This window comes from Reyranella sp., assembly GCF_965249915.1.
Lineage (GTDB): Bacteria > Pseudomonadota > Alphaproteobacteria > Reyranellales > Reyranellaceae > Reyranella.
This window is the reverse complement of the sequence record NZ_OZ252257.1, coordinates 722,501-1,164,830: the sequence shown is the minus strand read 5'-3', so window position 1 is coordinate 1,164,830 and position 442,330 is coordinate 722,501. Positions and strand designations below refer to the sequence as shown.

General features: G+C 66.2%; 455 protein-coding genes, 6 tRNA genes, 2 rRNA genes, 1 other RNA gene and 1 pseudogene (2 of these 465 cut by a window edge). 168 read left to right on the top strand and 297 right to left on the bottom strand.

The features are described 5' to 3' along the window. Positions 1-463, top strand: partial view of an NAD-dependent epimerase/dehydratase family protein gene (locus ACP15H_RS05805; RefSeq protein WP_425065259.1) — the 3' portion only. It extends 575 nt beyond the left edge of the window; only the last 463 of its 1,038 coding nucleotides appear in the window; the start codon falls outside the window, past its left edge; the stop codon is at positions 461-463. Positions 464-578: 115 nt separating this feature from the next. On the opposite strand, the gene ACP15H_RS05800 is transcribed toward ACP15H_RS05805, so the two are convergent. Continuing rightward, positions 579-1,538 carry a hypothetical protein gene (locus ACP15H_RS05800; RefSeq protein WP_425065258.1) on the bottom strand — a complete coding sequence of 320 codons (960 nt, stop codon included), beginning with the start codon at positions 1,536-1,538 and terminating at the stop codon, positions 579-581. 18 nt (positions 1,539-1,556) lie between these two features. After that, complete coding sequence (locus ACP15H_RS05795) at positions 1,557-5,444, bottom strand: glycosyltransferase (RefSeq protein ID WP_425065257.1); 3,888 nt, start codon at positions 5,442-5,444, stop codon at positions 1,557-1,559. Between ACP15H_RS05795 and ACP15H_RS05790 the strand changes: the two genes are divergently transcribed. Then, positions 5,424-6,533 (top strand): hypothetical protein, encoded by a 1,110-nt coding sequence (locus ACP15H_RS05790; RefSeq protein ID WP_425065256.1) that lies wholly within the window; start codon positions 5,424-5,426, stop codon positions 6,531-6,533. The genes ACP15H_RS05795 and ACP15H_RS05790 overlap by 21 nt on opposite strands. 85 nt (positions 6,534-6,618) lie before the next feature. Here the strand turns inward: ACP15H_RS05790 and rfbA are convergent, their stop codons facing one another. The 6 genes and pseudogenes from rfbA to ACP15H_RS05760 all read right to left on the bottom strand — a co-directional run bounded on the left by rfbA (position 6,619) and on the right by ACP15H_RS05760 (position 13,050). Beyond that, on the bottom strand, positions 6,619-7,518 hold the full coding sequence (rfbA, locus tag ACP15H_RS05785) for a glucose-1-phosphate thymidylyltransferase RfbA (RefSeq protein WP_425065255.1): 900 nt from the start codon (positions 7,516-7,518) through the stop codon (positions 6,619-6,621). Positions 7,519-7,686: 168 nt separating this feature from the next. Continuing rightward, complete coding sequence (locus tag ACP15H_RS05780; RefSeq protein WP_425065254.1) at positions 7,687-8,556, bottom strand: fumarylacetoacetate hydrolase family protein; 870 nt, start codon at positions 8,554-8,556, stop codon at positions 7,687-7,689. 15 nt (positions 8,557-8,571) lie between these two features. Next, positions 8,572-8,973 (bottom strand): hypothetical protein, encoded by a 402-nt coding sequence (locus ACP15H_RS05775; RefSeq protein ID WP_425069863.1) that lies wholly within the window; start codon positions 8,971-8,973, stop codon positions 8,572-8,574. A 91-nt stretch (positions 8,974-9,064) separates the two neighbouring features. Next, a pseudogene (locus ACP15H_RS05770) lies at positions 9,065-9,427 on the bottom strand (hypothetical protein); the annotation flags it as partial. Between the two features lie 4 nt (positions 9,428-9,431). Continuing rightward, positions 9,432-11,768, bottom strand: a complete 2,337-nt coding sequence (locus tag ACP15H_RS05765) for a xanthine dehydrogenase family protein molybdopterin-binding subunit (RefSeq protein WP_425065253.1) — start codon at positions 11,766-11,768, stop codon at positions 9,432-9,434. A gap of 52 nt (positions 11,769-11,820) precedes the next feature. Continuing rightward, the gene (locus tag ACP15H_RS05760; protein WP_425065252.1) at positions 11,821-13,050 is read right to left on the bottom strand and encodes a VOC family protein; all 1,230 of its coding nucleotides are present in this window, start codon (positions 13,048-13,050) and stop codon (positions 11,821-11,823) included. Between the two features lie 420 nt (positions 13,051-13,470). On the opposite strand from ACP15H_RS05760, the gene ACP15H_RS05755 reads away from it, so the two are divergent. Next, positions 13,471-14,523, top strand: coding sequence for an alcohol dehydrogenase (locus ACP15H_RS05755; RefSeq protein ID WP_425065251.1), 1,053 nt, complete (start codon positions 13,471-13,473; stop codon positions 14,521-14,523). Beyond that, positions 14,520-15,482: a methyltransferase gene (locus ACP15H_RS05750; RefSeq protein ID WP_425065250.1), complete on the top strand. Its 963-nt coding sequence runs from the start codon at positions 14,520-14,522 to the stop codon at positions 15,480-15,482. Before ACP15H_RS05755 ends, ACP15H_RS05750 begins: the two co-directional genes overlap by 4 nt. Here ACP15H_RS05750 and ACP15H_RS05745 read toward each other — a convergent pair. Further along, the gene (locus ACP15H_RS05745) at positions 15,457-16,212 is read right to left on the bottom strand and encodes a TlyA family RNA methyltransferase (RefSeq protein WP_425065249.1); all 756 of its coding nucleotides are present in this window, start codon (positions 16,210-16,212) and stop codon (positions 15,457-15,459) included. The genes ACP15H_RS05750 and ACP15H_RS05745 overlap by 26 nt on opposite strands. A gap of 38 nt (positions 16,213-16,250) precedes the next feature. On the opposite strand from ACP15H_RS05745, the gene ACP15H_RS05740 reads away from it, so the two are divergent. The 3 genes from ACP15H_RS05740 to ACP15H_RS05730 all read left to right on the top strand — a co-directional run bounded on the left by ACP15H_RS05740 (position 16,251) and on the right by ACP15H_RS05730 (position 19,250). Further along, positions 16,251-16,994 (top strand): SDR family NAD(P)-dependent oxidoreductase, encoded by a 744-nt coding sequence (locus ACP15H_RS05740; protein WP_425065248.1) that lies wholly within the window; start codon positions 16,251-16,253, stop codon positions 16,992-16,994. A 53-nt stretch (positions 16,995-17,047) separates the two neighbouring features. Next, a complete protein-coding gene (locus ACP15H_RS05735) occupies positions 17,048-17,710 on the top strand; it encodes a peroxiredoxin (RefSeq protein WP_425065247.1) in 663 nt (220 codons plus the stop codon). A gap of 133 nt (positions 17,711-17,843) precedes the next feature. Next, positions 17,844-19,250, top strand: coding sequence for an amidase family protein (locus tag ACP15H_RS05730; RefSeq protein ID WP_425065246.1), 1,407 nt, complete (start codon positions 17,844-17,846; stop codon positions 19,248-19,250). On the opposite strand, the gene dxs is transcribed toward ACP15H_RS05730, so the two are convergent. From dxs to ACP15H_RS05715, 3 genes are read right to left on the bottom strand one after another with little or no spacing between them, the layout of a single operon-like run. Then, a complete protein-coding gene (dxs, locus tag ACP15H_RS05725) occupies positions 19,247-21,163 on the bottom strand; it encodes a 1-deoxy-D-xylulose-5-phosphate synthase (RefSeq protein WP_425065245.1) in 1,917 nt (638 codons plus the stop codon). The genes ACP15H_RS05730 and dxs overlap by 4 nt on opposite strands. A 40-nt stretch (positions 21,164-21,203) precedes the next feature. Further along, positions 21,204-22,112: a polyprenyl synthetase family protein gene (locus ACP15H_RS05720; RefSeq protein ID WP_425065244.1), complete on the bottom strand. Its 909-nt coding sequence runs from the start codon at positions 22,110-22,112 to the stop codon at positions 21,204-21,206. Between the two features lie 9 nt (positions 22,113-22,121). Beyond that, complete coding sequence (locus ACP15H_RS05715; protein ID WP_425069862.1) at positions 22,122-22,376, bottom strand: exodeoxyribonuclease VII small subunit; 255 nt, start codon at positions 22,374-22,376, stop codon at positions 22,122-22,124. 276 nt (positions 22,377-22,652) lie between these two features. Between ACP15H_RS05715 and ACP15H_RS05710 the strand changes: the two genes are divergently transcribed. After that, positions 22,653-23,585 (top strand): IclR family transcriptional regulator, encoded by a 933-nt coding sequence (locus ACP15H_RS05710; protein WP_425065243.1) that lies wholly within the window; start codon positions 22,653-22,655, stop codon positions 23,583-23,585. A 31-nt stretch (positions 23,586-23,616) separates the two neighbouring features. Further along, complete coding sequence (locus ACP15H_RS05705; RefSeq protein ID WP_425065242.1) at positions 23,617-24,093, top strand: PaaI family thioesterase; 477 nt, start codon at positions 23,617-23,619, stop codon at positions 24,091-24,093. Between the two features lie 97 nt (positions 24,094-24,190). Here the strand turns inward: ACP15H_RS05705 and ACP15H_RS05700 are convergent, their stop codons facing one another. The 5 genes from ACP15H_RS05700 to ACP15H_RS05680 all read right to left on the bottom strand — a co-directional run bounded on the left by ACP15H_RS05700 (position 24,191) and on the right by ACP15H_RS05680 (position 28,916). Further along, a complete protein-coding gene (locus ACP15H_RS05700; RefSeq protein ID WP_425065241.1) occupies positions 24,191-25,606 on the bottom strand; it encodes a UdgX family uracil-DNA binding protein in 1,416 nt (471 codons plus the stop codon). Then, the gene (locus ACP15H_RS05695; protein ID WP_425065240.1) at positions 25,603-26,811 is read right to left on the bottom strand and encodes a putative DNA modification/repair radical SAM protein; all 1,209 of its coding nucleotides are present in this window, start codon (positions 26,809-26,811) and stop codon (positions 25,603-25,605) included. Before ACP15H_RS05695 ends, ACP15H_RS05700 begins: the two co-directional genes overlap by 4 nt. A gap of 100 nt (positions 26,812-26,911) precedes the next feature. Then, positions 26,912-27,628, bottom strand: a complete 717-nt coding sequence (locus ACP15H_RS05690; protein WP_425065239.1) for a dihydrofolate reductase family protein — start codon at positions 27,626-27,628, stop codon at positions 26,912-26,914. Positions 27,629-27,655: 27 nt separating this feature from the next. After that, a complete protein-coding gene (locus ACP15H_RS05685; protein ID WP_425065238.1) occupies positions 27,656-28,225 on the bottom strand; it encodes a 2'-5' RNA ligase family protein in 570 nt (189 codons plus the stop codon). Positions 28,226-28,256: 31 nt separating this feature from the next. Then, positions 28,257-28,916, bottom strand: a complete 660-nt coding sequence (locus ACP15H_RS05680) for a 2'-5' RNA ligase family protein (RefSeq protein WP_425065237.1) — start codon at positions 28,914-28,916, stop codon at positions 28,257-28,259. A gap of 94 nt (positions 28,917-29,010) precedes the next feature. On the opposite strand from ACP15H_RS05680, the gene ACP15H_RS05675 reads away from it, so the two are divergent. Beyond that, positions 29,011-29,382: a hypothetical protein gene (locus tag ACP15H_RS05675; RefSeq protein ID WP_425065236.1), complete on the top strand. Its 372-nt coding sequence runs from the start codon at positions 29,011-29,013 to the stop codon at positions 29,380-29,382. An 11-nt stretch (positions 29,383-29,393) separates the two neighbouring features. Here ACP15H_RS05675 and ACP15H_RS05670 read toward each other — a convergent pair whose 3' ends face one another. The 7 genes from ACP15H_RS05670 to ACP15H_RS05640 all read right to left on the bottom strand — a co-directional run bounded on the left by ACP15H_RS05670 (position 29,394) and on the right by ACP15H_RS05640 (position 37,131). Continuing rightward, a complete protein-coding gene (locus tag ACP15H_RS05670; RefSeq protein WP_425065235.1) occupies positions 29,394-29,813 on the bottom strand; it encodes a hypothetical protein in 420 nt (139 codons plus the stop codon). A 9-nt stretch (positions 29,814-29,822) separates the two neighbouring features. After that, positions 29,823-30,611, bottom strand: a complete 789-nt coding sequence (locus ACP15H_RS05665) for a 2-keto-4-pentenoate hydratase (protein WP_425065234.1) — start codon at positions 30,609-30,611, stop codon at positions 29,823-29,825. 95 nt (positions 30,612-30,706) lie between these two features. Continuing rightward, positions 30,707-31,192 (bottom strand): cupin domain-containing protein, encoded by a 486-nt coding sequence (locus ACP15H_RS05660; RefSeq protein WP_425065233.1) that lies wholly within the window; start codon positions 31,190-31,192, stop codon positions 30,707-30,709. A gap of 26 nt (positions 31,193-31,218) precedes the next feature. After that, a complete protein-coding gene (locus ACP15H_RS05655; protein WP_425065232.1) occupies positions 31,219-32,007 on the bottom strand; it encodes a 2-keto-4-pentenoate hydratase in 789 nt (262 codons plus the stop codon). Between the two features lie 242 nt (positions 32,008-32,249). Further along, complete coding sequence (locus tag ACP15H_RS05650; protein ID WP_425065231.1) at positions 32,250-34,499, bottom strand: 3-hydroxyacyl-CoA dehydrogenase NAD-binding domain-containing protein; 2,250 nt, start codon at positions 34,497-34,499, stop codon at positions 32,250-32,252. Positions 34,500-34,602: 103 nt separating this feature from the next. Then, entirely contained in the window at positions 34,603-35,814 is a 1,212-nt protein-coding gene (locus ACP15H_RS05645) for an acetyl-CoA C-acetyltransferase (RefSeq protein ID WP_425065230.1), read from the bottom strand. A 177-nt stretch (positions 35,815-35,991) separates the two neighbouring features. Then, entirely contained in the window at positions 35,992-37,131 is a 1,140-nt protein-coding gene (locus tag ACP15H_RS05640; protein ID WP_425065229.1) for an acyl-CoA dehydrogenase family protein, read from the bottom strand. Positions 37,132-37,262: 131 nt separating this feature from the next. Here ACP15H_RS05640 and map point away from each other — a divergent pair, with 131 nt between their 5' ends. Then, positions 37,263-38,009 (top strand): type I methionyl aminopeptidase, encoded by a 747-nt coding sequence (gene map / locus ACP15H_RS05635; protein ID WP_425065228.1) that lies wholly within the window; start codon positions 37,263-37,265, stop codon positions 38,007-38,009. Positions 38,010-38,222: 213 nt separating this feature from the next. On the opposite strand, the gene ACP15H_RS05630 is transcribed toward map, so the two are convergent. The 4 genes from ACP15H_RS05630 to ACP15H_RS05615 form a co-directional block, all read right to left on the bottom strand. Beyond that, the gene (locus tag ACP15H_RS05630) at positions 38,223-38,759 is read right to left on the bottom strand and encodes a hypothetical protein (protein WP_425065227.1); all 537 of its coding nucleotides are present in this window, start codon (positions 38,757-38,759) and stop codon (positions 38,223-38,225) included. A gap of 99 nt (positions 38,760-38,858) precedes the next feature. Then, positions 38,859-40,373: a 3-hydroxyacyl-CoA dehydrogenase gene (locus ACP15H_RS05625; protein ID WP_425065226.1), complete on the bottom strand. Its 1,515-nt coding sequence runs from the start codon at positions 40,371-40,373 to the stop codon at positions 38,859-38,861. A 100-nt stretch (positions 40,374-40,473) separates the two neighbouring features. Then, positions 40,474-42,381: a propionyl-CoA synthetase gene (locus ACP15H_RS05620; RefSeq protein ID WP_425065225.1), complete on the bottom strand. Its 1,908-nt coding sequence runs from the start codon at positions 42,379-42,381 to the stop codon at positions 40,474-40,476. 87 nt (positions 42,382-42,468) lie between these two features. Further along, the gene (locus tag ACP15H_RS05615; RefSeq protein WP_425065224.1) at positions 42,469-45,645 is read right to left on the bottom strand and encodes a bifunctional cytochrome P450/NADPH--P450 reductase; all 3,177 of its coding nucleotides are present in this window, start codon (positions 45,643-45,645) and stop codon (positions 42,469-42,471) included. Between the two features lie 133 nt (positions 45,646-45,778). Between ACP15H_RS05615 and ACP15H_RS05610 the strand changes: the two genes are divergently transcribed. The 5 genes from ACP15H_RS05610 (at position 45,779) to ACP15H_RS05590 (ending at position 51,789) form a co-directional block, all read left to right on the top strand. After that, positions 45,779-46,300: a hypothetical protein gene (locus tag ACP15H_RS05610; protein WP_425065223.1), complete on the top strand. Its 522-nt coding sequence runs from the start codon at positions 45,779-45,781 to the stop codon at positions 46,298-46,300. Positions 46,301-46,378: 78 nt separating this feature from the next. Beyond that, positions 46,379-47,347, top strand: coding sequence for a Bug family tripartite tricarboxylate transporter substrate binding protein (locus ACP15H_RS05605; protein WP_425065222.1), 969 nt, complete (start codon positions 46,379-46,381; stop codon positions 47,345-47,347). 369 nt (positions 47,348-47,716) lie between these two features. Continuing rightward, positions 47,717-49,345 carry an acyl-CoA synthetase gene (locus ACP15H_RS05600; RefSeq protein WP_425069861.1) on the top strand — a complete coding sequence of 543 codons (1,629 nt, stop codon included), beginning with the start codon at positions 47,717-47,719 and terminating at the stop codon, positions 49,343-49,345. A gap of 89 nt (positions 49,346-49,434) precedes the next feature. Next, positions 49,435-50,820, top strand: a complete 1,386-nt coding sequence (locus ACP15H_RS05595; RefSeq protein ID WP_425065221.1) for an SrfA family protein — start codon at positions 49,435-49,437, stop codon at positions 50,818-50,820. Between the two features lie 111 nt (positions 50,821-50,931). Next, the gene (locus ACP15H_RS05590) at positions 50,932-51,789 is read left to right on the top strand and encodes an AzlC family ABC transporter permease (RefSeq protein ID WP_425065220.1); all 858 of its coding nucleotides are present in this window, start codon (positions 50,932-50,934) and stop codon (positions 51,787-51,789) included. A 4-nt stretch (positions 51,790-51,793) separates the two neighbouring features. Here the strand turns inward: ACP15H_RS05590 and ACP15H_RS05585 are convergent, their stop codons facing one another. Then, positions 51,794-51,970: a YdcH family protein gene (locus ACP15H_RS05585; protein ID WP_425065219.1), complete on the bottom strand. Its 177-nt coding sequence runs from the start codon at positions 51,968-51,970 to the stop codon at positions 51,794-51,796. A 139-nt stretch (positions 51,971-52,109) separates the two neighbouring features. Continuing rightward, positions 52,110-52,673 carry a TIGR02444 family protein gene (locus ACP15H_RS05580; protein ID WP_425065218.1) on the bottom strand — a complete coding sequence of 188 codons (564 nt, stop codon included), beginning with the start codon at positions 52,671-52,673 and terminating at the stop codon, positions 52,110-52,112. Between the two features lie 94 nt (positions 52,674-52,767). Here ACP15H_RS05580 and ACP15H_RS05575 point away from each other — a divergent pair, with 94 nt between their 5' ends. The 3 genes from ACP15H_RS05575 to ACP15H_RS05565 are packed head-to-tail and all read left to right on the top strand — an operon-like array spanning position 52,768 to position 54,633. Further along, positions 52,768-52,992 (top strand): YdcH family protein, encoded by a 225-nt coding sequence (locus ACP15H_RS05575; RefSeq protein WP_425065217.1) that lies wholly within the window; start codon positions 52,768-52,770, stop codon positions 52,990-52,992. A 7-nt stretch (positions 52,993-52,999) separates the two neighbouring features. Beyond that, positions 53,000-53,530, top strand: coding sequence for a 5-(carboxyamino)imidazole ribonucleotide mutase (gene purE / locus ACP15H_RS05570; RefSeq protein ID WP_425065216.1), 531 nt, complete (start codon positions 53,000-53,002; stop codon positions 53,528-53,530). Further along, positions 53,530-54,633 carry a 5-(carboxyamino)imidazole ribonucleotide synthase gene (locus ACP15H_RS05565; protein WP_425065215.1) on the top strand — a complete coding sequence of 368 codons (1,104 nt, stop codon included), beginning with the start codon at positions 53,530-53,532 and terminating at the stop codon, positions 54,631-54,633. The genes purE and ACP15H_RS05565 overlap by 1 nt, the downstream gene beginning before the upstream one ends. Here ACP15H_RS05565 and ACP15H_RS05560 read toward each other — a convergent pair. Then, complete coding sequence (locus ACP15H_RS05560; RefSeq protein WP_425065214.1) at positions 54,578-55,240, bottom strand: COQ9 family protein; 663 nt, start codon at positions 55,238-55,240, stop codon at positions 54,578-54,580. The genes ACP15H_RS05565 and ACP15H_RS05560 overlap by 56 nt on opposite strands. Before the next feature lie 124 nt (positions 55,241-55,364). On the opposite strand from ACP15H_RS05560, the gene rpsU reads away from it, so the two are divergent. After that, positions 55,365-55,568, top strand: a complete 204-nt coding sequence (gene rpsU, locus ACP15H_RS05555) for a 30S ribosomal protein S21 (protein WP_020696578.1) — start codon at positions 55,365-55,367, stop codon at positions 55,566-55,568. Positions 55,569-55,626: 58 nt separating this feature from the next. Here rpsU and ACP15H_RS05550 read toward each other — a convergent pair whose 3' ends face one another. From ACP15H_RS05550 to ACP15H_RS05525, 6 genes are all read right to left on the bottom strand, one after another. Further along, entirely contained in the window at positions 55,627-55,971 is a 345-nt protein-coding gene (locus tag ACP15H_RS05550) for a hypothetical protein (protein ID WP_425065213.1), read from the bottom strand. Positions 55,972-56,019: 48 nt separating this feature from the next. Then, the gene (locus ACP15H_RS05545) at positions 56,020-56,640 is read right to left on the bottom strand and encodes an HAD family hydrolase (RefSeq protein WP_425065212.1); all 621 of its coding nucleotides are present in this window, start codon (positions 56,638-56,640) and stop codon (positions 56,020-56,022) included. An 8-nt stretch (positions 56,641-56,648) separates the two neighbouring features. Beyond that, complete coding sequence (locus ACP15H_RS05540; protein WP_425065211.1) at positions 56,649-57,905, bottom strand: hypothetical protein; 1,257 nt, start codon at positions 57,903-57,905, stop codon at positions 56,649-56,651. Positions 57,906-58,017: 112 nt separating this feature from the next. Next, positions 58,018-59,427 (bottom strand): NAD(P)(+) transhydrogenase (Re/Si-specific) subunit beta, encoded by a 1,410-nt coding sequence (locus ACP15H_RS05535; protein ID WP_425065210.1) that lies wholly within the window; start codon positions 59,425-59,427, stop codon positions 58,018-58,020. A gap of 16 nt (positions 59,428-59,443) precedes the next feature. Beyond that, entirely contained in the window at positions 59,444-59,866 is a 423-nt protein-coding gene (locus ACP15H_RS05530) for an NAD(P) transhydrogenase subunit alpha (protein ID WP_425065209.1), read from the bottom strand. 10 nt (positions 59,867-59,876) lie between these two features. Next, positions 59,877-61,025 (bottom strand): Re/Si-specific NAD(P)(+) transhydrogenase subunit alpha, encoded by a 1,149-nt coding sequence (locus tag ACP15H_RS05525; RefSeq protein WP_425065208.1) that lies wholly within the window; start codon positions 61,023-61,025, stop codon positions 59,877-59,879. A gap of 157 nt (positions 61,026-61,182) precedes the next feature. Here ACP15H_RS05525 and ACP15H_RS05520 point away from each other — a divergent pair, with 157 nt between their 5' ends. Then, a complete protein-coding gene (locus tag ACP15H_RS05520; RefSeq protein WP_425065207.1) occupies positions 61,183-62,187 on the top strand; it encodes a 2-hydroxyacid dehydrogenase in 1,005 nt (334 codons plus the stop codon). A 176-nt stretch (positions 62,188-62,363) separates the two neighbouring features. On the opposite strand, the gene ACP15H_RS05515 is transcribed toward ACP15H_RS05520, so the two are convergent. Beyond that, positions 62,364-63,020, bottom strand: coding sequence for a SanA/YdcF family protein (locus ACP15H_RS05515; RefSeq protein WP_425065206.1), 657 nt, complete (start codon positions 63,018-63,020; stop codon positions 62,364-62,366). 58 nt (positions 63,021-63,078) lie between these two features. Here ACP15H_RS05515 and ACP15H_RS05510 point away from each other — a divergent pair, with 58 nt between their 5' ends. After that, positions 63,079-64,704 carry a thiamine pyrophosphate-dependent enzyme gene (locus ACP15H_RS05510; protein WP_425065205.1) on the top strand — a complete coding sequence of 542 codons (1,626 nt, stop codon included), beginning with the start codon at positions 63,079-63,081 and terminating at the stop codon, positions 64,702-64,704. After that, on the top strand, positions 64,701-65,363 hold the full coding sequence (locus tag ACP15H_RS05505) for an HAD family hydrolase (protein WP_425065204.1): 663 nt from the start codon (positions 64,701-64,703) through the stop codon (positions 65,361-65,363). The genes ACP15H_RS05510 and ACP15H_RS05505 overlap by 4 nt, the downstream gene beginning before the upstream one ends. Here ACP15H_RS05505 and ACP15H_RS05500 read toward each other — a convergent pair. Then, entirely contained in the window at positions 65,353-65,688 is a 336-nt protein-coding gene (locus tag ACP15H_RS05500) for a hypothetical protein (RefSeq protein ID WP_425065203.1), read from the bottom strand. The two genes, ACP15H_RS05505 and ACP15H_RS05500, sit on opposite strands and share 11 nt — an antisense overlap. 266 nt (positions 65,689-65,954) lie before the next feature. On the opposite strand from ACP15H_RS05500, the gene ACP15H_RS05495 reads away from it, so the two are divergent. Continuing rightward, positions 65,955-66,233: a hypothetical protein gene (locus tag ACP15H_RS05495; RefSeq protein ID WP_425065202.1), complete on the top strand. Its 279-nt coding sequence runs from the start codon at positions 65,955-65,957 to the stop codon at positions 66,231-66,233. A 270-nt stretch (positions 66,234-66,503) separates the two neighbouring features. On the opposite strand, the gene ACP15H_RS05490 is transcribed toward ACP15H_RS05495, so the two are convergent. From ACP15H_RS05490 to ACP15H_RS05470, 5 genes are all read right to left on the bottom strand, one after another. Continuing rightward, on the bottom strand, positions 66,504-66,692 hold the full coding sequence (locus ACP15H_RS05490; RefSeq protein WP_425065201.1) for a DUF6726 family protein: 189 nt from the start codon (positions 66,690-66,692) through the stop codon (positions 66,504-66,506). A 38-nt stretch (positions 66,693-66,730) separates the two neighbouring features. Then, a complete protein-coding gene (locus ACP15H_RS05485; protein ID WP_425065200.1) occupies positions 66,731-67,645 on the bottom strand; it encodes an NAD-dependent epimerase/dehydratase family protein in 915 nt (304 codons plus the stop codon). Next, on the bottom strand, positions 67,642-68,994 hold the full coding sequence (locus ACP15H_RS05480; protein WP_425065199.1) for an ABC1 kinase family protein: 1,353 nt from the start codon (positions 68,992-68,994) through the stop codon (positions 67,642-67,644). Before ACP15H_RS05480 ends, ACP15H_RS05485 begins: the two co-directional genes overlap by 4 nt. 147 nt (positions 68,995-69,141) lie before the next feature. Next, complete coding sequence (locus ACP15H_RS05475; protein WP_425065198.1) at positions 69,142-70,911, bottom strand: M3 family oligoendopeptidase; 1,770 nt, start codon at positions 70,909-70,911, stop codon at positions 69,142-69,144. Between the two features lie 82 nt (positions 70,912-70,993). After that, entirely contained in the window at positions 70,994-71,524 is a 531-nt protein-coding gene (locus ACP15H_RS05470; RefSeq protein WP_425065197.1) for an AAA family ATPase, read from the bottom strand. Positions 71,525-71,851: 327 nt separating this feature from the next. On the opposite strand from ACP15H_RS05470, the gene ACP15H_RS05465 reads away from it, so the two are divergent. After that, positions 71,852-75,352 carry an indolepyruvate ferredoxin oxidoreductase family protein gene (locus ACP15H_RS05465; RefSeq protein WP_425065196.1) on the top strand — a complete coding sequence of 1,167 codons (3,501 nt, stop codon included), beginning with the start codon at positions 71,852-71,854 and terminating at the stop codon, positions 75,350-75,352. 366 nt (positions 75,353-75,718) lie between these two features. Here the strand turns inward: ACP15H_RS05465 and ACP15H_RS05460 are convergent, their stop codons facing one another. Next, positions 75,719-75,961 (bottom strand): FitA-like ribbon-helix-helix domain-containing protein, encoded by a 243-nt coding sequence (locus tag ACP15H_RS05460; protein ID WP_425069860.1) that lies wholly within the window; start codon positions 75,959-75,961, stop codon positions 75,719-75,721. Between the two features lie 214 nt (positions 75,962-76,175). Continuing rightward, positions 76,176-76,700 (bottom strand): GNAT family N-acetyltransferase, encoded by a 525-nt coding sequence (locus ACP15H_RS05455; RefSeq protein WP_425065195.1) that lies wholly within the window; start codon positions 76,698-76,700, stop codon positions 76,176-76,178. Positions 76,701-76,815: 115 nt separating this feature from the next. Between ACP15H_RS05455 and ACP15H_RS05450 the strand changes: the two genes are divergently transcribed. Next, entirely contained in the window at positions 76,816-78,045 is a 1,230-nt protein-coding gene (locus ACP15H_RS05450) for an LLM class flavin-dependent oxidoreductase (protein ID WP_425065194.1), read from the top strand. 307 nt (positions 78,046-78,352) lie between these two features. On the opposite strand, the gene ACP15H_RS05445 is transcribed toward ACP15H_RS05450, so the two are convergent. Further along, positions 78,353-78,835: an Lrp/AsnC family transcriptional regulator gene (locus tag ACP15H_RS05445; protein ID WP_425065193.1), complete on the bottom strand. Its 483-nt coding sequence runs from the start codon at positions 78,833-78,835 to the stop codon at positions 78,353-78,355. 124 nt (positions 78,836-78,959) lie between these two features. On the opposite strand from ACP15H_RS05445, the gene ACP15H_RS05440 reads away from it, so the two are divergent. The 3 genes from ACP15H_RS05440 to ACP15H_RS05430 all read left to right on the top strand — a co-directional run bounded on the left by ACP15H_RS05440 (position 78,960) and on the right by ACP15H_RS05430 (position 80,233). After that, positions 78,960-79,346, top strand: coding sequence for a nuclear transport factor 2 family protein (locus tag ACP15H_RS05440; protein WP_425065192.1), 387 nt, complete (start codon positions 78,960-78,962; stop codon positions 79,344-79,346). Positions 79,347-79,504: 158 nt separating this feature from the next. Further along, entirely contained in the window at positions 79,505-79,780 is a 276-nt protein-coding gene (locus ACP15H_RS05435) for a hypothetical protein (RefSeq protein ID WP_425065191.1), read from the top strand. Between the two features lie 90 nt (positions 79,781-79,870). Continuing rightward, positions 79,871-80,233 (top strand): PRC-barrel domain-containing protein, encoded by a 363-nt coding sequence (locus ACP15H_RS05430; RefSeq protein WP_425065190.1) that lies wholly within the window; start codon positions 79,871-79,873, stop codon positions 80,231-80,233. A gap of 58 nt (positions 80,234-80,291) precedes the next feature. On the opposite strand, the gene ACP15H_RS05425 is transcribed toward ACP15H_RS05430, so the two are convergent. Next, positions 80,292-80,708: a hypothetical protein gene (locus tag ACP15H_RS05425; RefSeq protein ID WP_425065189.1), complete on the bottom strand. Its 417-nt coding sequence runs from the start codon at positions 80,706-80,708 to the stop codon at positions 80,292-80,294. Positions 80,709-80,802: 94 nt separating this feature from the next. On the opposite strand from ACP15H_RS05425, the gene ACP15H_RS05420 reads away from it, so the two are divergent. Continuing rightward, positions 80,803-82,107 carry a hypothetical protein gene (locus ACP15H_RS05420; RefSeq protein ID WP_425065188.1) on the top strand — a complete coding sequence of 435 codons (1,305 nt, stop codon included), beginning with the start codon at positions 80,803-80,805 and terminating at the stop codon, positions 82,105-82,107. Here the strand turns inward: ACP15H_RS05420 and ACP15H_RS05415 are convergent. The 3 genes from ACP15H_RS05415 to alaS are packed head-to-tail and all read right to left on the bottom strand — an operon-like array spanning position 82,100 to position 85,402. Further along, the gene (locus ACP15H_RS05415) at positions 82,100-82,390 is read right to left on the bottom strand and encodes a hypothetical protein (RefSeq protein ID WP_425065187.1); all 291 of its coding nucleotides are present in this window, start codon (positions 82,388-82,390) and stop codon (positions 82,100-82,102) included. The two genes, ACP15H_RS05420 and ACP15H_RS05415, sit on opposite strands and share 8 nt — an antisense overlap. A 1-nt stretch (position 82,391) precedes the next feature. Continuing rightward, positions 82,392-82,736: a hypothetical protein gene (locus ACP15H_RS05410; RefSeq protein WP_425065186.1), complete on the bottom strand. Its 345-nt coding sequence runs from the start codon at positions 82,734-82,736 to the stop codon at positions 82,392-82,394. Then, positions 82,733-85,402 carry an alanine--tRNA ligase gene (alaS, locus tag ACP15H_RS05405; protein WP_425065185.1) on the bottom strand — a complete coding sequence of 890 codons (2,670 nt, stop codon included), beginning with the start codon at positions 85,400-85,402 and terminating at the stop codon, positions 82,733-82,735. The genes ACP15H_RS05410 and alaS overlap by 4 nt, the downstream gene beginning before the upstream one ends. Positions 85,403-85,458: 56 nt before the next feature. Between alaS and ACP15H_RS05400 the strand changes: the two genes are divergently transcribed. Then, entirely contained in the window at positions 85,459-86,154 is a 696-nt protein-coding gene (locus tag ACP15H_RS05400) for a YkgJ family cysteine cluster protein (RefSeq protein WP_425065184.1), read from the top strand. 142 nt (positions 86,155-86,296) lie between these two features. Here ACP15H_RS05400 and recA read toward each other — a convergent pair whose 3' ends face one another. From recA to ACP15H_RS05380, 4 genes are all read right to left on the bottom strand, one after another. Further along, on the bottom strand, positions 86,297-87,364 hold the full coding sequence (recA, locus tag ACP15H_RS05395) for a recombinase RecA (RefSeq protein ID WP_425065183.1): 1,068 nt from the start codon (positions 87,362-87,364) through the stop codon (positions 86,297-86,299). A gap of 176 nt (positions 87,365-87,540) precedes the next feature. Then, on the bottom strand, positions 87,541-88,338 hold the full coding sequence (aac(3)-IV, locus tag ACP15H_RS05390; RefSeq protein WP_425065182.1) for an AAC(3)-IV family aminoglycoside N-acetyltransferase: 798 nt from the start codon (positions 88,336-88,338) through the stop codon (positions 87,541-87,543). Positions 88,339-88,348: 10 nt separating this feature from the next. Then, the gene (locus tag ACP15H_RS05385) at positions 88,349-89,539 is read right to left on the bottom strand and encodes a CaiB/BaiF CoA transferase family protein (RefSeq protein WP_425065181.1); all 1,191 of its coding nucleotides are present in this window, start codon (positions 89,537-89,539) and stop codon (positions 88,349-88,351) included. Between the two features lie 15 nt (positions 89,540-89,554). Further along, on the bottom strand, positions 89,555-90,202 hold the full coding sequence (locus ACP15H_RS05380; RefSeq protein ID WP_425065180.1) for a hypothetical protein: 648 nt from the start codon (positions 90,200-90,202) through the stop codon (positions 89,555-89,557). A 47-nt stretch (positions 90,203-90,249) separates the two neighbouring features. On the opposite strand from ACP15H_RS05380, the gene tcuA reads away from it, so the two are divergent. Further along, complete coding sequence (tcuA, locus tag ACP15H_RS05375) at positions 90,250-91,740, top strand: FAD-dependent tricarballylate dehydrogenase TcuA (protein ID WP_425065179.1); 1,491 nt, start codon at positions 90,250-90,252, stop codon at positions 91,738-91,740. A gap of 94 nt (positions 91,741-91,834) precedes the next feature. Further along, the gene (locus tag ACP15H_RS05370; RefSeq protein WP_425065178.1) at positions 91,835-92,812 is read left to right on the top strand and encodes a Bug family tripartite tricarboxylate transporter substrate binding protein; all 978 of its coding nucleotides are present in this window, start codon (positions 91,835-91,837) and stop codon (positions 92,810-92,812) included. 15 nt (positions 92,813-92,827) lie between these two features. On the opposite strand, the gene ACP15H_RS05365 is transcribed toward ACP15H_RS05370, so the two are convergent. The 12 genes from ACP15H_RS05365 to ACP15H_RS05310 all read right to left on the bottom strand — a co-directional run bounded on the left by ACP15H_RS05365 (position 92,828) and on the right by ACP15H_RS05310 (position 105,514). Further along, entirely contained in the window at positions 92,828-93,187 is a 360-nt protein-coding gene (locus ACP15H_RS05365; RefSeq protein ID WP_425065177.1) for a hypothetical protein, read from the bottom strand. Between the two features lie 18 nt (positions 93,188-93,205). Further along, complete coding sequence (locus ACP15H_RS05360; protein ID WP_425065176.1) at positions 93,206-93,685, bottom strand: hypothetical protein; 480 nt, start codon at positions 93,683-93,685, stop codon at positions 93,206-93,208. Between the two features lie 32 nt (positions 93,686-93,717). Continuing rightward, entirely contained in the window at positions 93,718-93,984 is a 267-nt protein-coding gene (locus ACP15H_RS05355; protein ID WP_425065175.1) for a carboxymuconolactone decarboxylase family protein, read from the bottom strand. A 45-nt stretch (positions 93,985-94,029) separates the two neighbouring features. Further along, a complete protein-coding gene (locus tag ACP15H_RS05350; protein WP_425065174.1) occupies positions 94,030-94,272 on the bottom strand; it encodes a hypothetical protein in 243 nt (80 codons plus the stop codon). A gap of 128 nt (positions 94,273-94,400) precedes the next feature. Beyond that, positions 94,401-94,829, bottom strand: a complete 429-nt coding sequence (locus tag ACP15H_RS05345; protein WP_425065173.1) for a hypothetical protein — start codon at positions 94,827-94,829, stop codon at positions 94,401-94,403. 55 nt (positions 94,830-94,884) lie between these two features. Continuing rightward, a complete protein-coding gene (locus ACP15H_RS05340) occupies positions 94,885-98,484 on the bottom strand; it encodes a beta strand repeat-containing protein (protein ID WP_425065172.1) in 3,600 nt (1,199 codons plus the stop codon). 445 nt (positions 98,485-98,929) lie between these two features. Then, positions 98,930-100,513 carry a phosphoglycerate dehydrogenase gene (serA, locus tag ACP15H_RS05335; protein ID WP_425065171.1) on the bottom strand — a complete coding sequence of 528 codons (1,584 nt, stop codon included), beginning with the start codon at positions 100,511-100,513 and terminating at the stop codon, positions 98,930-98,932. Between the two features lie 92 nt (positions 100,514-100,605). Continuing rightward, positions 100,606-101,781 carry a phosphoserine transaminase gene (locus ACP15H_RS05330; protein WP_425065170.1) on the bottom strand — a complete coding sequence of 392 codons (1,176 nt, stop codon included), beginning with the start codon at positions 101,779-101,781 and terminating at the stop codon, positions 100,606-100,608. Between the two features lie 104 nt (positions 101,782-101,885). Beyond that, positions 101,886-103,538, bottom strand: coding sequence for a hypothetical protein (locus ACP15H_RS05325; RefSeq protein ID WP_425065169.1), 1,653 nt, complete (start codon positions 103,536-103,538; stop codon positions 101,886-101,888). Continuing rightward, positions 103,538-103,807: a cupin domain-containing protein gene (locus tag ACP15H_RS05320; RefSeq protein WP_425065168.1), complete on the bottom strand. Its 270-nt coding sequence runs from the start codon at positions 103,805-103,807 to the stop codon at positions 103,538-103,540. The genes ACP15H_RS05325 and ACP15H_RS05320 overlap by 1 nt, the downstream gene beginning before the upstream one ends. Positions 103,808-103,817: 10 nt before the next feature. Beyond that, positions 103,818-104,561, bottom strand: coding sequence for a methyltransferase domain-containing protein (locus ACP15H_RS05315; RefSeq protein WP_425065167.1), 744 nt, complete (start codon positions 104,559-104,561; stop codon positions 103,818-103,820). Next, on the bottom strand, positions 104,558-105,514 hold the full coding sequence (locus ACP15H_RS05310; protein WP_425065166.1) for a glycosyltransferase family 2 protein: 957 nt from the start codon (positions 105,512-105,514) through the stop codon (positions 104,558-104,560). The genes ACP15H_RS05315 and ACP15H_RS05310 overlap by 4 nt, the downstream gene beginning before the upstream one ends. Before the next feature lie 101 nt (positions 105,515-105,615). Here ACP15H_RS05310 and ACP15H_RS05305 point away from each other — a divergent pair, with 101 nt between their 5' ends. The 3 genes from ACP15H_RS05305 (at position 105,616) to ACP15H_RS05295 (ending at position 108,452) form a co-directional block, all read left to right on the top strand. After that, positions 105,616-106,779, top strand: coding sequence for an ATP phosphoribosyltransferase regulatory subunit (locus ACP15H_RS05305; RefSeq protein ID WP_425065165.1), 1,164 nt, complete (start codon positions 105,616-105,618; stop codon positions 106,777-106,779). Between the two features lie 117 nt (positions 106,780-106,896). After that, positions 106,897-108,189 (top strand): adenylosuccinate synthase, encoded by a 1,293-nt coding sequence (locus ACP15H_RS05300; protein WP_425065164.1) that lies wholly within the window; start codon positions 106,897-106,899, stop codon positions 108,187-108,189. A 2-nt stretch (positions 108,190-108,191) separates the two neighbouring features. Continuing rightward, positions 108,192-108,452 carry a hypothetical protein gene (locus ACP15H_RS05295; protein WP_425065163.1) on the top strand — a complete coding sequence of 87 codons (261 nt, stop codon included), beginning with the start codon at positions 108,192-108,194 and terminating at the stop codon, positions 108,450-108,452. Between the two features lie 39 nt (positions 108,453-108,491). Here ACP15H_RS05295 and ACP15H_RS05290 read toward each other — a convergent pair whose 3' ends face one another. Beyond that, the gene (locus tag ACP15H_RS05290; protein WP_425065162.1) at positions 108,492-110,102 is read right to left on the bottom strand and encodes an ABC transporter substrate-binding protein; all 1,611 of its coding nucleotides are present in this window, start codon (positions 110,100-110,102) and stop codon (positions 108,492-108,494) included. Positions 110,103-110,143: 41 nt separating this feature from the next. Further along, positions 110,144-111,004 (bottom strand): phosphotransferase, encoded by an 861-nt coding sequence (locus ACP15H_RS05285; RefSeq protein ID WP_425065161.1) that lies wholly within the window; start codon positions 111,002-111,004, stop codon positions 110,144-110,146. A gap of 102 nt (positions 111,005-111,106) precedes the next feature. Between ACP15H_RS05285 and ACP15H_RS05280 the strand changes: the two genes are divergently transcribed. The 3 genes from ACP15H_RS05280 to ACP15H_RS05270 are packed head-to-tail and all read left to right on the top strand — an operon-like array spanning position 111,107 to position 114,687. Further along, positions 111,107-112,780, top strand: coding sequence for a thiamine pyrophosphate-binding protein (locus ACP15H_RS05280; protein WP_425065160.1), 1,674 nt, complete (start codon positions 111,107-111,109; stop codon positions 112,778-112,780). 14 nt (positions 112,781-112,794) lie between these two features. Further along, positions 112,795-113,682 carry an alpha/beta fold hydrolase gene (locus ACP15H_RS05275; RefSeq protein WP_425065159.1) on the top strand — a complete coding sequence of 296 codons (888 nt, stop codon included), beginning with the start codon at positions 112,795-112,797 and terminating at the stop codon, positions 113,680-113,682. Positions 113,683-113,700: 18 nt separating this feature from the next. Next, the gene (locus ACP15H_RS05270; protein ID WP_425065158.1) at positions 113,701-114,687 is read left to right on the top strand and encodes an NADPH:quinone oxidoreductase family protein; all 987 of its coding nucleotides are present in this window, start codon (positions 113,701-113,703) and stop codon (positions 114,685-114,687) included. 137 nt (positions 114,688-114,824) lie between these two features. On the opposite strand, the gene ACP15H_RS05265 is transcribed toward ACP15H_RS05270, so the two are convergent. The 3 genes from ACP15H_RS05265 to ACP15H_RS05255 form a co-directional block, all read right to left on the bottom strand. Continuing rightward, positions 114,825-115,706 carry an enoyl-CoA hydratase gene (locus ACP15H_RS05265; protein ID WP_425065157.1) on the bottom strand — a complete coding sequence of 294 codons (882 nt, stop codon included), beginning with the start codon at positions 115,704-115,706 and terminating at the stop codon, positions 114,825-114,827. Between the two features lie 53 nt (positions 115,707-115,759). Then, on the bottom strand, positions 115,760-116,680 hold the full coding sequence (gene rpoH / locus ACP15H_RS05260; RefSeq protein WP_425065156.1) for an RNA polymerase sigma factor RpoH: 921 nt from the start codon (positions 116,678-116,680) through the stop codon (positions 115,760-115,762). A gap of 142 nt (positions 116,681-116,822) precedes the next feature. Continuing rightward, entirely contained in the window at positions 116,823-117,794 is a 972-nt protein-coding gene (locus tag ACP15H_RS05255) for an RluA family pseudouridine synthase (RefSeq protein WP_425065155.1), read from the bottom strand. 9 nt (positions 117,795-117,803) lie between these two features. Here ACP15H_RS05255 and ACP15H_RS05250 point away from each other — a divergent pair, with 9 nt between their 5' ends. The 7 genes from ACP15H_RS05250 (at position 117,804) to ACP15H_RS05220 (ending at position 124,345) form a co-directional block, all read left to right on the top strand. After that, positions 117,804-118,142: a DUF6476 family protein gene (locus ACP15H_RS05250; protein WP_425065154.1), complete on the top strand. Its 339-nt coding sequence runs from the start codon at positions 117,804-117,806 to the stop codon at positions 118,140-118,142. 28 nt (positions 118,143-118,170) lie between these two features. Beyond that, positions 118,171-119,217 carry a threonine aldolase family protein gene (locus tag ACP15H_RS05245; protein WP_425065153.1) on the top strand — a complete coding sequence of 349 codons (1,047 nt, stop codon included), beginning with the start codon at positions 118,171-118,173 and terminating at the stop codon, positions 119,215-119,217. Between the two features lie 7 nt (positions 119,218-119,224). Then, a complete protein-coding gene (locus tag ACP15H_RS05240; RefSeq protein WP_425065152.1) occupies positions 119,225-121,522 on the top strand; it encodes a molybdopterin-dependent oxidoreductase in 2,298 nt (765 codons plus the stop codon). Between the two features lie 88 nt (positions 121,523-121,610). Further along, positions 121,611-121,793: a hemin uptake protein HemP gene (gene hemP, locus ACP15H_RS05235; protein WP_425065151.1), complete on the top strand. Its 183-nt coding sequence runs from the start codon at positions 121,611-121,613 to the stop codon at positions 121,791-121,793. A 161-nt stretch (positions 121,794-121,954) separates the two neighbouring features. Further along, positions 121,955-122,983 (top strand): antibiotic biosynthesis monooxygenase, encoded by a 1,029-nt coding sequence (locus ACP15H_RS05230; protein WP_425065150.1) that lies wholly within the window; start codon positions 121,955-121,957, stop codon positions 122,981-122,983. Between the two features lie 42 nt (positions 122,984-123,025). Then, positions 123,026-123,859: a phytanoyl-CoA dioxygenase family protein gene (locus ACP15H_RS05225; protein WP_425065149.1), complete on the top strand. Its 834-nt coding sequence runs from the start codon at positions 123,026-123,028 to the stop codon at positions 123,857-123,859. 18 nt (positions 123,860-123,877) lie between these two features. Then, complete coding sequence (locus ACP15H_RS05220; protein WP_425065148.1) at positions 123,878-124,345, top strand: DUF3828 domain-containing protein; 468 nt, start codon at positions 123,878-123,880, stop codon at positions 124,343-124,345. Between the two features lie 3 nt (positions 124,346-124,348). On the opposite strand, the gene ACP15H_RS05215 is transcribed toward ACP15H_RS05220, so the two are convergent. Beyond that, positions 124,349-125,152, bottom strand: coding sequence for a class II aldolase/adducin family protein (locus ACP15H_RS05215; RefSeq protein WP_425065147.1), 804 nt, complete (start codon positions 125,150-125,152; stop codon positions 124,349-124,351). Between the two features lie 75 nt (positions 125,153-125,227). Between ACP15H_RS05215 and ACP15H_RS05210 the strand changes: the two genes are divergently transcribed. The 4 genes from ACP15H_RS05210 (at position 125,228) to ACP15H_RS05195 (ending at position 127,122) form a co-directional block, all read left to right on the top strand. After that, positions 125,228-126,232, top strand: coding sequence for a methyltransferase (locus ACP15H_RS05210; protein ID WP_425065146.1), 1,005 nt, complete (start codon positions 125,228-125,230; stop codon positions 126,230-126,232). Positions 126,233-126,288: 56 nt separating this feature from the next. Continuing rightward, positions 126,289-126,364, top strand: a tRNA-Glu gene (locus tag ACP15H_RS05205). 156 nt (positions 126,365-126,520) lie between these two features. Next, positions 126,521-126,799 (top strand): hypothetical protein, encoded by a 279-nt coding sequence (locus ACP15H_RS05200; RefSeq protein WP_425065145.1) that lies wholly within the window; start codon positions 126,521-126,523, stop codon positions 126,797-126,799. Positions 126,800-126,801: 2 nt separating this feature from the next. Beyond that, positions 126,802-127,122 carry a hypothetical protein gene (locus ACP15H_RS05195; RefSeq protein WP_425065144.1) on the top strand — a complete coding sequence of 107 codons (321 nt, stop codon included), beginning with the start codon at positions 126,802-126,804 and terminating at the stop codon, positions 127,120-127,122. Positions 127,123-127,424: 302 nt separating this feature from the next. Here ACP15H_RS05195 and ACP15H_RS05190 read toward each other — a convergent pair whose 3' ends face one another. Next, a complete protein-coding gene (locus ACP15H_RS05190) occupies positions 127,425-127,859 on the bottom strand; it encodes a hypothetical protein (protein WP_425065143.1) in 435 nt (144 codons plus the stop codon). Positions 127,860-128,283: 424 nt separating this feature from the next. Between ACP15H_RS05190 and ACP15H_RS05185 the strand changes: the two genes are divergently transcribed. Further along, positions 128,284-128,526: a hypothetical protein gene (locus ACP15H_RS05185; RefSeq protein WP_425065142.1), complete on the top strand. Its 243-nt coding sequence runs from the start codon at positions 128,284-128,286 to the stop codon at positions 128,524-128,526. A 651-nt stretch (positions 128,527-129,177) separates the two neighbouring features. Continuing rightward, positions 129,178-129,501 carry a DUF3892 domain-containing protein gene (locus ACP15H_RS05180; protein WP_425065141.1) on the top strand — a complete coding sequence of 108 codons (324 nt, stop codon included), beginning with the start codon at positions 129,178-129,180 and terminating at the stop codon, positions 129,499-129,501. 146 nt (positions 129,502-129,647) lie between these two features. Here the strand turns inward: ACP15H_RS05180 and ACP15H_RS05175 are convergent, their stop codons facing one another. The 13 genes from ACP15H_RS05175 to ACP15H_RS05115 all read right to left on the bottom strand — a co-directional run bounded on the left by ACP15H_RS05175 (position 129,648) and on the right by ACP15H_RS05115 (position 138,748). Next, entirely contained in the window at positions 129,648-129,926 is a 279-nt protein-coding gene (locus tag ACP15H_RS05175; RefSeq protein WP_425065140.1) for a hypothetical protein, read from the bottom strand. After that, a complete protein-coding gene (locus tag ACP15H_RS05170) occupies positions 129,910-130,164 on the bottom strand; it encodes a hypothetical protein (RefSeq protein WP_425065139.1) in 255 nt (84 codons plus the stop codon). Before ACP15H_RS05170 ends, ACP15H_RS05175 begins: the two co-directional genes overlap by 17 nt. 9 nt (positions 130,165-130,173) lie before the next feature. Further along, positions 130,174-130,959 (bottom strand): N-acetylmuramidase domain-containing protein, encoded by a 786-nt coding sequence (locus ACP15H_RS05165; protein WP_425065138.1) that lies wholly within the window; start codon positions 130,957-130,959, stop codon positions 130,174-130,176. A 55-nt stretch (positions 130,960-131,014) separates the two neighbouring features. After that, the gene (locus ACP15H_RS05160) at positions 131,015-131,302 is read right to left on the bottom strand and encodes a hypothetical protein (RefSeq protein WP_425065137.1); all 288 of its coding nucleotides are present in this window, start codon (positions 131,300-131,302) and stop codon (positions 131,015-131,017) included. Next, positions 131,299-131,646, bottom strand: coding sequence for a hypothetical protein (locus tag ACP15H_RS05155; RefSeq protein WP_425065136.1), 348 nt, complete (start codon positions 131,644-131,646; stop codon positions 131,299-131,301). Before ACP15H_RS05155 ends, ACP15H_RS05160 begins: the two co-directional genes overlap by 4 nt. A 65-nt stretch (positions 131,647-131,711) precedes the next feature. Continuing rightward, the gene (locus tag ACP15H_RS05150) at positions 131,712-134,063 is read right to left on the bottom strand and encodes a hypothetical protein (protein WP_425065135.1); all 2,352 of its coding nucleotides are present in this window, start codon (positions 134,061-134,063) and stop codon (positions 131,712-131,714) included. Next, entirely contained in the window at positions 134,060-134,815 is a 756-nt protein-coding gene (locus ACP15H_RS05145; protein ID WP_425065134.1) for a hypothetical protein, read from the bottom strand. The genes ACP15H_RS05150 and ACP15H_RS05145 overlap by 4 nt, the downstream gene beginning before the upstream one ends. A gap of 2 nt (positions 134,816-134,817) precedes the next feature. Beyond that, positions 134,818-135,333, bottom strand: coding sequence for a hypothetical protein (locus tag ACP15H_RS05140; protein ID WP_425065133.1), 516 nt, complete (start codon positions 135,331-135,333; stop codon positions 134,818-134,820). A gap of 15 nt (positions 135,334-135,348) precedes the next feature. After that, positions 135,349-135,762 carry a hypothetical protein gene (locus ACP15H_RS05135; protein ID WP_425065132.1) on the bottom strand — a complete coding sequence of 138 codons (414 nt, stop codon included), beginning with the start codon at positions 135,760-135,762 and terminating at the stop codon, positions 135,349-135,351. A 7-nt stretch (positions 135,763-135,769) separates the two neighbouring features. Next, on the bottom strand, positions 135,770-136,564 hold the full coding sequence (locus tag ACP15H_RS05130) for a hypothetical protein (protein ID WP_425065131.1): 795 nt from the start codon (positions 136,562-136,564) through the stop codon (positions 135,770-135,772). A 12-nt stretch (positions 136,565-136,576) separates the two neighbouring features. Then, positions 136,577-137,185: a putative phage tail protein gene (locus tag ACP15H_RS05125; protein WP_425065130.1), complete on the bottom strand. Its 609-nt coding sequence runs from the start codon at positions 137,183-137,185 to the stop codon at positions 136,577-136,579. Next, a complete protein-coding gene (locus ACP15H_RS05120) occupies positions 137,178-138,281 on the bottom strand; it encodes a baseplate J/gp47 family protein (protein WP_425065129.1) in 1,104 nt (367 codons plus the stop codon). The genes ACP15H_RS05125 and ACP15H_RS05120 overlap by 8 nt, the downstream gene beginning before the upstream one ends. After that, positions 138,278-138,748: a phage GP46 family protein gene (locus ACP15H_RS05115; RefSeq protein WP_425065128.1), complete on the bottom strand. Its 471-nt coding sequence runs from the start codon at positions 138,746-138,748 to the stop codon at positions 138,278-138,280. The genes ACP15H_RS05120 and ACP15H_RS05115 overlap by 4 nt, the downstream gene beginning before the upstream one ends. Before the next feature lie 92 nt (positions 138,749-138,840). On the opposite strand from ACP15H_RS05115, the gene ACP15H_RS05110 reads away from it, so the two are divergent. Then, positions 138,841-139,011 carry a hypothetical protein gene (locus tag ACP15H_RS05110; protein ID WP_425065127.1) on the top strand — a complete coding sequence of 57 codons (171 nt, stop codon included), beginning with the start codon at positions 138,841-138,843 and terminating at the stop codon, positions 139,009-139,011. Here ACP15H_RS05110 and ACP15H_RS05105 read toward each other — a convergent pair. Further along, positions 139,008-139,475 (bottom strand): phage baseplate assembly protein domain-containing protein, encoded by a 468-nt coding sequence (locus ACP15H_RS05105; protein WP_425065126.1) that lies wholly within the window; start codon positions 139,473-139,475, stop codon positions 139,008-139,010. The two genes, ACP15H_RS05110 and ACP15H_RS05105, sit on opposite strands and share 4 nt — an antisense overlap. Beyond that, a complete protein-coding gene (locus ACP15H_RS05100; RefSeq protein WP_425065125.1) occupies positions 139,472-140,593 on the bottom strand; it encodes a phage baseplate assembly protein in 1,122 nt (373 codons plus the stop codon). The genes ACP15H_RS05105 and ACP15H_RS05100 overlap by 4 nt, the downstream gene beginning before the upstream one ends. A 52-nt stretch (positions 140,594-140,645) precedes the next feature. Here ACP15H_RS05100 and ACP15H_RS05095 point away from each other — a divergent pair, with 52 nt between their 5' ends. Beyond that, positions 140,646-140,858: a hypothetical protein gene (locus tag ACP15H_RS05095; protein ID WP_425065124.1), complete on the top strand. Its 213-nt coding sequence runs from the start codon at positions 140,646-140,648 to the stop codon at positions 140,856-140,858. Here the strand turns inward: ACP15H_RS05095 and ACP15H_RS05090 are convergent. The 20 genes from ACP15H_RS05090 to ACP15H_RS04995 all read right to left on the bottom strand — a co-directional run bounded on the left by ACP15H_RS05090 (position 140,855) and on the right by ACP15H_RS04995 (position 159,308). Next, positions 140,855-142,123 (bottom strand): DNA circularization N-terminal domain-containing protein, encoded by a 1,269-nt coding sequence (locus tag ACP15H_RS05090; protein WP_425065123.1) that lies wholly within the window; start codon positions 142,121-142,123, stop codon positions 140,855-140,857. The genes ACP15H_RS05095 and ACP15H_RS05090 overlap by 4 nt on opposite strands. Next, entirely contained in the window at positions 142,123-143,844 is a 1,722-nt protein-coding gene (locus tag ACP15H_RS05085) for a hypothetical protein (protein WP_425065122.1), read from the bottom strand. The genes ACP15H_RS05090 and ACP15H_RS05085 overlap by 1 nt, the downstream gene beginning before the upstream one ends. 156 nt (positions 143,845-144,000) lie before the next feature. Further along, positions 144,001-144,444 carry a hypothetical protein gene (locus tag ACP15H_RS05080; RefSeq protein ID WP_425065121.1) on the bottom strand — a complete coding sequence of 148 codons (444 nt, stop codon included), beginning with the start codon at positions 144,442-144,444 and terminating at the stop codon, positions 144,001-144,003. A 42-nt stretch (positions 144,445-144,486) separates the two neighbouring features. Next, positions 144,487-144,867, bottom strand: coding sequence for a phage tail tube protein (locus tag ACP15H_RS05075; RefSeq protein WP_425065120.1), 381 nt, complete (start codon positions 144,865-144,867; stop codon positions 144,487-144,489). A 39-nt stretch (positions 144,868-144,906) separates the two neighbouring features. Then, complete coding sequence (locus ACP15H_RS05070) at positions 144,907-146,397, bottom strand: phage tail sheath subtilisin-like domain-containing protein (protein WP_425065119.1); 1,491 nt, start codon at positions 146,395-146,397, stop codon at positions 144,907-144,909. 103 nt (positions 146,398-146,500) lie between these two features. Next, positions 146,501-146,710, bottom strand: coding sequence for a DUF2635 domain-containing protein (locus ACP15H_RS05065; protein WP_425065118.1), 210 nt, complete (start codon positions 146,708-146,710; stop codon positions 146,501-146,503). Continuing rightward, on the bottom strand, positions 146,707-147,330 hold the full coding sequence (locus ACP15H_RS05060) for a hypothetical protein (protein WP_425065117.1): 624 nt from the start codon (positions 147,328-147,330) through the stop codon (positions 146,707-146,709). The genes ACP15H_RS05065 and ACP15H_RS05060 overlap by 4 nt, the downstream gene beginning before the upstream one ends. Before the next feature lie 18 nt (positions 147,331-147,348). After that, positions 147,349-147,714 carry a hypothetical protein gene (locus ACP15H_RS05055; protein ID WP_425065116.1) on the bottom strand — a complete coding sequence of 122 codons (366 nt, stop codon included), beginning with the start codon at positions 147,712-147,714 and terminating at the stop codon, positions 147,349-147,351. After that, positions 147,714-148,055 (bottom strand): hypothetical protein, encoded by a 342-nt coding sequence (locus ACP15H_RS05050; RefSeq protein WP_425065115.1) that lies wholly within the window; start codon positions 148,053-148,055, stop codon positions 147,714-147,716. The genes ACP15H_RS05055 and ACP15H_RS05050 overlap by 1 nt, the downstream gene beginning before the upstream one ends. A gap of 100 nt (positions 148,056-148,155) precedes the next feature. Next, positions 148,156-149,205 (bottom strand): major capsid protein, encoded by a 1,050-nt coding sequence (locus tag ACP15H_RS05045; RefSeq protein WP_425065114.1) that lies wholly within the window; start codon positions 149,203-149,205, stop codon positions 148,156-148,158. 80 nt (positions 149,206-149,285) lie between these two features. Beyond that, positions 149,286-149,669: a head decoration protein gene (locus tag ACP15H_RS05040; protein WP_425065113.1), complete on the bottom strand. Its 384-nt coding sequence runs from the start codon at positions 149,667-149,669 to the stop codon at positions 149,286-149,288. 58 nt (positions 149,670-149,727) lie between these two features. Then, entirely contained in the window at positions 149,728-150,270 is a 543-nt protein-coding gene (locus ACP15H_RS05035; RefSeq protein ID WP_425065112.1) for a hypothetical protein, read from the bottom strand. Between the two features lie 14 nt (positions 150,271-150,284). Then, a complete protein-coding gene (locus ACP15H_RS05030) occupies positions 150,285-151,181 on the bottom strand; it encodes a S49 family peptidase (RefSeq protein ID WP_425065111.1) in 897 nt (298 codons plus the stop codon). Then, entirely contained in the window at positions 151,178-152,779 is a 1,602-nt protein-coding gene (locus tag ACP15H_RS05025) for a phage portal protein (protein ID WP_425065110.1), read from the bottom strand. The genes ACP15H_RS05030 and ACP15H_RS05025 overlap by 4 nt, the downstream gene beginning before the upstream one ends. A gap of 9 nt (positions 152,780-152,788) precedes the next feature. Further along, positions 152,789-153,010, bottom strand: a complete 222-nt coding sequence (gene gpW / locus ACP15H_RS05020; RefSeq protein ID WP_425065109.1) for a gpW family head-tail joining protein — start codon at positions 153,008-153,010, stop codon at positions 152,789-152,791. 4 nt (positions 153,011-153,014) lie between these two features. Further along, positions 153,015-155,081, bottom strand: coding sequence for a phage terminase large subunit family protein (locus ACP15H_RS05015; RefSeq protein ID WP_425065108.1), 2,067 nt, complete (start codon positions 155,079-155,081; stop codon positions 153,015-153,017). Then, positions 155,026-155,727, bottom strand: a complete 702-nt coding sequence (locus ACP15H_RS05010; RefSeq protein ID WP_425065107.1) for a helix-turn-helix domain-containing protein — start codon at positions 155,725-155,727, stop codon at positions 155,026-155,028. The genes ACP15H_RS05015 and ACP15H_RS05010 overlap by 56 nt, the downstream gene beginning before the upstream one ends. 140 nt (positions 155,728-155,867) lie before the next feature. Next, complete coding sequence (locus tag ACP15H_RS05005; RefSeq protein WP_425065106.1) at positions 155,868-156,413, bottom strand: hypothetical protein; 546 nt, start codon at positions 156,411-156,413, stop codon at positions 155,868-155,870. Positions 156,414-156,571: 158 nt separating this feature from the next. After that, the gene (locus ACP15H_RS05000; protein ID WP_425065105.1) at positions 156,572-157,216 is read right to left on the bottom strand and encodes a hypothetical protein; all 645 of its coding nucleotides are present in this window, start codon (positions 157,214-157,216) and stop codon (positions 156,572-156,574) included. A 238-nt stretch (positions 157,217-157,454) separates the two neighbouring features. Beyond that, complete coding sequence (locus ACP15H_RS04995; RefSeq protein ID WP_425065104.1) at positions 157,455-159,308, bottom strand: hypothetical protein; 1,854 nt, start codon at positions 159,306-159,308, stop codon at positions 157,455-157,457. 103 nt (positions 159,309-159,411) lie between these two features. Between ACP15H_RS04995 and ACP15H_RS04990 the strand changes: the two genes are divergently transcribed. After that, positions 159,412-159,924: a thermonuclease family protein gene (locus ACP15H_RS04990; protein ID WP_425065103.1), complete on the top strand. Its 513-nt coding sequence runs from the start codon at positions 159,412-159,414 to the stop codon at positions 159,922-159,924. Positions 159,925-159,929: 5 nt separating this feature from the next. Here ACP15H_RS04990 and ACP15H_RS04985 read toward each other — a convergent pair whose 3' ends face one another. The 8 genes from ACP15H_RS04985 to ACP15H_RS04950 form a co-directional block, all read right to left on the bottom strand. Further along, positions 159,930-160,724, bottom strand: coding sequence for a DUF6551 family protein (locus ACP15H_RS04985; protein WP_425065102.1), 795 nt, complete (start codon positions 160,722-160,724; stop codon positions 159,930-159,932). Then, entirely contained in the window at positions 160,711-161,229 is a 519-nt protein-coding gene (locus ACP15H_RS04980) for a hypothetical protein (protein ID WP_425065101.1), read from the bottom strand. The genes ACP15H_RS04985 and ACP15H_RS04980 overlap by 14 nt, the downstream gene beginning before the upstream one ends. Then, the gene (locus ACP15H_RS04975; RefSeq protein WP_425065100.1) at positions 161,226-162,350 is read right to left on the bottom strand and encodes a CHC2 zinc finger domain-containing protein; all 1,125 of its coding nucleotides are present in this window, start codon (positions 162,348-162,350) and stop codon (positions 161,226-161,228) included. The genes ACP15H_RS04980 and ACP15H_RS04975 overlap by 4 nt, the downstream gene beginning before the upstream one ends. After that, on the bottom strand, positions 162,347-162,787 hold the full coding sequence (locus tag ACP15H_RS04970; RefSeq protein ID WP_425065099.1) for a hypothetical protein: 441 nt from the start codon (positions 162,785-162,787) through the stop codon (positions 162,347-162,349). The genes ACP15H_RS04975 and ACP15H_RS04970 overlap by 4 nt, the downstream gene beginning before the upstream one ends. After that, positions 162,784-163,167, bottom strand: a complete 384-nt coding sequence (locus ACP15H_RS04965; protein ID WP_425065098.1) for a hypothetical protein — start codon at positions 163,165-163,167, stop codon at positions 162,784-162,786. The genes ACP15H_RS04970 and ACP15H_RS04965 overlap by 4 nt, the downstream gene beginning before the upstream one ends. Further along, positions 163,164-163,730 carry a phosphohydrolase gene (locus ACP15H_RS04960; protein ID WP_425065097.1) on the bottom strand — a complete coding sequence of 189 codons (567 nt, stop codon included), beginning with the start codon at positions 163,728-163,730 and terminating at the stop codon, positions 163,164-163,166. The genes ACP15H_RS04965 and ACP15H_RS04960 overlap by 4 nt, the downstream gene beginning before the upstream one ends. 26 nt (positions 163,731-163,756) lie before the next feature. Further along, positions 163,757-164,233 (bottom strand): hypothetical protein, encoded by a 477-nt coding sequence (locus ACP15H_RS04955; RefSeq protein WP_425065096.1) that lies wholly within the window; start codon positions 164,231-164,233, stop codon positions 163,757-163,759. Positions 164,234-164,444: 211 nt separating this feature from the next. Next, positions 164,445-164,666 carry a hypothetical protein gene (locus ACP15H_RS04950; protein ID WP_425065095.1) on the bottom strand — a complete coding sequence of 74 codons (222 nt, stop codon included), beginning with the start codon at positions 164,664-164,666 and terminating at the stop codon, positions 164,445-164,447. A gap of 35 nt (positions 164,667-164,701) precedes the next feature. Here ACP15H_RS04950 and ACP15H_RS04945 point away from each other — a divergent pair, with 35 nt between their 5' ends. Next, a complete protein-coding gene (locus ACP15H_RS04945; protein WP_425065094.1) occupies positions 164,702-164,989 on the top strand; it encodes a hypothetical protein in 288 nt (95 codons plus the stop codon). A 47-nt stretch (positions 164,990-165,036) separates the two neighbouring features. Here the strand turns inward: ACP15H_RS04945 and ACP15H_RS04940 are convergent, their stop codons facing one another. Both ACP15H_RS04940 and ACP15H_RS04935 read right to left on the bottom strand, forming a co-directional pair. Next, positions 165,037-165,231: a hypothetical protein gene (locus tag ACP15H_RS04940; protein WP_425065093.1), complete on the bottom strand. Its 195-nt coding sequence runs from the start codon at positions 165,229-165,231 to the stop codon at positions 165,037-165,039. After that, a complete protein-coding gene (locus ACP15H_RS04935) occupies positions 165,228-165,485 on the bottom strand; it encodes a helix-turn-helix domain-containing protein (protein WP_425065092.1) in 258 nt (85 codons plus the stop codon). The genes ACP15H_RS04940 and ACP15H_RS04935 overlap by 4 nt, the downstream gene beginning before the upstream one ends. Before the next feature lie 97 nt (positions 165,486-165,582). On the opposite strand from ACP15H_RS04935, the gene ACP15H_RS04930 reads away from it, so the two are divergent. Then, positions 165,583-166,236: a helix-turn-helix domain-containing protein gene (locus ACP15H_RS04930; RefSeq protein WP_425065091.1), complete on the top strand. Its 654-nt coding sequence runs from the start codon at positions 165,583-165,585 to the stop codon at positions 166,234-166,236. Here the strand turns inward: ACP15H_RS04930 and ACP15H_RS04925 are convergent. Beyond that, positions 166,233-166,700 (bottom strand): hypothetical protein, encoded by a 468-nt coding sequence (locus ACP15H_RS04925; protein WP_425065090.1) that lies wholly within the window; start codon positions 166,698-166,700, stop codon positions 166,233-166,235. The genes ACP15H_RS04930 and ACP15H_RS04925 overlap by 4 nt on opposite strands. Positions 166,701-166,950: 250 nt before the next feature. Between ACP15H_RS04925 and ACP15H_RS04920 the strand changes: the two genes are divergently transcribed. Then, complete coding sequence (locus ACP15H_RS04920; RefSeq protein ID WP_425065089.1) at positions 166,951-167,235, top strand: hypothetical protein; 285 nt, start codon at positions 166,951-166,953, stop codon at positions 167,233-167,235. Positions 167,236-167,249: 14 nt separating this feature from the next. Here the strand turns inward: ACP15H_RS04920 and ACP15H_RS04915 are convergent, their stop codons facing one another. After that, positions 167,250-167,432 (bottom strand): hypothetical protein, encoded by a 183-nt coding sequence (locus tag ACP15H_RS04915; protein WP_425065088.1) that lies wholly within the window; start codon positions 167,430-167,432, stop codon positions 167,250-167,252. 113 nt (positions 167,433-167,545) lie between these two features. Between ACP15H_RS04915 and ACP15H_RS04910 the strand changes: the two genes are divergently transcribed. The 9 genes from ACP15H_RS04910 to ACP15H_RS04870 all read left to right on the top strand — a co-directional run bounded on the left by ACP15H_RS04910 (position 167,546) and on the right by ACP15H_RS04870 (position 172,898). After that, positions 167,546-167,881, top strand: a complete 336-nt coding sequence (locus tag ACP15H_RS04910; RefSeq protein WP_425065087.1) for a hypothetical protein — start codon at positions 167,546-167,548, stop codon at positions 167,879-167,881. 156 nt (positions 167,882-168,037) lie between these two features. Further along, a complete protein-coding gene (locus ACP15H_RS04905) occupies positions 168,038-168,340 on the top strand; it encodes a hypothetical protein (protein WP_425065086.1) in 303 nt (100 codons plus the stop codon). An 11-nt stretch (positions 168,341-168,351) separates the two neighbouring features. After that, on the top strand, positions 168,352-170,097 hold the full coding sequence (locus ACP15H_RS04900; protein WP_425065085.1) for a ParB/RepB/Spo0J family partition protein: 1,746 nt from the start codon (positions 168,352-168,354) through the stop codon (positions 170,095-170,097). Then, on the top strand, positions 170,094-170,399 hold the full coding sequence (locus ACP15H_RS04895; protein WP_425065084.1) for a hypothetical protein: 306 nt from the start codon (positions 170,094-170,096) through the stop codon (positions 170,397-170,399). Before ACP15H_RS04900 ends, ACP15H_RS04895 begins: the two co-directional genes overlap by 4 nt. After that, a complete protein-coding gene (locus tag ACP15H_RS04890; RefSeq protein WP_425065083.1) occupies positions 170,396-170,968 on the top strand; it encodes a hypothetical protein in 573 nt (190 codons plus the stop codon). The genes ACP15H_RS04895 and ACP15H_RS04890 overlap by 4 nt, the downstream gene beginning before the upstream one ends. Further along, entirely contained in the window at positions 170,965-171,276 is a 312-nt protein-coding gene (locus ACP15H_RS04885; RefSeq protein WP_425065082.1) for a hypothetical protein, read from the top strand. Before ACP15H_RS04890 ends, ACP15H_RS04885 begins: the two co-directional genes overlap by 4 nt. Continuing rightward, positions 171,277-171,639 carry a hypothetical protein gene (locus ACP15H_RS04880; RefSeq protein ID WP_425065081.1) on the top strand — a complete coding sequence of 121 codons (363 nt, stop codon included), beginning with the start codon at positions 171,277-171,279 and terminating at the stop codon, positions 171,637-171,639. It abuts the gene before it with no gap. Next, positions 171,626-171,793 (top strand): FitA-like ribbon-helix-helix domain-containing protein, encoded by a 168-nt coding sequence (locus ACP15H_RS04875; protein WP_425065080.1) that lies wholly within the window; start codon positions 171,626-171,628, stop codon positions 171,791-171,793. The genes ACP15H_RS04880 and ACP15H_RS04875 overlap by 14 nt, the downstream gene beginning before the upstream one ends. After that, positions 171,786-172,898, top strand: a complete 1,113-nt coding sequence (locus ACP15H_RS04870; protein ID WP_425065079.1) for a phage Gp37/Gp68 family protein — start codon at positions 171,786-171,788, stop codon at positions 172,896-172,898. Before ACP15H_RS04875 ends, ACP15H_RS04870 begins: the two co-directional genes overlap by 8 nt. Before the next feature lie 5 nt (positions 172,899-172,903). Here ACP15H_RS04870 and ACP15H_RS04865 read toward each other — a convergent pair whose 3' ends face one another. Then, positions 172,904-173,167 (bottom strand): hypothetical protein, encoded by a 264-nt coding sequence (locus ACP15H_RS04865; protein ID WP_425065078.1) that lies wholly within the window; start codon positions 173,165-173,167, stop codon positions 172,904-172,906. On the opposite strand from ACP15H_RS04865, the gene ACP15H_RS04860 reads away from it, so the two are divergent. The 3 genes from ACP15H_RS04860 (at position 173,166) to ACP15H_RS04850 (ending at position 175,505) form a co-directional block, all read left to right on the top strand. Beyond that, positions 173,166-173,945, top strand: coding sequence for a hypothetical protein (locus ACP15H_RS04860; protein ID WP_425065077.1), 780 nt, complete (start codon positions 173,166-173,168; stop codon positions 173,943-173,945). The genes ACP15H_RS04865 and ACP15H_RS04860 overlap by 2 nt on opposite strands. Next, a complete protein-coding gene (locus ACP15H_RS04855; protein ID WP_425065076.1) occupies positions 173,942-174,229 on the top strand; it encodes a hypothetical protein in 288 nt (95 codons plus the stop codon). The genes ACP15H_RS04860 and ACP15H_RS04855 overlap by 4 nt, the downstream gene beginning before the upstream one ends. A gap of 157 nt (positions 174,230-174,386) precedes the next feature. After that, positions 174,387-175,505 (top strand): tyrosine-type recombinase/integrase, encoded by a 1,119-nt coding sequence (locus ACP15H_RS04850; protein ID WP_425065075.1) that lies wholly within the window; start codon positions 174,387-174,389, stop codon positions 175,503-175,505. 6 nt (positions 175,506-175,511) lie between these two features. On the opposite strand, the gene ACP15H_RS04845 is transcribed toward ACP15H_RS04850, so the two are convergent. From ACP15H_RS04845 to ACP15H_RS04835, 3 genes are all read right to left on the bottom strand, one after another. Next, complete coding sequence (locus tag ACP15H_RS04845) at positions 175,512-176,555, bottom strand: hypothetical protein (RefSeq protein ID WP_425065074.1); 1,044 nt, start codon at positions 176,553-176,555, stop codon at positions 175,512-175,514. Positions 176,556-177,008: 453 nt separating this feature from the next. Next, positions 177,009-177,389, bottom strand: coding sequence for a hypothetical protein (locus tag ACP15H_RS04840; protein WP_425065073.1), 381 nt, complete (start codon positions 177,387-177,389; stop codon positions 177,009-177,011). A 326-nt stretch (positions 177,390-177,715) separates the two neighbouring features. Next, positions 177,716-178,042 (bottom strand): hypothetical protein, encoded by a 327-nt coding sequence (locus ACP15H_RS04835; protein WP_425065072.1) that lies wholly within the window; start codon positions 178,040-178,042, stop codon positions 177,716-177,718. A 976-nt stretch (positions 178,043-179,018) separates the two neighbouring features. On the opposite strand from ACP15H_RS04835, the gene ACP15H_RS04830 reads away from it, so the two are divergent. Beyond that, on the top strand, positions 179,019-180,293 hold the full coding sequence (locus ACP15H_RS04830; protein WP_425065071.1) for a GNAT family N-acetyltransferase: 1,275 nt from the start codon (positions 179,019-179,021) through the stop codon (positions 180,291-180,293). Positions 180,294-180,372: 79 nt separating this feature from the next. On the opposite strand, the gene ACP15H_RS04825 is transcribed toward ACP15H_RS04830, so the two are convergent. The 8 genes from ACP15H_RS04825 to ACP15H_RS04790 form a co-directional block, all read right to left on the bottom strand. After that, positions 180,373-181,347: a hypothetical protein gene (locus ACP15H_RS04825; RefSeq protein ID WP_425065070.1), complete on the bottom strand. Its 975-nt coding sequence runs from the start codon at positions 181,345-181,347 to the stop codon at positions 180,373-180,375. 406 nt (positions 181,348-181,753) lie between these two features. Further along, on the bottom strand, positions 181,754-184,258 hold the full coding sequence (gene treY, locus ACP15H_RS04820; RefSeq protein ID WP_425065069.1) for a malto-oligosyltrehalose synthase: 2,505 nt from the start codon (positions 184,256-184,258) through the stop codon (positions 181,754-181,756). Further along, positions 184,255-186,309, bottom strand: a complete 2,055-nt coding sequence (gene malQ, locus ACP15H_RS04815) for a 4-alpha-glucanotransferase (protein WP_425065068.1) — start codon at positions 186,307-186,309, stop codon at positions 184,255-184,257. Before malQ ends, treY begins: the two co-directional genes overlap by 4 nt. Continuing rightward, positions 186,306-188,075, bottom strand: coding sequence for a malto-oligosyltrehalose trehalohydrolase (gene treZ / locus ACP15H_RS04810; protein ID WP_425065067.1), 1,770 nt, complete (start codon positions 188,073-188,075; stop codon positions 186,306-186,308). Before treZ ends, malQ begins: the two co-directional genes overlap by 4 nt. Next, positions 188,072-190,177: a glycogen debranching protein GlgX gene (glgX, locus tag ACP15H_RS04805; RefSeq protein ID WP_425065066.1), complete on the bottom strand. Its 2,106-nt coding sequence runs from the start codon at positions 190,175-190,177 to the stop codon at positions 188,072-188,074. Before glgX ends, treZ begins: the two co-directional genes overlap by 4 nt. Before the next feature lies 1 nt (position 190,178). Next, positions 190,179-192,386, bottom strand: coding sequence for a 1,4-alpha-glucan branching protein GlgB (gene glgB, locus ACP15H_RS04800; protein ID WP_425065065.1), 2,208 nt, complete (start codon positions 192,384-192,386; stop codon positions 190,179-190,181). Further along, complete coding sequence (gene treS / locus ACP15H_RS04795) at positions 192,383-195,688, bottom strand: maltose alpha-D-glucosyltransferase (RefSeq protein ID WP_425065064.1); 3,306 nt, start codon at positions 195,686-195,688, stop codon at positions 192,383-192,385. Before treS ends, glgB begins: the two co-directional genes overlap by 4 nt. After that, positions 195,685-198,780 carry an alpha-1,4-glucan--maltose-1-phosphate maltosyltransferase gene (locus ACP15H_RS04790; protein WP_425065063.1) on the bottom strand — a complete coding sequence of 1,032 codons (3,096 nt, stop codon included), beginning with the start codon at positions 198,778-198,780 and terminating at the stop codon, positions 195,685-195,687. The genes treS and ACP15H_RS04790 overlap by 4 nt, the downstream gene beginning before the upstream one ends. 115 nt (positions 198,781-198,895) lie before the next feature. Between ACP15H_RS04790 and ACP15H_RS04785 the strand changes: the two genes are divergently transcribed. Further along, complete coding sequence (locus tag ACP15H_RS04785) at positions 198,896-200,236, top strand: hypothetical protein (RefSeq protein ID WP_425065062.1); 1,341 nt, start codon at positions 198,896-198,898, stop codon at positions 200,234-200,236. Positions 200,237-200,251: 15 nt separating this feature from the next. Here the strand turns inward: ACP15H_RS04785 and ACP15H_RS04780 are convergent, their stop codons facing one another. Continuing rightward, a complete protein-coding gene (locus ACP15H_RS04780; protein WP_425065061.1) occupies positions 200,252-200,758 on the bottom strand; it encodes a gluconokinase in 507 nt (168 codons plus the stop codon). A 52-nt stretch (positions 200,759-200,810) separates the two neighbouring features. Between ACP15H_RS04780 and gnd the strand changes: the two genes are divergently transcribed. Next, positions 200,811-201,788, top strand: coding sequence for a phosphogluconate dehydrogenase (NAD(+)-dependent, decarboxylating) (gene gnd, locus ACP15H_RS04775; protein WP_425065060.1), 978 nt, complete (start codon positions 200,811-200,813; stop codon positions 201,786-201,788). A gap of 1 nt (position 201,789) precedes the next feature. Here gnd and ACP15H_RS04770 read toward each other — a convergent pair whose 3' ends face one another. Together ACP15H_RS04770 and ACP15H_RS04765 are read right to left on the bottom strand one after the other, a co-directional pair. Next, positions 201,790-202,521, bottom strand: coding sequence for an SDR family NAD(P)-dependent oxidoreductase (locus ACP15H_RS04770; RefSeq protein WP_425065059.1), 732 nt, complete (start codon positions 202,519-202,521; stop codon positions 201,790-201,792). A gap of 3 nt (positions 202,522-202,524) precedes the next feature. Beyond that, positions 202,525-203,370: an SDR family NAD(P)-dependent oxidoreductase gene (locus ACP15H_RS04765; RefSeq protein WP_425065058.1), complete on the bottom strand. Its 846-nt coding sequence runs from the start codon at positions 203,368-203,370 to the stop codon at positions 202,525-202,527. A 57-nt stretch (positions 203,371-203,427) separates the two neighbouring features. Between ACP15H_RS04765 and ACP15H_RS04760 the strand changes: the two genes are divergently transcribed. After that, positions 203,428-204,300: an S-methyl-5'-thioadenosine phosphorylase gene (locus ACP15H_RS04760; protein WP_425065057.1), complete on the top strand. Its 873-nt coding sequence runs from the start codon at positions 203,428-203,430 to the stop codon at positions 204,298-204,300. 3 nt (positions 204,301-204,303) lie between these two features. Here the strand turns inward: ACP15H_RS04760 and ACP15H_RS04755 are convergent, their stop codons facing one another. Genes ACP15H_RS04755 through ACP15H_RS04745 form a run of 3 tightly spaced genes read right to left on the bottom strand, consistent with a single transcriptional unit; the run spans position 204,304 to position 207,166 of the window. Further along, positions 204,304-205,059, bottom strand: coding sequence for an IclR family transcriptional regulator (locus tag ACP15H_RS04755; protein WP_425065056.1), 756 nt, complete (start codon positions 205,057-205,059; stop codon positions 204,304-204,306). A gap of 15 nt (positions 205,060-205,074) precedes the next feature. Then, positions 205,075-206,058 carry a Bug family tripartite tricarboxylate transporter substrate binding protein gene (locus ACP15H_RS04750; RefSeq protein ID WP_425065055.1) on the bottom strand — a complete coding sequence of 328 codons (984 nt, stop codon included), beginning with the start codon at positions 206,056-206,058 and terminating at the stop codon, positions 205,075-205,077. 31 nt (positions 206,059-206,089) lie between these two features. Beyond that, positions 206,090-207,166 carry an LLM class flavin-dependent oxidoreductase gene (locus ACP15H_RS04745; RefSeq protein WP_425065054.1) on the bottom strand — a complete coding sequence of 359 codons (1,077 nt, stop codon included), beginning with the start codon at positions 207,164-207,166 and terminating at the stop codon, positions 206,090-206,092. Between the two features lie 104 nt (positions 207,167-207,270). Between ACP15H_RS04745 and cysQ the strand changes: the two genes are divergently transcribed. Genes cysQ through ACP15H_RS04725 form a run of 4 tightly spaced genes read left to right on the top strand, consistent with a single transcriptional unit; the run spans position 207,271 to position 211,965 of the window. Beyond that, positions 207,271-208,068 carry a 3'(2'),5'-bisphosphate nucleotidase CysQ gene (gene cysQ, locus ACP15H_RS04740; protein ID WP_425065053.1) on the top strand — a complete coding sequence of 266 codons (798 nt, stop codon included), beginning with the start codon at positions 207,271-207,273 and terminating at the stop codon, positions 208,066-208,068. Continuing rightward, entirely contained in the window at positions 208,065-209,042 is a 978-nt protein-coding gene (locus tag ACP15H_RS04735) for an L-threonylcarbamoyladenylate synthase (RefSeq protein WP_425065052.1), read from the top strand. Before cysQ ends, ACP15H_RS04735 begins: the two co-directional genes overlap by 4 nt. A 23-nt stretch (positions 209,043-209,065) precedes the next feature. Further along, complete coding sequence (locus tag ACP15H_RS04730; protein WP_425065051.1) at positions 209,066-210,535, top strand: FAD-binding oxidoreductase; 1,470 nt, start codon at positions 209,066-209,068, stop codon at positions 210,533-210,535. Next, positions 210,535-211,965: an FAD-binding oxidoreductase gene (locus ACP15H_RS04725; RefSeq protein ID WP_425065050.1), complete on the top strand. Its 1,431-nt coding sequence runs from the start codon at positions 210,535-210,537 to the stop codon at positions 211,963-211,965. Before ACP15H_RS04730 ends, ACP15H_RS04725 begins: the two co-directional genes overlap by 1 nt. A gap of 121 nt (positions 211,966-212,086) precedes the next feature. Here ACP15H_RS04725 and ACP15H_RS04720 read toward each other — a convergent pair whose 3' ends face one another. The 6 genes from ACP15H_RS04720 to ACP15H_RS04695 all read right to left on the bottom strand — a co-directional run bounded on the left by ACP15H_RS04720 (position 212,087) and on the right by ACP15H_RS04695 (position 217,642). Then, positions 212,087-212,383 (bottom strand): hypothetical protein, encoded by a 297-nt coding sequence (locus ACP15H_RS04720; RefSeq protein ID WP_425065049.1) that lies wholly within the window; start codon positions 212,381-212,383, stop codon positions 212,087-212,089. Next, positions 212,380-213,246 carry an isocitrate lyase/PEP mutase family protein gene (locus tag ACP15H_RS04715; protein WP_425065048.1) on the bottom strand — a complete coding sequence of 289 codons (867 nt, stop codon included), beginning with the start codon at positions 213,244-213,246 and terminating at the stop codon, positions 212,380-212,382. Before ACP15H_RS04715 ends, ACP15H_RS04720 begins: the two co-directional genes overlap by 4 nt. Before the next feature lie 118 nt (positions 213,247-213,364). Next, entirely contained in the window at positions 213,365-213,916 is a 552-nt protein-coding gene (locus ACP15H_RS04710; protein ID WP_425065047.1) for a glycine zipper domain-containing protein, read from the bottom strand. Beyond that, entirely contained in the window at positions 213,913-215,814 is a 1,902-nt protein-coding gene (locus ACP15H_RS04705) for a serine/threonine protein kinase (RefSeq protein WP_425065046.1), read from the bottom strand. The genes ACP15H_RS04710 and ACP15H_RS04705 overlap by 4 nt, the downstream gene beginning before the upstream one ends. A 15-nt stretch (positions 215,815-215,829) precedes the next feature. After that, positions 215,830-216,714 carry an FHA domain-containing protein gene (locus ACP15H_RS04700; RefSeq protein ID WP_425065045.1) on the bottom strand — a complete coding sequence of 295 codons (885 nt, stop codon included), beginning with the start codon at positions 216,712-216,714 and terminating at the stop codon, positions 215,830-215,832. A 157-nt stretch (positions 216,715-216,871) separates the two neighbouring features. Then, positions 216,872-217,642: an enoyl-CoA hydratase/isomerase family protein gene (locus tag ACP15H_RS04695; RefSeq protein ID WP_425065044.1), complete on the bottom strand. Its 771-nt coding sequence runs from the start codon at positions 217,640-217,642 to the stop codon at positions 216,872-216,874. A 73-nt stretch (positions 217,643-217,715) separates the two neighbouring features. Between ACP15H_RS04695 and ACP15H_RS04690 the strand changes: the two genes are divergently transcribed. Continuing rightward, on the top strand, positions 217,716-219,506 hold the full coding sequence (locus ACP15H_RS04690) for an acyl-CoA dehydrogenase (protein ID WP_425065043.1): 1,791 nt from the start codon (positions 217,716-217,718) through the stop codon (positions 219,504-219,506). Here the strand turns inward: ACP15H_RS04690 and ACP15H_RS04685 are convergent. The 45 genes from ACP15H_RS04685 to ACP15H_RS04465 form a co-directional block, all read right to left on the bottom strand. Beyond that, on the bottom strand, positions 219,457-220,614 hold the full coding sequence (locus ACP15H_RS04685; protein ID WP_425065042.1) for an MFS transporter: 1,158 nt from the start codon (positions 220,612-220,614) through the stop codon (positions 219,457-219,459). The genes ACP15H_RS04690 and ACP15H_RS04685 overlap by 50 nt on opposite strands. A 76-nt stretch (positions 220,615-220,690) precedes the next feature. Next, complete coding sequence (locus ACP15H_RS04680) at positions 220,691-221,155, bottom strand: GNAT family N-acetyltransferase (protein ID WP_425065041.1); 465 nt, start codon at positions 221,153-221,155, stop codon at positions 220,691-220,693. Positions 221,156-221,254: 99 nt separating this feature from the next. After that, entirely contained in the window at positions 221,255-221,677 is a 423-nt protein-coding gene (gene rplQ, locus ACP15H_RS04675; protein WP_425065040.1) for a 50S ribosomal protein L17, read from the bottom strand. Between the two features lie 21 nt (positions 221,678-221,698). Beyond that, positions 221,699-222,769, bottom strand: coding sequence for a DNA-directed RNA polymerase subunit alpha (locus tag ACP15H_RS04670; protein ID WP_425065039.1), 1,071 nt, complete (start codon positions 222,767-222,769; stop codon positions 221,699-221,701). A 44-nt stretch (positions 222,770-222,813) separates the two neighbouring features. Continuing rightward, entirely contained in the window at positions 222,814-223,218 is a 405-nt protein-coding gene (rpsK, locus tag ACP15H_RS04665; protein WP_216961746.1) for a 30S ribosomal protein S11, read from the bottom strand. A 15-nt stretch (positions 223,219-223,233) separates the two neighbouring features. Next, positions 223,234-223,611 carry a 30S ribosomal protein S13 gene (rpsM, locus tag ACP15H_RS04660; RefSeq protein WP_230552260.1) on the bottom strand — a complete coding sequence of 126 codons (378 nt, stop codon included), beginning with the start codon at positions 223,609-223,611 and terminating at the stop codon, positions 223,234-223,236. 121 nt (positions 223,612-223,732) lie between these two features. Further along, on the bottom strand, positions 223,733-224,383 hold the full coding sequence (locus tag ACP15H_RS04655; RefSeq protein ID WP_425065038.1) for an adenylate kinase: 651 nt from the start codon (positions 224,381-224,383) through the stop codon (positions 223,733-223,735). Next, complete coding sequence (gene secY, locus ACP15H_RS04650) at positions 224,380-225,723, bottom strand: preprotein translocase subunit SecY (RefSeq protein ID WP_425065037.1); 1,344 nt, start codon at positions 225,721-225,723, stop codon at positions 224,380-224,382. Before secY ends, ACP15H_RS04655 begins: the two co-directional genes overlap by 4 nt. 59 nt (positions 225,724-225,782) lie before the next feature. Then, on the bottom strand, positions 225,783-226,262 hold the full coding sequence (rplO, locus tag ACP15H_RS04645; RefSeq protein ID WP_425065036.1) for a 50S ribosomal protein L15: 480 nt from the start codon (positions 226,260-226,262) through the stop codon (positions 225,783-225,785). 32 nt (positions 226,263-226,294) lie between these two features. Continuing rightward, positions 226,295-226,489: a 50S ribosomal protein L30 gene (rpmD, locus tag ACP15H_RS04640; RefSeq protein ID WP_425065035.1), complete on the bottom strand. Its 195-nt coding sequence runs from the start codon at positions 226,487-226,489 to the stop codon at positions 226,295-226,297. A gap of 11 nt (positions 226,490-226,500) precedes the next feature. Beyond that, positions 226,501-227,085, bottom strand: coding sequence for a 30S ribosomal protein S5 (gene rpsE / locus ACP15H_RS04635; protein WP_298313435.1), 585 nt, complete (start codon positions 227,083-227,085; stop codon positions 226,501-226,503). 14 nt (positions 227,086-227,099) lie between these two features. Beyond that, complete coding sequence (gene rplR, locus ACP15H_RS04630; protein WP_425065034.1) at positions 227,100-227,462, bottom strand: 50S ribosomal protein L18; 363 nt, start codon at positions 227,460-227,462, stop codon at positions 227,100-227,102. Between the two features lie 13 nt (positions 227,463-227,475). After that, positions 227,476-228,009: a 50S ribosomal protein L6 gene (rplF, locus tag ACP15H_RS04625; protein WP_425065033.1), complete on the bottom strand. Its 534-nt coding sequence runs from the start codon at positions 228,007-228,009 to the stop codon at positions 227,476-227,478. A gap of 2 nt (positions 228,010-228,011) precedes the next feature. Next, on the bottom strand, positions 228,012-228,410 hold the full coding sequence (rpsH, locus tag ACP15H_RS04620) for a 30S ribosomal protein S8 (RefSeq protein WP_304847713.1): 399 nt from the start codon (positions 228,408-228,410) through the stop codon (positions 228,012-228,014). 16 nt (positions 228,411-228,426) lie between these two features. Next, a complete protein-coding gene (gene rpsN / locus ACP15H_RS04615) occupies positions 228,427-228,732 on the bottom strand; it encodes a 30S ribosomal protein S14 (RefSeq protein WP_425065032.1) in 306 nt (101 codons plus the stop codon). Between the two features lie 14 nt (positions 228,733-228,746). Continuing rightward, entirely contained in the window at positions 228,747-229,289 is a 543-nt protein-coding gene (rplE, locus tag ACP15H_RS04610; protein WP_425065031.1) for a 50S ribosomal protein L5, read from the bottom strand. Between the two features lie 11 nt (positions 229,290-229,300). Then, a complete protein-coding gene (gene rplX, locus ACP15H_RS04605; RefSeq protein ID WP_425065030.1) occupies positions 229,301-229,624 on the bottom strand; it encodes a 50S ribosomal protein L24 in 324 nt (107 codons plus the stop codon). A 2-nt stretch (positions 229,625-229,626) separates the two neighbouring features. Beyond that, positions 229,627-229,995: a 50S ribosomal protein L14 gene (gene rplN, locus ACP15H_RS04600; protein WP_298313445.1), complete on the bottom strand. Its 369-nt coding sequence runs from the start codon at positions 229,993-229,995 to the stop codon at positions 229,627-229,629. Positions 229,996-230,013: 18 nt separating this feature from the next. Continuing rightward, entirely contained in the window at positions 230,014-230,262 is a 249-nt protein-coding gene (rpsQ, locus tag ACP15H_RS04595) for a 30S ribosomal protein S17 (protein ID WP_298313447.1), read from the bottom strand. 10 nt (positions 230,263-230,272) lie between these two features. Next, positions 230,273-230,464, bottom strand: coding sequence for a 50S ribosomal protein L29 (rpmC, locus tag ACP15H_RS04590; protein WP_298313449.1), 192 nt, complete (start codon positions 230,462-230,464; stop codon positions 230,273-230,275). Positions 230,465-230,475: 11 nt separating this feature from the next. Continuing rightward, a complete protein-coding gene (gene rplP, locus ACP15H_RS04585; protein WP_230552238.1) occupies positions 230,476-230,895 on the bottom strand; it encodes a 50S ribosomal protein L16 in 420 nt (139 codons plus the stop codon). A 6-nt stretch (positions 230,896-230,901) separates the two neighbouring features. Next, the gene (gene rpsC, locus ACP15H_RS04580) at positions 230,902-231,621 is read right to left on the bottom strand and encodes a 30S ribosomal protein S3 (RefSeq protein ID WP_425065029.1); all 720 of its coding nucleotides are present in this window, start codon (positions 231,619-231,621) and stop codon (positions 230,902-230,904) included. Continuing rightward, the gene (gene rplV, locus ACP15H_RS04575; RefSeq protein WP_020695011.1) at positions 231,621-232,007 is read right to left on the bottom strand and encodes a 50S ribosomal protein L22; all 387 of its coding nucleotides are present in this window, start codon (positions 232,005-232,007) and stop codon (positions 231,621-231,623) included. The genes rpsC and rplV overlap by 1 nt, the downstream gene beginning before the upstream one ends. Positions 232,008-232,013: 6 nt before the next feature. Beyond that, positions 232,014-232,292, bottom strand: a complete 279-nt coding sequence (gene rpsS, locus ACP15H_RS04570) for a 30S ribosomal protein S19 (protein WP_304847675.1) — start codon at positions 232,290-232,292, stop codon at positions 232,014-232,016. 10 nt (positions 232,293-232,302) lie between these two features. Continuing rightward, positions 232,303-233,133, bottom strand: coding sequence for a 50S ribosomal protein L2 (gene rplB, locus ACP15H_RS04565; RefSeq protein WP_425065028.1), 831 nt, complete (start codon positions 233,131-233,133; stop codon positions 232,303-232,305). Positions 233,134-233,149: 16 nt separating this feature from the next. Further along, entirely contained in the window at positions 233,150-233,473 is a 324-nt protein-coding gene (locus tag ACP15H_RS04560; protein ID WP_298313459.1) for a 50S ribosomal protein L23, read from the bottom strand. Further along, positions 233,470-234,090, bottom strand: a complete 621-nt coding sequence (gene rplD / locus ACP15H_RS04555) for a 50S ribosomal protein L4 (RefSeq protein ID WP_425065027.1) — start codon at positions 234,088-234,090, stop codon at positions 233,470-233,472. Before rplD ends, ACP15H_RS04560 begins: the two co-directional genes overlap by 4 nt. A gap of 10 nt (positions 234,091-234,100) precedes the next feature. Beyond that, positions 234,101-234,823 carry a 50S ribosomal protein L3 gene (gene rplC / locus ACP15H_RS04550; RefSeq protein ID WP_425065026.1) on the bottom strand — a complete coding sequence of 241 codons (723 nt, stop codon included), beginning with the start codon at positions 234,821-234,823 and terminating at the stop codon, positions 234,101-234,103. A gap of 28 nt (positions 234,824-234,851) precedes the next feature. Continuing rightward, positions 234,852-235,166 (bottom strand): 30S ribosomal protein S10, encoded by a 315-nt coding sequence (gene rpsJ, locus ACP15H_RS04545; RefSeq protein ID WP_068198221.1) that lies wholly within the window; start codon positions 235,164-235,166, stop codon positions 234,852-234,854. A 36-nt stretch (positions 235,167-235,202) separates the two neighbouring features. Beyond that, positions 235,203-236,393, bottom strand: a complete 1,191-nt coding sequence (gene tuf / locus ACP15H_RS04540) for an elongation factor Tu (RefSeq protein WP_425065014.1) — start codon at positions 236,391-236,393, stop codon at positions 235,203-235,205. 27 nt (positions 236,394-236,420) lie between these two features. After that, the gene (gene fusA / locus ACP15H_RS04535) at positions 236,421-238,526 is read right to left on the bottom strand and encodes an elongation factor G (protein ID WP_425065025.1); all 2,106 of its coding nucleotides are present in this window, start codon (positions 238,524-238,526) and stop codon (positions 236,421-236,423) included. A 36-nt stretch (positions 238,527-238,562) separates the two neighbouring features. Further along, positions 238,563-239,033, bottom strand: a complete 471-nt coding sequence (gene rpsG / locus ACP15H_RS04530) for a 30S ribosomal protein S7 (RefSeq protein WP_425065024.1) — start codon at positions 239,031-239,033, stop codon at positions 238,563-238,565. Positions 239,034-239,048: 15 nt separating this feature from the next. Next, the gene (gene rpsL, locus ACP15H_RS04525) at positions 239,049-239,420 is read right to left on the bottom strand and encodes a 30S ribosomal protein S12 (protein WP_425065023.1); all 372 of its coding nucleotides are present in this window, start codon (positions 239,418-239,420) and stop codon (positions 239,049-239,051) included. A 432-nt stretch (positions 239,421-239,852) separates the two neighbouring features. Next, positions 239,853-244,025 carry a DNA-directed RNA polymerase subunit beta' gene (gene rpoC / locus ACP15H_RS04520; protein WP_425065022.1) on the bottom strand — a complete coding sequence of 1,391 codons (4,173 nt, stop codon included), beginning with the start codon at positions 244,023-244,025 and terminating at the stop codon, positions 239,853-239,855. 54 nt (positions 244,026-244,079) lie between these two features. Beyond that, the gene (gene rpoB, locus ACP15H_RS04515) at positions 244,080-248,249 is read right to left on the bottom strand and encodes a DNA-directed RNA polymerase subunit beta (RefSeq protein WP_425065021.1); all 4,170 of its coding nucleotides are present in this window, start codon (positions 248,247-248,249) and stop codon (positions 244,080-244,082) included. Between the two features lie 192 nt (positions 248,250-248,441). Next, positions 248,442-248,813, bottom strand: a complete 372-nt coding sequence (gene rplL, locus ACP15H_RS04510) for a 50S ribosomal protein L7/L12 (RefSeq protein ID WP_425065020.1) — start codon at positions 248,811-248,813, stop codon at positions 248,442-248,444. Between the two features lie 54 nt (positions 248,814-248,867). Then, positions 248,868-249,395, bottom strand: a complete 528-nt coding sequence (rplJ, locus tag ACP15H_RS04505) for a 50S ribosomal protein L10 (protein ID WP_425065019.1) — start codon at positions 249,393-249,395, stop codon at positions 248,868-248,870. A 336-nt stretch (positions 249,396-249,731) separates the two neighbouring features. Beyond that, on the bottom strand, positions 249,732-250,424 hold the full coding sequence (rplA, locus tag ACP15H_RS04500) for a 50S ribosomal protein L1 (protein ID WP_425065018.1): 693 nt from the start codon (positions 250,422-250,424) through the stop codon (positions 249,732-249,734). Positions 250,425-250,428: 4 nt separating this feature from the next. Further along, positions 250,429-250,857, bottom strand: a complete 429-nt coding sequence (rplK, locus tag ACP15H_RS04495; RefSeq protein ID WP_425065017.1) for a 50S ribosomal protein L11 — start codon at positions 250,855-250,857, stop codon at positions 250,429-250,431. 208 nt (positions 250,858-251,065) lie between these two features. Continuing rightward, positions 251,066-251,602 carry a transcription termination/antitermination protein NusG gene (nusG, locus tag ACP15H_RS04490; RefSeq protein WP_425065016.1) on the bottom strand — a complete coding sequence of 179 codons (537 nt, stop codon included), beginning with the start codon at positions 251,600-251,602 and terminating at the stop codon, positions 251,066-251,068. Between the two features lies 1 nt (position 251,603). Next, positions 251,604-251,798 carry a preprotein translocase subunit SecE gene (gene secE, locus ACP15H_RS04485; protein ID WP_425065015.1) on the bottom strand — a complete coding sequence of 65 codons (195 nt, stop codon included), beginning with the start codon at positions 251,796-251,798 and terminating at the stop codon, positions 251,604-251,606. A 20-nt stretch (positions 251,799-251,818) separates the two neighbouring features. Next, positions 251,819-251,894, bottom strand: a tRNA-Trp gene (locus ACP15H_RS04480). 47 nt (positions 251,895-251,941) lie between these two features. Beyond that, the gene (gene tuf / locus ACP15H_RS04475) at positions 251,942-253,132 is read right to left on the bottom strand and encodes an elongation factor Tu (RefSeq protein WP_425065014.1); all 1,191 of its coding nucleotides are present in this window, start codon (positions 253,130-253,132) and stop codon (positions 251,942-251,944) included. 70 nt (positions 253,133-253,202) lie between these two features. Further along, positions 253,203-253,276: transfer RNA gene (locus tag ACP15H_RS04470), tRNA-Gly, on the bottom strand. Positions 253,277-253,312: 36 nt separating this feature from the next. Next, positions 253,313-253,399, bottom strand: a tRNA-Tyr gene (locus ACP15H_RS04465). Positions 253,400-253,548: 149 nt separating this feature from the next. Between ACP15H_RS04465 and rlmB the strand changes: the two genes are divergently transcribed. Continuing rightward, positions 253,549-254,310: a 23S rRNA (guanosine(2251)-2'-O)-methyltransferase RlmB gene (rlmB, locus tag ACP15H_RS04460; protein WP_425065013.1), complete on the top strand. Its 762-nt coding sequence runs from the start codon at positions 253,549-253,551 to the stop codon at positions 254,308-254,310. Positions 254,311-254,359: 49 nt separating this feature from the next. After that, a tRNA-Thr gene (locus tag ACP15H_RS04455) sits at positions 254,360-254,434 on the top strand. A 4-nt stretch (positions 254,435-254,438) separates the two neighbouring features. Here ACP15H_RS04455 and ACP15H_RS04450 read toward each other — a convergent pair. The 3 genes from ACP15H_RS04450 to ACP15H_RS04440 are packed head-to-tail and all read right to left on the bottom strand — an operon-like array spanning position 254,439 to position 258,029. After that, positions 254,439-255,215 (bottom strand): glycosyltransferase family 2 protein, encoded by a 777-nt coding sequence (locus tag ACP15H_RS04450; RefSeq protein WP_425065012.1) that lies wholly within the window; start codon positions 255,213-255,215, stop codon positions 254,439-254,441. Positions 255,216-255,226: 11 nt separating this feature from the next. After that, a complete protein-coding gene (galE, locus tag ACP15H_RS04445) occupies positions 255,227-256,222 on the bottom strand; it encodes a UDP-glucose 4-epimerase GalE (protein WP_425065011.1) in 996 nt (331 codons plus the stop codon). A gap of 52 nt (positions 256,223-256,274) precedes the next feature. Beyond that, a complete protein-coding gene (locus ACP15H_RS04440; RefSeq protein WP_425065010.1) occupies positions 256,275-258,029 on the bottom strand; it encodes a carbamoyltransferase family protein in 1,755 nt (584 codons plus the stop codon). Between the two features lie 306 nt (positions 258,030-258,335). Between ACP15H_RS04440 and ACP15H_RS04435 the strand changes: the two genes are divergently transcribed. Beyond that, positions 258,336-259,361 carry an NAD-dependent epimerase/dehydratase family protein gene (locus tag ACP15H_RS04435; RefSeq protein ID WP_425065009.1) on the top strand — a complete coding sequence of 342 codons (1,026 nt, stop codon included), beginning with the start codon at positions 258,336-258,338 and terminating at the stop codon, positions 259,359-259,361. A 65-nt stretch (positions 259,362-259,426) separates the two neighbouring features. Here the strand turns inward: ACP15H_RS04435 and ACP15H_RS04430 are convergent, their stop codons facing one another. After that, positions 259,427-260,401 (bottom strand): UDP-glucuronic acid decarboxylase family protein, encoded by a 975-nt coding sequence (locus ACP15H_RS04430; RefSeq protein WP_425065008.1) that lies wholly within the window; start codon positions 260,399-260,401, stop codon positions 259,427-259,429. Between the two features lie 133 nt (positions 260,402-260,534). On the opposite strand from ACP15H_RS04430, the gene ACP15H_RS04425 reads away from it, so the two are divergent. After that, positions 260,535-262,094 carry a fatty acid--CoA ligase gene (locus ACP15H_RS04425; protein WP_425065007.1) on the top strand — a complete coding sequence of 520 codons (1,560 nt, stop codon included), beginning with the start codon at positions 260,535-260,537 and terminating at the stop codon, positions 262,092-262,094. A 79-nt stretch (positions 262,095-262,173) separates the two neighbouring features. Next, positions 262,174-263,238: a phosphotransferase gene (locus tag ACP15H_RS04420; protein ID WP_425065006.1), complete on the top strand. Its 1,065-nt coding sequence runs from the start codon at positions 262,174-262,176 to the stop codon at positions 263,236-263,238. A 15-nt stretch (positions 263,239-263,253) separates the two neighbouring features. Here the strand turns inward: ACP15H_RS04420 and ACP15H_RS04415 are convergent, their stop codons facing one another. The 4 genes from ACP15H_RS04415 to ACP15H_RS04400 are packed head-to-tail and all read right to left on the bottom strand — an operon-like array spanning position 263,254 to position 266,974. Beyond that, positions 263,254-263,991, bottom strand: a complete 738-nt coding sequence (locus ACP15H_RS04415; protein WP_425065005.1) for an ABC-type transport auxiliary lipoprotein family protein — start codon at positions 263,989-263,991, stop codon at positions 263,254-263,256. Continuing rightward, positions 263,988-265,022: an MlaD family protein gene (locus ACP15H_RS04410; protein ID WP_425065004.1), complete on the bottom strand. Its 1,035-nt coding sequence runs from the start codon at positions 265,020-265,022 to the stop codon at positions 263,988-263,990. The genes ACP15H_RS04415 and ACP15H_RS04410 overlap by 4 nt, the downstream gene beginning before the upstream one ends. A 6-nt stretch (positions 265,023-265,028) precedes the next feature. Continuing rightward, complete coding sequence (locus ACP15H_RS04405; protein WP_425065003.1) at positions 265,029-265,844, bottom strand: ABC transporter ATP-binding protein; 816 nt, start codon at positions 265,842-265,844, stop codon at positions 265,029-265,031. Further along, entirely contained in the window at positions 265,844-266,974 is a 1,131-nt protein-coding gene (locus ACP15H_RS04400; RefSeq protein ID WP_425065002.1) for an MlaE family ABC transporter permease, read from the bottom strand. The genes ACP15H_RS04405 and ACP15H_RS04400 overlap by 1 nt, the downstream gene beginning before the upstream one ends. A 94-nt stretch (positions 266,975-267,068) precedes the next feature. On the opposite strand from ACP15H_RS04400, the gene ACP15H_RS04395 reads away from it, so the two are divergent. Then, positions 267,069-267,884 (top strand): polyphosphate kinase 2 family protein, encoded by an 816-nt coding sequence (locus tag ACP15H_RS04395; protein WP_425065001.1) that lies wholly within the window; start codon positions 267,069-267,071, stop codon positions 267,882-267,884. Between the two features lie 17 nt (positions 267,885-267,901). Here the strand turns inward: ACP15H_RS04395 and ACP15H_RS04390 are convergent, their stop codons facing one another. Beyond that, the gene (locus ACP15H_RS04390; RefSeq protein WP_425065000.1) at positions 267,902-268,762 is read right to left on the bottom strand and encodes a 23S rRNA (adenine(2030)-N(6))-methyltransferase RlmJ; all 861 of its coding nucleotides are present in this window, start codon (positions 268,760-268,762) and stop codon (positions 267,902-267,904) included. 82 nt (positions 268,763-268,844) lie between these two features. Between ACP15H_RS04390 and ACP15H_RS04385 the strand changes: the two genes are divergently transcribed. Together ACP15H_RS04385 and ACP15H_RS04380 are read left to right on the top strand one after the other, a co-directional pair. Further along, on the top strand, positions 268,845-269,783 hold the full coding sequence (locus tag ACP15H_RS04385) for an acetamidase/formamidase family protein (RefSeq protein WP_304850336.1): 939 nt from the start codon (positions 268,845-268,847) through the stop codon (positions 269,781-269,783). 30 nt (positions 269,784-269,813) lie between these two features. Next, entirely contained in the window at positions 269,814-270,920 is a 1,107-nt protein-coding gene (locus ACP15H_RS04380) for a PLP-dependent cysteine synthase family protein (protein ID WP_425064999.1), read from the top strand. 13 nt (positions 270,921-270,933) lie between these two features. On the opposite strand, the gene ACP15H_RS04375 is transcribed toward ACP15H_RS04380, so the two are convergent. The 6 genes from ACP15H_RS04375 to ACP15H_RS04350 all read right to left on the bottom strand — a co-directional run bounded on the left by ACP15H_RS04375 (position 270,934) and on the right by ACP15H_RS04350 (position 276,115). Next, entirely contained in the window at positions 270,934-271,233 is a 300-nt protein-coding gene (locus ACP15H_RS04375) for a hypothetical protein (protein ID WP_425064998.1), read from the bottom strand. Positions 271,234-271,469: 236 nt separating this feature from the next. Next, the gene (locus ACP15H_RS04370; RefSeq protein ID WP_425064997.1) at positions 271,470-272,681 is read right to left on the bottom strand and encodes an MFS transporter; all 1,212 of its coding nucleotides are present in this window, start codon (positions 272,679-272,681) and stop codon (positions 271,470-271,472) included. A 234-nt stretch (positions 272,682-272,915) separates the two neighbouring features. After that, entirely contained in the window at positions 272,916-273,878 is a 963-nt protein-coding gene (locus ACP15H_RS04365) for a Bug family tripartite tricarboxylate transporter substrate binding protein (RefSeq protein ID WP_425064996.1), read from the bottom strand. Further along, positions 273,875-274,318, bottom strand: a complete 444-nt coding sequence (locus ACP15H_RS04360; RefSeq protein ID WP_425064995.1) for an NfeD family protein — start codon at positions 274,316-274,318, stop codon at positions 273,875-273,877. Before ACP15H_RS04360 ends, ACP15H_RS04365 begins: the two co-directional genes overlap by 4 nt. A gap of 6 nt (positions 274,319-274,324) precedes the next feature. After that, positions 274,325-275,284 (bottom strand): SPFH domain-containing protein, encoded by a 960-nt coding sequence (locus ACP15H_RS04355; protein WP_425069859.1) that lies wholly within the window; start codon positions 275,282-275,284, stop codon positions 274,325-274,327. Between the two features lie 66 nt (positions 275,285-275,350). Next, entirely contained in the window at positions 275,351-276,115 is a 765-nt protein-coding gene (locus ACP15H_RS04350; RefSeq protein WP_425064994.1) for a glutamine amidotransferase-related protein, read from the bottom strand. A 91-nt stretch (positions 276,116-276,206) separates the two neighbouring features. On the opposite strand from ACP15H_RS04350, the gene ACP15H_RS04345 reads away from it, so the two are divergent. The 3 genes from ACP15H_RS04345 to ACP15H_RS04335 all read left to right on the top strand — a co-directional run bounded on the left by ACP15H_RS04345 (position 276,207) and on the right by ACP15H_RS04335 (position 278,781). After that, positions 276,207-276,812, top strand: coding sequence for a 2-hydroxychromene-2-carboxylate isomerase (locus ACP15H_RS04345; RefSeq protein WP_425064993.1), 606 nt, complete (start codon positions 276,207-276,209; stop codon positions 276,810-276,812). Continuing rightward, positions 276,809-278,110, top strand: coding sequence for an aspartate aminotransferase family protein (locus ACP15H_RS04340; protein WP_425064992.1), 1,302 nt, complete (start codon positions 276,809-276,811; stop codon positions 278,108-278,110). Before ACP15H_RS04345 ends, ACP15H_RS04340 begins: the two co-directional genes overlap by 4 nt. Positions 278,111-278,223: 113 nt before the next feature. Next, positions 278,224-278,781, top strand: coding sequence for a hypothetical protein (locus ACP15H_RS04335; protein WP_425064991.1), 558 nt, complete (start codon positions 278,224-278,226; stop codon positions 278,779-278,781). Between the two features lie 85 nt (positions 278,782-278,866). Here the strand turns inward: ACP15H_RS04335 and ACP15H_RS04330 are convergent, their stop codons facing one another. Continuing rightward, a complete protein-coding gene (locus ACP15H_RS04330; RefSeq protein WP_425064990.1) occupies positions 278,867-279,832 on the bottom strand; it encodes a fatty acid desaturase family protein in 966 nt (321 codons plus the stop codon). A 66-nt stretch (positions 279,833-279,898) separates the two neighbouring features. Between ACP15H_RS04330 and ACP15H_RS04325 the strand changes: the two genes are divergently transcribed. Together ACP15H_RS04325 and ACP15H_RS04320 are read left to right on the top strand one after the other, a co-directional pair. Beyond that, a complete protein-coding gene (locus ACP15H_RS04325) occupies positions 279,899-280,798 on the top strand; it encodes an alpha/beta fold hydrolase (protein WP_425064989.1) in 900 nt (299 codons plus the stop codon). After that, entirely contained in the window at positions 280,795-281,409 is a 615-nt protein-coding gene (locus ACP15H_RS04320; RefSeq protein WP_422028995.1) for an NAD(P)-dependent oxidoreductase, read from the top strand. The genes ACP15H_RS04325 and ACP15H_RS04320 overlap by 4 nt, the downstream gene beginning before the upstream one ends. 77 nt (positions 281,410-281,486) lie before the next feature. On the opposite strand, the gene ACP15H_RS04315 is transcribed toward ACP15H_RS04320, so the two are convergent. Genes ACP15H_RS04315 through ACP15H_RS04300 form a run of 4 tightly spaced genes read right to left on the bottom strand, consistent with a single transcriptional unit; the run spans position 281,487 to position 285,561 of the window. After that, positions 281,487-282,647 (bottom strand): M20 family metallopeptidase, encoded by a 1,161-nt coding sequence (locus tag ACP15H_RS04315; protein ID WP_425064988.1) that lies wholly within the window; start codon positions 282,645-282,647, stop codon positions 281,487-281,489. Between the two features lie 19 nt (positions 282,648-282,666). Further along, complete coding sequence (locus tag ACP15H_RS04310; protein ID WP_304850311.1) at positions 282,667-283,590, bottom strand: SDR family NAD(P)-dependent oxidoreductase; 924 nt, start codon at positions 283,588-283,590, stop codon at positions 282,667-282,669. Between the two features lie 19 nt (positions 283,591-283,609). Beyond that, complete coding sequence (locus ACP15H_RS04305) at positions 283,610-284,824, bottom strand: multidrug effflux MFS transporter (protein ID WP_425064987.1); 1,215 nt, start codon at positions 284,822-284,824, stop codon at positions 283,610-283,612. Next, positions 284,821-285,561 carry a transglutaminase-like domain-containing protein gene (locus ACP15H_RS04300; protein ID WP_425064986.1) on the bottom strand — a complete coding sequence of 247 codons (741 nt, stop codon included), beginning with the start codon at positions 285,559-285,561 and terminating at the stop codon, positions 284,821-284,823. Before ACP15H_RS04300 ends, ACP15H_RS04305 begins: the two co-directional genes overlap by 4 nt. Positions 285,562-285,599: 38 nt before the next feature. Here ACP15H_RS04300 and ACP15H_RS04295 point away from each other — a divergent pair, with 38 nt between their 5' ends. Beyond that, a complete protein-coding gene (locus ACP15H_RS04295) occupies positions 285,600-286,097 on the top strand; it encodes an SRPBCC domain-containing protein (RefSeq protein ID WP_425064985.1) in 498 nt (165 codons plus the stop codon). Between the two features lie 4 nt (positions 286,098-286,101). On the opposite strand, the gene ACP15H_RS04290 is transcribed toward ACP15H_RS04295, so the two are convergent. Genes ACP15H_RS04290 through ACP15H_RS04280 form a run of 3 tightly spaced genes read right to left on the bottom strand, consistent with a single transcriptional unit; the run spans position 286,102 to position 288,197 of the window. Then, the gene (locus tag ACP15H_RS04290; protein WP_296327942.1) at positions 286,102-286,563 is read right to left on the bottom strand and encodes a PaaI family thioesterase; all 462 of its coding nucleotides are present in this window, start codon (positions 286,561-286,563) and stop codon (positions 286,102-286,104) included. Next, a complete protein-coding gene (locus ACP15H_RS04285; protein WP_425064984.1) occupies positions 286,560-287,024 on the bottom strand; it encodes a PaaI family thioesterase in 465 nt (154 codons plus the stop codon). Before ACP15H_RS04285 ends, ACP15H_RS04290 begins: the two co-directional genes overlap by 4 nt. Next, entirely contained in the window at positions 287,025-288,197 is a 1,173-nt protein-coding gene (locus ACP15H_RS04280; protein ID WP_425064983.1) for an acyl-CoA dehydrogenase family protein, read from the bottom strand. Between the two features lie 142 nt (positions 288,198-288,339). On the opposite strand from ACP15H_RS04280, the gene ACP15H_RS04275 reads away from it, so the two are divergent. The 7 genes from ACP15H_RS04275 (at position 288,340) to ACP15H_RS04245 (ending at position 296,434) form a co-directional block, all read left to right on the top strand. Beyond that, positions 288,340-289,215: a branched-chain amino acid ABC transporter permease gene (locus ACP15H_RS04275; protein WP_425064982.1), complete on the top strand. Its 876-nt coding sequence runs from the start codon at positions 288,340-288,342 to the stop codon at positions 289,213-289,215. 4 nt (positions 289,216-289,219) lie between these two features. After that, positions 289,220-290,371 (top strand): branched-chain amino acid ABC transporter permease, encoded by a 1,152-nt coding sequence (locus ACP15H_RS04270; RefSeq protein WP_425064981.1) that lies wholly within the window; start codon positions 289,220-289,222, stop codon positions 290,369-290,371. Next, complete coding sequence (locus ACP15H_RS04265) at positions 290,368-291,126, top strand: ABC transporter ATP-binding protein (RefSeq protein ID WP_425064980.1); 759 nt, start codon at positions 290,368-290,370, stop codon at positions 291,124-291,126. The genes ACP15H_RS04270 and ACP15H_RS04265 overlap by 4 nt, the downstream gene beginning before the upstream one ends. 11 nt (positions 291,127-291,137) lie before the next feature. After that, positions 291,138-291,914 (top strand): ABC transporter ATP-binding protein, encoded by a 777-nt coding sequence (locus tag ACP15H_RS04260; protein ID WP_425064979.1) that lies wholly within the window; start codon positions 291,138-291,140, stop codon positions 291,912-291,914. Positions 291,915-291,930: 16 nt separating this feature from the next. Further along, entirely contained in the window at positions 291,931-293,775 is a 1,845-nt protein-coding gene (locus tag ACP15H_RS04255) for an AMP-dependent synthetase/ligase (protein ID WP_425064978.1), read from the top strand. A gap of 62 nt (positions 293,776-293,837) precedes the next feature. Further along, a complete protein-coding gene (locus tag ACP15H_RS04250; protein WP_425064977.1) occupies positions 293,838-295,040 on the top strand; it encodes an ABC transporter substrate-binding protein in 1,203 nt (400 codons plus the stop codon). A 197-nt stretch (positions 295,041-295,237) separates the two neighbouring features. Beyond that, complete coding sequence (locus tag ACP15H_RS04245; RefSeq protein ID WP_425064976.1) at positions 295,238-296,434, top strand: ABC transporter substrate-binding protein; 1,197 nt, start codon at positions 295,238-295,240, stop codon at positions 296,432-296,434. A 78-nt stretch (positions 296,435-296,512) separates the two neighbouring features. Here the strand turns inward: ACP15H_RS04245 and ACP15H_RS04240 are convergent, their stop codons facing one another. Both ACP15H_RS04240 and ACP15H_RS04235 read right to left on the bottom strand, forming a co-directional pair. Beyond that, complete coding sequence (locus tag ACP15H_RS04240; protein ID WP_425064975.1) at positions 296,513-296,836, bottom strand: hypothetical protein; 324 nt, start codon at positions 296,834-296,836, stop codon at positions 296,513-296,515. After that, the gene (locus ACP15H_RS04235; protein WP_425064974.1) at positions 296,833-297,150 is read right to left on the bottom strand and encodes a hypothetical protein; all 318 of its coding nucleotides are present in this window, start codon (positions 297,148-297,150) and stop codon (positions 296,833-296,835) included. The genes ACP15H_RS04240 and ACP15H_RS04235 overlap by 4 nt, the downstream gene beginning before the upstream one ends. 60 nt (positions 297,151-297,210) lie before the next feature. Here ACP15H_RS04235 and ACP15H_RS04230 point away from each other — a divergent pair, with 60 nt between their 5' ends. Both ACP15H_RS04230 and ACP15H_RS04225 read left to right on the top strand, forming a co-directional pair. Further along, the gene (locus tag ACP15H_RS04230) at positions 297,211-298,005 is read left to right on the top strand and encodes an SDR family oxidoreductase (protein WP_425064973.1); all 795 of its coding nucleotides are present in this window, start codon (positions 297,211-297,213) and stop codon (positions 298,003-298,005) included. Beyond that, positions 297,992-298,750, top strand: coding sequence for an SDR family oxidoreductase (locus ACP15H_RS04225; RefSeq protein ID WP_425064972.1), 759 nt, complete (start codon positions 297,992-297,994; stop codon positions 298,748-298,750). Before ACP15H_RS04230 ends, ACP15H_RS04225 begins: the two co-directional genes overlap by 14 nt. A 102-nt stretch (positions 298,751-298,852) precedes the next feature. Here ACP15H_RS04225 and ACP15H_RS04220 read toward each other — a convergent pair whose 3' ends face one another. Genes ACP15H_RS04220 through ACP15H_RS04205 form a run of 4 tightly spaced genes read right to left on the bottom strand, consistent with a single transcriptional unit; the run spans position 298,853 to position 302,185 of the window. Continuing rightward, positions 298,853-299,737 (bottom strand): alpha/beta fold hydrolase, encoded by an 885-nt coding sequence (locus tag ACP15H_RS04220; protein WP_425064971.1) that lies wholly within the window; start codon positions 299,735-299,737, stop codon positions 298,853-298,855. Continuing rightward, a complete protein-coding gene (locus tag ACP15H_RS04215; RefSeq protein WP_422012687.1) occupies positions 299,737-300,498 on the bottom strand; it encodes an ABC transporter ATP-binding protein in 762 nt (253 codons plus the stop codon). Before ACP15H_RS04215 ends, ACP15H_RS04220 begins: the two co-directional genes overlap by 1 nt. Beyond that, positions 300,495-301,256 (bottom strand): ABC transporter permease, encoded by a 762-nt coding sequence (locus ACP15H_RS04210; RefSeq protein ID WP_425064970.1) that lies wholly within the window; start codon positions 301,254-301,256, stop codon positions 300,495-300,497. Before ACP15H_RS04210 ends, ACP15H_RS04215 begins: the two co-directional genes overlap by 4 nt. Continuing rightward, complete coding sequence (locus ACP15H_RS04205; RefSeq protein WP_425064969.1) at positions 301,256-302,185, bottom strand: ABC transporter substrate-binding protein; 930 nt, start codon at positions 302,183-302,185, stop codon at positions 301,256-301,258. Before ACP15H_RS04205 ends, ACP15H_RS04210 begins: the two co-directional genes overlap by 1 nt. 136 nt (positions 302,186-302,321) lie before the next feature. Between ACP15H_RS04205 and ACP15H_RS04200 the strand changes: the two genes are divergently transcribed. Continuing rightward, positions 302,322-303,062, top strand: a complete 741-nt coding sequence (locus tag ACP15H_RS04200) for a 2OG-Fe dioxygenase family protein (protein WP_425064968.1) — start codon at positions 302,322-302,324, stop codon at positions 303,060-303,062. Positions 303,063-303,097: 35 nt separating this feature from the next. Here ACP15H_RS04200 and ACP15H_RS04195 read toward each other — a convergent pair whose 3' ends face one another. Genes ACP15H_RS04195 through ACP15H_RS04185 form a run of 3 tightly spaced genes read right to left on the bottom strand, consistent with a single transcriptional unit; the run spans position 303,098 to position 305,084 of the window. Continuing rightward, positions 303,098-303,922, bottom strand: coding sequence for a hypothetical protein (locus ACP15H_RS04195; RefSeq protein WP_425064967.1), 825 nt, complete (start codon positions 303,920-303,922; stop codon positions 303,098-303,100). Continuing rightward, positions 303,922-304,275, bottom strand: coding sequence for a hypothetical protein (locus ACP15H_RS04190; protein WP_425064966.1), 354 nt, complete (start codon positions 304,273-304,275; stop codon positions 303,922-303,924). The genes ACP15H_RS04195 and ACP15H_RS04190 overlap by 1 nt, the downstream gene beginning before the upstream one ends. Before the next feature lie 32 nt (positions 304,276-304,307). After that, the gene (locus tag ACP15H_RS04185) at positions 304,308-305,084 is read right to left on the bottom strand and encodes an SDR family NAD(P)-dependent oxidoreductase (protein WP_425064965.1); all 777 of its coding nucleotides are present in this window, start codon (positions 305,082-305,084) and stop codon (positions 304,308-304,310) included. A 153-nt stretch (positions 305,085-305,237) separates the two neighbouring features. Here ACP15H_RS04185 and ACP15H_RS04180 point away from each other — a divergent pair, with 153 nt between their 5' ends. The 7 genes from ACP15H_RS04180 to ACP15H_RS04150 all read left to right on the top strand — a co-directional run bounded on the left by ACP15H_RS04180 (position 305,238) and on the right by ACP15H_RS04150 (position 314,815). Next, positions 305,238-305,807 (top strand): hypothetical protein, encoded by a 570-nt coding sequence (locus ACP15H_RS04180; RefSeq protein ID WP_425064964.1) that lies wholly within the window; start codon positions 305,238-305,240, stop codon positions 305,805-305,807. An 89-nt stretch (positions 305,808-305,896) separates the two neighbouring features. After that, complete coding sequence (locus ACP15H_RS04175) at positions 305,897-307,774, top strand: autotransporter assembly complex protein TamA (protein ID WP_425064963.1); 1,878 nt, start codon at positions 305,897-305,899, stop codon at positions 307,772-307,774. Continuing rightward, entirely contained in the window at positions 307,774-311,781 is a 4,008-nt protein-coding gene (locus ACP15H_RS04170; RefSeq protein ID WP_425064962.1) for a translocation/assembly module TamB domain-containing protein, read from the top strand. The genes ACP15H_RS04175 and ACP15H_RS04170 overlap by 1 nt, the downstream gene beginning before the upstream one ends. Positions 311,782-311,921: 140 nt before the next feature. Next, the gene (locus ACP15H_RS04165) at positions 311,922-312,596 is read left to right on the top strand and encodes an OmpA family protein (RefSeq protein WP_425064961.1); all 675 of its coding nucleotides are present in this window, start codon (positions 311,922-311,924) and stop codon (positions 312,594-312,596) included. Between the two features lie 71 nt (positions 312,597-312,667). Further along, entirely contained in the window at positions 312,668-313,255 is a 588-nt protein-coding gene (locus ACP15H_RS04160) for a DedA family protein (protein WP_425064960.1), read from the top strand. A 75-nt stretch (positions 313,256-313,330) separates the two neighbouring features. Continuing rightward, complete coding sequence (hisC, locus tag ACP15H_RS04155) at positions 313,331-314,395, top strand: histidinol-phosphate transaminase (RefSeq protein WP_425064959.1); 1,065 nt, start codon at positions 313,331-313,333, stop codon at positions 314,393-314,395. A 57-nt stretch (positions 314,396-314,452) separates the two neighbouring features. Next, a complete protein-coding gene (locus ACP15H_RS04150) occupies positions 314,453-314,815 on the top strand; it encodes a hypothetical protein (protein WP_425064958.1) in 363 nt (120 codons plus the stop codon). A gap of 3 nt (positions 314,816-314,818) precedes the next feature. On the opposite strand, the gene ACP15H_RS04145 is transcribed toward ACP15H_RS04150, so the two are convergent. From ACP15H_RS04145 to ACP15H_RS04110, 8 genes are read right to left on the bottom strand one after another with little or no spacing between them, the layout of a single operon-like run. Next, the gene (locus ACP15H_RS04145) at positions 314,819-315,487 is read right to left on the bottom strand and encodes an AroM family protein (protein WP_425064957.1); all 669 of its coding nucleotides are present in this window, start codon (positions 315,485-315,487) and stop codon (positions 314,819-314,821) included. A 4-nt stretch (positions 315,488-315,491) separates the two neighbouring features. Then, complete coding sequence (locus ACP15H_RS04140; RefSeq protein ID WP_425064956.1) at positions 315,492-316,472, bottom strand: ABC transporter ATP-binding protein; 981 nt, start codon at positions 316,470-316,472, stop codon at positions 315,492-315,494. Beyond that, positions 316,472-317,518 carry an extracellular solute-binding protein gene (locus tag ACP15H_RS04135; protein ID WP_425064955.1) on the bottom strand — a complete coding sequence of 349 codons (1,047 nt, stop codon included), beginning with the start codon at positions 317,516-317,518 and terminating at the stop codon, positions 316,472-316,474. The genes ACP15H_RS04140 and ACP15H_RS04135 overlap by 1 nt, the downstream gene beginning before the upstream one ends. 23 nt (positions 317,519-317,541) lie before the next feature. Next, a complete protein-coding gene (locus tag ACP15H_RS04130; RefSeq protein ID WP_425064954.1) occupies positions 317,542-318,357 on the bottom strand; it encodes an ABC transporter permease in 816 nt (271 codons plus the stop codon). Continuing rightward, positions 318,354-319,229 carry an ABC transporter permease gene (locus ACP15H_RS04125; protein WP_425064953.1) on the bottom strand — a complete coding sequence of 292 codons (876 nt, stop codon included), beginning with the start codon at positions 319,227-319,229 and terminating at the stop codon, positions 318,354-318,356. Before ACP15H_RS04125 ends, ACP15H_RS04130 begins: the two co-directional genes overlap by 4 nt. A 10-nt stretch (positions 319,230-319,239) precedes the next feature. Then, positions 319,240-320,793 carry a hydantoinase/oxoprolinase N-terminal domain-containing protein gene (locus ACP15H_RS04120; protein ID WP_425064952.1) on the bottom strand — a complete coding sequence of 518 codons (1,554 nt, stop codon included), beginning with the start codon at positions 320,791-320,793 and terminating at the stop codon, positions 319,240-319,242. Then, on the bottom strand, positions 320,790-321,872 hold the full coding sequence (locus tag ACP15H_RS04115; RefSeq protein WP_425064951.1) for a DUF917 domain-containing protein: 1,083 nt from the start codon (positions 321,870-321,872) through the stop codon (positions 320,790-320,792). The genes ACP15H_RS04120 and ACP15H_RS04115 overlap by 4 nt, the downstream gene beginning before the upstream one ends. Next, positions 321,869-322,948: a DUF917 domain-containing protein gene (locus ACP15H_RS04110; protein WP_425064950.1), complete on the bottom strand. Its 1,080-nt coding sequence runs from the start codon at positions 322,946-322,948 to the stop codon at positions 321,869-321,871. Before ACP15H_RS04110 ends, ACP15H_RS04115 begins: the two co-directional genes overlap by 4 nt. A gap of 205 nt (positions 322,949-323,153) precedes the next feature. On the opposite strand from ACP15H_RS04110, the gene ACP15H_RS04105 reads away from it, so the two are divergent. Then, on the top strand, positions 323,154-324,101 hold the full coding sequence (locus ACP15H_RS04105) for an AroM family protein (RefSeq protein WP_425064949.1): 948 nt from the start codon (positions 323,154-323,156) through the stop codon (positions 324,099-324,101). A gap of 259 nt (positions 324,102-324,360) precedes the next feature. Further along, the gene (locus tag ACP15H_RS04100) at positions 324,361-325,080 is read left to right on the top strand and encodes a hypothetical protein (protein ID WP_425064948.1); all 720 of its coding nucleotides are present in this window, start codon (positions 324,361-324,363) and stop codon (positions 325,078-325,080) included. A 9-nt stretch (positions 325,081-325,089) separates the two neighbouring features. Here ACP15H_RS04100 and ACP15H_RS04095 read toward each other — a convergent pair whose 3' ends face one another. After that, entirely contained in the window at positions 325,090-325,848 is a 759-nt protein-coding gene (locus ACP15H_RS04095) for a hypothetical protein (RefSeq protein ID WP_425064947.1), read from the bottom strand. A gap of 135 nt (positions 325,849-325,983) precedes the next feature. On the opposite strand from ACP15H_RS04095, the gene ACP15H_RS04090 reads away from it, so the two are divergent. The 5 genes from ACP15H_RS04090 to ACP15H_RS04070 are packed head-to-tail and all read left to right on the top strand — an operon-like array spanning position 325,984 to position 332,098. Continuing rightward, positions 325,984-327,060: an isopenicillin N synthase family dioxygenase gene (locus ACP15H_RS04090; protein ID WP_425064946.1), complete on the top strand. Its 1,077-nt coding sequence runs from the start codon at positions 325,984-325,986 to the stop codon at positions 327,058-327,060. 4 nt (positions 327,061-327,064) lie between these two features. After that, positions 327,065-328,645, top strand: a complete 1,581-nt coding sequence (locus ACP15H_RS04085) for an ABC transporter substrate-binding protein (protein WP_425064945.1) — start codon at positions 327,065-327,067, stop codon at positions 328,643-328,645. Positions 328,646-328,668: 23 nt separating this feature from the next. Beyond that, positions 328,669-329,940, top strand: coding sequence for an MFS transporter (locus ACP15H_RS04080; protein WP_425064944.1), 1,272 nt, complete (start codon positions 328,669-328,671; stop codon positions 329,938-329,940). 35 nt (positions 329,941-329,975) lie between these two features. Beyond that, positions 329,976-331,232: an MFS transporter gene (locus ACP15H_RS04075; RefSeq protein WP_425064943.1), complete on the top strand. Its 1,257-nt coding sequence runs from the start codon at positions 329,976-329,978 to the stop codon at positions 331,230-331,232. Further along, positions 331,229-332,098 (top strand): amidohydrolase family protein, encoded by an 870-nt coding sequence (locus ACP15H_RS04070; protein ID WP_425064942.1) that lies wholly within the window; start codon positions 331,229-331,231, stop codon positions 332,096-332,098. Before ACP15H_RS04075 ends, ACP15H_RS04070 begins: the two co-directional genes overlap by 4 nt. A 98-nt stretch (positions 332,099-332,196) precedes the next feature. Here ACP15H_RS04070 and ACP15H_RS04065 read toward each other — a convergent pair whose 3' ends face one another. The 3 genes from ACP15H_RS04065 to ACP15H_RS04055 are packed head-to-tail and all read right to left on the bottom strand — an operon-like array spanning position 332,197 to position 336,281. Then, positions 332,197-333,270, bottom strand: a complete 1,074-nt coding sequence (locus tag ACP15H_RS04065) for a rhodanese-like domain-containing protein (RefSeq protein ID WP_425064941.1) — start codon at positions 333,268-333,270, stop codon at positions 332,197-332,199. A gap of 13 nt (positions 333,271-333,283) precedes the next feature. Continuing rightward, entirely contained in the window at positions 333,284-334,234 is a 951-nt protein-coding gene (locus tag ACP15H_RS04060) for an aldo/keto reductase (RefSeq protein WP_425064940.1), read from the bottom strand. A gap of 19 nt (positions 334,235-334,253) precedes the next feature. Next, positions 334,254-336,281, bottom strand: coding sequence for a mechanosensitive ion channel family protein (locus tag ACP15H_RS04055; RefSeq protein WP_425064939.1), 2,028 nt, complete (start codon positions 336,279-336,281; stop codon positions 334,254-334,256). Positions 336,282-336,364: 83 nt separating this feature from the next. On the opposite strand from ACP15H_RS04055, the gene ACP15H_RS04050 reads away from it, so the two are divergent. Next, positions 336,365-337,996: a 3-(methylthio)propionyl-CoA ligase gene (locus ACP15H_RS04050; protein WP_425064938.1), complete on the top strand. Its 1,632-nt coding sequence runs from the start codon at positions 336,365-336,367 to the stop codon at positions 337,994-337,996. Positions 337,997-338,109: 113 nt separating this feature from the next. Here the strand turns inward: ACP15H_RS04050 and ACP15H_RS04045 are convergent, their stop codons facing one another. Continuing rightward, a complete protein-coding gene (locus tag ACP15H_RS04045) occupies positions 338,110-338,541 on the bottom strand; it encodes a DUF1772 domain-containing protein (protein ID WP_425064937.1) in 432 nt (143 codons plus the stop codon). A 90-nt stretch (positions 338,542-338,631) separates the two neighbouring features. On the opposite strand from ACP15H_RS04045, the gene ACP15H_RS04040 reads away from it, so the two are divergent. From ACP15H_RS04040 to ACP15H_RS04020, 5 genes are read left to right on the top strand one after another with little or no spacing between them, the layout of a single operon-like run. Further along, complete coding sequence (locus ACP15H_RS04040; protein ID WP_425064936.1) at positions 338,632-339,618, top strand: isopenicillin N synthase family dioxygenase; 987 nt, start codon at positions 338,632-338,634, stop codon at positions 339,616-339,618. Then, on the top strand, positions 339,615-339,992 hold the full coding sequence (locus ACP15H_RS04035; RefSeq protein ID WP_425064935.1) for a glyoxalase superfamily protein: 378 nt from the start codon (positions 339,615-339,617) through the stop codon (positions 339,990-339,992). Before ACP15H_RS04040 ends, ACP15H_RS04035 begins: the two co-directional genes overlap by 4 nt. 42 nt (positions 339,993-340,034) lie before the next feature. After that, a complete protein-coding gene (locus tag ACP15H_RS04030) occupies positions 340,035-341,009 on the top strand; it encodes a Bug family tripartite tricarboxylate transporter substrate binding protein (protein WP_425064934.1) in 975 nt (324 codons plus the stop codon). A 10-nt stretch (positions 341,010-341,019) separates the two neighbouring features. Next, positions 341,020-342,168: a mandelate racemase/muconate lactonizing enzyme family protein gene (locus tag ACP15H_RS04025; protein ID WP_425064933.1), complete on the top strand. Its 1,149-nt coding sequence runs from the start codon at positions 341,020-341,022 to the stop codon at positions 342,166-342,168. 13 nt (positions 342,169-342,181) lie between these two features. After that, positions 342,182-343,813: a long-chain-fatty-acid--CoA ligase gene (locus tag ACP15H_RS04020; protein ID WP_425064932.1), complete on the top strand. Its 1,632-nt coding sequence runs from the start codon at positions 342,182-342,184 to the stop codon at positions 343,811-343,813. Here ACP15H_RS04020 and ACP15H_RS04015 read toward each other — a convergent pair. The 4 genes from ACP15H_RS04015 to ACP15H_RS04000 are packed head-to-tail and all read right to left on the bottom strand — an operon-like array spanning position 343,792 to position 346,106. After that, positions 343,792-344,478, bottom strand: a complete 687-nt coding sequence (locus ACP15H_RS04015) for a cation transporter (protein WP_425064931.1) — start codon at positions 344,476-344,478, stop codon at positions 343,792-343,794. The genes ACP15H_RS04020 and ACP15H_RS04015 overlap by 22 nt on opposite strands. Position 344,479: 1 nt before the next feature. Beyond that, positions 344,480-344,788, bottom strand: coding sequence for an ArsR/SmtB family transcription factor (locus tag ACP15H_RS04010; RefSeq protein WP_298314864.1), 309 nt, complete (start codon positions 344,786-344,788; stop codon positions 344,480-344,482). Positions 344,789-344,845: 57 nt separating this feature from the next. Beyond that, the gene (locus ACP15H_RS04005) at positions 344,846-345,721 is read right to left on the bottom strand and encodes a DMT family transporter (protein WP_425064930.1); all 876 of its coding nucleotides are present in this window, start codon (positions 345,719-345,721) and stop codon (positions 344,846-344,848) included. Beyond that, entirely contained in the window at positions 345,702-346,106 is a 405-nt protein-coding gene (locus ACP15H_RS04000) for a RidA family protein (protein ID WP_425064929.1), read from the bottom strand. Before ACP15H_RS04000 ends, ACP15H_RS04005 begins: the two co-directional genes overlap by 20 nt. Before the next feature lie 93 nt (positions 346,107-346,199). Between ACP15H_RS04000 and ACP15H_RS03995 the strand changes: the two genes are divergently transcribed. Further along, on the top strand, positions 346,200-346,907 hold the full coding sequence (locus ACP15H_RS03995) for a helix-turn-helix transcriptional regulator (RefSeq protein ID WP_425064928.1): 708 nt from the start codon (positions 346,200-346,202) through the stop codon (positions 346,905-346,907). A 320-nt stretch (positions 346,908-347,227) separates the two neighbouring features. Here ACP15H_RS03995 and ACP15H_RS03990 read toward each other — a convergent pair whose 3' ends face one another. The 4 genes from ACP15H_RS03990 to ACP15H_RS03975 form a co-directional block, all read right to left on the bottom strand. Continuing rightward, on the bottom strand, positions 347,228-347,920 hold the full coding sequence (locus tag ACP15H_RS03990; protein WP_425064927.1) for an IS110 family transposase: 693 nt from the start codon (positions 347,918-347,920) through the stop codon (positions 347,228-347,230). Between the two features lie 22 nt (positions 347,921-347,942). Continuing rightward, positions 347,943-348,275 (bottom strand): IS110 family transposase, encoded by a 333-nt coding sequence (locus ACP15H_RS03985; RefSeq protein ID WP_425064926.1) that lies wholly within the window; start codon positions 348,273-348,275, stop codon positions 347,943-347,945. 122 nt (positions 348,276-348,397) lie between these two features. Then, positions 348,398-348,928, bottom strand: a complete 531-nt coding sequence (locus ACP15H_RS03980) for a chromate transporter (RefSeq protein ID WP_425064925.1) — start codon at positions 348,926-348,928, stop codon at positions 348,398-348,400. Next, a complete protein-coding gene (locus ACP15H_RS03975; protein ID WP_425064924.1) occupies positions 348,925-349,488 on the bottom strand; it encodes a chromate transporter in 564 nt (187 codons plus the stop codon). Before ACP15H_RS03975 ends, ACP15H_RS03980 begins: the two co-directional genes overlap by 4 nt. Before the next feature lie 72 nt (positions 349,489-349,560). Between ACP15H_RS03975 and ACP15H_RS03970 the strand changes: the two genes are divergently transcribed. Both ACP15H_RS03970 and ACP15H_RS03965 read left to right on the top strand, forming a co-directional pair. Beyond that, the gene (locus ACP15H_RS03970; protein ID WP_425064923.1) at positions 349,561-350,451 is read left to right on the top strand and encodes a TauD/TfdA dioxygenase family protein; all 891 of its coding nucleotides are present in this window, start codon (positions 349,561-349,563) and stop codon (positions 350,449-350,451) included. A gap of 2 nt (positions 350,452-350,453) precedes the next feature. Then, on the top strand, positions 350,454-351,191 hold the full coding sequence (locus ACP15H_RS03965; RefSeq protein WP_425064922.1) for an MBL fold metallo-hydrolase: 738 nt from the start codon (positions 350,454-350,456) through the stop codon (positions 351,189-351,191). 27 nt (positions 351,192-351,218) lie between these two features. On the opposite strand, the gene ACP15H_RS03960 is transcribed toward ACP15H_RS03965, so the two are convergent. Together ACP15H_RS03960 and ACP15H_RS03955 are read right to left on the bottom strand one after the other, a co-directional pair. Further along, a complete protein-coding gene (locus ACP15H_RS03960; protein ID WP_425064921.1) occupies positions 351,219-351,785 on the bottom strand; it encodes a dihydrofolate reductase family protein in 567 nt (188 codons plus the stop codon). A gap of 125 nt (positions 351,786-351,910) precedes the next feature. Further along, entirely contained in the window at positions 351,911-352,498 is a 588-nt protein-coding gene (locus tag ACP15H_RS03955) for a fasciclin domain-containing protein (protein WP_425064920.1), read from the bottom strand. A gap of 201 nt (positions 352,499-352,699) precedes the next feature. Here ACP15H_RS03955 and ACP15H_RS03950 point away from each other — a divergent pair, with 201 nt between their 5' ends. Together ACP15H_RS03950 and ACP15H_RS03945 are read left to right on the top strand one after the other, a co-directional pair. Continuing rightward, complete coding sequence (locus ACP15H_RS03950) at positions 352,700-353,788, top strand: mandelate racemase/muconate lactonizing enzyme family protein (protein ID WP_425064919.1); 1,089 nt, start codon at positions 352,700-352,702, stop codon at positions 353,786-353,788. Between the two features lie 45 nt (positions 353,789-353,833). Then, positions 353,834-355,219 (top strand): amidase, encoded by a 1,386-nt coding sequence (locus ACP15H_RS03945; RefSeq protein WP_425064918.1) that lies wholly within the window; start codon positions 353,834-353,836, stop codon positions 355,217-355,219. A gap of 54 nt (positions 355,220-355,273) precedes the next feature. On the opposite strand, the gene ACP15H_RS03940 is transcribed toward ACP15H_RS03945, so the two are convergent. Beyond that, on the bottom strand, positions 355,274-356,278 hold the full coding sequence (locus ACP15H_RS03940) for a Bug family tripartite tricarboxylate transporter substrate binding protein (protein WP_425064917.1): 1,005 nt from the start codon (positions 356,276-356,278) through the stop codon (positions 355,274-355,276). A 180-nt stretch (positions 356,279-356,458) separates the two neighbouring features. Here ACP15H_RS03940 and ACP15H_RS03935 point away from each other — a divergent pair, with 180 nt between their 5' ends. The 3 genes from ACP15H_RS03935 (at position 356,459) to ACP15H_RS03925 (ending at position 360,429) form a co-directional block, all read left to right on the top strand. After that, the gene (locus tag ACP15H_RS03935) at positions 356,459-358,552 is read left to right on the top strand and encodes a 3-hydroxyacyl-CoA dehydrogenase NAD-binding domain-containing protein (RefSeq protein WP_425064916.1); all 2,094 of its coding nucleotides are present in this window, start codon (positions 356,459-356,461) and stop codon (positions 358,550-358,552) included. Positions 358,553-358,690: 138 nt separating this feature from the next. Continuing rightward, positions 358,691-359,881: an acetyl-CoA C-acyltransferase gene (locus tag ACP15H_RS03930; RefSeq protein WP_425064915.1), complete on the top strand. Its 1,191-nt coding sequence runs from the start codon at positions 358,691-358,693 to the stop codon at positions 359,879-359,881. 86 nt (positions 359,882-359,967) lie between these two features. Beyond that, on the top strand, positions 359,968-360,429 hold the full coding sequence (locus tag ACP15H_RS03925) for a hypothetical protein (protein WP_425064914.1): 462 nt from the start codon (positions 359,968-359,970) through the stop codon (positions 360,427-360,429). A 21-nt stretch (positions 360,430-360,450) separates the two neighbouring features. Here the strand turns inward: ACP15H_RS03925 and ACP15H_RS03920 are convergent, their stop codons facing one another. Genes ACP15H_RS03920 through ACP15H_RS03900 form a run of 5 tightly spaced genes read right to left on the bottom strand, consistent with a single transcriptional unit; the run spans position 360,451 to position 364,491 of the window. Then, entirely contained in the window at positions 360,451-361,569 is a 1,119-nt protein-coding gene (locus tag ACP15H_RS03920) for an alanine racemase (protein ID WP_425064913.1), read from the bottom strand. A 21-nt stretch (positions 361,570-361,590) separates the two neighbouring features. Beyond that, complete coding sequence (locus ACP15H_RS03915) at positions 361,591-362,385, bottom strand: amino acid ABC transporter ATP-binding protein (RefSeq protein ID WP_425064912.1); 795 nt, start codon at positions 362,383-362,385, stop codon at positions 361,591-361,593. After that, the gene (locus ACP15H_RS03910; RefSeq protein WP_425064911.1) at positions 362,378-363,010 is read right to left on the bottom strand and encodes an amino acid ABC transporter permease; all 633 of its coding nucleotides are present in this window, start codon (positions 363,008-363,010) and stop codon (positions 362,378-362,380) included. The genes ACP15H_RS03915 and ACP15H_RS03910 overlap by 8 nt, the downstream gene beginning before the upstream one ends. After that, the gene (locus ACP15H_RS03905; protein ID WP_425064910.1) at positions 363,007-363,657 is read right to left on the bottom strand and encodes an amino acid ABC transporter permease; all 651 of its coding nucleotides are present in this window, start codon (positions 363,655-363,657) and stop codon (positions 363,007-363,009) included. Before ACP15H_RS03905 ends, ACP15H_RS03910 begins: the two co-directional genes overlap by 4 nt. Positions 363,658-363,699: 42 nt before the next feature. Next, complete coding sequence (locus ACP15H_RS03900) at positions 363,700-364,491, bottom strand: transporter substrate-binding domain-containing protein (protein WP_425064909.1); 792 nt, start codon at positions 364,489-364,491, stop codon at positions 363,700-363,702. A 184-nt stretch (positions 364,492-364,675) separates the two neighbouring features. Here ACP15H_RS03900 and ACP15H_RS03895 point away from each other — a divergent pair, with 184 nt between their 5' ends. After that, a complete protein-coding gene (locus tag ACP15H_RS03895; protein ID WP_425064908.1) occupies positions 364,676-365,593 on the top strand; it encodes a LysR family transcriptional regulator in 918 nt (305 codons plus the stop codon). Between the two features lie 27 nt (positions 365,594-365,620). Here the strand turns inward: ACP15H_RS03895 and ACP15H_RS03890 are convergent, their stop codons facing one another. Both ACP15H_RS03890 and ACP15H_RS03885 read right to left on the bottom strand, forming a co-directional pair. Continuing rightward, positions 365,621-366,415 carry a ZIP family metal transporter gene (locus ACP15H_RS03890; RefSeq protein ID WP_425064907.1) on the bottom strand — a complete coding sequence of 265 codons (795 nt, stop codon included), beginning with the start codon at positions 366,413-366,415 and terminating at the stop codon, positions 365,621-365,623. Positions 366,416-366,501: 86 nt separating this feature from the next. Next, a complete protein-coding gene (locus ACP15H_RS03885) occupies positions 366,502-367,671 on the bottom strand; it encodes an alpha-hydroxy acid oxidase (RefSeq protein WP_425064906.1) in 1,170 nt (389 codons plus the stop codon). A 187-nt stretch (positions 367,672-367,858) separates the two neighbouring features. Here ACP15H_RS03885 and ACP15H_RS03880 point away from each other — a divergent pair, with 187 nt between their 5' ends. Both ACP15H_RS03880 and ACP15H_RS03875 read left to right on the top strand, forming a co-directional pair. Continuing rightward, the gene (locus ACP15H_RS03880) at positions 367,859-368,656 is read left to right on the top strand and encodes a phytanoyl-CoA dioxygenase family protein (RefSeq protein WP_425064905.1); all 798 of its coding nucleotides are present in this window, start codon (positions 367,859-367,861) and stop codon (positions 368,654-368,656) included. Then, positions 368,653-369,588: a glutathione S-transferase family protein gene (locus tag ACP15H_RS03875; RefSeq protein ID WP_425064904.1), complete on the top strand. Its 936-nt coding sequence runs from the start codon at positions 368,653-368,655 to the stop codon at positions 369,586-369,588. The genes ACP15H_RS03880 and ACP15H_RS03875 overlap by 4 nt, the downstream gene beginning before the upstream one ends. Positions 369,589-369,703: 115 nt before the next feature. Here the strand turns inward: ACP15H_RS03875 and ACP15H_RS03870 are convergent, their stop codons facing one another. From ACP15H_RS03870 to ACP15H_RS03830, 9 genes are read right to left on the bottom strand one after another with little or no spacing between them, the layout of a single operon-like run. Continuing rightward, complete coding sequence (locus ACP15H_RS03870; RefSeq protein ID WP_425064903.1) at positions 369,704-370,819, bottom strand: NAD(P)/FAD-dependent oxidoreductase; 1,116 nt, start codon at positions 370,817-370,819, stop codon at positions 369,704-369,706. Position 370,820: 1 nt separating this feature from the next. Further along, positions 370,821-372,227, bottom strand: a complete 1,407-nt coding sequence (locus ACP15H_RS03865; RefSeq protein WP_425069858.1) for an NAD(P)/FAD-dependent oxidoreductase — start codon at positions 372,225-372,227, stop codon at positions 370,821-370,823. Next, the gene (locus ACP15H_RS03860; RefSeq protein WP_425064902.1) at positions 372,227-372,520 is read right to left on the bottom strand and encodes a (2Fe-2S)-binding protein; all 294 of its coding nucleotides are present in this window, start codon (positions 372,518-372,520) and stop codon (positions 372,227-372,229) included. The genes ACP15H_RS03865 and ACP15H_RS03860 overlap by 1 nt, the downstream gene beginning before the upstream one ends. After that, the gene (locus tag ACP15H_RS03855; RefSeq protein ID WP_425064901.1) at positions 372,501-373,640 is read right to left on the bottom strand and encodes an NAD(P)/FAD-dependent oxidoreductase; all 1,140 of its coding nucleotides are present in this window, start codon (positions 373,638-373,640) and stop codon (positions 372,501-372,503) included. Before ACP15H_RS03855 ends, ACP15H_RS03860 begins: the two co-directional genes overlap by 20 nt. Continuing rightward, positions 373,630-374,439: an ABC transporter permease gene (locus tag ACP15H_RS03850; protein ID WP_425064900.1), complete on the bottom strand. Its 810-nt coding sequence runs from the start codon at positions 374,437-374,439 to the stop codon at positions 373,630-373,632. Before ACP15H_RS03850 ends, ACP15H_RS03855 begins: the two co-directional genes overlap by 11 nt. Beyond that, the gene (locus tag ACP15H_RS03845) at positions 374,436-375,287 is read right to left on the bottom strand and encodes an ABC transporter permease (RefSeq protein ID WP_425064899.1); all 852 of its coding nucleotides are present in this window, start codon (positions 375,285-375,287) and stop codon (positions 374,436-374,438) included. The genes ACP15H_RS03850 and ACP15H_RS03845 overlap by 4 nt, the downstream gene beginning before the upstream one ends. Continuing rightward, entirely contained in the window at positions 375,284-376,210 is a 927-nt protein-coding gene (locus ACP15H_RS03840) for an ABC transporter ATP-binding protein (RefSeq protein ID WP_425064898.1), read from the bottom strand. Before ACP15H_RS03840 ends, ACP15H_RS03845 begins: the two co-directional genes overlap by 4 nt. Beyond that, positions 376,211-376,837, bottom strand: coding sequence for a histidine phosphatase family protein (locus ACP15H_RS03835; RefSeq protein WP_425064897.1), 627 nt, complete (start codon positions 376,835-376,837; stop codon positions 376,211-376,213). Positions 376,838-376,854: 17 nt separating this feature from the next. After that, the gene (locus ACP15H_RS03830) at positions 376,855-377,892 is read right to left on the bottom strand and encodes an ABC transporter substrate-binding protein (protein ID WP_425064896.1); all 1,038 of its coding nucleotides are present in this window, start codon (positions 377,890-377,892) and stop codon (positions 376,855-376,857) included. A gap of 105 nt (positions 377,893-377,997) precedes the next feature. On the opposite strand from ACP15H_RS03830, the gene ACP15H_RS03825 reads away from it, so the two are divergent. Beyond that, the gene (locus tag ACP15H_RS03825) at positions 377,998-378,912 is read left to right on the top strand and encodes a LysR substrate-binding domain-containing protein (RefSeq protein WP_425064895.1); all 915 of its coding nucleotides are present in this window, start codon (positions 377,998-378,000) and stop codon (positions 378,910-378,912) included. A 7-nt stretch (positions 378,913-378,919) separates the two neighbouring features. Here the strand turns inward: ACP15H_RS03825 and ACP15H_RS03820 are convergent, their stop codons facing one another. Then, positions 378,920-379,843: an SAM-dependent methyltransferase gene (locus ACP15H_RS03820; RefSeq protein ID WP_425064894.1), complete on the bottom strand. Its 924-nt coding sequence runs from the start codon at positions 379,841-379,843 to the stop codon at positions 378,920-378,922. Positions 379,844-379,949: 106 nt separating this feature from the next. Between ACP15H_RS03820 and ACP15H_RS03815 the strand changes: the two genes are divergently transcribed. After that, a complete protein-coding gene (locus tag ACP15H_RS03815) occupies positions 379,950-380,543 on the top strand; it encodes a hypothetical protein (RefSeq protein ID WP_425064893.1) in 594 nt (197 codons plus the stop codon). Between the two features lie 57 nt (positions 380,544-380,600). Here ACP15H_RS03815 and ACP15H_RS03810 read toward each other — a convergent pair whose 3' ends face one another. Further along, positions 380,601-382,430 carry a protein kinase domain-containing protein gene (locus tag ACP15H_RS03810; protein WP_425064892.1) on the bottom strand — a complete coding sequence of 610 codons (1,830 nt, stop codon included), beginning with the start codon at positions 382,428-382,430 and terminating at the stop codon, positions 380,601-380,603. Positions 382,431-382,518: 88 nt separating this feature from the next. Here ACP15H_RS03810 and ACP15H_RS03805 point away from each other — a divergent pair, with 88 nt between their 5' ends. The 3 genes from ACP15H_RS03805 to ACP15H_RS03795 are packed head-to-tail and all read left to right on the top strand — an operon-like array spanning position 382,519 to position 385,325. After that, the gene (locus tag ACP15H_RS03805) at positions 382,519-382,665 is read left to right on the top strand and encodes a hypothetical protein (RefSeq protein WP_425064891.1); all 147 of its coding nucleotides are present in this window, start codon (positions 382,519-382,521) and stop codon (positions 382,663-382,665) included. Positions 382,666-382,713: 48 nt separating this feature from the next. After that, entirely contained in the window at positions 382,714-385,056 is a 2,343-nt protein-coding gene (locus ACP15H_RS03800) for a xanthine dehydrogenase family protein molybdopterin-binding subunit (RefSeq protein WP_425064890.1), read from the top strand. A 5-nt stretch (positions 385,057-385,061) separates the two neighbouring features. Beyond that, positions 385,062-385,325: a hypothetical protein gene (locus tag ACP15H_RS03795; RefSeq protein ID WP_425064889.1), complete on the top strand. Its 264-nt coding sequence runs from the start codon at positions 385,062-385,064 to the stop codon at positions 385,323-385,325. Here ACP15H_RS03795 and ACP15H_RS03790 read toward each other — a convergent pair. After that, entirely contained in the window at positions 385,322-385,672 is a 351-nt protein-coding gene (locus ACP15H_RS03790; protein ID WP_425064888.1) for a hypothetical protein, read from the bottom strand. The two genes, ACP15H_RS03795 and ACP15H_RS03790, sit on opposite strands and share 4 nt — an antisense overlap. A 238-nt stretch (positions 385,673-385,910) precedes the next feature. On the opposite strand from ACP15H_RS03790, the gene ACP15H_RS03785 reads away from it, so the two are divergent. The 4 genes from ACP15H_RS03785 (at position 385,911) to ACP15H_RS03770 (ending at position 388,810) form a co-directional block, all read left to right on the top strand. After that, positions 385,911-386,792, top strand: coding sequence for a hypothetical protein (locus ACP15H_RS03785; RefSeq protein ID WP_425064887.1), 882 nt, complete (start codon positions 385,911-385,913; stop codon positions 386,790-386,792). A 25-nt stretch (positions 386,793-386,817) separates the two neighbouring features. Beyond that, positions 386,818-387,927, top strand: coding sequence for a hypothetical protein (locus ACP15H_RS03780; RefSeq protein WP_425064886.1), 1,110 nt, complete (start codon positions 386,818-386,820; stop codon positions 387,925-387,927). Positions 387,928-388,003: 76 nt separating this feature from the next. Beyond that, a complete protein-coding gene (locus ACP15H_RS03775) occupies positions 388,004-388,474 on the top strand; it encodes an SRPBCC family protein (RefSeq protein ID WP_425064885.1) in 471 nt (156 codons plus the stop codon). Between the two features lie 57 nt (positions 388,475-388,531). Then, positions 388,532-388,810, top strand: coding sequence for a hypothetical protein (locus ACP15H_RS03770; RefSeq protein ID WP_425064884.1), 279 nt, complete (start codon positions 388,532-388,534; stop codon positions 388,808-388,810). 53 nt (positions 388,811-388,863) lie between these two features. On the opposite strand, the gene ACP15H_RS03765 is transcribed toward ACP15H_RS03770, so the two are convergent. Continuing rightward, positions 388,864-389,958: a serine hydrolase domain-containing protein gene (locus ACP15H_RS03765; RefSeq protein WP_425064883.1), complete on the bottom strand. Its 1,095-nt coding sequence runs from the start codon at positions 389,956-389,958 to the stop codon at positions 388,864-388,866. A gap of 174 nt (positions 389,959-390,132) precedes the next feature. Between ACP15H_RS03765 and ACP15H_RS03760 the strand changes: the two genes are divergently transcribed. The 6 genes from ACP15H_RS03760 to ACP15H_RS03735 all read left to right on the top strand — a co-directional run bounded on the left by ACP15H_RS03760 (position 390,133) and on the right by ACP15H_RS03735 (position 394,422). Beyond that, entirely contained in the window at positions 390,133-390,645 is a 513-nt protein-coding gene (locus ACP15H_RS03760; protein ID WP_425064882.1) for a hypothetical protein, read from the top strand. Between the two features lie 247 nt (positions 390,646-390,892). Then, complete coding sequence (locus tag ACP15H_RS03755; protein ID WP_425064881.1) at positions 390,893-391,207, top strand: hypothetical protein; 315 nt, start codon at positions 390,893-390,895, stop codon at positions 391,205-391,207. Positions 391,208-391,209: 2 nt separating this feature from the next. Then, a complete protein-coding gene (grrM, locus tag ACP15H_RS03750; protein ID WP_425064880.1) occupies positions 391,210-392,403 on the top strand; it encodes a cyclophane-forming radical SAM/SPASM peptide maturase GrrM/OscB in 1,194 nt (397 codons plus the stop codon). A 14-nt stretch (positions 392,404-392,417) separates the two neighbouring features. Then, a complete protein-coding gene (locus ACP15H_RS03745) occupies positions 392,418-393,143 on the top strand; it encodes a hypothetical protein (RefSeq protein ID WP_425064878.1) in 726 nt (241 codons plus the stop codon). Between the two features lie 97 nt (positions 393,144-393,240). Next, entirely contained in the window at positions 393,241-393,612 is a 372-nt protein-coding gene (grrA, locus tag ACP15H_RS03740; protein WP_425064879.1) for a GrrA/OscA1 family cyclophane-containing rSAM-modified RiPP, read from the top strand. An 84-nt stretch (positions 393,613-393,696) separates the two neighbouring features. Continuing rightward, positions 393,697-394,422 carry a hypothetical protein gene (locus tag ACP15H_RS03735; RefSeq protein ID WP_425064878.1) on the top strand — a complete coding sequence of 242 codons (726 nt, stop codon included), beginning with the start codon at positions 393,697-393,699 and terminating at the stop codon, positions 394,420-394,422. 188 nt (positions 394,423-394,610) lie between these two features. On the opposite strand, the gene ACP15H_RS03730 is transcribed toward ACP15H_RS03735, so the two are convergent. The 3 genes from ACP15H_RS03730 to ACP15H_RS03720 form a co-directional block, all read right to left on the bottom strand. Further along, positions 394,611-395,360 (bottom strand): DUF4239 domain-containing protein, encoded by a 750-nt coding sequence (locus ACP15H_RS03730; RefSeq protein WP_425064877.1) that lies wholly within the window; start codon positions 395,358-395,360, stop codon positions 394,611-394,613. Between the two features lie 394 nt (positions 395,361-395,754). Beyond that, on the bottom strand, positions 395,755-397,137 hold the full coding sequence (locus ACP15H_RS03725; RefSeq protein ID WP_425064876.1) for a M23 family metallopeptidase: 1,383 nt from the start codon (positions 397,135-397,137) through the stop codon (positions 395,755-395,757). Between the two features lie 115 nt (positions 397,138-397,252). Then, positions 397,253-397,771, bottom strand: a complete 519-nt coding sequence (locus ACP15H_RS03720) for a tetratricopeptide repeat protein (RefSeq protein ID WP_425064875.1) — start codon at positions 397,769-397,771, stop codon at positions 397,253-397,255. A gap of 139 nt (positions 397,772-397,910) precedes the next feature. Between ACP15H_RS03720 and ACP15H_RS03715 the strand changes: the two genes are divergently transcribed. Next, on the top strand, positions 397,911-398,153 hold the full coding sequence (locus ACP15H_RS03715; protein WP_425064874.1) for an aa3-type cytochrome c oxidase subunit IV: 243 nt from the start codon (positions 397,911-397,913) through the stop codon (positions 398,151-398,153). Here the strand turns inward: ACP15H_RS03715 and ACP15H_RS03710 are convergent. After that, complete coding sequence (locus ACP15H_RS03710; RefSeq protein WP_425064873.1) at positions 398,150-399,046, bottom strand: YihY/virulence factor BrkB family protein; 897 nt, start codon at positions 399,044-399,046, stop codon at positions 398,150-398,152. The two genes, ACP15H_RS03715 and ACP15H_RS03710, sit on opposite strands and share 4 nt — an antisense overlap. Before the next feature lie 113 nt (positions 399,047-399,159). On the opposite strand from ACP15H_RS03710, the gene ACP15H_RS03705 reads away from it, so the two are divergent. Next, a complete protein-coding gene (locus tag ACP15H_RS03705; RefSeq protein WP_425064872.1) occupies positions 399,160-400,131 on the top strand; it encodes an ABC transporter substrate-binding protein in 972 nt (323 codons plus the stop codon). Between the two features lie 22 nt (positions 400,132-400,153). Here the strand turns inward: ACP15H_RS03705 and ACP15H_RS03700 are convergent, their stop codons facing one another. From ACP15H_RS03700 to ACP15H_RS03680, 5 genes are all read right to left on the bottom strand, one after another. Beyond that, positions 400,154-400,606: an SH3 domain-containing protein gene (locus ACP15H_RS03700; protein WP_425064871.1), complete on the bottom strand. Its 453-nt coding sequence runs from the start codon at positions 400,604-400,606 to the stop codon at positions 400,154-400,156. A gap of 144 nt (positions 400,607-400,750) precedes the next feature. Continuing rightward, positions 400,751-402,430: an ABC transporter permease gene (locus ACP15H_RS03695; RefSeq protein WP_425064870.1), complete on the bottom strand. Its 1,680-nt coding sequence runs from the start codon at positions 402,428-402,430 to the stop codon at positions 400,751-400,753. Beyond that, the gene (locus tag ACP15H_RS03690) at positions 402,427-403,479 is read right to left on the bottom strand and encodes an ABC transporter substrate-binding protein (protein ID WP_425064869.1); all 1,053 of its coding nucleotides are present in this window, start codon (positions 403,477-403,479) and stop codon (positions 402,427-402,429) included. Before ACP15H_RS03690 ends, ACP15H_RS03695 begins: the two co-directional genes overlap by 4 nt. Before the next feature lie 3 nt (positions 403,480-403,482). After that, complete coding sequence (locus ACP15H_RS03685; protein WP_425064868.1) at positions 403,483-404,544, bottom strand: ABC transporter substrate-binding protein; 1,062 nt, start codon at positions 404,542-404,544, stop codon at positions 403,483-403,485. Between the two features lie 2 nt (positions 404,545-404,546). Then, the gene (locus tag ACP15H_RS03680; protein WP_425064867.1) at positions 404,547-405,614 is read right to left on the bottom strand and encodes an ABC transporter ATP-binding protein; all 1,068 of its coding nucleotides are present in this window, start codon (positions 405,612-405,614) and stop codon (positions 404,547-404,549) included. A gap of 81 nt (positions 405,615-405,695) precedes the next feature. Here ACP15H_RS03680 and ACP15H_RS03675 point away from each other — a divergent pair, with 81 nt between their 5' ends. Beyond that, on the top strand, positions 405,696-406,484 hold the full coding sequence (locus ACP15H_RS03675; protein ID WP_425064866.1) for an enoyl-CoA hydratase: 789 nt from the start codon (positions 405,696-405,698) through the stop codon (positions 406,482-406,484). Between the two features lie 19 nt (positions 406,485-406,503). Continuing rightward, positions 406,504-407,700: a CaiB/BaiF CoA transferase family protein gene (locus tag ACP15H_RS03670; protein ID WP_425064865.1), complete on the top strand. Its 1,197-nt coding sequence runs from the start codon at positions 406,504-406,506 to the stop codon at positions 407,698-407,700. A gap of 13 nt (positions 407,701-407,713) precedes the next feature. Here the strand turns inward: ACP15H_RS03670 and ACP15H_RS03665 are convergent, their stop codons facing one another. Both ACP15H_RS03665 and ACP15H_RS03660 read right to left on the bottom strand, forming a co-directional pair. Continuing rightward, positions 407,714-408,529, bottom strand: coding sequence for a cation diffusion facilitator family transporter (locus ACP15H_RS03665; RefSeq protein ID WP_425064864.1), 816 nt, complete (start codon positions 408,527-408,529; stop codon positions 407,714-407,716). A 215-nt stretch (positions 408,530-408,744) separates the two neighbouring features. Further along, positions 408,745-409,527: an alpha/beta fold hydrolase gene (locus tag ACP15H_RS03660; RefSeq protein WP_425064863.1), complete on the bottom strand. Its 783-nt coding sequence runs from the start codon at positions 409,525-409,527 to the stop codon at positions 408,745-408,747. A gap of 66 nt (positions 409,528-409,593) precedes the next feature. Between ACP15H_RS03660 and ACP15H_RS03655 the strand changes: the two genes are divergently transcribed. Then, positions 409,594-410,313, top strand: a complete 720-nt coding sequence (locus tag ACP15H_RS03655) for an SDR family NAD(P)-dependent oxidoreductase (protein WP_425064862.1) — start codon at positions 409,594-409,596, stop codon at positions 410,311-410,313. 3 nt (positions 410,314-410,316) lie between these two features. Here ACP15H_RS03655 and ACP15H_RS03650 read toward each other — a convergent pair whose 3' ends face one another. The 3 genes from ACP15H_RS03650 to ACP15H_RS03640 all read right to left on the bottom strand — a co-directional run bounded on the left by ACP15H_RS03650 (position 410,317) and on the right by ACP15H_RS03640 (position 413,297). Continuing rightward, positions 410,317-411,291 carry a Bug family tripartite tricarboxylate transporter substrate binding protein gene (locus tag ACP15H_RS03650; protein ID WP_425064861.1) on the bottom strand — a complete coding sequence of 325 codons (975 nt, stop codon included), beginning with the start codon at positions 411,289-411,291 and terminating at the stop codon, positions 410,317-410,319. A gap of 4 nt (positions 411,292-411,295) precedes the next feature. Continuing rightward, a complete protein-coding gene (locus ACP15H_RS03645) occupies positions 411,296-412,237 on the bottom strand; it encodes a Bug family tripartite tricarboxylate transporter substrate binding protein (RefSeq protein WP_425064860.1) in 942 nt (313 codons plus the stop codon). An 85-nt stretch (positions 412,238-412,322) separates the two neighbouring features. Next, positions 412,323-413,297, bottom strand: a complete 975-nt coding sequence (locus tag ACP15H_RS03640) for a Bug family tripartite tricarboxylate transporter substrate binding protein (RefSeq protein ID WP_425064859.1) — start codon at positions 413,295-413,297, stop codon at positions 412,323-412,325. A gap of 140 nt (positions 413,298-413,437) precedes the next feature. Here ACP15H_RS03640 and ACP15H_RS03635 point away from each other — a divergent pair, with 140 nt between their 5' ends. The 11 genes from ACP15H_RS03635 to ACP15H_RS03585 all read left to right on the top strand — a co-directional run bounded on the left by ACP15H_RS03635 (position 413,438) and on the right by ACP15H_RS03585 (position 422,658). After that, complete coding sequence (locus ACP15H_RS03635) at positions 413,438-414,169, top strand: SDR family NAD(P)-dependent oxidoreductase (RefSeq protein ID WP_425064858.1); 732 nt, start codon at positions 413,438-413,440, stop codon at positions 414,167-414,169. A gap of 83 nt (positions 414,170-414,252) precedes the next feature. Beyond that, positions 414,253-414,642 carry a copper chaperone PCu(A)C gene (locus tag ACP15H_RS03630; RefSeq protein WP_425064857.1) on the top strand — a complete coding sequence of 130 codons (390 nt, stop codon included), beginning with the start codon at positions 414,253-414,255 and terminating at the stop codon, positions 414,640-414,642. Beyond that, a complete protein-coding gene (locus ACP15H_RS03625) occupies positions 414,642-415,949 on the top strand; it encodes an LLM class flavin-dependent oxidoreductase (RefSeq protein WP_425064856.1) in 1,308 nt (435 codons plus the stop codon). The genes ACP15H_RS03630 and ACP15H_RS03625 overlap by 1 nt, the downstream gene beginning before the upstream one ends. 109 nt (positions 415,950-416,058) lie before the next feature. Next, an RNA gene (gene ffs / locus ACP15H_RS03620) (signal recognition particle sRNA small type) lies at positions 416,059-416,153 on the top strand. Between the two features lie 97 nt (positions 416,154-416,250). After that, a complete protein-coding gene (locus ACP15H_RS03615) occupies positions 416,251-418,005 on the top strand; it encodes a DNA polymerase III subunit gamma/tau (protein WP_425064855.1) in 1,755 nt (584 codons plus the stop codon). Next, the gene (locus ACP15H_RS03610) at positions 418,006-418,335 is read left to right on the top strand and encodes a YbaB/EbfC family nucleoid-associated protein (protein WP_425064854.1); all 330 of its coding nucleotides are present in this window, start codon (positions 418,006-418,008) and stop codon (positions 418,333-418,335) included. 8 nt (positions 418,336-418,343) lie between these two features. Continuing rightward, the gene (recR, locus tag ACP15H_RS03605; RefSeq protein WP_425064853.1) at positions 418,344-418,937 is read left to right on the top strand and encodes a recombination mediator RecR; all 594 of its coding nucleotides are present in this window, start codon (positions 418,344-418,346) and stop codon (positions 418,935-418,937) included. 10 nt (positions 418,938-418,947) lie between these two features. Further along, the gene (locus ACP15H_RS03600; RefSeq protein WP_425064852.1) at positions 418,948-419,553 is read left to right on the top strand and encodes a DUF4126 domain-containing protein; all 606 of its coding nucleotides are present in this window, start codon (positions 418,948-418,950) and stop codon (positions 419,551-419,553) included. An 84-nt stretch (positions 419,554-419,637) separates the two neighbouring features. Further along, positions 419,638-420,372, top strand: coding sequence for an arginyltransferase (locus ACP15H_RS03595; protein WP_425064851.1), 735 nt, complete (start codon positions 419,638-419,640; stop codon positions 420,370-420,372). Positions 420,373-420,526: 154 nt separating this feature from the next. Then, entirely contained in the window at positions 420,527-421,072 is a 546-nt protein-coding gene (locus ACP15H_RS03590) for a TRAP transporter small permease subunit (protein WP_425064850.1), read from the top strand. Then, positions 421,069-422,658 carry a TRAP transporter large permease gene (locus ACP15H_RS03585; protein WP_425064849.1) on the top strand — a complete coding sequence of 530 codons (1,590 nt, stop codon included), beginning with the start codon at positions 421,069-421,071 and terminating at the stop codon, positions 422,656-422,658. The genes ACP15H_RS03590 and ACP15H_RS03585 overlap by 4 nt, the downstream gene beginning before the upstream one ends. Before the next feature lie 83 nt (positions 422,659-422,741). Here the strand turns inward: ACP15H_RS03585 and ACP15H_RS03580 are convergent, their stop codons facing one another. From ACP15H_RS03580 to recO, 6 genes are all read right to left on the bottom strand, one after another. Further along, positions 422,742-423,845, bottom strand: coding sequence for a TRAP transporter substrate-binding protein (locus ACP15H_RS03580; RefSeq protein ID WP_425064848.1), 1,104 nt, complete (start codon positions 423,843-423,845; stop codon positions 422,742-422,744). 195 nt (positions 423,846-424,040) lie between these two features. Next, complete coding sequence (locus ACP15H_RS03575) at positions 424,041-425,147, bottom strand: TRAP transporter substrate-binding protein (RefSeq protein WP_425064847.1); 1,107 nt, start codon at positions 425,145-425,147, stop codon at positions 424,041-424,043. Between the two features lie 176 nt (positions 425,148-425,323). Further along, positions 425,324-426,430 (bottom strand): TRAP transporter substrate-binding protein, encoded by a 1,107-nt coding sequence (locus tag ACP15H_RS03570; RefSeq protein ID WP_425064846.1) that lies wholly within the window; start codon positions 426,428-426,430, stop codon positions 425,324-425,326. Between the two features lie 92 nt (positions 426,431-426,522). Continuing rightward, positions 426,523-427,329, bottom strand: coding sequence for an undecaprenyl-diphosphate phosphatase (locus ACP15H_RS03565; RefSeq protein ID WP_425064845.1), 807 nt, complete (start codon positions 427,327-427,329; stop codon positions 426,523-426,525). A 2-nt stretch (positions 427,330-427,331) separates the two neighbouring features. Continuing rightward, entirely contained in the window at positions 427,332-429,572 is a 2,241-nt protein-coding gene (parC, locus tag ACP15H_RS03560; RefSeq protein ID WP_425064844.1) for a DNA topoisomerase IV subunit A, read from the bottom strand. A 53-nt stretch (positions 429,573-429,625) separates the two neighbouring features. Continuing rightward, entirely contained in the window at positions 429,626-430,342 is a 717-nt protein-coding gene (gene recO / locus ACP15H_RS03555) for a DNA repair protein RecO (protein WP_425064843.1), read from the bottom strand. A 43-nt stretch (positions 430,343-430,385) separates the two neighbouring features. On the opposite strand from recO, the gene ACP15H_RS03550 reads away from it, so the two are divergent. Further along, entirely contained in the window at positions 430,386-431,948 is a 1,563-nt protein-coding gene (locus ACP15H_RS03550; protein ID WP_425064842.1) for an alkaline phosphatase D family protein, read from the top strand. 71 nt (positions 431,949-432,019) lie between these two features. On the opposite strand, the gene era is transcribed toward ACP15H_RS03550, so the two are convergent. The 8 genes from era to folK form a co-directional block, all read right to left on the bottom strand. Next, the gene (era, locus tag ACP15H_RS03545) at positions 432,020-432,952 is read right to left on the bottom strand and encodes a GTPase Era (protein WP_425064841.1); all 933 of its coding nucleotides are present in this window, start codon (positions 432,950-432,952) and stop codon (positions 432,020-432,022) included. After that, complete coding sequence (gene rnc, locus ACP15H_RS03540) at positions 432,949-433,701, bottom strand: ribonuclease III (RefSeq protein WP_425064840.1); 753 nt, start codon at positions 433,699-433,701, stop codon at positions 432,949-432,951. The genes era and rnc overlap by 4 nt, the downstream gene beginning before the upstream one ends. Further along, complete coding sequence (gene lepB / locus ACP15H_RS03535) at positions 433,653-434,477, bottom strand: signal peptidase I (RefSeq protein ID WP_425064839.1); 825 nt, start codon at positions 434,475-434,477, stop codon at positions 433,653-433,655. The genes rnc and lepB overlap by 49 nt, the downstream gene beginning before the upstream one ends. Positions 434,478-434,586: 109 nt before the next feature. Continuing rightward, entirely contained in the window at positions 434,587-434,988 is a 402-nt protein-coding gene (gene acpS / locus ACP15H_RS03530) for a holo-ACP synthase (protein WP_425064838.1), read from the bottom strand. Beyond that, on the bottom strand, positions 434,985-435,737 hold the full coding sequence (locus ACP15H_RS03525; protein ID WP_425064837.1) for a pyridoxine 5'-phosphate synthase: 753 nt from the start codon (positions 435,735-435,737) through the stop codon (positions 434,985-434,987). The genes acpS and ACP15H_RS03525 overlap by 4 nt, the downstream gene beginning before the upstream one ends. 34 nt (positions 435,738-435,771) lie before the next feature. Then, the gene (locus ACP15H_RS03520) at positions 435,772-437,955 is read right to left on the bottom strand and encodes a RelA/SpoT family protein (RefSeq protein WP_425064836.1); all 2,184 of its coding nucleotides are present in this window, start codon (positions 437,953-437,955) and stop codon (positions 435,772-435,774) included. A 95-nt stretch (positions 437,956-438,050) separates the two neighbouring features. Continuing rightward, complete coding sequence (gene rpoZ, locus ACP15H_RS03515) at positions 438,051-438,413, bottom strand: DNA-directed RNA polymerase subunit omega (protein ID WP_425064835.1); 363 nt, start codon at positions 438,411-438,413, stop codon at positions 438,051-438,053. A gap of 32 nt (positions 438,414-438,445) precedes the next feature. Next, positions 438,446-438,997 (bottom strand): 2-amino-4-hydroxy-6-hydroxymethyldihydropteridine diphosphokinase, encoded by a 552-nt coding sequence (gene folK / locus ACP15H_RS03510; protein ID WP_425069857.1) that lies wholly within the window; start codon positions 438,995-438,997, stop codon positions 438,446-438,448. A 145-nt stretch (positions 438,998-439,142) separates the two neighbouring features. On the opposite strand from folK, the gene ACP15H_RS03505 reads away from it, so the two are divergent. Together ACP15H_RS03505 and ACP15H_RS03500 are read left to right on the top strand one after the other, a co-directional pair. Then, a complete protein-coding gene (locus ACP15H_RS03505; protein WP_425064834.1) occupies positions 439,143-439,778 on the top strand; it encodes an NYN domain-containing protein in 636 nt (211 codons plus the stop codon). Then, complete coding sequence (locus tag ACP15H_RS03500; RefSeq protein WP_425069856.1) at positions 439,769-440,443, top strand: uracil-DNA glycosylase; 675 nt, start codon at positions 439,769-439,771, stop codon at positions 440,441-440,443. The genes ACP15H_RS03505 and ACP15H_RS03500 overlap by 10 nt, the downstream gene beginning before the upstream one ends. A 65-nt stretch (positions 440,444-440,508) precedes the next feature. Here the strand turns inward: ACP15H_RS03500 and ACP15H_RS03495 are convergent. From ACP15H_RS03495 to ACP15H_RS03485, 3 genes are all read right to left on the bottom strand, one after another. Next, a tRNA-Met gene (locus tag ACP15H_RS03495) sits at positions 440,509-440,585 on the bottom strand. A 59-nt stretch (positions 440,586-440,644) separates the two neighbouring features. After that, positions 440,645-440,759, bottom strand: a 5S ribosomal RNA gene (gene rrf, locus ACP15H_RS03490). Between the two features lie 79 nt (positions 440,760-440,838). After that, positions 440,839-442,330 (bottom strand): 23S ribosomal RNA (locus tag ACP15H_RS03485); it runs 1,238 nt beyond the window's last position.

The window sequence follows — 442,330 nt, the reverse complement described above, 5'->3', positions numbered from 1 at the left end:
ACGGCCTGACATGGCGATGTTCAAGTTCACGCGCGGCATTTTCAACGGCGAACCGATCGATGTTTATCACGGCGGCAACATGGAGCGTGATTTCACCTACGTCGACGACGTGGTGAATGGAATCGTCAGCATCCTCGACGTCATTCCTGGCAAAGATCCGTCCTGGTCCAGCGATGCCCCGCACCCGGCGTCGAGCGGCGTTGCACCTTGGAGAATCTACAACATCGGGAATTCAAGCCCCGTCAATCTCATGCGTTACATCGAAGTGATCGAGAAATGCGTGGGCAGGAAGGCCAACCTCAGATTCCTGCCGATGCAGTCGGGGGATGTTCTGCGCACTTCGGCCGACGTGTCGGCATTGGAGGCCGCCACCGGCAATCGCCCCTCCGTTTCGGTCGACGAAGGCGTTCGCCGATTCGTCGAGTGGTATCGTTCCTACTACGCGCTTCCGGCCACCGGATAAGCCGGCGCCGAGAGCGCCCGGCCTCTTCCTGGCCGTCCCCCAGCGTGTGTCGTCGCGGCATCAGGACGGCCGCCAAGCTCAGCGTCGATCGCGTTTGACGGACGAGAGGGAATGCCTACATGCGCTTGGTCGCCCTGCAGATGACCTGCTTCGTCAGCAGATCCTGGTCGGTATAGCCATTGAGCTTCCGTCGCAGGTCCGGAGTGAGCCTTGTCGCGATCGATGCCTTGTCAGGTACTTCCTTCCACTGCTCGACTTCAAAATACGTATCCACGATTCGGCGCACGTCGACGATCCGCAAGCGATTGAGTGAGGTCCGGAAGCGGTGCCCCTCCGGAGGGTCGAACGTCACATGCCCCCAGTCCACCAGAACTTGCTGATCTGCGTCTTCAGGATCATACTGGCCCGGGCTCCTGGGATTGCTCTGATGCCCGCCCCAGGAAAAGAAATTGTCGTGAGAAAACCAGATTTGTCCTCTTGGACGCAGGGCGCGGTGCAACTGTGCGAGGGTTCCCTCCAGATCGATGATCTTGTGCGCCCCCTGCAGCACGATTCCGTCAAAGGCGTCCGAAAGAGTAATTCGATTGCTCTTGAGAAAAGTTATGCCGGGAATCAGCCGGGTCACGTCCGAGAGCGACAATCCCAGGTCGATCGTTTGCTTGCTGATACGGCTCCGAAACTTCTTCCGGACCAGGGACACGTTTTCGTCCACACCCGAATAGCTGCGCGCCCCCAGCGCCCGGAACCCGACGCAATGCAGGGTCTGTCCACACGCCAGGTGAAGCAAATCCCTGCCCTGACAAAACGCCTTCAGCTGGAGCGGAAATTCGACATGATCCAGATCGACGGCGCCCTGGAACAGGCGCAGGAGCGACGGCAGACTGCGCTCTTTGGGAGCGCCATTGGCGAGCACATAGTTGAAGAGCAGTGCTTCGGCAGTCGAGGCGCGACGAACCTCCTTCGCCTTTTCGACGAGGGGCACCAGCTCGGCGATCAGGCCAGACGGCGTCTTAACCGGTGTTCCCGCCGAGTCCGTCGCTTCCGAAGAGTCTTGAGTATCCATCGTCATCGACACCGGCGGCCCCTGCATGCACTAACGTGACCTGGCAGCCGAATCCACCAGATCGGCAATGATCGACTTATAGGCAAGCAGCATCTCCGCGTAGCCCGTGAGCTTCCAGAAGGAACGACCTGCCGCCTGGCCCATCGCCTGCCGCTCGTCGTCGTTCTCGACGAGGCGGGAAAAATACTGCTTCCAGGCCTCCATGTCGCCGAAATCGTAAAGGAAGCCCGCCTGGCCGTGCGTGACCTGTTCGTTCACGCCGAAAACCCGCGTGGAAAGTACCGGCAACCCAAAACACAGCGCCTCGACGATGCATCGAGGATAGGCTTCCGACGTGGAATTGAGCAGGCAGATGTCGGCGGCGCGATAGTACAGGCTGACCTGCGGCGTCGCCTCGATCACGGTGATCTTGTCCTGGATGTCCTCGGGCAACGAATCGGTGACCCGCTGGAAGTCGCGCAGATGCACGTTCTGCACTGCTCCCAGAAAAACAAGATGCGTCCGGTTGCGCACATCGGGCGCAAGCGTGGCGTACCATTCGACGAGTTCGCGCTGACCCTTGCGGGTATTGATCGTTCCCACGCACAGAGCGATCACCGCGTCCTGTGGAAGGCCAAGCTGCTTTCGCGCATCGAGCTTCGGGGTCTCCATCTCCTTCGCGAACCTCGCCTGGGAGATGCCGTTGGGAATGATATGAACGGCGCCGCTGAAGGGCTGATCCGTCCAGAACTCCCGGCTGCTATTGGCGACGAAGACGATATGCTCGGCGTTTGAGAGTCCGGTCATGCCGGCGAGCTTGGCCTCTCCGTCCAGATAGGAAAATCGTTCTGGGGCGGTGTAGGACTCCCGCACGATGACCGCAGACGGAATACCGGCTCGCCGCGCCATCTCGGCAAAAGGGGCCGCCTTGACGGTATTGCAGACGACGGCCTCGATCCTCGACTGCTTCAGGAACTCCGTGAACTTCTCCGCAACCGCGCCATAGCGGGAATTCAGTACCTTCACCGAGTGCCTGGCAACCGGCTCAAAAACTTCCACAGGAATGGAGGCCTGGAGATACTGGTTCAGGAGCGGACCCGACGCCGGCGCGAATACGTGAGGCTCGATCCCGCGATCCCGTAGACCGTCCACCAGCTCAAACAGGCTCCAGGGCGCACCTTCGCCGATCGACAGGTTGTGCGAAATGAATGCAACGCGCCGCGGGCCGGCGGAAAAAATACTGCGCTTGAACGTGTGATTCCTGAACAGTTCCGAATAGGCCTCCGATATCGCTTTTTCGCCAACGGTCTGGTTCAGGTGCCTCTGGACCCGCTGGACATAGAGTTCGCGGAACTCCTCGCTCTGCAGGTTGCTCAGCGCGTGATCCAGCCGCTCGAGCGTGTCGACGCTCGCGAATGTCTGACCGGTCTCGACCAGGATCTCGCTACAGGCCGGCGAACCTTTCACGAGCGTCGGGACACCATGCATCATCGCCGCGACGAAACGATTCGGACTCTTCGTCTGCTCGCTCTCGTCATAGGCGACGACACAGAGCGAGGCCACGCTGAACGCCTCTTCCATCGCCTCCATCGACCAATCGCGGCAAAACGGCAGAAACTCGGGGTATTTCTTGAAGAAGCTGGTTCGCGACACGATGAGCGGTTCGTAGCCGTGCCTGTCCCGAAGATGCTCGATCATCGCTTTGGCGCTGTCGAAATTCCCCCGGTCCGGATTGCCGTACCAGAGGACGACCTTCTTCTCCGACACCTTCGGCGCCAGCGGCGTCGCCCCGTAGTCGACCGGCTCCGGCAGGAACTTCACCGCCTTGTCCGGGAACCGCGCCGCAATCTGCGCCTTCAGCTCCCGGCTCGGCACCAGGATGAGGTCGGCCCGCTCGCAAAGCTCGTGGAAACGCGAGAGCGAATCGATCGGCGGGCTGACGTGAGCAAAGAGCCTGGGGTTCTCGTAGTATCGGTCGCAGACGTCGTAGACGACGAACTGATCCTGGTTCGCGTGCAGCTTCGACATCACATCGTGCGTACACATCTGTACGACGATGGCAATGTCTGCCACCGAATCGTAGCCCATCGCGATCTCGAAGCGATCGTTCTGGGCGAGAAACTCGGCAGGATACTTCGCGCGCAGGCGCGAGGAGCCGAAGTTTTCCGCGGGCTCCCAGAAAGGAGCGAAGCAGACCCTCTTTGGCTCGACAGGTGCGGCGGAAGCAGGCGCAAAAACGTCCGAGATGACCCTTGAATAGGCTCTGCTGGCCGTCTTCAGGTTGTGATGTCGTTCCGCAAAGGCACGCCCCTCGGCAACGAGCCGGCGACGGAGTCGCTCGTCACGCTGCACGAGCGTGAGCGCTTCCGCGAAAGAGGATTCATCGCGTTCGCGCACGAGAGCACTCTGGCCGTCGACCAGGAATTCGCCGTGAAATCCGCAATGCTGGGTTGTAAGCACCGGCACGCCCAGGGCCAGGGCCTCCATAACGACGTTCGACGTCCCTTCGCGGCCCGGTGCCACCGGGTGAATGAGAACATCAATCTTGGAGTAGAAGTCCTTGATCATGCGATCATGAGGTATCTGCGCGCCGCCGCCCTTGCTGGTGAGGAGCATCCGGGCGCCGACCCGCTCGACAGCTCCCTCTGCAATCGCACGCCCCTTGACCTCCGCCTCGGCCGAGGATTTCAAACTTGCGGCAAAACCCACCGTGAACGGCGCATGGTCGTCGCGCTTGCGCCGGGTGGGATGCCACTCCTTGAGATCGAGCGCGTTCGGAATGAGGTAGACGTTGTCGTGGGCTCGGAGCGCCCGGAAGTACAACTCCGCGCTCAGGGCAATGACCGCGTCGAACTTGGAAAAGGCGCGACGCATCGCCTCCAGGTCGTCCCCGTACAACCGGTCGAGCGGGCGGGGGCCGCCAATACGCAGAATGGATTTGCGCGCCTCGACGGGATAGCGCTCCGCAACGAGCGCATCGAAGTAGATGGCCACGTCCGAGGGAGTCTGGGCGGAAATGACGTGCTTGTAGTCGCCGAGCCGTCCCGCCAGCCGCTTGGCGTTGTTGCCATAGGCCCAGCCGATATTGTCGGGGGGCCCGATGACCCAATTGATCGTCTTCGTCTGGGCGGCCGCGGCCTCGCCTGCTTCGACGCGACCCGCCTGCTTCTGCGTCCGGAGGGTCGAGGGCGCCACCAGGGGCGCGGCGCCAAGAGGCATGGCCGGCGCTGCACCCGGAACGCCCCCCTGCGGGACAGCGTCCAGGCGCTGGAGCACGATCTCCATCACTTCCGTCAGTCGGCGAATCTGCGCAGCGGATACATCCATTGACCCGGTCAATTTCTTGATCGCACGCCGCAGTTCCTTGATCTCGTCCCTGCCTGATTGATCGCTCGGGGGTGACGATGCAGTCCTGCCGGGCAGACCGCCCCCGGCCTCTCTCGCAACCAATGCCATCGAGTCCTCAGAGATCGCAGGCGAGATCTCGGGCGTAACCCGTCGCGCTGGAACCACGTCCGCAGGTATCGGAACGAGAGCCGTGGCGTTGCGCAAGCGCCGCTTGCGTCGCAGCCTCATGACCTTGCCGGCCAATGCCTTGGCGGCCCCCCAGGCACCTGCGCCAAGCCCCCGGTCGGCTCGGCAATAGTCGACCTCGATAGTTCCGCGGCCCGAGAACCTCAGGGAAATGAGACGCCCTTCTTCGGTGTTCGGTTCGATGCCCGATGCATCGACCACGACTTCCTGCCACGACGGCCCCAGCGTGAACGGGCCTGCCAGCTTACGATCGAATTTTCGATCCCGTTCCGAACCAATGAAAAGCGCCACGGAATCCAGCTGAAGTTCACCGCCATCCTCCGGCAGGCCCCGGATCCTGATCGTCAGTGCCTCGACGGCCTCATCAAAGAAGCCGGAGGGAAGATGGTGCCAAACCCGGACCATGTCCGGTGGCTGACGCATCACGAGCCGAAGGCCGGTTCCCAACCGAGAATCGAGAGGCTGGAAGCTGAAATCCGCAGGCCTGCTGTTTCGGGGCGCCGTCACGAACCAGTTCTGACAAATATGAGCGTAGTCTATCCGATGGAGGAGTACGCGACTTCTCGCTTGCGAGCGCAGTACATCGTCGACCTGCTCGAAGACGATCCATTCTGGAAGGTGAGCACCGGGTACCACCCGGAGTGCGACATCGCCGTCATTGTACAACTTTGCAGCGATCAGACATTCCGGGCGATTTCGAGCAATCCGGATCAATTCATCGTCTACGACATCTGCGATCGGTTCTTCGAAACCGACAGCATCTTTCGGACCGAAGAAGGCGTGCTTCGTGCGCGCATCCGGTGCCTCGAAACGATCGATCGAGCCAATGTTCTGATCGTGCCGACACAACAGCTTCGCGATGAAATCCTGGAGCGGTTCCCGGAGAAGCCTTGCTATCACATCCCTGAGCTTGTGGATTATGGCGCTACACCCTCTCCCGTCACCGAACCTGGCTCGCGTCGCCTCCTATGGTTCGGGCACACACGACGAGGCAACTTCGATAGCGCGCGCTGGATCATAGATCATCTGGCGGTGCGCCATGGCTATGAGCCCATTCTGGTGACGAGCCCCCGTGCGATTGCCGAGCACTATCCCGAGTATTCGAAGTACTGCATGCCTTGGTCGCCAGAGGCCATTCGTGAAGCGATGGCTTCTGCGGAATTGTGCGTCGTATCGCATGCGCTGGATGAGGCAAGCAAAAGCCCGAACCGCTTTGTCACAGCCACCATGCACGGAGTTCCCACGCTGATCAGCGGTTCGCCCTCCTGCATCGAGATCCTGGAGGCCGCAGGCTTCGGGGAGTTCGCCATCGACGCGTCCCCGGACATCGATCTGGCCGTGGAAATGCTGTCCGACAGCGATCGGCGCGCGGCCTACGTGACCACTCTTCAGGTCGAGATGTGGAGGCGCCATGCTCCCAGCGTCATCCGGGACAAGTACCTCGACCTGATGCAGCTGATCGTGCGATTTCGCAACTCGATGTTCGATGCCTGACGCTTTCTGCCGGACGCGACGCCGGGCACGGTCGTAGGGCCCCACTTCCTGCGCGGCGGGCGCCCGGGGCGATCAGGACGAAGGCCTATGTGGCCTTTAACGGCTCTCTTCTGCCAACAAAATTACCGTACACTGCAAGAAGATACTGGCCATAGGGGCTCTTCTCGGAAAGAGCCGCCAATCTCAGAAAAGCATCGGGAGTTATGTACCCAAGCCTCAGCGCAATCTCTTCCGGGCAGGAGATGCGCAGCCCCTGGCGCTGCATGAGAATCTGCACGAACTGACTGGCTTCCGTCAGGGACTCGTGGGTCCCGGTGTCGAGCCAGGCAAAGCCACGTCCCAGAATCTCGACGAACAGCTGCCCCTGTTCCATGTACGCGCGGTTGATGTCGGTGATCTCGATCTCGCCCCGCGCCGACGGCTTGAGCGCGCTTGCGATATCGAGCACCCGGTTGTCGTAGAAGTAGAGACCGGTGACCGCGTAGTTCGACTTTGGATGGACCGGCTTCTCTTCGATCGAGAGCGCGCGTCCCGCGGCATCGAGCTCCACCACCCCGTATCGCTCCGGGTCCGTCACCGTATAGGCGAACACCGTCCCGCCCTGCTGACGGTTCACGGCCCCTGCCAGGGTGTCGACCAGCCCGTGCCCGTAGAAGATATTGTCCCCGAGAATGAGGGCGACCCGGTCGGAACCGACAAAGTCACGCCCCACGATGAAAGCGTCCGCGAGCCCGCGCGGTGTCGCCTGAGAGGCATAGGAGAACTCGAGCCCCCACTGCGTGCCATCGCCCAGGAGACTCTGAAAGAGCGGCATGTCTCGCGGCGTCGAGATGATCAGAATCTCTCGTATGCCCGCGAACATCAGGGTCGAAAGCGGGTAGTAGATCATCGGCTTATCGAAGACGGGCAGGAGTTGCTTCGATACGACGGACGTCACAGGGTACAGCCGGGTCCCCAATCCACCCGCTAACAGAATCCCCTTCATCGACGCCGTTGCCCCTGTAGGTACCGCTGCTTGCTCAACCGCCAACGCGTATCATTCTGGCGACCACAAAGGGGATTGTCCAACACTTGAACTCAGCCCCAGCGGTGTGGGGTGCAGCCCCGCCCCGGGTACGTTGCCGACCCGTAAGCGGTGGCTGCCACCTCCGTGCTATTTCGCCTTGAACTTGTCCGGCAGGCGCTCCTCGTTGCCGAGCGCCACCCTGCGCACGCCCTCGCTATCGGGGCTGGGCGGAAAGCCCTCGGGCGCGCGCGGCGCCGGCGCCTCGACGACCGTGTTCGAGAGGCGGCCAACACCCGTCACCTCGATGTCGATCGTGTCGCCAGCCTCCAGCGGACGGGAGTTGGCGGGCGTGCCGGTCAAGAGGATATCCCCCGGCAGGAAGGTAATGTGGCGCGCGAGGTCGGCGATCAGATAGCCACAGTCGAAGATCTGCTCGCTGACCGCGCCCTCCTGCACCATCTTGCCGTTCTTGTAGCTGCGCAGCGTCGACTGCCGCACATCGACGCCCGACACGAGCCCCGGCCCGATCGGGCAGAAGCCGTCCATGCCCTTGACCCTCAGCATGGAGCCGCCGTCGGTGTCGCGGAAATCATGGCAGCCGAAATCGTTGGCCGGCGCGAAGCCGGCGATACAGTCCCAGACTTCCTCGCGGCTCACGTTCTTGGTGACCTTGGAAAAGACCACGGCCATCTCGCCCTCGTAATTCACGTACTTGTAGCCCTGGGGCTTCACCAGTTCGCCCTTGTGGGCGTTGAGCGCCGTCAGCGGCTTCTGGAAGTAGGTCGGCGTCTTGGGCGGCGTGTGCGTGTTGTTGAACTCGTAGTAGCGCGAGATGTAGTTCACATGGACGCACAGGATCTTGGTCGGAGTGCAGGGCGGCAGATGCACCACGTCCTTCTCGTCGGCGGTCCGGCCGTCGGCGAAGACGATCCTGCCATCCTTGAACTCGACCCAATAGGCGCTGCCGTCCTTGATGACGTGGCGGACTTCCTTGCGCGGTCCCTCGAGAACACTCATTTCACTTAACTCCCCTCACTGAACATCGAACCAGACATGCACATTGCCGGTGCCGGCCGCGTTCTCGTACTCCGAGAGCTGCGTGCCGCGGGCACGGCAATCCCTGCCGCCCAGCGCCCCCATCATCTGCGCGTAGTGCGCGCCGTGACCTTCGTATTTGGCCGCTTCCAGCTCCGGAAAACGGTCGAGTACGGTGTCGTGCCGCCCCTGCTTCCAGAGTTCCAGGACTTCCATGTCGAGCGCGCGATTCGCGGGCTCCGACACATTGTCGGGATGCCAGACGCGCGGATTGGGCGGCACGTGGTCGAGGTCGTAGAACTTGTGACTCATCGCGCCCGAGGCCAGCAGCACGGCCCTCGCATCCGAACGGCGGATCGCCTCGCCGATCACCTCGCCCATCTGCAGGAAGTGCTTCAGCCTGGCGGTCTGACAGGCCGACGCTCAGGACCTTTTCCCCACGCCCGAGATAGTGGATCACGTTGAGCGTCGGGTAATGCAGCGGCAGAGTCTCCTCGACGACATTGCGCGCCGCGACCTTCTTTTCCGCAGCCACCCTCTCGACTTCGGCGGCCAGCGCCGGCGCGCCGGCGTGATCGTACGGGAAGCGCGTCATCGAGAACGGCAGCTCGTCGGACGTGTAGGTGCCCTTGTAGTGCGCCGCGCCCGCCACGAGATGCAGCGACGTGGTGAGCCAGTGCGTGTCGAACAGCACGAACGTGTCGGGCTTCACCTCATCGATCTTCGCGCGAACGCGGCCGAAGCCTTCGATCAGGTCCGAATCGCGGCCGTTGCCGCGCTGCACACGTATCTCCTTGGGTTGCACCAGGCCGGGATGGTGCGAAACGACAGCCGCACCGACGATCTGTCCCATCGGCCTACGCTCCCTTTGCCGCCTGGATGGCGCGCCAGACATTCTCCGCCGTGGCCGGCATGACCATGTCGCGAACACCGAGCGGCGCCAGCGCATCGATCACGGCATTCATGACCACGGGCATGGCGCCCACCGTGCCCGCCTCGCCCGCGCCCTTGGCTCCCAGCGGGTTGTACTTGGTCGGAACCGGGTTGGATTTGACCTCCATGCTGCACATCATGTCGGCGCGCGGCATCGTGTAGTCGAGGAAGCTCGCGGTCAGGAGCTGGCCGCTCTCGCGATCCCAGATCACCTGCTCGCCCAGGATCTGGCCAACCCCCTGCGCCACGCCGCCATGGATCTGGCCCTTGAGGCCGATCGGGTTCATCACCGTGCCGACATCGTCGACCACGGCATAGCGCTCGAGCTTCACCTCGCCGGTATCGGGATCGACCTCGACCTCGCAGATGTGGCAGCCGTTGGGATAGGTGTCTTTCTCACCGAGATAGGTGGCATTCTCATAGAGACCGCCCTCGAAGCCGGTCTTCGGCCATTTGGTCGGGTTGAAGGCGGCCATCGCGACCGCCTTCAGCGTCACGGTCTTGTCGGTGCCCTTGATCTTGAAGACGCCCTCGGCGAACTCGATGTCCTGCTCACCCGCTTCCAGAAGATGGCCGGCCAGCCGCTTGCCCTTCTCGATCACCTTCTCCGCCGCCATGAACAGCGCCGAGCCGCCCAGCACCGTCGAGCGCGAGCCGTTGGTGCCCATGCCGAAGGCAACGCGGTCCGTGTCGCCGTCGATGAACTGCACGTCGTGAGGATCGATACCCAGTCGCTCGTTCAGGATCTGCTTGAACATCGTCTCGTGGCCCTGGCCCTGCGCCTTGGTGCCCATCAGCAGCGTCGCCGTGCCCGCCGGATTGAAGCGGATTTCGGCATATTCGGGCTGGGCGGTGCCGGCCGCCTGCTCGATGGCGTTGATGATCCCGAGCCCGCGGAGCTTGCCGCGCTTCTTCGACTCTTCGGCACGCGCGGGATACCCCGCCACGTCGGCGAGCTTCAGCGCCATGTCCATGTTCTTCTCGAACTCGCCGCAGTCGTAGAACGGCCCCACGGGGCTCTGGTACGGCAGCGCCGATTCGGCCAGCATGTTCTTGCGCCGCAGCTCGACCCGGTCGATGCCCAGCTCGCGCGCCGCATCGTCGATCAGCCGCTCGATCAGATAGATCGCCTCCGGCCGGCCGGCGCCGCGATAGGGCGCTGTCGGGTTTGTGTTCGAGAGGACGCCCACCACGTTGATGTAGGCCTTGGGGATCAGGTAGACGCCCAATACCGTGCCGATCATGCCGAACGGCGACAGCAGGTTGCGGTCGGAACCGACATAGGCGCCGATATTTGCCAGCATGTTGAGGCGCAGCGCCACGAACCTGTTGTCGGCATCGAGCGCCAGCTCGATCTCGCCGACATTGTCGCGGCCATGCTCGTCGGCCATCACGGCCTCGGAGCGCTCGCAGCACCACTTGACCGGCCGCAGCAGCTTGCGTGCCGCCCAGAGCGTCAGGCGATGCTCGACATACTGCCAGCCCTTGGTGCCGAAGCCGCCGCCGACATCGCCCGTGATCACCCGCATCTTGCTCTCGGGCACCTGGAACACGTTCTGCGCCAGCATGTTGCGCACGCGATGGGGATACTGCACGTCGGCGTAGAGGGTCATGCGGTCCTCGCCCTGGTCGTAGACGCCAAGCGTACCGCGCGGCTCCATGTACTGGGCATGCACGCGCGTGATGACGTAGCGGCGCTTGATGACCTTGGCGGCACCCTTGATGGCCTCCTCGGTCGCAGCCTTGTTTCCACGCTCGATGAAGTTGGAGATGTTGTCCGGGCAATCGTCCCAGACCGCAGGTGCGCCGGGCTTCACCGTATCGTCGGTCAGCGTCACCGAAGGGATCGGCTCATAGTCGATCTCGACCAGCTCGGCTGCGTCCTTGGCTTCCGCCAGCGTTTCCGCGATGATCATCGCCACCGGATCGCCGACGTAGCGAACACGGTCCGTTACCAGCGCCGGCCGCTGCGGGGCGAACATCGGCTTACCGTCAGGCCGCTTTCTCGGCATGTTGGCCTTGGGCATGCCAAGGCCATCTGCCACCACGTCATGACCTGTATAGATGGCGAGGACACCGGGCGCCGCCGCTGCCGCTTTGGTGTCGATCCGCCGGATGTTCGCGTGCGCATGCGGCGAACGAACGAAGACGGCATGGGTCTGGCCAGGCATGTTGACGTCGTTGATGAAGCGGCCCTGTCCACGGAGCAGGCGCGGATCCTCGAAGCGCAACACCGGCTGGCCAATTCCGTACTTGCTCATGACGCCCTCTCCGTTTCGAACGCTCGACTGGACTCCAGGATTGCAGACGTCGCTATCCCAGCGGTCCCATGAACGTCTGATCGGCATAGGTGTCGGACAGCGGCTCGATCGCCTCCGGCCAGTCCCGGCCAACCTTTCGGCGCAGTTCGGCGGGACGAGGTCTGCCGTCCCAGCCGATGCGCTCCATGTAGTAGTGCAGCATCAGGCAATGGCCTGCGGGATCAAGGATGTGCGCCGCATAGTCGACGCCGGGATAGAGTTCCGGCGGGATCGCCTCGGTGAACTGCACACCGTGTTTCTTCAGGAATGGCACAGCCTCGCGAAGCTGCTGATAGCTGCCGACCTCGATGCCCATCGAAGCGCAGCTCGTATCGGGATTGAGGCCCAACTCGCCGCGCAACGCCTTGGGAAACAGCGAAAGCGAATGGTGCTCGCTGCCATTGCGCAGATAGACGCAGCGATGCCCCTTCCAGGTCACCGTCTCGGTGCGGATGAAGCCCATCATCCGGGTATAGAAGGCCTCCGACGCCTCGACATCCGCCACGAACAGGCTCATCGGCCCGATGCTCGTGATCTTGAACGGCCGCGGCAGGCGGGTCCCAGCGACGACATGCTCCTCGCCGCTCAGGTCCTGGATGACGTTGCCGGCGTTGATGTCGAGACCCTTGGCAATCGCATCCCGCACCTCCTGCTCCTCCGAGATCTGCGGGAGATCCGGGGCCTCGCCGAAGCCGCGATAGTACATCGACTCCGGCTTGGAACGGCCGTCCCAGCCGATCTGCTCCATGCCGTAGTAGAGTTCGACGGTGTGGCCATCGGGATCGCGGATGTAGGTGTGCCAGTTGCTCCCCGGCATGTCGCGACCGACACGGCGGATCTCGACGTCGCGCTCGCGAAAATAGTCAGCCGCTGCGAACACCTCGTCCATCGTGCCGACCTGCCAGGTGATCTGGTTGACCGTCACGTCGCGCGAAACGGCATTGTCGCCGAAGATCGCCCCCAGCGACTTGTGCGCCAGCAGGAAAGCATGGTGATCCGAGTTGTGGCTCATGAAGACGATGCGCGAATCGCCCAGCTTCTTGGCCATCTTCTCGCGCCCCGGCACCTTGGAGAGATCACGCGTGTCGGTGATCCGGAATCCGAGCAGACGAGCATAGAAGTCGAGGCCCTTGTCCATGTCGCCAACATTGAAGCCGAAATGGCCGAGCCTTCGGATCTTGAAGGGTCGCGGATAGCGGACGCCGCCGACATCGTAGAGTGACTCCGTCCGAAGCGTGTCCATGATTCCCTCCCTGGTTCGTGGGGCGCTTGCGGGGCGTCGGCGCTTTTCCATCATGGCGGATCGGTTCCGCAACGTCGGCCGCCGCCTGCTCGACGGCGATGCGGATGCGCCGTTTCACGAGGCAAACGCCAGGATCAGCAGGACGTCGAACGCTCGGACGGGCTCACGAGGAGAGTGGATCGTGGCCAGGCCACGCACTCGAACCCTTCCCTACCCTTGCGCATCGGCGTTCCCCGTCGACGTTTCTCCGCACGCCGTTCTGGGGAACGTGGCGGAACGAAATTCGCAAGTAAATGGATTTTCGAAACCTTCCAAGGTACTGGGTCGCATCGGTCTGCGGATTGGAGGCGGCGCCGGGCCCGCAGACGCGGCGCTTCTTTCGGCTTATTGTCCGCCCGGGTTCGAAACGGAGAAGTCCCAATGAAGAGCTACAAGGTCGTCGAATTCGGTCAGCCCCTGCAGAAGGTCGAAGAGAGCAATCCCGCGCCGCAGGGAGCAGAGGTGCTGGTGAAGGTGACCGCCGCCGGCGTCTGCCACAGCGACGTGCATCTGTGGGAAGGCTTCTTCGACATGGGCGGCGGCAACAAGGTGTCGACGCAGAAGACGATGAACCCGCCGCGCACCATGGGCCATGAGATCGTGGGCGAGGTCGTGGCGCTGGGTCCCGACGCCAAGGGCGCCAAGGTCGGCGACAAGGCGGTGGTCTATCCGTGGATCGGCTGCGGCACCTGCTGGTACTGCACAAACGGCCGCGAGCATCTCTGCCCCGCGCCGCGGGCGCTCGGCGTCAACAAGGATGGCGGCTATGCCGACCATGTCCTCGTCCCCGACGCGAACTATCTCTATCCCTATGGCGACATCCCGACCGAACTGGCCTGCCTGTATGCCTGCTCCGGCATCACCGCGTTCAGCGCGGTCAAGAAGGCGGTCGGCGAGGATGCCGGCAAGCCCATCCTGGTGATCGGCGCCGGCGGCGTCGGCCTGATGGGCGTGAAGTTCGCGCAGTCGGTGCTGGGCCATGCGCCGATCGTGGCCGACATCGACGAGAACAAGCGCAAGCTGGCACTCGACAACGGCGCGGTCGCCGCCCTCGACCCGCGCGACAAGGATGCCCGCAAGAAGATCTTCGAACTCACCGGCGGGACCGGCGTCGGTGCCGCGATCGACTTCGTCGGCGCCGAAAGCACCGCCCAGTTCGGCGTCAAGGCACTGGCCCGCGGCGGCCGGCTGGTCGTCGTCGGCCTGTTCGGCGGCACCTTCTCGCTGCCCATGCCGATGTTCGCCTTCACCGGATGCCAGATCGTGGGTTCCGTTACGGGCAGCCCGGGCGAGATGAAGGAGATGATGGACCTCGTCACCGCCGGCAAGGTGACGCCGGTGCCGGTCGTCAAGCGCACGCTCGACGAGGCCGACACGACGCTGCAGGAACTGCGCAAGGGCCTGATCATGGGGCGGGCCGTCCTCGTCCCGTGAGCCAGGCGACACGCGCCCTCGCCCACGCCTTCGACACCGGAGCGCTCGCCGAAAGGCGGGCGTTCTTCCTGCGTGCCGAAGATCCCCCCTTCCCCGACATCGACGCGGAGCAGTCTTTTCGGCCGGCCTTTCTTCGATTGAAGAAAGCGGTGCCGCGGCTGGAGAGCGGCGGCCACCCACTCGGACTCGTGCTGCTGACCAAGCACAAGGAAGAGAACTTCGCCAACATCGCACGCGGCTGGGCCCTGCTCGCGCCGGGCGGCACGCTGGTCTGCAGCGGCGCCAACGATGACGGCGCTGCCAGCCTGGAGAAGCAGGTCGGCAAGGCCTTCGGCGGCGTCGACTCGCTGTCGAAGTTCCATAGCCGCGTCTTCTGGTTCGTCAAGGGAAGCCACGCCCCGCCCGACTACTGGCAGAAACTCGCGACCCTGCACTCCGTCGGCGACGGTTCATGGCAGAGCCAGCCCGGCATCTTCTCGTGGGATCATGTCGACAGCGGCTCCGAGCTGCTGGCCGAGCACCTGCCCCACGACCTCTTCGGACATGTCGCCGATTTCGGCTGCGGCTGGGGCTTCCTCACGCGGCACGTCCTGAGCACCTGCCCCGCCGTGACGAGGATCGATGGCATCGATGCCGAGCATCGTGCGGTCGAAGCGAGCCGGGCGAATGTCACGGACCCGCGCGCCACGTTCCACTGGCTCGATCTGATCAACGAGGCCGCGCCCGCGACCTACGACGCCATCGTCTGCAACCCGCCCTTCCATGCCGGCCGCGCCGCCGAACCCTCGCTGGGCCAGGGCTTCATCGCCGTCGCCGCGCGGGCCCTGAAGCCCAGGGGCCGGTTCTACATGGTCGCCAATCGCGGGCTGCCCTACGAGCCCCTGCTGAAGACGCACTTCACGTCGTTCGAGACGCTGGCCGACAACAACAAGTTCAGGGTGACGCTGGCGCGCCGTTGAGAACGGCCGCGATCAGGAACTCCTTGTTTCCTTCCGCACCGGTGATCGGGCTCTCGGTCACGCCCAGCACCTGCCAGCCCGGTTGCTCGGCCAGCCAGGACGAGATCGTCTCGACGACCTCGGTGTGAAGTTCGGGCTCGCGCACGATGCCGCCCTTGCCGACCCGGCCCTTGCCCACCTCGAACTGCGGCTTGATCAGGGCCGCGAGATGCGCGCCCGGGCCGGCGAGAGCGAGTGCGGCCGGCAGGATGAGCCGAAGGCCGACGAACGAGGCATCGCAGACGACGAGGTCGATCGGCTCGGGAATCTCCGCCCGCGTGACGTCGCGGATATTGGTCTTCTCCATCGAGACGACGCGCGGGTCGGTACGCAGCTTCCAGGCGAGCTGGTTGGTCCCGACATCGACGGCATAGACCTTCGAAGCGCCGCGCTGCAGCAGGCAGTCGGTGAAGCCACCGGTCGAGGATCCGACATCGAGCGCGATGCGCCCCGTCACCGGGATCGCGAAATGATCCAGCGCCTTTTCGAGTTTCAGCCCGCCGCGCGAGACATAGGGATGCAGCTGGCCGCGCACCTCGAGCGGCGTGTCGGCGGCCACGCCCTGCCCCGCCTTGTCCAGCCGCCGGTCATTGGAAAAGACGAGCCCGGCCATGACCAGCCGCTGCGCGGCGGCGCGCGTTTCCACGAGCCCGCGCTCGACCAGGGCCACGTCCAGCCGTGTCTTCGCCAATACTGTCTCCCTTCCGGGGACCTGCTAGCATGCCGGGCATGAGCATGAAACTTCTGGAAGGCGAGCGCGCCCTGATCACGGGCTGTGCCGGCGGCATCGGCCGCGGTATTGCGAAGGCCTTGAAGGCCGAGGGCGCGATCGTGCTCGGCAGCGACATTGCGGCGCCGCCCGCCGAGGACGCCATCGATTTCCTTGCAGCCGACCTCTCGCAACGCGACGGGTGGAAGCACCTGCTCGACGCTGCGGTGAAGAAGCTCGGCACGATCTCGCTGTTCGTCCATGCCGCGAGCCCGCGCCGTCTCGAGGTCGACACGCCGCTGTCGGTCAGCGAGGAGACCTGGGACCGGATGACCGATATCAACCTGCGTTCGGGGTTCTTCCTCGCCCGCGAGGCCGGCCGCCACATGCGCGACAACGGGATCAAGGGCCGCATGATCCTGGTCACCTCGCAGCACCGCGAGACGCCGCGCAACCTGGCCCACTACAGCGCCTCGAAGGCCGGCATGACCATGGTGATGAAGGAACTCGCGCGCGTGCTGGCGCCGGACGGCATCCGCGTGAACGCGATCGCGCCGGGCGCAATCCCGGGCGGCGGCTTCGTGGCGGACAATCTCGCCGAGCTGGTCGCGCAGATCCCACTGGGCCGCGCCGGTACGCCCGACGATATCGCCCAGATTGCCGTGGCGATTCTCTCGGAAAGATTTGGCCGCTATGTGGTGGGTACGACAGTAGAAGTTGATGGTGGATTGGGGCTGGCGAGCTGGATTCCTGCCAAGGCTTGACCTCGCTGGACGGAAAGGTTGAGGTGCGCTCCGCAAACTGGAGGACTTCAGCCATGACGCTTCGCATCAATTCCACCGCACCCGATTTCAAGGCCGAGACGACCCAGGGTCCGATCGAGTTCCACAAGTGGATCGGCGACAGCTGGGCGATCCTGTTTTCGCACCCCAAGGACTTCACGCCGGTCTGCACCACCGAGCTCGGCTACATGGCCGGTCTCAAGCCGCAGTTCGACAAGCTCAACACCAAGATCATCGGCCTCTCGGTCGATCCCGTGACCAACCACTCGAAGTGGGCGAAGGACATCGAGGAGACGCAGGGCCACGCCGTCACCTTCCCGATGATCGGCGATCCCGAGCTCAAGGTCGCGACCGCCTACGACATGCTGCCCGAAGGCGCGGGCACGACGTCCGATGGCCGCACCGCCGCCGACAACGCCACGGTGCGCTCGGTGTTCATCATCGGCCCCGACAAGAAGATCAAGGCGATGCTCACCTACCCGATGAGCAGCGGCCGCAACTTCGACGAGGTGCTGCGCCTGCTCGAGTCCTGCCAGCTCACCGCGAAGCACCAGGTGGCGACGCCGGTGAACTGGAAGAAGGGCGAGGACGTGATCATCGTCCCGGCCGTCTCCGACGAGGCCGCCAAGGCCAAGTATCCGAACGGCTGGAAGGCCCCGAAGCCCTACCTGCGCATCGTGCCGCAGCCCAAGGACTGATAGAAAAGGTCCCTCGCTCCGCTCGGGATGACACCGTTGGTTTGATCGGCGCACTGCGCAACGTCCAACAAAAGTGTCGTCCCGAACGGAGTGAGGGGCCTTTTGATTCTTTGAGGTGCGGGGAGACGCGGACATGACGGACGAACTCTGGCGCTGGTCGGCGGTCGACCTGGCGCGGGCGCTCGCGCAGGGCGCGGTGTCCAGTGAGGACGCCACCCGTTCGGTCCTGGGGCGCATCGAGACCGTCAATCCGGAGGTCAACGCCGTCGTCGACATCATGGCCGACGAGGCGCTGCAGGCCGCGCGCGAGGCCGACGCCGCTCGACGCAGCGGGGCCGCCTGCGGCCCGCTGCACGGCGTGCCGGTGACGGTGAAGGTCAATGTCGACACCAAGGGCCGCGCCACGACCAACGGTGTCGTGGCCTTTCGCGACCTGGTGGCGACCGAAGACAGTCCGGTGGTCGCCAACCTGCGCAAGGCGGGTGCGATCATCGTGGGCCGCACCAACACGCCGGCCTTCTCGCACCGCTGGTTCACCGACAACGAGCTGCACGGCGCGACGCGCAACCCGTGGGGCAAGGGCCTGACGCCGGGCGGATCGAGCGGCGGCGCGGCGGCCGCACTGGCGGCCGGCATGGGCGCCATCGCCCACGGCAACGACTATGGCGGCTCGATCCGCTACCCCGCCTATGCCTGTGGCGTGGCGGGCCTGCGCCCGACGCCCGGCCGCGTGCCGGCCTTCAACCCGTCCGCGACGGCCGAACGGCCGATCACGGCGCAGCTCATGTCGGTTCAGGGACCGCTGGCGCGCACCGTCGCTGACGTTCGGCTCGCCTTCGCGGCCATGGCAATGGCCGATGCGCGCGACCCCAACTGGGTGCCGGCGCCGGTCACGGGTCCCGCCCCGTCCCGCCCGCTGCGGGCCGCCATCGCGCCCGCCCCGTTCGACGACGTGGTGCCCGAGGTCCGGGCCGCCGTCGAGCAGGCCGGCCGCGCGCTGGAGGCGGCCGGCTATGCGGTCGAACAGGTCGCGCCGCCGCGACTTGGAGAAGCCGCCGAACTCTGGCACCGCATGGTCGTCAACGACGAGCGCCGCGGCTTCGTCGCCACCGTGCAGGCGCTGGGCGACGCCGCGGCCCGCCGCAACGTCGAGGGCCATCTGCGCTACGTGCCTGAGGTCGATGCCGACGGCCTGCTCGATGCGTTTGGCCTTCGCCTCGCGCTGATGCGCGCCTGGTCGCTGTTCTTCGCGGAGTATGCGGTGGCGGTCGTGCCGGTCTCACACGTCCTGCCGTTTCCCGACGGCCTCGACCTGCAGGACCAGCCGATCGTCGACCGCATGATGGCGGCGCAACACTGCCTGCTAGCGACGCCGGTGCTGGGCTATCCCTCGGTGTCGGTGCCCACGGGCCTCGTCGATGGCACGCCCGTGGGTGTGCAGATCATCTCGGCCCGCTTCCGCGAGGATCTCTGTCTCGATGCGGCGGAGATCGTCGAGGCGCATGCTCCGCGCCTCACGCCGATCGACCCGCGCGGTTAGCCGCGCGCGCGCTCGGTCTGCTGGCCGAGCGCCGCGAGCGCCGTCGCCACGATCTGCGGGGCATTGAGCCCGGCCCATTCGTACTGGCGGGCCGGCGCGGCGTGATCGAGGAAGCGGTCGGGCAGAACCATCGGCCGCACCTTGAGGCCGCCGTCGAGCAGGCCCGCCGTCGCGAGATACTGCAGCACGAAGCTCGAGAAGCCGCCGACCGAGCCCTCCTCGATCGTGATCAGCACCTCGTGCTCGCGCGCGAGGCGGCGGATCAGATCGGTGTCGAGCGGCTTGGCGAAGCGGGCATCGGCCACCGTGGTGCTGAGCCCCTTGGCGCCGAGGTCTTCGGCCGCCACCAGGCATTCCTGCAGGCGCGCGCCGAAATTCAGGATCGCGATCTTGGTGCCCTCGCGCACGATCCGGCCCTTGCCGATCTCCAGCGGCGTGCCCCGCGCCGGCAGCTCCATTCCCACACCCTCGCCGCGCGGATAGCGGAAGGCCGAGGGGCGATCATCGATCTGCGCCGCCGTCGCCACCATGTTCATCAGCTCGAGTTCGTCGGCCGCCGCCATGATGACGAAGTCCGGCAGGCAGCCGAGAAAGGCCACGTCGAAGGAACCGGCATGGGTGGCGCCGTCGGCGCCGACCAGCCCGGCGCGATCGATGGCGAAGCGCACCGGCAGCTTCTGGAGGGCGACGTCGTGCACGACCTGGTCGAAGGCACGCTGCAGGAAGGTCGAATAGATCGCCGTGAACGGCTTGAAGCCCTCGGTCGCCAGGCCGGCAGCGAAGGTGACGCCGTGCTGCTCGGCGATGGCCACGTCGAAGGTGCGCTCGGGGAAGCGCTCGGCGAACTTGTCGAGGCCGGTGCCCGAGGGCATCGCCGCGGTGATGGCGACGATCTTCTTGTCGGCTTCGGCTTCGGCGATCAGCGCCTTGGCGAACACCGCGGTGTATTGCGGTGCATTGGCGACCGGCTTGGACTGCTTGCCGGTGATGACGTCGAACTTCACGACACCGTGGTACTTGTCGGCGCTCGCCTCGGCCGGGGCATAGCCCTTGCCCTTCTTGGTCACCACGTGAACCAGGATCGGCTTGTCGAGATCGCTGTCGCGGGCGTTCTTCAGGACCGGCAGCAGATGGTCGAGATTGTGACCGTCGACCGGGCCCACATAGTAGAAGCCCAGCTCGTCGAACAGCGTGCCGCCGGCGACGAAGCCGCGAGCGAACTCCTCGGCCCGCTTGGCCACGAGTTCCAGCGGCTTGGGCAGGTTCTCGGCAAAGCTGCGGCCGAGATTGCGCAGCGTGACGTAGGGCCGGCCCGACAGCAGGCGCGAGAGGTGGCCCGAGAGGGCGCCGACCGGCGGTGCGATCGACATGTCGTTGTCGTTCAGCACGACGATCAGTCGCGAGCGCAGCGCGCCCGCATTGTTCATCGCCTCGTAGGCCATGCCGGCGCTGAGCGCGCCGTCGCCGATCACGGCGATCACGTTGTTGGAGCCGCCGGCAAGGTCGCGCGCCACGGCCATGCCGAGGCCGGCGGAGATCGAGGTCGAGGAATGGGCGGCCCCGAACGGGTCGTATTCGCTCTCCGAGCGCCGTGTGAAGCCGGAAAGCCCGCCCTCCTGGCGCAGGGTGCGGATCCGGCTGCGGCGGCCGGTGACGATCTTGTGCGGATAGGCCTGGTGGCCGACGTCCCAGATCAGACGATCCTTGGGCGTGTCGAAGACGTAATGCAGCGCCACGGTGAGTTCGACGACGCCCAGTCCCGCGCCGAGATGGCCGCCGGTGACCGAGACGGCCGAGATCGTCTCCTGACGCAGCTCGTCGGCGAGCTGAGGCAGTTGCTCGGCGCGCAGGCGGCGGATGTCGGCGGGAACGTCGACGGTATCGAGCAGCGGCGTCGTGCTTGGGCCGGTCATTGAAAAACTATACTCCTGCACGGCGACCCGTGCCCCAACTTCAGGTGCGACGCGCCACGACGAATTCTGTGGCTTGCCTTAGCAAATCCGCCGCCTCGCCAAACGGCTCGAGATGCGCGGCGGCCTGTCGCGCCAGCATCCCCGCCTGCGCGCGAGCACGCTCTACGCCCAGAACGGAAACGAAGGTAGCCTTGCCTGCCGCCTCGTCCTTGCCCGGCGTCTTTCCGAGTTCTGCGGCGCTGCCCTCGATGTCGAGCAGATCGTCGACGATCTGGAAGGCGAGACCGAGATCGTGGGCATAGGCCGACAGCGACGCCCGCGCCATATCGCCGGCTTTGCCCAGGATCGCCCCGGCCGTGCACGAGAACGAGATCAACGCGCCGGTCTTCAATCGTTGCAGGTGGGTGATGGCACCGATCGACTGGTCGGAGCCCTCCTGCTCGGCCAGCAGGTCGAGCATCTGCCCGCCCACCATGCCGCGGGCCCCCGCGGCCTTCGCCAGCTCGGCGACCAGGGCCGTGCGCACCGCCGGGTCGCCATGCGTGTCCTCGTGCGCCAGCACCTCGAAGGCCAGCGCCTGGAGCGCGTCGCCCGCCAGGATGGCCGTCGCCTCGTCGAACTGCCGGTGGCAGGAGGGCTTTCCGCGGCGCAGGTCATCGTCGTCCATCGCCGGCAGGTCGTCGTGGATCAGCGAATAGGCGTGCACGAACTCGATGGCGCAGGCCGTGCGCAAGGCCGGCATCGTGCCCACCTTGAACAGCGTGGCGCCGGCCAGCACGAAGAAGGCGCGCAGCCGCTTGCCGCCGCCCAGGCTCGAATATCGCATGGCCTCGAAGACGCGGGCCTCGCCCGAGACGCCGGCGGGCAGCAGGCGCTCCATGGTGCGTTCGACGGATTGCGCCGCGAACGACAGCGCAGCGTCAAACCGGGTGTGCGACGACAACGGCATGGGCGTGAATCAGCCGAGATCTGCGGGCTGAGTCGCGACCGAACCGTCGGCGGAGAAGACGATCTTCTCGACCTTCATCTTGGCTTCGGCGAGCCGCTGCTCGCAATGGCGCTTCAGCAGGGCCCCCCGCTCATAGGCGGAAATGGCCTCATCGAGCTTCACCTGGCCGCGTTCGAGCTGCTGGACGATGCCTTCCAGTTCCTTGAGCGCATCCTCGAAGGAGAGCGCCATGATATCCTTAGGAAGTGTGGGTTCTTTGGCCAATTCTTGCCTCTCGAAGGGTTGGTCCGGATGGTACCCGGCCGCGGCGAACATGTCGAAAGATGCCGCTCGCGTCACCCAAATAGGCCGAAAATTCCCGAATCAGAGAGCAGAACTGCACGAGTGCAACTGTTGATAATCAATTCACGCATCTCTGACATGGCCGCTTTGCACGTTCGCAGGACAAAACCCGGATCTGCGCATTGCGGTACGAGTGAGCCGATGGCAGGTTCCGCTCCGCAAAGAATAAACGGCCATTCACCAAAGGAGCAGACGCCCATGGGCAACGTCAGTCATCTCGTCACGCGAACCGCGGCTTTCCAGAGCTCCATCGAAAATGGCCTCGCCGAAGGATCGAGCAGCAAGGATCGCCAGTTCGTCACCGCCCTGGCCCGCGGCCTCGACATCCTCCGCGCCTTCCACGCCGGCGAAGGCATGCTGGGCAACCAGGAGATCGCCCATCGCACCGGCCTCCCGAAGCCGACCGTCGCCCGCCTCACCCACACGCTGACCGAGCTGGGCTACCTGAACTACATCCGCCGCTTCCGGAAGTACGAGCTGGGCGCCTCGGTGCTGGCGCTGGGCTATGCCGCGATCTCGAGCATGGACGTCCGCCGCGCCTCGCGTCAGCCGCTGGAGCAGCTCGCCCACGCGCTCAACGCCTCGACCGCCCTGGGCGGCCGCGACCGTCACTCGATGATCTACCTCGAAGCCTGCCGCGGCCCGTCCGTGGTGGCGATCACCCACGATGTCGGCACGCGCGTCCCGATGGCCAGCACGGCGATGGGCCGCGCCTACCTGTTCACGCTGCCGGACGTCGACCGCAACAAGCAGATCGACGCCATCCGCCGCCGCTGGCGCGACGACTGGACCAAGGTCAAGGCCGGGCTGGAGCGCTCGTTCAAGGAGCTGACGGACCGCGGCTTCTGCGTCACCTGGGGCGAGTGGCTGCCCGAGCTGTGCGGCGTCGGCGCCCCGCTGCGCAACTCCGACGGCACGGCGGCCTACGCCGTCAACGCCTCCGCGCCGATCTACCAGATCAGCCGCGACCGTCTCGAGGCCGACTGGGGCCCGCGCCTGGTCAAGGTGGCGCGCGACATCCGCACCGGCATGGCGGCACAGCCGGCCATCACCGCCTCGGCCGGCCCGGTCCTGCGTCCGATGATGGCCAACGGTCATCGGCCGCCGATGTCGGCGATGGCGCGCCGCTAGGCGCGCCCCCTCTTCTCGAGGCATTTGAGACATGGCTATCCAACGACCGGCCGACGCTCGGCCGGTCGCTCCGTATGTGTTCCGCGGCTTCAATGGCGTGATCGGCCATCAGGTCGTGGCGTGGCGGCACGGTTTCGTCGAGATGCGCCTCGACGTGCGCGCCGAGCTCTGCAACGCCAACGGCCTGCTGCACGGCGGCGTGCTGATGACGCTGCTCGATTCGGCCAGCGGCTTCGCCTGCACCTTCAACGAGACGGCGACGGCGCGGCGGCTTTCCGTGACGCTCGCCTTCACGACCCAGTTCATCAAGGCCGGCCGCGAAGGCGACGTGCTCACGATCCTGGGCGCGTGGCGTCCCTCGACCAGCCAGAGCACCTTCGCCGCCGAGACCGAGATCTACAACCAGGCGAACGAGCTGCTCGCCACCGGCGCCGGCACCTTCCGCTACCTGAAGGGCGAGCGCAGCGACGGCGTGCTGGAGTTCCTCGACCAGAAGGCCGCGGACTGAGCAGCTGCCTCATTGGAGCGCGCAACTCCGGTTGCGCTCATGTCTCGGTGTCCATCAACGAAGCTTGAGCGCAACCGGAGTTGCGCGCTCCCTTGAACTATCGCGTTTCCACAATCAGGCGGCGGACCGCGATGAGGTCGTCCCGGAACGCGTCGTACGCCTCGCGCTTCGCCGCCTCGTCCTGCAGGCGCAGCAGGTAGGACGGGTGCACCGTCGCATAGCCCGGCAATCCATCGAGCGCGATGGGACCTCGCGACTTCAGGACCGAGAGCGGCTTCCCGGTCAAACCGAGCAGCGCCGTCCCGCCCATCGCGACCACGAGCTTGGGCCGCACGAAGGACAGCTCGCGCTGCAGCCACCAGCGATAGCGCTTCACCTCGCCCGGATTGGGCCGCTTGTGCAGCCGCTTCTTGCCGCGCGGCTCGTACTTGAAATGCTTCACCGCGTTGGTGACGTAGACGCCCGCGCGGTCGATGCCCGCCTCGCCCAGCGCCTGGTCGAAGAGCTGCCCGGCCGGGCCGATGAACGGGCGCCCTTCCCGCTCCTCCTGGTCGCCCGGCTGCTCACCGACGAACGCGACCATGGGCTCCATCGGCCCCTCGCCCAGCACCGCGCGATCGGCCCCCGGCGTCAACGGCTCGGATGCCGCGATCAACCGGTTCAACTCCGCCAGCGTCTGCGGACCCTGCTCGGCCATCGCCGCCACCGCCTTGAGCGGGTCGCGCTTTTCCCGCTCCGCCGCTTCACGCGCGATCATCTCGCGGGCCCGCGCCGGCGCCTGCTGCACGAGGCCGGCGATGGACGCGGCTTCCGGCAAATTGCGCCAGTATTTTTCCGGCATGTGCTGGCGCATCGCCTTGGGATTGAGGCGCGCGGGATTGAAGACGTTCTCGTAGTAGCAGCGCCACGCCGCCTCGAAGCCGTCGGACTGCGGCGCGTCGCTGCGCTGCGCGGGCGGCCCGACCGTCAGCGTCTCCCGGTCCCAGTGCAGCGAGCCCTTGGGCGTCAGGATGGACCAGACGAGGCTCCGGAAACGCTCGACGAAGAAGCCGGCCGTCGCCTCGACGATGAAATGGTCGGGCTCGAACCAGGACACGAACCTTTCGGTTCCGTCGGGATCGTGCGTCTCGCGGAAGCGCACGAAGGCATGCATCTTGTGCAGGTCGCGGCGCACCGACTTCGCCATGCCCTCCAGGCGATGCACCAGCGGATCGCTCTGGACGTCGAGCAACGCGCGCTCGCCGTTCAACACCCGCCAGACCGCCGCATACAGCAAGGCATAGCGCTCGCGGTCGCAATGGCAGACCACCAGACGGATCAGCTCGCCCAGCGCACGGGGCAATCCGACAGGCGGCGCCGCATCGACGTCATCCTGACGAGCGCCGAACAGATCGCTTTCGTCCGCCACGCTCCAGGAAACCGACTCGGGCGGCGCCCTGCGCGCGGCAAGCCTGCGGACGGCGGCCCGGAAGCCATCGAGGTCGGCGCCCTCGCGCAGCGCGACGCCGATCAAAAGAGACTTCCCTGCACCGGCGCCTCCGCCAGGTTGGTGCGAAGGTCGGCCCGGTCGGAGATCTTCGTCGGCCGATAGTCGGCGGTGATGAGGAACGGCAGCAGCCGCTTCACGCTGCGCGCCAGCCGGCCGATATCGGCGAGGCGCAGCCGCGCATGCCGCCGTGCCGCGATGATCCTGTCGACGGAGCGGACGCCGAGACCGGGCACGCGCAGCAGCATCTCGCGATCGGCCGTGTTCACGTCGAGCGGAAAGCGCTCGCGGTTCTGCAGCGCCCAAGCCGCCTTGGGATCGATGTCGAGAGCGAGCATGCCGTCACGGCTGGCGCTCGCGACCTCGTCGGCGGAAAAGCCGTAGAAGCGCAGCAGCCAGTCGGCCTGGTAGAGGCGATTCTCGCGCTGCAGCGGCGGCGCCTTGAGCGGCAGCACGGCGCTCGGCGACGGGATCGGACTGAAGGCGGAGTAATAGACGCGGCGCAGCGCATAATCCTTGTAGAGCACGGCGCTGATGCTCAGCAGCGCCGCGTCGGTGGTCGCGTCGGCACCGACGATGACCTGCGTGCTCTGACCCGCCGGCGAGAACTTGCGCCGGTCCTCCTTGGCCTCGTCGATACGCTCCTTCATCTGGCCCATGGCGCCGGTGATCGACGCCGCCTTCTTCTCGGGGGCCAGGCGCTCGAGGCTTCCGGCCGAGGTGAGTTCGATGTTGATCGACAGCCGGTCGGCGAACAGGCCCGCCTGCTCGATCAGCCAGGGATTGGCTTCGGGGATCGTCTTCAGATGGATGTAGCCCGCAAAGCCGTGCTCGCGCCGCAGCTTCTTCGCTACAAGGACAAGCTGCTCCATCGTGTGATCGGGATTGCGGATGATCCCGGACGAGAGGAACAGGCCTTCGATGTAGTTGCGCTTGTAGAAGTTGAGCGTCAGCGAGACGACCTCGTCGACCGTGAAGCGCGCCCGCTCGACGTTCGAGGAGCGGCGGTTGATGCAATAGGCACAGTCGAACAAGCAGTAGTTCGTCAGCAGGATCTTGAGCAGCGACACGCAGCGCCCGTCCGGCGTGTAGGCATGGCAGATACCGTTGCTCGTCGAGCCCAGACCATCGGGCCCGGCCGCCCGCTTCGGCGCGCCCGAGGACGCGCAGGAGGCGTCGTACTTGGCGGCATCCGATAGAATGCGAAGCTTGGTCGTGAGCTTTTCGTCCAACAACGTCTCCTATGGCGTAGGGCGCGAGAGCGTTGTTCTCTATATGTTCCATTTCGGCGCAAGCGCAAGCCTCCCCGGATTTTCCTTACTTTTCAGAAGGTTAAGACGCGCCCGCTTGGCTCGATAGCGAACGCAGCCTGTAGCGCAGCCACATCGTGCCGCCCTCGAGCACCTCGTGGCTCACCAGGGTCATGCTCTCGATCGGCGCCGGCCCGAGATCGGTGTCGCCCGAGTTGAACACGATCGGCCCGCCGGTGCTGCCGTCGATCACGGGACAGATCACCAGGCTCAACTCGTCGATCAGCCCGGCGCGCAGCAAGGCGCCGTTCGCGCCGCCCCCGCCCTCCAGCATGATCCGCTCGATGCCCAGCTCGCGATTGAGCGTCTCCAGCGCCGCCGCCAGATCGATCTCGGTCTTGCCCGCGAAGATGTAGGAGACGCCGTCGGCGCGCAGGCCGGCCAGGTGCCGGTCCGGCACCGCCTCGGTCAGGATCACGAGGATCGGATCGCCACCGATGTCGCGCCGCGCCCACACCGCCTTGCCGTGCCCGTCGAGGAAGATCCCCCACGCCTTGGCCTCGCGCTGCGCGAACCAGTTCTCGCGTGCGAACACCTGATCGGTCGGCGGATAATGCGGCTCCGTGCCCTTGGCGAATTCCTGGGCGGTCACGCGGCCGCAGAGCCATGACCCGCCGCCCATCTGGTCGTGCAGCCGCTCGAACAGGTTGGGCACGACGTTGACCTTGGGCCGCCAGCGGCTGCCCCAGATACGACCGTCGACGCTGCAGACCATGTGGCAGAGGACATAGGGTTTCATGCGCCTATCATAGCCGAAGGCAGTCGCTCAGAAATCGAATCCCGGCAGCGGCAACTGCCGCCCCCGCAACGGCAGCCGCCCGACAGGACAGTGCGTCGCCCTGCCCAGCTGGCTGTGCACGAGAACGATCTCGCGCACCGTCCAGCCGATCGCCTTGATGCGGCGCTCGGGCACGATCGTTTCGCTCCTCATGAGCGTCATGTGAGGCAGGAAGGCGCGCCTTCTTTCCACGCCAGGCGAGGTCAGCGCATCGCGCAGCCGGGTCGAAAGGCTTTCGAGATCGGCGCTGCCCCTGCCACCACACAGCACGAGGGCGCCCCGGCCGTGTGACTTCGCGGATCCGAAGGAAAGCCGGAACGGTGGCATCTCGACCGTGCCGGCCTGCCGGACGATCGCGTCGATGTCCTCGGACGTGGGTGGCACCACATAGTCGCCGACACGCCCCAGCGTCACATGGAGCTGCTCCGGCGGGACTTCCGTTCCCGAGAGGCCAGCCTTCTCGCACAGGTGACGCCGAGCACCACAGATCGCCTCCACAGTCTCCGCGTCGGGAAACACGGCGAAGAACAGCCGGTCGGTCGGCCTCACCGTAATCATGTCTCGTCCCGAACGTTTTCCCGTGGGGGGATCAGGCCAGCGGCAGGCGCAGGAGGTGGCGGTGCGTCGTCTGGCCGATCGAGCTGTGCACGAGCACGATCTCGCGTACCGTCCAGCTGATCGGCTCGACCGGCTCGGGCTCGATGTGACGGCCGTCATGGAGCAGGGTCACGTGCGGCGTGTAGCGGCGGGCCGGCCGCGGCGTGTCGTCGAGCGCATCGCTCAGGCGCTGCTGCAGCACCTCGAGGCCGATCGTGGCCTCCTCCCCCGTGAGCACCAGCGCACCGTTGGCAAAGCTCGTCAGCCGGTCGAACCCGACGCGAAAGGACGGCATCACGATCCCACGGGCGCGCGCCATCCAGCCGTCGATCTCGCCAGCCTCCGGCAGGCCATGGCCCTCATGGACGGAGGCCAGGGTGACGTGGAAGTGGCCGGTCTTAAGAAGACGCCCCGTCAGGCCATGCGCGGCCCGCCAGGAAGCGGCGCGCTCGGCGATCCTCTCCGCCGTCTCGGCGTCCGGCAGGACCGCGAAGAACAGACGGTCGGTGAAGCTCTGCCTCATCCGACGCATCCCGGCATGACGCCGGCGAAGCCGGTCCACGCCCAGGCGCGAGGGGCCCTGCTCCGGCCGCGGGGCGACCGGATAGCGCTCTCCGAAAGTCTCGATTTTCGCCCCGAAATGTGCGCCCACGGCCTGCCTCCTCAACGATATGTTCATGATATGTTCTCAATGGGGATAAAGCAAGGGCTCGGGGTTGGCCCGAAACATTTGATACGATGCAGCGATGCAGATCCGCGGATTCTATGAATTGGGCCACGCGCTCGACGTCATCGACGGCGAGAGCCACGGCTTCGCGCCGGCCGACATCGAGAGGGTCGAGCGCTATTGGGCCTATGGCGACATGCACGACAGCATGGCGGGCTTCGTGCTGCGGCTGCGCGACGGTCGCCGGGCCTATGGCGAGTTCGTGCATTGGCACGGCTTCGAGCAGGACGAGGATTTCAGGATCGATGTCGAGATGCTGGAGGGCGACGAGGTCCCCGCCACGCCCCTGCGCGAGCCGATCGACCCGTCGGCGCCCTGGCCGCCGGGCGGCTGGTCGGACGAGACGGCGCATCTCGATCGTCTCCTGATACGGGGCGCGGCCGCCCCGTAGCGGCGACGCCGCTACTTCTTCGTGGCCTGCTCGCGCAGCGTCTCGGCGATCTTCTTGGCGTCATAGGTCGGATAGAACTCGGTGCGGAACGCCTTCCACGCGCCCTGCTCCACCGCACGATTGACCTCGCGCAGCCGCGCCGGCGGCACGCGCAGAGTCACGATGTAGCCGAGGCCCATGGCGATGTACCAGGACTCGACCTGGATGCCCTCGGGCGGGAACTTCGCCCAGAAGCCCTGCTCGGCCTGGATCTTGTTGATCTCGTCGAGGTTCATCGTCTGGTCATGCCGCATGATGACCGTGAGCAGGATGTAGTCCGATGGCGTCGCCGCCGGGCCCGGCACCGCGGCGGGAGGCGCCGGAGTCTGGGCCGCGCTCGGCAAGCTGAACATCAATGCTGCGACAACGAGCGAAAATCCGAACGGCTTCATGTCGATCTCCTACTTGATCGTGATTTCCGTCGAGCCGAGTCCTTCGAACTCGGTCTTCGCGACGCCGGTGCCGGGCAGGAAGGCGGGCGGATGGACAGAGCCGGTCAGGACGAGGTCACCCGCCTTCAGTTGCCTGCCATGCTTGTTGAGGGCGTTGGCGAGCCAGGCCAGCGAGATCATCGCGCCGCCCATGACGGCGCGGCCGAGACCGGACGCGAGTTCCTTACCGTCGAGCGTCGAGCGGCCCTTCAGGTTGGCAAAGTCGAGCGTCTGCCAGTCCTTGATCTCGGTGCCGACGACCAGCGCCGCCTGCAGCACGTTGTCGGCGATGCGCGCCGGGCCGGTCATCCTGGTGACGTCGACGTAGCGATTGTCGACCAGCTCCATGCCGCAGTGGAGCGCGCCGACATGAGCGCGGATGCTGTCGGCGGTGTAGGGCGAGCCGCCGGCCGGCGCGTCCTTCGAAATGCGGGCGACCAGCTCGGGCTCGATGCCGGGCTTCAGCGGCCAGCCCTTCTCGAAGGTCGCACCGCTCTGGCGCAGGCCGCTGTCATAGACGCCGGCAAACACCGGTCCCGAGAGCTTCAGCGGCTCGTATTGAGTCGGCAGGGTCAGCGCGATCTTCCAGCCGGCAAACTTGTCGCCGGCGGCGGCGTAGAGATCATGGATCGCGAACTGGACCTTGTAGGCATCCGCCTCGGAGAGGCCGGCTGTCGCCGCGATGATGTCCATCGGCTTCCGCGAGCGCCGGCCGTCGGCGATCCTTTCGGCGAGTGCGGCGATTTCCCTGGCGTCCATGGCATTCCTCCCAGCCTCAGGAAGGGATCATTGCCGCGCGTTCACGTCAGGGCAAGGTATGGTGCGCGAAGCGCCTTGGCGATGCTACCACGGCGTCACTTCTTCTCGCGGTCGTAGTAGTCGACGGTGGTCTCGGCGCGGAACATCTTCCAGAGCGTCGTGGAATTGCCGTTGCCGGCGACGATCGAGATCTTGCCGGAGTCCGGATACTCGCAGGAATCGACCGGGACGCGGGTCGACACGGCGAGATAGCGCATCGGCTCCGTGCCGGTGTTGATGATCTGGTGCGCCACGTCGGCGCCGCCGGGTGGGCAGGCAATGACGTCGTGGCGCCGGATCGGATGGCGCTGGTCGCCGAACCGGAGTTCGCCCTCGCCCTCCAGGATGAGGAACATCTCCTCCTCACCGTGGTGGCTGTGGAACGGGCACTGGGCCTTGCCGGGCGGCAGGACCGTGAGGTTGTAGCCAAGGTTCCGCGCGCCGATCGCGTCGCTGAACCGGGCGCGGCGGGAGGTGTAGAGGCCATTCTCCTCGACGTCGTCGAACGTCACGTCGTCGAGGTTCGCGATCGGCTTCACCATGCCCGCCTCCGGCTCGAGGGATGCTCTTACTTGACGGTGATCTCCGCGCCGCCCAGCCCGACGAACTCGGTCTTGGCAACGCCGGCGGCCGGCAGGAACTGCGGCGGGTGCACCGAGCCGGTCAGGATCATGTCGCCGGCCTTCAGCTGCTTGCCGTTGGCGATCAGCCTGTTGGCGAGCCAGGCGAGCGAGATCATCGCGCCGCCCATCACGTTGCTGCCGGGACCGGCGCCGATCTCCTTGCCTTCGAACTCCGAGCGGCCCTTGACGTTGACGAAGTCGGTCTTCTGCCAGTCCTTGATCTCGGTGCCGACGATGCAGGCGGCCTGCAGCACGTCGTCGGCGATGCGGCCCGGGCCGCCCAGCTTGGAGACGTCGCCATAGCGGTTCTCGACCACTTCCATGCCGCAATAGAGGTTGGAGACGAAGGCCTGGATCGACTGGGCGGTATATTCCGTGCCGGCCGGCACGTCCTTGCCCATGCGCGCGACCATCTCGCATTCGACGCCGGCCTTGAGCGGCCAGCCCTTCTCGAACACCGCGCCGCTCTGCTTGATGCCGCTGGTGTAGATGCCGGCGAAGGCCGGGCCCGAGAGCTTCAGCGGCTCGTACTGCGCCGGAACGGCGAAGGCGACCTTCCAGCCCGCGAGCTTCCAGCCGGCGGCCTCGAGCTTGTCGTGGACCGCAAACTGCACCTTGTAGGCATCGGCCTCGGAGAGGCTCGCCGTGGCATCCGCAAGCCAGTCCATCGTCGTCTTCGAGCAGCGGCCTTCGACGATGCGGTCGGCGAGTGCGGCGATTTCCTTGGCGTCCACGGCATTTCTCCCTTTGATCTGGCGTCGCGCTTTTTACTGCCCCGCGACGCAAGTTCAAAGCTCATGTTCCTCTCCGCCCGCTTTAGCGGGGGGAGAGGTTGGGAGAGGTGGGTCATGTGTTTGTAGTTGGCGAGGCATGCCTGCGAGAGGCACCCACCTCACCTACCCCACGCATGCGCGTAGGGCCCCTTCCTCTCCCCCCACTGCGTGGGCGGAGAGGACAATTCAGGGGAGTCGGATAACTACGCCGCCTTTGCCGGCTGGTACTTGCCGTAGAAGCTTTCGCCCTTGGCGGCCATGTCGCGCAGCAGCTTCGGCACCTCGAACTGGCTACCGTACTTCTTGGCGAACGCGTCGCACTCGGCGACGAACGTCTTGATGCCGACCTGGTCGATCAGGCTGATCGCCCCGCCGGTTTGCGGCGCGAAGCCCAGGCCCATGATCGAGCCCACGTCGCCGTCCTGCGGGTTGGTCAGCACGTTGCTTTCGAGGCAGCGCGCGGTGTCGACCGCCTGCACGTAGAGCAGGCGCTTCTTGATCTCGTCTTCCTTGGCGCGCTTGTCCTCGCCCTCGCCGTAGAGCAGCGCCGGATCGGCCGGGAAGTACTTCTCCAGTTCCGGCCACAGGCGCTTCTTGCCGTCGGCCGGATACTCGTAGAAGCCCTTGCCGTTCTTGCGGCCGAAGCGCTCCAGCTTCTTGACCATCAGCTCGAGGATGTCCTCGGTGCCGGCGCCTTCGAACTTCTCGCCGGAAGCCTCGGCGTCGCGCCGCGCCTGGTCCATGATCTTCCACGACAGGTCGATGGCGACCTCGTCGTTGAGCGACAGCGGGCCCACCGGCATACCGGCGTAGCGCGCGCAGTTCTCGATCATCGCGGCCGGGATGCCCTCCTTCAGCATGCGATGGCCTTCGCTGATGAAGGCGCCGCAGACGCGGGAAGTGAAGAAGCCGCGGCTGTCGTTCACGACGATCGGGGTCTTGCGGATCTTCTGGACGAAGTCGAGCGCCCGCGCGAGCGTCTCCTGCGAGGTCTTCTGGCCGACGATGATCTCGACCAGCGGCATCTTCTCGACCGGCGAGAAGAAGTGCAGGCCGATGAACTGGTCGGGCCGCGACGAGGCCTCGGCGAGGCCGGTGATCGGCAGCGTCGAGGTGTTCGACGCGAACACCGCCGTCTTCGGCAGCGCGGCCTCGGCCTTCTTCGTGGCCTCGGCCTTCACGTCGCGGTTCTCGAACACCGCCTCGATCACGAGGTCGCAGTCCTTGAGCGCGCCGAAGTCCGGCGTCGCCGTGACCTTGGCCAGCATCGCGTCGGCCTTGGCCTGGTCGAGGCGCTTGCGCTTCACCAGCTTGCCCAGCTCGTCGACGATATGCGCCTTGCCCTTGTCGGCAGCGGCCTGGTCACGGTCGATCAGCACGATGTCGAGGCCGGCCTGCACCGAGACGGTGGCAATGCCCGCGCCCATCAGGCCGGCACCCAGCACGCCGATCTTCTTGTACTCCTGCTTCGGCACGCCCTTGGGCCGGCGCACCAGCTTGTTGGCTTCCTGCAGGCCGAAGAACAGCGTGCGGATCATGCTCTTGGCGACGGGATCGCGCAGCAGCGAGACGAAGTAGCGGGTCTCGACCCGGAGCGCGGCATCGAACGGAAGCTGCAGGCCCTCGTAGACACAGCTCAGGATCGCCTTCGGCGCCGGATAGACGCCGTTGGTCTTGCCGCGCACCATGGCGCTGCCGCCGATGAAGGTCATGACGCCCGGCGGGCTCCAGACCTGGCCGCCGGGGAAGCCCGGCACCTTGAAGCCCTTGCGGTCCCACGGCTGCACGGCGCGGCCGTCGATCGCCTTGGCGCCCTTGCCGGCATATTCCGGCACGACCTGTTCGGTCGCCGGCGCCGTCAGCCAGGCCTTGGCGCGGGCCAGCAGCTCGGCCGCCGGCACGACCTCGTGGATGAGACCCAGGCCCTTGGCGGCGTCGACCGTGAGATCCTTGCCTTCGAGCAGGATCGGCGCGGCGTTCTGCACGCCGATCAGGCGCGGAATGCGCTGCGTGCCGCCGCCGCCCGGCAGCAGGCCGATCTTCACCTCGGGCTGGCCGACCTTGGTCTTCGGATTGGCCGCGGCGATGCGATAGTGCGTGGCGAGGCAGATCTCGAAGCCGCCGCCCAGCGCCGTACCGTTGATCGCGGCCACGATCGGCTTGCCGCCGGTTTCCTGGCGGCGGAACATCTTCTGCAGCTGGCTGAACTGCTCCATCAGCTTCGATGCGTCGGACGTGTCGAGGCTCAGGATCATCTCGAGGTCGGCACCGGCGATGAAGCTGTCCTTGCCCGACGTGATGATGATGCCCTTGACCTTCTCGTCCTTCAGGGCGGTCTCGAGCGCGCCGGCATAGGCCGTCATCGAGGCCTCGTTCAGCACGTTCATCGCGCGGTTCGGCATGTCCCAGGTGATGGTGGCGATGCCGTCGTTGTCGACGTTGTAGTTGATCATGTTTCAATCCCTCTTCGCTGGGAGCGCGCCACTCCAGTGGCGCTCATGTGTGTCGAAATGCCAAGGAAGATGCGCCACTGGAGTGGCGCGCTCCCAGCAATGATCAGACGCGCTCGATGATGGTGGCGGTGCCCATGCCGCCGCCGACGCAGAGCGTGGCGAGGCCGGTCGAGAGGTTGCGGCGCTCGAGCTCGTCGAGCAGCGTGCCCAGGATCATCGCGCCGGTGGCGCCCAGCGGATGGCCCATGGCGATCGCGCCGCCGTTCACGTTGATCTTGTCGTGCGGCATCTTGAGGATCTGCATGTAGCGCAGCACGACGGCGGCAAAGGCCTCGTTCAGCTCGAACAGGTCGATGTCGCTCGCCGACATGCCGGCGCGCTTCAGCGCCTTCTCCGAGGCCGGCGCCGGGCCGGTCAGCATGATCGCCGGCTCCGAGCCGATCGAGGCGAAGGAGCGGATGCGGGCGCGCGGCTTGAGGCCGGCCTTCTCGCCGAACTCCTTGGAGCCCACCAGGATCGCGGCGGCGCCGTCGACGATGCCCGACGAGTTGCCGGCATGGTGCACGTGATTGATCTTCTCGACCTCGGGATAGCGTTGCTGCGCCACCGCGTTGAAGCCGGGCATCATCTCGCCCTGCATCTTGAAGCTGGGCTCAAGTGCTGCCAGCGTCTGCATGGTCGTGGTCGGGCGCAGGAACTCGTCATGGGCCAGCAGCTCGATGCCGTTCTGGTCGCGCACCGGCACGATCGACTTCTTGAAGTAGCCGGCGTCCCAGGCGGCCTTGGCGCGCCTCTGCGATTCGACGGCATAGCTGTCGACGTCGTCGCGGCTCATGCCGTACTTGGTGGCGATCAGGTCGGCCGAAACGCCCTGCGGCACGAAATACATCGGGATCGCCACGGCCGGATCGACCGCCCAGGCGCCGCCGTCCGAGCCCATCGGCACGCGGCTCATGCTCTCGACGCCGCCGCCGATCGCAGCCTGGCTCTGGCCCGACATGACCTGCGCGGCCGCCATGTTGGTGGCTTCGAGGCCCGAGGCGCAGAAGCGGTTGACCTGCACGCCCGAGACGGTCTCGGCATAGCCCGCCATGACCGACGCGGTGCGCGCGATGTCGGCGCCCTGCTCGCCGATCGGCATGACGCAGCCCAGCACGATATCGTCGACCAGGTGCGTGTTTAGATTGTTGCGGTCGCGCAGGGCCTGCAGCGCGGTGACGGCCAGGCGCACCGGCGTCACTTCATGGAGCGAGCCATCCTTGCGGCCCTTGCCGCGCGGGGTGCGGACGGCGTCGTAAATGTATGCGTCGGTCATGTCGGTCTCCTATTCGATAGTTCAGATTACCCTTTGACCTCACCCTGAGGAGCGGTCCCCCTCGAATACCTCGGGGTAAACTCCGGACCGCGTCTCGAAGGGTGGGAACCAGTCTTGATGTTGCCCATCCTTCGAGACGCCGCGCCAAGCGCGGCTCCTCAGGATGAGGATGGTAAGTCAGAGCGTCCGTCCAATGAGTTCCTTCATGATCTCGTTGGTGCCGCCGTAGATCTTCTGCACGCGGGCGTCGGCATAGAGGCGGGCGATCGGGTATTCCCACATGTAGCCGTAGCCGCCGTGGAACTGCAGGCACTCGTCGATCAGCTCGCACTGCAGCTCGGTCGTCCAGTACTTGGCCATCGCCGCGGTCGCGACGTCGAGTTCGCCCTTGAGATGCCTGGCCACGCAATCGTCGACGAAGACGCGCGCGATATGGGCCTTGGTCTTGAGTTCGGCCAGCTTGAAGCGCGTGTTCTGGAAATCGATGATCTGCTTTCCGAACGCCTTGCGCTCCTTGACGTAGGCCAGCGTGTGTTCCAGCGCCGCTTCGATCGCGGCCACCGCCTGGATGGCGATGACCAGCCGCTCCTGCGGCAACTGCTGCATCAGTTGCACGAAGCCCATGCCCGGCCCGCCCAGCAGATGATCGGCCGGCACGCGCACGTCCTGGAAGAACAGCTCGGACGTGTCCTGCGCCTTCATGCCGATCTTCTCGAGATTGCGGCCGCGCTTGAAGCCTTCGGTCTTGGTTTCGACGGCGATGAGCGACGTGCCCTTGGCGCCGAGCGCGGGATCGGTCTTGGCGACCACGATCACCAGGTCGGCCAGCTGGCCGTTGGTGATGAAGGTCTTGGAACCGTTGATGACCCAGTGGTTGCCGTCCATGACGGCGGTCGTCTTCACCGCCTGCAGGTCAGAACCGGTGCCCGGCTCGGTCATGGCGATGGCCGTCACCAGCTCGCCGGCGCAGGCCTTGGGGATCCACTTCTTTTTCTGCTCCTCGGTGCCGTAGTGGAGCAGATAGGGGACCACTATGTCGTTGTGCAGCGAGAAGGCGGGCCCCGAGGCCAGCGCCCGTCCCTGCTCCTCGATCATGATGGCGCTGTAGAGGAAGTCGGCGCCGGCGCCGCCATAGGCCTCTGGCATGGTCATGCCCAGAAGCCCCTGCTCGCCCGCCTTGCGCCACAGCTCGCGCGGCACGATCCCGTCCTCCTCCCACTTCATGTGGAAGGGCGTCACTTCCTTCTCGAAGAAGCGCCGGCAGGTGTCGCGGAACATCTGGTGTTCGGGCGTGTAATGCGCGGCCAAAGCGGTCACGAGCGTCGTCCTCCAACGATCAGTATGGTCAGTCTTCTTGAAAGGACTGTGAGCCGCCGGCGGTTCGTCCGCCAGCCCAAGGTAGGTAGTTTACCTTTACGTAAACGTCAACGCCGGTTAGGAGGGTGACGATGACCATCGAAAATGAAGACCAGCTCGAGAAGCTGCGCATCATCGGCAAGCTCGTCGCCCGCACCCTCGCTGCAATGGGCGAGGCGCTGGAGCCCGGCATGACGACCAGGGAACTGGACGATCTGGGCCGCGCCCTGCTGGAGAAGGAAGGCGCCCGGTCGGCGCCGGAACTCACCTACGATTTCCCCGGCGCGACCTGCATTTCGGTGGGCCCCGACTGCGCCCACGGCATCCCGGACGACACGGTCATCAAGGCCGGCGACCTGATCAACATCGACGTCTCGGCCGAACTGGACGGCTTCTTCGGCGATACCGGCGCGAGCTTCGCCGTCCCGCCCACCAGCCCGCGCATCGAGCGCCTCTGCGACGATGGACGGCGCGCCATGTGGGCCGGCATCCGCGCCGTGAAGCCTGGCGCCCGCCTGAACGAGATCGGCCGGTCCATCGAGACCTTCGCCAAAAAGAACGGCTACAGCCTGATCCGCAATCTGGCGAGCCACGGCATCGGGCGTTCGCTGCACGACGAGCCGTCGGAAATCCCCACCTGGTACGAAAAGCACGACCGCCGGAAGATCACCGAAGGCCTGGTCTTCACGATCGAGCCGTTCCTGTCGCTGGGCGCGGATTACGTCGAAGAAATGGACGATGGCTGGACGCTGCGCCCGCCGCTGCACCAGGCCGCGGTGCAGTACGAGCACACGCTGGTCGCGACCCGCCGAGGCCCGTTGATCCTGACGCTGGCCTAGCCTCTTTCCGAGGCCGATAGAATCGCCACCCCCAACCTCATGCTGAGGAGCGCTCCCCCAGGAGCGCGTCTCGAAGCATTGGCACGCGCACCACGTCTGTTGCCGATCCTTCGAGACGCGGTCCGGAGTTTACCCCGAGGTATTCGAGGGGGCCGCTCCTCAGGATGAGGTGGTGCGGGTCGAGGTGAAGCGGAAAGATCCAAAGCGCCGTCGCTATTTAACGGTCGGGCAGGGCCGCGACGGCAGGCGCGAATCGCAGACGCTGACGCTCTCGATATACTTCTTCATCGTCTCCAGGCGCTCGGGCGTCGGCACCGACCGCACGGCGCTCTGCACGACGTAGAAGCTGTCGTTGCCCTTGATGGCCTTCAGCATCGTGGTCTCTGGCTTGCCGGTCGAAGCGAGTAGCGGACAACGCAACAGGAGCGAAGCGGACTCGTAGCCGTTCACCTTGCCCGTCGCGACCGACGTCGCGGTGCTGCCCTTGCAAGCATCGGCCCACTGCTTTTGCATGAGGGCGAAAAACTGCGAAGGCTCTAGGTTCTTCCGACTCAGGAAGACCTGAATGGTGACCATCTCGGTCCAGTTCTCAACCGTCTCGGCCGCCGGCACGAACTCCTGCATGATCAGGCCGTTCTTCGAGTCTTTGAAGCCGAGCTTGAAGCCCTGCGGTACGGTGACGAGCAGGTTCTCGTTATTGAGTTGCTGCGCCTGCAGCGCGCCGCCGGTGAGCCCCATCAGCAGGGCCACACCGGCCGCCGTCCACGTGCTCCGCATGGTCATGGCGTTCCCCTGCAATGGATGCAGGAGATTGAACGGCGTTTCAGCGACACTGTTCCCTGCCGATTCCTACTCGACCGTGGTGGCGCTCAGCCCCAGCATCGCGCGGCGGCGCAGCCACTGGCTCGGACGGTAGCGGTCGTCGCCGGTGATTGCCTGGATCTGCACCAGGATCTCGTGGCACTCCTTGACGCCCAGCCAGTCGGCCAGCGCCAGCGGCCCGCGCGGATAGTTGAGGCCGAGAGTCATTGCGGTGTCGACGTCGGCGGCCGAGGCGATGCCGATCATCGCCATCTCGCAGCCGAGGTTGGCGATCATCGAACACATGCGCTGGGCGATGAAGCCGGGCGAGTCCTTGATCACCGTCACCTTGGTGCCGGACTTGGCGAGCAGCGCCACGGTGGCGTCGCGGATCGCGGGATCGAAGCCCGGCGCCATCATGATCGTGATGCGCTTGGACACGTCGCCGGTCAGGTCGACCGCGACGGTGCGCTTGGGGTCGAGGCCCAGTTCGATCGCGGTGGTGGTGCAGTCCTTGCCGACCGGCGCCACCAGGATCGGGCTCTTGCCGTCGTCGGCCGCCAGCATGTTCGCGCCGTCGGCGCTCACCAGGCTCATCAGCTTGGTGTTGTGGGTGTCCATGATGACGACGCTCGATGCCGGCACATGCGAGGTCGGATGATCGGCGCCGGCGTCGATCTTCGCGCCCTTCTCGTCGTAGCCATACCAGCCGCCGCCGGTCTTGCGGCCGAGCTTGCCCGCCGCATAGAGGCTCTCGTGATAGGGGCTGGGCGTCATGCGCCGGTCGTGGAAGAAGCCCTCGTAGATGATCTTGCGCGCCGGGAAGTTCACGTCGATCCCGGTGAGGTCCATCAGCTCGAACGGGCCCATGCGGAAGCCACAGGTGTCGCGCATCACGGCGTCGATCTGCGACGGCGTCGCCCGGCCCTCCTGCATGATGCGCAGGCCTTCGGTGCCGATCGCGGTGCCGCCGAGATTGACCAGGAAGCCCGGCGTGTCGCCCACGACCACGGGCACGCGGGTCTGGCGCTTGCCCAGCGCCACCATGGCATCGACCACCCATTGCGCGGTGTCGGCGGCGCGGATGACCTCGACCAGCTTCATCAGCGGCACGGGATTGAAATAGTGCATGCCGCAGACACGGTCGCGATGCTTGAGCGCGCGCGCGATCGAGGCGATGCGGATCGACGAGGTGTTGGAGGCCAGGATGGCGTCGGGCGCGATCACCGCCTCGAGCTCGCCGAACAGCTTCTGCTTCACTTCGAGATTCTCGAACACCGCCTCGACGACGACGTGGCAGCCCTTGAGATCCTCGATCTTCTCGGCGACGCCGAGATTGGCGTCCGCCTTTGCGAGGTCGGCATCGGTCAGCCGGCCCTTCGCGACCAGCCCCTTCAAGGTGTCGAGGATCGCTGCCTTGGCCTTCGCCGCACCACCGGGGGCCGCGTCATACATGATCGCCTTCATGCCGCCCTGCGCGGTGACCTGGGCGATGCCACGGCCCATGGCGCCGGTTCCCACGACGCCGACGGTGAGATCGGGGCGGTTGATGTCGAGACTCATACTGCGTTCCTCTTACTCTGCTGAAATTCGTTACCGGGGGCGCGCCACTCCAGTGGCGCATCTTCCCTTCACTCATGAGCGCCACTGGAGTGGCGCGCTCCTATGATTTGTTGGCGAACCCCGCACCCTTCAGCCCATCCTTGATCTCATCCAGCACGACCGGATCCTCGATCGTGGCCGGCAGGGTCCATGGCTGGCTGTCGGCCATCTTCTGCATGGTGCCGCGCAGGATCTTGCCGGAGCGCGTCTTGGGCAGCCGCTGCACGACCAACGCGCTCTTGAAGAAGGCGACGGGACCGATGCGGTCCCGCACCATCTGCACGACCTCGTTGGTGATCTCCTGCGGCGGCCGGTTGACGCCGGCCTTCAGCACCAGGAAGCCGAGCGGCACCTGCCCCTTCAGATCGTCGGCGATACCGATCACCGCGCACTCGGCGACATCGGCATGCGCGCCCAGCACTTCCTCGATCTGTCCGGTCGAGAGGCGATGACCGGCGACGTTGATCACGTCGTCCACGCGGGTCATCACCGAAACGTAGCCATCCGGATCGATGAAGCCCGCATCGCCGGTTTTGTAGTAGCCGGGGAACTCGCTCATGTAGCTCTGCTTGTAACGCTCGTCGGCGTTCCACAGCGTCGGGAAGGTTCCCGGCGGCAAGGGCAGCTTGCCGGCCAGCGCGCCCACCTCGCCCGGCTTCATCGGATGGCCGTTCTCGTCCAGCACGTCGAGATGCCAGCCGGGCGACGGCACCGAGGTCGAGCCGAGCTTCACCGGCATCGGATCGAGGCCCTGGAAGTTGCCGCAGATCGCCCAGCCGGTCTCGGTCTGCCACCAGTGATCGACCACCGGCACGCCCAGAAGCTTCTGCGCCCATTCGACGGTCGGCGGATCGCCGCGCTCGCCCGCCAGGAACAGGGTACGGAACGTCGAGAGATCGTAGTGCTTCAGCAGCTTGCCGTCCGGGTCCTCGCGCTTGATCGCGCGGAAGGCCGTCGGCGCCGTGAACAGCGCCATCGCCTTGTGCTCGGAGATCACGCGCCAGAAGGCGCCGGCATCGGGCGTGCCGACAGGCTTGCCTTCGTAGAGGATCGAGGTCGCGCCGTGGATCAGCGGCCCGTAGACGATGTAGCTGTGGCCCACGACCCAGCCCACGTCCGAAGCGCACCAGTAGACCTCGCCCGGCTCGACGCCGTAGAGGTTCTTCATCGACCAGGCGAGCGCGACGCAGTAGCCGCCGGTGTCGCGCACCACGCCCTTGGGCTGGCCGGTCGTGCCCGACGTGTAGAGGATGTAGAGCGGATCGGTGGCCTTCACCGGCACGCAAGCCGCGGGCTGCGCGGCGGCGAGCGCCTCGTTCCAGTCGAGGTCGCGGCCGGGCATCATTGTCGCGGCACATTGCGGCCGTTGCAGCAGGATGACCCGCGGCACCTTGTGCTTGGCCTGCTCGATCGCCTGGTCGACCAGCGGCTTGTACTGCACGATGCGCGACGGCTCGATGCCGCACGAGGCGGTGAGGATCAGCTTCGGCGCGCAATCGTCGATGCGGCTCGACAGTTCCTTGGCCGCAAAGCCGCCGAACACGACCGAATGGATCGCGCCCAGCCGCGCGCAGGCGAGCATCGCCATCACCGCTTCGGGGATCATCGGCATGTACAGGATGACGCGATCGCCCTTGCCCACGCCCTGCGCCGCGATCATCCCGGCGATGCGCGCCACCTGGTCGCGCAGCTCGCGATAGGTGAAGCTCTTCTTGGTGTTGGTGAGCGGCGAATCGTAGATCAGCGCCGCCTGCTTGGCGCGGCCGCCCTCCACGTGGCGGTCGAGCGCATTATGGCAGGCGTTGAGCTCGCCGCCCTCGAACCAGCGATAGAAAGGCGGCTTCGTCCCGTCGAGCACCTTGTCCCAGCGCTTCGTCCAGTCGATCGCCGCCGCCTGCTCTGCCCAGAACCCCTCGGGATCCTGGAGCGACCGCGCATGAAGCGCACGATATTTGTCGCCAACAGCCATGACCGGCATCCTTTGCGTTTCCGTCCCTGGCTTAGCCCCGCCTCCGGCCGGTCGCAATGTGGTTATGTGAAACCGATTCGCAGGGGCTCAGGCGAAGACGTCGGAAACGAAACGCCCATGCTCGTGCTCGACGGTCTCCACCCACTTCTGCGCATCGGCCTCGCCGGCGCCCGATGCCTCGCGATAGATTCGCACCAGCGTCTCGCGCACGGCCGGCGCCATGTACTGCCCGTCGCCGCAGACATAGACGGTGCCGCCCCGCCGGAACAGTTCCACGATGCGGGCGCGTTCCTCCCACACGCGATGCTGGACGAACGAGACCTCGCCCCGCGGCTGCAGCGAGAAGGCCGGCAGCACCGTGACCACACCCGCCGCCTCCCAGCGCGCGAGTTCGTCGCGATAGAGATAGTCGACGTCGGCATGGTTGGTGCCGAAGAACAGCAAGGCCGGACCGACATCCTGGCCGCCCTCCTTCTGCGTGGCGCGTTCCTGCAGGAAGCCGCGGAACGGCGCGATGCCGGAGCCGGCACAGATCAGGATGATCGGCGTGCGGGGATCGGCCGGCGGATGGAAACGGGCATTCGAGGGGCGCACCGCCAGCGAGATGCGGTCGCCTGGCTGCAGATGGGCCAGGTAGGACGAGGCGACGCCGCGGAAGGTGCCGTTCCCCGAGTAGGCCGGCGCATCGACGACGGCGACGGTCAGCGTGACATGGTCGGGCTTCCAGAGTGGCGACGAGGAGATGGAATACTGCCGGGCCCGCATGGGCGGCAGCATGTCGAGGTAGGGACCGAAGCCCAGCGCGCAGGACTGGAAGCGGTCGAGCAGGTCGAGGACGCTGCAGCGCGGCTTGAGCACCGCATCGGCATAGGCCTCGCCCGCCATGGCCTCCAGCTCCGCCCGTTCGGGCGGACAGGGCGTCGCCGCGGCGAGCGCGGCCACCTGGGCCCGCGTCGCGGGCTGGGCCAGTTCCACGTAGTTCGACAGCAGCTCGCCGCAACTGACGGGACGGCCGATCGGCAGGCTGGCCGCACCGTCACGCCGAAGGACGACAAGCGTGTCGCGCGCCAGGCCGAAGCGACGCAGCACGCGATCGACCAGCTCCTGCGGGTTGGTCGCCAGGACCGCCAGATAGTCGCCCGCCCGATACGTCATCCCGTCGGGCAGCGAGAATTCCAGGTGCCGCTTCGAGCGCGCGTTGGGCGCGCTCATATCGACCAGCTCGCGGTTCTCGACCACGCTGCCGCGTTGCAGGTCGCCCAGCCGCAGTGCGCCCTCGCGACCGTCCTTGACGTACTCGACCTGCAGGCCGGACGCGGCCGGCGCGGCAGTGGCGTCCTTGCCCAGGGACTCGCGCAGGCGCGGCAGGAAGCCCGCCCACCATTCGTCGAAGGCGCCGAAGAAGTCGCCACCCGAATCGGTCTCGCCGCGTTCGGCGAGCCGCGTGGCGCCGGCCCGGGCGAGAGCGGCGTCGACGCGCTTGGGGATCGCCTGGTAGGTGCGCGCCCATTGCCGGTTGCCGCAGCCGAACACCGCGAAGCGCGCGCCGGTCAGCGCGCCCTCCTGCAGGGCTTCGACGTAGGAGACGAACTGGCGGGCATTGTCGGGCGGCTGGCCTTCGTAGGACGCCGTGACCACCACGATCGCGCCCTCGCGCGGCAGGTTGCCGGCATGGTCGTCCATCGCCGCCACGGTCGGCGCGAAGCCGTTGGCCGGCGCCTCGTCGGCGATACGGTTGGCGAAGGCCTCCGACGAGCCGGTATTGCTGCCAAAGAGAATGAGCAGCGGCGTCGCGGCGGCATCCGAGGCCGGCCGTCGCGCGGGCTGCGGCGTCAGCGCCTTCTGCGGCGTCGAGGGCACGGCACTGCGCCGCAGCGAGGTCCCCGTGCGGCGCGCCCGCGCGCGGATGCGCAGACCTTCGGGCTTGAGTGTTAGCGTCTCGTGGATCTTCAGCGTGTAGGACGGATCGTCGAGCACGAAGTCGAAGCGCTGCAGCATCAGGATGAGGACGAGCTGGGCTTCCTGCATGGCGAAGGGCCGGCCGATGCAGGCCCGCGCGCCGTTGCCGAACGGCTTCCAGGCGTTGGGCGGCAACTGGCTGGCATTCTCGGGCGCGAAGCGCTCGGGCCTGAAGGCTTCCACATCGTCGCCCCAGACCTTGGGGTCGCGATGCAGCATCGGCTCGAGGACCATCACGATGTCCTTGGTCGTGAGCGGGTACTTGCCGGCCAGCACGGTGTCCTGGTGCGGGCTCACCGAAAAGACCGAGGCGGTCGGCCAGATGCGCAGTGCCTCCATCAGGATCTGCTCGATGTAGCGCAGTTGCGCGAGATGCTCGACCCGCGGCACCTCCTCGCCCAGCACCTGGTCGACAAGGGCGCGCGCCTTCTGCAGTACGTCCGGATTCTTCAGCAGCAGATAGGTCGCAAAGGACAGAAGGCCGCTCGTGGTCTCGTGGCCGGCGATCAGGAAGGTGATCATCTGATAGCCGATGTTCTCGTCGCTCAGCTTCTCGCCGGTGACGGGATCGACGCCATTCAGCATCAGGTTGAGCAGGTCGTTCTTCTCGTTGCCCTTGGGATCGCGCCGGCGCTCGGCGATGAGCTCGCGCGCGACCTTGTCCATCAGCTCCTTGTCGGCCTGGAACTGACGCGCCTTGGACAGCATGAGGTTGCTCAAGAGCTTCGGCCGGCGCGCCCGGTTCGAGGCCTCCTGCAGCGTGCCCACCATGGCGGACACGAAGGGATGCATGTCGTCCTGGTAGAAGCTGTTGAAGCGGTAGTCGAACGCGCAGAGGGCGATCGTGTCGAGGGTGAGCCGCGTCATGTTGTCGGCGACCTCGATGACGGCGCTCGGCCCGAACCGCTCCCAGCGCACGAACATCTGGTCGGCGATGTCGAGCATCCGGTCGAACATGCCGCGGATGGCGATCGGCCCGAAAGCCGGAACCAGGATCCGGTGCGCCTTGGCCCAGTTGGGCTCGTAGCCATGGGCGGTGAACAGCCCGTCGCCGGCAACCGCCCGGATCTCCTTCAGGGCTCCCTGGATGCGTTTGCCGAACCGGGTCTCGTCGCACAGTTCGTTGACCAGCTCCTGCGAGCTGGCGACATGGACGTCATGGTCCATGATCGTGAGCTTGAAGAACGGCCCGTAGGTGCGGGCGAGCCCCATCAGGCTCTGGACCGGGCAGCCGCCCTGCAGCTCCGTGAGATTGCCGACGATGGGTTTCAGGGGCGGTTGGGGAACCCGCTCATTCAGCGACATGATGCAATGCCTTCACACAAGGTTCGAGTTCCCGAGCACCACCGGCCGACGACGTAACTCGACCTAAAATGGCCTGTCCCCTCGCACCTTGTCGACGTATTCGTGGGGTGACGGGTGGCGAAGGAGTATTTCGATGCGGAGACGGTTTCTTGCAGTGCTGATGGCGGGCGGCGCGACGACGCTTCTGCCGCGGGCGCCCCGCGCCCAGGGCTGGATGGAGTACAAGCCCGAGGGCGGGCGTTTCCGGGTCGACCTGCCGGCACTGCCGAAGATCGCGATCGTCCAGGTGCCGATCGGCAACGGCAACACCGTGCCGATGACCGAAGCGACCTCGGTGGTCTCGCGGGTCGCCTACATCGCCTCCTATGTCGACTATCCGCCCGCCGTCACGAAAGGCGCCGCGGCCGACGTGATCCTGACCAAGGTCCGCGACGGCGCGGCGGCCGGCGGCTCCTACCGCGACGAGAAGAAGCTGCAGCTCGGCCGGGTCGAAGGTCGCGAATACACGGTCGTGCAAGGCAACGGCAACGTCGCCGTCACCCGCACCTATTGGGCGCGCGGCCGCCTGTACTCGCTCGTGGTCGACGGCAAGGCCGGCATCGAGACCCAGCCCGCGACCCGCCAGTTCCTCGACTCCTTCGCGCTGGTCCAATAGACGGCGCGCCAACGGGCCTGTCGCCCCTCTCTGCTTCCCGCTATTCTCCCGGCAACAAAGTGTTCCTGGGAGGGAACGATGGTCGGTCGCCGTGAGGTGACGCTGGGCGGGCTTGCCGCGCTGGCGTCGACACGTGTGCTTGCTCAATCGACGAACTGGCCCGCCAAGCCGATCCGCCTGATCGTGCCCTACGGGCCGGGCGGCTCGGCCGACCAGGTGGCGCGTCTCTATGCCGAGAAGATGAGCGCCTCGCTCGGTCAGCAGATCATCGTGGAGGACAAGCCCGGCGCCTCGGGCGGCGTCGGCGCGCAGATGGTCGCGACGGCACCCGCCGATGGCTACACGCTGCTGCTGTCGCCGACCGCGATCATGGCCATCACGCCGGCCGCGCGGAAGGTGCCTTACAATCCGGACGACCTGGTGGCCGTCGCCCGTCTCTCGACGCCGATCCTGGTCGTCACCCTCACCAATGCGCTGGGCGCCAAGAGCTGGGCCGGGTTCGTGGCACTCGCTAAGGCGAACCCGGGCAAATACTGGTTCGGCTCCTCCGGCCTCGGCACCATCACTCATCTCACCGGCGAAGTGCTGACGCGGTCCGCCGGCATCCAGATGCAGCACTCGCCCTACAAGACGATCGTGGACGCCACCGGAGACGTATTCGACGGCCGCATCCAGATGGTCTTCGATCCCTCGTTCGTGCCCTATGCCAAGGCCGGCAAGGTGTTCGCCGCTTTCGTCGATCAGCCGGCGCGTCTGCCCGACCTGCCGGACACACCGACCGCGACGGAGATCGGCCTCGATCTCAAGGGCTTCCGCGCCCGCAGCTGGTTCGGCCTCTTCGCGCCGAGAGGCACGCCCGAGCCCATCCTGAAGCGGCTGTCCGATGCGGCGGCACAGGCGGCCGCGTTGCCGGACATGAAGGAGAAATTGCTGCTGGTGGCGCAGAACGTGGAACATCAATCCAACGTCGACTTCGCGCGGCAGGTGCGTGAAGACCAGATCTATTTCGCGCAGCTGCTGAAAGACCTGGATATCAAGCTGGAATAGGCGAGCCGCCCTGTGAGAGAGTGCCGCCGCACAGGGAGTCGAACGGAAAGAACCATGGCCAAGCGCAAGACGGGTAAAGGCAGCAGCAAGTCGAAGGCGCCGGCCAAGCGCAAGGTCGCCGCCAAGACGAAGAAGATCGTCCGGCCGGCTGCGAAGGCCGCACCCAGGAAGGCTCCCCCGCCAAAGAAGGTCATCGCTCCCAAGAAGGTTGTCGCATCCAAGAAGGCCGTCGCACCGAAGAAGGCCCCGGTATCCCGGAAGGTCGCCGCGCCCAAGCCGCTCGGGCGCCCCGGCCTGCGTCGCTCGGTCAAGAGCCGCACCTCCGTGACCCGCCTCGCGGCGCCGCGTCCGGTGTCGCACAAGACCGCGCTGGCCGCGCAGAACATCTACGAGCGCGACCTCGACAGGACGCCTGCGAATTACGCCGCGCTGACTCCTCTGCAGTTCATCGAGCGCACCGCCAGCGTCTATCCCGATCACCTCGCGCTGATCCACGGCCAGCGCCGCCAGACCTGGGCCGAGACCTATGCGCGCTGCCGGCGTCTCGCCTCGGCGCTGGTCAAGGTCGGCATCGGAGTCGGCGACACGGTGGCGATCATGGCGCCCAACATTCCCGAGATGTACGAGGCGCATTTCGGCGTGCCGATGACCGGCGGCGTGCTCAATTCGCTCAACACCCGCCTCGACGCCGCGATGGTCGCCTTCATCCTCGACCATAGCGAGACCAAGGTGCTGCTGGTCGACCGCGAGTACCATCGCGTCGTCACCGAGGCGCTGGCGATCGCCAAGACCCAGCCGCTGGTCGTCGACATCGACGATCCCGAATGCGAGGACCGTGCGCAGATCGGCGACACGACCTGGGAGGAATTCATCGCCGATGGCGATCCCGATTTCGCCTGGTCCTATCCATCGGACGAGTGGAACGCGATCACGCTCAACTACACGTCGGGCACGACCGGCAATCCCAAGGGCGTCGTCTACAGCCATCGCGGCGCGACGCTCTCGTCCTACGGCAACGCCACGCAATGGCCGATCGGCCTGCACCCGGTCTATCTCTGGACCCTGCCGATGTTCCACTGCAACGGTTGGTGCTTCCCGTGGACGCTGGCGCTGGTGGCCGGCACCTCGGTGTGCCTGCGCCGCCCCGCGGCCAAGCCGATCTTCGACGCGCTGGCCGACAACGATGTGAGCCACATGTGCGGCGCGCCGATCATCATGCAGCTGATCATCGGCGCGACCGAAGCCGAACGCCGGCCGCTCGGCCGCAAGGTCGAGTTCATGACCGCCGCCTCGCCGCCCCCCGCCGCCGTGCTCGAGGCGCTGGAGAAGCAGAACTTCCGGGTCACCCACGTCTACGGCCTCACCGAGGTCTACGGTCCGGCCACGATCTGCTCGTGGCATCAGGAATGGGATGCGCTGCCGGCGCACGATCGTGCGCGGCTGAAGGCGCGCCAGGGCGTGCGCTACGCGGCCCAGGACGGCGTCACGGTGATGGATCCCAGGACCATGAAGGAGGTGCCGCGCGACGGCGCCACGATGGGCGAGGTCATGTTCCGCGGCAACATCACCATGAAGGGCTATCTCAAGAACCCGACGGCGACGCGCGACGCCTTCGCAGGCGGCTGGTTCCACTCCGGCGATCTCGGCGTGATGCACGAGGACGGCTATATCGAGCTGCGCGACCGCTCCAAGGACATCATCATCTCCGGCGGCGAGAACATCTCGACCATCGAGGTCGAGGGCGTGATCATCGCCCATCCCGCGGTCGCCAACGCCGCCGTCGTCGCCAAGCCCGACGAGAAATGGGGCGAGACGCCCTGCGCCTTCGTGATGCTGAAGCCCGGCGCCACCGCCAGCGCGGAAGACATCATCGCCCACTGCCGCGCCAACCTCGCGGGCTACAAATGCCCGCGCCACATCGTCTTCCGCGACCTTCCCATGACCTCGACCGGCAAGGTGCAGAAGTTCGTCCTGCGCGAATGGGCAAAGGCCGCCTAGCGCGCTCGGCGGCCAAACTGACGCGGCCCCCCGGGCAACGACGGCAAACCATCGCGCCGCCATAATCTCCGGGCTAGGTTCGCGATCCCATGCCCGGCGAAGCAACGCTCATCGTGACGACCCGCAGCGGCGTACGCCCCCTGGGCGTGCGCGGCGAGCCGTTGCACAACGCCGCGCCGCAATTGCGCCGCGTGGTGCGGCGGCGGCTGGGCGACGAAGCCGCCGACCTGCTGGCCGATCCGCAGCTCCATGAGAACGACCAGGGCATCGACTGGTATGCCGGCTGGTCCGGTCCGGTTCGCGCCGTTACCGACCTCCCACCCGCGCAGCAGGACGCCGTGCTGGCCGCGGTCGAGCGCACGCTGGCGGAGATCCGGCGACTGGGCGACCTGCTCGCCGGCCACGGCCCCAAGGAAGAGACCGGTGTCGTCGGCCTGTCGCTGAAACTCGCGGCGCGCGCGCCCTCGCCCGCCTTTGTCTTCCTGGTCGGCGACCGGCCGGTCATCGTCGCCTGGGGCTACGAGAAGGAAGCGGCCAGTGCGCTGCTGCCGCTCGCCCTGCCGCGGGTGCCCGACGCGCGAGTCCCCGATGCCCACGTGCCGGACGCCGCCGTGCCGGGCCGGCGGCCTGTGCTCGAAGCCGCGCAGAGGACGCCGATATCCACCCGGCCCGCCGCCATCCCGGCGGCCGGGGTGCCCTGGTGGCGTACCCTCGCCGCGGCGCTCCCGCTCCTGCTGCTTCTTCTCGCGGGCGCGTGGCTGCTGCGCGGCCTGCTGCCCGTCCCGCCCGATGTCGCCCTCGTGACGCGCGAAGGGCCGCCCGCACCCCCGGCCCCGGAGGCACCGCCCGACACGTTGCCGGCGCTGAAGGCCGCCTTCTCCGCCGAGCAGTCGCGCGAGCGCGTGCTGAAGGTCGAGCTTGGCCTGGCCGAAGCGGAACTGAAGCGGCGGATCGCCGACTGCAAGCCGCCCGAACCGCCCAAGCCGCCCCAGGTCGCGGTCGCACCACCGCCGCCGGCTCCCGCCCCGGCACCGCCGAAGGTCGTGCCGCCGAAACCGGCGCCCGCCCCGGCGCCGCAGCCGCGCAATCCGGCCGACAATCGCCTGCGCCTGCCCAATGCGCCGACCAACGACTATTCCTTCATGCAGGGCTGCTGGCGCACCGACCCGTTCCGCCACGAAGCGCTGCAGCTCGAGCCCGGCCGCTCGTCCTACTGCTTCGATGCCAGCGGCGCGGGCCAGCTCGAATGGCGCCGCGGCCGCACCGCCTGCCGCACGCGCGCCCAGGCGCGCTTCGAGGGCGCGGTGCTGCGGCTGCGAGACTCGGATTCGACCTGCAACGACGGCTCGCGCTGGTTCGCCGACCAGCTCGTCTGCCAGCGCGGCGCCGACAACGTGGCTATCTGCAGCGGCGAGTCGCGCAATGCCTACGGCGCGCCGGTGCGCTGGTCGGTCAACCTGCACAAGATCAACTGACCCGCCTAATGGGCGGCTGAGGTAAACTCGGTTCCGGCACCGCGGCGGCTCGCCTACAGTGCGGGTCGTCCCCCCCTTTATCCGGTAGCTTCAGTGTCCCCTTCCGCGCGCGTGACGTGGCGCAGTTTCCAGGCCGGCGCCTTGCGCATGATCCTGCCCGGCCTCGCGTCCCTTCCGTTCGGCATCGGCTTCGGCGTCGCCGCGGCCCAGAAGGGCCTGAGCGCCTTCGAGACGACGCTGATGAGCTTCACCGTGATGGCCGGCACCAGCCAGATGGTGGCGCTCGACATCTGGGCCCAGCCGCTGCCGCTGATGGCGCTGGCCGTGTCGGTGTTCGTGGCCAATCTCCGCTACTTCGTCATGGGCGCGGCCCTGCAGCCGCATCTGCCGCACCTGCCCTGGTGGCTGCAGCCGCCCGTCTGGTACGTGACGGTCGATCAGAACTGGGCGGTCAACATCGCGGAGTATCGCCGCGGCCAAGGCGATCTCGGCAAGTTCCTGGGCGGCGGCTTCGTCATGGCCTGGATCTGGTCGGGATCGACCCTGGCCGGTCATCTCGCGGCCGGCGGAATCCTCTCCGATCCCACCATGGCACGACGACTCGGACTCGATTTCGTGGGCGTCGCGGTGTTCGTCGTGGTGGCCACCATCCTGTTCCGCGGCAAGCGGGACATCGCGCCCTGGGCGGTGGCGATTGCAGCGGCGCTCGCCGCCATGGCCGCGAAGGGCGGCGGCTTCATCGCCATGCGCTGGCTGGGCCGCCACCGCTTCGTGAACGCGTTGCTCGACCACGCGCCCGGCGCGGTCCTGGTCTCGGCGGCCGTCGTTCCGCTCACGCAGAGCGGCGGCGCGTTCATCGTCGGCGCGGTGGTCGGCACCGTGCTGACCCGAACCGTCGGCGGATTCACCGCCGGCCTGTTCGGCGCGGTCGGCGCCGTGGCGCTGGCCCGCTGGGCGGGCCTCGCGTGAGGATTTAGTGGGAAGTCGGCTCGGTCAGCCGGACGATCTCGTCCTTGATCATGAGCTTGCGCTTCTTGAGGCTGCAGAGCGCGTCGTCGTTGGGAAGCGGCCTCGTCGTCTCTTGATGGATCGCCTGCTCAAGAGTCGCGTGCTTGGTCTTGAGAGCTTCGATGTGGTCCACGGTGCTCATAGTCGGATACCTCCGAGTTTGTTAACGGGACGATGGAAGTCTGACTCTGACATTGGGTGGTGTCACGTCGAATCAACCCGTAAACGAACGGTCACACGAAGAATGTGAATAACCCGTCAGCAGTGTTGAACCATCCGGTTCACGCCGCGAGGCCGACGGCCTCCGCGACTTCCGCCGGCGCGAACACGGGAAACGTCGCGCGCATCAGGGCGGCCACCGACCGGCGATCCGCCTCGTCGGGCACGACTCCCAGGCACACCGCATAGACGCCGAGATTTCCGATGGCCGCCCGCAGGCGCTTCTCGGTCGAACGCTCGCGATCGGCAGGTGGCGAATGCAGGCTCGCCAGCTTGAGCTGCTCGGCATGCTCGGCGGCCAGCTCGGCGTCGGCCACGCGCCGGCGGACGGCATCGACGGTCTCGCGCAGCGCGCCGGGCCAGACCTTGTCCTTCAGCCGGCGACGCATCTCGCGCAGCGGCTTCACGACCTCGGACTGCCAGGCCTCGCTCGCGGTCAGGATGGCGCGCAGCCGCTCGGCGGTCAGGGTCGGTCGGCCGGATGCACCGAGCCAGCAACAGAACAGCAGGACATTGACGTCGCAGCCGCGCCGCTCCTGCAGGTCGAGGCAGGCCTCGGCCACGCCATCGCCCGAATAGAGCTCGAGCGAGAAGTTCCAGAATGGGTGGGGGAGAAAATCCGACACGGCTTGTTGGCTTTTGGGTGCTTCCCTTTGGGCGGGCTCCGGGGTACACGGCCGGGAGCGACGTGGCTAGCCTGCCTGGACGAGTGCGCCCTGCATGAATGACTTGACGTCGTCGGATCCGCCGGACGCCCAGACCATCAAGGCCAAGCTTGAGGCCCTGAAGAGCGAGCATCGTTACCTCGACGAGGTGATCGACCGCCTGATCGAGAAGCCGCCGTTCGACCAGCTCCAGCTCCAGCGCCTGAAGAAGCGCAAGCTCGGGCTGAAGGACCAGATCCTGCGGCTGGAAAGCCAGCTCATTCCCGATATCATCGCCTGAGAGAGTCATGGCCAAGAAAACCACCAAGCGCCCGGCTGCAAAGCCGGTGGTCGGCGTCATCATGGGCAGCCAGTCCGACTGGTCGACCATGCGTCATGCCGCCGAGACGCTCAAGGCGCTGGGCGTCCCCTTCGAGGCGCGCATCATTTCGGCCCACCGGACTCCCAAGCGCATGATGGACTACGCCTCGAGCGCAAAAGCCCGGGGCCTGAAGGTCATCATCGCCGGTGCCGGCGGTGCGGCCCACCTTCCCGGCATGACCGCTGCCATGACACCGCTCCCCGTCCTGGGCGTCCCGGTCGAAAGCGCCGCCCTCAAGGGCCAGGACAGTCTTCTTTCCATTGTCCAGATGCCGGCCGGCATTCCCGTCGGGACCTTGGCGATCGGACGCGCCGGATCCATCAATGCGGCCCTTCTGGCGGCCTCGATCGTCAGTCTTGGCGACGCCAAGATCATGGCGGCACTGGAAGCCTGGCGCACACGGCAGTCGCTGGCCGTCGCCAAGATCCCGACCGACGACGCCCCGGCCCATCGCTGATGCCGGCCTTCCGACCTCTGCCGCCGGGATCGACCATCGGCATCCTGGGGGGCGGCCAGTTGGGCCGCATGACGGCCCTGGCCGCCGCGCGCCTGGGCTATCCGTGCATCGTCTACGCCCCCGACGACCATCCGGTCGCCGCCCAGGTCTGCGCCGGGCATGTCCGCGGGGCCTATGACGACGCCGAGGCCCTCGCCCGCTTCGCCGCGCAGGTCGACGTCGTCACCTACGAATTCGAGAACGTGCCCGAGGGCGCCGTCCTCGAATGCGAGAAGCTGAAGCCGGTCCGGCCGGGCGTGAAGCCCATCCACTTTGCCCAGCACCGGCTCCGCGAGAAGGACTTCCTGCGCAAGCTCGGGATCGGCACGGCCGACTATCAGCCCATCCGCTCCGAGGCCGACATTGCGGCGGCCACCGCCCTGCCCGGCATCCTGAAGACCTGCACCGAGGGCTATGACGGCAAGGGCCAGGCGCGCGTCGCCGACCGGGCCGAACTCTCAGCCGCCTGGGCCAGGCTCGGCCGGCGGGAATGCATCCTCGAGGCGATGGTCGATTTCGAATGCGAGATCTCCGCCATCGTGGCCCGCGGCCCGGACGGCACCACGCGCTGCTTCCCCATCGGCATCAACGGCCATCGCGACGGCATCCTGCGCACCACCACCGTGCCCTCGGGCCTGCCGGCGGCGACCCTGGCGACGGCGGAGCGCTTCGGCGTCGGACTCGCTCAGGGCCTAGACCTGGTGGGTCTGGTGGCGCTGGAAATGTTCGTGACCAGGGACGGGCGGGTGCTGGCCAACGAGATGGCGCCGCGGCCGCACAATTCGGGTCACTGGACGATGGACGCCTGCGCCACCAGCCAGTTCGAGCAGCTGGTGCGCGCCATCTGCGGCCTGCCGCTGGGCTCGGTCGAGGTCCTGGCGCCCTCGCGCATGGAGAACCTGATCGGCGACGAGGCCGACGACTGGCTGCGCTATCTGGCGGAGCCGACGGCGCGGCTCCATCTCTACGGCAAGGCGGAGGCCCGCCCCGGCCGCAAGATGGGCCATGTCACCTACGTGCTGCCGGCCGTGCCCCCGGCCGCTTCGGGCCGGTCCACGACCTGAGCTGTCCCTTCAGCTTCTCGAACTTCATCACGTCGTCGATGCGGCGATCGAGGAAGGCCCAGGTAGCCTCGGCGCCCGGCGACCGGTCGTTCAGCCAGTAGAGCAAGGTCGAGGAATAGACTCCGGCCAGCGTGGCGCGCTTGGTGTAGAAATTGAAGTCGGTGCTGGTGTCGCCGGCCGCGTACCACATGGCGTCGACCGTCTTGTAGAGCAGCTTCAGCGCCAGCCCGGCATTGAGCGGCAGCGACAGGGTCGACAGCGCCCGCCGTGCCGCCTCGCGCGGACCGGCATGGCGTTCCAGCCGGATGCGGACGGCGCCCTTGATGCGGTCGCGGATCTTGAGGGTCGTGATCCCCTCTTTCTCCATGTCCTCGACCGTGCGCCGGTCCGCCCGCTCGCTGACATAGGTCAGCGCCTGGAGGGGCCCGCCCGGGAACAGCCGGTCGGCCTCGCCCGGCGGCAGGTCGAGCGCCCGGCCGCTGGCGGCCAACGCGGCCCGCGTCCAGCCGTCGAACGCGGCCTCGGCCATGAACTCGTCCGCCAGCCGGTCCCGCCGGGAAGCGTCCGGGTCGATTTCCGGTGAATTCGGGGTGTTTTGCTCGGTCATCTGTGGAATATAGGCCGCAATCGGGGGGTTCCCAAGGGTATCCGCCTGTGATACCTACCCGGCCTCTGGAATTCCGGCCCCGGGTCATCTGTGGGCCAAGCCGCATTGGAAGGAAGCGATCGAAGTGCAGGTTCTCGTTCGTGAAAACAACGTCGATCAGGCGCTGCGCGTCCTGAAGAAGAAGATGCAGCGCGAGGGCATCTTCCGCGAGATGAAGCTCCGCCGCAACTACGAGAAGCCGTCCGAGCGCCGCGCCCGTGAGCGCGCCGAGGCCATCCGCCGTACGCGCAAGCTGATGCGCAAGCGCATGGAGCGCGAGGGCTACTAGTCCTCCCCTCCTCGCACGAGACGACAACCCCCGGCATCCCCGGGGGTTTTTGTTTGGTTTAAGGCCCGCAGCGACGATAGCCAGCCGTTGGTCCGCCCATGCCCCACCCCAGGCCATAGAACGCCAGAGTGTCCGACGGCTCGAAATATTGGACGTGCGCGACCTCCCCCTGGGCGGTCCAGCGAAACGTCGGAAAACCGCTGACTTCGTGTCTGTAGAAGACAATCGCCGATGGTTTGCCCTCGCCCATCGTCACCGTCGTTGGTGTGACGGCCATCCGCTCCGACGGAAGCGAGCATTTCCCGTCCTTCGCCCATGTCCCCAGCATCGCCTGAGGCGCGGGATCGGCGGCAGCCTGCGAGGAGGCCGTGACAACAGCGATCAAGGCAAAGGCCCGGCGCATCGTATTTCTGCGTTTGATCTCACCGATTCTACTCCAGTTCAGTCTGCTTTATCCGAGCAATTGCAGAAGGGCAGCTTCGAGTTCCGCCACGTCGGTCACCACTGCATCAGGCGTCTCCATCTCCGAGCGCGGCCGCTGACGTCGCCAGCGGCCGGAGCGGAACTGGATGGTCGCCATGCCGGCCACTTTGGCGGGGGCGATGTCGGCATCGATCCGGTCACCGACCAGGATGCATTCGGCCGGGGGGACGTCGTGATCGCGCGTGAACAGCTCCGCGATCCCCGCCCGCTCCAGGCGCTCCCAGCGCGGTTCCCGCGCGCCCAGCACCAGACCGCGCGCCTTGAGACGCTTCAGCAGGCCCTCGATCTCGGGCCGTATCTGGAAGGCATCGAGTTGCCCCGTCATGGCCTCGACGCGCCGCGCCACGCGCGACACCGTCGTGGGCTCGCCGCCGCACAGTGTCTCGATCATGTGGTGCACGACATCGTGGGCGAAGGCGGCCACCGCCTGCTCGGACGCCTCTTCGACCATCGCCGAATCGACGCGGATGCCCTCCATGCCGCACGCCGCCGCGATGGCGCCGTCGAGCGCCATCTCCCAGGCGAACTCCAGATCGACCGCGCCCCCGATGTCGAAGATGACAGCGCGATAGGTCGAACGTATGGGCATGACTAGTTTCAACATCTTGCTGCACCGCTACTCGTGAAGCGGTCCTCGAATCGCCTCGAAGTGATAGCCCAAAGGCAATTCCATCTCTCCTGATCCTGGCGATGCGCCAAAACCGGATCCTCAGGCCTGCCGTTGCGCCACTTTCCTTCGAAGCGCCGACCATCGCTCGTCACGAAGACGCCTGTGCCGTCAGGAACGCCATCGGCCCAGTTGCCTTCGAACTGTCCTTGCGGTCCCCGGGCGATGTTTTTGCCCGTGAGCTGTTTTCGATACCAGCGCTCTTCCAGGCGGTAGCCACCTGGCGCCGTCAGGACGCCTCTCGTCCAATCTCCCCTGTCCCATTTGCCGCTGTATCGCTGACCGCCGGAATATGTCGCCACTCCCTCACGCAGTTCGCCATCCTTCCAGATGCCTTCATACCGGGTTCCGGATTCGCTTAATTCCCCGTTCCCCGTGATTCGGCCTCCTTCCATGTGCCCCGAATAACGCACCGTCAGGCGGCCATCGCGAAACCATTCGAGAACACCCAAACCTTGAGCGCGGCCATCGACGCACGGTCCCGTCCACGTGACGGTCGTCGTTTTCGCGCGTCTCCACTCCCTGCCACCGTACCGATTGCGCACTTCGCAATTCTCGGCCGCTTCGACCCAGCGCGGCGGACTGAGAAGGGCGAAGGGTGCGGTAAAAAGGGCAACGAGCAGTACCAAGCCTATCGCGAACGGCGCTCGCCCCGGCAAACGAGCGAACATGGGAGTGTAGCTCGCTTCGGGCGATGGATCGGGATTGGCGATCCCCCACCGGCGGATCGACTCGTTGACAGCCAGCAGCACCTGCTCCGGCTCCATGTCGAGGCCGGTGGACGCGAGCGGATAATATTTGGGGCGCAGTCCGGTGTCCGGCCCCAGCCATGCTGGTTTGCCGGCATTCAGCCGTGCGTAAAAGGATCGAGGATCGACCAGTTCCAAGGCAATTATCGGCACGCTCACCCGTTGACCGCCCTCCAGCGCAGCATGAGCCCCTTTGATATCGGACCACAGGATGAGATCGGGAGAGCGCCCCCGGTAGGCCGTGATCCCCTTGTCGGAGATCTGGATCGCAAAAGGCACCGGCCGGATCAGATTCCTGACGGCGAGACAAAGACCCAACGCGCCCATCGCGACGACAATGAAGCCGTAGACATAGGCCGCCACCGGGTGCGTCGGGACGAACGAATGCCACAGCCACCAGCCAAGTGCCGCGAACCCGATGGCCATCGCGATGGCCATCGTCCCGCTCACGAACCGCGAGCCGAACGGCATCTTCTGATGAATGGTTATTGTCTCGGACGGGGAAGGCTTGGCCCCTTCCCCCGGCGTTACGGCGGCTTGCGCCGGTTCGCTAATGCGCGGAGCCCTCGAGCGACTTCACGATGTTCTCGCACATCACCTTGGCGTCGGCGAAGAGCATCATGGTGTTGTCGCGGAAGAACAGTTCGTTGTCGACGCCGGCATAGCCCGACGACATGCCGCGCTTCACGAACAGCACGGTCTGCGCCTTCTCGACGTCGAGGATCGGCATGCCGTAGATCGCGCTCTTGGGGTCGGTCTTAGCGGCCGGGTTGGTGACGTCGTTGGCGCCGATCACGAAGGCCACGTCGGTCGAGGCGAAGTCGCGGTTGATATCGTCGAGCTCGAAGACCTCGTCGTAGGGCACGTTGGCCTCGGCCAGCAGCACGTTCATGTGGCCGGGCATGCGGCCGGCCACCGGATGGATGGCGTAGCGCACCTGCACGCCTTCCTTCTTCAGGAGGTCGGCCATCTCGCGCAGCGCGTGCTGGGCCTGCGCCACCGCCATGCCGTAGCCGGGCACGATGATGACCGACTGCGCATTCTTCATCAGGAAGGCCGCATCCTCGGCCGAACCCGCCTTGACCGGCTTGTCGTTCTTCACCGCCGGCCCGCCGGCCGCCGCGCTGTCGGTGCCGAAGCCGCCCAGGATCACGTTGAAGATCGAGCGGTTCATGCCCTTGCACATGATGTAGCTCAGGATCGCGCCCGAGGAGCCGACCAGCGCGCCGGTGACGATCAGCGCGGTGTTGCCCAGGGTGAAGCCGATGCCCGCGGCCGCCCATCCCGAGTAGGAGTTGAGCATCGACACCACGACCGGCATGTCGGCGCCGCCGATCGGCAGGATCAGCAGGAAGCCCAGCGCCAGCGACAGCACGACCAGCAGGACGAAGGTCGAGGTGTGGCCGCGCATGGCGAACCAGACCAGCAGCACGACCAGCGCGATGCCCAGCAGTGCATTCAGCGGATGCTGGCCCTTGAAGATCAGCGGCGACCCCGAAACCAGGCCCTGCAGCTTGGCGAAGGCCACGACCGAGCCGGTGAAGGTGATGGCGCCGATGGCGGTGCCCAGCCCCATCTCGATCAGGCTCTGCGCCTTGATCTTGCCGGGCAGGCCGATCCCGAAGGCCTCGGGGGAGAGGAACGCGGCGGCGGCCACGAAGACCGCGGCGAGACCGACGAGCGAATGGAAGGCCGCCACCAGCTGCGGCAAGGCGGTCATCTGGATGCGCAGCGCCACGAAAGTGCCGATCGCACCGCCGATCACCAGGCCGGCCAGGATCAGCCAGGGCGAGAGGACGCCGGGCGACAGGACGGTGACGCCGATGGCGACCACCATGCCGACGATGCCGAACAGGTTGCCCTGCCGCGAGGTCGTGGGCGAGGACAGGCCGCGCAACGCCATGATGAAGCAGATGGCGGCAATCAGATAGCCGTAGGCGGCCAGTTCCTGGGTGAACATCCCTTGCTCCCGCCGACTACTTCTTTACCGGTTTCTTCTTGAACATCGACAGCATGCGGTGCGTGACGATGAACCCGCCGAAGATGTTCACCGCGGCCAGCGCCACGGCGATGAAACCGAAGAGCTGCGCCGCGCCCAGCCCCTTGAGGCCCGCCGCAAGCAGCGCGCCCACGATGATCACGGACGAAACGGCGTTGGTGACGGCCATCAGCGGCGAATGCAGCGCCGGCGTCACCCGCCAGACCACGTAGTAGCCCACGAAGCAGGACAACGCGAAGATGGTCAGCAGGGCCACGAACGGCATGTGGCCGTCGGGGATGGCGACCGGGCCCGCCGCCGCGGCGTCGGTGATCTGCTGCGCCAGCGCCTTGAGCTGGGCGGCGACGTCCTGCGCCTGGGTCGCGAGCTTGGAGGCCTCGCCTGCGATCTTGTCGTCCATGGAGCCGCTCCTAAGCCTGGGTCAGCGAGGGATGCACGATCTGCCCGTCGCGGGTGACCAGCGTGCCCTTCACGACCTCGTCCTCGAGGTTGATCGTGAGCGCCTTGGTCTCCTTGTCGACCATCGGCGTGATGAAGTTCAGCAGGTTGCGCGAGAACAGCGCCGAGGCGTCGGTCGCCAGCTCGCCCGGCAGGTTGGCCGGACCGACGATCTTCACACCGTACTTCTCGACCACCTTGCCGAACTCCGACAGCGGGCAGTTGCCCCCCTGCTCGACCGCCATGTCGACGATCACCGAGCCGGGCTTCATGGTCCTGACCATCTCCTCGGTCACCAGCACCGGGGCCTTGCGGCCGGGGATCAGCGCCGTGGTGATCACGATGTCCTGCAGCTTGATATGGTCGGCGACGAGCGCGGCCTGCTTGGCCTGGTACTCGGCGCTCATCTGCTTGGCGTAGCCGCCCGCGGTCTCGGCCGCCTTGAATTCCTCGTCCTCGACGGCCACGAACTTGGCGCCGAGCGACTGGACCTGCTCCTTGGTGGCCGGGCGCACGTCGGTGGCGGTGACGACGGAGCCGAGGCGGCGGGCCGTGGCGATCGCCTGCAGGCCGGCGACGCCCACCCCCATGATGAAGCTGCGCGACGGCGCCAGGGTGCCGCCCGGCGTCATCATCTGCGGGAAGATGCGGCCGTAGTTGTTCGCGGCCACCAGCACGGCCTTGTAGCCCGCCAGGTTGGCCTGCGACGACAGAATGTCCATCGACTGTGCACGCGTGATGCGCGGGATCAGCTCGAGTGCGAAAGACGTGACGCCGCGCGAGGCGAGCGCCTGCACCAGCTCCTTGTTGGTCAGCGCCCCGAGCGGCGCCATCAGCGTCTGGCCCTGCCGCAGCAGGCCGAGCTCGTCGAGCCCTTCCTCCGCCGTCATCGGACGCTGGATCTTGAAGACGATGTCGCCCGCGGCGAGGGCCGAGGCCGCGTCCGGCACGATCGTCGCCCCGGCTTCGCTGTAGGCCTGATCGGTGTAGGCGGCGACCGTTCCGGCGCCTGCCTCGATCGTGATCTCCGCGCCCAGCGCCTTCAGCTTCTTGACGGTCTCGGGAGTGGCGGCCACACGGGTTTCGTGGGCTCTGCGTTCTTTGATGACAGCGATTTTCATGGGGCGATTTTCATGGAGCGCTTCAGATCCGTTAGAACGCGGCGGGACGCTTCGTGCGCTGCACCTTGCACAGCGATCCGTTCTTTGCCAAGCCGGTTTTTCGCCGCGTGGACGCCTCCCGCTTACCTGCTTGCTCGCCACATGCTACGGCTCGACCATGGCTGACCAACCGCACATCCTGACCGGCTTTCATTTCACAAAGGCGACGCTCGCCTCGTTCAGTGAGCGCTGCAAGATCATCGGGCACATGGACAATCCCACGCCCACCGTCGCCGACATCCCGCCCGGCACCGCCGCTAGGGTCCAGGCGATCGTCAGCACCGGCAGCGTCGGTCTCTCGGACGCGATGATGGCGGCCCTGCCGAGACTCTCCCTGTTCTGCTGCTACGGCACGGGCTACGAGCGGGTCGATCTCGAAGCGGCGCGGCGGCGCAACATCATGGTCACGCACGGCGCCGACGCCAACGCGCCCGACGTGGCCGAACTCGCGGTCGGCATTCTCCTCGCCTCGACCCGCCGCCTGGTGCGCGCCGACAAGATGATCCGTCGCGGCGAGTGGAAACAGCGCATTCCCAACCGCTTCGGCGCCATCGCCGGCCTGACCGGCGGCAGGGTGGGCATCCTGGGCCTGGGGGCCATCGGCCTGGAGGTCGCCCGGCGTCTCAAGGGGTTCGATGTCGAGATCGGCTACTGCAACCGCAGCAGGCGCAGCGACGTCGACTTCCCGTATTTCCCGAACGTGATGGCGCTCGCCACCTGGTGCGACTACCTGATCGTCTGCCTGCGCTCGGATGCCTCCAACCGGCACATCATCAATGCCGAGGTGCTGAAGGCGCTGGGGCCGCGCGGCCATGTGGTCAACATCTCGCGCGGCTGGGCGGTCGACGAGGCGGCCCTGGCCGAGGCGCTGCGCAACGACGTCATCGAAGGTGCGGCGCTCGACGTGTTCGACGAGGAGCCCTACACCGGCACCGAGCTTCTGGAACTCGACAAGCTCGTGATGACGCCGCATTTCGGCGGCGGCACGCAACACGCCCAGCGCCGCATGACCGACCTCGTCTGCCGCAACCTCGACAACCATTTCGCAGGAAAGCCGGTGGTTTCCCCGGTGCCCGAGCTGCGCGACTGGGCCAACTCGAAGGACGCGCCAAAGCCGCGCTAGCGCGTCTAGGTGCCGTTGCCCTACAGCCTCATCCTAGGAGGCCCGAAGGGCCGTCTCGGAGGATGGGCAACAGGCAAGGTGCGCGTTCCCCCCTTCGAGACGCATCGCTGCGCGATGCTCTTCAGGGTGAGGTCGTTTCTCGACGTCAAGCATGGTTGCTTCACTGTCGTAGGACATCAATTCGGCGGATCTCTGCCGATGTCGATGCGCGCGCCCGTGTATTTCGGCGGTGTGTCGAACCAGACGTCGACATAGGCGCGCAGGGCCGACGGATAGCGCCGCAGCTCGGTCATGAGGCTGTAGGCCCGCGTCACGTCCTGCGCCTCGAAGCCCCAGGCCTCGATGCCCTGCTCGCGCGCGAGGAAGATCGCGCGGGAGAGGTGGAAGCGCTGGGACACGATGATCATGCGCGTCTGGCCGAAGACCGATTCCGCCCGCAGGATCGAGTCCAGGGTGCGGAAGCCCGCGAAGTCGCGATAGATCGCCTCGGCCGGCACGCCGCGGTTGATCAAGCCCTCGCGCATCGCCGTCGGCTCGTCATAGTCGGGACGGCTGTTGTCGCCGCTCACCAGCAGGTACTTCACCTTGCCGGCCTTGTAGAGCGCGGCCGCGGCATCGAGCCTGTAGACGAAGTAGCGGTTGGGCCCGCCCTCCGGACCGATCGGCGCGGCCCCCAGCACGAGCGCCACCGGCACGTCGGGCAGCCTCGCCGGATCGTCGGTGATGTACGCTGCGGCCAGGGTTTCGAGGCGGCGCTCGGCAGCCCATGACAGCAGAGAGATCAGGAGGGCCATCGCGCCGAGCGCGAGCACCGCGTACAACATCAACCGCATGTCATCGCCTTGATCACACTCCCGACATCCGATCGTCACCCTCCGCAGAGAGCCAAGCATGCCCCGCCTCAGCACCGCCGAAGCCACGGTCGAAACCCTCCTGCTGCACGGTCTCGACACGGTCTATGCCCTGCCCGGCCTGCACCAGGATCCGCTGTTCGACGCCTTCTATCATGCTTCGGACCGGCTGCGGGTCATCCATCCGCGCCATGAGCAGACGGCGGCCTACATGGCGCTGGGCGCGGCGCTGGCGACCGGCAAGCCGCAGGCCTTCGGGGTCGTGCCCGGTCCCGGCCTGCTCAATGCCGGCGCCGCTTTGCTCACGGCCTATGGCATGAACGCGCCGGTGGTGGGCCTGATCGGCCAGATCCCGCAGGCCGACATCGACAAGGGCCACGGCCACCTGCACGAGATCCACGATCAGCTGGGCCTGATGCGCCACATCACCAAATGGGCCGAGCGCATCCGCAGCCCGCAGGAGGCGCCGACCCTGGTGAGCCAGGCGATCTGGCACGCCACCTCGGGCCGGCCGCGCCCGGTCGCGCTGGAATGCGCCCTCGATACCTGGGCCAGGCGCAGCGAGGTGGTGATCCCCGACGCGCCGCTGCCCCTGCCGCCCGAGACGATCGACGACGAGGCCATCGAGACGGCGGCAAGGATACTCGGTCAGGCCGAGCGCCCGATCATCGTGCTGGGCGGTGGCGCCATGGATGCGTCCGCGGAGATCATCAGGCTGGCCGAGATGCTCGAGGCGCCGGTCAGCTCCTACCGCCGCGGCCGCGGCATCGTCCCCTCCTCGCACCGGCTCGCCGTCGACATGCCGATCGGCCATCGCCTGTGGAAGGACGCCGACGCCGTGCTGGCGGTCGGCACCCGCTTCTTCATCCAGAACGGCAATTGGGGCATCGATGACAGGCTGAAGGTGGTGCGGGTCGATATCGATCCCGACGAGCCCGAGCGTTTCCGCAAGCCCGATGCCGCGCTGGTCGGCGACGCCGCCCCGCAGCTTCGGGCGCTGATCGCCGCCCTCGCCCGCCACAATCGCAAGCGCCCCTCGCGCGCCGAGGAGCTGAACGGCCATCGCGCCTGGTTCGCAGGCCGGCTGTCGAAGCTCGAACCGCAGCTCTCCTTCCTGAAGGCGATTCGCAACGCGCTGCCCGAGGACGGCATCTTCGTCGACGAGGTCTCGCAGATGGGCTTTGCCTCGCGCGTGGCGCTGCCCATCGAGAAGCCGCGCACGTTCCTGTCGCCCGGCTACCAGGACAATCTCGGCTGGGGATTCGGCACGGCGCTGGGCGCGAAAGCCGCGATGCCCGACCGCAAGGTGCTGGCGATCGCCGGCGACGGCGGCTTCATGTACCAGGTGGGCGAGCTGGCGACCGCCGCCCGGCACAACATCGCGGTGGTTGTCGTGGTGTTCGACAACGGCGCCTTCGGCAACGTGAAGCGCATCCAGCAGGAGCGCTACGGCAACCGCCTGATCGCCTCGGACCTGCAGAATCCGGATTTCGGCAAGCTGGCCGATTCCTTCGGCATCGCCTCGTTCAAGGCGTTGGACGCGCGACAGTTGGAAGACGCCCTCCACAAGGCGTTCGCGCTGAATGCCCCCGCCCTCGTCTGGGTCCCGCACGGCGACGTGCCCAGTCCCTGGGACCTCATCATGATGCCGAAAGTACGAGGATGATGAAGCTTCCACGACGCCCGCAGGCCGTCATCTTCGATATGGACGGCCTGATCTTCGATACGGAGGCCCTCCATGAAGAAGCGTCGGGCATGGCTGCCCGCGATCTCTCCCATGCGATGACGCCCGAGTTGTTCCGCAGCTTGATAGGCCTCACGGGACCCGACGGTCGGGCACGTGTTCGTCACCATTTCGGTCCGGATTTTCCACTCGACGCCTTCTTCGAACGGTGGGGTGTTCATTTCCATGCGTTGGCAGAGACACGACTGAGACTGAAACCGGGTGTGAATGAAATTCTCGACTTGCTCGACGAACTGGACCTGCCGCGTGCGATAGCGACATCGTCATCACACACCACCGTGAACCACCATCTTGCACAGCATGGACTGGGCGGGCGGTTTCAGGAGATCGTGGCTCGCGGAGACTATCGGAACGGGAAACCCGCGCCCGACCCGTATCTCACTGCCGCCGCGCGACTGGGCGTCCTCCCGAGCGCATGCCTTGCACTGGAAGATTCCCACAACGGTGTAAAATCTGCCGCGGCGGCGGGTACGATGACAGTGATGGTTCCGGACTTGCTCAGCGCAACCCAGGACATGAAAGCCCTCTGCGTCCTGGTCGCCTCCGACCTTCACACGGTTTGCCGGCTTCTCAGTCGATAGCGTCGGCGGTATCGTCGAGCGCATAGGCGACGGCGCCGCATCCGGAGAGCGCCCCCGCCCTCGCGAAGAGGATGGCGGCGGAACGATCTTTCTGGAGGTCGAAGTGCGCATGACGAACAACGCGTGCGCCTTCGCTGCGAACGCAAGCCAGGTGGTGGGACCAGTCGCGTTCGTGCGGCCAACAGAGATAACGTCCAAGCTGAGCTCGCCTGCCGTGCTTCCTGGCGGCGGCCAAGCGCCCGATGCGATTGTTCCAGAAGCTCGAGCCGGCGCGGAAATGGATCCTGGCGGTGAAGCTGTCAGCGGACCAACCCGCGGCGGCCACCCGCGAACTGGCGCGTAGGCCTCAATCAGAAACAGTTACTGCCAGTTTCGATTAAACAGATACATCCTCTCGCAAGACCCGAAAGAACGACACGCCCATTTCATTGCGCTTGGGCGTCAGCAGCACCAACTTCAAGCCATGATGCTCGCTCCTGTTCCTGGCCCCTCCATGCCCGCCGTCGTCTTCCGATGTAGACCGCGCGGCATGCGCAAACCGAAATCCAGCCACATCCCGTCCAGGTAACTCCCAGACCATCCAATACTCCGATGGAGATCATCATGCAGACCACCCAACACTACTCTCCGGCGCCTCTTCGAGAATTCCCCGTTCCAGCGATTCACGAAGAAGCACGGCATCGTGCCGACCCCGCGCCTGCCAGCTTCCAGCCGGCGCAAGGCAGCGAATCCACCTGGTGGGTCTACCCTGTGGACGGCAGCAAACATCCGGTCCTTTTCGCTGGCAGCCTCCAGGACATGGTCGCGCATATCAACAGCGAGCACCTGGCAACCGGCATTCAGCATGCCGCGCGCGAGACCGCGCAATAGCTGCACCGCTGTTCGCACTCCCGATCTGATCGAAGCGCGAGCTCGTCGGCGCTTCGATATCCGAGGGTGAAAATCCAAGACGCCTGCCGCCCCGGAGGGCGGTGGGCGCGTCGGACCGTCCGCGCGTGGCGGACCTGGCCGAGCTGGGTCAGGTCGGCTGCCGTTGCCGGCATGATGACGATCAGGGTGCCCGACCTTCTCGACGCAACCGATGAAACGCACAACTCTGCGGTCTGGTCGTGCCCGGTCTGCGCGCCATTCGCGGTCTCGTCAGTCGATCGCGTCGGCGGTCTTGTCGAGCGGGTAGGCCACTACGTCGCCCGCTACGGGCACGACCTTTGCCGTGGCGCTGGTCACGCGGACGGGCAAGGCCACCGCGCCACAGCCGGACAGGGCGACGGCGACGGTCAAAAGCACCGCAGCGCTCACGAATCGCTTGGGAGAGAGAATGCGGGTCATCATTCCCATGAAACGCCCGAGAGCCGCATTTGTTGCCGCTACCGCAGGCCCGCGAGGATCTCGGCGAAGCCCGTGCGGCAGGTGAAACCCAGTACCCGGGTGGCCTTTCCAGCGTCGTAGACACGGTCGATCGTGTCGAACATCGTCCAGCCGCGCTTTTCGTAGAGCGCGCGATACTCGGGAAAGAGGCGCGCCACGACCGCGGGCGCATCGGCGATCAGGTCGCGGCAATCCTCGCGGCGGAACGGCGTCGGCGCCGAGACGATGAAGGTATCGAAGCCGATCTCCTTCGCCCTGGCCAGCGCCACGACATGGGCCTCGGCCGCATCCTCGACGCTGAGACGGCGGAACAGGAACTCGTTCGCCTTGGTGTTCTCGCCCGACTGCTTGATCGCATGCGCCATGTCGTCCTCCTCGGGGAAGAAGCGCGAGGTGCGCAGGACCAGGACCGGCAGCTTGTGCAGGTGATTGAACAGTCTGCACAGCTCTTCCGCCGCCAGCTTGGTCACGCCGTAGATGTTGCGCGGCTTGAGCGGCGTCATCGTCTCGTCGATCCACACCGCCGCCTTCGCCCCGCCCGCCTTCCCGTCGCGGATCTCCTGCGAGATCATCAGCGAGGTCGTCGAGGTGAAGACGAAGCGGTCGACGGGCGAGCCCGGCGCCACCGCCTCCTCCAGCAGGTTCAGCGTGCCCTGCACATTGACGGCAACGAACTCGGAATTGTCGTGGGTCTCGATGTGCGGCTTGTGGCGCGCGGCGGCATGCACGATGGCGGTGATGCCTTCGTCGCGCACGACGCGCCGGACCAGCGCACGGTCGACCACGGAACCCACCACGCTCGTCGTGGCGCTCGGTTCAGGATCGAGGCCCACCACCTTGTGCCCGTCGCGCGCGAGCCGGGGCACCAGGGTCTGGCCGAGCCAGCCCGAGGAGCCGGTCACCAGGACGTTCACGGCGGGCTCGCGTCCTCGAGTCCGGCCTCTTTCAGCGCGAGGCTCTGCCGCTCTGTCAGCGCATCGACGTCGAAGCCGTCGATCATCCCTTCGAAGAGCTGGTGCCAGTTGATCGAGGCGCGGAGATGGATGAACACCGAGCCGAGGCCGATGGCGGCGCGGTCCATGAACACGAACTCGCGCGGCGGCCGCACGCCGCCCATCTTGCGCAGCTCGCCGAACACGTTCTGCGCCATCTCGCGCCCGTAGCCGTCGGCCATGCCCTCGGTGAGGCGCCGCGGACGGTCGTCCATCAGCGGCCCGTAGAGGAACGCGGCCCAGCGGTTGAGGATCGCGATCATCTCCTTGCTGAGGCCGGTAAAACCCCAATCCTCGTAGGCCGCGACGGCGCGCGCCTCGTCGTCGGTCATCAGCGCGCGATAGAGCTCGATCGAGCCGCGCACGAAGCGCGGCGGGAAGATGCGGATGCAGCCGAAGTCCATCAGGTTCACCGAACCGTCAGGCCTCACCGAATAGTTGCCGAGATGCGGATCGCCGTGGATGGCGCCGTAGAAATAGAACGGCACGTACCAGGCGCGGAACATGGCGATGGCCAGCGCATCGCGCTCTTCCTGCGAACGGGTCTTCCAGTTGAGCAGCGGCTCGCCGTTGAGCCAGTCCATCGTGAGCAGCCGCCCGGTCGAATGGGAGGCGACGACGCCCGCCACATGGACCTGGGGCTCGTCGCGCAGCATGTGGCGGTAGAGCGCCGCGTGCCGGGCCTCGCGGCGATAGTCGAGTTCCTCGCGCAGCCGGCTGGTGATCTCGGCGTAGATTTCGTCGGTGCGGATCGCCGGATCGACGCGATGGCCGATCGCGAACACGAGCTTGAGCTGGTTGAGGTCGGCCTCCAGCGCCGAGGACATGTCGGGATATTGCAGCTTGGCCGCGACCTCGCGCCCGTCCAGCAGCGTCGCGCGATGGACCTGGCCCAGCGAGGCGGCAAACGACGCCTCCTTGTCGAAGCGGGCGAACTTGGCCTGCCAGTCGGGCCCGAGTTCGGCGGCCATGCGGCGGCGCACGAAGGCCCAGCCCATGGCCGGCGCGTTGGCCTGCAACTGCGCCAGCTCGCGGGCATATTCCGGCGGCAGCGCATCGGGAATGGTGGCGAGCAGCTGCGCCGCCTTCATCAGCGGGCCCTTCAGCCCGCCCAGCGCCGCCTTCAGCTCGCCGGCATGCTTGTCGCGGTCGAGGTTGAAGCCGAGATAGCGCTGCCCCGCCAGCTTGACCGCCAGCCCGCCGACCGACGTGCCGACCCGGGCATAGCGCCCGAGCCGCCCGCCGAAGGAATCGCCTTCGTCAGAGGCCATGATGCTTACAAAATCACCTCACCCTGAGGAGCGGCCCGGAGGGTCGCGTCTCGAAGGGTGGGCAAAGATAGGGGTGCGCGTTCCCATGCTTCGAGACGGCCGCGATGCGGCCTCCTCAGCATGAGGTCTTTTGGTGCCGAAGCCACGTCAGAGCCTCTCGAGTTCATCGATGAACCCCGAGATGACCTCGAGGCCCTTGTCCCAGAAGGCGGGATCCGAGGCGTCGAGGCCGAACGGCGCCAGCAGCTCCTTGTGACGCTTCACGCCGCCCGAGCGCAGCATGTCGAGATACTTCTCCTGGAAGCCGTCGGGCTTGGCCTGATAGGCGGCATAGAGCGAGTTCACCAGGCAGTCGCCGAACGCATAGGCGTAGACGTAGAACGGCGAGTGGATGAAGTGGCCGATATACGACCAGTAGTATTTGTACTCGTCGTCGAAGGTGAAGGCCGGGCCGAGGCTCTCCTTCTGCACCGCCATCCAGATCTCGCCGATCGCATCAGGGGTCAGCTCGCCCTCGCGGCGCGCCATGTGGATGCGGGACTCGAAATCGTAGAACGCGATCTGGCGCACCACGGTGTTCAGCATGTCCTCGACCTTGCCGGCCAGCATCGCCTTGCGCGTCGCCTTGTCGGGCGCGGTCTTCAGAAGCGACTGGAAGGTCAGCATCTCGCCGAACACCGACGCGGTTTCGGCCAGCGTCAGCGGCGTGTCGGCCATCAGCGGGCCCTGCTTGGCCGCCAGCACCTGGTGCACGCCATGGCCCAGCTCGTGGGCGAGCGTCATCACGTCCCGCACCTTCCCCTGGTAGTTCAGCAGGAGATAGGGATGCGCCGACGGCACCGTCGGATGGGCGAAGGCGCCCGGCGACTTGCCCGGCCGCGCCGGCGCGTCGATCCAGCCGGTGCCGAAGAATTTCCGACCGACATCGGCCAGCTCCGGCGAGAAGGCATTGTAGGCATCGAGCACGATCTTCTCGGCCTCCGGCCAGGGGATCGTGCGGTCGTCATGCTCGGGCAGCGGCGCATTGCGATCCCAGTAGGGCATCGTCTCGACGCCGAACCATTTGGCCTTCAGCTTGTAATAGCGGTGCGAAAGCTTCGGGTAGGCCGCCTTCACCGAGGCCGCGAGCGCGTCGACCACCTCGTCCTCGACCACGTTGGCCAGGTTGCGGAACGATTGCGGGCGGGCGTACTTGCGCCACCGGTCGTCGATCTCCTTGTCCTTGATCAGCGTGTTGGTGACGAGCGAGAAGATCGCGATATTGTCGCCCTGCACTTTGCCGAACGACTTGGCGGCTTCCTTGCGCACCGCGGCGTCCTTGTTCGACAGCTTGTCGAGGATCTGCGGCTCGCTCAGCATCTCGTTGCCGAACGGATAGCGCAGCCGCGCGATCGTCTCGTCGAACAGGCGCGACCAGGCGCTGCTGCCGACCACCGACTGGTCGTGCTGGAACTTCTCAAGCTCGTCGGAGAGCTGGTGCGGGCGGAACAGGCGCGCATCGCGCAGCCACGGCCCGTACTTGGCCAGTTCCGGCGCCTTCAGCTTCTCGGCAAGATCGGCATCCTCGATCTTGTTGATCTCCAGCCGGAAGAACAGGAGCTTCGAGCCGATGTCGTTCAGCTTCTCGGAAATGTCCTGGGAAAAGCGGTTGCGCTCCGGATCGGACAGGTCCTGGGCGGAATAGAGCTGGGCGTAGGAGCCGATCCGGCCCAGCAGGTCGCTCATCGCCTCCAGGCGCACGATCGCCCCGCCCAGCGCCCTGCCGTCGAGCCCGACGATCCTGCCCTCGTAATCCTTGGCGAAGGCCTCCGCCTCAACGGCGGCGCGCTTCAGGTCGGCAGCGAGGTCCGTCCCGCTCGGGCTCGAATAGAGGTCGGCCAAATTCCAGGTCGGCAGATCGCCCAGCACAACGTTCATTCACCACTCCTTGCGTCACCCGGGATATGGGGCGCGATCCGCTGCGTTCCTAGAGGGCCCACCTCGTGCCCAGGGGGAAGCACTAGAAAGTGCGCCGGATTGCTGCCACCCGCTCTAGCACGCTTCCCGGCTCGACGGGCACCAGCTCGAAGCCGTGCGCCCGATAGGTCCGCTCGTGAACCGCCTCGAAGCGCCGTGCGTCTTCCAGCCCGATCCGCCGCGCCGCCGTGGCCTCGATGAAGCCCATCAACCGCACGAAGAAGACGCGGCGGTCGTAGAAGACCGCGCGCTTCAGCTCCTCGATTTCCTTACGCAGCAGATCGGAGGGCGGATGGCCGAGAAACGCGGCCAGCGCCTCGGTGCAAAAGGCCGACCGGTCATGGAACTGCGTCTCGCCCGACGCCGCCAGCCGTCTCTGCCGCTGCAGCGCCGCGATCCGGTCGATGAAACCCGGATCGGTCCAGGGTTCGGCGATGCCCTTCGCCTGGTCGAGCGCAATGACGTCGGTCGCCGCCTCCTCGACCACGGCGAAACCGTCCGCCTCGAGCTGCCGCACCACCGCCGTCTTCCCCGCCCCCGGCGCCCCGGTGAGGATGAACCTGCCTTTGCTCATGCTGTCTCCCTTGTCGCGTGTGGGGTCTAAGGTCCCTCGCTTACGTTCGGGATGACGCCGTTTGCCTGATCGGCGCACCGCGCCCATCCGAGCAAGATTGTCATCGCGGGCGGGATACCCCCGCCCTGGAACGCAGTGCAGGACCTCTCGCGACGCCGCGGACGCTTACAACATTTCACGTAAACGAGACGCCGTGAAACGCCGCCCCCGGTCCGCCCGGCAAAGGCGGATGTAAAACGTCGTTTTTTCGCGCCGGCGACGTTCCGCATTGCCTGCCGCGTGCAAACGTCGCTACCGTGCCCATATTGAAATGTCAGGGAGGTTGCCATGCCCCTCGCGGTAACCCTAGACGACAAGTACGTTCTCGAACGCGGACGCGTATATCTGACCGGCACTCAGGCGCTGGTGCGCCTGCCCATGATGCAGCGCCAGCGCGACCTCGCCGCGGGCCTGAACACCGGCGGCTACATTTCCGGCTATCGCGGCTCGCCGCTGGGCGGCTTCGACCAGGCCCTGTGGCAGGCCAAGAAGTTCATCAAGAAGAGCCATATCGAGTTCCAGCCCGGGACCAACGAGGACCTGGCCGCCACCGCCCTGTGGGGCACCCAGCAGATCCACCTCTATCCCGGCGCGCGCTACGACGGCGTGTTCGGCATGTGGTACGGCAAGGGCCCCGGCGTCGACCGCTCGGGCGACGTGTTCAAGCACGCCAACTATGCCGGCACCTCGAAGCATGGCGGCGTCGTGGCCCTCGCGGGCGACGACCACATGGCGAAATCCTCGACCGTCGCCCACCAGAGCGAGCCCGCCTTCATGTCGGCCGGCATGCCGGTCATCCACCCGGCCGGCGTCCAGGAATATCTCGACTGGGGCCTGCACGCCTTCGCGATGTCGCGCTATTCGGGCCTGTGGGTCGCCTTCAAGGTGCTCAGCGAGACGGTCGACAGCTCCGCCTCGGTCTACATCGACCCGCACCGGGTCGAGATCCACACCCCCACCGATTTCGTGCTGCCGCCCGACGGCGTGCACATCCGCTGGCCCGACGACTGGCTGGGCCAGGAGCGTCGCGTCGTCACCGTCAAGCAGCCGGCCGCGCTGGCCTACTGGCGCGCCAACAAGCTCGACCGGCTGATGCTGGGCCGGCCCGACGCCCGCTTCGGCATCGTCACCGTCGGCAAATCCTATCTCGACGTGCGCCAGGCGCTGGACGAGTTGGGGATCGAGGACGAAGAGGCCGAGCGCCTGGGCCTCGCCATCTACAAGGTCGGCATGGTCTGGCCGCTGGAGACCGAGGGCGCCATCGCCTTCGCCGCCGGCAAGCGCGAGATCCTCGTCATCGAGGAGAAGCGCAACCTGATCGAGCAGCAGCTCAAGGAGGCGCTGTTCAACGCCCCGGCCGACCGCCGCCCCGTCGTGGTCGGCAAGACCGACGAGCGCGGCCAGATGCTGCTCAAGACCGACGGCGAGCTCACGCCCTTCGAGATCGCCTCGGCCATCGTCGCCCGCTTCGGCCTCGATTCGTTCAGCAGCCGCACGAAGGAGCGCTTCGAGGCGCTGAAGCGCCGTGCCGGCCGCCAGGTGCGCAACGAGGCCGGCCTCGCCCGCGTCCCCTATTTCTGCTCCGGCTGCCCGCACAACAGCTCGACCAAGGTGCCCGACGGCTCGATGGCGATGGCCGGCATCGGCTGCCATACGCTGGCCATCGGCATGGAGCGCAACACCAAGACCTTCACCCACATGGGCGCCGAGGGCGTGCCGTGGGTCGGCGCCAGCCACTTCACCGACATGCCGCACGTCTTCCAGAACCTGGGCGACGGCACCTACTTCCATTCCGGCTATCTCGCGATCCGTCACGCGGTCGCGACCAACACCACCATCACCTACAAGATCCTCTACAACGACGCCGTCGCCATGACCGGCGGCCAGCCGCACGACGGCAACGTCCATCCCTGGACGATCAGCCAGCAGGTTTATGCCGAGGGCGTCCGCCGCATCGCGCTGGTGAGCGACGAGCCGGACAAGTACCCGCTCGGCACCGAATGGGCGCCGCACGTCACCTTCCACCACCGCGACCAGCTCGACGAGGTCCAGCGCGAGCTGCGCGAGGTCAAGGGCGTCTCGGTCCTCATCTACGACCAGACCTGCGCCGCCGAGAAGCGCCGCCGCCGCAAGCGCGGCACCTTCCCCGATCCCAACAAGCGCCTCTTCATCAACGAGGCGGTGTGCGAGGGCTGCGGCGACTGCTCCGTGAAGTCGAACTGCCTCTCGGTCGTGCCGGTCGAGACCGAATTTGGCCGCAAGCGCGCCATCGACCAGTCGTCCTGCAACAAGGACTTCTCCTGCCAGAACGGCTTCTGCCCGTCCTTCGTGAGCGTCGAGGGCGGCACGCTGAAGAAGGGCAAGGCGGTGACCGCGAAGAAGACCGACGGCGCCGCCGCGCCGGAGCCGGAGATGCCGGCCGCGCCGACGCTGCCGTCGGTCGAGGACAAGCCCTACGGCGTCCTCATCACCGGCATCGGCGGCACCGGTGTCGTCACCATCGGCGCCATCATGGGCATGGCCGCCCATATCGAGGGCAAGGGCGCGACCGTGCTCGACCAGCTCGGCATGGCGCAGAAGGGCGGCGCGGTGATCAGCCATGTCCGTATCGGCGCCACGCCTGAGGCGCTGCACGCCGTGCGCCTGGCCGCCGGCGGCGCCAACGTGCTGCTGGGTTGCGACCTGGTCGTCAGCGCCAGCCCCAACGCGCTGGCAGCCCTGGAGCCCGGCGTCTCGCGCGCCGTCGTCAACACGCACGAGACCATCACCGGCGAGTTCACGCGCCATCCCGACCTCGCCTTCCCGGCCAACACGTTGAAGCTTTCGGTCGAGGCCGCGGCCGGCGCCGACGGAGTCGACTTCCTCGACGCCACCGGCATCGCCACCGCGCTGATGGGCGATTCGATCGCCACCAACATGTTCGTGCTGGGCTACGCCTACCAGAAGGGCCTGATCCCCCTCGCCCACGAAACCATCGAGCGCGCCATCGAACTGAACGGCGCTGCCGTGCCGATGAACCTGGCGGCCTTCCGCTGGGGCCGCCGCGCCGCCGCCGACCGCGCCGCCGTCGAAAAGCTGGTGGCGCCCAAGACGACCAAGGCCAACGTCGTGGCCTTCACGCGCAGCCAGCCCAAGACGCTCGACGAGATCGTGGCCTCGCGCACGAAGCACCTGACCGGCTACCAGAACGCAGCCCTTGCCCAGCGCTACAAGGCGCTGGTCGACAAGGTGCGCGCCACTGAACAGAAGATCGGCCAGACCGGTCTCGCCGAGGCCGTCGCGCTCTATTACGCGAAGCTCCTGTCCTACAAGGACGAGTACGAGGTTGCCCGCCTCTACAGCGAGGCCGCCTTCCAGGCCGGCCTCAGCCGGCAGTTCGACGGCGACTACAAGCTCAAGTTCCACCTCGCCCCGCCGCTCTTCTCCAGCCGCGACCCGCAGACCGGCCAGCTCATCAAGCAGGAGTTCGGCGCCTGGATGCTCCCGGCCTTCCGCATGCTGGCGAAGCTCAAGGGCCTGCGCGGCACCAGGTTCGACGTGTTCGGCTACACCGAGGAACGCAAGACCGAGCGCCGCCTGATCGCCGAGTACGAGGCGCTGATCGACGAACTGCTGGTGAGCTTATCCGCGCAGAACCACCCGCTCGCGATCAAGCTCGCCTCCATCCCCGACGACATCCGCGGCTACGGCCACGTGAAGGACGCGCACCTGGAGAAGGCCAAGAAGAAGGAAGCCGACCTGCTCCACCAGTGGCGCAATCCGGAGGCGATGAAGGCGGCTGCGGAGTAACTAAACTGTGCTTATCTTCCCCTTTAAACTAAACGTTTAAAGAGAGCAGCCAAGAGGAAGCTATAAGCCAAAACTATTAGTATCAATTTTATACAAAAGAAAAATAGAGCTGGCCAAGTCAACTTCGCCGAATGCCAAGGCAGGTCATCTGTGTCGTTGTGGCCTTGCTTCTCTAAATACCGATAGTAGATACCCCACACTAGGCTTGAAGAGAGATATTGGAGAAAGTCGGCCGCTAGGCGTCCCAGAACGTGTAGGCGTGGAGCAATCAGAACTACAAGGCATTCTTCCGGCGGTTTTTCCGCCGCGTCGCTTCCGACTCCTCATGCCTTTTCGGCGCGATCAAGGCATTGAAGACGATCGTCATCAGGGATCACGATCATCGCGGATGAGGTCGGCCGATTCGCCCTCTATCCTGCCGGCGATCGGGGCGCGGAGGCGCGCGGCGCGCTGGCCGAACTCGTCACGACCGCCACGCAGGGCCTCTTCGAGGATCAGGCGGTGCTCGGCCTCGGCGCTGCGGGCGTTGGCGGCGGCGCGTTCCTTGAGCACCAGGACGAGGGCTTCGGGAAGTCTCTGATCACGAGCTGTACCGCGGCCGAACGATATTACGTATCATGCGTTGAAATTGCGACTATCGGGCTATTTTAAGGGGGCGTCGCGGCCCATAAACGAAATAACCGCAATAAACGAATCATTCGAAATGAGTGTCGCACCCCCTAGACCGGTATCCTGATACCGTCGGCGGGCCGATATTGCCCGCCGGTGCCTGTAGAAACCTGTTCCAACAGCCTGTTGAGCCCCCTGCGCCGGGCCGTCCGCCCTAGCGCATCACCTTCTCGAAGCGGAAGGCCTCCCCGTCGCCGGGCAGGTCGTCTGGGGTCGGTCGATGCGCGTCCGGGTGATGCCGGTTGAAGAACTCGACGATCCTGAAGCCGCATTTGTTGACGTAGAAGTGGATGTTGCGCTTCTCGAAGTAAGGCGTGTGCGTCTGCCACACGAGGGTCTTCGGATACCTCTCCTCGATGGCCTGCCAGGCCGCATGCCCGATGCCCCTTCCATGACCGCCGAGCGAGATGAAGAAGAGGTCCAGTGAGTTGCGGTGCGTGGCTTCGTCGATGCTGACGACCGCACCGCCGACTTTGCGGCCTTCGGAGAGAATGCGCAGGGTGACGGCGCCGGGTGCGGCCATCGAGGCGTCGAGGTCTTCGTCCGAGGGGATCGGACCATCCGGCAGCGCGCCGAATTCCTCGACGACGGCCACGGCGAACGCTTCCTGCAACTCCTTCTTGAAGGCCGGAAGGTCGGCGGCCTCGGTGACGGCGAGCGTGATCATCTTGCTGGTCATGCCGCGCTTCTAATCCACGACCGCGCCGATGTCGCTTCATGGAGCGAAATAAGAGGCCGGCCCTCTTGCGGCGGGTCCATTGTCCGTCATGCTCTCTCCAAAAGGAGGGAACGCCATGAAATTCGGCATCTTCTACGAGCTGCAGCTGCCCCGGCCGTGGGCGCCCGGCGACGAGCATCGGCTCTATCAGAACGCGCTCGACCAGGTCGAGCTGGCGGACCGGCTGGGCTACGACCATGCGTGGCAGGTCGAGCATCACTTCCTCGAAGAGTATTCCCACTCGCCCTCGCCTGAGTCCTTCCTCGCGGCGGCGAGCCAGCGGACGAAGAACATCCGGCTCGGCCACGGCATCTTCCAGGTGACGACCAACCACCCGACGCGGGTCGCCGAGCGCGTGGCGACGCTCGACCTGCTGTCGAACGGGCGCTGCGAGTTCGGCATGGGCGAGAGCGCCTCGATCACCGAGCTCGAGCCCTTCGGCGTCACCATGGAGAACAAGCGCGAGATCTTCGAGGAAGCGGTCCGCGCCATCATGCCGATGTTCAAGGACGGGCCCAGCGAGCATGCGGGCAAGGTCTGGAACATCCCGCTGCGCATGGTCGTGCCGAAGCCCTTGCAGAAGCCGCACCCGCCGCTCTGGGTCGCCTGCTCGCAGCTCCAGACGCTGACCAAGGCCGGCGAATGGGGCATGGGGGCACTCGGCTTCCAGTTCGTCTCGGCCGATGCCGCGCATGCCTGGGTGCATGCCTACTACAACGCCTTCGTGAAGCGGCAGAAGAAGCTCGCCGACTACAAGACCAACCCCAACATCGCGCTGGTCAGCTTCTTCATGTGCGCCAAGACCGACGAGGAGGCGCGCGCCCGCGCCGACGGCGACACGTTCTTCCAGTTCGCGTTGCGCTTCTACGGCCAGTCGGCCGACCGGCGCCGGCCGGCCGCCGGCACGGTCAACATGTGGGAAGAGTACGAGAAGTGGAAGAAGGCCAACCCGGAGCAGCATGCGGCCTCGCTGCGCGGCGGCCTGATCGGCTCGCCCGACACCATCCGGCGCAAGCTGAAGAAGTTCCAGGAGTCGAACATCGACCAGGTCGTTCTGTTGAACCAGGCCGGCAAGAACCGCCACGAGGACATCTGTGAATCTCTGGAGCTGTTCGCCAAGGAAGTGATGCCCGAGTTCCAGGGCGCCCATCCCGAACTGCTGAAGTGGAAGGAGCGCGTTCTCAACCGCGACATCGACCTGGCGGAGATCGACACCACCGCCTTCACCGACCGCTACGGTGGCACGATGAAGGGCATCGCGCCCACGGCGCCGGCTGCCCCGCAGAGTGTGCGCGCGGCAGAGTAACGACGCGCCAAGCGTCATCCCTTGACCTCATGCTGAGGAGCGCCGCGAAGCGGCACGTCTCGAAGCATGGGCACGAGCACCACGCTGTTGCCCACCCTTCGAGACGGCCGCGATGCAGCCTCCTCAGAGTCCGGCCCGAAATGAATTGAATCGATTCAAGCACTGACCTCATCCTGAGGAGCCGCGCCTTGCGCGGCGTCTCGAAGGATGGGCAACAGGCAAGGTGCGCGTGCCCACCCTTCGAGACGCATCGCTGCGCGATGCTCCTCAGGGTGAGGTAGATGGGTAAGGGCGAGGCGAGGAAACATTACGGCTTCAGGTGCCCCAGCGGCAGCACCGCGCCGGCCTTCAGGGTCTGGATCGCGATGGTGCTCTTCACCTCGCGCACCAGCGGCAGGTTGAGCAGCTTGCCCACCAGGAAGCGCTGATAGGCATCGAGGTCGGGCACCGTCACTTCGAGCAGATAGTCGGCGTCGCCGGCGACCATATGGCAGGCGACGACTTCCGGACAGCCGACGGCCTCCTCCTCGAAGGTCGTGGCGCGATCGTCGGCATGGCCCTCGATCTTCACGCCGACGAACACGGTGAGGCCCAGCCCGATGCGCTTGCGGCCGAGCATCGCGCGATAGCCCTCGACATAGCCCTCGCGCTCCAGCCGGTTGACGCGGCGCAGGCAGGGCGATGGCGACAGGCCCACCTTCTCGGCGAGATCGACATTGCTCAGCCGTCCGTCGGCCTGGAGCACGGCCAGGATGCGCCGGTCGATGGCATCCAGCTCTTCGATTGGCATCTTCGACTCTCCTGGCGTGTACAGACGCCATCTCGTGCCACTGCACTGGCTTCCATGAGCCATGAAAGCAAGGACATGCCAACGGCGATCGACGGAAACTGACCTCGTTCCCCAAGAGGACAGCATGACCGAGCCGACTGAAATCGCGAGCTTCGCCATCCCCGGCGCCATCGCAGAGACGCTCCACCGCTACATCGACGGGGCGCGAACGGGCGACATCGCCCGGCTGCGCTCGGCCTTCGCCGAGGGCGCCCGCGTGAGCGGAAGTTATGGCGGCAAGCCCGTGACGTGGAGCCTGGAGGAATTCTGCGCAGCCGTCGCCAAGGGCGGGCCGGCGCCCGGCCTGCAGGCGCGGATCGTCGCCATCGACGCAGCCGGCGGGGCCGCGACGGCCAGGCTCGAGGCGCTCGACTGGCGCGGCACGCGCTACACGGACTTCTTCGTGATGGTCCGGCGCGAGGACGGTTGGCGGATCGACAGCAAGGTCTTCCATGCGCACACGCGCGCCTGAAGTTGCGCGCGAGGTCGCAGCAAAGTCACAGGAGGCGTCATACCCTCGCCGCTTCCGTCAGCTAGTTAACATCCAGGAGACAAACCGCACCGGAGATGCGGCCAGTTGATCTTGCCCTGCGGACGTGAATGGGCCTCTAGTTGTGCGAGGGGAAGACGATGTCACGCAGCCTGGATGCTCCACTCAGTCCAAACGAGGAAGTGACGTTGCGCCGGGTCGCACTCGGCATCTCGCCGATGAAGGACCTCGCCGCGCGCGACCTCATGCGCCTGACATCCCTGTCGCTGGTCGAGATCGATGCCGGCGTCCCGCGCCTCACGGAATTCGGGCGCCAAAGGTATCGCGCCCTGCCCCGTGCTGCGAACGTGAAGGACGTCTCCCTCGAAGCGATGATCGCCGCGGTCGGCGACAGGCTGCGCAAGACGACGGACTAGGCGGCGGCAATGTGAAGTCTTTGCGACCTCCGCAACTGGCCGGGAAGGCCCGCGTTCTTCAGGCGACCCTTCCCCAAGCAGGAGAGAGCAATGACCGACCTGACCCTGACTCCGAAGAACCTGATCGCCGCCGAGCGCGTCACCGGCACGGACGTCTACAATCTGCAGGGCGACAAGCTCGGCACCGTCGAGGACATCATGATCGACAAGGTGAGCGGCCGCGCCATCTATGCCGTCATGTCGTTCGGCGGCTTCCTCGGCATCGGCGAGAAGCATCATCCGCTGCCGTGGTCTACGCTGAAGTACGACGAGCGCCAGGGCGGCTACGTGGTGGCCCTCGACCGGAAGGTCCTCGAAGGCGCGCCGACCTTCGACGAAGCGGAGGATTTCAGCTGGACGCCCGACTACGGCCGCCAGGTCGACAAGTATTACGGGGTCCCGACCTACTGGTAAGACACGGCGCTGACGATGCCGGCCGGATGCCTCAAGAGGGGCGACCGGCCGGCATTTTTCATGGCGTGACCTTCTGGCAGCCCGCGCCCTGCCAGCGATAGCCTTGCGCCGAGCCTGAGACCATCGTCCATTCGACGATGCAGCCCTGGCGCACGAGGGTCGGCGGGAAGCCGCCCATCGGGATCCAGAGGCCTCCGCCCCAGCCCCATCCCCAGCCGCCGAAGCGCTGGTACATCGGCGGCATGCCGGGATCGATGTACGACGTATCCCAGCGCCATTGGAGAATCTTGCTGCCGTCCTCGAGCTGGTAGCTGTTGTCGGGAATGCGGCCCATGCTGTTCAGCAGCCCGGCCTCCGGCGCGCCGGCCATGGCCCGCAGCTGACCGTCGAACGCAGCCTCGCGTTCCGCCCGCGTCTCGCAGCCGGTCAAGAGCGTCAGGAGGGCGAGGACCGCCAGAAGCGGTTTGACTGTCATGGGGCGATAGTAGCGCGACATGGCTTGGCATTCACGCGCGGCTCGGGGATGTTCGCGGCGGGCGAACTCGGTTCGCTGCAGAACGGGAGACCGGATGGCATCGGCGTTGAGGTGGCTCGCCTTCGCATTTTGCGTGGCGGGACTGGTGATGGGCCCGTTCCAGCGGACCTTCGAGGATGTCCGCCGCTACGGCTATCTCACCGACATCATGCCGTCCGACTGGCGGGCCACGAACGTCTGGCTCGACAGTACCGACTGCACGGTGTCGCGCGGCGCCTGGCTGGCGGTGTGCGAAAACGACCGCCTGATCCCGATCTCCGAGCGGGCCATCGCCGACGATCCCGGCCATGCCCTGCTGCTCAGCGCCTGGGCCGCCGTCACCGGCGAGCGCGCCACCCTGGTCGACGTGGCGCGGCTGAATGCGCTCCTCAATCTGGTGGGCCTCGTGGCGCTCGCCGCCCTGCTGTTCTCGCTGCGGGCGTGGATCACGTCGCTCGTGCTGCTGGCCCTGGGGCCGGCCGAGTTCCTGGGATGGATGGGCACCTCGCCGCACTGGGCCTTCATCGGCATGGTGAGCCTGGCCGGCCTCCTGCCGCTGGCGATCGCCACCCGCCGCAACGCCGCCTGGATCGCGGGTGGGATCGTGGCGCTGGCGCTGGCGACCCTGGTCCGCGAATCGATCGGCCTGATGGGCTTCGCGCTCACTCTGATCGCGGTCGCCGCGACGGCGCTGCGCGCGCCGCGGAGCCTTCGCGCCGTGCCGCGCCTGGGCTTGGTCCTGGTGCTCGCCACAGGCGCCCTGCTCGCCCCGAAATGGGTGACGATGGCGCGGGACGCCGCGCTGCCGATGGCGCCCGCCGAACGGCTGCAGACGCACGGCCTGTCGCACACGCTCTATCTCGGCCTGGGCTTCGTCGAGAACAAATGGGGCATCCGCTACGACGACGACTATGGCGAGGACCTCGCCAACAAGGCCGGCCTCGTCTTCTGCTCGCCCGAGTACTTCCGCATGATGTGGCGGCTCTATCTCGGACGCATCGCCGAGGATCCGCTCGAGGTCGCGCGCCTCTACTGGGAAAAGGCGGTGCGCCTGCTTTCCGTGCCGACGCTGCAGCCGGGCCCGCCTTTCGGGCTCGTGCTCGCCATCGGTCTCGCCCATCTGCTGGCGGCGGCCTGGTTCGGCGCATGGCGGCGGGTGGGTTTGCCCGAGGGCCTGGAGATCGAGGCGGTATCGCTCGCCTTTCTCGGCCTCTTCCTCGCCCAGGCGATCCTGGCCTTGCCCAGCCAAATGTATGCAGTGCCGGTGAACGCCTTCATCCTGGTGCTGTTCGGCGCGCTGGTCGAGTTCGCCGCGCGCGGGCTCTGGACGCTGGCGGCGCGCTATCGCCGGGCTACTTGATCGCGCCCAGGAATTTCTTGCACTCGTAGGTGAGCTGGTTGGTCCGCTGATCCTCGCAGGGCTTCTGCCGCTCGATCATCAGGGCAATCACATAGAAGACGAAGACGGCCAGGATCCAGGTGGTGATAGACCAGCCCATGGCGCTGTCCAGCCGGCGATGAAAGGCAGGCGTCGCACGCGAAGGCGCGGCCACCGACACGGCGCCCCGTACGAGCATGATCGTCAGGGGAAAGGTCGCCGCGCCGCAGGCCAGGTAGAGCAGAAAAACGTCGAGGACGCTCATCTCACCAGGAAAGCTTGGGCATGGGGATCGGCCCGTTCTGCTTCGGCGCCCAGCCGCGGGCCTCCATGCAGCGCGCCATCAGGCGATCGAAATTGTACTTGTACCCCTGGTTCGCCATGTCGGAGTAAAGCTCCTGCTGGCCGAAGCGCTCGCGTTCGCCCGAGAACACCGCACGACGCTGATCGTCGATATTGCGTTCCTGCTGGGTCATCGCCCGCACCTGGGTCCGGCACTGCGACTGGTCCTTGGTGAACTGTTCGGCGTCGGCGCCTTCCTTGCTAAAGTCCCGGGGCGCGCAGGCCGACATCGCCGCCGCCGCCAGAACGAGGGCGATCGCAAGCTTCATGGGGTCCCGGCCAGCGCCGCCTCGATGGCCTTCAGCGCCTCGGACGCCTTGGCCCCGTCGGGACCGCCGCCCTGCGCCATGTCGGGACGGCCGCCGCCGCCCTTGCCGCCCAGCGCCGCCACGCCCGCCTTCACGAGTTCGACCGCGCTATGGGTCTTGGCGAGATCCTCGGTGACGCCGACCACCGCCGAGGCCTTGCCGTCCTCGACGCCGATCAGCGCCACCACGCCCGAGCCCAGCTTCTTCTTGAACTCGTCGGCCATGCCCTTGAGGTCCTTGCCCGGCACGCCGTTCAGCACCCGGCCAATCAGCTTGATCCCGCCGACATCGCGCACCTCGTCGGCCGCGGACCCGCCGCCTGCGCCGCCGCCGGCCAGGGCCAGCGCCTTGCGCGCATCCGACAGCTCGCGCTCGATCCTCTTCTGGCCCTCGACCAACGCCGCCAGGCGCGCCGGCAGGTCCTCGGGCCGCACCTTCAACGTCGCCGCGGCCTCGGCCAGCAGATCGGCCTGATGGCGGACGAACGCCTCGGCCGCATTGCCGGCCAGCGCCTCGATGCGGCGGACGCCGGCCGCGACCGCGCCCTCGCCCACGATCTTGAACAGGCCGATATCGCCGGTGCGCCGTGCATGCGTGCCGCCGCACAGCTCGACCGAATATTTCTCGCCGCCGGGAACGTCGGCATCGCCGCCCATGGTGAGCACGCGGACCTCGTCGCCGTACTTCTCGCCGAACAGCGCCATGGCGCCGGCGGCGATCGCCTCGTCCGGAGTCATGAGGCGCGTCTCGACCGCCGAATTGTGGCGGATGCGGTCGTTCACCTCGTCCTCGATGCGGCGCAGTTCCTCGGGCGAGACCGCCTTGGTGTGGCTGATGTCGAAGCGCAGCCGGTCGGGTGCCACCAGCGAGCCCTTCTGCGTGACGTGCTTGCCGAGATGGCGGCGCAGCGCCTCGTGCAGCAGATGGGTCGCCGAATGATGGGCGCGCAGCTGGGCGCGGCGGACCGGGTCGATGGTCATCACGAGATCGTCGCCGACCTTGAGTTCACCTTTCTCGACCGTGGTGTGATGGGCGTGGAGATCGCCCACCATCTTCTGGACGTCGGCGACCGACGCCTCGTTGGCGCCGCTCGCCAGACGGCCGGCATCGCCCTGCTGGCCGCCCGACTCGGCATAGAACGGCGTCTGGTTGGTCACGATCCAGCCGGTCTGGCCGGCCTTCAGCGACTGGACTTCCTTGCCGTCGAGCAGGATCGCCTTGATCTGGCCCTCGGCGCGCTCGGTGTCGTAGCCCAGGAACTCGGTGGCGCCGGCCTTCTGGCGCACGTCGAACCAGATCGCCTGGTCGGCGGTCTCGCCGGAGCCGGCCCAGGCCGCCCGCGCCTTGGCGCGCTGCTCGTCCATCGACTTCTCGAAGCCATCCGTGTCGACCTTGATGTCGCGCGCGCGCAGCACGTCCTGCGTGAGGTCGAGCGGGAAGCCGAACGTGTCGTAGAGCTTGAACGCGACCTCGCCCTTCAGCGTGCCGCCGGCGGTCAGCTCGCGGGTCTCGTCCTCGAGCAGCTTGAGGCCGGTACCCAGCGTCTTCTTGAAGCGAGTCTCCTCGAGCTTCAGCGTCTCGGTGATCAGCGGCTGGGCGCGCGACAGTTCGGGATAGGCATCGCCCATCTCGCGCACCAGCGTCGGCACCAGCTTGAAGACCACGGGGTCCTGCGCGCCCAGGATGTGGGCGTGGCGCATCGCGCGGCGCATGATGCGGCGCAGCACGTAGCCGCGGCCCTCGTTCGACGGCAGCACGCCGTCGGCGATCAGGAACGATGTCGCACGCAGGTGGTCGGCGATGACCTTGTGCGAGGCGCTCTGCTTGCCGTCGGGATCGACGCCGGTCTCGTGCGCCACCGCCTCGATCAGGGCGCGGAACAGGTCGATGTCGTAGTTGTTGTGCTTGTGCTGCAGGACGGCCGCGAGACGCTCCAGGCCCATGCCGGTATCGATCGAAGGCTTGGGCAGCGCGACGCGCTCTTCCTTGGTCACCTGCTCGAACTGCATGAAGACCAGGTTCCAGATCTCGATGAACCGGTCGCCGTCCTGGTCGGGACTGCCGGGCGGGCCGCCGGGGATGCCCTCGCCATGGTCGTAGAAGATTTCCGAGCAGGGGCCGCAGGGGCCAGTGTCGCCCATCGCCCAGAAATTGTCCGAGGTCGGGATGCGGATGATCTTGTCGTCGGACAGGCCCGCGATCTTCTTCCAGTGGCCCGCCGCCTCGTCGTCGGTGTGGAACACCGTGACCAGCAGCTTCTCCTTGGGCAGACCGTAGTCCTTCGTGAGAAGGTTCCAGGCCAGCTCGATCGCGTGTTCCTTGAAATAGTCGCCGAACGAGAAATTGCCCAGCATCTCGAAGAAGGTGTGGTGACGGGCCGTGTAGCCCACGTTCTCGAGATCGTTGTGCTTGCCGCCGGCGCGAACGCACTTCTGCGAGGTCGAAGCGCGCGAATAGGAGCGCGTCTCCAGGCCCGTGAAGACATTCTTGAACTGCACCATGCCGGCGTTCGTGAACATCAGCGTCGGGTCGTTGCGCGGCACCAGGGGGCTCGACTCAACGACTTCGTGGCCGTTCTTGCGGAAGTACTCTAGGAAGGTACGACGGATTTCGCTGACGCTTTGCATGCCGGCCTTGTAGCGTGCGCCAGCCCGTCAAGTCCAGAACAGGGAACCCAGGGGAAATGGCCGCCGAGGCCCATTCTACCGCCACTCTTCGCCTCTCCGTGGGCGAGCTCCGGATCGTCCATCCGATCACCGTACCGACCGGCCCGGTGAGCGCGGCCGAGGTCGTGCCCGCCCTGCAGGGGCTGGTGAACGTCGTGGTCGCCGCCGCCGAGGCCGGCAAGGCCATCTCCTGCCGCAAGGGCTGCGGCGCCTGCTGCCGCCAGCTCGTGCCGGTCTCGCGCACGGAGGCTGAACGGCTACTGTCGACGGTCGCGGCCCTGCCCGCGGAACGGCGCGCCGTGCTGGAAGGCCGATTCGCCGCCGCCGAAGCCGCCCTCGCCGCCGCCGACCTCAAGGAGCGCAAGGGCCGCCCCGACCGCGAGCTGTCGACCGCCTATTTCGCGCTGGGCATCCCCTGCCCCTTCCTCGAGGAGGAGAGCTGCTCCATCCATCCCGACCGGCCACTGGTCTGCCGGGAATATCTCGTCACCTCGCCCGCGGAACTCTGTGCTGGGCCCGGGCAGGAAGGCGTGACACCGGTGCCCGTGCCCAAGGTCTCGCTGGCCGCCCGCGGCCTGCAAGACGAGCGCGAGGACTGGTTTCCGCTGGCGCTGCTGATGGATTGGGCGAAACGCCGGCCCAAGGCGGGTGCCCGGCGCACAGGTCCGGAATGGGTCCAGCGGTTCCTGAAGGGGATGTCGCGGAAATCTTGAGGGTGTGCTGCACCACTCATGGCTGTTCTGCGCTTGCCCCGCCATTTTTTTGGACGCCAGGGGCGCCCAAAGAAAATGGGCGGTACCGCGCGTGGGGTGCGGTACCGCCCTTAGGGACCCGGAGACAGGGGATCAGGGTCCGCTATTCGTCGTCGTCGTCTTCCTTGCCGCCCTCCATCAGGGCGTTGGCGAGGATGCCGGCGTTGGCACGCACCTTGTTCTCGATCGCGTTGGCGACTTCGGGGTGCTCGCGGAGGTAATTCTTGGCGTTCTCGCGGCCCTGGCCGATGCGGGTGCCGTCGTAGGAGTACCAGGAGCCCGACTTCTCGACGACGCCGGCTTTCTCGCCGAGATCGATCAGCTCGCCATTCTTGGACACGCCCTCGCCATACATGATGTCGAATTCGACGACCTTGAACGGCGGCGCCACCTTGTTCTTCACGACCTTGACGCGCGTGGCATTGCCCACGACCTCGTCCTTGTCCTTCAGCGCGCCGATACGGCGGATGTCGAGGCGGACCGAGGCGTAGAACTTCAGCGCGTTGCCGCCCGTCGTCGTCTCGGGGCTGCCGAACATGACGCCGATCTTCATGCGAATCTGGTTGATGAAGATCACCAGCGTGTTGGACTTCGAGATCGAGGCGGTGAGCTTGCGCAGCGCCTGGCTCATCAGGCGGGCATGCAGACCCGGCAGGGAGTCACCCATCTCGCCTTCGAGTTCGGCGCGCGGCACGAGGGCCGCGACCGAATCGATCACCAGCACGTCGATGGCGCCGGAACGCACCAGCGTGTCGGCAATTTCGAGCGCCTGCTCGCCGGCGTCGGGCTGCGAGATCAGCAGGTTGCCGATGTCGACACCCAGCTTCTTGGCATAGCCCGGATCGAGCGCATGCTCGGCGTCGACGAAGGCGCAGGAACCGCCCTTCTTCTGCGCCTCGGCAATCACGTGCAGCGCGAGCGTCGTCTTGCCCGAGCTTTCCGGCCCGTAGATTTCGACGATGCGGCCTTTGGGCAGGCCGCCGATTCCCAGCGCGATATCGAGGCCCAGCGAGCCGGTCGAGATCGCCTCGATCTCCAGCGCCTCGCGCTGGCCCAGCTTCATGATGGAACCCTTGCCGAAGGCGCGCTCGATCTGGGCGAGAGCGGCGTCCAGCGCCTTGTTCTTGCTTTCCATGCCTTCTTTTTCGACCACCTTGAGCATCGCCGACATTGGCTCTCTCCTTCTTCCCATGCCCCTGTCAGGAGCGGCAATGCGGATAAGTCCGCAAAGGGTCTGGTCATCCAGTAGCGCCACTGTACCCATTTTGTTCCATCTCGCAACGGAACAAATAACCCCCTGAAAGAACTAATGTTCTTGACACAAGTTCTAGATATGTTCCTTGTGGGTTATCCCCGCATCGGGACAGGCTCTCTCATGCCCCCGCAGCGCGCCTCGTCGCACTCCGCACAGCCTTGTCCCGGCCCGTGCAGGAAGATCGTGGGTTGCCGCCGCATGGCTTCGACCGCGAGACCAACGATATCGCGGGCACGCGCGAGGCGCGCTGTGCCATGGCCGACCGGCCCCTCCGCCTGCAATGCCCTCGCCCGCAGCCAGTCGTCGGCCAGTGCAAATCGCTGACAGCAATGATCGTTCTCCAGATAGTCGATCCGAACGCGCCGTCCGTCCTGCATCACCGAGCAGTGCCGCGGGATACCGTACGGCACGTCGGCAATAAGTTCGGCGAGATGCAGCGATGTATCGGCCTCGTGCCCGACTCCCAGCAGCAGAACCTGGCCGTCGAGATCGTGGACTCGGCCCACCGGACTGTCCGGAACGTGCGGCGGCAGCGGCAGCGGCGTCACCACGACCGCTCCGGCGCGCGGTCCGACGGCGGCGAAGGCCTGCAGATGATCGGAGCGCACGACACCCGGGAGCCGCCAGAACAGATCGGCCGTCGCTCCGAGATCCTCCGCAGCCGCTGTCGTCGCCGGATCGAACGGTGCTTCGTCGTCGCCGGTCCAGGACGGCATGACCAGCGTGCCATCAGGCCCGAGCGCGAGGCGCAGCGCGTCGATCAGACCGAGCGGCCCGCCTTCGATCGGCCGGACGGCCCGAAACGACGTATGCACCAGCAGCACGCCGCCAGCGCGCACGCCGAGCGTGCGCAACTGGTCGGCAACCTCAAGCCGCGTCAACGCCCGCACGGCACGGCGTCTACTTCGGTCCGAGCAGCCCGGCCGTCTTCAGCCCGGCGATGCCCGCTGCGTCATAGCCGATCTCCGCCAGCACCTCGTCATTGTGCTGGCCGATCTCCGGCGGATTGGAGACAAGCGGCGGCCGCCATCCCATCATCTGGAAGGGCAACAACGGCAGCCGGGTCTGCACGCCGCCGGACAGGGTGGTCGGTGCGAGCGAGCCGTTCGCCAGGAGGTGCGGATGGTCGAACAGGTCCTGCGGCCGCGCGACCGGCGCGAAGGAGATGTCCGCTTCGAGGCACATCTGCTCGAGCGCATCCTTGGTATAGGCCTTGAACACCTCGGCAACCTTCGGCACCAGCCAGGGCCGCGCCTCGATGCGCAGGTTGTTGGTGGCGAGCTTCGGATCGGCCGCAAGTTCCGGCTGCTTGAAGAACTCGCAGAAGCGCTTCCACTGGCCGTCACTGGTGATGCCAACGAAGACCTGCAGATCGTCGGCCGTGTTGAAGATCTCGTAGACTGCCCAGGAGCTCACCCGCTCCGGCATCGGTGGCGGTGCGGCGCCATTGATCGCGGTGATCGCGAGATGCTGGCCCATCAGAAACACGACCGATTCGAACAGCGCGCTCTCGACCAGCCCGCCCTTCCCCGTACGGTCGCGCTGCTTCAGAGCCAGCACCGTGCCGAAAGCGCCGAACATGCCGCCGACGATGTCGATCACCGAGGTTCCGGCGCGCAGCGGCCGGCCGCTGGGGCCGGTCATGTAGGCGAGCCCGCCCATCATCTGCACGACCTCATCGAGCGCCGGCCGCTTCTCGTAGGGGCCGGGCAGGAAGCCCTTCAGTGCGCAGTAGACGAGACGCGGGTTGATCTTCTCCAGGTCCGCGGGCCCGAGCTTGCGCTTGGCCATCGAGCCCGGCGCAAAGTTCTCGATCAGCACATCGGCCTTTTCGAGCAGCTTCACCAGCACCTTGCGGCCCTCCGGTGAATCGGCGTCGAGCGCCAGGCTCTTCTTGTTGCGATTGAAGTAGCCGAAGAAGCCGGCGCCGAAGCCGCGCAGTTTGCGCGTCCGGTCGCCATCGACCGGCTCGACCTTGATCACCTCGGCGCCGAGGTCGGCCAGGATCATGCCGCAGGACGGTCCCAGGATCGTGTGGGTGAGCTCGACGACGCGGACGCCCTTGAGGGGCGGTTCAAACGATGAGGTCATGCCCCATCAGATACCTCACCCCGCCGGGGCGAGCCACGTGTCGATATCCTTGGTGAATGGCAGGCCCGCCGCCTCGCCCACCACCTGATGACCCACGCCGGCGCCCACCAGGAATGTCTCCTGATGCGGGACGGCATTCGCCTTGAGCATCGTGCGGATCGCCCTGCCGTCATGGCCCCAGCCGATCGCCTCGACCTTGCCGTCGAAGGCTCGGTTGACGATTGACAAGAACTGGGCACGCTCCTCGTCGGTGAGGGCCGGCACGGCATCGATGTCGCCCAGCAGGAACAGCCGACCGCCGAACTTCGCGACCAGCGCGGCCACCGAATTGCGGGCTTCGACGATGATTTCCCGGTTGGGCCCACGGCGAACCCGGGCCGCGAGCGACAGTGGCAGCACCGCGGCCCCCAGGTTGGCCCCGGTGTTCATCAGCGAGGCGGTCAATTCCTTGTAGGTGATCCCGAGACGTTCCGCCCGCCGGACGCGCATTTTCGCGACTTCCGGACTGGGCGACTTCCACGCCTTGGCGGCGGCACGGCGCCACACCCAGGCGCCCCACGACATGTCGAAGGTCGGGCCGTTGTTGTGCCCGATGCCGGGACGGCGTAGCAGGACCTCTACATTCGCATGTCGGGCCGCAAGACGGTCGAAACGATCACCCATTGCGCCTATTGTATCGCAAATTTGGTGCCGAAATCGAGGAGCGAGGCGTGGACGATTTTCAGGTCGATGTGTTGGTGGTGGGTGCGGGCAATGCCGCGGCGTGTGCGGCTCTGGCGGCGCGCGAGACGGGCGCCTCTGTGGCCATGCTGGAGGCGGCCCCCGAGGCCGAGCGCGGCGGCAACAGCACCTATACGGCCGGCGCCATGCGCGTGGTCTTCCACGGCGTCGACGACCTGGTGCAGCTCTACGACCTCACCGAGGACGAGAAGCGGGACGTCGATTTCGGCAGCTACACCGCCGACCAGTATCTCGACGACATGGGCCGGGTGACCAACTATCGCTGCGACCCTGAGCTCACCGACATCCTGATCGGCCGCTCCTTCGAGACCATGAAGTGGATGCGCTCCAAGGGCGTGCGCTTCCAGCCCTCCTACGGCCGTCAGGCCTTCAAGGTGAACGGCAAGTACAAGTTCTGGGGCGGCCTCGCGGTCGAGGCCTGGGGCGGCGGACCGGGCCTCGTCGATCTCGAGCACAAGGCCGCCGTGAAGGCCGGCATTCCGATCCATTACGAGACGGCGGCGGTGTCGCTGATCGAGGAAGACGGTGTCGTGCGCGGCGTCATCGCTCGCCACAAGGGCCGCAAGGTGAAAATCGGCGCTAAGGCGGTCGTGCTGGCCTGCGGCGGCTTCGAGAGCAACGCCGAGATGCGCACGCGCTATCTCGGACCGACCTGGGATCTCGCCAAGGTCCGCGGCACGCGCTTCAACACCGGCGCCGGCATCAACATGGCGCTGGCGATCGGCGCCAAACCTCACGGCAACTGGTCGGGCGGCCACGCCGTCGGCTGGGACATGAACGCGCCGGAGTTCGGCGACCTCGATGTCGGCGACAACTTCCAGAAGCACTCCTACCCGCTCGGCATCATGGTGAACGCCAACGGCCTGCGCTTCGTCGACGAGGGCGCCGACTTCCGCAACTACACCTACGCCAAGTACGGCGCCGTGATCCTGGCCCAGCCGCAGCAGTTTGCCTGGCAGATATTCGACTCGAAGGTGCTCGACAAGCTGCGCGACGAGTACCGCATCAAGCGCATGACCAAGGTCCGCGCCGACACGATCGAGGAGCTCGCCAAGAAGCTGGAAGGCGTCGACGAGCAGCAGTTCCTGAAGACCATCAAGGAATGGAACGCGGCCGTCATGACCGAGGTGCCATTCAACCCGGCGATCAAGGACGGTCGCGGCACGCGGGGCCTCGCCGTGCCGAAGACCAACTGGGCCAACACGATCGACCAGGGTCCGTTCGAAGCCTATGCCGTGACCTGCGGCCTCACCTTCACCTTCGGCGGTCTGAAGATCAGCAACGAGGGCGAGGTGGAGAACACCGACGGCCACGCGATCCCGGGCCTGTTTGCCGCGGGCGAGCTCGTGGGCGGGTTGTTCTACCACAACTATCCCGGCGGCACGGGCCTGGTCTCGGGCGCCGTGCTGGGCAAACTCGCCGGTGACGGCGCCGGCAAGTACGTCGCGGGAAAGAACTGAGCCCCGCTTGCCGCTCGACGGAATTGGCTTCAAGGTCCCGGCAAACTGAGGTTGCGAGGCGCGGATCAACCGCGCGCGCTACAGGAGGAAGAACATGTTTCCCATCACTCGCCGCCATGCGCTGGCTCTCGGCGGCTCGTCCCTGCTGCTGCCGTCCGCCGCGCGCGCCCAGGCCACCTGGCCGGCCGGTCCGGTGACCTTCGTCGTCGGCTATGCCGCGGGCGGCAGCACCGACATCAACGCGCGTGAACTGGCGAATGTCATGACGCCGGTGATCGGCCAGCAGATCATCATCGATAACAAGGGCGGCGCCGCCGGCTCGATCGGCCTGCGTGCCGTCGCCAACGCCAAGCCGGATGGCCAGACCATTTTCGTCGCCGTCGGCACGAACGTGATCATCAACCCGCACGTCCAGAAGGGCATGATCGACACGCTCGCGAGCCTCGCCCCGATCTGCCAGATCACGGACTACCAGTACGTCCTGGTGGTGGGTAACTCGGTACCGGCCAAGAATGCGGCCGAACTGGTGGCCCTCGCGAAGAAGGATCCGGAGAAGCTGACCTATTCGTCGTCGGGCGTGGGCGGCAACAATCACCTGGCGGGCGCGCTGTTCGCGGAAGCCGCCGGCGTCAAGCTCACCCATGTCCCCTACAAGGGCACCGGCCCGGCCGTGGCCGACGTGATCAGCGGTCAGATCACCATGAACTTCTCGTCGCTGCCGCCGGCGGTCTCCCAGGTCAAGGGCGGCAACCTCAAGGCGCTGGCGGTGACCGGCAACAAGCGCATCAAGTCGCTGCCGGACGTGCCGACCTTGAAGGAACAGGGGATCGACGTCGTCGTCACCAGCTGGCAGGGCCTGTTCGCCCCGGCCAAGACGCCGCCGGACATCCTCGACAAGATCGACAAGGCCGCCAAGGAGGCGATGAAGAACCCGAAGTGGGAAGAGGCCCTCGCCCGCGACGGCCTGGAGATGCCGCCCGATCGAACCCGTGCCCAGTTCGCCAAGTTCGTCGCCGACGAGCATGCCTTCTGGGGCACGACCCTGAAGAAGCTCAACATCCAGATGGAGTAGCGGCCGCGGGCCGCTTCAGCCGGGCGTCCGTGCCTTGGCCTGTGTGCGCCGCCTCTCCTCGCCCACGGCCCTGAGGCGCTCGACATCCTCGGGCTTCACGCGCCCGTAGCGCGGGCGCCAGTCGTCGTCGGATGGCCAGAGCACATCCGACCGCCGCGTGGCGCGCGGCGCGTCGGCATCGCGCAAGAGCCCCAGCGCCTGCCCCGCGATCGTGCGCTGCAGGTCTCGCCGTCCCGGCGGGCCGCATGGATTGCCCAGCGGGAAATCCGTGAACAGGAAGCGCGGCACGCCGCAATACTCGACGATATCGAGGGCGGAGCCGACGATCACTGTCGGCATCCCGTTGGCTTCGAGATGGCGGGCGACCAAACTCACGGTTTGGTGGCAGACGGGTCAAAGCGGCGAGAGCAGAGCCACGTCGGCGCCGTCGGCGCGCAATCGCTCGAGGATCTGCGGCGCATCGATCTCCATCGTCTTGCGCTGGCTGTATTCGGTGGGCACGCCATGGAAACGCGCCGCCACCCCGCCGACCAGCCCCTCTGCCGCGCTTTGCTGAACGGCCTCGATCGGCAGGAAGCTGGCCCGGTCGCCGGTATGAGTCGATTCCTTGTCCCATGCGAGGTTGTCGGTGAAGAGCTTGGCCGGCGCCGGCGAGACCGCGTTCGACCAGACCTGCCGCGTGCCGGACGCATCGCGATTGCCGAGATCGGGCGGACTGGCCGTGGTGACGAGACCGATCCTCGCCTGGGACAAGGGCTTGGCGAGCGGCGCGAAGGGCACGTCGTCGAAACTCGACCAGACATAGTCGGACGGGTAGCCGAGCGCGCGATAATAGTCCCTCGTGCGATCCCTGTAGCGGACGGGCTCGGTCATCGCTTCCTCCGGCTTCTATTCTTGCCGTCAGTCTAACCGCGTTTGGGCACCATGCAGAAGCCCTGTGCCTCGATGCCCAACGCGGGATTGAACTTCGAGCGGAAATTCTCCATCGCAATCGCCGCGGTCAGCTCGACGATCTGCGCCTCGCTGAAGTGCGTCTTGAGCTGGTCGACGAGTGCATCGTCGACCTTGCGATCGGTGTAGGTGATGCGTTCGGCATATTCGAGCGCCAGCCGCTCGGCCTCCGAGAAGAGCGTGCTGTCACGCCAGGTCGTGACCTCGGCCAGCTTCTCCATCCCGCCTTCCGTCGTCTCCAGCACACGGCCGGAATTGATATCAATTCAAAACGGGCAGCCGTTGATGGTCGCGACGCGCACGTAGAGCAGTGCCGGCAATCCTTTGGGCAGAAGGCCCGACTGTTCGATCGACTGGCCCAGCATGCCGGCCGCCTTCAGGATCGGCGGACAGTGCGCCATCACCTTGGTCGGATTGAGCAGGCCGCCGAACGTCTCGCGCTGACGCTCGAAGACGGCCTTGAGGGTCGGATCGCCGCGATCCTCTTCAATCTCGCTGACACGGGGCATCGTGCACCTCACCGTTGCAGGGAAGCTGAGGTTAGCGTCCGCGCCTGTCACGAAGCGACGGACATCTTCTCATGACGCCATGAGACCGCCGAAGCCTTGGAAACGACCGAGCCGGGCCGACGCGCGGATCAAGGCCGCTGGAGGTCGGGGCGCGCGACCCACCAGAAAACCATCGCGGAACTCAGCGCGCAGACCAGCACGAACGGCAACAGAAAGGCGAGATTGGCCAGCAGGTTCAGCCAGGCAGGATCGGCCGCATTGCCCTCGAAGCCCGCCAGCCCGGCAAACAGGCCCAGGAAAACGAAGCCCAGCGCGATCCCGGCCATCGCATAGGCGCGCCACCCATCCCAGCCTTTGCGGCGCATGACGAGGAAAGCCGGCAGGCCGACCAGCAAGGCAAACGGATAGGCGACGTAGGCGGCAAAGGCCGCATAGCCCAGCGTCTGCGCATTGCCGCCGGCAGCCAGCACCACCCCCGCCAGGATCACCGCCGGCATCATCGGCGCGACCACGAAGGCCGCGACGGTACGATACGCCCTACGGCGAGCGGACGGCATCCCTCTCCTCCTGTCGGTCGGGCCGCGAAATCTGGCCCGGCCGTCGTCCTTAGCGTCAGACGATCAGGAAGTCAGTATGGTCCAGCGTCCCGTTCAGCAGGGTCTGGATCGTTGCGAAGACCACCGCGGCGCCGGCGCCTGAGCCATCGGCATCATAGCTCACATTGCCCGTGGCGCTGTTGAAGATGATCCGGTCGTTCGCATCGAGGGCCGCGGCACCATTGACGAAGGCCCCCGCATCGAGGGCGCCATCGGCCCCGAGCTGTGTGAAGATCGCGTTGTCCAGGTTGAAATGATCCTGGCCATGCGCAAAGCCGGTGATCGTGGCAAGGTTGCCCGCACCGATCGCGGAATCGAAGACGAATGTATCGCCGCCGCCATTGCCGATGAGCTTGTCCATGCCTCCCCGGCCATTGAACACGTCGGCGCCGTTGACCCCGTCGATGACATTGTTTCCGCTGGTCCCGATCAGGGTGTCGTTCCAGAAGGTTCCGGCGAGGTTCTCGATCGAGACATAGGTGTCGCCGGCGGCATCGCCGGTATTGATCGACACATTCTCCAGCGACGCGGTGAGCCCAGTCCCGCCCGAGACGCTGTATTGATAGTACGAGACCGTGTCGGTCCCGTCGCCGCCGGTCAGCGAATCGGCGCCCGCTCCTCCGTCGAGGAAGTCGTCACCCGAACCGCCCACGAGCTGGTCGTTGCCATCGCCGCCAGTTAGCGAGTCGTTGCCGAAGCCGCCAGACAACGTGTTGTTGCCAGCGTTTCCGATCAGGATGTCGTTGTATGACGAGCCGCTCAGCCCTTCGATGGACGTGTACACGTCGCCCGCCGCCTCGCCGGTGTTGGCCGACGGGTCGATGAGCGATGCCGTTAAACCGATCGTGGAGTTCCCGTAAGCGGCATAGTCGAACCCCGAACCGCCATCGAGCTGGTCGGCGCCACCGCCGCCAAGCAGCCAGTTGTCGCCGCCGTTGCCGATGAGGACGTCGCCGAATGCAGAGCCGGTGAGGCCTTCGATCTGCACGTAGGTATCACCCGCCGCCTCGCCGGTGTTGATCGCAGAGTCGGCCAGCGACGCCGTGACTCCCATGGTCGCGTTGAAATAGGACGCGTAGTCGAAGCCGGCGCCGCCGTCGATATGGTCCGCCCCGAGGTTGCCCTGGAAGGTATTGTCGAAACCGTCGCCGACCAGGACATCGTTGAAACCCGATCCTGCGAGAGATTCTATCGAGACATAGGTATCACCAGCCGCGTCCCCCGTGTTGATGCCCGGGTTCGCCAGCGACGCCGTGATGGCGGTGGTGGCGGTGGTGTAGCTCGCATAGTCACTGCCCAGTCCGCCGTTCAAGACGTCGGCGCCAGCGCCGCCCCGCAGCGTATTGTTGCCGGCGTCGCCGATCAGGGTGTCGTTGAAACGGGAGCCTTCAAGTCGCTCTATCAGATTGTATGTATCGCCAGCCGCCTCGCCGGTATTCACCGATGGGTTGGCAAGGGATACGATGACGCCGGTCGTTGCGTTGATGTAGGAGGCGTAGTCTCCGATCCCGCCGCCGCCGCTCAGGAAGTCGCTTCCCAAGCCACCGATTAGCATGTCATCGCCATTGCCGCCGCTGAGTATGTCGTTCCCGGCGAGACCGCTCAGCGTGTCGCCCGATTCGCCGCCGGTCATGATGTTGTCGAGGGCATTGCCCGTTCCCGAGAAGGGTCCCGTGCCGATGTATTTCAGGTTGGCGACGGAGGCGTCCAGCGTATAGCTCGTCATCGCCGTCTCGATCGGGTTGGTCGTGACGGCCACGACCTCATCGATGCCCTGGCCGGCCAGGGCCGCGTTCTCGGCCGGTGTCAGCGTCGTGAGGTGCGCCGAGGTATCCGCCAAGACCACGTGGTCCGCCTGGGTGAGCGCGACCGCTCCAAGGGCGCGATACTGCGCTACGGTCAGCGTCAGCACGTTGTCCGTCGCATCGATCCGGTCGACGCCCTTACCGGCGAGCGCCGAGATATCCACGTTTGCGATATTGGCGCCCGTGTCGCGCAGGGTCACGAGGTCGCCCGGGGTCAGGGCGATGCCTTGTAAAGCATCGTACTTGGCCGCCGTGAGAACCAGGGAATCGTTCGATGCGTCGAAGCGATCGACGCCGTGCGCCCAAAGACCGTAGATCTGATCCGGCGTCAGTTTTGCCAGATCGGCGCCGGTCACCACGACCATATCGCCTGTCGCCAACGTCACCGTCCCCAGTGCCAGCGCCTGAGCCCTGGTCAGGGTCACGGTGCCGTCGGTGACGTCGAGCTGATCGACGCCCTTCGCCGAAAGCCCGCCGAGTTGCTCGGGCAAGAGGGCCGATATCTCGGCCCCGGTGCCGGTCACCGTGACGACGTCGGCCTTCGCAAGCGCCACCGTGCCCATCGCCTGAAGCTGAGCCAAGCTCAGTGCCAGCGTGCCATCCGTGGCATCGAACCTGTCCACAAAGCTCGCCGCAAGGGCCGCGACTTCCGCCTGCGAAAGACCGGCGAGGTTCGCGCCCGTATCGGCCAGCGTAACCGTGTCCTTGGAGTTCAGGCCGATCGTGCCACTGATGGCGCGATACTGCTCCACGGTCAGGGAGAGCGTATTGTCGGTCGCGTTGATCTTGTCGATGCCCGCCGCGCCAGCCGCAACCAGCTCCACCGGCGTCAGGCTCGCAAGGTTGGCGCCCGTGTCCGCGAGGGTCACGACATCGCCTGCGGACAGGGCAATCGAGCCCAGCGCCCTGAACTTTGCCACGGTGAGCGTCAGCACGTCATCCGTCGCATCGAGCATGTCGACCCACGCCGCCATGTCGGAGAGCATGTCCGGATCATATTTCTGAAGTCGGGCGCCGGTGTCTGCCACGGTCACGAAGATATCGCCGTCTATCGACGTGAATTTGGCGTGCTGCGCCACATTCATGCGAACGCTGCCGGTACCCGTCAGCATAAGAGTCTGGACGCCGGACATGATGGGGAAGCGCATTGTAAAGTCGACGGCGCCGGCCGTTTCCACGTGGAGAGCGTTCGAGCCTTGTCCCAGCACGAAGCTGTCCACGCTCACGAACTGCTGCGCCGTCACGCGCAGATGGTCGTCGCCATTTCCGCCAACGACTTTCAACACTTCGACATTATCGAGATTGGACCACGCCCCTGTCGTCGCGTCCGCAATATCCTCGTCTCCATCGAACTTCAGATTCAACGTATCGGTCCCGGCGTCGCCATCGAACGCACTGAGTGCGGTGAAAGCGCTGAGACCGAGCGTAATCGTGTCGCTCGAGACCGTGCCGACGAACTGCTCCACGCCGGTAATCAAAGTTGCAGACAGATTGATCGTCGTCGTGCCGTAGAGGCCGAGGGTGTCGAAACCATCCCCTCCGTGGATTTCGTACTTGGTCGCCGCGCCGGCAACGTACAGATAGTCGTCACCTTCTCCGCCGGATAACGTCTTCTTGCCGCCGCCTTCGGCGATCAATGTATCGCCACCGCTGCCACCCGACGCCACGCTCGTTCCGCCGCCGTTGATGTGCAGCGTGTCATCGCCGCCGTTGCCGTTCAGCCTATCATTGCCACCATTGCCGATTGCGGTATCGTTGAACTGGGTGCCGTCGAAAGTCTCTCCGGCTGATGTGCCGATGAAATTTGCCATTGCCCGCGCACTCCCGAATCTCTGCTACGCACAAAAATGGCCGCCTGAGGCGGCCAAATGCTTCAATTGTCGGGATCCCTGGCAACGCCGTGCGACGGACGACACCCGCCGACGACGACGGAAACTCCGTTCGTAGCCTTCTTTCGAATTCCCGCGCACAGCGAGTATCAGGATCGCCCCCACTCAACCACGGCGGGCATTAACGCACAATCGATAAGATTGTAAATCGCAATCTTCCTCCGCCGCAGGGCAGCGGTCCTCTGATTGTTCAATATCGAACGCAGGAATGTGACGGTTGTGAGATGTTTCCAAATTCAACGGACGCACTCATGGAGTTCGCCGGAAGATGGAGGGCTCCGCCACTGACAGGAGACCCCAGTCGGCAACTCGCTGAACGAGTGCCGCGGAGGCCCGTCAAGCGGGCCTCCGAGTAGTCAAAGAGCAATCAGAAGCCCAGCACCTTGGCCTGCACCACACCTTCGATGCCGACGATCTTGCCCATGAGGTCGTCGGAGATCGGCTGATCGACCTGGACCAGCGCGATGGCCGATCCGCCCGGCGTGTCGCGGCCGAGATGGAAGGTGGCGATGTTGACCTTGCCCTCACCCAGCAGCGTGCCGAGGCGGCCGATGAAGCCGGGCTTGTCGTCGTTGGTGATGTAGAGCATGTGCGGCGCGAACTCGGCGTCGATCTCGATGCCCTTGATCTCGACGATGCGCGGATGCTTGCCGCCGAACAGCGTGCCCGTGACCGAGCGCGTGTACTTCTCGGTCGTGACCGAGAGACGGATCATCGAATTGTAATCGGTCTCGCGCTCGTGCTTGACCTCCGCCACCTCGATGCCGCGCTCGCGCGCGATGACCGGCGCGTTGACCATGTTGACCGAGGTGAGCTGCGGGCGCAGCACGCCCATCAGCGCCACCTGGGTCAGCGGCTTGACGTTGAGCTTCGCCACCTGGCCCTCGAACTCGATCGAGACGGCCTTGATGTCGGTGTCGGTGAGCTGGCCCGCGAACGAGCCCAGCTTCTCGGCGAGGTCGAGATACGGCGCCAGCTTGGGCGCGTCCTCGGCGGAGACGTTCGGCATGTTGAGCGAGTTGGTCACCGCGCCCGTCAGCAGGTAGTCGGCCATCTGCTCGGCGACCTGCAGTGCCACGTTCTCCTGGGCTTCCACCGTCGAGGCGCCGAGATGCGGCGTGCAGACGAGGTTCGGCGCGCCGAACAGGACGTTCGACTTGGCCGGCTCCTCGACGAACACGTCGAAGCCCGCCCCCGCGATGTGGCCCGAGACCAGCAGGTCGCGCACCGCCAGCTCGTCGACCAGTCCGCCGCGCGCGCAGTTGACGATGCGCACGCCCTTCTTGGTCTTCATCAGGTTGGCGCGGGAGAGGATGTTCTTGGTCTGCTCGGTGAGCGGCGTGTGCACCGTGATGAAGTCGGCACGCGCCAGAACCTGCTCCAGCGTCGCCTTCTCGACGCCGAGTTCGGCGGCGCGCTGGTCGCTCAGGAACGGGTCGTAGGCCACGACGCGCATCTTCAGGCCGATGGCGCGTTCGGCGACGATCGAACCGATATTGCCGCATCCGATCAGGCCCAGCGTCTTGAAGCTGAGCTCGGTGCCCATGAACTTGTTCTTTTCCCACTTGCCGGCCTGGGTGCTGGCATTGGCCTCCGGCACCTGGCGGGCAACGGCGAACATCAGCGCGATGGCGTGCTCTGCCGTGGTGATGGCATTGCCGAACGGCGTGTTCATGACGACGACACCGTGCGAGGTGGCTGCCTTGATGTCGACGTTGTCGACACCGATGCCGGCGCGGCCCACGACCTTGAGCTTCTTGGCCACGGCCAGAACCTCGGCCGTCACCTTGGTGGCCGAGCGGATCGCCAGCCCTTCGTAGTTGCCGATGATCTCGCGCAGCTCGGCGGGCTTCAGGCCCGGCTTGAAATCGACGTCGCAGCCGCGTTCCGAGAAGATTTCGACGGCGCGGGGGGACAGCTCATCGGAAATGAGAACCTTGGGCTTGGCCATTACAAACACTCCTCAAGTCAGGGGAGCGCGCCACTCCAGTGGCGCAATCATAATTCTTGAGCGCCACTGGAGTGGCGCGCTCCAATGAAGGATCAGGCGGCTTTGGCGCCGAACTCTTGCTCGATCTCGCCGTACGCCCAGTCGAGCCACGGCAGCAGCGCTTCGAGATCGGCCTTCTCAACGGTAGCCCCGCACCAGATGCGCAGGCCCGGCGGGGCGTCGCGGTAGGATCCGACGTCGTATCCCGCCTTCTCGGTCTCGAGCAGGTCGCCCATCTTTTTCGCCGCAGCGGCCTGCTTGTCGGCCGGCAGCGCCGTGAACCAGGGCGCCTTGATCACGAGGCACACCGACGTGTTGGAACGGATGGCCTTGTCGGCCGCCAGGAAGGCAGCCCACGGCCGCGCCTCGACGAACGTCTCGAGCACGCCGAGGTTACCCTCCGAGCGCGCCATCAGGCCCTTGAGGCCGCCGACACTTTCGCCCCATTTCAGGCCGTCGATCGCGTCCTCGATGCAGAGCAGCGACGGCGTGTTGATCGTGTCGCCCTTGAAGATGGCTTCGGAGAACTTGCCGCCCGAAGTCAGGCGGAAGATCTTCGGCATCGGCCAGGCCGGCGTGTAGCTTTCCAGCCGCTGGATGGCGCGCGGGGACAGCACGAGCATGCCGTGCGCGCCCTCGCCGCCCATCACCTTCTGCCAGGACCAGGTCACGACATCGAGCTTGGCCCACGGCAGATCCATGGCGAACACGGCCGAGGTCGCGTCGCAGATCGCCAGACCTTCACGATCGTCGGCGATCCAGTCGCCGTTAGGGACCTTCACGCCGGAGGTCGTGCCGTTCCAGGTGAAGACGACATCGTGCGTCCAGTCGACCGACTTGAGATCGGCGATCTGGCCGTAGGGCGCCTTCAGCGTGCGGGTGTCCTTGAGCTTGAGCTGCTTCACCACGTCGGTGACCCAGCCCTCGCCGAAACTTTCCCAGGTCAGCATGTCGACCGGACGGGCGCCGAGCAGCGACCACAGCGCCATCTCGACCGCGCCGGTGTCGGACGCAGGAACGATCGCAATGCGATGATCGGCCGGGATGCCGAGGATCGCACGCGTACGGTCGACCGCCTCGACAATCTTCTTCTTGCCGAGCTTCGACCTGTGGGACCGCCCAACGGCGGCATCTTTGAGAACTTCCGGTGTCCAACCCGGACGCTTGGCGCAGGGGCCCGAAGAAAAATCGGGACGCGCAGGACGCAGAGACGGCTTTGTCATTGTCATTCTCCCTTACAGAAGAAATGCACTCCGGTGGGGGAGCGTGGCCCGCGGCCCGTATACGAGCCGGCGGGTGTGCCGTCAATGTGGAGAGATTGTCGCGCGTCGGCTCAGCGACGCTGCAACTCGTAGTAGGTTCCGGCGATCGGATCTCTGAACACCTCCATCGCGCGGTAGTCGTCGTGCAGCATGCGGTAGATCGCATCGCTGCGGTCGGACGCCGCAACTGTGCCGAGATAGGCCGCCAGGACATCGGGCGGCCATGACCACATGTCAGAGACGACGACGCGGTAGCCTCGGTCGAGGGCCAGGTCGATGTCGCGCTTCAGCGCTGAAGCGTGTTCAGCGGCCGTCCAGCCGGGATGGCGGATCGCGCCGGCATTGACGGCAATCCACTTGAACTTCGGATCGGCGGACGGCGCGGGCGGGATCGCGACCTTGTTGTCCCAATCCCAGGTACGACTCCACAGCGCATACTTCCACGTCGTGATCGACTCGTAGCCGAAATAGAGGAAGACGCTTGAGTCGGGAGGGAAGCGCTTCTCCAGCGCCGCCGTCGCCGCGAGCCAACGCGTGTCGTCGCCGCGCCACTTGGCAAGCGCCGAAACGTTCCACGCGAACGGCGCCAACGACAGGACCGCAAGCGTGATGGCCACGGCACGGCGCGCCGGAAGCCAGGCCGAGAGCAGCAACGCCCAGGCCACGGTGAGCCATGGCATGACGTTGAGCTGCATCTGCGGATCCTGCGGCTGGGAATAGAAATTGAGGACCTGGCCGGCTCCCAGCGTGCCGAGGAAGACGATGGCGACCGCGCGCAGGCGGGGTTCGTGCCGGCGCGGCCATAGCACGATCACGCTCGCAAGAAAGATCGCAGCCTGCAGCACGACGGAGAAGGACAGCGGCGCCAGCGCCTCGCGCGCCGACCGCGGATCGACGAAGCCTCCGACCAGCAGCAGGTAGTTGCCGACGCCGGACAGCATCATCCAGGCCTTGTCCCAGGAGAAGCCTGCCCAGCCTGTGGCGACACCCTTCCCGGTCCACAGGATGTCGTGCAGCCCGATGGCGCCGTTATGGCCTTCCCACGAGAGCTGCACGATACCCGAGGTCGCGAGGATCGACGCGACCAGCACGAGCACATGGCCGAGGCGTCGACGCATCGGCTCCGGCGCGACCAGCAGCGCCAGCGCGAGCGCCGGCAGGGTCGGGAACATCAACCGCCATTCGATCAGCCAGCCCAGGGTGAACAGCACGCCGACGGTCGCGATGCGCTTCCCTGTCGGCCGGTCGAACCAGAGTCCGGCCAGCGCCATCGAGGCGAGCACGAACACATAGCCCGGCATGATGTCTTCGCTGATGACCGACAGCAGCAGGACGAAGCCGCAGCCCAGATGGAACACAGATGCCAGCGCCGCCACGCGCGCGCTGCCCGTGAGCCGATGCGCGAAGGCGTAGATGACGACCGTACCGAGGCTTGCCCAGAAGGCATTGAGATAGGCGAACTGCTTCCACGGCACGCCGCGCAGGATGCCCAGCATGTCCAGCAACCGGGCGCTGACGCCATAGAGCGGGAAGAACATATAGTTCGACGGGTCGAGCCGCGCGGTCGACGGGCTGGCGATCCAGGCCTCGGCCTGGATGCTCTTGTACATCCCGTTCGAGCTGATGATGTGGACGTTCTGCAGCCACCCGATCAGCACGCACAAGGTCGATAGCGAGAGCGCGAAGGCGAGCAGCAGCTGCCAGGCGGGCGTCGTCCTCGTCACTAGTGCTTGCGGCCGACCAGGGTCACGGCGCCTTCGGCCCCGAAGGTCTCGGTGTGCGGGCAGCCGCGCGCCATGGTGAAGATCTCACCGGGGCGAAAGGTCTGCGTCCTGCCCTCCCAGGCCAGCGTGATCGCGCCGTCGATCACCATCGCCTTCACGTCGTAGGGATGGCTGTGCTCGGCGTTGTGCTTGGGCCCCTGGGTCGAGCCGGTAAGGACCTCGTCATAGCCTTCGCGCTTCAGTTCGGTCTCGAATGACTGGCGATCCATCCATCCCTCCTCAAGCCGCTTTGCGGGCCGTGACGGCATATTGCGCGCCCATCGGCAGCCATGCCAGCAGGGGATCGATGCCGCGCAGGAAGGCCATGCCGGGCGGCATGAACATCAGGTAGTCGGTATCGAGCGCGTAGCGTGCCGCGTCGAGCAGGCCGTGCCGGACTTCGCCCGCGTCGAGGAGAATGGCGTTGCGGTCGATCGGCGTCCGGGCGGTGACATAGCGTACCAGCGGATTGCGGGGATTGTGCTCGAAGACGTAGATCCGGCCGCCGGGCTTGAGCACGCGGCCCAGCTCGGCATAGACCGCCGGCCGCTCCGCGACCGGCACGTGATGCAGCACGGCACTGATCATGACGATGTCGAAACCGGCATCGGCGAAGGGCGTGCGGGCGCCTTGCTGCGGTGCCAGTTCCGGCGGGGCGCCCAGCTCGCGGGGCCAGCGCCGCTCGACCTGCCGCAACATGCCGGTCGAGATGTCGCAGCCGGTGAACGATCCTTTGGCGCCAAGCCCTATCAGGACGCGCATCAGGCTGCCGATGCCGCAGCCATAGTCGAGCACGGAAAGCCCGCCGGTCCGCAAGGCAGGTTCCCGCCGCAACAGCCAGCGCGCCTTGACCGCGATGAACTGGTCGGGAGAGCTGCCCAAGAGGCGCTTGATGGGATTTTCGAGGCCGCCCTCGTACTCGGCCGCGTAGTCGTCGAATTCCGCCGGCTCGCCCGACCAGGATTGCGGATCGGCCCCGTTCACTTCGCGCTCCCCGCCTCGCCGCCGACGATATCGCGGATCATGAACAAGGGCCGGCCTTTGCTCTGGTCGTAGAGGCGGCCGAGATAGGCGCCGATGATGCCCAGCATCAGGAACTGCATGCCGCCGAGCAGGCCGACCGCGGCCATCAGCGACGTCCAGCCTGGCAGCGTGTGGCCGTTCCACCAGCCCACGATCGAGTAGAGGAAGAAGCCGAAACCCAGGGCCGCCATGATCCAGCCGATCGTCATCGAGGCCATCAGCGGCACGACCGAGAACGAGGTGATGGCGTCGGCGGCAAAGCGGACCATCTTGGCGAGCGGATACTTGCTCTCGCCGGCCACCCTCGCATGACGATCATACACGAGCGGCACCTGCCGCCCGCCGATCCAGGCCACCATGCCGCGAATGAACCGGTGACGCTCGGGCATGGCGAGCAGCAGGTCGAGCACCCGCCGCGTCACGAGGCGGAAATCGCCGGCATCGGGCGGAATCTCCACGTCGGTCAGGCGGGCGATCAGACGATAGAAACCGGCGGCGGTGGCGCGCTTGAACAGGCTCTCGCCTTCGCGCTGGCGGCGCTGGCCGTAGACCACGTCTGCCCCCTGATCCATCAGCGCCATCATGTCCGCCAACAGCTCGGGCGGGTCCTGCAGGTCGGCGTCGATGATCAGGATGCGCTCGCCGCGGCACACCGACAGGCCAGCGGTGAGCGCCAATTGATGGCCGTGGTTGCGCATCAGGCGCACGCCTACGATCCGCGGGTCACGGCCGGCCGCCTCGGTCATTACACTCCAGGTGCGGTCGCGTGACCCGTCGTCGACCAGTACGATTTCGCCGGAGCCGCCAATCCCGTCCAGGACGGCCCCGACCCGGCGCAGGAATTCGGGCAAGGCATCCTGCTCGTTGTAGCAGGGCGCCACCACGGAAACGGCCGGGCGTGAAGCGGAACTCATAGCCGGGACCAATAACCCATGATCGACCGGAAAACGAGCGGCCCTTCCCGCTTGCGGACCCGTCTCCCCAACGGCGGTCCAATGAGCTATCAAGCGGCACCATGACATCCAACGACAACGATCATCGCGGCCTGCTGCCGGCAGGGCTCGCCGACCTGCTGCCTCCCGACGCGGCGCGCGAAGCACGCGCCATAGACGTCGCCATCGAGCGCTTCGCCGCGTTCGGCTACGAGCGGGTGAAGCCGCCCCTGGTCGAATTCGAGGAGTCCCTGCTGGGCGGACCGGGCGCAGCGCTGGCTTCGCAGACCTTCCGACTCATGGACCCGGTCTCGCAGCGCATGATGGGGGTGCGCCCGGACATGACGGTCCAGGTCGCCCGCATCGCCGTCACTCGCCTGAAGCACGAGCCGCGGCCGCTGCGCCTGTCCTACGGCGGCAACGTCATCCGCGTGCGCGGCAGCGCGCTCAAGCCCGAGCGGCAGTTCGCCCAGGTCGGTACCGAGCTGATCGGCGTCGACAGCGCGGAGGCCGATGCCGAAGCCGTCCTGCTGGCAGTCGACACGCTGCGGGCCATCGGCGTTTCCGACCTGACGGTCGATCTCAACCTGCCGACGCTGGTCGCCGCCGTGGCCAACGGCCTGAAGCAGTCGGGCGAGACGCTGAAAAGTCTGCGCCGGGCACTCGATCGCAAGGACGAGGGCGGCATCGCCAAAGCCGCGGACGACGAACAGGTGGCGGCGCTTTTCGCCGGCCTGCTCCGGGCGGCCGGGCCCGCCGACCAGGGTATCGCGCAGCTCGGTAAACTCGAACTGCCGGAGGCCGCCGACGCGGAGGCCGCCCGCCTCGCCGACGTCGTGAAGCTGATCGTCGACGCCGAACCCGACCTGCCGCTGACGATCGATCCGGTGGAGTATCGCGGACTGGAGTACCAGACCGGCGTCTCCTTCTCGGTCTTCGCGCTCAAGGGCCGCGAAGAGCTGGCACGCGGCGGGCGCTATTCCGCGGGCTATCCCGAGGACGGGGTCAGCGAGCCGGCGACCGGATTCACCGTCTACATGGACGCCGTGCTCGCCGCTTCCGAGCCGCCGGCCGAACGGCCGCGGCTCTATGTCGACTTGGGAACGCGCTGGGACGATGCCGCGCTCTGGCAGGCCAAGGGTTATGCCGTCGTGCGCGCTGTCGTCGCAGCGCCGGAGCCACGTGCCGAAGCCAAGCGCCTGCGCTGCAGCCATGCGCTGATCGACGGCCAGGCCGTTCCCCTCTGAGGATGTAATTCGCCTCGCCCCCGACGAGGGGAAGTGCTATCCGACATCACGCCTCTCCGGAACCGGCCCCGGGGAGGCGTTTTCGTGTCTGAAGGGAACCGGCCGAAGGAAAATGCAATGGCCAACGTGGCAGTGATCGGCGCCCAGTGGGGCGACGAAGGCAAGGGCAAGATCGTCGACTGGCTGAGCCAGCGCGCCGAGGTGGTGGTGCGCTTCCAGGGCGGTCACAATGCCGGCCATACGCTGGTCATCGGCAACCAGACCTACAAGCTGGCCCTGCTGCCCTCGGGCGTTGTCCGTCCGGACAAACTCTCGATCATCGGCAACGGCGTCGTGATCGATCCCTGGCACTTCCTCGAGGAAGTGAAGAAGGTCACCCAGCAGGGTCTGTCGGTGACGCCGGCCAACCTGAAGATCGCCAATCACGCCGTGCTGATCCTGCCCCTGCATCGCGACCTCGACGGTTGGCGCGAGGATGCGCCCGGCGTCATCCGGGTCGGCACGACACGCCGCGGTATCGGCCCTGCCTATGAGGACAAGGTCGGCCGGCGCGCCATCCGCGTCGGCGATCTTGGCGAACCGGACATGCTGCCGCTCAAGGTCAACACGCTGCTGGCGCATCACAATGCGCTGCGCAAAGGGCTTGGCCAACCTCTGGTTGACGCCGCTGAGCTGACGGCCCAGCTGCTCGATCTGGCGCCGAAGATCCTGCCTTTCGCGGAGGACGTCTGGGAGCGTCTCGCCGGGCTGCGCGCCGCCGGCAAGCGCATCCTGTTCGAGGGGGCGCAGGCCACCATGCTCGACATCGATCACGGCACCTATCCCTATGTCACCTCGTCCAACACGGTGGCGGCGCAGGCGATGATCGGCAGCGGCATGGGCAACGGCTCGGTCGGCTACGTGCTGGGCATCGCCAAGGCCTACACCACGCGGGTCGGCGATGGCCCCTTCCCCACCGAGCTGACCGACGAGACCGGTCAGCGCCTGGGCGACCGCGGCAAGGAATTCGGCACCAATACCGGTCGCCGGCGCCGCTGCGGCTGGTTCGACGCGGTGATGGTGCGCCAGGCGGTGAAGCTGAACGGCATCGACGGCATCGCCCTCACCAAGCTCGACGTGCTCGATGGCGAGGAGGTCATCAAGGTCTGCGTCGGCTACGAACTCGACGGCAAGCGCATCGAGCGCTTCCCCTTCACCATGGGCGCGCAGGCCAAGCTGAAGCCGATCTGGGAGGAATTCGAGGGCTGGAGCGAGAGCACCCAGGGCGCCCGCTCCTTCGCCGAGCTCCCGGCGACCTGCATCAAGTACGTGCGGCGCGTCGAGGAGCTGGTCGGCTGCCCGGTGGCGCTGCTCAGCACCAGCCCGCAGCGCGAAGACACGATCCTGATGACCGATCCGTTCCGCGACTGATCGTGGAACAGCTCAACGAGCTCCTCGCCCGCGCGAATCTCGGTCCCTGGGACAGCTGGAGCATGCAATACCGCGTGCTCGCGGTGGTCGTGGGATTGCTCGTCACCTACTGGGTCCTGCAGTTGTTGCTGCCGGTGGTATTTCGCGTGCTCCGGCCCTTCATCTTCCTGGCGGTCATCCTCGCCGCCGTCTGGGCCCTCTTCCCGACCGAGACCTGCTCGATCGAGATTCTGTCGAGGATCCCGAAGCTCTGCGCCCGCTGACGCGAGTGCGCCAGCGGACAGCCCGGCTTCGCATCGCCCCTATTTCAGGCTGACGTTCGTCAGATCGACGAACCAGGACTGCGCCGGGACGAAGCCCTGCACATTCTTGCTGAAGGCGCGCGGATTGAGGTCGTGCACGATGTAGAGCCAGGGCGGGTTGTCGACCAGCCGCTCGTGCGCCACCTTGAAGTTCTGCAGGATCGTCGCATCGTCCGTCGCCTCCGCCAGCGTCTTCAGCGCGGTTTCGAACTTCTCGTCGTTCCACTGCTCGAAGTTGGATCCCATCGGCGAGAAGTTTGCCGCGGCGAAGTAGCGGTACATCATGCCGACGTCGCTCGACGGCGAGCTGACGTTGAGCGCCATCGCCCCATTGAGCGATGGTGCATCGGGCGTGGCGCGGCTGGCGTTCAGCAGCACCTGCCATTCGACGGCATCGACCTGGACGTCGACACCGCAGGCCTGCTTCAGGTTCTCCTGCAGGGCCTCGTTCATCGGCAGCGGCAGCATCTGGCCCGAGCCCGACGTCGAGATCATGACCTTGAAGGAGAGCGGCTTCTGCGGCGTGAAACCGGCCTCGGCCAGCAGCGCTTTGCCCTTGGCCGGATCGAACGTGTACTTGTTCACCGGATTGCCGAAAGCCGCATCCGTGGGCTTCAGCCAGCCGACCGACGGCTCGGCGGTACCGTTGAGCATCGAGACGATGGCGCCGCGATCGATACAGTAGTTCAGCGCCTGGCGTACCCGGACATCGGCCAGCGGGCTGTTCTTGGCGGCCATGTTGTAGAACCACGGCCAGACATGCGGGTAGGAGTTGGTCGAGATCACGTAGCCCGCCTGCTTCAGCGACGGGATTCCGTCCGGCGGCGGCACCTCGATCCAGTCGACGCGCCCCGAGCGCAGCGCCGCCAGGCGTGTGTTGGCCTCGGGGATCGGCAGCAGCAGGACCGAATCGACCTTGGCCTTCTTTCCGGCATCCCAATAGTCGTCGTTGCGGCCCAGAGAGACCGACTGGCGCGGCACGACCTTGGTGATCTTGAACGGTCCGGTGCCGGCGCCGCCGGCGGCGGCCACCTTGTTCCAGTCCTTACCGGCCTTCTCCCACTGCGTGGGCGAGGCGGTCAGGATGTAGGGCACCATCCAGGGGAAATAGGACGCAACGACGGTGGTGGTGAGCGCCACCGTGTTGTCGTCGATCTTCTTGTAGCTGGCGAGAATCGGCACGCGCGAGCGCATGATGCCGGCGGCGTTGGCCTCGAACTGCGGACTATCCTTGTTGAAGATGCGCTCGAGATTCCAGATCACCGCGTCGGCGTTGAAGTCGGTGCCGTCGTGGAACTTCACGCCCTTCTTGAGATTGAAGATCCAGGTCTTCTTGTCGTCGGGTGCCTGCTTCCAGCTCTCGGCGAGGCCCGGCCGCAGGGTCGCGAGCTGGTCCGACTTCGACAGGTCGAACAGGACGAGGCCCTCGAAGATCGGGAAGCCCAGGAAACGCATGCCCTCGAAGCCGTTGTTCGGCATGCCCGTGGTGGTCGGGATGTCCGACGCCGTCATGGCGATGCGCAGCGTTTTCTCCTGGGCCTGCGCGGCCGACAATGGCAGCAGGGACGCGGCGGCCAATGCCACAGCGAGACGGAATCGGCGAAGGCTCATGCATTTGCTCCTGAAGTCAGCTCCCCAGCAGCGATATGCAATCAGCGGGCCATCAACTCCTCGAATCGGTTGAGATAGTCGCGCGCATGCGCCTTGTAGTCGGCGCCGGGTATCTGCAGGTGGATGTCGGATACCATCGCCCAAAGGGCTTCGCGCAGTGCACTGGCCGCCTTCATCGCCCGGAAGGCGCGGCGCAGGTCGGACGGCCCGTTGCCGTCGAAATAGGCATCCAGGAGCAGCTCGTCCTCGGCTTCTCCGAACGAGCCGTTCGCCGACAGATTGGCGAGGTCGAACAGGGCGGTGCCGAACCCGCCATATTCCCAGTCGATGAGCCAGAGACGCTTGCCATCGTCCATCACGTTGCCCGGCAGCAGGTCGTGATGACCGAAGACAATGGGCATCGGAACCTGCGCTTCTTCCAGCGCCCTGTTCGCTTCAAGGTAGCGTGGCACGTCGGTGGCGAACGGGCTCTTCGATCCAGCGATCACGCGCCCGTAGTCGCGAATCACGTGGAAGACCCAGAAGAAGTTTGGCGGACCGGCGAGATGCTTTCCGACGGAACGATGGCATTTGCGCAGGAGGGGCGCGAGGCGCGGGATGTTCAGGCGCAGATCGGCTTCGGTAAAAGTCCGGCCATCGACGTGGCGCATCACCAGGATGCCGGGTTCGGTGTGGACCACCTCGGGCGACAGACCGGCGGCATGCGCGGCGATCGAGGCAGCACGCTCGCGATCGCGGAAGACGTGATGGACCGGAATGTCGTCGCCGCAGCGCACGACGAATTTCTCGCCGGCATCCTCGACGAGGTAGGACAGATTGGTCAGCCCGCCCAGCAGCGGCGCCATCTTCACTTGCCCACGCCAGCACGTCAGGGCCGCGATCCTCTGCTCGAGGTCAGTCACGGGCTTTTCGCATCGCGCGTGGTCTTCCAACCGTCATGCACTCGATCATTTCACGGGCCATCCCGCCACGCTACCCTCCCCGCCATCTCAAGGAGGAAATGAATGCCCGACGCAAACGTCCCTAACACCATCACCGGCCGCGACGCCTTCCTGCGCGTGCTCAAGGACGAGGGCGTCACCAAGATGTTCGGCAATCCCGGCACGACCGAGCTGCCGATCATGCATGCGCTCTCCTCGGCGCCGGAGATGGGCTACGTGCTCGCCCTCCAGGAGGCCGTCGTGATCGCCATGGCCGACGGCTATGCGCGGGCCTCCGGCAAGCTGGTCTCCTGCAACGTCCACGTGGCGCCGGGCCTGGGCAATGCCATCGGCTCGATCTACACCTCGATGATGTCGGGCACGCCGATGATCGTGACCGCCGGCCAGCAGGAACAGGGCCACGGTCTGACCGAGCCCCTGCTCTACGCGCCGCTGGTGCCGATCGCCCAGCCGGTCGTGAAATGGGCCACCGAAGTCAGCCGCATCGAAGACCTGCCGCGCATCCTCCGCCGCGCCGCCAAGGTCGCCACGACCGCCCCGACCGGGCCGGTCTTCATCTCGCTGCCGGGTGACATTCTGAACAACGAAGCCGCCATCGACATGGGCGAGGTGACCCGCGTCGACACGGCGGTGCGCCCGAGCGATGCAGCGCTGGAACAGCTCGCCAGGCGCCTGCTCTCGGCAAAGAAGCCCGTCATCCTGGCCGGCCACGAGATCGCCACGTCGGACGCCTTTGCGGAGGCCGCCGAGCTTGCGGAGACGCTGGGCGCGCCGGTGCTGCAACAGACCGTGGCCTGGGGCGCGCATTTCCCCTCGGAGCATCCTGCCTATCTCGGCGCACTCAACCGCGACCAGAAGCATGTCCGCCGCGTGCTGTCCGACTACGACCTGATGCTCTGCGTCGGCTCCGACGTGCTGAAGATGTCGGTGTGGAGCGAGACCGAGCCGCTGCCCGAGACCACCAAGGTGGCGATGATCGGCCTGCGCGACTGGGAGATGGGCAAGAACTTCCCGGCGGAAATCGCACTCCGTGCCGACGTGAAGGAGACGCTGAAGGCGCTGGTGCCGCTGCTGAAGAAGCTGGGCGGCACACAGCTCGCCGAGCAGGCCAAGGCCTCTCTGGCCGAGATTTCCAGGCGCAACTGGAGCGCCCTGCGTGCGCAGAAAGCAGCCAAGGTCACGACGCCGACGACGGCGCCCCTGCCCGCCGAATGGGTGATGATGCGCCTCAGCGACAAGCTGCCCAAGGACGCCATCGTCGTCGAGGAAGGCCTCACCAGTACCGCGACCTTGCCGAGCTACTTTCCCTTCCGCGACCGCAACAGCTTCTTCGGCAATGTGAGCGGCGGCATCGGCTGGGGCATCGCCGCGTCCGTCGGCGTGCAGATCGCCGAACCGACGCGCCGGGTCGTGGCCGTGATCGGCGACGGCAGCGCCATGTACTCGATCTCGGCGCTGTGGAGCGCCGCCAACCAGAAGCTGCCGGTGATCTTCCTGATCACCAACAACGAGGGCTACCAGATCCTCAAGAACCGCCTGAAGCTGTTCCATGGCAACGACACGCCAATCGGCATGGACTTCAACGACCCGCCGATGAACATCGCAAAGATCGCCGAGGGCTTCGGCCTGCCCTCCGAACGGGTCGACACGGCGGAAGGCTTCGACGCCGCCCTCGACCGGGCGCTCGCCCGGACCGACGGTCCGACCCTGATCGAGGCCATGGTGAAGAAGGGCTGACGAGGAGACGCATCATGCGGGACGTCAGGCACGCTTTCGTCGAGACGCGCGGTTTCCCGACCCATGTCGCCCAGGCCGGCCGCGGCGCGCCCCTGCTCCTGCTGCATGGATGGCCGGAATTCTGGGCGACCTGGGAGCCGATGTTCGAACGCCTGTCCGATCGCTTCCGGCTGATCGCACCGGACTTTCGTGGCTTCGGCGAAAGCGGCAATCCCACATCGGGCCCCTCCGACCAGGCAGGTCCCGACGTGCTGGCGGACGATATCGTGGCCCTGCTCGACCGGCTTGGACTCGCGAAGGCGTGCTTCGTCGGCCACGATGTCGGCGCCTATGTGATGCAGCGGCTGGCGATCCGGCATCCGGACCGGGTGGCCGGGCTGTTCTTCTTCAATTGCGGCACGCATGGCGTGGGCGCGCGCTGGCGCGAACCCTCTCAGATCAACGAGATCTGGTATCAGACCTTCCACCAGATGCCGTTTGCACCCGCGATCGTCGGCGCTTCACGCGATTCGTGTCGCGATTATTTCCGGCATTTCCTGACGCACTGGTGCCATCGCAAGGACGCGTTCGACGCCGTCTTGGAGCGCTGGGTCGACAACTTCATGCGCCCCGGCAACCTCCAGGGCGGCTTCAACTGGTACATCTCGCAGAATGCCGGCCGCCTCGCCGTCATGGCCGGAACCGCGCCCAAGCCGCCGGTGATCACCCAGCCGACGCGCGTTCTCTGGGGCCGCCACGATCCGGTTCTCAAGTCGGCCTGGATCGATGTCGTCGGAAATTACTTCCAGGACGTGGAAGCCAGCATCGCCGAGGATGCTGGTCACTTCGTTCACTATGAGCAGCCCGATCTCGCCGCCGCGGAGATCGCGAAGTTCTTCGAGCGGATCGGCTACCTTGCGTAACACCGAAGGTTTGTCTCAATGAAGGCCGTGCAGACCGCCGATCTCAGCTCCATCGACAACTATGCCCTGGTCGACCTGCCTGCGCCCCAGCCGGGCGAGGGCGAAGTTCGGATCAGGGTCGCTGCCTGCGGGGTCGGGTTCGTCGACTCTCTGGTCGCGCTCGGCCGCTATCAGGTCAAGCCACCCCTGCCTCACGTGCCCGGTGGGGAGATCGGTGGCGTGGTCGATGCGCTGGGGCCAGGGGTCACGCGATTCGCACCCGGAGAGCGCGTCCTGGCCCAGGTGCGCGGCGGCTTTGCCGAATACGCGATTGCCTCGGAACGGGCCGTCAGCCGCATTCCCGACCGGATGAGCATGACCCAGGCCGCCGGCTTTCGCGTCAACTACGGCACGGCCCTGCACGGGCTTCGCGATCGCGCGGCCCTCAAGGCGGGGGAAACCCTGGTGGTGATCGGCGCGGCCGGCGGAGTCGGATTGGCCGCAATCCAGGTCGGTCGGCTCCTCGGCGCCACGGTCATCGGTGTCGCCTCGACCGAGCAGAAGCGCCTCTTCGTGAAAGAGGCCGGCGCAGGAGCCACCCTCGACCGAACCGTCGAAGGATGGCGGGAACGGCTGAAGGCGGTGGCTCCGCAGGGCATCGACGTCGTCTTCGATCCGGTCAGCGGGCCCTTGCTGCAGCCTGCGTTCCGGTCGCTGGGATGGGGCGGGCGCTACCTCGTCGTAGGCTTTGCAGGCGGCGACATTCCGGCCCTGCCGGTGAATTTGCCACTCCTCAAGGGAGCAGCCCTGATCGGCGTGGACTATCGCCAGTTCGGCGCCGTGTTCGAGGCCGAAGCCGCCGCCAGCGACCTCGAAGAGCTGCTCGCCTGGGTCGCGAAGGGCGAACTCGACGTGCCGGTGGGCAGGACCTTCCCGTTCGGCCAATACCGCGAAGCGCTTGAGTACGCGCTCTCCGGTGCCGGAACCGGCAAGACCGTTCTGGCGGTCGATCCGAGCCTCGCCTGAATCGGATCGAAAGGTCGTTGAAGCAGGCGTTTCAGAAGCACTGAGGCGCAACATTGTTGCGCCGACGGTCGCCCCGACACGGAAAACAGGGGGTGCGACATTGGCTTCGATTGTTTCGTTTATTGCGTTTGTTTCGTTTATTCGCCGCGACTCGGACCTTTCGACGCCCCCTCGGTCGCCTTCTCGTGCTTCTGGATGGCCGGCATCAGACCGGTCGGGTCGACCAGCTTGCCGTGCGCCAGCATGTTATGGGCGTGGGCCAGGTGGTGGAGCGCGAACGAGGTCTGCATGGCGCCGACCCGTCCCTGTGCGTCCTGGGCCGCGTTGATGGCCTGCTTCACCAGCTTCAGGGCGAATAGCGGCTTCTGAGCAATCCGTTCGGCCATGGCCAGGCCGAAGCTTTCGAGTTCGGCGCGCGGCACGACATGGTTCACCATGCCGAGGCGATGGGCCTCGGCGGCCTTGATCCAATCGGCGGTGAACAGGAACTCCTTGGCCTTGCGGATGCCCATTTCCCAGGGATGGGCGAAGAACTCGGCACCGCCCACGCCCATGGCCACGGAATGATCGAGGAACTCGGCATCCTCCGAGCAGACGATCAGGTCGCACGGCCACATCAGCATCAACCCGCCGATCATCACCTTGCCGTGGACCAGCGCCAGCGTCGGCTTGGGAATGTTGCGCCAGCGCTCGCAGAAGCCGAGATAGATCTCCTGCTCGCGCGCGTACTGCGCCTCGGCGCCGGGCTTGCCGAAACCGCCCCAGGTGCCGACGGTGTCATGCCTGGACATGTTGCCGTGGCCATCGACCTCGCGCAGGTCGTGACCCGAGGAGAAGTGCGGGCCGTTGGCCGACAGCACGATCACCTTCACCGCGTCGTCATGGGCGGCGCGGTCGAAGGCCTCGTTGAGCGCATAGAGGAACGCCGTGTCCTGCGCGTTGCGCGTGTCCGGGCGGTTCAGGACGATGCGCGCGATCGCGCCCGGCAGGGTCTCGTAGAGAATCGGCGAGGTCGTCATGGCAGGCTCCCGGGTGATCCCAGGAGCCTACCGTAGACAACGTTTCTCGTCGCTCAGGCGCGCGCCGGCTGGGTGGTCGGCCGGGCCGCCGCCTCGACGACCATGTTCTTCATGGCCTTCTGGAGCTTGTCGAAGGCGCGAACCTCGATCTGACGCACGCGCTCGCGGCTGATGCCATACTTGGCCGACAGGTCCTCGAGCGTCTTCGGCTCGTCGACCAGTCGCCGCTCGACGATGATGTGGCGCTCCCGGTCGGTGAGCTGCTTGAGCGCCGCCGCCAGCATATGCTTGCGCTGGCCGAGCTCCTGGCTTTCGCCCAGTCGGGCTTCCTGGTTGGGGGCATCGTCGACCAGCCAGTCCTGCCACTCCATGTCGCCTTCGGCCTTCACCGGGGCGTTGAGCGACGAGTCAGGTCCGGACAGGCGGCGATTCATGTTCACCACCTCTTCCTCGGGGACACCGAGGCGGGTTGCGATCTTGGTCACCTGCTCGGGCGTCAGGTCGCCCTCTTCGATGGCCTGCATCTGGCCCTTGAGCTTGCGCAGGTTGAAGAACAGCTTCTTCTGCGCCGCCGTCGTGCCCATCTTCACGAGCGACCAGCTGTGCAGGATGTATTCCTGGATCGAGGCTCGGATCCACCACATGGCGTAGGTCGCCAGGCGGAAGCCGCGGTCCGGATCGAACCGCTTCACCGCCTGCATCATGCCGACATTGCCCTCGGAAATGAGCTCGGCGACCGGCAGCCCGTAGCCGCGATAGCCCATGGCGATCTTTGCCACGAGGCGAAGATGGCTGGTCACGAGGCGATGGGCCGCTTTGGAATCGCCGTGCTCGCGCCAGCGCTTGGCCAGCATGAACTCTTCCTGGGGCTCCAGCAGGGGAAACTTCCGGATGTCCGACAGGTACCGGCTGAGATTGCCCTCGGGCGTCAGGGATGACGGCAGGGCGGGAAGGTTTGCGGTGGCTGCACTCATGGCTACTCCCCCTTTCGTACGCGGGATCGCCGGTGAACGAGCGTTTAGCACTCTCGTCCCCCGACTGCTAAAACCGACTCTAGAAGTCGGAATGGTCCCGGGTCAATATAATTCCTACTAACCCCCTCAGGTATTGGGGCTTTTACTTAACGCTGTTCAGCGTTGCGACCAACTTCCTGAAGTCTTCGGGCAATTCTGTGGCAAATCTTACGTCCTTCCCCGTCTTTGGATGTCGGAAGGCGAGCACAGATGCGTGAAGAGCTTGCCGCGGGAACAGTTTCAACGCCTCGGGTGCACCGCCGTTGCGGGTCTTGCGCCCGTAGACCGGGTCTCCCACCACCGGGCAGCCGATATGGGCCATGTGAACACGGACCTGATGGGTCCGGCCCGTCCCAAGCTTGGCGCCGACAAGGCTCGCGATCGGCGCCAGAGCGGGCCCGAAGCGCTTCTCCAGCCAATATTCGGTGAAGGCGGCCCGCCCGCCCGCCTTGCGCACCGCCATGCGCTTGCGATCGACCGGGTGCCGTCCCAGCGCCTCCTCGACCGTCCCGCGCGGGGCCTTGGGCGCCCCCCAGACCAGGGCCGTATAGATGCGCTCGAGGTCGTGGGCGGCGAACAGCTTGGAAAGGGCATGGTGGGTCGCGTCGTTCTTGGCCACGACCATGACTCCCGACGTGTCCTTGTCGAGCCGGTGCACGATCCCCGGCCGGCGCACGCCGCCGATGCCCGACAGGCTGTCGCCGCAGTGGGCCAGCAGGGCGTTGACCAGGGTCCTGTCGGGATTGCCGGGCGCAGGGTGGACGACCATCCCGGCAGGCTTGTTCAGGACCAGCAGGTCGGCATCCTCGAACAGGATCTCCAGCGCCAGGTCCTGGGGCTGCGGAACGGCGGGTTCGGGTTCCGGAATATCGACGATGACGACATCGCCTGTTTTGACCTTGCGGGACGGCTCTTCTATCGTCTGCCCCCCCGCAAGCGCTACGCAGCGGCCCTCGATCAACGCCTTCACCCGGCTTCGCGTCAGGGAAGGCAAGGCAGCAGCCAGCGCGCGGTCCAGCCGTTCGCCGGCGGCGCTCTGGTCGAAGGTCACGGTGTGGCGACCGGCTTCGCTCATGGAGTTTTCTTGGCGTCCCCTGCTCAGGCCTCTGCACCACTCTGGCTGAAGGTGCTGGTGATCGGAATGGGCCTGCTGATCGTGGTGGGCTTCGTCGTCGCGGTCGCCGAGATCGCCCGGCGCATCTCTACGCCCAACGCCGGCCGTTCGCCAGCATCCGAAGGCAGCCGCTTCACCGAGCGCATCGCGCTGCCCTCGGGCGCCCGTATCGTGTCGATGAATGCCGTCGGCGATCGCCTCGTCGTGCATGTCGAGACGCAGGGCGGGCCGACCTCGGCCTATGTCGTCGACCCGCGCAGCGGCGCTCTCCTGGGCACGATCGAATTTCCGCCCGGCGCCGGCCGCTGAGCCCAACGACATCCGTACGAGGACAGGAATGAATTTCCGAAGCGACAACGAGGTGGGAGCGCATCCCGTCATTCTCGAGGCGGTGACGCGGGCCTTCTCCGGCGGCAGCACGGCGCCGTCCTATGGCGCCGACGAGTGGACACATCGGGTCGAACGCCGCCTGCGCGATATCTTCGAGAAGCCCGACCTGGTCGCGTTCCCGGTGGCGACCGGCACCGCCGCCAACTCGCTCGCGCTGTCCTGCTGCACGCCCGCCTGGGGCTCGATCTACTGTCATGCCGAGGCGCACATCGTCGTCGACGAGGCCAACGCTCCGGAATTCTTCACCTCCGGCGCCAAGCTCTCTCCCCTGCCGGGCGCCGCCGGAAAGATCGACCCGAAGAAGCTCGCCGAGGCCCTTGCCCAGCCGGTCTACGGTGTCGTGCATCATCCCCAGCCGGCGGCCGTCAGCATCACGCAGGCAACCGAATGCGGCACGGTCTACGGCCCGGACGAAGTGGCTTCCATCGCCACGACGGCCCATCGTCACGCGCTGAAGCTGCACATGGACGGGGCGCGCTTCGCCAACGCCCTCGCCTTCGTCGGCAGCTCGGCGGCCGAGCTTTCCTGGATGTCGGGCGTCGACGTGCTGAGCTTCGGCGCCACCAAGAACGGCGCCCTGGCGGCCGAGGTCGTGGTCTTCTTCGAGCCCGAGCTCGCCCGCGAGTTCGAGTTCCGCCGCAAGCGCAGCGGCCATCTCTTCTCCAAGATGCGGTTCCTGTCGGCGCAGCTCGAGGCCTACCTGGCCGACGGGCTGTGGCTCGACAACGCCAGTCACGCCAACGCCATGGCACGCCGCCTCGTGGCCGGCCTGACGACGCTGAAGGGTACGCAACTGCTCTATCCGGTCCATGCCAACGAGATCTTCATCATCCTGCCGGCACAGATGCATGATGCGTTGCGGGCCGCAGGAGCGCAGTATCATCCTTGGCCGTCCGACCGGCCGGGCGAGCGTGCCTTCCGCCTCGTCACCGCCTTCGACACCGAGCAAGCGACCGTCGATCGGTTCCTGAGTATCGCCAAGACAGCAGCGTGAGAGTCCCATGACCCACCAGCGTACCCTGACCGCCGCCCATTGGGGCGTCTACGAAGTCGAATACGACGACAAGGGCCAGGCAACGAAGCTTCACCCTTTCTCGCAGGATCCCGATCCTTCGCCGATCGGCCTGCACATGCTGTCCGACGAGGTCGCGCGGATGCGGGTGCGCCGGCCGTCCTTCCGCAAGAGCTGGCTCGAGAAGGGCGCGGGCGCCGCGACCGACAAGCGTGGCCAGGAACCCTTCGTCGAGGTGCCGTGGGACGAGGCGCTCGACATGGTCGCCGGCGAACTGAAGCGCGTGAAGGACGCGCACTCGAACCGCGCGATCTTCGGCGGCTCGTACGGCTGGTCGAGCGCGGGGCGCTTCCATCACGCCCAGAGCCAGGTCCATCGCTTCCTCAATGCGCTGGGCGGCTATGTGCGCCACCAGGATTCCTACAGCCTCGGCGCGGCGCGCGTGCTGATGCCGCACATCGTGGCCAGCATGGAAGACCTGATGGCGATGCACACGACGTGGGACGTGCTGGCCGAACATTGCAAGCTGTTCGTCACCTTCGGCGGCGCGCCGCACAAGAACGCCCAGATCAGCGCCGGCGGCGCGATGGTGCATCGCCTCAAGGACGGGCTGTACGGCATGCGCGCCAAGGGCGTGCGCTTCATCAACATCACGCCGACCGCCGAGGATCTCGACACCGGCGGCGACATCGAATGGCTGGCGATCCGGCCGAACACCGATGCCGCGATGATCCTGGCGCTCTGCCACGTGCTCTACACCGAACAGCTCTACGACCGCGAATTCCTCGACCGCTGCACCGTGGGTTTCGACAAGTTCGCGCCGTCGCTGGCCGACAAGACTCCGGAATGGGCCGAGAAGATCACGGGCGTCTCCGCCCACCGCATCCGCGCGCTCGCCCGCGAGATGGCGGCGACCCGCACCACGGTGAACATCAACTGGTCGCTGCAGCGCTCGCACCACGGCGAGCAGCCCTTCTGGGCGCTGGTGTCGCTGGCCTGCATGCTGGGGCAGATCGGCCTGCCGGGCGGCGGGTTCGGCGCGAGCTACGGGCCGACCAACGGCATGGGCAGCACCGCGCCGCTGCTGTCGGGCCCGACCCTGTCACAAGGCACCAACGCGGTTTCCGACTTCATCCCGGTCGCGCGCTTCACCGACATGCTGCTCAATCCGGGCGGCAAGGTCCCGTACAACGGCCGCGACATCACCTACCCCGATATCAAGCTGATCTATTGGGCGGGCGGCAACCCGTTCCATCACCATCAGGATCTCAACCGGCTGCGGGTCGCGTGGCAGAAGCCCGAGACCATCATCTTCAACGAGCAGTTCTGGACGCCGGCGGCGAAGATGGCGGACATCGTGCTGCCCGCGACCACAGGCCTCGAGCGCAACGATATCGGCTATGCGCGCCGCGAACCCTTCCTGATCGCCATGAAGAAGGCCCGCGAGCCGATCGGCGAGGCGCGCGACGACTACTGGATCTTCTCTGAGATCACCCGCCGTCTCGGGGCCGCCGACGTCTACACCGAAGGCCGCGACGAGATGCAGTGGCTCGCTCACATGTACGAGGAAGGCCGCCAGAAGTCGGCCAGGATGGGCGTGCCCCTGCCCTCCTTCGAGGAATTCTGGGAAGCCGGCATCGCCAAAGTGCCGGGCGAGAACACCGAGCCGGTGATGCTCGCGAAGTTCCGGGAAGATCCGGCGGCGAATCCGGTCAAGACTCCCTCGGGCAAGATCGAAATCTTCTCCGAGAAGATCGCCTCGTTCGGCTACGACGACTGCCCCGGCCATGCGACATGGATGGAGCCGATCGAATGGTTGGGCTCGAAGAAGGCCGAGCGCTATCCGCTGCACATGCTGTCGGACCAGCCGGCCGACAAGCTGCACAGCCAGCTCGACCACAGCCCGCATGCCAAGGCGACCAAGGTCAAGGGTCGCCAGCCGGTCACCCTGCATCCGGAAGACGCCGCCGCGCGCGGCATCGCCGAAGGGGATCTGTTGCGCGTCTTCAACGACCGCGGCGCCTGCCTCGCGTCGGCGCGACTGTCGGACCGCATCCGCCGCGGTGTGGTCCGGCTGTCGACCGGCGCCTGGTTCGACCCGGAGGATTCCGGTTCGAACGTGCCGCTGGAAAAGCATGGCAACCCGAACGCGCTGACACTGGACATCGGCTCGTCGAAGCTCAGCCAGGGCTGCATCGCACAGACCTGTCTGGTCGAGATCGAGCGCTTCGACGGTGTCGCGCCGGCGGTGACGGCGCACCAGCTGCCCTCCTTCACCGGCCGGTAGATCGACTCTCAGGCTTCGCTTCGCCATTGACATCGCAGGCGCTTTATCTGCAAATGCGAGTGACTTGCAACAACTTGGCGAGGCGAAGATGGACCAGATGATGCAGCTGCATTCCGCAGGTGACCTTTCCCGTGCGAAGCCGGAACGCGACGCCGCGAGCATCGAGAGCAGCCAGCTCATGGCGGGCCGCCGCGAACTCCTCATCCGCCACGGCGCCAGCACCTACCGGCTGCGCGTGACGGCGTCCGAGAAACTGATCCTCACGAAGTAGCCGCCGCAGGACCGAGCTAACCTCGGCCGGGCAATCGCCCTTCGGCGCGGCAGCGGGACTCGACCCGGCTTCGACATCTGAGGCCGTCCAGATATTTGGTTGGACGGCCCGCGGGCGACACAGGACAGTCCCACGAGAAGGGGCTGGATGACGCCGCAAACATGAATCGCGATACCGTCGCAGAAGTGAAGCGGCCCGTGTCGGCGGCCGGGTCGCCCACCGGCATGCCTCCGACGGAGACAACCGCCCCTCGCAGCGTCAGCATCGTGACGCAGACCTGCGTGCGGCCCGAACGCAACGAGGACTTCGCCCGCTGGCAGGGCGAGACCAGCGGGTTCATCCAGCACTTTCCCGGCTTCATCGAACAGAAGCTGCTGCCGCCCAATCCGCCGCTACAGGTCGACTGGGTGATCCTGCAGCGCTTCGCGAGCCTGGCCGACGCGCAGCGCTGGCTGGGATCCGCCGAACGCCAGAAGCGCATTGAGGGCGCAGCGCCCATGCTGGTTGGTCGCGATGACGTCCATATCGTCCGGGACGAGGCCGGCGGCATGAAGCCGGCGCCCGTCTCGGCCATCATCTCCACCCGCGTGAAGCCCGGCCGGGAAGCGGAGTACCGCGCCTGGGAGCGCAAGATCGCCGCCGCGCAGTCCAGGGCGACCGGGCTGCAGGGATATCGGTTCGAGCCGCCGATACCCGGCGTGCAGGAGGACTATGTCGCCATCCTGCGCTTCGACACGCAAGCCAATCTCCAGGCCTGGCTCGGCTCGCCCCTCCGACAGGCGCTCGTCGAGGAAGCCGCGCCCCTCACCCACGAATTCCATTCCCGTATCGCAAGCTCCGGCTTCGAGCAGTGGTTCAGAGACAGCATGCCCGGCGACGCGCGCCCGCCGGCGTGGAAGATGAACATGCTCGTGCTGCTGATGCTCTATCCGATCGTCATGCTGTTCGGGATCCTGGTCGGCACGCCCCTTCTCGACCGCGCCCTTCATCTGCCCTTTGCGGTCGCCCTGTTCCTGGGCAATGTCGTGAGCGTCGTGCTGACGGGCTTTCTCGTTCCCTGGATCGCCGGACAGTTCGGCTGGTGGCTGCGGCCCACGCCGGGGCGCACGCTGCAACTCAACCTGCTTGGCGGTGCGATCCTGCTCGCGACCTATGCCGCCATGGTGTTCCTCTTCTTGCGCCTGTTCTGAAGGCCCGCCAGACTCGGGCCCTTCCAGCACGGTGGAGGTCTCATGGCCGGACGTCTCACTGCCGACGAGGTGTCGCGCTATCGCCGCGACGGTTTCCATTTCCCGATCCGCGTCCTGTCGCCCGCGGAAGCGCGCGCCTGTCGCGACCGGCTGGAGGAGCATGAGCGCGCGACCGGCGGGCCGATCGCCGGCAACATGCGGCACAAGGTGCACCTGCTCTTCACCTGGGCAAACGAGCTCGCGCGTCATCCCGCCATCCTCGACGCGGTGGAGGACGTCATCGGGCCGGATATCCTCTGCTGGAGCAGTACCTTCTTCATCAAGGAGGCACGCTCGCCCTCCTTCGTCTCGTGGCACCAGGACGCGACCTACTGGGGTCTCAGCACCGACGAGGTGATCACCGCCTGGGTGGCGCTCGCCGACGCCCCCGTCGAAAGCGGCGCGATGCAGTTCTGGCCGGGCAGCCATCTCAGGAACCAGCTCGAGCATCGCGATACGTTCGACGAAAACAACCTGCTCAGCCGCGGTCAGGAGATTGCCGTCCAGGTGCCGGACGGCGCCGGCGTCGACGTCGCGCTGAAGGCCGGCGAGATGTCGCTGCACAATGTGCTGCTGGCCCATGCGTCGGGGCCGAACACGACGGACGACCGCCGCATCGGGCTGGCCCTCCGTTACATCCCGCCCCATGTCCGCCAGCTCAAGGTCCGAGATTCCGCGACCCTGGTCCGTGGACGCGACGCATACGGAAACTTCGATCCCGAGCCCGCGCCGAAGGCCGACCTCGATGCGGCGGCTCTCGCCACCCATCGCGACGCCGTCGAGCGGTCGGCGAAGGCGCTGTATTCGGGCACCGACCGCACGACCTTCCGCGCCTAGCCGAGGCAGGAGCAAGACTTGAATTTCGAGAAACCGGGCCGTCGCCTCGTGTTGGCCGGACTTGTGGCCGCACTGGCCGTGACCGATGCATCGGCGCAGGCCGCCACAGCGCAGGCCTTCGTGGAAAGTCTCTACCGCCCCTATCTCACCAAGGGCTTCCAGGGACAGCCGTACGACGATACCGCCCGTTTCTTCGTTCCGGCCCTCGCCCAGGCCATCGACCGCGACAATCGCGAGGCCAAGCGGCGGAACGAGGTGCCGACCCTGAATGGAGATCCCTTCGTTGACGCCCAGGATTGGGAGATCTCGAAGCTCACGGTCGACGTGACGGCCGACGGCGATGCCGCGACGGCCCGGGTCTCGTTCCAGACCTTCGGCGAAGCCAAACAAGTCCTGCTGGAGCTTGCGAAAACGCCCGCAGGCTGGCGCATCGCCGAGATCAAGGCGCCCAGCGGCTCCCTGAGGGCGCTCTATAAGCTCAAGTGAGCGTCAGTGGCGCCAGCTCGTGTCGACCTTGTCGAGCTTGCGCACCAAGGCAGCGAATTCGAGATCGCCGATGCCCACCGCCGACTCCATTTCCGAGAACCGATCCATGTCGGCGCCGGACTTCGCCGCCAGATTGTCGCCCAGCACATTGAGCGTGCCCGCGGCCGCCGCATCGAGCTGGATCTGGCAGGCACGCTCCAGACGATAGAGCCGCAGGAACGCCTCCGGCACCGAGCGGCCCGTGGTCAGCAGGCCGTGATTGCGCAGCATCATCGCCTGGTTGTTGCCGAGGTTGGCCAGCAGCCGCCCGCGCTCGTCGAGGTCGAGGCTCGGGCCCTCATAGTCGTGATAGGAAAGCCTGCCGTGGAAGGCGGTCGCCACCATCGACACCGGCAGCAGCCCGTCCTTAAGGGCGCAGACCGCCATGCCGGCCCGCGTATGCGTGTGCATCACGACCTTGTGGCGCTCGGCATGGGCCATGTGGACCGCCGAATGGATGACGAAACCCGCGTAGTTCACCGGATGCGGACTGGGCTCGACGATCTTCCCGTCGAGGTCGATCTTGACCAGGTTCGAGGCGGTCACCTCGTCGTAGTTCAGCCCGTAGGGGTTGATCAGGAAATGCGGCGCATCCCCCGGCACGCGGGCGGTGAGATGGCCGTAGATCAGCTCGGTCGAGCCGAAATGGTCGACCAGCCGGTAGGCGGCCGCAAGCTGGCGGCGCAGCACCCATTCGCCATCGGCCGGTGGCAGCGAGTGCACGTCGATGCCGGTGAGCGGCAGTTCGGAAGCGATCGGCATGTCCATGGCGGGCCCTCCAACGGCAGCGACGAAGCTTAGGCCCGCGCGCTATGGTCGGGCAACCAAAGAGGAAACGCCAGAATGCCGGACAACAAGCGCCTCGACACGACGCGGTTGCAGAAGATCGCCCAGGCCTATTGGGAAAGCGCCGCCCTGATGGCCGCCGTCGAACTCGAGATCTTCACCGCGATCGCCCACGGACACGACACCATTCCCGCCGTCGCGAAGGCCGTCGGCATTTCCGAGCGCAACGCCGAGCGCCTGCTGACCGTGCTGGCGGCGATGACACTGCTGTCGCGCGACGGCGGACGCTTCACCAACGCGCCCGACGTCCAGCGCTTCCTGGTGAAGGACGGCGAGCGGTATGCGGGTCCGTGGATCCTGTTCACCAAGCCGCGCTGGAAGGCCTTCGGCGAGCTTTCGGAGCGGCTGCGCGACAGCCAGGAGAACCGGCTGGGCGCCTACGTGGACTTCACGGTCGAGGATGCGCGGCGCTATCACGCCGCCACCTATTCGATCGGGATGGGCGCCGCCCGTCTGTTCAGCCGAAGCGTCGACCTGTCGGGCCGCAAGCGCATGCTCGATCTGGGCGGCGGCTCCGGTGCCTACAGCATCGTGGCGACCCAGACCTACCCCGGCCTCGAGGCGATCGTGCTCGACCTGCCGCCGGTCACGGTGGTGGCCGACGAATATATCGCCGCCAACGGCGCGACCGGTCGTGTGAGCACCCTGCCCGGCGACTTCACTGAGACTGCCTTTCCCCAGGGCGTCGACGTCGTCGTGATGGCGAGCAACCTTCCGCAGTACGAGCCCGCCCTGATCCGCCGGGTCGTCGCCAAGGCGTTCGAGGCCCTCGTGCCGGGCGGCGAAATGCATCTGATCGGCGAGACCCTGCACGACGACCGGAACGGCCCGCTTTCGGCCGCGCTGTGGGGCCTGAACGAGGCCATCCAGAGCAGCACCGGCCTGGCCCATACGGAATCGGAAGTGAAGGAATACCTGCAGGGGGCGGGCTTTGCCGGGGTGGCCGTCCATCCCTTCGTTCCCGGCGTCCTGTCGCGCATCGCCGGTCGGAAGCCCGGCTGAAGAGCGGGGGTTGCGTCCGCGCGGCCATTCGACTATCAGTCCGCCTCTGGCCCTATGCTCCCTTCGTCTAGAGGCCTAGGACGTGGCCCTCTCAAGGCTAAAACACGGGTTCGAATCCCGTAGGGAGCGCCAGCCTTAACCCTTGGAAAATAAAGCGTTTTCCGGTTTTGATGCTGGCCGGGAATATGTGGATAAGTGGACCGGAATGGCCCCAAAAGGCCAGGAGCCCCGGGGCAAATCCGGGGCAAAGTTCTTGTATCGTTCTCGCACCTTAAGCGAGGACCTCAAATGCTCGATTCGCCTTCCGCCGACTTCACCGATTTCGAGTCCTGGCACCCGTCGGGCTGGTCGCCGGTCTATGACCGGGTCACCAGCCGGCGCCACCTGGTCGGCTTCACCACCCTGCAGTGCGGCATCGACCGCTTCCTGATGGGCAAGGAAACCGGCGATGACGACGGCTCCTTCGTGATCGTCGGCCAGGCGCGGGTCGCGCTCGCAGGGGCGTTTAACGGATGGGTCGTCGAGACCGGCGACTATCGCGCCCTGCCGGGCTTCTGGCCGCTGTAGCCATGTCCAGCCGTAGCCCCAACAGCCACCAGCTCCGCCTGAAAGCCCTGCCCCACTTCGCCCGCATGCGCCGCGAGGATCCCTTCCGTGAGGCCGACAAGGCTGAGTGGCATGCCGCGGCCGATCGCATCGCCGGACCAGGCGGCTGGTACTCAGTTGCCGGCACACACGCCGACTGGGGCTGCAAGCTGATCCACTTCGCCACGGAGGCCGAAGCCGAGGCGATGCAGCGCTGGATCGCGGAATCCGGGATCGAGACACGGCCGGGGCCGGAACCGTACCGCGGCCCGATGCTCGGCGTGGCCGGCGCCGAGCCGCCCTGATGGTCGGCCTCTGGCCCTATCGCCCCGGCACGCTGTAAGCATTGAGAACAATCCTCGGCCACCATTACGACATCTGCCATCGCTGCCGGCGCTTTACCGAAATGGACATTCCGAAGGGCATGGAGGATCGCCCGTACCATCCGTGCCCATTCCGTTGCAGCAAGTGCGATGAGCGTGGCGCGCACGAATCAAAGTCGCCGCCCGGTTATAATCGGGACTGAGGCGAAGGCGCGAAAGCAGTCCCGTGGTTGGGTGAGATCGCGCGGCCGTGGGCTGCGTCCACTTTCCGGCGCAATCGGCGACTAGCTCGCAGAGTTCAGGAAACTCTCGAACTTGGACTTGATCTGGCTCTCGCAAGCCCGCCCTTCCATGACCATCAGCTCCCGGCCAGTCTTATTGTCGATGACCGACATATTGTAGCTGTAGGCGCCGCTCATATTGAGGCACGTGTCGAACTGGGCTGCTCTCAGCATCAAACGATACCGGGTATTGAAGGTGTTGTACGACTTGAGATTGACGCTCCCGCTGTTGCGGCCCTCGATGACATCGGGACCTCTGTCCACAACAAGCGTCCACCCCCGCGCGCTCAACACGTCCTTCAGTTCGGCAGCCAGTCCACCACCTGGCGGGACCGTAATGCTCTTCTCATCCGGATCGAGTTTGCCGTACTGCCGCATGTCCGCGCTCATGCACGCGCTCAACGAGGCTGCGATCAAAGCGATCAGCGCGGCCTTCATCCCCCAAATTCTATTCCATTGCATTTAATAGTACTCGCTGAAGGCGTTCGATCAGACGATTGTACTACCACAATAGCAGCAATCTTCGAATGCCTGCTTCGTCTCAGAGCTTGCGCAGCTCGGGCTCACAAGACCTGCTGGCGCGGATAAGCGCTGTCGCGTCCTGACCATGCATTCGATATTCTCGACGGCGCCGCGGCGGCGCGGACGTGCGCGCCCCTATGACACCGCCCGTGTGCCCCTTCGTTTGGGGAAGCGGGAGAGGCCGTGGGTCGCCGGAGGACTGCGGACGCTTTCCTTGGCGAGGGACAGCCAGTACCCGCGGCACTTCTCGGTGGCGGGCGAAGACCCGGTCAAGGCCTGACGCCAAACACGCGGGCTGGATGCAGGCGCAGCCGCCACGTCGTGCTACCGTTGCGCCCCCATGAGCTACAGCAAAATCATCGAGATCCAGGAGATCCTCAGCGAGGTCGACGCCTTGCTCCGAGAGCGGCTGAAGGCGGCCGGCATCGACATCGGCCATGTGCTGTTGGCGATCGCGCCCGACGGAGCCGGCGTGGTGCGGAGCAATGTCGGACCGGCCGGGCTGGGCGACATGGCTGAGCTGCTGGCCGAGATCGCCAACGGCGCGGCCGTGCGGCGGCCCGATACCGAGCCGCTGAACTGACCTATTCGACCAGCCGCCGGCCTTCGTCGGTGAGACAGACCGAATGCACGGGAGCACCCTCGCCCGTCATCCACCCTTTCTCAATCGCCAGCGCCAAGGCCGCGTCGAGCGTCGGAAGGGAGGTGTCTGGATGGCGCAGGCGCGAGCTTGCCCACCATGATCCACCTCATGGGCTCGCCGGACGTGACCTTGTAGACGTCGTCGCGGAGCTTTCGGGCGAGACCGCGAGGCGGTTTGCGGGGCATGGGCCAACTTAACGCCGACCCGGGCGGCGGGTTTCGCGACCCCAAGCGCGGCCACTGCGTTCCCGTTTTGAGCCGGCGCGCTTATATCGCCAGAATCAAAAACCCACAAGCAATTCGTTAGTGTCTACAAGGGGTTACGCGGAAATATTCGATTAGCATACACCCGGCGAAATCGGTTACTATTGCGCCGCGGTCTGAGGTCCACACTCCGGCCGCAGCGCACCATTCGGTGAAGGAAACCAGGAACAGCCCTTGCACGGCTGCCCTGGTCCTTCACCAGATCCGCTCTCCGCGGCAAGCGGGAACGTCATGGCAGTGTGAGGATCTCAAACCTCGGGTTTGGGGACGTATCTGTCAAGGTGTTCGGTGCAGCTCGTCGCATTTTGCGAGCGAAAGGAGACCCCTCATGGGCTCTATCTTCAATAAGCCGAACCTGCTGAGCCTTTATGCCAGCGCCCTATCGGGCCGGCGGCGGGTCACGCACATCCGGACGCATGTCCTCTACGACAACTCGTGGGAGTTCATCACCCATCTTGCGGGCGATGGCTTCGTCGCGACGAAAGAGGAGGCGGTCGAGGACATCCGGTCGTTGAGGTTTCTTTACCATACCAACGAAGATGGCACAGAGGCACCGCTGATCGTCGAATCGTCTCTGCTAGGCAACGCTTACGTTCGAACCAAGCCGGACTGCAGCCGGGCCAACAACCTTCTGAGTCTTCCGCGCTTCTAGCGACGCGGCACGAACAAAAAAAGAGCCCCGCCGGCGACAACCGGCGGGGCTTCGTAGGTTAGGGAGGAAACGCCCCACGGCCTTCATAGGCCGCCAACGGGCACCTCGACGGCCAGGTACGTGAGGCCGCCGAGCTCGTGGACCGGCTAATTGCCGATCGATGGCTTGAGACACTCGGCGTCGCGGACCTTGTTGAAGCCCAGCAGCCAACGGACCAGCGGCCCGAACACGGCTTCGCCGGATCCGACGTCGACGCTCTGGCCGTCGTCCTTCAGCACCGTGACGCGCCGCGCGGCATAGACCGTCTTCTGGTCGGCCGTCGTGTGGTAGCGGTCGGTCAGGGTGCAGAGCGTGCTGGTCGCCACGACGACCGGCGGCGATTCGCAGGACGCCGCGGCGAGCGGCAGGCTAATCGAGCCGATCAACAGCATCCTTGTAAGGTGTCTTGCTGACTTCATCATCGACCTGGTCCTTTCGTTCCTGCGCCTTGCGGACGGTGTTGAGGGTTTCGCTCTGGACGGCGTTGGTGACAGCCGCCGCGCCGGCCTTCTTCCCTTCGGCGAACTGGTCGCGCAGCAGCCAGGCGGCGGTGCCCATGAGCAGCGAGGCGATCAGGGTGATGGCGCCGGCCTTGGCGAGCGGGGTCGCGAGGAATGCGGGCATGGTGGCCTCCTACAAGCCCAGCGCCTGGCGCGTCATGACGCCGACGATGCCGTCGACCACGAGGCCTCGCGCGCCCTGCAGGCGCTGGACGGCCGCGAGGGTGACCGGTCCGAAGTCGCCGTCCGCCAGGATACCCAGCGCCACCTGAAGGGCCGCGACATCGGCGCCGCGATCGCCGACGCGCAGGACGCGCGGCGGCGGGCCAGCGGTGGCACCGCCGGTGCCGGCATAGAGCGCGGCCGCGGCGCGCAGCTTGACCGCATAGGCACCGCCATAGCCGCCGCCGTTGTAGAGCGTCTCGACCGTCTCCCAGTCACCGGTGCGAAGCGCCTCCTGCAACATGTCATCGGCATCGATGTAGCGCGTGAAGGCGTCCATCTGGCCGTCGTCGCCGTTGGCGCTCATGCTGGCGACGAACACGCCGATGCCGGAATAGCCGAGGCGCTTCCAGTGGTAGCCCATGACCTGGAAGCCGCCCCAGCTCGTGGCCTGGTCGGCCGCCGACGGGTCGAGCGCCCTCGCCCGCCGCACCTGGTCCCACGCGCCGGCCTTGGTGTGCGCAGCGAGATCCGGGTTCCAGGCGCGGCAGGACAGGTCGGGGTGGCTGGCGTTGAAGCGGTAGTCCGTCAGCTTGCCGAACCAGTGCGCCTCGAACCGCACGGGCACCTCGAGGCGGCCGTCCAGCACCCAGAACGTCTCGCCGGAGCTCTCCACGGCGCACATCGCCATGACGTGCGGCACGGGCACGCACAGGTGCGCGGCCGCGCGCTGATAGTCAGCGTGATCGAAAGGCATGAGGGCCTCGAAGGTTCAGGGGTTAGGACGTCGCTCCCGGCCGAACGGCGTTCGGCTAGATCTCCGGCGGGTTGCGGCTTTTCCAGTCGTTCGCGGCCGACCAGGCCATGACGGCGGCCAATGCCGGCACGACAATCCAGCGGCCGGCCGGCAGCGCCGGCGCGCCGTACTTGAACGCCTCGAGCGCCTCGTAACCGAGGCCGAAAGCTAGGACCGTGTAGAGCCACCAGCGGCAGCCCTTGGCGTGGCGCAGGCGATAGCGCTGCTGGACGAAGATGGCGCCGATGGTGACCAGGCAGCAGGCGATATAGGCGAGCTGCAGCAAGGCAAAAGGAGCGATCATGGGGTCCGCCCTCCCCGCCACAGCGACCACAACCAGGCGAAAGCCGCCTGGGGGTCGACGCGCCATTTCTCGACGAAGGTCCAGCAGCCGGCGAGGATGTTCATGCCGAGGAAGGCGATCAGCAGCGCGACCAGACGTTCCTGTTTGTGTGTGGCGCCCAGCCATTCGGCGATCGCCGGCGTCGCGAACAGGGCCAACGCCCAGCTCGAGACGACGGCCGCGAGCCGTGCGAATGGGTTGCTGTCGACCAAAGTGCGCAAGGTGAGCAGCGATCCCACGGCGGCAGCCGCCATCGTCCAGAAGGAGACACCCGATCCAGGTAACGGATCGTTCAAATCGGCCATCGGCCTCCTCCCCCGTGTTTCGCGATTCTGAAGAGCCGACATCAAGAGCGCCGGCACGCTCGCGCTTACGCCAGCGGCAGCCCGAGGATGATGGCGCGGATACGCTGCGCCGGTTGGTTGATGTCGCCACCGTCCGACGAGCCGGCACGCGAGAGGAACACCCGCTTGATCCCGTTCGCGACGATCCAGTCATGGACCGCGTAAGCCTCGGCTTCGGTCATGATGTTCGGTCGGCGACCGATCTGCACGGTTACCGCTACCTTGCCCCAGTTGATTGGTTCTTTGCCCACGGCGTAGGCCGTGAGGATGCCGGCGGGCCGGTCCCTGGCGACCGTTAGAGGGTTCGTGAAGGTGACGCGCACGGTGTCGGTCGCAATGGCCTCGGCCGTCAGAACGACGCCACTGAGGGTCTGATCGAAGGTCGGCGCGAACAGGCGCTGCCCCGGCTCGACGCCCACGACCGTCACGTCCTTGTAGGTCGACCCTCCCGCCGGCAGGATCGACGGCGGATCGTAGCTGGTGGACCCGGTGAGAACGCCGCGCGCGAGGTCGATCTGCCGGTTCAGACTCTCGGCGATGTCGTAGCCGCGCTTGTCGTTGCGACGGGCGTCGACCGAATACCAGGGAATGACCGCCGACTGCATGATCTGCGGGCACGTCGTCGTGTTGAAGCCGCCGTTGTAACCGAACTTGGTATCGAGCGGGTGCGGCGCATAGCTGAAGCCCGCACCAGTCGCCGCGCAGATTTCGGCGGCATATGTCAGAAACTCCAGGTGCAGCGCGTCGCCGGGCAAGTCATTCGGCTCGTGATCGAGCCAGATTTCCGGCGAGCAACCGGCGTTCCCGCCGGCCTCGAAGTTGGCGCACAGGTCGGCCTGCTTGTAGCGATCGGGCATGACAATGTCGCGACCGCAGAGACGACTGTCGATGCTCTCGGTGAAGACCGCGTGCTTGTTCGCCTCCCAATAGTCCTGATCCTGGAAGTTGCTGGCGAGCAGTCCTCCGGCTTCCACGTAGTCCAGAACGCCCCAGCCACGCGGATCGCGAGGTTCATTCCGCATCAGATATTTGCGGTGCCAGGCGATAATGGCGAGGGTGATGTAGCGTGCCTTGCGCTTGGTCGAACAGACCGGATTGCAGGGCACGCCGTTAATCTTGATGGCGGGATAGGTCGGCGCGCCCGACGTGCTGTTACTGTCCTGCCAGCGGCGGCGTGGCATCCCTGTCAGTGGGCCGCCGTCCGTGTCCGCCTCACCGGAGCACACCCAGACGAATTGCCCGAATATCAGGCCGGTCGCCTGGCTGTTCGCGATGTTCGGCGTGGCGCGCGCGACGAACATGTTCATAGGCCAATAGGGATAGGCCAGCCGCGACACGCCGTCGTTTGCGGGCGGCACGCCCAGGCGTTCGATCGTCGTGACGGACGGCACCCCGTTCACGGTTGTTGACGACCGCTCGAAAGCATTGTCGCCGGGATCGATCGGCAGCGGCCGCAGGTCGACTTCCAGCGTGTCGAAGAACTCGGCCACGAAGCTGCGCAGGTCGAGGAGCTGCGCTTCCGTGAGGGCGCCGATGAACCACAGGCCGATGGCGTTGGAGCTCTGCGTATTGCCGGTAACGCCACCCGCCAGCAGCGCGAGCTTGGCGTGCGGCAGAGCGGTGACGGCCGCGCTGATCGGCAGGACGGTGGTGTCGTTGATCAGAGTCCCGGCATTCGGATCGCCGGTCGTGGCCTTCTTGCAGGCGTAGCAGAAACCGATGGCGTTGGTGTCGGAGAAGACCTGCGCCGGGCCGGCGAGGAACGCCTGAGACGCGATTCCGCCGGAGCCGCGCAACGATACCTGCAGGCTCGGAGACGGCTGGAACGCGCCCATCTCCGAATAGAGGCCGGGCTCGTTGGATGTCAGGACGAAGCCGCCGCCGAAGTTGGTCGTCGTGAAGCCCGGAATCTCGTCGTAATAGCGGTCGAGGACCACGCGCGCGCCGTCTTCCGACGACATGCCGAACAGCGGATTGAAGGCCACGGTGCCGTTGATGATCGACCAGTCGCTGGCGACGACGCCGCCCTTCACGCCTTCCAGCGCGGCGACCTGACCGCCGAGCGCCGGGCAACCCCAGTCGTAAAGCGTCTGATGAACGCCGACACTCTTCAGCCGGGCGACGAGTGTGTTGAAGGCTTCGGTGATTGCCGGGTCGAGATCGACGACGCCGCGAGCGGCCACGCGCGCCAGAAAATCGACCGTCTCGGCCTGTGTCGGCGGCAGCGTCGGCGGCGGCGTTTCCGGCGGCGGTCCGACCGGATCGGGCAGCGGCGCCGGCGCCTGGTTGATGACCGGCCCGCGACCCATGCGCCAGCGCACGCGCAGGGCGCTCGAAGCGTAGATCAGCGGTGGACCCAGCTTGTAGACGTGACTCATGGCAATACGCTCTGGATGCCGCCATCCCAGGCCAGCCAGCCCTCCATGCGAAGGCGGTTGGCGATGGAGAGGATTTTGGTGATGAGGACTTGGCGGATGACGCCGGGGAAGAAATTCCCGGCGGTGTTCAGATTATTGGAGCCGATGGCAAAACGAGTAGCCGTGGTGGCCAACGACGCCGCCGCGATCGAAAGCCCCGGATACCCGTCGTTGCGGCCGGCGATCGTGGTGCCGGTAAACAGGGCGCCGATGACTTTTGGGAGGACGGAGCGAGGCTGGGCCGACGCGACCAGATTGGCCGTATTCGTAGCCCCGTCACCCACCGTGAACGACGCCGCCGTCTGATTGGTGAAGGCGACCTGCCGCCGGGTGGCGCCGCTAACCCCGCCGTAGCTAATAGGAATCCTGCCGCTGGTTGTTCCCAGTGCGCCCGTGAACTCCACCAACGCCCAAATCTCGCACGGGGTCGAGCCTGTCGGCAGAAGCGAGAGGTCGGTGCCGCGCAGGCAGCTCGCCGCGCCATCGAACACCGGCGCCGGCTTGCTGCTATTGAACCCTGTCGCGCTCCATGTCGGCCGCGCCGTCGTGGCTGCCGTCAGATTGATCCGGTGCTTGCGATCCTTCCACGACGAAATCCGGCCCAGGCCGTCGTCCGTCATCAGGCTCGACCCGTGGTCGTCGCCGCACCACCACGCATAGAGATCGTCGCCGAGATCCCAAGCATCCCAGAAGCCGGGGCGAATGACCGACATCGCTACTCCTCGAACGTGAAGGCGGTCGCGGTGCCGGTAGCCGTGATGCCGTAGACTTCGCCGACCGAGGCCGGCCAGCGGATGGGAGGTTCGTCCTTCTTGATCAGGAAGCCAGTCAATGCCGTGACACCGACCGGGCCGATGTACATGTCCTGAGTGATGCAGCGGACCAGGCGGTCGACGGCGTTGCCATTGAGGTTGAACAGCTTGGTGCCGCCCAACGTGGTGCCGACCGAGGTCTGCGCCGTGACGAACGTCGTGGACTTGGGTAGCACGACGGATACCGGCGCGGTCGGGTCGTATCGCTCACCCGTCTGCGGATCGATCGCGTAGATATCGACCGGCCGCATCGCGGCGACGCCCTGGACGGTCATCACGCCGCCCGCCGGCGTTCCGGCTACCCCTGCGCCCTCGCCTTTGACGGCGCCGGCCGCGCTGACGGCCGCCAGGCGCGTGGGATCACTGGCATCGCGCAAACGGAAGAGGCCGAGGAATCGGCTGAGGGTCGGTCCGGCCATGTTGGGAAACTCCGTTTAGCGAGGGCGCCACTTGCCATCGGTGAACTTGAGGCAGAACCGCGCGCTGCCATCGCAAGCCATCGGCTCGGCAGGATTGCTGCCGTCGCCCGCATCCTCGAACTCGCTGCCGTTGGGATCGATCAACAGGGGATACGTGCCCCACGTACCGGCATGGTCGTCGAACCAGACCTCGTCACCTTCGGTTGGCGAAGCGTCCAGCTTCGCGATGATGCTGCCTCCCCGCGTGTCGCCGGCATAGTAGCCGCCAGCGATGGCGTCGAAGTTCGCCGATTGAAGCAGCGCATGCCCCAGCACTTCCAGAGGCATGAACTCGAGCGGCACCCGCGCAGCGCCATCCAAAGGCGCGGCCCCCAGCGCCAGGCCGAGGCGGATCGAGCCGCCGGGCCAAGCCTTGTCCCACAAGCCCATAACTGCCTCACAGACGAATGATGACGGTCTCGACGATCATCGGGTTGAGGATCGAGGCCACAGTGGTATCGCCCGCGTAATCGTGGCCGTGCGGATCTTTCGATGTGTTCACACCGCTACCCGGTGCACCGATGGCGCCGCCGTTGGCGCCCTCCGTCGTGCCCGCGTAGTGGAAAGTCCTGGCCGCCACGCCGGCCTTCGCGCCCATCTTTGTCGTGTCGAGACCGGAATTCGCGATCGTGATGAGGCCAGCGGGCGCGGCGCCCATGTCACCGCGACCTACAGCCAGACGATCGCAGTAGTTCGGGAGCGTCATGCGCCGGTTCGCCACCCAGTCTGCTTCGGCACTGGCCCCGCGAGCCACGACCACGCCGCCCGATGTCTGGACGGGCAGTTCGTCGTCGCCGTAGTCATTCCAGTGGAGGATAAACAGGTCCTTCGTGTCGTCGTTGGCGCGCTCCGTCCCGCCGCTCGCCGCGTTGCCGTAGGTCCTGCCGTTCGCCAGGATCCAGCCCGGCGGGGCGATCTTGCCCGTATGACCTGACCGCATGCCCGTCGGCGCGACTTCCCTCGAAATCTTGCGGATCGCCTTCAGGAGCTGAGTGTCATCCGCCTTGTCGGGCGTGATTGCCGCTGCCGCCAGAACAGCCAGAAACTCGGCCTGCAGCATGTTGAGGAATTCGGCCGTGAGGACCGTGCCAGGCGACGTGCCGGGCGCCTGGTTGAACCACCCCGGCAAAGCGCCCAGGGCGGTGCGCGCCGGCTTGTCCGCGAGGGTGCCGGCGCCATCGATCTTGAACATGGGAACTCCGGATCAGGGCTCAGGGACGACGAAATGGACGCTCGTATGCGCGGGCGCCGCCCGACGCAGAACGCATTCCAGCGTCGAGAGATCGGGGAAGGTGAAGAGCACGTCACCGGCGACGTTCGCGCCGGCATGGAAGTACTCGATCGATTGATCGAGCACGTAGACGATCCAGACGAAATCCGACTCGCCGACCGGCTCGCCCGCCATCGAGAGGCCGGCGACGAAATCCTGCTGCTCGTGGATCTCGATGTTCCAGCCGGCCTGGCCGGCCAACTTCATCATCAGATCCTTGGTCGGCACATGGTCCGCGAAGAACTGGTCGATGAGCTCGGCGCGGCGCTGCGCCAGGGTGCCTGGCAGAGGCCGGCACGGATCGGGAAGGCCCGCGACCTGCTCGAACTCCGGCAGCAGCTCGAGTGCCGACGACGGGAACGACTCGCTGTCGAGGAGCACCAGTGCCCGGTCGTGGCGCTGACGGCGCTCCTCCGCGATCACGCCGAGCAGCTTGCCCCACCGGGAGTCGGGATCGCGCGGCCAGGCGACAGGTCCGGGCGGCATCACGGCATAGGTGGCTTCCAACCATCCGAGCGATGTCGGGCGCGGCGCGTCAGACATAGGTGATGTCTCCCGGCACGGCGATGTGGCCCGGCGCGATCGCGGTGTCGCCCGCCGGCAGATCGAGATCGTGGCTGTCCTCGCCGGCGGCGCGGCTCACCGCCTCGGCGATCCACGACCGCGAAATGGCGCCGCCGGGCGTGGCGCGCCGGAACAGCATGCGCGTGAACTCGCCCGCGATCGCCGCGCGCACCGTCGGCGAATCGGGCGTCAGGTCCGAGATCTGCACGTCGACCGGCGTCGGGACCAGGGCCGTGACGAAGACACTGGCGCAGATCGGCCGCAGGGAGAGAATCGACTGCAGGACCAGGAGCTGGTCACCCGCGCCGGCGCCGACGCCCGTCGTCGGCCGATAGAAGGCATCGGTCCCTGCGGGGATGCCGTTCTCGTGGAGCGCGTCGAGCAGCGGATAGAGGGTCACGGCACCCGGCGTCGGAGTCGCCGGCGCGCTGAAGACACGCGTCACGCCCGGAACCTGAAGGACGGCATTCTCCCAGTCGTTGCGGTTGCCGCCGAAGCTGGGCTGAGCGAAGACGCGCAAGGTGCGCAGCCTCAGATCGGCGTCGCTCTCGGCCTCGGCGCCGCCGGCGAAGGACACGGCCACCACGCCGGAATCGGCGAAGCCGGCGGGTGTCTCGACGAAGGTGAGCGCGGTCCCGGATACCAGGTTGCCCGCCGCGCCGCCGTCGGCGGCAGTCGCCGCCGTCGTGACCGAACCGCCGCCCCCCAGCGCGGCCGGAGCCGACAGCCGGATGGCGAGGCCCGCCCGGGTCTGCAACACCGCCCCCGTCGACGCGACGTAGCCCGGCGTCCCGGTCAGGGTCACCGTGCCGCCGCCGGCCGTCGCGCTCTTGCGCGCGAGGCCCTTGGCCGCGGCCCAGCGCTCCAGGTAGGGCGTGTCGGCCGAGAAGGGAAAGAGCTGCCCCACCATCCAGTCGAGGAACGACAGGTCCTCGTCGGTACTGGCCGCGATCAGCTCGACCAGGGCGCGGCCGGGCGACTGGCGCAGGTTGACGTCGGCACCGGGGAAGCGCGTGCGCATGAGCGCGCCGATGCGCTCGCGCAGCTGCTTGGTGGTCGGGCGGGCGAACGTCATCGGCGGGCCACTCCGGACCAGAGAAGATCGACCGACCAGTCGCGGCGAACGCCGTTCGGTTCGGTCAGGGAGACGGTGAGCCGCAGCGCGTCCCGCGGCGCGTCGAGAAAGGCCGCCGTGACGTCAACCGAGGAGGCAATGCCGTCGTCGACGAACCACTGCACCGACGTCCACGCCGCCGTCTCGATCGCCAGGCGCGCCGCCTCGGTCCGCTTTTCGCGGAGGTGGATCCATACCAGGCTGCCCATGCTCTCGGCCGCGGTGCGCCCGGCATCCGCCCACCAGCCGCGCCGGTCGGACCCGAGATCCGGCGTCAGGTCGCCGGGCTCGGCCAGGGCATCGGTGAAGATCGAGACCCAGACGGCCGCCTCGAGCGCGCCGCCGTTGCCGATGCCGGCGTCGAAGTCGCCGGTTTCCGTCAGCGCCAGGTCGAAGCCGCCGGCGGCCGCATCGAATTCGAGCCGCATGTCTTTCCTCTTTGCGAATTATCCGCATCCGGATAAGAGCGATGACGTTGCTCCCCGGGAGCATCAGCTCGAAGAGAGCGACGGGGCAATAAATGGACGTAGAATTGGTGCGCCTTGAAGAAGCTGTTTCAGACGCCAGCGCACGTTATGAGCGGCTTCGTCACTTTCATGACGGTGCCGTTGTCCAGGCCGCAAAATCGCTCCTGGAGACGGCAGAACACGCTCTGAAGGACTACCAGCTGACCAAGAAGTCCGCTCGCTAGGGCGGCGGCGGGCCGATCGTTATGGCTTCCGACGAAACGAGCCCGTGATCGGCGTCGAGGATCAGGTACTTCTCGCCGACGCGCAGTTCGAGGCGGCGCGCGCGGGCGACGATCGTGTTCGGCTTGGGATCATCGGTGAACTTGATCCAGTGCCCGATCTCGTCGCGGGCGTGGCGGCCATAGACGGCGACCTCGCCGCTCTGCAGATCCTTCGGGCGGGCGCGGCGATCGTCGCCGGCCAGGATGACCGGTGCGGAGCGTTCGCCGTTGGCAAAAACCGCGAACACTTCCGATCCCGGCAGCGGGCGCGACGCGAAACCGAAGCCCTGGGGCATCTCCCCGCGCCGCAGCTCGCCCTTGAAGAACTCGGCCTGCGGCATCTCGAGGCCGAGCCGGATGTCGCTCTGCCGAACGACGCCGCGGGAGAACATCGACGCCAGGCGCCGGGCCAGATCCTCACTCATCCCGCCCCCCCTCCGCTGCCCGTGATGCTCCCGGCGTCGGCCCACCGCCCACCCTCGCCACTCCCCGCCGGCGCCTCCGGCGGTTCGGGTGTGAAGGCCTCGGGGGGCGCCAGCTCGAGTTCGCAGGTCGTGCCGGCCGCGCCCTTGCGGTAATGGACTTCGGCGATCGCGAGCTCGGCCGACAGGTTCAGTTCCGGCGCCTCGCAGGGCACCAGGATGTTCGGCACCCAGAGCTTGCCGTCCGACTGGCGCCAACCGACGAAGGTCGCCGAGAATCGCAAAGCCTTTCCCTTGTTCCGTCGCGCCTCGTAGGCCGCGCGCGCCATGACGCCGACCTTCTTGGCCGCCCCTTCGTTGAGGAAGGTCTTCGGGCGGTAGCGCGTCACGCTGCGATCGAAGATTTCGCCCTCGACATGGGCCAGGTCCTCGGCAACGGTCTCCTCGCCGCCGTCCTCCTCGCTCCAGCGGGCGCCGGCCTGGGCCTTCACGCGGTAGACGGAAAAGAGCTTGCTCGCATCCTCGACGGTCTCTAGCGCGAGCAGCCCGTCGGCGGGATGCACGATGCGATCGGAGGCGCGCTCGGTCGCCAGTTGCGTCAGGACGAGCCGCCCTTCCGGATCGTCCATCACCAGCAGCTGCCTCTGCCGCGCCAGGCGCTCGATCAGCTTCCAGCAGGTCTCGCCGTGATGCGCTGCTGCCACCGCGAAGGTCGGACCGGTCGCCTTCGCATCGACCTCGATGCCGAACGGCGCCGTCACCTTGCGGGCCACTGCCGCTAGGTCCAGCCCGGCGAGCTCCGTCGTCGGAAAATCGGGCGAGCAGTCGATCAGATCGCAGGTCTTGCTGCGGCCCGAGATGGTAACCGATGCCGACGAGGCATCGCGGCGCTTCTTCACGACCTCGACCCAGCCGGTCAGCACCTTGTCGTCGCCGATCCGGACCTCGCAGGCCGCCCCTTTCGGGATCTCGAACCGCGCGTCGCGCCCCGGCCAGCGCTGCGTCACGCCGATCTGGAAGTCGCCAGCCGCCCGCTCGATCCCGCGCGAGAGACGCACGTCGAGCCAGCCACCGAAAGCCTGGCCATCGACGATCAGCGACAGCTCGTGGTTCTCCAGCATTTGCTTTCCAGTCACCCAAGAGTAGCGTTGGCTGCTACGTACAGGAGAAAAAATGTTCTTCGACTTCGACTGGAAGCGCCTGAAGCGGTTGGGCGAGCAGATCCGCCAGATGAATACGCCCAACGCCACTACGGCCACGCTTGCCGAGGCCGTAGGGCAGGCCGTCGTCGGCATTGCCGCCTTAGGCACGGATCAGACTAAGGAAATCGAGGCGATGAAGAAGAAGATCACCGAGCTCGAGAGAAAGCTCGCTCAGATATCCTAGCCAGACAGCCGTTCTCCCTGCCGTGGAAGGAACGCCGGATGCACGGCGCCAGTGCGCTCGGCCAGCTCACGCGCACGGGTTTCGATATCCGACGAACCGCCATAGAACAGCTGCGCCAGCACCCGCGCCGGGCGCGGCGCCGGCACCGCGTAGGGGACCAGCCGCGCCTTGTTGGCGCCAGCGGCCGAGATCGCCTGCAGCGCCGTCGATCGCAGATCCTGCAGCGCCACGCGAGCCCGGTCGTCGCGCCCGCCGGCAGCCGAGGGATCACCGGCGATGTCGATCTCGTCGTCGAAGGCGTCGGCCAGCCGCGTGCGCAGCGCCGCGGCATCGTCGTAGCTTGCAAAGGACAGTCCCGAAGACTGCGCACCGATCTCCGAGAGGATCGCCCGGCGCACGCCGGCGCCAAACGCGCGGCGGTTGCTGGCGACGGCGATCTCGAGCGGCGTCTCGGCCGCTTCGGCCAGCCCCGCCACGCCGTCGTCGACCGAGCGGTCGTACACGTTCCATAGCGCATCCACCGCGCGGCCGCGCGAGGCTGCATCCGGCGACGGCCCGGCCAGCGCCCGGGCCCAGGTCGAGACCAGGTCCACGGTCGAGACCGCAAAGACGGCGAGATCCAGCGCCGGCAGCAGGCTCGACCGATAGTCGCCGGTCAGCGAGAGCGCGGCCGCCAGGGCGGTCGACGGGAACTCGCCGGCCACCAGGGACGCGGCGATGTCGAGCGCGCCCGCCAGCCCGCCGGCGCCGTCCAGCAGGTCCCCGACGATCTCCTGCCCCGGGATGTCGAACGAGAGGGCGTCGCCCAGGGCCTCGGCGAACGCCGTTCGGGCGTCCTCGACCGCCGTCAGCAGGGCATGCGGCCAGCTGGTCGACGCGGCCGGGAAGGCGTTGCTCCCCGGGTCGACGAAGGTAACCGCGAACTCGACCCAGTTCGCCCGGCCCGAAACCTTGCGATAGTCCCATTTCTGGGCGAGCGCGGTCTCTCGCCGGAAACCCGGCAGCACCAGCGGGCCCGGCCCGCCCTTCCCCAGCAGGTCGTCGAAGCGGCGGGCCTGCAGATCCGCCAGGGGGCCGACGAAATAGAGGCTGAACTCCCGGCGCCGGGCCTCGGCGCCGAGATCCTCGAAGAAGGGCCGGTCGCGATCGGGGTACTGGTGCAGCGGGCCGCGCCGGCCGCCCTCCCCGCGCTCGTTCGCGACCTTGAAGGGCTGGCCCTTGAACGAGCCCTCGAGGGCCGTGAGTGGATTGAAGAGAGCTACCATCAGTAGGCCGTCATGCTGCGCCCGACATCGAGCTGGTTCACACCCTTCGAACTGCTCTCGACGGTCGCGGTGGTGCCGGGCTCCGTCTTGACCGTGATGGTGGCCTCGATCGTGGCCTTCTGGGGCACGCCGGCGTTTGCGAGCGCGCCCGCCGACCCCGGCGCCGGCGCCGACGGGAAGGAAGTGAACATGTTGGGATTGTCCGGGTTGTAGCCACCGGCCGCTGCGGTCGCCGCGTTCAGGCCACCGGCGCCCGCCGACAGACGGTTCCCCGTCCAGGTAAGGGCCCTATCGATTGGCGCCCAGATCGTACTGAAGTCTGGCAGCAGCGACTTGATGCCGTCGATCAGGCGCTGCAGCAGCCGCTCGCCAGCGGCGAAGAGATCCACGTCGAAGAGCCATTTCGAGAGACCATTTACAGCTTCGGTGATGAGCGTCCAGGGATTGAAGCGCTTCCAGACCTCCCATAGACCGCTGCCGAGGCCTTGATCGAAGGCTTCCCGCACCGCCGTCATCTGTTCGCCGAACCACGTCGTGATCGGACCCCAGTTTTTGTAGACCGCATATGCTCCCGCCGCGACCGCAGACAGGAACAACACAAGAGGATTAGCATAGAGCGCTACGTTTAACCGCCAGATGGCCGCCGTTGCCAGTCCGAGTCCAGCCAATGCTGGGCCCGTCATCGTGAGCCCCAAGCCGGTGAGGGCAAGGTCGAACATCGTACCGGCGTCGGCGCCCTTCCACATTTCCTTCACGAAGGGGATGGCAAGCAACGTCTTAGCTGCACTCGAAACTTCATCGAATGCTTTTCCGATAAATCCCACTTTCCGCTCGAGCGACTGGGCGATCAATTCCCGATTGGCAGCGATCCAGCCTGTGGTCTCTTCAACGACGCTCGCCAGGCCCGGTGCCACGGCCGCACTCAGCCGCGCTGCCAAACCCGAACCCGCCTTGTCGAGCTGCTTGTACGCGGTGTCGAGACGCTCAAAAGAACTGCGATGCTCGTCGGTCAAGCCTGAGTAGCGCTTCATTTCCGCGCGCAGGTCGGCAATACCAGAGCGACCCTTGACCAGAAACGGGATCAGGTCTGCACCGGTCCTGCCGAAGAGCGCGATCGCGGCCGCCGTCTGCGTCGCCGGATTGCTCGTGTTCTTGAAGGCTTCGGCGATATCCTCGAGAGAGTTCGATACCGTCTTTACCTGACCGGCACTGTCTCGCAGCGGGATTTTCATCCTTGCGAAGAGCGCAGCGACATCCTTATTTTTGCCTGTCGCGGCGTCGTACATCGTCTTGTTGAGTTTCACGAGGCCCTTCTCAAGGGCTTCGCTTTCAACATTGGTCAGCTTGGCGCCGTAGCGCCAAACGGACAGGTCGCCCTTCGTGGCGCCAAGCTTCTGCGCGGCCATCGAGAGACCGTCATAGCCATCGGAGGCCCGACGGGTCATTGAGATCAGGCCAGCGAGAGAGGCGACCGAACCGAGCGCGCCCAACGCTGGCAGCCACGAAGAGATAGCTGCCAAGCCACTGCGCGCCTTACCAGCGACATTGTCCATGGCAGTACCGACACGGCCGAGCGCGATCGTGTTTGGCTTACCGAGAGCTACATTCACCGACTTGAGTGAATCGCGCAGATCTTTGGACGAATCACGGACCTTGCGAAATATCTCGCTGGCGCGGTCTTCTCCGATGATGCGGGTAAAGACGGAGAAAGCTGCAGCCATCGTACGCTCCTCCTCATCGGCTGTTTAACTTTGCCTCGATCGCGGCGTTGATTCGCCCGGCATGATCAAGCCACCGCCGAAGATCGGCGAGCGGCACATCCATCACGACCTGCGGCGGCACATTCCAGAAATGCGCAAGGTCATATATCCTCTCGGTCAGCCCGTTGAGGTTCGCCGTAACAAGACCAAAAAAGGGGCGAGCTTCTCCGCGCAGCGGCCGACGTCGATCGATTTGAGCCTGTCGATATCGGCCGAGGTCATCTTGTCCTCGTTCAACATGACGAGCATTTCGGTCGTAGCATCATCTTCGCCGCGCCTCTCGCCGAACGCCTTCAAGCGCTTGATCTCGGCGAAGGACGGCGTGCGGAAGCTCAGCTTCGTCAGAACCGTGCCTCCGCCGGCGAGGAGGGTGTGCGGATTCTTGAGGGTGACGGTGACATTGTCCGGCACCGGCGCGTCCGCGTCGCGCTGCGCGTCGGGCACGATGTTGAGCTCGAGCGCGCGGGCCATGGCCTCGAGCGTGGTACCGCCCGGCGCCGGCAGGTCGCCGCCGCCGGCGAGGTCCTTCAGCCAGGCGACGCCGGCATTCAGCTGCAGCATGTGATCTTCCATCTGTGGCTCCTTGTTCATCTGTCTCTCCTTCTAACCCTGGGCGGCCAGCTCTTCGCCGGCCTCCCCTTCCCAGCGGATCTTGCCCTTGGCCTCGTCGACGTTGATCGTCGTCTCGCCGGCCATATACGCGCCGCGCAGGACGAGGACGCGGCCGTCCGCCAGCCGCGCCGTCACGGTCGCATCGGTGATCGCCTCGAGCTGCGCGGTCGTGTACTTGCCGCCGAATGTGTAGTCGCCCTCGATGAAGGGCAGGTTCGGCTTCACGGTGAAGCCGTGGTGCCGCCCGTCGCGACCGACGACGCCTTCCTTGACCTGTGTCTGGAAGTTGAACGTCATGTCGCCGCGGAACTCGAGCACTTCGCCGTTCACGCGGACCTCGGCATAGCCGCCGATCGGCTTGGTTCGGGACATAGGGCCTCCTGGGGGAACCGGCGAACGGCGTTCGGGCGGCTAGTTGAGGACGTGGAACTGGCTGAGCACCGCCAGGGTGCGCAGCTGTCCGATCAGCGGCGGCGGGAAGAGGATGTCGAGCCGGTCGTTGTTGCCGCCGTTCACTTCGCAGCGGACCTGGTCGATCACCGCGTCGACGTTGTCGAGCAGGCCGTCGACTTCCATGCGCCGCAGCTCGGCGATGACGAAGGCGCGGGCGATCGACGGCGTCAAGGTCGTGGCGCCGACCGCGACGCGGGTGCCGTCGTGGGCCAGCTTGTGCCGCGGGAAGTTGCTCTCGAGGCTGCCGCGCAGCCGGCGCTGCACCATCATGAGGGTGAAGGTCTTCTCGACCGACAGCCAGGCCTCGTCGATCTGACTGAAGGCGTTGAGCTGATAGGTCGAGATGAGGCGTTCGATGCGCACCGTCCCGTCGGCCGAGGCGGTGAAGGTGCTGATGCCGGAGAAGAGCAGCGCCTGCCGTTCCGACATGCTGAAGCGCCCCAGGCTGCCCAGTGGCGGCGCCAGGACGCCCGGGATCTCGATGCCCTGGACGGGCCGGGCCGGATCGTTGCGCAGCACGACAGCCGCCGCCGCGGCATGGGCCGCGGCCCAGCGCCAGACGGGCGTCGGCGACAGGCTGAAGCCCAGGATCGAGAAATGCGGATCGTTCTGGGTCAGGCCGAAGGTGACGGCGGCCGACGCAGTGGCGCGCTTGGCCGAGAAGACGTGGCCCCAGACCATGCGATTATAGGCCCAGCGGCCGGTCGTGTCGTTCATCGCCGCCTTGCAGGCCGCGAGGTTCGCCGCGTCGGTGTAGGGCGAGCAGATATAGTCGAAGGTCTGGTCGCCGAGGTTGGCAAGGCCGGTCGCGATCGCGGGATCGGTCGTGCCGCCCGCCATCGCGACGATCGTCCCGACATACGATGCGGGCAACGCCTCGCCGCCGGCATTGCCCAGCCAGGCATAGCGAACGTCAATATCGTTGCCGAGCGTGCCGGCATTGCGCGCCGTCAGGGTCACGACGGCGCCGACCGCGGCCGCCGTTACCGGCAGGTCGAGGTTCGCCGCGACCGCGGCGGCAATCGCGGCCGCCGTGCTCGCCAGGGTCTCGGCGCCGGTCACCGCCACGGGCACGGAGACGCCCCCGACATAAAGGGGGATGACGCCGGGCGCGGTCGGCGCGCCGGTGACGGTGATCGTACCCGTCGCGGCGACGGCACCGCCGGCATCGGCCACGGGCAGCGCCCAGATGAGGCCGAAAGGGTCGGCCTGGCGGGCGGCGGCGATCATGTCCGCCAATACCGAGCCGACGCCGAACTGCGCCTTCGCGTCGGTGACCGAGACCACCGGCACCGGCACGTTCGCCACGGCCGAGCCGGTGCCGAGCTTCTGACCCACGAACAGCAGGCGGCCGGGATCGTCGGTGCGGCCGGCCTTGGACGCGTCGACCTCGATGACGACACCCGGCAGCCGGTAGTTCGCCGGGATCTTGTTGAAAGCCACGACCATGACAGGCCTCGTGAGTCAGAAGGACGAAAGGGTGCCGGCCGGGGGACAGGGGACCCCGGCCGGCGGCGGCGCACGCGAAGGGATCAGCACGCGCCGCGGAGCATCAGGCATCGCCGGACGTTGCCGCCGGCTCGGCCTCCTCGGCGCCAGCGGGCGCCTCGGCGAGCAGCACGCCGCCGCCGTCGATTTCACGGCGCTGCCAGTAGTCGTCCGCGCCGTTCACCCACATGCCCTTCGGCGGGCATACCTGGCGCGTCACCGGGTCGGGAATCGACATGCCCTCGGCGGGCACGAACCATTTGCGGTCGATCATTCTGATGGCTCCGGGCTGAAGGTCTGACGGATGACGTGCTGGCCGCCGTCGGGATCGCCGACGATCGGCGCCAATGACGTCTCCATCTCGATGGCAGCGAGGGGCCGGGCATCGGCGGGATCGCGCGGTGTAAACTCGATGTGGCCGAGTGCCAGATCCATCTCGATCAGGAACATGACGACGTCGTACTCGTGGCCCTCACTGCCTGTCCGTCCGTCCTCGATCTCGATGTTGAGGCGGCTGAGATAGGCGAACTCTTCGAGAAAGCGCGTATCCTCGAGCAGCGTGTCGCAGATCGCAGCGGCGAGCTCGGCGGCGCGACGGTCGAGATCGATCGCCTCGTCGCGCCCGCTGCCCAGCAGCGCGTGGAAATGCAGAGAACCGTCCGCCGCGACGCGCGGCACCTGGTCGGAGATCCCTTCCCCGCCCGTGCTCTTGGCGTGGACGATCAGCACCGGCCACTTCTTCGGCGGCAGGGTCTCGAAGCGGTGCCTCGGAATGTAGAGGCCCTTGAAGGGCGACGGCTCAGCCCCGTCCGCGTTCGCCGCCTCGATCGCCGCGCGCAGCAGCGCCACGGCGAGATCCTTGAGCGCGTGTATCTTCAGCACGGGCAGCGGCATCGGTCAGGCCTCCGCCCGTCAGGTCTTCGAGCGCTTCACCAGCCGGAGCATGCCGCCGCTGCCGTCGTCATTGACCTCGACCGAGGCCACCACGTAGGTCGCGGCATGGGGCCCGCCGGTCACGATCAGGCGGTCGTTCTCCTCAGGCATCACGCCCTCGGGGAAATTGGCGAAGTGAACCACGGCGACCGGCTGCATCGTGGCCGCCTGCTCGCCCGCCTCGACGGCGAATTCCTTGAAGGCGCCGTCGAAGTCCGCCGGAATGCCGACCGGATCGCCGAGCGGCGCGCCTTCGGCATCCAACTTCTGGAAGAGGATGCCGCCATAGTCGAAGGTGCGGACCGCGACCTTGTCGACCTGGGCCGCCAGGTCGCGCCAGGACATCAGACGTTCGCGGCGCGCGCCGCCACGACCTCGGCCACGAACGCCAGAGCCTCGTCCTTGCGATTCACGTCGCGATCGGCGCCGAGCTTGCGGGCCAAGGCAACGAGTTCGTCTGCCTTGAGATCCTGCCAGCCCTCCGGAATCTCGATCGGGCCCGGCGGCGGCGGGGACAACTCCACACGCGGCGCTCCCGCGACCGGCGAGGCGATGCCGCGGCCGATCAGGTTCTCCGGATCCTCGTCGTCGATCTCGAACGACTGCCCCGGCGCGATCGTCACGGGCTTGGCCGGCGTGCCGGCCTCGATGGTCATGTTGGCAACGACGGTGATCTTGCTGGCCATGGGGCCCTCCTCGGTTCAGCGAACGGCGTTCGCCGGCGGACCGCCCCGACGCCACGTACCCGGCGCGGCGACGGTCCTCTCGGCGGGGGTCATGTCGGGATCAGTTGACGGTGGCGCAGAAGCTCGCGTTCGGGCGGAACGGCACGACCAGCGGCGCCGACTGCAGCAGCAGCATGCGGACCGCCGGATCCTTCTCCAGCCACGACTTCACGAAATAGCGCTGCGACTTGTAGCCCGCCTCCTCGTCGAGGATGTTGCCGTAGCAGCGCACGCCCTCGAGGGTGCCCGGTTCATCGCCCGGCGCGCCCATGAGCACCGTATAGTCCGGCAGGATCTGCTGCGTGGTGCCCGCCTCGTCGACATAGACGTCCTGATAGACCCAGAGGTCGAAGTCGCCGATGTTGCCGACATAGCGCGCGCGGCCCTTGCCCATGCCGCGGACCTGCGGCCCGAGGTCCAGCGAGCCGCGCTGCCCCGCATACAAGGTATTGAGACGGAGCTGGACGGTCGCATCGGCGCGGAAGAGCGCCCAGGCCTTCGGGTCCATGACGACCGTCGTGCCCTTGGCACCGGACTTGGTCATGATCACGCCCGCCCAGGTCTCGAGGCTGTCGAGCGGCCCAACGCCGGCCTGGCCCCAGCGATTGCCGCCGGTCAGCGCGACGGTCAGGCTGGCATCGCGCCCGAAGTTCACGACGACCGTCGGATAGTCCGTCCCGCTGACCGTCACCTGCCCGAGACGCAGGGCCTCGGCCGCCATGACGACCTCACGGCGGGTCAGCATATCGAGCTGATCCTGCAGGTTCTGCGCGAGCTGCGCCGAACGGCGCTGCATGGGGTTGAGGCTGCCGCCGATACGCTCACCCGCCCGGCGCTTGATCGGCGCATTCGGCATCAGGATGCGCTTGTCCTTGGCATAGGCCGGCTTGAAGCTCTTGGTCGCGAAGCCGCGATCGGCGACGACCTTGCCGGCGACGGTCGGATGCACGAACGGCGTGATACGCGGCTTCGACGTATCGATGTCGAAGTGGATCTCCTCCGTGTCGCCCGTTTGCACGCCGGGGAAAAAGGTATCGAGCAGGAAGGTCGACGGCGGCGGCAGCAGCTCTACCGTGCGCGCCAGGACTGCGGTGGTGTAGATGTCGGGCATCTGACGTCTCCAGGAAAGTGGCGCCGCCCCGTCAGGGGTTCACGAGGCCGGTTTGTCGGGTTGTGAGGAATCGCCTGCGATCAGGCGGGAACGATCTTCTTCAGGAAGATGCCGATCTGGCGCAGCCCGTCGCGGATCGACGCGAGGGAATGGGCCGTGCCCAACACGAGCGCGTCTTCGTTGAACTCGCCGGTGAAGTAGACCGGACCGAGCACATCGCCTCCCGACGCATCGGTGTCGGCGGCCAGGATCGCCTTCGGCACCTGGCTGCCGTCGCCCGCCGCCGAGAGGCTCTTGTTGTACTTGTCGCTGGCCGTGATCCGACCGAGGACGGTGCCCTTGGCCAAGGCGGCGCCCGTGATCGTCACCATTTTGGTGGCGCGCGGATAGTCGCCGGCGAGCAGATTGTCGGGCGTGAGGCTGCCCTGGTCGGTAAAGCCAGCGGCGACCGGATCGTTGATCATATCGAACTCCTATCGAACGAGACGTGTTGCGGAGGCGGCAGTGCCGCCGGCGGAGGGGTTAGTCGCGGTCGGCGCCGGGGCGGGCAGCGAAGGCCGCGATCTCGGATGCCATCTTGTCGACGTCGGACGCGGCAGCGGACCCAGCCGAACCAAGCGGCTGCGGCCGCCGGCCGGCCATCGCTTCCCGAAGTCCAAGTCGACCACCTGCCGGCTCAGCACTGGCCGTGGTCGTGACGATCGCGAGCGCAGCCTTGGGCGAGAGGTTCGTGCCCAGGGCGAGCTTCAGGGAGGTCGCGACCCGGGCCGGGCCGCCGCCGTCGACGATCGCGTGAATGCGGGTGCGCTCGGCACGGACGATCGAGGCGCGCACCTTGGCCGGCACCGCCGCAGCGGCCGCCTTGGTCGCCTCGTCCTCCTCCTCGTCCTCTTCGTCGTCGTCATCCTTGTCGGACGCGGCGGCTTCCCGAGCCTTCCGCTCCTCTTCCTTGTCCGCGGCCTCCTTCTCGGCCTGCTCGCGAGTGGCCTTCTCCTCTTCGGTCTCTTCCTTGGGCTGGTCTTCGGCGCTGGCGCCCTTGCCCCACAGGTTCATGAGTCGTCGCATGGTTCTCTCCTTCACTACTTGCTGGCGAGGTCGACGAGCTCGAGCAGCGCGTCGGTGGGCGACATGACGGCGTCGCACAGTTTGAGGTCGAGGGCAGGCGCGGCCAGGTAGGACCGCGCCTCGGTCGCACGTACCGCGTCCTCGGCGAGCCCGCGGCCCTTGGCGACGACCGGCACGAACTGGGCGTAGATCGCATCGATCTCCGCCTGGAAGTCGGCGCGCACCGAATCCGGCAAGGCCGCGTATTCGTTGCCGTCGGCCTTGTGGGCGCCTGCATAGATCAAGGTGATCTTGATTCCCGCTTCGTCGAGCGCCTTGGAGAGGTCGGCATGTCCACAGATCACGCCGATCGAGCCGGTATAGCCGACCGACGAGCACGTGATCCGTCCCGCGCCGCTGGCCAGCGCGTACGCCGCCGAGCAGGCCATGCCGTCGACGATCGCCCAGATCGGCTTGATCGCGCGGGCCTCGCGCACCTGGTCCGCCAGGTCGAAGCAACCCGTCACCTCGCCGCCGGGCGAATCGCAGACCATCGCGATCGCCTTGATGCCGGGATCCGATAGCGCCGCGGCCAGCTGGGTGCGCAGGCCGTCGTAGCCTGTCATCCCGCACCACGGGTCGACGGACCCGAGATTATTCACCAGGACGCCGTCGAGCTGCAGTACGGCGACGTCGCGCACCTGGGCGAAAGCCTTGCGGAAGTCGCGCTCAACCAGCCCGACCGGCAGCGAGGCATAGACCGGGCCGCGCTCGCCCTCGTCTTCCATCGCCATCGCGCGCGGCGGCATCGCCTCGGCGAACTGACGGCCGTGCAGCATGCGGCCGAAGGCGTTCAGCCAGGTCAGGCCCCGGCCCGGATGCATCAGCAGCGGCCTGCCGAAAGCCCGGCTGGCGACATTGGCGTATCTCATGTGGCCGGCCTCTCGTTCTCACTCGTGCCCTTGACGTCCATCAGGGACGCTGTCGTGGCCACTGGCAGGTTGAGGCGCTGCAGCACGCGGTTCTCGCGCGCGGTCTGGCGCGCGACCTTGCGCCAGTCGCGACCCTGCTCGGCGTTCGCCGACTGCAGGGTGTCGGTGTAGGTGTCGCGGCCGATCTGGTAGGCCTGCCGTTCCTTCACCGGATCGATGTGACCGCGGCCCGGCCCGATCCAGGCGTGCCGCAGCCAGGCCGAACGGCGTTCATAGAAGCCGACGCCCTTGTTCCGGCGCAGCGTCGGCAGCTCGATCACGCCGCGGTCGACCGCTTCCTCGAACCAGGCGGCGTAACGCGGCGCGGCGGACGTGCGCTCGAGGAACGCGCTGCGTCCGGTGATGGCCTTCCACGCGCCGAGCAGCGAGGCCCGCGCGCTCGAATAGTTGGTCTTCGAGAAATCGCGACTGATCTCTTCGAAGCTCATGCCGAGGCCGGCTGCCTCGCGGCGCAGCACCGCGTCGGTGAACTGCTGATAGGCAGCGCCGGCGGGCTGCTGCGGCGTGTTGAACTTGAACGTCGTGCCGACCGGCAGCTTCGGAATGATCATCCGGTCGAGCTTCATCGGCGGGCCGCCGATCGCCGGCCGCGTGCTGCCGTTCCCTTCGGGCGAGCCGGCGAACATGGTCTCGAGCGCCTCGTTGTCGAGGCCGCTCTGCGTTTCGATCGTCGCGGCCAGCAACGTGTTGACCAGCGAGGCTTTCAGGACGGCACGGTCATAGACGTCGTGCAGCCGGAAGGCCTCGGTCACCGTCGCCATGGGCGAGATGCCCCGTGTCATGCCGTCGCCCTCGACGACGAATCCGTGCAGGACGTTCGGACGGGCGAAGGCGTCTTCGCGCTCGAACCGCTCCCACTCGAAAGTCGCGGCGCCGACCCATGGATCGTACGGATGCGCGCGACGAATGTGATAGGCGATCGGTTCGCCATAGGCGCCGAGCTCGATGCCGCCGCGCATCGTCGTCGTGTCGGCACCGCCGTTCGGATTGCTCAGCCGGTCGGGGCTGACCGACTGCCAGGTCGTGGCGTACCGCGCCCGGCCGGGCTCGACGCGATCGTCGAGCCAGTGCGAGACGGCCAGGAACTCACCGGAATCGAACCACGACGCGAAGTCCTGCCGCAACAGGCCGATGAACGACACGCGCCGGCCGGCGTCGATCCAGTTGCCCTCGCCGTTCGCGTAGTCGTCGAACTCCTCCTCGACATGCTCTTCCCAGGCATCGCGCTCGCCGTCCGACATCGAGTCGAGGCCGAGCGCATGCCAGTTGGGCTCGACCGCCAACATCCAGTTGGCGCCAATGACATTGTCGATCTGGCTCTGGCGGGCGCCGGCGGCGAAACCGTTGTTCCGGTTCAGGTCCGTGCTCCGCGCCACGACGTCGTCGCGCAGGCCCCACATCGCCGCGTCGGGAGACGAGAGCATCGGCTCCCAGCCGGCCAGTTCCTGGCTCAGCCGGTCGCCGGCGCGGTACGGCGTCGCCGTCATGGCGCGCAACGGCGTCCGCCCGTCGGCGGCGACCAGCTCGGGAGGCGACATGGACTACCCTCAGAAGGTCGGGACGAACGGCAGGCCGACGCCGGTCGGCTGGCCGAGCTGCTTGCGCAGCGAGGCGATGTAGGCGTCGAGCTTGCCGAGATCGGTCGCCGTGTAGGTCACCGACTTGCCGCTGCCGGTCGAGACGCTGACCGGCCGGTTGCCGACGATCAGCTCGTGGCGCGCCTGTTCGGCCTCGGCCATCCAGGTCGTGAGCTGCTGTGTCGTCGCCATGGCGTCATCCCAGGATCAGCGGCTCCTCCATCTCGACAGTCGTCGTGATGGTGGGCCGTACGGCGTTCGGTGGCGGTTGGTTCGCCGGCGGAATGTACGTCCCGCTAGGGAGTTCATCTGGCAGTTCGGGAGCGTCGAACAGCGAACGCTGCTCTGCCGCCAAGCGCTGCCATTTGCGCTCCAGCCATTCCCACTCCGCCGGCGATTTCGTGCTCATGCCGAGTTTCTCGGCCAGCGCCAGGCCGTAGACCCGGCAGTCGAGCAGATGATTGTCGACCTCGATCTGGTGCCAGCCTTGCGTGACCTTGCCGGTCTTGCGGTTGCGCATGGTGGCGTAAACTTCCGACAGCAGCTGCTTGAAGTCGGACTCATCCCAGTCCTGGTTGAAATGGCAGTAGCTGGCCGGATACAGGATCTCGTCTGGCTCCTTCTTGACCTTGATCGCGCCGAAGTGGCGCGACTTCAGCTGCCAGGTGCCGACCGGGTAGGTCTTTGGACCCTTGCGTCGCGCCTTGCCGCGCTCGCTGAAAGAACGCGGCGTCGCCTTGCCAGGGAAAGCCGGGTGTCGCCAGCCGTCCTCGCCGCGCAGCGGATAGCAGTCGAGCCGGGTCTTGCACCAGTTGACGACGACTTCGGTCTCGAAGTTGGCGTCGATCCCTGTGATGTCGGTTCGCCGATCGTTACCAAAGGCGTCGCGGAACCTCTTCAGCCGCACCGCATCCAGCCTTTTGAAGGCCGAGCCGGCTTCCGTTCCGGTATCGCCCTCGAGAAAGCCGTGCTCTAGCGACCAGGTCTGACGATCACGGGCGTGGCCGAGAAATTCGTACCAGATGCCGTCAGCCTGGACGTCGGCGGCCAGCGTGATGAACAGCGTACCAAGCGGCACCGTGCCGGCGTCCCACGTCTCGCGGCGTGCGAGCAGCTCCTCGGCCTTCGGCCGATCGCCCGCTTCGTCCCACGGCAGGCCGAGCTGCAAATTGACGAAGGCCTTCAGCTTCTCCGGGTCGCCTTGCGCGGCCATCCACTTGGCGACGATGTGGTCCCAGGTCGTAAAGGGACTGATCAGCGAGTTGAGGTGGTAGCTCGGCTCGCGCCCCGGGAAGGGCATCGCGTGAATCCACCGGCCGCGGGCGTTCATGCCCTCGAGCTGCCAGTGTTCGATCACACAGCCGTTGCCGCTCCTGCAAACGTAGTGGGCGCGATGCGGCGCCTCGGTATTGAACTTCAGGCCCCACGGCACATCCTTGCCGCCGAACTCCAGGACCTGTTCGAGAGCGCAGTGCGGGCACGGGACGTGCCACTGGCCGCGCGTGCCGGCTTCGTACTGTTTGGCGATCCGCGACACCGACTTCAGCGTCGGCGTCGAGACGTCGAACTCCTTGTCCTGCCCCGTCTTCTCGAACGAGGTGAGGCGGCCGCGCGCCAGCTCGACGGGATCGCCCTGCCCCGGCACCGCCGCCGGGAACTCGTCCATGTCGTCGCAGATCAGCGTACGGACGGACTTCTGGCGCAGGCCGGCGCCGGAGTTCGCTCCCGTCAGGACGATACTGCCACCCGGGAAGCGCTTGCGCTTCAGGGTGCTGCCGTCGCGGCCACGAACGACGACGTTACGAACGTGACGGCCGGCGCGCTTCGTGGCCTCGAGCGTCGGCTCGAACTTCTCGACCGTCCAGTCGCGCGCGGCCTCGACGGTCGGATGAACGACCAGCGCCGGGCCCGGCGCCGAATCGATCATCCAGCAGAGGATGTTCGAGATGCCCTCGGAGCCCGAGACCTGCACGCTCTTCATCAGCGTGACGCGCCGCGCCGGATCTGCCGGCGACAGCCGGTCCATGATCTCGACTAGGAACGGCGTGCGGCTGTTGTCCCACTTGCCGGGATGCGCGCTCGTGCCCTCGGCAACGACGCGATACTTTTCCGCCCAAGCGCTCGGCCGAATGTCCGGATCCTTGCGCAGTCCGCGGCGCCAGGCGGCGCGCACGGCGCGACGGGCCGAGGCTATGCCGGGTAGAAGTTTACGGATCTCCCTGGGATGAAGGTTGGCCAGCGCTTCCGGAGACGGCTGGTTCATCGGTGAACTCGTCGTCATCCTCGAGGGCCAGCGTCGCCTCGAATGCGTTGAAGACTTCGCGGACCCGCTCGGCGAGCCACACGCGCCAGTCGGCTTCGGTGCGCGGCGTTCCCGCGAAGGCGTAGGCAGACGAGGCCTTGTCGGCCATGCCGCCCGTGACAGCATCGCGCGTGCGGCGCGCGATCGTCGTCTGATCGAGCTCGACGATGCTGCGCAGCACCGTCAGCCCCTCGCGTTGCGCGAGCTCGCCGAGGAGCTTGCGGCCCTTCAGCTGCTTTTCCGTCAGCGCGGCGGCTTGCAGCGCCGACGGCGCGCGGGGCGGGCCATCCGAACGGCGTTCGAGCAGATCGGCTTGGTCGCCAGCGGGCGTGTCGTCGGTCTCCGCCGCCGTTTCCTCGGCAGCCACTTCCCGCCGGCGCATCAGCTCGCTCAAATCCTCACGCGCGATTCGCACCTGGGCCAGATCGAACAGAGGCCGGCCTTTGTCGTCGCGCTTGGCGATCGGGATCTTCCCGGCCGCGGCGTGCTTGCTGATCGTGCTCTTGCCAACGCCGAGCTTCGCCGCGAGCGCCGATACGCCGAGCAGGCCCGCGGCGGTTTCCGTGGAATCGTTTCCGTTTCCCATCGAAGAAACACCGCGTTTCATCAATATTTTCAGGCACTTACTGCAAAACTAAAGCGGTGTGCGTTACCCGTTGTGGGGCCCGGCCGGGGAAGGACCCGCAATTTTGTTGCGTCTCGACGCATTTTTATTGCGTCCCGACGCACGATTGTTGCGCGGCGACCTCAGCCCTTCGCGATGGCCTGGGCCAGGCTCTCGACGAAGTTCGGACCGAACCGGTCCTTCACCGTCGTCGACGTGTTCGCCTGGAAGCCGAAGGACGGCTTCACCTGGACGCCTCGCTTCAACCAGTAGAGCAGCTGCAGCGGATAGCGCGCCTTGCCGACGCGCCGCAGGATGCCCGAGCCCGCGCCCTTCGTGACCATGAAGATCTTGGGCTTGCCCTTAAGTGCCGCAGGCCTCTGACCCTTTGAGATCATGTTGCGCTTGTTGCGCCGAGCGTTGACCGGTACCGCGACCCGCGAATGATCGCGCGCCTTCTTCGTCCCGCCCTCCTCCTGCCGCTTCATGAACGGTTCGAGCGAACCGACGACGGCCTGCGGCTCGTCCTTTTTCGCCGGCACGATGCGGATGCCGTTCTTCACCCAGTTGTTCCGCAACGTGTAGCGGTTCGGCAGATCGTCCTGGACGACACCCTGCGCATCCTTCGCCGTCCACGTGAGGGCGCGGGCGAGTGCGAACGGAACGTGCCGCTTATCGGCATCCGCCATTCCCGTGATGAGGCGCTCGACGTCATGAGAGACGCGAACACGCACGGGCTACCTCCAAAAGAAAACGCCCCGCTGTGAAGCTGGGGCGTTGCTTGAGCCGCATTGATCGCGACCATATCAAAAAACTACTCGAAATCCGTCCACTCTGTCCACTCGTTCTAGGCGCTTTTTTTCGAGGTCGACAACCAAGCCTCGCGCGTGTCCAGGTCAATGACCTCCCGAAGGCCTATCCACTCCCTCGCCATCTCCGTTCGAATGGCCTTGTAACGCTTGCTGATACCCGAGCGCTTGAGCGCATCGAACCTGCCTTTCGCCGCACCGCGCGCCAGAACCTTCTCGACGTCACGAACGCTATGCCCGGCCATGATGCCCATGATGATGGCGCGGTCCCTTTCCGGCCAGCGTGAGATGCGCGTCCAGGTCCAATCGAACCGCACCACTTCCTCAGGCGTCAACGGAGCGCGCCGGACACTGGCTTCCTGCGGCTGGAACACGCCGAGGAACGACCGATAATCCGACGGCACCTTTACGGGTGACAGCCGGCGGGCCATTCGATCGACCGCGATCAGCCGGCAGTGAACGAGATCGTGCGTCCATTCGGTCGGGATTGGACCGAGCGCGCCGACATCGAATGCCGGCTCATCGATCGTCGGAGGGTGAACAACCGGCCGATCCCAGACGACATGACGCTCCGTGACCTGCACCGCGCGCTCGTCCGGCCCTCGCACGACCTGCTTCGTGACAAGCGGCGCCTGTCCCGCCCCGTCCCGCCTCTGTACCGGCTCCTGTACCGCCTCAGACATATTGATTTTCCTTTGTTAAATTAGAAAACGGTACACCGGTACGCTTGGACAGACTGACGACACTGCGCACACGCGCGCGCATTAGGAGGTCTCTCTAAGTACCGTACCGGTGTCCCGCTTTGCCCTCCGATGCCGACGGGATCGGCACTCCTCGGCGGTACGGGAGGCGGGACTCCCCCCGGTACGCTGCCGGGACTCTTTCGCAAATGGGGGTCCGGGGGCCGGATCGAGAGCGCCGTCATTGCCGGTCATCCTCGATCGACGGCAGCAGCTGCGGGTCGATCAGCCAGGCTCGGCCCTGCGGTCCGGCAAAGCGCAAAGGCCGATCGGCCGGCTTGGCCGCGGCCTCGCCGCGGATCTTCAACTCACCCAGGATCTGCGACCGCCGCAGGCCCTGGTATTTCGGATAATCGCTGAACAGTCGGTCGAGCCCGGGATGCCGGTGCGCGATCGCGAGCCAGGCCTGCTTCCACGTCTCTTGCGTCCCGTCTATCAACTGGCGCCGGTCGAGCCTTAGCCCGTAAGGCAGCAGCGATTTGCGGAAATCGTCATTCTCGGGCTCACGCGCCCGAGCAATGAGCTGCCCCACCGTGAGCTGGTCGCCGCCGCGCCAGTTCTGCGCCGGCAGGCCGAACAGCGTCATGATGCACTCCATGGCATCGTCGATGCCGTCCTCCTGGTCGCGCAGGGTCGTGATCCAGGGCTTGAAACGATCGAGCGCGCCAATCTCGTCGGGCGACAACAGGCGGCCGAGCGTCATCGTGGCGTGACCGGCGATCGGATGGCCGACCGTGTCGGCGTCGCGCGGATCACCGCCCAGATCCATGATGCGCGCGCGTGCCAGCTTCAGGTTCTGATTGAACAGGTCGAAGTTAGCGAGCGCGGCGGCCCGGAAGGCGGCCGAGATCGCCTTCGCGACACCCGTCATCGCTGCAACTTCCTCGAGCGACATCATGTGGTGACCCGCGCGGGACTTGAGGCTCCGCAGCTCGAGCAGGATGACCCTCGACTTCACCGTCGACCGCCAGTCGTCGGTCAGGGTGGCGACCATGGTGACCGGCCCGTGCAGGTCGATCTCGCGCTTGAAGCGGCCGCCGACCGCACCCTCGTCCGACAGCAGCAGAAGCAGCTTCAGGATCTGCTGCAGGCGATGCGCGTCCTCGCCGGCGTCTCCCTCGGCTTCCTCTAGAAGGATGGCAAGTGCCGTGTGCTTGCCGATCTCCTCGAGGTGCGTTTTCGAGTAGGTGCGCTGGATGGGATGCGCCGCCGAGCCCAGCAACGCGCTGATGTACTGCAGCAATGTTGACTTGCCGGAACCGGCCTGGGCGCGGATGAAGCCGTGCGTCTTCCAGCGCGGCGCGTCACCCAGGGCGTCGCACCATATCTTGCCGGCCGCGAGCTCGCAGGCCTCCGGCGACTCCCAGTGCCATTCGGCCAGGTGCGCCATGATCGTATTGCGGCCCGCCAGATCGAGCGGCTGCCACTCATAACCGTAGCGATCTCGCGTGTGCGCCGGGGCCGACCGATCCGGACCCAGAACGTAGCGAGCAACCCCGATCTCCTCGCCCGGCTGGTAAATGGACCCGTCGTGGAAGATGGCGCCGCCAGTATGAACGAGCGGCCTCCCGCCCTCGAGCCAAGTGCCGATCGAGCGGAAGGGCTGCGAGCCGTCGTAGTAACCCTTGGCGACGCAGCCGGCGATCAGCGCCTCCATCAACGGCGGCACGTTCGGCCGGCCGGTCGGGGCGCCGTCGCGATCCCGCGCCGGGTAATGGCGCACGGCCCAGCGCACGTCGCCGGCGAACAGATCGGCCAGTCCACCGCGGCCGTGCAGCTGCGCCGAAGTAAAGGACCGCAGCTCGCGCGAGGCGCCGACGAAGAAGAATTCGCCGTCGCGATGGCCCAGCATCAGCACCGGCGGAGGATCGAGCCGATGCGGCTGGTCCGGTCGCCAGCGATACCACCACTGGATCCGCTTGAAGTCGCGCCAGCTCGGCGCCTCCCAGTCGTCGGGCGGCCCCTCACGCCCGTCGTCCCGTTGTGTGGGATCGAGCGAATCGACTGCGAAGTCGTCGTCTTCTTCGTTGTTCATCGTCTCCCCGACGCTCGCTCGCTTTACACAACCCAACCCTTAGTCCCGGTCCCGCCGCTCAACCGCCGCGGAGCCGTCGCAATCGCCCGCCAGCCTCGCGGTCATGAACCCGATAGCGCTCGCGGCCGCCCTGACCGCCCTCCTCGCCCTGCCCGCCGCCGCCCAATCGTCCAAGAAGGACTGCGGCGCTCTTCCCGAAGCCTTCGAAGGCGTGGCCTTCGTCGGCGACGGCGATACGATCTATGGGGTCGGCTTCCGGCCGGGGATCCGGCTCTGGGGCATGAACGCTCCGGAGCTGCGCGATTCGGCGAAGGCCGAGACGATCCCAGGCATGCGGACGCGCGCCCTGATCTCCGACCTCCTGGCGGCGTCCGACAACAAGGCGCGTTGCACGCCGATCGAATGGGACGGCTATTGCCGCGTCGTCGCGACCTGCACTACTGCCAAAGGCGCGGACCTCACGCTCGCGACGCTCCAGGCCGGCCTGGCCTATGGCTACTACCTGGCCAAGCATCCGCAGCTGGTGACGACGGCGCTCGCATACTCGAACGCAGAGGTCGAGGCGCGCAAAGAACGTCGCGGCCTCTGGGCGACCTGGATGGGCGAGAAGCCGTAAGGCCGTCATCGCCGCCCCGCCCCGTTCCGGCGGGCGTATCTCTTCCGGAGGATTTCCTCGAGGGCCACTTCCAGCTTGCCCCCGCCCGTCGCCTTCTTTGCCTTGGCGCGCGCGAGTTGCTCTGTCAGGTCGAGGTCCCGCAACACCTTCACCATTCCGGCGAAGTCGAAGTCCTGCTCGGCGGCGATCCGGGCCAGGGCAGCGATTGTCGCCGACCGGAACACGTCCGCCGTGTCGCCGTGTGATTCCACCAGCAGCGCGAGAGCCGATGCGATCGCATTGTCGCCCAGCGGGAACAGCTTCTGGATCGTGAAGGTCGCGACCGTCGTGAGCGGCGGCAGGTTCGACCGCGGCGTGCGCGAGATCTCGACGCCAGCGCCCTCGCAGAGCTTATGGATCCGCACCGCCCACTCGGTGCCGGCCGCGTGGGCTGCCCAAAATTGATGGATGCGCCCGAGCGCGATCCGGTCGGTATTGGCGGCGATGAATATGGCGGCCTGGTCCGCCACGGTCGGCGCATCGACGACATAGCACGGCAGGCTGTCGATCTTCGGATGGAGCACGGCCGCGGCGAGCCGGTGCTGACCGTCGATCACGGCAAACTTGTCGCCGCTCTCCGTGACGACGATCGGCTGATACCGGTTCCAGCTGAAGTGCGCCACGATCCGTCGAACATGCCGCTCGTTCTTGTTTCCGAGCGCACGCTGATACCGGCTGTCGATCGTCAACCGCTCCAGCGGGATCCAGTCGAGACTGGGCGGCGCGCCCAGGTTGGAGGCGACGACCTTAGCCTTGGCCATGCGACACTCCTCTCGCGGGCGCCAGAGCGGGCAACGCCGTAAACAGGTTGCGCCCGAGCAGCTCGACCCGCCGCACGGCGCGGTCGCCGCACCACATCGACGTGACACGCACCCGGCTGTCTCTCACAAGCGCGAGGAGATCCTGCTCGGCCTGCAGCGTCGTGCTGCCGAGCGAGAGCGCCAACTCAGCCGTCTCGGGCAGGACGAGCCCGGCCTCGGCCGTGCCGAGGATGAACCGCAGAAGCCGAGCCCGGCGTTCCCAAGGCGCCACCTTCGGCGCCGGCGGTGGGGGCTGTACGATCGGCGGCGCTGCAGCCGCGGGCTCAACGGCCGCGCGACCCAGCTTGTATTCCGCGGCGAGGCGCCGGTAGTCCGCCGCAGACCCGGAGATTCGATGCAGCACGGCGTCCGAGGCCCCGCGCGCAATCTGTCGCCGCAAGGCCGCGACAATGCTGGGCTCACGACGCGGCGGCGACACCGGAGCTGGACCGATCAGGACGCTCATGAGCTACCCTCCGAACGCCGTTCGGCCGCTCGCTGCTGCAGCACGTCGTTGAAATCCGCCTTATCCCGGTCTCGCAGGTTCGGGACCTTGACCACGATCCGGCGACTGCCCCGTTCGAAGGCCTTCTTCGCCTTCCACGCCGCGATTTCGCCGGTGCGGTTCTTCGCGTTCCAGTCCGCCCCGATCAGGAGATCGGTGCAGAGGAACGGCGGCTCAACGGCGGCCATGGCGTCGGCCGAGCCATAGGCGAAGCCGGCGCGGCGCCACAGCTGCATGGTCGAAAGCGACGTCTCGATCCCCTCGCCCGCTGTCATCACCTCGACCGGCTCGCACAGGAGGATGAGCGCGCCAACGCGCGGCCCGAGGTGCATCTTGTCGCTCTTCGTGCCGGCCTTGACCCACCCGCCGGTCACGCGCTTCAGGTAGGTGCGATGCAGCGCGACGATCTCCCCGCCCTTGCGAAAGGGCGCGACCATCGCCGGCAGCTCGCGCCGCTCGATCCCGTGCCACAACCGGGGATGAAACCGCAGGTCGGCAGGCCATCCACCGTTGACCGCCGGATCGCCGAAGCCGTACTCGGTGCAGGGCACCAGGGAGCGCCCGCGCAGATACTGGTCGATGGCGGGATCGTGCACCGCCTGGCCCCAGATCCGCTGGATACCCTGGTCGCGCTTGACCTCTTCGACCTGCGGCACCGCCGGCTTGGGGACGGGCCGCGCCGTTTCGAGATACCGAAGACCATTCGCCGATTCGAGCGACTCGATCGCCTGCTTGAAATCGAGCCCCTGCACCTGCATCGCGAAATCGATGACGTTGCGGCCGTTGGCGCCGCAGCCGAAGCAATGAAACAGGCCCTTCTTCGTGTTGACCGTGAACGATGGGGTCTTTTCGGTATGGAACGGACAGAGGCCCTTGTGTTCGTTGGGCGTGCCCGCCTTTTGCAGCTTCACAACGCGCCCGATCGCCTCCACCAGCGACAGGCGGTCTATGAGCTGGGCCTTCCGCCTCCCCCAGTGGTCGCGATCGTAGGCGCCCTCGATCCTTCCGACCGGCCTGCCGCGTCGCTCCGTGGCTGGCTCGTGACTGCGGATCTTGTCCAGGGGATCGAGCGGCGCCTTCATGCCGCCTCCGGAACGCGGCGGACGCCGGTGGCACCGTCACTCATCAAATGCCAGTCGAGCTGGCCGCTGCGGCGAAGGACTTCGAGGTCGTGGGCAATCACGTAGCGAGAGACGCTGAAGAGACCGCCCAGGACCTTGAGAGTCGGGAGGACAGCGCCGGCCGCCGCGCATTCGTCGGCGAGCTGCCGCAGGCCGATGCGCCGCTCGGCCGACGAAAGAGGGTATGCAGTCCCGTCGATCGGCTCGATCACGATCGACGCCGACGTTGCGACCGGGCGCCTGCCGTCGAGGTTCCACGTCGCATTGAGCCGCCGCCAGTCACCCGGCCCGCCAGCCAGCCTCACCAACAGGCTCTCGGGCGCCCCACGCCGCCGATAACGCCGCAGGGTGGTGACGATCAGCGGTTCGTACCGCGGCCAGCGGACAGACCTGCTCACGACAGCGGCCTCCGCCGTCCCGTCATGACGACCCAGACGATATTCAGCTGCAGAGCGATGGCGGCTGCATCGTCCAGCGGCTCAATCCCGAGCGCGCGTAGCACGGCATCCGGGTGGTCCTGGGCGATGATCGCGTGCAGCTCGGCGGCACCGCCGAAATACCGAACGACGGCCGACTTATGCAGGCCCGACGCCACGCGGGCGATTTCCTGTGCCGTTGGCCTGAAGTTTCCCTTCGAGATCAGCGCGAGGGCCGCCTTCATCAGCGCCGTGCGCGTTGCCTCGGCCTGCCGCCGCCGGAACGGCGAATGATATCGGCGGCTTTCGTCGCTCGCCGGTTGCGCCAATGCTTCCCGTGAAACAGAAGCGGCGGCGTTCATGGGAGCAGGCCGAGCGCGAGCGCGCGCTGCATGAACATCCCGTAGGCCGCCGTTGGCGACCAACCATCGATAGGAACACCGAGCCGGTCCCTCACGGTCCAGCCGTGCGCCTCGCACACTTCGGCATCAAACAGCCGGTTGCGCTCATCGGTGAGGATCGACGTGTCAGCCGCCTTGATCTCGCCCCGCAGGGTGGCCGGCAAGTTGAAGCGCTTGAAGATGACGCGCTCCAGTTTCGCCTCGATCTCAACGAACTGTGGCAGCGAGCGCTTCAGCGGCCGGATGACGTCGCCGATGTAAGCCTCGGCCGCGTCGTGCAGCAGCGCCTCGCGCGCCAGCATGCCCTGACCGAAGTGATTCGAGAGCAGAACCGAATGCTCCGCGACACTGTAGAAGAAACGCCCATGGCCGTTGTAGCGGCACTGGTGCGCCAAGCCCCAGCCGATGTCCCTGAGGTCGATGTCTTCCGGCCGGGGATCGAGCGGAAAGAATTTCCGGCCGGTGTAGGTCATCATCCAGTCGCCAACTCGGGCGACGTTGGAATTCGGTACGTCGTAGTCCATAGAGCACCCACGCTTCGGTGATGCAGCTAGCCGCTGCGCTTTTTCTCGATGACGCCGACCACCAGCGAACGCAGGCCACAGAGGGCGCGCAGCGCGTCGTCGATTTCCGGCAAGGCCTTGGCCGCTTCGTCGGAAGCAATGCCGTCGGCCGCCAGGGCATCGACGACCATCGCGATCGCCTCGCCGTGCTGGCGCACGCTCTCAGCGGTCAGCGCCTGGGCATCGCCCTCCGGACAGGGGACCGGCAGGAACGCGCCACCGGCCAGACCCGCGAGATACTCGGCAGCAGCAGGCGCCTCGTGCGATGTCAGCGCGGCCACTCGTGCGAAAGACAGTTCGTCCTTCGCCAGTGGATGCGTGATCGAGTAGATGTACGGCGACTGCAGACCGAGCTTGATGGCGACCCGATCGACGCCGCCGTTCTGGTCGACGAGACGCCGCACGGCGGCCTTCGGCACTTCCGGCGGGCACGGCACGACGGGCGCGAAGGCACGACGCGTCATTGACGACTCCGGCTGAGGACTTGCAGCCAAGCCTCCAGGGACACACTGCGCGCCCATTCCCGTTTATCGAGATGGAGGGTCGGCGGAGTGCCCTTGAATTGCGCGAGAAGGTATTCGCGGCTGTAGGTGCGACTGAGCGCCGGTGGCGGCAGTGACGTCGCCCCCTCTGCCACCGGTACTACGGCGAGCCTGCGCAGGAACCCGCGGCGCTTCACGGAGTCCCCTTGAGTAGGGCAGCCAGGTGATCGGCCTGCGCCTGGTCGAGTGCGATCTGGCGAACGACCCCGGAAAGCTTCAACTCCAGGACCTTGCCTTCGGCCGTCCGATACACTTGGATCTGATCGACCTCGGGACGCCAGCGCGCGAGCCCAGTCGTGCCGGCAATCCAGACTCCGCGCGGAGGAAGATCAGCCTTTCGGGCGTGACGTGTCATTGACGGACTCCACGCGATCGTGTGCGATGCGATCCATGGCCGACCTGCCCCTTATCGTGAGCATCCCCTGGTATCGCCGGGGCGACTACGAGGCGTTGCTCGCCCTGTTCAGCGATTCGGAAAAGCTGCCCAGAACCTTCGACGCCTGGCTTTTGCGGGCTGAGGGATTCGAGAAACAGGCAAAGAGCGCGGGCCGTGCGACGGCTCGTATTTATTTGAGACCGATGCCCTTTGCTGCTTGGTGCAAGGAACGCGATCTCTCCCCGGACGGACACGCCAGACGCGTGTTCGCTAGCGAAGGCGTCGGTGACCTCAATCGATAGGACCAAGCCGCTGGCCTGAACATCGACAGCGGCAATACAGCGACCCGTCATCGCCGCCCCGCTTCCGACCAGAAAGGCGGCTCATCGTTCTTGCTGCGCCGATGGTCGGCAGGGCCCAGATCCTCGACGATGACCGATTCAGCCCGGTTCGACCGCTTCGGCGGCGACTTGAACGACACCGACGACGGCACCACGAGCTTCGGCCAGGGCCGGGCTTCCCCCATGACGATAAAGGCGATCACGACGCCACCTCGCCCACCGCCCGGTCCGCCGATGCCGTGGCGGTGGAAGCTTGAGCGGCGCGCCAGGCTGCGTAGAGGTCGCTTTCGTCGACCCGCCCCTCAGTGGCAACATAGACGCGCTGAATTACGTCATGACTGGGCGGGATTTTCCCCGCCAAAACGCGGGAGAGGGTCGAATCGCTCAAACCGGACCGGCCGGCGAACGCCGTCTGGGTCTCGTTCTGGGCCTTCAGGTACTCGGGGAGGCTGGTCATGACAGCCGGGACTTTGCATCAGATACAAATTCCCACGCAAGCTAATTTTGCATCTCGCGCCGTGGCGCTATTTGCACATAGTGCAAAACTACCCCTTATGGCCACCAAAAACTACCTACGCGCGGCGCGGGAAGAGGCGAACCTCACGCTTGAGGCTGCCTCCGAAAAGCTATCCGTTGCTGGCGTTGACTTGTCGGCCGGACAGCTTTCCCGGCTTGAGCGCGGCGAGAGTGAACTGACGCGGCCACGCCTGCGGCAGCTCTCGATCTTCTACAATTGGACCGAGGGAGAGCTTCTCGCAGGCCGCAACAAATACGACGACGATGGCCGACCACGCGGGCGCGTCGTTCCTCTCATCGACACGGTGCAGGCCGGTCATTGGACCGAAGTCGCCGATCCTTATCCGAAGGGCGAGGCGCACAAGTGGGTGCCGGCGCCCAGCCACGTCGGACCTCGCGCCTTTGCACTCGAACTCGACGGGCCGTCAATGGAGCCGGAGTTCCACGATGGCGACACCGTCATCTTCGATCCTGACGTCGCACCGAAGCCCGGACACTACGTCGTCGCGCGAATCGACGACGACAATACGGCGACGTTCAAGAAATATCACCTTAAGGGTCACGACGCGAAAGGCCGGCCGATCGTCGACCTCGTCCCACTCAATCCCGCCTGGCCGATACTGTCCCTTAATTCCCGCAAGGGCGGGCGTATCGTCGCCGTGGCGACTGATCATTACCGCCGCCTGGTCTAGCCGCCGCAGGATCCCCGCAGCGAATAGAGCGAGAAGCCGAGCTCGCCCGGAAACGACGCGCTGAGCAGCTTGCCCTTTTTGTTGGGCACTCTGATCCCGACGCCTTTGTCCGAACCTTCCTCGAGCCAGATCGCGATTGCGGCTTCGTCGGCCGGTGATGGACGCCATGACGAAATAGCGTCTTTCGTCGGGGCGAATGTCCAAGTCTTGGTGCCGCGTTGTGTCGTGATCTGCACCGCGAGCGGCTTGTTATCATCGAGATCCCACGACCAAGTCGACAGGGACACTTCGCGCGGCTTGCCCTCGGCACAGCTGAAGCCAAAGTTCAGCCCCGGCGGCTGAGACTCCTGGAAGAGAGTGTAAGAGGGTGGTTTGGCGTTCGTGGTGACTGTCCGCCATTCGGCGCCTGCGGGTGACGCCCCTAACACGATGACCGCAATCAACAATGCATGCCGCACGGGCATCCCCCGAGGTTGTATTTCGACGAAGAATTAGGCCCTCCCGGCAAGTCCTTGCCACGGCACGATATGCAAAGCGGGTTTTGTATTGGCACGTTGACTTTGCATTTGATGCAAATTTTCTGCTGGACATAAATTTGTATCTTATGCAAATTCGCGCCGTCGCCTCACAGCGGGGCGACCGGCAGCGCGGCCGATAGCCCCTCACAACGGCATACCCGCCGGCCCCGCTGCCGCTCCCCTTCAGGAGCCGCCCGTGTCGAACAAAGCAGAACCGAACGCTTCGGCCGAGCGCCGCTTGGCCCTGGGCCTAGCGGTCCGTCATTGGGTCAATTTCGAAGGCGGGACCGAGGTCGAGCGTGAGATCGCCACGGCACGCAGCTACGCGACCTTCCTCGACGGCGGTGGCAACGACGCTGCGGCCGTCGCTCTGCGCGTCGAGATGCTCATGCTCGCGGCCGCCGCTCAAAGCGATCCCTCCGGCAACGTTGCACGGGCCGAGCAACTGCTGCGCTACGTCGAGACGGGATGTTCACCATGAAGCCGCGACGGGGATCAGCTTTGGCCTTTCGCCGCTCGCCAGAGTTGGGTCACGCCGCCGCGACAACGCATTTCCTTCAAGACGGCCGCCAGATGGTCAACGGCAGTCTTCGCATCGTCGCCCGGCTCCGTCAGCGCGGCAGCCAACTGCGCCGCGACCATGACGTTTCGGTCCACTGCGTTCATCTGCTCGCTCATTCGATCCTCCATGGTTGTGTTGCAACGCCATGGTGGGGCAGCGGATCGGCAGGTGTCGAGCCTGTCGGCCCGCTGTCTTTTCAGCAGGGCTGTGAAGCCCGGATGAGGGCGGCGTGAGCAACACCCATGCCGCCTCGAGCGGCGCCCTCCATTCGTCTCTCGTTCCACAGGAGCCGCAGATGCCCGACGCCAGCACGTTTCCCGTCCCCGAACGCCGTTCGCCGACCGCCCCGGCCGGCCTGCCAATCGTCTCGACCGAGCGGTTGAACCATGCCGAGCGCGAGGCCCTGCACGAGCTGCGACGCCGCTACCAGCTGGCCGCCGAGACGATCGCCGACGCGCTCGAGTGCGGGCGTGTCGACCGCGCGCTCGACGGGCTCCAGCACGTGATCGCCGAGACGGACGGCCTGCCCCACCGCGTCGCCGCCAGGCTCGGGAGCGGCCGGTGACCGGCTCGATGCTCGCCGCCGCCGCGATGGTGGCCGTCGCCCTGGTCGCGATCGCCGTCGACCGGTTCCTGTACCGGGGCCGGCGATGATCGAGTTTATCGGCATCGCCGTCGCCGTCCTGTTCGTCGTCGCCGGCCTGCTGGCGCAGGCCTCCGAATGACCGATCGGCGACCGCCCCTGACGCTCGCCGGCGGCGACGTCATGCTGACGGCCCGGTTGCCGGACGGCCGCGCGGTCGCCGTGTTCCTCGACCGCGAGGGCAAGCGCACGCCCTTCAGCCAGCCGGCACAGTGCTTCGAGTTGCGCGGCATCGGCTGGCACCTCGCCGAGATCAAGGCGCTGATCGCCGGCCTGCCCCTCCAGGGCGCCCGACCCGTCGCTCCCGTTTCACCGACCGAAGCCGACGCGCCGCAGCCGCGCGGCTTCCTCCACGCCCATCACACCGCTGCGGAAGACTGACAGGGAACATCATGGCCAACACGTTCAAAGCGCCGCTGCAGAAAGCGGTCGTCGGCTGGCTCGCCACCCATCCCGACGTCACCATCGCCGAGCTTGCCCGCCGCGCCGAAGTCGACAAGGGCGACCTCAGCAAGATCAACTCGGGCGCCAAGCCCTCGCTCAACATGGAATCGGCGGGCCGGCTCGCAAAGGCGATGGGCACAACGGTCGAAGGCCTTCTGGCCGGCGACGCAGCGGCAACGCCGGCCCTGGCCCCGCCCCCGACCGACGTTCGGATCGACAGCCAGGCGCTCGCCGTCGGCGTGCGCCTCGTTCCGCTGTCCATCATCGATCCCTCGCCGGACAATCCGCGCAAGACCTTCGACAAGGAAGCCCTCGCGGAACTGGCCGCCTCAATCGCCGAACAGGGCCTGCTGCAGCCGATTGTCGTCCGGCCGGTGGGCGCCCGGTTCGAGATCGTCGCCGGCGAGCGTCGCTTCCGGGCGCTGACCCTCAACAAGGCCGCCGATGCGCTCTGCGTCGTCCGCGAAGGCGACGACGACGGCAACACGCGGGCGCTGCGCATCATCGAGAACCTGCAGCGAGAAGACATCAGCGCAATGGAGGAAGCGGAGGCCTTCGTCGAGCTGACCGCGACCGACCCTGCGCGGTGGACGCCGAAGTCGATCGGCCTCGCCATCGGAATGACAGAGAGATTCGTCGAGCAGAGGCTGGCCCTGGCCCGAGGCCTCTCGCCGGCGGCAAAGAAGGCGGTCCACAACGGGACTCTCGGCATCGAAGCTGCCCGGACCTTCGCGAGCTTCCCCGCCGCGCGCCAGGACGAGGCGCTCAAAATCGACTGGGTCGCGCGCGGCGATGCCAAGCAGGTCCGCGATTTCATGATGCGCAGCGCCATTCCCGTCAGTAAGGCGGCCTTCGACGTCGCGGCTTACACCGGCGAGATCCTGACCGAAGGGAGGAACCGATGGTTTATGGATCCCAAGGAATTCGACAAGCTTCAGGCCGCCGCCATGAAGGCGAAGCTGAAGCAGCTGCAAACGGAATTTCCCGACGCCCGCCAGATCGACCAACACAGGACTTACGACTGGGTCTGGGCAGACACCGGCGAATCGGTCCAGAGCGGAGGCCGCAAGGTCGACCCGAAGAAGGCCAAGGTGCCGACCGAAAAGCAAACCGCCATCGTGTGGATCGACCACAGCAGGGTCGTTCACGTCGCCAGGAACGTCACGTTCCGCCGGACATACGAGGCGGCTGCGAAGCGCGACAGAAAGCCAACGGCGAAGGAGCTCGCTGAACGGGAAACCCAGAACGAGCAGAACTACGTCGAGGCTCAGTTCAACGAGGCGATGCGGACGGAGGTCGCAAAACGCCCTGCCCTCGTGGCACGGCTGGCCCTGCACAGCCAGCTGTCCGGCTGGACACCACTCACGGACGACATGGTTGCCGCCTTCGGAAACGGCGCCCGAAACGCCCTGGAGCCCGCCTTGCGGCCCGGCGGCAAGGGTAATTGGAAGAGCTATCAGGCATCCGACGAAGGGCCCGACCTGCTGTGGGAAGCGCTCGTCGGCCTCGACGACGAGCAGGTCACGATCCTTCACGGCCGGCTCGTCGCCATGCGCGCGGTGAATATGTTCAACGGTTGGGCCGAGCCATTGACGGTCACTGTGGCCGAGCTACTCGAGCTCACGCTCCCGTCTCACATCGAGAGGGAAGTTGAGTTAGACGACGACACCGCCGACCAAGCGGAGGCGGCATGAACCTCGACCAGTACATGGCCGCGCAGCGCGGGCGCGAGATCGAGACGCCGGTCGCCGTGCGCGGCGGCGCCGGCAAAGTCGAGTTCCATGCGTTGAACAGGATCCTCTATGGCCCGCCGCCGCCCGAGACGGAGCGCCGGAAGGTTCGGCGCATGGCCGACCTGATCCTGCGCTGCGTCACCGCGGGCGGCTCGATCACGCGCGAGCAGCTGCTCGGCAACTTCGACGCCGGCGAGATCGAGCAGCACTTCGCGGCCGCCCGCAAAGTGGCCGGCCTGCATCGCCTGGGAGAGACGCTATGAACGGGACCGCGAGCGAGATCCCAGCGGCGATCGGCACCGCCCTGAAGCTCGAGACCGGCGAGATCCTGCTGGTGCCGGCCGAGCTGAACGGCGCGATCCAGGACGCCTGGAACGCCGCCGTCGATCACCGCGGCGACGCGGCGGAATGGCGAACGGCGTTCGGGGACGCGCTCGTGAGCGCCTTGTACCTGCAGGGCCTGATTCTCGTCGCCCGCGCCCGCCAGAAGAGCCGCGAGTCCGTCAACGCCGACATCTACAGCCTGGCGCTGGCCGGCAAATACGCCGCCGAAACCCGGATCGAGGCGCTGCAGCAGGAACGGGCGCGACGGGCGCGCCTGATCAGCCAGGCGACCACAGTCGCCGGCCTCTTCTTGGCATTCATCGTCGTGCCAGGCCTGCTCTACTCCGCCCTCTGCTGCGGGCCCGACGAGCGCGCGCTTCTCGCCGCAGCGATCCTCGTCGTCGGGGCCGCCGCCATCATCTGCCTGATCGTCACGCGAACATTGTTCGGCTGGATCGAGCGGTTTGCCTCTGTGCGTACGCACCCCACCGGAAAGGACAGCCAATGAACGGCAGAGCCAGATCGCCAAAGGTCCAGCATGTCCTGTCAGCCGGGCAGACGCGCAAGCACCACTGCCATTGGCCCGGCTGCGAGAAGCAGGTCCCGCCCGCCATGTGGGGCTGCCGGACGCACTGGTACATGCTGCCGAAGGACCTGCGCGACCAGGTCTGGCGGGCCTATCTGCCCGGGCAGGAAGCGACGATGACGCCGAGCCGGGACTATCTGGACGCCGCCCATGAGGTCCAGGCCTGGATCGCGAAGAACCATCCGCCGGCGCCCAAAGAGCCGCTGCTGTTTGCCAGGACGGAGGGGTAGATGGCGGATGTAATCGGTCCGACCAGCACCATGCCTGGAAGCTCTCACCGACTGCCAGATGACGCGACGTGCGACCTTCACCTAGACCGGCCGGCGGTCGCCCGCATCCAGGGCGAGACCGATTCGATGGGCGCCGAACTCAACGACATGTGCCGGGAATGCCTTGACGAGCATCGCGCTTATGTTCGCAACGCCGACACCTCCGGCACCTGTGACTGGTGCAAGCAACACGCGCCAAAGCGCTTCAATCGTCGGGACTATGACGAAGGCATGGCCGGGCCACTCTATCAGGTCTGCCGCGGCTGCATCGACCGGCAGAACAGGGAAATCGAAAAGGAGTTGGCTCGCTATGACGACATCTGACGCGCCTTCCGTCTCGACGGTGATGGTCCGGCAGCTCGACCCGGCAGTCGTGCGCAAGCTCCGGATCCGCGCCGCCGAGCGTGGCCGGTCGATGGAAAGCGAGCTGCGGTTGCTGCTCACCGCAATCGCCAACGGCGAGACGGTCAATGGGTAACACCAACATCGAATGGGCCAACAAGGTTTGGAACCCCGTCGCAGGCTGCAGCATCGTCTCGCCTGGCTGTACCAATTGCTACGCCATGAAGATGGCGCACCGGATCGAGGGCATGAACGCCGCGCTCGGTCGTCGGAACCACTATGCCGGGCTCACGAAGAAGACCAAGGCCGGCGCGGTTTGGACCGGCAAGGTGGCAACGGCACCGGACAGCATCTTCCTGGCCCCGTTGCGATGGAAGAAGCCGGCCACGGTGTTCGTAAATTCGATGGCGGACTTGTTCCATGACGACGTCGCCGACGAGACCATCGATCGAGCGTTCGCGGTGATGGCGCTCTGCCCACACCTCACCTTTATGGTGCTGACGAAGCGGGCGAAGCGGATGCGGGAGTACTTCGCCGACGCTGGAGCGACGCGGCGGGTCATTCATCAAGCATTCATGATCGACCAGCCGGACGGTGCTTGGCTGTCGGCAGATCACGAAATCGCTGGCGATCCGATCTTGCCCCTCCGCAACGCGTGGCTGGGCGTCTCGACCGAGGACCAGGCCGCCGCCGACGAGCGCATCCCGCACCTGCTGGCGACGCCGGCGGCGGTGAGGTTCCTGTCGGGCGAGCCGTTGTTGGGGTTGCTCGACCTACTCAAGTGGTTCGACCCTACGGGTGCGTGCTGCGGCGGCGAGCCCGAGTTCCGTTGCAACAATTGCCCTGCTGATGCCGACTGGCGCTATTCGGGTCAGTGCACGGCCGAGAGCCTGAACGAGCCGAGGATCGACTGGGTCATCGCCGGCGGCGAGAGCGGCACGCGCGCCCGGCCGGCGCATCCCGACTGGTTCCGCTCACTGCGCGACCAGTGCGCCGCAGCCGGCGTGCCGTTCTTCTTCAAGCAATGGGGCGAGTGGGGCCCAGACTGGGATGGCGCCGCGACATGCGCCGGCTGCGATTCTCGAAAATTCGACGCTGTCACCAAGAACGGTGAGTGCAGCCAGTGCGGCGAGGTCGATTGGCTCCCCGTCAAGAATCCGCTCGAATCTCTTGCTCGCGTCGGCAAGAAGGCCGCCGGCGCCGAGCTCGACGGCAGGCTGCACCGGGAGTTTCCGGCGTGATCGCCCTAATCCCAATCACTGCAATCGAAGTCGCGCCGCACCTCAGCCAAGTATCGCGCGACAATGCCGGCGCAACCTGGGGAGAAGTGCGTGGCGCCGTCGCAATGCCAGTTCGCTCCGTAGTGCTGACGAGCCTCAGGCGGGACGAAGCGCACCTCGCTTACGCGGCAGTCTTTGCAATCACCGTCGAGAAGCGTGCTCTCGGCTATTCGACGGTCGACTTCCGCCTTCAGCTCAACCGCTGTCTTCTTAGGCTTGGGCTTTGCCATGGCTGAATTCCCTATCCTCTTCTCCGCACCCATGGTGCGCGGCCTGATCCGCGAAGTCGAGAACCCCGGCACCGGCAAGACCCAGACGCGGCGGACCCTGAAGCGGCAGCCGACGACGCACGATGCCGGCGACTGCACCATCGGAGGCCAGCGCGGACCGGTCGATTACCTGATGCGCGAGATCTATCCGAAATACATGGCCCGCTTCCGGAAGGGCGATCGACTTTGGGTGCGCGAGTCAGGCATCGAATTCAAGGGCATCGCCGGCGGCTCCGATATGTTTCGACACGACGTTCCCGCCACCTCGACTTTGGGCCACTACTGGATTCGCAACACCCTTGCGACAGGCGCGAGCTACATGGTGCCCGGATGCACGCGTGAGGCAGCCCTTATCGACAAGCGCGCCAAGGTCCGGCCATCCGTCCACATGCCGCGCTGGGCCTCGCGCCTGACGCTCACCGTCACGGACGTGCGGGTGCAGCGGCTGCAGGAGATCAGTGAGGAGGACTGCATCGCCGAGGGCGCGACCTCCCGGCCGAATTGCTCGGGGGCCGGCTACCGCGACGAGGGATGGTCGATGGATTGGTCGCCCGTCGGCACGCGAAGCAAATGGGCCGGCGCGGACGGCATCTTGCGCGAGCGCGACGTCTGCCTCGCGAGTCCGAGACTGGCGTTCGCGAACCTCATCGACCGCATCAACGGTGCCGGCTCCTGGGCCGCCACCCCCTGGATCGTCGCCCTCACCTTCACCGTCGAGCGCCGGAACATCGACGCATGAGCACCGCCGAAGCGAACGCCGTTCGGTGGAGCCTGCTGGCCGTGGCGAGCCTCGCCTTCGCCACCGGCCCGGCCGACGTCGACCACTGGCGCCAGGACAATGGCCGCTACCTTCAGCGGATTCGCGCTCGCTACCCGCGACTGCACGATCTGATCGAGGAGGCGGCCGAGACGGTCGCCGGGCGACGGCGCCACCCCGACCTTGAGGGAGTCCGCGACCGGTACCCACGCCTGTACGCGCTGATCGAGGAAGCGACGGGCACGATCTCTGGAGCCGCCCCATGACGGACTTGTCCCTCGCCCAGGCCGCCAATCAACTGGGCTGGTCGCGCAAGTCCCTGGTCCGGAAGCTGGCGCAGCACGGGATTCCGACCTACGGTTCGGGGCGCTTGGAGCGCATCACCCCGGCCAACCTCGAGCTGCTGAAGGAGAAGGAGCAGCGATGCCGTACAAGCTCATCCCACCCGGCAAGCGCGGGCCGTGCTGGTATGTACGGGGTACCGATAGCAGCGGGGAGTTCGAATATTCAACGCAGCAAAGCGTTCGCCGCCTCGCTGAGAAATGGGTCGAGGAGGTACTCCTCCCCCGCCGGGCGAGTCGTCGCATTCCCGGAGCCGGCGAAGCGGTAGGCTTCGCCACTGCAGCGCGACTGTATATCGCCGCCAAGCTGCACCTCTCGAAGCAGGACGTCCGCAAGGTCCAGGCCGTCGCAGCCGAGATCGGCGAGGTCGACTGCCGCACCCTCACCCATGCCCACCTGGTCGCCGCGGCCGAACAGCTGAAGCCGGGCCGCCTGCCGGCGACCAAGAACCGCTATGTGATCGGTCCCGCTGCCGCCGTTCTCCACTATGCGGCGGAGAACAAGTGGTGCGACGACCAGCGCATCAAGAAGTTCGAGGTCAGCCGGAAGTCGAACCGTCAGCCGGCCACGCCGGAGACGATGGCGCTGCTGGTGCGCCACCTCGAGGACCCGCCAGAGGACATTGCGCCGCAATGGAAGGCGCAGGGCCTGGGCGACTCCCACTTGCCCTACAAAAGGCTCCTGCTGGCGATCCTGTTCGAAACGGGCCTGCGACTGGGCCACGCGCTCAGCATCGAGTGGGAGCGCATCCATCTGGCCGAGGGCCGGATCGGCGTCGACGTGCCAAAGAGCGACGAGCTCGCCCTGGTGCCGATCAGCCCGGTCACCGTCACCATGCTCGCCAACCTGCCGGAGGAGGAAAAGACCGGCCGGCTGTTCCCCTGGCTCACCAGCTCGGGCGTCTACCCTTGGCTCAAGCGGGCCAAGAAGCGCGCCGGCGTCCACTATACCCCTCACCTCAGCCGCCACGCCCTCGCGACGGCCGCCCAGGACATGCCCGACAAGAAGGCGGCCGAGCTCGGAGTCTGGAAGGATGCACGCAGCCTGCACCGCTACCAGCACGTCAAACCGGAGGCGATCCCGGGTCGCCACATCGGCACCATCTTCGACCTGGCTGACAAGGAGCCAGATGGGCCGGTGATCGCGCCAGCCGGGCAGCAGGACGCCGCTGATAACGCCCTTCCTCGCAAGGCAAGTTAAAAGGGTCTAACCCTTGCCCACGAGGCTGAGCCAGTTCTGAAGAACAACACCGAGCAACGTTGCAGCTGTGCCACCCAGAACCGTGATCAGTATCGAGAGGATTGTCGGCCACGCCCGGCGGAGGAGGCCGTCGGAAGTATCGCCCAAGTAGATCGTCGTGTAGGGAACGAACCTCTTGTGAACGTAATCGATTGTCGAGATGACCACCAGCACGCCCACGAGCAACCCTGCTCGGGCTGCAAAATCAGGAAGACTCGGAAGCCAGGCGATTGCAGCGAAAACCATCAACTGATTAACGGTTATTCCCAGTTTCTTGTATTGCGATGGGTAGAACCTCTCGAGAGGCGCAATGCGCTGCTTCAGCTTCTCCAGGAAGCCCAGAGCCCAGGGTTCGTCGGCGCTTTGCACGCTGACCCAGTTGCCGCCCTGGCCGAGCTCGACGATTACCGTCCGATTCATCCCGGAGGCCTCTTCCTCTTGGGCAAAGAGCTTGGCGAAGCGGCCTCTCTTCTCAGGTAGAGCCAGCTTCTTGAAGTCCTCAAGGGTCCGGATTCGCTCGGTTTGCACCGTGACGTTCACCATCACCTGCTGCTTGGGAAACTGTATTTGGATCTCGTCGGCGAGAGCCGTGATCTCGGCTCTCGTGATCGAGATCGCGCCAAAGTCGTGGCGTGCAGTGTAGAGCTGCGTTGTCATCCCCGACGGCGCAGATGACGACCCCTCTCCATAGGCATGCGGAAAGAGTTGGAACGTTCCACCTGAGCCAATGGACGTTTCCCAAGTGCCCTGCAGCTCACCCTTGGCGTTGAGGCGCGCTCTGGCCGTTAGATTGCCATACATCATGCCTTCCCGCTTGGTCTCGGCCTCGCCCGAGATCTCAAGGGTCTGTCCATCAAAGGTGCCTTTGATCGCGTAGACCGTCACCCCGTAGCGTTCATCAGCCAGCCGCAGTTTGCCGACGAGCTTGACGTCGTCGCCCTCCAGGGAGATCGCCAGGTTTCCGACGTTCGTGCCAAAGGCCCGCCCCGCCCAGTTCTTGACTATGGCCATGATTCCTCCGCAGCCTCTTACCCCCCAGCCTAGCTTTACACGCCCAGCCGGGGAAAACTCGGGGACACAGCCAAATAACCTCGGCAGGACGAGGAGTAGTCGGGCCCTCTCAAGGCTAAAACACGGGTTCGAATCCCGTAGGGAGCGCCAGGGTCGGATACCGATAAAACCTAGCTTTTATGCGCATCCGACGCTGGCGAAGAGTGCATCGCGAGATGTCGCGAAAAGCCTTGTCCCCGCATGGGAAGTCGCGAGTTTCGCGGGAATCGTTCCGGCCCTGTTCCGACGTCGCTGACGGCCTCTGACGGTCTGCCGTCCTTGCCGGCGTTACGGGTGGATGAGGGCAGCCCGCTGCCCGTCTGGGCTGCTTCCATCTTTTGGGGTAGCAGCACGATTGCATCGTCGGGTGGGCTTCTGCAGCTGCAGCGCTTCCCTCGAGCGGCGCCTCGCTGTTTAGCAAATCATCCGCCGCGGGAGCTCACTCTTCAAGGCTCGCTCGCAACGCCGTGACCCGAGCCAGTGACGGGCTTTCCGCACGTCGTTGAAAATCCGCATCGGCCTGCGGCCTGTTGCGAGGATCCCCAATACGCGCGCAAGCAGCGCGTACCTGCTGTCAGGAATCACCACGGCGAGGGGCCCCAGTGCAACGCTGTGGGCCTGCATCGAGCGCAGGCGAACGCCGATATCCAGAATATCCTGCGGCCCCAAGGTCGTGTCGGCGCGACTGCCATCAAAGAGCTTGCGATATCCAAGCGCCTCCGAGCCGACGAGGACGTCGAGCATACGGTGGATGTCAGAGGCCTCGACGAAGCCGTCGCAAACGACCTCGAACAATTGAATCTCAGAGTTGATATTCCAGTGAACCGCCACAAGCCCCTCCCTTGTGGGCCGAATTATTATTTAAACTATGCGCTGTGGCCACCCTCGACCAGGAGCCAGCTGCCATCGACGGCGAGCTGCCCCCCCTCCTTACAAAGGACAGATACGCTTACAACCAAAGTGGGACGAGTTCTCGTGGCAGATAAGACCGAGATGAGGGATACCTTGGTGCAATTTACATGTGTTCGGAGAAAGAATGAGTCAATCGAGTTCGTTGCCGGTCGACAAAGAGACAGTCCTTAAAGTCGCCAAGAACCTGCAAAGTACTTTCACCAAACAAACTATTGGTGAACCGCGAAAGTGGCGCGACGTCCCTGCAGATGAGCGTGCGGTATGGATGAAAGTGGCGCGCACCGCCGTGAGAGTGCTCGTCCCCAATTCTGACTAGCACTGTTTGCGGCCGTTGTGATGATGCAGGCAGCGTCATTATGCGCCATCGCCGCCCTGGCCACCGTGACAGCCAGCAGGAACAGGGCCACGGCGAAGCCGGCCGCCGGATGGGCGGCGAGCCGCTCGGCGCCACGGCCGAGGCAGATCAGCCAGGCCCAGCCGCAGGCGAGACCGGCCAAGGTGAGGATCGCGGCGGCGATCAGCGGCACGGCCGTCATTCGAACCCGTCCACCAGGGCGCTCATCCGCACGGTGCACCTCCTCGCCCTTGGCGGCGGCCTGCCCTCGTGCCATGGCCCGTCCGAAGCCCCAATAGCCACCAGCTCCGCCTGAGAGCCCTGCCGCATTTCGTTCGCATGCGGCGCGTCGAGCTTCCTTGAGGCGAACAACGCCGAGCGGCATGCCGCTGCCGATCGCATCGCCGGGCTCGCCGCCTGATACTCGGTCGCGCGAGGCCGACGGGCGGTCTGCGGGCGGGCATCGGCCCTTAACGGGGGCTGTCGGAGCTGAGTTTCTCGACCGGGCGGGGAGGCGCCGGCCCGCGACGATGACGGCTTTCGCCGATCGGCCGGGACCCCGGGGGCCATCACGGGGCCGTATCGGTCGCGCCTCCCCTCATGACGGCTGAAGCACTTCCCAGGCCCTCCGCCTTGAGATCGTGCGCATGTGATACGAGAGCCCTTCTCGCCGGCAACGCCTGGCACGGACAGGCCGACCCTGTCCGCGTGGGCAACCCAGGGCAATGAGAGTGACGGCCTTGACCGAGTGACACATCACGCTTGCCGAAAGCCCGGCGAACGCGACACCAAGCTCGATCTCACCGCAAGGTCCTGCGAACGATCGACCCGTGCTTCGATCGAGAGCGTTGCCTGCCTGCGACTGCCGCTACCAAAATTAGACCATCCTGGATTGTATTCCGCAATTTCATGCACGTCTCATCGCCTGAGAAACGTCGCAGGCTGTGCAATCGCAGAGGCCATGGACGGAAATAGAATCGCTTTCTGAGGGCTTCAGGCAGGTAATGCGATTGCTGCACGTCGGAGAGTTCGATATTCAGAACTGATATGCTTGAGATTGAAGCCCTCCATACATTTCCACTAAACGTTGCATTGCCGATGCGGAAATATTCGAAAGACATCGGCTTTCACCGCGATCTGATGTCGGCACCCAAAGAACCCGCGAGGGAAATGGTGCCTTGTCGCCACGCGTCAGAGCACCCTGTTGGTGCTCGCAACTCATTTTGCCGTCGCTAGCTTCCCGCCTGCCCGACGTGAGGGTGCTCGGATCGGCCGCCGATCTCGAACGCCTGCGCGAGGAGTGGGAGGAACTGGCCTCACGCTGCCCCGGGCACCGTCTGTCGCAGAGATATCGCTGGTCCGACGTGGCCTGGCGGACGGTCGCCGAACCACGCGGCCGCAACCTCCACATTCTCACGCTGCGCAGTGAAGGCAGGCTGGTCGGCGTCTGGGCCCTGGTCAGCTATCTCGACAAGGGCCTGCGCCTGGTTCGCCCGCTCGGAACCGAGAGCAGCGAATATACCGAGCCGTTGGTCGAGCCGGGCCCGCATCACGGCGAATGGCTGGAAAGGCTGTGGAACGCGGCACGCCCGCTGGGCGACCTCCTGTTCATGACACATGTACGCAGCGACCGCCCTTTCGCGCGGCTTCCGCGACAACACCGGCTGTGCTGTTTCGTGGACAATGAACTGAATGCCCCGCAGGTCGTGAGAGCGGCCTATCCCGACTGGCAAACCTATCTCGGCACTGTCACCACCTCGCACCTGAGCGACCTGCGTCGCAAACGCCGTCGCCTGTCGGAGCTCGGCGAGGTCACCTTCCGCCGAGAAGAAACGCCCCTTGCCCCGGCGATGATCGATACGATCCTGGGACACAAGCAGGCCTGGATCTCGCGCCGCCGCCTGCACAACGACTGGCTGGCGGAGCCCGACTATCGCGACTTTCTCCGCGCGATGACCTCCGACCCGCACGATCGTGACGGCCTCTCCCTCTTCGTCCTGCGCGTCGGCGACACGCCGGTCGCTTTCCAGATCAACGCTGTCGACGATCGCCGCGTCGAGGGCTTGATCGGCTCCCAAGACCCTGACTGGCGACGCTATTCGACGGGAGATCTCCTGATGCAGGAGTGCCTGCATTGGGCATTCCAGCACGACAAGGACGTCGACTTCCGTATGGGCGGCGAATCCTACAAGGCGACCTGGGCACGGCAGGACTGCCTCACGTTCAACTGCCTGACCGGCCTGAGCTGGCGGGGTATGGTGGTGATCTGGCTGCGAAAGCTCGCGCATCCGATCAAGATGCTGCGCTTCCGCCTGGGGCTTGGAAGATTCCGCCCTATGATCCGGCTGGACTTGGAGAACTCTTCGCTTCTCAGATCGATGCGTGGCGCGGTCCGGCGACGGTGGGCACCGTCTCCCGGAGGGCGCCCCCGTCGCCTTCCAACGGGGCGATGATAAAAGCAGGAGCGTAGCGCAACGAAAAGCGCCGGCGCGAGGATGGCCTCGCGCCGGCGCTCATTTGGTCGGTGGTCGGTTACCAGAAGCGCGTCGAGCCCAGGAAGCTCACGGCCGTGCGTTCATCGCGATGGCGAGCGCCCAGCCCGGCACCGGCGCACGCAGCCGCACAACCGATTGCCAACGTCGCCGCCGCGAGGAACGCTGCGATGATAGCGGTCTTGCGTGCGGCGTCCGCCGCGTCGCGAGCCTTCTGCTCGGCCGCCTTCAGATCGGCATAGGTCTCGTCGACACGCTTCTCGGCATCCGCCTGCGACATGCCCGTCTGCTCGGCCACCACGCGCGCCATATAGGTGCGATCGCGGGCATCGAGCTGCGGCGTCGTGAGGCTGCCCGCCAGGGCGCGCACCATCGGACCCTCGAGATCGGCACGGGTACGGCGAGCCTGCATCGCGGGCGCCGGGGCGCCAGCCGCAGGAGCGCCGGTCGCCGCCGGGTCAGCGGCTGCGCCAGCCGGACCGGGAGCCAGCAGGCGATCGATCGCGTAGTCGGTCGGCTTCAGCGAAAGCTGGCCCAACGCCGGATTGGACGCTGCGCCTGCCGTGCCGGCCGCCGCAATGGCAGTGGTGGCCTTGCCTGCTGGAGAGACGACGGCACCGACGCCGGACGCGGCCAGCGCCGCGCCGAGCAACACGCCGATCGACCAGACGCCGAAGCCATGAGCGCCGTCGCGGAAATGGCTTTCGGTTTCATCCGTCGTACGCCAGGGCGAACGCATGCGACCGGCGATGTAGCCGCCCGCTGCGAAGCTCGCGACCATGACGAGGGCCAGATAGACGGCGGCCAGGATGGCGGCGCCCTTGGCCGAGATGCCGGCATAGGCATAGGGCGACACGACACTGAGGCCGAGCGCGGAGCCGAAGGCCAGCAGCACGACCGACATGGCTGCGGCACCGAGAGCGCCCAGGATCACCGGCCCCCAATCGAGATAGCGGAACGGAACGGCCTCGACCGGAACGGCGGCAGCGGGTGTGGTGATGGTGGCGGTTGCCATGATCGCTTCCTACCGCAGGCCCAAGAAGGACAGGACGAACATGACGACGACGACGAGCCCGACCAGATAGATGATGCCATTCATTGCAAATTCTCCTCAGTTGAGGAGGGGAACGCCATCTTCCCGCCTGAGTTCCGCCGGTATCTGCAGATGGGTGGGATCGTCGTCTGGTTTTGCAAGTTCTCGCGGGCCGGGCGCCACTCCGGCTGACCATGTTTGGCTACCTACGCACCGTGAGGTCATGGTCGCTGCCAATCGGATATCCGCTTTGGGCGTGCCCCCGCTCCAGGTGGGCCCTCCCCGGCTCCCGTGCGTCGAGCTGCGTGTCTGCATTCCACGCCGCCGCGAGTGTCATCCGCATTACACTTCGCGCGGTGCGGCCGCCAGACGCGTTATCAACAGACGTCTATCCTGGCGAAACGGACGAGAGCAGTGCGACCGGAAGCTCGTTCCAGAGAAGGTCGAGGCCGGGTTGCGACGGCAGCTCCATGCTGCAAACGCGAAGAACATCGTGCGCCGTAGTCCCCACGGCGCGATCCAGCTTGAGCGACGTGCCAGACCATACGCCCGGACGAAAAGCGAGGCCGCCCGTCTCCGACATCATCGGCGCGACGAGGCGCGGAACGGCGACCAGCAGCCAGTCATCGCCCGCTTGCCGCAGGAAGGCGACAACGGAGCGACGCGCCGGCCCCTCGACTTCGATCGCCTGGTAGGTGCCCTCGGAAAACAGGTGCGGAGCGCGTTTGCGCAGCGCCAGGGTGCGCCGGACCAAGGCCTGCTTGATCCGGCCATCGCGCCAGTCCCCGGCGAGATCCGACACCGGCGCATCATCCATCTTCGCGCGAGCATCAAAGTCCACGGGTCGGCGATTGTCGGGATCGACGAGGCTGAAATCCCAAAGGTCGGTGCCCTGGTAGAGGTCGGGCACTCCGGGCACGGCGAGCTTGAGCAGACATTGCGCCAGCCCGTTCACCGCGCCGGCGGGAGCGATGCGCTGCACGACCGCCAGCAGCTCGTCGAGGAAATCGGGCATGGCGCCCTCGGCCACCAGCCGCATGGTGAAGGACCGCGCCGCCTCCTCATAAGCGTCGTTGGGGGCGGCCCAGTCGCTTTCCAACTTGGCCTCTCTGAGCGCCTTCTGTTGCCAGCCGCACAGCCGTTCGGCGAAGGCCGTCCGGCCAGCCACGTCGTCTCGCTGCAGATCGAGCGGCCAGGCCCCGACCACCATCTGCAGCAGCATCGCCCTGTCGCCCGGGCTCACCGGCGAGCCGGTCGTATCGATCCAACGCGACAATAGATCGGTCCAGTCGGGCGCGAGCTCGCTCAACACCGCGAGCCGCGCGCGGAGATCCTCGCCGCGCTTGTGGTCGTGCGTGGCCGTGGCCAGCATCGTATGCGGATAGTCGGCACGCCGACGCAGCATGCGCGCGTGAAAGGCCGCGACGTCGAGCGAAAAGGTCTCGATGTCGAAACCGACATCGTTGCGCGAAAGAAGACGACCGTAGCGATAGAAGCCGGTGTCCTCGACCGACTTGGCAGCCACCGGCGCGCTCAGCTGCTGGAAGCGCGCCATGGCACGCGGCCAGGAGCCGGATGAAGTTCGAGGTGCAAGCATCGCTGCAAGCAGCGGCTCGACGGCCCAGCGATCCGTCGGGAGACAGGTTCTACCGACCTGCTCCGCCGCCTCGCGCAGGATCTCCGCATCATGGTCGGAAAGCACATCCCCCGCGCCATAGGTACGATAGACCGGGACGTGGGCCAGGAACTCCGCCAGCAGCCGGCGCAGGGTGGGCCGCGGCACGAGGTCTCCCACGAGGCCCTGCCAGGCCGCGGCGCAGGCTTCCAGTTGCGCGGAAAAGCTTCGCGCCACGATCTCGCGGCGTGCCATCAGCTCTTCCTCCGCGAAGCCCGCGGGCCGGCCACTCAACTGTGCCCAGTTCGTCGCGAGAGCCGCCTCGCCTTTCGGATCGTGCTGGAGCGCGCTCACCTCGTCCATGAAATCGTAGCCCGTCGTGCCGTCGCAGCCCCAGTCCTTGGGCAGGGTCTCGCCCTTCAGCAGGATCTTCTCGACGACGAGCCAGGCCCGAGGCCGTGCGTGCTCCTTGGCCAGCTTATCGAGCCGCTCGCGCAACTGCCGGCAATAACCCGCCGGATCGGTAAGTCCGTCCACATGGTCGATACGGAGACCGTCGATCACCCCCTCGGCGTAGAGCCGCAGCGGCAGAGCGTGAACCGCCTCGAAAGCCTCGGGACGTTCCATCCGCAGGCAGACCAGCTCGTTGATGTCGAAGAAGCGGCGCCAGTTGATGCGATCGCCCGCCACCCGCCACGAATCGAGCCGGTAGTGCTGCCGCGCCAGCAGGTTCGGGAGGCTGCCGCGGCCCTCGGCGCTGCCTGCGGACAGGGGAAAGGCGTTCTCGAAGTAGCGCAACTCGGCGCGTCCTTCGTTGTCCTTCGTGACAGACAACTCCCCCGCTTCGATGACTTCGGAGAGAGGGCGTCCGAGGACGGGCAGCAGAATCTTCGCCGGGCCTTCCTCTGTCGGCTCCCAGTCGATATCGAACCACTCCGCATGACGGCTCGCGCGCCCTTGGCGCAGCACGTCGCGCCACCAGCTGTTGCGGGAGTCCGCTGCCATGTGATTGGGCACGATGTCGAGGATCAACCCGAGGCCCACGGCCCGGAGCGCTGCCGCCAGCGCGAGCAGCCCCCGCTCCCCGCCCAGCTCTGGATTGACCACGGTCGGATCGATCACGTCATAACCATGCATCGATCCCGGCCGGGCGACGGCGATCGGGGAGGCGTAGACGTGACTGACGCCCAAGGCCGCGAACCAGGCCGCATGGCGCACGGCATCGGCAAAGGTGAAACCGCGATGGAACTGCAGCCGCAGCGTGGCGCGCGGATTCATGGGCGGCGCGCGACGATGGCGGCGGCGCGGCGTGCGACCACGGGATCGTCAAACAGTTGCGCCGCTGGCGGCTCGAGCCTTCGCCGCCAATTGGGGTGCTGATCGATCGTACCCGGCAGGTTCGGCTGCTCCGTCAATCCCAAGAGATCCTCCACGGGTGCAAGCATCAGCGGTGCCGGCGAGCTGGCGACGAAAGCCAGCGCCGCGTCCACGGCAGGCGCCGGGTCTTCCGGTGCCGGAGCCGGTCCTTCAGCCGTTCCGGCCGCGGAGAACGCGCGCCACAGCCGTCGACGGTCCCTCTGCCGCTCCTCGGTCTCGCCCGCGGCGGACAGGCCGAGCGAATGCCGGACCTCGATGTCGCTTCCGCTCCACCAGCCGGCAACGGTTGGAAGATCGTGGGTCGTGGTCATGGAGACGGCATCCCGCCGCCAGCGCGCCGGCGTGCGGAAGCTGCCGCGGTTGCGCTCGAACCACATCACGTCCATGCCGGCGATGCCTGCCTCGGCGATGCGGCGACGGAAGCCGCGGGGCACGGTCCCGAGATCCTCGCCAATCACCACTGCGCCGTGGCGGTGCGATTCAAGCGCCAGCAGACGCAGGAAGTCGTCCAGCGGATATTCGAGATAGGCGCCGTCCGCGGCCGAGGCGCCTTCCGGCACCAGCCAGAGGCGCTGCAGCCCCATGATGTGATCGATGCGGACGCCGCCGGCATACCGCATGGCCGCCCGCACGGTCGAAAGAAACGGGTCGAAGCCCGTCGCGACGAGAGCCTGTGGCGAGAAACCTGACAGGCCCCAGTCCTGGCCCGCACGGTTGAACTCATCAGGCGGCGCGCCGATGCTCAACCCCAGAAGCAGGTCGCTCTGTCGCGACCAGGCATGACTTCCGGCGCGGTCCATGCCGATCGCGAGGTCGCTGATCAGGCCGATCTTCATGCCTGCGCCCACTGCCGCCGCTTGCGCTGCTTCGAACGAGCGCGCGGTCAGCCACTGCAGGAACTGATGGAAGCGGACCGTGCGTCCTTCGCCCGCCAGAAAGGCGGCCCTTTCAGGATCGTCAGGTCGCGCGAGGCCGTTCCGGAACGCCTCCGGCCAGTCGCGCCAATAGCCGAGCGCCGGCTGGCTGCCCATCCACTTGCCGTGCAATGCTTCGAACATTGCATGGCCTTGCAGCAGGTCTCCGCCCTGGCGCACGAAACTATCGAATGCCCTGGCGAGTTCGGATCCGCGGGCGATCTCCTGTGCCTCGAAGTCCTCATACAGGCGGCGCAGCAGGCCAAGCTTGGCCTCCGCCGCCGGCCGCCAATCGACCAGCGCCGCCTGCTCCAGTGCCACGCCCTCGCGTCGATGCTGAGCCACGCGCTCGGGTCCGAAGACGATCTCGGGATCGGCAAACAGGGGGTTGAAGAACAGACGGCTGGACGGCGAATAGGGTCCATATCGGCCGGGATCGGCAGCGAACAGGCTGTGCACCGGACTGAGCGCAATCGCATCCGCTCCGTGTCGAGCTGCCCCCTCGGCCAGCTGGCGCACCGCCGTCGCATCGCCGATGCCACCATCCCCGGCGCGCCGCAAACCGTAGATTTGAGCCGCAACGCCCCACAGATGCTTGCCCTCGGCACGATCCTCGATCGTTAGGCAACGCGGCGGCGCGATTGCGACCATGAGCTGGCGATCGCCGAATTCCAGCCGATGATACCCCGCGCGGTCGAGCGGCGGGCCAACCAACCGGTCGCCGCGCATCGAAAATCTGAGCGTCGCGACGCTGCCGTCTTCGTAGGTTATCTGTCCCCGCGCGGCGCCCCCGGCCCGGCCGGGAAGCGTGAGGCGGCTGCCAGCCGTCATCGTGACGAGCGGTGGCAGGGTTGCTGATGGACCGAGTTTCAGTCGACTGCTCTCGATGTCGCCAGGTGTCGCCGTGACGAGACCCAGGGCGTCGAGGATGCGACGGAGCGACTCGATCGAGACCTGCTGCGGGATGCCGAGCGCGTCTGTCCAGGTCTCGGCGAGACCGGCGGCGCGCGCAAGATCGCGGATGTCGTCGTCGTTCACGGCGCAGGCACCACGAGCGCCACCGTCGTCGCACCGGCCATCCGGCCACCACGCGCCGCGTCCGCAGCACCAGGACGCGATTCGTAGAGCAAGTCGCCCTGCACCCGCTCAATCTGCGCGGGCTCACTCCCGAGGTTGCAGGCAATCACCAGCGTCGCGCCATCGCCGAGCCGCCACCGGGCTACGACCGTCGAGGGTTCGACGGCCGAAGCGCCGAGCGACCTCGCACCCTCTAGTCTTGGCGTCAACGTTTCGCGACGAATCCTGAGCAGCTCGCGGTACAGACGATGCCGCGCGGTACCATGCTTGGCATCCGGCCTCAGCCGGCTTCGTTCGAACGTCGCAGGCTCGTTGGGATCGGGAATGCTCGAAGTCCCCTCGCCCGGCGCAAATCCCTCGAAGCCGGCGAACTCGCGGCGACGCCCTTCACGGACCGCATCGGCGAGATCGCCGGTATGGTCGGTGAAGTACAGGAACGGCGAAGTGGACGCATCCTCCTCGCCCATGAAGATCATGGGTACGTGCGGACAGAGGAGCTGCAGGGCAATCGCGGCTTCTAGCCGGTCCGGATCGACCTGGCTGGTTAGACGGTCGCCGAAGGGCCGGTTGCCGATCTGGTCATGATTCTGCAGGAACAGAACGAAGGATGTGGGCGACAGGTCGCTGCTCGGTGTTCCCCGCGCCTCGCCCTTGCGATAGGCCGAAGGATCGCCCTGATAGACGAACCCCTCGGAGAGCGCGCGGGCCAGCCGCGTAGCCGGGCGGTCGGCATAGTCGGCGTAATATCCGTCTTTCTCGCTCGTCAGCATTGCATGCAGGACGTGATGCGCATCGTCGTTCCATTGTGCGTCGAAGTCACGGCGCAGGTGATCGGCCACGTTGCCGTCATGCTCGAGAACGAGATGCACATGTCGTCCGGGCTCGATGGAGCGGCGAACCGCCGCCGCCATCTCGTCGAGCCAGTCGGCCTCGGAGATCGCATGCACGGCGTCGAAGCGAAGTCCGTCGAAGCGGTACTCCTGCAGCCAGTACAGGGCGTTCTGGGTGAAGTACCGGCGGACTTCGGGTCGGCGGAAGTCGATCGCCGCTCCCCAGGGGGTCGAGATATCGTCGCGGAAAAAGGCCGGCGCATAAGCCGACAGATAATTCCCGTCGGGTCCGAAGTGATTGTAGACCACGTCGAGGAACATCATCAGCCCCAGGCCGTGCGCGGCGTCGATGAGTGCCTTCAACTCCTCAGGCGTTCCGTAGCTTCGGTCGGGGGCGAAGGGCAGCACGCCGTCGTAGCCCCAATTGCGGCGCCCCGGGAAATCGTTGATCGGCATCAACTCGACCGCCGTGACGCCCAGCTCTGCCAGCACCGGCAAGGCCGCCTGCACGCCTGCGAAGCCTCCGAACGCGCCGGGATGCAGTTCGTACAGGACCGTCTCGTGCCACGGTCGACCGCGCCACTCCGGATGCCGCCAGTCATAGCCGCGAGGGTCGACGACCAGACTCGCGCCATGAACGTCGTCCGCCTGACCGCGCGAGCCGGGATCCGGCACCGCCACGCCATTGTCGAGGCGATAATGGTAGCGCGCACCCGCCGCGCAAGGAGCTTCCGCTTCGAACCACCCGCCGTCGACCGCCGTCATCGAAACGGGCGAGGCGCCATCGATTTCCAGACTGACATGCTTCTGGGCGGGCGCCCAGAATCGGAAGCGCGTCGCGCCCGAGGGGAGCAACGACGCGCCGAACGGCAGGTCATGGACGAACTGGCTCTTCATCCGTGCGCCTTGGTGGCCAGCGCCAGCACCACACTGCGAGGTCCGACCATCAACTCATCCTCCTGCATGTCGCGCTCAGGCGCGTCGGGCGCCGCGCTGTCGAGGACAATGCGCGTCGGCCAGCGCGGTTGCGGCAAAAGGAATTTGTGCTCCGCACTATCTGCGTTGAAGAAGGCGGTGAGCATCGTCACCGTCCCGTTGTCCCGGCTCGCACGCCGCAACACGAGGCAGCGATCCTCGGCGTTGTTCCACGAGTCGGTCGACACGAGCTCGCCGGACGCATCGAACCAGGCAATATCGGCAACGCCTTCGGCCGGATGTTCCAGGCCGTGTAGAAAGTACGGCGACCGAAGCACCGCATGTTCGTGCCGCAGCGCCACGATGCGGGCGACGAAAGCGGCGAGGCTCCTGCCCTCCGCCTTCTCGAGCAGCGACCAATCCAGCCACGACGTCTCGTTGTCCTGGCAGTAGGCGTTGTTGTTGCCATTCTGCGTGCGACCGAATTCGTCGCCGCCGAGCAGCATCGGTGTCCCCTGCGCGAGGAAAAGCGTCGCCAGCATGGCACGCTGCAGCCTTAGCCGCGTATCGAGGATACCCGGGTCGTCGCTGGGGCCCTCGACGCCCCAGTTGGCCGAACAGTTTTCGCCATGGCCGTCCTTGTTGTCCTCGCCATTGGCTTCGTTGTGCCGCTCGACGTAGCTCACAGCGTCCAGCAGCGTGAAGCCGTCGTGCGAGGCGACGTAGTTGATCGAGGCCCAGGGACGGCGATGGCGTCGGTCGAACAGATCGCTGGACCCCGCCAGTCGGGCGGCAAAATCGGCGCGCTGTCCCGGATCTCCGCGCCAATAGCGCCTCACACCGTCGCGAAACCGGTCGTTCCATTCGGCGAATCCCGGCGGATGGTTGCCGAGCTGGTAGCCTCCGGGTCCGATGTCCCAGGGCTCGGAGATCAGCTTCACCCTTTGCAGCACAGGGTCCTGACGGATCGCATCGAAAAAGCCCGAACACGGATCGAACCCGTGAGCCTCGCGCCCCAGCGTAACCCCGAGATCGAAGCGGAAACCGTCGACATGGAACGCCGTGACCCAGTAGCGAAGCGAGTCCATGACCATCTGCAGCACGCGCGGCGTCGACAGGTTGAGCGTGTTGCCGGTGCCGGTATCGTTGATGCAGTACCGCGGATCGTCCGGAAGCAGCCGGTAGTAGCTGGCGTTGTCGAGACCGCGGAACGAGAGCGTCGGTCCCAGTTCGCTGCCTTCGGCGGTGTGGTTGTAGACAACGTCCAGGATGAGCTCGAGCCCGGCCGCATGGAGGCGACGAACGGCAATACGCAACTCGTCGAGCGTACCATCGGAAAGGTAGCGCGGCTCCGGGGCAAAGAAGCCGAGGCTGTTGTAGCCCCAATAGTTGCGCAGGCCCTTCTCCAACAGCGAGCGGTCCTGGACGAAGGCGTGGATCGGCAGCAATTCCACCGTGGTCACGCCCAGGCGGCGCAGATGGTCGATGAACATGGGGTCGCCCAGGGCGGCAAAGGTGCCCCGCTCGTGGGGACGCAGATCCTGACGCATCTGGCTGACGCCACGCACATGGGTCTCGTAGATCACCGTGTCGGACCAGGGCACCGCCGGGGGCCGGTCGTCGGCCCAGTTGAAGCTCTCATCGGCGACCACGCCCTTCATGACGCCCGGCGCACTGTCGCGCCGGTCGAAGGACAGGTCTGCCCGCGGGGAGTTCACCCGATAGCCATACAGCGCATCGGCATTGCGCATCTCGCCGGTGAGACGGCGGGCATAGGGGTCAAGCAGCAGCTTGTGCGAATTGAAACGATGACCCGCCTGCGGCTCGTAGGGACCATGTGCACGGTACCCATAGGCCAGGCCGGCGCGCGCGTTAGGCAGGTAGCCGTGCCAAACCTCGTCCGTGCATTCCGGCAGGTCGAAGCGCGCAATCTGCCTGCGGCCCGATGGATCGAACAGGCACAGTTCGATCCGGGTCGCGTGAGCGGAGAAGACCGCGAAGTTGGTGCCCAGCCCATCCCAGGTCGCCCCCAGGGGATATGGCGAACCGGGCAGAAGCCGGTCGGGCCACGTCGAGGGCGCCACGTCAATCCTCGCTGCGCAGGATCACGGTCGCGAGCGGCGGCAGGGTGAGCTGGACGGAATGAGACTGCCCGTGTGAAGGCGTATCGATGGCCGTCACGCTGCCGTCGTTGCCCAGGTCGCTGCCGCCATAGAATCGGGAATCGGTGTTGGCGACCTCCCGCCAACGGCCGCCTTTGGGCACGCCGATGCGATAGGCATGACGCGGCACCGGCGTCATGTTGCACACGACGAGGAGCGGCGCGGCCTCGCCCGAGGTACGGAAGAAGGCGTAGACCGAATTGGCGCGGTCGTCGCCCACGATCCACGAGAAGCCCGCCGGATCGCCGTCGGTCTCATGCAAGGCGGGCTCAGCGGCATAGAGATGGTTGAGGTCGCGCACCAGGCGCTGAACGCCGGCGTGAGCCCCGTCATCGAGCAGGTGCCAGTCGATCTCGGTATCGTGGTTCCATTCGCGCTCCTGGGCGATCTCGCAGCCCATGAACAGCAGCTTCTTGCCGGGGTGCGCCCACATGAATCCGAAATAGGCGCGCAAGTTGGCGAAACGCTGCCAGCGGTCGCCGGGCATCTTGCCTATGAGGGACCCCTTCCCGTGGACCACTTCGTCGTGCGAGATCGGCAGCACGAAGCGCTCTGAGAAGGCATAGACGAGACCGAAGGTCATCTTGTCGTGGTGGTAGGCACGATAGATGGGCTCGTGCTCGATGTACTGCAGCGTGTCGTGCATCCAGCCCATGTTCCATTTGAACGAGAAACCGAGCCCCTCCGGCAACGGCGCCGTGACGCCGGGCCAGGCCGTCGATTCTTCAGCGACGACGATGGCGCCGGGACAGCGCTCGCCGACGACGGCGTTGAGATGGCGGAGGAAGCCGATCGCCTCGAGATTCTCGCGGCCGCCATAAACGTTGGGAATCCAGGCGTCTGCCGGCCGGCTATAGTCGCGATACAGCATCGAAGCCACCGCATCGACGCGCAGCCCGTCGACATGGAAGCGCTCCAGCCAGTGCAATGCACTGGCGATCAGGAAACCCTGCACCTCGCGCCGGCCGAAATTGTAGATGTAGGTATTCCAGTCGTGATGGTAGCCCTCACGCGGATCGAGATGCTCGTAGAGGGCCGTGCCGTCGAAGCGCGCCAGCCCGTGGGGATCGGTTGGAAAATGGGCCGGAACCCAGTCGAGCAGCACCCCGATTCCGGCGCGGTGCGCCGCATCGACGAAGCGGGCGAACGACTCGGGCGGGCCATAGATCGCCGCAGGCGCGAACAGGCCGAGGGGCTGATAGCCCCACGAGCCGCCAAACGGATGCTCCGTCACCGGGAGCAGCTCGAGATGGGTGAAGCCCATTTCCTTGACGTAGGGGATGAGCCGCTCCGCCAGGAAATCCCAGAGCGGACGCTCTGCAGCACCCGCTCCTGTCTTCTGCCGCATCCAGGAGCCGGCATGAACCTCGTAGATGGAGATTGGAGACGCGGATGACTGTCGGTCGGCCCGGCCCGCCATCCACTCCTCGTCGTTCCAACGCAAGGCCGCAGCCGGGGCCGCGACGATCGACGCCGTGCCGGGCGCCAGCTCTGCCTGCTGGGCGACCGGGTCCGCCTTGTCGGGGACACGTCCGCCGTCCGGTCCGAGAATGTCGAACTTGTAGCGGGTTCCCGCACCCAGGCGCGGGATGAAGATCTCCCAGACGCCCGCGGACGGCCGCAGCCGCATCGGATGCCGGCGCCGGTCCCATGAATTGAAGTCGCCGATCACCGCCACGCGCTGGGCATTCGGCGCCCAGACGGCGAAGCGCACGCCCTCGATACCGTCCATCGACACGACGTTGGCACCGAGCGCTTCGGCCAGTTCGAAGTGCCGACCCTCGTTGAACAGATGAAGATCGAGGTCGCCCAGGGCGGGACCAAAGGCATAGGGATCTTCCGTCTCCTGGAGGGCGCCCGGCCACTGGATCCGCAGCAGGTAGGCGCCACCCGGCGTGACCGGCCCCTCGAACAAACCGGAGGCGAGCCCCGGTGCCAGCGCACCCAGAGGTCGCCCGTCTTCTCGGCCGACGACCTCGACGCCATCGGCGCCCGGCACGAACACGCGCACGATCCGGTCGGTGCCCTCTCCATGCGGTCCCAGCACGGCGAATGCGTCGAGGGGCCTCCCCGCCGCCAAGGCCTCCGCCGAGTTGCGATCGAGCTGGCCCGCAGGCGCCACGGCGCTCATGCGCTTTCCTGAGGAGGCGTTTCCCTCAGCAGGCGGGCCGCGAGGCGAGACAGGCCAGACATCGGGATCGGTATCCAGGCCGGCCGGTTCGCGGCCTCGTAGCAGATCTCGTAGGCAGCCTTCTCCGCCAGGAAGAAGTCCAGGAGGTCGCCGCGGTCCATGCCCGTCAAGCCGACCGTCGCGGTGCGATAGGCGTCGAGGAAGGCACGCTGTGCCCCTCGGCGCAGCCGGGTGACGAGCGTCAGGCGACGAGCCGGCGGAATGCGGTTTGCGATGAGGTTCTTCGGATCGAGGGTCGCCGCTGCCGCATAGTCGAACGAGCGCAGCAGGCCCGCCACGTCGCGCATTGGACTCGCCTTGCGCCGTCGCTCCTCCAGCGGCCGTGCGGGTTCGCCTTCGAAGTCGATGATGTAGGCGTCGCCGCTGGCGATCAGCACCTGACCGAGATGGAAGTCGCCATGGATGCGCGTAACGATCGAGTCCCTGCCACTCTCGACGAGTTGCTGCAGCAGCGCCGTGAGAGCCTTACGCCGATCGAGAAGGCGCTTTGCGTCCGCCGCTGCCACCTCGTTCTCCCAGGCCGAGACGCCCGCAATCGCGTCCATCGCCCGATCGAGCAGCGCCACCGCCCGCTCGCTCCACGCCGCCACATCTTCGGGTCCGGCAGTGCGCGGAGAGAAGGCCTCGTTGTCGGTGGGGCGAGCGAGGACCTGGTGCATGGCACCGAGCTGGCGGCCGATCGTGCCCGCGAACGCGTGATAGTCCTCGATATCGTCGTCGCGCGAGTCGGCCGTCGCCTCTCGGCTGGCGAGATTGTCGAGGGCGCGATTGAACTGGTTAAGGGTCCAGGTCCAGGCGTCACCCTGGTTCCGCACGAAGGCCTGCGCAATGGCAAGGGCATGACGTTCGCCGTCAGGCGCGACCCGGCTCACTTCGCCCAGCAGCGCCGGCGAATTGGCGAAACTCTGACTGGTGAGATAGCGGCTCATCTCGGCCTCGGGATGTTCGCCCGCCTGGATGCGCCGGAATATCTTCAACATGACCGCATCGTCGACGGTCAGGGAGCTGTTCGACTGCTCGGCCGTGAGCCACATGACCGCCGCATCGGCCGGGCGGTTCAAGAGCTCCGCCTTGTCAGGCATGGACTCGAAGATGATCTTGCCCTCAGGCCCGTCGATCGTGGCGCCGGCCGCCATGGCGGCGAGCATTTCCCGCGCGAACTCGGGCACCGCGAACGCGTCGGTGAGCAAGCCGACACGGCGTCCCTTTCGGACCCGCGCCAAGGCAAGCTGCGACGGGAGCGCCGAACTCTGCTCGTCTTCCCAACTCATCGACAACGGCAGCAGCCAGCGGCTGGTCTCGTCGCCCGCCGTCACCTCGATCTCGCTCATGAGAAGGTCGCGCGTGCTACCCCCGGGGAGCCGGGCCAGATAGGCAAAGCGTGAGGACTTCAATGGCTTGTCCTTGGCGCCGAACCAGCGCCGTTTGGCGAGATAGGGAGGCAACGCCTCCCGCTCCAGCACAGGTGCCGCAGCCTGCACACCCTCACTCAACGGTCCGCGCAAGACGACGGTGACGTAGTCGGGCAGCGGTTCAGGCGCAGGTGTGTGCCAAGACGGCGCCTCGGTCTCGCTGGCCAGGATGAACCAGTAGAAACCGTACGGGGACAGGGTGAGCAGATAGGTGAGCTGGCCGACCGGCGGGAACAACGACCCGCCATTGAGTTCGATCGGTACACGGCCGGCAAATTCCGACAGGTCGAGCTCCACCGCCTGCGGGGTCCGCGAGACGTTGGCGACACAGAGGATGACTTCGCCGTCGAGTTCGCGAAGATAGGCCAGGACCTTGCGATTTTTCGGATAGATGAAGCGCAGCGTGCCGCGCCCGAAGGCGCCATGGGTGCGCCGCACGGCAATCATCTTCCGTGTCCAGTGCAGCAGCGAATGGACGTCGCGCGTCTGGGCCTCGACATTGACCGTCTCGTAGCCGTAGAGCGCGTCCATGATCGTGGGTAGAGCGAGTGCCGCCGGATCTGCGCGCGAGAAGCCGCCATTGCGGTCGGGCGACCATTGCATCGGCGTGCGCACCCCGTCGCGATCGCCCAGCCGGATATTGTCGCCCATGCCGATCTCGTCGCCGTAGTAGATGACCGGCGCGCCGGGCATCGAGAGCAACAGGCAGTTCATCAACTCGATTCGGCGTCGGTCGCGCTCGAGCAGCGGCGCCAGCCGTCGGCGGATGCCGAGGTTGAGCCGCGCGCGCCGGTCCGTGGCATAGGTCTCCCACAGATAGTCACGCTCGGAGTCGGTCACCATCTCGAGCGTCAGCTCGTCGTGGTTCCGCAGGAAAATCGCCCACTGGCAATTGTCGGGGATCTGCGGGGTCTGCCGCATGATGTCGGTGATGGGAAACCGGTCCTCACGTGCCAGCGCCATGTACATACGCGGCATGAGGGGGAAATGGAACGCCATGTGGCATTCATCGCCCTGGCCGAAATACTCCTTCGTATCCTCCGGCCACTGGTTGGCCTCGGCCAGCAGCATGCGGCCCGGATAGGCCCTGTCGATCTCGGCCCGGATGCGCTTCAGCACCTGATGTGTCTCGGGCAGGTTCTCGTTGTTCGTGCCCTCGCGCTCAACGAGGTAGGGCACGGCGTCGAGCCGCAGCCCGTCGATGCCCATGTCGAGCCAGAAATGCATCACGCCCAGGATCGCCTCGAGCACGGCGGGGTTGTCGAAATTCAGGTCGGGCTGATGGGAGTAGAACCGGTGCCAGAAATAGGCCTTGGCTTCGGGGTCCCAGGTCCAGTTGGATCGCAGAGAGTCGATAAAGATGACGCGCGTGCCTTCGTACTTCTGGTCGCTGTCCGACCAGACATAGAAGTCACGCTCGGGCGATCCCGGCGGGGCAAGACGGGCGCGCTGGAACCAGGCGTGTTGGTCGGACGTGTGATTGATCACCAGCTCGGTGATTACGCGGATGCCGAGCTTGTGGGCCTCCTCGATCAGGCGCTTCACGTCGTCAAGCGTGCCGTACTCGGGATGCACCGCGGTATACTCCGCGATGTCATAGCCATCGTCCCGGCGCGGCGACGGATAGAACGGCAGCAGCCAGATCGTGTTGATGCCCAGTTCGGCGATGTACGACAGGCGCGAGATCAGGCCCGGGAAATCACCGATGCCGTCGTTGTTCGAATCGAAGAACGACTTCACGTGAAGCTGGTAGATGATCGCGTCCTTGTACCACTGCGGATCGGTGGCGACCGGGAGGGTGGCGGGAGTATCAGCGATGGGGGCATTCATGCGGCGCTCCGGGGCGACAAGCGCCAGATGGCAAAGGGAAGGACGGAAGGATCGAGGCGGAAGTACTGGTTCTTCCCGTGCCAGGAGAAGCGATCGCCGCGGACCAGGTCCTCGACGTCGATGGCCCCGTCATCGGGCAGCTTCCATTCCCAGAGCGGGATCTCGAAACCGGTTTCCTGCACGCCGTGCGGGTCGAGACTGACGGCGACGAGGACCATGTCCGCGGCCCCTGGCGCGCGCTTGCCGTAGACCAGAACCTGGTCGTTTCCGGCATTGTAGAAAGTGACGCCGAGATGGCTCTGGAGCGCCGGATGGGACTTGCGCAGCCGATTGAGCATCGTGATTTCCGCCACGATGTTGCCCGGCGCGTTGAAGTCGCGCGGCCTGATTTCATACTTCTCCGAGTCGAGATATTCTTCGCGGCCCGGCAACGCGGCAGCCTCGCAGAGCTCGAAGCCGGAATAGACGCCCCACAGGCCGGACAAGGTGGCGGCGAGAGCGGCGCGAATCAGAAAGCCCGCCCGACCCGAGTTCTGCAGGAAGAACGGGTTGATATCGGGCGTGTTGACGAAAAAGTTCGGCCGGAAATAGTTCGCGACCTCTGTCGTCGACAACTCGACGAGATAGTCGGTGATCTCCTGCTTGGCGTTACGCCAGGTGAAGTAGGTGTACGACTGCGAGAAGCCGACCTTGGCCAGACGATACATCATCTTCGGCCGGGTGAAGGCCTCCGACAGGAACATGACGTCTGGATGGCGGCCGCGGACATCGCCGATCATCCAATGCCAGAACGGCAACGGCTTGGTGTGGGGATTGTCGACGCGGAAAATGCGGACGCCCTCATCCACCCAATACAGCACCGCGTCGCGCAGCGCGAGCCAGAGCGACGGGACCGCACCCTTGCCGTAGAAGTCGACATTCACGATATCTTCGTATTTTTTCGGCGGGTTCTCGGCGTACTTGATGGTCCCGTCGGGCCGCCGCTTGAACCAGTCCGGATGCTCGCGCAGCCACGGATGGTCGGGAGAGCACTGGATGGCGAAGTCGAGAGCGATCTCGAGCCCCTGCTCCCGCGCCGCGCCAACGAGGCGGCGAAAGTCTTCCAGCGTACCGAGATGAGCATGGATCGCGTCGTGCCCGCCGCCGTCGCCGCCGATCGCATAGGGGCTGCCGACATCGTCGGGTCCGGGCGTCAGGGTGTTGTTGGGTCCCTTACGGTTCGCCCTGCCGATCGGATGGATCGGGGGAAAGTACAGGACATCGAACCCCATCGCCCGCACACGCGGCAAGGCGGCAATGACGTCGTCGAAGGTACCATGTCTGCGCGCGTCATCCGTGAGCGAGCGCGGAAAAAGTTCATACCAGGAGGCGAATTCGGCCTGCGGCCGTTCGATCTCCACCGGGAAAGGGCCTTCGTCAGTCCGGAATCGCCGGGCGGCAGCGGCGGCGACGGTCGCGCGCGTGTCCGCAGACGTGAGCAGTGCGACCGAACCCGCCTTGTCCGCCGCCTTGGCGTCGGCGAGCAGCGCCTTGATGCCGGGTGACTTTCCGAGTTCTTCGAGGAAGAGGCTTGCTTCCGTCAATTCGACGGCGACATCGATTCCTGCGCGATGCTTCACCTCGATCCCATGGGAGAGACTGCCATATTCATCGCGCCACGCTTCGACGGAAAAATAATGTCGGCCGACCCGGTCCGGGGTGACACTCGCGCGCCACCGATCGTTGGCGACGTGCGTGAGCTTCGCCGTCTTGCGCTCACCTTCGTCGGCAGACCACCAGATGACCTCGGCAGCCAGCAGGTCGTGGCCATCGGCGAAAATATCGGCCTCGATCACCAGCGGTCGGCCGACCACATGCTTGGCGGCAAATTCACCGCCGTTCACGGCAGGGCTCACATGCTCGATGACGATGGGCGATTTTGCCGCCGCGGCACCGGCCTCACGCTTGCCGGATTTCTTGCCGTTGCGGACAGATGGAGTCGGCGTCACGTCGAGCACGCGAATTTCTCCCGGTTTCAGACTGGCGGACGCGCCGCCGTCCTTCACTCCCAAGGCAGCGCCGGCTTGCGGCGGCAGGATTGCGAGATCGATGGGAAGATCACGCGGAGCGAAGGGATCGGTGTTGACCGCGACGATGCTGCAGTTGCCCGCGGTTCGGGCGTCGGCGGACTCGGTGCGCAACAGGACGGTGACGGTTTCCGCCGGGCTGGTGATGGATCGCAAGCCCCCGACCCTGCCCTTGGCCGCCATTTCGTCAGCCAGAGCGACCGCACGTTGGAGCGTGTCGCCCGTCCCGCTCGCTCCGCGGGTTACAAAAATTCCGTCGCAAGTGGCGGCAGCCACCATCAGATTCCGATCGGTCGCAGTCGGCGATATCGCCTGCGCGCCAAAAGGCTCACCGGCCGCGCCCAGCACGGGCGCGATCCGCCGCAGCATCTCGAGTTCCTCGACATACCAGGACGCACGACCGTCCCACCAGGATGTCGACCCGAAGACCGCAGATAGCCCGGTGCAGAGAAGTTCTTGGTGGCGCGACCACGGCAGGCCGGGTGTCCAACCCCAGAAGACGCACGCCGTCTTGCCGCGGGCACGGTCGAGGATCTGCTTCAACGCTCGATCAGGGAGCTCGGCCAGGCCCAGCAAGCGGAAGCCCTGGACACCGGCCCCCACCAGCTCCGCGATCGTCCCGGCCCACCAGTCTGCAGCCCCCTCGAGAGCATCGGGCCGCAGCATGAGAGCGTTGGCCACCTGTCGGTCCACACGCGGATCGAGCCGGTTCAATCCCGGTCGGGCGTCGTAAATTCCGCGCAAGGCAATTGCGGACGCGCCTCCTGCTGCCACTCGATCGAGAACGATGTCTACGAAGAGAGCGATGCCAGCTTTCTCGCATGCCTGACGCAACGCCCTTACGAGCAACAGCGGCGTCCCGTCAGGAGAGAGCGATGCAATCGCCTGCGAATGATCGGCAACAAGCCGCGGATCATCACCAGGACCCATATCGAAAATCGGTCCGACGCACAGATGATTGAAGCCGGCCGCTGCCGCCTCCTGCACCCTGGTCTCGCACGCGGCGATCCCGCGGACGTCACGCAAGTCGAGGTGAAGTACCTTTACGGCACGCCCCTTCACAGTCGCAGGCACAAAGCGCGCCCCCGAAATCGAACTCTCCCTCATGAGGGCTAAACCCCGCACCTGCGAAGAGGTTGCAATGCGAAGTGGCCCGCCAGCGTTGCCGGAACTTTCCGCGCACGGCGCGTTCACGCCCACCATGCCCAATCCCTCATCGGAGTCCCCGCGCGACCGCGATGATCTGAAGGCCCTCGCGCAGCGGGCAGACCTCGCGTCACTTGTCGAGGCGATCGACCACAGCGATCTCGACGCCGCCTTGCTCCACCTCAGGAAGGAATGGCTCGCCAAGGCGCACAGACCCGCGGATGCCACCCTGAAGAGTCCCTGCGAGGGCGACGTGCCGCATATGCCGGGTGGCGAGGGAGTGCCGTTCGGTTACGAGCGCGAACTCGGCGCCGACATGCTCGAAGACCGCATCCCGCTTTGCTACCCGGTGCCCGCAGGTTGGCAATCCGTCCGCATCCTCTGCAGGAGCGGGCAAGCCGCCCTCTCCTCCCTGCTCCATCTCATCGTTCACAAGGCCTCGTCCGCCGATGGCGCAGCCTCGCACCCGCTGAAAATCCATCATGCAGGTCGCTACTTCGAGACGGCTTCACTGCTTGGCCTGTGGCCTCGCCAGCTGTTCGAGCCTGTCTCCTCAAGTGAGAAGCACGTCGACGTTCTGATCGGCGAACCGGTTCATTGCGACGGGCAGTTCGGCCTTTCCAACCCCGCGTCGCTTCCGCGCGCCCGGCAGGCGCTGTTGCTTGACACCACACTGACGAGCCTCGAGCTGGACCTGCCGGCATGGCTGGCGCGGTTGGAGGGTTCGTTCGCGGCCGTCCTGCGGTCGGGTCTCAAACTCGACCAGGCCGGGCTGGAACTGGCCAATGTCGGCATCATCCAGCTCTTCGTCCGCGAAGGGGCCGAGTGCGACGCTGCGTCGATGGGAGAGGAACTCAAGCATATCCGCGCCCTGACCGGCAGCGGCCTCACCCTGGACGAGATGGCGGCCTTGTCCGCGCCATGGTTTCTCGATCGCTCCTACCTGGCGCAATACACCGCGCGTGTGTTCGCCAACAACGCGGCACTCGCACAGGCGATCGGTTCGACGTCCAGCCTGTTCGACGGACTGTGCCATCCGTCCCTGATTTCGCCCGGAGCTGTCGCCCCCTTCTGCGCGATCAGGCTACGGACCGGTGAACCCGCCGACCATGTTCGCCTCCTTCATCGCGTGGAGGACGAGATTGTTCGGCGAAAGCTGAAACTCGACAAAGGCGGGTCTTTCGGATTTCGCGGCGACCGCTACGAACTCATCGAGCCCGATCCGGAGGCCGGTCAGCCGTTCCTGCGCGTGGCAATGGGCTATCGCGGCGGCGCAAACTGCGATGCCATAATCGATCTGTTCCACGAACTCGCCGCGTTGCCAGGATTGCCCTGACCGCACGGACGATCTTCAGCGCCGCACGCCAAGCCTGAAAATGATCTCGTCAACGAGCTGCGACGGTTCTTTCCCGATATCGACCACGATGGGGCTCTCATCCTCCGACGGCTCCTCCAGCGTCTCGAACTGGCTGTCGAGCAGGGCCACCGGCATGAAGTGCGACGCGCGCGCCAGGAGCCGGTCGTGGATCAGCGCCCTCTCGCCCTTCAGGTAGACGACACTTACGTCGCCGCGGCCATCGAGGATGATCCGGCGGTAGGCCTTCTTCAGCGCCGAGCAGGTGACGACACCCGATTCGCCCCGCTCCCGCCAGAAGTCGATCCGTCGGGCGATCGCCTGCAGCCAGGGCAGGCGATCGGCGTCCGTCAGCGGCGTGCCGCTCCTCATCTTCTCGACATTCTCGCTGGGATGAAGGTCGTCGCCATCCTGGAACGCGCAACCGAGCCGTTCGGCCAGCAGGCTGGCGACGGTGGTCTTGCCCGATCCCGAGACGCCCATCACGACGACGATGGTCTTCATTGCCGGCCAGCTTATCATGGGACCGGGATCAGGAAACGCAGGGGAGAGAAGAATGCAGCTCGGCATGATCGGTCTGGGGCGGATGGGAGCCAATCTCGTGCGCCGGCTGGTGCGGCAGGGACACGAGTGCGTCGTCTTCGACCAGAACCCGCAGACGGTCGCGGGCCTCATCGGTCAGAACATCACCGGCGCCCCCGACCTGGCCGAACTTGTCGCGAAACTGGCCAAGCCTCGCAACGTCTGGGTGATGCTGCCGGCCGGCGAGATCACCGAGCAGACCGTGGCCGAGTTGGGACGGCTCATGGAACCCGGCGATACGATTATCGACGGCGGCAACGCCTTCTTCCAGGACGACGTCCGACGCGCGCGAGAAATGAAGGAAAAGGGAATCCACTATCTCGACTGCGGCACCAGCGGCGGCGTCTGGGGCCTCGAGCGCGGCTATTGCCTGATGATCGGCGGCGACAGGGAGGCCGTGGAGCGGCTCGACCCGATCTTCGCCGCGCTCAGTCCGGGCGAAGGCACGATCCCGAAGACGCCGCGGCGCGAGACGCGCGATCCCCGCGTCGAGCGCGGCTACCTCCATTGCGGCCCGAGCGGCGCCGGCCACTTCGTCAAGATGGTGCACAATGGCATCGAGTACGGGCTGATGCAGGCCTATGCCGAGGGCTTCGAGATCCTGCGCCAGGTCTCCTCGGAAGCGATACCGGCGGAGCGGCGCTACGACCTCGACCTCGCCGACATCGCCGAGGTCTGGCGGCGCGGCAGCGTCGTCAGCTCCTGGCTGCTCGACCTCACCTCGTCGGCGCTGGCAGAAGACCCTGCCCTCTCGAAGTACTCGGGCTTCGTCGAGGATTCCGGTGAAGGCCGTTGGACCATCAATGCCGCGATCGAGGAAGCCGTGCCGGCGGACGTCCTGTCCGCGGCGCTCTACGCCCGCTTCCGCTCGCGCGACCGCGAAGGCACGGCCAACAAGCTGCTGTCGGCCATGCGCCACGCCTTCGGCGGCCACGTCGAGCCCAAGAAGTAGGTCAGAGAAACGACAGTCCGCCGCTCAGGCCCACGGTCTGGCCGGTCATGTAGGCGTTGCCGATCACCATCAGGACCGCCTGGGCGCATTCCTCCGAGGTGCCGAAGCGGCCGAGCGGAATGCGGTCCGGCGACGAGGCAAGACCGGCACGGACCATGTCGGTCTCGATCAGCGAGGGCGCCACGGCATTGACGGTGACTCCGTCCTTCACGACCCGCGCGGCGTACCCGCGAGTCAATCCCTCCATGCCCGCCTTGGAGGCGTTGTAGTGCGGGCCGATGCCGCCCGCGCCGCGGGCCGCGCCCGAGGAAATGTTGACGATGCGGCCCCATTTGCGGGCCCGCATGCCCGGCAGGACCGCCTTCGTGCACAGGAAAGCCGACTTGAGGTTGACCGCGATGGTGCGGTCGAACTGCTCCTCGGTGAGGTCGTCGATGCCCGTCATGATCGCCAGCCCGGCGTTGTTCACCAGCACGTCGATCGGCCCCAGCTCGCGCTCGACCGAGGCGATCATGGCGGCGACGGCCGCACCATCCGACACGTCGGCGGCGACCGCCAAGGCTTTGCCGCCGGCCTTTCGGATGGCGGCCACGACCTCGTCGGCATCGGCCGCCCGCTCGCGATAGTTCACGACCACGGTAGCGCCCTCCCGGGCTAGCGAGAGCGCCACGGCGCGCCCGATGCCGCGCGAGGCGCCGGTCACCAGCGCGACCTTGCCGACGAGCGAGGTCATGGCTCAGATCTCGTCGACGCCGAAGGCCTGGCGCATGGCCTTCACGCCTTCCTGGTGCGGCGTCCACAGGCGGCCGCCGACCAGCCCGCCATCGACCACCAGGTCGTGCCCGTTGATGAAGGTCGAGTCGTCCGAGGCCAGGAAGACGGCCGCCTTGGCGATGTCGTCGACGATGCCGGCGCGCGGGATCGGCTGGTTCTTGGCCATGCTGGCCTTCATGGCTTCGGCGTAGGAATCGGCCTTGTCCGGCGGCAGGCCCAGCGCCTTGGCGAAGATGCCGGTGGCGATGCCGCCGGGCGAGATCGAGTTCACTCGCACGTTCTTCTCGCCGAGCTGCATGGCCACGCACACGGTCAGGTGATTAACCGCGGCCTTCGCGGCCCCGTAGATCATCGAAGTCGAGTAGCCCGCCCGGCGTGCCGCAACGCTGCCATTGTTGATGATGCTCCCCGACCCTTGCGCCATCATGAGCGGCGCGGCGTGCTTCATGCCCAGCATGACCGACCGGACCAGAGTCGCCATTGCGGCGTCGAAGCCCTCGACCGGCACCGTCTCGATGCCTCCCACCGGGGCCGGGCCACCGGCATTGTTGAACAGGCAGTCGACCCGCCCCCACTTCGACAGGCAGGCGTCGAACACGCGCTTCACATCGTCCTCGCGCGTCGCATCCGCCGTCACGAAGAGGCAGTTGTCGGTCCCGAGGGCGGCCTCGAGGGTGCGCCCCAACGCCTCGCGCCGCCCTGTGGCGACCACCTTGGCGCCCTCCTCGACGAACAATTCGACGGTGCGCCGCCCGATCCCGCTGGTCGCGCCGGTAACGATGGTGATCTTGCCCTCGAGCCTGCCCATGCCTCTCTCCCCTTTGTCGGACGGGAATGATACACCACCGCCAACCAGGAGAAGCATATGACCGTGTTGGGAATTCTCGGCGGCAGTGGCGTCTATGACATGGCCGGTCTCAAGAACCCGGAATGGCGCCGGATCGACTCGCCGTTCGGCCAGACGTCCGACGAGTTCCTGTTCGGCGTCCTCGACGGGCTCGACGTCGTCTTCGTCCCCCGGCATGGCCGGGGCCACCGTCATTCCCCCAGCTCGATCAACTACCGCGCCAATATCGACGCCCTGAAGCGGGTCGGCGTCACCGACATCCTGTCGCTCTCGGCCTGCGGCTCTCTGCGCGAGGACCTGCCGCCGGGGCACTTCGTCATCGTCGACCAGTTCATCGACCGCACCTTCGCCCGCGAGAAGAGCTTCTTCGGCGAGGGCCTGGTCGCGCATGTCTCGATGGCGCAGCCCACCTGCAACCGGCTGGCCGAAGCCGTGCACGAATGTGCGCAGAAGGCCGGCTTCCCGGTCCGCAAGGGCGGCACCTACATCGCGATGGAGGGTCCGCAATTCTCCAGCCTGGCCGAATCGAAGCTCTATCGGAGCTGGGGCTGCGATGTGATCGGCATGACCAACATGCCGGAGGCCAAGCTCGCCCGAGAGGCGGAGATTTGCTACGTCACCGTCGCCATGGTCACCGACTTCGACTGCTGGCATCCCGACCACGACCATGTGCAGGTCGCCGACATCGTCCGCGTGCTGCTCGAGAATGCCGAGAAGGCCAAGGCGCTGGTCGCCATGATCGCGCCGCGCCTCAAGGCCGACCGCCCCACGCCCTGCCCGTCCGGCTGCGACCGCGCGCTCGAACACGCCCTCATTACCTCGCCGGCCGTCCGGTCGGCGGAGATGGTCGCCAAGCTCGATGCCGTCGCAGGTCGGGTTCTGAAAGGGTAGCGATCAGCGGGCGCCGGACGGCGCCCCCATGAGCCGCGAAATCTCGTCCGCCGCCGCCGTGAGCCGCGGGATGTAGCGGTTCATGACCTCGGGCTGCAGCCGCTCCACCGGTACCGTGAGCCCGAGGGCCGCCGCCGGTCGTCCCGCATGGTCGTAGATGACCGCCGCTGCGCCGCCCACCTGCTCGCGCCATTCGCCGACATTGGTCGAATAGCCATCGCGACGGGCCTTCTCCAGGGCCTGGAGCAACTCGTCGCGGCGATAGAGTGTGTGCGGCGTGAAGCGCTGCAGCTCCTCGGGCAGCGACCGCAAGGCTTCAGGCGACTGTGCGGACAGCAGCGCCTTGCCTGTGGCCACGCAATGCGCGGGCGTACGCTGGCCGATTCGCGAATAGGCCCGGACCGGCTGGGCGCTCTCGACATTGTGGATGGAGACGACCTCACAAGCGGCCATGTCGAGGATCGAAAGATGCGCGGTCTCGTCGACCTCGGCGACGAGGCGCTGCATCACCGGCGTGGCGACCTGCGCCACGTCCAGGCGGCTGACGATCATCGCGCCCAGTTCCCACAGCCGGGTCGTCACGGTGTAACGCTGGTCGACCTGAGTGACATAGCCCCGGGCCGCCAGCGTCTGCAGCAGCCGATGCACGTTGCTCTTCGACAGGCCGAGCCTCGTCGCGAGCTCGGTCACGCCGAGCGGCGTCGCACTGGCGGCCAGGGCCTCCAGTACCGTCAGCGCCTTGACGACCGTCGTATCCATGCTGCTCCGTTCTCCTCAATCGAGCGAGATGTTCAGCGAGCGGACCAACGGCTCCCAGAGCGCACGGTCCTGCGCCATGTACTTGTCGGCCGAGGCGGGCTCCTGCGGACCGGGAATGACAATCGCCAGCGGCTCGAAGCGTGCCTGCAGGACGCCGGAGGCCAGGATCTTGTTGATGGCGGTCTCGATGCGCGCAACCACTGCGGCCGGCGTCGCCTTCGGAACGGCGAGGGCATACCAGCCCACAGCCTCGAAGCCGGGATATCCGCTCTCCGCGACCGTGGGGATCGAGGGAGCGACCGCCAGGCGCTTGGCACTGGTGATCGCCAGCGGCGCGACGGTCTTCTGGTCGATCTGCGGCAGAGCGCCGGAGATCACTTCGGAGAACATCTGCACCTCGTCGGCCAACAGGGCGCGCATCGCGCCCGCGCTGCCCGGATACGGCACGTGGGTCATCTTGATGCCGGCGCGCTGGGCAAACAACTCGGCCGCGAGATGGAGCGAGGAACCGAGGCCCGAGGACGAGAAATTCACCTTGCCCGGATTGGCCTTCGCGTAGGCGACGAACTCCGACAATGTCCTGGCCGGAAACTTCGGGTTGACGATGAAGACCACGGGGACCTCGGCGATGATCGACACCATCTTGAAGTCGCGGTCGGTATCGTAGGCCAGGCCCTTCTTCAGCAGCGGATTCAGCGTATAGGTCGTGCCCGTTCCCAGCAGCATCGTATAGCCGTCGGCCGGCGCATTGGCCGCCGCCGTCGCGCCGATCGCGGTGGCCGCACCGCCCTTGTTGTCGACGATCACGGGCTGCCCGAGTTCCTTCGCCAGCGGCTCGGCGAGCACACGCGCCAGCAGATCGTTCGTCGCGCCCGGCGGATAGGGCACGATCAGCTTGATCGGCTTGTCGGGATACGACTGCGCCGGCGCGGTGCCGGCGAAGCCAAGCGAGAGCGCCGCGGCGCCCGCGAGAGCGACGCAAAACTGTTTCCTGAACACGTTTCCTCCTGCTTTGACGTTTGTCTTCTTGTTAGGCGGCTGCTGCGCGTTCGTGATCGATCTCGACGGCGCCCGCCTTCAGGCGCGGGATCAGCTCGCGGCCGAAATCGGTGACATCGCCCAATGGATCGAAACCGCGGATGAGGAACGAGGCCACGCCGAGGCTGTAGTATTTCAGCATCGCCGTCGCGACCTGCTCCGGTGTGCCGACGAGGCACGAGGTGTTGCCCTTGCCCGCAGCCGCGCCCGCGACCGGCATCCACAGCCGCTCATCATGCACGTCGCCGCGCTGCGCCAGCGCGACGAGACGTTCGGCCGACTTGTCCTGCGCCTTGCTCGGCATGGTCCCGCTCGACTTGAGATCGTCGAGGATCTTCTTTGCCTTGTCCCACGCCTTGCCTTCGGTCTCTGCGATGATCGGCCGGAAGGAGACGTTGAAGCGCGGCGTACGGCCGAACGGCTTGATCATGCGACGGAACTCTTCCATGCGCTCCGCCGTCTCCGCCAGCGGTTCGCCGAACATGGCGAAAGTATCGCAATGCTGTGCGCCCATCTCCATCGCGCCCGGCGAGGAGCCACCGAAGAACAGCGGCGGATGCGGCTGCTGGAACGGTCGGGCCTCGGAGAACACGTCCTTGAACCGGTAGAACTTGCCCTCGTAGTCGAACGGCTTGCTCGAGGTCCAGACCTTGCGCATCACGTCGAGATACTCGGCGGCGCGCACGTAGCGCTCTTCCTTCGGCGAGAAGTCGCCCTCGCGCTGCTGGTCGGCGTCGCTGTTGCCGACGATGATATGAAGCGCAAGGCGGCCGCCGGAGAGCTGGTCCATCGTCGCCGCGGCCCGCGCCGCCAGGGTCGGAGAAACGACACCCGGCCGGTGGGCGATCAGGTAGCGAAGCTTCTCGGTATGGGCCGCGGCATAAGTCGCGACGTTGAAGCCCTCGGCCGACGAGGCGTAGTAGCCGACCAGCACATAATCGAAGCCGGCCTTCTCGTGAGTCTGCGCAAACTCACGCAGGAACGAGGGCGAGATACCTCCGGCAATCACATGCAGGGAGGTCCCCTGCGGCGGCGCCACACCGATCATGCCGATCACGTTCACGGACATCGTTTCCCTCCGATTGTTCTATATATTGGAACATTGTTCCAATATACTTGCGGGCGTGAAGTTTGCTGTCAAGGCGGAGCCCCCGCCGTCTATAAGGACCGCCCATGACCCAGGCCCTTCCTCCCCTCGACACCCTCCGCGACACCTGCACCGACATCGCGGAAGAAGCCGCACGCGAGATCATGCGGATCTACGCCGGCGATCACGGCGTTCGCGACAAGGAGGACAAGAGCCCGGTCACGGATGCCGATCACGCGGCCGAAGCGGTCATCCTGGCCGGCCTGCACAAGCTCACGCCGGGGCTCGTGATCATTGCCGAGGAGGAAATGGCGGCCGGCCGCGTCCCGTCGCTCGATGATGGACGGCCTTTCTGGCTGGTCGACCCGCTCGACGGCACCAAGGAATTCATCAAGAGGAACGGCGAGTTCACGGTGAACATCGCTCTCATCGAGCACGGCCGCCCGACCCTCGGTATCGTCCTCGCCCCTGCCACCGAAACGCTGTGGCGTGGCGCCAGGGGGCTCGGGGCCGACAAGCGCGAAGGCAAGGGCGCCTTCACGCCGATCCGTACGCGCACGCCACCGTCCGAGGGGCTGACCGCCTGTGCGAGCCGCAGCCACGGCACCTACAACGACCTCGACATCTGGTTCCGCAACAACAACCTCACGGTGTCCGACCGCGTGCAGGCGGGCTCGTCGCTGAAGTTCTGCCTGATCGCCGAGGGCAAGGCCGACATCTATCCGCGGTTCGGACCGACCATGGAGTGGGATACCGGCGCAGCCCAGGGCGTGCTCGAAGCCGCCGGCGGCGAGGTCGTCACCGTGGACGGCAAGCCCCTGCTCTACGGCAAGCCGCGCTTCGCCAACCCGCACTTCATCGCTCGCAGCCTGGCGGCGCGATGAGCCTGGTCGAGGCGACGGCGCAGTCCATCGCCCAGGCCGCAGCAACGCTGCGTGACGGCGGTCTCGTCGCCTTCCCGACCGAGACCGTCTACGGCCTGGGCGGCGACGCCACCAACGAGCGGGCCGTGGCGGCCATCTTCGAGGCCAAGGGGCGTCCGCAGTTCAATCCGCTGATCAGCCACGTGCTCGACGCCGCCGCCGCGCGTGCCTTCGTGCGCTGGAACGACACCGCGGAGAAACTCGCGGCGCGTTTCTGGCCGGGGCCTCTCACGCTCGTGCTGCCCCGCGCCCCGGGCTCGACGATCGCCCTGCTCGCAACCGCCGGCCTCGACACGGTCGCAATCCGCGCGCCTTCCCATCCGGTGGCGCAGGCCCTGATCCGCGCGACTGGTCGCCCGATCGCGGCGCCGTCGGCCAACCGCAGCGGTGAAGTGAGCCCGACCCGTGCCGAGCATGTGGCACAATCCCTGGGGACACGGGCGCCGATGATCCTCGATGGCGGCGCCTGCCTGGTCGGCGTCGAATCGACCGTGCTCGATCTCTCGACCGACTCCCCCATCCTGCTGCGTCCCGGCGGCGCGACACGCGAGGCGATCGAGGCGGTGATCGGCCCCATCGCGCTCAGCGATGCCATCCCGAGCGGCGATGCCGCGCGCAAGTCTCCCGGCCAGCTCCAGAGCCATTACGCACCTTCGCGCCCCGTGCGACTGGAGGCGACATCGGTTTCGGCCGATGAAGGCCTGCTGGCCTTCGGCAATACGGTGCCGGCGGGCGCCATGTTGACGATGAACCTGAGCCCGTCCGGCAATCTCGGCGAGGCGGCCGCCAACCTCTTCGCCATGATGCGGTCGCTCGACCGTCCCGGTATCGGCCGCATCGCCGTGGCACCCATTCCGCATACCGGCCTCGGCCTTGCGATCAATGACAGACTAAGGCGAGCCGCGGCGGATGACGGCTCCCACAGGCAGCGCTAGTCTGCCGCCAAAGTGAGGAAACAATGCCCGATACCGCGATCATTCCGACCATCCCGACGGCCCCCGTCACGCCTGCGATCCTCGAAAGCCTGCGCGCCATCGTGGGCGACAAGGGCCTGATCGCCGACGACCAGGGCAAGCAGCCTTTCGTCACCGACTGGCGCGGCTCGATCGTCGGCAACGCCGCCGTCGTCGTGCGCCCGGCCAATGTCGAGGAAGTCTCGAAGGTCGTGAAGCTCTGCTACGACAATGGCATCGCCATCGTGCCCCAGGCCGGCAATACCAGCCTTATGGGCGGCGCGACGCCCTGGCCATCGCACACCGGCATCGTCCTGTCGGTCGGCCGCATGAACAAGGTGCTGAACGTCGATCCGGTCGGCTACTCGATGACCGTCGAGGCGGGCTGTGTGCTGCAGACGCTGCAGGAGACGGCCGCCAGCCACGACCGCTTCTTCCCGCTGTTCCTGGGCGCCCAGGGCTCCTGCATGATCGGCGGCAATCTCTCGACCAACGCCGGCGGCGTGCAGGTGCTGCGCTACGGCAATGCGCGCAACCTCGTCATGGGTCTCGAAGTGGTGCTGCCGAACGGCGACATCTGGAACGGCCTGCGCGCGCTCAAGAAGGACAATACCGGCTACGACCTCAAGCACCTGTTCATGGGCGCCGAAGGCACGCTGGGCATCATCACCAAGGCCGTGCTGAAGCTGTGGCCCGCTTCCAAGGACGTGGCGACCGCCTGGCTCGCCATCCGCGATCCGCAGGCCGCCATCGAGATCCTGTCCGAAGCGCACGGCGCCTCGGAGGACAATGTCGGCTCGTGCGAGCTGATGAGCCGGACCTGCACCGACATGGTCCTGCGCAACATCCCCGGCACTCAGGATCCGCTGAAGGCCGACACGCAATGGTTCCTGCTGCTCGAGTGGACGTCGGCGCGTCCCAAGGCCGAGGGCGCCGAGGGGATGTCCGAGAAGATGGAGCAGTTCCTCGCCGACCAGATGGAGGCCGGCCGCGTGCTCGATGCCGTGATCGCCCAGAGCGAGGCGCAGGCGCGCAACATGTGGGTGATCCGCGAGTCGGTGGCGCCCGCCTCTCGCGCCGAAGGGCCTGGCCTCAGCTACGACATCTCGGTGTCGATCTCCAAGGTGCCGCAGTTCATCGAACGCGGCCTCAAGGCCGCGCTCGACATCCTGCCCAGCATCCGCCCCTATCCGCTCGGCCATATCGGCGACGGCAACATCCACTTCTCCTTCATGGGACCGAAGGGCATGGACCGGCCGACGCTCAGCCAGTACTCGCCCGCCATCACGCGCGCGGTCAACGACCTGGTGACCAGCCTCGACGGCTCGATCTCGGCCGAGCACGGCATCGGCATCGACAAGCTCGACGAGCTTGCGCACTACCGCAGCCGGATCGAACTGGACACGATGCGCACGATCAAGCGCGCGCTCGATCCGAAGAACATCATGAACCCCGGGAAAGTTCTGCGTATCTGATGAGCGATTTCGTCGAAAAGCTGCGCGCCATCGTCGGCGACAAGGGTCTGATCACCGACGAGCAGGGCAAGCATCCCTACGTCACCGACTGGCGCGAGAGCTTCGTGGGCAACGCGCTCGCCGTGGTGCGGCCGGCCAACACCCAGGAAGTCGCCGACGTCGTGAAGCTGTGCGCGGCCGAGAAGGTCGCGGTGGTGCCGCAGGGCGGGAACACGGGCCTGGTCGGCGGCGGCACTCCCGACGAAAAGGGCCGCGAGATCGTGCTCTCGCTCAACCGCATGACGCGCATCGTCGACATCGACCTGATCGGCTATTCGATGACGGTCGAGGCCGGCGTCATCCTGAAGACCATCCAGGAAACGGCCGCGCAACACGACCGTCTGTTCCCGCTGTCGCTGGCCGCCGAGGGAAGCTGCACGATCGGCGGCAACCTCTCGACCAATGCCGGCGGCGTGCAGGTCCTGCACTACGGCAACGCCCGCCAGCTCGTCCTCGGCCTCGAGGTTGTGACTCCCCAGGGCGAGATCTGGAACGGGCTGCGCGCGCTCAAGAAGGACAATACCGGCTACGACCTGCGCGACCTCTATCTCGGCGCCGAAGGCACGTTGGGCATCATCACGCGCGCGGTGCTGAAGCTCTGGCCCAAGCCCAAGGACGTCGCCACCGCCTGGGTCGCCGTCCCCTCACCCGAGGCCGCCGTCGCCCTGCTGAGCGGCGCGCATGCCGCGTCGGAAGACAATGTCACCTCCTGCGAGCTGATGGGCCGCCAGGGCATCGACCTCGTGCTGCAGCACATTCCCGGCGCCGCCGATCCTCTGGCCGAGCGCCATGACTGGTACGTGCTGCTCGAGTGGTCCTCGACGCGCGCGCGTCGCGACGGCGAGAACCAGGGCGGCCTGCGCGAAAAGATGGAAGCCTATCTCGGCGAGGCGATGGAAGGCGGCCTCGTCCTCGACGCCACGATCGCGCAGAACGAGACCCAGGCGCGCGCGCTGTGGAGCCTGCGCGAGAACCATACGGAGGCTTCCAAGAAGGAAGGCCCCTCCGTGAAGCACGACATCTCCGTGGCCGTCAGCAAGATCCCCATCTTCGTCACCGAAGGGCTGGCTGCGATGAAGAAGGCGCTCCCCGAAGGCCGGCCGGTCACCTTTGGCCATGTCGGCGACGGCAACCTCCACTTCAACTGCCAGGCGCCCGCAGGCTGGGACAAGGCGCGCTTCCTGCCGCACACCCATGCCCTGAATGCTGCCGTCTACGATCTGGTGGTCAGCTATGGCGGATCGATCTCGGCCGAGCACGGGATCGGCCTGCTCAAGGTCGACGAGCTCGCCCACTATCGCAGCCAGGTCGAGATCGACACGATGCGGACGATCAAGCGCGCGCTCGATCCGCAGAACCTGATGAATCCGGGAAAGATCGTCCGGGTCTAAACGCTGTCGTCCTGAGCGGTGTGAAGGACCTCACATAGCGGCCAGAGGGTTGCGTTGCGGACGGGAGATCCTTCGCTGCGCTCAGGATGACAAGAATTGAGCACGAACGCGCTTTGTCTCCCTAAGGCCGCGGCGTGCGGTCGTTGGTTCGGTCGACGATCTCGTACTGGACGTCGGTGATCTTGCCGTCGTGATGACGGGCCGGCGGCGCAGGCTCGATGTCGCGGCCAAAGAAACCCAGGATCCAGCGTTTCGCCTTGAAGGCCAGCAACAGCACGAGCGCGACGGCCGCGATGCCCGCGATCACGGCGAAGCCCAGGACCGCGAGCACGACGAAGGCGATCAGACCCAGGATCGCCTGGATCCAGACGCGGGCCGGCAGGCGCGACAGGAGTTCGAGGAACTGCTTGCCGTTCATGTCGCCCAACGCTTCTCGAAGTCCCAGACCTCGGGGAATCCCATCAGCCCATGGATGTCCTGATATTGCGGCAACGGATCGCCGACGCTGGTGCCGCTGTCCTTGAGATGCGCGAACGACTGCCGCATCGCCTCGGCGGCGACGGTGAGGCCGAGGACGGGATAGATCGCGAGATCGAAGCCCCATTTCTTCAGACGGTCGACCTCGGCGCGCGGCGTCTTGCCGAACTCGACCATGTTGGCGAGCAGCGGCTTGTTCACCTCGCGCCCGATGCGCTCCAGTTCGGCCTCGCTCTCGGGCGATTCAACGAAGATGATGTCGGCGCCCGCCTCCTCGTAGAGCGCGGCGCGGCGCAGCGCTTCGTCGAGCCCCAGCGCCGTGCGCGCATCGGTACGCGCGACGATCAGCGTTTCCTCATGCCGGCGCGCATCCGCCGCGACCCGGATCTTGAGCACCATCTCCTCGGCCGGAACCACGCGCCGTCCCGGCGTATGGCCGCACTTCTTGGGCGTCTCCTGGTCCTCGATCTGGATCGCCGCGACGCCCGCCGCCTCGTAGCCGCGAATCGTGCGCTGGACGTTCAGCAACCCGCCATAGCCTGTATCGGCGTCGGCGATGAGCGGCGTTTCGATCACGGAGCAGATCATCTCGGCGCGGCCCAGCATGTCGGAATAGGTCGCCAGCCCGGCATCGGGCAGGCCCAGCATCGAGGCCGTGGCGCCGTAGCCCGTCATGTAGAGAGCCGGAAAGTCCATGCGGTCCGCGACGCGCGCGGAAATGCCGTCGTAGACGCCCGGCGCCAGGATGAACTCGCCCCGTGCCAGGAGGTCCCGCAGTTTCGCTGCCTGTCGATTGCCTGCCATACCTCTCTCCTCGCTCAGGAAAATGACCGAGTTGTGTCGATTGGACCAGCCCGCCGCACACGAAAACGGCCGGCGATCAGGGACCGCCGGCCGTTCCGTTCCAGAAAGTGTCAGCCGGTCAGACGGAAACGGGCTTCAGTTCCTGCGAGCCCGCCGACTTGCAGAAAGTCGTCGTCTCGGTCGTGGTCTGGCCGTTCTTGGTCGCCGTCAACTCGATCGGCCGGCAGGTGCTGCCGTCGGCGCGGCTGGTCGCCGGAGCGACCGGCTTGGCGCTGACGACGGTCGGCGGCGCGGTCGATGCAGCCGAAGACGAAGTCTTGGTCGGTTCGACCGTGTACGTGGTCGGTACATTGTTCTCAGCGACGAACGCGTACTGCGTGGCTTCGGCGAGACGGCGGCGCTCCTGATCGTCGAGCGCGCGGCCGACGAGATTGCCGGCGAGGCCGCCCACCAGCGCACCACCGACTGCGCCACCGACGGACCCGAAGGCCAGGCCGCCCACGACACCGCCCAGCGCCGCGCCCATGACGGTACCGGTCGTCTGGTTGTTCGGCTGCCCGCGATCGTCCGTGCAGGCGGCCACGAGCCCAAGGGCTGCGATCACGCCTACGATCCGGACGACGATCTTCCTGCCGGAGAAGAAGGCCGTGTCAGCAGTCACTGCAGTCATCTGGTGCATCTCCTTTTGTATTCAGGAACGTTCACTCTACTCCAGAGATATTGCTTGCTGCCACGGGCATCGTCCTCCGCATCCGCATAGGAGCGCGGAGCATCGCACGAGGCCAGCAGCAGGCCGGTCCGGACCAGGACGAGCGCGAGATCGTCGCGGTCCGAGTCCGGTATGTCGGCGAGCGGATCCTTGGAGTTCCGTTTGGTGATCAGGCAACGATAGAGCGGCGTGCCATCGGTCAAGCGGTCCGTCTGGCGGCAGCGCAGGTTGCGCGGCTGAGCGGCCAGCGAATCGGCGGCAAGCTTGTGAAGCGCCGGATCGTCCACGACGTCGACCCCCTGCAACCTGATCTCACCGGTGCGGTCCTTGAGGCCGATCATCATCAGCGTCTTGCCGAAATGGTCGAAGTTGCCGGCCACGAACTCGGTCGCCTTCCGGGCCTCCTCGATGGCCTTCTGCCGGGCAGCAGCTTCCTCGGCGGCCTTGCGCTGGGCTTCCTCGTCGGCGCGCTTCCGATCGGCGATTTCGGCCTCGACCTTGCGCCGCGTCTCTTCTTCGATCTGGCGCTTGGCGGCATCGGCTTCGGCCTTCTGCCGCGCCGCGAGATCTGCTTGTGCCTTGGCGTCCTGCTCCGCCTTCGCTTTGGCCTCCTGCTCGGCCTTGGCCTTGGCTTCCTGTTCGGCCTTCTCGGCGCGCAGCTTGTCGGCCTCCGCCGCCGCCTTGCGACGCCCCTCCTCGGCCGCTTCGGCCGCGGCGCGTGCCTTCACCATCTCCGGGTCGGGCCCGCGCGTGGCCATCGCATAATAGCCGCCGCCTCCGACCGCCAGCAGGACGAGCGCCGCGATGCCGGCCCACAGGCCGGTCCGGCTCTTCGCCGCAGGCGGGGGCGGAGCGGTCGGCGACACCGTGGCCGGCCCGAGAACGGACACGCGCGCAGCCGGCGCGTCGTCGCCCTTCCCCATCACCATGGTGGCGTTCGGCTCTGGGGCGGCGGTCATGCCGAGGATGGGTCGCCAGCCGGCGATCGACTGCGGACGGTCGCGCGCGGCGACGGTGAGACCGGCATCCACGCCAGCCAGCACGCCCGGCGAGAACCCCTGGGGGGCCAGCTTGCCGAGCGGCTCATAGCCGTCGTCCAGCATGCGGTCGAAGGCATTGGGCGGCGCCTTGCCGGCGATGGCGTGATAGATCGTGGCAGCGAGGCCGTAGATATCGGTCCACGGCCCCTGCTTGGCCGACGTCATCTGTTCGGCCGCGGCGTAGCCCGGCGTGAAGATTGCCGTCATCGCGGCCGTCCGGCCGACCATGGCCGCGCGCGAAGCGCCGAAGTCGATCAGGGTCGGATTTCCGGCAGCGTCGAGCAGGATGTTGGCCGGCTTGATGTCGCGGTGCAGGAAGCCCGCGGCATGGACCTGCTCCAGCCCGTCGAGCAGCGGCCACAGGATGCGATCGATTTCCTCGGGCTTCAGCTTGCCGCCGGTGTTGATGCGATCCTCGAGCGTGGCACCGCTCAGCAGTTCCATCACGATGTAGGCCGTGCCATTGGCTTCGAGGAAATCGAAGACCTGCACGATCGCCGGCACGCGATGGAGGCTGGCGAGCGTGCGACCTTCGGTGACGAAGCGGTCGCGTCCCCAGCCGAAATCGTCGGCCATCTTGGTCGTGCGCGGCAGCACCGTGGAGCCGTCCTGGCGCACCGCCAGCGCCGACGGCAGATACTCCTTGATCGCGACTTCGCGGCCGAGTTGCACGTCGCGGGCGCGATAGGTGATGCCGAACCCGCCCTGTCCCAGCACCGACACGATCTCGTAGCGTCCGATCATCTGACCGGCCTTCAGCGAGACATAGTCGACCTCCGGCGGCGGCGTGGCACCGGAAAGGGTCGTGGGCTCGTTCATGGGCGGGTCACGCCCCTAGGTGTGATGAACGACCAGCTCGACATCGCCGAGCCGCAACTTCGATCCTGCCTGCAGGGCAATCGGCGCGCCTGCTTTGAGAGCCGTACCGTTGACCGCGGTCCCGTTGGTCGAACCAAGATCCTCGACCTGCAACGCCTCGCCGGCGACGCTGAGCCTGGCGTGTCGGCGCGAAACGGTCGGATGGGGCACGACGAGTTCGCACTGGTCGGCGGCGCGGCCGATGCACATGCCCTGGCTCTGGCCGACCAGCTTTTCCAATGACACTTCGAACGTGTGCTTGCGCCCCGCCGAATCGGGCCCTTCGAAGCGCAACGTGATCTGAGGCACCATGCGCGTCGTCGTCCCGGGCGAGGCGAGCTTCGCCTGCCTGACGTGGAAGACCTGCACGGACCGGCTGACGTTCTTGAGCTGGTGTTCGCCGCCGTCATGGAACACGTACTCGGTCCGCAGCTCCACGAGGTCGCGGACGGCGCGCGACACCGCGATGCCACCGGGTTCCGCCAGCGTCTGGATGCGGGCGGCGAGATTGACGCCGTCGCCGAAGATGTTCTGGTCCTCGTCGTCGATGATGACTTCGCCGAGATGGACGCCGATGCGGAACAGCATGCGCTGCTCCTCGCTGAGCTGCTCGTTGAAACGGGCCATCCGCTCCTGGATGTCGATCGCCGCGGCAACCGCCGAGACGGCCGAGCCGAACTCCGCCAGCATGGCGTCGCCCGCCGTCCCGACGAGACGGCCGCGTCCGGAGTCGATGGCCGGACGCCAGACTTCGATCTGGGCTGACTTGAGGTGGCGGAACGTACGGGTCTCGGCGCCCTCCATCATCCGGGTGAATCCGGCGAGGTCGGCGTGGACGATGGCGGCTAGGCGGCGTTGCATGGTCTCTTCGGTTCAGCGGCCCTATCTCGATTTACCGCCCGGCTGCAATATACCTCGCCAGGCGGCTGTCGGCACGGCCTCAGATACTGCCGGCATCCTGCATTGAATCGCGGCATTCTTGGGACAACCGGAGCGATCAGGTGCGGTTGTCCCTGCGTCAGCGGCCCGTGAAGGTCGGAGTGCGCCGCTCGCCGAGTGCCGCCAGCCCCTCCTTGAGATCTTCCGAGGTCGCACAGGCCCGCTGGGTCTCGCGGATCGAGGGCATGTCGGGTGCCGCCTGGGCGAACTGCTCGATCGCCCGCTTCATGCCCGACATCGACAGCGGTGCGAGGCCGGCCAGGCGCCCGGCCTTCTCGGCCACCTTGTCCTTGAACTCAGCGCGCTCGACCAGCCAGTCGAGATAGCCGACCGCCAGGAGCTCGGTGTCGTGGAAATCCTCCGACAGCAGGAAGGCACGCTTGGCGAAGCTCGGGCTCACCTTCTGCGTATAGCGGCGCAGCCCGCTCGGATAGTAGTGGAGACCGAAGCGCGCCGCCGGCATGAAGAAGCGCATGCCCTTGACGCCGAGGCGGAAGTCGCAGGCCAGCGCCAGATCGGTGGCGCCGCCATAGACACCGCCGTTCAGCGCGCACAGGGTCGGCATGCGCATGGCCTCGATGCGATCCATGACGACTTCGAACGTGTTGTCGCCACCCTCGTCCTTGCGCTCGCCCGCAGGGATCGAGCCCAGGTCGTAGCCGGAGCAGAACGTCTTCTCGCCGGCACCGGTGATCACCGTAGCGCGCACGGCGCGATCGGCGTCGGCCTTCTCGACCGCCTCGCGCAGCAGCTTCAGCCCCGAGGGGTCGAGGCGATTGTGCTTCGCAGGATCGTTCAGCGTGATGGTGGCGATGGGGCCGTCGATCGACAGCAGGACTGAGTTTGTCATGTGGCCTCCAAAATAGCCGAGCCGGTCGCCAAAAGCGACCGAGCGCGCCATATTGCGGAACGGAGGATTTTACATGACTTACACTGCCCCGCTGGCCGACATGCGTTTCGCGCTGCGCGAAGTGGCCGGCCTTTCCGGTGTCGCCGCCCTGCCGGGTTACGAGCATGCGACGGACGACACGATCGACGCCGTGCTGGAGGAAGCCGCCAAGCTGGCCGGCAATGGCCTCGCGCCCCTCAATCGCGAGGGCGACAAGGTCGGCGCCAAGCTCGAGAACGGCGTGGTGCGTACCGCGCCCGGCTTTGCCGCGATCTACAAGGAATTCGTCGAGGGCGGCTGGAATTCCCTGCCCTTCGATCCGGAGTTCGGCGGCCAGGGCATGCCGTGGCTGCTGGCGACCGCCGTGCAGGAGATGTGGCAGGCCGCCAACATGGGCTTCGGCCTGGTGCTGCTGCTGAACCAGGGCGCGATCGACGCCATCCACCATCACGGGTCGGAACAGCAGAAAGCGGCCTATCTGCCCAAGATGATCTCCGGCGAATGGACCGGCACCATGAACCTCACGGAGCCGCAGGCGGGCTCCGATCTCGGCCAGCTGAAGAGCCGCGCGGTGAAGAACGGCGACCACTATCTGGTGAGCGGCCAGAAGATCTTCATCACCTACGGCGAACACGACATGGCCGAGAACATCGTCCACCTCGTGCTCGCCCGAACGCCCGACGCGCCGGCGGGCGTGCGCGGCATCTCGCTGTTCATCGTCCCGAAGTTCCTCGTCGGCGCCGACGGCGGCCTGGGCAAGCGCAACGACCTGCGCTGCGTGTCGCTGGAGCACAAGCTCGGCATCCATGCCAGCCCGACCTGCGTGATGTCGTTCGGCGACGATGGCGGCGCGGTCGGTTATCTCGTCGGCGAGGAGGGCCGCGGCCTCTCCTACATGTTCACCATGATGAACAACGCCCGCCTGTCTGTGGGCATCCAGGGCCTGGCCATCGCCGAGCGCGCCTACCAGCAGGCGGCGGCCTTCGCGCGCACCCGCGTCCAGTCGAAGGACGACGGCAGCGCCGCCCCCGCTTCCGTGTCGATCGTCCACCATGCCGACGTCCGCCGCATGCTGATGAGCATGCGCGCCCAGATCGAGGCGATGCGGGCGCTGGGCTACTATACGGCTGCCGGCATCGATGGCGCGCTGAAGCAGCCCGACAAGGCGGCGGGCCGCAAGATCCAGGACCGGGTCGACCTGCTGATCCCGATCGTGAAGGCCTGGTTCACCGACCTCGGCAACGAGATTGCCTCCACCGGCGTGCAGATCCACGGCGGCATGGGCTTCATCGAGGAGATGGGTGCTGCCCAGCATCTCCGCGATGCCCGCATCCTGCCGATCTACGAAGGCACGAACGGCATCCAGGCACGCGACCTGGTGGGCCGCAAGATCGCCAAGGATGGCGGCGAGACGATGCTGGCGCTGGTTGCGGAAATGCGGGCCACGGCCGAGGAGATGAAGGCCGCCCCCGGCGACGATATCGAGGCCATCCGCACCGGCCTCGAAGCCGCAGCCGATGCCCTGGAGGATGCGACCCGGTGGGTCGCCCAGTCGGTCAAGGCCGAGCTGGTGAGCGCGCTGGCGGGCTCCGTGCCTTTCCTGCGCCTGGCCGGCACGGCGTTGGGCGGCTGGCTGCTGGCGCGCAGCGCCCTGGTGGCCCAGACGCGGCTCGGCCAGCGCGACGGCGATCCCGCCTTCCTCGAGGCCAAACTGGTCACGGCGCGCTTCTACATCGAGGTGATCCTGCCCCCGGCCTTGGCCCAGCTCGGCCCGCTCAAGGCGGCGGGGCGGACGGTGTTCGCACTGGCGGAAGAGCAGTTCTGATCGCGCAAAACGCCAGCGCGCCGCTCGCGATCAGCAGCGGCGCGCGCATCGACAGCCCGTAGAGGGCCGTGCCGCCCAGGGCACCCGTGATCCAGCCGGCGGCCATTGCCGCCTGCAGGCGGCCGGCGACCAGCCCCTGGCGGCGCTCGCCGCCCAGCCGGGCGGCCTCGGTCATGAGGCCCGCCTGCGCCAGGCCATAGCCAACGCCGAGGATGGCGAAGGTCGCGATCAGCATCACTGCGCCTTCCGCCATCAACGCGCCCGCAACACCGGCCACGCAGATGACGAAGCCCAGCAGCATCAGGTCACGTGCCGCCAGCGCCAGCACTCGCACACCGACGGACTGCATCAGGAACGCTCCCGTGGCGAAGGAAGCACCCGCGAAGCCCGCGATGCGGATCGCCGCGACAGTCTCGGCGCCGAAGCGATCCTGGACGTAGAAGGCAGTCGTCGGCTGCAGCGCGCCGAAGCCCAGGACCATAACGAAGCTCAGCAGCGCACAGCCGGCAAGGCCGTCGACCGGCGCGTTGCTGGCCTGCGCCATCGCGGCAGGCCGGGGTGGCTCGGCAACGCCGGTGATCGCGAGGGCGGCCAGCGCGGCCACCACGCCCCCGGCGATTACCGGCCAGGCGAGGCCTAGTCCCACCAGCATCGCCGTCAAGGCGGGGCCCAGCACACTGCCAAGGCTCGCAGCCGCGCCCACGGAAGCAATGCCGATACCTCGTCTTCCGCGTGGTGTTGCATCGACTATCCAGGCAATCGCCGTCGGCTGGATGCCGCCCGCGAACAGGCCATAGACGATGCGCGCGGCCAGCAGCCCGAGGAAGACGTACGGCCAGCGCGCCAGGTAGAAGCCGGCGAATAGTGCGAGCGAGAGCGTCGTCGCGACCAGCCCCAGGACAATGACGCGCGTCCGGCCGAAGCGGTCCGACAGCCGCCCCCAGGACGAAGCTGTCACGACGAACAGCAAGCCGGAGGACGCGAAGATCACGCCGACCTCGAATTCACCAAGGCCGACCTCGCGGCCGAACAGGCCGAGCGTCGCGAACACCGCCGCATTGGCTATGGTGGCCGCGAAGACAGCGAACAGGATAACAGCCGCTTGCACCGGCGCAGCCTCGACCAAATGCGCGCGGCAGAGAAAGCACAAATCGTTGCCGCGCGTTACTGATCGTTGCGGGCTGTTACAGCGGCTTCACCATGTGGACGCGCATATGCGCGTCCTTGCCGTGGTCGGGCAGAGCGCGACGGACGATAGCGAAGCCGTGGCTGCCATAGAGCCTGATGAGATGATACATCATCTCGGCCGTGACCAGCGAGATGGCGCGGTCGCCGCGTGAAAGCGCGACTTCGTCGAGCTGCTGAAGCAGCCAGCGTCCGAGGCCCGTGCCCTGCTGCGCCGGGTGGACGGCCAGCCGGTCGAGGAAGAGTTCCGCCTCCCGCCGCTCGGTGGCAGCGACCCCGACGATCTGCCCGTCCTTCTCCGCCACAAACACGTCGCCGCGCTCGATCGAGGCCGGCAGCCACTTGTAGTAATCGGCCGGGATCTCGCGGCCGAGCTTGGCGAGATAGGGCGTGAACGCGGCGCGCAGAACGCGGTCGGCGTCGGCGCCTTCCGATAGCTGGGCGTTCCTGAAGATGAAGCTCATGCCCGAGCTTAGCCTTTCGCTGGGGGCGGGCCACTCGAGCAAACAAAAACGCCCGGGCTTTCGACCGGGCGTTTTCAATTCGGTGCAAAGAAAGAGGCTTTACGCCGCTTCCTGCTGCGTCGCCTGGTCGGCCGACGGACCGCTGTCCTGGCCCTTGGCCGAGGTGTCGCGCTCGACGAACTCGATCACGGCCATCTCAGCGGCGTCGCCGAAGCGGTAGCCTGCCTTCAGCACGCGGAGGTAGCCGCCGTTACGCTTGGAGTAGCGCGGTCCGAGCGTCGTGAAGAGCTTGTCGGCCACGTAGGGATCGCGCAGAAAGCCGATCGCCTGGCGACGGGCGTGCAGGCCGCCGCGCTTGCCGAGGGTGACCAGCTTCTCAACGATCGGACGCAGGTCCTTCGCCTTGTGAAGCGTGGTCGTGATCTGCTCGTGCTTGATGAGGGCACCGGCGAGATTCATGAACATCGCCTTGCGATGCTCCGCCGTGCGGTGGAACTTCCGGCCGCGATTATTGTGACGCATGACTTCTTTCCTTCTACCGGCCTAGTACGGCTCTTCCAGCCGCTTGGCCATTTCCTCAATGTTGTCCGGCGGCCAACCCGGGATTTCCATTCCCAGGTGGAGGCCCATGCCAGCCAGCACTTCCTTGATCTCGTTCAGCGACTTGCGGCCGAAGTTCGGGGTGCGCAGCATCTCCGCCTCGGTCTTCTGAACCAGATCGCCGATATAGATGATGTTGTCGTTCTTCAGGCAGTTGGCCGAACGGACCGACAGTTCCAGTTCGTCGACCTTGCGCAGCAGGTTGCGGTTGAACGGGAAGTCGTCCTGCTGCTCTTCCCTGCGGACCTCGCGCGGCTCCTCGAAGTTGATGAAGAGCTGGAGCTGGTCCTGCAGGATGCGGGCGGCGAGCGCCACGGCATCGGCCGGCATCGTCGTGCCGTTGGTCTCGACAGTCATCGACAGGCGGTCATAGTCGGTAACCTGGCCGACGCGGCTGTTCTCGATCTTGTAGGAAACGCGCTTGACCGGGCTGAACACCGAGTCGATCGGGATGAGGCCGATCGGAGCGTCTTCAGGACGGTTCGCGGAGGCCGGGATGTAGCCCTTGCCGGTGGCGACCATGAGCTCCATCGAGATCGAGGCGCCGTCGTCGAGCGTACAGATCAGGTGCTTGGGGTCCATGATCTGGACGTCGCCGGGCAGTTCGATCATGCCGGCGGTAACCTCTCCGGGACCGACGGCACGCAGATAAAGACGCTGCGGGCGATCGCCCTGCATCTTCACGGCCATCGCCTTGATGTTCAGGACGATGTCCACCACATCCTCACGGACGCCGGGAATCGACGAGAATTCGTGCAGCACGTTGTCGATCTTGATCGACGTGACGGCCGCGCCCTGGAGAGACGACAACAGGACGCGCCGCAACGCATTGCCGAGAGTGAGACCGAAACCGCGCTCGAGCGGCTCGGCGACGATGGTCGCAGTGCGACCCGGATCGACGCCGGCTTCGGTGACAAGCTTCTCCGGCTTGATCAGGTCCTGCCAGTTCTTCTGAAGCACGTGGGCTACCCCTCTAGACCGGTTCAAGCGAGCCCCTCGGGACTCGCCATACATTCCTCATGAGCGGGCGACGCCGACGGCGCCGCCTCCACTCGAAATCAGACGCGGCGACGCTTCGGCGGCCGGCAGCCATTGTGCGGGATCGGCGTCACGTCGCGGATCGACGTCACGGCCAGACCCACCGCCTGCAGCGCCCGAAGAGCCGACTCACGACCCGACCCCGGACCGCGCACCAGGATCTCGATCGTGCGCATGCCGTGTTCCATCGCCTTGCGGCCGGCGCCTTCGGCGGCCATCTGCGCGGCGAACGGAGTCGACTTGCGAGATCCCTTGAAACCCTGCTGGCCCGACGACGACCAGGCAATCGCGTTACCCTGGGCATCGGTGATCGTGACGATGGTGTTGTTGAACGAGGCGTTCACGTGCGCGACGCCGGCGATGATGTTCTTGCGTTCCTTGCGACGGGGACGCGCGGCGCCGGTGGCGGCTGCAGCTTTGGCCATGTCCGTGATCCCTTCTTACTTCGTCACTTTTTTCTTGCCGGCGATCGGCTTGGCCGGGCCCTTGCGGGTACGCGCATTGGTATGGGTGCGCTGGCCGTGGACCGGCAGGCCGCGACGATGACGCAGGCCGCGATAGCAGGCGAGATCCATCAATCGCTTGATGTTCATCGCCACTTCGCGCCGCAGATCACCCTCGACCGTGTAGTCACGATCGATGGTTTCGCGGATGCGGATGACCTCGTCGTCGCTCAGCGTATTCACGCGGCGCGACTCGTCGATCCCAACTTTTCCACAGATCTCCTTGGCTTTCGCCGCACCGATCCCATGGATGTACTGAAGCCCGATCACCACACGCTTGGCGGTCGGAATGTTCACACCGGCTATACGAGCCAAAGTCCCAACTCCTTCAAAGACTTATGGCGCGCTCGCGCGCGCCCGTCACATGTTCCGCTGGCCCCGGAAAAGCGCGCGATTATATGTATCCGCACCCCCGAGTCAATGGAACTCACCCTTGTCAAGTCCCCGCCAGAACTCCTGCGATCTGGCGGTAAACCTCGTCCATCGCGGCCATCCCGTCGACCTTCCGAAGCACCCCGCGGGCGCTGTAGTAGGGCAACAAGGGCTCGGTCTGAGCCCTGTAGGCAGCCATGCGAGTCTTCATAGTCTCTGCATTGTCGTCCTTGCGGCGAGTGAACTCCGTCGACCCGCAGACGTCGCAGACCCCGTCGACCTTCGGCCGCTTGAACTTGTCGTGGTAGCCCGCCCCGCACTTGGCGCAGGAAAAGCGGCCGACGATGCGCTCGGTCAGCGCCTTCTCGTCGACTTCCATTTCGATCACCCGGTCGAGCTCCTTGCCCGATTCGGCCAGCATCTTGTCCAGCGCCTTGGCCTGGGCCTCGGTCCGCGGGAAACCGTCCAGGATGAAGCCCTTGGCGCAGTCCGGCTGGGCGATGCGGTCGCGGATCAGGCCCACCATCAGCTCGTCGGGGACCAGTTCGCCCCGCTCCATGATGCCCTTGGCCTTCTGCCCGAGCTCGCTCCCCGAGGCGACGGCCGCCCGCAGCATGTCGCCGGTCGAAAGCTGGATCAGCCCCCGCTCCTGCTGCAGCCGCTGGGCCTGGGTGCCCTTTCCGGCCCCCGGCGGTCCGAGAAGAATGATGTTCATCGGCCCTTGCCCCGCAGCCGGGCCTTCTTGATGAGGCCCTCATATTGGTGGGCAAGCAGATGCGCCTGCACCTGGGTCACCGTGTCGAGTGTGACGGACACCACGATCAGCAGGCTGGTACCGCCGAAGTAGAACGGCACACCGCCGCGGGCGATCAACAGTTCCGGCAGGATACAGACGGCCGAGAGGTAGACCGCTCCGATGACCGTGAGCCGGTTCAGGATGTACTCAAGATATTCGGCCGTGTTCTTGCCCGGGCGGATGCCTGGAATGAAACCGCCGTTTTTCTTCAGATTGTCGGCTGTGTCGACCGGATTGAACACAACGGTCGTGTAGAAGAAGCAGAAGAATACGATCAGGCCGATATAGGCGATCAGGTACGCCGGCTGACCATGGCCGAGATGGGTCGAGAACCACTGGATCCAGCCGGGCTCGCCCGTCCCCTGGAACGACGCGATCGTGGCGGGAAACAGCAGCAGCGACGACGCGAAGATCGGCGGAATGACGCCGGCCGTATTGATCTTCAGCGGCAGGTGAGAGGCCTCGCCGCCATACATGCGGTTGCCGACCTGGCGCTTGGGATACTGGACGACGATTCGTCTCTGCGCGGTCTCGACGAAGACGACCACCGCCACGACCAGCACGATGCCGATGATCAGCGCGATGATGAACAGTGCCGACAGGGCGCCGGTGCGGCCCAGTTCCAGGGTCTGGATCAGAGCATCCGGCAGAGCCGCGACGATGCCGGCGAAGATGATCAGCGAGACGCCGTTGCCGACACCCCGAGCGGTAATCTGCTCGCCCAGCCACATGAGGAACAGCGTCCCGCCGACCAGGGTCACGATCGTGACGAAGCGGAAGAAGACGCCGGGATCGATCACGACGGGCCCCGCGGCGGCGACCTGACTCTCGAGGCCGACGGCGATTCCGTAGGCCTGGAAAGTCGCAAGGACGACCGTGCCGTAGCGCGTGTACTGGTTGATCTTCTTGCGGCCGGCCTCGCCCTCCTTCTTCAGCGCCTCCAGCGACGGCACGACCGTCGTCAGGATCTGCATGATGATGGAGGCCGAGATATACGGCATGATGCTCAGCGCGAGCACGGACATGCGGCCGATCGAGCCGCCCGAGAACACGTCGAGAAGCCCCGCGATACCGCCGGCATTCTGCTTGAAAATCTCGGCCAGGGCGGCCGGATCCACGCCGGGGACCGGGATATAGGCGCCGATGCGGAAGACGACGAGCGCGGCCACGGTGAACCACAGTCGCTTCTTCAGCTCGGTCGCCCTACCGATCGAACCCCAGTTCAGGTTAGATGCAAGTTGCTCGGCGGCGGATGCCATGGAACCTCACGCGTGAACGACACAAGGGGGAAACGACGCCCCCGTTGACGTCGTCCGGTTCAGGCCGCGTCGGCGACGGGCTTGGGCGGCAGTTCGACCTTACCACCGACCTTCTCGACCGCGGCAATCGCCGACGCCGAAGCGCCCGCAACCTTCACGTCGATCTTGGTCGTCAGTTCGCCCTTGCCAAGAAGACGGACGCCGTCCGCGGCATTCTTGATCAGGCCAGCGGCGATCATCGCCTCGGCGTCGATCAGCTTGCCGGCGTCGAGCTTCTTGTCGTCGATCGCCTTCTGCAGCGTGCCCAGGTTGATCACCTGCCAGGTCTTCTGGTGCGGCGGACGGAAACCGCGCTTGGGGATGCGCCGGTAGAGCGGCATCTGGCCGCCCTCGAAGCCCTTGATGGCCACGCCGGTACGCGACTTCTGGCCCTTGACGCCACGACCTGCGGTCTTGCCCTTGCCGGAGCCGATACCGCGGCCGACGCGCATGCGTCCCTTGCGGGCGCCCGGATTGTCGGAGATCTGGTTCAGTCTCATGGTCTTCTACCTCCGCGCCACAGCCCCGGGGGCTAGCGCGTTTCCTCTTCGACGCGCACGAGATGGCGCACCTTGTTGATCATGCCGCGCACTTCGGGCGTATCCACGAGCTCGCGGGTACGGTGGCGCTTGTTCAAGCCCAGGCCGATCAGCGTTCCGCGCTGGTCTTCCGTGCGGCCGATGTGGCTGCCGGTCTGGGTGATCTTGATGGTCTTGCCCTGGGCCATAGTCCGGTTCCTTAAGCCGCCGCTTCGGCGGTGGTCTCGTCGCGACGGCCCAGCAGATCGCCGACCTTCTTGCCGCGACGGGTCGCAACCATGCGCGGCGAGTTGAGCTGGTCGAGCGCCTTGAAGGTCGCCTTGATCATGTTGTGCGGGTTGGACGTGCCGACCGACTTGGCGACGATGTCCTTGATACCCAGGGTCTCGAAGATGGCGCGCATCGGGCCGCCGGCAATGATGCCGGTTCCGGCCGGAGCCGCACGCAGCGTCACCTTGCCGGCGCCGAAGCGGCCCTTGACGTCGTGATGCAGCGTGCGTCCGTCGCGCAGCGGCACCCGGATCAGACCGCGCTTGGCGGCTTCCGTCGCCTTGCGGATCGCTTCCGGAACCTCGCGGGCCTTGCCCGCACCGTGACCGACGCGGCCACGCTGGTCGCCGACTACGACGATGGCGGCGAAAGCGAAGCGACGACCACCCTTCACGACCTTCGCGACGCGATTGATCGTGACCAGCTTGTCGGTCAGTTCATTGTCCTCGTCGCGGTCACGGGGCCGATCGCGATCGCGCGGGGAACGGCCGGAACCACCGGGTGAACGAGCCATATTCTAACTCCCGATCAGAACGACAGGCCGCCCTCACGGGCGGCATTGGCCAGCGCAGCGATGCGGCCGTGATACGTGTAGCCACCGCGGTCAAAGACGACTTCCTTGACTCCGGCCGCGACGGCGCGAGCGGCAATCAGCTTGCCGACTTCGGCAGCTGCGCCCTTGTCGGCGCCGGTCTTGAGCGAGCCCCGGACGTCCTTGTCGAGCGTCGAGGCAGCGGCCAGGGTGACGCCCTTCCGGTCGTCGATGACCTGGGCGTAGATGTGCTTGCCCGAGCGGAAGACGCTGAGGCGCGGGCGGCCGTTGCTGGCCTGGCGCAGCGCGTAGCGCGTGCGCCGCTGGCGACGGGCGAAAAGAGCATTGCGGTCGGACATGATTCTCTCGCCTCTACTTCTTCTTGCCTTCCTTGCGCCGGATCGTCTCAGTCGAGTACTTGATGCCCTTGCCCTTGTAGGGCTCGGGCGGACGCAGGCTGCGGATCTCGGCCGCAATCTGGCCCACACGCTGACGATCCGAACCCGATATCTCGATCTCGGTAGGCTTGAGCGCCTTGATCTGGATACCAGCCGGAATGGGAATTTCGACATCATGGCTGAAGCCGAGCTGCATTTTCAGCATCTTGGCGTCGGCCGCGGCGCGATAGCCCACGCCGTTGATCTCGAGGTTGATGGTGAACCCGTCGGAAACGCCGCGAACGACGTTGCTCGCCAGGTTGCGCGCCGTGCCCCACTGCATGCGGGCGCGGCGGCTGTCGTTACGCGGCTTGAAGACCAGCCCTTCGCCTTCCTTGGCGACGGAAACGTCGTCATGGACGACGAGCTGGAGCTCGCCCCGCTTGCCCTTGGCCTTGAGATGCTGGCCCTTGAGCTCGATGGTGACACCGGCCGGAATGACGACCGGATTTTTGCCGACGCGCGACATGCTCAGAACACCTTGCAGATGACTTCGCCGCCGACATTGGCGGCACGCGCCTCGGCGTCCGACATGACACCGCGCGGCGTGGACAGGATCGAGATGCCCAGCCCGTTGAAGTGGCGCGGCAACTCGCGGATCTTGGAGTAGACGCGGCGTCCCGGCGTGGAGACGCGCTTAATCTCCTTGATGACCGGACGGCCGTTGTCGTACTTCAGCTCGATACGGAGTTCGCGAACGCCCGGCCGAAGCTCTTCCTCGAACCAGCCGCGGATATAGCCCTCGCGCTGGAGCACGTCGAGCACGCTCGAGCGGAGCCGCGAAGCCGGAGCCGTCACGCTCTCGAGGCGCGCCGACTGGCCGTTGCGGATGCGGGTCAGCAAATCGCCGACGGGATCTGTCATCGCCATGGTCTACGGTCCCCGTTTACCAGCTCGACTTCACGACGCCGGGCAGAGCGCCCAGCGACGCGAGCTGACGCAGCGCAATGCGCGACAGCTTGAACTTGCGGTACACGGCCCGCGGACGGCCCGTGAGTTCGCACCGGTTGCGCACCCGCGTCGGCGAGGAATTGCGCGGCAGTTCCGCCAGCTTGAGGCGGGCCCCGAAACGCTCTTCCGGCGTCAACTTGTCGTCGACCGCCATTGCCTTCAGCCTGGCGCGCTTGCCGGCGAATTGCTTCGCCATCTTAGCGCGTCGGTTGTTCTTCTCGACCGAACTCGTCTTGGCCATGTGTTTCTCCGGCCTCAGTTCACGAACGGGAAGTCGAAAGCGCGGAGAAGCGACCTGGCTTCCGCGTCCGTCTTCGCAGTCGTGCAGATGATGATGTCCATACCGCGCACCTGGTCGACCTTGTCGTAGTCGATCTCGGGGAACACGATCTGCTCCTTCAGGCCCATGGCGTAGTTGCCATTGCCGTCGAACGACTTGCCGTTCAGCCCGCGGAAATCGCGAACACGCGGCAGGGCGATCGTGATCAGGCGATCGATGAACTCGTACATGCGGTCGCGGCGCAGCGTGACCTTTGCGCCGATCGCCATGCCCTCGCGCAGCTTGAAGGTCGCGATCGACTTGCGCGACCGGGTGATCACAGGTTTCTGCCCGGTGATCGCCGTGAGGTCGGCCACGGCGCCATCGACGGCCTTGCGGTCGTTGACCGCCTCGCCGACGCCCATGTTGATGACGATCTTGTCGAGCTTCGGCACCTGGAAGGCGTTCTGATAAGAGAACTCCTTCGTGAGCGCCTCACGCACGGTCTTGATGTAGTGTTCTTGCAGACGCGCGGGCATGGCCCGTTCTCCTAGCGGTCGATGGTCTCGCCGGAGGCACGCGCGATGCGCACCTTGCGGCCGTCTTCAAGGAACCGGAAGCCGACTTTCGTCGGCTTATCCGATTTGGGATCCAGCAGGGCCACGTTGGAGACGTGGATCGTGGCCTCGCGTTCGATGATTCCGCCGGCTTCCGCGCGGCTCGGCTTGGTGTGGCGCTTGATCATGTTCACGCCGGAGACGATCACGCGGTTCTCCTTGGGGAGAACGCGCAGGACGTCGCCTACCTTACCCTTGCTGCCACCGGTGATGACTTTCACCCGGTCGCCCTTCTTGATCTTGAGTTTGATTGCCATGGCTAGAGCACCTCAGGCGCAAGCGAGATGATCTTCATGAACTTCTTGGCGCGCAGCTCGCGCGTCACCGGTCCGAAGATACGGGTGCCGATCGGCTCGTCCTGCTTGCTGATGAGCACGGCGGCGTTGCGGTCGAAACGGATCGCGCTGCCGTCCTGGCGGCGCAGCGCGAAGGAAGTGCGCACGACGACGGCGCGATGCACCTCGCCCTTCTTGACCTTGCCGCGCGGGATCGCTTCCTTGATCGACACCACGATCACGTCGCCCACGCTGGCATACTTGCGGCGAGAGCCGCCCAGCACCTTGATGCACTGGACTCGACGGGCACCGGAATTGTCGGCGACCTCGAGGTTGGTTCGCATCTGAATCATGTCTGTGCTCCGATCCGCCTAAGCCTTCGCGCCTTCGACAAGAACTTCCCAGCTCTTGGTCTTGGACAGCGGACGGCATTCGCGGATGCGCACGATTTCGCCGATCTTGCCCTTGTAGGCATTGGCCTCGTCGTGCGCGTGATACTTCTTCGACTTGCGAATGAACTTCTTGTAGATCGGATGCTGAATGCGGCGTTCGACCTTCACGACGATGGTCTTGTCCATCTTGTCGCTGACGACGACGCCTTCCAGGATACGCTTCGGCATTTCGTGCTCCTTAACCGGCGGCCTTTTCGCCCAGCACCGTCTTGATGCGGGCGATGTCGCGGCGCACCTGGCGCGCGCGGGCAGTCTTCTGCAGCTGGCCTCCAGCCTTCTGGAAACGCAGGTTGAACGCTTCCTTACGAAGGTTTCCGAGCTCGTTCTTCAGCTCGTCCTTGGTCTTGGGGCGCAGATCGATGGCCTTCATGTCGTTCTCCCTCAGCCTTCGGCGCCGACGCGCGAAACGAAGCGGGTCTTGATCGGCAGCTTGGCCGCGCCGAGCGCCAGCGCTTCCTTGGCGATCGTGCCCGAAACTCCCTCGAGCTCGAACAGGATGCGGCCCGGCTTCACGCGCGCCGCCCAGAATTCGGGCGCGCCCTTGCCGGAGCCCATGCGGACTTCGGCAGGCTTCTTCGACACCGGGACATCCGGGAACACGCGGATCCAGACACGGCCGGCACGCTTCATGTGACGCGTGATGGCGCGGCGGGCCGCCTCGATCTGGCGCGCCGTCAGACGATCCGGCTCCATCGCCTTCAGCCCATAGGAGCCGAAGTCGAGGTTGAAGCCGCCCTTGGCAGCGCCGCTGATACGACCCTTGAAGGCCTTGCGGTACTTGGTGCGCTTGGGTTGCAGCATGATGGATTACGCGTCCCTCTGCTCGGTGCGCTCGACGCGCGCCGGCGTACGTTGCGGCGCGGCTTCCTCGGCGCGCTTGTCGTGCGCCATCGGGTCGTGCGCCATGATCTCGCCCTTGAACACCCAGACCTTCACACCGCAGGTGCCGAAGGTGGTGAACGCGGTGGCGGTGCCATAGTCGACGTCGGCGCGCAGCGTGTGCAGCGGCACGCGACCTTCGCGGTACCATTCCATGCGGGCGATTTCAGAACCGCCCAGACGTCCCGAGCAGTTGATCCGGATGCCGAGGGCGCCCAGGCGCATCGCCGACTGCACGGCGCGCTTCATGGCGCGACGGAAGGCGACGCGACGCTCGAGCTGCTGGGCGATGTTCTCGGCGATCAGCGTGGCATCGATCTCCGGCTTGCGGATCTCGACGATGTTCAGGGCCACTTCGCCCTTCGTCATCTTGGCGAGATCGCCGCGCAGCTTCTCGATGTCGGCGCCCTTCTTGCCGATCACCACGCCCGGACGGGCGGTGTGGATCGTCACGCGGGCGCGCTTGGCCGGCCGCTCGATGATGATCTTCGCGACGCCGGCCTGGGCCAGCCGCTCGCGCAGCACCTTGCGGATATGGATGTCCTCATGGAGCATCTTCGAGTATTCGGCGCCTTCGGCGTACCAGCGCGAGTCCCAGGTACGGTTGATCCCGAGCCGCAGGCCGATCGGATTGACCTTCTGACCCATTACTTGTCCTCCGCCTCGGCGCGCTCACGCACCACGATGGTGAGATGAGCGAACGGCTTGACGATACCGGCCGCGCGGCCGCGGCCGCGCGTCTGGAACCGCTTCATGACCAAGCCCTTGCCGACCGACGCCTCGGCGACGACCAGACGGTCGACATCGAGGTTGTGGTTGTTCTCGGCGTTGGCAATGGCCGAATTCAGGGCCTTCTTCACGTCGCGGGCAATCCGCTTCTTGGAGAAGGTGAGCTCGTTGACCGCAGTCGCGGCCTTCTTGCCACGGATCGTGGCGGCCACGAGGTCGAGCTTGCGCGGGCTGATGCGCACGGCGCGCAGGACAGCCTTGGCTTCATTGTCCGCCTCACGGCGGGGAGCGGATGGCTTGCTCATCGCGCGTTAATCCTTCGACACTTTCTTGTCACCGGCATGGCCGGTGAAGGTGCGGGTCGGCGAGAATTCGCCGAGCTTGTGACCGACCATTTCCTCGGTGACGTTCACCGGGATGAACTTCTTGCCATTGTAGACGCCGAACGTCAGACCGACGAACTGCGGCAGGATCGTCGAGCGACGCGACCATGTCTTGATCACTTCGCTGCGGATGTTCCCGCGCGACTTCTCGGCCTTCTTGATCAGGCTGCCTTCAACGAAGGGGCCCTTCCAAACGGAGCGTGCCACTGTCTATCTCCTAGCGCGTCGCATGCCGGCGGCGGATGATCATCTTGTCCGTCGCCTTGTTCTTGCGGGTCTTCTTGCCCTTGGTCGGCTTGCCCCACGGCGTCACCGGATGACGGCCACCCGAGGTGCGGCCTTCGCCGCCGCCGTGCGGATGATCGACCGGGTTCATGACCACGCCGCGAACCGTCGGGCGACGGCCGAGCCAACGCTGGCGTCCGGCCTTACCGATGACGATGTTCTGGTTGTCGGGGTTCGACACCGCGCCCACGGTCGCCAGGCACTCGCCCGGCACCAGCCGCAGTTCTCCCGAACTCAACTTGATCTGGGCATAGCCCGCGTCCTTGCCGACGAGCTGGGCGTAGTTGCCGGCAGAGCGCGCCAGCTGGCCGCCGCGGCCCTTCTTCAGCTCGACGTTATGCACGATCGTGCCGACCGGCATATTGGCGAGCGGCATGGCGTTGCCCGGCTTGATGTCGACGCGCTCGCCCGAGACGATCTCGTCGCCCGCCTTCAGGCGCTGCGGCGCCAGGATGTAGGCCAGCTCGCCGTCGGCGTACTTCACCAGCGCGATGAACGCGGTACGGTTCGGGTCGTACTCCAGACGCTCCACCGTCGCCGCGACGTCGAACTTGCGACGCTTGAAGTCGATGATGCGCAGGCGACGCTTGTGACCACCGCCCATGTGATGGCTGGTGATGTGGCCGTGGTTGTTGCGGCCGCCGGTGTTCGACTTGCCGCGCGTCAGCTCCTTTACCGGCTTGCCCTTCCAGAGGCCGGTACGGTCGACGATGACCAGCTGTCGCAGGGACGGCGTGATCGGCTTAAATGTCTTCAAGGCCATTGTTCTGTCTCCCGTCCTACAGGCCCGTGGTCACGTCGATCTTGTGACCCTCGACCAGCGAGACGATCGCCTTCTTCCAGTCGCTCCGCACGCCGGGACGGCCGCGGAATACCTTGCTCTTGCCCTTGACCGTGACGGTGTTGACCGCCTTGACCTTGACCTTGAACAGACCTTCGATGGCCTGCTTGATCTCGGGCTTGGTGGCATCGGCCGCGACCTTGAAGGTCACCTGGCTGTGCTCCGAACCGTTGGTCGTCTTCTCGGTGATCAGCGGTGCACGAATGACTTCGTACATGCGCAGGCGCGAGACGGTTTGGGGGATGTACCGCTTGGCGCTCATTGCAGACGCTCCTCGAGATGCTTCACGGCATCCTTGGTGAGCACCAGCGTGTCGCGGCGCAGGATGTCGTAAACGTTTGCTCCCTGCTGCGGCAGCACATCGACATGGGCGATGTTGGCCGCCGCGCGGGCGAAGTTCGTGTCGATCTCGGCTCCGCCGATGATCAGGGCGCTGGTCAGACCGAGTGCGCCGAAGTGGCCTTTGAGCTGGGCGGTCTTCGGCTCTGCCAGAGCGGCGGCATCAACCACGATCAGCTTGCCTTCGGCGGCCTTGGCCGACAGAGCGGTACGCAGCGCGAGCTTGCGAACCTTCTTGGGCAGGTCGCTGGCATGGCTGCGAACGACCGGACCGAACGCCTTGCCACCGCCACGAAACTGCGGAGCCGCCTCGTTACCGTGACGGGCGCGGCCGGTGCCCTTCTGGGCGTACATCTTCTTGGCCGTCGCCGTAACCTCGGCGCGCCCCTTGGACTTGTGCGTGCCCTGCTGCCGGTGCGAGAGCTGCCACACGACGCAACGCTGCAGGATGTCCTTGCGGACGGGGACGGCGAACACCGCGTCGGCGAGATCGATCTCACCGGCGCTGCCGCCTTCAATGGTCTTGACCGCGATCTTCATGATCTGATCCTTAAGCCTGCGGAGCGGCTTCAGCCGCCGGAGCCGCCGCCTCGGCAGCAGCCTTGCGCAGGCCGGCCGGGTACGGAGCATCCTTGTGACGGGCGCGCTTGGAGGCGTCCTTGACGATGATGTAGCCATTGGCCGGGCCCGGAACCGCGCCGGAAACCAGCAGCAGACCCTTTTCGTCATCGACGGCGACGACCTTCAGGTTCTGGGTGGTCACCCGCTCGTTGCCGTAGTGGCCGGCCATCTTCTTGCCCGGGAAGGTACGGCCGGGATCCTGGCGGTTACCGGTCGAACCATGCGAACGGTGCGAGACCGACACGCCGTGGCTGGCCTCGAGGCCGTGGAAGTTCCAGCGGACCATCGAGCCGGTGAAGCCACGGCCGATCGTGGTGCCGACGACGTCGACGAACTGGCCCGGCACGAAATGGCTGGGCACCAGCTCGGCGCCGACCTCGAGGACCGCGTCCTTGGCGACCCGGAACTCGACGAGCTTCTTCTTCGGCTCGACCTTGGCCTTGGCGAAGTGACCGCGCATCGGCTGGGTCACGTTCTTAACCTTGGCCTTGCCGTAGCCGAGCTGCACGGCAACGTACTTGTCCTTCTCTTCCGAGCGGACAGCAACAACCTGCAGCTGATCCACCTTCAGAACGGTGACGGGCACATGCTCCCCGGCGTCGTTGAAGACGCGGGTCATGCCGACCTTCTGGGTGACGAGACCGCAACGCATGGTCTTCTTCCTTCTTTCCTGGTCCGCTCTAGGCGCCGAGCTTGATTTCGACGTCCACGCCGGAGGCGAGGTCGAGCTTCATCAGCGCGTCCACGGTCTGCGGCGTCGGGTCGACGATATCGAGCACGCGCTTGTGCGTACGGATCTCGAACTGCTCGCGCGACTTCTTGTCGATGTGCGGCGAGCGGTTGACCGTGAACTTCTCGATTCCGGTCGGCAGCGGAATGGGCCCGCGCACCTGCGCGCCCGTCCGCTTGGCCGTGCTGACGATCTCGCTGGTCGACGAATCGAGCACGCGATGATCGAAGGCCTTCAGCCGGATCCGGATGTTTGTGTTGTCCATGGCCATGATGTTCGCCTTGTCGCGTCGGTTACGTTTTTACTTTACGACTTTGGTGACGACGCCGGCGCCGACGGTGCGTCCACCCTCGCGGATGGCGAAGCGCAGGCCCTCGTCCATGGCGATCGGCTGGATCAGCTCGACCACCAGCCGCGCGTTGTCGCCCGGCATCACCATCTCCGTGCCTTCCGGCAGCGTCACCACGCCCGTGACGTCCGTCGTCCGGAAGTAGAACTGCGGACGGTAGTTCGTGAAGAACGGCGTGTGACGGCCGCCCTCTTCCTTCGTCAGGATGTACGCTTCCGCCTCGAAGTTCGTGTGCGGCGTGATCGCGCCCGGCTTCGACAGAACCTGGCCGCGCTCCACGTCCTCACGGCCCACGCCGCGCAGCAGCGCGCCGATATTGTCGCCCGCCTCGCCCGAGTCCAGCAGCTTGCGGAACATCTCGACGCCGGTAACCGTCGTCTTCGTCGTGGCCTTCAGGCCCACGATCTCGACTTCCTCGCCGACCTTCACGATGCCGCGCTCGACGCGACCCGTCACCACCGTGCCGCGGCCCGAGATCGAGAACACGTCCTCGATCGGCATCAGGAACGGCTTATCCTTGTCGCGCGCAGGCTGCGGAATGTACTTGTCGACCTCTTCCATCAGCTTCAGAACCGCCTGCTCGCCCAGCTCGGGGTTCTTGTCCTCCAGCGCCATCAGCGCCGAGCCACGCACCACCGGCAGGTCGTCGCCCGGGAACTGGTAGCTCTTCAGCAGCTCGCGCACTTCAAGCTCGACCAGGTCCAGAAGCTCCGGATCGTCGACCATGTCGCACTTGTTCATGAACACCACCAGCGCCGGGACGCCCACCTGGCGCGCCAGCAGGATGTGCTCGCGCGTCTGCGGCATCGGGCCGTCGGCCGCCGAAACCACCAGGATCGCGCCGTCCATCTGCGCCGCACCCGTGATCATGTTCTTCACGTAGTCGGCATGGCCCGGGCAGTCCACGTGCGCGTAGTGGCGGTTCTGCGTCTCGTACTCGACATGCGCCGTCGAGATCGTGATGCCGCGCTCGCGCTCCTCGGGGGCCTTGTCGATCTGGTCGTAGGCCGTGAACGTCGCGCCACCCGTCTTCGCCAGGATCTTCGTGATCGCAGCCGTCAAAGACGTCTTGCCATGATCGACGTGACCGATCGTTCCGATGTTGCAGTGCGGCTTGTTCCGCTCAAACTTTGCCTTCGACATGTTCGTCTTCCTTACTTCAATCGTTTGTTAGCCAGCCAGCTTGGCGACGACCTTGTCGGCCTCGGCCTGCGGCACGGGAGCATAGTGGTCGAATGTCATGCTGTAGGCCGCGCGCCCCTGCGTCATGGAACGCAGCGTGTTCACGTAGCCGAACATGTTGGCCAGCGGCACCATGGCGTCGATGACCTGCGCGTTGCCACGGGCACTCATGCCCTGGATCTGGCCGCGGCGGCTGTTCAAGTCGCCGATGCAGTCGCCCATGTAGTCGTCCGGCGTCACCACCTCGACCTTCATGATCGGCTCGAGCAGCTTGCACTGCGCCTTCGCCAGACCCTCCTTGAACGCCGCCCGGGCGGCGATTTCGAAGGCAAGAACGCTGGAGTCGACGTCATGGTAGTTGCCGTCGGTCAGCGTGACCTTGAAGTCGATCACCGGGAAGCCGGCGAGAACGCCGGTCTCGCGTGACGCTTCGAGGCCCTTTTCGACACCCGGGATGAATTCCTTGGGAATCGAACCGCCAACGATCTTGTTCTCGAACGAGTAGCCCGAACCGGGCTCGCCCGGTTCGAAGGTCAGCTTCACGCGGGCGAACTGCCCCGAACCGCCGGACTGCTTCTTGTGGGTGTAGTCGATCTCGGCCTTGCGGCCCAGCGTCTCGCGGTAGGCGACCTGCGGGGCGCCGACATTGGCATCGACCTTGTAGGTACGGCGCAGGATGTCGACCTTGATCTCGAGATGGAGCTCGCCCATCCCCTTGATGACGGTCTGACCGGTTTCCTGGTCGGTCGAAACGCGGAACGTCGGGTCTTCCTGGACCAGGCGACCCAGCGCCTGACCGAGCTTCTCCTGGTCGGCCTTCGACTTCGGCTCGATGGCGAGCTCGATGACGGGATCCGGAAAGTCCATGCGCTCGAGGATCACGGCGTGCTCGGGATCGCACAGCGTGTCGCCGGTCGTGACGCTCTTGAGGCCGGCCAGGGCGATGATGTCGCCGGCGCGGGCTTCCTTCACGTCTTCACGGTCGTTGGCATGCATGAGCAGCATGCGGCCGATGCGCTCCTTGCGGTCCTTGGTGCTGTTCAGCACGCCGGTCGCCGACTGGAGCACGCCCGAGTAGACGCGGGCGAAGGTGAGCGAGCCCACGAAGGGATCGGTCATGATCTTGAAGGCGAGCGCGGACATCGGCGCATCGTCGCTCGACGGCAGCGTGATCGGCTCGTCGGTGCCCATCTTCACGCCCTTGACGTCCTCGACGTCGGTCGGCGCCGGCAGATAGTTCACCACGGCATCGAGCATGGGCTGCACGCCCTTGTTCTTGAAGGCCGAGCCGCACAGGATCGGCACGAACGCGTAGTTGATCGTGCCCTTGCGGATGCACTTGATCAGCGTGTCGTAGTCGGGCTCCTCGCCGTCGAGGAACTTCTGCATGGCCTCGTCGTCCTGCTCGACGGCCATATCGAGCAGCTTGGCGCGGTATTCCGCGGCCTTTTCCTTCATGTCGGCCGGGATCTCGACGACTTCGAACTTCGCGCCGAGCGTCTCTTCCAGCCAGATGATCGCCTTGTTGGCGACCAGGTCGACCAAGCCCTTGTACTCGCCCTCGGAGCCGATCGGCAGCTGCGTCACCAGCGGCTTGGCGCCCAGGCGATCGACGATCATGTCGACGGTGCGATAGAAGTTCGCGCCCGTGCGGTCCATCTTGTTGACGAAGCAGATGCGCGGCACGCCGTACTTGTCGGCCTGGCGCCAAACCGTCTCGGACTGCGGCTCGACGCCGGCCACCGAGTCGAACACGCAAACGGCACCGTCGAGCACGCGCAGCGAACGCTCGACTTCGATCGTAAAGTCGACGTGGCCCGGCGTGTCGATGATGTTGACGCGGTAGTTGATGCCGGCGTTCGGGCCGGACTCGACCGTCCAGAAGCAGGTCGTCGCGGCGGACGTGATCGTGATGCCGCGCTCCTGCTCCTGCTCCATCCAGTCCATCGTCGCGGCGCCGTCGTGGACTTCGCCGATCTTATGCGACTTGCCGGTGTAGTACAGGATGCGCTCGGTCGTCGTGGTCTTGCCGGCATCGATGTGCGCCATGATGCCGATATTGCGGTAGTGCGCGATGGGGGTCGTGCGAGCCATGGAGAGGGGCTTTCTAGGAAAAGGCCTGGAGTTCGCTTACCAGCGGTAGTGAGCGAACGCCTTGTTGGCGTCGGCCATCTTGTGGGTATCCTCGCGCTTCTTCACCGCGTTGCCGCGACGATTGAAGGCGTCGAGCAGCTCGGCGGAGAGCTTCTCGGTCATGCTGTGGCCCGAGCGGTCGCGCGCGGCCTGGATGATCCAGCGGATCGCCAGGGCCTGACGGCGCTCCGGACGGACCTCGACGGGAACCTGGTACGTAGCACCACCGACGCGGCGCGAGCGCACTTCGACGGCCGGCTTCACGTTCTCGAGCGCCTCATGGAAGGCCGGCACCGGATCCTGCTTGAGCTTGGATTCGACCTCATCGAGCGCACCGTAAACGATGTGCTCGGCGACCGACTTCTTGCCACGCTCCATCAGCGTGTTCATGAACTTGCTGAGAACGATATCGCCGAACTTGGCGTCCGGCAGAACTTCACGCTTTTCGGCTGCGCGACGACGAGACATGTTCTTCTCCGCGCCTTACTTGGGACGCTTCGCGCCGTACTTCGAACGGCGTTGGCGGCGGTCCTTGACACCCTGCGTATCGAGGGTGCCGCGAATGATGTGATAGCGAACGCCCGGAAGATCCTTCACGCGACCACCGCGGATCATGACCACCGAATGCTCCTGGAGATTGTGACCCTCGCCCGGGATGTAGCTCACCACTTCATAGGCGTTGGTGAGGCGCACCTTGGCGACCTTGCGAAGCGCCGAGTTCGGCTTCTTCGGGGTGGTCGTGTAGACGCGGGTGCAAACGCCACGCTTCTGCGGGCAGGCTTCGAGTGCCGGCACCTTATTGTGGGCCTTCAGGCCCTGGCGCTGCTTGCGGATCAACTGGTTAATAGTCGGCATTGATTTCCGGTTTCCTTAACGCCGTCTCGGGTCCGCCCAACATCGACGCAAAGACACAAAGCAATTGCGCGGGCATAGCGGCTAAAGCGCAGCCCCGCGCGAAAAGTGGCTTTGTGGCCTAATGGCCTGACTTGTAGCGGTCCTCGGCGTCAGGCTGCGTTTTGGCTTACGCCAACCACCAGCCCCTCCGACGAGGTGGCGCGCTTATATGGCCGCTGTTCCTAGGCGTCAAGCACGCGACGGCGCTTTTCGCATTGATATCGTTGGATATTTCTGAGTCGCCGGATTCTGACTCGTTCCTGACTCGCATCCGGCGACGAGCGCAAGAATCTAACAACCATATCTGGTGGTATTGCGCCAGCCCGGCCACAATTAAGGAAGGCCGCCCCCTTCCGAGGACGGCCTTCCCATTCATTCGCTCTACCGCCGTGATCAGTCGGCCGCGCGCTCTTCCTCGAGCGTCGGGACCGCCAACTCCTCGCCTTCCACGCCGGCGGCCAGGATCGCCCGGTCGCGCTGGGCGGCGATCGCCTTGAGACGGTTGACGACTCCGCCGGTACCCGCCGGGATCAGGCGGCCGACGATGACGTTCTCCTTCAGCCCCTGCAGGTTGTCGACACGGCCGCCGACCGCTGCCTCCGTCAGCACCCGGGTGGTCTCCTGGAAGGAGGCCGCCGAGATGAACGACTTGGTCTGCAACGACGCCTTGGTGATGCCGAGCAGCACCGGATCGGCCTTCGCAGGCTTCAGCTTTTCGGCGAGGATCTTGGCGTTCTCCACCTCGAACTCCGCCTTGTCGATCTGCTCGCCGATCAGGAACGTCGTGTCGCCAGCCTCGGTGATCTCGACCTTCTGCAGCATCTGACGCGCGATCGTCTCGATGTGCTTGTCGTTGATCTTCACGCCCTGCAGTCGATAGACCTCCTGGATCTCGTTCACCAGGTACTCGGCCAGCTTCTCGATGCCCAGCACGCGCAGGATGTCGTGCGGCACCGGGTTGCCGTCGATCAGCAGATCGCCGCGCTCCACATAGTCGCCCTCCTGGACGGCAATGCGCTTGCCCTTCGGGATCAGGTACTCGACCGGCTCCGCGCCCTCGCCTTCCGGCACGATCAGGACGCGGCGCTTGTTCTTGTAGTCCTTGCCGAACTCGATGCGGCCCGAGATGTCGCAGATGATCGCGAAATCCTTGGGCTTGCGCGCCTCGAACAGCTCCGCCACGCGCGGCAGACCGCCCGTGATGTCGCGGTTCTTGCCGCCCTCGCGCGGGATACGCGCGAGGATGTCGCCGGCATTGACTTCCTGCCCGTTCTCGACCGAGAGCACCGAGTCGAGCGACAGCAGGTACCGGGCCTCCTGGCCATTGGCCAGCATGATCGGATTGCCGTCGGCACCGTGGATGGCGATGCGCGGACGCAGGTCGCCGCCGCGCGGCTGTCCCTTCCAGTCGACCACGACCCGGTTGGAGATGCCCGTCGAGTCGTCGATCACCTCGCGCATCGACACGCCCTCGACGAGATCGACATAGACCGCCTTACCCGCCTTCTCGGTGATGATGGGCAGAGTGTAGGGATCCCATTCGGCGAGCTTCTGGCCCTTCGTAACGAGGGTGTCGCTGTCGACCAGGAGGCGCGCACCGTACGGCACGCGATGCTTGGCCCGCTCGCGCTGGGTGCCGTCGATCAGCACCAGCTCGGTATTGCGGCCCATGACGACCGGCACGCCCGAGCTGTTGATCACGACGTTGCGGTTGCGCACCTGGATGGTGCCGTCGTGGCTGGCTTCGATGTTCGACTGCTCCGCGCCGCGCTGCGCGGCGCCGCCGATGTGGAAGGTACGCATCGTGAGCTGCGTTCCCGGCTCGCCGATCGACTGGGCCGCGATCACGCCCACCGCCTCGCCGATGTTGACCGGAGTGCCACGTGCCAGGTCACGGCCGTAGCACTTGCCGCAGACGCCGATCTTGGTGTCGCAGGTCAGCACGGACCGGATGCGAAGCTCCTCGATGCCGGCCTTGTCGATCAGCTCGACCTTGACCTCGTCGATGAGTTCGCCGGCCTTGCTGATCACCACGCCCGTCAGCGGATCGACGATGTCGTCCAGCGCCGTGCGTCCGAGGACCCGCTCGGAGAGCGGCTCGATCACATCGCCGCCGTCGACGACCGCGCGCATCGTGAGGCCGCGCTCGGTGCCGCAATCCTCTTCGAGGATGATGCAGTCCTGCGCCACGTCTACCAGACGTCGCGTCAGGTATCCCGAGTTCGCCGTCTTCAGCGCCGTGTCGGCCAGTCCCTTGCGGGCGCCGTGGGTGGAGTTGAAGTACTCCAGCACGGACAGGCCTTCCTTGAAGTTCGACAGGATCGGCGTCTCGATGATCTCGCCCGAGGGCTTGGTCATCAGACCGCGCATGCCCGCCAGCTGCTTCATCTGCGTCGCCGAACCGCGGGCGCCGGAATGCGCCATCATCCACACCGCGTTGACGGGCTTGCCCGGCGCCGGCGTCGAGATGCCCTTCATCATTTCCTCGGCGACACGGTCCGAGCAACGCGACCAGGCGTCGACGACCTTGTTGTACTTCTCGCCGGAGGTGATCAGGCCGTCCTGGTACTGCTGCTCGTATTCCTTCACTTCCTTGTTGGTCTGTGCGACCAGCTTCACCTTGGCGGTGGGAATGACGAGGTCGTCCTTGCCGAACGAGATGCCGGCACGGCAGGCGTGATAGAAGCCGAGACCCATCAGGCGATCGGCGAAGATCACCGTCTCCTTCTGACCGCAATGGCGGTAGACGGAGTCGATGACGTTCTGCAGGTCCTTCTTGGTCAGCAGGCGGTTGATCAGCGAGAACGGCAGGTTCTCGTGCTTGGGCAGGATCTGCGCCAGCAGGATGCGGCCCGGCGTGGTCTCGACGACGCGCCTGGCGAACACGCCCTTCTCGTCGTAGGCCTCCAGACGCATCTTGATGCGCGCATGCATGGAGAGCGTGCGGCTGTGCAGCGCATGCTCCAGCTCGCCGATCTCGGAGAACAGCGAGCCTTCGCCCGGCTCGCCCTCGCGCTCCAGCGTGATGTAGTAGATGCCGAGCACGATGTCCTGCGACGGCACGATGATCGGCTTGCCCGACGCCGGCGACAGGATGTTGTTGGTCGACATCATCAGCACGCGTGCCTCGAGCTGGGCTTCCAGCGACAGCGGCACGTGGACCGCCATCTGGTCACCGTCGAAGTCGGCGTTGAAGGCGGTGCAGACCAGCGGGTGGAGTTGGATCGCCTTGCCTTCGATGAGCACCGGCTCGAACGCCTGGATGCCCAGGCGATGCAGCGTCGGCGCACGGTTCAGCAGCACGGGATGCTCGCGGATGACCTCCTCGAGGATGTCCCACACTTCCGGCCGTTCCTTCTCGACCATCCGCTTGGCGGCCTTGATGGTGTTGGCCATGCCGTAGTTCTGCAGCCGCGAATAGATGAACGGCTTGAACAGCTCGAGCGCCATCTTCTTCGGCAGGCCGCACTGGTGCAGCTTGAGTTCCGGACCGACCACGATGACCGAGCGGCCCGAATAGTCGACGCGCTTGCCGAGCAGGTTCTGGCGGAAGCGGCCCTGCTTGCCCTTCAGCATGTCGCTCAGCGACTTCAGCGGGCGCTTGTTGGCGCCGGTGATCACGCGGCCGCGACGGCCGTTGTCGAACAGGGCGTCGACCGACTCCTGCAGCATGCGCTTCTCGTTGCGCACGATGATGTCGGGCGCGCGCAGCTCCATCAGCCGCTTGAGGCGGTTGTTGCGGTTGATGACGCGACGGTAGAGGTCGTTCAGGTCGGAGGTCGCGAAGCGGCCGCCGTCGAGCGGCACCAGCGGCCGCAGCTCGGGCGGGATCACCGGCACCAGCTCGAGGATCATCCATTCCGGACGGGCGCCGGACTCGATGAAGTTCTCGCAAAGCTTCAGCCGCTTCACGAGCTTCTTGCGCTTGGCCTCCGAGGTCGTCTCGCGCAGCTCTTCGCGGAGGCGCGGACGCTCCTCGTTGAGGTCGATCGCCTGCAGCATCCCGCGGATCGCCTCGGCGCCGATCTCGGCCTCGAAGGAGCCCTCGCCGTATTCGTCGAGCGCGTTGAGGTACTGCTCTTCGTTCAGCAGCTCACGGTACTTGAGCGGCGTCAGGCCGGGATTGCTGACGACATAGTTCTCGAAATACAGGATGCGCTCGAGGTCGCGCAGCGTCATGTCGAGCAGCAGTCCGATGCGGCTCGGCAGCGACTTCAGGAACCAGATGTGCGCCACCGGCGAGGCCAGTTCGATGTGGCCCATGCGCTCGCGGCGCACCTTGGTGAGGGTCACTTCGACGCCGCACTTCTCGCAGGTGATGCCGCGGAACTTCATGCGCTTGTACTTGCCGCACAGGCACTCGTAGTCCTTGATCGGCCCGAAGATGCGGGCGCAGAACAGGCCGTCACGCTCCGGCTTGAACGTGCGGTAGTTGATGGTCTCCGGCTTCTTGATCTCGCCGTGGCTCCAGGTGCGGATGCGCTCGGGGCTGGCGATCGAGATGCGGATCTCGTCGAAGGTCGGGGTGCCCTGCGGCTGGCCCAGTACGTTGATAAGGTCGGTCATTGTTGTCCTACTGTTCTGTGGACGTAATTCTCGAAGACGGGAGGCCGATCACCCTCAGGTGATCGACTGGTTCAATTCGACGTTGAGGCCCAGGGAGCGCAGCTCCTTGACCAGCACGTTGAAGGATTCGGGGATGCCCGCCTCGAACGTGTCGTCGCCGCGCACGATGGCCTCGTAGACCTTGGTGCGGCCGGCCACGTCGTCCGACTTGACGGTGAGGATCTCCTGCAGCGTGTAGGCGGCGCCGTAGGCTTCCAGCGCCCAGACCTCCATCTCGCCGAAGCGCTGTCCGCCGAACTGCGCCTTGCCGCCCAGCGGCTGCTGGGTGACGAGGCTGTACGGTCCGATCGAGCGCGCGTGGATCTTGTCGTCCACGAGATGGTGCAGCTTCAGCATGTAGATGTAGCCGACGGTCACCTTGCGGTCGAACGGCTCGCCGGTGCGGCCGTCGATCAGGGTGACCTGGCCGGACCGGTCGAGACCGGCCATCTCCAGCATCTCGACGATGTCGGGCTCGTGCGCGCCGTCGAACACCGGCGACGCGAAGGGCACGCCCTTGCTCAGGTTGCGGGCGAGCTCGATCGTCTGCTCGTCGCTGAGATCGGCGATGTCGGCCTTGAAGCTCTTCTCGCCGTAGATCTCGCGCAGCTGCTTCTTGATCTGCGCCACCGAGATCTCGCGGGCATCCTCGAGCATCTTGCCGATCTTCTTGCCGAGACCCGACGCGGCCCATCCGAGATGGGTCTCGAGGATCTGACCGACGTTCATGCGCGACGGCACGCCGAGCGGGTTGAGCACGATGTCGACCGGGCCGCCCTCCTCGAGGTACGGCATGTCCTCGAGCGGCATGATGCGCGAGATGACGCCCTTGTTGCCGTGACGGCCGGCCATCTTGTCGCCCGGCTGCAGCTTGCGCTTGGTCGCGACGAAGACCTTGACCATCTTCATCACGCCCGGCGGCAGCTCGTCGCCGCGCTGCAGCTTGTCGACCTTGCTGTCAAAGCGGTCCTGCAGGCGCTTCATCGACTCGTCGAACTGCTTGTTCAACGCCTCGATCTCGGCCTGCTTCTTGTCCGCCTTGACGGCGATCTGGCGCCACTGGCCGGGCGTGTACTCGCCCAGCACGTTGTCGGCGATCTTGGTGCCCGGCTTCAGGCCCTTGAGCCCGCCGGCGACCACCTGGTTCATCAGCATTTCCTGGAGCTGGCTGTAGAAGCTGCGCTCGAGAATGGCCTTTTCGTCGTCACGGTCCTTGGCGAGACGCTCGATCTCGTCACGCTCGATGGCGAGCGCGCGCTCGTCCTTGTCGACGCCGCGGCGATTGAACACGCGGACCTCGACGACGGTGCCTTCGACGCCCGGCGGCACCTTCAGCGACGTGTCGCGCACGTCCGCGGCCTTCTCGCCGAAGATGGCCCGCAGCAGCTTCTCTTCCGGGGTCATCGGGCTCTCGCCCTTGGGCGTCACCTTGCCGACCAGGATGTCGCCCGCCTTCACCTCGGCGCCGATATAGACGATGCCCGCCTCGTCGAGGTTCTTGAGAGCCTCCTCGCCGACGTTCGGGATGTCGCGGCTGATCTCTTCCTGGCCGAGCTTGGTGTCGCGGGCCATGACCTCGAACTCCTCGATGTGGATCGAGGTGAAGACGTCATCGCGCACGATGCGCTCGGAGAGGAGGATCGAGTCCTCGAAGTTGTAGCCATTCCACGGCATGAACGCGACGAGCACGTTGCGGCCGAGCGCGAGCTCGCCGTTCTGCGTCGACGGTCCGTCGGCCACGATGTCACCCTTCTTCACATGGTCGCCGACCCGGACGAGCGGCTTCTGGGTGATGCAGGTGCTCTGGTTGGAACGCTGGAACTTCAGCAGGTTGTAGATGTCGACGGCCGGGCGATTCGGCCCGACATCGTCCGTGGCGCGGACCACGATACGCATGGCGTCGACCTGGTCGACGATGCCGGTGCGACGCGCCGAGATGGCGACGCCCGAGTCACGGGCCACCACCTCTTCCATGCCGGTGCCGACCAGCGGCGATTCGGCCTGGATGAGCGGCACCGCCTGGCGCTGCATGTTCGAGCCCATCAGCGCGCGGTTGGCGTCGTCGTTCTCGAGGAACGGGATCAGCGCCGCGGCGACCGACACGATCTGCTTGGGCGACACGTCGACGAAATCGATCGTCTCCGGCCGGCCGAGGATGTACTCGCCGCCCTTGCGGCACTGCACCAGCTCCGACACGAACTTGCCCTTGGCATCGATCTCGGCGTTGGCCTGGGCGACCGTGTAGCGGCCCTCTTCCATCGCGGAAAGATAGACGACCTCGTCGGTCACGCGACCGCCCGAAACCTTGCGGTAGGGGCTCTCGATGAAGCCGTACTGGTTCACGCGGGCATAGGTCGCCAGCGAGTTGATCAGGCCGATGTTCGGGCCTTCCGGCGTTTCGATCGGGCAGATACGGCCATAATGCGTCGGATGCACGTCGCGCACTTCGAAGCCGGCGCGCTCGCGGGTCAGACCGCCCGGTCCAAGCGCCGAAAGGCGACGCTTGTGGGTGACTTCCGACAGCGGGTTGGTCTGGTCCATGAACTGCGAGAGCTGCGAGGAACCGAAGAACTCGCGCACCGCGGCCGCCGCCGGCTTGGCGTTGATCAGGTCGTGCGGCATCACCGTGTCGATGTCGATCGAGCTCATGCGCTCGCGGATCGCCCGCTCCATGCGCAGCAGGCCGACACGATACTGGTTCTCCATCAGCTCGCCGACCGAACGGACGCGGCGGTTGCCGAGATGGTCGATGTCGTCGATCTCGCCCCGACCGTCCTTCAGCCCGTGCAGGACCTTGACGACCGCGAGGATGTCCTCGCGACGCAGCGTGCGCTGCGTGTCGGGCACGTTCTCGAAATCGAGGCGCATGTTCATCTTCACGCGGCCGACCGGCGACAGGTCGTAGCGGTCGATGTCGAACAGCAGGCCCTGGAACAGGGTCTCGGCCTGCTCGAGCGTCGGCGGCTCGCCCGGACGCATGACGCGGTAGATGTCGAGCAGCGCTTCTTCGCGGTTCGAGTTCTTGTCGGCGGCCAGCGTGTTGCGGATGTAGGGGCCGACATTGACATGGTCGATGGCCAGGGTCGGCAGCAGGTCGATGCCGTTCTCGGCGAACATCTCGAGCACGGCCTCGGTGATCTCCTGGCCGGCCTCGACGTAGATCTCGCCCGTCTTCTCGTTGATGACGTCGAGCGCGGCATAGCGGCCGATCAGCTCCTCGGCCGAAACGCGAACCTCCGTCAGGCCCGCTTCCTTGAGCTTGTTGAGCAGGCGCGGCGTCATCTTGGTGCCGGCATCGGCCACCGACTTGCCGGTCTTGCCGTTCACCAGGTCATGCGTGAGCTTCACGCCGCGCATCGACTCGGAGTCGAACGGCGTGTTCCAGCCGTCCTTGTCGCGGGTGTAGACGACCTGACCGTAGAACGCCGACAGGATCTCCTCCGGGGACAGGCCCTGGGCCTCGGACGGGTCGAGAGTCTGGCCCTTGGCAATCGCGGCCGTGCGCTTCTTCCAGGTGGCGTCGTTGTCCAGCGCCAGCAGCAGCGTCGTCACCGGGATCTTGCGGCGGCGATCGATGCGGACGTGGATCAGGTCCTTGGCGTCGAACTCGAAGTCGAGCCATGAACCGCGATAGGGAATGATGCGGGCGGCGAACAGGTACTTGCCCGAGCTGTGGGTCTTGCCCTTGTCATGGTCGAAGAAGACGCCCGGCGAACGGTGCATCTGCGAGACGATCACGCGCTCCGTGCCGTTCACGATGAAGGTGCCATTGTCGGTCATGAGCGGCATGTCGCCCATGTAGACGTCCTGCTCCTTGATATCGCGGATCGAGCGCGAGCCGGCTTCCTCGTCGATGTCCCACACCACGAGCTGCAGCGTGACCTTCAGCGGGGCGGCATAGGTGATGCCGCGCTGCTGGCATTCCTCGACGTCGTACTTGGGCTCCTCGAACTCGTACTTCACGAATTCCAGGCTGGCGCGCTCGGCGAAGTCCTTGATCGGGAACACGCCGCGGAAGACTTCCTGAAGCCCCGACTGCGTGCGCTTGGGTGCCGGCGTGACGCGCTGAAGGAAGCTCTCGTAGGAGCTCTTCTGAACCTCGATGAGGTTCGGCATCGGCGCCACCGATTCGATGTGGCCGAAGAAACGACGAATCCGTTTGCGCGTGTTGAAGGCCGTGGCCATCCTGCGTCCTCGAAGGTTCAAGGGCGGTGATAAACACCCGCTGCTTTCTCGGAGCTCCCGGCCCGCCAGCCGTTCGCCCCATCCGTTGCAGAGGGCCACTTTTCGGAACGGACCCCGCGGGGAAGTCCGTTCGGAGAAGAGGCCCGAACGGGCCGGCCTCCCGAAGGAAGCCGGCCCGGCCGGTAAAACGTCCTACTTGAGCTCGACCTTGGCGCCTTCGGCCTCGAGCTTCGCCTTGAGCTTCTCGGCATCGGCCTTCGGCACGCCTTCCTTGATCGGCTTCGGCGCGGCTTCGACCAGGTCCTTGGCTTCCTTGAGGCCGAGACCGGTGATCTCGCGGACAGCCTTGATGACGTTGATCTTCTTGTCGCCGGCGGCGGCGAGAACGACGGTGAACTCGTCCTTCACCTCGACCGGAGCGGCAGCCGCGCCAGCAGCGGCGGCGACGGCGACCGGAGCGGCGGCGCTGACGCCCCACTTCTCTTCCAGCAGCTTGCTGAGCTGAGCGGCCTCGAGGACCGTCAGGGCCGACAACTCTTCGACCAACTTCTCGAGATTAGCCATTTTAGTCTCCTGTAACCCGAACTTCGATAAACGTGATGTCGATTTGATAAAGGCTTACGCTGCCTTCGCGCCGTCTTCCTTGGCTCCATAAGCCCCGAACACACGAGCCAGCTGACCGGCGGGCGCCACGAGCACGCCAGCGACCTTGGTCGCCGGGGCCTGCAGAAGACCGATGATCTTGCCGCGCAGAGCATCGAGAGACGGCAGGGTGGCGAGAGCCTGGACGCCTTCGACGTCCAATGTCTCACCATCCAGAGAACCGCCGACGATGGTCAGCTTTTCGTTGCCCTTGGCATAGGCCGCGACGACTTTCGCCGCTGCGACCGGATCCTTGGAATAGGCGATGGCGGTCGGTCCCGTGAACATGGGGCCGAGCGCCGTGAAGGGCGTGCCCTCGAGGGCACGCAGCGTGAGCCGATTCTTCGTGACCTTGTAGCTTGCGCCGGCTGCCCTGATCTTGCGACGCAGGTCCGTCACTTCCTGGACGGTCAGACCTGACTGGCGGGTAACCACCATCAGATTGGCGTCCTTGAAGATCTGGTTCAGCTCGACGATCGCTTCGGCCTTTTCCGAACGATTCACGGCTTTCTCCAACTATGGTCCAACCCGGAGGATCCGGATCGGACCGGCTGCGTTACAGACTGCGCAGTCTCCGTTAGCGGGTTAGCGCGACACGGAGACCTTGCGGTCCGGTTCGCCTGCCCCGGAAGTTCGGGTACGTGCGCGCACCTCGTGAGATGCAGCGTCGATTCCCTTGCCCCCGTCTGCACTGGCGGGTTGCCCCTTTACACCTCGCCCCGAAGGGTCCGGTACCGGTGGTCTCGGACAGGTGGAGCTGGAAGCCTTGCGGCCTCTTCGCTCCCTCCGCTGCGGGCCTCGCGGCCCTCAGCGGAATTTCTGAAACTCTGCGACTGCGGCTCAGCTGATCGCGGTTGCCGGGTCGAGCTTGATGCCCGGCCCCATGGTCGAACTCAGCGACACCTTCTTGATGAAAGTGCCCTTGGCGCCGCTGGGCTTGGCCCGGTTGATGGCCGAAATCAGAGCCTTCACGTTGGCGGTGATCGCCTCCTCGCTGAACGAGGCCTTGCCGACACCAGCATGAACGATGCCAGCCTTCTCGGCGCGGAACTCGATCGAGCCGGCCTTGGCGGCCTTGACGGCGGCGGTCACGTCCTGCGTCACGGTGCCGAGCTTCGGGTTCGGCATCAGGCCGCGCGGGCCCAGCACCTTACCCAGACGGCCGACGATGCCCATCATGTCCGGCGTGGCGATGCAGCGCTCGAAATTCATCTCGCCCGCGTTGATCTTCTCGGCGAGATCCTCGGCGCCGACGATATCGGCACCGGCGGCCTTGGCCTCCTCGGCCTTCGGACCACGGGCGAACACCGCCACGCGCACCGACTTGCCGGTGCCGTTCGGCAGCTCGATCATGCCGCGAACCGCCTGGTCGGCGTGGCGCGGATCGATGCCGAGGTTCATCGCGACCTCGATGGTCTCGTCGAACTTCGCCTTGGCATTGGCCTTGACGATCTTCACCGCCTCTTCGAGCGGGTACATCTTCTCGCGGTCGACCGTGGCGGACGCCGTCTTGTAACGCTTGCCCTGGGCCATGGTCCTACTCCACCACCTGGAGGCCCATCGAGCGGGCCGAGCCCACCACCTGGGCCATCGCCGACTCGACGGTATCGCAGTTGAGGTCCGGCATCTTCTGCTCGGCGATCTCGCGGATCTGCTTCGTCGACACCTTGCCGACGATCTGGGTGCCGACCGTCTTGGCGCCCGACTCGATGCCGGCCGCCTTCTTCAGGAAGTAGGTCACCGGCGGGGTCTTGGTGACGAAGCTGAAGCTGCGGTCCTGGAACACGGTGATGACCACCGGGATCGGCATACCCGGTTCCATCTTCTGCGTCTTGGCATTGAACTGCTTGCAGAATTCCATGATGTTGACGCCCTGCTGACCGAGCGCGGGCCCGATCGGCGGAGACGGATTGGCCTTGCCAGCCGGCACTTGCAGCTTGACGTAGGCTTGGATCTTTTTAGCCATGCATGCCCCTTTCCTGTGGGCGGCGCGGTCCGGCCATGGCAGGCCTCCCGCACCAGTAAATGGTCAAGCCCTTGATCCGTAAGGATTTTTGGCTCAACCCACACCATGAGAAAAGGCCGGCGCACGGCCAGCCCTCCCAAGGGCGCGCGATCTACCAAATAAGATCGCCCGCCACAACCCCGATTTTGTCCCCCGATATGGGGACGAATCAGATCTTTTCCACCTGTGCGTAGTCGAGCTCGACGGGGGTAGACCGGCCGAAGATCGAGACGGCGACCTTGAGGCGTGCCCGCTCTTCGTCCACATCCTCGACAGTGCCGTTGAAAGAGGCAAACGGACCGTCGGCCACCTTGACCTGTTCGCCGATCTCGAAGCTGACGGCGGGCTTGGGACGCTCCACGCCCTCCTGGACCTGCTTCAGGATGCGGCTGGCCTCGGCCTCGGAGATCGGCACCGGCTTGCCGCGGCCACCGCCGCCCAGGAAGCCCGTTACTTTCGCCGTATTCTTGACCAGGTGCCAGGAGTCGTCCGTCAGGTCCATCTTCACGAGCACATAGCCCGGGAAGAACTTGCGCTCGGTGTTGACCTTGCTGCCGCGGCGCACTTCCACGACTTCCTCGGTCGGAACGATGACCTCGGTGATTTCATCGTCCAGGCCCTTCTTTCCGGCCTGTTCACGGATCGACTGGGCGACCTTGTTCTCGAAGCCCGAGTAGGCGTGAACGACGTACCAGCGATGAGCCATGTCAGGAAACCCCGAGGAGAAGCTTCACGACGAAGCCAATGATCTTGTCCGCCACCAGGAAGAACAGAGAAGCGATGACGACGAAGATAAAGACCATGCTGGTGGTGATCATGGTCTCACGACGCGTCGGCCAGGTGACCCTGGCCACCTCGGCGCGGACCTCGCGGGCGAATTCGAGAGGATTCTTTGTCGTCATGATCGCCAATCTTCAAAAAATGGCAGGAGCGGAGGGGCTCGAACCCCCGACCCTCGGTTTTGGAGACCGATGCTCTACCAACTGAGCTACACTCCTGCAGACCATCACCGCCGGATTGGTGCCGGCGGTGATCCTCTATAGCACTACTTTACGACTTTGGTGACGACGCCGGCGCCGACGGTGCGTCCACCCTCGCGGATGGCGAAGCGCAGGCCCTCGTCCATGGCGATCGGCTGGATCAGCTCGACCACCAGCCGCGCGTTGTCGCCCGGCATCACCATCTCCGTGCCTTCCGGCAGCGTCACCACGCCCGTGACGTCCGTCGTCCGGAAGTAGAACTGCGGACGGTAGTTCGTGAAGAACGGCGTGTGACGGCCGCCCTCTTCCTTCGTCAGGATGTACGCTTCCGCCTCGAAGTTCGTGTGCGGCGTGATCGCGCCCGGCTTCGACAGAACCTGGCCGCGCTCCACGTCCTCACGGCCCACGCCGCGCAGCAGCGCGCCGATATTGTCGCCCGCCTCGCCCGAGTCCAGCAGCTTGCGGAACATCTCGACGCCGGTAACCGTCGTCTTCGTCGTGGCCTTCAGGCCCACGATCTCGACTTCCTCGCCGACCTTCACGATGCCGCGCTCGACGCGACCCGTCACCACCGTGCCGCGGCCCGAGATCGAGAACACGTCCTCGATCGGCATCAGGAACGGCTTATCCTTGTCGCGCGCAGGCTGCGGAATGTACTTGTCGACCTCTTCCATCAGCTTCAGAACCGCCTGCTCGCCCAGCTCGGGGTTCTTGTCCTCCAGCGCCATCAGCGCCGAGCCACGCACCACCGGCAGGTCGTCGCCCGGGAACTGGTAGCTCTTCAGCAGCTCGCGCACTTCAAGCTCGACCAGGTCCAGAAGCTCCGGATCGTCGACCATGTCGCACTTGTTCATGAACACCACCAGCGCCGGGACGCCCACCTGGCGCGCCAGCAGGATGTGCTCGCGCGTCTGCGGCATCGGGCCGTCGGCCGCCGAAACCACCAGGATCGCGCCGTCCATCTGCGCCGCACCCGTGATCATGTTCTTCACGTAGTCGGCATGGCCCGGGCAGTCCACGTGCGCGTAGTGGCGGTTCTGCGTCTCGTACTCGACATGCGCCGTCGAGATCGTGATGCCGCGCTCGCGCTCCTCGGGGGCCTTGTCGATCTGGTCGTAGGCCGTGAACGTCGCGCCACCCGTCTTCGCCAGGATCTTCGTGATCGCAGCCGTCAAAGACGTCTTGCCATGATCGACGTGACCGATCGTTCCGATGTTGCAGTGCGGCTTGTTCCGCTCAAACTTTGCCTTCGACATGGTGTCGCGACCCTCGTGATGCTTCAGCTTCTACACAGACCGAACTTAACTGGCCGACTTAAGCCAAACCTGGAGCGGGTGAAGGGAATCGAACCCTCGTCGTAAGCTTGGAAGGCTTCTGCTCTACCATTGAGCTACACCCGCTACACCCAAACAAGCCAATCTCGCGCTATGAACCGTTGGTGGAGGGGGAAGGATTCGAACCTTCGTAGACGCGAAGTCGGCAGATTTACAGTCTGCTGCCATTGACCGCTCGGCCACCCCTCCGAACCTGCGGCGCATGCGCGAGATATAGCCTGTTCGACCCGCTTTGAACGGGCGCGCGTTGCTCGCAAATCCAATGGGTTGCGTCAAGTCCAAATCCCACGTTGAGGCAGGATTTGCCCCAATCAGCTCCTCGCCATACAAGGCTCACCATGCGCCCCCGCCCCAATCGTCCCCATCGTCAGTCCCGCACCGGCAACCAATCCATATGGATTTTCGGCCGTCACGCCGTGCTCGCCGCCCTCGCCAATCCCGACAGGCGCATCGAGCGGGTGTTCGTCACCAAGGAAATGGCCGACACCCATGCCGCCGAGATCGGCAAGACGGCCATGACCATCACGTCGCGCGAGGACCTGAACCAGCGCCTGCCCAACGGCTCCGTCCACCAGGGCATCGCGGCCATGGTGGCGCCCCTGGAAGATCCCGGGATGGAAGACATCCTGGCGCGCTGCGGCGACAACGCCCTGGTCCTGGCGCTCGATCAGGTGAGCGACCCGCATAATGTCGGGGCGATCCTGCGCTCGGCAGCGGCCTTCGGGGCGGCCGGCGTGATCGTCACCGACCGCCATACGCCGTCCGACACCGGCACCCTGGCCAAGGCCGCATCCGGAGCCCTGGAGATCGTGCCGCTGGTCCGCGCCGTCAACCTCGCCCGCGCCCTGGACCAGCTCAAGGAAGCAGGCTTCTGGACCTATGGGCTGGCCGAAAGCGGCGACACGCGCATCGGCGACCTCGATCTCAAGGGCCGCACCTGCATCGTGCTGGGCGCCGAGGGCGAAGGGCTGCGGCGACTGACGGCGGAGAAGTGCGACCGGCTGGTGACGATCCCTACCAGCGACGCCCTCTCGGCCCTCAACGTCTCCAACGCCGCCGCCGTCGCGGCCTACGAATGGGCCCGCCAGCGACCGAAGTGATGCGACATTCGCGGAGTTCGGTTATCTATCCGTCGAAGGCAGGCCTAGGGCCGGGTTAGCACAGCGGTAGTGCAGCGGTTTTGTAAACCGAAGGTCGGGGGTTCGATCCCCTCACCCGGCACCAGCCTTCATTTCGCCGCGCCGGACAGGCGGCGATCCAGCAGTTCCAGAGCGAGCAGGACTTCGGCCAGCAGGCGCTGGAAGGCGTAGAACCAGCCGGCCTTTCCGTCGAGCACGGCGCCCTTGGCGAACAGAACGTAACCCAGCACCAGGATCGGCGCGGGCCAGCCCAATAGGCGGATCTTGTCGGCCCGGCCCAGCCGCTCGCGCGGGCTTTCGAGAAGGTGCTGCGCCTCGCGGGCTGCATACTTGAGCTGCGAGCCCAGCCAGCGCGACAGCGGCTTGCGGTCGTCGTGATAGATCGCGCCGGCGAGGGCTGAAATCCGGCCCTGCAGGCGGATGCGATGGCCGTGGCCCTCGTTCTCGTAGTGCGCTCCCTCGACGCGATAGAGCACGGTGCGCGGCGGATAGAGCGTGCCCCGCAGCGGACGGCCGTGGATGCGATAGACGAAGGCCGCCTTGTAGCCCGCGTCCCGCGGCTCCGGCTGGAGGCGCGCCAGCTCGGACACAAAGGCGTCGCTCAGCTCGTAATCGGCGTCGAGCGACAGAACCCAGGCCGTGCGGATTTTCGTCAGCCCGAAATTGCACTGTTCGGCAAAACTGTCGAACGGCCGGTGGACAATCTCCACACGCGGATTCCTGCCCAGCAGGTCGAGCGTGCCATCGGTACTCCCGCTGTCGATCACGACGATGCGTCTGGCCCAGTCGAGTTTTGCCAGTGTCCGTTCGATATTCTGAATCTCGTTGAAGGTGATCAGCAGCGGCGTGATGGTGTCGCGGTCCATGCGCGGCGACTCTAGCGGGCCCGGGCCTGCATCGCGCGACCGCGACTTTCCGTCATCCATGTCCAGGCACTGCCGATGATGTCGTCGATCGCCGAATGCGCCGGTTCCCAGTCGAGCGCCTGCCGGGCCAGCGACACGTCGGCCACCAGCACCGGCGGATCGCCCACGCGGCGCGCGGCTCGAACGGTTCGAATCTCGCGGCCGGTGAGAACCCGTGTACGCGCGATCAGCTCGCCAATGCTGGCGCCCCGCCCGCCCCCCAGATTGTAGGCCTGGAATGTGCCGGCCTTGCACCGCGTCACTGCCGCGACATGCGCCGCCGCAAGGTCGGTCACGTGCACGTAATCGCGCACGCATGTGCCGTCCGGCGTGTCGTAGTCGGTCCCGAAGATCGAGATGTCCGGCCGGGCTCCCTGAGCTGCCTGCAGCACCAGCGGGATGATGTGCGTCTCCGGGTCGTGCTCCTCGCCCAGCTCGCCTTCGGGATCGGCGCCGCCCGCATTGAAGTAGCGCAGCGCGATGGCGCCCAGGCCGTGGGCGTCACAGGCATCGCGCAGAATCTGCTCGCCCATCAGCTTGGTGCGGCCGTAGGTGTTGATCGGCCGCTGGCACGTGCCCTCGACCACCGGCAGGGCATCGGGCACGCCATAAGTCGCGCAACTGCTGCTGAAGACGATCGAGCCCACGTCGTGCGCCCGCATGACCTCGATCAGCGTGATAATGCCGGCGACGTTGGTGCGATAATAGCGCACCGGTTCGACCATCGACTCGCCGACATAGGCGAGCGCCGCGAAGTTGATGACCGCATCCGGCTTGTGCGCGCGGATCGCGGCGGCAAGAGCCACCGGATCGCCGATGTCGCCCCGAACCAGCGGTCCCCACTTCACCGCCCAGGCATGGCCGGTGTGCAGGTTGTCGTAGGCGATCGGAAGATGGCCCGCGCGGGCGAGCGCCTTGCATGTATGCGAGCCGATATAGCCCGCACCCCCTGCCACCAATACGCGCACTATCCCGCCCCCCGCTCGAATGCTCCGAGAGCACGATAGACCAATTGCACGGTCAGCGCTGAATAAGCGTGTCGCCGAGCACGAGGACATCCATCTTCGTGCGGAGGAAGCAGTCGATCGCCTCCTCGGGCTTGCAGACCACCGGCTCGTTCTCGTTGAAGCTGGTGTTCAGCACGATCGGCACGCCCGTGAGGTCACGGAAGGCCGTGATCAGCCGCGCGTAGCGCGGGTTGCCCGACCAGGTCACGGTCTGGAGACGGCCCGTCCCGTCGACATGGGTGACGGCCGGGATCTCCTTGCGCTTTTCCTCACGGATGCGGAACACCTGCATCATGAAGGGCACGTCGTCGTCGGTCTCGAACCACGCTGGCACCGCCTCGCGCAGGATCGACGGCGCGAAGGGGCGGAACGACTCCCGTCGCTTGATCTTGAGGTTGAGGATGTCCTTCATGTCGGCGCGACGCGGATCACCCAGGATCGAGCGGTTGCCGAGCGCGCGCGGCCCCCACTCCAGGCGCCCCTGGAACCATCCGATCACCTTGCCTTCGGAGATCGCCTGCGCCGTGTGCCGGCAGAGCGTGGCCTCGTCGGCGATGCGCTCGATGCGGCAGCCCGCCGCGTCGAAATCGGCCCGCCGCCGCGCGATGGCGGCCGCAATCTCGTCCGGCGTCGCCGACGGCCCCCAATAGGCGTGATCCATCACGAAATGGCGCCTGGCGGACGGCCCGCCGGTCTTGTGCCAGGTCGCGAAGGCGGCGCCGATCGCGCCGCCGGCGTCACCGCCCGCCGACTGGACGTAGAGCTTCTTGAACGGCGTGCGCTCCAGCACCTTGCCGTTGGCCACCGAATTGTAGGCACAGCCGCCCGCGAGCACGACGGCGTCGGCGCCATAGCGGCCATGCAGGGCGTTCAGCAGGTTGAAGAAGGCGTTTTCGTAGGTGACCTGGGCCGAGCGGGCAATGTCGCGATGCTTGTCCTCGAGCGGGGCTTCGGGATCGCGCGCCGGCCCGAGCAGCTTCACGAGTTCATCGCTCCACAGGCGGCCGCCCGACGGAATGCCGTCCTTGACCTGGTAGTTCGCGCCCTCGCCCGAGGCATGCCGGAAGTAGCGCAGGTCCAGTGCGAAGGTGCCGTCGTTCCTGAGGCGAACGATCTCCTTCATCCGCTCGACATAGGCCGGCTGGCCGTAGGGCGCGAGGCCCATGACCTTGTATTCGTCGCCATAGTGCGGGAAGCCGATGAACTGGGTCACCGCCTCGTAGAAAACGCCCAACGAATGAGGGAAATAGACGCGCCCGTCGACCGACAGCGTCCCGCCCTCGCCCAGCCCCCAGGCCGCAGACGAAAAATCGCCGAATCCGTCGACCGAGACCGCCACGGCCTTGTCGTAGGGCGAAACCAGGAAGGCGGACGCGAGATGGCAGAGATGGTGCTCGACCATGTGCGCCGTTCCCCGGAACTCCTGATCGGGGAGATGGCGCTTGAGGTTGCCCGCGATGTCGGCCCGCTCGCCGCGATTGCGCAACCGGCTCATCACGTAGTTGAGACTGATGCCCGACGTCAGCGCGAAGGCGAGCTTGCGCCAGCGGTTGGCGGTATTGTCGCTGTTGACCGCAACATGGTCGACATCGGCCAGAGAAATGCCCGCCTCGCCCAGGCAATAGCGGATCGATTCGCTGGGGAAGCCGCCCCAATGCTTGATGCGGCGAAAACGCTCTTCTTCGACGGCCGCGACCAGTTCGCCATCCTTGACCAGGCAGGCGGCCGCGTCGGCGTGATAGGCGTTGAGCCCGAGAATGTAAGTCATGCAGCGATGTCGATCATCAGGAGGTCATTGCGCCCGGTGGTTTCGTATAGGCCAATTCTCGCGCGGGACCATCATTTTCGCGGTTCCAGCCTCCGTGCCACCCCTCGCCCGCGCCAAATCCTGCACAGATCGTGCGGATCCGGGACGCCTTGACGAGGCCGGAACTTCCGAGCAAACGGACAGCCTCGAGCGGCACCCTCTGTCCCCGGGGCCCCGATCGCGTGCTCGACCGAGGCGCGTCTCTACCCTCGCAAGTCGTTGACAAGTCGGATAAAACCCCACGCTTCGATCGAAAGGCTTTCGTGCATGTCCAAGAATGATCTCGTCGTCGTGACCGGCGCCGGTGGCTTTATCGGCGGCCATCTGGTGAAGGTGCTGCAGCAACGTGGCCACACCAAGATTCGGGCTGTCGATGTGAAGCCACTCGAGGAATGGTACCAGAAGACTCCGGGCGTCGAGAACCAGGTGGGCGATCTCGCCCTGCTCGAACCCTGCCGCAAGGCCGCCAAGGGCGCCGCGGTGATCTACAATCTCGCCGCCGACATGGGTGGCATGGGCTTCATCGAGACCCACAAGGCCGAATGCATGCTGTCGGTGCTCACCAGCACGCACATGCTGGTCGCCGCCAAGGAAGCCGGCGTTCCGCGCTTCTTCTATTCGTCTTCGGCCTGCGTCTACAACGGCGACAAGCAGACCGACGCCGACGTCACGGCGCTCAAGGAGGAAGACGCCTACCCCGCCCTCCCGGAAGACGGCTATGGCTGGGAGAAGCTGTTCAGCGAGCGCATGGCTCGCCACTTTCGCGAAGACTACGGCATCGCGACCCGCGTAGCGCGCTACCACAACGTCTACGGCCCGGAAGGCACATATGACGGCGGCCGCGAGAAGGCCCCGGCTGCCATGTGCCGCAAGGTCATCGCCGCCAAGCTCTCCGGCAAGCACGAGATCGAAATCTGGGGCGACGGTGAGCAGACCCGGTCGTTCATGTACATCGACGACTGCACCGAGGGCACGATCAAGCTCACGGAGAGCGACATCATCGAGCCGCTCAACATCGGCAGCGACGAACTGGTCAGCATCAACACGCTGGTCGACATGGTCGAGAAGATCGCCGGCATCAAGCTGAAGCGCAGCTACAAGCTCGACGCACCGAAGGGCGTGCGCGGCCGCAACAGCGACAATACGCGGATCAAGAAGCTGATGAACTGGGCTCCGTCCATCCGTCTCGAGGACGGGATGGAGAAGACCTACAAGTGGATCTACGACGAGATGACGTCGGGCAAGGCCTCGGTCGTCAACGCCTTGCCGAAGCAGGCCCTCGCAGCTCAATAAACACGCGACAGAACGACGTCGTTAAAAGCGCCGCGAAGGAAACTTCGCGGCGCTTTGCATTGGGGCTAACGGCCGATACCGCTCACGGCACGGTTGCTCCTCAGCAGCTCATCGAAGAACGTGATTGTCTTCGTAAGCCCCTCGTCCAGGGGGACCTTCGGTTCCCACTTCAGCATCTCGCGCGCCAGGGTGATGTCCGGGCAGCGCTGGAGCGGGTCGTCGACCGGCAGCGGGCGGGCCTGGACAATCTTCGATTTCCCGCCGACGAGCTTGATGACTGCCTCTGCGAGCTGGCGGATCGGCATCTCGACCGGGTTGCCGATGTTGACCGGCCCGGTGAAATCATCCGGCGTATGGTCCATCAGGCGCAGCCAGCCGTCGAGCAGGTCGTCGACGTAGCAGAAGGCCCGGGTCTGCATGCCGTCGCCATAGATCGTGATGTCCTCGCCCTTCAGCGCCTGCACGATGAAGTTCGACACCACGCGCCCGTCGTTGGGATGCATGCGCGGGCCGTAGGTGTTGAAGATGCGCGCCACCTTGATGCGCAGACTGTGCTGGCGGTGATAGTCGAAGAACAGCGTCTCCGCGCAGCGCTTGCCTTCGTCGTAGCAGGCCCGCGGCCCCAGCGGATTGACGTTGCCGCGGTAGCTCTCGACCTGGGGGTGGACGGTCGGGTCGCCGTAGACCTCGCTGGTCGAGGCCTGGAAAATCTTGGCCCGCACCCGCTTGGCCAGTCCCAGCATGTTGATGGCGCCGTGGACGCTGGTCTTGGTCGTCTGCACCGGATCGTGCTGGTAATGGATCGGCGAGGCCGGGCAGGCGAGATTGTAGATCTCGTCGACCTCGACGTAGAGCGGGAAGGTCACGTCGTGGCGCATCAGCTCGAAGCGGGGATTGTCGAGGCAGGCCGCGACGTTGGCCTTGTTGCCGGTGAAGTAATTGTCGACGCAGAGCACGTCGTGGCCGGCCTCGAGGAGGCGCTCGCAAAGATGCGAGCCGAGGAACCCCGCCCCGCCGGTAACCAGAATCCGCTTGCCCATGATGCCCCTCGGAATCGCCTCTACGTCCCAGGCGACACTAGGCGATCAAGCTCTTGAATTCACTTCAAAATCGCCGAAGGATGACGCTGCCCGCCGCTGCGCGGACGGGCCAATGTTGCAGGGGAAGCGTCCTATGAGCATCGAGATGGTCGGCCTGGCCGACATCGTGCGCGTCCACGGCGCGGCGCGCCCGGACACGGTGGCGATCGTCTATGAGGGCCGTCCCACGACCTACGGCGGGCTCGATCAAGCCTCCAGCCGCGTCGCCAGCGGCCTGATCGCCGAAGGCCTCAAGCCGCAGGTCCGCGTCGCTCATCTCGACAAGAGCAGCGACCTGTTCTTCCAGTTGCTGTTTGGCGTCGCCAAGGCCGGCGCCGTGATGGTGTCGGTGAACTGGCGCCTGGCAGCACCCGAAGTGCTGCAGATCGTCAACGATGCCGAAGCCGAGATGCTGTTCGTCGGCGAGGAGTACGTTCCGCTCGTCGAGGCGATCCGGGACCAGATGAAGACCGTCCGCAGGGTCGTGACCCTGGGCCCGCGCCACGGAGACTGGGAGGCCTTCGCCGACTGGCGCGACCGGCATCCGGACACCGACCCTCACCTGCCCGCCCGGCCCCAGGACACGGCGGTGCAGTTCTACACCAGCGGCACGACGGGCCTGCCGAAGGGCGCCGAACTCACCAATGCCAACTTCGCGTTCATGTTCGAGCAATGGACGCGCAGCTGGCTCCTCGAGCCCGGGACCCAGAACATGGTCTGTCTGCCGATGTTCCATATCGGCGGCGCGGGCTGGGCCATCGCCGGCCTGTTCGCCGGCTCGACAAACCATGTCGTACGGGAATTCCTCCCGGCACGGGTGCTCGAGATCATCGAGCGCGACCGCATCGAGGTGATGCTGCTGGTGCCGGCCATGATCCTGTTTCTGGTGCAGGCGCCGCAGATCGGCGAGACCGACCTGTCGAGCCTGCGCCTGATCGTCTATGGCGCGGCGCCGATCCCGGGCGAACTGCTGAAGCAGGCCTTGTCGATCTTCGGCTGCGGCTTCCAGCAGGTCTACGGCCTCACCGAGACGACCGGCGCGATCACCCTGCTGCCGCCCGAGGATCACGACCCGTCGGACGCGGGAAAACTGCTGTCCTGCGGCTATGCCCAGGTCGGCGTGGAGCTGCGCATCGTGGACGAAGCCGGCAAGGACCTGGCTCCCGGCAAGGTCGGGGAGATCGCCGTCCGCTCGCCGCAGGTCATGGCCGGCTACTGGCGGCTGCCCGACGCCACGCGGCGCGCCATCCACGGCGATTGGTTCTTCACCGGCGACGCGGGCTATCTCGACGAAAAGGGCTACCTGTTCATCCATGACCGCGTGAAGGACATGATCGTGTCCGGCGGCGAGAACATCTACCCGGCCGAGGTCGAGAGCGCGCTGTTCGGGCATCCTGCCGTCGCCGACGTCGCGGTGATCGGCGTCCCCGACGAGCGCTGGGGCGAAGCGGTGAAGGCCATCGTGGTGCGCAAGGCCGGCGCCGACGCAACGCCGGCCGACCTGATCGGCTGGGCGCGCGGCCGCATCGCCGGCTACAAGCTGCCCAAGTCGGTCGATTTCATCGATGCCCTGCCCCGCAATCCGACCGGCAAACTCCTGAAGCGCGAGTTGCGCAAGCCCTACTGGGAAGGCCGCCAGCGCAACATCAATTGAACGTCCCGCGGTGACCGCCCTGCGGACCCGATCGCAAACGCGTCTCGAAATCCCGAAGCCACGGCTCTAGAACAGTCCCATGTCCAGTCTGCCCGACAACCTCACCCCCGTCCGCGCCGCTCACGTTTTCGACGAAGCCCGGCTCGCCGATTACATGAAGGCCAATGTCGAGGGCTATCGCGGCCCGATCAGCATCCTCCAGTTCGAGGGCGGCCAGAGCAACCCGACCTTTCACGTCACTGATGGCGCCGGCAACATGTACGTCCTGCGCAAGAAGCCGCCGGGCAAGCTGCTGCCCTCGGCCCACCAGGTCGACCGCGAATATCGCGTCATCAAGGCGCTGGCGGACCATACCGACGTGCCGGTTCCCAAGCCCTACGCGCTCTGCCAGGACGATTCGGTGATCGGCACGGCCTTCTACATCATGCAGTTCCTGCCGGGCCGCGTTTTCGCCGACGTGAGGATGCCGGGGGTATCGCCGGCGGATCGCGGCAAGATCTTCGATTCGATGAACGACGTGCTGGCGCGCCTGCACAATGTCGACTATCGCGCCGTCGGCCTCGGCGACTACGGCCGCGAGGGCCAGTACATCCAGCGCCAGGTCGCGCGCTGGTCGAGCCAGTACGACCTCGCCCGCACCGAACAGATCGACTCGATGGAAGCGCTGAAGAAGTGGCTGCCGGAGAACATCCCGCCGGGCGACGAGACGCGCATCAACCATGGCGACTATCGCCTCGGCAACACGATCGTGCATCCCACCGAGCCCCGCGTGATCGCCGTGCTCGACTGGGAGCTTTCGACGCTCGGCCATCCGCTGGCCGACCTCGGCTACAACTGCATGATGTATCATTTCGGCGAGGGTTTCGGCGCTTCCGGCGGCTATGCCGGGCAAGACCTCAAGGCTTTCGGCATTCCGACCGAGCAGGAATATCTCGCCGCCTATGCCCGCCGCACCGGCCGCAAGGAAGTGCCGGCCTGGAGCTTCTACCTCGCCTTCTCCCTGTTCCGCCTCGCCGCCATCGTTCAGGGCGTCTACAAGCGCGGCCTCGACGGCAATGCCTCGTCGGAGACGGCAACGAAGTACGGCAACCGTGCCCGCGCGATGGCCGATCTCGCCTGGTCGATGGTCGAGAAGCGCGCCTGAGCGCGCTTCCCCTTTCTACTCGTCGGTGTACGGCACCATCGAGGCGTCGTTGCCTCTCGGGCAATTCGCGCTGTCGACAACGGCATTGGCCGGATTGCGATAGCGCTGGATGTCGTAGGGCGCGCTGTCGCTCGGCGGACGCACCGGGGGCGTGCGCAGCGTCCACGAAACCAGCTGCTTGATCACGCTGCCCAACGCCTGATCGAAGGCCTCGACCACCTTCGGCACCTTGTCGGCGCGCGCCCGCACGCAGCGCTCGAAGGAAGCCACGCCAATGATCTGCCGGTCGGGCATGCGGACGAGTTTGGCAATGATCCGGACCTTCACGATCGGCGGCATGCCGTAAAAATACATGGCCTCGAAGTTGCGCAGGTCGGGCTGCAGCACGTAGTTCGCCCGAAGCGCGATCGACTCGCGGGAAACCGCGACGATCTTGCGCGTGTTCTCGAACGAATCGACGATGCGGGTCTGAACCATCAACGGCGCCCGGTCTGTCCAGGCCACCTTGGCATAGTAGTCCGTCGAGGTCGGCGTCATGGCGATGGCGATGCGGCCGGTATCGAGGTTGGCTGCCGCCACCGGCGCCTCCACCGCAAGCTGCCAGTAGACCGACGGCAGGTCGGCGTCGAAGGTGCTCTTGGGCGAGACGGTGTAGAGGTCGGTCGGGTCGCCGACCGAGTCGACGGCGCTGACGAACGAGCACCCCGACAGGAGAGCGACGGCAGCCGCGCAGGCAGCCAGGCAACGGATCATTTCGGCGTGTATCCCTGCTTGCCGCTGAACACGAAGTTGGCCGGGTCGCGCTCCAATCGTGTGGCGATGACGTTCAGATTGGCGGTGAGCTGGCGCAGATCCCGCAGCGCCAGCGAGAACTCGGTGAGCCCGATTTCCGTGAAATTCTTGATCGGGCGGCTGTTGTCGGTAACCAGCTTGTTCAGCTGGGTGGCCGCGGCGTTGATGTTGGAGAGCGCCGCGCGGGTCTCGTTCAGCGTCTTGCGCAGTTCGCCCGGGTCCTTGCCGGCCAGAGCCTTGCGCGTCTCGGCGTCCTGCGGGCCGATCTCCTGGGCGATCAGGGTCAGCGAGTTCGACAGATCGTTCAGCTTGCTGAACGTCTTGCGGAAATCGGCGATCGCCCCCGGCAGCTCGGCCAGGGTCGTCTGGATGGCACCATCGGACTTGGCAAAGGCGTTGGTCGCCGTCTGCAGGTTGCGCAGCGTGTCGGTGACCGCACCGATATTGTCCGGGCTCAGCAGGTCGTTCAGCCGGTCCACGGTGGTGCTGGCCTTGGTCAGCAGCTCCTGCGCCGAGGTCGAGGTCGCCTGCAGGAACGAGGCGCCCTCGCGAATCTCGGGGTAAGGCTTGTCACCCAGCTTCTTCTTGGGCTTCACCTGATCGACGTCGAGACGTCCCACGATCTGGATGAAGGGCGAGCCGGCGATGAACGGCTTCTCGAAGACGGCATAGGAACGATCGCGGATGTCGATCGACCAGTCGACCGCCACCGTGACCTCGATCTTTTCCGTCAGGCGCTCCCGTCCCGTCGAACGCTGCGTATCGACCCGGGAGGTGAGCTGGATGTTCACGACGCGGCCGACCCGCAAACCGCGGTAGAACACCGGCGAATCGTTGGTCAGCCCCTGCACGTCACCCGAGAAGAGAATGTCATAATAGGCATACGACGTGCGGTCCCCGGCGCGCAGCTTCCAGATCACGAATCCGGCAAGGGCGGCGACGAACAGGATCATCGCCGCGCCAATCAGCACGTAGGGCGATTTTCTTTCCATCCGGTACTACTTTTGCTCCCGCCGCGATGCGCGCCCTCGCGGTCCGTGGAAATATTCCCGGACCCAGGGATGATCGTATTCCAGCAACTCCGCCATCGTACCCACCACGACGCGCTTGTCGAGCAGGACTGCAATGCGGTCGCAAATTGCATTCAGGCTATCGAGGTCGTGCGTGACCATCAAAACGGTCAGCCCGAGGTTGCGGCTCAGGCCTTTGACGAGTTCGTCGTAGTGCGCCGCGCCGATCGGATCGAGGCCTGCCGTCGGTTCGTCGAGAAACAGGAGTTCCGGATCGAGGGCGAGCGCGCGGGCGAGGCTGGCACGTTTGCGCATGCCACCGGAGAGTTCGGACGGCTTCTTGTCCCCGGTATCGGCCGGAAGGCCGACCAGAGCCACTTTCAGCGCCGCGATCTCGCGCATCGTCTGTTCTTCCAGCTCGGCATGCTCGCGAATCGGAACGATGATGTTCTCCGTGACGGTGAGCGAGGAGAACAACGCACCGTCCTGGAACTGGACGCCGGTACGGGCCAACATCTGGCGCTGGGCCTTGCCGTGCAGGGTCTTGGTATCGACCCCCAGCATCTCGATCGTGCCCTCCCGTGCTTCGTTCAGCCCGATGATGGTCCGCAGAAGCACGGACTTGCCGGTACCCGAACCGCCGACCAGACCGACAATCTCGCCGCGGAATACGTCGAAATCGAGATTGTCGTGGATCACCTTGTCGCCGAACTGCGTTCGGATGCCACGCAGGCGCAGCACGACCTCCCGGCCGTCGCTGTGATCGACGATCTGCCCCCCTTCCGCCTTGGCGCCTTCGGCCATCAGACGCCAGCGAGCAGGAAGATGACGGAGAACACCGCGTCCAGCACGATCACGCAGAAGATCGATTCGACCACGGACTTGGTCGTGAGCTGCCCCACGCTCTCGGCACTGCCGCGGACCTGCAGCCCCTCGAAGCAGCCGATCGTGGCGATCACGATGCCGAATACCGGCGCCTTGATCATGCCGGTGTAGAAATGCCAGGCGCCGACCGTGTCGCGCAGCCGGTCGAAGAACTGCACGAAGGTGAAGTCGAGATAGACGGTGCAGGCCACCGCGCCGCCCAGCAGGCCCGCCATGTCGCCCCAGAAGGCCAGCAGCGGCATCGAGATCAGCAGCGCGCTGATGCGCGGCAGGACCAGCCATTCGACGGGATTGAGGCCGATCGTGCGCATCGCATCGACCTCCTGGTTGACCTGCATCGTGCCGATCTGGGCCGTGAAGGCGCTGCCCGAGCGGCCGGCGACGATGATCGCCGTCAGGAGCGGCCCCAGCTCGCGGAACATGCCGATACCGACCGCCTCGACGGTGAAGGTCTCGGCGCCGAACTGGCGAAGCTGCTGGACGCCCTGGTAGGCGATGACCACGCCGATCAGGAAGCACAGCACGCCCACGATCACGAGCGCCCGGATCCAGACCTCGTACATCTGCTGGATGATGGCGTTCGGCCGGAAGCGCTTGGGCTGCAGAATGGCTTCGACGACGACCACCAGGATTTCGCCGAAGAAGGCGCAGAGATTGAGGACCTGTTTGTAGAAATCGATCGTTCCCCGGCCGATCTCCTCCAGCCAGTGCGCCAGCCAGTTGACCTTACGGTCCGGCTGGGCCTGGCACATGTTCTCGCGGACCACCTTGAAGAGGGCGGCTTGCGACTCGTTCCGGGTCTTCACCTCGGCATCCGGTCCGCACCCGGCGATTTCCAGGATTTCGAGCGCCCCGGCGGTATCGACCCTCTCCAGGCCCGTCGCATCGACGGCTCGACGATCCTTCGAGCGGGTACCGGCGGCCGCGAGGGCGCTCTCGGCCTTCTTGCGGATTCCGCGGACGCTGAACACCGTCCAGGTGCCGCCGACTTCCACGACGGGCTTGCCCGCGTGCTCGGTGTAGCGAATTGTGGGTTCCGTTTCGGCCATCGGCGAAGATTAGTCGTCGCGCCGGTTAGCGCTGTCAATCTCCCTGCATTGCCTCCACGCCACGCCGCTGTCACGATCCGGGCAGGAGGACCGAATGGGCAAATGGCCACGGCTGGACAAGATCGAGATGATCGACGGTCCCATCGACAAGCAAAGTTACGAACGCCAGATCAAGAAATTGCAGGATCGGCTGCTCGAACTTCAGATCCACCATCTGCGCACCGGTGGTCGCGCGCTGATCTGCCTCGATGGCTGGGACGCCGCCGGCAAAGGCGGCCTGATCGAACGGCTGGTGGCGGGACTGGAGCCGAAATCGGTGCAGGTCTGGCGCATCGGCGCGCCGACTCCCGAAGAGCAGGGCCGGCATTATCTCTGGCGCTTCTGGAACCGGCTGCCGGCGCCCGGCAACTGGGCGATCTTCGACCGCACCTGGTACGGCCGCGTCCTGGTGGAGAGGATCGAGGGCTTCTGCGAGAAGTCGGCCTGGGAGCGCGCCTACCGAGAGATCAACGAGTTCGAGCGCCAGCTCGCCGACGACGGGGTTCGGATCGTGAAGCTGCTCGTGCATGTGAGCGCCGAGGAGCAGAAGCGGCGGATGATCGAGCGGCTGAGCAAGCCCAGCAAGCACTACAAGATCGGCCTCGAGGATTTTCGCAACATCGCCAAGCGCAAGCAGTATCTGGATGCCTACGACGACATGCTGGAGCGCACCGACACCGAGCATGCTCCCTGGCATGTCATTGCCAGCGACGAGAAGATGCACGCCCGCCTGAAGGGCCTGCGGATCATCGCCGACAGGCTGGGCGAAGGCGTCGAGATCGGCGACCATGCGCTGGACCCGAAGATCCTCGAAGCCGCCTACGAAGCCTGGGGGTGGCGGCCGGAGAAAAGCGGCAACGGCAAGAAGTAGCGTCGCGAGATCGCTGGTCAGGCCTGGGGCGGCGCACCCTTCGGCGACGCGAAGAAGCTCGACCTGGCGCCCTCCCCGAGATGGGCGGCGATCCACGGCAGCGCCTCACGCATCGCTTCTTCGAACTTCCAGGGCGGATTGATCACGATCAGCCCGCACGCCGCAAGCTTCCCTTCGGGCGTGCGCGGCCCGAGTTCGAGTTCCATGCGCAGGTATTCCACCTCCGCCAGGGACGCGACGAAGGACGAGACCGTCGCCTCGTCCTTGATCGGGTACCAGATCGCGTAGCAGCCGGTGGCGAAGCGGCGCAGCCCGTGCCGCACGGCGCGCGCCAGGATCTCGAATTCGTCGGTCGCCTCGAAGGGCGGATCGATCAGCACCAGGGCTCGGCGCTCGACGGGGGGCAGTGTCGACTTGATCGCGTGATAGCCATCGGCCTGCCGCACCTCGACCGCGCGGTCGCCGGCAAACTCCCGCTTCAGCAGCAGCGCCTCCTCGGGATGCTTCTCGCAGGCGACGAACCGGTCGCCCGGCCGCAGGGCCGCCCGGACCAGTCGGGGCGAGCCGGGATAGCGATGGAGCGCGCCGCCCGCGGGGCCGAATTTGCGAGCGTAGGCCTGTACGGCCGCGAGATAACGCAGGACGGAAGCGGGCATTCCGGTCCGGCTCTCGGCCATCAGGCGCCCGATGCCGGCCTCCGCCTCGCCCGTGCGGCGCGCCTGCGAGCTGGCGAGATCATAGCCCCCGGCCCCGGCATGCGTGTCGAGCACGAACAGCTTCTTGTCCTTGGCCGTCAGCAGGCGCAGCAGTTCGCAGAGCGCGGTGTGCTTCAGCAGGTCGGCAAAGTTCCCGGCGTGATAGCCGTGGCGGTAGTTCACGGTGACATTCTCGGCCGATTTGAGATGATTCCCCGGGCACGGTATGTGCTTCGGGCGCAGGACACTACATTTGAGGATCGAAATGGCCAACCACGAGCTGCATTCTTCGCCCGAGACCTGCCACTGGGGCTATTTCGACAGCCAGCTCCCGCCGCAGCTCCGCATCAAGTCGGGCGATACGGCCACGATCCATTGCGTTTCGGGCGCCGCCGAGATCCTGCCCGGCGAGCCGTTCAACGTGCTTCCCGAGCATCGCGAGATCCTCTCCAAGCTGAAGCCGCATATCGGCCGGCACATCCTGACCGGGCCCGTCCATGTCGAAGGCGCCGAGCGCGGCGACGTTCTGGCGGTCGAAGTGCTCGACATCAAGTTCCGCACCAACTGGGGCTGGAACGTGCAGCGGCCGCTGATGGGCACCCTGCCCGAGGACTTCCCCTTCTACCGCCTGACCCACATTCCGATCGATTCCAACCGTGGCGTCTGCACCATGCCCTGGGGCACCGAGATCGAGCTCAAGCCGTTCTTCGGCATCATGGGCGTCGCCCCGCCGCCGGAATGGGGTCAGTGCAGCTCGGTCGAGCCGCGCGCCTTCGGCGGCAACATCGACAACAAGCATTTCCGGGTCGGCACCACGGTCTACTTCCCCGTCTTTGCCGATGGCGGCCTGTTCTCGACCGGCGACGGCCATGGCGTGCAGGGTGACGGCGAGGTCAACCTGACAGCGCTCGAGACCAGCCTGAGCGGTACCTTCAAGTTCACGCTGCACAAGGGCATGAAGCTCAACAACCCGCGCGCCGAGACGGCGACCCACTGGATCACCCACGGCTTCGATCAGGACCTCGACGACGCCGCCAAGGAAGCCCTGCGCGACATGATCCGGCTGATCACCGCCAAGACCGGCCTCAAGCCCGAAGACGCCTACATGCTCTGCAGCCTGCAGGCCGACCTGCACGTCACGCAGACGGTGGACGGCAACAAGGGCATCCACTGCATGATCGAGAAGAAGATCATCGGCGGCTGACGCCGGGAACCGGGTACGGGCGGGCGGTCCATGACGCACATGCAGCTTCTCGACGAGGCGGTCGCCCGTCACAACGATGCCGAATGGTCCCGCCGCGCCCTGGAGCTGATCCGCAACGACCAGCGCCGGTCGGCCGATACGCATCTGCTGCGGCTCGACCTGCCGGTGCTCGAGGGGATCGACGTCTATCTCAAGGACGAGTCGACCCATCCCACCGGCAGCCTCAAGCACCGGCTGGCCCGCTCGCTGTTCCTGTACGGGATCTGTAACGGCCGAATCCGCCAGGACACGCCGATCGTCGAGGCCTCTTCGGGGTCGACGGCGATTTCGGAGGCCTACTTCGCCCGCCTGCTGGGCCTGCCCTTCCATGCCGTGATGTCGGCATCGACCTCGGCAGAAAAGATCGCGGAGATCGAACGCCAGCACGGCAAGTGCCATCTGGTCGCCGACGGTCGCGGGATTTACGCCGCCGCCGAAGCGCTGGCGACCGGGCTGCGCGGCGTCTACGTCGACCAGTTCACCTATGCCGAGCGGGCGACCGACTGGCGTGGCAACAACAACATCGCCGAATCGATCTTCGAGCAGATGAGCCGCGAGCGCTATCCCGTGCCGACCTGGATCGTCATGAGCGCCGGCACCGGCGGCACCACGGCGACGCTCGGCCGGTATATCCGCTACATGCGCTACGCCACCCGCCTGTGCGTGGCCGATCCGGAGTTCTCTTCCTTCTTCGAAGCGTTCGCCACGGGCAACCTCCAGGCGACCTGCGAACGCGGCTCGCGCATCGAGGGGATCGGGCGTCCCAGGGTCGAGCCGTCGTTCCTGCCCAACATGATCGATCGCATGATGCGCGTGCCCGACGCCCAGTCGCTGGCCGGCATGAGGGTTCTCTCACGCCTGCTCGGTCGCAAGGTCGGCGGCTCCACCGGCACCAACTTCGTGGCGCTCTGCATCCTCACGTCACGCATGAAGGCCGAGGGCCGTACGGGTTCCCTCGTCTCGCTGATCTGCGACGCCGGCGAACGCTACGGCCACACCTACTACAACGACGAGTGGGTCGCCGCGCAGGGCCTCGATCTCGAGCCGCACGAGCGCGCCCTCGAAGCCTTCCTGAAGGATGGCGACGCCATCATCTAGCGAGTCCCCGTAGCTACTGGCGAGCGCGTGCCGGCGGGACGGCGGCCGGGGGTGCGGCCGGCCGCGCGGGAATCGGCGTGTCCAGGAGCGGGAACTCGCGGTTGCGCGGCACTTCGCTGATCTCCTCGGACCCCGGCATCGGCAGGTTGGCCTGGTTTTTCCAGTTCGGTCCGGCCGTCGCACCGCCCCCGCCGGCGACCGGCGGGCCCGCCTCCTGCATCGTGCTGAAGTCGGAGTTGAAACGCTGGGGCTGGGCATGGGCGGCGCTGCCAACGACCGCGAGGACCAGCAGGCCGGTCAGGGCTACTTTCATCGGATTCTCCGGGTTCTGTTCCCCGATCAACTCGCAGAGTGGCGCCCGCGTTGCGCATGCTGCGCAGATTTTGCAGGCTTGAAACGGGCTTTCAGCACACCCGCGACAGACATTGATCCGTCAACGGTCGTCGCGACCCCGGATTCGGGAGGGTGCGACTCCGGTTTCGATTGTTTCGTTTATTTCGTTTGTTTCGTTTATTTGCCGGATTCCGGCTTTTTGACGGCCTGTCCGGCCTATGCCGGCTGGGCTTGCGGGGCGTTCCGGGCGGCCGATGGCGTCGGGAAGGCCAGCGCGATGGCGACGGCCGCCAGTCCCATGCCGAACGACGCGACGTAGAGATAGCCGTAGCCGTGGAAGGTATCGAAGATCCACCCGCCGACCGCCGGGCCCAGCGCCATGCCGAGGCTGGAGATCATTGCGGCAGCGCCGAACACCGTTCCCATGATGCGCAGGGGAAAGTATTCCCGCGCCAGCACGGCATAGAGCGGCATCACCCCGCCATAGGCCATGCCGAACAGGACGGCGACGGCATAGAACTCCCCGGCGTCGCGGGTGAAATAGTAGCTGCCGGCCCCCACCGCCTGGACCATCAGCCCGGCGACGACGACCCGGCGCGCGCCGAACCGGTCGCCCAGCAGCCCGAACAGGACGCGGCCGCCCAGGCCCGCCAACCCTTCGACGCTGTAGATCGTGACGGCCGTCATGGCCGGCAGGCCGCAGGCGAGCGCGTAGCTCACCGTGTGGAAGATCGGGCCGGAATGCGCGGCGCAGCAGCAGAAGAAAGTGAGCGACAGCACGATGAACTGCGGCGAACGCAGCGCCCGCCCCACGGTCATGCCCTCCCCGCCTTCCGCCGGGCTGCCGGGCGATGCGGCCGCCGTCTCAGGCGGACGGCGGACCAGCAACGCGGCCGGCACCAGGAGAAGCCAGGCGACGATCGCGATGGTGAGTTGTGCCGTTCTCCAGTCGTAGGCGGAGATCAGCCACTGCGCGAAGGGTGAAATGGTCATCGGCGCCACGCCCATCCCGGCCGAGACCAGCGAGACGGCAAGGCTGCGGTGCCTGTCGAACCAGCCGGTGACGGTGGCGATCATCGGCGCGAACACCGCACCGGCGGCAATGCCGACCACGATGCCGTAGAGGAGCTGGAATTCGAGCAGGCTGGTGGCCCGGCTGGCCAGCGCCAGGCCAAGGCCCAGCAGGAGCGCACCCGACAGGACGACGATGCGCGGCCCGAACTTGTCGCTGAGGGCGCCCCACCCGAAAGCCGCGACGCCCATCGTCAGGAAATCGAGCGTCATGGCGCTCGAAATGCCGGTGCGCGACCAGCCCGTCGCTTCCGACATGGGCTGAAGGAACACCGCCAGCGAGAACAGCGCCCCGATCGCCACGCATCCCATCAGCGCGCCCGCACCGACGATCACCCAGCCGTAAGACCGTTCCATCGCGATCCTCCTGTTGGGCTACACTTAACTTATTGGTTAACTATTGGCAAGCAGGCTGGAAAACCTCCGTCGTCTCGACCGTAGCCTCGCCCATCGACTACCTCGGGATAAACTACACGAGGCGAACCGGAGAGACCTACCCTCAACCATAAGCCGGCAAATCGTCGAGAGAAGATCTCTCGGCTCCACACCTTCGGTGCTCCGGTCGAGATGACGAAAGTCTCGGCCTGGGAGTCACTCCGGCTTGATATTGGCCTCGCGGATAAGGCGGCCGAAACGTTCGTACTCCTGGGCATTGTAGCGCGCGAACTGTTCGACGCTCATCGTGCCGGGTTCGCCGCCAAGTCCGCGCAGCTTCGCCTGCACGTCGGGCAGCGCCACGATTCGCGCCAGCTCGGCCTGCAGCCTGGCGACCACGTCGGGCGGCGTGCCCGCGGTCACGTAGACGGCGTACCAGGTCGTCATGTCGAAGCCGGACAGCCCGGACTCGGCGAGCGTCGGCACGTCGGGCAACTCGCTGCTGCGGCGCTCGGAGGTGACGGCCAGCGGCCTGAACTTGCCGGCCTTGATCTGGCCCATCGACGAGGAGGTCGTGTCGAACATCATCTGCACGTTGCCGCCGATGATATCGAGATGCGCCTGGGCGCTGCCCTTGTAGGGCACGTGCATCCCTTTCACGCCCGCCGCCATGTCGAAGGCCTCGCCCGCGATATGCTGCGTGCTGCCGACACCCGACGAGGCATACTTGAACTCGCCGGGCCGGGCTTTCATGGCGGCGATCAGCTCGGCCACGGTATTCACCGGTACCGCGGCGCCGACCACCAGGACGTTGGGCACGCTCACCACCAGGCCAATCGGGATCAGGTCCTTGATCGGATCGAAGCCGAGCTTGAGCAGATGCGGCGCGATCGCCTGCCCGGTGTTGGTGGCGACCAGGATGGTATGGCCGTCGGGCGGCGCCTTGGCCGTCAGGTCGGCCGCGATCGTGTTGGAGGCCCCCGGCTTGTTCTCGACGACGAAGGTGCCCTTCATCGATTCGGCGAGCTTGTCCGCCAGCATGCGGGCCACGATGTCGGTGCCGCCGCTAGCATTGGCGCCCACCATCAGGCGGACCGTCTTCGTGGGATAAGGCGTCTGCGCGTGGCCAGCCAGCGGCGCGAGCAGGACCGGGAGCGCCAGCAGCGACCGGCGCTTCACGGCGCCGGCTCCACGGCCAGCTCGGTGCCGCTCACCGATTTCACGCGCACCTTGGCGCCCCGGACCATGTCGGGGCCGGTCACGCTCCAGCTGCCGTCGCCGAGGATGACGCGGCCGCGACCGTTCAGGATCGGCTCGTCGAGCACGATGATCCGGCCGACCAGCGCCTCGCCGCGGGCATTGAGCGTCGACGTCGCGGGATTGTCGGCGTGCTGCAGGCGACGCAGCGTCCGGCGCAGCCCGACGGCGGCCACGACGGAGATCACCGCGAAGGTCAGGAGTTGGAGCTCGATCGACAGATCGGACACGACCAGCAGGAACAGGCCGGCGGCCGCTGCCCCGATGGCGAGGAAGAGGAAGACGACGCCGGGCAGCATCATCTCGAAAACCAGCAGCACGGCTGCGACCGCCCACCAGTACCAGAAGACGATCTTGAACATCGCCGTCTAGCCCGCGTTGGGGACGGAGCCGCGATGGCGCGCGGCCTCGGCGCCGCGTCCCTGGGCCTCCTTCGCGAGTTCTCCGATGCCGGCGATCGAGGCCATGACTCCCGCCGCCTCGACGGGCAGGAAGAACACCTTGGCATTGGGACTGGAGCCCATCTTCGCCAGCGCCTCGACATACTTGGTGCCGAGGAAGTAGTTGGTCGCCTGCACGCCGTTGCCGGCGATCGCCTCGGCCACGACCGAGGTCGCCTTGGCCTCCGCCTCCGCCATGCGCTCGCGCGCCTCGGCGTCGCGGAAGGCGGCCTCGCGGCGGCCCTCGGCGGTGAGGATCGCGGCCTGCTTCTCGCCCTGCGCCCGCTGGATGCTCGATTCGCGCACGCCCTCGGCCTCGAGGATGGTCGCGCGCTTCTCGCGCTCGGCCTTCATCTGCCGGCCCATCGCCACCACGATGTCTTCCGGCGGGGCGATGTCCTTGACCTCGATGCGCAGGACCTTGACGCCCCAGGGACCGGTCGCCTGGTCGATGACCGCCAGCAGCGTGTTGTTGATGTCGTTGCGCTTCGACAGGGCCTCGTCGAGCGCCATGTTGCCCATGACCGAGCGGATGTTGGTCAGCGCCAGATTGGTGATGGCGAGGTGCAGGTTCTGGACCTCGTAGGCGGCGCGGGCGGCATCGACCACCTGATAGAAGGCCACCGCGTCGACCTGCACGGTGGCATTGTCCTTGGTGATGACCTTCTGCGCCGGAATGTCGAGGACGTTCTCCTGCATGTTCATCTTGCGGCCGACCGTGTCGACGAAGGGCACGATGAAATGCAGCCCCGGCGCCAGCGTGCGCGTGTAGCGGCCGAACCGCTCGATCGTCCAGTTCGTGCCCTGCGTCACCGTCTTGACGCCGGCGAAGATCAGCACCAGCGCCACGAGAACGACGGCCAGCACGAAAATCAGCGCACCCGATATCATTCAGCGTCTCCTCTTGATTGGCGGAGACACTAGCCCAAGGCCGGGCGCAGGACCATCGAGGGGCTAGTCGGCGGCGGCGGCGAACTCGGTCCGGAGCACGGGAACTTCCTTCGACGCCGGCGCGATCCGCTGATCGGTGGCGAGCCAGCGATCTAGGAAGCCGTTGATCCAGCGGTCGAGCGGCGGATCGTACAGGGCATGCATCGAGAGATGGACACCCCGCTGTTGCGCGCCCGGCATCTTCAGGCGCTCGGCGGCCTTCAGCGTCCAGATTGTCTTCATCTCGAGCGTCACCTCGGGATGGAACTGGAAGCCGAAAGCGTTGGGACCGCAGCGGAAACCCTGCACGGGGTAGCGCTCGTTGGTGGCCAAGAGCTCGCAGCAATCCGGAATGGTCATGCCCTCACGGTGCCACTGATAGACTTTCATCGGCGACCGGAACCAGGCGCGGCCCGCTTCGGTCGGCTCGACGTCGACATAGCCGATCTCGACCACGCCCTCGGGATGCGGCGCCACACGACCACCGGCGGCGCGCGTCAGGAGCTGGGCGCCCAGGCACAATCCGAGAAAGGGAACGCCGGCATCGACGACCTTGGGGATCCACTCGAGTTCGCACTTGATGCCGGCCAGGGTGCCGCAATCGTTGGCCGACATGGGACCGCCGAAGACCACGACGCCCGCATAGTCGGACATGTCTTCGGGCAGATTGCACCCCAGATTGGGGCACAGTCGGTGCAGTTCGAAACCGCGCTTCTCAAGCAGTGCGCCGACCCGTCCGGGCCGCGAGTGCTCCTGATGCACGACGATGGCAATCTTTTTAGGGCCCATTTCTCTACACTGGCCAGCCGGTACCGTCATGGATTTGCAAGATACGCGCCAGCTGTGGCAACGACAAGGCAACCGGCGGCGGAGGGACGAAATGGCGCGAACTCTGGACTTCTACTTCGATTGCTCGAGCCCGTGGACCTATCTGGCGTTTCACGCGATCCAGCCCCTGGCGAAAGCAGCGGCAGCCGAGATCGTCTGGAAGCCGATCCTCGTGGGCGGGGTGTTCAATGCCGTCAACCAGACGGTCTACGAAAGCCGCGCCAAGCCCAATCCGCGCAAGCAGGCCTACATGCAGAAGGACATGCAGGACTGGGCCCGCCTGTACGGGCTCGCCATCAAGTTCCCGCCGACGGTGTTTCCCGTGAACAGCGTGAAGTGCATGCGCGGCGCCTTCGTGGCGCTCGACGAGGGCAAGCTCGTGCCCTACGCCACGGCCGCCTTCGAGGCCTACTGGGGCGACGACCGCGACCTCGCGAAGGAGGACGTGCTGGCCGACATCGCCTTGAAGGCCGGCATCGAGCGCCAGCGCTTCTTTGCCGGCATCGAGAGCGAGGCCTGCAAGGCGCGGCTGCGCGCCAATACCGACGAGCTGATCGCCCGCGGCGGCTTCGGCAGCCCGACGATCTTCGTCGGCAACGACATGTTCTTCGGCAACGACCGCATGCCGCTGGTCAAGGCCGCGCTGGAGGCTGCATGAGCCGCAACGCCGATCCCGATTTCTGGGCCAGGGCCAACGCCCATCTGGTGCGCTATGGCGGCGCCTTCGCGCCGCTCATCGCCGAGAGCGCGGCAGGAAATTACTTCACCGACGCCGACGGCCGGAAAATCCTCGACTTCACCTCGGGCCAGATGAGCGCCATCCTGGGCCACAGCCACCGCGAGATCGTCGAGGTGGCGCGGCACTATATCGGCGAGCTCGATCATCTCTACTCGACGATCCTGTCGCGGCCCGTCGTCGACCTGGCGGCGCTGATAGCCAGGGTGTCGCCCGGCCGCCTCGACCGCGTGCTGCTGGTCTCGACCGGCGGCGAGTCGAACGAGGCCGCGCTGCGCATGGCCAAGCTGGTGACCGGCCGGCACGAGATCGTGGCGATGAGCCGGTCGTGGCACGGGGTCACCGGAGGGGCTGCGTCGGCAACCTACTCGTCGAGCCGCAAGGGCTACGGCCCACCCCAGCCCGGCGCCCTGGTTCTGCCGGCACCGGATACCTATCGTTCGCGCTTTATCGACGATCGCGGCGTCTACGATTGGCAAGGGGAGCTCGATTTCGGCTTCGAACTGGTGGACCGGCAGTCGAGCGGCGCGCTGGCAGCCTGCATCGTCGAGCCGATCCTGAGCTCCGGCGGGGTCCTCGAACCGCCGGAAGGGTGGATGGCGGCGCTGGCCGCGAAGTGCCGCGAGCGCGACATGCACCTGATTTTCGACGAGGCGCAGACGGGTCTGGGACGAACCGGCACCCTGTTTGCCTGCGAGCGGGACGGGGTGGTGCCAGACTACCTCACCCTGTCCAAGACGCTGGGCGCCGGCCTGCCCCTGGCGGCCATGCTGACGACACCGGAAATCGAGGATGTCGCCGCCGAGCGGGGCTTCCTGTTCTATACGACGCACGCCTCCGATCCGCTGCCCGCCGCCGTCGGCCTGAAGGTCATCGAGGTCATTCTCCGGGATCGTTTCACGGAGCGCGCGGCAACTCTCGGCACCCGGTTGAAGGCCGGTCTGCAGGGACTGCAGCAGCGCCACGACTGCATCGGCGACATACGGGGCCGCGGGCTCCTGCTCGGGCTGGACCTCGTGAAGGACCGCCGCTCGCGCCAGCCTGACCCTGAACTCGCCCAGAAGGTCGCGCGGAACTGCCTGGAACTGGGGATGATGACCAGCACGGTGCGCGGCGGCTTCGGGATTTTCCGCATTGCACCGCCCCTCACCGTCGAGGAGGCCGAAATAGACCTGGGTCTCGAGATCTTCGATCGGGCGCTCACCAAAGCTTTACGTTGAGAATTGAGGGAAATAGGCGCATCTGGTCCCGCAATTGGTATTAGCGTTTGAAACGGGCGGCTAACTGTTGTACCCGCTGGCGGTTTCCGGCCAACGGCGTTTGGAGTTTACGGATGTTCAAGAGGCTTACACAGTCGGCAATTCTTGCGGGGAGTGTCCTCGCCTTGGGCGCCTGCACGCTCGGCGAGTCCAAGACAGCGGCTGCGCCCGTGAAGCCGCCCGCGGCCGACTACCAGGCGCCCGTTCCGGCGACGCCTCCCGCCGGCCAGATCCGGGCCATCTGCTATAACGAGGCCGACCTGTCGATCGTGCGCGCGCGCATGGTGCAGCAGGAACTGAATGTCATTACCCTGCAGTGCCAAGGTCCTGGCGGCGCCCGCGCCTACGAAAAGATCTATGCCGACTTCGTCGGAAAGTACCGCGAAGAGTTCGCCACCAATTCGCGCTCGCTGTCCCAGATCGCCAGCCGCAAGCGCTTCAACACCGACGTGTTCGTGACCGAGGTCGCCAACCGCACGGCGCAGCGCGCGCCGACGGACAAGGAATTCTGCTCACGCGGCAAGCGCGCCTTCGACTGGGCGATGGATCCGAAGGTGACGGCGCTCGCCCAGGTGCCGCCGCCGTACGATCTCGGCCCCGAGATGAACATCTACCCCTGCCCGGCCCAGTAGGCAGGCGAAGGAAATACGAATCGAGAAGGCGGCCTGCGGGCCGCCTTTTTCTTTTGCCCTCCGCCCCGTCCGGCAAGGGCGGAACTCAAATGTGCTGCGTGCCCCGTTCGCCGCGACCGCGCCCGTTGGTCGCCGGTCCGGACGTTGCCGCCTTCAGGACGGCGAGATAGCCAGGCTTCAGCTCCATCGACGGGCCGCGGCCGGCCTCGAGCAACGCGCGATGCGCCTGGGGCAGACGCCAGCAGGGCACGAACAGGAACAGGTGATGCTCGAGGTGGTAGTTCACCCAATAGGGCGCCACCAGCAGCCGCATTAGCAGATTGGCGTATGTCGTTCGCGTGTTGCGCAACGGATCGTCGTTGTCCGGCACGACCGCGTGCTCGGCAATGTTCCGGATGCGACTGACCAGCTGGTACCAGGTGGCGAGCGGCAGGAGCCACATCACAGGGTAGAGCCACCAATAGCCGGCGGCCGATAGGCCGGCGAACAGGACGAGATTGGCGACCAGAGAGCCTTTCTCCCTGGCCCACAGAGTCCCGAGCTGCACGCCCAGCGGCGCATCGGCGGGACCGAGCGCCCGGCGGATTTGCTCCCCGCGCCGCAGGAACGCCGTCTGCCCGGTGAGATCCCGCACGATCTTGCGCCGCAAGCTGGTCCGGCTGGTCGGGAAGGCCTGGGACAGGCCGAGGTCGGGATCCTGCGCCTGCTGGGTGAAGCGGTGATGCTGCAGGTGATAGGGCCGGTAGAGGGTAAGGCTGGTGAACACCGGGAAGGCGCAGAACCAGCTTCCCACCCGGTCGTTCAGGCGGCGATCGGCGAACAGCAACCCGTGGGCGGCATCGTGCATCAGGATGGCGAGGCCGAGCTGGCGTCCGCCAATCACCATGACACCGAGCAGGAAGGTGAACGGGTTGGGCCACCAGGCGAACAGCACCATGCTGCCCGCGATCAGCGCCCAGGCATGCAGGACGAGCAGCCCGCCGACCAGGTTCGACTTGGCGCCGAGCCTGCGCATCTGCTCCAGGGACAGGAAATCGCCGATCCGACTCATTCTTCGAGGCTGGTCGCGGCACGCGCGACTGTCAACGGCGGCCCGGGGCCGCTATATGTTCAGCATATGCACCGCAAATCCATCCGCACCGACGTTCTCGACGTCACCTACGAGGAACACGGGCCTGCCGACGGCGCCCCCGTGATCCTGCTGCACGGCTTCCCCTACGACGTGCGCGCCTACGACCAGGTGGCGCCGGCGCTGGCAGCCGACGGCAATCGGGTGCTGGTGCCCTATCTGCGCGGCTATGGCCCGACCCGCTTCCTGTCGCCCGAAACGCCCCGGTCGGGCGAACAGGCGGCCCTGGGTCACGACCTGCTGCAGCTGATGGATGCGCTCGGGATCCAGCGGGCCGCCCTCGCCGGCTACGACTGGGGCGGTCGCGCGGCCTGCATCGTGTCGGCGCTGTGGCCCGAGCGGGTGCGCTGCCTCGTGAGCTGCACCGGCTACAACCTGCAGAACATCGCGGCCTCGGTCGAGCCCGCCACGGCCGCAGCCGAGCACCGGCTCTGGTACCAATACTATTTCAACACCGAGCGCGGACGCGCCGGGCTCCACAAAAATCGCCGCGACGTGTGCAGGCTGTTGTGGAGCCTGTGGTCGCCGGAATGGAAGTTCGACGACGCGACGTTCGAGGCGACTGCGGCCTCGTTCGACAATCCGGATTTCGTCGACGTGGTGATCCAGTCCTACCGGCACCGCTACGGCTACACGAAGGGCGATCCCGCGCTCGAGCCTCTCGAGGCCCGACTGGCGAAGCAACCCGCGATCGCGGTGCCCACCATCAATCTCCACGGCGCCGCCGACGGCGTCGGGCCCGCGTCCGACCGCGACGGCCAATCCGACAAGTTCACCGGCGGTTACGAACGGCGAATGCTGCCGCGCATCGGCCACAACGTCCCGCAGGAGGCGCCGGCGGAGACCGTGGCGGCCCTGCGCGACCTCATGAAGGGAATTCCGCAATGACCGCCATCGCCCTGATCGGGTCCACCGGCAATATCGGCAGCCGCGTCCTCGACGAAGCGCTTGCCCGCAAGCACAGCGTAACCGCCATCACGCGCGACGCCTCCAAGCTGAAGCCGCGCCCCGGCATGACCATCCGGCAGGGCAGCACGACCGACGTCGTCTCAATGTCGGCCATCCTCAAGGGGCACGACATCATCGTCGCCTCCGTGAAGTGGAATGAGGCCAGCGTCCATCACGTGCTGGAGGCGGTCCGCAAGAGCGGTGTGAAGCGCGTCCTGTTCGTGGTCGGCGCCGGCAGCCTGCTGCGGGCCGACGGCCGCACCCATCTCGACCACATGGCCGATCGCGGCATCCAGCCTCCGACCTCGAAGCCTGCGTCGCTGGCGCTGGAAGAAGTGCGCAAGGCCAAGGACCTCGACTGGACGGCGATCTCGCCCCCGGCATCGATCCAGCCGGGGGACCGCACCGGCAAGTTCCGCCTCGGCAAGGATCACCTGCTCGAGGACGAGGACGGCCAGAGCGCCATCAGCCGCGAGGACTTCGCGGTCGCCATCCTGAACGAAATCGAGAAGCCCAAGCACCTGCACAAGCGCTTCACGGCGGCGTACTGACTCATTGGAGCGCGCCACTCCAGTGGCGCTCATTGCTTGAGTTTGAGCGCCACTGGAGTGGCGCGCTCCAATAAATCCTACTCCAGCGTCTCCAGCAGGCGCGCGCAGAGGTAGGTGCGCGGCTCCAGCGACGAATAGTAGATCTGTTCGGTGACGGCGTGGGCGCCCTTGCCGTCGGCGCCCAGCCCGTCGAGCGTCGGGATGCCGAGAGCGGCGGTGAAGTTGCCGTCGCTGCCGCCGCCGGTCAGCGGCACGTCGTTCAGCTCCTTGCCGATCTCGCGATAGATCGCCTGCGCCTTCTGGAAGAGATCGGTGATGCCGGCATCCTTCTGGTAGGGCGGCCGGTTCATGCCGCCCTCGACCGTCAGCTCGACCTCCTTGCCGATCGGCTCGAGGTTCAGGAACCAGTGGGTCATCTCCTCGGCGAGCTGCATGCTGGGCACGCGCAGGTCGACGTCGATCGAGCATTCGGCCGGCGTCACGTTGACCCCCGAGCCGCCGCGGATCAGGCCGACGTTGCAGGTGATGCCGCGGGCATAGTCGGTCTTCTCTTCGATGCGCACGATCTGCCGGGCAATCTCGAGGATGGCGCTGCGGCCATCCTCGTGACGCACGCCGGCATGGGCGGCGCGGCCCTTCGCGGTCAGCGTGAAGCGGCCGACGCCCTTGCGCGAGGTCACGACCTTGTCGCCGTCGCGGCCCGGTTCCATGACCAGCGCGTATTTGTGACCCTTTGCAGCCTCTTCGATGCGGGCGCGCGAGGTCGGGCTGCCGACTTCTTCTTCCGGAATGAACAGGAAGGTGACGGGCAGCTTGGTGCGCTTGCCCTGACGGACGAGGTGCCGGAGCGCGTAGTAGGCGATATAGCCGCCCGCCTTCATGTCGTAGATGCCGGGACCGAAGACGCTGTCGCCCTCCTGGCGGATCTTCAGCTCCCTCTCCTTCATTCCGTGCGGATGGACCGTATCGAGATGGGCAAGGACCAGAATGCCCTTGCCCTGTCCCGTGCTCCACTCCGCCGGGGTCCTGGCCTCGAGGATGTCCCCGAAACCGTCCCGCCCCGGCGTGCGCGACAGGTCCAAACCGAGGTCCCGGCACTGGCCCTCGACCTTGTCGACCATCAGATTGACTGCCTTCGCGTCGTGGCTCGGGCTCTCGATCTCGATCCACTCGACGATCCCCTCCAGGATCTCCTTGGGATCGATCCTGGGCTCGTTCTTCATACGCTCGGCAGCCATCGTCATCAGTCCTTTCGGCTCAGATCGGATCCCAGGTGAAGTACTCGGGCGAGCGCTTCAGGTCGGTGAAGTAGGGCTTCATCGACGGCACCGCGTGCTCGGCGATGTCCTCCAGGGTCCAGCCCTCGGAGTTATGCACGGACCGTACCGGGCGGTTGGCGTTGAACAGCATGATCTCGTTCATGCGCACGCCGAAGATCTGCGAGGTGATGCCCTGCTCCTGCGCCGAGTCCGAGAGGAGGTAGACCGCCATCGGCGCGATCTTGGCCGGGGTCATCTTCTTCGAACGCTCCAGGCGCGCCTTCTGGGCCTCGGTGTCGGCGGGGATGGTGCCGATCATGCGCGTCCAGGCGAACGGCGAGATGCAGTTGGAGCGCACGTTGAACGCCGCCATGTCGAGCGCGATCGAGCGCGACAGGCCGATGATGCCCATCTTGGCCGCCGAGTAGTTGGCCTGGCCGAAGTTGCCGACGAGGCCGGAGGTCGAGGTGAAGTGCACGAAGGCGCCGGACTTCTGTTCCTTGAAGTAGTTGGCGGCCGCGCGGCTGGTGTTGAACGAGCCGTTGAGATGGACGTCGATGACCATCTTCCAGTCCATGTGGCTCATGCGATGGAAGATGCGATCACGCAGGATGCCGGCATTGTTGATGACGCCGTCGATGCGGCCGAAATTCTCGACCGCCGCCTTGACCATGCGCTCCGCGCCGGCGGGATCGGACACGCTGTCGCCGTTCGGGACGGCGTGGCCGCCGGCCGCCTTGATCTCCTCGCAGACCTTCTCGGCCGCCGTCGCGCTGCCGCTGCCCTCGCCGTCGACCGCGCCGCCGAGATCGTTGACCACGACCTTGGCGCCTTCCTTGGCTGCCAGCAGCGCCATCTCGCGGCCGATGCCGCCGCCCGCGCCGGTCACCAGCACGACCTTGTCCTTCAACATGTTCGTCATTGTCTTCTCTCTCCCTCTTCTAACGATCCAGTTTCGGGGCGCGCGGTTCGCCGCGCAACAGTCGGGCGCTCAGCACCGTGGCGATCGCAAACGGCGTGAGCCCGATCACCATCGGCATCGCGATGTAGCGGCTGCCGACCACGGTCAGGGCCGCGACCGCGACCGTGCCCATGGCGCCCATGCCCATCTGCGCAAGGCCGGCCAGCGACGAGGCCGTGCCGGCCAGACGCGGATACAGACCCACGGCGCCGGCATTGGCGTTGGCCACGATCATGCCCGTGCCGAAGCTCAGCAGCATGTGCGGGCCGACGATGGCCCACCAGGTGACGATGCCGGACAGCGAAAGAGCCGCCATGCCGATCAGTGCCGCCACGTGAAACCATCCGGAGAACATGATGATGTCGACGGGCGCGACGCGGCCGACCAGACGGTTGTTCACGAAGGTGCCCAGCGTGAATCCGCCGACCGAAAGCAGCACGATCAGGCCGAACTCGCGCGGGCTGAAGCCCATGCTTTCCTGGAGCACGAAGGGCACGCCCGCCAGCATCCCGAAGTTCAGCGCGAAGGCGAAGCCCAGCGGCAGGATGTGGCCGAGGAAGCGGCGGTCGCGCAGCATTTCGCCCGAACCGCGCAACAGGCTCGACAGGTCGATCCGCTCGCTGCGGAACTTGTTGGTCTCGCGCAGGCCCGCCAGCGTCACCAGGAACAGGATCGCGCCGAAGCCGCCCACGAACCAGAAGGTCGCCCGCCAGCTCGACCATTCGCCCAGAAAGCCGCCGATCGTCGGCGCCAGCGACGGGGCGATGTTCTGGCCGAGCGAGATCCAGCTCATGACCAGCGGCATCTCCTTGAACGTGTAGGCGTCGCGCGTGAGCGCGCGGCCCAGCACCGATCCGGAGGCCGCCCCCAGCCCCTGCAGGATGCGCAGCCCGATCAGCCCGCCGATCGAGGGGGCAAAGGAACAGGCGAAGCTCGTGATGGTGAAGAACAGCAGGCCGCCCAGCAGGACCGGCCGGCGCCCGTAGCGGTCGCTCAGCGGGCCGTAGAACAGCTGTCCCACCGCGAAGCCCAGCATGTAGGTGGTGAGCGTCAGCTTCACATTGTCCGGCGTCGCCAGCAGCTCGTGGCCGACCGACGGCATCACCGGCGTGTAGATGCTCATGGTGAGGGGGCCGAAACTGCCCAGCGCCACCAGCAGCGCGATGTAAGCGGGCGACCGCGGTGTCAGGTTCACTTGCTCTTCGCCCCGCCGGTTGCCTCAGCCGCACCTTCCGCGCCGAAATCGCCGCCCAGCGCCATCTCCTCCTGCGCCTTCGTCATGCGCGGGTAGTAGTGGCGAAAGGCGCCGCGGATCTCGTCGAACGGGATGTCGGCGAACACGCCGCGATAGGCGAGATATTCCATGTGACGCCGGCCGCTGAGATCGAACGGGTGGTAGATCGAATCGCCCACCGCATCCCAATCCAGCGGCTTCAGGCCGAACTTGTCGGTGAGTTCCCGGTTGAATGCGGGCGTCGCCTTGACCCAGCGGCCATCGAGCCAGACATCGGTGTAGCCATGATAGTAGAAGACGTCGCTGCCCATCAGCTCCGACAGCCGCTGTGTCGTCATGTGATTGCGCACGTCGGCATAGCCCAGCCGGGCGGGAATCCCGGCGGCGCGGCAGACCGCGGCCATGACGCCCGCTTTGTTCACGCAGTATCCGTGTCCCGCCGCCACGGTGGTGCTCGCCCGGTAGGCGTCGCGCTTCATCGGCGTGTTGTAGGGATCGTAGCGCAGCTCGTCGCGCACGGCGTAGTACAGACGCAGTGCCTTCTCGCGGTCACTGCCGTCCCCAGCCACGCGCCTTGCGTAGGCCACGATTATCGGGTGTTGTGAATCGATCAAGTCGCCTGGAAGCCGGTAGGCCTCGAAGCTGGCGCCGTCACGAACGACGTCGTCGGCCGGGGTTTTGAGCGATTCGTAATCCATGTGCGGCGTTTTCTTTAAGGCAAGAGGCAGGAAAGTCCATGAGCGACGGCGCGCAATTCACCCATGCGCATATGGTGCGCTTCGAGCGGCACCTTCCCGGCCCGCCCGCGCAGGCATGGGGTTTCCTGTCCGACCCCGGCCGCCTGCCCGGCTGGTACGGCGAGGGCAGCATCGAGCCGAGGGTCGGCGGCGCCGTCTCGCTGATGGGCGGCCACATCCGGGGCGTCGTCACGCAGTGGCAACCGCCGGGCCGGCTCGCCTATACATGGAACGTGTACAATCCGGGGGACGCGACCTCGCCCTACCCCGAATCCTACGTCATCCTGACGTTGGCAGCCTCCGTCGAAGGCACCCTCCTGACGCTGGAGCACCTCCCGGTCCTGGAATCATTCGTCAAGCTCAACGCGATGGGCTGGCATACCTTCGTCGACATGATAGACGCCGCCGTCCGCGGCGAGCCCGTCCACGGCCGCGATCACTACATGGCGCGCAATGCCAGGCAGTACGGCGTCGACCTGAGCAATCCGCGGGGGTGATCTGCTAAAGCGATGGCGGGGCGTCGGCGTCGGACTTCACGAGGAAGTGGGCGTTGGCCGTCGCGACAGGACGCGACCGATCTTCCTGCCAGGCCTCGGCGAAGACGTTGACCATGCGCCGGCCCTGCTTCGTCACCTTGGCGCAGGCGATAACGTCGACCGGTCGCGCCGAGCGCAGATAGTCGACGGTGATGTTCACGATCTTCGGCACCGTCTCGGTTTCGGTCTCCCACAGGAGATGGAAGATCGCGGCCATCTCGAGCATGGCGCCGAGGGTGCCGCCATGGATCGCCGGCAGGAAGGTGTTGCCGATCAGCTCCGGGTGATAGCGCATGCGGGTCAGCAGCTCGCCGGTGCCGTTCTCGGGCGCGATCTGCATCCACCGCGCATAGGGAATGGCTTCGGCGAGACGGGCGACGTTGCCTTCCTTCCGCGCCTCCGCAAGGCGGGTGAGCAGCGCGCTCATGGCTTGTCGCCCAGCGGCGGCCGGGTCGCCTTGCCCTTGGTGCCCAGCATGAAGGTGCCGGCGGCGGCCGCAATCGGGTCCTTGGCATCGCCGTGATGGGCGAAGGCGCGGGTGAAGGCCACCGACCGCGTGATGCGATAGCACTCCGCCTCGGCGATCACCGGCTTGCCGGGCTCGGCCGGCCTTACATAGTCGATGCGCAGGTCGAGGGTCGCGAAGGGCTCCGGCGCCTTCAGCATGGTGGCCACCGACATGCCGCAGCAGCCGTCGAGCATGGCGGTGAGCGGACCGCCCGCCAGCACGCCGGTCTCGGGATTGCCCACCAGCTCCTCACGCCACTCGAGCTGCATCGAGGCGAAGCCGCGCGAGGCACCGATCACCTTCAGGCCCAGCGCCTTGTTGTGCGGGATGTTGTCGGAGAACCATTGCTGGAACAGCGCGATGCGCGCGTCCTTTTCCATCTAAAACCCCATCTGGCGGGCGGCGAGATCCTTCATGATCTCGGTCGAGCCGCCACCGATCGACATGACCTTGGTCTCGCGATAGATGCGCTCGACCTTGGCGCCGCGCAGGTAGCCGGCGCCGCCGAATATCTGCATCGCCTCGTTGGCGCAATACTCCATCGTGGACGTCGCGAGGTTCTTCAGCATGCAGATTTCGGCGACCGGCTTCTCGCCCTGCCCGACCCGATACGCCAGCAGTTCGAGTGTCGATTTGGCGGCGTTGATGCGCATCGCCATGTCGACCAGCCGGTGGCGCACGACCTGGTTGGCGATCAGCGGCTTGCCGAAGGTGTGGCGCTCGCGGGCATAGGCGATCGCCTCGTCGAGGCAGACCCTGGCGTAGCCGCAGGCGCCGGCCGCCATGCCCAGCCGCTCGGAATTGAAATTCAGCATGATGCCGATGAAGCCGCGATTCTCCTCGCCGATCAGGTTCTCGACCGGCACTCTCACATTGTCGAAGAACAGCTGGGCGGTGTCGGACGCCCACCAGCCCATCTTCTTCAGCCTGGTGCGCGCGAAGCCTTCCCGGTCGCGCTCGATCAGCAGCAGGGAGACGCCCCCCGCACCCGGCCCGCCGGTGCGGACCGCGACGGTGTAGTAGTCGGCGCGCATGCCCGAGGTGATGAACATCTTGGAGCCGTTGACGACATAGTGGTCGCCCTCGCGCCGCGCCGTGGTCTTGAGGTTGGCGACGTCGGATCCGCCGCTGGGCTCGGTGATGGCGAGCGCGCTGATCTTCTCGCCGGCCAGGACCTCGGGCAGCACCTTGCGCTTCATCCATTCCGGACCCAGCGCGGCGATCGGCGGCGCCCCGATCGTGTGGCTGTTCAGGCTCGCGTTGAGTCCGCCGCTGCCGTGGCGCGCCATCTCCTCGGCCTTGACGATGCCGAAGAAGGGATCGGTGGGGACGCCGCCATACTCTTCGGGAAAGCCGAGTTGCAGCAGGCCCGCGGCCGAGGCCTTGCGGTAGAGTTCGCGCGGGAATTCCTCGGCCTCGTCCCACTGGTCGACATGGGGCATGAGCTCGCGATCGACGAAGCGGCGGACGGTGTTCCGGAACGCCTCATGCTCCTCGGTGTAGAAGGGCGACGGCGGGCGGCTCGACAGGATGGCCTGCTCGGCGAGCGACATGGAATTCTCCGGTAACGAGCGTTCGATCGTTCAACAGTACAGCGCGCCCGTTGAAAATCCATTGACTCTCCGCAGCGCCGCCATGTCTTATGATTCACGTTAAACGCGAAGCCACCAAACGGCCGGTTTACAGGGTTAGGGAATGCTCGACTTCATCCAGCAGCTGGTGAGCGGTATCGCGCTCGGCTGCGTCTACGGCCTCATCGCACTGGGCTTCGTGCTCATCTACAAGGCGACGGAAGTCGTGAATTTCGCCCAGGGCGACCTGATGATGCTGGGCGGCTTCTTCGTCTTCACCTTCATCGGCCTGATGGGCCTCGACTACTGGCTGGGCTTCCTGTTCGCGGTCTGCGCCATGGCGGTGTTCGGCATGGCCACCGAACGAATCCTGATCCGGCCGATCCTGGGCTACCCGCAATTCTCCATCGTCATGGCGACGATCGGGCTGGGATACTTCCTGCGCTCGGTCGCCGGCATGATCTGGGGTACCGACGATCTGAAGATCGAGACCCCCTTCTCGACCGGCGTTTTCAAGCTTGGCGACTTGGTGATCGCCCACGACAAGCTGTCGGTGATCGTGGCCACCGTCATCCTGTGCGCCGTGCTCTACGCCTTCTTCAACTACACGCGGATGGGCACCGCGATGCGGGCCACGTCCGAGAACATGCTGGCGGCCTATTACATGGGCATCCCGGTAAAACGGGTCGTGTCGCTGATCTGGGCGATCAGCGCCGCGGTGGCGGCGACCGCCGGCGTGCTGCTGGCGCCCATCACCTTCATCCATTCCAATGTCGGCCTTGCACTGGGGCTGAAGGCCTTCCCGGCGGCGGTGCTGGGCGGCTTCGGCTCGATCCCCGGCGCGGTCATCGGCGGCCTGATCATCGGCGTCATCGAGACGCTGGCCGGCTTTTACCTGCCGCAGGGCTGGAAGGACGTCGCCCCCTACGTCGTGCTGCTGATCGTCCTGCTGGTCCGGCCGCATGGGCTGTTCGGCCCCAGCATGCGCAAGAAGGTCTGAGCCCATGCGTTTTGTCTTCAAGACAGACTACAACCAGGACATCCGCCTGCTGAAGCACAGCGGATACTGGTGGTCGTACGGCGTGCTGCTGGCGGCGCTGATCGCCTTCCCCTACCTGGTCGGCAGCTACCTGCAGAGCCAGATCGTCTTTGTGTTCATCTACGCCATCGTCGGCGTGGCCTTGATCATCCTCACCGGCTTCACCGGCCAGGCCTCGCTGGGCCACGCTGCCTTCCTGGCGATCGGCGCCTATACCGCCGGTTTTCTGCAGAGCCAGGGCATCTCCTTCATCGTCTATTTCCCGGCAGCGGCCATCATCACCGGCGCGGTGGGAGCGATGGTCGGCTTCCCGGCCCTGCGCCTCAGCGGCATCTACCTGGTGATCGCCACCATCGCCTTCGCCTTCATCGTCGAGGAGATCCTGGCGCGCTGGGAATCGGTGACGCACGGCAACGAGGGCATGCGGGTCCGCACGCTCGATTTCCTGGGCCAGCCGATACCGCGCGACGGCGACGCCTTCTACTTCCTCTGCCTGCTGGTGCTGGTGGGATCGATCCTGCTGGCGCTGAACCTGCTGCGCTCGCCGACCGGCCGCGCCTTCATCGCCATCCGCGATTCCGAGACCGCGGCCAAGAGCATGGGCATCGACCTCGCCGGCTACAAGGTGAAGTCCTTCGCCATTAGCGCCGCGCTGACCGGCATGGCGGGCGTGCTGTTCGCCCACAAGATGTCCTTCATCTCGCCCGAGATGTTCACCCTGCTGCTCTCGATCGAGTTCATCATGGTGATCATCATCGGCGGCGCCTTCGGCGTGCACGGCGCCGTGCTGGGCGCGATCTTCATCGTCATGGTCGATCCCTTCCTGACGGCGCTGAAGGACGACGTGCCGGTGCTGGGCGCCAGTCTCGCCACCACGCTCGGCATGGCGCCCGACGCCGCCGGCAAGCTGCGCGACACCATGTCGGCGATCGGCTCGGCGGCCGGCCTCAAGGGCGCGATCTACGGCCTGATCATCATGATGTTCATCCTGTTCGAGCCCTACGGCCTCTACGGGCGCTGGCTCAAGGTGAAGCTCTTCTTCCAGCTCTTCCCGCTCTACAAGAAGGCCACCTTCAAGCGACAGAAGACCTACGTGAAGTCGGAGCGCAATCGATGAGCTTCTTCACGGTCGACGGCATCTCGCTGCAGTTCGGCGGCCTCAAGGCGGTCGACAGCGTGAGCTTCAGCGTCGAGAAGGGCGAGATCTTCACCATCATCGGCCCCAACGGCGCCGGCAAGACCTCGATCTTCAACCTGATCTCGCGCCTCTACGATCCGACTTCGGGAAAACTGTTCTTCGAGGGCCGCGACATCACCGAGGTGCCGGCGCACCAGATCGCCAAGCTCGGCATCGCGCGCACCTTCCAGAACATCGAGCTGTTCGAGAATGCCTCGATGCTGGCCAATCTCCTGGTCGGACGGCATTGCCACGCCACCACGCAGCTCTGGCAGGAGATCCTGTTCCTGCCGTCGGTGCGGCGGGCCGAGAAGGAGCATCGCCGCAAGGTCGAGGAGGTGATCGAGTTCCTCGACCTCCAGGCCTATCGCGACAAGCTGATCGCCGGCCTGCCCTACGGGGTGCGCAAGGTGGTCGAGGTTGCCCGCGCCCTCTGTTCGGAGCCGAAGCTGATCCTGCTGGACGAGCCCTCCTCCGGCCTCAACGTCGAGGAGACAGACGACATGTCGTTCTGGATCCGCGACATCCGCACCGAACTCGGCGTCACGGTGCTGATGGTCGAGCATGACATGACCCTGGTCAACCGCGTGTCGGACCGCGTGCTGGCGCTGAACTACGGCAAGGTGCTGGCCTCCGGCACGCCGGCCGAGGTGCAGGCGCATCCCGACGTCATTGCGGCCTATCTCGGCGCCTGAGAGGAGCGGACATGAGCGACGACCCGATCCTCAAGGTCTCCAACATCGAGAGCTACTACGGCCCGATCATGGCGATCCGCGGCGTCAGCCTCGCCGTGCCGCGCGGCAAGATCATCACCGTGCTGGGCGCCAACGGCGCCGGCAAGACGACCATCCTCAAGACCATTTCCGGCGTACTCGACCCGCTCAAGGGCACGATCGAGTTCGAGGGCAAGGCGATCCAGCGCATGGATGCCGACAAGATCGTGCGGCTGGGCCTCAGCCACGTGCCGGAAGGCCGCGAGGTCTTCCCCTTCCTGTCGGTGCGCGAGAACCTCGCGATGGGCGCGTTCCTGCGCAAGGACCGCGACGGCGTGGCCCGCGACCTGGAAAAGGTCTTCGCCTATTTCCCGCGCCTCAAGGAGCGCATCGACCAGCCGGCCGGCTCGCTGTCCGGCGGCGAGCAGCAGATGCTGGCGATCAGCCGCGCGCTGATGAACCGGCCGAAGCTGCTGCTGCTCGACGAGCCCTCGCTCGGCCTGTCGCCGCTGCTGGTGAAGGAGATCTTCAGCATCATCCGCCGGGTCAATGCCGAGGAAGGCACGTCGATCCTGCTGGTCGAGCAGAATGCCAAGATGGCGCTCGAGACGGCCCACTATGGCTACGTGCTCGAAGTCGGCCGGGTCGTGATGGACGACACCTGCGAGCGGCTGATGAACAGCAAGGACATCCAGGAATTCTATCTCGGCGCCAAGGAAGAGAGCGCCCGCGGCGAACGCCGCTGGAAGAAGAAGAAGAACTGGCGCTGACGGGAACGAGGAAACCATGCCCATCAAAGCGACGCTGACGGTTGCCGAGACCCTGCCCAAGAGCTTCCTGCTGTCCTGCCGGACGCGCGGCGACAGGCCGGCGATGCGCGAGAAGCTCTACGGAATCTGGAACGCCATCTCGTGGACCCAGTGGCTGGAGCGGTCGAAATCCATCACCTTCGCCCTGCACGAGATCGGCTTCCGGCCGGGCGACGTCGCCTCGGTGCTGGCCAACACCGTGCCGGAATGGAACTACGCCGACTTCGGCATCCTTTGCGCGGGCGGCGTGTCGTCGGGCATCTATCCCACCGACTCGGCCAAGCAGGTCGAATACCTGATCAACGATTCGAAGACCTCGGTCCTGTTCGTCGAGGACGACGAGCAGCTCGACAAGGCACTCGACGTGCGCGAGCGCTGCCCCAGCCTGCGCAAGATCATCGTGTTCGACATGGAGGGCCTGCGCACCTTCGACGATCCGATGGTGGTCTCGCTGGACGAATTCATGGAGTCGGGCCGCAACTACGGACAGGGCAGGGACGCGCTGTTCGAGGAGCTGGCCGCCTCGCGCACGCCCGACGACCTCGCCATCCTGGTCTACACCTCGGGCACCACGGGACCGCCCAAGGGCGCCATGCACAGCCATCGCAACGTGGTCTACACGATGCAGAACTGCATGCATCCCGAGCTGTCGCTCTCCTGGTACGAGGGCGACGAGCGACTGGCCTTCCTGCCGCTCTGCCATGTCGCCGAGCGCATCGCCGGCAGCTACTACTCCGTCGCGACCGGCGTCTGCAGCAACTTCGCCGAAAGCCCCGAGACGGTGCCCGACAATATCCGCGAGGTGCAGCCCACCCTGTTCGGCGCGGTACCGCGCGTGTGGGAGAAATTCTACGCCGGCATCACGATCGCGCTGAAGGACGCCACGCCGCTGCAGCAATGGGCCTACCGGCGCGCGATCGCGGCCGGCCTCGCCATCGCCGATGCGCGTCTGGCACGGCGCGCGCCGACCGCCTTCGAGAAGCTGCGCTTCCAGGCCGCCTACTGGCTGGTGCTGAAGAATATTCGCCGCATGATCGGCCTCGACCGCTGCCGCTGGCTGTTCACCGGGGCGGCACCGATCTCGCCCGAGCTGATCCGCTGGTACCTCGCGCTCGGTCTCGACATGTACGAGGTCTACGGCCAGACGGAGAATTGCGGGCTGGCGACGGCGATGCCGGCGGATGCCATCAAGCTCGGCACCGTGGGCAAGTCCGTGCCGTACGGCCAGGTCGCGATCTCGCCGGTCGGCGAGATCCTGATCAAGGGCGACATGGTGTTCATGGGTTATCTGAACCAGCCCGAGAAGACCGCCGAGACGGTCGACAAGGACGGCTGGCTGCACACCGGCGACGTCGGCCTGATCGACGAGGAAGGCTACGTCAAGATCACCGACCGGATGAAGGACATCATCATCACGGCCGGCGGCAAGAACATCACGCCCTCGGAGATCGAGAACCTGCTCAAGGCGTCGCCCTATATCAGCGACGCCGTCGTGATCGGCGACAAGCGCGCCTACCTCACCTGCCTCGTCATGATCGAGCGCGAGACGGTCGAGAAATTCGCCCAGGACATCGATGTGCCCTTCACCAACTACACCAGCCTGTGCCGCGCCAAGGAAGTGCAGGAGCTGATCTGGTCGGAGATCGAGCGGGTCAACGCCAACTTCGCCCGGGTCGAGACGATCAAGCGCTTCTTCCTGATCGAGCAGCAGCTCACGCCCGAGGACGAGGAACTGACGCCGACGATGAAGCTCAAGCGGTCGTTCGTGAACAGCAAGTACAAGGAACAGATCGACGCGATGTACCGGCCCCAGGCCGCCTGAGCCGGGGATCTGCGAGGTCACGAAACGGGGAACAAGCAAACAACCTGGAGGAAATCGAAGTGATGCGTACGTTTTGCGTAAAGGCCGCCCTGCTGGGCGGCGTGTTCGGCCTCGCCGCCCTGCCGGCTCTGGCGCAGCAGACCAAGGTCACCAACCAGGGCATCACGCCCACCGAGATCGTGCTCGGCACGCACCAGGATCTCTCGGGCCCGATCAAGTCCTGGGGCGTTCCCGTCACCAACGGCATGAAGATGGCCGTCGACGAGGTGAATGCCGCGGGTGGGATCAACGGCCGCAAGCTGAAGCTGATCGTCGAGGATGTGGGCTACGACCCCAAACGTGCCGTCCTCGCGACCCAGAAGCTGGTCGAGAAGGACAAGATCTTCGCCATGCTGGCGCCGCTGGGTTCACCGACCGTGCTCGCCGCGCAGGACATCCTGCTCGAAGCCGGCATCCCGCAGCTGTTCCCGGTGACCTCGGCGGAGTTCACCTACAAGATGGACCCGAAGAACCCGCAGGACCGGCTGAAGTTCAACAACGTTCCGCCCTACACCGAGAGCGTGCGCGCCGGCGCCCGCCACCTGATGCAGGAGAAGGGCAGCAAGAAGCCCTGCGTGATCTACCAGGACGACGAGTTCGGCAAGAACGTGCTCGACGGCTTCAACCAGGCCGTCGCGGACGCCAAGCTGACCGCCGCCTCGGTCACCAGCTACAAGCGCGGCGCCTCGGACTTCTCCTCGCAGGTCGCCAAGATGAAGTCGGACGGCTGCGATCTGGTCGTGCTGGGCACCATCGTGCGCGAGACGGTCGGCGTCATGGCCGAGGGCCGCAAGATCGGCTTCTCGCCGGTCTATTTCGGCAGCACCGCGGCCAACGTCATCGAGGTCCCGGCGCTCGGCAAGGAAGTGACGGAAGGCTTCTACGCCGTGGGCGGCATGGAGATCCCCTACCGCGACACCTCGACCGGCAAGGCCAAGGAGTGGGCCGAGGCCTACTACAAGCTCTACAACATGGAGCCCAACACGCAGTCGGCGCTGGGCTACAACGAGGTCATGACCTTTGCCCACTATGCCAGGCTGGCGGGCAAGGACCTGACCGGCGCCAAGTTCCTGGCGGCCATGGAATCGGGCGACGTCTTCCAGGACATCTTCAACTCGCCGCCGGTCAAGTTCTCGCCGACCGAGCACCTCTCGGCCACCGTCTACCTGCTGCAGCAGGTCAAGGACGGGCGCTGGGTCGTCCTGAAGCGCGACCTCAAGAACTGACGCACGTCCTCCTCGACGGTGAAGGCCCGGGCCAGTCCCGGGCCTTTTCTTTTGCTTGCCGGAATCCTCCGTTTCGCCGTGCATAATCTCTGCGAAACTGGTCTAATTCCGCACAAGTCGCGCAAAGCGACGACGGAGCGGGTCGTGCGCGCCGCCCGCCTGACGAACAAAGAGCGCAGCAGTGGAGGAAACGAACAATGCACTTCAAGGCATTCGCGGTGACGCTTGCCTGCACGACGACGCTGGCGGCCATGCCGGCTCTCGCGCAGACCAAGGTCACCAACCAGGGCATCACGCCGACCGAAATCGTGATCGGCACCCATCAGGATCTCTCCGGCCCCATCAAGACCTGGGGCGTCCCCGTCGCCAACGGCATGAAGCTCGCCGTCGAGGAAATCAACGCGGCGGGCGGCATCAACGGCCGCAAGCTGAAACTGATCATCGAGGACAGCGCCTACGATCCGAAGAAGGCCGTGCTCGCCAGCCAGAAGATGATCGAGAAGGACAAGGTGTTCGTGATGATCGGCGGCATGGGCTCCGCGCCCGTGATCGCCGCACAGGACATCCTGTTCGACGCCGGCGTGCTCCAGCTCTTCCCGCTGACCGCCGCCGAGTTCACCTACAAGTTCGACGCCGCCAAGCCGCAGGAGCGGCTGAAGTTCAGCAACCTCCTGCCCTACGTCGAGAGCACCCGCGCGGCCGTGAAGTACATGGTCGAATGGAAGAAGCCCGCGAAGCCCTGCCTGATGTACCAGGACGACGAGTACGGCAAGAACGTGCTCGACGGCTTCACCCAGCAGCTCGACGCCATGAAGCTGAAGCCCGCGTCGATCACGACCTACAAGCGCGGCGCGTCCGACTTCAGCGCCCAGATCGCCAAGATGAAGTCCGACGGCTGCGACCTGGTCGTGCTGGGCACCATCCTGCGCGAGACGATCGGCGCCATTGCCGAGGCCAAGAAGCTCGGCTGGGACGTCACCTTCCTCGGCGCCACGCCGACCAACATTCCCGACACGATTACGCTCGGCAAGGACGTGGTCGAGGGCTTCTACGCCGCCGGCGCCTTCGAGACGCCCTATGCCGACACGGCCAAGGGCAAGGTCAAGGACTGGGTCGAGGCCTACAAGAAGATGTTCGGCACCGACGCCAACACGCAGTCCGTCATCGGCTACAACGCCGTCATGACCTTCGCGCACTATGCCAAGCTCGCGGGCAAGGACCTGACGGGCCAGAAGATGCTGGACGCCCTCGAGTCGGGCGACCCGTACCTCGACATCTTCAACTCGCCGCCCAGCAAGTTCTCCAAGACCAACCACCTCGCGAACACGATCACGCAGGTGCAGCAGGTCAAGAACGGACGCTGGATCGTCATCAAGGAAGGCCTGGGCTTCTAGCTCACGGCCCCTGCCACAGACACGAAACCCGGACGGGCGACCGTCCGGGTTTTTCTTTGGGCGCCACCGCGTCGCGCGTCAGACCGGAGGCACCGGCACCTTGTTGCGGCGGAGCTCCTGCTGCAGCACCGGAATGGCAGCGCCGGTCTGGCCCTCGTGGCATTGGGCGATCGCCACGCGCGCATTGATGTCGGCGTCGGTGTCGTCGTTGTCGCCCGCGCTGTCGCCCATGCCGCTCGCGACATACTCGCCATAGGCCCAGCTGAGCTTGGTGCAGTATGCAGCGGCCTGCGCCGCCGTCATGCCCGGCGGCGGACCACCCGCCGTCTGCGTGCACGCCGCAGCGAGCAGCGTCAGAAGCATCAGTCCGGAAAGCCGGATCAGGTGACGAGGGGCGCTCATGGGGGCGGAACCTCGACCTTGTTGTTCCGCAGCTCGCGCTGCAGCACCGGAATGCCCGCGGCGGTGTTACCGTCCTGGCACTGGGCGACCGCGACGCGGGCGTCGATGTCGGACTGGCCACCGCCCCTTCCGACGCCGCCCATCGACGTCGCGAGGCCGGCGACATATTCGCTGTAGACCGTCGTGAGCTTCGCACAATAGGCCGCGCCCTGCGCCGCCGTCATGCCCGGCGGCGGACCGCCCGCAGTCTGGGTGCATCCGGCCGCCGCCAGCGGAACGGCCATCAACCCGAGAATACCCTTCCACTTCGCCATGCATTCCTCCTCAACGAGAAGCTAACGCACCGCGCGTCGAGCGGCTATGATCGCGTCACCATGAGCGATGAACTTTCCGGGAGAGTGGCGGTCGTCACCGGCGGCGGTTCGGGCATCGGCGCCGCCTCGGCTGCCCTGCTCGCTGCAGCCGGCGCGGCCGTGATCGTGGCCGACCTGGCCGAGGGCTCGAAAGAGACACAGGTCGGCCGCTTCGTGACGCATGACGTCGCCTCGGAGGAGGCCTGGCAGTCGCTGCTGGCGGACATCCTCCAGCGCGAAGGGCGGCTCGACATCATGGTCAACAATGCCGGCATCTCCGGCGGTCCCGGCAACCCCGAGACCACGACCGTCGAGAATTGGCAGAACGTCCAGGCGATCAATTCCGAGGGCGTGTTCCTCGGCTGCAAGTACGCCATCCAGGGCATGAAGCATCTCGGCGCGGGCAAGACGGCCCCCGGGGGCTCGATCGTGAACATCTCCTCGATTGCCGGTCTCGTCGGCGGCGCCGGTCCCACGGCCTATACCGCCAGCAAGGGCGCGGTGCGGCTGCTCAGCAAGAGCGTGGCGCTCTACTGTGCCGAGCAGAAATACGGCATCCGCTGCAACTCCGTACATCCGGGCGGCGTCGACACGGCGATCTTCAACCCGCTGTGGCAGGCGGTCGGCCGCGAGCAGGGCAAAGCCTTCCTGGGCTCCCGCCATCCGATCGGCCGCATGGCCGAGCCGCAGGATCTCGGTGAAATCGTGCTGTGGCTGGCCTCGGACCGCTCGTCCTTCGTGACCGGTGCGGAGTTCACTTCCGACGGCGGCGTGACCGCCGGCATTATGAGGAGGTCGCTCCTTGCCCCGTCTTGAGAACAAGGTCGTCCTGCTGAGCGGCGGCGCGTCGGGCATCGGTGCCGCGACCGCGCGCATGATCGTGCGCGAGGGCGGCAAGGCCGTACTGGCCGACCGCGACGAAGCCAAGGGCCGTGCCCTGGCGGCCGAGCTGGGCGACTCAGCGCATTTCGTGCCGCTCGACGTCGTTCAGGAAGAGAGCTGGCAGGCTGCCGTTGCGGCCTCGGTCGAAAAGTTCGGCGCGCTGCACGGGCTCCTGAACGCGGCCGGCGTCGGCGTGCGCAACTCGATCGAGGACTGCACGCTCGCGGAATACCGCTGCGTCAACGACATCAACTCGCTGGGCACGTTCCTCGGCTGCAAGCATGCCATCCCGGCGATGAAGGAATCGGGCGGCGGCTCGATCGTCAACATCTCCTCGGTGCTGGGCCTGCGCGGCGCGTCCTACGCCATGGCCTACTGCGCCTCCAAAGGCGCAGTGCGCACCCTCACCAAGAACGTGGCGCTGCACTGTGCGCAGCAGAAGTACAATATCCGCTGCAACTCCGTGCATCCGGGCTACATCGACACGCCGATGATCGCGCCGCGGCTCGATTCCAATGTCGGCAACATGACCGGCCGCCAGGCACTGGAGGAACTCCACCCGCTCGGCCGCCTCGGCCAGGCCGATGAGGTGGCCCACATGATCCTGTTCCTGCTGTCGGACGAGTCGACCTTCTCGACCGGCTCGGAATTCGTCTGCGATGGTGGCTTAACGGCGTAGAGCGCGTTGCTGTCATCCTGAGCGCAGCGAAGGACCTCACGTCACCTACGCAGTCCTCTGGTCGCTCCGCCAGGGCCTTCGCTGCGCCCAGGACGACAGATTTTAGCTCTTCATCCCCGTGATCGAGCCCGAGACGGCACGCGGGTCGCGCTTGGGCCACCGGCCGGCTTCGACCTGGACGATGAAGTCGCCGACGATGCGGTTGAACTGGTCGGGGTCCTCGAGATTGATCGTGTGGCCGCAGTTCGGCATCACCGCCAGTGCCGCCGACGGGATCTCCCGCTTCATCAGCATCGACGGCGCGAGGCAGGGCCAGTCCTCGTCGCCGGTCAGCACCAGCGTCGGGACCGTCATCGCCCGCATCTTGTCGACCAGGTCATAGAGCGACGGCCGCTCGCCCTGGCAGCCGAGCTGGGTGTTGGCCGAGCCGAGCGCCGAATGCTCGGCCAGCGCCTTCTTGAACTCGGCGAATCCGCGCGGGTCCTTGTTCTCGAACTGAACGCGCGTCGGGCCGTAGGCGTACTTCTCCGCGAAGGCCGCCATCCCCTCCTCGGTGAGCGACCTGGCCACGATGCCGACCTCGGCCTTGAACTTCGCCGTCTCGTGCTTCTCCGCGCCGTAGCCGACGCCGGCCACGACCAGCGAGCGCGCCCGCGTCGGATGACGGAAGCCGAAATGCAGGCTGGCGAAGCCGCCCATCGAGAGGCCGACGACGTGCGCCTTCTCGATCCCGAGATGATCCATCACCGCCAGGATGTCGTCGGTGGCGCGATTCTGGCTGTAGCTCTCGGGCTTCTCCGGCACGTCGGACGGCGGATAGCCGCGCGCACCGTAGGTGATGCAGCGATAGCGCTGGCCGAAATGGCGCATCTGCATTTCCCACGAACGATGGTCGGCGGCGAATTCGTGCACGAACACGATGGGCGCGCCCGCTCCGGTCTCCTCGAAGTAGAGCTTCACGCCATCATCAGTCGTCGCATAAGACATCAGTCGATCTCCCTGTCGGCCCCGACCAGCCCGCGCAACTCGCGAGCCAGGGCAACGAATTCCGGCAATTGTGACGTACGCGGCCGTGGCAAATCCACCTTGATGTCAGCCGCTATGCGGCCCGGCCGCGGGCTGAATACGAGGATGCGATCGGCCAGCAGCAAGGCCTCGTCGATCGAGTGCGTGACGAAGAGCACCGTCGTGCGCTGTTTCTCCCAGATCTGCAGCACCTCGTCCTGCAGCTTGCCGCGCGTCTGGGCATCGAGCGCGCCGAACGGCTCGTCCATGAGCAATGCCTTGGGTCGCGTCGTCAGCGCCCGGGCGATGCCGACCCGCTGGCGCATGCCGCCCGAAAGTTCATGCGGATAGCGGTCGGCGAAGCCCGTAAGGCTGGTCATCTCGATGAACTGCGTCGCCGTCGCCCGCCGCTCGGCGGCCGGCGTGCCGCGCGCCTTCATGTTGAACTCGACGTTCTTCTGCACCGTCATCCAGGGGAAGAGACCATGGTCCTGGAAGACGATGGCGGCCTCTGGCGACGGGCCGTCGAGTTCACGATTGGCGATGACGATCTGCCCCGAGGTCGGCTTCTCGAGCCCCGCCACCATCTGCAGCAGCGTGGACTTGCCGCAGCCCGAGCGCCCCAGCAGGCAGACGAAGTCGCCGGCATCGCAGGCGAAGTCGATGCCGCGCAGCGCCTCCACCGGTTCGGTCTTGCCGGGATAGATCTTCCCGACACCGATGCATTCCAGGAACTTGCTCATTCGGGCGATGCCGTGAGGCCCTCCTGCCAGCGGCAGACATGCGCGCGGACCATGCGCACCGCCTGGTCGGCCAGCAGGCCGATGGCGCCGATCACGATGATGCCCGCGATGATGAGGTCGGAGCGGAAGGTGAGCTGGGCATTCAGGATCATGTAGCCCAGCCCCGACTTCACCGCGATCATCTCGGCCGTGACCACGGTCAGCCAGCCGCCGCCGACCGCCAGGCGAAGGCCGGTGAAGATCGCCGGCAGCGAGGCCGGGAGGATGATGTCCTTCATCACCAGGAACTCGCTGGCGCGCGCCGCCCGCGCGACCTTGATGAGCGTCCGCTCGATGCCGCGCACGCCGAAGATCGTGTTGATCAGCAGTGGCCAGGTGCCGGCCAGGAAGATCAGCGCGATCGCCGGCTTGTCGCCGATGCCGAGGAACAACAGCGCCATGGGGATGAGGGCGATCGGCGGGATCGAGCGGAAGATCTGGATCGACCAGTCCGTCATCGTGTCGAGCAGACGGTAGCGGCCGATCATCAGCCCGAGCGGCACCGCAAACAGGAAGGCGAGCGAGATGCCCACGGCCACGCGGCTGATGCTGGCCAGCGCATTGCCCAGCACCGTGTCCCAATCGTCGATGAAGACCATCAGGACCTTGGCCGGCGGCGGCAACAGGACCGGCGGATAGACCTTGGCCTGCACCGCCAGTTCCCAGGCGAGCAGCAGCAGCGCCAGGGGCAGAAGCCCCAGCGCCCGTCGGAACGGCATCAGACGAAACCGAGATTCAGGAAGTTGTCCCAGTCGGGTTCCTTCTCGAGCATCTTGTCGTCGATCATCATCTTGGCGAGCGACTTGAGGCCGCTGACGAAGGTCGGGCCGGAATCGGCGCTGAAGAACAGGTTCTTGGTCGAGAGTTCGGCCACTTCCTTGGTCATCTTGAACTGCTTGATCGTGGTCTCGATGGCGATCGAGGGATTGGCCGCCATCTCCTTGGTGGCCTTTACGTGCGCCTGCACCATCTTCTTCGTGAGATCCGGATCTTTCTTCACGAAGGCCGAGGAAGCCACGAAGCCCAGGTTGGTCTTGCCCATGGGAGAATCGTACGGCACCCACAGGCGCTTGCCCCAGCCGTTGACTTCAGCGAGGGCAGCATAGGGTTCGAACACGCAGATGGCGGCGACGTCGCCGCGCATCAGCGGGATCGGCTGGTCCTGGTTGTCCATGAAGGCCAGCTCAACCTTCCCGAAGACACCCTCCTGCTTCAGCTTCCAGTTCAGCGACACAAGGCCGATCGAACCGTTCTGCACGGCGATCTTCTTGCCGACGAGGTCCTGGAAGCTCTTGATCGACGGCTGGGCCAGCACCATCCAGCCGCCATCGCAGCCATTGGCCAGCACCTGCATCGGAAAGCCCTTGGTCGCGACCTGCATGGTGGCCGAGAGACCGCCATTGCCGATATCGACATCGCCCGAGGCAACGGCCTGCATGCGCTGCACCAGCGAGGGGAACATGACCAGTTCGAGGTCGATGCCTTCGGGCTTGAGCAGCGCCGGCATCAGGAAGGCCGCGTTGGTCGTGGTGGTGAAGGCCGAACCCATCTTCACCTTGCGGAGGTTCTGCCCGAGCGACGCGCGCGAGACGATGGCGGGGGCGGCAAAGGAAGCGGCAGCGGTGGCGAGAAGCTTGCGTCGCAACATGTGTGAATCTCCATGAGCCGCGGAGGCGGCAGGGCAGCGGTGACGGAGCGCGCTCTGCAATCGCTGGGCCAATCCCTAGAAACCTTCATGCGCCTAAGATGCGGAACGATGCCGCCGTAATGCTAAGGTAACCGACATGAGTGAAATCGGTACCGGCCTGCAGAACGCATCAGGCATCCGCGCCGCCGTCGAGCGGGCGGGTTATGCCTTCGTGGAAGCCTCCGACATGCGGACGGCCCTCGCCCGCTTCGGGTCACTCGCCGATTGGCCGGCCTTCGCCGAAAGCTGGAACGATCTCGAAGTCGACACCTACATGGGCGATGGCGGTCGCTACCGGAAGCGCCGCTTCGGCGTCTACGCGGCCGAGCGCCAGGGCGCCATCGTGCGCGGCCCCCACCAGCCGCACTATCAGGGCCTCGACTACAACACCCTGAACGGCGGCATCGAACGCTGGTTCAAGCCGGTCAGGGACGAGATCGGCGACGGCGCGTCACTGCGCACCATCCTCGAATACTGCCGCGCCCTGTTCGGCCGCCTCGCGCCCGCGGCAGCCAAGTGGCACATCGAGATCCATCAGTTCCGCATCGAGGCCAAGACCGGCGAGGCCGGCAAGCCTACTCCCGAGGGCATGCATCGCGACGGTGTCGACTATGTGCTCGTGCTGCTGATCAATCGCCGCAATATCGCGAGCGGCACCACCACCGTGCACGATCTCGACAAACGCGCGCTGGGCAGCTTCACCCTCACCGACCCGCTCGACGCCGCGCTCGTCGACGACTCCCGCTGCTATCACGGCGTGACGCCGGTCGAGCCGGAGAACCCGGCCCTGCCCGCCTACCGCGACGTGCTGGTGGTGACGTTCAAGAAGAAGCCGTGACGACTCCGACCGGTTCGTCGGATCCTTACTCTTCCTCAAGTCGCGATGTGCATGTGCGCCAGCGTGCAGCTCACCGCGAAGATCGGGACCGGTTCGCAGAAATCGACCGTTCCCTTTGCGCCCATCGCAGCAGCGGCCGCGGCGATGAAGGTGCGAATCTCGAAGCCGCCCTGCCCCGCTTCGCGATAGGTCTCGGCGTCGGTGTAGGAAAGAAGTGCCTCGCGGTCGTTGGCCGACCAGCGGCGCAGGAACTCGCGATCCCATTCCTGATTGATCTTGCCTGAGTCCGGCGTGGCGGGCCAATGCGAGAGGCCGCCGGTACCGATCAGCGCGATGCGCTCGGGAACCGAATCGGCGGCTCGCCGCAGGGCCTCCCCGAACGCCCAGGCACGGGACAGCGGGGCGAGCGGCGGGCCCTGGCAGTTGATGTTGGCGGGGACGATCGGCAGGTCGTAATCGGGCGTCAGGAAGTGCAGCGGCACCGAGATGCCGTGATCGAACTGCCATTCCTCGGCATAGGCCACGTCGACCGTCTGCATCACGTTCTCGATCAGCCGGCGCGACAGGACCTTGTTGCCCGGTACGGTCGTGCGCTTGATGCGCAGGAACGCTTCGTCCTCGATCGGGCCCTCGTAGCTGTCGGCCATGCCGATGGCGAAGGCCGGCATGTTGCTCATGAAGAAGTTCGCGAAATGCTCGGCCGCGATCACCACCAGCGCGTCGGGCCGGGTGGCGCGAATATCGTCGCCCATGCGGCGGAACGCACTCTCCAGGGCCTGCCGTGTCTGGGTGTCGGCCCGCTCGGCGCGGCCGGTCATGCCGGGGGCGTGGCTGCAGGCGCCGCAATAGACCAGGGGCATCAGCGCGTCTCCCGTTCGGCCTTGAGTCGCGCATCGTGCGCCTCGACACCCTCGTAGCCGGTGGCGGCATAGACGCCTTCGCGCACCGGCCCGTACGCCTTCAGCCCTTGCCGCATGCGTTCGAGATAGTCGCTCCACTCGATGCGGTGCAGCGCCGCGAAGTGCATCAGGAGCTGGCCGTTGACGCCCAGCACGTAGAGAAGCCCGATGTCGGGCTTCTCCAACGCAGCCATCTCCTCCGGCGTGAGGTCGTAGTCGCCGAGCACGGCGTGGCGCTCGTCGGCATAGCGCTGCCGCGTGCGCGGATCGCGGTTGAGCTGATAGATCAGCTTCTGGACCTGGTAGAGACTCATCCCCAGCCCTCCCGCGATTCCGGACGGAGCGGTTACCCGCCGCTGCCGATGGTCACGCCGGCATCGGCGATGATGGTCTGGCCGGTGATGAAGGCGCCGGCCTTGCCGGCCAGCATCACCGCGATGCCGCCGATATCGTCCGGCTCGCCGATCCGGCCGAGCGGCGCGCCCTTGAGGCGGACGGCGAGATACTTGGGGTCGTCCCACAGCGCCTTGGCGAAGTCGGTCTTCACCAGCCCGGGGGCGATCGTGTTCACGCGGATATTGTCCTTGCCGTACTCGACCGCGAGGTTGCGCGCGAGCTGCATGTCGGCGGCCTTGGAGATGCCGTAGGCGCCGATCACGGGGGTGCCGCGCACGCCGCCGATCGACGAGACGATGATGATCGAGCCGTCCTTCTTGGCGCGCATATCGGGCAGGCAGAAGTTGATCAGCCACATGCTCGACAGGATGTTGTTGTGCATGACCTTCATGAACACGTCGTCGGGCAGGTTCTCGTTCGGCCCGTAATACGGGTTCGACGCGGCGTTGCAGACCAGGATGTCGACCGGCCCGAGCTGCTTCTTGGTCTCGGCGATCAGCTTTTCGCACTGCGCCTTGTCGGAAATGTTGCAGGGAATGACGATGGCTTCGCCGCCGGCCGCCTTGATCTCTGCCGCCGCCTCCTCGCAGGCCGGCGCCTTGCGGCTCGAGACCACGACCTTGGCGCCCTGCAGCGCGAGATGCAGGGCGATCGACTTGCCGATGCCCTTGCTCGAGCCGGTGACGACGGCGACCTTGCCGGTAAGGTCGAAAAGCGGCGATGCCATTGAGCTGTCCTCCAGAAGATTTCGGCTTCTTGTGTGGCATGAACGCAAAGGATCGAAAACCCCGGAACCATGGCCAGGCTCGCTCACGAAGGCCTGATTTGCCGGGGCGAAGATCGGCACCCAAGTTCGGCGCTCAGTCCACAGGAGTTCTCGATGCGCCTCACCACCAGGATCGGCGCCGTGCTCGCGGGTCTCGTCGCTCTGCCTGCGCTCGCGGTCGCCGCCACGATCGGCGGCGTCTACTATGCGCCGCAATATGATTATCGCGACTTCTTCGCCGCGACCGACGGCAAATCGTTCCCGGTAATCCTCGCGGGCGATGCCTTCCCCGGGGTCGATCCCGGCACGGTGGCGCGCGACCTGCTCCCGGCGATGCAACGCGCCAAGCCCCGCCCGGCGCTCACCTTCACCTATGACCGCCCAATTCCACCGGCGAGCCCCGACTACCGGCTGGTCCTGGTGTTCGATCCGGCCAACGATCTCAATGCGGATCCGGTCTGTGCCGGCGCACCGCCCCGCTTCCAACCGGGCAAGCCGGGTCGCTTCTACGTCTATGCGATCTACTGCCGGAACGACCGGGCCATGTCCTTTACCACCGCTTGGACACAGGCGACCGGCCCGGACGACCCGCGGCTCGAACGGCTGTTCCGCGAACTCTTCATGGTCATCTTCAGCGATCAGCAGCGGCGTTTTGCGCAACTCGACCCGCGTCTCGTGCCGTGAGCGGGCGCGCGCGACCGCAGCTGGGGACCCCGTAGAAGGCGGAAGGAGGCATCCCTTTTCCACGCCACGCGTTGTATGGCTTGCGTGGCATGTCCTTGGTAAACCGCGAGTTCCTGCGCTGGGTGCGCATATGCTGCCTCGTCTCGACGATTTGGGCGGGGGTGGCCGGCTTGTGGCTGCGCACAGCCGAGGCACGCACCGGCCAGGTCGTGCTCACGGTGACCGGAGACGAACGCATGTCGTCCGATCTCAAAGAGCTTTCCGAAGATTTCGAGAAGCAGCAACCGCTTACGGGCGATGCGTTGGGCGTCCTGCAGGGAGCTCAAGCGGTCGCGGCGCGGCTCAATACCGCGCTGCGGTCGCGCGGCTACTACGACGCGACGCTGAGCGCGACAGTCGATGGCAGGCCGATCGCCGACGCCTCGGCGCTGGAAGCCCTCGAATCCCGGCCCGATACCGAGGCGGCGACCGTCAACATCGCCATCGACACCGGCCCACGCTATCGCATCGGCTCCATCGCCATCCGACCGCCCGGCGCGCAGCAGTCCCTGCCCGGGATCGACCGCGCCGAACTCGGCATCGCTCCCGGCGACCCCGCGGACGCCTCCGCCATCATAGCCGCCCAGAACAAGCTGCTGGACGAACTGCGCAAGCAGGGCCACGCCCTGGCCGCCATCAAGGACCGTGAAGTCATCGTCGATCACGCCACGCGCGAGGCCGAGATCACTTTCATCGCCGAGCCCGGTCCGCTCGCCAAGATGGGCCCGGTGCGCTTCACCGGCACCGAGAAGGTCGATACGGTATGGCTTCAGCGTCGCGTCCCCTTCAAGGAGGGCGATCCCTACTCCCCGGCCAAGGTCGAGGAGCTGCGCGGAAAGCTCACCTCGCTGGGCACCTTCAATGCCGTCCGATTGAAGCCCGCGACCGAACTCGACGCCAACGGCGAGCTGCCGATCGAGGCCGAGCTGACCGACCGGCTGCAGCGCTCGTTCGGCTTCGGCGTGAGTTACGAGACCCAGCTCGGTTTCGCGGTCGAGGGCTTCTGGGTCCACCGTAACCTGTTCGGCCAGGCTGAAAGCCTGCGCCTGTCCGGCGAGGTCAATCACATCGGCCAGGGCTACGCGATCCTCGATACGGGCTTTGCCTTCCGGGCGGCGTTCCGCAAGCCCGACTGGTGGCTGCCGGGACAGGATCTGCGCCTGGAAGCGGCGGCCCTGCGCGAGGTGCTCGATGCCTACACGCGCAAGGCCGTCACCTTCTACGGTGGCTTCGACCGCACCTTCTCGCCGCGCTGGCAGGCCCGACTGGGCTTCGCCGCCGAGGTGGCGGACATCACCCGCAACGGCATTACGCAGAATTACCGGATGCTGGGTCTCCAGGGCACCTTGCTCTACAACAGGGCCAACAGCGACCTCGACCCGACGCGCGGCTATCGCATCGAATTCAACGTCCAGCCCTGGGTCGATACCGGACCGGGTGGCGACATGTTCACCATCCTGCGCCTCACGGGCCGCCACTATTGGGATATCGCCGAACCCGGTCGCACCGTGCTGGCAACCCGCGCCTCGTTCGGGACGGAGCCCGCCATCAGCATCGGCGGCATCCCGCCCGACAAGCTGTTCTATGCCGGCGGCGGCGGTTCGGTGCGCGGCTTCGTCTACCAGACCGCCGGACCGCTCGACGCCTATGGCAACCCGCTGGGCGGCGCGAGTGTGGTCGAGGCCAGCGTCGAACTGCGCCAGCGCATCGGCAAGGCGTTCGGCGCGGTGGCCTTCGTCGACGCCGGCAGCGCCTACCCTGATTTCGTGCCGAACTTCTCGCAGTTGGCGCCGCGAGTCGGCGCCGGTGTCGGCATCCGCTACTATACCGACTTCGGGCCCATCCGGGCCGATGTCGGTGTCCCGCTGAACCGCCGGCCGACCGATCCGCCGTTCGGCATCTACGTGAGCCTGGGGCAGGCCTTCTGATGCGCGCGCTTCGGCTCTCGGCCTATGTCCTCCTGGCACTCGCGGCGGTGCTGGGTCTCGCCTTTGCCGCCGTGCAGACCGCGCCGGGCAAACGGTTCCTGGCCTCCCTCGCGTCCGACCTCGCCTCTTCGCCCGATCAGAAGATCACGATCACCGGGATCGACGGCTTCGTGCCCACCGACCTGCAGGTGGCGAAGGTCGAGATTGCCGACCGCACCGGTCCCTGGCTGCAGGTCGAGAATGCGCGCCTGTCGTGGTCGTTTCCATCGCTCCTGCAGCGCCGGCTGCGCATAGACCTGCTGTCGGCCGCCAGGATCAGCGTGCTGCGCGCGCCGCAGGACGAGAAGAAGGAGACCACGCCTTCGAGCGGCAGTCTCCGACTCCCCTTCGACATCGATCTGCGGACCCTGCGCATCGACGACCTCCAGCTGGCGGCTGCTCTCGGAGGCATTGAGTCGCACTGGAAGATCGGCGGCGAGGCGGCTGTCGCCAGGGACCTCGGCGAGATTCGCGCCAAGCTGGGGGCCGACCGGCTCGAGGGTCCCAAGGGCAAGCTCACCGCCGACGTTCGGGTCGACCGCTCGCCGCGCAAGATCGCTGCCGACATCACGCTCGACGAGGCGTCCGGTGGCATAGTGGCCGCGCTGATGCAGCGGCCGGACTTGCCGGACATCTCCCTCAAGCTGTCCGCCCAGGGCGATCCGCGCGACGGCACGGCGACGCTCACGGCCAAGGCCGGCGACAAGGCGACGGCCACGGGTAATCTGCGGTGGATGCCCGATGGCAACGACACCGGTTTCCAGGCCGGCCTCGACGCCGGCCCGATCGAGGTACCCGCCCAGGGCGTCGCCTGGAAAGGGCTGCATCTCGAGGCGGATGGCAAACTCACCGACGCGATCCGTGTGCGCGGCCGGGTCGAAGAGTTGAAGCTTGCAACGCTCGATTCTCGCTTCCCGCAACCCGGCACCGTCACGCTCGATGCAACGGTTTCAGATCTTGTCGGTGGAAAAATCAGGATCCGGTCGTTCGAGGTCGGCATGCCGCTGCTGCGCCTGAAAGGCGACGGGGACTACGTCCCGGCGGACGACAAGGGCGAGGTGCGCGCGACCGTCGACCTGCCGAGCCTCGAGCCGCTCTCGGGTCTGGCCGGCCGTGCGCTGAGCGGCAAAGCGGAAGTCCAGCTCACCGCGGGGATCGACAAGGGCAATCTCTCTGCCCGATGGCAGGGCCGCATTGACGGTTTCGGCGCCCCCGACGTACCGCAAAGTCTGGTTGCCACTGTCAATATCGCCGGCAACGCCACCTTGGCGCCCGACGGGGCCTGGACGATCCGGGACGCAAAGCTCGGCAGCGACAGCGGAACCCTCACCGTGTCCGGCCGCGGCCGCGAGCAGGCGGGGACCCTCGACCTGGCGCTCGATCTGCCCCGCCTGGCTGCCTTTCGCGCCGAGGTGGCAGGCGCTGCGACCGCGACGGCGACCGTGGCATTCGGCGGCCCCGAAACCTCGCTGAAGCTGAAGGTCGAGAGCCGCGACGCGGCCTATCAGAAGATCACCTCGCGACGGCTCGTACTCGACACCGCCGTGTCGCTGGCAACCGACGGCAAGCTGGCAGGTACGCTGCAGACCCAGGGCGACGTGGCGGGGCAGCCGCTGTCGCTGGACGGCCGCTTCTCGCACGATCAGGCCGCCGGGCTATCCGTCCCGAGCCTCCAGGGACGCTGGTCGAGCGCCGTGCTCGACGTTGCCAATCTTGCCATCGCCCAGAATCGCGCCACGGGACACGCGCGCCTGGCCGTTACCCAGCTCAAGGACATCGAGGCACTGGCCGCGCTGGGACTCGAAGGGTCGCTGGTCGCGAACGTCACCGCCGATCCAAACGCCCCCGCAGGCCGGCTCGACGTCTCGGTCAAAGGCACCGACCTGGCGGGTCAGGGCTTGGGTGCCGGCACCCTGGACCTCAGGGGCCACATCGAGGATCCGGCCGGCCGCGCCGCCACGGACCTTACCCTCGACGCCACGCGCCTGCGCGGTGCCGGCGGGCTGTCGACCCTGAAGGCGACCGCCAGGGGCGATCGTCCGACCGGCATCGACGTCACCCTCCAGGGCTCGGGGCCGGAACTCTCGGCCGACCTCGCGGCGAAGATTCAGATCGTGGCCGAGGAGATCCGGGTCGGGCTGTCGAAATTCACCGGCCGCTACCGCGACATACCCCTCGGCCTGAACGCGCCGACAAAGGTTACCGTGGCCGGTGCACGGATCGTGATCGATCCGACGAACCTGCGTGTCGGCGCCGGCCGGGTCGCGGTGCGCGGCGCGCTCGATCCGGTGGCGAGCGACCTGCAGGCCGAGATCGCCGGGCTGCCGCTCGCTCTGATCGACACATTTGCCCCGGGCACCGGGCTCGAAGGCACGCTGCAGGCCAAGGTGCGCGCGACCGGGGCGATGGCAGCGCCGCGGCTGGAGGCCAGCTACAGCGCAGCCGGGGTGCGCGTCCGCCGGCCCGATGCGGCCTTGATCCCCGCACTTTCCCTGCAAGGGACGGGCTCCCTCGTCGGGCAGCAGGCGAGCCTCGATGCGCGGCTCACCGCCGGCGGCAGCACCAACTTGACAATGAAAGGCACCGGGACCGTTCCGCGCGCCGGCGGTCCTGCCGCCGCCAGGATTGCCGTCGGCGGCTCGATCGACGTCGCCCCGTTTGCCCCGCTTCTGGGCAATGACATCCGCAACGTCACCGGCCGGCTCCGGCCCAATCTTACGATCGCAATCGAGGGCAAGCAGATCACCGGCAACGGCGCGATCGACTTCGAGGGCGGCGCCGTGGCAATGCCGGAGGCGGGCTTGAGGCTCAGCAACGGGCAGGGCCGTTTCGTCCTCCAGGGTGACACGCTGCAGGTCCAGCGCCTCACCTTTCAGGCTGGCACGGGCACGCTGACCGGCAGCGGCTCGATGCGCTTGGACGCGCAGAGCGGACTGGTGCTCGACATAGGCCTGGCGACGCAGCGCGCCTTGCTGGTCAGCCGTCCCGACCTGGTGGCGACGGTTTCGAGCACGCTCAAGATCACGGGAGCGACGACCTCGGGTATCGAGATTTCGGGTCCCGTGACGATCGATCGTGCCGAGATCTCGGTGGGCGGCGGTCAGACGGCCTCCTTCCCGACCCTCGACGTGCGTGAAATCAACAAGCCGGGCGCACCCGTCGCCACGGCGCAGCCTACGCCGGGCCGAAGGGCTCCCAAGGCCCCGCCGCCCCCCGATGCCACGCCGATCAGGCTCGCACTGGATGTGCGGGCGCCGCAGGCGGTCTTCGTGCGCGGGCGCGGCCTCGATGCCGAAATGAGCGGCCAGCTCACCGTCGGCGGCAGTCCCAGCGCGCCCGCGGTGATTGGCGGCTTCACCATGCGGCGCGGCACGTTCAGCCTGGGTAGCCGCCGGCTCACCTTCTCCAAGGGTATCGTGACCCTGGACAACCTGAATACGATCGACCCGCGCCTCGACTTCCTCGCAACCACGACGGCCAATTCGACGACGATCGGCGTGGCCATCACGGGGACGTCCCGCGAACCCAGAATCGAGATCACCTCGACGCCCTCGATGCCCCCCGACGAGGCCATGGCCCTCCTAATCTTCGGCAAGCCGGCCTCTCAGCTCGGCGCTTCGGAGCTGATCCAGGTCGCCCAGGCGCTTGCCGAGCTGGCCGGCCAGTCCCCGGGCGAGGGTGTGCTCAGCCGCCTGCGCAAGGGGCTGGGGCTCGACCAGCTGAGCATCGGATCGTCTTCCTCGTCATCGTCCAAGGGAGAGCCCACGGGCGCGGGGGCCAACGGAGTATCCCTGGAAGCAGGCCGGTACGTGGCCCCGGGCGTCTATGTCGGCGCCCGGCAAGGGGCCGCGGGCAATTCCAGCCGTGGCGTGGTTCAGCTCGACGTCTTCGACAACATCAAGGTCGAGGGCGACATCGGCGCCAATTCCACCGGTCGTGTGGGTGTAAAGGCGGAGTGGGACTACTGATCCGGGCGGTGGCCTGATCACGCATCCGGACGGCGCAAAGTTCTTTGTGCACGCGTCGGAACTTCTTCTGCGGCAGTGCGTTTAAGCCGACGGACGGACCCACCGTGGGTTCAGATCCGAAAATCGAGGGAAACCACTCCATGCTCAGAAAACTGCTGGTCGTCGCCGCGGCGACATTCCTGTTGGGCGCTTGCGCGTCGGAGCCGCCTCCGCCGCCGCCTCCCCCGCCGCCGCCGCCGGTCCAGGCGCAGACCTTCATGGTCTTCTTCGATTGGGATCGCTCCAACCTGACCAGCCAGGCCGTCGACACCGTCCGTCAGGCCGCGCAGGCTTTCAAGACCCGTGGCAGTGCCAACATCGTGGCGACCGGTCATACCGATACGTCGGGCTCGCCGCAGTACAACATGGCGCTGTCGCTGCGCCGCGCGAACTCGGTCAAGGAACAGCTCGTCCGTGAGGGCGTGCCGGCGACCGCTATCACGGTCAACGGCCGTGGCGAAGAAGGCCTGCTCGTACAGACCGGCGACAACGTCCGCGAGCCGCAGAACCGCCGCGTCGAGATCGTCGTGGGCGGCCAGACGACGGTCAGCACCGTGTTCTCGGATCCGCGCTCGTACTGCAAGGCGCTGAGCGACAAGTGGCGCCAGTATCGCACTGCCGTGATCGAGCCGCGTGAGGCCGCTGCCATCGCCAAGTGCGAGCAGGGCGACTACGCCGCCGGCATCCCGGTGCTCGAGGACGCGCTGATCAGCGTCAAGATCCCGCTGCCGGCCCCGGGCTATCGTTGGCCCGGCCGTCCGATCGACCCGGCCTAAACACCGGCAGTCATCGGCACGATCGAAGGCGGCCCCTCGCGGGGCCGCCTTTTTCGTTGTAGGCAGGGCCCATGTTCGACGGCGACCTCGCCTCCTTCCTGGATTTCATTCGCCGGCATGGCGACGTCGCCTACAGTTTTCTCGCCCTCTATTCGATGGCCAACAGTCTCCTGCTGGCCCTTTTCGCAGGCTATGCCGCGCAGGCGGGCGCGCTGGGCTACGAGCAGGCGCTGGCGGCCTGCTGGGCCGGCACGTTCGCGGGCGACGCCCTGCGCTTCTGGGTCGGCCGGCGCTTCGGCACCCGCTGGCTGCGCCGCATCCCACGCCTCCAGCGCGCGGTCGAGACGGCGGCACGACTGGCCGACCGCCACCATGTCTGGATGATCCTGATCCACCGCTATCCGCGCATCATCCGCAACGTGGCAGGCTTCGCCTACGGCGCGTCCGCCCTGAGCTGGCCCCGTTTCCTGGTGCTTAACTTCATCGCCGCCGGCCTGTGGGCCGCGATCGCGGTCTCCGCAGGATTTGGCTTCGGCTTCGTCTCGGAGAAGACCATGACCGACGCCCTCTCGGCGTTCGGCATCGCCATGCTGGTGGCGTTCCTCGCCCTGGGCTGGTTCCTGACCCGACGCCTGGAGCGTGTGATGGAGCGCGACTAGGGCACGCCTCCCGCGGACTGGCGACGCCCGGGCCGCGATGGCATAAGCCGCGCCTATTCACGACCGGACCCCAAGATGAATCCTTTCTGGAGCCAGATCGCGCGCGAACTGTCGCCCTATACCCCGGGCGAGCAGCCGCGCATCGCCAACCTGGTGAAGCTCAACACCAACGAGAGCCCGTTCGGTCCCTCCCCCCGCGCAGAAGCCGCGATGCGGGCAGCGGCCTCGGAGTCCCTGCGGCTCTATCCCGACCCCGAAGCCGTGGAGTTGCGTCAGGTTCTGGCGGAGCACCACGCGGTGAAGCCGGAGCAGGTCTTCGTCGGCAACGGCTCAGATGAAGTGCTGGCCCACGCCTTCGCCGGCCTGCTGAAGCAGGCACGGCCGCTGCTCTGCCCCGACATCACCTACAGCTTCTATCCAGTCTGGGCGCAGCTCTTCGGCATAACCCTCGAGACCGTGCCGCTCGACGACGAAATGCGCGTGCGCGTCGAAGACTATCGCCACCGGGCCGGCGCCATCGTGATCGCCAATCCGAATGCGCCGACCGGCATCGCCCTGCCGCGCGCCGAAATCGCCCGGCTGCTGAAGCAGAACCCCGACATTCCCGTGCTGATCGACGAGGCCTATGTCGATTTCGGCGGCGAGAGCGCCGTGCCGCTGATCGCCGACCATCCGAATCTCCTTGTCGTTCAGACGATGTCGAAATCGCGCGCCCTGGCCGGCCTGCGTGTCGGCTATGCGCTGGGCGACGCCGGCCTGATCGAGGCGCTGCGGCGCGTGAAGGACTCGTTCAATTCCTATCCATTGGGCCGCATTGCCCAGGCCGGCGCCATGGCCTCGGTGCGCGACGATGCCTGGTTCCGCGAAAGCTGCAGCAGGATCGTGGCGACGCGCGAGGCGATGACGCGCGAGCTGGCGGCCCTCGGGTTCGTCGTCCTGCCCTCCAGCGCGAACTTCGTCTTCGCCCGGCATCCTTCGCTGGGCGGCGCGGAATTCGCCGCCGCCCTCCGCGATCGGGCGATCCTGGTCCGGCACTTCGACAAGCCCCGCAGCAGGCCTTACCTGCGCATCACCGTCGGCACGCCGGACGACGTGCAGAAACTGATCACGGCAGCGTCGGACATTCTCAAATCCCGTTAGCCTGCGTCGCCTGCCGTCTGGGCAAGGCGGCACGTGTATGCGATGAAGTTTGCAATCATGGTCACGCGACGACAGTCTCTTCTCATCGGCGCCGCGGTCGCCCTGGCCGCCGCCGGTCCGGCGAACGCCCAGGACGTGCGCGTGATCGACTCCGCGCCCAAGGCGGACGCGGTGATCGGCCCGCGCAGCAGCGGCTTCTATGTGCGCTTCAACCGCCCCGTGGACCACGAGGATTCCCGTCTCGCCATCAAGCAGGGCGGCAAGATCGTCGAGATCCTGCATCCGCGTCTGGAATCGACGCCGGATGTGCTGTTCGCCCGAGCGCCCACCCTGCAGCCCGGCCGCTACAGCCTGCATTGGCTGGTGGGCGGCTCACCGCAATTCGACGGCGAGATCCCCTTCACCGTCGGCAACGACTGAAGCTCAGTCGAGCAGCTCGCGCAGGACGCGGCCGGTGGCGGTGATCGCGAGCAAGGTCGGCACCTTCACTTCGGCCTTCACCGCGGCCTTGGTCGCGGGCCCGTAGCTCATGCAGTCGAGCGCCACGAGGTCCGGCTTCGTCGACGCCAGCTTGCGGGCCACCGCGGCCGCTTCCTCCGGCCCGGCACTGGGTACAAGCGCTTCGACCGTGACGGCCACGCCGTTGCGCGCCCATTTGGTGGCGAGCTTCTCGCCCTGCTCGGCGAAGGGCACCAGCAGGCCAAGCCGCCCGCGCGGCAACAGACCTTCGGCGATGCCGCTCAGCACCCGCGATGGGAACAGGACGCCCGCATCGCCGTCCATCGCGGGAAACTCGCCGGTACAGGCATAGACGATGGCGTCGCAGCCGTCGGCGCGCAGCTTGGCCAGTGTCTCCGGCGATCGGGCGATCACCGCCTGCTTGGAAATCTTGACGTCGCGGCCGCCGCGCAGCCGCGTGTAAAGCGTGTCGGCACCGTTGAGCGGCGGCAGCGCATCGACCTCGGCGTCGCTCAGGCCATCGAGCGCGCCGCGCAGGATCACCTTCGTGCCGGCCGGCGCCTGGGCGGCGAACAGCTCGACGATGTCGTCGCGCGGCGCCTGGCCAATGGTGACGATGCCCAGCGTGCTCATGTTTTCAGCCCTCCAATGCCACGGCGTCGCCGTCGTTCCAGGCGAGCCCCACGGCATCGCCCGGCGCCCGCGACGCCCGCTCGCCGGCATGCGTCTCGCGCACCAGCATCGACGGCCCGTTCGCCGGCTGAACGCGCAGCAAGGTCGAGCCGCCGAGATAGTTCGAGGTCTCGACCGTGCCCGACAGGCGCGCGCCCTCGGCGGCCACGAGCCGGATCTTCTCGGGACGCAGCGCGCGGAGTGGCCCGCCCCCTTCCAGGATGTTGATCTCGCCGATGAAGTCGGCGACGAACCGCGTGCGCGGGCGCTCGTAGATCTCGGTTGGCGTGCCCACCTGCTCGACCTTGCCGCCGTTCATCACGGCAATGCGGTCGCTCATGGCCAGCGCCTCTTCCTGGTCGTGGGTCACGAAGACCAGCGTCACGCCCAGGCGCTTCTGCAACTCCTTCAGCTCGAACTGCATCTGCTGGCGCAGCTTGCGGTCGAGCGCGCCCAACGGCTCGTCGCAGAGCAGCACCGGCGGTTCGACGACCAGCGCGCGGGCAAGCGCCACCCGCTGCTGCTGTCCGCCCGAAAGCTGGCCGGGCTTGCGGTTCTCGAAGCCCGTCAGCGCCACCTGAGCCAGGGCCGCCGCCACACGTCGCTCAATCTCCGGCTTCGGCACCTCGCGCATGCGCAAGCCGAAGGCCACGTTCTCCGCCACCGTTCGATGCGGGAACAGCGCATAGGACTGGAACACCATCCCCATGTCGCGCCGGTGCACCGGCAGGTCTGTGATATCCCGTCCGCCGACATGGACGCGGCCCGAGTCGGGATGCTCGAACCCCGCGATCATGCGCAGGCTCGTCGTCTTGCCGCAGCCCGAGGGGCCCAGCAGCGAGAAGAATTCGCCGGCGGCGATGTCGAGCGTCACCGCGTCGACGGCCATCACGCGGCCGTCGAACGTCTTCGTTACCTGATCGAGCTTGATGGCGGCGGAGGTCATTAGCCCTTCAGGATCTTGGTGACGCGGGCGTCGATGTCCTCGCGGCGCGCATTGTACCATTTCCAGTCGGGCTGGATCAGCGTCGCCACCTTCTCCGGCGTGGTGAGCAGCTTGGCGTCGTACTTGGCGTCGAGCTTCACCTTCTTGTTCGCCGGCGAGTACCACACCGCCTCGGCCAGCAGCTTCTGCACGTCGGGCCGCAGCATGTAGTCGATATAGGCGAAAGCCAGTTCCTTGACCTTCGAGCCCGGGGTGACGTTCAGCACCTGCTCCAGCGACAGCACGCCCTCAGAGGGGGCCGCAAAGTCGACCGGCTGCATGTTCGCGCCCTCGTAGCGGTAGACGCCCGAATCGTGGATCACGCCCATCGACACCTCGGCCGACAGCAGCATCTTTTCCATCTGGCCCGTGAAGTCGACCAGCTTGATGGGCTTCAGCGCCTCGAGCGCCTTGTAGGCGGCGTCGAGGTCGGTGAGGCCCTTGCCGTAGACCTTGCCCAGCATCATCAGGTGCGCCTGGCCCAGGCTGTTCACCGGGATCAGGTAGCCGCCGCGCGCGCCGGCCAGTTTGGGATCGGCGAGATCCTTCCACGAGGTCGGTTTGGTGAGCCCCTTGTCGGTGCGATAGCCCAGGCCGATGGCGCTGGTGAAGATCGTGACGCCCACGATCTTGTCGCTCACGGCGTAGGGATAGACATCGGCGATGTTGGGCACTTCCTTGGCGGTGATCTTGTCCATCACCAGGCCCTCGACGACGGCGTTCCACTGCTCGTTCGAGTTGGCGTGCAGCACGTCGTAGATCGGGTCGTTCTTCGGGCTGACCTGCAGCTTGGGCAGGAACGGGAAGGCCTGGTCGGCCGACACCGTGCATTTGAATTCCTTCTCGAAGGCCGGCAGCACCGTGGCCTTCATCACTTCGCCCCACTTGCCGCCCCAGGTCGTGATCTTGAGCGTCTTGGTCTGGGCATGAAGGATCGACGGCGCCCCCACCGTGGCCAGGGCCGCGAGACCCGCACCGGCACGCAACGCTTTGCGACGTGAAATCATGGCAACCCCCTGTTCGTTCCCAATCACAGCTTAACGTAGGCCTTGAGGCCGATCAGCCTCTCCAGCACCAGAACCACCGACAAAGCGAGCAAGATCGAGACCATCGAGGCGGCCGCGATGGCGCCATCCAGGTCGAATTTCATGTAGTTGAACAGCACCACCGGCAGGGTCTCGCCCTTCGGCACCACCAGGAACAGCGAGACCGGGAACTGGTCGAAAGACACGATGAAGGCGAAGACACCACCGGCAAACACGCCCGGCCGGATCAGCGGCAGGGTGACTTCGAAGAAGACCCGTGTCGGGCTGGCGCCCAGCACGGCGGCGGCTTCCTCGATGCGGCGGTCGAAATTATGCAGGACGGCCAGGGTCGTGCGGATGACATAGGGCACCGCGACCAGCGTGTGGGCCGCGATCAGTCCCCAGACCGGCCGGCCGATCCCGGACAGGAGATAGGCCTGGAACAGCGCCAGGCCCGTCAGGATGGCCGGCACCATCAGCGGCGACATGAAGAAGGCCGTCATCACCGCCCGTCCCGGCAGGTTGCCGCGCGCCAAGGCAAGCGCACAGGCGCCACCGATGACGATCGAGAGCACCAGGACCACGGACGCCACCCACAGGGACAGCCAGAGCGCGTTCATGAACTCCGCGCTGCCGAAGAACTTCTCGAACCACCGCAGGCTGACGCCAACCGGCGGGAAGGAGATGTAGGGCGTGGGATTGAGCGCGAACACCAGCACGATGGCGATCGGCAGCAGCAGGAACGCCAGCAGGAGCGCGTTGAGCGTGAGATAGGCGGCGCGGCCCGCGTCGAACGGCCGGCGGTTCGGAGGGGCGCTCATGCCATTCCCTGCCCGCCCGCCAGCCGGGCCAGGATGCGGTTGTAGGCCACGACGATGGCCAGCGAGACCAGCAGCAGGATCACGCCGAGCGCACCCGCAAAGTTCGGGTTGAAGCTGGTGCCGACCTGCTGGGCGATCAGCATCGGCAGGGTCAGCACGTCGGTGCCGCCCATCAGCGAGGGCGTGACGTAGGCGCTGATCGATAGGGCGAAGACCAGCAGCGAGCCCGCCAGGATACCGGGCAGGCTGAGCGGCAGGGTGACCTCGACGAAGGCGCGCAGGCGGCCGGCGCCGAGGCTGCGGGCGGCCTGCTCCAGCCGCTCGTCGATGCGGCCGATCACGCCGGTCAGGGTCAGCACCATGAACGGCACATAGATGTGGACCAGGGCAACGATGGTGCCGAACTCGTTGTACATCAGCGGCAGAGGCTTCTCGATCAGGCCCCACTGCATGAGCGTCGTGTTGATCACGCCGTTGTCCTGCAGGATCGTCATCCAGGCGAAGGTGCGCACGACGATGCCGGTCAGCATCGGCGCAATCACCGCCATCAGCACCAGCGCATGGCCAAGCCGGGACTGCATGCGGGCCATCCAGTGGGCCAGCGGATAACCGATCAGCAGCGAGATGACCGTGGTGATGAGGCCGATGCGCAGGGTCGACCACAGCGCCTCGTGGAAGATGCCGGCCGTGTCGAAGATGAAACGCTCGTAGTGGCGCGTCGTCAGGAAGGCGTTCGGGTTGGTGACGGGATTGCCGGAATAGAACGACATCGCCGTCATCACCGCGAACGGCAGCACGAAGAACAGGACGAACAGCAGCGCGGCCGGGGCGATCAGCCAGGCGATCGGCGACGGGCGGGCGGCGGTCGTCATGCGGTCACGGTCACGAGGCCGCGACGTCGCCCACGACCCGGACGCGCACGCGCACCGAGTTGCCGGGCAGATAGGCGAGCGGCATGTCCTCGCTCTCGATCGTGTGCAGGGTGGCGCGATCGGCGCCGGCCGCCACGGCACGGTCGTTGGCGATGTGCTGCGCCGCTTCGATCGCCTCGACGCGGGTCATGTCCTTGAAGATCTGGTCGCATTCGCCGGAGACCTGCGCGATGGCCGCGCCCACGGCGTTGGCACAGTCGCCATGTTCGACATGGATCACCTGCGAGACGCCCGCCATTTTGTCGGGGATCAGGAAGGCCCCGCCGCCGACCGCGATCAGCGGCACATCGCCCGCCTCGGTCTTCATGCGGTCGACCGCCTCCTCGGCAAGGCGCGCCGCCTCGGAAAATACACGGGCGCAGGTTGCCGCATCGAGATGCGCCACCTTCGTCCTGTCGCCGAGATCGAACACGCCCGCCGCGACCGCCACGTCGGTGGTGGTGAGCTGCGTGCCGCCAAAGGTGATGGCGTCGGTCAGGAGGCGATAGCCGACCGAGACCGGACCGATGGAAAGCGGATCGAGCACGACGTGGCTGCCGCCGCCCAGGCCGATCGACAGAAGGTCGGGCATGCGGAACAGCGTGCGGACGCCGCCGACCTTGACCACGGAATTGGCTTCGCGCGGAAAGCCGAGCTTGAGCTGGCCCACGTCGGTCGTGGTGCCGCCGACGTCGATCACCATCGCGTCGCTGAGGCCCGACAGGTAGGCCGCGCCGCGCATGGAGTTCGTGGCGCCCGAGGCGAAGCTGTAGACCGGCAGGCGCCGCGCCTGGCTGGCTTCGGCCACGGTGCCGTCGTTCTGGGTGATGAAAAGGGGCGCGTCGATGCCGGAATCGCGGATCGCCTTTTCGAACGCCGCAATCGTGTCGCGCGACAGGTCGGCCAGGGCCGCGTTCAGCAAGCCGGCATTCTCGCGCTCGAGCAGGCCGATGCGGCCGAGATCCGACGAACAGGTAATCGCGGCATCCGGAATCACCGAGGCCACCAGCTCGGCCGCGCGCTTCTCGTGGCTGGGATCGAGCGGCGAGAAGACCGACGAGATACCGACCGAGCGCAGCCCGGCCGCCTTCATCTCCTGCGCCGCCTTCAGGACGGCGGCCTCGTCGAGCGGCATGAACGGGCGGCCGTCATATTCATGGCCGCCTTCGACCATCCAGACCCCGCCGCGCACCAGCTCGCCTAGATCCTCGGGCCAGTCGCAGAACGGCGGCAAGGAGGCTCCCGACGGCAGGCCGAGTCGCAGCGCGGCCACCTTGGTGAGGTGGCGCCGCTGCACCACGGCGTTGATGAAATGCGTGGTGCCGATCATGACGCCGTCGATTTTCTTCAACGCACCATCGGCGCCCTTCAGCACGCCGGTCGCGGCAAGCTTCTTCAGCGAGTCGAGGATGCCCGTCGTCACATCCTGGCTGGTCGGCGCCTTCACCGCGCCGGAAACCCTGCCCTCTTCAATGAGGACGGCGTCGGTGTTGGTGCCGCCGACATCGATACCGATTCGTCTCATGACGCGAACACGCTCCTGAAGTCGAGATCATAGCCAAAAGCCCGCGGACCGACATGCGCCAGCCCCTCGGGTGTGAGGAAGATGTCGGGGCCCGGCAAGGCGATCACGGTGACCCGCTGCCCGTAGCGAACCGTTTCCGTGCCGACCGCCTCGCCCGAGACCGAGTCGAGGACACAGATGAGATCAGGCGTCATGGCGAGCGGCTCGCCGTCCTGCGAGGCCACGATCCATTCGTTCTGGAAATTGATTCGGAGCGCCGATCCGCGCCAGTCGTCCATGCCTTCGAGACGGGCGACGCCTCGCAGGAACCCTTCCGTGGTGCGTCGCTCGACGTCCACGATCTTGCCCTTGTAGAGCAGCCGGCCCGGCTCGACCGAGAGGATGGCCGCCACCGGATCGTCGTGCGTCCGCTGCGCCTCGCGCACGGCATGGCCGATCGCGATCGCCTTGGTGGTGGTGCCATGAATGCCCCACTTCTTGACCTCGGCGCCGGTTCGGGGCGGCTGGCAGGTCGAAGCGGTCGAACCGTACTCGACCACGATCTTGCGGCCGACCCGCTCGGCCCACTTCCAGGAGGGCACGGTCTCGACGACCGCCTCCAGCCCGCGAACATCGACCACCGTCATCGGACACGGCTTGAGCTTGCCCACCGCCACCGAGGTCATCTGTGCCTCGGGATAGGCGCGCCCCATCGTGTCCGAATCGACGACCGGGATACCGAGATTGGCTGCGACCATCAGCGGGCGCACACCGTTGCCGCCGCCGATCTCCATGCCCATGACGGCATCGAACCTGCGCCGGGTGTGCTCTTCCATGAGCGTCGCCGCGCGGGTGAACACGCGATGATCGGTGAGACGCTCGATACCGACCAGCGGCGCGCCCATGCCGGCGATCACGGCGACATAGGCATCGTCCGACAGCTCCTCGGCGTCGATCAACTGCGTGCGCTTTCCCTCGCGATAGAGGAGCCGCATGTTGAGCAGCGACAGATAGGGATTGCCGCCGCCGCCGGTGCCCAGGATCCAGGCGCCGACCGCGAGCGATTCGATATCGTCCTCGGTGATGTCCCGCCGGCTCACCCGAAGACGCTCTTGAACTCGATGTCGTAGCTGAAGGCCCTGGGTCCGACATGCTGCAGACCCTTGGCGCTGAGGAAGACCGGCGGCGGCGGCAGCGCGATCACCGTCACACGCTGGCCGTAGCGGATCGTCTCGGTGCCGACCGCCTCGCCCGAGACGGAATCCAGCACGCAGATCAGGTCGGGCGACATGGCGATCGGCTTGCCGTCGAGCCAGGCCACGATCCATTCGTTCTGGAAGTTGATCTCCATGGCCGAGCCGCGCCATTCGTCCATGCCGTCGAAGCGGGTGCGGCCGCGCAGAAAGCCTTCGGTGGCCCGCCGCTCCACGTCCATGACCTTGCCCTTGTAGAGAACCTTGCCCGGCTCGACCGAAAGAATGGCCGCGATCGGATCCTCATGCCGGCGCTGGGCTTCGCGCACGGCGTGCCCGATGGCGATCGCCTTGGTCGTGGTGCCCTGGATGCCCCACTTCTTCACCTCGGCGCCGGTGCGCGGCGCCTTGCAGGTCGAGGCGATCGAGCCGTACTCGACGCAGATCTTGCGGCTCACCCGCTCCATCCACTTCCAGGTCGGCACCTTCTCCACGACCGATTCGAGCCCGCGCACGTCGACGGTGGTCAGCGGACAGGGTTCGAGATCGCCGACCGCGACCGACGTCATCTGCGCTTCGGGATAGGCGCGGCCCATCATGTCGGCATCGATCACCGGGCGCTTGAGGTGAGCCGCCGCCATCAGGGGCTGGATCGAATTTCCGCCGCCGATCTCGAGCGCCATGATCCCGCGGAAGCGGTAGCGCGTGTGGCGCTCCATCAGGTCGACGGCGCGCGCGATCGTGCGGCTGTCGGTGAGGCGCTCCTGCCCGACCAGCGGCGCGCCCATGTTGGAAACGGCGGCGACCCAGTCGTCATCGGCCAACTCAGAGGCCGACATCAGCTGGACGCGATAGCCCTCCTTGTAAAGGGCGCGCATGTTGAGCAGGCCGAGATAGGGGCTGCCGCCGCCGCCGGTCCCCAGGACCCAGGCGCCGACGGCCAGCGATTCGATATCGTCGAGAGTAATGTCGGTCAGGGGCATGGGCCAATTCTTCGGGCGCGTTCGCTCTTGTCGGGTCAGACGAGGTCCGCCGGAGCAAGGCCTTGCAAGATCGGGACCATCGACGCAGCGTGTCTCGTCGCGTGATGAGTTCCAGTCCGCATGACATCCTGCCCCGTATTCAGGCATGTCTATGGATCGAGCAGTCAGTCATCAATACGTGCGAACACGTATGGGGAGAACGCAGGTGGGGACCAGGCGCACGCCGCGCATTGCCGTGATCACGATGGGCCACGCGCCGCGGCCCGACGTGATGCAGGAAATCGGCCCCCTGCTCGGCGACGCCGAGTACGACGAGTTCGGCGCCCTCGACAACGATCCGGAGTCGATGATCGCGAGCATGGCGCCGAGTGGCGACGAGCTGAGCTACCTGACGCAGCTGCGCGACGGCCGCCACGTCATCGTCGAAGCCGGCTTCGTGACCAACCGAACCGAAGCCCTCGTCGCAGCGCTCGATGGCCGCAATTACGATCTTCTCGTCCTGGCGATGACCGGCATGCGGGCGCGGCTTGCGACGCGGACCCCGCTCATCCACGGCCAGGACGCGCTCGACGCCTGGATTTCCGCGCTGGTCGCCAGCAACTCGCGGATCGGCATCATCTTCCCTTTGGCAAGCCAGCAGTCGGCCGCGAGCGAGAGCGACTACGGCACCATGCTGAAGAGCTCGCTGGCGACCATCGGTGGCAGCCAGAGTTCCGATCTCACGCAGGCAATCGACCGCGTGTCCGGGGCCGATCTGATCGTGATGAATTCGGTCGGCTATACCGGCGGGATGGCCCAGCAGGTCGCACGCACCAGCGGCAAGCCGGTCGTCACCGCCTGCCGCATCATCGGCAGCACCGCGCGGCTGCGCCTGTCCGAGATCGCCGGCAAGCCGCTCGATCTCCCCACCACGACCTACACCGGCACCGAATTGTTGCGGCGACTTCCGCAGGCGGCGCTCGCGACGCTCACACGACGCGAGACGGAGGTCCTGGTCCAGGTACTCGAAGGCGCCGCCAACAAATCCATCGCAAGGGCGCTGGGCATCAGCCACCGCACCGTCGAAATCCACCGCGCCCGCGCCATGCTGAAGCTGGGCGCGACATCGACTCCCGAACTCATCCGGCGTGCATTGAGACAGTCGGACCGCTGAACCGACCACCGGCGCGACCTGCGACAAGTTGCGTAAGGGCTCGAGGCACCGGCGTAACCCGAGACAGCTCCGCGACTTCTTCCGTGCAAGCGAGTGTCATGCACGACCAGCCATCCGAAGTGATTATCATTGCCGCGTCACTCGCTTGCCAGGAACGCCGACCGGCGCGCATCACTCCGCCATGCGGATCCACCCTCCTGGCCGATCGCGATCGTTCCACCGGCACGCACCGTCAGCCATCGTCTCCGCGACCCTGGCCTTGATCCTGCAGACGGGTGCGGCCCAAGCCGTCGACGAGATACAGGTCTACAATGCCGACATCGCGCCGGTCGGAACCTTCACCCTGCAGCAGCATCTCAACTATGTCTGGCAGGGCAGTACGCAAGCCGACTTTCCCGGGGGCATCGCTCCCAATCGAACGCTCAACGGCACGCCCGAACTGGCCTACGGGGTGACCGACTGGTACGAGATCGGCCTCTACGCCCCCTTCTCACTGGATTCCGAGGGCAACTTCGTGCCGGGCGGCGTGAAGCTGCGCCACCTCTTCGTGTCGCCGCATGCTGCGGAGCGCAAAGTCTTCTACGGCCTCAACATCGAGCTGAGCTACCAGACGCCCCGCTTCTCCGAGAGCCCCTTCGGAATCGAACTGCGTCCAATCTTCGGACTGCGCGATCTGGGCTGGGAGTTCATCGTCAATCCGATCATCGACATGAGCTTCGGCCCCAGTGGCTCTGTGGCCTTCGCACCGGCGGCGCGGCTCGCCCGGGACGTCGGCCACGACATCATGCTGGGGGTCGAATACTATTCCGACCTCGGGCCGCTCGGGAACTTCTCGCCGGGCAACGTTCAGCAACACAGTCTGTTCGGCGTGATCGACTTCACGGCCTTCGGCTTCGATGTGAATTTCGGCGTGGGATTCGGCCTGACCGAAGGTTCTTCTCCCCTGGTCACCAAGTTGATCCTGGGCCGCGCCTTCTAGCGGCCGACCTCAAGGCGCGAGCCGCGGCAGGGCGGCACGGATCGGCGCGCTCGAGATCTGCATGAAGCCGGAGAACGGCTCGACCATTTCGAGGATCAGGAACAGGGCCGCCGATGCCGAAAGGGCCACCAGCACGAGCGCCACGGCCGATGTCGGATTGACCGGCGAGAACAGGCAATAGCTGGCGAACAGCACGGTGAGCCAGAAAATCAATACGATGAGGGTCGGCACGGGCAGCCCGGACCTCGACTGTTCGAACAGAGCGAGCCTGGCCTGCGACGTCGAGACCGCCAGCTGCAGGGCCTCCCCAACGAGGGCCGATTTCGCAGGGGTTCCGATTGGCAGGGCGTGAAGGCTGGCATAGAGCCTCGACGCCAGCGTGCCGCTGCCATAAAGCCCGGCACTATCGCTCGCCTCCGGGTCACCCCAGATCCTGTCGATCATCTGGCCGACGGTTTGCCTCAGCAGCACGCGGATCGGCTTCGCTTCCGGGCCGTATTGATCGAGTACCGCGTCGAGCAGGATGAGGTTGGCGGCAATCTGGCGGACTTCGCCGCGCTGGGCCTCGTAGCTGCTGCTCGCCGAGTTGATCAGGAGACCGAGCACCAGCGCCGCGATCGTGCCCACCAGGCCGGCGCCCAAGCGCACGATGTCCCGGGCATGGTCGTCGAGATGATGGTCCGGCAACAGGCGGCGCAGCAATGCACCGATGACCGCGCCGAGGAGCATGACGCCACAGGCCGCCAGCGAGATCCAGATGGGCTGCACGAAAGACCTTCCCCCGACCGCCGTACGCTGGCGGACGGACGAATTCTAGCACTTCTGCGAAACGCGCACGGCTTGGTTTTTGCAGGGATTTCGGCGCGCATGGTAGCGTTCGCGCAGCGTAATCGGAGGTCCACGATGCAGCCATCCATCCAGCCCGTGAGCGGGCAGCCCGTCGCCCCGCCGCTGATCGGCGGCGAGATTCCGCTGATCGATGTCTCGGCCTATCTTGCCGGCGTTCCCGGCGCCGCCGAGAAGGCCGCAGCCGAGTTGCGCTACGCTTTCGAGAATGTCGGCTTCTACTATCTCGCCGGCCACGGCGTGCCTCAGAAGCTGATCGACGATACCTATGAAGCGGCAGCACGCTTCCACGCCCAGCCGATGGAGGCCAAGCTCGCGATCAAGGTCGACGAGCACAATATCGGCTACATGCCGATCGCCCAGAAGGCGCCGCCCAACGCCGCCGCGCAGGGCAAGAAACCCAGCCAGAACGAGGCCTATTTCCTCCGCCGCGAGCGAGATGCCGACGATCCGGACGTGATCTCGGGCCGCCGCTTCCATGCGCCGAACAAGTGGCCGGCCGACCTGCCGGGCTTCCGCGAGACGGCGCTGGAATACATCGCGACGCTCGAGAAGCTCTGCCAGAAGCTGGTGAAGCTCTATGCGCTGGCGCTCGACCTGCCCGAGACCTACTTCGATGCGTGCTTCGCCAAGCCGCACATGATCCTGCGCATGTCGCGCTACCCGCAGATCGACGGCGCCGACGAGAGCGTCGAGAGCCTGGTGCCCCATACCGACTCGGGCTTCATGACCCTGCTGCCGCCCAACAAGGTGCAGGGCCTGTCGATCCTGCTGCCCGACGGGCGCTGGATGGACGCGCCCGGCCTCGAGAATGCCTACGTCGTGAACGGCGGCGACATCCTCCATCGCTGGAGCAACGAGCGGTTCCTGTCGACGCCGCACCGCGTGCGCAACGTCTCGGGCCAGCTCCGCTACGCCATCCCCTTCTTCTGCGACCCCGACCACGACACGATGATCGAGTGCCTGCCGTCCTGCCAATCGGCCGAGACGCCGGCCAAGTATCCGCCGATCAAGTTCGGCGACTATGCGCTGTGGTTCGCCGCCCAGCGCTACGGCCACATGTCCAAGGTCCAGGCGCCATCCGAGGCCGAGATCGCACCGGGCGAGCGCGCCACCTCGCGCTGGCAGGCCTGAACCGATGCGCCTTCGCAACCTGCTGGCGGCGGGCTCCGCCGCTGCGCTTCTGCTCGCCTCGCCCGCATTCGCCCAGACCAAGACCATCAAGGCGGTGATGCACTCGGACCTGAAGGTCCTCGACCCGATCTGGACGACCGCCAACATCGTGCGCAACCACGGCTACATGGTGTGGGACACGCTGTTCGCGATGGACGAGCAGCTGCGACCGCAGCCTCAGATGGTCGACACCTGGACCGTCAGCGACGACAAGCTCACCTACACCTTCACGCTGCGCGACGGGCTGAAGTGGCACGACGGCAAGCCGGTCACGGCCGAGGACTGCATTGCCTCGCTAAAGCGCTGGGGCGCACGCGATTCGACGGGCGTGAAGCTTCTGAGCTTCGTCTCCTCCTTCGAGCCGGTGAACGACAGGACCTTCAGGATCGTTCTGAAGGAGCCCTACGGTCTGGTCATCGATTCGCTGGCCAAGCCGGGCGGCTCCACCCCCCTGATGATGCCCAAGCGCATCGCCGACACCGATCCCGCCAAGCAGATCTCCGAGTTCGTGGGCTCCGGCCCCTTCATCTTCAAGGCCGACGAGTGGAAGCCCGGCGACAAGACCGTCTATGTGAGGAACCCTGACTACAAGCCGCGCGCCGAGCCCGCTTCCGGCCTGGCCGGCGGCAAGGTGGCGAAGGTCGACCGGGTGGAGTGGCTGGCCATCCCCGACCACCAGACGGCGGTCAACGCGCTGCTGGCCGGCGAGATCGACTATATCGAGGCGCCGCCGCACGACCTGAAGTCGCTGCTGCTGGCCGACAAGAACGTCAGGCTCGAGGTCTACAACAAGATCGGCGCGCAGTACGTCTTTCGCTGGAACACCGTCGTCCCGCCCTTCGACAACGAGAAGGTGCGCCGCGCCGCGGAGTACGCCTTCGACCAGAAGGCCTTCCTGCAGGGCGTGATCGGCGACGAGAAGTATTACCAGACCTGCGATGCCATGTTCGTCTGCGGCACGCCGCTCGAAAGCAATGCCGGGATGGACGGGTTGGTGCGCGGCAACTTCGCCAAATCGAAGGAGCTGCTCAAGGAGGCGGGCTACGACGGCACGCCGATCGTGATGCTGCACACCACCGACATCGCGGTGCTGACCAATGCCGGCCCGATCGCCAAGGACCTGCTCGAGAAGGGCGGCTTCAAGGTGCAGATGGTGCCCCTCGACTTCCAGGCCATCGTGGCGCGGCGCCTGCGCAAGACGCCCCCGCAGGACGGCGGCTGGAACGGCTTCATGACGTCGTGGCTGTCGGTCGACATGATGAACCCGTTGACCAACAGCATGCTCACAGCCTCGTGCGACAAGGCCAACTTCGGCTGGCCGTGCGACGCCGAGGTCGAGCGGCTGCGCGACGCCTTTGCACGGGCACCCGATCTCGAGAGTCGCAAGAAGATTGCCGCCGAGCTGCAGGCGCGCGCCATCACCTATGGCACTCACGTCCCGCTGGGCCAGTACACATTGCCGACGGCGACGCGCTCGGACCGTCTGAGCGGTATCGTTACGAGTCCCATTCCGGTATTCTGGAACATGGAGAAGAAGGGCAACTGACGCCCATCAAGCCGAGGCCGACGATGTTTTCCGAGAAGACCCGCATCATCGGCGCCGGTGCCATCGGCAACGTCCTCGAATGGTTCGATTTCGCGATCTACGGCTATTTCGCGATCACCATCGGCCAGGCTTTCTTCCCGCACCAGGATCCGCTGGCGCAGTTGCTCTCCACCTTCGGCGTCTTCGCGATCGGCTGCCTGATGCGGCCGCTGGGGAGCCTCCTGTCGGGCAGCATCGGCGACCGCTACGGCCGGCGCGCCGCGCTCACCGTCTCGATGACGGCGATGGCCTTCTCGACCTTCCTCGTCGGTATCCTGCCGGGCTACGCCACCCTGGGAATGGCGGCGCCCCTGCTCCTGACGGCGCTGCGCATGGTGCAGGGCCTGTCGCTCGGCGGCGAGTGCCCGACCGCCTTCATCTTCATGATCGAGCATGCGGGTGCGCACAAGCGGGGCCTGGCGGGCGCGATGGCGACCGGCGGCAACGCGGCCGGCCTCCTCCTCGGATCCGTATCCGGCGCGCTCCTCACCGCCACGTTGCCGCCGGAGGTTCTGCAGGACTGGGGCTGGAGGCTGCCGTTCCTGCTCGGTCTGCCGGTCGGGTTGATGGGCCTCTGGCTGCGCCGCGGCGTGCCCGAACCGCCCCGGGACGCCGGGATCGTGGCCACCCCCGTGCGGGAGGTGTTCAAGCATCATCTCGGGCTGGTGGCACGTCTGGCGTGCATGGGTTCGCTGGGCACCGTGACCTTTTTCGTCATCTTCCTCTACCTTGTGAGCTGGCTGCAGGTCGTCGACGGCGTCTCGCCGGTACGCGCCCTGGGTTTCAGTTCGATTGCGATGGCCGTGGGTCTCCCGATCTACCTTGCCGCAGGCTGGTTGAGCGACCGGATCGGCCGGCGGAAGCTGCTCTTCGCCGGGATGGCAGCGGCCCTGGTGGGCGCATTGCCGCTGTTCTGGCTCATGCACCACGCCGATCCCATCCTGGTCCTCGTCGGCGAACTGGGCTTCGTTCTGATCATCGGCACCGTATTCGGCATCGAGCCGGCCTTCATGGTGGAAGCGACGCCCGCCCCGATCCGCTGCACGGTGGTGGCACTGGGCTTCAATCTCCCGGCAGGCATCCTGGGCGGGCTCGCGCCATTCGCGGCGACCTGGCTGATCAACAGAACGGGCAACGACCTCAGCCCCGCCTTCATCATCATGGGGGCGGCGGCGATTTCCCTGGTCGCCACGACGTCGTTTCGTGACAGGACCGGGATGCCCGACGGCCAGCCCGCGGACGCTTCGAAGAAGTAATGCCCGCCGCTCATCTCGTGGCATAGTCCGGCGAGATGAACCCTACCAGCACTCGCCGCATCGTTGCGGCCGGCACCATCGGCAACCTGCTCGAATGGTACGATTTCGCGGTCTACGGCTATTTCGCCGCCACCATCGGCCGTGTCTTCTTCCCCGCCGAGAGTCCGGTGGCGCAGGTGCTGGCCGCGTTCGGCATCTTCGCCCTCGGCTATCTGATGCGCCCGCTGGGCGGCATCGTCGTCGGCCATATCGGCGACAGGCTCGGAAGGCGTGCCGCCCTGACCTTCTCGATTGCCGCCATGGCGCTCCCGACCTTCCTCGTGGGCCTGCTGCCGGGCTACGAGACGCTCGGCATGGCGGCGCCCATCCTGCTCACGCTGCTGCGCATGATCCAGGGCCTGTCGGTCGGCGGCGAGGCCACCACCTCGATGGTCTTCCTGGTCGAGCAGGCCCCGCCCGGTCGCCGCGGCTTGGTCGGCAGCTTCTGCTCGCTGGCCGCCACCGGCGGCTTCCTCCTGGGCTCGGGAATCGGTGCGGCCTTTGCTGCTCTCCTGCCGGCAGAGGCACTGGCGACCTGGGGCTGGCGCGTGCCGTTCCTGCTCGGCCTGCTGCTCGGCGTTGCCGGCTGGTGGATCCGCCAGGTCATCGTCGAGGAGGCGCCGCCCAAGTCGGGCCACGGCTCGCCCCTCATCGAAACGCTGCGCCATCACGGCCGCGCCGTGATGCGCGTGGCCGGAATCACGGTCTTCAATGCCGTCGGATTCTACCTGATGTTCCTCTACGTGGTGACCTGGCTTCAGACCGTCGATGGCATCGCGCCGGCGCGCGCCCTGGAGATCAATACCCTCAGCATGATCTTCCTGCTTCCGGTGATGCTCGTGTCCGGCTGGCTGTCGGACCGCCTGGGCCGCCGACCGCTGATGTTTGCCGCCATGATTCTGGGCTTCGTCGGCGCGCTGCCGCTCCTCTGGCTGATGCATCATCCCGATCCGAGGCTGATCCTGGTGGGACAACTCGCTCTGGTGGTGCCGGCCGGCATGGGCCTCGGCATCATCCCCTCCCTCCTGACCGAGGCGGTGGCGGGCCGTGTCCGCTGCACCGCCATCTCGCTGGGCTACAACATCGCCTTCGGCGTGATCGGCGGGCTGACGCCCCTCACCGCCGCCTGGCTGATCGCCCGCACCGAGATGGACCTCAGCCCGGCCTGGCTGTTCATGGGCGCCGCCGCCATTTCCATCGCCACCCTCCTCACCTTTCGCGAAACGTCGCGCGACGCGACGCTGCCGCCGTGACGATCACGCGTCGCGCGCTGGCGCCGATGGCGCTCGCGGCAGCGACGTTCCCGGCCCGGGCGGCGCTCCCTGCCTGGATCGACGCGCACGCCCACGCCTTCGTGCGCGGGCTGAAGCTCGCCGTCGATGCGCGCTATGCGCCGACCTACGATGCGTCCTGGGAGACGTTGCTGAAGCTGGCCCAAGGCAACGGCGTGGGCCGTACGGTGCTGCTGCAGCCGTCGTTCCTGGGCTACGACAATTCCTATCTGTTCGGCGCCCTGAAGGCGGAGCCGCAGCGCTTCCGCGGCGTGCCGTGGATTTCGCCTTCGGTCGAGACACGCCCCGAAGGCTGGGAGGAGATGGCGCGGCTCGGCGTGCGGGGCCTGCGCTTCCCGATCTTCGGCCTGCCGACGCCGCAATGGTCGGCCTATCACGAAATGCTGGGCGAGGCGCTGAAGCGGGACTGGCCGATCCATCTCTATGTCGAGAGCAAACGCCTGCCCGAGATGCTGCCGTTGCTGCTCGACGGCGGCCACAAGGTCGTGATCCCCCACTACGGAATGTTCGACCGTACTCTGGGGCCCGCGCGCGATCCCGGCTTCAAGGTGCTGCTGGAAAGTGCGAAGACCGGGCGCGTCTTCGTCGTGATGTGCGGCGCGTATCGCGTCGGCCCGGAGCGCGCACGGATGGCGGCGCCGATGCTGCTCGATGCTTTCGGCCCAGAACGCCTGATGTGGGGCAGCGACTGGCCGCACACCGACACGGATCTAAACCGCGTCACGACCTATCCGATCACGCTCAGGACGTTCGAGGACTGGGTGCCGGACGAGACGGCACGACGCACCATCCTGATCGACACGCCGACGAAGCTCTATGGGTTTTGAAGCTCATGTCGCCCTGAGCGCAGCGAAGGACCTAGCGGAACGAGCGAAGTACTGCGTGGCTAACGCCAGATCCTTCGCTGCGCTCAGGATGACATCGGCTAAGCCGCCCCACCTTCTACGGCGCGGCCCTCGGCGCGCCAGCGCAGCATGCCGCCCGGCAGGTTCGCGACGTCGGTGAGGCCCGCTTTCTGCAGGATCGCGGTGGCATGGGCGGAGCGGCTGCCGGCGCGGCAGACGGCGACGACCGGCCTGTCCTTCGAGATTTCTTTCGCGCGCGACGCCAGCTCGCCCAGGGGGACGAGCGTCGCGCCCCGGATATGACCGAGGGGACCGGAGAACTCGGCCGGCTCGCGCACGTCGACGACCTGCACCTTGGCGACGTTCTCTTCGAGCCAGTGCGGCTCGACTTCCCAGACACCGCCGAAGGTGAAGCGCAGCGGCGCCCAATCCGGCTCGGCCGGCAATCCAGCGCCGTTACCGGGCTGGCCGCACCGCAGGTTGGCGGGCACCGCCTCGTCGATCTTCTTTGGGTGCGGCAGGTCGAGGTTCTTCATGTAGCCGACATAGTCGCTTTCGCCGACCTCGCCGCCCAGCCGCGGATTGAACCGCTTCTCCTCGGCGACGCTGCTGACCGTGAGGCCGCGATAATCGTGTGCCGGATAGAGCAGGCAGTTCTCGGGCAGCGCGAAGATGCGCGAGCGGACCGAGCGATAGAGGGCGCGCGGATCGCCTTGCTGGAAGTCGGTCCGGCCGGAACCGCGTATCAGCAGGCAGTCGCCGGTGAAGGCCATGCTCTCATCGTCGAGCACATAGGTGACGCAGCCCGAGGTGTGGCCGGGCGTGGCCCGGACCTCGAGCGACCTGTGGCCAAACTCGATGCGGTCGGCGTCCTGCAGCAGCCGGTCGGCCCCCGCCGCGCCCGACGCCGCCGACAGCGCGATGCCGCTGCCCAGCCGCTGGTTCAGGAGCCAGGCGCCGGTCACATGATCGGCGTGGACGTGGGTATCGAGCGTCCACACGAGCGTGAGGCCGAGCTCCCCGATCAGCGCCGCGTCGCGCCGCGCCTGCTCGAATACCGGATCGATCAGCAGCGCCTCTTTCGTGACGCTGCAGCCCAGCAGATAGGTGTAGGTCGACGAGGTCGGATCGAAGAGCTGGCGGAACACGAGCATCGGCCATCCCCTCTCAGGCCGGTGCGCTGGCGTGGTCGAGGGCGGCGACAGATTCGGGATCGAGTTCGAGGGTCGTCGAGTTGAGCACGTCGTCGAGCTGCTTCAGGCTGGTGGCGCTGACGATGGGCGCGGTGATCGACTTGCGCTGCAGCAGCCAGGCCAGCGCCACCTGGGCCAGTGTGGCTCCGTTGTTCTTGGCGGCGTCGTCGAGCGCCTTGAGGACGGCCATGCCCTTCGGGGTGATGTACTTCTTCACGCCGGCGCCGCGCTGGGCATTGCCGACATCGGCTTCGGAGCGGTACTTGCCGGTCAGGAAGCCGCTGGCCAGCGAGTAGTAGGGAATCACGCCGATGCCCTGCTTCAGGCACTCGTCCTCCAGCGCGCCCTCGAAAAGGCCGCGCTCCATCAGGTTATAATGCGGCTGCAGGCTCTCGTAGCGCGGCAGGCCCTTCTCCTTCGCGATCTTCGCAGCCTCGGCCAGGCGCGGTGCGTCGAAGTTGGAGGCGCCGATGAACCGGATCTTGCCGGCCTTCACCAGCTCGCCGTAAGTCGAGAGAGTCTCCTCCTGGGGCGTGTCCTTGTCGTCCTTGTGCGACTGGAAGAGATCGATGCGGTCCGTATTGAGCCGCTTCAGCGAGGCGTCGACCGACTCCTTGATGTTCTTGGGCGCAAGCGCGCCGCTCGGCAGGCCCATGCCGCATTTGGTGGCGAGCACGATCTTCTCCCGCTTGGACGGGTCCTTCTTGAGCCAGGTGCCGATCACCGTTTCGCTCTCGCCGCCCTTGTTTCCCGGAAACCAGCGCGAGTAGACGTCGGCGGTGTCGACGAAGGAGAAGCCTGAATCGACGAAGGCGTCGAGCAGCTTGTGCGAGGTCGCCTCGTCCGCGGTCCAGCCGAAGACATTGCCGCCGAAGGCGATGGGAACGAATTCCAGGTCGGACTTTCCGAGTTTGCGCTTCTGCATCTGTCTCTCCTTTGAGGATCTAGGCCGCAGCCTGGGGCGGCGCCTCGGCGGCCGTCACAGGCTTGGAGGCCGGCTCGGCTGCCTGGGGCGCTGCGCCCGGCGTTGCCGGAATCGGGAATGGATAGTTGTTGCCCGTGGCGAACTGAATGCCGAGCGCCGGGAACTGCTCGTACATGCGCCGGATCACCATGCGCTGGACCAGGGTCGGGTTCTTCGGGCGCGCCATGAACTTGAAGCGCACGATCACCGAGTTGTCCTTGATGTCGACGACGCCCTGCATCTTGGGCGGATCCAGCAGGATCGGCTTGTAGGCGGCCTCCTCCATCATCGCGAGGCCGATCTTCTTCACGGTCTTGCGCAGCAGTTCGATGTCGGTGCCGTTGGCGAAGGCGATGTTGAACTTCACCACCGTCCAGTCCCGGCTGAAGTTGGTGATATGGCCGACCTGCCCGAAAGGCACGATGTGGAGCTGGCCGTTCTGGTGACGCAGTCTGAGCGAGCGCACGCTGAAACCCTCGACCGTGCCCTTCACCTTGCTGCAGTCCACGTATTCGCCGATGCGGAAAGCATCTTCGGCGAGGAAGAAGACGCCCGACACGATGTCCCGCACCAGCGACTGGCTGCCGAAGGAGACGGCCAGACCGAGCACCGAGGCGCCGGCGATCAGCGGGGTGATGTTGATGCCAAGGTCCGACAGGACCAGCAGACCGCCGACCACGGCAATGGTGGCGCCGGCGACGACGCGCAGCAGCGGCATCAGCGTGCGCAGCCGGGAGGCGGCGACCTGAACTTCCTCTTCCGAATCGCCCGATACGTCGGCCGAGGGCAGCGGATTGGAGGCGATGTAGGAGTCCATGCGGTACTTCAGGAATCGCCAGCCGGCATAGATCGCCACCGCACTGATCGCCGCCATCTTGGCCCCGCGATCGTGCGCTACCCACTCGTCGGCCGTCGCCGCGGCCAGGACGCGGACCATCAGCGCCTCGGCAATCAGGATCGCAACATAGAGGCGCACGAGCAGACGCACGCAGTCGGCCACAACGTCGCCCGCCATCGGCAGCTCGGAGACGATGTGGCGCGTGATGCGATGCATCAGCGTCTCGAACAGCAGCAACGCAATCAGGGCCGATTCGATGGTCGACATGCCGCGCGCGGCGGTGCCGCTCTCCGTCAGGGCGGCATAGGCAGAGGCGGCGCCCAGGAGAGCGTAGAAGAACAGGCCGCCCATCCACCAGTTGCGCGCCGCATCGAGCTTGAGCTGGCGGCTGAAGCCGGTCGGGGGCACCATGGCCGTCAACCAGGCCGCCATGTCGAAACGCCAGCGCCAGACGATGACGAGCAGCAGCACCGAGACGAGCGGTACGTAGAGGATGATGGCGGCACTCGTCATTTCGCGGTTGGCGCCCGTCGCCTCGAGCGCGCGCGCCGCGAGACTGCCCAGCAACGGCAGCAGAATCACGAGATCCAGTGCAGCCAGCAGGCGGCGCGCCGTGCCGTCGTCGACCGGTGCGATCCGGCCCTCCGGCAGGTGCGGGCGCAGGAACGCGCGGAACACCAGGTTGAAGGTGCGCCAGTAAACAAGTGCGTGCAGCACCATCTGCCCGAGCCTGGAGCCCAGGCTGTCGGACGGGCCGAGCTGGCCCAGCACCAGACGGCCGGCCACGGCCAGCGCCACCAGGGCCAGCGCGTCGAGCAACAGGGCGCGAAAGAAGGCGCGCAATGGCGTCTTGCTCGCGAGCTCGTCGAAGGCGCGGACACGGGCGCGGCTCAGGATCTGGCGGGCGATGGCTTCGGCCACGAGGCCGGCGACGACGATTCCGGCGAGATAGAGCGCCGTCGTGCCGCCGATCGCCTGCGGCAGGCCCAGGAGGTGCGTGCCGAGTGCAGGAAGTTGCGCGACCGTGAATTCGAACCGTTCGGTCAACAGCAACAGGAAACCGGCCGCGGCGGTGTGGCCCCCCGTCACCGTCTGGGCGATCGCCGGAAACGCCCAGGTGGCGGCGAACGCACCCATCGTCAAGGCGCCACCACAGCTTGACCGTTTCATCGATTCTCCCCCAAAGGATGTCTTCCCGAACCTAAGGCAATTGGCGCCCAGCCGCCAGACGACACGACAGGAGAGACGCCCCGATGCTCGGCCTCATGCAGGATCGCCCGCTTCTGATTTCGCAGCTCATCGAGCATGCCGCCCTCAACCACGGCGACACCGAGATCGTCTCACGCACCGTGGAAGGCCCGATCCACCGTTACACCTATCGCGATGCGAACAAGCGCGCGAAGAAGGTCGCCGAGGCGCTGCTCGACCTCGGCATCAAGGTCGGCGACCGCATCGGAACCTTGGCCTGGAACGGCTACCGGCACTTCGAGCTCTACTACGGCATCTCCGGCATGGGCGCGGTCTGCCACACGATCAACCCGCGGCTCTTCCCCGAGCAGATCGTCTACATCGTGAACCACGCCGAGGATCAGCTCCTCTTCGTCGATCTCAACCTGCTCCCGGCCGTCGAGAAGCTGCTGCCGCAGATGAAGGGCGTGCGCCACGTCGTGGCGATGACCGACCGCGCCCATCTCCCCAAGGACTGCAACATCCCCAACCTGCTGGTCTACGAGGAGCTGATCGCCGACAAGCCCGGCACCTACGAATGGCCGGAGTTCGACGAGCGCACGGCCTCGTCGCTCTGCTACACGTCGGGCACGACGGGCAATCCCAAGGGTGTGCTCTATCACCATCGCTCGACGATCCTGCACGCCTACGGCGCGGCCCTGCCCGACACGCTGAACCTCTCGGCCCGCTCTGTGGTGCTCCCCGTGGTCCCGATGTTCCACGTCAATGCCTGGGGCCTGCCCTATTCGGCGGCCCTGGTCGGCGCCAAGCTCGTCTTCCCCGGTGTCGCCCTCGACGGCGCCAGCCTGCACGAACTGTTCGAGAAGGAACGCGTCACCTTCACCGCCGGCGTGCCGACCGTGTGGCTCGCGCTGCTGAACCACATGAAGGCCAACAAGCTCAAGCTCTCGACCGTGAAGTACGCCGTGATCGGGGGCTCGGCCGCCCCGCCCGCGATGATCGAGACCTTCGACAAGGAGTTCGGGGTCGAGGTGCTGCATGCCTGGGGCATGAGCGAGATGAGCCCGCTTGGCACGGTCAACCATCCCAAGGAGAAGCATCTCGACTTCTCAGCCGCGGACCTTCTGGAAGTCCGCCTCAAGCAGGGCCGCCCGCCCTACGGCGTCGAGATGATGATCGTCGACGATGCCGGCAACGAACTGCCGCGCGACGGCAAGGCGTTCGGCGACCTGCTGGTGCGCGGCCCCTGGATCACCTCGGGCTACTTCAAGGGTGAAGGCGGCGAGGTGCTTCGCGAAGGCGGCTGGTTCGCCACGGGCGACGTCGCCACCATCGATCCCGACGGCTACATGCAGATCACCGACCGTTCCAAGGACGTGATCAAGTCCGGCGGCGAGTGGATCAGCTCGATCGACCTCGAGAACGCCGCCATGGCGCATCCCGGCGTCGCCGAGGCGGCGGTGATCGGCGTCGCGCACCCGAAGTGGGACGAGCGCCCGCTGCTGATCGTGCACAGGAAGCCCGACGCCCAGATCGACAAGCAGGAACTGGTCGAGTTCCTTGCGACCAAGGTCGCCAAATGGTGGCTGCCCGACGATGTACAGTTCGTCGACGCTATCCCCCACACCGCCACCGGCAAGATCCTGAAAACCCGCCTGCGCGAGGACTTCAAGGACTACAAGCTGCCGACGGCGTAATGGTCGTCCTGAGCGCAGCGAAGGACCTGGCGGAGGGACCGAAGAACTCCCTGGCGCGCGTGAGATCCTTCGCTTCGCTCAGGATGCATGATTTAACAGGCTCGTGGCGAATCTCAGCTCAACGCCGCCCAGAGAAACAGCAAGGTGGCGCCCACGCCGAGCATCGTCCGCTTGACGTGCAGCTTGCCCCAGCGGCGCAGCAGCGTGTGGCTGTCCTCACCGGCGTCGTCGAGTTCGATTGCCTTCAGCTCGGTGTTGACGGGCAGGATCATCAGGGCCGTGTAGGCCCAGTTCGAGCCCAGCATGATCGCGCCGACGATCCAGAGTTCGTCGCGCGTCTGCCACCAGGCCACCAGCCCCAGCACGAACCCCAGGGCGGCGAGCGTGCCCTGCATGATTGCCCCGCGCCGATAGGACAGCTTCCATTGCTGAAGCTGCGCGCGGTCGTCGAGTTCGGAGCGGGCCGGGTGCTCGGCGAAGCTCACGTAGAAGGCCGCGCCGGCAAAAAGAGCCGCCGTCACCAGGGCCAGAATTCCGAAGATCATGACATTCCTTCCGCACACGCTGGACCGCGGCGCCGCGGGAGCATTATCGTCCGTTCCGGGCAAAATAGGGAGCCCGAGGAGGAGCGTGCCGTGGCCACCGAAACGATTCCCGTCATCGACCTGGGCCCCTATCTCGCCGGCGAGCCCGGCGCGATGGACCGCACGGCCAGGGAGCTGCGCTTCGCGCTGACCGAGATCGGCTTCTACTTCATCGTGAACCACGGCATTCCACGCGAGAAGATCGCCGCCATGTTCGCCGAGGTGAAGCGCTTCCATGACCAGCCGATCGAGAAGAAGCTTGAGCTGAAACTCGACCAGCACAATACCGGCTACCTGCCGATGCGCGGCAACACGCTGCGCACCTCGACCGTCCAGACCGGCACCAAGGCCAATCTCAACGAGGCCTTCTTCGTGAAGCGCGAGATGGCGCCGGATCATCCCGACGTGCTGTCGGGCCGTCGCTTCCGCGGCCTCAACCGCTGGCCCGACCTGCCCGGCTTCCGCGACACCGTCCTCGACTATTGCAACGAGATGGAGCGGCTGGTGCAGAAGATGGTGCGGCTCTACGCCCGCGCCCTCGACCTGCCGGCCAACTATTTCGACACCGCCTTCTCCGAGCCGATGTTCTCGATGCGCATGACGCATTATCCGCCGCAGGACGGTCCCGTGGACGACGAGTTCGGTCTGGCGCCACATACCGACACCAGCTTCCTCACTCTCCTTGCCCCTAACGAGGTGCAGGGCCTGTCGATCCGCAGCCAGAGCGGCAGCTGGATCGACATGCCGTCGATCGACAATGCCTATGTCGTGAACGGCGGGCAGATGCTGCAGCGCTACACCAACGACCTGTTCCTGGCGACGCCACACCGCGCCATCAACAAGACCAGCGGCGCGCGCTACGCCCTGCCCTTCTTCTGCGACAGCGGCATCGACTGGCCGGTCGCCGCCGTGCCGACCACGGTCGGTCCCGACAAGCCGCCGAAGTACCCCACGACCTGGTACAGCGATTACATGACCTGGTACCTGAAGCGGAACTACGACGTGCTGAACGAGGCCCCGCAGCAGGCTGCGGAATGAGCTCGGAGATCAAGTTCGGACCGGTGATCCCGATCCTGCGCATCTTCGATGTCGCCAAGGCCAAGGAGTTTTACCTCGATTTCCTGGGCTTCGCCTGGGACTGGGAGCACCGCTTCGACGACAATGCGCCGCTTTACGCGCAGGTCTCGCGCGCCGGTGTTATGCTCCATCTCAGCGAGCATCACGGCGATGGCGCGCCGGGGTCGCACATAACGATCCAGACCCAAGGCATCGCCGCTTTCCATCGCGAACTCACGGAAAGGAAGTATCGCTACGCCCGGCCGGGTCTTGAGACCCAGCCCTGGGGCGCACGCACGGTCACCGTCGGCGATCCTTTTGCCAACAGGCTTACGTTCAGCGAACCGACCGAATAGACTTCCCGCGCCACCGGCAGAAAGCCGGGGCTCGGGAGGAACATGCGACACATCTGGATCGGCCGCCTGATCGCCGCCGGACTCGCGCTTTCGGCGGCGTTGGCCGCAAACGCGCAGTCCTTCCCGCAGCAGCCCGTCACGATGATCGTGCCCTTCCCGCCCGGCGGCGGCACCGACACGGGCTCGCGTCTTCTCGCGCAGAAGCTTTCGGAGAAATGGGGCCAGCAGGTCATCGTCGACAACAAGCCGGGCGCTGCGGGCATCGTGGGCCTCGAGATCGCCTCCAAGGCAAAGCCCGACGGCTACACGATCGTCATGGGCAATATCGGCACGCAATCGATCAACCCGTCGCTCTACAAGAAGCTGCCCTATAACGCCGATACCGCCTTCACGCCGATCACGCTGGTGGCCGAACTGCCGCTGGTCCTGGTCGTCAATCCCTCGACGGCGGCAAAGAGCACGGCGGAGCTGATCGCGGCCGCCAAGGCCAAGCCGGGAGACTTCACCTACTCGACCTCCGGCAACGGCAGCTCGATGCACCTCGCCGCCGCGCTGTTCGAGAACCAGGCCGGACTCAAGCTGACGCACGTGCCCTACAAAGGCGGCGGGCCGGCGATCCAGGACCTGATCGGCGGCCATGTCACCATGTCGTTCGCGACGGTTCTGGAAACCAGCGGCCAGATCAAATCGGGCAAGCTGAAAGCCATCGCCGTCACCAGCGACAAGCGCTCGCCCGCGTTGCCCGACGTGCCGACCGCCGCCGAGACCGGCCTGCCCGGCTACAACTCGATCTCGTGGATCGGCCTGCTGGCGCCCGGCGGCACGCCGCAACCGGTGGTCGATAAGATCGCGGCCGACGTGAAGGCTGTCCTCGCCGAGCCGGCGACGCGCCAGCAGTTCATCGACCAGGGCGCGCTTCCCGTCGGCAGCACGCCGGCCGAGTTCAAGGCGCTGATCGACACCGACCGCGCCCGCTACGGCAAGATCATCGTCGAGAAGGACATCAAGCTCGAATGAATACCCGCACATGAGCGCGGCGACCCTCGCCCGCGTCGAAGCCCACGTCTTCCGCACCCCCATCGCGGAGCCCGTCCGCACCTCCTTCGGCACCATGACCGAACGCGCCGCCGTGTTCGTGAGGGTCGAGGATTCCGACGGCGCGCGAGGCTGGGGCGAGATCTGGTGCAACTTTCCCAACGCCGCCGCCGAACATCGTGCGCTGCTGTTCGCCGACATCGTGGCGCCGCGCGCGTTCGGCAGATCGCTCGACGATCCAGTCGGCCTGTGGGGCGAGATCGACCGGGCGCTGCATGTGCTGAGAGTCCAAAGCGGCGATGCCGGCGCGCTCTCCGCCGCGGCAGCCGGCCTCGACCTGGCGATCCACGACCTGCGCGCTCGCAAGCGCGGCCTGCCGCTGTGGCGGGCGCTCGGCGGCACCGATGATACGCCCGTCCCCGTCTATGCATCGGGCCTCAACCCCGGTCGCGCGGCCTACGACACGGTGGGCCGCATGCGCGCTGCCGGTTATCGCGCCTTCAAGATCAAGGTCGGATTCGGCGAGGAGGCCGACCTCGGCTCGCTGCGCCCTGTCGCTGCCGAGTTGCTGGAAGGCGAGCGGCTGATGGTCGACGCCAACCAGGGCTGGGACCTGCGCACTGCCTATGCGATGGCGCCCCGTCTCGCCGAGTTCGGGCTGGACTGGATCGAGGAGCCGCTGATGGCCGACCGGCCGCTGTCGGAATGGACGCAGGTCGCCGCCGTGGCGCCGACCCGGCTGGCCGGCGGCGAAAATGTGCGCGGCGCCGGGCCGTTCCAGGAGATGATCGACAGCGGTCTGTTCGGCGTGATCCAGCCCGATGCCGCCAAGTGGGGCGGCCATTCGGGCTGCCTGCCGGTCGCCCGCGCCGCCCTCGCGGCCGGCCGCACCTTCTGCCCGCATTTCCTGGGCGGCGGCATCGGCCTCCTCCACTCGCTGCACCTGCTGGCGGCGGCGCGCGGCCCCGGCCTGCTTGAAGTCGACGCCAACCCCAATCCTCTGCGCGAAGGCATCCTGCAGGATGTTTTTTCGGTCCGTGACGGCCGCGTCAGCCTTCCCGGCGGGCAAGGACTCGGTCTAGAACCGGACATCAAGCCGCTCCTGACACTAAGAAGCCTACATATCGAGCGGCGCGCGTAAGAGAGGAAACGCCATGCTGGGTTTGATGCAAGACCGTCCGCTGCTGATCTCGCAGATCATCGACTATGCAGCCGCCGCCTATCCCGAAGTCGAGATCGTGACGCGAACCGTCGAGGGGCCGATCCATCGATACGGCTACAAGGACGCGCACAAGCGCGCCAAGCAGCTCGCCGAAGCCCTGCAGGGGCTCGGCATCAAGCTGGGCGACCGGGTCGGCACCATCGCCTGGAACACCTACCGCCATTTCGAACTCTATTTCGGCATTTCCGGCATCGGCGCGGTCCTGCACACGCTGAACCCGCGCCTGGCGCCCGAGCATGTGGCCTATATCGCCAACCATGCCGAGGACCAGATCCTCTTCGTCGACCTGAATCTTATGCCGATCGTCGAGGGCGTCTGGGACCAGCTCAAGACCGTGAAGCATGTCGTCGTCATGACCGACCGCGCCCACATGCCAACCTCGGCGAAGATCCCGAACCTCCTCTGTTATGAGGAGCTGATCGCCGACAAGCCGGGCACGCTCACCTGGCCGGAGTTCGACGAGAAGACCGCCTCCTCGCTCTGCTACACGTCAGGCACCACGGGCAATCCGAAGGGCGTGCTCTACTCGCACCGATCAACGATGATCCATTCGATGATGATGTGCTCGGGCCCGGTGCTTGCGCTCGATCCCGACACCACCATTCTTCCCGTGGTGCCGATGTTCCACGCCAATGCCTGGGGCCTCGTCTATGCCGGCCCCTTCTGCGGCACCAAGCTGGTGTTCCCGGGCTTCAAGCTCGACGGCGCGAGCATCTACGAGCTGCTGGACAAGGAGCAGGTGACCCTGTCGGCCGGCGTGCCGACCGTGTGGCTGGCCCTGCTCGACTACTGCCAGCAGAACAAGCTCAAGATGTCGTCGGTGAAGCGCACCCTGATCGGCGGCTCGGCCGTTCCCTACGCCATGATCGAGCGCTTCTGGAAGGAGCATGAAGTAGAGGTCGCGCAGGGCTGGGGCATGACCGAGATGAGCCCGCTCGGCACCCTTACCCGCTTCAACAGGGGCGAGCGGTACCTGCCCGACGCCGAGCGCTTCGCCATCACCGCCAAGCAGGGCCGCCCGGTGTTCGGCTGCGAGATGAAGATCATCGACGATGCCGGCAACGACCTGCCGCTGGATGGCAGCGTCTCGGGCAACATGGTCGTGCGCGGTCCGTGGATCGTGAAGGGCTACATGAAGGGCGACGGCAAGAGCCAGTTCCTCGAGAACGACTGGTTCCACACCGGCGACGTCTGCAAGATCGAGAGCGACGGCTCGGTGGTCATCACCGACCGCTCGAAGGACGTGATCAAGTCGGGCGGTGAGTGGATCAGCTCGATCGACCTCGAGAATGCCGCCATGGGCTGCCCCGGCGTGGCCGAGGCCGCGGTGATCGGGGTCGCTCATCCCAAGTGGGACGAGCGCCCTCTCCTCATCGTCGTCCGCCGTCCGGACGCGTCGCTCGAGAAGGGCGACGTCCTCAAGTTCCTCGACGGCAAGATCGCCAAATGGTGGATGCCCGACGACGTGCAGTTCATCGAGGCGATCCCGCACGGCGCCACCGGCAAGATCCTGAAGACGGCGCTGCGCAAGCAGTTCGAGGACTACAAGCTCCCGACTGCGTGAGCCTTGGTTTCGGGTGGGGTCTCCCGGGACTGACGCAGCTCTGCAATCGCATGGCGCGTCACCTGGAAGGCGCCGACCAGGGCGAGGCCGGACATGATCGCGGCGACGACATAGTCCGGCCAGCCGCTCCCCGAGCCGAACACGCCCGCGGCAGCGGCCAGCACGGCCACGTTGCCGATCGCGTCGTTGCGCGTGCAGATCCACACCGAGCGCATGTTGCTGTCGCCCTCGCGCCAACGATAGAGCAGCAGCGCCACGCCGAAGTTGGCGGCCAGCGCCAGCGCACCGACCACGCCCATCACCGGCGCCGCCGGGACAGTGCCGGCCAGTGCGTGATTGATCGTGGTGATGGCGATCCACAGGCCGAAAGCGCCCATGCTGGCGGCCTTCAGCAGCGAGGCGCGGGCCCGCCACTGGATCGCCATGCCCAGCACGAACAGGCTAATGCCGTAATTGCCGGCGTCGCCCAGGAAGTCGAGCGAGTCGGCCAGCAGCGAGACCGACTGCGCGGCAACGCCCGCACTGATCTCGATCGCGAACATCGCGAGGTTCACCGCCAGCGCGATCCACAGGATGCGGCGGTAGGCGGGCGAGGAAGCTGCGGCGGCGCCGTGGTCGTGACTGTGCCCCGGACCGTGCGAATGAGAGTGGCAACTCGCGCTCATGTCAGTGCTCCGCGATGTGGTTGACCATGTCCTCGACCATGCGGCGAACATGGAGGTCGTCGGCCTCGTAGTAGACCTGCTTGCCCTGCCGGTCGGCCCGTACCAGACGCGCGCCCTTCAGCAGCCGCAGATGATGGCTGACCAGCGAAACCGAGAGGCCGAGCCGCTCGGCGATGTCCGACACCGCGAGCGGCGTGCGCAGGCAGGAAACCACGATCTTCAGCCGGGTCGGATCGCCCAGCAGCCGGAACAGGTCCGCCAGCGCCACGGCATGGTCGTCGGACAGGAGGGTTTTCTTTGCTTTGGACATTTGAATAACTGTTCAAATGTAAGAAGCGCCGACCCTGACGTCAACCCGCGCGAATCGTTACGTTATTTCCTTCTGTGGACGGCGAATCGCGATGTCGCAAACCACCGCCGCAACCACGATCGTGCCTCCCGCGATGGTCGTCCAGCCGGGCTGCTCGCCGAAGGCCAGCCAGACCCAGAGCGTGCCGAGCGGCGTCTGCAGCACGCCGATCACGGCGCCGCGTGTCGCCGACACCAGCGGCGTCCCCAGGGCCAGCAACAGCAGACCGAGCCCGAACTGGCTCATGCCGAACAGAGCGAGCAGCAGAAGCTCCTGCCCGCTCACCGACTGCGGCTGCGCGAAGGGCAGCACGATCGCCGCGCAGAGGAAGGCCGAGAGGCCGACGGCCGGCAGCATGCTGATACCGGGATTGCGCCGGATCAGCACCAGCACGACCGACATCAGTACGGCCATGCCGACGGCCAGCAGGTTTCCCGACAGACGTCCACCCGACCCGGCGGCGCCCATCATCACCGCGACGCCCACGACCGCGGCGACCGTGGCGGCGAGCGTCACCCGATCCTCGCGTTCACCGATCACCAGCCAGGCGATGCCGGCCGTCACGAACGGGATTGTCGCATCGATCACAAGGACGTCGGCCACCGTCGAGAGGCGCAACGCGTTCAGGAAGCACACGGTCGCCAGCGCCGAGCACAGCGCGATCGCGACGCCGTCGCGGCCGATGGCTCGGACCGCTCGCCCGACACGCCCCTGCACCCGCCACAGCAACATGCCTGTCAAGAACAGGCCGCCGAAGACGCCGCGCCAGAACAACATCGTCCAGGCGTCGAGGTCTATCAGCCGCGTATAGAAGCCGGCGCTCGAATAGGCGACGGCCGAGGCCGCAAGCAGCGCCGTGCCGACGAAAGCCTGCCTAGTTTGCGAGGGCGACACAGTCGATCTCGAGATCGAAGGGCCCGAACCAGCCTGCCGTGCACACGAAGACACGCGCGGGCTTGTGGTCTCCGAAATACTCGGCATAGACCGTGTTGATGGCGGCGAAGTAGGCCGGGTTCGAGCAGTAGACGTTGCACTTCACCACCCGGTCCAGCGCCGAGCCCGCCGCCTCCAGGCACGACTTCAGATGATCGAGCACCCGCCGCGCCTGGGCGTCGATCGGCAGGATGTCATAGCCGCCGGTCTCGGGATTGACCGGCGGCAGGCCGGAGACATAGACCCAGTCGCCGGCCCTCACGACCGGCGACGTCGGCACCGTGTTGCGTCGGGCGAACTCGGACAGCGCCGGCACATGCGGCATCGACATTTCAATTCTGGGCATCGGTCTCTCCTCTGTTGGGCGATGCGGACACCATAGGGAGGGCCTACTGACAGCGTTGTGTCAGTAGTAAAAGAGGCCCATAAAAAGAGCCCGATGCGCCGCTCCGACCGCCTGTTCGACATCATCCAGCACTTGCGGACAGCCACAGGCCCGGTCACCGCTGCGACGCTGGCGGCCGAACTCGAAGTGACGCCACGCACCATCTATCGCGACATCGCGACCCTGCAGGCCCGCCGCGTCCCGATCGATGGCGCCGCCGGGATCGGCTACGTGCTGCGCAAGAGCTTCAACCTGCCGCCGCTCATGTTCACGGAAGACGAGGTCGAAGCCATTGCCATCGGTGCACGCCTCGTCCGCCGCCTGCGCGATCCCAAGCTGCAGGAAGCGGCCGACAGCGTCTTCTCCAAGGTGACGGTGGTGCTCCCCGAGGCGCTACGCCGCCAGCTCACCTCGACGCCCTTCTACGTCTCGCCCGGTGACACGGTCGAACCGCGTGGCGTCGACCTCGCGGACGTGCGCGCGGCGATCCGCGACAGCCGCAAGCTCCACATCGCCTACGCCGACGAGAAGGGCCGGCGCACCAACCGCACCATCTGGCCGATCGCAATGGCCTATTATGTCGACGTCACGCTGGTCGGCGCCTGGTGCGAACTGCGCAGCGGCTACCGCAACTTCCGCGTCGAGCGCATCCAGTCGTCGACCGTTCTCGACGAGCATTTCGACCAGCACAATGGCCGCCTCTTCCGTGAATGGTCGGAGCTGCCGAAGGCAAAGCCTGCCCTGTCATCGCGGGCGGAGTAGTCTCCGCCCTGGCGCGCAGCGAAAGGTCTCCCGCCTGCCACGGAGTCCGCTGATCGTTCCGTCAGGTCCTTCGCTGCGCTTCTGTGATTGCGGTCAAGAGGAAGATCGTCGAACGGGCCACGCTTGCGGCTACAAGCTTCTGTACGCGGTCTGTGCCAGCAAGATGGTAAGTGCGTGGAAGGGTCCGAGCTCAGGAGCGTGATGACCGGTGAAGGTCTCAACAGAGCGCAGCACGGGTTGGGCCCTCCAGCGCGGGCCGCTCGCGCAGCCCATTCGACCGGTGACCCTCTTTGGAGAGCCGCCGAAGGGTTGAACTCTGATCAGTGGATCTTGCTGGCCTCCATGCCGCGGTTCCAGTCGAAGGTTTCGCCGGAGCGCCAGAGCCTGTGCATCAGCACCGCCAGCTTGCGCGCCACCGCGACCCGGGTGCGGCGCTTGCCCAGACGTTCCTGTTGCGCAAGGCCCCAGCGGCGTAGCGGACAGTCGCGCTTCTGGCGCTCCAGTAGCGAGGTCGCCGCCTCGTAGAGATAGGCCCGAACGAGGCTGTCGCCCTGCTTGGTGATGGGCCCTCGGTGATCGGTCTTGCCGGTTTGCCAGCGCGATGGCGTCAGGCCGAGATAAGGGCCAACCTCCGCCGAGCGGCCAAAGCGTTCGGCATCGTCGAGGCTGGCGCGCAAGGCCAGCGCCGACAGCAGCCCGACGCCCGGCGCCGTCATCATCCGCCGACACGGCGCATCCTGGCGGACCAGGCGCCGGATCTCCTTGTCGAGAACCGACACCTGTTTGCCCAGAGCGTGGCAGGCCTCCAGCATCGCCGTCAGCGAAAGCCCCAGCACGCCACCGCGCGCCGTCACGGCCGCTTCCGCCGCCACCAACCACTTCTTGCCGGTCACCTGCCCCAACTCGACGCCGATTGCCCGAAGATGACCGCGCACGAACTGCCGCGCCTGCTGGACCTGGCGCTTCAGCTGCAGGCGCGCCCCCAGCAGCGCCCGCGCCTCCTGCGACCACACCGACCGAACATGCACCCGCGTGTTACAGACCCGTCGCAAGCGCCTCGCCGATCAAACGGGCGTCGCGTTCGTCGGTCTTGACCTTGCTGTAGGCTCCGAAGGCCCGCTGACGGCGCGCTTCCATCACCGTCACCTCGAAGCCGCGATGCTCAAGCTCGCGGGCCAGCCACGACGACTGCGCTCCCGCCTCCAGCCCGACCCGGACCACACCTTGCGAGGCCAGCCAGGTCCCGATCGACGACGGATCCGTCGCCGTCCGGTGACGACACACCGGCCTCATCGACGCCGCATCCCTCGTCACCAAACAAAGCGCGCTCTTCTTCACCCCAACGTCCAGACCGGCTACGCTCTCCATGGCTGCTCTCCTCTTAAAGTGGGCCCTTGGGGCACCTCGCCGTGACCCCGTATTAGTTCCCTCTTGGAGAGCAGCCGCTCAAGCCGCCCTTCGCCTGCAATCACACCACCTCTGGAGGACCGTCAGAAAACATGCAACGCCACCACGTTGACGATTGCGCCGCCGCCCAGGGCCCACAGGGGATTGCGGCGTGTCGCGTAGACGAAGACGGTGGCGGCGAGGCTGATCAGGACGGTGACGGTATCGCGATCCACGGTTCGCATCATCGAGAGGCCGGACGCCAGCATCATGCCGAGCGCCACCGGTATCAGCGCGTCGCGCAGCACTGCCACGGCGGGACGGTGCGACCAGCGCGTCAGGACCCGGCCGGCGAAATAGGCGAGCGCGCTCGACGGGATCAGGAGCGCGAGCGTCGCCACCAGCAGGCCCGACAGACCCGCGACCTGCCAGCCGATCAGGCTGACGAAGATGACGTTGGGACCCGGCGAGGCATTGGCGATCGCGAAGGCAGTTGCGAACGCCGCGTCCGTCATCCAGCCATGGATATCGACGACCTGGCGGTGGATCTCGGGCAGCAGCGCGTTCACGCCGCCGATCGAGACCAGCGAGAGCAGCGCGAAAGTCCGTGCCAGCTCGGCCAGCACGCCCGTCACTTGCGGCGCTCCCACCAGGTCGCGGCGATGGCGGTCGGCACCAGCACGAGCACCACGGGCACGAGCGGCCAGCGCAGCAGCCCGATCGCCGCGAAGCCCGCCGCGCCGATCGCATAGGAGAGCGGCGTCGGCCTTATGTTGCGGATCATCTTGAGCGCCGTGCCCAGAACGAGACCGGCCGACGCGGCCGCCGCCCCCATCAACGCCGCCCCGACCTCGGGGATACCGGCGACCTGCTCGTAGACGACGGCCAGCGCGGCCACGATGACAAGCGGCATCGCCATCTGCCCCAGCAGACAAAGGAGAACGCCGACGATCCCCTGGTTACGGTCGCCGATGATCACGGCGGCGTTGATCGTGTTCGGTCCTGGCAGCACCTGCCCGATGCCCAGGATCTCGGCGAACTCGCGGTCCGTGAGCCAGCGCCGCTCTTCGACGATGATATGGCGGGCCCATGGTGCGACACCGCCGAATCCCAGCAAGCCGATCTTGAGGAATCCGAAAAACAGTTCAGCCTTGCTTATGTTGCGGCGCGGCGTAGCCGAAGGGTCATGCTGCATTGCGAGCCAGACTAGCAAATTTCAGTCCACGCGCCTCGCCGACCGGTCCCAGGCGCGCTAGCCTCTTCCACCATGAGCAAAGCCATTCGCCCGATCGATCCGCAGAACCGCCCGTTCTTCGCCGGCGAGGTCTCAGGCATCGACCTCACCCATCGCCTCAGCGACGAAGAGGTGGCCTTTATCCACGATGGGATGAACCAGTACGGCGTGCTGGTGTTTCGCGAGCAGAAGTTCGACGACGAGAGCCAACTCGCTTTCAGCCGCCAGCTCGGTCCGCTTGAACAGGCGACGGGAGACATCATGCCGCCCGAGGAACGGCGCATGAGCATGGACCTCAACGACATCTCGAACCTCGACCGCAACGGCAACGTGCTGCCGCGCGACGATCGTCGCCGCCTGTTCAGCCTCGGCAACCAGCTCTGGCATTCCGACAGTTCGTTCAAGGAAGTGCCGGCGCTCTACTCGCTCCTGTCGGCACGAAAGATCCCCTTGGCCGGTGGCAACACCGAGTTCGCCGACATGCGTGCCGCCTACGACGCGCTCGACGAAGCGACCAAGCGCGAGGTCCACGACCTGATCTGCCTGCACAGCCAGATCTATTCGCGCGGCATGCTGGGCTTCGAGGATTTCACCGAAGCCGAACGCGCGAAATGGGCACCGGTTCGCCAGCGCCTGGTGCGCCGCCATCCCGGCTCCGGCCGCCTGTCGCTCTATCTCGCGAGCCATGCCGGCGGCATCGAGGGCTGGCCAATGCCCGAGGCGCGCGCCTTCCTGCGCGATCTCACCGAGCATGCCACGCAGCGTCCGTTCGTCTATGCCCATGTCTGGCGCCCGTTCGACCTGGTGATGTGGGACAACCGGGCCACCATGCATCGCGCCCGCCGCTTCGATTCGGGCGAGGTGCGAGACATGCGCCGCACCACACTCACCAACATCGTCTCCAGCCTGGAGCAGGCCCCCTGAGAATGCGTCTGCAGTTCCTGGGATCCGGCGATGCCTTCGGCAGCGGCGGACGGTTCAACACCTGTTTCCATGTCGAGCGTGCCAACCACGGCAACCTGCTGGTGGATTGCGGCGCCTCGTCCATGGTCGCCATCCGCAAATGGCAGGTCGAGCCGAATGCGATCTCCACCGTACTGGTGAGCCACCTGCACGGTGACCACTTCGCCGGCCTGCCCTTCTTCCTGCTCGATGCCCAGCTTGTCAGCCGCCGCACCGCCCCGCTCCTGCTGGCGGGACCTCCTGGTTTCCGCGACAGGCTGATGACCGTGATGGAGGCGATGTTCGCGGGCTCGACCCAGGTCCAGCGCAAGTTTGCGCTCGAGATCCGCGAGCTCGAACTCCACGACCGCGTGGAAGTGAACGGCCTCGCCGTCACGCCCTACCTGATGAAGCACTATAGCGGCGCACCTTCCTACGCACTCCGCATCGAGACGCAGGGCAAGGTGCTGACCTATTCGGGCGACACCGAATGGGTGGAGGAGCTGATCCCGGCCGCCCGCGACGCCGACCTCTTCATCTGCGAGGCATATTTCTTCGACAAGGTGATGAAGTACCACATCGACTATACGACTCTGGTCAATCACCTGCCCCGGATCGGCGCCCGGCGCACCATCGTCACCCACATGAGTGCCGAGCTTCTAGGCCGCGGTTCGGAGATCGCGCTCGAAGCGGCGCACGATGGGCTGGTGGTGGAGTTTTAGCCGCCGCTGCACTCAGGACGACAGGCGTTAGCCCTTGGGCACCCACTCTTCGAGCCGCGTGTTGGTCGCGGGGTCGAGCATGCGGGTGGCGCGCAGGACCATGCCGTGCCGGGCGAAGACTTCTTCCGGCGTGGCGTTCTTGCCAACGCCCGGAAAGACGGGCCGGCCATGGGGTACGCTGGCGTCGGTTCGGGTCAGGAAGAAGACGTCGTAGCCGATGTTGAGGAACAGGCCGAACACGTCGGTGCCGCCGACCACGGCCAGGGTTCCGTCCTCCAGATTGAGCCTCATCCACGCTTCCTCGAACGGCGCCGAGGCCGGATTCCAGAGGATGGCGTTGGCGTTGTCGGGATCGGGAACCACGCGCTCGACGCGGCGGGTGAGCACGATGCGCCGACGCGCCGCTTCCTTCGGTCCACCTTCCGCGGAGTGCCGGCCGTTGGCGACCGCGGCCGCCCGGTCGAGCGAATCCTGATAGAACTTCTGGTCGGCGGGAATCTTCAGCTTCTCGGGAAACGAACCGTCCGACGCCGCGATCATGCCTTCGCTGGAGATGATCGCGAAGCCCTCGATGCGTGGTCGCCTGGTGGTCATGGCCTGCCCCTGAAAACACCTGATCGGCCGGACAACGACCGTTCCGGCCAATGGATGCGGGACACCCTAGCGTAAATGGAAGCGGCGGGGAAAACCCCCGCCGCCCCTCACCGAAGCAGAGGACCTCAGCCCTTGGGCAGGAGGACCGTGTCGATCACGTGAATCACGCCGTTCGACTGCTTCACGTCGGCGATCGTCACCGTGGCGACGTTGCCGTTCTCATCGGTGAGCGTGATCTTGTCGCCCATCATCTTCGCCTGCAGGACGCAGCCGCCCACCGTCTTGACGGGATGCGTGCCCTTGTCGTCCGCGATCATCTTGGCGATCGCCGGCGACATCGCATTGGCCGCAACGACATGGCAGGTCAGAATCTTCGTGAGCTTGGCCTTGTTCTCGGGCTTGACCAGCATCTCGACCGTGCCCGGCGGCAGTTTCGCGAAGGCAGCGTTGGTCGGCGCGAACACGGTGAACGGGCCGGTACCCTGCAGCGTCTCGACGAGGCCGGCAGCCTTCACAGCGGCCACGAGCGTCGTATGGTCCTTCGAATTGGCCGCATTCTCGACGATGTTCTTGTTTGCATACATCGGTGCGCCGCCGACCATGGGATTTGCCGGGGTGGACGACGCTGCGGGCGCCGTGGTCTGGGCAAAGGCCGGCGCGACGGCAACCAGGGACAGGGCGGCGGCTGCGATAAGCGTGTGACGCTTGAGCATGATTCTCTCCAGTTGGATTGGGTTCTTCGAGCAGTAAGGCCGACGCCGGCGCGCTCGCCGTCGGCCCGACAGGGCGACATCTCTTGCAGCCTTGTCGTTGTGTGGTACGCCCCTATCCCAAAGCCGGTTCATCGCGCGCCTCACACACTATCGTGACGGAACCGATGTCGACGGAGATGATCCAACGGGAGTGAGACAGGCATGCGCGTCACCGATCTCAGGACAATCCTCGTCGAGGTGCCGCTCGACCGGCCAACCCGCAACTCGAGCGGCGTGAGCAACGACCGCATTGGCGCCGTATTGATCTTCGTCGACACCGACATCGGCGTCACCGGCGAGAGTTTCCTGTTCACCCTGGGCGGACGGCGCATCGCGGTGCTGCAGGCGATGGTCGACAGCCTGAAGCCCGCCCTAATCGGCGAAGACATCCGCTACGCCGAGCGCTTCTGGGAACGGATGTGGCGCGAGCTCTACTTCCTCGGCCACAAGGGCGTGACGATCTTTGGACTCGCCGGCGTCGACACCGCGCTGTGGGACGCCAAGGGCAAGGCGCTCGGCCAGTCGGTCGCCCATCTGCTGGGCGCGGCGCGCGATCGCATTCCGGTTTATTCCAGCGCCGGCCTGTGGCTGTCGGCCACTCCCGACGAGCTGGCCAAGGAAGCCGCCGGCTACGTCGCCGAGGGGTTTCGCGGCGTGAAGATGCGGGTCGGCAAGGCGCATGTGGAAGAAGACGTCGAGCGGGTCGCTGCCGTGCGCAAGGCGATCGGCCCGCGCGTGTCGCTGATGTGCGACGCCAGCCGCGGCTTCACGGCCGACCACGCGATCCGGCTCGGCCGCAAGCTGGAAGATTTCGACCTCACCTGGTTCGAAGAGCCGGTGGCGCCCTACGATCATCGCGGCTCGGCCCGGGTCGCTGCGGCGCTCGACACGCCGATCGCCAGCGGTGAGACCGAGGCGACGCGCTACGGCTTCCGCGAGATGCTGGCGCACGGCGCCGCCGATATCTGGATGGCCGATCTCGCCCGCGTCGGCGGCGTCAGCGAGTTCATCAAGGTGGCGCATCTCGCAGCGGCGCACGACATCGCCATCTCCAACCACCTCTTTACGCAGCAGAGCATCGGCCTGCTCGGCGCCTTCGCCAACGCCACCTGGCTGGAATACATGCCGTGGACCTCGAAGCTCTATCGCGAGGCGATCGCGGTCGAGGACGGCCATATCGCCGTGCCCGACCGTCCCGGCCTCGGCTTCACCTTCGATCCCGATGCGATCGAGCGCTATCGGGTCCGCTGACGCGTCGTGATAGGGTCTCTCCCTTCCATAGGGGACCGACCGACGATGACCGCGTACAGTGATTTCAAGCCGCTTACCTTCCACGACGCCACGAAGCGCTTTGCCGAGGGCAGCGACACGCCGCGTGCCTATCTCGAGCGCTGCCTCGAGACGGTGGCGGCGCGCGAGCCTGTGGTGAAGGCTTTCACAGCCATCAACGAGGCCGGCGCCCGCGAAGCCGCCGATGCCAGCACCGCGCGCTGGAAGGTTGGCAAGCCGCTCTCGTCGATCGACGGCATGCCGCTCGCCATCAAGGATCTGCTCGAGACCAAGGACATGCCGACCCAGATGGGCTGCGAGGCCTTCAAGGGCAACTTTCCCAAGCGCGACAATGCCGCTGTCTGGGCGCTGCGCCACGCCGGGGCGGTGATCCTGGCCAAGGCGGTGACTGCCGAGCTGGGCGGCTCGCATCCCGGCGCCACGACCAACCCGTTCGATGCGACGCGCACGCCGGGCGGCTCCTCCTCCGGGTCAGCCGCCGCCGTGGGTGCCAACATGGTGCCCGCCGCCATCGGCACGCAGGTCGGCGGTTCGATCATCCGCCCCGCCGCCTATTGCGGAAACTTCGCACTGAAGCCGACGCAGGGCGGCATCAATCGTGGCGAGCGCCAGGCCACCAGCCAGAGCACGCACGGTCCGCATGCCAACTCCCTGCAGGACATGTGGCAGGTCGCCATCGAAATCGCGCGGCGCGCCGGCGGCGATCGCGGCGAGGTCGGCCTGATGGGACCTTCTACCCTGCCCGCCGGCGTGAAGCCCAACCGCCTCGTCGTGCTGGAGACCGAGGGCTGGGTGGAGGTCGACGACGCGACCAAGGCCGCCTTCGACGGCGTGCTGAAGCAGCTCCGCGATGCCGGCGTCGAGCTGATCTTCCGCAAGGACCATCCCTGGGTCGAGGCGCTGGAGAAGTCGATCGCCAACGGCCGTGCCATCTGCGGCGGCGTGACGGGCTGGGAGAATCGCTGGGGCCAGCGCGGCATCGTCGACAACAATCCCGCCGGCGTCAGCGAACGCACGAAGGCGGGGCTCGCCAAGGCCGAGGCGATGACGCTCGACGACTATCGCATGGCCCTGCTGGCCCGCGAGACCGCCCAGCGCCTGCACGCCACCCTGGCACCACTCGCCGACGCGGCGATCACGCTCGCCTGCCCCGGCCCCGCACCGGTCTGGTCGGGCGACGTGCCGGGCCAGCCCCTGGCGCCGCGTCCGACCGGCGACTTCGTGTTCAACGCGCCCAGCTCGATGCTGTTCGCGCCGGTCGTCACCGTGCCGCTGATGAGCGTCGGCGGCATGCCGGTCGGCCTGCAGCTGATGGGCCAGCGACACGAGGACGCCCGCATGACCGGCCTCGCGCGCTGGTTCGACGAGACCCTGACGCGGGTCTCCGCCTGAGGGCCGTCATTCTCACCTCCCCCGTGTGACGGGGGAGGTGAGTTTCGAAGATCGTCAGACCGGCTGGATGCCCAGCGCGACGATGCGCGGGATGAGGGTCTTCTTCAGGCGCTCATAATCCGCCATGACTTCCTCGTGGGGCATCGGCTTCTCCACGAGGGCGAAGCTGTCCATCATCTTCTTGCCGGGATCCGAATCGGCTGCAGCGACCCACAGGTCGGACATCCGCTTCACGATGTCCTTCGGCGTTGCCGCGGGCGCGGCGAGCGCCAGCCAACCCGACACAGTCAGGGCGTCGTTGTCGAAACCCTGCTCCTGCGAGGTCGGCACGTCGGGAAACGCGCGCGCACGCACCTTCGACGGCGCGACAATTCCGCGGACATCGCCCTTCACGATCAGCGCGTTCATCGCCTGCGGGCTGCCCATCGCGGCCTGCAACTGGCCCGCGCCCATGTCCTGCCACATCGGCGCCTCGCCCTTGTAGGTCACGATCTCGATCTCGAGCCCGTACTTCTCGTTCAGCGTCTGGGCAAAGATGTGCGCCGAGGAGCCGAGCGCCCACGAGCCGAAGTTCACCTTGTTGGTCTTGGCGTATGCGATGAAAGACTTCAGATCCTTGACCTCGGCCGGCAGCGACTTGTGGACGACGACCGGCAGCACGCCCGAGGACGTGCCCGAGACGACGGTGAGGTCCTTGTCCGGATCGAAGCCCAGCGTCTTGAACATCACCCGGTTCTGGATGAGCGTACTCGAGACCGAGTGCAGGAACGTGTAGCCGTCGGCCGGCGCGCGGGCGACCAGCGCCGCGCCGATGTTGCCGCTGGCGCCGGGCTTGTTGTCGACGATGACCTGCTGCCCCGTCGCCTGGCTGACCGACTGGCCGAAGGCGCGGGCGATGCCGTCGGTAAGGCCGCCCGCGGGAAAGTTCACGACGATGGTGATCGGCTTGTTGGGCCAAGCGGCACCTTGTGCACGCACGATCGACGGCGCGCCGACGATCAGGCTGGCGCCGGCACTGGCCCGCAGCAGGCCGCGACGGGTGGTCGTTGCTTTGGTCATTTTTTCATAGCCTCCCTGTTTCGTTTTTAGGGGGCGATGCATAGCGTCTGACTTTGTCAGGAACTAGGCTGTGTAACTGCACCTATCTCCGCAAGGCGAAACGCAAGGCCGCTGGGCGGGGCAGCCAGAGCTTGCTAAGACCACCCGTCCGTTACGGGTCTCACTCAGGGAAGAACGTCCATGTCCGACGCTGTCATACGCTCCACAGAGGGGCGCATCGGAATCCTCACCATCAACAATCCGCCAGTGAATGCACTGGCCGCGGCGGTGCGCGCCGGCATCAAGGACGGCGTCGAGGCGTTCGGCCGGGATTCGAATGTCGATGCCATCGTGCTGATCGGCGGCGGCCGCACCTTCATCGCCGGTGCCGACATCCGCGAATTCGGCAAGCCGCCGTCGGGCCCGAACCTGAACGACGTCATCGCGACCATGGAGAACTCGCCCAAGCTGATCGTGGCCGCGCTGCACGGCACGCCGCTGGGCGGCGGCCTCGAGACGGCGCTGGGCGCGCACTATCGCGTCTCTCTGCCGACCACGCGCATGGGCCTGCCGGAAGTGCATCTCGGCCTTCTGCCGGGCGCCGGCGGCACCCAGCGCCTGCCGCGCCTCACCGGCGCCAAGTACGCGCTCGACGCCATCCTGTCGGGCCGTCACATCCCGGCCGCCGAGGCCAAGAGCAAGGGCATCGTCGATGCCATCGTCGAGGGCGACCTCTTGAAGGGCGCGATCGCCCACACCGAGATGCTGCTGGCGCAGAAGGCGCCGCTGCGCCGCGTCCGCGACCTCACCGTAACGCTCGAGTCGCCCGAGCTGTTCACCGAGACCGAGAAGTCGATCGCCCGCAAGGCGCGCGGCTTCAAGGCGCCGTGGAACATCATCAAGTGCGTTCAGGCCGCCGTCGAGCTGCCGTTCGACGAGGGCATGAAGCGCGAGCGCGAGCTGTTCACCGAACTGCTGACCTCGCAGGAATCGGCCGCCCAGCGCTATTACTTCTTCGCCGAGCGCGAGGCCGCCAAGGTCAAGGACGTGCCGGCCGACACGCCGCAGCGTGAGATCAAGAGCGGCGGCATCATCGGCGCCGGCACGATGGGCGGCGGCATCGCCATGAACTTCGCCAACGCGGGCGTTCCGGTCACGATGCTCGAGACCAGCCAGGAAGCACTCGACCGAGGCCTCAAGACGATCCGGACCAACTACGAGAACACGGCCAAGCGCGGCGGCATGAAGGCCGAGGACGTCGAGAAGCGCATGGCGCTAATCACGCCGACGCTCGACTACAACGCCCTCAAGGATGCCGACGTCATCATCGAGGCGGTGTTCGAGACGATGGAAGTCAAGGAAGCCGTCTTCAAGAAGCTCGACGAGGTCGCCAAGCCGGGCGCCATCCTGGCCACCAACACCTCCGGCCTCGACGTCAACCAGATCGCCTCCTACACCAAGCGGCCCGGCGACGTGATCGGCATGCACTTCTTCTCGCCGGCCAACGTCATGAAGCTGCTGGAGAATGTGCGCGGCAAGGCGACCGAGAAGGACGTCATCGCCACGGTCATGTCGTTCTCCAAGAAGATCGGCAAGATCCCGGTCCTGGTCGGCGTCTGCGAGGGCTTCGTCGGCAATCGCATGCTGCGCATGCGCGGCGTGCAGTCGGCCTACATGATGGAGGAAGGCGCCCTTCCCCAGCAGATCGACAAGGTGATCTACGACTACGGCTTCCCGATGGGCCCCTTCGCCATGAGCGACCTCGCCGGCAACGACGTGGGCTGGCGCATCCGCCAGGGCAAGAAGGAGAAGGAAAAGCGCAACGTGCGCTACACCGGCTACGTCGCCGACGCGATCTGCGAGCTGGGCCGCTTCGGCCAGAAGACCGGCGCGGGCTACTACAAGTACAATCTGCCCGACCGCACGCCGATCCCCGATCCCGAGGTCGAGAAGATCATCGAGGAGACCTCGAAGAAGCTCGGAATCACGCGCCGTGCCATCTCCGACCAGGAGATCCTGGAGCGCGCGCTCTACCCGATGGTGAACGAGGGCGCCAAGATCCTCGAGGAAGGCATGGCCCAGCGCTCGCTCGACATCGACGTGATCTGGGTCAACGGCTACGGCTGGCCGGTCTATCGCGGCGGCCCGATGTGGTGGGCCGACAACGTCGTCGGCCTCAAGACCATCCACGACGCGCTGGTGAAGTACCGCGACCTCTCCGGCGACCCGTTCTGGGAGCCGGCTCCGCTGCTCAAGAAGCTGGTGCAGGAAGGCAAGAAGTTCTCTAGCGTCTGAGTTTAAGCACGCTGTCATTCCGAGCGCAGCGAGGGACCTTTCCGGAACAGTAAAGGTCCCTCGGCCTTCGGCCTCGGGATGACAATTATCGGAAGTCAGTGCCGTGCCATCCGGGCGGCAATCGAGGAGGAAAGAAAAATGGCTGATGCAGTAATCGTCTCCACCGCCCGCACGCCGATCGGCAAGGCATTCCGCGGCATCTTCAACGACACGCACGGCGCCGACCTGGGCGCGCACGTGATCAAGCACGCCGCCGAGCGCGCCAAGGTCGACCTGGCCGAAGTCGAGGACGTGATCCTGGGCTGCGCCGCGCCGGAAGGCACCACGGGCTCCAACGTCGCGCGCGTCTCGGCGATCCGCGCCGGCGCGCCGGTCAGTGTCTCGGGCGTGACCGTCAACCGCTTCTGCTCGTCGGGCCTGCAGACCATCTCGATGGCCGCCCAGCGCGTGCTGGTCGACAAGGTGCCGGTGATGATCGCCGGCGGCCTCGAGTCGGTGTCGCTGGTCCAGGGTCCCCCGGGCGGCAACAAGAACCGCCTGGTGAACCCGTGGGTGCAGGAGCACGTGCCGGGCATCTACCACGCCATGATCACGACGGCCGACACGGTCGCCGCCCGCTACGGCATCAGCCGCGAGGCGCAGGACGAATACTCGCTGCAGAGCCAGCTTCGTACGGCGGCGGGCCAGCAAGCCGGCAAGTTCGACGACGAGATCGTGCCGATGGAGACCACGATGCTGGTCATCGACAAGAACACCAACGAGACTACCCGCAAGACGGTGAAGCTCACCAAGGACGAGGGCAACCGTCCCGAGACGACCCTCGAGGGCCTGGCCAAGCTGCAGCCGGTCGCCGGTCCCGACAAGTGGATCACCGCCGGCAACGCCAGCCAGCTCTCGGACGGCGCCTCGGCCGCGGTCATCATGAGCGATGCCGAAGCCGCCAAGCGCGGTCTGAAGCCGCTCGGCATCTACAAGGGCCTGGTCGTGGCCGGCTGCGAGCCCGACGAAATGGGTATCGGCCCGGTCTACGCGATCCCGAAGCTGCTGAAGCGGTTCGGCCTCAAGATGGACGACATCGACCTGTGGGAGCTGAACGAGGCCTTCGCGGTGCAGGTGCTCTACTGCCGCGACAAGCTCGGCATCCCCAACGAGAAGCTGAACGTCAATGGCGGCTCGATCTCGATCGGCCATCCGTTCGGCATGACCGGCGCGCGCTGCACTGGCCACGCCCTGATCGAGGGCCGTCGCCGCAAGGCCAAGAACGTCGTCGTGACCATGTGCATCGGCGGCGGCATGGGCGCCGCCGGCCTGTTCGAGGTCGTGCAGTAAGCGGTTAGGCCCTGCGCCATCCGTTCCTGATCAACGAGCCCGGCGGTGATGTCGATATCGAGATCACCGCCGACGGCTTGTGCTTCGTGAACGAGGGCGGCCGATCGGCCACCCTGCCCTTCAGCCGGATCCGTGAGGTCCGGCTTTTTTGCGAGACGACGGGGCAAACGGGTCTTTTCTCGCGCGGTGATGTCTTCACCGTCTTCTTCTGCGAACTGAGGATGGCCGATCGCCAAAGCATCATATTGTCGAGCAACATGGCAGGCCGGTATCTCTATCGCGATTTCGTACGGATATTGCACCAGCGTCTCGTACCAGGCCGGCGCCGCATCAAGTTTCGCGGCGGGTGGAACTGGCGACGTTTCATCGGTTGGTGCTTGTGGGAAGGTTGCCAGTCAGAGTTTTCGTTCGGATCTTTCTTCGTACCGCTGTTCCCTCTCTTCTCGGAAGACCGCCTTGCCTTCCGGCAGAATCGTCCGCGGCGATACAGGCCTGACAGGCTTCCCGATTTTCTTCTGCCTGACGTCGGGACGATCAGCCCGCCGTAACGCCGCAGAGCGCCGGCCGACCTACCGCAAGTAGTGGCGCCGCACGGACTTGCCGATGGCGCCGTACAGGTCGGAAACGCCGACCTTCCATTGCCCCGCCAGCTCATCGAGGCCGATCTCGTCGGCGCCCTGGCGTCCGAGAAAAACGACCTCGTCTCCCAACCTGGCTTCGGGCACGTCGGTCAGGTCGACACGCAGCATTTCCGAATGCGTCGGGCCCAGCAGGCGCACGCGCTTGCCGTGCAGCAACGCCGTGGCATTTTCGGGGATCTTGCGCGGATAACCGTCGGACCAGCCATAGGGGACAAGCCCGATCTTCATGCCGGGCCGGCGCGGCAGGAACGGCGCGGGCATGACGTCGCCGATATCGTCGAGCGACTTCACCATCACGAGATGGCTGCGCAGGCCCACCAGCGCATGGCGCCAGACGCGCTCGCGTCCGGCCGCCGCGGGAAAGCTCTGCCCGATCGCGAGGCGTCCCGGATCGACGGCATTCAGGTCGGCGTCGGGATGGCTGAGGATAATGGCCGAGCTGGAGACCATGCGGACGGGAACGTCGATGCCGGCGGCTTCGATACGCTTCAGCGCGTCGATGCAGGAATTGACCTGCGCGTCGGTATAGACGGGATCGACCGGGCCATAGGACGCCATGGGGTGGCCGTAGGCGCCGGCCAGTTCGAGCGTCTTGCTGTCGGCAATAGCCCGCGCCACGGCCGGCGCGTGATGGGGAAAGGCACCGGCGCGGAACCCGCCGCCGTCGAGCTTCAGGAATACCTTCAGCGACTTGGCGTGGGACGACCATGCCGCCACGTCCTCGAGCGTCGAGAGCGTGGGCATAAAATTGTGCTCCTCCAGCGCCGGCGCGGTATCCGGCAGGCAGGTCGGATAGAGCAGGATCGGCAGGCGCACGCCCGCCTGACGCGCGGCCATCGCACGATCGAGGTTGCCGAAGGCTGCGCCGGCGGCGCCGGCTTGTTCGGCCGTGCGGGCCACCTCGATGTCGCCGCAGCCGCTGGCGTCGCCCTTGACGCAGACGAACACTCCGACCTCGGGACCGACCATGTCGCCCAGCGTGGCGAGATTGTGCCTGATGGCCGAGAGGTCGATCTCGCACCAGGTGGGGCGTTGGGCGTGCATCATGGGTTTCCTGCAGAGGGTTGGCTAAATGCGATGGGCCGCCTGGTAGCGGCCGAGGAAGGAGCGCAGGCGGTCGGTCTTCGGAGCGCCGAACAGTTCGGCAGGCGTCGCGAGTTCGACGATCTCGCCTGCCGCCATGAAGGCCACACGGCTCGAAACCTCGCGGGCGAATTGCATCTCGTGGGTGACGATCATCATGGTCATGCCGTCGGCGGCGAGCGATTGCACGACGTCCAGCACCTCGCCGACCAGTTCCGGGTCGAGCGCCGAGGTGACCTCGTCGAGCAGGATGAGGTGCGGCTCCATCGCCAGGGTGCGCGCGATGGCGACACGCTGCTGCTGACCGCCCGAGAGTGCAGCCGGATACTGTGCCGCCTTTTCAGAAAGTCCGACGCGCTCGAGCAGCGCCATCGCCTTCTCACGCGCCTGCCTGAGCGGCAGGCCGCGCACCTTCACCGGTGCTGCCGTCAGATTGTCGAGCACGGTGAGATGCGGAAAGAGATTGTAGCTCTGGAACACCATGCCGACGCGCGCGCGCATCGCGGCCACCTCGCGGTCGGGCCGCGCCTTGCGACTGCCATCGGCGCCGATGCGAATCCCGACGGTTTCGCCGTCGATGCTGATCGCGCCGCTGTCGTAGGTCTCGAGAAAGTTGACGCAGCGCAGAAGCGTGGTCTTGCCGCAGCCGCTCGGCCCGATCAGCGTCACGACCTCGCCCTTACCGACGGTGAGCGACACCTCCTTCAGCACCCGGTTGGCGCCGAACGACTTGCCGACCCGGTCGATGACGACGAGCGGCGTTGGAAGAGGCTCAGGCATGCGAACGGCGCTCCACGTAGCTCGCCAGCCGCGCCAGCGGGAAACAGATCAGGTAGTAGCCGGCGGCGACCCCGAGATAGGCCGGCATGAGTTCGCCCGTGCGCTCGCCGATCTCGCGGCCGGTTGAGAACAGTTCCCATCCGCCGATGGCGCTGATCAGGGACGTGTTCTTTACGACAGAAAGCGAGGTGTTGAGAAACGGCGCCACGCAGAGCCGCCGTGCCTGCGGCAGGATGACGATGCTGAAATTCTGCAGGCTCCGGAAGCCGACGCTGCGGCCCGCGTCCCACTGTGTCCGCGGCACAGCCATGATGGCGCCGCGGAACACCTCGCCCATGTAGGCGGCAAAATAGAAACCCATCACCACGATGGCCGCGGCATAGACAGGCAGCGTGATGCCAAGATAGGGCAGGCTGAAGTAGCAGCCGATCAGAAGCACCAGCAGCGGAATGCCGCGCGTGATCAGCGCATATCCCGCCGCCAGAACGCGCAGCGGCGGCCAGGCGTAAAGCCGGGTCAGCGCCAGCCCCATGCCGAGCACCGAACTCAGCAGGATGACGGCTGCAGCCAGCATCACGGTCACGCCGGCGCCCCAAGCCATGTAGGTCAGCACGGTCATCTTCATGTGCGGACCGGGAAACGCCAGGCCAGCAATCTCATCACGGCCAGGATGATAGCTGCCATCGCCAGATAGAGCGCCGCCATCATGAAGAAGGTCTCGTAGGGCGCCGCGCTGCGATCGAGCAGCAGCTTGCCGGCCTGCGTCAGCTCGGCCACGGAAATCGTCGAGGCGATCGAGCTGTCCTTGAGGATCACCACGGCCTGGTTGCCGAGCACCGGCAGGACACGGCGCAGGGCCTGCGGCAGGACGATGTCGAAGAGCGCCCGACGCGGCATCATGCCGAGCGAGAGGGCAGCCTCCGTTTGCGTGCGCTTCACCGACTCGATCCCCGCACGGTAGATCTCGCCGGCATAGGCGCTGTTCTGCAGCACCAGCGCGATCACCCCGCAGGCGAACGCCTCCGGATAGAGGCCGATCTCGGGCAGGCCGAAGTACAGGATGAAGATCTGCGCCAGGACCGGCGTGTTTCGCATCACGTCGATGTAGGCGATCGTGACGGCACGCACCGCGGCAAACCGGCTGCGCCGGCCGGCGACGACGACGAGACCGCCGATCGCCGCGCCGACCAGCGCGAGGGCCGTCAGCGCCACGGTGATCTCCAGCCCCTCCAGCAGGGCCGGGAGAATGCGCAGGAGGAAGGCGGTGTCCATTGACCGAGGGCGCGCGCGATCGGGATCAGCGAACCGACTGGATCACTTCGCCGAGTAGAAGCGCGCCGGCGGCGGCGCGGCGCCGAACCACTTGCGGTACAGCGCTTCGTACTCGTCGAAGCGCGAGCCATGCGTGTATTCGCCGACGATCGTGTCGAGGCAGAGCCAGAGCTGGAAATCTCCGGGCTTCATGAACAGCGCATTGCCGTTCAGGCTGCCGAGCTGGCCCGGCAGCTTGACCCAGGCCCCGTTGGAACGGGCGATCTGAAATTCGGCGGCGGCAGAATCGGCCTGCACGGCGCCCACCCGCCGGCTCTTCAAGGCCTGGAAGGCCGCGCTGTCAGTATCGAAGTACATTGCCTTGGCCTTGGGGGCGTAGCGCTTCGCGCGATCGATCATCGCGGCGGTGTTGGTGGCGCCGAAAACGACGTCGGCGCTGTCGAGATCCTCGATCTTCTTGATGGGCGAATCCTTCGGCACGACGACGAACGTGGTCGAATCCATGTACGGCCGCGTGAAGGCGAGCCGCACGGCGCGATCGGGGTAGATGGTGGCCGACGCGATGCCGAAATCCACACGCCCCGACAACACGGCCGGGAAACGCCCGGCCGCGTTCACGACGACGAATTCGATCTTGTCGGGACTGCCCAGGATCGACTTGGCGAGCAGACGGGCAAACTCGATCTCGAAACCGGTATGGGTGCCGTTGTCGTCGATGAAGCCCGTGGGCATCGTGCTGTTGCTGACGGCCACGATCAGCTTGTCGCGCTTCAGGATGGCCTCCAGGCGCGACTCCTGCGCCTGGGCAGCGCCCAGCCCGGCGGCGAAGGCCACGAAACCAAGGACAGCAGCGAAGCAAAGCGAAGTGCGATGGTCGAATCGCATCCATTGCAGCAGCGAGCGGCAAAAGCCCATAATTTACTCCCCCAACGCAGCAAATAGCCCGTACCAGCGAGTTCAACACGTTGCGTCAGGACGGCAAAGCGCGTTAATCCCATGCTGAGCATCGCAAATCGCGATGGTCGGTTACATTTGGGAATCGCCGATGCTGCGGGAGTTCCAGACCTTCCTGGCGGTTTGTCGCTGGGGCACGTTCACCGCCGCCGCCCAGCGCCTCGGCATGACGCAGTCGGCGGTCAGCGATCACATCCAGCGGCTGGAAGAGTTCACCGGCGTGCAGCTCTTCCACCGCACTGGCCGATCGGCCACCCTGAATGCCGCGGGCGAGGCGCTGCGGCCGCTCGCCGAGGAAGCGCTGCAGATCACCGACCGCATGCGCACGGGCCATGGCGCGGACCAGCTGCGCGGCAGCCTGCGGGTGGGCACGATCACCTCGGTGCACAACAGCCTGATGGCGCGCGCGCTCGTCGCCTTCCGGCGCGCCCATCCGGCGGTCACGATTCGCCTCATTCGCCGGGAAGGCCCGATGACGGGCGATGTCGAACGCGAGGAGTTCGACCTGGCGGCCTCCGTCCTACCCAACCTGCCCTTGCTGCGCACGATCCGCTGGATCCCGATGTTCCGCAAACCCTTCGTGCTGATCGCGCCCGCGACGACACGCGCCGATACCTGGCGCGAGGCCATGGCGATGCACACGTTCATGGGCTACGACCTGTCGTGGAGCGCCGGCGTGCAGATCGACGATTTCCTGTCGCGCATGGGTGTGCCGCTTCGCGACACGCTCTGGGTCGACTATCTCGACACCATGATCACCCTGGTCGCGAGCGGCGTCGGCGTCGCCATCATCCCGCGCACGCCGCTGGGCGAGTCCGCCGGGCTGGTGCGCGAATTCGAATTTGGCGCCGATACGTTCTATCGCGAAGTCGGCCTGCTGCGCCGCGCCCGGCCGCCCAACGGCGGCGCCATCGCCGATGCCTTCATCGACACGCTGATCGACGAGGTCAAGCGCGAGCCGTTCGCCGAACCGGTGGGCTGACCCGGCGGCGGAGACTCATTGGCTGTTTCACCCCAGCATGACATCGAGGAACATCATCACCACCAGCCCAATCATCAGGCCGACCGTGCCGTGGGTCTCAAAGCCGCGGCGGTGGGTTTCGGGGATGATCTCGTCGCTGATGACGAAGATCATGGCGCCGCCGGCGTAGGCCAGCCCCCAGGGCAGCAGCGATTGCGCCACGGTGACGGCGCCGGCGCCCAGCAGGCCACCGACCGGCTCGACCAGCCCTGTCAGCAGCGCCACGAGGAACGCCTGCCGCTTGCTATAGTCCAAGCTCAGCAGCGCGACGGCGACGGCCAGCCCTTCCGGCATGTTCTGCAAGCCGATGCCGATCGCCAGAGCCACCGCCTTGCCGAGATCGTCGCCGCCGAAGCCCACGCCGACGGCCAGCCCCTCGGGGAAGTTGTGCAGGGTGATGGCGATGACGAACAGCCAGATGCGCCGGAAGCGCGGCGCGTCGGGTCCCTGGCGGCCCATGATGAAATGCTCGTGCGGCAGGTAGCGATGGACCAGCCACAGGCTGGCGGCCCCGAGCAGGATGCCGGCGATCACCAGGGTGACGGCGCCCAGCTTGGTCGCCCCCTGCTCCTGGGCCACGTCGATGCCGGGAATGATGAGGGAGAAGAACGAGGCCGCCAGCATCACCCCGGCGGCGAAGCCCAGCATGATGTCCTGGGCCTGCGCCGAGGGCTTCCGGATGAACAGGATCGGCAGCGCGCCGATCGCGGTCGCAAGGCCCGCGCACAGGCTGGCGAGGGCACCGGCCAGGATCGGCGACGACAAAGCGAAATCGGAAAGCATCTGCACTCCCTCACCAGAACGAAACCCGGTCTGGCGAGAAAGCGCGACCTCGCGCCGAAGCGCAACTGATCTTGGGTATAGGCCGATCAGCGCCGGTTGCGGCGCAGATCCTCCTCATCTTGCCACATCATGAACTGCGGACCGAGATCCGAGATCTTGGTGGCGCCGATCTGGGCCATGCTGATGTCGACCTCGCGCTTGAAAATCTGCAGCGCCTTGGCCGCGCCCGCCACGCCGCCCGCCGTAACGCCGTAGAGCGTCGGCCGGCCCACGAACACGAACTTGGCGCCCAGGCAGAGGGCGATGATGGCGTCGAGACCGCGCCGGACGCCGCCGTCGAACATCACCGTCATCTTGTCGCCGACCGCGTCGCGGATCGCCGGCAGCACCTCGAGCGGCGACGGCGCAAGATCGAGCTGCCGGGCGCCATGGTTGGAGACCATGACACCGTCCACACCCATCGACTGGGCGCGGATCGCATCGTCGGGATGCATGATCCCCTTCAGCACGAAATTGCCCTTCCACAGCTCGCGGAAACGCTCGACGTGCTTCCAGGTCATCGGCGCGCGATTCTGGTAGGCGACCATATCGGCCACCTTGTCGGCGGTGGCGTCGGGCCCGGCATACTTGGCCCAGTTGTCGAAATAGGGCGTGCCGTGGCGGAACCACTGCATCATCCAGGCCGGGTGAAGCAGCGCCTCGAACTTGGTCTTCCAGGTGAGCTTGAGCGGCCGCGACCAGCCATTGCGCGTGTTGCGCTCCCGGTTGGAACCCTCGGGCACGTCGACAGTGAAGACCAGCGTGCGCAGGCCGGCATCGGCCGAGCGCTTGATCATGTCCTCCGATACGGCCTGGTCCTTGGCGGAATAGAGCTGATACCAGCCATGATCCGGCGCCAGCCTGCCGAGATCCTCGATCGAGCCGGTGCTGGAGCCCGACATGATGAAGGGCACGTTGGCGTCTCGCGCCGCCTCGGCCAGCATCAGGTCGGCGCCGTGCCGGAACAGGCCGGCGAGGCCCGTGGGCGCGATGCCGATCGGGCTGGAATAGGTCCGGCCGAACAGGGTTGTGGACTGGTCGCGCACCGAGACGTCGACGAGATAGCGCGGCACGATGCGGGCCTTGCGGAAGGCTTGTTCGTTGGTGACGAGGCCGACCTCGTCGTCGGTGCCGCCCTCGATGAAATCGTAGGCGATCTTGGGCAGCCGCTTCTTGGCAAGCTTGCGCAGATCATCGATGTTGACGACGTCTTTCATGAATTCTCACTCCCGCGTGACTGCGATTTTGCCGTTGTTTGACGCCGCGGGCCAGCAATGTTGACGCGCGGCCCTGCAAATCAGGCCCGCTAGATCGGGCGACCGTCTCGGCAGGCGGTTTGAGGAAAGGCCTACTCAGTGAGGGACCCCTGAGTTAGCGTTGGCCAAAAGCAACGGAGGATTCGCCATGGAGTTGACGGACCAGCAGATCGAGCAATTCGATCGCGACGGTTTCCTCGTGTTCCCCGACCTGTTCGATCGCAGCGAAGTGGCGGTGCTCCGCCGCGAGGTCGCCCGGCTGTCCGGTGTCGACAGCGAAGAGGTCGTGCGCGAGCATACCGGCGGCGTCCGCACCATCTTTCGCGTCCACGAAACAGACGGCGCGACCCAATCGAAGCCCTTCCACGCGCTGGTCCGCACGCCGCGCCTGCTGCGCCCGGTGCAGCAGGTGCTGAAGGACGACGGCGTCTACGTCTATCACACCAAGATCAACACCAAGCCCGCCATCGAGGGCACGGTCTGGCAGTGGCACCAGGATTACGGCTCTTGGATGCGCGACGGCTGCCGGCGGCCCGACATGGCGACCTTCAACCTGATGATGACCGACACGACGGAGATGGGCGGCGCCCTCTACCTGATCCCCGGCAGCCACAAGCTCGGCCGCATCGAGCCGGTCTACGACGAATCGACTTCCTACAAGTTCTGGGCGATGCCCAGGCAGCGCATGATCGAGATTCTGAAGAACTCGCCCGAGCCCGTGGCCGTCACCGGCCGGGCCGGGACCTGCGTGCTGTTCCATTGCAACGTGCTGCACGCCTCGGGCCACAATCTCTCGGCCGAGGATCGCTGGCACATCTACGTGTCGTGCAACACGGTGGCCAACAGGCCGCAGCTCGGCGACAACCCGCGCCCGGACTGGGTGGTGTCGCGCAACTGGAATCCTCTTCCCCTCGAGGCGGACGACGGCGTCCTGAAGGCGGCGTGACTCCCCTCCCGACTTCCCTGATCCTCCACCAGTACGACTTCTCGAATTTCGCCGAGAAGGCCCGCCTGATGATGGGCTTCAAGGACCTGGCCTGGCGGGCGGTCGAGATTCCGCCGATCGAGCCCAAGCCCAAGCTGACGCCGCTGACCGGCGGCTATCGCCGCACACCCGTGCTGCAGGACGGCGCCGACGTCTGGTGCGACACCAAGCTGATCGCCCGCGAGCTGGAGCGGCGCGTGCCGCAGCCGACCTTCTATCCGCCGAACAGCTCGGGCACGGCCGACGCCATCGCCTGGTGGGCGGAGCAGCAGTTCATGCGACCGACGGCGCTCTACGTGTCGGGCATCAATGCCGACCACATGCCCGAAGGGCTGCACGCCGACCGGGCGAAACTGCACGGGCTGCCGATCCCGTCGATCGAGGCCGTGCGCAAGGCCGCGTATCGCAACCTCCAGCTCGTGCGGCCGCAGGTGAAGTGGATCGCCGACATGCTGGCGGACGGCCGTCCCTACCTGCTGGGCGATCTGCCCAGCATCGCCGACTTCGCGACCTATCACGCCGTCTGGTTCTTCCGCGGCCGTAACATCGACTGCCGCGAGGTGCTGAACGCCTATCCGCGGCTGATCGCCTGGCGCGACCGCATGGAAGCGATCGGCCACGGGCACCGAACGAACATCGACGCCGACGTAGCGCTGGCGGAAGCCCGTGCCGCGACGCCGGCAACACCGCGCGCTTCAGAGCCGCAGGAGGGCGATCCCCTGCCCGGCCAGCGCGCCCGCGTGCGCGCTTCGGACAATGCCAAGGACTGGATCGAGGGCGCGGTGCATTTCATCGACGCCGACGAGATCGCGCTGCTGCACGAGAACGGGGAAGTCGGCCAAGTCGCGGTGCACTTTCCGCGGCTGGGGTATGATTGGCGATCCATGAGCTGAAGGTCCCTCGCTGCGCTCGGGATGACAATTTTGGTGTGATGACGGCAGTGCGGCGACGCACAACATGACGACCGGCACTATTGTCATCCCGAGCGTAAGCGAGGTCCCCTTGCTCTTACTTCGCGGTGAACCGCTCGATGCCCAGCCCGTCGATCGGCGTGTTGGTCGAGCCGGTCGCGACAAGTTCCGCCATCACCGCGCCCGTTCCCGGGCCGAGCTGGAAGCCATGGGTCGAGAAGCCGAACTGGTGGAAGACACCTTCGGAAGTCGAGCTCCGGCCGACCACGGGAATGCCATCCGGCATATAGGCCTCGATGCCGGCCCAGGCACGCACGACCGTCGCTTCGTGCATCGCGGGAAACAGCTCCCAGACCGTCCGCGCGCTGATCGCGAGCTTCTCCCAGTCGAGCACCGTCTCGTTGCTGTCGCGATAGGGGGTCGAGAGATGACCACCGCCGATCACCACGGTGCCGTTGTCGAGCTGTTTGAAGGAGAGCTTGCGGCCGCGCAGGATGACCACCGGCTTGATGAAGGCCGGCAGCCGGCTGGTCACCATCAGCATCGGCGCCACGACGGCGAGCGGCACCGGTTCGCCCAGCATGGCGGCGATGCGGTCCGCCCAGGCGCCGGCGGCGTTCACGATCTTCGGCGCTTCGAAATCCCCGTCCGTCGTTTCCACGCGCCAGTTGGCGCCGCGTCGCGACAGGCCGGTGACGGTCACGCCTTCCACCACCTCGGCGCCCTTCTCGACCGCGCGGCGGCGGAAGGCCTGGGTCGTGCGGAACGGATCGGCAGCCCCGTCGCGGCGCGAGACGACGCCGCCGGGGCAGCGGTCGGACACGGCCGGCACGAGGCGCCGCAGCTCGGCGGCATCGATCAGCTCCTCGTGCACGAAGCCGCGCAGGCGGAGATCGTCGACCCGCTCGCGGAAGCCCGCCAGTTCGGCCTCGCTCTCGGCCACCAGCACCGTGCCATGGGCACCGAATCCGCAGTCGTCGCCGACCAGCTCCTCGATGCGCTCCCAGAGGTCCATCGACGAGATCGACAGCGGGATCTCGTGCACGTCGCGCGCGAGCTGCCGCACGCCGCCGGCATTCACGCCCGAGGCGTGTCGACCGGCATAGTCCTTCTCGATCAGGATCGGCTTCAGGCCACGCAGCGCCAGATGCAGCGCGGTCGAGCAGCCGTGGATGCCGCCGCCGATGATCACGACGTCGGCCGTGCGCGCCATGCTAGCGCTCCACCGCCTTGCGTTCGGCCTCGCTGATCGGCAGCGAGGCGAGCTCGGCCAGGGTGATCGGCTTCACCGGCGGGCGCAGGCGGTAGTAGCCGACCTCGTCGGGGGTCGCCTCGCGCTCGGCCGCGATCAGCTCGGTAACGGTGAGGCCGCACAGTCTGCCCTGGCACGGACCCATGCCGCAGCGGAGGAAGGCCTTCATCTGGTTGGGGCCTTCGCAGCCCATCCGGGCCGTCTCACGGACCTGCCGGGCCGTCACCTCCTCGCAGCGACAGGCGATCGTGTCGCCGTCGGGCATGCGGAACGCTTCGGCGGGCCGGTTCAGCCAGTCGAGGAAGGCGCGCCCCATCTCCTCGCGCTGCAGGCGCTGGCGGATGCCCTGCGTGTCCGGCAGCGTCGCGTCGGGTCGCAATGCGCGCACCGCGGCTATGGCGGCGATGCGGCCGCGCTCGGCGGCGGCGGTGCCGCCCGCGATGCCCGCCCCGTCGCCCGCAACCGCGATGCCGGACACCGAGCTGCCGAAATCGGCGTCGAGCACCGGCACGAAGCAGAGCTGGCGATCGTTCCAGACATGCGCAACGCCCGCCGCATTGGCGAGATTGACGTTGGGCACGACGCCCTGGTGCAGCAGGAGCAGGTCGGTTGGCAGGCGCCGCGTCCCTCCGGGACCGGAGAAGACGACCTCGCGCAGCCGGTCAGTGCCGACGGCTTCGATCGTATCGACGCGATGCACCGGCACCTTCGCCCGAACCTCGCGCAACAAGGCCAGCCCCTTGGCGAAGTATGGCGACAGCGCGAAGTCGGGCAGGTGGAACATCGCCTGCAGCCAGTTGCGTCGCGGCGTGGTGTCGAGGATCGCGTCGATCGTGCCCCCGGCCCGCAGCGTCTGCGCCGCCAGCAGCCACAGCAGCGGGCCGCCGCCCGCCAGCACCGTGCGCCCGCCGACGACGAGGCCCTGTGCCTTCAGCGCGGTCTGGGCGGCCCCGGCTGTCATGACGCCCGGCAGGGTCCAGCCGGGAATCGGGAACGGCCGCTCCTGTGAGCCGGTGGCGATGATGACCCTCCTGGCCTCGATCACGCGCGCCTTGCCGCCGATCGAGACGCCGACCAGCCGCTGCCGGTCGAGGCTCCACACCGTGGCGCCATTGACGATCAGCGCCCCGCTGGCCTTCGCTTCGTCGGCCAGCACGGCACCGTCCCAATAGTCCTCGCCGAGGATCGCGCGGTCCTTGACCGGCGTCGAGGTGATGGCGCGATAGATCTGGCCGCCGACACCGGGATTCTCGTCGAACAGCACCGTCGACACGCCGGCCCGCGCGGCCAGCGCTGCCGCCGCGAGACCGGCCGGCCCACCGCCGATGACGACGAGCTCGTAGGAGGATGCGAGGTCTGCCGCCGCAATCATCGTCCGGCCTCCCGGCGGCCCAGCTGGGTCTCGACTTTCATGCCCTCGCGCACGGGTATCAGGCAGCCCTGGCGGCTGCCGACGCCGTCGATCGTGACGAGGCAGTCGAAGCAGACGCCCATCAGGCAGTAGGGCGCGCGCGGCGCACCGGTCACGGGCGTGGTGCGGCAATGATCGATGCCGGCGGCCAACAGCGCCGCCGCGACGGTGTCTCCTGCGCGGGCGGTCACCTTCTTGCCGTCGACGCTGATCGCGATGGCGGGGCCCTTCTCAGCCAGCCGCTTGAACATGGAACCTCCGGGCACTGAAAGGGGCGACGAGCGAGGCGTCGAGCGCACCGCGGGCGATCATCGGCGCGATGGTGAGCGCATGGTTGGCGGCCAGGGTCACGCCGGAATGGCAGCAGACGGTGAAGGCGCCCGGATGGGTCTGCGACTGGTCGTAGATGGGGAAGCCGTCCTTCGTCATGACGCGGATGGCGCTCCAGGTGCGCACGACATTGACGTTGGCCAGCAGCGGGAACTGGCGCACGGCGCGCTCGGCCTCGGTGGCGCTGACGCCGATGGTGAGACCGCTCGGGTCGACGCTCTCTTCCTTGGAATCGCCGATCATCACCGTGCCCTCGTCGGTCTGGCGCAGGGTGACGACAGGATGGTTGAGGAAGGGCCGCAGCCGTTCAGTGACGACGATCTGGCCGCGCTCCGGCTTCATCGGAGAGTCGAGGCCGACCATCGGCGCGAGGCGCATGTTGGCGTTTCCCGCCGCCAGCGCCACCTTGGCAGCACGAACCTCGCCCTGCGTCGTCGTGAGCCGGAACTCCCCGCCCTCGCGGACGATGTTGTCGACCCTGTGACCCGGCAGGTAGGTGACGCCCCGCGCATTGAGCGCCGTATGCAGCGTGCGGAACAGGCGCAGCGAGTTCACGTGGCCGTCGAGCGGACAGAAGCTGCCGCCCACGACCTCGGGCCCGATGTCGGGCAGCATCGCCTTGACCTGATCATGGGTCAGGATCTCGGTCTTGTAGTCGACAATACCGGGCTGGTTGTGCAGGCGCTTCAGCACGTTGGCGCGCGCCTCCAGCTCCTTCTCCGAGAGGCAGAGATGGAAGCCGCCGGGCCTCTGGAACGAGACGTCGAGGCCGGTCTCCTGCTTCAGGAGATCGGAGAAGCCGCGCCAGGCATTGGAGGAACGGATCGTCCACCCGGCATAGGGCGCGAGGCCCAGCCCCTTGCTCTGGACCCAGACCAGCGCGAAATTTCCGCGGCTCGCCCGGACGGCGCGGTCGCCCTCGTCGAGGATGACGACCCGGCAACCCTCGCGCGACAGGCCCCAGGCGGTCGCGACACCGACCAGGCCGCCGCCCACCACCGCGACGTCGAATTCATCACCGGCCCTTGCTTCAGCGGCCATGCCCGGCGCTCCTTCCAATCAGCAGGCGCTCCAGCCCGAAAGCGCGATCGAGCACCAGCAGCGCCAGGACGGTGATGGCGATCACGCAGGCCGATACCGAGGTCACCAGCGGATCGATATTGTCCTGGATGTAGAGAAACATGCGGACCGGCAGCGTTTCCGTGCCCGGCGCCGCGATGAACACCGTCATCGTCACCTCGTCGAACGAATTGATGAAAGCCAGCGCCCAGCCGCTGACCAGTCCGGGCAATACCAGCGGCAGGGTTATACGCCGCAGGACCACGCTTTCCGAGGCGCCGAGCGACACGGCGGCATGCTCGATCGAACGGTCGAGGCCGACCGCCGAGGCGAGCGTCAGCCTGAGCGCGAAAGGCAGCACGACCACGATGTGCGACAGCACGAGGCCCACGAAGGTGCCCCCCAGCCCGATCTGGGTGAAGAAGCGCAGGAAGGCGATGCCCAATACCAGATGCGGGATCATCAGCGGCGACATGAACAGCGCCGTCATCGCCTCGCGGCCGCGAAAGCGATAGCGCGCGATGGCCAACGCTGCGGGCACCGAGATGCCGACGGCGATCGCCGAGGAGATCGCGCCCAGCCACAGGCTGCGCCAGAAAGCCGAGATGAATTCCGGATACTGCGCGATGGCGTAGAACCAGCGCAGCGACCAGCGGTCGGTCGGGAACGACAGATAGCCTTCGGGCGTGAAGGCGACGAAGCAGACGACCAGGATGGGCGCCAGCATGAAGGCCACGAACAGCGCGTGATAGGCCAGCGCCAACGGCCCGTTTCGGCTCATGCGAAGACCTGCGCGTAGCGGCGCTCGACCAGCCGGTTGGCACCCCAGACGATGGCGATCAGCGCCAGCAGCAGCAGCACCGCCACGGCCGCACCAAGCGGCCAGTTGAGCGTGTTCAGGAACTCGTCGTAGGCCAGGGTCGAGGCGACCTTGAGCCGACGGCCGCCGATGATGGCGGGCGTCGCAAAGGCGCTGGCGGCCAGCGCAAAGACGATCACCGCGCCCGACAGGATGCCCGGCATCACCTGCGGCAGCACGATGCGGCGCAGCACGGTGAAGGGCCCGGCCCCCAGCGCCACCGCCGCGTTCTCGATCTGCGGGTCGAGCCGTTGCAATGAGGCCCAGACGGCCAGCACCATGTAGGGCATCAGCACGTGCGCCAGCGCGATCACGATGCCGGTCTCGGTGAACATGAAGGGCAGCGGCGCCGAGATCAGCCCGATGCCCATGAGCGCCTTGTTCACGAGCCCGGAATTGCCGCCGAACAGCAGCGCCCAGCCCAAGGTGCGCGCGACCACCGAGATCAGCAGGGGGCCCAGGATCACCAGCAGGAAGATGCCGCGCCACGGGCTGCGCATGCGGTTCAGGATATAGGCCTCCGGCGCGCCGAACACCGCCGCCAGCAGGGTCACGAAGAAGGCGATGCGGAAGGTCCGCGCAAACATTTCGTGGAAGTACGAATCGCTCAGCACTTCCTGCCAGTTCTTCAGGATGAAGACCGGCTCGATGCCCTTGTACTGGCCCCAGTCGTGGAACGAGAGCAGCACCGTCATGGCGAGCGGTACGACCACCACGCCGGCGAACAGGACCAGCGCCGGCAGGCAGAGGAGATAGGGCGCCGCCTTCACGCGCGGCCCTCCCAGGCGAGCTGCACGGCGTCGCCCTCCCCCGGCATCGCCTCGCCGCTGTTCTGGCGGATCACCGTGACGAGGCCGGACGCGGTATCGACCTGGTAGAGCCAGTGATTGCCCTGGAAGATGCGCGTGCGCACCGTGCCGGCGAGGCCGGAGGCGGCGAAGGAGATGCGCTCGGGCCGCACGCTGGCGCCCCCCACCAGATTGGTCTTGCCGAGGAAATTGGCGACGAAGGGCGTGGCCGGCCGCTCATAGGCCTCGTGCGGCGGGCCGATCTGCTCGGCCCTGCCCTGGTTCATCACCACGATACGGTCCGACAGCGCCATCGCCTCGGCTTGGTCGTGCGTCACGAGGATAGTTGTCGTCCCGACCGTGCGCTGGATCTGGCGCAACTCGATCTGCATGCCTTCGCGCAGCTTGGCGTCCAGGTTGGAGAGCGGCTCGTCGAGCAGCAGGACCTGCGGGCGGATCACCAGCGCCCGCGCCAAGGCCACCCGCTGCTGCTGCCCGCCCGACATCTGGCGCGGAAAGCGCGTCGCGAAGGCCCCGAGCCCGACCAGTTCCAGGGTCTCTGCCACCCGCGTCTTCCGCTCGGCCGCGGCGACACCCTGCATCTCCAGGCCGAAGCCGACATTCTCCGCCACGGTCATATGGGGAAACAGCGCATAGCTCTGGAAGACGATGCCGAGGCCCCGCTTCGCCGGCTTGATCGCCAGCAGATCCTTGCCGGCCAGCCGGATCGACCCGGAGGTCGGCTCGACGAAGCCCGCGATCATCTGCAAGGTCGTGGTCTTGCCGCAGCCCGAGGGACCGAGCAGCGCCACGAACTCGCCCTTCTCGACGCCCAGGGTCAGTCCGTCGACGGCGTTGTGCGTGCCGAACGACTTGGTGAGCTTCTCGAGTTCGAGAAATGCCATTCAATCCCCACCGTGCGAGACGATGCGGGCCGCAGTGTCGCGGTGCAGCCGGTAGAAGGCGTCCTGCGGCTGGTCCATGTCGAGTATCTCGGCCTCGGGCACGCGCAGAAAGAGGCCGCGCAGCACTCGCCCGATGCCGCCATGGGCGAACACGGCGACCGGACGTTCGATCGCCAGCGCTGCGATATCGTCGAGCGCCGCCCGGGCGCGCGCCGACGCCGCGATGTAGTTCTCGCCGCCCGGCGGCTCGTAGGTCCAGCGATCGAGCCGCCGCGCCGCCATCGCGCCCGGCCAGCGCGCCTCTATTTCCGGGCCGGTAAGACCGTCCCACTCTCCCCAACTCATTTCGCGCAGGCGATCGTCGAACGACCCTTCGTGATGTGTCAGGCCGGCCTCTTCTGCGGCGAGCGCCAGGGTCTGACGCACGCGGCCGAGCGGGCTCGCCCGAACCACGACGTCCGCGGGTGCGTGACCGGCCTGCCTCAACTCGTGGGCCAGCGCGCGCCCCATGGCGCGCGCCTGCGCCCGCCCCGTCTCGGTCAACGGCGAATCCAGAAAACCCTGCGCCCGCTTCTCGGCGTTCCAGACGGTCTCGCCATGGCGAAACACATAGACGGGATGATGCACGTTCGGCTCCCGGACGCTCAGCGCTCGACCTCGCGGTTCCAGCGCTTGGTCCAGTCGTCGCGCGAGGCGTTGATGGCGTCCCAGTCGGGCGCAATGATCAGCTTCGCGCGCTCGCCGACCGGTGCCATCTTGAGCTCCGGCATGTTGACGTCGACCTTGGTGTTAACGGGGCCGTTGCCCATTTCCTTGGCCATGCCGGTCTGGACCGGGGCCGACACCAGCAACTTGATCATCTCGTGGGCCAGCGGATTGACCGAGGCCTTGGCGACCGGACAGGCCGAGGCGAGCAGGATGGGCGAGCCTTCCTTGGGATAGATGAAGTCGACCGGGAAGCCGGTGTTGGCGAAGGCCTGCACGCGGCCAGTGCCCCAGACGGCGATGTTGGCCTGTCCCGACTGGAAGAGTTCGGTCATCTTCCCCGGCGAGGGCTCATAGACCAGCACGTTGGGATTGATGTCGGCCTTCATCACCTTGAAGCCGGGTTCGATGTTCTTCTCGCCGCCGCCGTTCATGCGGGCGAACATCATCAGCGTGTAGAGGCCGTAGGTGTTGTTGATCGGCGGAATCACCAGCTGCTTCTTGAATTTCGGATCCTTGAGGTCGTTCCACGAAGTCGGGATCGGCCAGCCCTTTTCCTTGAAGACCTTGGTGTTGATCATGAAGCCGGTGCCGGTCTGCCCGACCGCGACCGCCTTGTCGTCCTTGAACAGGGCCGCGGGATAGAGCTCGCTCTTGTCGAGGCCCTGAATGGGCGCGCAGAAACCGAGCTGGATGGCCTGGTACATGACGCCGTCGTCCATGATGGCGACGTCGATCACCTGGTTGCCCTTCTGGGCCTGGAGCTTGGCCAGCGTGTCGGTCGAGTTGCCGGCGACATACTCGACCTTCACGCCGTGCTTCTTCTCGAACTCGGGAAAGACCTCCTTGCGCAGGTGACTGTCCCAGACGCCGCCATAGGCCGCGACGGTGAGCGTCTTCTGTTGCGCCTCTGCGGGGAGCGAACCCGCCAACAAAGCCAGTGCCGCGATTGCGCCGAAGCCTGCCAAACGGGTCATTGCCCCCTCCGTTCGTGAGTTCCCCGCCATCAGTTTTTATATCGCGCTGCACGGCGTCAAATCCAATCTTGCGCCAAGCTCCATACTGAAATGTTATGAAAGGCGATGCGCAGCCTGAACCCCCGCCAGATCGAGGCCTTCCGTGCCGTGGTGCTCACGGGCGGCGTCGGCATGGCCGCCAACCTGATCAATGTCACCCAGCCTGCCGTCAGCCGGATGATCCGCGACCTCCAGCAACAGCTCGGACTCACCCTCTTCGAGCGCCGCGGCACGGGACTCGTGCCGACCAGCGAGGCGCTGTCCCTCTACGCCGAGGTGGAGCGGGCTTTCGTCGGCCTCGAACGCATCTCCCAGATGGCCGCCGAGCTGCGCACCCGGCGCGCCGGCTTCCTGCGGATCGCCGCATTACCCGCGCTGGCCAACGGTTTTCTGCCGCGGTTCGCAGGAAGCTACCTGGTCGAGCGGCCCAAGCTCGATCTCGTTCTGTCAGGCCTCGTCTCGCACGCCGTCGTCACCTCCGTGGCCCAGGGCCAGAGCGATCTGGGCTTCGCCGAAGGCTCGATCGAACACACGGCCGTACGGCTCGAGCGCATGCCGCCCGCCCCCTATATGGCGGTGCTGCCGCAGGACCATCCGCTCGCGCGCAAGAAGCGGCTGCGGCCGGCTGACTTCGAGGGCGAGAGCTTCATATCGCTGGGGCACTCCTCGCTATCGCGCTTCCGCATCGACCGCGTGTTCGCCGACCACGGCGTGAGACGCGTCATGCGCATCGAGACGCCGCTATCGGAAATCGCCTGCTCGCTCGCCGGCTCCGGGGCAGGCGTCACACTGTGCGATCCCTTTACCGCGACCGAGTACGCGACCCGCGGCATCGTCGTGCGGCCCTTCGAGCCGCGCATCCACTTCGAGTTCGCGGCCCTCTATGCCGCGCAGGGCACGCTGCCCCCGGTGGCGCGCGACTTCATCGACAGCTTCCGCGCGCACATCACCGCCTTCCTGCGCTCCCTGCCCCGGCGCTAGCCCAAGTTCAATCGACGCTGGCCTGCGGGAAGGGCAGCAGGAACGTGAGTTCGTGCTTGTTGTTGTGGAGGTGCAGGACGGTCGCGCCCGGGAGGGAAGCGAAGGCCTGGGCGGTCTCGTGATCGGTTTCGCCCTGGAACTTGATCGTGCAGACGAAGTTGCGGACCAGCCCGGTCGCCCGCCAGCGCTCGACCAGCCGCAACAGCCGTGCCGGGTAGCAGATCACGTCGGAGAACAGCCAGTCGACGGGGCCGACACTGACGGGATCCAGTCCGAACGCGCTCTCGCCGCGCCATTCCACGCCCGGCATCGCCGCGACCTTGGGATCGAGCGGCGCCTTGTCGACGGCGACGACGCTGGCGCCCAGCCGCGCCAGCACCCAGGTCCAGCCGCCCGGACAGGCGCCGAGATCGAGACAGCGTTCGCCCGGCTGTGGCCAGCGGCGCAGGCGCACCAGAGCTTCCCAGAGTTTCAGGTAGGCGCGGCTGGGGGGACCGACCTTGTCCTCGACCAGCTCGACCTCGCCGTTGGCAAAGGGTGAGCTGCAGGACGCAGCCGCCAGCAGGCGATCGGGCGCGAGCAGGGTCCACGAACCCAGCGGCGCCGTCGGCGCGGCGGCGGGAAAGACCACCGGCTTGGCCGAGACGTGCGGCAGCTTTTCCTGGATGAGCGCGGCGCGGCGATGATGCAGCGGTGCGTACATCGCCCAGTTGCGCTGGATGTCCCGCAGCGACTTCGCCGCCGTGCCGATCGAGGCGACCGGCAGCTCGACGCAGTCGCGCCAGATGTTTGCCGACCACGCTGAGCGCAGCGGCGGCGCCTCGGACAGAAAAAGGCGGCCGTGCTCAGCCTGGATCTCCACACCACCGCGCGCCAGTTCATCGCGCAACTGGCTTTGGAGACCATCGGCAGCGAGATAGGCCGTGATCACGCGAACTCTCGAAGATTGAACATATTCAATATCAATGTAACAGCCCGGCCATGGAAAATCCGTCAAACCTCATGCTAGCGTTATTCGACAACGGAGGGAGAGAGTCATGTTTACCAAACGGTTCCTGATCGCCGCACTGCTCGCTGGATCGATCGCCGCCACGGGCGCGACCAGCGGCGCGGCCTATGCGCAGGGTCAGCCGATCGTCGGAATTTCAACGGTCATCAACTATTCGATCGACGCGACCATCAGCGCCATCGATCCGGCCAAGCGCACCGTGACCTTCACCGGTCCGGCCGGTCGCTCGCTGACCTCCAGCGTCGGCCCCGGCGTCAAGATGGACACCAGCAAGGTCGGAGACCAGGTCTCCGTGGCGTTCGAGGAGAAGCTGAGCTTCGTCCTGTCCGGCCCGAACACGGCGACTCCGGGCGGCCGCGATGTCGGCGTCACCGCCGCCGCCACGACGGGCACCCGCGCCGCCGGCGTCATGGCCGACCAGACCGTCGCCAACTGGTGGGTCACGGGAGTCAACACGACCGCCAACACGATCTCGCTCGTCAATCCGAACGGCGGCGAGGTCCGGACCTACAACGTCGTGTCGCCCGAAGGCCGCGCCCAGCTGCCGCGCGTCAAGACCGGCGACAAGCTGACCGCGATCGACACGCAGGTCCTGGTCGTCGCGATCACGCCGAAAAAGTAGCGCCCCCAAAGGTGGCGGTGCTGGCAGAACCGGGCCAGCGCCGCCTCCCGCGCGGCTTCAGCCGCCGCGCCGGCCGAGGCTTCCCCGCATCGCCCCACCCGGGGTGCGCAGTTCGATCGTCAATTGGTCCCCTGCCACCTTGCCGGTCGCGGTGAAACCGGCCATCGAACAGTCCCGGTTCTCGTAGATCCGGCCACTGCCGGAAATATCGCCATTCGACGACAAGGTGAGCGAGAGGGCCGAGGTGCCGCAGCCCGGCTGGGTGACCCGGCCGATGAGCTGGCCCCCGGCAATACTCAACTCAACCGTCACGACTCCCGACGTTCCGGCGAAGCCGCTGCTCGACAGCCCGCCCCCGTAGACTCCGTCATGGGCACCGCTGCTGGGCTTCGCGGTCGGTGATGCTGCCGCCTGCGACGCAGACGACCGTGCGCCCGGCATCGGGGGCGCATCGCGCAGCAGCGCCGGCACCTGCGCCGCAGTGAGAAAGCCGGTCGCCGGATGCCCCTTGGCCTTCTGCCAGGCCGCGATCATCTCGCGCGAGCGTTGACCGAAAGTCCCGTCCGAGCCGCGCGTATCGTAGCCCAGCGACGTGAGCACCCCCTGGATTCGCTGGCGATCGGCGGGCAGGAGTTGGAGCGCTTCCTCCCCGTCGCGCGCCACGACCGCCGGGTCGGCCTCGGGCGATGCCGTCGGAGGCGGCGCCGCGGGGACCGCCTCGGTCGTCGCCAACTGCGGCTGCAGCCGCGGCGTCAGCGCGTAGTAGCCAACGCCCAGAGCCAACAAAACAACGACGCCGATTGCGGCGGGCTTCCAGGGAGACCGCCGTCGGGGACCGATGGCGAGCGCCGAGGGCGCGGAGGGCGGGGTCGGAGGCGTAGGCGGCGTCGGTGGGGTCGGAGGCGTGGGCGGCGCGGCCGACCTGGGCATGATCTGCGTGGCGTTGGCATCGACCATCGGCCCGCCCAGCAGGGCGCGCCAAGCGGCGATCGTCTGCGGCCGCTCGTCGTAGCGCACGGCCAGTCCCGCATCGATTCCCGAAAGCAGCGTCGGCGAGAAGCCGTCGAGCTGCAGCCCTCTGAGGGGCTGGTAGGTGTCCTCGAGCAGGCGATCGAAGGCGCTGGGCGGCGCCTTGCCGGTGATGGCGTGGTGCAGTGTCGCCGACAGGCCGTAGATGTCCGTCCACGGCCCCTGCTTGCCCGTGGTGAACTGCTCGGGCGCCGCATAACCGGGCGTGAAGATCGCCGTCATGGTCGAGGACCGGCCCGCAATGGCCAGTCGCGCCGCGCCGAAATCGATCAAGGTCGGAATGCCGGCCTCGCTCAGCAGGATGTTGCCGGGCTTGATGTCACGATGCAGGAATCCTGTTTCGTGGACTTTCTGCAGTCCCTCGAGCAGCGGCGGCAGGAACGTCTCGACTTCCTGCGGTGACAGTGGCCCCGTCGTCTTGACCCGTTCCTCCAGCGTGCCGCCCCGCACCAGCTCCATCACCATGTAGGAGGTGCCGTTGGTCTCGACGAAGTCGAACACCTTCACGATGGCCGGCGCGTCATGAAGGCTGGCGAGGGTGCGGCCTTCGGCCACGAAGCGCTCGCGTCCCCACGAGAAGTCTTCCGCCACTTCGGTGGAGCGCGGCAGGACCGAGGCGCCGTCCTGGCGAATGGCGAGCGCCGGCGGCAGGTACTCCTTCAGGGCGACTTCGCGATCGAGCTGGGTGTCGCGCACACGGTACGTGATGCCGAAGCCGCCCTGGCCCAGCACTTCCAGAACCTCATAGCGGCCCACCACTCGCCCCGGGGCCAGCGCGACATAGTCGACGACAGCATCCGCCGCCGCCGGACCGACGGGTTCGGCGGGCCTGTCGCCCGGGTCGTCCTTGATATGCATGTCACTCCTGCCCCGCAAAGCAACGTGTTGGAAAGACGAGCGTTCCCGTGGGAGCGCCAGGCGATCTCCGGCGCGAGCGAGGTCATCCATGGCACGGGCTTTAAAGGACACCGCTGAGGCCGCGCTCCCTCCGGCCCACCAGGGCGAAATACGCGTGCCCACGGCAGGAACCTGGGTGGGACTGGCAGCCGGCCTGCTCGTCGTCGCCGCCGGCTTCCTCTGGACGATGCTGTAGCGAGCCCCCTTCCGGCGGGTTAACCTCCGGGCAACACGGAGGAATTTCATGGCGAAGTTCGGCATTGGTCAGTCGGTACGAAGGGTCGAAGACCCGCGGCTCCTCACCGGCGGCGGTCGCTATACCGACGACACCAAACTCTCGACCCCGGCCGCACGGGCCTATGTGCTGCGCTCACCGCACGCCCATGCCGATATCAAGAGCATCGAAACGGCGGCTGCAAAGAAGGCCCCCGGCGTGCTTCTGGTCCTCACCGGCGAGGACGTGAAGGCGGCTGGCTACGGCGACCTGCCGTGTCTCGTACCGGTGACCAACCGCGACGGCACGCCTCGCGGCGAGACGCCCCGCCCGATGCTGGCCCAAGGCCGCGTTCGCCATGTCGGCGACCCGGTGGCGCTGGTGGTGGCCGAGACGCTCGAGCAGGCCAAGGACGCTGCCGAACTGATCGAGATCGACTACGAGGCCCGCCCGCACACGGTCGGCACCTTCGAATCGGCCCAGCCCGGCGCGCCGCTCGTCCACGACCACATCAAGGGCAACCTCGTCTTCGACTGGGAGATGGGCGACCGCGCGCGCACTGAGGCGGCTTTCGCCAAAGCCGACCGGGTCGTGAAGCTCGAGATCGTCAACAATCGCCTGGTCGTGAACTCGATGGAGCCGCGTGGCGCCATCTGCGAATACGACCCGGCCGATGACCGTTCGACCCTGTGGGTTTCTTCTCAGGGCGTCAGCGTCATCCGTCCCGTGGTCGCGGACATGATCCTGAAGATCGGCCAGCCCAAGCTGCGCGTGCGCACCGGCGACGTGGGCGGCGGCTTCGGCATGAAGATCTTCGTGCACCCCGAATATCCGCTGGTCGTGTGGGCCAGCCGCGAACTGAAGCGCACGGTGAAGTGGATTCCCGACCGCCAGGAAGCGTTCCTGTCCGACGTACAGGGCCGTGACCACGTCTCGCTGGCCGAGATGGCGCTCGACAAGGATTGCAAATTCCTCGGCCTGCGCGTCACGACGCACGCCGCGCTGGGCGCCTATCTCAGCCATTTCGGCGCGTTCATTCCGACGATGGCCGGCAGCGGCATGCTGGCCGGCCTCTACCAGACGCCCGCGATCTACGTGAACGTGAAGGGCGTGATGACCAACACCGTGCCGACCGATGCCTATCGCGGCGCCGGCCGGCCCGAGGCTGCCTATCTGCTGGAACGCTTCGTCGACCATATCGGCCGTGAGACCGGTCTGGGCCCGGTCGAGATCCGCAAGCGCAACCTCGTGAAGCCCAACCAGATTCCGTGGAATACCGCCTTGGGTGACACATTCGATTCCGGCGACTTCGACAATGTCATGCTGAAGGGCCTGGAGAAGGCCGACTGGAAGGGCTTCCCGGCCCGCCGCGCGGCATCGCTGGCCAAGGGCAAGTGGCGCGGCATCGGTATGGCCACCTACGTCGAGAAGTGCTCGGGCGGCGCGCCGGAAAGCGCCATCGCCAAGTTCAACGAGGACGACACGATCACCGTCTTCGTCGGCGTCCAGACCAACGGCCAGGGTCACGAGACCGCCTTCACCCAGATCATGTCGGCCCGTCTCGGTGTCGATGCCGATCGCATCCGCATCGTGCAGGGTGATTCAGACTTCACGCCCGAGGGCATGACCGGCGGCAGCCGGTCGATCCCGGTCGCAGGTGCCGCCGTGCTCGGCGTCAGCGACAACATCATCGAGAAGGGCAAGCTGGTCGCAGCCTCGGCGATGGAAGCGGCCGTGGGCGACATCGAATATGCGGATGCGACGTTCCGCATCGTCGGCACCGACCGCACGATGAGCCTGTTCGACGTGGCGCGCGCCGCCCGTGATCCGAAACACGTCCCGGAGGGCAGCAAGCCCGGGCTGGACGACACCTTTACGCGCACACCGCAGGCCGCGACCTTTCCCAACGGCTGCCATGTCTGCGAACTCGAGGTCGATCCCGAGACGGGCACACTCGAGATCCTGAACTACTCGATCATGGACGACTTCGGCACGGCGCTTAATCCGCTGCTGCTGCAGGGCCAGGTCCATGGTGGCGTCGGCCAGGGCGTCGGCCAGGCTCTGACCGAGAAGACGATCTACGATCCCGACTCCGGCCAGCTCATGAGCGGTTCGTTCATGGACTATGCCCTGCCGCGCGCCGACGTTGTGCCGCATGTCCACTTCGACATGCACAACAGCCTGTGCACGACCAATCCGCTGGGCGTGAAGGGTGCGGGCGAGGCCGGCGCCATCGGCGCGCCGCCCTCCGTCATCAACGCCATCGTCGACGCGATCCATCCGCACACCGGACTGAAGCATATCGACATGCCCGTGACCGCCTCGTCCCTGTGGGCGGCCATCGACGCCCACCGGGTCAAGAAAGCAGCGTAAAGAGTATGACCGACAAAGCGAACGACCCGACCCTCGCCTCCGCCCTCGCCGATTCGGTGAAGGCGATCGATGCCGACTACGCCGAGGAGATGCGCGAGCTTCGCGCTCTCTTCGAAGAGGCGCGACTCGAAGCCGAAAAGGACGAGCCGAACGACGTCAAGCTGAAGGCGCTGCTCAACGACGCCAACGAGATGGCACGCACTTTCGCGACGCTCGATCCTGCGTGGCAGGCGGTGCAGCGCGTCGCGCGGATGTTCGGGATTCTTTAGTTGGCCGCCATCAACCGCCGGCGCTCCAGCGTCCGGCGGATGGTGCGCGTGACCTTCTCGTCGAGGAAGAAGGCGCGCTCGCTGCGATAATTTTCGTAGCGTGCGATCTCGATCGCGCCGACCGCAGTGGCCAACCTGTCCGCATCGCTCTTGCGCTCGAAGGCGCAATGGATGGCCGGTCCGCACTCGTCTTCCACTGTGCGCACCGAATAGTGGCCCTGCGGCGGAAAGGTCACGATCAGGTCGTGAATCGCGCGAGCGGTCTCGACGATGGGCTGCCCACCGTCATCCGCCTGGCCAAGAACCAGGTAAGGGCTGATCTCCTCGAGGGTGGTGCTTTCGCTCATGCGGTATCAACGACGTGTGCGGCGCAATAGTTGCGTCGCTATTGCACCCCGCTACGAGCGGGCAACCATTCCGGGGATTTGACGTTCATCCAGCAGCACGAACTGAGCCGCGGATGTACCGGTGAGTTCGTAAGGCCCGCCCGGCGCTGCTGGAGCGGGTCTTTTGCGCAGTTTGCGCGACTTTTGCATTGCCATCGGCTAAAGACACCGCCATCCGATCAGCACCGGAGTTTTCCCCATGGCCGCCTTCCTTCGGGCGAAGGTCTTCGCGATCACCTTTCTCGCGGTGCTTCCTGCGGCCGCGCAGGATACGGTCAGTGTCGGGAACATGACGAAGCACGCGTTCGGCACGCCGGTGTCCTTCCAGAACGGGGACAGGGGTTGTCTCATCACGTTCGAGGACGATCGCGGCCGGCCTTTTCGCGAGCTTGCGGAATTCGAATTGTGCCCCCAGGAGAAGGCCCTGAAGGGCAAACGCCTCGCCCTCACCTACAAGGCCACGCGCGTTCAATCTCCCTCGTGTCAGGGTGACCCGGACTGCAAGAAGAGCGACACGGTCGTGCTGGTCGTCGCGGTGAAGCCGACGACGATCGGGGCTGCACCTCCCCCGCCCCCGCCACCTGTGGCGACCAACCGGAATGCGCAGGCGCCGAACCAGGCCTCGTTCTGTACACCTGCGGAGACGGTCGTCTTCTCCTGCTACACCAACCCGAACAAGCTCGTGTCTGTTTGTGCATCGAAGGACGCCGCGCCGAACAAGGGCTACCTGCAATATCGCACCGGCAATCCCGATGCGAAGACGCCGATAGACCTCACGCTCCCGTCCGCCCAGGTCCCGCCGCCGCAGGCGGCGAATGGCGACTCGCTGTCCTTCTCCGGCGGTGGCGCCGCCTGGCTGCGCGTCTCGACGACAAAGGTCGCCTTTGTCGTCTATACCGGCATCGGCAAGTGGGGCCCGCGCGGCGAGATCCGGGAGAAAGCCGGCGTCGCCGTCGAGCGAGACGGCACGCAGGTCGCCAACCTGAAATGCACCGGCACGCCGATCAGCCTGCTCGGCCCCGATTGGTTCACGAAGGCCGGCATCAACTCCGGCGGGCGGGACTTCGACCTGCCCGAATGATCACCTACTTCAAGAAAGACGTCCGATGCCACGCCCGCTGAAGATCCTTGCCGCCCTCCTCTCGCTCACCCTGCTGCCGTTGACCGGGGCACAGGCGCAGGAAGCGTGGCGCACCTACGAGGGACTGGAGGCGATCGAGATTCCCTTCGCCAACGGGCCCATCTCCCCGCACCATGTGCCGGAAATCTGGCTCAGCCTGAATGGCGCCCGGCCGCGCTGGTTCGGCATGGATACGGGCTCCACCGGCATCGTCGTTTCGGCCGAGCACTTCATCCCCGGACCGGGCGACGTCTCGCAGGGACCGGGGCGGCTGACGTACAATAGCAGTGGCCGCGTCCTGAGCGGCGAGCACTGGATGACGGACGTGGTCATCCGCCGCGACGAGCACACGCCGGTCGCGACGGCGCGCGTGCAGGTGCTGAGGGTGAGCCAGATCACCTGCCTCGAACATGCCCGCGACTGCCGGCCGGAATCGAACCCGCGCAATGTCGGGTTCATGGGCATCGGCTTCGATCGCGGCAAGGCGCAGGCAACCGCCGACAACGCATCGCCGAAGAATCCTTTCGTCAGTCTCGTATCGCTAGCCTCGGGCCGGCCGGTCAGCGCGGTGCGACCCGGCTACGTGATTACCCGGACCGGCGTGCATCTCGGCATGACACCCGCCCTCACCCGCCATATGGCCTTCGTGAAGCTGACACCGAAGGCGCATGCCCCCGGCGTGCCCGACTGGAACGGCGCGCCCATGACCGTGTCGGTCGACGGTGTCACCGGCCGGGGCACGATGTTGATGGATACCGGTATCAACTACATGTTTCTTTCGCCGCCCGCGGGCACGCGCCTCGAGCATGGTCGGCGCGCGCCGGAGGGTACGAGGGTTGAGCTGTTCATGCCCGATCGCCAGCGCCCGCAACCTGCCTTCTACGAGTTCAGGGTCGGGCGGCGGGGCAATCCGCTGCATCCCGAGCGGGTCGAAGTGGTGCACGACGCGACTGTCTTCGTGAACACCGGCCGCATGTTCCTGGAGGGTTTCGATTACCTCTATGACGCTGCCGGGGGCTATGTCGGCTACGGCTGGAACGGGCGAGTCAGCCACGAATATGGCGGCGTGACGCCGGGAACCTTCGGTGCTCAGTAGATAATCTTGAGCCTCCTGTCGGGAGACGGCGGCATTCTGCGTCCTTGGGACAGAACGACCCCACAAGGAGCCAGAAATGACTGCCGCGCCCGCCAACGACCGTGAACTGGTCCTCACCCGCCTGATCGACGCCCCGCGCGAGAACCTCTATCGCTGCTGGACCGAACCGGCGCTGCTGAAGCAGTGGTTCGCCCCCAAGCCTTACGAGACGCCCGTCGTGGAGGTGAGTGTGCGGCCGGGCGGTTCCAATCTCATCGTGATGCGCGGTCCCGACGGGACGGACATGCCGAACCGCGGTGTGTATCTCGAGGTCGTCCCGAACGAGCGGCTGGTCTTCACAGATGCGTTCACCGAAGCGTGGCAGCCCTCGGCCAAGCCGTTCATGACGGTAGTCCTCACCTTCGAGAAGCGGGGCGCCAAGACTCTTTACACCGCGCGCGTGCGCCACTGGACGGTCGAGGATCGAGACGCCCATGAGAAAATGGGCTTCCACGCGGGCTGGGGCATCTGCACGGACCAACTCGCCGCACTGGCGGCGACTCTCTGAACTCCTGCAACGCGAGCGCCCTCCAGGGGTTGAGTAACCACACCCCTGGAGGATCCCATGGTCAAAAAGACTCTCGTCGCCCTTGTAGCCTGCGGCTTGATGGTGGGCGCCGCCCACGCGCAATCGGGCGGACCGGGAGCGAGCAGCGGCGGCAGCTCGACGTCGCCGGCGCCGGCCGGCACCTCGCCGACCGTTCCGTCTCCGTCCGCTTCACCGCCACCGAGCAGCGCTTCGCCGGTCAACCCGACGCCGTCGGCGCCTGGCGCCCCGAGCGCCGGTCAACCCGGCGTCGGTTCGGATACGAGCCGTCAGGCCCCACCTGCCGGCACCCGCTGACGGTCCCGAAATCCAGAAAAGCGCCGCCCCGAGCCGGATGCGCGACGTGAACGCTAGAGCACGCTTGCCAGCACCGCCTCGCGCAGCACCCGCAGTGAAGGCACCCACTGGTCCGGCGTGTCGTAGTTGCCGGCGGTCACCGCTACCACGAGGTCCAGGCCGGGAAACACCCAGAGGCGCTGGCCGCCATTGCCGTAGGCGCCTTGGTAGCGTTCGAGCCGGTTGCGATTCCAGCGCGGCCCGGACGTGACCGAAAAGGTCATGTCGCCCATGTACCACTGGTAACCATAGCGGCGGACCTCGTCGCAGCTCACGTAAAGTCTGGTCGCGCGCGCGATCCACTCCCTGAGGACGATCTGCCTTCCATCGACCTCTCCGCCCTGCAGGACCAGCTGGCCGATCCTCGCGAGATCACGTGGCCGCAGGCGCAGACCGGACGCCGCGAATTCGTCGCCCCGCGCGTCGGTCAACCATTCGCTGGGCCCCATGCCCAATGGATCGAACAGCGTCTCGCGCGCGAAAGCGTGCAGGCTTTTGCCGGTCCCCTGCGTGATCATGCGTCCGAGGAGCGCCGTGGCGCCGCCGCTATAGACCCAGCGCGTACCGGGCTCGAAGACGACGGGCCGGCCGAGCACGTAGCGATAGCGATCGGACGCACCGTCCATCTCGATCTCGCTGTTGGTCGGGTCGCTGTAGGGAACGGAGAGTTCATCCCAGTCGGTGCCCATCGTCATCGTGAGGGCGTGGTGGACCGTCCATTTTGCGCGTGCCGGATCGGCGGCAAGGTCGCGATAGGCGGGAAACGCCGCGAGCAAGGGCGCCTCGGGCGGCGGGACTTTCCCCTCGGCCAGCGCGACGCCATAGAGCAGGCCCACGATGCTCTTCGAGACGGAGCGCAAATCGTGCAGCGTGTCCGGACCGAACACGACGGTGCCGAGCGACCGCCCCCGGGCCCAGTCCGTTCCGTCGAAATAGCGCTCGAGCACCAGTTTGCCGCCCCGCGCGACGACAACGCCGTGGACGTTCCAGATGCGCTTGTCGCCGATGAGGGCATCGAGCCTCGACGACAGGTCGGGCGCGAAACCAGCCAATTGCGGCGACTGCGCCTCCCAAACGGCGGGTTGAGCGGACGAGTTCGACGGCGCCATGAGCATCGCTCCCAGCACGGCAAGAAAAGGTCGGCGATCGAGCAATTCCGGGTTCACCCATGGAACGCTATCACACCTCCCTCGATTGGGGCGGTGCCCGAGCCGAACCCGGAACCGGATCGGCAACCTTCTGCGGCCTTTTCGTTGACTAGGGACCGCCCAAGGAGAAGCTCCATGCGCTATCAAGTTCTGCCGGCGACTTCTGCTGACGTTGCGTATGTTGCGGCTGTTCTCGAGGATGAGCCCGGCGCGGCGGATTGGCCCGAGAAGGAGCCCAGTCGCCGGCTCATCGAGGCATGCGCTTTCAGTGCCCAGATCTGGGCGGCGCGACGCCTGAGCGACGGCACGACCAGCGCTCTCTGGGGCGTGACCCCACGCCTCGACAATCCCGAGATTGGGTATCTCTGGATGATGACCCTCGCTGTTTTCGAAGGCGAATCGCGTGAATTCTCAATGCTGTGCCGTCTCGTCTTTGGCGAGATGCTCGACCAGTTCCCTCGGCTGGAGCAGCATATCGAAGCGCAGGAGGATCGGACGCTCGAACTGTTGCGCGGACTGGGATTTCATATCGGCGAACCGCAGCGGCAACTTGGTTCGGGTACGACATTTCGCCATGTCTGGCTCGAATCACTGTCGTTCGACCGTTTCTCGAACAATCCGGCGGGAGCGAGCACGCGGCTCCATTGAGCCGGACACAAATAGAAAGCCCCGCCGCCATTTCAGGCGCGGGGCCAGTGTCCGCCGACCGGTCACCATTACATCCATGGCTCACCCCGGCGGTGTCAGCGACCAATCTGGCCGCTTGAACGAATTTCATATGGGGTGTGCGACCGGGACTTCAAGAGCACACGTGCTGAACTTCGTGTCTTCTTTGTTTTTTGGTTTGCGAACGGATTGCAGGTCTGCCTAACGTAGACAGGCTCGGGGAGATCACATGTCGCAAAACCGTCGTTCGCTGCCCACTCTAGCCCGCCTCCTTCCAGCCGGCGCGCTTGGACTTTCGGTCGGCCTCGCAGCTGCCGATGCAGCCGCGACAAGCGTTGCCGAACCCGAAGGCAAGAAGGCTTCGGTCGCGCAGCGGCTCGAATCGCTTCGTTCCGATGTGTCGGGCGCCCTCGAACAGCATCGCAAGGAGGGCGGGCCCTTCGTGGTCGTCGATCCCGAGCAGAAGTTCGCCTGGTGGGGCAACGGCGGCTGGCGCAACGGAGGCTGGCGCAATGGCGGCTGGGGCAACTGGCACAACTGGTGATCATGACTACCACCCCTGAAATCGGGATGGTGGTCGTGCAGCCGACGGCCTTCTGCAACATCGCCTGCACCTACTGTTACCTCCCCGATCGCTCCAACAAGCACGTCATCGCCCAGTCGACGGTGACGCGGCTGTTTGAGCAGATCTTCGCGTCCGGCTGGACCTGTCCCGAGATCACCGTGATCTGGCATGCGGGCGAGCCGCTGGTTGTCCCGGTCTCGTTCTATCGGGAGGCCTTCGCGACGATCGAGGGGATGCGGCCGGCATCGGTCCACGTGAAGCATTCGTTCCAGACCAACGGCACGTTGATCGATGCCGCCTGGTGCGACCTGTTCAAGGACTGGAAAGTGGGCGTTGGTGTCAGCCTGGACGGGCCGCGCGAACTGCACGATCTTCATCGCAAGAGCCGCAGCGGCAAGGGCACGTTCGACAAGACCATCGCCGGCATCCGTTGCCTGCGCGACAACGACGTCGAATTCCACGTGATCTCGGTCCTGTCGCACGCCAGCCTCGACCAGCCGGAAGAGCTGCTCGACTTCTACCTGTCCGAGGGCATCGACCAGATCTGTTTCAACGTGGAGGAGTCCGAGGGCGATCACGTCTCGAGTCTTTTCCACGGGCCCGAGCTGCGGAGACGCTATTCCGCATTTCTGCGCCGTTTCTGGCACCTCGCCCGCCAGAGCGGCCGCGTCCGCTTCGTGCGAGAGATCGACCTCGCCCTGCCACGCATGTTCCGCCCCGAAGGCGTCCCGGCACGCAATATCCAGGTCGAACCGCTGGCGATGCTGAATGTCGACAGTCACGGCAATGTCTCGAGTTTCTCGCCCGAGCTTCTCGGCCTGAAGAACGCCGACTATCGCGACTTTCTGCTGGGCAACATCAACTTCCAGTCGCTGCAGGAAATCCACGCCACCTGCCTGGCGTCCCCACTCTACCGGGATATCACCGCGGGCGTTCAGGCCTGCAGCCGGTCCTGCGACTACTTTTCGGTGTGCGGCGGCGGCGCCCCGGTCAACAAGTTGTTCGAGAATGGCAGCTTCTCCGGCACCGAGACGTCGTACTGCACGCTGACGCAGATGGTCCCGACCGACCTGATCCTCGAAGCCTATGACCGGCTCGCGCGCAGCGAGACGGTGGTTGCTCCCCAGAGCACCCTTTCCCTTTCGCCTGTTCCGAGCGGCGACGCTGCCGCTTAGCTGCCGAGGATGCCATGACCCGCAAGACGCTCTTTACCCTCGCCTCCCTGGTCGCCGCCGGCGCGATGCTGGGCGGCCTCGCCGCCCAGGCGCAGCAGCAGGCGCCGCAGGCGGCCCCCTCGACGCCGAAGGATGCCGGGCCGCCGCCGGGCGGCGGCGCTCCGTCCCCCGAAGGCAACCGCCCCTTCCCGGTCATGTTCGTGACCAGCGTCGAGCTGATCCGCTCCGAAAAGACCGGTGGCATGGACATCGTCCGCGCCCGCGGCCTCGTCACTTCCAGCGCCTGGGGCGAGCCGCATCTCCTGCCGATCACCCGTGGCGAAGGCATCGACGGCATGCTCGACCTCATCTTCCAGGCCAGTGCCCCGTCGGACATGGCACCGCTCGGCCCCTTCATGCAGGTCGAGGCGATCCTGCCGATCGCCCATGGCCATCCTTACAAGGGCATCCGCGTCCGCTCGGGCTACAACGCCGTCTCGCTGAAGACCCTGCCGGGTTTCGCCGAGGTCGCGCCGCCCAAGGAAGACTGCGCCAAGTGCCTGGGCAAGTACTTCCAGGCCAAGGGCGCCGCCGCCCCGGCCGGCCAGGCTGCCGGCAATGTCGTGAAGGAGGAAGACCTTCCCTACCCGCTGCGCATCATCCGGCCGGCCGACGGCATCCCGAGCTACGAGTACGAGCCCAATCGCCTCACCCTCGTCCTCTCCGAAGCTGGCCAGATCGTCGACGCCGCCTGGGACTGAACGGATTTTCAAGTCCTTGAGACAAGCTTTCATTCAAGTTTCGATTGCCAATTTGCAAGGCCTTGCGCAGGCTGCGGGCCGATTGAGGGAGAACGAGATGTCACAGGATCGACGTACACTTCGCACGCTGGCGCAGCTCCTCCCGTCGGGCGCGCTTGGTCTTTCGGTCAGCCTGGCAGCGGCCGATGCTTCGGCCACTGCCGTTGCGCCTCCCGAAGAGTCCACCAAGTCGGTCGCGGATCGCCTGCAGTCGATTCGGACCGATGTCTCCGGCGCGATCGAGCAGTACCGCAAGGACGGCGAACCCTTCGTCGCCGTCGATCGCGAGCAGACGCTCGCCTGGTGGGGCAATGGCTGGCACCGTGGATGGGGCTGGCGCAACGGCGGCTGGGGCAACGGCTGGCACAATGGCGGTTGGGGCAACGGTTGGGGCAATGGCGGCTGGGGCAACGGCTGGCACAACTGGTGAGCCGCTTCTCGAAGCGAGCGATCTGATCGTCGTCCACCCGCCTATCCCGAGCGGCGAAAGCGCCGCACAGCCTTCGAGGATGCCATGACCCGCAAGACGCTCTTTACCCTCGCCTCCCTGGTCGCCGCCGGCGCGATGCTGGGCGGCCTCGCCGCCCAGGCGCAGCAGCAGGCGCCGCAGGCGGCCCCCTCGACGCCGAAGGATGCCGGGCCGCCGCCGGGCGGCGGCGCTCCGTCCCCCGAAGGCAACCGCCCCTTCCCGGTCATGTTCGTGACCAGCGTCGAGCTGATCCGCTCCGAAAAGACCGGTGGCATGGACATCGTCCGCGCCCGCGGCCTCGTCACTTCCAGCGCCTGGGGCGAGCCGCATCTCCTGCCGATCACCCGTGGCGAAGGCATCGACGGCATGCTCGACCTCATCTTCCAGGCCAGTGCCCCGTCGGACATGGCACCGCTCGGCCCCTTCATGCAGGTCGAGGCGATCCTGCCGATCGCCCATGGCCATCCTTACAAGGGCATCCGCGTCCGCTCGGGCTACAACGCCGTCTCGCTGAAGACCCTGCCGGGTTTCGCCGAGGTCGCGCCGCCCAAGGAAGACTGCGCCAAGTGCCTGGGCAAGTACTTCCAGGCCAAGGGCGCCGCCGCCCCGGCCGGCCAGGCTGCCGGCAATGTCGTGAAGGAGGAAGACCTTCCCTACCCGCTGCGCATCATCCGGCCGGCCGACGGCATCCCGAGCTACGAGTACGAGCCCAATCGCCTCACCCTCGTCCTCTCCGAAGCTGGCCAGATCGTCGACGCCGCCTGGGACTGAGGCAGCCATCGGTGCGCCGCGCCGCGGCGCCGATTTCCAGCGAGGAGTCGACCAGGCTCCTCGACCGCCACGGTTGATTGCCGCTGAGAGCCGATATCAGGGCGACATATCCAGCCGGGATTGCGACCACGCCCTCATTGTCGGCTTCCGTATGACCCGGTAGCAGAGGCCCCGCCTCCCTTCCCGCGCTACAGGGGCGCCAGCGCGTACCGCAGGGGATTGCTCGGCACCTGCATCAGCCCGTCGAACGGCTGGCCCAGTTCGAGGATGAGATAGATCGCACTGGCTGCGGAGAGGGCGCAGAAGAACAGCACGCTCAGCATCGTGCCGTTGGCATCCGCGGACATCGCGAAGCTGCCGAAAATGAAGCAGAGCCACAGAACCAGCACGGTGATGAACGGCTTGGCGAGCGAGTCGGACGGATGCGCGTAGAGTGTGAGCTGGATCTGGGCCAGCGCATTGCTCACTACCGATGCTCGTGCCTGCAGCGAAGTCTGAACCGGATCGCGCGGCGCGAGCAAGCGCAGTCTGGTGATGACCTGGGCTTCCGACGCCGAAGCCTGTGCCGGCGTCGGGGCGACCGCATCGTCGTCGCGCCAGATCGTACTCACGATGGCGGCAACGTCCTGGCGCAGGGCTTGGCGCAGCGCCACGCCTTCGGCGCCATAATCCTTGAGAAGACGGTCGAGCTCGATGACATTAGCCGTGAGCTGGCCGACCTGGCTATGAGTGGCCTCGTAGGAGGCACGGGTCGAGGCGAAGAGAAGCGCCGTCACCAGCGCCGCCATGGTGGCGATGAGAGCCGTCGCCAGCTTGATGACGTCCTTGGAATCACCGCTCAGGTGCTTCTCCGGCAGCGTTCGGCGGAGAAGAACGCCGGCGGCAATGCTGATCAGGATCAGGCCCAGGACAAGCAGCGCGGTTTCGACGGCACTCAACTCGATCACCTCGTCCGGGCGCGGCCTGCGCGGGTAACACAAGTGCAATGAGCTTACCGCGGACGCCTTACCGGACTGTTACGGCAGACCACTTCGCCCGCCACAGTGCGCCGCTACGGACCGGTCGCCGAAAATGACCGGCCTCGCGCCCGGGGCCAGAAATGATCGGTTGCCAGCAGCCCTCCCTCAGAGGTCTGGCTGCTCCTCGCCCTCAAGCGGCTTCCCTCGTGGTCGAGGGATCGATGGAGCCGTCTCGTGAAGTTTCGCGCGGCATCATCGCGGGTTGCTGGCGCTCGTCACGTCGGCACGTTCGGTCGCCTGGCCCACTCCGTCGCCCCAGCTCGCGAGCGCGCGCGAACTGCAGCTCGTCGGATTCGGCGCCGTGTGCGAAGGCTCAGTCAGCGACTGAGACGGCGGCTGATATCGCCTCGAGGTCGCGCTCGGCGCGGCTGGCCGCCACCTGCTTGCGGAACCGTTCGAGGTCGGCGCCCCGCAGCTGCGCGCGCTTCAACTCGGGATGGGTGATGGGATTGACCGGCTTGCCGTCGACCTGGAGCTCGAAGTGGAGATGGGCCCCGGTGGAACGGCCGGTGCTGCCGACGTAGCCAATCACGTCGCCGCGCGACACCATCATGCCGGGCTGGAGGCCGCTCGCGAAGGCGGAGAGATGGCCATAGACCGAAGCCAGCTTGCCGCCATGTTCGAGGCGAACCCAGTTTCCGTAGCGCCCGTTCGGCGCCGCACCGACGACGATGCCGTCGGCCGCCGCCACCACGGGTGTGCCCGCAGGTGCCACAAGATCGACGCCCTCATGCATGAACAGGGATCGCGACGAGGGGCGCGCCGACAAGGCGTAGGCCGGCGGCGCGCGAAAACCGCCATATGAAGACCCTCCATAGGAGGAACCTCCATACGAGGAGAGGCCGGAGGACGAAGCACCGCCAACGCCCGCGCGCGGCATGTCGGTGGCGCCCCCGGTGGGCAGCCCGGGCGGCAGAGGCTTCGCGAGATTCGGGCCACCGGCGCCCTGCGGCTTGCCGCCGTAAGGCGGAGGCGGCTGGTCGAACGGATCGGCGCGCAGCCCGAATCCCGATGAGATCGATATGGTATCGAGTGGAAGACGGAACGATGGCGGCGTCGCCGCCTGCCCGCTTGCCATCCAGAAGCGCTCGGTATTGTCGCGCATGCGGAAGCGATGGATCGCCATCATGCCCTTCGGCGTGCGCAGTTCCATCCAAAGAACGCGGCCGACATCGAGCGGCGCCCCCGCCTGGGTGAAGGTCTGCTCGTAGCGGACGTAGAACCTGTCGCCGTCCCGCATCTCCTTCTTCAGGTCGACCGACGTCTCGAACGCCTGCATGGCCTCTAGCATGGCCGGCGCCGGGACGCCCGCAGCGGCCGCCGAGGCTTCGAGCGAACCGCCGGCGATCACGCCCGAAACGCCGATCCGGCGCTGGAACGGAAGATAGACCTGCAGACGGGCATCGTCTTCGCCATCGCCCAGCAGGCGATCGGCCTCAACACGACCATAGGCCAGCACCGCCTCGGGAACGGGGCCGGTGTTCACGGGCGGCGGCACCGTATCGGCTAGGGGAATGATCGGCTGGACCTGTTCCAGCGCGAGTTCAATGGAAAGAACGCGGGCGAGCAGGTCGTCTACTGACGCGAGCCGCAGGAAGGATAGATGATCGCGAAGGCCCGTATCGGGAGCGGGCTGGTCATGGACGGGCTCCGTACCGATCGCTCGCGGCAGATCGCGCGCGATGCTCTGGGACATCCCGCCGAATAGCAATGAGGCGGCAAAAGCCGCAGCGACCGAGGGTCGGTTCATCCAGTCCTTCTATAGGGCCGACGCCGGGGCATCGCTCGTGACCGCCGCGTGGTCGCGGACCTTACCTCACTTGCGGCACTGGTTTCCATGCCCGGACTCGCCTTTCCGCCTCGGTGATTTGCGCAGGGGTCATGCGCGCAGACAGGGTTGCGAGGTCCTTTTGCGCCTGGTCGAGGCGATCCTGGTTCTTCGCCGTGTAGCGGTCGGTCGAAAGCTTGATCCATTTGTAGGCCTCGACATCGTCGCGCGGCGGAACGCCCTCGCCGAAGCCCAGCATGAAACCGATATTGTTCTGGGCGCGCGCATAGCCCTGCTTGGCAGCAGCAAGATACAGCCGCGCGGCTTCGTTGAGGTTGCGCGTGACGCCCTCGCCGCTCCAGTACATGGCACCGAGCAGCGTCTGTGCCTCCGGATCGCCCTTGGCGGCCCACACCTTCCAGATGCGCACGGCGGTCGCCATGTCCTTGCGCTCGTAGGCGCCCGCCGCCTGGCGCATCTGTTCTTCGAAGGATTGCGCCATCGACGGCAGCGACAGCACCGAGACGAGGAGGAGCAGAAGCGCAGGCAGGAGCGTTTTCATGGCATCATGATATGCCGACGCCCCTCCGGTTCGACAAGTCCGCCGGCGCACACTCTGGAAAAGGCAGGAGCCGCACTTGCAGCAACGCGGGAGAAGCCCCCGCGTTGGCCGTCGAGGTGAAATCGATGGGAGACTCTTGATGGCTACCGCCGGCCCCAATCTCAACGCTGTCTCGCCGGGCAATCAGCAATCGGAAGAATTACGCGCCCATGAGCAGACGTACGAAGGCTTCAGCAAGCTGGTGCTCTTCGCCGTGCTCCACATCATCCTCGTGCTGGCCTGCATGGCCTTGGGCTTCGTGGGGCATCTGCCGTTCCTCGGCGTCATACTGGGCCTCGGCGGCACCCTTGCTTTGCTCGTGGGATTCGCGATCTCCAGCTAATCAGGCCGCGCCCCCTCGTCGGCCCGCGAGGGCGGCACAGGGCAACGCGCCCCGTAGACGTGCGTCCAGGCGCGCGTGAATTCGGCCCCCAGCAGGAAGATCTGCGCCGAGTAGAAGATCCACAACAGCAGGACGATCAAGGCACCGGCCGCGCCGAAGCTCGAGGCGACGTCCGACTGGCCGATATAGAGGGCGATCAGATATTTGCCGCCCTCGAACAGCCCGGTCGCCGCCAGAGCGCCGACCGCGACGTCGCGCCAGCGGATCGGCGTGTCGGGCAGCACCTTGTACATGATTGCGAACAGGCTCGAGATGAGCGCGACCGAAATGGCCAGATCCGCCACCTGCACCGCGACCACGGCGGCCGGAAAAGTGTGCTTGAGGAACGTCCCCAATGCGGTCAGTGCCGCACTGATTGCCAGCGATACCATCAGGACGAATCCCAACGTGACCACCAGGCCGAAGCTGGCGAGCCGCGCACGCATCAGCCGCGACATGGTCGAACGCCTGGGCTTGGCCTTCCAGATCGCATTGAGGGCCGACTGGACTTCGCCAAACACGCCGCTGGCAGCCAGCAGGATGGTGAACAGGCCGATCAGCGTCGCGACGATACCCGTCATGCGATCGCTGGCGCTCCGGATCATGGCCTGCATCGCCTCGGCGGTCTCTCGGCCCATCAGGCCGCTCAGTTGCTCGACCACCGCCCCCTGCGCAGCCTCCTGTCCGAAGGCCAGCCCCGCAACGGCGATGACGAGCAGCAAGACGGGCGCCAGGGAGAAAAGCGTGAAGTAGGCAATGGCCGCTCCCCGGCTGAAGGCATCGTCGGCGATGAAGCCTTCGACGGTCTCGGTGAGGAGGCGCCGGAAGCGGCCGGAAAGGGAGGGAGTTTCCATGGGTGACGTTTCCACGGCCGAAAACGCGGCCCGAGGAAATTCGCTCCACTACGGGGACAGGGTTATGACATGTTGCGCCGCTTCTCCGTCCGACGCCGATCCAGGATATCGACATGACCCGTGCCAGCCGTCGTTTGGTCCTTGCCGCCGCCCTGAGCCTGCTGCCCTCCCTCTCCTCGCTGGCCCAGACTCCGCCCGACGTTCCCCAGAAAGTCGAGATCCTGCTCGACTGGAAGGCTCTGCCGACCTACGCCGGATTCTTCCTCGCCCGCGAAATGGGCGCTTTCGAACGGCGCGGCCTCGAAGTGTCCTTCGCCGAAACGCAGGGCGCCATCTCGTCGGCGGAAATGATCGGCTCCGGGAAGCAATACTGGATCGGTTCGTCGAGCGGCATTGCCACCGCCATCGCCTGCTCCAAGGGCCAGCCGATCAAGAGCCTTGCGGTCTACTACGCCAAGACGCCGACCGTGATCTACACGCGCGGCGAGGACCGCATCGCCCATCCGCGCGACCTCTACGGCAAGACGCTGGGGCTCGTTCCCGGCAGCATCACCAACGAGGAGTTTCGCGCCCTGGTCGCCGCCAACAAGCTCGACCGCAGCAGGATCCAGGAGAAGACGGTCAACTGGAGCGCCTACGACCTGGTCGAAAAGAAGGTCGATGCGCTGATCGACTATGACGAAATGGCCCCCTCGGAACTGATCGCCGAGGGACGTCACATCATGATGGTGCGGTTGGCCGATTTTGGCGTGAGGGCCTACAGCCTGAACCTCATCGTGAACGATGCCGCCTGGGCCGACCCGGCCAGACGCGAGATCGCGCGAAAGGTCGAGGAAGCCGTCCAGGAAGGCTACAACATGGTGCGGGAACGCCCCGGCGATGCCGCCTTGTATTTCTCCCGCATCTTCCCGCGCCTGGCGCCGCGCTACGTCGACCGCAGCATCGCCACGGTGTCGCAGCAGCTTTCGGGCCCGCCCACGGGCCAGCAGACCCGCGCAGGCTGGGAAGCCACGATCAAGACGCTCGAGCAGCTCGGCCTGCTCGCCAGGCCGATCACGGTCGACGAGGTCGCGATCTTCAACTGAGCGCCTCGCAGGAGGATGGCGACTACCAGCCCCAGAGCAGGTGCCGCGAGACCCACCCCCGGACGCTGCCGTCGCGCTGGACCTTCACCCAGCCCGTCCGGCGCTCGAGGGTCTTCAGCGTGTCGCCGTAGGATACCTTGCCGACGATGCGGCTGGCCGTCGTCGGCTGGCTGCGCATGTTGGCACTCTTGACCTTCACGATGTGATACGGAGTGTTGCTGGTCAACGTTCGCAGGATCCAGCCCTTGTCTTTCTCGAAATCCTCGACCTGAAGCCAGTCGCCGCGTCGTCCCACGATCTTCAGGGGAAAGCCTCTGCTCAGCACCCACTCCGAAGAATGGCGTGTTCCGGGACCCGAGCGCAGGTTCACTTCCTCGCGTGACACGCTGACCATTTGCTGGGCAACGGCCTGCGGCATATCCAGCGCAAATGCGCCAGCGAGGAGGACCATCAGGAAATAGCGAGCGAAGAGCATTCGTGGGCTTTCCTTTCCGGAGACGTTCAGGGGAACACCCACCCCGGTTCAGGACCTCTGGGACGGGTGCGCGTCGATCCCGCCATTGTTGCCCGATTACGACGGCACGTCACCCGCTTGACAGGCCGGGCGAACCCGGGCGCGTCAGGCCGGGCGCAGTTGTGGCCGTCCGTGCAGGCGATTGGCCGCGGCGATCACGATGGTGGTGATCGCGACCATCGTGAGGCTGAGGACCGCGATGGCCCCCACGTCGCCGCTTTCCTTGAGGTCGAAGATCAGCACCGACAGCACCTTCGTCTCAGACGTGAACAGGATCACGGCTGCCGAAAGCTCGCGGATCGTCGCGACGAAGATGAAGCACCAGGTGGCGATCACGGCGGAACGCAGCAGCGGCGCGGTTATGTCGGCCAGCGTGCGCAGGCGCGTGGCGCCCAGCATGCGGCCCGCCTCCTCCAGCTCGGGATGCACGGCATGGAAGGCCGAGCCCAGCTGCTGGTAGGCCGCCGGCAACTCGATCGTCACGAAGGCGATCAGCAGGATCCACAGCGTGCCGTAGAGGGCGAGCGGCGGGCGCGTATAGGCGAGGAACAGGCCGACGCCCAGCACGATGCCCGGTATCGCGAGTGGCGCAGTGGCGAGGAAGCCCAGCACGCGATAGCCGCGCACCGCCCTGCGCGCCACGATGTAGGCGATCATCAGCGCCAGCAGCGCGCCCAGGGTGGCCGAGGCGGTCGCCAGCAGGAAGGTGTTCTTGAGCGCCGGCATCGTCGAGCTGAGCTCGAGGAAGGTGAATTTCACATTGTGCAGGGTGATCGTCTCCGGGCCGACGATGCGCGAGGCAACCCTCGAGAAGGCCGAGTTGAACAGCGCCGCGTAGGGCAGGAAGAGCGGCATGGCTAGGACGAACAGCGCCACCGCGACGGCCGGCAGGCGCAGCCAGCCCAAACGGATGGGTCGCGGCGCGCCGTACTTGCCGCCAAGCACCGCATAGCCGCGCCGGCCGAGCGCCATCGCCTGGGCGCGCAGCAACAGCACCGTCAGCACCAGCAACGGCACCGAGGCGGCCGCCGCCAGCTCGGGCTTGGGTGGAAACTGGAACAGACTCCAGATGCGCGTGGTGAGCGTGTGGAAGCCGGCCGGGATGGCCAGGATCGCCGGCGAGCCGAACAGGTTCAGCGCCTGCAGGAAGGCAACCAGCGCGCCCGCCAGCAGGGTCGGCAGTGCCAGCGGCACCGTGATCAGCCGCGCGGTCTGCCAGGTCTTCGCGCCCAGCATCGACGACGCATCTTCGAGTTCGCCCGGCATCCGGTCGAGCGCATTGGCGACCAGGATGAAGACGTAGGGGAACGTGTAACAGGAGATGACGAAGATCAGCCCCGTAAGGCTGTAGATGTCGAACAGCGCCTCGTCGGAGGGCATGCCGCTGAGCACCCGCCACAATTGATTAAGGAGGCCCGAGTTGGGTGCGGCCAGCATTTCCCAGGCAATGGCGCCGACGAAGGGCGGAGTGACCAGCGAGGCCATTACCAAGGTGCGGATCGTACGGGCGAGCGGCATGTCGGTGCGCGCCACCAGCCACCCCAGAGGTGCCGCAACCAGGCAGCAGATCGCACTCACCGAGCTGGCGATTATGAGCGTGGTGATCAGCGGATCGACAAAGGTGGGATCGGTGAACAGCGCCACGAAGTTGGCGAGCGTGATTCCGCCATCCTTGCCCGTCAGGCTCACGACGAGCAGCCAGCCGACCGGCAGCACGATCATCACCACCAGCAGCGCGGCGACCGCGACGAGAACGGGCCGCGACAGGTCGAAGCTGCGCGTCATACCTTGAAGTAACGCTGGTAGCGCGCCTTGATCTCGTCCGCCGTCTTCTCGACCTCGACCGGATCTTCCGGCAGCGTCTTGATCGACGCCAGTGCCGGCCGCCCGGCTTTAGCCTTCACCAGCTTGTTCGCGGGATACTGGCCGCTCACGTTGACGATGAACTCCTGTCCTTCGGGCGACATGATCCAGCCGACGAGGAGACGCGCGGCATTGGGACTTGGCGAGGCCTTGAAGATCGCCATCGGGTTGGAGATCTGCGGCGTGCCCTCGACGGCATGCACGACCTCGATCGGCGAGCCGCGTTCCTTCGCCATCCAGAACAGATAATCGCTGCCATCGACGGCGATGGCGCGCTCGCCGGCTTCGATGCGCTTGGGTGGTTCGGTCGCCGACTGGACCTGCAGCACCTTCTGCTTCGAGAGTTTCTCGAAATACTCCCAGCCCAGTGCCTTCGCGAGTTGCTGGGTCGCCGTCATGATCGTGCCGGAATAGCCCGGATGGCCCTTCACCAGCTTGCCCGAATATCTCGCATCGAGCAGATCGACGAAGCCCTTGGGCGCATCCTCGGGCTTCACCAGCTTCGTGTTGTAGGCGATGGTCGAGAGGTGCGTGCGCTGGTTGACGAAGGCGGCGTCGGCATCGCGCTGGTCGGCCGGCAGGTTCTCCGCCATGTCGGGCGTCAGGAAGGGCTCGAGCCAGCCCTGCCGCTTCCACACGATGAAATGTGCGGCATCGGAGCTATTGGCCACGTCGACCCGGCGGATATTGCTGCCGACTTCCTGGCCGATGCGGTTGAAGAGCCGTTCCGCGCCGGTGCGTTCCACGGCGACCTTGATGCCGGGATATTTCGCCTCGAATGCTTTGGCCATCGGCTCGGCCACGGAAAGGTCCATCGCCGTATAGTAGGTGACCTTGCCTTCCTTCTTGGCCGCCTCGATCAATTCCGGCGTGATGGCCTGTGGTGGCGGTGCGGCGGCCAGGACCCGCGCACCGAGCGGTGCGAGGGCGGTGGAGGCCGCGGCGGCGGCGACGAACTGACGACGGCGCATGGGCTACACCTTGAAGTATTTGACGTACTGGGCCTTGATCGCGTCGGCCTGGTCGGCGACGACGCTCGCCTCTTCCTTCAATGTCTTGATGTCGGAGAACTTCTTCATGTCGGCGCGGTCCACGGCCTGCGGATGCGCCGAGCGCAGCGCGCCGACGTCTATGTTGAGCTGTTGCGCCTCGCGGGTCATCGACCAGGCCTGGAACAGTCGCGCCGCGTTGGGATTGGGGGCATTGGCCATGACGGCGGACGGTCCGGTGATGAGCGGCGTGCCCTCGGTCGCGTAAACCAGTTCGACCGGTTCACCGCGCGTCTTCAGGTCTTCGACGAGGTATTCGCCGCCATCGGCCATCACCGCGCGCTCGCCCTGCGCGATCTTCTTCGGCGGCTCGGTCGCCGACTGGACCTGCATGACCTTCTGCCTGGAGAGCTTCTCGAACCACGACCAGCCGAGGTCACGGCTCAGCTGCTGCGTCGCCGTCATGATGGTGCCGCTGTAGCCCGGATGCGCCTTGACGATCTTGCCCATCCACTTGGGATCGAGCAGGTCGGCATAGGACTTCGGCGCGTCCTCGGCCTTCACGAGCTTGGTATTGTAGGCGATCGGCGAGAGCGTGATGCGCCACGCGGCGAACATGCCGTCGGGGTCCTTGTGCACGGCGGGAAAGAACTGCGCTACGTCTTCCGGCACGAACGGCGCCAGCATCTTGGCCCGCTTCCACACGATGAAGTGCGCAGCGTCGGTGCTGTTCACCACGTCGCAGTTGTAGATCTTGTTCTGGAACTCCTGGCCGATGCGCTGAAAGTTGCGCTCCGCGCCCGAGCGCTCGACCTTCATGGTGATGCCGGGATATCTGGCCTCGAAGGCCTTGGCGACCTTCTCGCCCAGGGTCAGGTCGACCGACGTGTACCAGGAGAACTTGCCTTCCTTCTTCGCGGCCTCGATCAGGGCCGGTGTAATCTTGGTAGGTTCCGGCGGTGCCGCCCGCACCGGGGTGATGAACGAACCCGCGGCCACCGCCGTCGAGGCGGCAAGCACATGGCGTCGCGTCAGCTTCCTCGTCATGGTCATTCCTCCGCCAGTGCCCGGCATTGTTCCGCCGGCAGGTGCAGCCAGACCGCCTGGCCGACCGCGATGTTGCGCCCGGGCGGCGCGTTGACGCGCAGCTCGGTCTTGTCGTCGAGCATGACCGTGTAGTCGCGCGTCGCGCCCAGGAAGACCTGTCGCGTCACCACGCCGTACAGGTGATTCTCCGCCCCCGACGGCGGCGCTTCGAGGTCGATGGCGATCTCGTGCTGGCGGACGGAAACGGCGACCGGCCGACCGGTGACCAGCTTCCGCCCTGTGCTGCGCAACACGCCGCCGGCGACGGAAACGCGGCTCTCGTCCAGGGCGTTCGCCGCGAGCACGTTGGAGCCACCGATGAAGCGCGCCACGAATTCCGAGCGCGGCCTTGCGTAGATCTCCTCCGGGGACCCGAGCTGCTCGACCCTGCCCTTGTTCATCACCGCGATCAGGTCGGCCGTGGTCATGGCCTCGGCCTGGTCGTGGGTCACATAGACTGTCGTGTAGCGATACTGGTCATGCAGGCGACGGATCTCGAAGCGCATCTCCTCGCGCAGGTTGGCGTCGAGGTTGGACAGGGGCTCGTCGAGCAGCAGCGTCTCGGGCTCCACCACCAGCGCGCGCGCCAGTGACACGCGCTGTTGCTGGCCGCCCGAGAGTTCGCCGGGATAGCGCTCGGCCAGCGCCTCGAGGCGCGCGGTCGAGAGGATCGCCTTCAGCTTGGTATCGATCGTCGCACGGTCGAGCTTCCTGATCTTGAGTCCGTAGGCCACGTTCTCCGCCACCGTCATGTGCGGCCACAGGGCATAGCTCTGGAAAATCATCGACATCTTGCGGCCTTCGGGCGGCACCGTGCGCGACGGCGAGGACAGGACCTTGCCGCCCACTTCGATTTCGCCAGACGAAGGCTCGATGAAGCCGGCGATCAACCGCAGGGTCGTGGTCTTTCCGCAGCCTGACGGACCCAGCAGGCAGACGAGCTGGCCATGCTCCACGCGCAGCGACACGTCGTCGACAGCGACGGCAGCGCCGTAGTGCTTGGAAAGGCCCTTCAGTTCTACTGAGGCCACGATTCCTCCCTATTGGTTCACACCTTATTCATTTCGTTTCCGGCGCGCTATATTCGCGACCTCAATTGAAGGAATGCCGGCATGCAGGAACAGAAAATCATCGGTCGCCGCGAGGGCGCCGTGGGTCACGTCGTCTTCAACAACCCGGCGAAGCTCAATGCGGTCTCGCTCGACATGTGGGACGGCTTCGTCAGCATCCTGAAGGACTTCGCGCAGGACCCGGAGATCCGTTGCCTGGTGGTCAGCGGATCGGGCGGCAAGGCCTTCGTGTCCGGCGCCGACATCTCTAAGTTCGAAAGCGAACGCGCCAACGCCGAAGCGCAGGTCCGCTACGACGCCATTTCCAAGGAGGGCTACGAGGCGCTCTACGACTTCCCCAAGCCGACCATCGCCAAGATCACCGGCTACTGCATCGGCGGCGGCATGAACCTCGCGGCCTGCTGCGACCTGCGTTACTGCAACGAGGGCGCGCGCTTCGGCGTGCCGGCCGCCAAGCTCGGCCTCGGCTACGGCTTCCTGCGCATCGAGCGCTTCTCGCGCATCGTCGGCCTCCCGCGCGCTATGGAATTCCTGTTCACCGCCAAGCAGTATTCCTCGAAGGAAGCCTACGACATGGGCCTGGTGCATGGCGTCGCCGCCGATGCCGAGTTGGATGCCATGGTCGACGGCATCACCGGGGCCATCGCGCAAAACGCGCCGCTGACGATCGCGCTCGCCAAGGCCGCGGCGCGCGAGATCGCCAAGCCCGAGTCGAAGCAGGACCACGCGAAGCTCGACAGGATGGCCGAGGCCTGTTTCGACAGCGAGGATTTCAAGGAAGGCCGCCGTGCCTTCATGGAAAAGCGCAAGCCGGCCTTCAAGGGCCGCTAGGGAACGTGAGGAACAGCCGATGACCGCCCTGCCCCTATCCCACCTCACCGTCCTCGACCTCACGGCCCATCGCGCCGGGCCAACCGCCGTGCGGCAGCTCGCCGACTGGGGCGCGCACGTGATCAAGATCGAACCGCCGCCGCCGCCGTCCGAGGGCGGCAAGAACAACGATTCGATGGGCGGGGCGCGCCACGGGTTCGACTTCCAGAACCTGCACCGCAACAAGAAGTCGATGACGCTCAACCTCAAGAGCACCGAGGGCCACGCGATCTTCATGAAGCTCGCGGCCAAGGCCGACGTCATCGTCGAGAACTACCGCTCCGACGTGAAGCATCGCCTCAAGGTCGATTACGACACGGTGGCGAAGATCAACCCGCGCATCATCTACGGCTCGATCGCGGGCTTCGGCCAGAGCGGCCCGGATGCGGCGCGCCCCGGTGTCGACCAGATCGCCCAGGGCATGGGCGGCCTCATGTCGATCACCGGCGAACCGGGCCGCGGTCCGATGCGCGTGGGCATTCCCATCGCCGACCTCACCTCGGGTCTGCTGCTGGCCCAGGCGATCATGCTGGCGCTCTACACGCGCGAGCGCACCGGCAAGGGACAGTGGGTCCACACCTCGCTGATCGAGGCGCAGATCTTCATGCTCGACTTCCAGGCCTCGCGCTGGCTGATGAAGGGTGAGGTCGCGAAGCAGGCCGGCAATGACCATCCGACCAGCATCCCGACCGGAGTCTTCCCCACCAGCGACGGCTACATCAACATTGCCGCCGCCGGCGACAAGATGTGGAAGCGCGCGGCGCTCGCGCTGGGCGCCCAGGCGCTGATCGACCATCCCGAGCACGCCACGCCGGCACTGCGCTCGCAGAACCGCAAGGCGCTGAACGAGCGTCTGGCCGAGGTGACGAAGACCAACACCAGCGCCCACTGGATCGAGTCGTTGAACAAGGCGGGCGTGCCCTGCGGCCCGATCAACACGATCGACAAGACCTTCGCCGAACCGCAGGTCCAGCACCTCGGCATCGCCCGCCCGGTCAACCACCCCGCGCTGGGCGAGATCAAGGTGGTGGGCCAGCCGATCAACCTGTCGGACTATCCGCAACCCAAGACACTCAACCCGACGCCGGATCTCGGCCAGCACACCGACGAAGTGCTGACGGGTCTGGGCTACGACGCGAAGGCCATCGCGAGTCTCAAGTCGGATGGCGCAGTCTAGGGCATAGCGTAGGTCAGATACGCGAAACGCCTTCTTCCGCTCGCAGCGCCTCATCCTCGATCTGGATGGTGCTGTGAGACAGGCCGTACGTGTCGCGCATCGCCGCTTGCGCCGCGGTGAGTGTTTCCCGCGAACGGGCCATGTCGGAGATCACGAGATGGCAACTCATGGCGTCGATGCCGGAGGTGATTGTCCAGACATGAATGTCATGGACCGCCGTCACGCCGGGAATGGCGAGCAGCGTCCTTTCCAGCAACGTCAGGTCGACATGGGGCGGCGTACCCTCCATCAGGATATGAATCGCCTCGCGCAGGAGCACCCATGTGCGCGGAATGATGAAGAGGCCGATGCCGGCGCCGACCAAGGGATCGGCGAGTGTCCATCCGGTGAGGAGGATTACGACGGCGGCGATGAGGACGCCGAGCGACCCCAGCATGTCGCTCATCACCTCGAAGTAGGCGCCCTTGACGTTGAGACTGTCCGACGAACCCGCCGACAGCAGCTTCATGCTGATGAGATTGACGATCAGGCCCGCTATGGCGACCGCCATCATGGGCGCACCGAGGACGGGCGGCGGATTCAGGAAGCGATCATAGGCTTCGTAGAGCACAAACGCCGTCACGACCAATAGAACCACTGCATTGGCCAGCGCAGACAGCACCTCCATGCGGACGTATCCGAACGTTTTTTGGGGTGTTGCCGGACGCTCGCCGAAGTTGATGGCGATGAGAGCGAGAGCGAGGCCGCCGGCGTCCGTCAACATGTGGGCGGCGTCGGCGATGAGCGCCAGGCTGCCTGTGATCACCCCGCCGATGACCTCGACCACCATGAACGAGGCCGTCAAAACCAGCGCCCACTTCAGGCGCGTCTTGTGCTGGGCGGCAGCCGACCCGCCTGCCTGCGAGCGGCTCGGCGAACCGTGGGGAATGCCCCGAACCGTGGGAATGCCCGCCTGCCATGATTGTCTCCTCAAGCGCCAGTGCCGATATGCATTCCGTTTAGAACATCATATCAGTCAGATGGATGACAGGGCCCACCGCCAGCCTACCGCTTCAGGTACCCGCGCAGCGCCCGGAGGAATTCGGCCGGGCGCTCGATCTGCGGCAGGTGGCCGGCTTCGGGGATCGTCACCAGCTTCGACTGTTCGAGGGACAGCCGCATCTTTCTTGCGCCGTGCTTGTCGAGGACCGGCGAGCGGTCGGCTTCGCCGAAGATCAGCAGGACCGATCCCTTGGGCGGTGGCGCGGCTTCCTCACCGGACAGCAACACGTCGAGGATGCGGTCGGCGTCAGCGGTGGTGAAGCCGTCGAGCGTCCGCAAGATCTCCGCCGGCGCCTTGGAGCGGTCGTGGAAGGCGAGCGGCAGGACCTCGGGCCCGAAATGCAGGCGCTGCAGGTTGCCGCGCGCCAACCGACGGATCGGCGTTTCGCCCGCAAGCCAGCGCAGCATCTTCGAGTAGCCGGGCGGTTGGTAGCCGTTCACCACGACGAGCCCCGCCGAGCGTTCGGGATACTGGCCAGCGAAGCGCCAGGCGATCGTCGCGCCCAGCGAGTTGCCGACCAGGGTGGCGCGCTCGATGCCGAGTGCGGTCAGCAACTCGGCGAGCCACGAGGCGTAGGCGCCGAAGCTCGGCAGGCCTTCAGGCGAGTGGATCGGCGGCAGTTCGGGCGCCACGACGAGATGAGTGCGTTCGAGATCGTCGGTCACGGTCGACCAGTATGCTTCGGCCCCGGCCCAGCCGCCGTGCAGCAGCACGATTGCCTCGCCTGTGCCGCCGGTCCAGACTCGCGCCGGGCGCTGTCCGAGCGAAATTGTCTTCAGCTCCACGTCACGCCCTCTGAACATATGAAGCGGGAGATATAGAAGATGGCCACGACGCGGAGAACAGCTTTAGTGACCGGCGCAGGCCGAAACATCGGCCGGGCCTGTGTCCTGGAGCTCGCCCGGATGGGCTACGACGTCGTGATCAACGGCTCGTCAGACCGCGCAGCCTGCGAGTCGGTGGCCAAGGAAGCCGCTGCGCTCGGCGTCGAGACGCTGGTCGTGATGGCCGATGTCGGCAGCCCCGCGGAATGCCGCCGCATGGCCCAGGAGGCGATCGCGAAGTTCGGCTCGATCGACGTGCTGGTGAACAACGCGGCGCTGCGGCCGGCCAAGCCCTTCCTCGAGATGAGCGAGGCCGACTGGCGGCGCGTGATCTCGGTGGACCTCGACGCCGCCGTGTGGCTGTCGCAGGCCTGCCTGCCCGGCATGGTGCAGAAAGGCTGGGGCCGCATCGTCAACTTCACCGGCATGAATGCGATGCACGGCTATGCCGGCCGCGCCCCGGTCTCGGTTGCCAAGCATGGCGTCTGGGGCCTCACCAAGGCGCTGGGCAAGGAATTCGGTCCCAAGGGCATCACGGTGAACGCCATCTCGCCCGGCCCGATCTCGGCCGATGTCGAGGACGACGGCGAGTCCAACCACCATCGTCTCGAAACCATGGCCAAGGTCCCGCTCGGCCGCATGGGCACGCCCGCCGAGATCGGCTCGGTGCTCGGCCTGCTGGTCTCCGACGGCGGCGCCTACGTGAACTGCCAGATGATCCAGGTGAACGGCGGTGGCCAGACCTGAGACCTACTCCATCGGCAGGCCGGTGGTGCGGGCGATGGCGCTCCATCGCTCCACCTCGGCCTTCACGAAGGCGCCGAAGGCCTGGCGGCTTTCGAGGTCGATGCTGGCGCCCTGCTCCTGCCAGATGCGCCTGATGTCGGGTTCGGCGAGCGCCGACTGCACGGCGGCGTGCAAGGCATCGAGCGGCACGGCCGGCGTCGCCCTGGGCGCAAACAGGCCGTACCAGGTGCTGACCTGGAAGTCCTTCACGCCGGCCTCGGCGAAAGTCGGCACGTCCGGCATCACGCTCTCGCGCTTGGTGGTCGCGACGGCGAGCGCGCGCAGTTTGCCGGACTGGACGTAAGAAGCCACGGTGCTGAGCGGCTGGAAGGTAGCGTCGAGCTGGCCCGCCAGCAGGTCCTGCAACGCCGGGCCGCCGCCCCGATAGGGCACGTGCGTCAGCCTGATGCCGGTGCGCCTCTGCAACAGTTCGATAGCGAGATGCGGCATGGTGCCGAGGCCCGAGGAGCCGATGTTGATCGAGTCCGGCGCCTTGCGCGCCGCCGCGAGGAAGCCTGCGAGATCCTTGACGTCGAGCTTGGCCGGATTGACGACCAGCCCGACCGGTACCTTGGCGATGTTCCCGACCGGCGCGAAGTCGCGCAGCAGGTCGAAGCCCGACTCGGGGTAGACGACCGTCGCAAAGGACTGGGCGCTGTTGGCGACCAGCAGGGTGCAGCCATCGGGCCGCGCCCGCGCCACGACCATGCCGCCCAACGTGCCGCCGGCGCCGCTGCGGTTCTCGACCACCACCGGCTGGCCGAAGTGTCGGCTGACATGGGCCGCGACGGGACGCGCGAACGTGTCGTTCGAGCCGCCGGGCGGGAACGGCACGATCCAGTTCATGGCCCGTGGCGGACGCCATTGCTGGGCGTGGACCGGTCCTGCCATGGCCGTGGCCAGCACGCCGCCCAAGGCAGCACGACGCGAGACGGTCATCGAACTACTCCATCTGGACGTTGGCGGCCTTGGCGATGCGGGTCCACCGCTCGACCTCGCGGCCGATGAAGTTGGCGAAGTCGGCACGGCTTTCGAGCTCGACCTTGGCGCCATGCTCGGCCCACAGCCGCTTGACCTCGTCGGAGCCCAGGGCTCGCTGCACGGCGGCATGGACCCGGTCGAGCACGACATCGGGCGTGCGGATGGGCGCGAACAGGCCGAACCAGGTGGTCATGCGGAAATCGGCCAACCCCGCCTCGTGCGCCGTCGGCACATCGGGCAGCTGCGCGTCACGGCGTCGGTTGATGACCGCGAGCGCGCGCAGCTTGCCCGACCGGACGGCCGCCGCCACCGCGCTCACCAGCACGAAGGCCGCGCCGATCTGTCCCGCCAGCAGGTCCTGCAGCATCGGCGCGCCGCCGCGATAGGGAACGTGGGTGAATTTGACACCTGCACGGTCCTCGAAGAGGCCGATGGCGAGATGCGTCACCGTGCCGAGGCCGGCCGAACCGATGTCGATGCCGCCTGGCGCCTTCTTGGCCATCTCGATGAAGGCTTCGAGAGTGGCGGCGTCGATCCGCGCCGGATTGATCACCAAAGCGTAGGGCACGCGGCCGAAGGCAGCGATCGGCGCGAAGTCGCGCAGGAAGTCGAAGCCGGCCCGCGGGTAGATCGTCGGCGCATAGACGAGACCGGTGTCGCCCACCAGCATCGTATAGCCGTCCGGCGCTGCACGGGCGGCGACGGCCGTGCCGACCGTGCCGCCGGCGCCGCTGCGATTGTCGATCACCACCGATTCGCCGATCGCCTCGGCGACCCGCGCCGCGACCGGGCGCGAGAACATGTCGGACCCGCCGCCGGCCGGGAACGGCACAATCCAGGAGACCGTGCGCGTCGGCCAGTCATTGGCGCGCGCCGGAGCGACCGCCCCGGCGCCGGCCGCCATCAATCCTCCCAGCAAGCTCCGCCGTGCAATCCCGCTCATTCGGCGGGGAGCTTAGCGTCCGGCCGTGGCGGCGCAATACCGGGGGTTACTGTGGCTCGATCTTCGCGAGCTTGATGTACTTCGTCCAATCCTCGCGCTCCTTGGCGACGAAGGCATCGCACTGCTCGATGGTCCAGTCCTTCGGCGGCGGCAGGAAGCCGAGCTGCTTCACCCTTTCCAGCACCGAGGGCTCATAGAGCGCGTCCATGATCAGACGGTTCAGCTTCTTCTTGATGTCGTCCGGCGTCTCCTTGCGCACCGAGAAGCACGAGTAGGAGATGATCACATACTCCGGATAGGTCTCGGCGACGGCCGGGATATCCGGGAAGAGCGCAGACCGCTCCTTCGAGGTCACGGCCAGCGCACGGACATAGCCCGAGCGGACGTAGCTCTCGCCCACCACCTGGTCGGGGAACACGCAGTCGACGCGGCCGGCATTGAGGTCCTGGATCGAGGCGACGGCGTCGCGATAGGCCACTTCCTCGAACTTCACGCCGGTCGTCACCTCGAACAGGGCGGCCGGGACGCGCGAGGAGGCATTGCCGTAACCGGAGAAGAGCGGCTTGGACTGCTTCTTGGCGTACTCGACGAATTCCTTCACCGTCTTGTACGGCGCGTCCGGCTTCACCAGCATGAAGTTGCCGATGGTGCCGTTGACGGCGACCGTCGTGAAATCCGACGGCTCGTAGGTCATCGTCTTGTAGAGACTGAAGTTGGCTGCCAGCGTGCTGGTCGAGCCCAGCAGGATCGTATAGCCGTCGGCTGGCGCGTTCTTGACCTGGGTCGTGCCGATCATGCCGGTGGCGCCAGCCTTGTTCTCGATGACGAAGGGCTTGCCCGTCACCGTCTCGAGCTGCTTGCCGATCAGGCGCGAGATGATGTCGGTGGAGCCGCCTGGGCCGAACGGCACGAGGATCTTCACGACGCGCGCCGGATACGCCTCCTGCGCCCGCGCACCCGCGCCCAGCGTGGCGGCAAGCGGAAGGCCACCGAGAGCGGCCAGGACATTTCTACGCTTCATGCATACGCTCCTCGATCGAGACCGGACCCGTATAGGTCCGTGCGCTCAAATGTCGAGGCGCGCATTTCGCGAAACGGGCCAAGCGTTCCGGACCGTGTCGAGCTCTTGGCAGGTCCCGCGTTCTCCTCCATCAAGGCGCGATGGACTATCAGCTCAAGGACCGGACCTGCCTCGTGTCCGGCGCCAGTGCGGGCATCGGTGCCGGGGTCGTCAGGCTCTTCTCACAACAAGGCGCGCGGGTCGTCGCCACGGCGCGGCGCGCCCAGAAGATCGAGCGGCTCGACGGTGTGACCGCGATTTCCGGCGACGTCACGGACACCGCCGACCTCGCGCGCATCGCGGCCGAGGCCAACGAGGTACTGGGCCCGGTCGACATTCTGGTGAACTGCGCCGGCGGCTCCCGGCCGACCGGACCGGATGCCGGCGAGGACGTCTGGGAAGAGGCCTTTGCCCTCAACTTCACGGCGGCGCGCCGGCTGACGAAAGCGCTGCTGCCGGCCATGCGGGCGCGCAAATGGGGCCGGATCGTCAACATCAGCGGCTCCATGGAACCGCGCGGTCTGAACGCCGCCATCGCCGCCAAAGCCGCATTGCATCTGTGGGCAAAGGGCCTGTCGTGCGACGTGGCGACCGACGGCGTCACGGTGAACACGATTCAGCCGGGCCGCATCAACAGCGAGCAGATCCTGCAGAAACTCCACCCGACCGAGGCGGCCCGCCGCAGCTTCATCGAGCGAAACATCCCGATCGGGTATTTCGGCGAGCCGGAGGATGTGGCAAATCTCGTCGCCTTTCTCGCCTCCCCGGCGGCGCGCTACATCACGGGCGCGGTCATTCCGGTGGATGGCGGCATGCATTATTTCGCGCACTGACGGCGCTGGGCGGAGGATGGATCTTGCTGAAGTGGCTTCGTCGTTCTGAGCCCAAGGAAGTCCCGGCCGCTAGCCTCGGTCCGTTGCAGATCGTCAAGCCCTGGGCCCGCTCGTCCTCGTCCGATCCCGCCATCGCCGGCGGCTACATGACCGTGGTCAACGAGGGCGAGACGGACAGGCTGGTGGCCGCCTCCAGCCCGGCAGCGCCGCTGATCGAAATCCACGCCATCCGGGTCAAGGGACCCGGCCTCGAGATGCGGAAGATGGACGATGGTCTGGTCATCCCGCCCGCCAATCAACAGGTCCTCAAACCGCGCGGGTATCATCTGCTGATGAGCGGCCTCGCCGCACCGCTGGTGGCCGGCAGCAAACTGCCGGTCACCCTCGTCTTCGAGAAGGCCGGCAGCGTCGCCGTGGACTTTTCCGTGGAATCGCCCGGCGCCGTCGGACACGCGTCTCTCAGCTCCCCGTAATGGGTCCACCGGCCCGCCAGATGCGGCTCGGCGTCTTCGTGCAGACGCCCGGCCATCATGTGGGCGGATGGCGCCATGCCGAGGCCGACGCGCGCACGCCCAACCTGGCGCTGATGCAGCACATCGCGGCCACCGCCGAGGCGGCCAGGTTCGACATGTTCTTCCTGGGCGACGGCTTCGCCACCGGCTACGGCGAGCATCCCTCGACCATCGGCAAGTTCGAGCCGCTCGGCCTGCTCTCCGCCCTCGCCATGGGCACCACACGACTGGGTCTCGCGGCGACGGCATCGACGACCTATGCCGAGCCCTATCACGTGGCCCGCGCCTTCGCCTCGCTCGACCATCTCTCCGCCGGGCGCGCCGGCTGGAACGTGGTCACGACGGCTTACGCCAAGTCGAGCGCCGTGTTCGGCCGTCCGCATCCGCCGCATGCCGAGCGCTATGCGATGGCGGAAGAATTCGTCGAGGCCTGCCGCCTGCTCTGGGACAGCTGGGACGACGACGCCTTCGTCGCCGACAAGGAGGCCGGCGTCTTCGTGCGTCCGGGCAGCCTCCATGTCCCCGCCTTCGACAGAAAGTATTTCTCGGTGCAGGGCGCGCTCAACGTGCCACGCTCGCCCCAGGGCCATCCGGTGCTGATCCAGGCCGGCTCTTCCGGCCCAGGCCAGGCACTGGCGGCCCGCATCGCCGACGTCGTGTTCACGGCGCAGAACGACCTCGCCGAGGCGCAGGCCTTCTACAGGAGCGTGAAGGCGCAACTTGCGACGTACGGCCGGCCTGCAAGCGCCGCCCTGGTCATGCCGGGCGTGATGCCGGTCGTGGGCCGGACCGAGCACGAGGCCCAGGAGATCTTCGCCGAGCTCAACCGCAACATCGACACGGCGCAGGCCTTCACCGTGCTGTCGGAGCGGCTGGGCGCCGACATGTCGGTCCATCCGCTCGACGTGCCGGTCCCCGAGGTGCCCGAGACCGAGCATCTGAAGAGCCGGGCAGCGTTGCTGATCCAGATGGCGCGTCGGGAGAACCTCACGCTGCGTGCACTCTTCCATCGCGTGGCGGCGGCGCGCGGACACTTGCTGCCCATCGGCACGCCGCTGCAGGTTGCCGACACGCTGGAGGCCTGGTTCCGACAGGGCGCGGCGGACGGCTTCAACGTCATGCCGCCGTTCTTTCCCGGCCAGTTCGACGCCTTCGCGCAAGGTGTCGTGCCGATCCTGCAGGAGCGTGGCCTTTTCCGTGCCGACTACACCGGCACGACCTTGCGAGATCATCTCGGGCTCGCGCGCCCTGCCGACAAACGAATATGAATAAAATAACTATTCTAGATCAATACTTTGAGCGCCGTTGTTGATGAAGTTCACAACGCCTTCACTCGGCCCTTGCGCCGGACGCCCGGACTCCTGATATAACCGCCTCGAGGGGCCGGTGTGGGCGGAGCAGTCGCCAACCCGGTCAGATCCGGAAGGAAGCAGCCGTAACGAATTCGCTTCGGGTCATGCCGGTCTCTCACCCCGTTCCCCTGCGCGCGCCGACGCGGAGGGCGGGCCGCCCAGGCGCGATGACCGCCGGGCGCAACGTGGCCACGGCGCAGGATAGCGGGTGATCGCCATGGCTCAGGCCACCACGGGCTCGGAAGACCCGGCAGTCCCCTATCGCGTTCTCGCTCGCAAATACCGTCCCGTCGATTTCACCACCCTGGTTGGACAGGAAGCGATGGTGCGCACCCTGCGCAACGCCATCGCCACCGGCCGTATCGCCCATGCCTTCATGCTCACCGGGGTGCGTGGCGTCGGCAAGACGACGACGGCCCGCATCATCGCCCGTGCCCTGAACTGCGTCGGGCCCGACGGCACCGGCGGGCCCACGGTCGATCCCTGCGGCGTCTGCGACAACTGCAAGGCCATCACCGAAGACCGCCACGTCGACGTGATCGAGATGGACGCGGCCTCGCGCACCGGTATCGACGACGTCCGCGAGTTGATCGAGGGCGTGCGCTATCGCCCGGTCTCCGCCCGCTACAAGGTCTACATCATCGACGAAGTGCACATGCTGTCGGAGAAGGCCTTCAACGCGTTGCTGAAGACGCTGGAAGAGCCGCCGCCGCACGTGAAGTTCCTGTTCGCCACCACCGAGATTCGCAAGGTGCCGGTGACGGTGCTGTCGCGCTGCCAGCGTTTCGACCTGAAGCGGGTGCCGCACGAGACGCTGACCGAGCATTTCGGCAAGATCGCGCAGGCCGAGAAGGTCGAGATTTCGCCCGAGGCCCTGACCCTGCTGGCACGCGCCGCCGACGGATCGGTGCGCGACGGCCTGTCGATGCTCGACCAGGCGATCGCCCATGGCGGCGGCGTGGTCGATGCGGCGCAGGTCCGCGACATGCTGGGCCTCGCCGACCGCAGCCGCGTGCTCGAACTCTTCGAGAAGACGATGCGCGGCGATGCGCCGGCGATGATCGCCTCGCTCGGAGAGATGCACGATTCCGGTGCCGATCCCGTGGTCGTGCTGCAGGACCTGCTCGAACTCACGCACTGGGTGACCCGCCTCAAGGTGGCGCCCGAGGCCGCCGCTTCCACCGCCGACAGCGATCGCGCGCAGGGGCTCGCGATGGCCGGCAAGCTTTCCATGGCCTCGCTGACGCGGGCCTGGACGCTATTGCTGAAGGGCCTGCAGGAAACCCTCGCCGCGCCCTCGCCGCTGCGCGCCGCCGAGATGGCGCTGATCAGGCTCTGCTATGTGGCCGACCTCCCCTCGCCCGGGGACGCGATCAAAGTGCTGCAGAATGGCGGCGGCGCTCCGGCGGGTGCGTCGGCCCCGGCAATGCCGAGAGGCAATGGCGGTGGCGGGGCGGCGGCACGTCTGGCGACCCAGCCGGTCACGGCGGTCGCGGCCCAGCCCGCACCGGCGATGCCGGCTCCGCGCACCTTCGCCGAGGTCGTGGCACTGTTCGAAAGCCGCCGCGAGCCGCGTATGGTCCATAGCCTGATGCACCATGTGCACGAGGTGCGCTGCGAGCCGGGTCTGATCGAGTTCCGCCCCGAGCCCAAGGCCCCGACCGACCTCGCCCCGCGCCTCAGCGAACTGCTGGGCCAATGGACGGGGCGTCGCTGGATCGCCTCGGTCTCGAACGCCGAGGGCAAGCCGACGCTCGTCCAGCAGAAGGCCGCCAAGGCCGACGACCTGCGCAGCTCCGCCGAGAACAACGAGCTGGTGATGGCCATACTGAAGACATTCCCAGGCGCCAAGCTCGAGGCGGTCAAACGCAAGGGCGAACAGACATCCATGCTGGGCGAGTTCATTGCGGAAGAACCACCTCCCGCCGAGGACTACCCGGCCGACGACGATATCCCGGAAAGCGAGTTCTGAATGTTCGACAAGCTCAAGGACCTTGGCGGCCTGATGCAGCAGGCCCAGCAGATGCAGCAGAAGATGCAGGAGCTGCAGGTGGCGCTCGAGCGCCTGGAGATCGTGGGCTCGTCCGGCGCCGGCCTGGTGAAGGTCACGGTCAACGGCAAGAACGAGACCCGCAAGGTCGACATCGACGCTTCGCTCTTCAAGCCCGAGGACAAGGGCGTGGTCGAGGATCTGATCGTGGCCGCCGCCAACGACGCCCGAGCCAAGGTCGAGCAGACCGTGCAGGAGCATATGCGCGGCATCACCGGCGGTCTGCCCTTGCCGCCGGGCTTCAAGCTCTAGATGAAAAGATGAACGGCCCGGAGATCGAGCGGCTGATCCAGCTCCTCGGCCGCCTGCCGGGCCTGGGGCCGCGCTCGGCCCGCCGCGCGGCGCTGCATCTCCTGAAGAAGCGCGAGACGCTGATGCAGCCGCTCGGCGCAGCGCTGGCCGATGCGGCGCGGGCGATCCGGTCCTGCAGCGTCTGCGGCAACCTCGATACGATCGATCCCTGCTCGATCTGCGCCGATCCCCGCCGGGATACCGGCCTGATCTGCGTCGTCGAGGATGTTGGCGACCTGTGGGCGATGGAGCGTGGCCGCATCTTCTCGGGCCGCTATCATGTGCTGGGCGGTTCGCTGTCGGCGCTCGACGGCATCGGGCCCGAGGAACTCAACATCGGCAGCTTGGTCGAGCGCGTTTCCGCCGGTGGCGTTCGCGAGGTGATCATGGCGACCAACGCCACCGTCGACGGCCAGACCACGGCGCACTATCTCGCCGAGCGACTGGCCGACCACGATGTGCCGCTGACGCGGCTTGCGCACGGCGTGCCGGTGGGCGGCGAACTCGACTGGCTCGACGACGGCACGCTCGCCACCGCCTTCAAGGCGCGGCGCGCTCTTTAGTTTTGCCTGCATGAGCGCCGAAACCCTCACCGCCATCGCCCTCGCCCTGGGCGCCGGCTGGGCCAGCGGCCTCAACGCCTATGCCGCCGTTCTGGTCCTCGGGATCGCCCAGCGCCTCGGCGTGGTAGCCCTGCCGCACGATCTGCAGGTCCTGGAATCGCCCTGGGTGCTCGGCGTGGCGGCGATCCTGTTCGCTCTCAATTTCCTGGCGGACAAGATCCCCTACGTCGACAGCATCAACGACGTGCTTCAGACCTTCGTGCGCATTCCCGCTGGCGTGCTCCTGGCCTATGGCGCCGCCACCGGCCTCAGTCCGGAAATTTCGATCATCGCGGGCCTGCTCGGCGGGACGCTCGCGGCCGGGACCCACATCGCCAAGACCGGATCGCGCGCCCTCCTCAACACCTCGCCGGAGCCGTTCACCAACGTTTTCGCCTCGCTGGGCGAGGACGTCACGGTCCTCGGCGGGCTCACGTTGGCGATCGCCCATCCGATCACTTTTTTGTGCCTGCTGGCCGTCTTCGTGGCGCTCCTGATATGGCTCCTGCCCAAGCTCATACGATTGGCCCTGACACCGTTTCGCCGGCTAACCCGGGGGATCAAACAGGAGCCCTGACCGCCAGCCCCTCCATCGACCTTTGGCTGAACAACTGACGCTTTCCTTCGCCCACCCGAAGCGTACACTCGCCATCACAAGCACATGTTCATCCGACAGAACATCCAGTCCCTTCGGTTCTTCCGCACGACGCCGGCGATGCGCTGTCCGTATCTGCCGCATCGTCTGGAGACCAAGCTCGTCACCGAACTGAGCGGGCCGGACGCCATCACCCAGCACGACACGCTGACCGACGCGGGGTTCCGCCGCTCGCACCACTTCGTCTACAAGCCGCTGTGCGACGGTTGCAGAGCCTGTGTTCCGGTGCGCATTCGCGTGCGGGACTTCGAGCCCAGCCGGGCGCAGCGCCGCATCCAGCGCCGTAACGATCACGTCCATGCCGTCGAGACTCAGGCCCTTGCGACCGGCGAGCAGTTTTCGCTGTTCTCGCGCTACGTGCTGACGCGGCATCGCGACGGCGACATGGCCGACATGGACTTCGACGACTATCGCGCCATGGTCGAGGAGAGCCCGGTCGAAACGGCGATCATCGAGTTCCGTGACGATTCCGCCGATGGCCGGCTGGTCGGGGCCTGCCTCGTGGACTGGCTGTCGAGTGGCGTGTCGGCGGTCTACAGTTTCTTCGATCCGCAGGATCCGCGGCGCGGGCTCGGCACGCACATGATCCTGTGGCTGGCGGAAGCCGCCGCCAAACGCGGCCTGCCCTATGTCTATCTCGGCTACTGGATCGCCGATTCGAGCAAGATGGCCTACAAGCGCTTGTTTCGTCCTTTGGAATTCTTCGGCCCTGATGGATGGACGGAGCTGCCTGCAACGTAGGCAATGTCGCGACGGTGGAGCGTCTTGACGCACCTCGTCCGCATTGCGAACCAAAGCAGCCTCTGGCATCGCGCAGCGGACCAAGTTAAGAAAGCCTATCCGTCGGCGAGAACGGATGGGCGGCAAATAATAACTCGCATTCAGGGGAGACGGGATGCGCTCATTGCTGGCATTCAGCGCGCTGATCGACGCGTTAAACGAAAAAATAGGCATCGTCTGCAACTGGCTCGTGCTGCTGGCCTGCGTCGTCAGTGCCGGCAACGCCATGGTGCGCTACGCCTATGACACGAGCTCGAACGGCTGGCTCGAAATCCAGTGGTACATGTTCGCCGTCATCGTGATGTTCGGGGCATCCTACACGATGAAGCGGAACGAGCATGTCCGGGTCGACCTCTTCTACATGACCTTGAGCCGCCGCGGGCAGCTCTGGGTCGACATCCTCGGCACGCTGATCTTCCTCCTGCCGACCTGCAGCATCCTCGCCTGGCTGAGCTGGCCCTTCTTCATGCAGTCGTTCAACGTCAACGAGCATTCCTCGAATGCCGGCGGACTGTTGCGCTGGCCGATCAAGCTGGTGCTTCCCCTGGGCTTTGGCCTGGTCGCTCTCCAGGGCATTTCAGAACTCATCAAGCGGGTGGCCTTCCTCAACGGATATGCGGTGGATAGCCTCGAAGCTCACTACGAGAGGCCCACCCAATGATCCCTCTCGATTATATGCCGCCGCTGATGTTCGGCGGCCTCGTCGTCTTCATGATCATCGGCTACCCGGTCGCCTTCTCGCTCTGCGCCGTCGGCTTCTTCTTCGGGTTCCTGTCGATCGAGATGGGCTATTTCACGATGGCCTTCATGCAGGCCATCCCGGGCCGCGTGTTCGGCAGCATCCTGTCGAACGAGCTGCTGCTCGCCATCCCGTTCTTCACCTTCATGGGCGCCATCCTGGAGAAATGCGGGCTGGCAGAGGACATGCTCGAATCGATGGGGCAGCTGTTCGGCCCCATCAAGGGCGGACTGGGCTACTCGACGATCATCGTGGGCTTCGTCCTCGGCGCCATCACCGGCACCGTGGCCGCGCAGGTCATCGCCATGGCGTTGATCACCCTGCCGGTGATGATGCGTTACAAGTACGATATGCGTTACGCGACCGGCGTGCTGGCCGCGTCGGGCACGATCACGCAGCTCGTGCCGCCGTCGCTGGTGCTGATCGTTCTGGCCGATCAGCTCGGCAAGTCGGTGGGCGACATGTATCTCGGCGCCTGGGGCCCCTCGCTGCTGCAGATCGCCCTGTTCGCCGGCTACACCTTCTATGTGACGATCGTGAAGCCGGAGGCCCTGCCGCCGGTGCCGCGGACGCTGTTCGGCAAGGACCTCCTGGTCAAGTGCGCCTGGGGCATCATCCCCGCCGCCGTGCTCATCTTCCTCGTGCTGGGCACCATCATGATGGGCCTGGCGACGCCCACCGAGGCGGGCGCGATGGGCACGATCGGCGCCATCGTCCTGGCGGTGGTGCGCAATGCACCGCTGACCAAGTTCGACCGGCTGATGTTCTTCGGGGGCTGCGCCGCCGCCATCATCGGCGCCCTGATCGGCACCGTCGCCTTCAAGTCCTTCGGCTTCAAGGTCGCCTTCACCGTGATGTTCGCCGCGATCATCTGGCTGTGCTGGCGGGCCTGGCAGCACAAGGAGCTGCGGGACCTGATCGTTCAGGCGTTCCAGGCGACGATGCGCATCACCGCGATGGTGGCCTTCATCCTGGTCGGCGCGACCTGCTTCTCGATCACCTTCCAGGGTGTCGACGGCAACCAGTGGGTCGAACACCTGATGTCGAACCTGCCCGGCGGCGTCTGGGGCTTCCTGATCGTCGTCAACCTGTTCGTCTTCTTCCTCGCCTTCTTCCTCGACTTCTTCGAGATCGCCTTCATCATCATCCCGATGCTGGCGCCGGTCGCGCAGAAGCTTCTGGCCCCGGTGGTGGGAGCCGATGCCGCCCTGATCTGGTTCGGCGTCATGCTCTGCGTGAACATGCAGACCTCGTTCATGCACCCGCCCTTCGGCTTCGCGCTGTTCTACCTGCGCAGCGTGGCGCCCAAGGAAGTGAAGAGTTCGGACATCTACTGGGGCTCCATCCCCTGGGTGCTTCTGCAGCTCATCATGGTGGCGATCGTGATCGCGATCCCGCAGTCGGTGACGTACTTCCTCGACAAGCCGTCCGGGATCGATCCCAGCAAGGTGACGATCGAGATCCAGGCGCCACCCTCGGAAGACTCCGCCCCACCGGTCTTCAAATAGATCGAAGGCAAAAAAAGCCCCGCCAACCGGCGGGGCTTTTCTCTTGTGGGGCTTCGCTCAGCGGCCGGCGGCCGACATGGCGACTAACGGCCTGCGGCCGACATGGCGAAGTTGAAGTTGTCGAACGTGTTCTCGGCGACGCGGAACCACAGGTTCTCGTCCGACCGGAAAGCCTTGAGGCTTTCGTAGATCTTCTTGAACTTCGGATCCTTGGCCGCCAGCTCGTCGTAAAACTTGTAGGCCTCGTTGAAGCACGGCTCGAGGACCGAGCGCGGGAACGGCCGCAGCTCGGCGCCGCCCGCCACCAGCCGGCGCAGCGCCGCCGGATTGCTGGCGTCGTACTTGGGCACCATCCAGGACGTCACCAGGCCGGACGCGACCTCGACCATGCTCTGGTAGTTCTTGGGCAGCTTCTCCCAGGCCTGGTTATTGATATAGAGCGAACCGCCGGAGCAGCCTTCCCACCAGCCGGGGTAATAGTAGTACTTGGCGACCTTGTTGAAGCCGAGCTTCTCGTCGTCGTACGGACCGACCCATTCGCAGGCGTCGATCGTGCCCTTTTCGAGCGCCGGATAGATATCGCCGCCGGCGATCTGCTGCGGCACCACGCCGAGACGCTCCAGGATCAGGCCCGCGAAGCCGCCGACGCGGAACTTCAGGCCCTTCATGTCGTCCATCGACTTGATTTCCTTACGGAACCAGCCGCCCATCTGGCAGCCCGTGCCGCCGAAGACGAAGGAGCGGAAATTGTACTCCTTGTAGAAATCGTTGATCAGCTGATGGCCACCGCCGAAGTACAACCAGGCATAGAGCTGGCGCTGATTGAGCGAGAACGGCAGGCCCGTCTCGAACACGAAGTTCGGATGCTTGCCGAAATAGTAGTAGGCCGCGGTCTGGCCGGCCTCGACGGTGCCATTCTGCACCGCATCGGCCACCTGAAGCCCGGGGACGATTTCGCCGGCGGCGAAGGCGCGGACCTGGAACTTGCCGTCGGACATCTCGCCGATGACCTTGGCGAACAGCTCGGAGCCGCCGTAGAGCGTATCGAGCGACTTGGGGAAGCTCGACGTCAGACGCCACTTCACTTCCGGCATGCTCTGGGCAATGGCCGGCGCGGCAATCGTCGTCGCCGCTGCAACTCCTGCGGCACCAACGCCCGCGGTCCTGATGAATTTCCTGCGCTGCATTTTTCTGTTTCCTCCCGTGGTTGCCTTGATGGCCCCCTTCAGCGCTTGCAACACTGGCATGCGAAATTGAATTTGAAAAGCGTCCGACTCCCGGAAATTCCTTAAAAATATGCAATCTTCAGTCGTGAATTGCGCCCGACAGGCAAGAAAAAGCCCCGCCGAAGCGGGGCTTTCGTCCGGCAGAGCCGGCTGAGTCTAAAGCTTGTTGGCGGCCGACTGGCGCGCCATGAAGTTGTCGAAGGTGTTCTCGGCCACACGGAACCAGAGAACTTCTTCATTCCTGAAGGGCTTCCAGGAATCGTAGACCTTCTTGAACTTCGGATTCTTGGCGATGGTCTCGGCGTAGAGTTCGTTGGCGGCGCCGAAGCAGGCCTCCATCACCGACTGAGGGAACGGCAGGAACTTCGTTCCGGCGGCCACCAGCTCGCGCAGCGCGCGCGGGTTCTGGGCGTCGTACTTGGCCACCGACCAACTCACCGTGTCGCCCGACGCCACCGCGATCGCTTCCTTGTACATCGGCGGCAGGGCCTCATATGCCTTCTCGCCGCAGTAGAGCGACAGGGCTGCGCAACCTTCCCACCAGCCGGGGTAGTAGTAATAGGGCGCGACCTTGTTGAAGCCGAGCTTCTGGTCGTCGTACGGGCCGACCCATTCGGCGGCATCGATCGTGCCCTTCTCCAGCGCCGGGTAGATATCGCCGCCGGCGATTTGCTGCGGCACCACGCCGAGCTTCGCCATCACCTGGCCGGCAAAGCCGCCGATGCGCATCTTCACGCCCTTCATGTCCTCGGGCGTCTTGATCTCCTTGCGCCACCATCCGCCCATCTGGGCGCCGGTATGGCTCATGAGGAAGGAGACGATCTTGTATTCCTTGTAGAACTCCCGCATCAGCTCGAGGCCGCCGCCGAAGTAGACCCACGCATTGTGCTGGCGGGTATTAAGTCCGAACGGCAGGGCGGTATCGAACGCGAAGGTCGGATCCTTGCCGACATAGTAATAGGCCGCGGTGTGGCCGCACTCGACGGTCTCGTTCTGGACGGCGTCGACGACCTGCAGGCCCGGAACGATTTCGCCGGCCGCGAAGACGCGGATCTGGAACTTGTTGTCGGTGAGCGCCGCGACGCGCTTGGCGAAGTACTCGCCGGCGCCATAGATCGTGTCGAGCGACTTGGGGAAGCTCGAGGCCATGCGCCACTTCACCTCGGGCATCGACTGGGCAACCGCCGGAGCGGCCAGGACGCCGGCAGCGGCGACCGTCGCACCGCCAACGCCGGCCGTGCGCATGAATTTGCGACGTTGCATTTCGATCATCTCCCTAAGCTTTTTGTTTGCCGAACGCGCGCCTTCTGCCACGCGAACAATTTTGTTGGCGGGTTTATCGCATAGCGCAACGGCGATGAAAAGCAGTTGCCTCCTCCCTGCAGGCAAAGAAAAACCCCGCCGGAGCGGGGTTTTCCAGATATTCCAGGCGGCGCAGCCTAGAGCTTGTTGGCCGCCGACTGGCGCGCCATGAAGTTGTCCATCGTGTTCTCGGCGACGCGGAACCACAGGACCTCCTCGGCGCGGAACGGCTTCCACGATTCGAAGATCTTCTTCCACTTCGGGTTCTTCTCGTTCAGGGAGGCAAACACGTCGTTGGTGGCGTTGTAGCAGGCCTCGAGGACCGGGGCCGAGAACGGCAGGAGCTTCGTGCCCGCCGCGACGAGCTCGCGAACCGCCTTCGGGTTCTGGGCGTCGTACTTGGACAGCATCGATGTGTGCGCCTTGGCGGCAGCGGCTTCGACGATCGTCTGGTAGGACTTCGGCAGTTCCGCCCACTTGGCCAGATTCACATAGGCCGAGAGCTGCGGGCCGGCTTCCCACCAGCCGGGATAGTAATAGTACGGGGCAACCTTGTTGAAGCCGAGCTTCTGGTCGTCGTAAGGACCGACCCATTCGGCGGCGTCGATCGTACCCTTCTCCAGCGCCGGGTAGATGTCGCCACCGGCGATCTGCTGCGGCACAACACCGAGCCTCGTCAGGACTTCGCCGGCAAAGCCGCTGACGCGGAACTTCAGCCCCTTGAGATCGTCGACGGTCTTGATCTCCTTGCGGAACCAGCCGCCCATCTGGGCACCGGTGTTGCCGCACGGGATCGAGTGAATGTTGTAGTCCTTGAAGAACTCGTTCATGGCCTGACGGCCGCCGCCCCAGTTCCACCAGGCATCCTGCTGGCGCGCGTTCAGGCCGAACGGCACCGCGCAATCGAGCGCGAAGGTCAGGTCCTTGCCGACATAATAGTAGGACGCGGTATGGCCCATCTCGACAGTGCCGTTCTGCACGGCATCGGCGACCTGGAGGCCGGGGACGATCTCACCCGCCGCGAACAGACGGATCTGGAACTTGCCGTCGGTAGCGTCCGAAACGTACTTCGTGAACAGCTCGCCGGAGCCGAAGATCGTGTCGAGCGACTTCGGGAAGCTCGATGCCATGCGCCACTTCAGCTCGGGGGCGGATTGCGCGATGGCGGGCGCAGCCAGCGCGCCGGTGGCGGCGACGGCGGCGGTGCCAACACCGGCCGTACGAATGAACTTGCGACGTTGCATGAAACTAGGACTCCCAGCTCGTGTTGCAGGACGACTCGGATGTCGCCTGATTTGCGCGGCTTATGACACGCGCGCTGCATCGGATGAAAGGCTCAACGCATGAGCAATAGCGTGAGCGCCAATGCGCCCACTGCAATGCGGTACCAGGCAAAAACGGTAAAGCCGTGGCGGCTGATGAAACGCACGAAGGCGCGGACCACCAGCATCGCCGACACGAAAGCGGCGGCAAACCCGAGCGCGATCACGCCGCCATGGTCCCAGCTCAGCGACGACCAGTTCTTGTAGAGATCGTAGACGGTCGCCCCCAGCATTGTGGGCATCGCGAGGAAGAACGAAAATTCGGCGGCCGTTGCACGGTCCACGCGAAAAATGCGGGCGCCCATGATGGTGGCGCCCGAGCGCGAGACGCCGGGGATCATCGCCACACACTGGCAGAGACCGATGTAGAGAGCGGTCTTCAGATCGACTTCGTCGAGGCTCTTGATGCGCGGCCGCTGCGCGAAGCGTTCGATCAGGAGGATCGCAATACCGCCCACGATCAGGGCGATGGCGACCACCCACGGGCTGAACAACACCGATTTGATGTACTTATGAGCCGCCACACCGATGATCACCGCCGGCAGGAAAGCCACCAGGATGGCCACCGTGAACCGGGTCGCCTGCTTGTCGCGCTCCAGCACGCCCATCGCGGTCGTCCAGATCTTCGCGCGATAGAGCAGGCAGACGGCAAGGATCGCGCCGAGCTGGATCACGATCTCGAAGACCTTGCCCGGGGGGCCCTGGAAATCGAGAAGTTCCTCGGCGAGGATGATGTGGCCGGTCGACGAGACCGGGAGGAACTCGGTGAGACCTTCGACAACGCCGATCAGCAGCGCCTTCCAGATCAGCGTCAGGTCCATTCTCAATCCTTGAAGCGTTTGGCCCGCGGCCAGCCCTTCTCCGGCATGCGCCCCGCTTGCGCACGCTCGCCCCGCCAGAACTTCAACTCGGCGGCCGGAATGGTCCGGTTACCCCACGGCAAGCCGTCCGAAAGCACGAAGGCCTGCGCATCCGAGAGCAGGTCGCCCTTCGACTTCTGCAGCAGCACGCCCCGGCCGCGGCCCATCTCAGGCACCTGGTCGAGCGGGAAGATCAGCAGCTTGCGGCCTTCGCTCAAGACGGCAATCGAATTCGCCCCCTCGGGCACGATGCCGAGGACCTGGGCCTTCTCCTTGTCGGCCAGGTTCAGGACCTGCTTGCCGTTCTTGGTCTGAGCCACGACCTCGTCTTCCGGCACGATGAAGCCGCGGGCGGCATCCGACGCGACCAGGAACTTGCGGCCGCCCTTGAACACGTCGAGTTGGACGATGTCCTGATCGTTGCCCAGCTCGATCATCAGCCGGATCGGCTCGCCATGGCCGCGCGCACTGGGGAGACGATCGCACCCTACCGTGTAGAAACGGCCATTGCTGCCGAACAGCAGGATCTTGTCCGTGGACTGGGCGTGAATGGCGAAGCGTGCCGTGTCGCCTTCCTTGTACTTCAGCTCGCCGGCAGCCTTGTCGTCGAGATGGCCCTTGGCGGCGCGGATCCATCCCTTCTCGGACAGGATGACGGTGACCGGCTCGCGCTCGACGAAATCCTCGATCGCGTGCTCGATCTCGGCCGGCGCGTCGGCGAGTTCGGTGCGGCGGCGCCCCAGCTCGGTCTTGCCGCCGAACTTCTTCTTCGTCTCACGCACCTCGTCGGCGATGGCCTCCCACTGGAGACCTTCGTCCTTGAGCAGGGCCTTGAGGTCCTTGCGCTCGGCGCTGAGCTTCTTGTGCTCGCCGCGGATTTCGAACTCCTCGAGCCGCCGCAGGGCGCGCAGCCGCATGTTGAGGATCGCCTCGGCCTGCATGTCGGTAAGCCCGAAAGCCGCGATCATCTTGGGCTTGGGCTCGTCCTCCTCGCGGATGATCTTGATCAGCTTGTCGAGGTTCAGATAGGCGATCAGGTAGCCTTCGAGGATCTCCAGGCGCCGCTCGATCGCAGCCAGCCGGAAGGTCGAACGGCGGACCAGCACCTCACGCCGATGGTCGAGGAAGGCCTGCAGCGCCTCGCGCAGGTCCATGACGCGCGGCGTGTTGTCCTTGTCGAGGACGTTGAGATTCAGGGGAAAGCGCGTCTCGAGGTCGCTGAGCTTGAAGAGCTGCTCCATCAGCAGCTCGGCCGGCACGTTGCCGGTCTTCGGCTCCAGCACGATGCGCACGTCGTCGGCCGACTCGTCGCGCACGTCCTCGAGGATGGGCAGCTTCTTGGCGTTGATGATCTCGGCGATCCGCTCAATCAGCTTTCCCTTCTGCACCTGATAGGGAATCTGCGTGACGACGATGCGGTACTGACCGCGCGGGAGCTGCTCGACTTCCCACTTGGCGCGCAGGCGGAAGGCGCCACGGCCCGTCCTGTAGGCCTCGACGATGGCCTCACGCGGCTCGACCAGGATGCCGCCGGTCGGGAAGTCCGGCCCCTTCACCAGATCGACCAGGGTCTCGATGCGCGAGTTGGGCGTCTTGATGAGATGGAGCAGCGCGTCGCAGAGCTCGCCCACATTGTGCGGCGGGATCGAGGTCGCCATGCCGACGGCTATGCCGGCGGCGCCATTGGCCAGAAGGTTCGGGAAGCCGCCCGGCAGCACGATCGGCTCTTCGGTCGAGCCGTCATAGTTGGGCCGGAAGTCGACGGCATTCTCGTCGATGCCGCCCAGCAGCGCCTCGGCCACCTCGGTGAGGCGCGCCTCGGTGTAACGCATCGCGGCGGGGTTATCGCCGTCGATGTTGCCGAAATTGCCCTGGCCCTCGATCAACGGATAGCGCGCGGCGAATTCCTGAGCGAGGCGCACCAGAGCGTCGTAGATCGACTGGTCGCCGTGCGGATGATACTGGCCGATTACGTCGCCGACGACGCGGGCGCTCTTCTTGAACGCGCTGTTCGGATCGAGCCGCAGCTGGCGCATCGCGTACATCAACCGGCGATGCACGGGCTTCAGCCCGTCGCGCACGTCCGGCAGCGACCGCGACATGATGGTCGACAGCGCATACGACAGATAGCGCTCGCGGAGCGCGTCTCCGAATTGCACCGGCTTCACTTCGGCCAGTTGGACGACGTTGTTGCGCTTTGCCATGGACCAGCGTGAAGAGGGGAAGAGCCGCAGTTCCAGCCACGGCCGTGATTATTCTAGCGTTGAAGCGATTCCATAAATCTCGACCGTGCGGGAGGCAAGGGCTTGTTGTGCGGCCAAAAAACGTGCCGTTCGAGGAAAAAGCCCGTGAGATCGAGGCCCTGCCCCAGCTCCAGGTCATCCGAGGACAACCCACCGGTGGATAGAAAGCCCGGCAGCGGCAGCAGCTTCTCCTTGTAGGGTCCGGCGGCGGCGCGGGAGACGGCGCGGCCCGTCTTCGGCGAGACATAGGCCAGGTCCTCGGTCGCGCCCGTGGCGGCGCATTTCTCGAGATCGAGGCCGAAGCCCAGCTCCTGCAGCAGGCCGAGTTCGAGGCGGACATAGATCGTGGGCCAACCGGGATGGCCGATCGAGCCCAGGAACGCCCGGAACCCGTCGAACATCGCCGGATGCGGCTCGCGCTCGGGCAGGGCGGCGTCGATGACGGCGCACGCCGAGGCAAGCCCCGCCAGCTCCGAGGCATCGTCCATGGCGCGGGCGGCGTGTGCCTCGCGCAGTTCGCCCGAAAAGTTGCCCAGCTGCTCGGGCAGCCGGCCCCGCCAGACCACCTCGACCACGTTGCCGGATTGCCAGACCGGACGGGCGCGCCGCGAGACGCCCCCCGGGACGAATCCCGAATGGCGCCCATGATCGCGCGTCAGCAGCGACACGACGAGGCCGGTCTCGCCGTGAGACCGTGCCGTGAGCACGATGCCTTCGTCGTTCCATTCCATGCCTGTGTATGCCCCGCCGGGGCAATTCGCGCTAGGTTGCGCCATGGCCAAACGACCGGGGCCGATATCGAGACGGCGGGCCTTGCAGGGCGCAGGCGCGCTCGCCGCCCTGCCCTCTCTTGTGTTCGCCCAGACCGCCGCCGCCGCGCGGCCCCGCCTCATGCAGGGCGTCCAGTCGGGCGACATCGGCATCGACGGCGCGACCCTGTGGAGCCGCGCGGACCGGCCGTCACGCATGATCGTCGAGTATGCGACGAAGGAGAGTTTCTCGACCATGCGTCGGATCGAGGGACCACTCGCACTCGAAGCGACCGGTTTCACATCGCGCCTGCGTCTCGTCGACTTGCCGCCGGGGCAGACGATCTTCTATCGCATCGCCTACGCCGATCCGGCCACCGCGGGCGCCACGAGCGACTGGGTGCAGGGACGCTTCCGTACGCCGCCGGCGACCGCGGCAGACGTGAGCTTCGTCTGGTCGGCCGACACCGTCGGCCAGGGCTGGGGCATCAATCCCGACATCGGGGGCATGACGATCTACGAGGCGATGCGGTTGCTCGCGCCGGACTTCTTCGTTCACTGCGGCGACACGATCTATGCCGACGACCCGCTCGCGTCGGAGAAGAAGCTGCCGGACGGGCGTGTCTGGAAGAACATCACCACGGACGCGAAGTCGAAGGTCGCCGAATCGCTGGCCGAGTTCCGCGGCAATCATCTCTACAACTTCCTCGACACCAACCTGCGCCGCTTCAACGCCGAGGTCCCGATGATCGCCCTGTGGGACGATCACGACGTCGTCGACAACTGGTACCGGGAAAAACACCTCGAGGAGGATTCGCGCTATCGCGAGAAGAACGTGAGCGTGCTGGCCCGGCGCGCCGAGCGCGCCTTTCGCGAATTCATGCCGCTGGCCGACGGGCTCGACGGGCCGATGCGCCTCTATCGCAAATTCTCGTTCGGTCCGCGTCTCGATCTCATCCGGCTCGACATGCGCAGCTTCCGCGCCGCCAACGGTCCCAACCGACAGGCCGTGGCGGGCAAGGACACGGCCTTTCTCGGCCTCGAACAGGTCGGCTGGCTGAAGCAGGCGCTCAAATCATCGACGGCGACCTGGAAGATCATCGCGGCCGACATGCCGCTCGGGCTCGTCGTCTACGACGACTGGCGCCGCAAGTCCGGCTCCGAGGCCGTGGCCAATGCCGACGATGGCCCACCGCTCGGGCGCGAGTTGGAAATCGCCGGATTGCTGTCTTTCATCAAGCGCGAGAACATCCGCAACGTGCACTGGCTCACCGCCGACGTGCACTATCCCGCCACCCATCGCTACGATCCCGCCCGGGCCGCCTTCCAGGACTTCACACCGTTCTACGAATTCGTGTCCGGCCCGCTCTGCGCTGGCGGCTTTGGCCCGAACGCACTCGACGGCACGTTTGGACCTCAGGTCGTGTTCCAGAAAGTGCCGCCGCCCGGCCGCTTCGATCTCTCGCCGCTCGAGGGATCGTGCCACTTCGGCCATGTGAAGATCGACGGCCGCTCAGGCGCAATGACGGTCAGTCATCGAGACGCCAGCGGCAAGGTCATCCATTCGCTGGAATTGATGCCATCCTAGAAGCAACACCCCTGTCATCCTGAACGCGGCGAAGGACGACAGTTGTGAACGCGATGCGACTCCGTCGCGCTTCAAGACTGATAGTCGAGCCCGATCGTGCGGTAGTGCGACGGATCCTCCGCCCAGCGTTCGCTCACCTTGACGTGCAGGAAGAGATGAACCGGGCGCTCGAGCATCTGCGAAAGCTCATGCCGCGCGCGCGCGCCGATCTGCTTGATGCGGGCGCCGCCCTTGCCGAGGAAGATCGCGCGCTGGCCCTCGCGCTGGACATAGATGATCTGCTCGACCCTGACGCTGCCGTCGGGACGATCCTCCCACTTCTCGGTCTCGACCGCCGCCTCGTAGGGCAGTTCCTGCTGAAGCTGCAGGAACACCTGCTCGCGCGTCACCTCCGCCGCGAGAAGGCGCAGCGGCAGGTCGGCGGCCTGATCCTCCGGGTACAGGAACGGACCCGGCGGGACGGCGAGCGCGAAAGCGGCGAGCAGGTCGCCGACACCGTCGGCCTTGAGGGCGCTCACCATGAAGGTGCGCTCGAACGGCACGATCGCGTTGAGTTCGGCGGTGAGCGCGAGCAACGTCTCGCGCGCCACCAGATCGATCTTGTTCAGCACGAGGATGCGCGGCGTCTTGGAATCCTTCAGCCGCTCGGCGATCGCCTTGGTCTCCTGGCCGATACCGCGCTCGGCATCGACGACCAGCGCCACCAGGTCGGCATCGTCGGCGCCCTGCCAGGCGGCGGCGACCATGGCGCGTTCCAGGCGGCGCTTGGCCACGCGAAAGATGCCAGGCGTGTCCACCAGAATGACCTGCGCACGGGACGCACCCTCTCCCGTATCGGGAATGTCCGCCATGGCGATACCGATCACGCGCATGCGCGTGGTCTGCACCTTGGGTGACACGATACTCACCTTGGATCCGACCAGCCCGTTCACCAGGGTCGATTTGCCGGCGTTCGGTGCGCCGACGACGGCGACGAAGCCGGCCCGCGTTGCAGGTGTGCTCATGCCTCGTTCAACCTTTCCAGCAATGTCATGGCCGCCAGCCGCTCGGCTTCGCGCTTGCTGCCGCCGCGGCCACGCGCGGGATCATGTCCCTTGAGAATCGCATCGACCACAAAGACCGGGGCATGCGCCGGCCCCTCGCGGTCGACCTCGAGATAGACCGGCAGGGGCAGACGGCGCGCCTGGGCCCATTCCTGCAGGGCTGTCTTGGGATCGCGCGGCACGGCCACCCGACTGCTCAGCCGGTCGCCCCACAGCACGGCCACGCTGCCCGCCGCAGCTTCGAGGCCGGCATCCAGGAAGATGGCGCCGAGGAGCGCTTCCAACGCATCGGCCAGGATGTTGGGCCGCACGCTGCTGCCCTGGGTCCGCTCCGAGTCGCCAAGCCGCAGATGGACGCCGAGGCCGATTTCCGTGGCGATCTCGACCAGCGTCTCGGCACGCACCAGCGCGGCGTGGCGACGCGCCAGCTCGCCTTCGCGCTCGTGCGGGAAGTGGCGCAACAGCAGATCGGCCATGGCGAGCGACAGGACGCGGTCACCCAGGAATTCCAGCCGTTCGTTGCCGTTCGGAAAGGCTGCCTTGAGCTCGGGCCGGCGGTCGAGCGCGCTGCGATGGGTCAGCGCTTCCGAAGCCAATTCGGGATGCGCGAAAACATGCCCCACCCCCTTCGACAGCGCCGTGAGATCGACGTCCGTCGAATTCAGTGGATTGCCATGAAGAAGCGGTTCCAGCGTATCGCCTCGGGCCATTTCCACGGTTCCAGCCAACCTGCTGCCGATGGATCGTGCGAGAAGAAGATGAACTCCGCCCGGCCCACCAGGTTCTCGGCCGGCACGTACCACCCGAGTTGGTCTCGGTCGCGCGTCGAGCCGGAGAAGTCGCGCAGCATCAGACGCGTTCGACTGTCGAGCGAGTCGTCGCGATTGTCGCCCATGACGAAGTAACTGCCGGCCGGCACGAGGAACTCCGGCGTGTTGTCGGCCATGCCATCGTCGCGATATTCGAGAACCGTGTAGCGGCGACCGTTCGGGAGGGTTTCGCTGTACAGCGTGCCCTTCTGATAGTGACCGTTGTTGCCCTTCACATGATCGCCGATCTTCAGCCGGTCGACGGCCACGCCGTTGATGTGCAGCAGGCCGTTCGTCACCTGGATGCGGTCGCCCGGCATGCCGACGATGCGCTTGATGTAATCGGTGCGATTGACGCCCTGGCCCTGGTCGCCGGGATACTTGAACACCGCGACGTCACCGCGCTCCGGCGGCGAGCCGAAGATCCGTCCGGAAAACACACCGAGCGAAAACGGGAAGGAATGCTTGCTGTATCCATAGGAATACTTGGACACGAACAGGTAGTCGCCGACCAGCAAGGTCGGGATCATCGAGCCGCTTGGAATGTTGAAGGGCTCGATGGCAAAGGTCCGCACGACCAGTGCAATCAGGACGGCATAGACCACCGTCCGGACGGTTTCTCCCCATCCGCCGGTCTTTTCCTGTGCTCTCTTGCGACGCTCAGCCACGTCCGTCATCGCCGTACCAGTTTCAACGAGCCGCGGCTATAGCAGGGCCCGGCGCCCCTGTCTCCCGCCCCGGCCGCGGCATGGGAGCCTTGCCGATTGTCGAAAGCAACCCGGCGGATCATGGGCCGGGCACCGCCGAGATGATCACGACGGCCTGAGCCAGCGGGTATTCGTCGGTGATGCTCAAGTCGATTTGTGGCGTCATGCCGGCCGGCGTGATCTTTTGAAGCCGGGCCAACGCCCCGCCCGTCAGGGCCAGCGTCGGCTTGCCGCTCTTCTGATTGATCACACCCATGTCTCGCCAGAAGACCCCCGCCCGCAGGCCGGTGCCCAGCGCCTTGGCACAAGCTTCCTTGGCCGCAAACCGCTTGGCGTAGCTGGCGGCACGGGTTGCCCGGCCTTCCGAGCGCTTCTGCTCGGTTTCCGTGAAGACGCGCTGGATGAACCGCTGGCCAAAGCGTTCCAGCGACTTCTCGATGCGCCGGATGTCGCAGAGATCGTTGCCCAGGCCGATGATCACGCGGCGACTCCCCCGATCCGCGCGGCGTCCATGATGCGCCGCATCTCGCGGATCGCCGGTTCCAGACCGACGAAGATCGCCTCGCCGATCAGGAAGTGGCCGATGTTGAGTTCGCGCACTTCCGGAATGGCGGCAATCGGCCCGACGTCGGCGTAGCTCAGCCCATGGCCGGCATGGCACTCCAGGCCGAGCCTGGCGCACAGCGCCGCCGCCGAGGCGATGCGCTGCAATTCCGCTTGCTTGGCCTCGCCCTCGATCTCGCAGTAGCGGCCGGTGTGCAATTCCACGACCGGCGCGCCCAGCGTGACGGCCGCCTCGAGCTGGCGGGGGTCGGCCTCGATGAACAGCGAGACTCGGATACCGGCATCGCGCAGGCGGGCAATCATCGGCTTGAGGTGATTGTGCTGCCCCGCCGCGTCGAGCCCGCCTTCTGTCGTCCGCTCCTCGCGCTTCTCCGGCACGATACAGGCGGCGTGCGGGCGATGGCGCAAGGCGATGTCGATCATCTCCTGGGTCGCGGCCATCTCGAAATTGAGCGGCACCTTGAGTTCCCGCATCAGCCCGTCGATGTCGGCATCGACGATGTGGCGCCGGTCTTCGCGCAGATGCGCCGTGATGCCGTCGGCGCCGGCGGCCTCGGCCAGGCGCGCGGCGCGCAGCGGATCGGGCAGATGCCCGCCACGCGCGTTCCGCACCGTGGCGACGTGGTCGATATTGATGCCGAGACGCAGGGGATGGGGCGCAGTCATACGAAACTTTCGCGGAGAGAGGTCGAGGAAGCCGTCAATTGCGGGCGCGTTCGACGGCGTTGATGGCAGGGGTGGCGCGCAGCGCCGCGGTGATGTCAGCCAGGTGCTTCACGTCGGACACCTCGACGTCGATCACCATGTCGAAGAAATCCATCGACCGGTTGACGATGCGCAAGTTGGAGATATTGCCCTCGTGCCGGGCGATCACCGTGGACAGGCTCGACAGGCTGCCGGGCTGGTTGGCGACGGTGATCTTGAGGCGGCCCGTGTAGACGCCGCCGCCACCCTCGCTCACCGAATCCCAGCCGACGTCGATCCAGCGCTCGGGCGACTCGGAAAAGCTCTCCAGCGTGGCGCAGTCGATCGTGTGGATGGTGACGCCCTTGCCGGTGGTGATGATGCCCACGATGCGGTCGCCGGGCAGCGGGTGGCAGCAGCGCGCGAAGTGCACCGCCATGCCCGGGATCAACCCGCGAATGGCGATCTGCTCGCCGTCCAGCTTGCCCGCTCGCCCGCCCTCGCCGGGCTTGCCTGACTTGCCGGTACGTGCGCGCGAGATCGGCACCACGTCGGCGCCCCCCTTCCGCGGCTGCTTCAGCCCCGGATACACCGCCGTCAGGACCTCGCGGGCGCCCAGAAGCCCGGCGCCGACCGTGGCGACGAGATCGTCCGTCGAGGCCTGCTTGAAGTTGAGGCGCACGCCCTCGAGGCCCTTCTCGGTGACCTCGTAGCCCTCCTCGTGGAAGGCCTTGTCGAGCAGCGACTTGCCGAGCTGGATGTACTGCTCGCGCTGGCGCGTACGAATGAAGCGGCGGATCGCGGCCTTGGCCTTGCCGGTGACGACGAAGCGCTCCCAGGTCGGCGACGGGGTCTGGGCCTTCGAGGTGATGATATCGACCTGGTCGCCGTTGGTGAGCTGCGTCCGCAGCGGCAGCATGCGGCCGTTGATCTTGGCGCCGACGCAGGTGTCGCCCACCTGGCTGTGCACGGCATAGGCGAAGTCGATCGGGGTCGCGCCGCGCGGCAGCGCGATCAGCTTGCCCTTGGGCGTAAAGCAGAAGACCTGGTCCTGGAACATCTCGAGCTTGGTGTGCTCGAGGAACTCCTCGGCATTGGGCGCCTTGTCGAGAATGTCCATGAGGCTGCGCAGCCAGGCATATTGCGGCGCGTCGGTCGACGGCTCGCCCTGCTTGTAGATCCAGTGGGCGGCCACGCCGCGCTCGGCCTGGTCCTGCATCTCCCCGGTGCGGATCTGGATCTCGATGCGCTGGCCAAGCGGGCCGATGACGCCGGTGTGGAGCGAGCGGTAGCCGTTGGGCTTGGGTACCGAAATGTAGTCCTTGAAGCGCTGCGGCAGCACTTGATAGCTGCCGTGCAACAGGCCGAGCGCCTGATAACACTGCGCCACGTCAGCAACGATGATGCGGAAGGCCATGATGTCGGAGAGCTGCTCGAAGGATACGTTCTTCTTCTGCATCTTCCGCCAGATCGAATAGGGCGTCTTCTCGCGGCCCGAAACCTGGGCCTCGAGCCCGCCGTCCTTCAGCGTCTTGACCAGCTCGACCTCGATCTGGGGCACCAGCTTGTCGCCGCGCTCGCGCAGATAGCCCTGGCGCGCCAGCACCGACGCACGGCCATCGGGATTGAGCTCGGCGAAAGCCAGCTCTTCCAGTTCGCGCTTCACCTTCTCCATGCCGATGCGGGAGGCGAGCGGCGCGTAGAGGTCCATGGTTTCGCGCGCGATGCGGCGGCGGCGCGCCGGCTCCTTGATGTGATGGAGCGTGCGCATGTTGTGGAGCCGGTCGGCGAGCTTCACCAGAAGCACGCGAATGTCCGACGACATCGCCAGGACCAGCTTGCGCAGGTTCTCGGCTTCCTTGGTGCTCTCCGACTGGATCTCGAGGCGCGAAAGCTTGGTGACGCCGTCGACCAGGCGCGCGATGTCCTCGCCGAACAGGCTGGCGATCTCGTCGCGCGTGGCGTCGGTGTCCTCGAGCGTGTCGTGCAGCAGGCCGGTGACGATCGAGTCGGTATCGAGCCGCATCTCCGCCAGCAGGCCCGCGACCTCGACGGGATGGGAGAAATAGGGGTCGCCCGAGGCTCGGAGCTGGTTGCCGTGCTTCTTCAGCCCGTAGACGTAGGCACGATTGAGAACGTCCTCGTCCGCATCCGGATCGTAGGACTGTACACGCTCGACGAGTTCAAATTGGCGAATCATGGCAGTCGCCCACTATATGGGGACGATTGCGCTCACTCCACGGCGATTGCACGAATAGCAGGCTGAACGCTTTTGGGGCTCAGCCTGCCGGCCGGCTATTCGGCGACGTCGTCTTCCTCGGCCATCGGGAGCGCCTTGGGCTGGGCGGCTTCCGCACCGCCCTGCGCCAGCGCCGCCGCCAGCTCCTGCTCGAGCTCGGCCATCTCGTTGACTTCCTCGGGCTTGTCGACGTCGGCGTGCTTCTGCATGCCGGAGATCAGGGAATCCTTCAGGACCGCCTGGTCGAGCTTCATTTCCGCGATCTCGCGCAGCGCCACGACGGGGTTCTTGTCGCGGTCGCGGTCGAGCGTGATCTGGGCGCCGGCCGAGATGTCACGAGCGCGCTGCGAGGCAAACATGACCAGTTCGAAACGGTTGGGGATCTGCACGATGCAGTCTTCGACGGTGACACGCGCCATGGCGGAACCTCAAATTTCTTGGAAGTCGCGGGTTATACAAGCCCCTGCCCAAAAGGCAAGCCGGGAGGCTCGAAGGGCTGGGCGATCTGATCCGCCGGCAGGGAGGCCCGGAGGTCACGAATGGAGGCCCCCGAGACCGGGTGGCGCCAGTCCGGGGCAAGATCGGCCAGCGGGCACAGGACGAAGGCCCGCCCCGTCATCCTGGGGTGCGGAAGGGTCGCCCTGGAAGGGCCGGCAGCCGCGATCTGGCCGCGATAATCGAGCAAATCCAGGTCGATCAGTCGGGCGGCATTGGGCACGCTCCGGACCCGGCCGAACAGGTCTTCGATCTCGTGCAGGGTGGCCAGCAGCTCGTCGGCCGGCAGGGAGGTGGCGATTTCGGCCACCAGATTGACGTACCAGGGCTGATCGGAGGCCGGCACCGGCGCCGTCCTGTACCAACGGGAATAGCGCAGCACGCGGACCTGCCGCCGGTCCAGCTCCAGCAGCGCGGCCTGGAGCGTCTCCTGGGGCGAGGCATAGGACGGGTGGGGCAGATTGGCTCCGGCGCCAATGAAAATCGGTCGGCGCTCTTTATTGTCCACCAGCAAGCGCCCCCAACCCCTTGTGATCTATGGATGAAATACCTACTCTTAATATACTTTCCGAGCGCTGGGGGTTACCAGCCCTCGGCGATACCAGATATTTTTTGCTCGACCTGCGCATATTATTCATAAGGGCTTGATCGCCATGAAAGGCAATTTTTACGAGAACGAGCGCGTCGCGCTGTTCATCGACGGTGCGAATCTCTACTCGGCTGCCCGCTCCCTGGGGTTCGACATCGACTATCGCCGGCTGCTGAAGGTGTTCCGCGAGAAGGGCCGCCTGGTTCGCGCCTACTATTACACCGCGCTGGTCGAGGATCAGGAATATTCGCCGATCCGGCCGCTGATCGATTGGCTGGACTACAACGGCTACACCATGGTCACCAAGCCGGCCAAGGAGTTCACCGATGCCATGGGCCGCCGCAAGATCAAGGGCAACATGGACATCGAGCTGGCCATCGACGTGCTCGAAATGGCCGACCATCTCGACCATGTGATCCTGTTCTCGGGCGACGGCGATTTCCGGCGGCTGGTGGAAGCCGTGCAGCGCCGCGGCATCCGGGTCTCGGTCGTCAGCACCATCAAGTCGGCCCCGCCGATGGTGGCCGACGAGTTGCGCCGTCAGGCCGACGACTTCATCGAGCTGTCCGAGCTGGCGCCGCTGATCGCCCGCAATCCGTCGGAGCGCGCGCCGCGTCCGGCTGCCGCGCCGGGCACGTCGCGCGAGGCCGAAGCGGAGTTCGACGAGGCGCCGTCCGAGTCGATGATGCGATCGGCCTAAGGCCGCCTCAGAAAGTGCCTGCGCAAGCCTTCGAAGAGCCGCCGCTCGACTGCCCGCGCTGTCCGAGGCTCGTGGCGTTTCTTCACGAGCTGCGGGGCAAGTACCCGGACTGGAAGAATGCACCGGTCCGGTCGTTCGGCAAGCTCGACGCCCGAATGCTGATCGTCGGCCTGGCGCCCGGCATGAAGGGCGCAAACCGCACCGGCCGCCCCTTCACCGGCGATTATGCCGGCGACCTGCTCTATTCGACCCTGCTGAAGTTCGGCTTCGCCCAGGGCACCTACCGGGCCGATCCGGCCGACGGGCTGCGGCTCGTCGACTGCCGCATCGCCAACGCCGTGCGCTGCCTGCCGCCGGAGAACAAGCCGCTGCCGCTCGAGTTCACGGCCTGCCGGCCTTTCCTGCAGTCCGAGCTCGCCAGCATGCCGAACCTGCGGATCCTCGTGGCCCTGGGCAAGGGCGCTCACGACCAGATCCTGCGCGCCCTCACCGTGCGTCCGGCGGGCGCCTATCCGTTCATCCATGGCCGGCTGCACGAGCTTCCGACCGGCTTGATGCTCGCCGACAGCTATCACTGCTCGCGCTACAACACGAACACCGGCCGCCTCACGACCGAGATGTTCCACCAGGTCTTCGACGGAGTCCGGCGCGCCCTCGACGCCTGAGGCTTCGCGCAGAAACAGAAAAACCGACATCCCTGCGGCCGGAGCCGCTGGAATGTCGGTTTCTATGGTTGCGGGGGCAGGATTTGAACCTACGACCTTCAGGTTATGAGCCTGACGAGCTACCGGGCTGCTCCACCCCGCGTCAAATCGATCGCGCTGAGCGCGCGTTTGATCGGAATGTATGTCCTTAGCGTTCGGAAGATCCGGCAGCGACCTACTCTCCCGTGCCTTGAGACACAGTACCATTGGCGCTGAGAGTTTTCACGTCCGAGTTCGGAATGGGATCGGGTGTACACCTCTCGCTAGAGCCACCGGATCGTCCGAACGCAAAGGATTGAGGTCTAAAGTCGTGCACAAGGCCATGCAGCGGATGTCGACCGCTGCACGGAACGAATGAAGTCAAGCCGATCGAGCTATTAGTACCGCTAAGCTGAATGCATCACTGCACTTGCACATGCGGCCTATCAACGTGGTGGTCTACCACGACTCTCAGCGAGACCTAGTTTTGAGGCGGGTTTCACGCTTAGATGCTTTCAGCGTTTATCCCTTCACTACATAGCTACCCGGCGCTACGGCTGGCGCCATAACCGGTACACCAGAGGTAAGTCCATCCCGGTCCTCTCGTACTAAGGACGGCTCCTCTCAAGTCTCGAACACCCACAGCAGATAGGGACCAAACTGTCTCACGACGTTTTGAACCCAACTCACGTACCACTTTAATCGGCGAACAGCCGAACCCTTGGGACCTGCTCCAGCCCCAGGATGTGATGAGTCGACATCGAGGTGCCAAACACCACCGTCGCTGTGGACGCTTGGGTGGTATCAGCCTGTTATCCCCGGCGTACCTTTTATCCGTTGAGCGATGGCCCACTCACGCGGAACCACCGGATCACTATGGCCGACTTTCGTCCCTGCTCGACTTGTCAGTCTCGCAGTCAGGCGGGCTTGTGCCATTGCACTCAGCAGCCGATTTCCGACCGGCCTGAGCCCACCATCGCGCGCCTCCGTTACTCTTTGGGAGGCGACCGCCCCAGTCAAACTACCCACCATGCAGGGTCCCGGATCTGGATGACAGACCGCGGTTAGACATCAAAGAACAAAAGGGCGGTATTTCAAGGTTGCCTCCACCCGAGCTAGCGCCCAGGTTTCAAAGGCTCCCGCCTATCCTACACATCCATTCTCTAATGCCACTGCAAAGTTGTAGTAAAGGTGCACGGGGTCTTTCCGTCTAACTGCGGGTACCCCGCATCTTCACGGGGAATTCAATTTCGCCGAGCCCATGTTGGAGACAGCGGGGAAGTCGTTACGCCATTCGTGCAGGTCGGAACTTACCCGACAAGGAATTTCGCTACCTTAGGACCGTTATAGTTACGGCCGCCGTTTACCGGGGCTTCAATTCAAGGCTTGCACCTCTCCTCTTAACCTTCCGGCACCGGGCAGGCGTCAGACCCTATACTTCGCCTCACGGCTTAGCAGAGCCCTGTGTTTTTGGTAAACAGTCGCCACCCCCTAGTCTGTGCCCCTCTGACGAGACCGTCAGAGGCCCCCTTATCCCGAAGTTACGGGGGTAAATTGCCTAGTTCCTTCAACATGGTTCCCTCAAGCGCCTTGGTATACTCTACCAGTCCACCTGTGTCGGTTTAGGGTACGGTCTATACGCTGGGGCTATTTCCTGGAACCCTTGGGCCGCCCGAGCATTCGCCAACGAGCTCGGGCCACTTTTCGGATCCGTCACCACCAGCAGGCCCACGAATATTGACGTGGTTCCCATCGTCTACGGCTGTCGCCCTCGACTTAGGGGCCGGCTAACCCTGCGCGGATTGACCTTGCGCAGGAACCCTTGGACTTACGGCGAAAGCGTCTCTCACGCTTTTTATCGCTACTTAT

Bases quoted from the DNA above. Each gene is read 5' to 3' on its own strand.
- ACP15H_RS05790 (WP_425065256.1), top strand. From the start codon at position 5,424: ATGGTGCCAAACCCGGACCATGTCCGGTGGCTGACGCATCACGAGCCG.
- ACP15H_RS05795 (WP_425065257.1), bottom strand. From the start codon at position 5,444: ATGGTCCGGGTTTGGCACCATCTTCCCTCCGGCTTCTTTGATGAGGCC.
- rfbA (WP_425065255.1), bottom strand. From the start codon at position 7,518: ATGAAGGGGATTCTGTTAGCGGGTGGATTGGGGACCCGGCTGTACCCT.
- ACP15H_RS05780 (WP_425065254.1), bottom strand. From the start codon at position 8,556: ATGAGTGTTCTCGAGGGACCGCGCAAGGAAGTCCGCCACGTCATCAAG.
- ACP15H_RS05765 (WP_425065253.1), bottom strand. From the start codon at position 11,768: ATGAGCAAGTACGGAATTGGCCAGCCGGTGTTGCGCTTCGAGGATCCG.
- ACP15H_RS05760 (WP_425065252.1), bottom strand. From the start codon at position 13,050: ATGGACACGCTTCGGACGGAGTCACTCTACGATGTCGGCGGCGTCCGC.
- ACP15H_RS05755 (WP_425065251.1), top strand. From the start codon at position 13,471: ATGAAGAGCTACAAGGTCGTCGAATTCGGTCAGCCCCTGCAGAAGGTC.
- ACP15H_RS05740 (WP_425065248.1), top strand. From the start codon at position 16,251: ATGAGCATGAAACTTCTGGAAGGCGAGCGCGCCCTGATCACGGGCTGT.
- ACP15H_RS05735 (WP_425065247.1), top strand. From the start codon at position 17,048: ATGACGCTTCGCATCAATTCCACCGCACCCGATTTCAAGGCCGAGACG.
- ACP15H_RS05730 (WP_425065246.1), top strand. From the start codon at position 17,844: ATGACGGACGAACTCTGGCGCTGGTCGGCGGTCGACCTGGCGCGGGCG.
- dxs (WP_425065245.1), bottom strand. From the start codon at position 21,163: ATGACCGGCCCAAGCACGACGCCGCTGCTCGATACCGTCGACGTTCCC.
- ACP15H_RS05720 (WP_425065244.1), bottom strand. From the start codon at position 22,112: ATGCCGTTGTCGTCGCACACCCGGTTTGACGCTGCGCTGTCGTTCGCG.
- ACP15H_RS05710 (WP_425065243.1), top strand. From the start codon at position 22,653: ATGGGCAACGTCAGTCATCTCGTCACGCGAACCGCGGCTTTCCAGAGC.
- ACP15H_RS05705 (WP_425065242.1), top strand. From the start codon at position 23,617: ATGGCTATCCAACGACCGGCCGACGCTCGGCCGGTCGCTCCGTATGTG.
- ACP15H_RS05690 (WP_425065239.1), bottom strand. From the start codon at position 27,628: ATGAAACCCTATGTCCTCTGCCACATGGTCTGCAGCGTCGACGGTCGT.
- ACP15H_RS05685 (WP_425065238.1), bottom strand. From the start codon at position 28,225: ATGATTACGGTGAGGCCGACCGACCGGCTGTTCTTCGCCGTGTTTCCC.
- ACP15H_RS05675 (WP_425065236.1), top strand. From the start codon at position 29,011: ATGCAGATCCGCGGATTCTATGAATTGGGCCACGCGCTCGACGTCATC.
- ACP15H_RS05670 (WP_425065235.1), bottom strand. From the start codon at position 29,813: ATGAAGCCGTTCGGATTTTCGCTCGTTGTCGCAGCATTGATGTTCAGC.
- ACP15H_RS05665 (WP_425065234.1), bottom strand. From the start codon at position 30,611: ATGGACGCCAGGGAAATCGCCGCACTCGCCGAAAGGATCGCCGACGGC.
- ACP15H_RS05660 (WP_425065233.1), bottom strand. From the start codon at position 31,192: ATGGTGAAGCCGATCGCGAACCTCGACGACGTGACGTTCGACGACGTC.
- ACP15H_RS05650 (WP_425065231.1), bottom strand. From the start codon at position 34,499: ATGATCAACTACAACGTCGACAACGACGGCATCGCCACCATCACCTGG.
- ACP15H_RS05645 (WP_425065230.1), bottom strand. From the start codon at position 35,814: ATGACCGACGCATACATTTACGACGCCGTCCGCACCCCGCGCGGCAAG.
- map (WP_425065228.1), top strand. From the start codon at position 37,263: ATGACCATCGAAAATGAAGACCAGCTCGAGAAGCTGCGCATCATCGGC.
- ACP15H_RS05625 (WP_425065226.1), bottom strand. From the start codon at position 40,373: ATGAGTCTCGACATCAACCGCCCCGATCTCACCGTCGGCGTCGTGGGA.
- ACP15H_RS05620 (WP_425065225.1), bottom strand. From the start codon at position 42,381: ATGGCTGTTGGCGACAAATATCGTGCGCTTCATGCGCGGTCGCTCCAG.
- ACP15H_RS05615 (WP_425065224.1), bottom strand. From the start codon at position 45,645: ATGTCGCTGAATGAGCGGGTTCCCCAACCGCCCCTGAAACCCATCGTC.
- ACP15H_RS05610 (WP_425065223.1), top strand. From the start codon at position 45,779: ATGCGGAGACGGTTTCTTGCAGTGCTGATGGCGGGCGGCGCGACGACG.
- ACP15H_RS05605 (WP_425065222.1), top strand. From the start codon at position 46,379: ATGGTCGGTCGCCGTGAGGTGACGCTGGGCGGGCTTGCCGCGCTGGCG.
- ACP15H_RS05595 (WP_425065221.1), top strand. From the start codon at position 49,435: ATGCCCGGCGAAGCAACGCTCATCGTGACGACCCGCAGCGGCGTACGC.
- ACP15H_RS05585 (WP_425065219.1), bottom strand. From the start codon at position 51,970: ATGAGCACCGTGGACCACATCGAAGCTCTCAAGACCAAGCACGCGACT.
- ACP15H_RS05575 (WP_425065217.1), top strand. From the start codon at position 52,768: ATGAATGACTTGACGTCGTCGGATCCGCCGGACGCCCAGACCATCAAG.
- purE (WP_425065216.1), top strand. From the start codon at position 53,000: ATGGCCAAGAAAACCACCAAGCGCCCGGCTGCAAAGCCGGTGGTCGGC.
- ACP15H_RS05565 (WP_425065215.1), top strand. From the start codon at position 53,530: ATGCCGGCCTTCCGACCTCTGCCGCCGGGATCGACCATCGGCATCCTG.
- ACP15H_RS05560 (WP_425065214.1), bottom strand. From the start codon at position 55,240: ATGACCGAGCAAAACACCCCGAATTCACCGGAAATCGACCCGGACGCT.
- ACP15H_RS05550 (WP_425065213.1), bottom strand. From the start codon at position 55,971: ATGCGCCGGGCCTTTGCCTTGATCGCTGTTGTCACGGCCTCCTCGCAG.
- ACP15H_RS05545 (WP_425065212.1), bottom strand. From the start codon at position 56,640: ATGCCCATACGTTCGACCTATCGCGCTGTCATCTTCGACATCGGGGGC.
- ACP15H_RS05540 (WP_425065211.1), bottom strand. From the start codon at position 57,905: ATGGCCATCGCGATGGCCATCGGGTTCGCGGCACTTGGCTGGTGGCTG.
- ACP15H_RS05535 (WP_425065210.1), bottom strand. From the start codon at position 59,427: ATGTTCACCCAGGAACTGGCCGCCTACGGCTATCTGATTGCCGCCATC.
- ACP15H_RS05530 (WP_425065209.1), bottom strand. From the start codon at position 59,866: ATGGACGACAAGATCGCAGGCGAGGCCTCCAAGCTCGCGACCCAGGCG.
- ACP15H_RS05525 (WP_425065208.1), bottom strand. From the start codon at position 61,025: ATGAAAATCGCTGTCATCAAAGAACGCAGAGCCCACGAAACCCGTGTG.
- ACP15H_RS05520 (WP_425065207.1), top strand. From the start codon at position 61,183: ATGGCTGACCAACCGCACATCCTGACCGGCTTTCATTTCACAAAGGCG.
- ACP15H_RS05515 (WP_425065206.1), bottom strand. From the start codon at position 63,020: ATGCGGTTGATGTTGTACGCGGTGCTCGCGCTCGGCGCGATGGCCCTC.
- ACP15H_RS05510 (WP_425065205.1), top strand. From the start codon at position 63,079: ATGCCCCGCCTCAGCACCGCCGAAGCCACGGTCGAAACCCTCCTGCTG.
- ACP15H_RS05505 (WP_425065204.1), top strand. From the start codon at position 64,701: ATGATGAAGCTTCCACGACGCCCGCAGGCCGTCATCTTCGATATGGAC.
- ACP15H_RS05495 (WP_425065202.1), top strand. From the start codon at position 65,955: ATGGAGATCATCATGCAGACCACCCAACACTACTCTCCGGCGCCTCTT.
- ACP15H_RS05490 (WP_425065201.1), bottom strand. From the start codon at position 66,692: ATGACCCGCATTCTCTCTCCCAAGCGATTCGTGAGCGCTGCGGTGCTT.
- ACP15H_RS05480 (WP_425065199.1), bottom strand. From the start codon at position 68,994: ATGGCCTCTGACGAAGGCGATTCCTTCGGCGGGCGGCTCGGGCGCTAT.
- ACP15H_RS05475 (WP_425065198.1), bottom strand. From the start codon at position 70,911: ATGAACGTTGTGCTGGGCGATCTGCCGACCTGGAATTTGGCCGACCTC.
- ACP15H_RS05470 (WP_425065197.1), bottom strand. From the start codon at position 71,524: ATGAGCAAAGGCAGGTTCATCCTCACCGGGGCGCCGGGGGCGGGGAAG.
- ACP15H_RS05465 (WP_425065196.1), top strand. From the start codon at position 71,852: ATGCCCCTCGCGGTAACCCTAGACGACAAGTACGTTCTCGAACGCGGA.
- ACP15H_RS05455 (WP_425065195.1), bottom strand. From the start codon at position 76,700: ATGACCAGCAAGATGATCACGCTCGCCGTCACCGAGGCCGCCGACCTT.
- ACP15H_RS05450 (WP_425065194.1), top strand. From the start codon at position 76,816: ATGAAATTCGGCATCTTCTACGAGCTGCAGCTGCCCCGGCCGTGGGCG.
- ACP15H_RS05445 (WP_425065193.1), bottom strand. From the start codon at position 78,835: ATGCCAATCGAAGAGCTGGATGCCATCGACCGGCGCATCCTGGCCGTG.
- ACP15H_RS05440 (WP_425065192.1), top strand. From the start codon at position 78,960: ATGACCGAGCCGACTGAAATCGCGAGCTTCGCCATCCCCGGCGCCATC.
- ACP15H_RS05435 (WP_425065191.1), top strand. From the start codon at position 79,505: ATGTCACGCAGCCTGGATGCTCCACTCAGTCCAAACGAGGAAGTGACG.
- ACP15H_RS05430 (WP_425065190.1), top strand. From the start codon at position 79,871: ATGACCGACCTGACCCTGACTCCGAAGAACCTGATCGCCGCCGAGCGC.
- ACP15H_RS05425 (WP_425065189.1), bottom strand. From the start codon at position 80,708: ATGACAGTCAAACCGCTTCTGGCGGTCCTCGCCCTCCTGACGCTCTTG.
- ACP15H_RS05420 (WP_425065188.1), top strand. From the start codon at position 80,803: ATGGCATCGGCGTTGAGGTGGCTCGCCTTCGCATTTTGCGTGGCGGGA.
- ACP15H_RS05415 (WP_425065187.1), bottom strand. From the start codon at position 82,390: ATGAGCGTCCTCGACGTTTTTCTGCTCTACCTGGCCTGCGGCGCGGCG.
- ACP15H_RS05410 (WP_425065186.1), bottom strand. From the start codon at position 82,736: ATGAAGCTTGCGATCGCCCTCGTTCTGGCGGCGGCGGCGATGTCGGCC.
- alaS (WP_425065185.1), bottom strand. From the start codon at position 85,402: ATGCAAAGCGTCAGCGAAATCCGTCGTACCTTCCTAGAGTACTTCCGC.
- ACP15H_RS05400 (WP_425065184.1), top strand. From the start codon at position 85,459: ATGGCCGCCGAGGCCCATTCTACCGCCACTCTTCGCCTCTCCGTGGGC.
- recA (WP_425065183.1), bottom strand. From the start codon at position 87,364: ATGTCGGCGATGCTCAAGGTGGTCGAAAAAGAAGGCATGGAAAGCAAG.
- ACP15H_RS05385 (WP_425065181.1), bottom strand. From the start codon at position 89,539: ATGACCTCATCGTTTGAACCGCCCCTCAAGGGCGTCCGCGTCGTCGAG.
- ACP15H_RS05380 (WP_425065180.1), bottom strand. From the start codon at position 90,202: ATGGGTGATCGTTTCGACCGTCTTGCGGCCCGACATGCGAATGTAGAG.
- ACP15H_RS05370 (WP_425065178.1), top strand. From the start codon at position 91,835: ATGTTTCCCATCACTCGCCGCCATGCGCTGGCTCTCGGCGGCTCGTCC.
- ACP15H_RS05360 (WP_425065176.1), bottom strand. From the start codon at position 93,685: ATGACCGAGCCCGTCCGCTACAGGGATCGCACGAGGGACTATTATCGC.
- ACP15H_RS05355 (WP_425065175.1), bottom strand. From the start codon at position 93,984: ATGGAGAAGCTGGCCGAGGTCACGACCTGGCGTGACAGCACGCTCTTC.
- ACP15H_RS05350 (WP_425065174.1), bottom strand. From the start codon at position 94,272: ATGCCCCGTGTCAGCGAGATTGAAGAGGATCGCGGCGATCCGACCCTC.
- ACP15H_RS05345 (WP_425065173.1), bottom strand. From the start codon at position 94,829: ATGCCGTCCGCTCGCCGTAGGGCGTATCGTACCGTCGCGGCCTTCGTG.
- ACP15H_RS05340 (WP_425065172.1), bottom strand. From the start codon at position 98,484: ATGGCAAATTTCATCGGCACATCAGCCGGAGAGACTTTCGACGGCACC.
- serA (WP_425065171.1), bottom strand. From the start codon at position 100,513: ATGGCCAAGCCCAAGGTTCTCATTTCCGATGAGCTGTCCCCCCGCGCC.
- ACP15H_RS05330 (WP_425065170.1), bottom strand. From the start codon at position 101,781: ATGACAATGACAAAGCCGTCTCTGCGTCCTGCGCGTCCCGATTTTTCT.
- ACP15H_RS05320 (WP_425065168.1), bottom strand. From the start codon at position 103,807: ATGGATCGCCAGTCATTCGAGACCGAACTGAAGCGCGAAGGCTATGAC.
- ACP15H_RS05310 (WP_425065166.1), bottom strand. From the start codon at position 105,514: ATGAGTTCCGCTTCACGCCCGGCCGTTTCCGTGGTGGCGCCCTGCTAC.
- ACP15H_RS05305 (WP_425065165.1), top strand. From the start codon at position 105,616: ATGACATCCAACGACAACGATCATCGCGGCCTGCTGCCGGCAGGGCTC.
- ACP15H_RS05300 (WP_425065164.1), top strand. From the start codon at position 106,897: ATGGCCAACGTGGCAGTGATCGGCGCCCAGTGGGGCGACGAAGGCAAG.
- ACP15H_RS05290 (WP_425065162.1), bottom strand. From the start codon at position 110,102: ATGAGCCTTCGCCGATTCCGTCTCGCTGTGGCATTGGCCGCCGCGTCC.
- ACP15H_RS05280 (WP_425065160.1), top strand. From the start codon at position 111,107: ATGCCCGACGCAAACGTCCCTAACACCATCACCGGCCGCGACGCCTTC.
- ACP15H_RS05275 (WP_425065159.1), top strand. From the start codon at position 112,795: ATGCGGGACGTCAGGCACGCTTTCGTCGAGACGCGCGGTTTCCCGACC.
- ACP15H_RS05270 (WP_425065158.1), top strand. From the start codon at position 113,701: ATGAAGGCCGTGCAGACCGCCGATCTCAGCTCCATCGACAACTATGCC.
- ACP15H_RS05265 (WP_425065157.1), bottom strand. From the start codon at position 115,706: ATGACGACCTCGCCGATTCTCTACGAGACCCTGCCGGGCGCGATCGCG.
- rpoH (WP_425065156.1), bottom strand. From the start codon at position 116,680: ATGAGTGCAGCCACCGCAAACCTTCCCGCCCTGCCGTCATCCCTGACG.
- ACP15H_RS05255 (WP_425065155.1), bottom strand. From the start codon at position 117,794: ATGAGCGAAGCCGGTCGCCACACCGTGACCTTCGACCAGAGCGCCGCC.
- ACP15H_RS05245 (WP_425065153.1), top strand. From the start codon at position 118,171: ATGAATTTCCGAAGCGACAACGAGGTGGGAGCGCATCCCGTCATTCTC.
- ACP15H_RS05240 (WP_425065152.1), top strand. From the start codon at position 119,225: ATGACCCACCAGCGTACCCTGACCGCCGCCCATTGGGGCGTCTACGAA.
- hemP (WP_425065151.1), top strand. From the start codon at position 121,611: ATGGACCAGATGATGCAGCTGCATTCCGCAGGTGACCTTTCCCGTGCG.
- ACP15H_RS05230 (WP_425065150.1), top strand. From the start codon at position 121,955: ATGAATCGCGATACCGTCGCAGAAGTGAAGCGGCCCGTGTCGGCGGCC.
- ACP15H_RS05225 (WP_425065149.1), top strand. From the start codon at position 123,026: ATGGCCGGACGTCTCACTGCCGACGAGGTGTCGCGCTATCGCCGCGAC.
- ACP15H_RS05215 (WP_425065147.1), bottom strand. From the start codon at position 125,152: ATGGACATGCCGATCGCTTCCGAACTGCCGCTCACCGGCATCGACGTG.
- ACP15H_RS05210 (WP_425065146.1), top strand. From the start codon at position 125,228: ATGCCGGACAACAAGCGCCTCGACACGACGCGGTTGCAGAAGATCGCC.
- ACP15H_RS05200 (WP_425065145.1), top strand. From the start codon at position 126,521: ATGCTCGATTCGCCTTCCGCCGACTTCACCGATTTCGAGTCCTGGCAC.
- ACP15H_RS05195 (WP_425065144.1), top strand. From the start codon at position 126,802: ATGTCCAGCCGTAGCCCCAACAGCCACCAGCTCCGCCTGAAAGCCCTG.
- ACP15H_RS05190 (WP_425065143.1), bottom strand. From the start codon at position 127,859: ATGAAGGCCGCGCTGATCGCTTTGATCGCAGCCTCGTTGAGCGCGTGC.
- ACP15H_RS05185 (WP_425065142.1), top strand. From the start codon at position 128,284: ATGAGCTACAGCAAAATCATCGAGATCCAGGAGATCCTCAGCGAGGTC.
- ACP15H_RS05180 (WP_425065141.1), top strand. From the start codon at position 129,178: ATGGGCTCTATCTTCAATAAGCCGAACCTGCTGAGCCTTTATGCCAGC.
- ACP15H_RS05170 (WP_425065139.1), bottom strand. From the start codon at position 130,164: ATGCCCGCATTCCTCGCGACCCCGCTCGCCAAGGCCGGCGCCATCACC.
- ACP15H_RS05165 (WP_425065138.1), bottom strand. From the start codon at position 130,959: ATGCCTTTCGATCACGCTGACTATCAGCGCGCGGCCGCGCACCTGTGC.
- ACP15H_RS05160 (WP_425065137.1), bottom strand. From the start codon at position 131,302: ATGATCGCTCCTTTTGCCTTGCTGCAGCTCGCCTATATCGCCTGCTGC.
- ACP15H_RS05155 (WP_425065136.1), bottom strand. From the start codon at position 131,646: ATGGCCGATTTGAACGATCCGTTACCTGGATCGGGTGTCTCCTTCTGG.
- ACP15H_RS05150 (WP_425065135.1), bottom strand. From the start codon at position 134,063: ATGAGTCACGTCTACAAGCTGGGTCCACCGCTGATCTACGCTTCGAGC.
- ACP15H_RS05145 (WP_425065134.1), bottom strand. From the start codon at position 134,815: ATGTCGGTCATTCGCCCCGGCTTCTGGGATGCTTGGGATCTCGGCGAC.
- ACP15H_RS05140 (WP_425065133.1), bottom strand. From the start codon at position 135,333: ATGGCCGGACCGACCCTCAGCCGATTCCTCGGCCTCTTCCGTTTGCGC.
- ACP15H_RS05135 (WP_425065132.1), bottom strand. From the start codon at position 135,762: ATGGGCTTGTGGGACAAGGCTTGGCCCGGCGGCTCGATCCGCCTCGGC.
- ACP15H_RS05130 (WP_425065131.1), bottom strand. From the start codon at position 136,564: ATGTTCAAGATCGATGGCGCCGGCACCCTCGCGGACAAGCCGGCGCGC.
- ACP15H_RS05125 (WP_425065130.1), bottom strand. From the start codon at position 137,185: ATGTCTGACGCGCCGCGCCCGACATCGCTCGGATGGTTGGAAGCCACC.
- ACP15H_RS05120 (WP_425065129.1), bottom strand. From the start codon at position 138,281: ATGACGTTCGCCCGCCCGACCACCAAGCAGCTGCGCGAGCGCATCGGC.
- ACP15H_RS05115 (WP_425065128.1), bottom strand. From the start codon at position 138,748: ATGCGGCTCGAATTCGATGCGGCCGCCGGCGGCTTCGACCTGGCGCTG.
- ACP15H_RS05110 (WP_425065127.1), top strand. From the start codon at position 138,841: ATGGACGTAGAATTGGTGCGCCTTGAAGAAGCTGTTTCAGACGCCAGC.
- ACP15H_RS05105 (WP_425065126.1), bottom strand. From the start codon at position 139,475: ATGAGTGAGGATCTGGCCCGGCGCCTGGCGTCGATGTTCTCCCGCGGC.
- ACP15H_RS05100 (WP_425065125.1), bottom strand. From the start codon at position 140,593: ATGCTGGAGAACCACGAGCTGTCGCTGATCGTCGATGGCCAGGCTTTC.
- ACP15H_RS05095 (WP_425065124.1), top strand. From the start codon at position 140,646: ATGTTCTTCGACTTCGACTGGAAGCGCCTGAAGCGGTTGGGCGAGCAG.
- ACP15H_RS05090 (WP_425065123.1), bottom strand. From the start codon at position 142,123: ATGGTAGCTCTCTTCAATCCACTCACGGCCCTCGAGGGCTCGTTCAAG.
- ACP15H_RS05085 (WP_425065122.1), bottom strand. From the start codon at position 143,844: ATGGCTGCAGCTTTCTCCGTCTTTACCCGCATCATCGGAGAAGACCGC.
- ACP15H_RS05080 (WP_425065121.1), bottom strand. From the start codon at position 144,444: ATGCTGCAGCTGAATGCCGGCGTCGCCTGGCTGAAGGACCTCGCCGGC.
- ACP15H_RS05075 (WP_425065120.1), bottom strand. From the start codon at position 144,867: ATGTCCCGAACCAAGCCGATCGGCGGCTATGCCGAGGTCCGCGTGAAC.
- ACP15H_RS05070 (WP_425065119.1), bottom strand. From the start codon at position 146,397: ATGGTCGTGGCTTTCAACAAGATCCCGGCGAACTACCGGCTGCCGGGT.
- ACP15H_RS05065 (WP_425065118.1), bottom strand. From the start codon at position 146,710: ATGATCGACCGCAAATGGTTCGTGCCCGCCGAGGGCATGTCGATTCCC.
- ACP15H_RS05060 (WP_425065117.1), bottom strand. From the start codon at position 147,330: ATGCCGCTGCCCGTGCTGAAGATACACGCGCTCAAGGATCTCGCCGTG.
- ACP15H_RS05055 (WP_425065116.1), bottom strand. From the start codon at position 147,714: ATGTCCTGGCGCGACCTGGCGGCCCAGGTCGACAAGGTCGCGGTCCGC.
- ACP15H_RS05050 (WP_425065115.1), bottom strand. From the start codon at position 148,055: ATGGCCAGCAAGATCACCGTCGTTGCCAACATGACCATCGAGGCCGGC.
- ACP15H_RS05045 (WP_425065114.1), bottom strand. From the start codon at position 149,205: ATGCCCGACATCTACACCACCGCAGTCCTGGCGCGCACGGTAGAGCTG.
- ACP15H_RS05040 (WP_425065113.1), bottom strand. From the start codon at position 149,669: ATGATCAACGATCCGGTCGCCGCTGGCTTTACCGACCAGGGCAGCCTC.
- ACP15H_RS05035 (WP_425065112.1), bottom strand. From the start codon at position 150,270: ATGCGACGACTCATGAACCTGTGGGGCAAGGGCGCCAGCGCCGAAGAC.
- ACP15H_RS05030 (WP_425065111.1), bottom strand. From the start codon at position 151,181: ATGAGATACGCCAATGTCGCCAGCCGGGCTTTCGGCAGGCCGCTGCTG.
- ACP15H_RS05025 (WP_425065110.1), bottom strand. From the start codon at position 152,779: ATGTCGCCTCCCGAGCTGGTCGCCGCCGACGGGCGGACGCCGTTGCGC.
- gpW (WP_425065109.1), bottom strand. From the start codon at position 153,010: ATGGCGACGACACAGCAGCTCACGACCTGGATGGCCGAGGCCGAACAG.
- ACP15H_RS05015 (WP_425065108.1), bottom strand. From the start codon at position 155,081: ATGAACCAGCCGTCTCCGGAAGCGCTGGCCAACCTTCATCCCAGGGAG.
- ACP15H_RS05010 (WP_425065107.1), bottom strand. From the start codon at position 155,727: ATGAAACGCGGTGTTTCTTCGATGGGAAACGGAAACGATTCCACGGAA.
- ACP15H_RS05005 (WP_425065106.1), bottom strand. From the start codon at position 156,413: ATGGCGGATGCCGATAAGCGGCACGTTCCGTTCGCACTCGCCCGCGCC.
- ACP15H_RS05000 (WP_425065105.1), bottom strand. From the start codon at position 157,216: ATGTCTGAGGCGGTACAGGAGCCGGTACAGAGGCGGGACGGGGCGGGA.
- ACP15H_RS04995 (WP_425065104.1), bottom strand. From the start codon at position 159,308: ATGAACAACGAAGAAGACGACGACTTCGCAGTCGATTCGCTCGATCCC.
- ACP15H_RS04990 (WP_425065103.1), top strand. From the start codon at position 159,412: ATGAACCCGATAGCGCTCGCGGCCGCCCTGACCGCCCTCCTCGCCCTG.
- ACP15H_RS04985 (WP_425065102.1), bottom strand. From the start codon at position 160,724: ATGGCCAAGGCTAAGGTCGTCGCCTCCAACCTGGGCGCGCCGCCCAGT.
- ACP15H_RS04980 (WP_425065101.1), bottom strand. From the start codon at position 161,229: ATGAGCGTCCTGATCGGTCCAGCTCCGGTGTCGCCGCCGCGTCGTGAG.
- ACP15H_RS04975 (WP_425065100.1), bottom strand. From the start codon at position 162,350: ATGAAGGCGCCGCTCGATCCCCTGGACAAGATCCGCAGTCACGAGCCA.
- ACP15H_RS04965 (WP_425065098.1), bottom strand. From the start codon at position 163,167: ATGAACGCCGCCGCTTCTGTTTCACGGGAAGCATTGGCGCAACCGGCG.
- ACP15H_RS04960 (WP_425065097.1), bottom strand. From the start codon at position 163,730: ATGGACTACGACGTACCGAATTCCAACGTCGCCCGAGTTGGCGACTGG.
- ACP15H_RS04955 (WP_425065096.1), bottom strand. From the start codon at position 164,233: ATGACGCGTCGTGCCTTCGCGCCCGTCGTGCCGTGCCCGCCGGAAGTG.
- ACP15H_RS04950 (WP_425065095.1), bottom strand. From the start codon at position 164,666: ATGACACGTCACGCCCGAAAGGCTGATCTTCCTCCGCGCGGAGTCTGG.
- ACP15H_RS04945 (WP_425065094.1), top strand. From the start codon at position 164,702: ATGGCCGACCTGCCCCTTATCGTGAGCATCCCCTGGTATCGCCGGGGC.
- ACP15H_RS04935 (WP_425065092.1), bottom strand. From the start codon at position 165,485: ATGACCAGCCTCCCCGAGTACCTGAAGGCCCAGAACGAGACCCAGACG.
- ACP15H_RS04930 (WP_425065091.1), top strand. From the start codon at position 165,583: ATGGCCACCAAAAACTACCTACGCGCGGCGCGGGAAGAGGCGAACCTC.
- ACP15H_RS04925 (WP_425065090.1), bottom strand. From the start codon at position 166,700: ATGCCCGTGCGGCATGCATTGTTGATTGCGGTCATCGTGTTAGGGGCG.
- ACP15H_RS04915 (WP_425065088.1), bottom strand. From the start codon at position 167,432: ATGAGCGAGCAGATGAACGCAGTGGACCGAAACGTCATGGTCGCGGCG.
- ACP15H_RS04905 (WP_425065086.1), top strand. From the start codon at position 168,038: ATGACCGATCGGCGACCGCCCCTGACGCTCGCCGGCGGCGACGTCATG.
- ACP15H_RS04900 (WP_425065085.1), top strand. From the start codon at position 168,352: ATGGCCAACACGTTCAAAGCGCCGCTGCAGAAAGCGGTCGTCGGCTGG.
- ACP15H_RS04895 (WP_425065084.1), top strand. From the start codon at position 170,094: ATGAACCTCGACCAGTACATGGCCGCGCAGCGCGGGCGCGAGATCGAG.
- ACP15H_RS04890 (WP_425065083.1), top strand. From the start codon at position 170,396: ATGAACGGGACCGCGAGCGAGATCCCAGCGGCGATCGGCACCGCCCTG.
- ACP15H_RS04885 (WP_425065082.1), top strand. From the start codon at position 170,965: ATGAACGGCAGAGCCAGATCGCCAAAGGTCCAGCATGTCCTGTCAGCC.
- ACP15H_RS04880 (WP_425065081.1), top strand. From the start codon at position 171,277: ATGGCGGATGTAATCGGTCCGACCAGCACCATGCCTGGAAGCTCTCAC.
- ACP15H_RS04875 (WP_425065080.1), top strand. From the start codon at position 171,626: ATGACGACATCTGACGCGCCTTCCGTCTCGACGGTGATGGTCCGGCAG.
- ACP15H_RS04870 (WP_425065079.1), top strand. From the start codon at position 171,786: ATGGGTAACACCAACATCGAATGGGCCAACAAGGTTTGGAACCCCGTC.
- ACP15H_RS04860 (WP_425065077.1), top strand. From the start codon at position 173,166: ATGGCTGAATTCCCTATCCTCTTCTCCGCACCCATGGTGCGCGGCCTG.
- ACP15H_RS04865 (WP_425065078.1), bottom strand. From the start codon at position 173,167: ATGGCAAAGCCCAAGCCTAAGAAGACAGCGGTTGAGCTGAAGGCGGAA.
- ACP15H_RS04855 (WP_425065076.1), top strand. From the start codon at position 173,942: ATGAGCACCGCCGAAGCGAACGCCGTTCGGTGGAGCCTGCTGGCCGTG.
- ACP15H_RS04850 (WP_425065075.1), top strand. From the start codon at position 174,387: ATGCCGTACAAGCTCATCCCACCCGGCAAGCGCGGGCCGTGCTGGTAT.
- ACP15H_RS04845 (WP_425065074.1), bottom strand. From the start codon at position 176,555: ATGGCCATAGTCAAGAACTGGGCGGGGCGGGCCTTTGGCACGAACGTC.
- ACP15H_RS04835 (WP_425065072.1), bottom strand. From the start codon at position 178,042: ATGACGGCCGTGCCGCTGATCGCCGCCGCGATCCTCACCTTGGCCGGT.
- ACP15H_RS04825 (WP_425065070.1), bottom strand. From the start codon at position 181,347: ATGGCAACCGCCACCATCACCACACCCGCTGCCGCCGTTCCGGTCGAG.
- treY (WP_425065069.1), bottom strand. From the start codon at position 184,258: ATGAATCCGCGCGCCACGCTGCGGCTGCAGTTCCATCGCGGTTTCACC.
- treZ (WP_425065067.1), bottom strand. From the start codon at position 188,075: ATGAAGAGCCAGTTCGTCCATGACCTGCCGTTCGGCGCGTCGTTGCTC.
- glgB (WP_425065065.1), bottom strand. From the start codon at position 192,386: ATGAGCGCCGTGGCGCCTGCGGGCCAGCTCGATCGCAACTCGGCGGAG.
- treS (WP_425065064.1), bottom strand. From the start codon at position 195,688: ATGAATGCCCCCATCGCTGATACTCCCGCCACCCTCCCGGTCGCCACC.
- ACP15H_RS04785 (WP_425065062.1), top strand. From the start codon at position 198,896: ATGCGAAGTGGCCCGCCAGCGTTGCCGGAACTTTCCGCGCACGGCGCG.
- ACP15H_RS04780 (WP_425065061.1), bottom strand. From the start codon at position 200,758: ATGAAGACCATCGTCGTCGTGATGGGCGTCTCGGGATCGGGCAAGACC.
- gnd (WP_425065060.1), top strand. From the start codon at position 200,811: ATGCAGCTCGGCATGATCGGTCTGGGGCGGATGGGAGCCAATCTCGTG.
- ACP15H_RS04770 (WP_425065059.1), bottom strand. From the start codon at position 202,521: ATGACCTCGCTCGTCGGCAAGGTCGCGCTGGTGACCGGCGCCTCGCGC.
- ACP15H_RS04765 (WP_425065058.1), bottom strand. From the start codon at position 203,370: ATGGGCAGGCTCGAGGGCAAGATCACCATCGTTACCGGCGCGACCAGC.
- ACP15H_RS04760 (WP_425065057.1), top strand. From the start codon at position 203,428: ATGACCGTGTTGGGAATTCTCGGCGGCAGTGGCGTCTATGACATGGCC.
- ACP15H_RS04755 (WP_425065056.1), bottom strand. From the start codon at position 205,059: ATGGATACGACGGTCGTCAAGGCGCTGACGGTACTGGAGGCCCTGGCC.
- ACP15H_RS04745 (WP_425065054.1), bottom strand. From the start codon at position 207,166: ATGTCCGTGAACGTGATCGGCATGATCGGTGTGGCGCCGCCGCAGGGG.
- cysQ (WP_425065053.1), top strand. From the start codon at position 207,271: ATGACCCAGGCCCTTCCTCCCCTCGACACCCTCCGCGACACCTGCACC.
- ACP15H_RS04735 (WP_425065052.1), top strand. From the start codon at position 208,065: ATGAGCCTGGTCGAGGCGACGGCGCAGTCCATCGCCCAGGCCGCAGCA.
- ACP15H_RS04730 (WP_425065051.1), top strand. From the start codon at position 209,066: ATGCCCGATACCGCGATCATTCCGACCATCCCGACGGCCCCCGTCACG.
- ACP15H_RS04725 (WP_425065050.1), top strand. From the start codon at position 210,535: ATGAGCGATTTCGTCGAAAAGCTGCGCGCCATCGTCGGCGACAAGGGT.
- ACP15H_RS04720 (WP_425065049.1), bottom strand. From the start codon at position 212,383: ATGAACGGCAAGCAGTTCCTCGAACTCCTGTCGCGCCTGCCGGCCCGC.
- ACP15H_RS04715 (WP_425065048.1), bottom strand. From the start codon at position 213,246: ATGGCAGGCAATCGACAGGCAGCGAAACTGCGGGACCTCCTGGCACGG.
- ACP15H_RS04710 (WP_425065047.1), bottom strand. From the start codon at position 213,916: ATGACTGCAGTGACTGCTGACACGGCCTTCTTCTCCGGCAGGAAGATC.
- ACP15H_RS04705 (WP_425065046.1), bottom strand. From the start codon at position 215,814: ATGAACGAGCCCACGACCCTTTCCGGTGCCACGCCGCCGCCGGAGGTC.
- ACP15H_RS04700 (WP_425065045.1), bottom strand. From the start codon at position 216,714: ATGCAACGCCGCCTAGCCGCCATCGTCCACGCCGACCTCGCCGGATTC.
- ACP15H_RS04695 (WP_425065044.1), bottom strand. From the start codon at position 217,642: ATGACAAACTCAGTCCTGCTGTCGATCGACGGCCCCATCGCCACCATC.
- ACP15H_RS04690 (WP_425065043.1), top strand. From the start codon at position 217,716: ATGACTTACACTGCCCCGCTGGCCGACATGCGTTTCGCGCTGCGCGAA.
- ACP15H_RS04680 (WP_425065041.1), bottom strand. From the start codon at position 221,155: ATGAGCTTCATCTTCAGGAACGCCCAGCTATCGGAAGGCGCCGACGCC.
- rplQ (WP_425065040.1), bottom strand. From the start codon at position 221,677: ATGCGTCACAATAATCGCGGCCGGAAGTTCCACCGCACGGCGGAGCAT.
- ACP15H_RS04670 (WP_425065039.1), bottom strand. From the start codon at position 222,769: ATGTATGGCGAGTCCCGAGGGGCTCGCTTGAACCGGTCTAGAGGGGTA.
- rpsK (WP_216961746.1), bottom strand. From the start codon at position 223,218: ATGGCCAAAGCTGCAGCCGCCACCGGCGCCGCGCGTCCCCGTCGCAAG.
- ACP15H_RS04655 (WP_425065038.1), bottom strand. From the start codon at position 224,383: ATGAACATCATTCTTCTCGGACCGCCGGGGGCCGGAAAGGGCACCCAG.
- secY (WP_425065037.1), bottom strand. From the start codon at position 225,723: ATGGCATCCGCCGCCGAGCAACTTGCATCTAACCTGAACTGGGGTTCG.
- rplO (WP_425065036.1), bottom strand. From the start codon at position 226,262: ATGAGACTGAACCAGATCTCCGACAATCCGGGCGCCCGCAAGGGACGC.
- rpmD (WP_425065035.1), bottom strand. From the start codon at position 226,489: ATGGCCCAGGGCAAGACCATCAAGATCACCCAGACCGGCAGCCACATC.
- rpsE (WP_298313435.1), bottom strand. From the start codon at position 227,085: ATGGCTCGTTCACCCGGTGGTTCCGGCCGTTCCCCGCGCGATCGCGAT.
- rplR (WP_425065034.1), bottom strand. From the start codon at position 227,462: ATGTCCGACCGCAATGCTCTTTTCGCCCGTCGCCAGCGGCGCACGCGC.
- rplF (WP_425065033.1), bottom strand. From the start codon at position 228,009: ATGTCGCGCGTCGGCAAAAATCCGGTCGTCATTCCGGCCGGTGTCACC.
- rpsH (WP_304847713.1), bottom strand. From the start codon at position 228,410: ATGGCGATGACAGATCCCGTCGGCGATTTGCTGACCCGCATCCGCAAC.
- rpsN (WP_425065032.1), bottom strand. From the start codon at position 228,732: ATGGCCAAGACGAGTTCGGTCGAGAAGAACAACCGACGCGCTAAGATG.
- rplE (WP_425065031.1), bottom strand. From the start codon at position 229,289: ATGCCCGCGCGTCTGCAAGAACACTACATCAAGACCGTGCGTGAGGCG.
- rplX (WP_425065030.1), bottom strand. From the start codon at position 229,624: ATGGCAATCAAACTCAAGATCAAGAAGGGCGACCGGGTGAAAGTCATC.
- rplN (WP_298313445.1), bottom strand. From the start codon at position 229,995: ATGATTCAGATGCGAACCAACCTCGAGGTCGCCGACAATTCCGGTGCC.
- rpsQ (WP_298313447.1), bottom strand. From the start codon at position 230,262: ATGCCGAAGCGTATCCTGGAAGGCGTCGTCGTCAGCGACAAGATGGAC.
- rpmC (WP_298313449.1), bottom strand. From the start codon at position 230,464: ATGAAGGCCATCGATCTGCGCCCCAAGACCAAGGACGAGCTGAAGAAC.
- rplP (WP_230552238.1), bottom strand. From the start codon at position 230,895: ATGCTGCAACCCAAGCGCACCAAGTACCGCAAGGCCTTCAAGGGTCGT.
- rpsC (WP_425065029.1), bottom strand. From the start codon at position 231,621: ATGGGTCAGAAGGTCAATCCGATCGGCCTGCGGCTCGGGATCAACCGT.
- rplV (WP_020695011.1), bottom strand. From the start codon at position 232,007: ATGAGCAAGCCATCCGCTCCCCGCCGTGAGGCGGACAATGAAGCCAAG.
- rplB (WP_425065028.1), bottom strand. From the start codon at position 233,133: ATGGCCTTGAAGACATTTAAGCCGATCACGCCGTCCCTGCGACAGCTG.
- ACP15H_RS04560 (WP_298313459.1), bottom strand. From the start codon at position 233,473: ATGAGCGCCAAGCGGTACATCCCCCAAACCGTCTCGCGCCTGCGCATG.
- rplD (WP_425065027.1), bottom strand. From the start codon at position 234,090: ATGAAGATCGCGGTCAAGACCATTGAAGGCGGCAGCGCCGGTGAGATC.
- rplC (WP_425065026.1), bottom strand. From the start codon at position 234,823: ATGCGTTGCGGTCTCGTCACCCAGAAGGTCGGCATGACCCGCGTCTTC.
- rpsJ (WP_068198221.1), bottom strand. From the start codon at position 235,166: ATGGACAACACAAACATCCGGATCCGGCTGAAGGCCTTCGATCATCGC.
- tuf (WP_425065014.1), bottom strand. From the start codon at position 236,393: ATGTCGAAGGCAAAGTTTGAGCGGAACAAGCCGCACTGCAACATCGGA.
- fusA (WP_425065025.1), bottom strand. From the start codon at position 238,526: ATGGCTCGCACGACCCCCATCGCGCACTACCGCAATATCGGCATCATG.
- rpsG (WP_425065024.1), bottom strand. From the start codon at position 239,033: ATGTCTCGTCGTCGCGCAGCCGAAAAGCGTGAAGTTCTGCCGGACGCC.
- rpsL (WP_425065023.1), bottom strand. From the start codon at position 239,420: ATGCCGACTATTAACCAGTTGATCCGCAAGCAGCGCCAGGGCCTGAAG.
- rpoC (WP_425065022.1), bottom strand. From the start codon at position 244,025: ATGACCGACCTTATCAACGTACTGGGCCAGCCGCAGGGCACCCCGACC.
- rpoB (WP_425065021.1), bottom strand. From the start codon at position 248,249: ATGGCCACGGCCTTCAACACGCGCAAACGGATTCGTCGTTTCTTCGGC.
- rplL (WP_425065020.1), bottom strand. From the start codon at position 248,813: ATGGCTAATCTCGAGAAGTTGGTCGAAGAGTTGTCGGCCCTGACGGTC.
- rplA (WP_425065018.1), bottom strand. From the start codon at position 250,424: ATGGCCCAGGGCAAGCGTTACAAGACGGCGTCCGCCACGGTCGACCGC.
- rplK (WP_425065017.1), bottom strand. From the start codon at position 250,857: ATGGCTAAAAAGATCCAAGCCTACGTCAAGCTGCAAGTGCCGGCTGGC.
- nusG (WP_425065016.1), bottom strand. From the start codon at position 251,602: ATGGCTCATCGCTGGTACGTCGTTCACGCCTACTCGGGCTTCGAGAAC.
- secE (WP_425065015.1), bottom strand. From the start codon at position 251,798: ATGACGACAAAGAATCCTCTCGAATTCGCCCGCGAGGTCCGCGCCGAG.
- tuf (WP_425065014.1), bottom strand. From the start codon at position 253,132: ATGTCGAAGGCAAAGTTTGAGCGGAACAAGCCGCACTGCAACATCGGA.
- rlmB (WP_425065013.1), top strand. From the start codon at position 253,549: ATGCGCCCCCGCCCCAATCGTCCCCATCGTCAGTCCCGCACCGGCAAC.
- ACP15H_RS04450 (WP_425065012.1), bottom strand. From the start codon at position 255,215: ATGGACCGCGACACCATCACGCCGCTGCTGATCACCTTCAACGAGATT.
- ACP15H_RS04440 (WP_425065010.1), bottom strand. From the start codon at position 258,029: ATGACTTACATTCTCGGGCTCAACGCCTATCACGCCGACGCGGCCGCC.
- ACP15H_RS04435 (WP_425065009.1), top strand. From the start codon at position 258,336: ATGTCCAAGAATGATCTCGTCGTCGTGACCGGCGCCGGTGGCTTTATC.
- ACP15H_RS04430 (WP_425065008.1), bottom strand. From the start codon at position 260,401: ATGGGCAAGCGGATTCTGGTTACCGGCGGGGCGGGGTTCCTCGGCTCG.
- ACP15H_RS04425 (WP_425065007.1), top strand. From the start codon at position 260,535: ATGAGCATCGAGATGGTCGGCCTGGCCGACATCGTGCGCGTCCACGGC.
- ACP15H_RS04420 (WP_425065006.1), top strand. From the start codon at position 262,174: ATGTCCAGTCTGCCCGACAACCTCACCCCCGTCCGCGCCGCTCACGTT.
- ACP15H_RS04415 (WP_425065005.1), bottom strand. From the start codon at position 263,991: ATGATCCGTTGCCTGGCTGCCTGCGCGGCTGCCGTCGCTCTCCTGTCG.
- ACP15H_RS04410 (WP_425065004.1), bottom strand. From the start codon at position 265,022: ATGGAAAGAAAATCGCCCTACGTGCTGATTGGCGCGGCGATGATCCTG.
- ACP15H_RS04405 (WP_425065003.1), bottom strand. From the start codon at position 265,844: ATGGCCGAAGGCGCCAAGGCGGAAGGGGGGCAGATCGTCGATCACAGC.
- ACP15H_RS04400 (WP_425065002.1), bottom strand. From the start codon at position 266,974: ATGGCCGAAACGGAACCCACAATTCGCTACACCGAGCACGCGGGCAAG.
- ACP15H_RS04395 (WP_425065001.1), top strand. From the start codon at position 267,069: ATGGGCAAATGGCCACGGCTGGACAAGATCGAGATGATCGACGGTCCC.
- ACP15H_RS04385 (WP_304850336.1), top strand. From the start codon at position 268,845: ATGGCCAACCACGAGCTGCATTCTTCGCCCGAGACCTGCCACTGGGGC.
- ACP15H_RS04380 (WP_425064999.1), top strand. From the start codon at position 269,814: ATGACGCACATGCAGCTTCTCGACGAGGCGGTCGCCCGTCACAACGAT.
- ACP15H_RS04375 (WP_425064998.1), bottom strand. From the start codon at position 271,233: ATGAAAGTAGCCCTGACCGGCCTGCTGGTCCTCGCGGTCGTTGGCAGC.
- ACP15H_RS04370 (WP_425064997.1), bottom strand. From the start codon at position 272,681: ATGGAACGGTCTTACGGCTGGGTGATCGTCGGTGCGGGCGCGCTGATG.
- ACP15H_RS04360 (WP_425064995.1), bottom strand. From the start codon at position 274,318: ATGTTCAAGATCGTCTTCTGGTACTGGTGGGCGGTCGCAGCCGTGCTG.
- ACP15H_RS04350 (WP_425064994.1), bottom strand. From the start codon at position 276,115: ATGGGCCCTAAAAAGATTGCCATCGTCGTGCATCAGGAGCACTCGCGG.
- ACP15H_RS04345 (WP_425064993.1), top strand. From the start codon at position 276,207: ATGGCGCGAACTCTGGACTTCTACTTCGATTGCTCGAGCCCGTGGACC.
- ACP15H_RS04340 (WP_425064992.1), top strand. From the start codon at position 276,809: ATGAGCCGCAACGCCGATCCCGATTTCTGGGCCAGGGCCAACGCCCAT.
- ACP15H_RS04335 (WP_425064991.1), top strand. From the start codon at position 278,224: ATGTTCAAGAGGCTTACACAGTCGGCAATTCTTGCGGGGAGTGTCCTC.
- ACP15H_RS04330 (WP_425064990.1), bottom strand. From the start codon at position 279,832: ATGAGTCGGATCGGCGATTTCCTGTCCCTGGAGCAGATGCGCAGGCTC.
- ACP15H_RS04325 (WP_425064989.1), top strand. From the start codon at position 279,899: ATGCACCGCAAATCCATCCGCACCGACGTTCTCGACGTCACCTACGAG.
- ACP15H_RS04320 (WP_422028995.1), top strand. From the start codon at position 280,795: ATGACCGCCATCGCCCTGATCGGGTCCACCGGCAATATCGGCAGCCGC.
- ACP15H_RS04315 (WP_425064988.1), bottom strand. From the start codon at position 282,647: ATGGCTGCCGAGCGTATGAAGAACGAGCCCAGGATCGATCCCAAGGAG.
- ACP15H_RS04310 (WP_304850311.1), bottom strand. From the start codon at position 283,590: ATGACGAACATGTTGAAGGACAAGGTCGTGCTGGTGACCGGCGCGGGC.
- ACP15H_RS04300 (WP_425064986.1), bottom strand. From the start codon at position 285,561: ATGGATTACGAATCGCTCAAAACCCCGGCCGACGACGTCGTTCGTGAC.
- ACP15H_RS04295 (WP_425064985.1), top strand. From the start codon at position 285,600: ATGAGCGACGGCGCGCAATTCACCCATGCGCATATGGTGCGCTTCGAG.
- ACP15H_RS04290 (WP_296327942.1), bottom strand. From the start codon at position 286,563: ATGAGCGCGCTGCTCACCCGCCTTGCGGAGGCGCGGAAGGAAGGCAAC.
- ACP15H_RS04285 (WP_425064984.1), bottom strand. From the start codon at position 287,024: ATGGAAAAGGACGCGCGCATCGCGCTGTTCCAGCAATGGTTCTCCGAC.
- ACP15H_RS04280 (WP_425064983.1), bottom strand. From the start codon at position 288,197: ATGTCGCTCGCCGAGCAGGCCATCCTGTCGAGCCGCCCGCCGTCGCCC.
- ACP15H_RS04275 (WP_425064982.1), top strand. From the start codon at position 288,340: ATGCTCGACTTCATCCAGCAGCTGGTGAGCGGTATCGCGCTCGGCTGC.
- ACP15H_RS04270 (WP_425064981.1), top strand. From the start codon at position 289,220: ATGCGTTTTGTCTTCAAGACAGACTACAACCAGGACATCCGCCTGCTG.
- ACP15H_RS04265 (WP_425064980.1), top strand. From the start codon at position 290,368: ATGAGCTTCTTCACGGTCGACGGCATCTCGCTGCAGTTCGGCGGCCTC.
- ACP15H_RS04260 (WP_425064979.1), top strand. From the start codon at position 291,138: ATGAGCGACGACCCGATCCTCAAGGTCTCCAACATCGAGAGCTACTAC.
- ACP15H_RS04255 (WP_425064978.1), top strand. From the start codon at position 291,931: ATGCCCATCAAAGCGACGCTGACGGTTGCCGAGACCCTGCCCAAGAGC.
- ACP15H_RS04250 (WP_425064977.1), top strand. From the start codon at position 293,838: ATGCGTACGTTTTGCGTAAAGGCCGCCCTGCTGGGCGGCGTGTTCGGC.
- ACP15H_RS04245 (WP_425064976.1), top strand. From the start codon at position 295,238: ATGCACTTCAAGGCATTCGCGGTGACGCTTGCCTGCACGACGACGCTG.
- ACP15H_RS04240 (WP_425064975.1), bottom strand. From the start codon at position 296,836: ATGAGCGCCCCTCGTCACCTGATCCGGCTTTCCGGACTGATGCTTCTG.
- ACP15H_RS04235 (WP_425064974.1), bottom strand. From the start codon at position 297,150: ATGGCGAAGTGGAAGGGTATTCTCGGGTTGATGGCCGTTCCGCTGGCG.
- ACP15H_RS04230 (WP_425064973.1), top strand. From the start codon at position 297,211: ATGAGCGATGAACTTTCCGGGAGAGTGGCGGTCGTCACCGGCGGCGGT.
- ACP15H_RS04220 (WP_425064971.1), bottom strand. From the start codon at position 299,737: ATGTCTTATGCGACGACTGATGATGGCGTGAAGCTCTACTTCGAGGAG.
- ACP15H_RS04215 (WP_422012687.1), bottom strand. From the start codon at position 300,498: ATGAGCAAGTTCCTGGAATGCATCGGTGTCGGGAAGATCTATCCCGGC.
- ACP15H_RS04210 (WP_425064970.1), bottom strand. From the start codon at position 301,256: ATGCCGTTCCGACGGGCGCTGGGGCTTCTGCCCCTGGCGCTGCTGCTG.
- ACP15H_RS04205 (WP_425064969.1), bottom strand. From the start codon at position 302,185: ATGTTGCGACGCAAGCTTCTCGCCACCGCTGCCGCTTCCTTTGCCGCC.
- ACP15H_RS04200 (WP_425064968.1), top strand. From the start codon at position 302,322: ATGAGTGAAATCGGTACCGGCCTGCAGAACGCATCAGGCATCCGCGCC.
- ACP15H_RS04195 (WP_425064967.1), bottom strand. From the start codon at position 303,922: ATGCCCCTGGTCTATTGCGGCGCCTGCAGCCACGCCCCCGGCATGACC.
- ACP15H_RS04190 (WP_425064966.1), bottom strand. From the start codon at position 304,275: ATGAGTCTCTACCAGGTCCAGAAGCTGATCTATCAGCTCAACCGCGAT.
- ACP15H_RS04185 (WP_425064965.1), bottom strand. From the start codon at position 305,084: ATGGCATCGCCGCTTTTCGACCTTACCGGCAAGGTCGCCGTCGTCACC.
- ACP15H_RS04180 (WP_425064964.1), top strand. From the start codon at position 305,238: ATGCGCCTCACCACCAGGATCGGCGCCGTGCTCGCGGGTCTCGTCGCT.
- ACP15H_RS04175 (WP_425064963.1), top strand. From the start codon at position 305,897: ATGTCCTTGGTAAACCGCGAGTTCCTGCGCTGGGTGCGCATATGCTGC.
- ACP15H_RS04170 (WP_425064962.1), top strand. From the start codon at position 307,774: ATGCGCGCGCTTCGGCTCTCGGCCTATGTCCTCCTGGCACTCGCGGCG.
- ACP15H_RS04165 (WP_425064961.1), top strand. From the start codon at position 311,922: ATGCTCAGAAAACTGCTGGTCGTCGCCGCGGCGACATTCCTGTTGGGC.
- ACP15H_RS04160 (WP_425064960.1), top strand. From the start codon at position 312,668: ATGTTCGACGGCGACCTCGCCTCCTTCCTGGATTTCATTCGCCGGCAT.
- hisC (WP_425064959.1), top strand. From the start codon at position 313,331: ATGAATCCTTTCTGGAGCCAGATCGCGCGCGAACTGTCGCCCTATACC.
- ACP15H_RS04150 (WP_425064958.1), top strand. From the start codon at position 314,453: ATGGTCACGCGACGACAGTCTCTTCTCATCGGCGCCGCGGTCGCCCTG.
- ACP15H_RS04145 (WP_425064957.1), bottom strand. From the start codon at position 315,487: ATGAGCACGCTGGGCATCGTCACCATTGGCCAGGCGCCGCGCGACGAC.
- ACP15H_RS04140 (WP_425064956.1), bottom strand. From the start codon at position 316,472: ATGACCTCCGCCGCCATCAAGCTCGATCAGGTAACGAAGACGTTCGAC.
- ACP15H_RS04135 (WP_425064955.1), bottom strand. From the start codon at position 317,518: ATGATTTCACGTCGCAAAGCGTTGCGTGCCGGTGCGGGTCTCGCGGCC.
- ACP15H_RS04130 (WP_425064954.1), bottom strand. From the start codon at position 318,357: ATGAGCGCCCCTCCGAACCGCCGGCCGTTCGACGCGGGCCGCGCCGCC.
- ACP15H_RS04125 (WP_425064953.1), bottom strand. From the start codon at position 319,229: ATGACGACCGCCGCCCGCCCGTCGCCGATCGCCTGGCTGATCGCCCCG.
- ACP15H_RS04120 (WP_425064952.1), bottom strand. From the start codon at position 320,793: ATGAGACGAATCGGTATCGATGTCGGCGGCACCAACACCGACGCCGTC.
- ACP15H_RS04110 (WP_425064950.1), bottom strand. From the start codon at position 322,948: ATGCCCCTGACCGACATTACTCTCGACGATATCGAATCGCTGGCCGTC.
- ACP15H_RS04090 (WP_425064946.1), top strand. From the start codon at position 325,984: ATGCAGCCATCCATCCAGCCCGTGAGCGGGCAGCCCGTCGCCCCGCCG.
- ACP15H_RS04085 (WP_425064945.1), top strand. From the start codon at position 327,065: ATGCGCCTTCGCAACCTGCTGGCGGCGGGCTCCGCCGCTGCGCTTCTG.
- ACP15H_RS04080 (WP_425064944.1), top strand. From the start codon at position 328,669: ATGTTTTCCGAGAAGACCCGCATCATCGGCGCCGGTGCCATCGGCAAC.
- ACP15H_RS04075 (WP_425064943.1), top strand. From the start codon at position 329,976: ATGAACCCTACCAGCACTCGCCGCATCGTTGCGGCCGGCACCATCGGC.
- ACP15H_RS04065 (WP_425064941.1), bottom strand. From the start codon at position 333,270: ATGCTCGTGTTCCGCCAGCTCTTCGATCCGACCTCGTCGACCTACACC.
- ACP15H_RS04060 (WP_425064940.1), bottom strand. From the start codon at position 334,234: ATGCAGAAGCGCAAACTCGGAAAGTCCGACCTGGAATTCGTTCCCATC.
- ACP15H_RS04055 (WP_425064939.1), bottom strand. From the start codon at position 336,281: ATGAAACGGTCAAGCTGTGGTGGCGCCTTGACGATGGGTGCGTTCGCC.
- ACP15H_RS04050 (WP_425064938.1), top strand. From the start codon at position 336,365: ATGCTCGGCCTCATGCAGGATCGCCCGCTTCTGATTTCGCAGCTCATC.
- ACP15H_RS04045 (WP_425064937.1), bottom strand. From the start codon at position 338,541: ATGATCTTCGGAATTCTGGCCCTGGTGACGGCGGCTCTTTTTGCCGGC.
- ACP15H_RS04035 (WP_425064935.1), top strand. From the start codon at position 339,615: ATGAGCTCGGAGATCAAGTTCGGACCGGTGATCCCGATCCTGCGCATC.
- ACP15H_RS04030 (WP_425064934.1), top strand. From the start codon at position 340,035: ATGCGACACATCTGGATCGGCCGCCTGATCGCCGCCGGACTCGCGCTT.
- ACP15H_RS04025 (WP_425064933.1), top strand. From the start codon at position 341,020: ATGAGCGCGGCGACCCTCGCCCGCGTCGAAGCCCACGTCTTCCGCACC.
- ACP15H_RS04020 (WP_425064932.1), top strand. From the start codon at position 342,182: ATGCTGGGTTTGATGCAAGACCGTCCGCTGCTGATCTCGCAGATCATC.
- ACP15H_RS04015 (WP_425064931.1), bottom strand. From the start codon at position 344,478: ATGAGCGCGAGTTGCCACTCTCATTCGCACGGTCCGGGGCACAGTCAC.
- ACP15H_RS04010 (WP_298314864.1), bottom strand. From the start codon at position 344,788: ATGTCCAAAGCAAAGAAAACCCTCCTGTCCGACGACCATGCCGTGGCG.
- ACP15H_RS04000 (WP_425064929.1), bottom strand. From the start codon at position 346,106: ATGCCCAGAATTGAAATGTCGATGCCGCATGTGCCGGCGCTGTCCGAG.
- ACP15H_RS03995 (WP_425064928.1), top strand. From the start codon at position 346,200: ATGCGCCGCTCCGACCGCCTGTTCGACATCATCCAGCACTTGCGGACA.
- ACP15H_RS03985 (WP_425064926.1), bottom strand. From the start codon at position 348,275: ATGGAGAGCGTAGCCGGTCTGGACGTTGGGGTGAAGAAGAGCGCGCTT.
- ACP15H_RS03975 (WP_425064924.1), bottom strand. From the start codon at position 349,488: ATGCAGCATGACCCTTCGGCTACGCCGCGCCGCAACATAAGCAAGGCT.
- ACP15H_RS03970 (WP_425064923.1), top strand. From the start codon at position 349,561: ATGAGCAAAGCCATTCGCCCGATCGATCCGCAGAACCGCCCGTTCTTC.
- ACP15H_RS03965 (WP_425064922.1), top strand. From the start codon at position 350,454: ATGCGTCTGCAGTTCCTGGGATCCGGCGATGCCTTCGGCAGCGGCGGA.
- ACP15H_RS03960 (WP_425064921.1), bottom strand. From the start codon at position 351,785: ATGACCACCAGGCGACCACGCATCGAGGGCTTCGCGATCATCTCCAGC.
- ACP15H_RS03955 (WP_425064920.1), bottom strand. From the start codon at position 352,498: ATGCTCAAGCGTCACACGCTTATCGCAGCCGCCGCCCTGTCCCTGGTT.
- ACP15H_RS03950 (WP_425064919.1), top strand. From the start codon at position 352,700: ATGCGCGTCACCGATCTCAGGACAATCCTCGTCGAGGTGCCGCTCGAC.
- ACP15H_RS03945 (WP_425064918.1), top strand. From the start codon at position 353,834: ATGACCGCGTACAGTGATTTCAAGCCGCTTACCTTCCACGACGCCACG.
- ACP15H_RS03940 (WP_425064917.1), bottom strand. From the start codon at position 356,278: ATGACCAAAGCAACGACCACCCGTCGCGGCCTGCTGCGGGCCAGTGCC.
- ACP15H_RS03935 (WP_425064916.1), top strand. From the start codon at position 356,459: ATGTCCGACGCTGTCATACGCTCCACAGAGGGGCGCATCGGAATCCTC.
- ACP15H_RS03930 (WP_425064915.1), top strand. From the start codon at position 358,691: ATGGCTGATGCAGTAATCGTCTCCACCGCCCGCACGCCGATCGGCAAG.
- ACP15H_RS03920 (WP_425064913.1), bottom strand. From the start codon at position 361,569: ATGATGCACGCCCAACGCCCCACCTGGTGCGAGATCGACCTCTCGGCC.
- ACP15H_RS03915 (WP_425064912.1), bottom strand. From the start codon at position 362,385: ATGCCTGAGCCTCTTCCAACGCCGCTCGTCGTCATCGACCGGGTCGGC.
- ACP15H_RS03910 (WP_425064911.1), bottom strand. From the start codon at position 363,010: ATGAAGATGACCGTGCTGACCTACATGGCTTGGGGCGCCGGCGTGACC.
- ACP15H_RS03905 (WP_425064910.1), bottom strand. From the start codon at position 363,657: ATGGACACCGCCTTCCTCCTGCGCATTCTCCCGGCCCTGCTGGAGGGG.
- ACP15H_RS03895 (WP_425064908.1), top strand. From the start codon at position 364,676: ATGGTCGGTTACATTTGGGAATCGCCGATGCTGCGGGAGTTCCAGACC.
- ACP15H_RS03890 (WP_425064907.1), bottom strand. From the start codon at position 366,415: ATGCTTTCCGATTTCGCTTTGTCGTCGCCGATCCTGGCCGGTGCCCTC.
- ACP15H_RS03885 (WP_425064906.1), bottom strand. From the start codon at position 367,671: ATGAAAGACGTCGTCAACATCGATGATCTGCGCAAGCTTGCCAAGAAG.
- ACP15H_RS03880 (WP_425064905.1), top strand. From the start codon at position 367,859: ATGGAGTTGACGGACCAGCAGATCGAGCAATTCGATCGCGACGGTTTC.
- ACP15H_RS03870 (WP_425064903.1), bottom strand. From the start codon at position 370,819: ATGGCGCGCACGGCCGACGTCGTGATCATCGGCGGCGGCATCCACGGC.
- ACP15H_RS03860 (WP_425064902.1), bottom strand. From the start codon at position 372,520: ATGTTCAAGCGGCTGGCTGAGAAGGGCCCCGCCATCGCGATCAGCGTC.
- ACP15H_RS03855 (WP_425064901.1), bottom strand. From the start codon at position 373,640: ATGGCCGCTGAAGCAAGGGCCGGTGATGAATTCGACGTCGCGGTGGTG.
- ACP15H_RS03850 (WP_425064900.1), bottom strand. From the start codon at position 374,439: ATGAGCCGAAACGGGCCGTTGGCGCTGGCCTATCACGCGCTGTTCGTG.
- ACP15H_RS03840 (WP_425064898.1), bottom strand. From the start codon at position 376,210: ATGGCATTTCTCGAACTCGAGAAGCTCACCAAGTCGTTCGGCACGCAC.
- ACP15H_RS03830 (WP_425064896.1), bottom strand. From the start codon at position 377,892: ATGACCCGTTTGGCAGGCTTCGGCGCAATCGCGGCACTGGCTTTGTTG.
- ACP15H_RS03825 (WP_425064895.1), top strand. From the start codon at position 377,998: ATGCGCAGCCTGAACCCCCGCCAGATCGAGGCCTTCCGTGCCGTGGTG.
- ACP15H_RS03815 (WP_425064893.1), top strand. From the start codon at position 379,950: ATGTTTACCAAACGGTTCCTGATCGCCGCACTGCTCGCTGGATCGATC.
- ACP15H_RS03810 (WP_425064892.1), bottom strand. From the start codon at position 382,430: ATGCATATCAAGGACGACCCGGGCGACAGGCCCGCCGAACCCGTCGGT.
- ACP15H_RS03805 (WP_425064891.1), top strand. From the start codon at position 382,519: ATGGCACGGGCTTTAAAGGACACCGCTGAGGCCGCGCTCCCTCCGGCC.
- ACP15H_RS03800 (WP_425064890.1), top strand. From the start codon at position 382,714: ATGGCGAAGTTCGGCATTGGTCAGTCGGTACGAAGGGTCGAAGACCCG.
- ACP15H_RS03795 (WP_425064889.1), top strand. From the start codon at position 385,062: ATGACCGACAAAGCGAACGACCCGACCCTCGCCTCCGCCCTCGCCGAT.
- ACP15H_RS03790 (WP_425064888.1), bottom strand. From the start codon at position 385,672: ATGAGCGAAAGCACCACCCTCGAGGAGATCAGCCCTTACCTGGTTCTT.
- ACP15H_RS03785 (WP_425064887.1), top strand. From the start codon at position 385,911: ATGGCCGCCTTCCTTCGGGCGAAGGTCTTCGCGATCACCTTTCTCGCG.
- ACP15H_RS03780 (WP_425064886.1), top strand. From the start codon at position 386,818: ATGCCACGCCCGCTGAAGATCCTTGCCGCCCTCCTCTCGCTCACCCTG.
- ACP15H_RS03775 (WP_425064885.1), top strand. From the start codon at position 388,004: ATGACTGCCGCGCCCGCCAACGACCGTGAACTGGTCCTCACCCGCCTG.
- ACP15H_RS03770 (WP_425064884.1), top strand. From the start codon at position 388,532: ATGGTCAAAAAGACTCTCGTCGCCCTTGTAGCCTGCGGCTTGATGGTG.
- ACP15H_RS03765 (WP_425064883.1), bottom strand. From the start codon at position 389,958: ATGGCGCCGTCGAACTCGTCCGCTCAACCCGCCGTTTGGGAGGCGCAG.
- ACP15H_RS03760 (WP_425064882.1), top strand. From the start codon at position 390,133: ATGCGCTATCAAGTTCTGCCGGCGACTTCTGCTGACGTTGCGTATGTT.
- ACP15H_RS03755 (WP_425064881.1), top strand. From the start codon at position 390,893: ATGTCGCAAAACCGTCGTTCGCTGCCCACTCTAGCCCGCCTCCTTCCA.
- grrM (WP_425064880.1), top strand. From the start codon at position 391,210: ATGACTACCACCCCTGAAATCGGGATGGTGGTCGTGCAGCCGACGGCC.
- ACP15H_RS03745 (WP_425064878.1), top strand. From the start codon at position 392,418: ATGACCCGCAAGACGCTCTTTACCCTCGCCTCCCTGGTCGCCGCCGGC.
- grrA (WP_425064879.1), top strand. From the start codon at position 393,241: ATGTCACAGGATCGACGTACACTTCGCACGCTGGCGCAGCTCCTCCCG.
- ACP15H_RS03735 (WP_425064878.1), top strand. From the start codon at position 393,697: ATGACCCGCAAGACGCTCTTTACCCTCGCCTCCCTGGTCGCCGCCGGC.
- ACP15H_RS03725 (WP_425064876.1), bottom strand. From the start codon at position 397,137: ATGTCCCAGAGCATCGCGCGCGATCTGCCGCGAGCGATCGGTACGGAG.
- ACP15H_RS03720 (WP_425064875.1), bottom strand. From the start codon at position 397,771: ATGAAAACGCTCCTGCCTGCGCTTCTGCTCCTCCTCGTCTCGGTGCTG.
- ACP15H_RS03715 (WP_425064874.1), top strand. From the start codon at position 397,911: ATGGCTACCGCCGGCCCCAATCTCAACGCTGTCTCGCCGGGCAATCAG.
- ACP15H_RS03710 (WP_425064873.1), bottom strand. From the start codon at position 399,046: ATGGAAACTCCCTCCCTTTCCGGCCGCTTCCGGCGCCTCCTCACCGAG.
- ACP15H_RS03705 (WP_425064872.1), top strand. From the start codon at position 399,160: ATGACCCGTGCCAGCCGTCGTTTGGTCCTTGCCGCCGCCCTGAGCCTG.
- ACP15H_RS03700 (WP_425064871.1), bottom strand. From the start codon at position 400,606: ATGCTCTTCGCTCGCTATTTCCTGATGGTCCTCCTCGCTGGCGCATTT.
- ACP15H_RS03695 (WP_425064870.1), bottom strand. From the start codon at position 402,430: ATGACGCGCAGCTTCGACCTGTCGCGGCCCGTTCTCGTCGCGGTCGCC.
- ACP15H_RS03690 (WP_425064869.1), bottom strand. From the start codon at position 403,479: ATGCGCCGTCGTCAGTTCGTCGCCGCCGCCGCGGCCTCCACCGCCCTC.
- ACP15H_RS03685 (WP_425064868.1), bottom strand. From the start codon at position 404,544: ATGACGAGGAAGCTGACGCGACGCCATGTGCTTGCCGCCTCGACGGCG.
- ACP15H_RS03675 (WP_425064866.1), top strand. From the start codon at position 405,696: ATGCAGGAACAGAAAATCATCGGTCGCCGCGAGGGCGCCGTGGGTCAC.
- ACP15H_RS03670 (WP_425064865.1), top strand. From the start codon at position 406,504: ATGACCGCCCTGCCCCTATCCCACCTCACCGTCCTCGACCTCACGGCC.
- ACP15H_RS03665 (WP_425064864.1), bottom strand. From the start codon at position 408,529: ATGGTGGTCGAGGTCATCGGCGGGGTGATCACAGGCAGCCTGGCGCTC.
- ACP15H_RS03650 (WP_425064861.1), bottom strand. From the start codon at position 411,291: ATGACCGTCTCGCGTCGTGCTGCCTTGGGCGGCGTGCTGGCCACGGCC.
- ACP15H_RS03645 (WP_425064860.1), bottom strand. From the start codon at position 412,237: ATGGCGGCCGGCGCCGGGGCGGTCGCTCCGGCGCGCGCCAATGACTGG.
- ACP15H_RS03640 (WP_425064859.1), bottom strand. From the start codon at position 413,297: ATGAAGCGTAGAAATGTCCTGGCCGCTCTCGGTGGCCTTCCGCTTGCC.
- ACP15H_RS03635 (WP_425064858.1), top strand. From the start codon at position 413,438: ATGGACTATCAGCTCAAGGACCGGACCTGCCTCGTGTCCGGCGCCAGT.
- ACP15H_RS03625 (WP_425064856.1), top strand. From the start codon at position 414,642: ATGGGTCCACCGGCCCGCCAGATGCGGCTCGGCGTCTTCGTGCAGACG.
- ACP15H_RS03615 (WP_425064855.1), top strand. From the start codon at position 416,251: ATGGCTCAGGCCACCACGGGCTCGGAAGACCCGGCAGTCCCCTATCGC.
- ACP15H_RS03610 (WP_425064854.1), top strand. From the start codon at position 418,006: ATGTTCGACAAGCTCAAGGACCTTGGCGGCCTGATGCAGCAGGCCCAG.
- recR (WP_425064853.1), top strand. From the start codon at position 418,344: ATGAACGGCCCGGAGATCGAGCGGCTGATCCAGCTCCTCGGCCGCCTG.
- ACP15H_RS03600 (WP_425064852.1), top strand. From the start codon at position 418,948: ATGAGCGCCGAAACCCTCACCGCCATCGCCCTCGCCCTGGGCGCCGGC.
- ACP15H_RS03595 (WP_425064851.1), top strand. From the start codon at position 419,638: ATGTTCATCCGACAGAACATCCAGTCCCTTCGGTTCTTCCGCACGACG.
- ACP15H_RS03590 (WP_425064850.1), top strand. From the start codon at position 420,527: ATGCGCTCATTGCTGGCATTCAGCGCGCTGATCGACGCGTTAAACGAA.
- ACP15H_RS03585 (WP_425064849.1), top strand. From the start codon at position 421,069: ATGATCCCTCTCGATTATATGCCGCCGCTGATGTTCGGCGGCCTCGTC.
- ACP15H_RS03580 (WP_425064848.1), bottom strand. From the start codon at position 423,845: ATGCAGCGCAGGAAATTCATCAGGACCGCGGGCGTTGGTGCCGCAGGA.
- ACP15H_RS03575 (WP_425064847.1), bottom strand. From the start codon at position 425,147: ATGCAACGTCGCAAATTCATGCGCACGGCCGGCGTTGGCGGTGCGACG.
- ACP15H_RS03570 (WP_425064846.1), bottom strand. From the start codon at position 426,430: ATGCAACGTCGCAAGTTCATTCGTACGGCCGGTGTTGGCACCGCCGCC.
- ACP15H_RS03565 (WP_425064845.1), bottom strand. From the start codon at position 427,329: ATGGACCTGACGCTGATCTGGAAGGCGCTGCTGATCGGCGTTGTCGAA.
- parC (WP_425064844.1), bottom strand. From the start codon at position 429,572: ATGGCAAAGCGCAACAACGTCGTCCAACTGGCCGAAGTGAAGCCGGTG.
- recO (WP_425064843.1), bottom strand. From the start codon at position 430,342: ATGGAATGGAACGACGAAGGCATCGTGCTCACGGCACGGTCTCACGGC.
- ACP15H_RS03550 (WP_425064842.1), top strand. From the start codon at position 430,386: ATGGCCAAACGACCGGGGCCGATATCGAGACGGCGGGCCTTGCAGGGC.
- era (WP_425064841.1), bottom strand. From the start codon at position 432,952: ATGAGCACACCTGCAACGCGGGCCGGCTTCGTCGCCGTCGTCGGCGCA.
- rnc (WP_425064840.1), bottom strand. From the start codon at position 433,701: ATGGCCCGAGGCGATACGCTGGAACCGCTTCTTCATGGCAATCCACTG.
- lepB (WP_425064839.1), bottom strand. From the start codon at position 434,477: ATGACGGACGTGGCTGAGCGTCGCAAGAGAGCACAGGAAAAGACCGGC.
- ACP15H_RS03525 (WP_425064837.1), bottom strand. From the start codon at position 435,737: ATGACTGCGCCCCATCCCCTGCGTCTCGGCATCAATATCGACCACGTC.
- ACP15H_RS03520 (WP_425064836.1), bottom strand. From the start codon at position 437,955: ATGATTCGCCAATTTGAACTCGTCGAGCGTGTACAGTCCTACGATCCG.
- rpoZ (WP_425064835.1), bottom strand. From the start codon at position 438,413: ATGGCGCGTGTCACCGTCGAAGACTGCATCGTGCAGATCCCCAACCGT.
- ACP15H_RS03505 (WP_425064834.1), top strand. From the start codon at position 439,143: ATGAAAGGCAATTTTTACGAGAACGAGCGCGTCGCGCTGTTCATCGAC.